The sequence below is a fragment of the Pantoea jilinensis genome (assembly GCF_019104105.1).
GTDB classification, from domain to species: domain Bacteria; phylum Pseudomonadota; class Gammaproteobacteria; order Enterobacterales; family Enterobacteriaceae; genus Pantoea; species Pantoea eucalypti.
In genome coordinates, this window is record NZ_CP077746.1 from 228,205 (window position 1) to 689,577 (window position 461,373).

A 461,373-nucleotide genomic window follows, 5' to 3' on the forward strand; every position below is an offset into this window, starting at 1 on the left:
TCTGTTTGCGGATAACACGGTTGAGGTGGGCATAGATAAAATTCAGACCTGGCGTGGTGCCCCAGTGACCCAGCAGACGCGGTTTAATATGTTCCGGCCTGAGTGGCTCGCGCAACAGCGGGTTATCCATCAGGTAAATCTGTCCAACGGAGAGATAGTTCGCTGCCCGCCAGTAGCGGTCGAGCAGGGTAAATTCGGGTGACGCAGGGGAGTAAGACATGCGGGTTCCTCCTGATCGTTCGGCTAAAAGATGCCTTAACCCTAATAGAGAATCCTCAGGACGACCAGGCAACCGCCCAATAAAAAAGGCCCCGCTATGCGGAGCCTTTTTATCAACGGCACTGTATTACTTGCCGACGACGAACGCGGTTTCCCGTCCTTCATCGTTGGCCGCCATCGGCGTAACCGGCGAATAGTCGAGCTGCAGAACACGACTGGTCTCGGCTAACACTTTTTCTGTCAGCGCCACGTCGCCATTAAGCTTACGTCCCCAGGAGGGGACCACCGCACGGATTTTGTTCTGCCATTCCGGTGAAGCCATTTGCTCAGGACAGACCTTGTGCAGCAGCTCCAGCATGATGGGTGCCGCCGTTGAGGCGCCTGGCGAGGCACCTAGCAGAGCGGAAATCGTACCATCCTGCGAGGCGACCACTTCGGTGCCCAGACGCAACACGGCGCCCTCTTTCTCATCTTTCTTGATGATCTGCACACGCTGACCCGCTGTGACAAGGCGCCAGTCTTCCTGCTTCGCCTGCGGCACATAAGCACGCAGCGCCTCCATCCGGTCGCTGTCGCTTTGCAATACCTGATCCATCAGGTATTTCACCAGATCGAAGCTTTTCAGCCCCACTTTGACCATTGGCAACATATTGCTGCTGTTCAGGGACGTGAACATATCCATCAACGAACCCTGTTTCAGGAACCGGGTCGAGAAAGTGGCGAACGGGCCAAATAGCAGCACCTGCTTGCCATCCAGCACGCGGGTGTCAACGTGCGGCACGGACATCGGCGGCGCACCGACGCTGGCTTTGCCGTAAACCTTAGCCATGTGTTGCGCGACGACCTGCGGGTTTTCCGTGACCAGGAATGAACCGCCCACCGGGAAACCGGCGTAACCATTCGCTTCCGGGATACCGGCTTTCTGCAGCAGCGGTAACGCCGCGCCACCCGCACCAATAAAGATTTTGCTCGCCGTCAGCGTGCGACGCGTGCCGCTGTTCAGACACTGCAGCGTCACCTGCCAGCGACCATCGGCAAGCTTTTTGAGATCCCGCACTTCCTGACGCAGACGCAGCTGGAAATTCGCTTTCTTCTCTAACGAGGCAATCAGCTGACGGGTGATCTCACCGAAGTTCACATCGGTGCCCATCTCTGTCCAGGTCGCGGCCACTTTCTGGCGACGGTCACGGCCATTCATTACCAGCGGGATCCAGCGGGCAATCTGCTGCGGATCTTCGGAGTAGGCCATGCCGCGGAACAGAGTGCTTTTCTGCAACGCTTTGAAGCGCTTGCGCAGGAAGTCGACATTGTCGTCGCCCCAGACAAAGCTCATGTGCGGCGTGCTATGAATAAAGCTTTTGGGATTGCGCAGGTTGCCTTTCTGAACCTGATAAGCCCAGAACTGGCGGGAAATCTGAAACGATTCGTTGATCGTTATCGCTTTAGAGATGTCGATGCTGCCATCCGCCTGCTGAGGCGTATAGTTCAGCTCCGCCAGCGCCGCATGACCGGTGCCCGCGTTATTCCAGCCGTTGGAGGATTCTTCGGCCACGCTATCGAGCCGCTCCACCATTTCGATGGACCAGTCCGGCTCTAAATCCTGCAGCCATGCACCGAGGGTAGCGCTCATCACACCAGCACCAATCAGCAGCACGTCAACGTCTTTGCGCTCCTGCGCAGTAGTGGTGTCCTTTGCCATGGCACTCATCGCGAGCGCAAGGTTTACAGCTGAATTGCTCATGAGGCGACATCTCCTCTTCTGTTGACCTGAAGCCCAACAGTTTCGCAGGCGAAATAGTCACGCTTCTTACGAGCGCGTTGCGCTATTTCTCAAAGGTTAAGTCTCAGGTATAGGGTTAAAGCGGTGATAACGCGTTAACTGAACGTTATGCTTAGTCATCCGAATATAACATTCTCGCATCTGAATTAAACATTAGTTTATTTTTTAAATGCAGAAATGATTCAGCATAAGAATTAATCATCACGATGCGCGGCGTATTAGTGATTTTTTAGAGTGAAGTCAGTGAGTTAACTAAAAAAGGATGTTGCGGAAAAGCCCCATGCTGGTGCAGTGCCGGAAAGGATGTGAACAGTGCGGAATTATTTAATTAGCTGAAATTTAGCGATTTATTGCGCAGTAAGGAATAACAGGAATCAGGATGGCAGGGCCTTAACAGCCGCTTGTGTAAAAATAATGTTACATTTTTGTGAGTGTGAAAATGCGTGCGCATCGGCCCACGCATCGGATTCACCTATGACTGATTCGCGCTGGCAGGCAGCTTTTTCAGACTTATCGCCATGCGGTTATAGGTGTTCATCAGGCCAATCGCGATGTTCAAATCGACAATCTCTTTCTCACTGAACTCGGCTGTCAGTGCCGCATAGCAGGCGTCTGGCGCACCCTGCTGAGCAATCAGCGTCAGGCATTCAGCCCAGTGGAGAGCGGCCTTCTCTTTCTCACTGAACAGCGTCCCCGATTCATGCCAGACCGGGGTCAGCACGATCTTATCCCAGCTCATACCCGATTTATTCAGCGCTTTAGTATGCATATCAATGCAGTAGGCGCAGCCGTTAATCTGGGAAATGCGCAGGAACAGCAGTTCCAGTAAAGTGAGTGGCAGATCGGTTTGTGCCAGATAACTGTATACGCCGCCCAGCGCTTTCATGCCTGCCGGTGCTGCAAGGTGAAAATCGATACGTTCGCTCATCTTATTGCCTCCTGGGATTGATGAGGTGATTTTCGGCCTTTCAATGGAGCAGATAAAGTGCCAAAAAATGAGAGTCTGACTGGCCCATCGCCGCTTTCTACGCTGACACTGCAACGCGGTGCATCACGGGGGCTCAGCGAGCAGCTGCGACTGCTGATTGAACAGGCGATTAGTGAAGGGCGTTTACAGCCTGGTACGCGTTTACCTTCCTGCCGCGATCTGGCGGCGCAGCTCGGCGTGGCACGTGGCACCGTGCGTGCCAGCTATGACATGCTGGTTGATGGACAGTTTCTGCAGGCCAGAGGCGCAGCAGGTACCTTCGTCAGTCCATTACCACCGTTAAAACCGGCCGGCAATGATGCCAACTGCAAGTCACTCCATCCTGATGGAATTGAAGAGTATGAAGCGCCACCGCTGACCTTTCAGATGGGCATTCCGGCCAGCGATGCGTTTCCGGCAAAAGTCTGGCTGCGCATCCTGCAGCGTCAGACGCGCATGCAGGTCAGCAGACCGGCGAGTTATCCCGATCCACGCGGCAGCTTAGCGCTGCGTCAGGCGCTGGTGGCCTACCTCGCGGTGGCACGCGGCCTGCGCTGTCAGGCGGATCAGATCATTATCACCAGCGGTTATGCGGGCGCGATGGGCCTGATTGGGCTGGCGATGAATTTTCAGGGCAAAAAGGCCTGGCTGGAGGACCCCGGATTCTGGGTGGCACGTCGCGCGGTTGAAGCGCTACACGTCACGCCGGTTGCCGTGCCGGTTGATGCCGAAGGGTTGCAGGTTCAGGCCGGGATTGCCCGCGCGCCGGATGCCGCTTTCGCGCTGGTCACACCGGGACAGCAGGCGCCGCTGGGCATGACCATGAGCCTGGTACGCCGTCATGAATTGCTGAACTGGGCCAGCCGGGAGCAGCGCTGGATTATCGAAGATGATTATCTCGGCGAGCTTCAGCCCGGTAATCGCGCGGCCCCTGCACTCGCCGCGCTCGACAGTGAAGGGCGGGTGCTGCACATCGGCACCTTCAGCAAGACGCTGACGCCGCAACTGCGGCTCGGTTTTATGGTGGTTCCGCCGGCGCTGACGGCGCGCTTCGGTGAGGTCTGCGCGTTGCTTTCGCCTGCATCCTCAGGATTGTTACACAACGCGGTGGCGGAGTTTCTGCGGGACGGACACTTTATGCGGCATCTGCGGCGCATGAAGCGCGTTTATCATGAGCGACTGGAGCAGATGGTTGCGGCGCTCCATCCTTACTTTCCCGACCTGCAACGCACCGGGCTGGCGGTGATTGTCCGCTTACCCGCCGGTACTCCGGATGAGGCCATTGCGCAGCAGGCGGTGGAGTGGGGCATGGCCCCCTCGCCGCTGTCGGTCTGGTATCAGCAGGCCGGGCAGCGCGGTGCGGGTCTGGTACTGGGTGCGGCACATCTGCCGCGTGAAGGTTACGCGCGCAGCGCTGAACGGCTAAAAGCGCTGGTCGATGCGCAGGCGGTCAGCCCCTGAACCAGCGACGCCAGACAAAGCGGATAACAAAAAACTCTATGGCGCCCAGTAGCAAAAACCAGACGCAAAACACCACTGTGTAGAGCTGATTCAGATCCTGTAAATGGAACATCTGCAACAGATGCTGCGCCACCGTCACGCTAAAAGCGGGCGCGGGCAGCAGCAGCGCCGAGAGAAAGCCCAGCAGCAAAATGCCACCAGGCACAACCAACGTTTCAAAAGGGTTATTCATAACCGGTATCCCATATTTATCAGCCCGGCATTTTCCGGTAATCGTCGACAGGGTTCAATGGTGGTGTGCGGCAATACGCCCACATGGCGTAGTGCAGGGCAGGGAAAACGGCCAGAAAATGCTTTGCCACCATCGACTTAGCGCCATTCATAGCGAATGATAAGAGTTATAGCCTTTGCTATACTTAAATCCCTGATTTTACTGTCTTTTTATCTTGAGGTTTGCGTGGTAGACTGCGCCCACTTTTTCATAACTGAACACTTTGTGTGGTGAATTCAGCGTGAATTGCCGCTTTTTCGCCCCAGGTGAATAAATCATGACCTTTATTGCCACTTTAATTCTTGCGCTGGGTATGTCGATGGACGCGTTTGCCGCTGCGCTGGGCAAAGGTGCCACATTGCATCGTCCTGGTTTTAAAGAAGCGCTGCGTACCGGTCTGATCTTCGGCTCTATTGAAGCGCTGACCCCACTGATTGGCTGGGCACTTGGTCTGGCGGCCAGTCGTTACATCATGGCGTGGGATCACTGGGTTGCCTTCACCCTGCTGGCCTTTCTGGGTGGCCGTATGATGATGGAAGGTTTTCGTCAGACAGCCGTCGCAGAACCTTGTGAAGCCCCGCAAAGTCATGGCTTTATGGTCCTGGCGACCACTGCCGTCGCGACCAGCCTGGATGCACTGGCGGTCGGCGTTGGTCTGGCCTTTTTACAGGTGAATATCATCACCACCGCGCTGACCATTGGTGCCGCCACCACAGTGATGGCGACGACCGGCGTATTAGTCGGACGCTTTATCGGTCCGGTACTGGGCAAATGGGCGGAAGTACTGGGTGGCGTGGTGTTAATCGCCGTCGGCTCCACCATTCTGTTGCAGCATCTTGGCTACACCGCCTAGGGCCTTTGCACATAAAAGCGGTATTTTTGTGATCTGCTTCAAATTTATTTGCTGTTAAAACGCACAGCGGCTATACTTTTTCAGTATATGTTCAACTAAATTTGAATCAGGCATTTTATGAAACGCATCATTAAACACGTGTTCCGCGCTTATGTTGAGACGTTCAAACACGTACCGCCGGGTGCCATGTACTAAGCACCCCGCAAGAAACCCTCGATAATCGCGGTCAGGGATCGACCTGTGATTATCACCTTTTGCTTTTGCTTTCTTCTGAGTAAACCCGCGTTTTGCACTTCCTGGTGCGTCTAATCTGCTTCTGCCACTCTTCTTGTTGTCTTTCCGCTAAAAACACTTTCTGGCGACAAAATGACGCCTTTGCAGCCGTGCGTTATGTGCTGGTTGTAATTCCTTGTTTATGTAACCTGGTTTTCGATTTCATGCTGATTGTCTCTGCGTCAACGTGAGAATCATGGCAAAAGTGTCATGATTTAGTGCCGCTCTAAATTGTAAATTTTTTCTGATAGGTCATCCTTTAATATGCTATCTCATGTAGCTTAATTCTGTCGTAATCGACGGCTTATAGCTGAATATATGAGGTCTTATCGGCGATATAATGTTCAGGGAGAATATAAATGGATGCAGCATTGCTCGATATGATGCGCTCAGGCCGAAATAAGCACTGGGCTGAAACAATGATTAATCTTGAGGCCAGAAAGCTGATCAATACGGCTAATCATGTGTCCTCGGCCCATCTTTCAAATGGCATGACTCAGGTAAAGTTCGTTCAGGAGATTAGAGATCTCATTGAGAAGGAATTTGCCGCTGCACGACGTGCAAAATCTGACGAAGAGTGCGTGGCATGTATTAGAAATTTGCGGATAGAAATGGAAAACCTTCAGGAGCAGGACAGAATGCTGCGCATGAAAGCTGCGAAACTCTACGCCAAAGTGGAGTTTGTTAAGGAAAACAATAAAATCGTTGGGTATGTGATTTCTGCTGTAAATGTTGTTATGGCCGGTGCCGAAATAGCTACTGGCCTAACCCTTATAGGTTCTATGACGCCTATGGGTATTCTGGCTGGTGCAGTGCTGGTTATTGACGGCGCTAACGGCATAAGCAAAGAATTTTCGAACTACGTTATGGGTATAAAAAACACCGAAGGTTTAGTGGCTGATGCTGCCATGTCTTCCGCTCAATTTATGGGGTTCAGTCCAAACAGCGGGCTGGCAGTCTATAAATCAGTCTCGCTGGTCGCAAATGCTTATACCGTATTTGGCCTCTTCAGGCGCCCCGGAACCTGGCGTTTATTCAGATACATGCCATCCGATTATTTCCGAAAAGTTAACACAATGAGCCGCGCCAAACTCACAATGCACATAGTCGGTTATGGTGTTACGGCCAAAGTCATATTTGACCTTATATCTGTTAAGGGCGCTGTTCAGAATTAGTTGTTAATTTACGATAGCGCCATGCCTTATAGGCAAGTGTTGCTGGCGTTAGATACCATATAAAAGGTAATACAATTGCAAGTGTACCTGTGAGCGTGATGCTGGTATCTGAGGATGCCAGCACTAACGTGAGAACGAGAATGGCTAAGGCAACGATAGTAATCCACTTTGCAGCAATAAAGCGGTTAGCAAGGTCATGGATAACCGAATCCAGAGAGCCGCCATAGTTAGCAATGTTGTTTTTAAGCTTCTTAAGATCTGCATAGTTAAAGCCGGAATCCAGCAGCGCCTTTTCGTTCAATTTCATAGACTTTTATCCTTAAAATTACCTGTGTAGCTTAAATAACTTTACCTGATAATGGCACTAAAAATCCCGCAAAGGGCACTCTTTCTGATAACTACTCTTTATGTCTGATATCCAGCTCTAAAGCGCGAAGCACTCGTAAACAGGATTATGCAGCAGTGCGCTACTTGCCATCTGCAATATAGTGTACGGTCGGGGTCATGTTGTCCGCAAAACAGCAAGCGACGCTACACAGCAAATTTTGCCATTCTCTAAGAAATTACCTCTTACGCCAAACCTTCAACCCACCATTAACCCGCCTTCAACCCAATCCCGTCCTACACTGAATTATCCTCCCCAAATCAGGAGCAGCGGATGATCCAGAAGCATCGACGAAAACAGGCAGCGATTGTGGCAGGCGTGGGATTAGGTGTAGCGGCTACGCTTTGGGGTATGAAACGCTGGCAGCAACTGAAGCAGACGCCGCCGGTGTTGCCGCGCAGTCACCACGCCGGGCTGGCGGGTTATTTCCAGCAGGTGGGCGACTGGCGCATGTTTACGCGTGTCACACCTAATGAGGATCAGGGACTGCCGGTGGTGCTGATTCACGGGCTGGTGATGTCGGGCCGGGCGATGGAGCCGCTCGCACTGGCACTGGGCCGCGACTATCACGTACTGGTGCCGGATCTGCCTGGTTTTGGGGCCAGCACGCTGCCACCTTCCGCACCCATCATGACGGTGGATCAGCAGGCTGATGCGCTCTGGCTCTGGCTGCAGCACAACGGGTTTCAGCGTGCCATCTGGGTGGGCAATGCGTTTGGCTGCCAGATTCTGGCTGCGCTGGCGGTGAAATATCCGCAGGCGGTAGCGGGGCTGGTCTTGCAAGGGCCGACGGTGGATCGCCATGCGCGCAGTCTGACACGCCAGTGCTGGCGCAACTGGCGCAATCGTGGTCTGGAGGCGCATCGCTCGCCGGGTTCGCTGGCGTGCATCGACTACGCCAAGGCCGGGCTATGGCGCGCGTTCGGCACATTACGCGTCATGATGCGCGACCATATTGAGCATCGCCTCACTTACATCAACGCACCAACGCTGCTGCTGCGTGGCTCGCGTGATCCAGTCTGCCCGGCACGCTGGCTGGATGAGCTCGCCGCGCTGATGCCGCGCAGCGAACGTCTGACGCTGCGCGATGGTACCCACACGCTGCACTACGTCTATCCGTGGAGTTTCTGCAACGCCATCCGCCCGTTCGTGGCGCGCATTCAGCAGGAGAATCAGCATGAGTAAACCGCCCAAGGGCATCGCCCGTTTTGACTCTGCTGCCGCCATGCTTCTGGCGCTTGCAAATGCGCTTCACGATCGTCCCTTCGCCAGTCCGAGCCAGTCACCGACGCTTGACCGGTTACTGCCCTCGCTGAATCGTCTGCCGACCGGGCTACGTGAGTGGGGTTATGCGCTGGGCGGCATGGCAGAAGGCATCAGCCTGCGCCAGGCGGGTGAGCTGGATATAGAAGGCATTGCTGAATGGATGGTGAGTGAGTACCCACAGCAGGATTATCCGGCGGCCTTTATCGGTTCGTCGAACGGCGCGCTGGTGCATCTGGCGTCGGCAATGAACGTGCCCTGGCTGCCGCAGACGTTTCTCTGTCCGGTGCGCGCCGCCAGTAACGATCCGGATGATGCAGAAGCGAATTTCGAGCAAGGTAAAGAGGTGGCCGCCGCGCTGCTGGCTGCCTGGCCACGGCTGGCGGTTCACCACATGCACGACCCGAATCAGGATCGCCTGATGCTCGACCAGATGCGCTATTTCCGGCTGAAACTGCGCGAACTGCCGCTGGCTTTTAACGAATTCCTGATGGGCAGTCTGCCCGCCGGTTCCACACTGTTTATCAATCACTGCACCCAGCAATGGCCGGTAACGCGCACCAGCGATCGCTCTTTCTTTCAGTTTGGTGCGCCGGGCGGAGCCAGCGAAAAAGAGTTTATGCAGGGCGGTCCGCGCGTAGCGGAATATCTGGCACGTTACGGCGTGGATCGTGAGCGCTGGACGCCGCCAGCCATTACCGACCGGGTGCCGGAAGCGGAGTGGGGGCTGGATGGTTATCTGATCGCACCGCTGAAAAAGCTTGCCGAAGCGCAGAGCTGGAAGCTGATGGAGATTCGCTACGAGAATCCGGAAGCAATGAGTTATGTGGTGGCGGAGATCTACCGCGACTGGTATCTGGCGGCGGGAATCTTACCGACCCGGCTGACGGTGGACAGTTTCCTGCTGATGGATCCGTGGTGTACGCAGCAGCAGCAGTCGATTCCGTTCTGGCTGAGCTTTAGCAGCGAATCCTCGGCATTAGCGCTGCAACGTTTCCTGGAAAAACAGCCGCCATTCCGTAACATCGATATGATGCTCTTTTCTCATGGTACCGACAGTATCGGGCTGGCGGAGATTGATCGCTGGCGGGCGCTGCTGTCCCATGCGCGTGACGAGGGAGTTTTAATTGGTGTGGATGAAGCCCGCTACCCGCGTGACTTCGCGACGTTTGCCCGCTTCGACTCGGCGCTGCGTGAACGGGCACCGCTGTTGCCACCGCCGCCTCCGCTTAATTCAGAGAAGGTGATGGCAGGTATTAAACGTTACGGTGCAAAACATGGCGTCACGCTGACGGCGCTGACGTAGCCGCCGCGCCGTCCTGCGATTATTCGCCGTCGGTGATGGGCTGGCGCACCAGCAGCAGGTAGGCGAGTGCGCCAACCAGCGTGACGCAGGCACAGATCATTAGCGCCAGGCTGAACGATTTGGTGGTGTCGAGCACCCAGCCGGTGATCACTGGCGCGAACGAGGCGAAGATAAAGCTGGCAAAGTTCTGGATGCTGCCGACCGAAGCGGTCATGCGGGCGGTGACGTTGGCGTGGATCAATCCCCAGCATGAGGTGCCGGCGAAATGGATACAGAACAGCGCCATGCCAATCAGCGTCACGGCGCTGGTGGTATCGGTCGCGCGGGTCACCACGGCGGTGAATCCGGCTGACAGCAGCATCCCACTGACGATGCAGACTTTGCGGGTTTTTACGGCGTTAAAGCCACGACGCACCAGCGAGTCAACCACATAGCCATTCAGCAGCATGCCCGCTGCACCAAACAGGAACGGAATCGCCGCCAGCAGGCCAGTACTTTTCAGATCGAGATGATAGGTGGACTGCAGGTAGCCCGGCAGCCAGGCGATATAGAGCCACGCGGTGTAGTTGATGCCGCTGAAGCCAATCATCATGCCCCACATGGTGCGCTGCTTAAACAGGCCACGCCACTCTTTGAAGCTGATCGGCTCTTTCCGCGACGCCACGCTGCCCGCCTGCAGATAGTGGATCTCTTCGGCGCTCAGGGTGTTGTTGTCGCGGTCGCGGTAAATCATATACCAGCCGATAGCGAGGAACATGCCGAGGATACCGATGGTAACAAACATGCCACGCCAGCCCATCACCAGCATCATCGCCGCCAGAATCGGCGGGGCCACCGACAGCCCAATCATCGAGGCGGCATTGAACATCCCCATCGGCATGCCGCGATCTTTAATGTTGAACCAGTCGTTGATCACTTTCACGCCGCACGGGTTCATCGGCGCTTCGCCAATGCCCAGGCCAATGCGCACCAGGATGAACTGGGTAAAGTTATGCACCAGACCCGAGGCGGCCTGGAACAGCGACCAGATAAACATGCCGATGCCGAGCATAATGCGCGGCCCTTTACGATCCAGCAGCGCGCCACACGGCAACTGCGCCAGGCCATACGCCAGCGAAAAAGCAGAAAGCAGGAAGCCGATTTCGGTGGCGCTTAGCCCCATCTCATCGCGGATGGTCATGTTCGCGACCGACAGCGAGCTGCGATCCAGATAGTTGATGATGGCGGCGAACAGCAACAGCAGCATCGCCGTAATCTGCACTTTGCGGATACGCGGTGAACGCACCACATCGCTGCGCATTGGCACGAAATCCTGGCCTGGTGGCGTGTCGCCGGTCACGCTGTCGCGACCGGTTACTGAGGTCTTTTCCATTGCACTCTCCCGAAACTGGGTACTTATCGTTATGGTGAGAAGGGGTCTGCGCGCAGCGGCAAAAGGCCGCCGTGACGTTGCAGTCGAGACTAAGAGCAAAGGGTTAAGGATGTTGCAAAGATGTTTCTGAATCGTGCGGGAGCTAATGCTTTGTGGTTTTTAATCGGTTTTTAATTGTACTGACCGATTGAGCGCACCATTGAGGTTTTAGCGGTCGCCAGATGGTTATGTAATGCACAGAGCGCATCAATATCCTGACGGCCAATCAGCGCGGTCAGTATCGCCATATGCTCCTCCAGCGCGACAATGTTACGCTGCTTAAGATCGCTTTCATCCCACTGATAATGCGAGTGAAAGATGACTGAGATGATCTCCAGCGACTGATTAAAAAATGGATTATTGGCGGCGGATAAAATCAGCGAATGCATCTGACGGTCCAGCGCAGCAAAGTGGCGATAGTTGCTGGCGATGGTGTCGCGCATGGATCGGTGACGATCCAGCAGATCCCGCGCCTGCACCCAGCGCTCATCGCTGGCGGGCAGATTCAGGAAGCGGCTCAGGGCGTGGGTTTCCAGCATCTCGCGCAGTTCAAACAGCTTCTCGGCATAATCCTGAGTGAATTTTTTCATGCGCCACTGACCGCGTTTCACCGGCTCCAGCAGGTCATAGCGCATAAAGCGCAGCAGAAATTCGCGCACCACAACCGGACTGACTTTCACCTGCTGCGCCAGTTGCAGCTCGCTGAAGGTGTCGCCGGGCACCAGCTGCCGCTGATTGATCATATTAAAAAACATCTGCTCAAAGTGACTGGCCTGCTGCTCAATCGGCGGCGTTAAGGCGCTAAAACTGTCCTCATCGCGGGGATCACGCACGATAACGTAGGTTTGATCCACTTTATCCAGCACGCCGCACTGATGCAGATAGTGCAGGGTATGTCGCACCGTGGTCCGGCTGATATTGAACATCTCCGCCAGCGCCGCCTGCGGTGGCAGGGGCGAACGAATATGTCGCTGAGCGATACTATCCAGCATCTGGTTGATGACGTTCTGGCGCAAATTCTGGCTGCGGCTCATCTGACTCTCCGGTTTTTAATGCATTAAAAACCATTCAAAGCCCAAAAAAATCGCCGTGCTTCACACTTCCCGTAAACGAACGCTGCGCATCAGGCAGGATTCGCCGTAACTGCCTGCAGGACAACCGGAGAATCACCATGACAACAATGAAAGCACTGGTCATCGCTGAACCACGTAAGATGGTCTGGGCCACCCGCGACACCCCCACGCCTGCCGCTGGCGAGGCGCTGATTAAAATTCTCACCGCCGGAATCTGCGGCACGGATATCCACGCCTGGTCCGGCAATCAGCCGTTCTTCAGCTATCCACGGGTGCTGGGCCATGAAATCTGTGCGGAAGTGGTGGCGCTGGGTAGTGGCGCCGAGGGCTTTCAGGCAGGCCAGCGGGTGGCGTTAATGCCCTACATCTCCTGTCTGCGCTGCGACGCCTGCCAGAGTGGCAAGACCAACTGCTGTGAACAGATCTCGGTGATAGGCGTGCATCAGGATGGCGGTTTCTGCGACTACTTAAGCGTGCCGGTCAGCACGTTGCTGGCGGTGGATGAGGTGGCCCCGGAAGCGGCCGCGCTGATTGAGCCCTTTGCCATCAGCGCCCATGCGGTGCGTCGTGCAGGCATTGTGGCGGATGAGCAGGTTCTGGTGGTGGGTGCCGGACCGATTGGGCTGGGTGTCGCCGCCATTGCCGCCGCCAGTGGCGCGCAGGTCGTGGTGGCGGACACCAGCGAATTCCGTCGCCAGCATGTCGCTGATCAGCTGGGTCTGGCGGCACTGAATCCGGCGGATGAGGCGTTTTACAGCGCGCTACGGGATCAGTTTGGTGGTCGTCTGGCGCTGAAAGTGATCGACGCCACCGGCAGCCCGGCGGCGATGAACAATGCGGTTAACCTGATGCGACATGGCGGCACAATCGTCTATGTCGGCCTGCACAAAGGCGATCTGGTTATCCCTGACAGTGAATTCCACAAAAAAGAGACCACGCTGATGGGCAGCCGCAATGCCACCCGCGAAGATTTTGATCGGGTAAGTGCACTGATGGCCAGCCGCCAGCTGCGTGCTGAAATGATGCTGAATCATCACCTGGCTTTCTCTACGCTGGATGAAACCTTTGAGTCGCAAGTCATCAATAATCGCGAACTGATCAAAGGTGTGATTCACTTCGACCGCTAACGCGGCGTTTCAGGGCGCGGTGAGGGTTTCAAAGAAGTGCGCCCGCACCGCGTCGGCATCCACGCCGAGCGCGATACGCTGGGCGGGCAGACCGGCAAAGGGATCATTGCGCGACGCCAGTGCGCCGAGCTTACGCACAGTCTGACCGCCGGCGATGCCCTCGGTGATGACCCGCAGCGGACTTTCAGTGAGGGTAAAGGCCTGCGGCAGCGTCAGCCACGCCACTGCCAGGGTATCGTGCAGCGCCATACCGGCAAAACCCTCCTTTGCCAGGCTGTAAGCCAGATAAGGACGACAGATAGCGCTCAGCACCGGCTGGTTCAGACGCTGAACCTCATCACTGCTGATTAACACCTTGTGCGTGACATCCAACGGGATGACCACCACGTTCAGCGCCGAGGCGAGCACCTGATCGGCGGCATGCGGGTCTTTCCAGATATTAAATTCGCTGAAGGGCGTCACGTTGCCGCTGTGGCCATCGGTGCCAAACGCGCCGCCCATGATCACCAGCTCTTTCACCAGCGGAATAATATCCGGCGCCTGATTAATGGCCGTGGCGATGTTGGTCAGCGGACCAATCGCCACCAGGGTGATCTGATGCGGCTGCGCCCGCACGCTGTCGATAATAAACTGCACCGCGCCTGGCGCCTCATCGCTGCAGGTGTTATCAAACGCATCGCCCAGTCCATCTTCACCGTGCAGCCGGGCGGGCGCTGAGGGCGCCAGTGCCAGCGGCCGTGAACAGCCGCGATAGACCTCCGCATTAATCGCCATTTTGTCGCAGAACAGCCGGGCATTTTTCACCGCCTGACCCACCGCTACGTTGCCAGACACCGTGGTAATTCCCTGCAGATGCTGCGTCCGCGCCGCATAAGCCAGCGCAAAGGCATCATCCACGCCGATATCAGTATCAAAAATCAGGGTACGCATAGGCTCTCCGCAACAGGCTGTAAACTCTCAGCATTACCCCGCCAGCGGGCAGGGCGTCAAGCGATTCATCTGCCATGCGCACAGGCTTGCCAGCCTGAAACGGGCGTCGTATTATCACCGGCTCAAGGTGATGGCGTGCCACCTTTCCCAACCGCCGGTGGGCTTAACACCGGCTGATGACGCCTGACACTCAATCCTTTCGCGGGAGCTGAGGTGTCAGGCGCAGTTTATCTCTGCCTTTCCCCCCTCAGCCCGGCATTACTCTGTTATCAGGAGCAACACATGTTTAAACCGTTACTGGCTGTGATGATCGGCGGCTCTGCCGGCTGTGTACTGCGCTGGCTGTTCTCGATGCGTTTTAATGCGCTCTTTCCTAATCTGCCGCCGGGCACGCTGCTGGTGAATCTGATCGGCGGGCTGGTGATCGGCGGCGCAATGGCCTGGTTTGTGCGCCATCCCGACGTGGACCCGATCTGGAAACTGCTGATCGTCACCGGACTCTGTGGCGGCCTGACAACATTCTCCTCGTTTACTGCGGAATTAATGGGGCTGCTTCAGACCGGAAAATATATGTGGGCGATGGCCAGCGCGCTAGTGCATGTGATTGGCTCACTGCTGATGGCGTTTGCGGGTTTTGCGCTGGTCACGCTGCTGGGCTGATCTGGCTAATCGGCGCTTGTCTTAACGCTTAAGAGGTAGATACTGTTTCAGGTTTTACGCCCGCATGGCTATTGCGGGCGTAACGCTGAACGTCACCGATTATTCCGGACGATTAAGGAGCCGAGCCATGCGAACCAATCCTACCTTCCTTAACCTGGTGTTGTTAAACGGTGAACCCGACCAGAAACTGCAGGCGGCGCGCGACGCCGGTTTTGATCAGGTCGAGATCTGGCGCGAGGATGTTGACGCATACGAGGGCGGTGCGGCAGCACTGGCTGAGATCAGCGCACTGAAGGGACCTGGCTTTACTAATCTGCAGGTGCTGCGCGATTTTACCGGCGCACCGGGTGCGCTACGGTGCCAGAAGCGCGAAGAGCTGCGCCAGTTTATACAGATTGCCCGGACGCTGGGCTGCGACACGATTCAGGCACCGGCCAGCACCCGTGAAGATTGCTGCGCCGACCAGATTGATGATGACCTGCGCTGGATGGCCTCTGAAGCTGCACGCTACAACATGCGCATTATGTATGAGCCGATGGCCTGGTGCAGCGTGGACAATACGCTGCCGCTGGCGTGGCAGCGATTGCAGCGGCTCGATCAGCCCAATATCGGGCTGGTGGTGGATCTTTTCCATATCTGCGCACTGGGCGGTGACGCCTCGCAGCTGGACGGCATTCCTGCCGACCGTATTTATGAAGTGCAGCTGTGTGATATGGCCGCGGTTCCCGCGCAGGATAAGCAGAGCCTGATGGCGATGGCAAAACACCATCGTCAGTTGCCCGGCGATGGCATTATTGATGTTGAACGCTTCGTCGATAAGCTGAAAAGTGCGGGCTATCAGGGGCCGGTGGGCATCGAAGTCTTTAATGATACGCTGAAACGCCTGCCGCCCGACGTCGCAGCACGTCATGCCTGGCAGGCGTTAAACCGCTACTGGGGTTAATCCTGTAAACACTGGCCGATAAATCCGGCGGCGTGCATAGCACCCTGAGCGGAAATAGTGTGGCCGGTGGCGGGTTCAAAGCGCGCGTCGACCGGCACCGCTGCGGCCTGGAGTCGTGCTGCGGCAGATTCGCTCTCCTGCCACGGGATCACCTCATCGGCCTGACCGTGAATCAGCAGCGCGGGCACATGAGCCTGCGGGGTTAATTCACCGTCAACCGCCAGACGCCCGGAAAAGGCGACCACGCCTGCCAGCGGATAACGGCCTGACGCCAGGGCATCCAGTGCCATGATCGATCCCTGCGAGAAGCCGACCAGCACCACATCCTGCCAGCGTTCCGCGAAGCCGTGCTGCGCAATAATCTCGCTAAGGGTTGCATCAAATGCCGCCCGCGCTGCCCGAACACGGGCAGGCCTGTTCTCAGGTGTGATGTCCGCCAGGCTGAACCACTGCCAGCCAAAACCACCGGGAAAACGTTCAGGCGCATTGGGAGAGGCAAAAATCACATCCGGCAACAGCGTCGCCCAGTGACGGCCAATTGGTGCCAGATCGTCGCCGTTACTGCCCACGCCATGCAGAAAAATTACCAGTGCTTTTGCCATCATTGCTCCTTTAGCTTATGCCCTTACAAATTGTATTCACTCATATCCGGGCCAGCCGGAACAATCCCGTTCGGATTCAGCGCCTTGATCGAGTAATAACCCTGTTTGATGTGATCGATACTGACCGTCTCACGTACGCCGGAGACCGATAACATGCTCTTAAGATAGCGATTCAGCAGCGTATAGTCGTGTATCCGGCGCAGGTTGCATTTGAACAGGCCATGGTAGGCGGCGTCAAAGCGAATCAGCGTCACGAACAGGCGAATATCGGATTCAGTCAGCCGTTCTCCCAGCAGGAAGGTGCGACCATCGCTGAGCAGGGCTTCCAGTTCATCGAGCTGGCTAAAGACGTCATTAAATGCCTGCTGATAGCTGAGGGCGGTAGTGGCGAAGCCAGCACGATAAACACCGTTATTCAGACGCTGATAGAGACTCTCATTCAGCGCGTCAATCTCCTGGCGCAGCGCTGCAGGATAGAGATCGATGCGGTTATCGGCCAGATCGCCAAAGCCGCTGTTAAACATGCGCACAATGTCAGCGGACTCATTATTGACGATGGTGCCGGTCTTCTTGTCCCACAGCACCGGCACGGTGGCGCGGCCGGTGTAATCGGGCGCGACACGGGTATAGATTTCATGCAGATATTGCGCGTTATTCAGCGGGTCCTGCTGTGCGCCGGGAAACGTGCCGAAGCGCCAGCCCTGAGCCCCGAGCTGCGGCTCAACCACCGTGACACTAATCATTGACTCCAGCCCTTTGAGTTTGCGGGCCATCAGCGCACGTGACGCCCACGGGCAGATCAGCGCCACATAGAGGTGGTAACGATCCGGTTCGGCGGCGAATTCAGTCGAGCCATCGCTACTGATAAAGTGCCGGAAACCGGATGTCTGGCGAACAAATCCGCCCTGTTTATCGGTAGCCTGCACCGGATGCCAGTCACTACTCCATTTGCCTTCTACTAACATCGCGCAACTCCTCTGTGGTGAGAGAAGTAGCTTAACTGATGACTAAACGACTGATAATCGGGTCTGTAAGACAATGATTTCTTCCAATATGGAAGAAATCACGCCGGTGGAGCGTGCGTGAAGTGCGTCACCAGGAAGTCGATGAGCAGGCGTGCCCGATGTGGCAGATGACGGGCCGGCGGATAAACCGCAAACAAGCCTAGCGGTGGCGTCTCAAAATTTTCCAGCAGCCGGACAATCTCCCCACGTTGCAGCGCCGGGGCCGCAATAAAACCGGGCAAACGCGCAATGCCCAGACCGGCGATGGCGGCCTGCAGAGAGGCTTCAGTATTGGCGAAGCGCAAACGTCCACGCACCGGCACAGTCACAATTTCACTGCTGCCGTCCCCGCTGGTAAACGGCCAGTGCCAGGGATCGCGAAAATTGGTGTCGATAATGCACTGATGCTGTGCCATGTCACGCCAGTGCTGCGGCGTGCCGAACTGCTCCAGATAGACCGGTGATGCGGCGATACGCACATGTACTTCGCTCAGCTTGCGCGCCACCAGGCTGCTGTCGCTGAGCGTGCCGATGCGGATCGCCATATCAAGACCTTCATCGACGATGTTCACGGCCCGGTCTGAAAAGCTGACATCCAGCTCAATCAACGGATAGCGGCGGGCAAACGCCACCAGCACCTGAGACAATACCGCCGTGCCAAAGGAGCCGGGTGCGCTGATTTTCAGCCTGCCGGTGGGCGTCGTCGCACTTTCACGCACGCTGGCATCCAGCGCCTCAAAGGCATCGAGCAGATTCTTCACCCGCTCATAATAGCTGCGTCCGACATCGGTGGGCGACAGCGCGCGCGTGCTGCGCTTAAACAGCTGCACGCCGAGCTGCTGCTCCAGCTTTGAAACCAGTTTTGATGCCTGACTGCTGCTGGTGCCGAGACGCAACGCCGCGGCAGAAAAGCTGCCGGTTTCCAGCACCGTGACAAACATCCGGTCACAATCGAGTCGATCCATGGCGAAGTCCTGAGGAGGTAAAGTCGCAGTATAGGGGCTGTGGCCAGGCGATGCAGCCTTCACTTTGCGTGCCTTAACCCTTTCGCTGGCGCGGAAAACCTGCTTGACTGATTCTCTGCCCGACGTTCACTGGAGTATTTCATGTCGCTGATTCACCTGACGTCACTGGCGGAGATTCCGGCCGCCGAGTGGGATGCGCTGTTGCCTGATGACCAGCCATTTTTGCGCCACGCCTTTCTGCTGACGCTGGAAGAGAGTGGCAGCGTACGGTTTGAGGCGGGCTGGCAGCCTGACCATCTGCTGTGGCGGGAAGAGGGCGTGACCCGCGCCGCGCTGCCGGGCTACCGTAAACGACATTCACAGGGCGAATATGTCTTTGATCATGCCTGGGCGGATGCCAGCCAGCGCGCCGGCATCCGCTACTACCCGAAATGGCTGGGCGCGATACCCTTCAGCCCGGTCACCGGTGCACGCCTGCTGGGAGAAGCCTCGGCCGCGTCTCAGCTGGTTTCAGCCCTGCCGGAAAGCCTGTTGCAGCAGGGCTTAAGCGGTGCGCACATCAATTTTACCGATGCGCAGGCTAACGCGCTGCTGGCCGATCAGCCCGACTGGCTCTTACGGCTCGGTTGTCAGTATCACTGGCATAATCGCGGCTACCGCGATTTTCAGGATTTCCTGGACACGCTGATGTCGCGCAAGCGCAAACAGCTGCGTAAAGAGCGTGAACAGGTGGCGCAGAGCGGTTTTGTGTTTGACCGCTATCGCGGTGATGAGCTGCGCGAAGATCAGTGGGATTTTGTCTATACCTGTTATGCCAACACTTATGCGGTGCGCGGTCAGCGGCCCTATCTGACGCGCGACTTCTTCAGTCTGCTGGCGGAACGAATGCCGCAGAATATTGTGGTGGTGATCGCCCGCTTACAGCAGCAACCGGCGGCAATGGCTTTTTATCTGCGGGACAGCCACTCGCTCTATGGCCGCTACTGGGGCTGCCTGGCGGAGTTTGATCGGCTGCACTTCGAAACCTGTTTCTATCAGGGAATGGATTTAGCCCTGGATGAAGGGCTGACGCGCTTTGATGCGGGTGCGCAGGGCGAGCACAAGCTGGTGCGCGGCTTTGAGCCGCAGATTACCCACTCCTGGCACTATCTGCTGCATCCCGGCCTGCGCGATGCCGTGGCCGATTTTCTGGTGCAGGAGCGGGAAGGCGTGCGCGGCTGGGCGGAAGAAGCACGCGACGCCTTACCCTATCGACGCGGCGATTAATCGATGCCGACAAAGCCACCGGTCTGATGCTGCCACAGACGGGCATACAGACCGTTCTGCGCCAGCAGCTCGTGATGGCTGCCCATCTCAGCAATACCGCCTTTATCCAGCACCACCAGTCGATCCATCTTCGCGATGGTCGACAGGCGGTGTGCAATCGCAATAACGGTTTTGCCCTGCATCAGTGACTCCAGGCTCTCCTGAATCGCCGCTTCCACTTCGGAGTCCAGCGCCGAGGTGGCCTCATCCATGATCAGCACCGGCGCATCTTTCAGTAGCACGCGGGCAATCGCCACACGCTGACGCTGACCCCCCGACAGTTTCACGCCGCGCTCCCCCACGTGTGCATCCAGCCCGGTGCGGCCCAGTGAATCGGAGAGCAGCGGAATAAACTCATCGGCGCGGGCGCGGTGAATCGCAAGCTGTAATTCCTCTTCGCTGGCGTCAGGACGGCCATAGAGCAGGTTTTCCCGAATCGAACGGTGCAGCAGCGAGGTATCCTGCGTAATCATGCCAATCTGGCTACGGAGGCTCTCCTGCGTCACTGCGGCGATATCCTGATCGTCGATCACAATCCGCCCACCGTTAAGGTCATAAAGACGCAGCAGCAGGTTCACTAACGTCGATTTACCGGCCCCCGAAGGACCAATCAGACCAATCTTCTCGCCCGGTTTAATGTCGAGATTAAAGCCGTTAATCACCTGACGGCCACCGCCATAGTCAAAGCGCACATCCTCGAATCGGATGTTGCCGCGCGTCACCTTAAGCTGTTTAGCCTGCGGCGCATCCTGCACGCTCAGCGGCTGCGCAATGGTTTTCAGGCCATCCTGAACCGTACCGATATTTTCGAAGATGCCATTGACGACCCACATGATCCAGCCAGACATATTGACCAGGCGGATGACCAGACCGGTCGACAGCGCAATGGCGCCGACACTGATCAGCGACTGGCTCCACAACCACAGCGCCAGCGCGGATGTAGAGACAATCAGCAGGCCGTTCAGTGCTGACAGCGTCAGATCCATGCTGGTGACCATGCGGCCAGCGTGCTGAGTTTTTTCCGTCTGCTCCTGCATCGCCTCACGCGCATACTTACGCTCCAGATCGCTGTGGGCAAACAGCTTGATGGTGGCAATATTGGTATAGCCATCAACAATGGTGCCCATCAGCTTTGAACGCGACTCTGAAGAGACCACCGAACGGGCTTTGACGCGCGGCACAAAGAAACGAAGCGAGGCGCTGTAAGCGACCATCCATATAATCAATGGGATCATCAGCCGCCAGTCGGCATCGGCAAACAACACCAGCGACGTCACGGCGTAGATCAGCACGTGCCAGATAGCGTCGACCAGCTGCACCGCGGAATCACGCAGTGAACTGCCGGTCAGCATGATGCGCTGGGCGATACGACCTGCAAAATCGTTCTGGAAAAAGTTAAGGCTCTGGCGCAGCACATAGTTGTGATTCTGCCAGCGGATCAGGTTGGTCATGCCCGGGCTGATGCTCTGGTGAACCAGCATGTCGTGCAGGGCGATAAAAATCGGCCGCAGAATCAGCGCCACTGCTCCCATCCACAGGAGTATCGGCCAGTTATCCTGAAACAGGCTGGCGGGTGTGGAGTGGTTCACCATATCGATAATGCGGCTCAGATAGCTGAACAGCGACACTTCGATCAGCGCTGACGCCAGCCCCACCACCAGCAGTGCTGCGAAACTGGGCCAGACCTGGCGCAGGTAGTAGAGGTAAAACGACCAGACCGTTGAGGGCGGCGAATCGGTGGGTGCATCATGAAATATATTGATAAAACGCTCAAAACGACGATACAACATAGCGATACTCTTTCCGTCCGGTAAAGAGCTACAGCTTAGTGCATGAACCCCGTTCGGCTAAAAGGAGAAAATATGGAAATCATTATTCGGGCACGGGAACCGCAGGATGCCGCCGCCTATCAGCGCCTCTACAGTCATCCCGATGTCTATCCCTGGACACTGCAACTGCCGTTTCCCAGCGTTGCGACCTGGGAGAAAAAAATTGCCCGAATGGACGCCGAGGGGTTTATCGCCTTTGTGGCAGAAATTGATGACGAGCTGGTCGGTGAGCTGACGCTGTTTGTCGATAACAAGCCGCGCACCCGCCACTGCATCAGTTTTGGACTGGGCGTGCATCCCGATTTCGGCGGTCGCGGGGTCGGTGAGCGGCTGATTCGCACCGCAATGGACTACTCCCGCAACTGGCTGGGCATTACCCGTATGGAGCTGGAGGTGTTTCACGACAACGAACGGGCGCTGCGGCTCTATGAGCGGCTGGGCTTTGAGCGGGAAGGGGTGATGCGGCAGGCGGCACTCCGCGACGGTCAGCTGCGCGACGTGGTGATGATGGCGAAGCTGCTGCACGAGAAGTGATAACCGGAGCGGCATCACGGCCGCTCCGTGTTGCATTACGGATTTTTATTGCTGTAGTGCTGCATATTCTGCTTCGTTACCAGCTCAAACGGGATCCACTGGTGAGAATCTACCTTCTGGCCTTTGATCATCTGCTGCGCCACTTCAACCGATTTTTTGCCCTGACCCACGGCATCCTGGAACACGGTTACGGCCAGTTTACCGCTGGCCAGCGCTTTCAGGCCATCCGGCGTGGCATCAATCCCGCCCACCAGAATGGTTTTCTTCGGCTTCGACTGAGCAATGGCCATCGTGGCGCCAATTGCCATTTCGTCGTTGTTCGCGGCGACAATATCGATATCCTCACCGTTCGACAGCCAGTTGAGCATTAAATCCATCCCCTCATTGCGTGCATAGTTAGCGGTCTGCTTCAGCACCACTTTCATATTGGGATACTTCGCCACCACCTGCTCCACATCTTTGGTGCGCTGAAGCGCGCCCGCATCGCTGAGGTTGCCGATCATGATGGCGACGTTGCCACGGTAACCGGCCTGCTTTGCCAGCGCTTCCATCTGCAACGTGCCTGACTCGCGCTCGTCAGAGCCAACAAACACCACGCCTGGCGGCAGGGTTTTATCGCCCGGTGAGCGGTTAACATAGACCAGTGGAATATGGGCCTGCTGCGCCAGTTTTGTCAGGGCTGGCGTACTGGCAGAGTCCACCGGGTCGACAATAATCGCATCCACCCCGGCGCTGATAAAGCTCTGCACCTGATCGGTCTGACGCCCTACGTCGCCACGTGCATCATCGAACTGCGCCTCCAGCTGGCGCACTTTAGCCTCTTTCTCAATCGACTGGCGGATGATGGTCAGGAAGTTCTGGTCGAAATAGGCCATCGAGACACCTATCTTCTCAGCCAGCGCCGGTGTTGAAAGAGAGAGCAGACAGAGTATTGCCCATGCATGTTTTTTCATTAGAGGCTCCCGAGGTTACCGGATGGAATGGAATTTTCATTTATTATAAAAATGGAAAGGCAGGATCATTTGCAGATTAGAAACTGCCATCAGGTTTGACAACCGGTCCTTTTCACTCTTGCTAGCGCCGCCACATTTTGCCGTAAAATCGCCTTGTCATAGCGGTCAGCGCGGGGGAAATCCCCGACCTGGTGCACACTCTGCAGTAGTGAGCCGCAGCTTTTCGCGCTTTTGTGCAGTGCCGCACGGGCAGTTGTGAGGATTGTCAGAAAACCGTTTAATCGGGCCAGACGATCCTGACATCTGCACAGTGACCCATCGTTAGCCTCCTATCTATATTTCCAGAAGCGGGAATTCTCAGCGTTATTCCTGAAAAAAACCTCGTGGCGCAACCTGCCGCTTTTTAAGGAATTCAGCTCATGCCTAAAGAACAAACGCCTCAACGGACGACCCATGTCCGCATCGGGATCCTCTGCCTGATCCTGTTTCTGTCGGTTGTGGCTTACGCCGACCGCTCGATCCTCTCGATCTCCGGGTCGGCAATCAAAGAGGAGTTCGGTCTGTCAGCGATCCAGCTGGGATTGATCCTCTCTGCTTTCAGCTGGGCCTATGTCATCGGTCAGATTCCTGGCGGACTGTTGCTTGACCGCTTCGGGGCCAAAAAAGTGTATGGCGTTACACTGGCGCTCTGGTCAGTTTCAACGCTGGCGATGGGATTTGTGGGCGAGTTCTCCAGCGGCATGACCGGCGCGCTGATGCTGATGTTTGGGCTGCGCTTTATGCTGGGACTCATAGAGGCACCCAGCTTTCCCGCTAATGCGCGCGTGGTCATTATGTGGTTTCCGGGCGCAGAACGGGGACGCGCATCATCGCTGTTCAGCTCGGCGCAATATTTTGCTGTCGCTATCTTCTCGCCGCTTTCAGGCTGGCTGGTCTCGCGCTTTGGCTGGGAATGGCCATTCTTTGTGCTGGGCGGCATCGGTCTGGTGGCGGTCCTGGTCTGGGCGGCCTGGATGCGCGAGCCACGTAACCACCCCGGCGTATCGGAAAGTGAATTGCGCCACATTGTCGACGGTGGCGCGCTGGTGGATATCGATGCGGCGCAGACGCTGAAAGCACGACCACCGGTCAGCAAAGCGATGTTCAGAAAGCTGCTCACCAATCGCATGCTCTGGTGCGCCTATCTCGGTCAGTACTGCATCATTGCGCTCAGCTACTTCTTTATTACCTGGTTTCCAATCTATCTGGTGCAGGCGCGCGGCATGAACATCATGGAAGCGGGATTCGCCACTATTGCGCCAGCGCTGTTCGGTTTTCTGGGCGGCATCAGTGGCGGTTACCTGTCAGACAAGTTAATCGCCCGAGGCTGGAGCGTCTCCTGGGCGCGTAAAACGCCCTATATCGTCGGCATGCTGATGGCGTCCAGCCTGGTGCTGGCAGCGATCATTCCTGGTAACGGCGGCATCATCGCCATTATGTCCTTCGCCTTTTTTGGCAAAGGCATCGCGGCTGGCGCAGGCACCTGGACGGTGATCAGTGATACCGCACCCAAAGAGGCGGTGGGTCTGGCGGGGTCCATTTTTAACGGCATCGGCAATATTGCCGGTTTCACCACGCCGCTGCTGTTCGGCATCATCGTTGGGCTGACCGGTAGCTACAGCATTGGACTGGCGTTTGTGGCGGCACACTGCGTGGTCGCGGCGCTGCTGTTCCTGCTGGTGATGGGGCCGATTGAACGCGTCGGCGAAGAGACCGGACGCCCGGCATCATTTAACAATCAGGAGAAAGAAGATGGCATTAAAGCAATGTAAAGTGCTGAACAAAGGGAAATTTCTGCCACCGCAGCTGATTGAGAATATCGAAAAAACGTTTACTGTGTTTCGGTTGGGCTGGCGGGATCTAAAGAAAGGCCCTTAGTTGGGCCATTAACTGTTAAGGTAAAAGCAGTCCAAAGATAGCAAATAAGATATAGCATGAGGTAGCGGCAAACCAAAAAAAAGAATAAATCTTCATCCAGGGAGATATCTTCTGTTTATTATTTTCAAAGAAATCATAGCCAGAATCATTGATGGCAAGGTAGCTTATTTTCTGTCTGCGACTTAATTTTATGAAAAACCGTAAAACCGTAAAACCGGAAAAACTCCGAAGAAGCCAGTCGTATAATAAAAGGAGCAGGGGCCGGGGAAATTATATTTCTCTCTGTAAGAAGAGACCAGGTTATAATAATCCTGTCGTTTGATTAAATATATTATAAGCGACAGAATCAGAAGGCCGCATCCCAGCCCACCAAAAAATAATGAAGTACCAGCCAGCAATTTATTAGTTATCATAATATTCTGCAACTTTATTAATTATAGTTTCGACGCCTGAACTACCTGCAATACCACCGGCGACCGACCCTACAACTGCACATGCAACACCACCAGCGCCCGCTGTTGCTATTCCAATAGCCGCACAGCCAGCTAACGCGGCAGAGCTGCCCCAAACACCACCCAACATCCCTCCACCTGTAGTGAGAGCAAACTTTGAGTAGTCTTTAACGGCAATCTTCCCACATTCATCCTCGCGCCCTTTGCTGCATGCATCAACCACATCATTAGTCGTGCCTGCAAAAGCGAATCCAATCCCGATGAGTCCGCCAGTCTTTAAAAAACGCGCAGCTCTGGCTGCATTACCGACATAGTATGAATACCCTGGAATGCCACCTATTCCAACAGTAGACCATTCATGCACTATCGAGCGGCTGGAGAGATTTAATGCGCGCTTCATATTGTCATACTGCTGGAATTTTACAGTATACCGTGCAAGGGATTTTAACAGCGGCTTATTGACCAGCTCTTTAAGCTGCTGTAATAGCTGATTGCGTTCAACAAAGAACTGCTGGCCTATCAGAGAACCCTGCGTGCGGAACTGATTCTGGAAGCTGACTTCGATTTTTTTCAGAGTTTGTTCAATAGCATTAAAATATTTTTCACCCGCATCTCCTGGAGTGCTAAAAATCTTGTCTCCAGCACCTGTCAGTGCGGCAATCGTTCCATAATGTTTTTGCATAAAACTGGCGTCATCGTCGTTCACACCAATCAATGCCGCATTAGTTTTATTCTTAGCCTGACGGAGCGTTGTTAGCAACTGCATTGTAAGCTGAGGGGATGTATCGGAGTCAGCCACAATCAGGATTTGCCCTGGCTTAAGATACGGCGTATCTGCATTAAGTTTCATAAACAGGCTGGTAGCGGGTGAACGTGTATCTCTGAACAGTTCCCGCGCCTGATATTCAAGTGTTCCGGGACATTCCACTACACAATATCCGGGGGGCTAAGTTCTTCGCCATGCATCCATTCTCCGTCATTTAAAACAGGGTTATGATCCTATTATTAGTACCATTGGTAAGTAAAAAATATGCGTCATAAATATAAATAATTCTATTGAGTTACGCAAAAACTATTGTTTAGGGTTACGAGTGGTTTCGTTACACTGACTGAGAGTGTTCGAATCTTTACTCTTGCACTCAAGACGATCCATCAAGTCATAAATAATCCGTTTAACGATCTGGCTGTTAAGGGAAAATCCATAATCTTCCATGGATGATTATGGATTTGTTGTCCCGCTCAGTCTGGACCTGAACAACGATTTATCGTTCTGTCTGAAGAGTTCGCCTCTCCTCTGACCGCTCTCCCGACCCCAGACTTCGCACAAAACAGCCTGAAGAAAATCAGCCCGGCTGCCGATATCACCTTATCCCAACCGTTAATGTTAAGGAGTGATAGCGTGATTAAGCTGATTACCATTGATGAGTTGCGCCCGGGGATGTTTATCCACAAGCTGGAAGTCTGGTGGATAAAAGAGCAGCGCATTCATAATCAGATGCTGATCACCGATCCACGACAAATTGCCACGCTACGCAGCGAAGGGATCCGCCAGCTCTGGATCGACCTCGATCGATCGGTTCAGACGCCGATCGCCACCACGGTCGCAAAAAGAACCATTGGCCGCACTCCGTTTTTTCAGGAAATGGATCAGGCGCAGCAGATCTTTCAGCAGGGCAAACCGAAAGTGCGGGCGATGTTCAACGAAGCGCGGCTGGGTAACGGCCTGAAGCTCGATTATATGATGGACCTGGTGGATGAAATCGCCGGATCGATCACGCGTGAACCCTCCGCCATGCTGAGCGTGGCGCGGCTGAAAAATCATGATGACTACACCTATCTGCACTCTATGGCGGTCTGCGGGCTGATGATTGCGCTGGGTAAAAAACTCGGGCTGGATGAGCAGCAGCTGCGCCGGGTGGGCATGGGCGGTTTACTGCATGATGTCGGCAAAGCGGCTGTGCCACTGGCGATCCTGAACAAAGCGGGCAAGCTGACTGAAGAGGAGTTCAGGGTGATGCGTGAGCATCCGGTGGTCGGCACGCAGATGCTGATAGAGGCCAACGCTGACGACGATCTGCTCGATATCGCTCTTCATCATCATGAAAAATATGATGGCAGCGGCTATCCGCACCGCCTGAAAGGCGAGGCGATTTCGTTCTACGCCCGAATGGCGGCGGTGTGTGATGTCTATGATGCCGTCACCTCGACCCGCTCCTATCGCAACGGCTGGACGCCAGCAGAGGCGATGCATCAGATGCTGAGCTGGCGCGGGCATTTCGACCCTGCACTACTGCACACCTTCGTCAGAACCATTGGTATCTATCCGGTGGGATCGCTGGTGCGTCTGGCCTCTGGCCGGGTGGCGTTAGTGGTGAAAGCGGGTGAGAAATCGCTGATGCGTCCCTGTGTGCACGTTTTCTGGTCGCTGCACGCTCAGCGTGAAGTGAAACCGGAAGAGCTCGACCTCGGCGACAGCTTCTGCACCGACAGCATTGTCGGTGCAGAAGACAGCAAGCTGTGGGGTAACGTCGATCTTAATCGTATCTGGGCGCTGGAAGTCGCCTGATTTTTCGCCATTTTTACACTATTTTTACGCCCGCCCGCTGCATTTTAACCCCGTCTTTATACGCCTCCGCGCAAGCTAAGCCATAAATCCAATCCTCTGGAGGTTCCTGTGAGCGTGGGCGTAATAACCGGCATTGTGCTGGTGGTGTTGTTACTGGGCTATCTGATCTATGCCCTGTTAAATGCGGAGGCCTTCTGATGGCGGCCAATGCTTTTTTACTCATCGCATTTTATCTGGTGCTGCTGATGGCACTGGCGCAGCCGCTCGGACGGGGTCTGGCCTCGTTAGTGGCGGACAAGCCGGTGTTTGCCCGCCTGGAAGCGCCACTGTGGCGACTGCTGGGCGCGCAGGCATCGGACATGCGCTGGCCTCACTACCTGCTGGCAATTCTGTTGTTCAACGCGCTGGGTTTCGTGGTGCTGCTGGCTATGCTGCTGCTGCAGGGCTCGCTGCCGCTGAATCCTCAGCAGCTGCCAGGCCTGAGCTGGCATCTGGCGCTGAACACCGCCGTGAGCTTCGTGACCAACACCAACTGGCAATCCTACAGTGGCGAAAGCACCCTGAGCTATTTCAGTCAGATGGTGGGCCTGACGGTGCAGAACTTCCTCTCTGCCGCGACCGGTATCGCCGTAGCCTTTGCGCTGATCCGTGGCTTCGCCAATCGCAGCTCTGCGACCCTGGGTAACGCCTGGCGCGACCTGACCCGCATCACGCTTTACGTCTTACTGCCGATCAGCCTGCTGATGGCGCTGTTTTTTGTCAGTCAGGGCAGCATCCAGAACTTCTCGCCTTATCACAGCCTCTCCACGCTGGAAGGCGTGCAGCAGACGCTGTCGATGGGACCGGTGGCGTCGCAGGAAGCGATCAAAATGCTGGGTACCAATGGTGGCGGCTTCTTTAACGCCAACTCCGCCCATCCGTTTGAGAACCCGACGGTACTGACGAATCTGGTGCAGATGCTGAGCATCTTCCTGATCCCGGCAGCGCTCTGCTTCGCGTTTGGCGAAAGCGTGCGTGACCGTCGTCAGGGCCATATGCTGCTGTGGGCGATGACGCTGATGTTTGTGGCGGCGGTCGCCGTCGTGATGTGGGCCGAACTGCAGGGCAACCCGCATTTCCTCCAGCTGGGGGCCGACAGCGCCATCAACATGGAAGGCAAAGAGACGCGCTTTGGCATCCTTAACAGCAGCCTGTTCGCGGTCATTACCACTTCTGCCTCCTGCGGTGCCGTTAATGCCATGCATGACTCCTTTACCGCGCTGGGCGGCATGGTGCCGATGTGGCTGATGCAACTGGGCGAGGTGGTATTTGGCGGTGTTGGCGCCGGCCTCTACGGCATGCTGCTGTTTGTACTGCTGGCGGTCTTTATTGCCGGACTGATGATTGGCCGTACCCCGGAGTTCCTGGGTAAAAAAGTCGATGTGTGGGAAATGAAAATGACCGCACTGGCGATTCTGGTTACCCCGGCGCTGGTGCTGATTGGCACTGCACTGGCGATGATGACCGACGCCGGGCGCAGCGCGATGGCAAACCCGGGCATCCACGGCTTCAGTGAAGTGCTCTATGCGGTCTCTTCGGCTTCCAATAACAACGGCAGTGCCTTTGCCGGACTGAGTGCCAACACGCCGTTCTGGAACCTGTTACTGGCTGTCTGCATGCTGCTGGGCCGTTTCGGCATCATCATCCCGGTGATGGCGATTGCCGGTGCGATGGCGGTTAAAAAAGTGCAGCCGGTAGGTAACGGCACACTGCCAACTCACGGTCCGCTGTTTATTGCACTGCTGATTGGCACCGTGCTGCTGGTGGGTGCACTGACCTTTATTCCTGCTCTGGCGCTGGGCCCGGTGGCTGAGCATCTGCAACTTGTTCAGGGACAATCCTCATGAGTCGTCAACAACAGGCGTTATTTGACGCAGCCCTGCTGCGTACCTCGGCCTGGGATGCGGTGAAAAAGCTCGATCCCCGGGTACAGTTCCGTAACCCGGTGATGTTTGTGGTCTACCTCGGCAGCATCCTCACCTCGCTGCTGGCGGTGGGCATGCTGACCGGGCGCATCAACGGCAGCGCCAGCTTTACCGGGGCGATTGCGGTCTGGCTCTGGTTCACCGTGCTGTTCGCCAACCTGGCAGAGGCGCTGGCAGAAGGGCGCAGCAAGGCCCAGGCAAGCAGCCTGAAAGGCGTCAAAAAGACCAGCTTTGCCAAAAAACTCTCAGCGGCGCGCTATGGTGCCGAGTGGCAGCAGGTCAGTGCCGATGCGCTGCGCAAAGGCGATGCGGTGCTGGTAGAAGCGGGCGATATCATTCCCTGTGACGGTGAAGTGATGGAGGGCGGTGCCTCAGTGGATGAGAGCGCCATTACCGGTGAATCTGCACCGGTTATTCGTGAGTCAGGGGGTGACTTTGCTTCCGTGACGGGCGGTACCCGTATTCTCTCTGACTGGCTGGTGATCACCTGTAGCGCCAACCCGGGCGAAACCTTCCTTGACCGGATGATCGCCATGGTGGAAGGCGCAAAACGCCGCAAAACGCCAAATGAGATCGCCCTGACCATCCTGCTGGTATCACTGACCATCGTGTTCCTGCTGGCGACCGTGACGCTCTGGCCGTTCTCGGCATGGGGCGGCACACCGGTCAGCGTCACGGTACTGGTGGCACTGCTGGTCTGTCTGATCCCGACCACTATCGGCGGCCTGCTGTCGGCGATTGGCGTGGCGGGGATGAGCCGGATGCTGGGTGCAAACGTCATCGCGACCAGCGGTCGTGCGGTGGAAGCCGCAGGGGATGTGGATGTGCTGATGCTGGACAAAACCGGCACCATCACGCTGGGTAACCGTCAGGCGACCCAGTTCCTGCCCGCGCCAGGCGTCAGCGAAGAGCAGCTGGCGGACGCCGCGCAGCTCGCCTCGCTGGCCGATGAGACGCCGGAAGGCCGCAGCATCGTGGTACTGGCGAAACAGCGATTTAACCTGCGTGAACGCGATCTCAGCAGCATGGACGCCAGCTTTATTCCGTTCTCAGCCCAGACCCGCATGAGTGGCGTGAATGTGCAGGATCGGCTGATCCGCAAAGGCGCGGTCGATGCCGTTCGCCGTCATATCGAAGCGAACCATGGTCGTTTCCCTGCGGAAGTGAATGCGCAGGTGGAAGAGGTGGCTCGCAGTGGCGGCACGCCGCTGGTGGTGTCAGAAGGCGCAAATGTGCTGGGTGTGGTGGCGCTGAAAGATATCGTGAAAGGCGGCATCAAAGAGCGCTTTGCCGAACTGCGCAAAATGGGTATTAAAACGGTGATGATCACCGGTGATAACCCACTGACCGCCGCGGCGATTGCCGCAGAAGCGGGCGTGGATGACTTCCTGTCAGAGGCCACACCAGAAGCCAAACTGGCGCTGATCCGTCAGTATCAGGCCGAAGGCCGTTTAGTGGCGATGACCGGTGACGGCACCAACGATGCGCCAGCACTGGCGCAGGCGGATGTGGCGGTGGCGATGAACTCCGGGACCCAGGCGGCGAAAGAGGCGGGCAACATGGTCGACCTCGACTCTAACCCGACCAAGCTACTGGAAGTGGTGCACATCGGTAAACAGATGCTGATGACGCGCGGTTCGCTGACCACCTTCAGTATTGCCAACGACGTGGCGAAATATTTCGCCATTATCCCGGCGGCGTTTGCGGCGACCTATCCGCAGCTCAACATGCTTAACGTGATGCAGCTGCACTCGCCCGCCAGCGCAATCCTGTCGGCGGTGATCTTTAACGCCCTGGTGATTGTCTTCCTGATCCCGCTGGCCCTGAAAGGCGTCAGCTACCGCCCACTGAGCGCCGCTGCGCTGCTGCGCCGCAACCTGCTGATTTATGGTCTGGGTGGCCTGCTGGTGCCGTTTGTCGGCATCAAAGCGATCGATCTGCTGTTAGTGTTTTCAGGCATGGCCTGAGGAGAGAAAAATGAGTCAGTTACGTCCGGCAATTTTACTGTTGTTGCTGCTTACGCTTGTCACCGGCGTGGTTTATCCTTTGCTTACTACTGGTCTGGCGCAATGGCTGTTTCCGTCCCAGTCCAGCGGCTCGCTGCTGGAGGAAGATGGCGTGGCGCGCGGGTCAGCACTGATTGGCCAGAACTTTACCCAGCCCAACTATTTCTGGGGCCGCCCTTCAGCCACAGGCGATAAACCCTATAACCCGCTCTCCTCAGGCGGCAGCAACCTGGCCGCCAGCAATCCGGCGCTGGATAAAGCGGTAGCCGACCGCGTCGCTGCGCTGCGGGCCGCGAACCCGCAGGTACCGGCTGCCGTGCCGGTCGAGCTGGTCACTGCCTCAGCCAGCGGGCTGGACCCGGATATTTCACCGGAGGCCGCGCGCTGGCAGGCGCCGCGTGTCGCCGCCAGCCGCAAGGTGCCGGTGGCGCAGGTCGAGGCGCTGATTGAAAAGATGACGCATCGTCCACTGATGCCATTCCTCGGCACACCGACGATCAACGTGTTGCAGCTGAATATGGCGCTCAACGAACTGTAATGGTGTTAAGGAAGCGATGAACCACGAACCCCAGCGTCCCGATCCCGACGCGCTGCTGCAGGCTAACCGCGAAACGCATCGCGGACAGCTGAAAATTTACTTTGGTGCCTGTGCTGGCGTGGGCAAAACCTACGCCATGCTGCAGGAGGCACAGCGGCTGCGTGCGCAGGGTCTGGATGTGCTGATCGGCGTGGTAGAGACCCACGAACGGCCGGAAACCGCACAGCTGCTGACAGGATTAACCCTGCTGCCGCGTCGCGCCACCGGCCGTTCACGTCATGCAGAGTTTGATCTCGATGCCGCGCTGGCCCGCCATCCTGCCGTCATCCTGATGGATGAGCTGGCGCACACCAACGTTAAGGGCTCGCGCCATCCCAAGCGCTGGCAGGATATTGAGGAGCTGCTGGAAGCGGGCATCGACGTCCTGACCACCGTCAACGTGCAGCATCTTGAGAGCCTCAACGATGTGGTCGGCGGCGTCACCGGCATTCAGGTGCGCGAAACCGTACCCGATCCCTTTTTTGACAGTGCCGACGAAGTGGTGCTGGTCGATCTGCCGCCCGACGATCTGCGCCAGCGATTGAAAGAGGGCAAAGTTTATATTGGCGATCGTGCTGAGCGCGCCATCGAAAACTTTTTCCGTAAAGGTAATCTCTTCGCCCTGCGTGAGCTGGCGCTGCGCCGCACCGCCGATCGGGTAGACGATCAGATGCGCGCCTGGCGCGATCAGCAGGGACGGGAGCGCGTCTGGCACACCCGCGACGCTATTCTGCTCTGTATTGGCGACGACAGCGGCAGTGAAAAGCTGGTGCGCACCGCAGCCCGCCTGGCGGCGCGACTGGGCAGCGAATGGCACGCGGTCTATGTTGAAACGCCCCGGCTCAACCGGCTGCCGGAAGCACGGCGACGGGCCATCCTGCGCACATTACAGCTGGCACAGGAGCTGGGCGCGGAAACCGCCACCCTTTCTGAACCGGATGAAGCGGAAGCGGTGCTGGGTTATGCCCGCGAACACAATCTGGGCAAAATCGTCACCGGCCGTCGCCCGCTTCGGCGCTGGCGGCGTGACAGTTTTGCTGAACGACTGGGCCAGCTTGGCCCGGATCTCGATCTGCTGGTCGTGGCGCTGGATGAGCCGCTGAAAGATGCGCCGCATCCGCTGCCGGATGGTCGTGTTAACAGCGAAAAATGGCGCATTCAGCTGCGCGGCGTGATGATGGCGCTGGTGCTCTGTATCCTGGTGACCGCAGCCGGGCAATCGGTGCTGATCAATTTCGATCCCGCCAACTGCGTGATGATCTACCTGCTGGCGGTGGTGATCGTGGCACTACGCTATGGCCGCTGGCCGTCGGTGATCGCCACGGTGATAAATATCGTCGCCTTCGACCTCTTCTTTGTGGCCCCCACCGGCACGGTGGCGGTCTCCGACCTGCAATATCTGGTGACCTTTGGCGTGATGCTGGCGGTCGGCGTGATTGTCGGGAATCTTACGGCAGGCGTGCGCTATCAGGCGCGGGTGGCGCGCTACCGCGAGCAGCGGGCGCGTCAGCTCTATGAGATGGCGAAATCGCTGGGCAGCGCGTTGACACCGCAGGATATCGCCGCCACCAGCCAGCGTGTGCTCGACGCCACGCTACAGGCGCGCTGCCTGCTGCTGCTGCCCGATGAGCAGGGCGAGCTGAAAGCGGTGGGCGATGCGTTACCGGCCAGCGAGCCGGATCGCGCGATTGCTAAATGGAGTTACAGCAAAGGCCAGCCTGCAGGCGCGGGCACCGATACCTTACCGGCAGTGCCTTATCAGATCCTGCCGCTGAAAAGCGGCGCGCAGTGCCGGGGATTGCTGGTGGTGGAGCCGCAGAACCTGCGTCAGCTGATGATTCCTGAGCAGCAGCGGCTGGTGGAAACCTTTACGGTGCTGATCGCCAATGCCCTGGAGCGGATGGCGCTGTCTCACAGCGAGGCAGCGTCCCGTCTCTCAGCTGAGCGTGAACAGCTGCGCAATGCGTTGCTGTCGGCGCTGTCACACGACCTGCGCACCCCGCTGACCGTATTGTTTGGTCAGGCAGAAATGCTGATGCTTGACCTGGCCAGTGACAACTCAAAATATGTGCCGCAGGCCAGCCAGATTCGCGAGCAGACGCTCAGCACCATCCGGCTGGTGAGCAACATGCTGGATATGGCGCGCATTCAGTCGGGCGGCCTCAATCTGCGGGAAGAGTGGCTGGCGCTGGAAGAGGTGATTGGTGGGGCGCTGAGCAGCATGGCACCCTCGCTCAAGGGGCATGAGGTCCAGCTCGACCTGCCGGATGACATCGTGCTGATCAAAGGGGACAGCACGCTGCTGGAGCGGGTTTTCACTAACCTGATAGAGAACAGCCTGAAGTATGCCGGTAATAGCGCGCCACGCGGCATCCGCGCCTGGCGTGCAGCATCACGACTGGAAATTGCGGTCTGGGACGGCGGACCCGGCATTGCCGAAGAGGATTTAACCCGGATATTCGATAAGTTCTGGCGCGGCAATAAAGAGTCGGCGGTGCCGGGCGTCGGGCTGGGTCTGGCGATCTGTAAAACCATTATCGAGAGCCATGGCGGCCAGATCTGGGCCGAAAACCGGCCCGAAGGTGGCGCGGCATTTCGTCTCTCGCTGCCGCTGCCGCCCGCCCCTGAAATTTCTGACGAAGGGCTGAAATAACTTCACAGTGGATCAGTTATACTGCCGGTCCTGTTTGATTATTCGTGGGATTGTATGGAACGTTTTACCGAAAACCTGATGTATGCATCGCGCTGGTTGCTGGCTCCGGTTTACATTGGACTTTCGCTGGGATTACTGGCGCTGACCATTAAATTTTTCCAGGAAATTTTCCACCTGCTGCCCAACATTTTCAGCATTGCGGAAAACGATCTGATTCTTCTGCTGCTCTCACTGGTGGATATGACGCTGGTTGGCGGCCTGCTGGTGATGGTAATGCTGTCGGGTTATGAGAACTTCATCTCTAAACTCGACATCGACGAAGACAAAGAGAAGCTGAGCTGGCTGGGCAAGATGGACTCCGGCTCGCTGAAAAACAAAGTCGCTGCCTCCATCGTTGCCATCTCGTCGATTCACCTGCTGCGGGTGTTCATGGAAGCGCGTAATGTCGAAAACGACAAACTCATGTGGTACGTGATTATCCACCTCACCTTTGTGCTCTCTGCCTTTGTGATGGGCTGGCTGGACAAAATGTCGCGCTACGATAAAAAGTAAAGTATCCCCCTGGTGGCCCGCTGACGCGGGCCCCTGCGTTATCCCTGCCGATCTGTTTTCCCTGAACGACCTGCTGGCTGCGACGCCGGACGCGTGCCCGCCAGCTGCGGCATCACCTCTTTAATCATCGCAAAAAAGTGTTGCAGCCTGGCCGGGTAGTAACTCGCCCAGGGATAAGTCAGCCACACCGGCAGCGGTGGTGCCTGCCACGCAGGCACCAGCTGAACCAGGTCGCCATCGGCTAAATCTTCCTGTACCGCCCAGGAGGAGACAATTGCCGCACCCATGCCCGCCAGCGCCGCTTTGCGCACCGCATATAAACTGTCACTGCTCAGCCGTGGCGTAATCGCCAGATTCACCGGCTGGCCATCGTCAATCTTTTGCAATGCCACTTCGTTACGGTAAAAACTGGTGAGGGCCAGCCATGGCAGATCTCGCAGCTGTTCAATCTGCGCTATGGGCGGATACTGTGCCAGCAGGTGCGGGGCCGCCACCACAATGCGCGGCACTTCGGCCAGCAGAACCGCCACCACCGAGGGATCGGTTGGCGCACCGACCTGAATGGCGCAGTCGACATTCTCGGCCATAAAGTCGGGCGTGCGATCGTTCAGCATCCACTCAATATTGAGCCGGGGATAGCGATGCAGATAGTCCACCAGTGGGGCGATCAGCTGATCCTGGCCAAAGGCGTGCGGGGCACGAACCCGCAGTGTACCGACCGGATCGGCACTGGCGCCGGTCAGCTCATCTTCCAGCGTATGCCAGGTCGCCAGCAGCTGCCGTGCCTGGGCGTAGCAGCGTTCACCATCATCGGTGAGTTTCAGCGCATGCGTGGTGCGCAGGATCAGCTTCAGCCCCAGCCGCTGCTCAAGGGTCTGCAGCCGACGACTGACGGTAGGTTGTGTCGTACCCAGCTGGGCCGCGGCGGCCGATAAGCTGCCACTCTCGACGATACGGATAAAGGTCTGCATCAGGTCGATGCGATCGCTGCTGTTAGGATTGTTCATACGTACCACGCATAACGGTTTTGCCTGATATCAGTCTACCGCGTATAACCGCGATGCGCTTTAATGGTTGTACGAAATGAAGAGGATTACAGCATGTCAGCCATATCAACCCAGACTCAAAATGAATCGCTCTCCACACCGCTGGTGTTTACCCTGGCCGCGGGTGCCGGACTCAGCGTTGCGTCGATTTACTACAGCCAGCCGATGCTGGATATCATCAGCAAACAGTTTAACGCAGGCATTGGCGCAGTCGGTATGGTGCCGATGCTGACCCAGGCGGGCTATGCACTGGGTATTCTGCTGCTGGCGCCACTGGGCGATCGTCATGACCGTCGCACCATTATCTTTATCAAGGGCTTACTGCTGGTGGCAGCGCTGCTGCTGTGTGGTTTTTCCGGTGGGCTCAGCGCGCTGCTGATTGCCAGTTTTATCACCGGCCTGACGGCTACGGTGGCGCAGGATATTGTGCCTGCATCGGCGGCGCTGGCCCCGGAACGCAGCCGGGGTAAAACGGTCGGCACGGTGATGACCGGGCTGCTGGTTGGCATCCTCTTGTCGCGGGTGGTCAGTGGGGTGGTGGCGGAGTATTTCGGCTGGCGCACCATGTATATGATTGCCGCGCTGGCGGTGCTGCTGATTACGCTGACGCTGTGGCGTGTGCTGCCGCGCTTCACACCGGGTACCTCGGTAAGCTACCCGCGCCTGCTGCTGTCGCTGGTGCATCTGTGGCGTCACCACCAGACGCTGCGCCGGGCCGCGCTGGCGCAGGGTCTGCTGTCAGTGGCCTTCAGCGCCTTCTGGTCGACACTGGCGTTAATGCTTAGCGACCGCTTTCATCTGGACAGTGCCGTTGCCGGAGCCTTTGGTTTAGCCGGTGCAGCGGGCGCCATGGCGGCACCGCTGGCGGGCAGTTTTGCTGACCGCATTGGTCCGGCAAGGGTCACGCAGGCGGGTGCCGCGCTGGTAACGATCTCTTTTGCGCTGATGTTCCTGCTGCCATTACTGCCCATGCCGGCGCAGCTGGCGCTGATAGTCGTCTGTACTATCGGCTTTGATTTAGGCGTACAGGCCACGCTGGTGGCGCATCAGACGCTGGTCTACGGCCTGGCCCCGGAAGCACGTAGTCGCCTTAATGCGCTGCTGTTTACCGTGGTGTTTATCGGTATGGCGACCGGTGCGGCGCTGGGCAGTCTGGCGCTGGCACACTGGGGCTGGAATGGCGTGGTTGCACTCGCCACCATAGCTGGTGCAGCCGCTGTCGCGGTCCGCTTCGCCAGTCGTCACCTGAAAAACTGACACCTCGCCCGTCAAAAAATGTGCCAGGCTTATTCATAAACCCGAAATATTCTGGAGTGTTATGAACTTTTTAGCCTGGACAGCAGCGACGGGCGGCCTCCTGCTGCTGATGTCGCTGGCTTCCGGTTGGATTCACCGGGGGCCAGTCACCTCATTTGGCCTGTTTCTGATCGCGGGTATGCTGTGCGGCCCGTGGGGATTTGATGTTATCCACCTTGATATCGTTACCCATTCCGAAGCCGTGGCCCACATCACTGAAATCACCATGGCAGCCTCGCTGTTTATCACCGGTCTCAAGCTGCGTCAGCCGCTGCAGAACAACTGCTGGCACACCGGGCTGAAGCTGGCCTTTCCCGCCATGCTGCTCACCGTCGCCGCGATGACCCTGCTGGCACACTTCCTTGTGGGATTAGACTGGCCGATTGCGCTGGCGTTTGGGGCGATTGTCGCACCCACCGATCCGGTGCTGGCGAGCTTAATCTCGGTCAATGATGCGCAGGATGATGACTCGCTGCGTGTGGCAATATCCAGCGAGGCGGGCATGAACGACGGCTCCGCATTACCACTGCTGATGCTGGCGCTGCTGCTGTTCAATGGCGAAAGCCTGAATGGCGCGATGCTGGCGCACTGGGGCGCGGTCGAAGTGCTCTGGGCGATTGGCGGCGGTCTTGTCATCGGTTTTGTGCTGGGGCAGTTGATCGGCATGCTGGCGACCCGACTGCGCAATGCCAATGGCGATGTCGCACCCAATGATTTTCTGGCGCTGGCGCTGATAGCACTGAGTTATTCACTGGTGGAGTGGCTGGGTGCTTCCGGCTTCCTGGCTGCCTTTGCCGCCGGGCTGGGATTACGCCGCGCAGAACTGGGCGTGTTCCGTCGTCATCAGCCGGATGATCTCTCTGACGACGAGCGGATATTGCCCTCTGAGGCGCTGGTGAATCCTAACATGCGTCTGGCGCATCAGGGCGGCACGAATATGGTCAAATCGATTGGGTTTGTAGTAGGCGACGCCCTCTCTTTTGGCGATACTATTGAACGTTTACTGGCGGCTGGCATGATGGTGGTGCTGGGCGTCACACTGGCGCAGCACTGGAACATCTACGGCGTGCTGATTGGCCTGGTGCTGTTTGCGGTGGTGCGACCGCTGGCCGTCTGGCTGGTAACAATGCGAGCCGGACTGCCGCTGGGGCAGCGCTTGCTGATTGGCTGGCTGGGCATCCGGGGGATTGGCAGTCTGAACTACATCGCCTATGCCTGGACGCACGGGATGCAAGGCCCGCAGATGGAAATTATGACCAATATGGCGTTAACGCTGGTGGTCTGCAGCGTGGTGGTTCACGGCACCACCGTGACGCCGCTGCTGAACTGGCGTCAGAAGCGCCTCGAAGCCCTTCAGCGCAAGGTTTAACCCGAACGAACAGGAGTTAAGAATGAAAGTAACTCAGATAGTGCTGCTGAGTATCCTCGCCACCGGCAGCGCGCTGGCGGCGGATGACACTGACACTGAGCAGAATGTTTACGCCAGTCAGTTATGCCACATCGTCAGCGGCGAGAAAAAGGTCGCCACTGCAGATCATTACGTTGAGCAGATGAAATCGACCGTGGCGGGCGGCCAGTCACCGTCGGCGATGAATCAGCCCGAATTCGACGAAGAGTCTGCGCGTGAAGTGGCCAGTGCCTGGCTGCAACTGGGGGACGATGAGCGTGCCAAACTGCGCGTCAACGAACAGCAGTGTGAACAGGCCGTGATGGCGCAGTTCCAGCAGGAAGATTAACCAGACGGAATGAAATAAAACGCGCCTGCCGGGCGCGTTTTTTTATGGCTTTTCAGGGGCTGTTGCGTACATAATCGCCAGCCAGTGCACCAGACTTGCATTTGTTCATACTTCTTTAGCCTACCGCAACGGTTTGCTGACATTTCGGGCTTCACACAACAGGCATTATGATTACGCGTCGACGCTTTATTCTCGGCACGGGAGCGCTCGGGCTCTCCATGACCACCGGCAAATTATTTGCCCGCGATGACATTATTCCCCTCTGGCCGGATGATCCGCCCGGCGGCGGCGGCCCATCCGGCCAGTTAAATATTAACAGCACCGGTTCCTGGTCAAATATCGTCAGTCCGGCCATTCAGCGCTTTAAACCGGAAAACCCCAATGGTGAAGCCGTATTAATCGCTGCAGGCGGCGGTTATCGCTGGATCGGTATGGGCCGCGAAGCCTGGCCGGTGGCGCGCTGGCTCAATGCCAGTGGCTATACCGCCTATGTGCTCAGCTACCGGTTGCCGCATGAGAAGTGGCAGGCGGGACGGCTGGCACCGCTGCAGGATGCGCAGCGTGCCATCCGGCTGGTGCGATCTTTTGAGCGCAAAGTGCATGCACTGGGCTTCTCGGCAGGTGGACATCTGCTGGGATTGGCGGCAGCGCGGCCAGATTTTGCATCGTATCCGGCCATCGATCCGCTGGATGAAGTGGTGCCGAAAGTCGACAGTGTTGGCCTGATCTATCCGGTTATTACCCTGGAAGCGCCTTATCAGCACACTAATACCCATCTGATGATGGTCGGCAAAAATGCCACGCCGCAGGATGAGGCGAACTGGTCAGTGCAGAACTATGTCACCCGGCAATATCCGCCCACGTTTCTGGCGCAGGCCGAGGACGATCACACCTCAAATCCGTTTAACACCGAGCTGATGCGCGACACCTGTCGCCGCAACCGCGTGCCGGTTGAGCTGATTCAAATCAGCAAAGGCGGACATGGATTTGGTCTTGGCAAGGCGGGCACGCCCGCGGCGTTATGGGATCAGGCGTATGTTAAGTGGCTGGAAAACCTCCGTCAGGTTGCATACCTGGGCATGCACGACTCATCCCTGTAACCCTTCCCCTTGCGACTGACGTAAAAAAAGCCGGCATTCGCCGGCCTCGCGACAGTAGCGATTTTCAGGATTGAAGCGACACAGGTTAAAGCTTGTGTGCAGGCAGAGGCCGCCTGATTAAAACTGATAGGTCAGGCCCATAGCGATACTGTCTTTCGTCGAAATGCCGGTGGCACGCGTAAAGTCGTTTTCCTTCAGCAGGTTAATGCGATAGTCCACGTAGGTCAGCATGTTCTTGTTGAAATAGTAATAGGTGCCCACCGCAATATATTTCTGCATCGTCTGACTGCCCCCGGCAAAATTTCCTGCGCCCTGCAGGTTTTCGCCACGCTGCGTGACAAAACCGACTGAAGGGCGCAAACCATTCAGGAACTGATACTGCGCAATTGCCTCAACGTTATGGGTTTTGTCAGCGACCTGTGCCAGCTGTCCATAAGGCGTAACGTCACTGGCTTCGCCATACATGGCGGCCAGATAGATCTGGCTGGCATCATATTTTGCAGAGGTTACCCAGGCGGTGGCATCGTCTCCCTGACCGTCAGCTTGCTGAGTCAGCGTCCGTTTTGCTTTCATCCCTGCCGCCGCAATGCTCAGTCCATCGGTAATGTTGTAAGTCAGGCCAGCACCGTAACCATCCCCGTTAGCCAGTCTGGCGGTTGCGCGGTCATTTTTCCCTTGATACTGCAGGGTTAGCTTTAATCCACCCCACTCCGGAGAGTGCCAGGTCGCGAGGCCGGTTGAGCGTTTTGACAGGAAGTTATCGTTAGTGGTCATGGTGCCGGAACCGAAGACCGGTGCCATATCCGTATAGGCGGAGGCGGTATACAGTACCCCAAAGCTACGGCCATAATCGAACGAGCCGAAGTCGACCATTTTCAGACCTGCAAAGCCTAAACGTGTGGCATTCCCCGTTTGCGCGTCGCTACCGCCTTCACTGTGATTCAGCTGGAAATTGTATTCCCATTGACCATAACCGGTAAGCTGATCATTAATTTGCGTCTCACCTTTAAAACCCAGGCGTGCATAAGAGTTGTCGCCATCTTCTGCAATATTATCTGAGAAAACATGGCGCGCATCGACTTTACCGTACAGGTCGAGCTTATTTCCATCTTTATTATAAATTCCGGCGGAGCATGCAGAGAATGAGACCATAAAAAACATTGCATACGGCGCGGCTGTTTTTATTTTATTGTGCATATCATCTGCCCTTTTCAGTTAGCTGAAGCATGAGGAGGTTACCGCTCAGGACGGTATTTATTTCAATCTCACATTCGTATTGTTTAATCGCTAAATCATGAAATGGTGATATCGGCCATAAAGGTTATGGCCATTTTTTATAATGACTTTCCCTGGTGTTATTACATTCTGGTAGCGTATTTCCTGGTGATTTTTTATTAAAAGGCTAAGTCAGGTATATCGCTTAATACGGTTTGCGCGCCCGCATCAATATATTTTCGGGCAAGAACCGGGTCATTGATCGTGGCAATCGCGAATTCAATACCTGAACGGGCCAGTCGCGCCAGGTCTTCGTCTGTCGCGAAGTCACCCAGGAAATGCAGGATCTGGCAACCTGTTCTGGCGAGAAGCGCCGCGGGATCTTTCGGCGGGACGCAAACCGCCAGCCCGCGGGGTACGTCAGGCATAAGCCGTGCGGCAACCTGCAGCGAAATCTCAGAAAAACTGCTGATGAATAATTTCTTCTCGCTTGCTGGCCACAGTGATTTCAACTGAGCGATCGCAATCTCCGCCGTCTCCACTTCCTGCCCGGAGGTGGGTTTGATTTCCAGTTGTAGCCCGACGCCTTTATCCAGTACAAAGCCGACTGTTTCAGCCAGTGTAGGCACTTTCACGCCCCTGAAAAGGTGGCCGTAACATACGCCAGCCTCCAGCGACCGGATCTCATCCAGGGTCAGATTCGCCACATAGCCTTTGCCATTCGTTGTCCTGTTTACGGAATCGTCATGAATAATGACCGGGTGCATATCTTTGGTGAGTTTGACATCCACCTCTATCCACGTTGCGCCGTGTTCCACCGCCGCCAGAAACGAAGGTAGCGTGTTTTCCGGTGCCAGTAGCGGTGCTCCCCGATGGGCAATCAGACGGGAGTTCACTACACGTGCAGGGTGTTTTTGGGTCGACATTATTGGCGTTACCTTCTGTTAGGGTTATATCGCAGGTCTATCTGAGCAAAACCTGGTTAGAAAATTCGGTTCTGACTTCATCACCCAGCGGTTTAGGCATGAACTGGGTGCCATGGATACGCTCTTTGCTGTTAATCAGTCCGGCATCACGATTTACGTCTTTGTTTTGAGGCGTAATGCCATAAACCTGCTGAAACAGCCGTTGGGTGGTGGGCAGCGTCAGCCAGTGGATAAACAGCAACGCTGCCGCTTTATGGGGGGCGTTTACAGGTATCGCCACCATATTTCCGCCGCCGGGCATGCCGAAATCGGGGATATAGAGCCGGATCGTTTTCGGGACTTCACCGTGGTTTTCTAATCCCACCAGATAATCTTCCCAGGCGGGGACCAGCAGGAATTCACCGCTGACCAGCCGGGTGACGCTGTCGGCGTTGGAGGCCGTAATGATGTAGTTGGGGCGCTGCTGTTTGAACCAGTTCCAGGCCGGCTGCAGAGCCGTCAGGCTTTTTAGATCCGCATCGCCTTTCGTGAAATCAAAACCCGGTACCCGTGTGCGCGTCACCGATTCAATAAAGGCCGGGCCGGATCCGCCGTTTTCAACGTTGAAGCCAAACTCCTGACGATGACGCTGCAGAAAGGCCGTAATCTGCGGCAATGTTCGCGGTAACTCACTTTCTTTCAGGCGGCGCGAATCGTAGGCCAGACCGGTCTGGTTGCCCCAAAATGCCACGCCATAGCCTTTACTGTCCGTTCCCTCAATGGTGTAGTTCAGGGTTTTGCCTGCCGGCAGCAGTGTATTAATCGGGCCAAAAAACGTTTTCTGAGGTGATACGGTCCCGAATGCCCCGCCGCCAATCGAAAACAGATCAATGTCACCCGTATCCCGTCCCCGGTCTGCCATGAGTTTATTAATATTACCCTGTAGTGTGCCTTCAGACAGGGTAACGTTAATACCGTACTGTTTTTCAAACAGGCTGACCTGCTCTTTTAAACGGTCCTGGTAATACCATTGATACCAGGTTAATTCCCCTTCTTTTTTCGCCTGTTCGACAATCTGTTCCCAGTTCATCGTAGTTAAATCCTGAGCCTGGCTACAGAAAGCCCCGGCCAGCAATAATATTGCAGCAACGAATCTGAACATATGTTTCCCCAATAACGCGAATTAAAGACTGTCAGCCTTTTCCTGCAAAGGCGGCGACAGGATTTCTTGTCAGTAATTTTTCTGCAATCAGCATTAAAATGACATTTGGCACAACCAGCATTAAAGAAATGACCGCCGCATTGGGTCGAATAAAGTTATAACCCAGATAAGAATAGAGAATGGCCGGGACGGTAATAAAATCGGGTGAGCCAACAATGAAACTTATGGCGAACTCTTCTATTGATAACGTAAAAACAATAATTAGTGCGGCAAATATTCCCGGCCTGATGGTGGGCAGGCAGGCGACTAAAAAACGGTTTATCACCGAAGCGCCCATATCCCGTGCCGCATCAAGCGTGTCCTGGCGTATCTGCGAACACGACAGGGTGAGAATGCGCACGGCATAAGGCATCAGGATAATAATATGCCCCAGCAAAATGCCGCCAAACCGGCTGTGAATGCCCGCCACGTTAAGCAACATGGAAAAAAACAGTGCCACGACAAAGCCCGGAACGATAAGCGGCAATAAGATCGCATTCTGTAAAAAATGTTTGCCCGTAAACGACATTCTGCCAAACGCCCACGCGGCAGGCAGAGACAGCATCAGCGTGCAGACCGAGACGGTTGCCGCCAGTAAATAGCTGTTCCTGAGCGCCTGCGGTAACGCGGTCGTGGTCCAGACTTCCACCCAACGGCCCAGTGAGACAACCGGCGGCAGCGCATCTGGCCATGCCCACGGATGGGTTTTATCGACCAGTGACCACAGGACGGTCAACATAAAGGGAATGACCAGCCACAGCATAAACAGGGCGGTGATAATGATCATCATGACGATTCGCAGCGGGGATAAGGTCTCTCTGGCTTTCATGATCGCTGTTCTCCGGCTTGTTGTAGCCACTTCGCCAGGGCGGCAAGCACGACTGCACCGACAAAAGCCGCCAGCATTAAAATCACGGCGACAACCGCGGCAAGATTCCAGCCCTGGGCGCTGATTTCGGGGAAGCGCAGCATGTATTGCGAAAGAGAGAACACGCTGGTCGGCCCCGCAACGACCTGGAATGAAAAGTCACCTAATGCACCGATGAAAATCAGCACCAGCGACACCTGAACGGACTTGATAGATAAAGGCAGAATGATCTGTAACAGCCGGGCAGCTCTGCCGGCACCCAAATCCCGCGCGGCATTAAAAATTTCGTCACCAATCGCGCGCAGGCTGCCGGTAATAATCAGCAGCGCATAGGGAAGCTGTTTCCAGACCTGCAAAATAATCACGCCCGTTCCCCAGCGGTCATTTTGCATCCTGATGGGGTGAGAGATGATCCCCAGTTTAAGTAACCCCAGGTTAATAAAACCCTGCCACGAAATCAGATTGATAAACAGCAGCGCGGCAACCAGTCCGTGCACCATCAGCGGGGCTTTAAGCAAACCGCCCATCAGCATTGAGCCGGGAAAGGGTTTTCTCAGCAACAGTGCCAGCGGGAGCGCCAGCGCGACGGACAGAACGGCACTGATGACGCCAATTTTGAGTGAATAGCCTGTCGCGCGCCAAAGCTGACTGTCGTTCAGGATGGTTTGCCAGTACTGAAGTGTGAAATGCGCCGGCGCGCCAAAATTAAACAGACCAACGGACTGCGCCAGCGCCATGATGACAATCAGCACCAGCGTCAGCACGACCGGCGCGACGGCAGGCAAAACCAGCAGCCAGCTAAGCCTGTTGCGGTTGCGCATTTTCATGAACAGCTTTCCTGTAAAAAACGGATTCTGTCTGGCGCAATGGAGAAGTTAACCCGATCACCTTCCTGTATGGTGTTTTTGCCGACTAACTGGATACACCACTGATAGTCTGTTTCTTCATGCCCAATCGGATGAACCTGGAGTTCAGAAATATTGCCAAGAAAACTCACGGCACCGATCTCAAAAGCCCGGGTGTTTTTCCCCGTATCCTGTTCGCTCAGCAGGGCATCCTCAGGACGCCAGAAGGTATAGACCTTGTCCGAGACGGGCGGCTGGTGACTGTGTATTTCCATTTCGCCCATGACACACGCAATACGATAAATACCGCTGCTGCTGTCTCCGTCCAGTACGCGGGCTTCCATCACGTTAGCCTGACCGACAAAACCGGCGACAAAGCGGTTTATCGGGGAATAATAGATCTCATCCGGCGTACCGATTTGTTCGATCTTTCCGGCATTCATGACCACCACAATGTCAGACATCGACAGGGCTTCTGCACGGTCATGGGTAACATAAATGGCGGTAAATCCATGGGAGCGCTGAAGCTGTCTGATCTCCAGTCGTACCCTGTCCCGTAATTTGGCATCCAGATTTGACAGCGGCTCATCAAACAACACGATTTCCGGACGCACGGCCAGCGCTCTGGCAAGCGCCACGCGCTGCTGCTGACCGCCGGATAACTGCGCCGGCAGTTTAGGCAAATGCGCATTGAGTGATACCTGAGCAGCGGTCTGCGCTACGCGATCGTGAATATCCGTTTTTGCCATCTTCATCTGCCTGAGGCCAAAACCGATATTTTCAGCAACGGAAAGGTGAGGAAAAAGCGCATAGGACTGAAAGCACATCGCCGTGTCGCGATGTTCAGGTTTGACATGATGCATGTCCTGCTGGTGGATCAGTACTTCGCCACTATCAAGACTGTAAAAGCCGGCAATGACTTTAAGCAGCGTGGTTTTGCCACAGCCAGAGGGGCCAAGCAGGGAAACAAATTGCCCTTTTTTGGCCTGCAGTGAAATGCCGTTCAGCGCGACAAAATCGTCAAATGTCAGCATGGCATTGTGGATTTCTAGCGTATTCACGTGGTCTGCTCCGTCATAAAATGCCAGGGATTTCTTAATTAATGCGATGCGCATAATAATCAGGCGTAGTGAATTTAAGCAATTTCAGAGAGGTTAAGAATTTATTAAGTTTTTAAAACATATATTTAACAGGCTAATGTAAGGTTTGTTTGAAATCGTATGTTTAACGCGCTAATTATTTTAATGCATTATGATTAATATTAAGTTCAGAGGGTTAAGATGCTCTGGCAGAGCGCGCACAGCGGGCAGGACAGCGGGGAGACGCTGTCCTGAAATGCAGTGATAAGGTAAGTCCGGGGAAATGCGTGGTCAGGCAGGCGTAAAACGAGGATAAGGGATAAACCGGGCAGAAAGGCGGTTCATTTCGGGCGTGCCGACACTCACATGTGTGCTGCTTTTTTCCTGTGTGCCGGCAAGATGCGCATCCAGTCCCGCCGCTTTACAGAGGGCATAGCCCGCAGAAACGTCCCACATGCTGCTAAAACATTCCTGATAACCGTCGACGTAACCCAGCACGCTAAAGGTTAAACCGACGGTGGCACAGCGATAGCGCACAACATTCCAGCCGTCGTCCCGATAGGCCTTTTCAATACAGAGCTGATGGGTGAAATCCCATGATGGACTGTCGCCAATCGCCACGGTTTTAAGCCCCCCGGCGATCACAGGCCGTTCAAAGGGTTCACCATTCAGATAAACACCTCTCTCTTTGCCGCCGCTCAGCATGAGGTTTAAAACGGGATGGACGATCACGCCCATAACCGGCTCGCCATCCTGCACATAGCCAACAGAAATCCCCCACAATGACGAGCCGCGCAGGAAGTTACTGGTCCCATCAATAGGATCAACAGACCAGTAGCTGGCGCTGAGCTCACCGCCATACTCTTCACCGATAACAGGATCCTGTGGGAAATGATCTCCCAGACGCTGCCGGATCAGATTTTCCACTTCCCGATCGGCTTCACTGAAGACATCCTGCGGCCTTTTTTCGCAGACCTCTAATTCACTCAGCTGTCTGAAATAGTCCAGAGCCAAAAGTGAAGCCTCTTGTGCGATACGTTCAGCAACCTTTAAGCGCGTTTCCATTGTTTACCTGATGCATAAAAAGAAGCGTGTGTATGGAGGCAAAACCCAGTGCACAGCGAAAATACCCATCCGGACATCAGGCTCGCTTTTAATATAATGCTCACTGCATGATATTAGAGTGTCTCTCTGCTATGTTTCACTATTATGATGCTTTTATGATCGCGATAAGCAGGGCAGGAGAGGCTGAAAATCAGCACATTTTACGAAAACATAAAGGCAGGGCCCTTTACTATTCGTCATGCATAAAAGCATGCTAGGGTATTAACAGAACCCATTATTAAATATGGTGAGGACAACGCTGTGGTTCATGGATATTCCGCTGGTCATGATGTCGAACTTAATCGCAGTGAAAAACTCATTCTGGAGCTTGTCCGCCGTAACGATGGCATTTCCCGCTCCTCACTGGTTTCGCAGACCATTCTGAATCAGTCATCTGTTCACCGTATTGTTGATACGCTGACCGAAAATGGCTTTCTCAGCCTGGGGGAATCGCCGTCCCAGGGAAGAGGCAAGCCCAGCCCGTCGTTATCACTGAATGCGAATGCACGTTATGGTTACGGTATCTCTATTAACTCGGACAGTGTTGCCGCCAGCCTGATTAATTTCCGGGGCGGTATTACAGAATACTGCGTACTGGATACGCATCCGCGCGACCCTGCCCGTACCTTACTCAATATCAAACATCACTATCTGGATACCTTAAAACAATACGATATTTCGCCAGAAAAAGTCTGTGGTGTGGGATACAGCATGGCGGGCTTTCTTTATGATTCCCGAAAGTATTTCAATCCGCCTGAACCTTTAAAAAACTGGATGGGTATCGATCTGCGTCGTGAAATTACCATGTTATTTGATCGACCGGTATGGATTGAAAATAACGCCACGACGGCGGCGCACGCTGAAGCCTTTTTAGGCGCCGGGCTGAAATACGATACGTTTGGTTATCTCTCTTTTAATTATGGATTCGGCGGTGGCATCGTGATTAACGGTAAACCGTTCCAGGGGGCATTTGGTAATGCGGGGGAGATCAGCCGTATTTTTACGCCGGAAGAGGGCAAGCTGCGGCCGGCTCTGGGGATCCTGATCGATCGGTTACGTCACGGCGGTATTGAAATTAAAGATATTCGCGATCTCAATCATAAATTCGATCCGGCCTGGCCGATTGCGCAACAGTGGGTAGAAGAGGTAACGCCAAACCTGCATCGGGCAATGGATGCCATGAATGCGGTGATCGATCCCGCGGCCATTATCTTAGGAGGCGAAATTCCCCGGAAGCTGGGCGAAATGTTCTTAGCCATGCCGCGGACGTGTTCGGGTAAACGCTGGGACATTTCTGCGGAATATCCGGATATTCTGCTAAGCGCCATTGAGGGAGACAGTTCGGCACTGGGCGCGGCACTGACGCCGTTGCGGGAAACCTATTTTAATTAAGGCCGTTACCCGCAGAACAACGTTTCAGCGGGTAACGGATGCGCATGAGGTGAGTTACTAGCGCATTGTCACAAACTCTTCCGCTGCGGTCGGGTGGATCGCCACGGTGTTATCGAAGTCTTTCTTGGTCGCACCCATTTTCAGTGCCACGGCGAAGCCCTGCAGCATCTCATCCATGCCGAATCCGATGCCGTGAATACCAACAATCTTCTCATCGGCACCCACACAGACCAGCTTCATGCGGCACGGCTGGCGATGCTGGGTGACCGCGGTGTACATGGCGGTGAACGACGATTTGTAGACCTTCACCTGGTCATCGCCATACTGTTCGCGCGCCTGTGGCTCAGTCAGTCCCACGGTACCAATCGGTGGATGGCTGAATACAACGGTCGGAATATTGCTGTAATCCAGATGCTCGTCCGGTTTGTTGTTAAACAGACGCTCAGAGAGACGACGGCCAGCGGCAACCGCCACCGGTGTCAGCTCAACCGCACCGGTGTTGTCACCCACAGCATAAATGCCTGAGACATTGGTGTTCTGAAACTTGTCGACATTGATATAGCCTTTGTCGTTCAGCGCCACGCCCGCAGCTTCGATGTTGAGGTTATCGTTGGCTGGCTCACGGCCAATCGCCCAGACCAGACAATCGACAATATATTCACTGCCGTTTTCCAGCTGCAGCGTCAGGCTGCCATCGCTGTTTTTAATCACGGCTTTTGGAATGGATTCGGTGTGCAGCGCCGGGCCTTCCGTGTTCATCACTTCGACCAGCGTCTCGGTGAGCAGCGGATCGAAGCTGCGCAGTGGTGCATGTTTACGCACGAACAGATGGGTTTCTGAGCCCAGCGCATTTACCACGCCGGCCAGCTCGACCGCGATGTAGCCCGCGCCGATCACGGCGGTGCGTTTTGGCAGGGCATCCAGCTCAAAGAAACCGTCGGAATCAATGCCGTACTCCGCACCCGGAATATTGGGGTGAACCGGACGACCGCCGGTGGCGATCAGAATATGGTTAGCCGTAATAATCTCGCCGTTAACTTCAACGCTGTGCGCATCGACAAAGCGGGCAAAGCCTTTGATCACTTCAACCTTGTTCTTACCCAGCACGTTGTCGTAAGAGTTATGGATGCGGTCGATGTAGGCGCTGCGGTTTTTCACCAGTGTGGCCCAGTCGAAGCGATTCACCGTGGTGTCAAAGCCATAATCCGGCCCGTAGAGATGGATAGCTTCGGCGATTTGTGCAGCGTGCCACATGATTTTTTTCGGCACGCAACCCACGTTTACGCAGGTGCCGCCCAGCTCTTTTGCTTCAATCAGGGCACATTTCTGGCCATACATAGCTGCACGGTTAATTGAGGCGATGCCGCCGCTGCCGCCGCCAATGGCGAGATAGTCGAAATGTCGGGTCATTGAAGTATCCATCCGGTTGCATAAAAAATTGGGGTTGAGTGTAACGCTGGAGGTCGAAATGACGCAAAGTTTGCGCCTATGATTGTAATAGGGTTCTGTTTTTTCACTCGCTTACAGGGAAGCATACCATGCACCTTACTTTTCTTGGCACCGGCGGCGGTGCTCCCAGCCTGCAACGTAACGTGACCTCCATTGCTTTTACCCGCGCACTGAGTGGTGAAACCTGGCTGTTTGACTGCGGGGAAGGCACGCAATTACAGTTTATGCGCTCGAGCCTGAAACCGGGCAAGCTGGACAAGATTTTTATCACCCATCTGCATGGCGATCATATTTTCGGGCTGCCGGGATTACTCACCAGCCGGTCGATGGCCGGACTGACCTCACCGATCACGGTCTATGGCCCTAAAGGATTAAAGACCTTTGTTGAGACGGCGCTGTCGATCAGCGGCTCCTACACCGACTACCCGCTGAGCCTTGTTGAGATTGAGGCGGGCTGGACGCTGGATGACGGTGAGTTTCGTATCAGTGCCTGGCCGCTGAGCCATCCGGTGGCGTGTTTTGGCTATCGCATTGAACAGCACGATAAACCCGGCTTGCTGGATGCCGCGCGGCTGAAAGCGGAAGGCGTGCCCCGTGGCCCGTGGTTCCAGCAGCTGAAGCAGGGGGAATGTGTGACGCTGGAAGATGGGCGGATAATCAACGGCGCTGACTATCTTGGCCCGGCGACACCCGGCAAAAAGCTGGCCATTTTTGGCGATACCGCACCGACCGACGTCGCGTTGCAACTGGCGGCGGATGTTGACCTGATGGTGCATGAAACCACGCTGGAGGCGGCGATGATGGAGAAAGCCAACGGACGCGGGCACTCCACCACCCTGCAGGCCGCCGACGTGGCAAAACGCGCCGGGGCAAAGCGACTGATCGCCACCCATTTCAGCTCCCGCTATCTGGCAAAGGACATGAGCCGCCTGCTGGCGGAGTGCCAGACGATTTTCCCCCGCACCGAGCTGGCCTCGGATCTGGCCGTATTCACTGTTTAGTGATGCAGTGCCGGATAGGTAAAGAAAAGCAGATGGGTGAGGTTAAGGGCAAAGTGCAGGGCGGTCGCCAGCCACAACCGGCCGCTCCAGTGCCACGCCAGACCGTAAATCAGCCCGGCCAGGGAGGCGAATACCACCAGCAGTACGCCGCCCTGGATATGTGCCAGCCCAAACAGCAGCGAGCAGATCAGCAGCGCGGGCATCGCTCCCAGCGACTCTCTCAGCCGCTGTTGCAGATAGCCCCGGAACAGCGCCTCTTCGGCCAGCGAGACAAAGAACAGATTCGCCAGCATAAACGCGGGCAGCCATGGTGGATTGTGAAGCTCAAATGCCAGGCCACCCAGCAGCACGGCACTACACAGCAGCAGCGGCACGGCGGCGATTAACGTCAGTGCGGCAATCCACGGATAACGCGGCGGGCAGGCACGAGCACGGAACAGCGTCGGCAGGCAGGCCAGCAGCACAAAGGGGATCAGCGCTTTATCGGCGTTGAAGGAGAAACTGAACGGCAGGCTCCGGGCACCCGTCTGCACCTCATCGACCTGGAGGGGATTGTTAAAGCCAGGGAAAAGATGGAGAAACAAGCCCAGCGAAATCAGCACCAGTAGCGCTTCGCTCAGGATTTGCTGGCGGGAACGGATCGGGTCAAAGCGGCGCAGCGCGACCAGTGCGGCGATCCCGCCCAGCAGCGGCAAGACCGGCCAGGTCAGAACCTGATGATAAAATCCCAGCAGCGCGACGAGCGCTAACAGCAGTAGCGCCAGCCGCCGGGCGGGTTGCAGGGCGCCCAGCGCACCTGCCAGCAGAATCCACATGAGGATTTATTCAGGAACGATCTGATTTACCGCATAGTGACCCGTTCCGGTCGGAACCAGTTTCTGGTGCAGCCACGGCAGCAGGGTATTCATCTGATCGGCCAGCTTCCACGGTGGGTTAATCACGATCATGCCGGAAGCGGTCATGCCGCGCTGATCGCTGTCCGGACGGGCCGCCAGTTCGATCTGCAGAATATTGCGGATGCCGGTTGCTTCCAGGTCGCGCAGCATGTGTTTGATCTGCTGGCGTAACACCACCGGATACCACAGTGCAAAGACGCCGGTGCCAAAGCGTTTATGGCCTTCCTGAATGCCTTTCACTACCGCCTGGTAGTCGCTTTTCATCTCATACGGCGGATCAATCAACACCAGACCGCGACGCGACGGCGGTGGCAGTTTCGATTTTAACTGCTGATAACCGTCGGCACGATCGACGCGCGCGCGGTTATCTTTGCTGAATTCGTTACGCAGCAGCGGATAGTCGCTGGAGTGCAGCTCAGTGAGTTGCAGCTTGTCATCTTCACGCAGCAGATGACGGGCGATCAGCGGCGAGCCAGGATAGTAGCGCAGCGTGCCACTGCGGTTCAGCGCACGAATCGCATCAAAATAGGGCTGCAACAATTCAGGCGCATCGGGCTGCTGCCAGATACGTGAGATGCCTTCCAGATATTCACCGGTACGCTCGGCGTGCTCGCCGCTCAGCTGGTAGCGACCTGCGCCTGCATGGGTATCCAGGTAGAAAAACGGTTTCTCTTTCTCTTTCAGCGCCGTGATGATCAGGCTCAGAACGGTGTGCTTCAGCACGTCGGCGTGGTTGCCAGCATGGAAGCTATGGCGATAACTCAGCATTGTTTATCCTGTTGAATGTATAAGGTTTTAATTGATGGAAAATCAATTTATACCAATTATTACCCCACGTATTACCCACAGAACGACGCACAGCAACCGACGCAGGAAAAGCATGAGAATCGGCGATTATATCAGGGATGACCCGCTGATGGGCCAGAAGCGTGATAACAAATCGGGATTGCAGAGTGCGGTTCAGGGTGACGAGCTGAGTTTGCGGTTTTCAGGCGGGTAAACCGGCCGCAAAATCTGCCCGGCGCGCCCGCCAGGATTTCAGGCATCAGACAAAAGCAGGCATCTTCCGTGCGATCATCCGCGCGTTTCTTCCCCACCTCATCCTGGCTGCCATTGATTTTCGCTACACTAAGCCGCATGTTACTTAGATTGCGTTGCGCGACCCGCTGCGCCCCATACATCTCTAAAGGACTGCGCTATGACCAATCCGCTACTGACATCTTTTACGCTTCCCCCTTTTTCTGCCATCCAGCCTGAACATGTTGTTCCTGCCGTGACGGAAGTGCTGAGCCAATGCCGCGCAGAAGTCGAAAAAGTTGTGGCGCAGGGTGCGCCCTATACCTGGGATAATCTGGTTCAGCCGCTGGCGGAAACCGACGATCGTCTGAGCCGCATTTTTTCACCGGTCAGCCATCTGAATGCGGTAAAAAACAGCCCGGAACTGCGTGAAGCCTATGAGCAGACATTGCCGCTGCTCTCTGAATACAGCACCTGGGTCGGTCAGCATGAAGGCCTCTATCAGGCGTACCGCAATCTCAAAGAGGGTGATCAGTACGCGGCTCTGGATCTGGCGCAGAAGAAAGCGGTCGATAACGCCCTGCGTGATTTTGAACTCTCCGGTATTGGCCTGCCAAAAGATAAACAGCAACGCTATGGCGAAATCGCCGCGCGTCTCTCGGAGCTGGGTTCGGCTTACAGCAACAATGTGCTTGATGCCACCATGGGCTGGAGCAAGCTGATCACCGATGAAAGTGAACTGGCCGGTATGCCGGAAAGCGCCATGGCGGCAGCGAAAGCCCAGGCTGAAGCCAAAGAGCAGGACGGCTGGCTGCTGACGCTGGATATCCCAAGCTATCTGCCGGTCATGACCTACTGCGACAACGCGGCGCTGCGTGAAGAGATGTATCGCGCCTATGCAACGCGCGCCTCCGATCAGGGTCCGAATGCCGGTAAGTGGGATAACGGACCTATCATGGCGGAAGAGCTGGCGCTGCGTCACGAGCTGGCACAGCTGCTGGGCTTCGACTCCTACGCCGATAAATCACTGGCGACCAAAATGGCGCAAAGCCCGTCTCAGGTGATCGACTTCCTGAATGACCTGGCTGAACGCGCCCGTCCGCAGGGTGAAAAAGAGCTGGAGCAACTGCGCGCCTTCGCCCAAAAAGAGCATGGCGTCACTGAACTGAATCCGTGGGATCTTACCTATTACGGCGAAAAGCAGAAGCAGCATCTCTATACCATCAGCGATGAGCAACTGCGTCCTTACTTCCCGGAAGAGCGTGCGGTTGCCGGTCTGTTTGAAGTGGTTAAACGCATTTATGGCATCAGCGCGAAGCAGCGTACCGACGTTGAGGTTTACCATCCGGACGTGAAGTTCTTCGATCTGTTCGATGAAACCGGCGAACTGCGCGGCAGCTTCTATCTCGATCTCTACGCCCGCGAGCACAAACGTGGCGGGGCGTGGATGGATGACTGCGTGGGCCAGATGCGTAAAGCCGATGGCAGCCTGCAGAAGCCGGTCGCTTACCTGACCTGTAACTTTAACCGCCCGGTGAAAGGCAAACCTGCGCTGTTCACCCATGACGAAGTGATTACTCTGTTCCATGAGTTTGGTCATGGCCTGCACCACATGCTGACCCGCATCGAAGCGCCTGGCGTTTCCGGTATCAGCGGTGTGCCATGGGATGCGGTCGAACTGCCAAGCCAGTTTATGGAAAACTGGTGCTGGGAACCGGATGCGCTGGCGTTTCTCTCGGGTCACTTTGAGACTGGCGAACCGCTGCCGAAAGAACTGCTGGATAAAATGCTGGCGGCGAAGAATTACCAGGCCGCGCTGTTTATCCTGCGTCAGCTGGAGTTCGGCCTGTTCGATTTCCGTCTGCACACCGAGTTTAATCCGGAGAAGGGCGCGCAGATTCTGGAAACCCTGCGCGAAGTGAAAAGCCGCGTTGCGGTCGTTCCGAGTCCGGAATGGGGCCGTTTCCCGCACGCCTTCAGCCACATCTTTGCCGGTGGCTATGCGGCGGGTTACTACAGCTATCTGTGGGCAGACGTGCTGGCAGCGGATGCCTATTCCCGCTTCGAAGAAGAGGGGATCTTCAACCGTGAAACCGGTCAGTCTTTCCTGGATAACATCCTGACGCGTGGCGGTTCTGAAGAGCCGATGGAGCTGTTCAAACGCTTCCGCGGTCGTGAACCGCAACTCGATGCGATGCTGGAACATTACGGCATTCAGGGATAAGTCAGTTTGTGAAAATCTGTTTGCTCGATGAATCAGGCGCCGGAGACGGCGCCTTATCACGTTTAGCGCAGCGCTGGCAGCTGGAGCACGATGAAGATGCGCTGCTGGCGCTGGTGCAGACCTCAACGCACCTGGAACTGCGTAAACGTGATGAGCCTAAGCTGGGCGGTATTTTTGTTGATTTCGTCACCGGCGCGATGGCGCATCGCCGTCGTTTCGGCGGTGGACGCGGCGAAGCTGTCGCCAAAGCGGTGGGCATTAAAGGCGGTTATCTGCCGGATGTGGTGGATGCGACGGCAGGACTGGGGCGTGATGCGTTTGTGCTGGCGGCGCTCGGCTGCCGGGTGCGGATGCTGGAGCGCCATCCGGTGGTGGCTGCGCTGCTGGAAGATGGTCTGCAGCGCGGTTATCAGGATGCGGAAATTGGCCCCTGGCTGCGCGATCGTCTGACGCTGATTCACGCGGCCAGCGCGCAGGCCCTGGGCGATATTACGCCGCAGCCAGATGTGGTCTATCTCGATCCGATGTATCCCCATCGCCAGAAAAGTGCACTGGTGAAAAAGGAGATGCGGGTGTTTCAGTCGCTGGTCGGGCCGGATGAAGATGCGGATGCGTTACTGGAACCGGCTCGTCGACTGGCGAAAAAGCGTATTGTGGTCAAACGACCAGACTATGCACCGCCGCTGGCGGGTGTCGTGACACAGGCGGCTGTGGTCACCAAAAGCCATCGCTTTGATATCTATCCCCCGCTCTGAACGTATAAAAAAAGCCGGCGTCGCGCCGGCTTTATTCATTTCGTTAAGCGTCTGAATTACGCCTCGTCTTCATCGCGCAACGGCACAATCAGCATGTCGATATGCACGGTATTGATCAACTGACGGGCTGAGGACATCAGCTTGCTCCAGAAATCCTGATGATGACCACACACCACCAGGTCAACGTCATATTTCTTGATGGCATCAACCAGAACCTGGCCGAGGTCACCACTGCCGCTCAGTGTCTCACTGATCGGATAGCCCGCCGCATCTGACAACCCTTTCAGTGCGGCATGCGTCTCTTCAGAAATACGCTTCTGCATATCCCCTAAGTTGACATCAATCAGGCCGGTATAGAGGTCAGAATAATTCACATCAACGTGAATCAGGGAAATTCTGGCATCGTAGGGACGCGCCAGCGAGACAGCCTTATCCACCAGCAACTGGCTTTCGGGAGAAAGGTCTACTGCAATCAGGATGTGTTTATAAGCCATGATAAAACTCCTTTCACGAGATTAAGGATGGCATCCGGTGTTCCTGCCGCGTCACAGCTTAGCGAAGTCCCTTGCGCGAGCGGGCGATGAGCGCCACCAAAGTGTCAACCTGCGTTGCAGGTGATGATGTTGTTATAGTCTGAGTATAGCCTTCTCTCATTGTAAATGCTGCTGTTGCCGTCTGGCTTATGAATAAGATCAAGGCTATGCCAGATTTACTCGCGCTGAACGAAAATCATCGTTGGAAAAAATGTAAAGAATTCTCCTACACTGAGAAAAGGCGGTCCGGTTCGCAGCCGCTCAGGGGGTCGAAAATTTTCGCAGTCCGGAGATTCAGTGGCTGGTTTTTTCTGCAGGCGGATTCAGTGCCAGACACTGAGTCTGTTGCTGCGATTCCAGCTGGGAGGGGGGAATATGATCAGCACTATTGCGCTTTTCTGGGCTCTTTGTGTGGTGTGTATCGTGAATATGGCACGCTATTTTTCATCGCTGCGCGCGCTACTGGCGGTATTACGGGGTTGTGATCCACTGCTGTATCAGTATGTCGATGGGGCGGGGTTTTTCACCTCTCACGGTCAGCCGAGTAAACAGGTGCGGCTGGTCACTTATATCTGGGCAAAACGCTATCTTGATCACCACGACGATGAGTTTATCCGGCGCTGTGAACGGGTGCGGGGACAGTTTGTTCTGACCAGTGCGCTGTGTGGGCTGGTGGTTATCAGTCTGGTGGCGCTGGCGATCTGGCATTAAAAAAGGGCGACTTGCGTCGCCCTTTTGTCAGCTGGCATCACACCAGTTTCAAGGCAATCCAGTAGAGCGAACCTGACAGCAGAATACAAACCGGCAGGGTGAAGATCCACGCCATGGCGATATTCTTGATAGTCCGGCTCTGCAATCCGCCACCGTCGACCAGCATGGTACCGGCTACCGATGAAGAGAGGATATGCGTGGTAGAGACGGGCATGCCGGTATAGCTGGCAATACCAATCGACAGCGCTGCTGTCACCTGGGCTGACATTCCCTGCGCATAGGTCATGCCTTTTTTACCAATCTTCTCACCGATGGTGGTGGCAACACGACGCCAGCCAATCATAGTACCGGTGCCCAGCGCCAGCGCCACGGCCACAATAATCCAGATAGGCGCGTACTCGATGGTGCCAAGCAGGTCACTTTTCAGCTTATTGAGGAAGCGTTTGTCATCTGGCGTGGTTTCCTGCAGACGGGCCGCTTTATCGGCGGTGTCTGAGATACACAGCAGCAGACGACGCATCTGACCACGCTGATCAACGGTCAGCTGATCGTAGCTCTGCAGATTGTTCAGCAACACCTGCGCACGCTGCACTGCCTGCAGTGCTCGCGCGCTGTCACAGTGAAACTCCTGCGGGCTGGTTGCCGGCACTTCTTCCGGTGTTGGCAACTTAGGCGGTGCCATCTGGATGATATGTGTCAGTGACGCGTTGTGCTGCTGGTAATACTGTTCCAGATGGTTGACGGCATCGCGGGTGCGCGTGATGTCATAACCGGAGGCATTCATATTCACGACGAAACCAGCCGGCGCCACGCCAATCAGGACCAGCATGATCAGGCCAATGCCCTTCTGACCGTCATTCGCACCGTGCGAATAGCTCACGCCAATTGCCGAAACAATCAGGGCGATACGGGTCCAGAACGGCGGCTTTTTCTTGCCGTCGATCTTTTCGCGGTCAGCAGGCGTCATATGAATACGCGCACGCTTTTTAGTATTACTCCAGTAGCGACGCAGAATAAAGATTAACCCGCCCGCCATCACCAGGCCGACAATCGGCGACAGGATCAGAGAAAGGAAGATGTTCAGGACTTTCGGAATGTTGAGTGCATCAACCACCGAGGTTCCGCTCATCAGGGCGTTGGTCAGACCGATACCGATAATCGCGCCGATCAGTGTATGGGAGCTGGAGGCCGGCAGACCGAGATACCAGGTGCCGAGGTTCCAGATAATCGCCGCCAGCAGCATAGAAAACACCATGGCGAGACCGTGAGCCGATCCAACATTCAGCAACAGATCGGTGGGAAGCATATGAACAATAGCGTAGGCAACACTCAATCCACCGAGTAGTACGCCAAGGAAGTTGAATACACCCGCCATAACCACAGCAAGCTGGGCACGCATGGCACGCGTATAGATGACCGTCGCAACTGCGTTGGCCGTGTCGTGGAAACCGTTGATTGCTTCGTAAAACAATACAAACAGCAGGGCAAGAACCAATAACAGGCTAGTACTGAGGTCTAGACCAGCAAACAGATGTAGCATAAACGTTACGCCATTTTTGGAGGACATGAACGCGGCGCATTATCCGCGACAACGTGCTGTATGGGAAAGGAAAATATAGCGCTAATTTAACCTTTCTTCGCAGAGCGAACGGGTTACTCAGTGAAAAAGGGTTAGATATTAGTCAGATACAATATGACACATTTACGGCAATTTTTTGACGCTGGCGTCCGGGTGAGCAGATCACTACAATCTGCGCCTTTCCAGTTAAGTGAGTGAACGCAGTGGAACAGTTTGACGTTATCATCATTGGTGCCGGAGCCGCAGGGCTGTTCTGTGCCGCCCAGGCCGGGCAGCGCGGACTGAGCGTGTTACTACTGGATAACGGCAAAAAGCCAGGCCGCAAGATTCTGATGTCGGGCGGTGGCCGCTGCAACTTCACCAATCTCTACACTGAACCGGCGGCGTATCTGTCGCACAATCCTCATTTCTGTAAATCCGCGCTGGCGCGTTATACCCAGTGGGATTTTATCGATCTGGTTAATCGCCACGGTATCGCCTGGCATGAAAAAACCCTGGGCCAGCTCTTCTGTGATGACTCTGCTCAGCAAATTGTCGATCTGCTGCTGGCCGAATGTGACAAGGGCAATGTCACCCTTCGACTGCGCAGTGAAGTGATCAGTGTTGAGCGCGATGAAAGCGGCTACACCCTGCAACTCAACGGCAGTACGGTTCAGGCGAAAAAACTGGTGATTGCCAGCGGTGGTCTGTCGATGCCAGGCCTGGGTGCCACGCCGTTTGGCTACAAAATTGCAGAGCAATTTGGTCTGAATGTGTATCCGACCCGGGCGGCTCTGGTGCCCTTTACGCTGCATAAGCCACTGCTGGAACAATTACAGACGCTCTCAGGCGTTGCGCTGGACACCACCATCGATGCGCAGGATGGTACCCGCTTTAAAGAGGCGATGCTGTTCACTCACCGTGGGCTCTCCGGCCCCGCGGTACTGCAAATCTCCAGCTACTGGCTGCCCGGCGAATTCGTCACCATCGACCTGTTACCCGCTACGCCGCTTGAGGCGTTTCTGACGGCGCAGCGTGAAGCGCATCCGAATCTCAGCCTGAAAAACAGTCTGGCGAAAATCCTGCCGAAGCGTCTGGTGGAAGTATTGCAGGCACTCAAAGTGGTGCCGGATATCACCCTGAAACAGCTCAACAGCAAACAGCAAACTGAACTGGCGCAAACGCTGCATGCCTGGCGCATTCAGCCAAACGGCACCGAGGGGTATCGCACAGCTGAAGTGACACTGGGCGGCGTAGACACCACGCAGCTCTCCTCGAAAACCATGGAGGCGCGCGCGGTGCCGGGGCTGTACTTTATTGGTGAAGTGGCCGATGTCACCGGCTGGCTGGGGGGATATAACTTCCAGTGGGCCTGGAGTTCCGCCTGGGCGTGCGCCCAGGCGTTGTAACGCGCATTTACCAGCGCTGATGCACGTGCGGCGCAATCTTCTCCTGATAGATCTGCTTCAGCGCCGCCATCGTATCCTCAGAGAGTGCACCGACGTCGCTGGCGCGGGCATTGGCTTCAGCCTGCTCACGATTTTTCGCGCCAGGAATGACCACGCTGACATCTTCGTTCATCAGGATCCAGCGCAGTGCAAACATCGCCATGGTGGTGTCGCCCGTAACAAAGCGGCGAATCTCCTCCACCGCCTCCAGTGCCACCTCATAAGGCACACCGGAGAAGGTCTCGCCTTTATCGAACGCTTCGCCATTACGGTTAAAGGTGCGATGGTCGTCAGCGGCAAACACGCTGTCGGCGCGCATTTTGCCGGTCAGCAGGCCTGAAGCCAGCGGCACACGGGCAATGATCGCCACATCACGGCGTTTCGCTTCACGCAACAGCAGTTCCGCGGGACGCTGACGGAAAATGTTGTAGATCAGCTGAATCGACGAGACGTTGGGAAATGCCAGCGCTTTCAGGCCTTCCTCGACTTTCTCAACGGAGACGCCATAGTGACGGATTTTTCCGGCGGCGACCATCTCATCCATCACCGCAAACACGTCCGGGTTGTAGTAAACCTCCGTCGGTGGGCAATGTAGCTGCACCAGATCCAGCGTGTCGGTCTGCAGATTTTCCCGTGAGCGATCGATAAAGGCGTTGAGGTTTTCGGCGTTGTAGCCCTCAGCCACGTGTGGTGACAGGCGACGCCCCAGCTTGGTGGCCACAAACGGGCGTTCACCGCCGCGCTGATTCAGCACCTCTGCAATAATTTTTTCGGAGCGGCCATCGCCATAGACATCGGCAGTATCAATAAAGGTGATGCCTGCATCCAGCGCAGCATTCAGCGCGGCTTTGGCATCCTCCATGCTCACTTCTCCCCAGGTTCCGCCAATGGCCCATGCGCCAAAGCCAATTTCAGAGACGCGCTGACCGGTACGGCCCAGTGTTCGTTGTTTCATGCAAACCTTCCTCGATGCGTTTCAGACAGGGTGACAGAAAAGGGCTAACCATTGAGCTTAGCGCTTCCTGACGGAGAGGTGATTTCACGTCGTCGCAGGCCCGCCCCGTAAAATGCGATGCGGTGACGCCAGGCTGCTGGTTATGTTGAAGATTTCAGTGAAAAACGGCTTTGACTGTTTGGCTGCCGCTTCGCTAATTAATTGATTTTAAGAAATTTCACCCGAAATTAAACAGGCAAGAGTGTGGATTCAGTCACATACTTCAATTTTCAGGCCAACAATGGGATCGCTATGTTTAAAATTATTAAGTCGGTCTTTGCCAGTCCCGAGAAGTTTTTGCAGATCATGACCCGTCAGGATATCAACGACTCAATTGCTGAAGGTGAGCGCATCATTATTGATGAAAACGGCAATATCTCGGTCAACACGCTGAGCGAGGAAGTCCATGAAGATTTTGCCCGCCACGTGAATACGTTAAAGGGAGTGTGAGGTGGGTACCGCAATATTTATGGTGTTGATGGTCAGTGGTTACTGGTACACCAGCCGTGATTTAAACAGCCGCTTTAAAATCCGTCGCTCGTCGGGCTGGGATGTCTACTTTCTGGTCGCGCTCTACGGCTGTATTTTTGTTCTTCAGGGTGTCTTCGCCACCGGCATCATCTGGTTACTGCTGCTCTGTATTTCCGGCATTGCTAATGCCGTTCAGATGATCCCCGGCGTGCATCTGAAGTGGCAGGTAGAGTTTATGAACTGGAGCTTCCTGGGCATCCAGGCACCAGTCGTAATCATGCTCGCCTTTTCCATCCTGCTCTGCCTTTATCGCTCAAACTGGGCAGGCAGTGCACGACTGAACGTTACAGGTCGTAAAGATCTCTATCAGCAACTGTCACGCTCCAATGGCGTGGAACAACTGCTGTTTCAGTGCATGGAAGAGGGCGAACTCGCGTGGATTACGATGAAGTCGCGCCGCATTTACATCGGCATGATTCATGCCTCGACGTTTGAATATGAGAGCACTAAAAACATCGTGCTGATCCCGATGCTCAGCGGATACCGCGACAGCAAGACGCTGAAGCTGGCGGTGGAACATAACTACAGCAAGTGGTACGCCGAGCATGACATCACGCTCGACTCGAAACCCAAAGATGCGATGTCATTCCGTAAAGTGATCATGGTTGATCAGATAGAGAGTCTGTCACTGTTCGATCCCGCCAGTGCCGCCGCACTTTCAATGGGACATCCGCAGGAAGTGGAGAAGAGTCAGGGTGGTGACGACACGGACAGCCCGGACGATAAAAGCCGCGATGCAGCGGGTTAAAAGCTCGATCGGTTTCCCCTGATGATGTGACATCATCAGGGGAAACCGATCCCCTCACGTCATATTTTCCGCCGTAAACAACCTGAACGCGACTTTACCCGCCTGATACACATCCGGTTGAGAGCCGGTTTCCAGATGACTTAGCATCAAATCAATCGCCAGCCGGGCATGTTGTTGAGCATGCTGATCCAGGGTAAATGCCACTTCATCATTCATCAGTAGCTTACGTGTCACATCATAAAGTTCATGAGTGATATAGGTGCATTTACCCAGCAACTGGTGGGCACGTAGTGTGTCGCTGACAACAGTATTGCCCATGCCAGTGTTGTAGACCCCTGCAATCATCTGCGACGGTTGCAGGTTGCGGGCCAGCACGCTGCGGATTGTCTCCCGCTGATCCTGACCCGACAGCACCTCACGCAGATGACGCTGGGGCGCGCGCTGCGCCATGGCCTCCCGGAATCCGTCAATGCGCTGACGGTGGGCGCGATAATCGAAGCGGCCACTGACCATTAGAATGTCGCCGGGCTGACTCACCGTTTTACTCATCAGTAATCCCGCCGTGCGTCCGGCCTGATACTGGTCAATGCCGACATGACATAAGCGGTCGGCATCAGGCAGATCGGTAACGATGGTAATCACCGGCACATTGCGGCTGCGGCACAGCGCTAGCGCCCGGTAGATGGGCGGTGAATCATGTGCAAAGACAATGATGCCGTCGCGCGTGCTGCTGCGGGCGATAATACTTTGCGCCAGCTGCTCAGGCTGTGCCTCGGCCACCAGAGTTTTATGCAGTTTCAGGCGACGATAGCCAAGCTGGCTGGCGACTTCGCTGAAATGGGTAGTAAGCTGCTGAAAAAAGGAGGAGCCGTTATTACTCAGGAACACCTCAATTTGCCAGGGATGCTGGTACTCCTCTGGCAGCAGACGCTTCAATCCCACTTCGCGCGCAGCTTTCAGGACTTTACGGCTGGTCTCCAGTGACACGCCGCCGCGTTCATTCAGCACACGATCGACCGTCGCAATCCCGACGCCCGCCATTTTTGCCACCACCTCTAAGGTGAGCTTTTTCATTCAGACTCCACGGGAAAAATGGCGATTAACTGCTGCATGCCTGACTATTTATCTCTTCTAATCGGTTAAAAGTAAAAGATAAAGCAATTTAATGATGGAAAACCATCATCAGCGTTGTGCCGCAAGGTTTTTACCGACCGTGCTGTCGCCACGCTAAAAAGCACAGCGGGCCGCTGTCCTGGCGGAATACCCGTTAAGCTTGTAGTGAGACAATCAACGAGGAGTGAATATGGCTCAGCAAAAAGAGGTTCTGATTATTGGTGCTTCGCGCGGTATCGGGCTGGCGGTGGCACAGGCGTTTGCGGGTGAGGGCTGGCAGGTCACGGCTACGCATCGCAGTGGCATTCCAGAGCAGGGTAATAAGCCAGACATTCACTGGCATGCGCTGGATATGACGCACTCATCGGCGGTTCAGCAGCTTGCCAGCCAGCTCAGTGGCAAAACGTTCGATGCGATTCTGATTAACGCCGGGATTTCCGGGCCTTCACACCAGAAGGTCTTGCAGAGTGACGATCAGGATCTGGCGCAGCTGTTCCTGACCAACGCGATAGCGCCGGTTCGCAGTGCAGAGATTTTGCTGCCGCTGTTGAAGCCGGAAGGTGTGCTGGCGCTGACCTCATCTCAGCTCGGCAGCCTGAATGAAAACCCGCAGGCGCAGATGCCGATTTATTCGGCCAGCAAAGCGGCCCTGAATATGCTGAGCCGCACACTGACTCCGGCAGTTGACGCGCAGAACGGGACGCTGCTGACGCTGCACCCCGGCTGGGTGAAAACAGATATGGGTGGCGAGAGTGCGCCACTGACAGCAGAAGAGAGTGCGGCCGGTATCGTCCGGCAACTGACCCACTGGCGCGGTCGTGGTGGTCATCACTATGTCGATTACGCCGGCCAGCAGCTGCAATGGTAAGTTGATACGGGGCGGTTACGCCCCGATGTCACGTAGTGCTTTGCCTTTCATCAGGTTGCGTTCAATGTGCTCCAGCGTCACATGTTTGGTCTCGGGAACCAGCATCATCGTCAGCACGATAAACACCAGATTAAGCGCGCCGTAGAGCCAGAAGGTATTGGCATTCCCCAGCTGATCCAGCATGGTCAGGAAGGTCGCACCCACAATCATATTACCGACCCAGTTCGTGGTGGTGGAGGCGGTAATGCCGAAATCACGTCCTTTCAGCGGCTGAATTTCTGAGCAGAGCAGCCAGATGACCGGTCCGGCCGCCATCGCGAAGCCGACGATAAACATTAGCAGCATCGCAATAGCAAAGTATTTGCGGAAATCTGTTTCAACGCCAATATGCAGCAGCGTGCCCAGGACGCCCATGCCGACTGCCATCACCAGAAAACTGGTGGTGAGCATCGGCTTGCGACCCCAGCGATCAACAAAGAAAATCGCAATCAGCGTAGCCAGCATGTTGACCAGCCCGACAATCACCGTACCCCACATCTGCTCACTGGTGCTGGAGAAGCCGGCAATATTGAAGATTTTAGGGGCGTAATACATCACAACATTCATGCCGGTAAACTGCTGCATCACCTGCAGCAGCATGCCCAGCCATACCGCGCGGCGGAAATTACCGTTAGAGCGGAAAAGCGACCAGCCACGCTGCTTCACCTGCAGGCTTTCACGGATCTCTTCCAGCTCCTCCCGGGCCTGTTCACTGCTGTTCCGTAGCCGATCCAGTACCCGCTGCGCTTCGTTAAAACGCCCATGTGCTGCCAGCCAGCGCGGACTGTTAGGCAGGAACAGCACGCCGATAAACAGGATCACCGCTGGGATGGCGATAACACCGAGCATCCCACGCCAGTTGCCGCTGTAGCTGAACGCGGTATCAGAGAGATAAGCCACCACGATGCCGGTGGTCAGCATCAGCTGGTACATGGAAATCATCGAACCACGAATACGTTCCGGCGCAATCTCTGCCAGGTACAATGGTGCGGTATAAGAGGCGATGCCCACCGCCAGACCCAGCATCACGCGGGCGCAGACCAGTGACTCGACATCCGGGGAGAACGCTGACCACAGCGAGCCAATCACAAACAGCGTTGCGCCTGCCAGCATACTTTTCTTGCGTCCCAGCTTTGATGACATCCAGCCCGCCGCCAGCGCACCCAGCGCCGCGCCGAACATCATTGAACTCACCACCCACTCCTGCTGATGGTTAGTTATCTGCAAATCCTTTGCCAGAAACGGTAAGGCACCGGCAATGACACCGATATCCAGACCAAACAGCAGGCCTGACAGCGCAGCCATAAAACAGACGAACCACGTAAAACGGTTCTGCTGACTTCCCGATTTTTTTGTCGCGACCATGCGAGTCTCCTTGAGGCGATTCAATGTCAATATTGTTAATGTTATGTAAACATAGTTGATGCCAGTGTGGTGACGATCACACTTCTGGCCATAACCCGTGCTGCACAGCATTACGCTAAAAAGAAAACATCGAAGATCAGCGGGTTGGCACTACAGGGAATAAGGGCGGATGAAGCACGATTACACCAAACGAGGCATATCAGACCCGTTTTGCAACTGACTGCTTGCAGCATTACACTGCTGCTTTTCAGCCATTGATTGAAGGTGCTTATGTCTGAACCTTTCCAGCGCCAGCCGCTGCCGCTGCCGGGCGGTCATAAAAAAGTCCTGCTGCACTCCTGTTGCGCGCCCTGTTCGGGTGAAGTGATGGAAGCGATGCTGGCATCCGGTATTGAATACACCATCTATTTTTACAACCCGAATATTCACCCGCTCAAAGAGTATGAGCTGCGAAAAGAGGAGAATATTCGCTTTGCCGAAAAATTTGGTGTGCCGTTTGTGGATGCGGACTATGACCGGGATAACTGGTTTGAGCGCGCGCGCGGGCTGGAGTGGTCACCGGAACGGGGTGAGCGCTGCACCATGTGCTTTGATATGCGTTTTGAGCGTACGGCACTCTATGCCCATGAGAACGGCTTCCCGGTGATGACCAGTTGCCTGGGGATCTCACGCTGGAAAGATATGAAGCAGATTAACAGCTGTGGTGTCCGCGCCGCGTCAGCATATCCGGATCTGATGTACTGGGATTTTAACTGGCGTAAAGGCGGTGGGTCTTCGCGCATGATTGAAATCAGTAAGCGCGAGAGTTTTTATCAGCAGGAATATTGTGGCTGCGTCTATTCACTGCGCGACACCAATCGTCATCGCGTCGCCCAGGGGCGTGAGCGCATTCAGATTGGCGTGCAATATTATCAGCCGGATGAAGCCTGATTAACCCCTGTCGCGGAATGGCTCTGCCTGCGTATATTCGTGCGTGAAGTGCGTAACAGGCCGGACTGTTACCCCAGCATCCGGCTTTATACTTTCCTCACGCACAAAGCTGCATAAGGTACAGGGATGCGCTACCTCAGCCAGCTGCTGTTTCGCCTTGTGGTTCATCTGACGTTTGCGACAGGTGCTCGGCGTGCAACCCATAATCTGTTTAAAAGAGCGGGTAAAAGATTGCTGGCTTTCAAAATGGTATTTCAGTGCCAGAGTGATAACAGGTGTCTGGCTGTTTTTTAAATCATGAATGCTGGCGTTAAGTTTTCTCTTACGAATATAACGCGCCAGTGTTTCATTATGGTAACGGGCAAAGAGTTTCTGTAAATACCATCTGGAATAACCTGCCTTTATGGCAATATCATCAACACTCAGGCGCTGGCCAGGATTATTATTAATCCATTCAGTGACAGAGATGATTACGCTTTCATTATATTTATTTTCGCTCATAGCGACTCCACGGTTAAATTCATCACGAATGTGAAAAATCCACCTTAATGTTCTTATTCTTTGCGTAAACATTTTTCAGGTTTTGAGTTTTTATCTCATGATATTATTCATCCGAACAGCCGTTTTTTATTAAATTAGATGAATTGTGATAAATCTGTTGGGAAATATAGATGATTGATATCTGGCAGATAAAAATTAAATCAGGCGCTATGCCGCTGACCACCTCCTGATGAATCCTGGCAGCCGCCGTGTTATTAACGTGATAGCACCGCCTGGCAATAGATTTTTCACAATGACATGCCAGGCTTACGACTCACCTTTAACATGGAGTACCCCCGGATGAGCCCGACATACGCGCTGAAAAAACCGCTTGCCGCCTTGCTCACCTCGCTGGCCTTATTGGCTCATGCACCTGCCCATGCTGCGTCTGTGTATGGCGAACAGCTGGAGGGGTTTCAATATCCCTATCCTCTGCAGCATTTTGACTTTCAGTCTCAGCAGCAACCGCTGAGCATGGGCTTTATGGATGTCAAACCGGTGCAACGTGCCAACGGCAAAACCGTGGTGCTGATGCACGGTAAAAACTTCTGTGGCGCGACCTGGGAAGAGACGATTCGCGCACTGAGTCAGCAGGGATATCGCGTTATCGCGCCCGACCAGATTGGCTTCTGCAGCTCGACCAAGCCCGCCAGCTATCAATACAGTTTTCAGCAACTGGCAGAGAACACCCATCAGCTGCTTGCACGGCTGGGAGTGGAGAAGGCGGTCATTGTCGGTCATTCAACCGGCGGGATGCTGGCAACGCGTTATGCGTTGATGTACCCGGCGCAGACGCAGAAGCTGGTACTGGTTAACCCGATAGGGCTGGAGGACTGGAAAGCCAAAGGTGCACCGTGGCGTTCGGTGGATCAGTGGTATCAGCGCGAACTCAAACTCAGCGCGGCGGGTATTAAGAAGTATGAACAGCAGACTTACTATGTCGGGCGCTGGAAACCCGAATATGATAAGTGGGTCGATATGCTGGCCGGACTAAACAGTGGGCCGGGCCATCAGAAGGTGGCGTGGAACTCCGCCTTAATCTACGACATGATCTTCACTCAACCGGTGTTTTATGAGTTCGGCGATCTCAGGGTGCCGACCACTCTGATAATCGGTACGTCAGATACCACGGCCATTGGCAGTGATATCGCACCGGCGGAGGTGAAAGCCCGGTTGGGTGATTATGCGGTGCTGGGAAAAGAGGCGGCTAAACGTATCCCGGGCGCGCGCTTAATTGAATTTCCTGGCATGGGGCACGCACCACAAATGGAAGATCCGGCTAAGTTTAATCAGACGCTGCTCGACGATCTGGCCCGTCCCTGACCCCTCAGGCGCTGCGGCGCCTGACCTTACACGGCAATGCGTTTCTGATTTTTAGTCAGATACATCTGTTTATCGCTGTCGTGCAGTAACTGTTCCAGCGATTGCGGATTGGCCGGGTCAAACTCTACCACGCCGGAAGAGAACTGCAGGCGGTAACGTCGGTTCAGGCTGACTGACTGCTGGTGCAGATAACGGTCGAACTGCATGAGCAGCGCTTCACTCTGCTGCTGCTGCAGGCCATCAAACAGCACCACAAACTCATCGCCGCCCAGGCGGGCAAACAGGTCGGAATGTTTGAACGCCACTTTCATCGCATTGGCAAAGTCCATAAGCGCGCGATCGCCTTCGCGATGGCCCAGTGTGTCATTAATCTGCTTAAACTTATCGAGATCGAGAAAAGTCAGACAGGCGGGACGGTTTTTCCTCTGGCACTCATTAAGCACCATCTGTCCCAGCGTCATAAAACCGCGGCGATTGGTAATCTGCGTCAGTTCATCACAGGTAGCCGTCTGAAAGGCGATCAATTCCGCTTCAGCCATGGCGGCGAGATCGCGCATGGTGGCCTGATCCTCTTCATTAAACTGACGCGGCTCACGACCAATAATACAGAACGTACCCATTTTGGCACCGCCCGGCGCACGCAGCGGACAGCCCGCATAAAAGCGAATGTGTGGTTCGCCAGTCACCAGCGGATTATCGTGAAAACGTTCATCCTGTAACGCATCTTCAACGATCATGATTTCATCCTGCAGGATAGCGTGGCCGCAAAACGAGATATTCCGTGGCGATCCGGTAGGCGCATAACCCTGTGCAGATTTAAACCACTGGTGATCTTCTTCCAGCAGGCTGACTAACGCGATAGGCACGTCATACAGGCGGCGCGCCAGGCGAGTTAAACGATCAAATCGTTCTTCCGCTGGCGTATTCATTATGTTCAGCGCACGCAACTGCGATAAACGTTGTGCCTCGTCGGCGGCGATTTCAGGTGCTTTCATCACAGAGCCCTTTGGTTTTTAGCTGAAGCCAGGTTCTGGTGTGTGCCTAACAGCGAAGAAGAGCGTGATACAGCGACCACGCTCTTTATGAGGAGGGGATCAGAGCACTTTTTGTTCGGCGAGATCAAGGGCGAAATAGCTGAAAATGAGGTCGGCTCCGGCGCGTTTAATCGCACCGAGGCTTTCCAGCACCACATTGCGCTCATCAATGGCACCGGCCTGTGCGGCAAATTTAATCATCGCGTATTCGCCACTCACCTGATAAGCCGCCAGCGGCAGTTCGGTGCGTTCGCGGATATCGCGCAGAATATCCAGATAAGCGCCTGCCGGTTTCACCATCAATGAATCCGCGCCCTGCGCCGCATCAAGCAACGATTCACGGATCGCTTCCCGACGGTTCATCGGGTTCATCTGGTAGGTTTTACGGTCGCCTTTCAGCGCCGTTCCGGCCGCTTCACGGAACGGGCCGTAAAACGATGAAGCGAATTTGGTGGAATAAGACATGATGGCGGTCTGGGTGAAGCCTGCCGCATCAAGTGCGCGGCGAATCGCCTCAACCTGACCATCCATCGCCGCTGACGGGGCGATGAAGTCTGCACCGGCTGCGGCGGCAACAACGGCCTGCTTGCCCAGGTTTGCCAGGGTTGCATCGTTATCGACGCCGTGATCACAGAGCACGCCACAGTGGCCGTGGCTGGTGTATTCACAGAAGCAGGTGTCAGACATCACAATCATTTCCGGTACGGTATCTTTGCAGATGCGCGACATGCGCGCCACCAGACCGTTTTCGTTCCAGGCATCGCTGCCGGTGGCGTCGGTGTGGTGAGAGATACCGAAGGTCATCACCGAGCGGATGCCCGCTTTGGCGATGCGCTCAATCTCATAGGCGAGACGCTTTTCCGGAATTCGCATCACGCCAGGCATCGCCTGAATCGCTTTGTAATCGTCGACTTCTTCTTCAACAAAGATAGGCAGAGCCAGATCGTTCAGGCTCAGGGATGACTCCTGGAACATTTCACGCATTGAGGCGCTGGCGCGCAATCTTCTTGGGCGCTGGATAAGGGAATAATCAGACATTTTCATTCTTACGCAGGTGAAAAAAGTAACAACAGTTTACTCCCTTTGACCGCGAGGGATGAAGGTTTGTGTGCGGTAACAGAGAGGGAAAAGCGCTCTCCCGCCGGGCGACGGGAGAGCAGAACGATTACTCGTTGATATCCGGATGCTGCTGCACCAGGTTTTTACGTTTCGCTTCCAGGCGGGCGATCTCTGCATCGATATCTTCGATTTTGTTCTCGATGTTATCGTGATGTTCCTGCAGGATTTCGCGCGCTTCTTCCATATCGGACGCAGCTGGCGTTGCACCTTTCAGTGGCTTGTTTGCCGTCTCTTTCATGGAAAGACCGGTAATCAGACCAATGATCGCCACCACCATCAGGTAGTAGGCTGGCATGTAAAGATTGTTGGTGGTTTCAACCAGCCAGGCGGCCAGCGTTGGCGTCAGACCCGCAACCAGTACAGAGATGTTAAACGCACTGGCCAGCGCACTGTAACGGATATGGGTCGGGAACATCGCAGGCAGCGACGAGGCCATGACACCGGTAAACGAGTTAAGAATAACGGCCATCAGCAGCAGGCCACCAAAAATCAGTCCCAGCACGCCACTGTTAATCATCATAAAGGCGGGAATGGCGAAGACCAGCAGAGCAATACTGCCGATGATAACAAAGGGACGACGGCCAAAGCGGTCACTCATCATGCCGATCACAGGCTGAACAAACAGCATACCGATCATGATAGCGATGATAATCATCACACCATGGTCTTCGCTGTAGTGCAGGTTATGCGACAGGTAACTCGGCATATACGTCAGTAACATGTAGTAGGTGACGTTGGTGGCGATAACCAGACCGATACAGGAGAGCAGGCTGCGCCAGTGTTTGGTTGCAATTTCCTTAAACGAGACTTTCGGACCATCCTGCAGGCCTTCGCGGTCACCCTGTTCCAGTTTGTCCACATGCTGCTGGAATGCCGGGGTCTCTTCCAGCGCATGACGCAGATAAAGGCCGATAATGCCCAGCGGCAGCGCCACGAAGAACGGCAGACGCCAGCCCCACTCAAGGAAACGTGCTTCTCCGATAACAGAAGAGATCAGCACGACCAGACCCGCACCGAGTACAAAGCCCGCAATTGAGCCAAAGTCGAGCCAGCTTCCCATAAAGCCGCGTTTGCGGTCAGGCGAATATTCCGCCACGAAGATTGAGGCGCCGGTATATTCACCTCCCACGGAGAAGCCCTGCGCCATCTTCGCAAGCAGCAGCAGAATCGGTGCCCAGATGCCGATAGACGCATAGGACGGTATCAGGCCGATACAGAAGGTACTGACCGACATGATGATAATGGTAATGGAGAGGATTTTCTGACGACCATATTTGTCGCCCAGCATACCGAAGAAGAGGCCACCCAGCGGACGGATCAGGAAGGGCACAGAGAAGGTTGCCAGTGCAGCAATCATCTGAATGCCGGGTGACACGTCCGGGAAGAAGACTTTACCCAGCGCATAGGCCACGAAGCCATACACACCGAAGTCAAACCATTCCATCGCGTTACCCAGAGAGGCCGCAGTGATGGCTTTACGTAAACGAGCATCATCAATGATGGTGACATCATTGATCCCAATTGGTTTTACACGCTTCCTACGCAATTTCATAGAATTACCCTGTAATGGAACACGAAAGTCCTCAACGGCGCGAGCCGTGGTAAATCGTTCAGACCGCTGCGTTGAGAAATTTAAGCATAGCCGTAATTAAGCGCTCATTACGCGCCAGCGAACACAATAATTACTGTTGTGATTATTGCAAACAGCGACAGAGTATACCGTTTTTGTGTGATATCTGTCATGTTTGAGCTAATGCTGACCTGTTCCGGCAATCTTTATGACTGTTTAGCACCGCAAAAAAATTATCACGCTGCGTGACGACAGCCGTTTTTTTCAGCAGATTGTCTGCGCAAGTGATGTTTATTTGCGCTTAACGGGAGGGATCCCTGTCCGACGGTTCAGTGCGAAGGGTCGGGGGCTGGACATTATTCGTCGGTGAACGGGCTGGCGCAAGAGCCGCGGGTGGCAATCCCGGTTTCGGTGTCGTCCGGTTTTCGATGTGCTGCGGAGGTTCAAACGTGACACGGGTCAGCCAGCACACGCTGATCCCCCTGACGCGCCAGCCACTCTGCCAGCGATGTGTTATCCATCGGGCGGGCGTAATAAAAACCCTGAATAAACACGACGCCGCGCTGTTGGAGATAGCAAAATTGCAGCTCCGTTTCCACACCTTCACCCAGCACCTCCAGCGCCAGACTGTGACTGAGATTGATGATCGCATCCAGCACTGGCGTTTCGCCTTCCAGCGATTCGATAGCGTTAATGAATCCACGATCGATTTTCAGATAATCCAGCGTGAAGGTCTGTAAGTAACTCAGTGAGCAGTGGCCGGTACCAAAATCATCAATCGCAACCTTCATACCCGCATGGCGTAACTGCTCCAGCTTACGCGCCACCGCTTCACCCTCTTTAATCAGACTGCGCTCAGTCAGCTCAAGCGTAATGACAAACTGCTTATCTTTTATTTTGTCGGCGAATTGCAGCATATCGCGAACAAAATCAGGATGCTGCAGATGCTCCGCCGCCACGTTAATCGCAAGGTGAAAATGGGGATCCACCTGCCAGCTCTGCACATCCTCTGCAATCAAATCGAGCAGGTGGCGGGTCAGCGGCACAATCATCCCTTCCGCTTCTGCTGCACCAATAAAAATATCAGGCCGAACGCCGTTACCGTCGGACGTTGTCCAGCGCAGCAGCACCTCTGCACCGCTACAGCGTTGCAGCCGGTTATCATAGACTGGCTGATAGTGCGCCCTGAACTGGCCGCAGATGATGGCCCGGCGAATCTCATCGCGCCATGAAATACGCCGTCGCAGCCAGTTCGCCGTCAGCATCATCAGCAGAACAGAAAAGATCGCCGCCATCGGCATGATAATAAAAATCACCTGGCGCCAGGCAGAGATCAGCTCAGTGGGCGAGGCAATCAGAGTGACAGAGAGCGGGTAGCGGTTTGAACGGGCCTCATAAATCAGAGGCTCAAACCAGCCGGATGCAGCAATTTGTGGGTCACCAAACGAGATGGGGGCGCCGTCGCTGAATGCCATGCTGAAATGATAGCGGTGAGTGCTGCTGATAGCGCGCATCAGATCAAGCAGATACTGGCCATCAACCACTGCCCAGAATCCCACGCCATCAGGCAGGTCACGCATAAAAATCACGGCCGGGCGATCCGGCACACCGGAGGTGCCGGCAATTGACAGGCTCCACCAGGCTTTTCCGGTGACCGGCGCATCGCGCATGATCATATCTTTCAGTAAACCCGGCATGGTTCCATATGCTGACGAACAGCCAATTCTGTTTTCTTCAATTTTACCGATTGCGCGGAAATAGGGATTCAGTGAGCCGATGCGCTGTAACTGATTCTGAATCTGACTGCAGGGCTGATACTGAAACTGGCGCAGCGTATTAATCATATCCCACGCGCTGTCACTCATTCTTTCAGCCTGAGAGAGCAGGGTATTGGCTGCATTCACCTGATGCTGCTGGACGGTGTGGCGCGCATCCAGAGCAGTAAAAAAAAGGCCAATAAGCAGAGGCAGCACACCGGAGAAAATAATCACCAGCCTGGCATAGTCGCGTTTTCGTTTCAGTAGCGGCACCGCTGAATCCTCTGAGTATTATTCGTTTTATGCAGGGGCTGAACAGTTGCGCAGCATAGCATTTCTCCGGGCCAGGCAGATTAGCGTTTTTGCGAGCAACAGAACTGACTCAGGTCAATTATCGACCCGACACAGCCTTAATTGAGGGGGTTGTTTTGCTTTCATTTGAATTCGGCAGAAATCAGGCAGGTATAAGTAACGCGGAGGAAAACATCTCATTGCGGCCAGCAGAGACCCTGGCCCGTCAGAATCGGGCACAGGGTAGCCGTTGACTTAATGAGCAAAATAGATCTGTTTCAAGGCGACTTCAACGCCGCGCAGTTCAGCAAGACCTTTAAGACGTCCAATGGCTGAGTAACCCGGATTCGTGCGTTTATGCAGGTCGTCCAGCATCTGATGACCGTGATCGGGACGCATAGGTATTGCCCGCAGGTTGCCTGCACGGCGACGGCGCTGCTCTTCCGCCAGAATGACTTTGATCACGCCGACCATATCGACATCGCCCGCCAGATGCGCCGCTTCATGGAAGCTGGCGGGATTAGCTTCGCGCTTCGTGGCGCGCAGATGGACAAAGTTGATGCGGTCGGCATAGGTTTCCGCCATCTCAACCAGCGCATTATCGGCACGCACACCATAAGAGCCGGTACAGAAGCAGAATCCGTTGTGCAGACTGTCCACGGTTTCTTTCAGCCACTGCATATCTTCCTGCGTGGAGATAATGCGTGGCAGACCCAGAATAGGACGCGGTGGATCGTCCGGATGCACCGCCAGTTTAACGCCCGTCTCTTCCGCAACCGGCACGATGGCGCGCAGAAACGTTGCCATATGCTCGCGCAGTTTCGCTTTATCAATACCGTCATACTGTGCCAGTTGCGCCTGAAACTGCGCCAGGGTGTAACCCTCTTCAGCACCTGGCAGACCGGCGATAATATTGCGCACCAGGGTGTTTTTCTCTTCTGCGCTCATGGCGGAAAAGCGCTGCGCTGCGGCCTGCTGCTCGGCAGCGCTGTAATCCTTCTCCGCGCCCGGGCGCTGTAGCAGATAAAGCTCAAAGGCGGCAAACGCATCAGCGTCAAAGCGCAGCGCTTTTGCGCCATCTGGCAGCGTCCAGGCGAGGTCGGTGCGCGTCCAGTCCAGCACCGGCATGAAGTTGTAGCAGACGGTATCAATGCCGCAGGCAGCCAGATTGCGTATCGACTGCTGGTAATTGGCAATGTAGCGAAGGTAGTCACCCCGCTGAGTTTTGATCGCCTCATGGACCGGGATACTTTCGACCACCGACCAGACCAGACCTTTTTCAGCCAGCAGGGCCTGGCGTGCTTTAATCTCTTCAACCGGCCACACCTCGCCGTTAGGGATATGGTGCAGCGCCGTTACAATGCCGGTCGCACCCGCCTGACGCGCATCATCCAGGGATACCGGGTCGCTTGGGCCGTACCATCGCCATGTATGTTCCATTATTACTCCTTAGTGTGATGTGGCCCAGTGGTCAGGCCGCTGGGCCAAGAGTATGATAGTGGACAAAACAGGGCCGTGATCCGGATCGCAGCATCACAAACTGCATCAGCGATGTGATCGGTTTTAAGCGGACGAAGAGGAGAGGGTGATGACGCTACCCGTTATTAAAACTGAGCGCCTGTATCGTCAGATCGCCAACGTCATTATGGCCGGCATTACGCGCGGTGACTTTGCGGCAGGAGGCTTACTGCCGCCAGAGCGCGAGCTGGCAAAACAGCTGGGTGTCAGCCGCTCGTCAGTGCGTGAAGCATTGATTGCGCTGGAAATGACCGGCTGGGTCGATATCCGCACGGGCAACGGCGTCTACGTCGCGCAGCCACTGCCGCAGGCCGCCGTTCCGCAGGAGAGTTGCAGTCTGCAGGACCTGCTGCAGGCGCGGGAAGCCTTTGAAGGGATGCTGGCGGGATTTGCCGCACGTAACGGCACCGCCGTTCAGCGCGCGGCACTGCTGGCGCTGACCGCTGAACTGCAGCAGTACAATGCAAACGATGCGGCTTTCCTGGAGCAGGACAAACGCTTTCACCTGCTCATCAGCGAGATGAGCGGCAATGATGTGTTACGCGACCTGCTGGAGCAGTTATGGAACCGGCGGCACAGTCCGCATGTGCAGCGACTGGAGCGCCATTATGCTGATAATAACTTCGCACGCGAGATGAATGCTGACCATCAGCAGATCGCCGAGGCCATCGTGGCGGGCGATGAAGCGGCCGCCCGTCAGGCGATGGAGAACCATCTGCAGCACGTGCAGCAGCAGCTACTTGGTTAATCCCCGCGCCCGCTTAGGTCGTCCGGTGCCCAGCATAATCGCCAGACGACTGCCGCCTGGCGTAGTTTCCATCAGGATTTTGGTAATGCTGGTCAGCGGCACCGAGAGCAGCATGCCGACCGGCCCGAGCAGCCAGCCCCAGAACACCAGCGACAGGAACACCACCAGCGTTGATAAGCCCAGACCGCGACCCATCAGTCGCGGTTCCAGCATATTGCCGAACACCATGTGAATCGCGGTAAACAGCGCCGCCACCATCGCGGCATCAAACAGACTGTTCAGTAACAGCGCCTGAAGTAAGGGCGGGATACCGGCGATAATCGGACCAATATTGGGAATGAAATTGAGGATAAATGCCACGACACCCCAGAGCAGCGCGAACTTCACATCCAGCAGATAAAGACTCAGCCAGACCGCGATGCCGGTAATCAGACTCACCAGCGTTTTCAGCGCCAGATAGTGCGTGACCCCTTTCAACGCTTTATGCAGCCCGGCGATGCGGATTTTAGGATTCACCAGCGCGTTACGCATTTTATAGGGCAGGTGATGAACCTCAAACAGCATAAAGACCACGGTCAGCACCAGCAGCACAGTATTGGTCATCGCACCGGAAAAGCCGCTCAGCGCCACGCTTGCCAGGTTCATCATAGTGTTAGGATCGAAACGCTGTACCAGCGCATCTGTTGAGATATTGATATGAAAGCCTGCCGCCAGATGTTGCAGCACCGTCATCTTCTGCTCCATCGTGGCACGTAGTTGCGGGTAGAGGTCGGAAAACTCGCTCATTGAGCTGGCGATGATGGCGCCCAGCAGCACAAGTGCGCAGAAGATCACCGTGATAACCAGGCCAATGGCCAGTCCACGGCGAAAGCCCCGGCGCATCAGCATCGTCACCAGTGGGTTGAGTACAATTGCAAAGAACGCCGCCAGCAAAAGCGGAACCAGAATATCGGACGCTGCCCGAACCCCGGCGAGGATGATGACCAGCATCGCCAGTTTTATCAGAATATTTTGTCCGATCTTTTCCCGTTGCAGCTCGCTCATTCTCTCTCTCATAACGTAAATTGGCTGTTGAAAGTGTAGCTGAAAGAAAATTAACAATCTGATTTATCAGAGAAACGGTAAAGCGCGGCGGCAAAGTGGCGAGAGTATTAGCGCCACAGCACTCAGCTATAGCAACAGAACAGCCACTCTCCCTTGTGGCTGTTTTCATCCGGTTATCTGCAGCACGTTTGGGCAGTCGTGTTTGCCAGATAACCGTGCCATTGTGAGGCGCAGGAGGCGAAAGCGGGTATAGTTAAGGGATAAACCTTATCATTCAGCCAAATACGATCGTGAGGACGCATGCCTGAACAGCCTGCAGCGGAACCGACTACCCCACATGGCAACCTGAATATCTCTCTGCTGATCCTCTCTATTGTGGCCTACAACTTTGCCAGCTATCTCACCATTGGTCTGCCGCTGGCGGTATTGCCAGGCTGGGTGCATGACCAGCTGGGCTTCAGCGCGTTCTGGGCCGGCCTGGTGATCAGCCTGCAATATGTTGCGACGCTGCTGAGCCGGCCACATGCTGGGCGCTATGCCGATCTCTGGGGACCCAAAAAAGTGGTGGTCACGGGCCTGGTAGGCTGTCTGATCAGCGGATTGTGTATTCTGCTGGCGGCCCTGATCGCATCACCGATGTGGAGCCTGATCCTGCTCTGCGTGGGCCGGTTGATTCTGGGCGTGGGCCAGAGTTTTACCGGCACCGGCACCTCGTTGTGGGGAGTGGCAAGGGTGGGTTCACTGCACATTGGTCGGGTAATATCCTGGAACGGGATCGTCACCTATGGCGCGATGGCCATTGGCGCACCGCTCGGCGTAGTGATTTTTCAGGCAGGCGGTTTGCTGTGGCTGTCACTGGTCATTGTTGCCATCTGTGTCGTGGGCATCGTCTGTGCCGTGCCGCGTCCGGCCGTAAAAGCCAGCCGCGCCAGACCGCTGCCGTTTCGGGCTGTGCTGGGAAAAATCGCCGGTTTTGGTGCGATTCTGGCGATGGGATCGGCGGGTTTTGGCGTTATCGCCACCTTTATCACGCTGTTCTATCAGGATAAAGGCTGGCAGGGAGCCGCTTTTGCGCTTTCCCTGTTCAGCATGGCTTTTGTTGGCGCACGCCTGCTGTTTCCCAATGCGATTAACCGCCACGGCGGTCTGCGGGTCGCCAGCGTTTGTCTGGCGGTTGAAGCGGCCGGACTGTTTCTGGTCGCCGCTGCGGGTAATCCCTGGATGGCAAACGCGGGTGCTTTTCTGACCGGGGCCGGGTTTTCTCTGGTGTTCCCGGCGCTGGGCGTGGTGGCGGTAAAAGTGGTGCCGCAGCAGAATCAGGGCAGCGCCCTGGCAACCTATACCGCCTTTATGGATCTGTCGCTGGGGATAACCGGGCCACTGGCCGGATTCATCATGAATTATGCGGATGTCTCACGCGTCTATCTGCTTACGGCGCTGCTGGTCTGTGTCGCGTTTTTCTGCACGCTGCGGCTGTTGAAGCGTCAGGCATCGCAGTCAGCAGCAGACGGTTCTTCAGAATAAAAAAAATGGCCCAGCAGCGGGCCATAACGTCTTTTCAGACACAGATAAACGGATAAATGCGGGATGCAGCAGGATTCAGGCCTGCAGCAGTTCAATACTGTGGCGGATCTGGCGTTCAATCTCCGCCGGGGTCCAGCTGTTGAGCTGACCGGAGAACGGCTCAAAGGCGTAGACGCCCTTATAGCCAAGCATCTCCAGCCGTTTAACCTGCACCACGCTCTTCAGCACATCATTGTCATTCAGCATGATGCGTTCTTCGTCGGTCAGTTCGGCGGTCGGACGTTGATCTTCCACGCCTGAAAGGTGCACCAGTCCAATCTGGTCAATATCGATACCCACCGGGAATTCCTGTTCAGCCTTCTCATAGAGATGATGATGAAACGTATCCAGCAACAGTTTAAAAGGCACGCCTGCCGCAGCAATTAACGCCTGCGCCTGCACGATCGAACGCAGTGAGCTGACCGGGAAACCCAGTGGCTCCACCAGCCCCAGAATGCCATAGTGGGCAAAGCGCGGCGCCAGTGCCTGCATCGCCGCCTGTGTCTGCTGAGGCGACACGGTAATCCCCTCATTCAGCGGACACATCACCAGCGCTTTTGCACCAATCTGTTGTGCTGTCTGTAACAGCGCCTCGGCCCGGCTCAGCAGCGCGTCATCAATATGGTTAAACGGATAGAGCGCATTAATGCTGATGATATCAATGTGGTATCTGTCGGCCAGGGCGCGCAGTTGATCGGTGCTGAGATCGTCAGTGACGCTGCCGCCGGGCATATCATTACGCAGTTCAACCTTGCTCAGGCCCAGACGCTGAACCAGCTGAAAGAAGGCTTCCAGCGAGAGCCGGGGCGCAATTTTGCGGTTGATACAGAAACGGGTTGGGTCGATGGCCATGCGCTAACTCCGGAACAGGAGAATGTTTCGACTAAAGAAAACATTTATTTCATAATTAGTGAATTATGAAATGTATTTTATTAGATCAGCCTCGCATTAATTTCATATTTCGTTTCACGCTGATGCGTCAACGCAGGATCGACTTCGCAGAAACAGACGTAATCCACGCCGCGGTAATTCCCCTGTTACGCTAAGGCTGACCGGTAATATTGCTCTGCTGCTCTCATCACGCGGTCAGACAGGGGTGGACAATAAAAATGCGATCTGTGCCGCTAAAATCAAATTTTCCAAAAATAACTATTTGAAAAATTTATTCCACTGTAATAGCTTCATAGCACGCTTTCAGGTTTGCCTGGTCAGGCAGTGTGGCAGGCCACAGGGCCCGTCTGCAGGGAACTTAACCATCTTAAGAGGCAACATCATGACAACCATAGGTAACTTTATTGGCGGTAAAATCACGTTCAGCGCCAGCAACGAAACCATTCCTGTTTACGATCCGGCAACCGGCAAAGTGGTTCGTGAACTGACGCAAAGTACCGCTGATGAAGTGGCTCAGGCGATTGGTGTCGCGCATGACGCATTTTCAGCCTGGTCTAAAACTTCGCCGCTGCGTCGCGCCCGCGTTCTGTTTAACTTTAAAGCCCTGATGGAGCAGCATCGTGATGAGCTGGCGGCGCTGATTGTCTCTGAGCATGGCAAAGTCTGGTCCGATGCACTGGGTGAACTGACGCGTGGCATTGAAGTGATTGAGTTTGCCTGCGGGATCCCTCATTTGCTCAAAGGCGAATATTCCCCGAACGTCGGCGGCGGCGTTGACAGCTTCTCGCTGATGCAGCCGGTTGGCGTCGTGGCGGGCATTACGCCGTTCAACTTCCCGGCGATGGTGCCATTGTGGATGTTCCCGATCGCACTGGCCTGCGGTAACACCTTTGTGCTGAAGCCACCGGCGCTGGATCCGTCTGCGGCCGTGCGTATGGCCGAGCTCCTGACCGAAGCGGGCCTGCCGGATGGCGTATTCAACGTGGTGCACAGCTCTAATGAAGATGCTGAGCAGCTCTATAAGGATCCGCGCATTGCCGCGGTGAGCTTTGTCGGCTCTTCAGGCGTAGCTGAGCATATCTATAAGACCGCCAGCGCCCACGGCAAGCGAGTACAGGCATTTGGCGCGGCGAAAAACCACGCTATCGTTATGCCGGATGCCGATCTGGATGCCACCGTCAACGCCATCATGGGCGGTGCGTTTGGTTCTGCCGGTGAACGCTGTATGGCTCTGCCTGTTGTTGTCGCCGTGGGTGATGACACCGCTGACAAGTTGATTGCCCGCCTGACACCGCTGGTGAAAGCACTGCGTATCGGCCCGGGAATGAGTCAGGGTGCCGAAGAAAATGAGATGGGTCCGGTGGTCTCCGCTGCGCACCAGAAGAAGGTGCTGGGTTACATCGATAAAGGCGAGCAGGAAGGTGCGAAGCTGGTGGTGGATGGCCGTAACGTGCAGGTTGCGGGTCACGCAGAAGGTTACTACGTTGGCGGCACGCTGTTTGATAACGTCACCTCTGAGATGGTGATCTGGCGTGAAGAGATTTTTGGGCCGGTGCTGAGCATCATGCGCGCACCGGATTACGACAGCGCACTGCAACTGGTTAACAGCCATGAGTTTGGCAACGGCAGTGCGATTTTCACCAGCAACGGTCACACCGCGCGTGAGTTTGTGCAGAACGTTGAAGCGGGCATGGTGGGTGTCAACGTGCCGGTTCCGGTGCCGATGGCATTTCACAGCTTTGGCGGCTGGAAGCGTTCCGTGTTTGGCGCGCTTAATGTCCACGGGCCGGACGGCGTGCGCTTCTATACGCGCATGAAAACCGCCACCGTGCGCTGGCCATCCGGTCAGCAGACCGTGTCTGAATTCAGTATGCCAACCTTAGGCTAATTTATTTCAACGTCGATCACGGATCACGGTGTGCGACCGGCAGGATAGTCTGCCGGTCGCTTTGTTCGCTGGCATTGCGTCCGCGTGACTCTCGCCGTGTTAATCGTGACAGAGAGGAGGATCGGGATGTCTTTACTGTCGAAAGCACAGGCCCCTGACGCACAGGGCCGTATTCAGCATGTCACACCTGAGCGTGCTGGCTGGCGTTATGTCGGGTTTGATGCTTATCTGTTGAAGAAAGGGGAAACCCTGCGCCTCAACAGTGGTGATAAAGAGCTGTGTCTGGTGCTGGTGGCCGGGCTGGCCTCGGTGAAAACCCGCCATGCTGAGTTTCCCGGTATCGGTAAGCGCATGTCGCCTTTCGAACGCGTGCCGCCTTATTCCGTTTATGTGCCGCATGATGATGAAGTGGAAGTGTATGCAGACAGCGATCTTGAACTGGCGGTCTGTAACGCGCCCGGTCAGGGAAATCTGCCTGCACGACTGATTGCACCAGCGGATGTGGGTGTTGAGCATCGCGGAAAAGGGCGCAATCAGCGCCTGGTGCATAATATCCTGCCTGACACTGAACCGGCTGACAGCCTGCTGGTGGTTGAGGTTTATACCAACGAGGGCGATACCAGCTCGTATCCCAGCCACAAGCACGACCAGGAGGAGAGTGAAAACGAAACCTACCTGGAAGAGACCTACTATCACCGTTTCGATCCGGAGCCTGGCTTTGCCATGCAACGCGTCTACACCGACGACCGCTCACTGGATGTCTGCATGGCACCCTATAATCGCGACGTGGTGATGGTGCCGCGCGGCTATCATCCGGTGGCGACGCTGGCAGGTTACAACAACTACTATCTGAACGTGATGGCGGGGCCGGTGCGGTTGTGGAAATTCAGCTGGGAGAAAGATCACGCCTGGGTGAACAGCGACAGCTATCCGCGCAACGCGTAAATCACGGCGGTTTTATCAGGCGTGCATAGTGCGTGGATAGCCTCAAAAAGGGCAGCCGATTGGGCTGCCCTTTTTACTGTGCGGAACGCAGGTTACTGAGCGGAACTCTCGGCGTTGTTCAAAGCCAGTGACACCGCCAGCGTCTGTGCCAGGCAGAGTGAGGCGACCTGCGAACGGAAGCCATCGACCTGCGCTTCACGCACTACAAAGCAGACATCACTAAAGGCGGCCAGCGGGCTAACCTGACTGTCGGTAATAGCAATCTGATGCGCGCCACGTTTAGCACCCATTTCGACCACTTCGACCGCTTCACGCGCATAAGGCGAGTAGCTGATCGCAATCACCACATCTTTCGGGTTTACCAGGCTGAGCTGCTCAGTAAACATCCCGCCCAGGCCATCAATCAGAAACGCGCGACGCTCCAGGTGACGCAGCGCGTAAACCAGATAGGAGGCGACGCTAAAGGAGCGACGCAGGCCGATGACATAGATGTTCTCAGCCTCATTCAGCAGTTTCACTGCCTTGTTCAGCTGCTCAGGATTAACCTGCATCGCCAGTTGCTGCAACGCCTGGCTGTTCACCATCGTAAAGACGTTGAGGATCTCCGCTGGGCTTTCAGGGGCACTGGCGCTGTCGTCCGTTGAGGTCTGACGAAACAGGCGAGCGCGCTCGGTATAGTTGACCGTCTCCTCCATCAGGTGCTGACGAAAAACCTGTTTCATTTCGTTGAAACCGCTGAAGCCAAACGCATTCGCAAAACGGATTAGCGTCGACGGCGGCACATCGGCCTGCTGGGCAATCGAGGCGACGGTATCGAAAGCAATACTGTTACTGTTATCAAGGATGTAGCGCGCAACCTGTTTAAGACGCTTGCTCAGCGTTTCGTAGCGGCGACGAATATCGTCCTGCAAGAGAGAAAGTTGGGTGGGATTATTGTTCATCACTTCTGCCCGTATAATTAGAATAATGGCTGCATAATGAGCGCTATATTACCAGATGGATGGAAAATTTCATTTCTTTGCGTTAACGGCGCAGTTTATTTCATGGCTTTATGAAATGGTTCACAGATTAGCTTTAGCGCCCGAGGCGTGACTCTTCGCGGGCAATGTCAGGGTGAAAACCGGGATGAAATGAAAGCAGGCTGGGAGGGTAACCAGTAAAAAACGCCATCCCGGTTGGGATAGCGTGATGAAAGAGTCTGTCTCTGCCTGCTATGAGTTCGCGCAGGCTCAGGTAACATGGTCAGATCGGAAAGTCGCTTAAGCCATCCATGGCCGCTCGGCCCGCCCCGTCCCTGGCGCGGGACGCTTTCCTCCTCTGACCATGTTACCTGCGCGTTGAGCTTATTTGTTGCTGCAACCTTCACCCTGCCTTGAGTAAGTCAGCCGTCTGAGGCCATCGCGGTTGAGACAGTCTATAGCAGAGCATGAAATCAGGCGCGGGCAGCACGCCAGTACTCAATCAGCCGCAGATAATTGCCTTTAACGGTCTCAATCAGCGCCTGATCGTCCAGTTCACCCTGCAGCCACTGGCGCGAAGGCTGACCAAAGATGGTGCGACCCACCGCAAAGCCTTTCACCCAGGGCGCGTTGGCCGCCGCGGCAAAGCCCGCTTTAAGCTTCTCTTCAGGCGCATCCAGACCGAGCAACAGAATGCCGCGACAGTGGGGATCCTGCTGCTCAATCAGCGTGCTGATCGCCTGCCAGCTTTCCGCGGACAGCGGTGGCAGTTTCCACCAGTCAGGCTGGATGCCCAGACTGTAGAAATGCGTCAGCATATCAAGGTAATAGGCTTCATTTTTATCCGGGTTGCTCTCCGGGAGAATCACTTCCAGCAGCAGCTCATGCCCGCTTTTATTACAGCCATTCCAGACATCGAGCACCACGTCATCCTGCTCTTTGCGCAGTTCAGCACTGTCGTGAGGATGATAAAACACCAGACATTTCACGACGTGCTCGGCGGGCCAGTCGATCAGCTGCGAGCCAATGTTGCCATGCTCCAGGCGCAGCGGACGTGAGCTCGGCAGCTCAATCGGACGGCCAATCCACCAGTTCTTCCCGGTGATGGCATTCAGCGCTTTCTGACCATAGGTGGTATCCGCCAGAATACCGCTCCTATTCTCTAATCCCGCCTCTCTGGCGGCCTTCTGAGCGGCTTCCAGCAGCAGCAGTTTCAGCTGTGGAATACGGCTTTCATCCACGCCCGCTTCCTCCGCCATGTCCGCCAGTTGTTTGCGATGATCAAAAGCGAAAACGTTCAGCTCCGGCCACGCCTGCTTGCGGGTGGTCACGCGGTGCAGGTGGTTGAGACGACTGTCGAGATCGGGACGTTTCACCTCTTTGTCGCGGCTCAGGAAATCATCCAGTTCCGCTTTGGTTGGCATGGCCGGGGCACAGCCGTGGCGTGAAACCACCAGCGCCCCACAGGCGTTGGCGTAACGGCACGCCTGCTCCCAGCCTTCATCATTCAGCCAGCCGCGCAGCAGGCCAGACATAAAGGCATCACCCGCGCCCAGCACGTTGAGCACGTCAACGCGCACGCCGGTGTGCAGCTGAGTCTCTTCCCAGCTATCCGGTATATCCCCTTCAAACACCACGCAACCCAGCGGACCGCGTTTGCAGACCAGCGTTGCCTGGCTCGCCTTGCGAACGTTCTTCAGAGCAGTCAGGGTGTCGGTGCTGCCACCGGCGATGTGAAACTCCTCTTCGGTGCCGACGATCAAATCGAAATAGTGCACCACTTCCTGCAACTGCTGCGTAACCTGGGAAGACTCAATGAAACGCGTTTCACCGTCACCCAGCGAGGTCAGCCCCCACAATACCGGGCGGTAATCAATATCCAGCGCCGTGCGCAGACCGTTGCGGCGGGCGATATCCAGCGCTTTCAGCACAGCTTCACGGGTTTGTGGATGCGATAAGTGAGTGCCGGTTACCGCTACCGCGCGGGAAGAGGTAATAAAGGTTTCATCAATATCTTCCGGCACCAGCCCCATGTCAGCGCAGTTATCACGGTAGAAAATCAGCGGAAAAGTCTCTTCGTCTTTGATGCCCAGGATCACCAGTGCCGTCAGACGCCGCGGATCGGTGATCAACGCATCGGTATTACAGCCGACGCGCTGCAACGCTTCACGCAGAAAGCGCCCATTATGCTCATCTCCCACCCGCGCCAGCATCGCTGATTTCAGCCCCTGAATCGCGGTGCCATAGGCGACGTTGCCTGAGGAACCGCCCAGATATTTCGCAAAGGAGGTGACATCTTCCAGCCGCGCTCCAATTTGCTGGCCATAAAAATCAACGGCAATTCGCCCGATACAAATCACATCAAGCGGCTTCTGTTGTGTACTCATACCTGTGGTTTCCTCTTGTGATTAGCAGGGCTGGCGGGCGAAAAGGTCGACGCTATATTCGCTCTGCATCCGGGTCTGTGGGTGTCTGACTGACAATGGGAGAATTATGAGGAATAAAAATTCCATATTCAACACGAAATGAAATATCCATCGCAATTTTGTGAACCAGGTAAAACTCCTGATTCTCTTCCGTCTGTGCAGTCTTCGTCTGCACGATGTCCGGTATGTCAGGGTTGTGAAGGTGATCGCAGGAATTCGCACGCCAGTCAGGCATGCTGCTGCATTGAAATAAATTTTTTCATCATGTGCCACTCTCTGTTAAACGTTCCAGATTTCCCCTCTGCAATCCCCCGTCACACCTGAAGCCGCCATTAAATTTGATCTCACTCGCAAAATGAAATGTTTCTTCTGTAATCGTGTTTTATGAAAAAAATATTTGTTTATAATCGCCTCACGTTTCAGTTATTCCGGTCGCCTTTTCCGCCCATGACAACGCCTGGCGTGCTGTCGCGGAAGTCGGAGTCCACCAGCATGTAAGGAAGAATATGAGCACTATCAGACTGACCACGGCACAGGCGCTGGTTAAATTTCTGGATAATCAATTCATTGATGTCGATGGCGTTGAAACGAAGTTCGTCAAAGGTATCTTCGCGATCTTCGGCCATGGCAACGTGCTGGGGCTGGGCCAGGCGCTGGAACAGGATAGCGGCGATCTGATGGTTTATCAGGGCCGTAATGAGCAGGGCATGGCCCATGCTGCCACCGGCTTTGCACGCCAGTCACTGCGCCGTCAGATTATCGCCTGCAGTTCATCCGTGGGGCCTGGTGCGGCGAATATGATCACCGCCGCCGCGACGGCGACGGCTAACCGCATTCCGCTGCTGCTGCTGCCCGGCGACGTCTTCGCTACCCGCCAGCCCGATCCCGTACTGCAACAGATTGAGCAGAGCTACGACCTCAGCATCAGCACCAACGACGCCTTCCGCGCCGTCAGCAAATACTGGGATCGCGTCAGCCGCCCGGAGCAGCTGATGTCCGCCTGTATTAATGCCATGCGCGTACTCACCGATCCGGCTGAAACCGGCGCGGTCACGCTCTCTCTTCCGCAGGATGTGCAGGGCGAAGCCTGGGATTATCCGGACTACTTCTTCCAGAAACGTGTGCACCGTCTGGATCGCCGTCTGCCGGTGGCGGCGCAGCTGGCAGATGCCCTGACGCTGATTAATCGTAAGCGCAAGCCGATGATTATCTGCGGCGGCGGTGTGAAATACTCCGAAGCGGGCGAGGCGCTGCGCCAGTTTGCTGAGCGTTATCAGATTCCCTTTGCCGAGACGCAGGCGGGCAAAGGCACGCTGGTTTCTGACCATCCGCTGAACGTCGGCGGCGTGGGTGAAACCGGCTGTCTGGCCGCTAACCTGCTGGCAAAAGAGGCCGATTTAGTGATCGGCATCGGCACCCGCTACACCGATTTCACGACTGCATCGAAATGGATTTTCCAGCATCCCGATGTCAGCTTCCTGAACATCAATGTCAGCAACTTCGACAGCTACAAGCTGGATGGCGTGCAGCTGCTGGCCGATGCCCGCGAAGGGCTGACCGCGCTCACTGCCGCGCTGGCCTCACAGCACTACAGCAACGACTGGGGCAACCAGATTGAGCAGGCGCAGAGTCAGCTGTTGAAAGAGACGCAGCGCGTCTACCAGGTGGAATATCACGATGGCGACTTTGTGCCGGAGATTGCTGACCATCTCGACCGCGAAGCGGTGTTCGCTGAATTTAACCGCCTGACCCAGTCGCTGCTGACGCAAAGCAGCGTACTCGGCACACTGAACGAGCAACTGCCAAAAGATGCGGTGGTCGTGGCAGCGGCAGGCAGTCTGCCGGGTGACCTGCAGCGCGTCTGGCGCACCAAAGATTACAACGCCTACCACGTTGAATATGGCTACTCCTGCATGGGCTATGAAGTGAATGCCGCGCTGGGTGTGAAGCTGGCGCAACCGCAGCGCGAGGTCTATGCGCTGGTCGGTGATGGCTCCTTTATGATGCTGCACTCAGAGCTGGTCACCTCGATTCAGGAAGGGGCGAAAATTAACGTGGTGCTGCTGGATAACATGACCAACGGCTGCATCAATAACCTGCAGATGGAACACGGCATGGACAGCTTCACCACCGAGTTCCGCTTCCGTAACCCGGAAGGCGGCAAGCTGGACGGCGGTTTTATCCCGGTCGATTTCGCCGCGATTGCTGCCGGTTATGGCTGCAAAACCTATCGTGTCACCACGCTGGAGCAGCTCAAAGCGGCGCTGGAAGATGCCCGCACCCAGACGGTTTCCACCCTTATCGACATCAAAGTGCTGCCTAAAACCATGATCCACAAATATTTCAGCTGGTGGCATGTCGGTGTGGCGCAGGCGTCGAAGACCGAACGCGCTCAGGCGGTGGCGGACAAGCTCAACAGCCATCTGGATCAGGCGCGCAAATATTAATTTCCGGGCCGTGCTGCGGCCCGTTTTCCTCTTCTCCGTACGAACCCTACACAGGTGTAATTATGACTTTGAAACTTGGTGTCATCGGTACAGGTGCAATTGGTCAGGAACATATTCGCCGCTGCAGCCATGTGCTGCAGGGTGCCCAGGTGGTTGCCGTCTCTGACATCAATGTCGAAGGCGCGCGTGCTGCACTGCAGCGCCTGAACATTGAGGCGGAGGTGTTCGAAAATGGCCACGATGTGATTCAGTCACCGAATGTTGATGCGGTGCTGGTCACCTCATGGGATCCAACCCATGAAGAGTTCACCTTAGCGGCGATTGCCGCCGGTAAACCGGTGTTCTGTGAGAAGCCGCTGGCGATGAGCGCCGAGGGCTGCCGCCGGGTGGTGGATGCAGAGATTCAGGCCGGTAAACGCCTGGTGCAGGTCGGCTTTATGCGTCCTTACGATGCGGGCTATCGCGCCCTGAAAAAAGTGATTACCGATGGCGATATCGGTGAGCCGCTGATGCTGCACTGCGCGCACCGCAACCCGACCGTGCCAGAGAACTACACCACGCCGATGGCGATCACCAACACCCTCATCCACGAGCTGGATGTGCTGCGCTGGCTGACAAACGACGACTATAAAACCGTGCAGGTCATCTTCCCGCGCGTGACGTCGAAGTCGCATGGTCAGCTGAAAGATCCGCAGATCGTCCTGTTCGAAACCCACAAAGGGGTGCGTATCGACGTTGAGATTTTTGTTAACTGCGCTTACGGCTATGACATTCAGTGTGAAGTGGTCGGTGAAGAGGGGATTGCTCGTCTGCCGGAGCCTTCATCAGTACAGCTGCGCAAAGATGCGCGCCTGTCGAACACCATTCTGGTGGACTGGAAAGATCGCTTTATCGAAGCGTATGACGTTGAGCTGCAGGCGTTTATCAACGACATCAAAGCGGGCCAGCTTACCGGACCTTCTGCATGGGATGGCTTTGCCGCCTCCGTGGCCGCCGATGCCTGTATCAAAGCGCAGAACAGTGGTGCGATTGAGCCGGTAGAGATGCCGCCACGTCCTGCTTTCTATAACTGATTCAGCTGTCTATGCGGCCTGGCCGCTCTCCGCCTGGGAATGAGAAAATGAACAAAGAGAACGTAAAACTGGCTATCGCGCCGATCGGCTGGACCAATGATGACATGCCGGATCTCGGCAGTGAAAATACTTTCCAGCAGACCGTGAGCGAGATGGCGCTGGCTGGCTTTACCGGCAGCGAAGTGGGCAGCAAATACCCGCGCGATCCGGCGATTCTGAAACCGATGCTCGACATTCGCGGCATCCAGATCTGCAACGCTTGGTTCAGCACCTTTTTCGCCAACGGTGACAAAGAGAAAACCATCGAACAGTTCATCGAGCACATGAACTTCCTGCATGCGATGGGCGCGCGGGTGATCGGCTGTTCTGAGCAGAGTAAAAGTATTCAGGGCACCGGGCTTGCGGTGTTTGAAGAGAAAGCGATTTTCAGCGATGAAGAGTGGCAGTTAACGGCAGAAGGCTACAACGAACTCGCCCGCATCGCAGCGGAGAAAGGGATGCGCGTGACGCTGCATCACCACATGGGCACTGGCATTCAGACCACGGAAGAGATTGACCGGTTTATGGCGATGACTGACGAGCAGGTGGGTTTGCTCTATGACACTGGCCACGTTTACTACTCCGAAGGCTCTCAGCAGAAGATGCTGGCGGTACTGGAAAAATATCTGCCGCGCATCTTCCACGTTCATCTCAAGGATGTGCGTGATGAGGTGGTCGCTGAGGTGCGGGAGAATCATCTCTCATTCCTGGAAGGCGTGAAAAAGGGCACCTTTACCGTGCCTGGCGATGGCGTGATCGACTTCAAACCGGTGTTTAAAATTCTGGATGATTACGGCTACAAAGGCTGGATGGTGGTGGAAGCGGAGCAGGATCCGGCGCTGGCCAATCCTTTTGAATATGCCGTGAAAGCGCGGAAATATATCCGGGAAAATACAGGTTTATAATCTGCTCTGAATAAAGGCTGGCTTCCTCGTGGGAAGCCAGCCTTTTGTTTTACTTCAGCGTAATGCTTTTCACAATGTTGTCTGCATCGCTCTGCGCCTGCTGCTGATTATCGCCTGGCAGCGTAATCTGCAGTGTCACCAGCTTGCCATCGACTTTAGCCAGCACCACAGAAGACCATGAGGTCTGATTGTTGGCAGAAATCACCGTATCCAGCTGCTGTGCGGGCTGATCTTTCAGCGTCACAGATTTGTTCGACACTACCTGCAGCTGCGGGTCGCGGTTACGCTGCTGCTGTTCCATGCGCTTCGACAGCACATCCAGCCCATCACTGGTCGGGTCGCCGGCAATCACAATGATGGCGCGGGCACCGGTTTCATCTGCGTAAACGTGCATGTTCGTGGTCTGCGAACCCAGTTTACCGCTTTTATCTGACATGCCTGGTGGCAGTGAGAAGCTCAGTTTGCCATCCATCAGCGTGACAGTCTGCGCCGACTGACTGGCGCTGACGCCGTTGTCATTCGCCGCTTCATCTTTCTTCTGGTCACAGGCGGCTAAGCCCAATACCAGTAAACCCATTCCTACATATTTCACCAGATTGCGCATCAGAATCCCTTTTTAAGTTTCCAGTCAGGCAGTAATACAACAGGAATCAGGCTGCAAACGCAACCTGATGATTGTCAGAAGATCTTAGCGGGTAATGGCGGAAATGGTATGGGCTCTTAGCGCCTGGCCAATCAGACTATTTTTTTGTCATTCTGAACCTGGGCAGTGCTCACACAGGCTGCTTTAGCAACCTGAACGCCCGTCAGGGCGGCTCTGAAGGGGCGAGCGCAGCGAGTAATCCTCACGAACTACGTGTACTACGGATTGTTCCGCGCTGTCCGTGTCCAGACAGCCTGCAACAATAACGTCTGATAAACCCGGCTCAGCCGAAATTGACCTGGCGGGCGGTCTGGCGTTCCGCCAGACGCTTCAGCGCGGCGTTGAGCAATACGCCGTAGGCGGGCAGGAAGAAGACCATGCAGATAAGCACTTTGAAGCTGTAATCCACCAGTGCAATCTCAACCCAGTGCTGCGCCATAAAGGCATCAGGACTTTTGTAGAAGGCGATGAAGAAGAAGGCCAGCGTATCGCTGATATTTCCCAGGAACATGGCACAGCCGGGTGCTATCCACCACTGTGGCAGACGACGCAGACGGTTGAATACATGAACGTCGAGGATCTGACCCAGCGCGTAAGCCATGAAGCTGGCGCAGGCGATACGGGCAACAAAGAGATTCATGACTTCCAGTGCCTGCCAGCCCTGCCATTCACCCTGATAAAACAGTGCCGAAACGCCGTAAGAGATAAACAGCGCCGGGATCATCACAGCCAGAATAATGCGTCGGGCCAGCGGTGCGCCAAAAATACGCACGGTGAGATCGGTCGCCAGGAAGATAAAGGGAAAGCTGAATGCACCCCAGGTGGTGTGGAAGCCAAAGACAGAAATTGGCAACTGAACCAGATAGTTACTTGATGTGATCACCAGCAGGTGAAACAGCGACAACCAGAAAAGCGCATGCATGCGCTGACGTGAAGAAAATGCGAGCATATTCAACCTTTTTAATGTTGGGGTGAGGGAACCCATTGCGGGACGCCGTTCGGGCAGCGCCTGGCAGTTTTATGAGCAAAAAGCGGCGGCATCTTACCGCGTTGTGCTTTTTATGCAATGGTTAATTTTAACGCAATCGTTATCGCCTTGCTTCACCGCCAGCACGCGCTAGAATAGGCGCCCTTTTGCTGAACCGAGTTGATTATGAGCGATGCTTTTTCCTCTGCCGATCATCAGCTGGATGCCCGTGGCCTGCGTTGCCCGGAGCCGGTCATGATGGTGCGCAAAACCGTACGCGGCCTGCAGGATGGCGAGACGTTGCTGATTATCGCCGACGATCCGGCGACGACGCGCGACATTCCCGGCTTCTGCCGCTTTATGGAACATGGCCTGCTGGCGCAGCAGACCGACACGCTGCCTTATCAGTTTCTGATTCGTAAAGGCATGGCGGGTTAACGACAGCCGTTCGGGCCGTCGTTAACTTTACTCATCGATCAGAAGCCTCACACTCAGGCGCGACGACGCAGTAACCGCAAGGCGTTGGCAGTGACCAGCGCGGTCGCACCGGAATCTGCCAGCACCGCCAGCCACAGTCCGGTCAGGCCCATCAGGGTAGTGACCAGGAAAATCGCCTTCAGACCCAGCGCAATACCGATATTCTGGCGGATGATGCGCCGTGTCCGGCGTGCCAGCGCAATCATCGGGGCCAGATTGCTGAGCTGATTTCGCGTCAGGGCCGCATCGGCCGCTTCCAGCGCGACATCAGTGCCGCTACCCATGGCAATGCCCAGCGTCGCCGCTTTCATCGCCGGGGCGTCGTTAATACCATCTCCGACCATCGCCAGCGGCTGCTGCTGACTCAGTTCACGGATGGCCGCCACCTTATCGGCGGGCAGCAGGCTGGCGCGATAATCGATATCGAGCTGACGGGCAATGGTTGCTGCGGCGCGAGGATTGTCACCCGTCAGCATCAGGCTCTCAATGCCCAGCTTTTTCAGCGCCTTTAACGCCTCCACGGCGTCGTCGCGCAGCTGATCGCGCAGGGCCAGCGCACCCAGCGCGTCGCCATCGCGCATCAGCACTACCAGCGTTTCACCTTCGGCTTCCTGTTGCGCTATCTGCGCATTTTGCTGCGGCGTCAGACCGGGAGCATGGCCTGGCGTCAGCAGCTGAATCTGCTGGCCTGAGACCTGCGCACGGATACCGCGTCCGGCCTGCACCTGCTGATCCAGCGCGTCAGGAATCACCAGCTCACGCGCCTGCGCGGCCGCCACGATAGCGCTGGCCAGTGGATGGGTCGCACCCTGTTCCGCAGCGGCACTCAGCGCCAGCATCTCTGATTCGCTGGCCTCGCCAAATCGCAGGATCTGCGTCAGTTGTGGCTTGCCCAGCGTCAGCGTGCCGGTTTTATCAAACGCCATTCTGCGCAGCGAACTCAGCCGCTCCAGCGCCGCACCGCCTTTAATCAGCGCGCCCTGTCGCGCCGCCGCCGCCAGCCCGGAGGTAATCGCGGCGGGCGTGGAGATCACCAGCGCACAGGGGCAGCCAATCAGCAGCAGCGTCAGACCTTTGTAGATCCACGGCTGCCAGTCGCCTGCGAAAAGCAGGGGCGGCACCACCATCACCAGCAGCGACAGCAGCATCACCAGTGGCGTATAGATGCGACTGAACTGATCGATAAAGCGTTCTACCGGCGCACGGTGCGTTTCCGCCTCCTCAATCAGCTGCAGGATACGGTCAATCGCGCTTTCACCCGGCTTCGACACCACTTCCAGCATTACCTGCCGATCCACGCTGGTGGCGCCGGCGAGAATCTTTTCGCCGCTGGCCCGCGTGACCGGTAATGATTCTCCGGTCAGCGCGCTCTCATCGAAACTGGCAAGCGGGCTGATTAAACGGCCGTCGACCGGCAGGCGGCTGCCCGCCGCCACTTCAATCACATTGCCGGGTTGCAGCGCTGCCAGCGGTACTTCACGACGTTTGCCCTGTTCAAGGCGAATAGCCGACTCAGGCCGCAACGCCATCAGGCTGGTGACGCCGCTGCGCGCCCTGGAAGCGGCATAGCTTTCCAGCTGTTCGCCCAGTTGAAACAGCACCAGCACCATCGCGGCTTCAGCGTGCGCGCCGATAATCAGCGCACCGGCTGACGCCAGTGTCATTAATGTCTCAATGGTAAAAGGCGATCCGCTGCGAATGCGCTGCCATGCACAGCGCGCGACCGGGATCAGGCCGACCAGCGTGGTCAGCACAAACAGCCGATCGCCCCAGGCGGGCGCGAACTGGCTGACGACGCTGCTGACGAGTACCAGCAATGCCAGCAAAATCAGCATCCGGTTCTGTTGCCAGCCCGGAGTGGCTGCCGTGGCGGGTGACGAGGCTGATGGAATGGCGAGCTGAAAACCGGCTTTTTTCACCGCCTGTTCAACGGCGTTTTGCACATCCTGATCGGCGTTGACGACCAGCTTTTCGCTGCTGAACAGCACGCGGGCGTCGGTCACGCCTTTTACCTGACGGACGGCGGTTTCAATGGTGCGGGCGCAGCTCGGGCAATCCATCCCGCTGACCTGCCAGCTAAAGGGCCAGGAGCCTCGCCGGTCACTTTCCTCAGCGGCGTCGGCGTCATTGCCAGGGCTGCTGTTACTGTCACAGCAACAGCCCGCTGTATCCGCCGTTACGGGTGTAGCAGCATGAATAGAAAGGGAGAGGGGACGGGCCTGACGAACCTGGCACAGCGGTTTCGCTGCGGCGTGGCTGGCACGCGGTTTGCCGCAGCCACAGGCGTGATGTTGATGCATATGACCTCCAGAGTGTAAAAAAAAGCGGGATGAGCAACCCGGCTCATCCCGCTATCCTACACTCTGGAGTGAACTCCAGAGTCAAGGCTATTTTCTCAGACGACCCACAATGAGCGCACGATCATAAAATGACCGGCAAAGTAGCAGGCGGCGACGATCGCGCTGTCAGCGGTGAAGCGACGGCGATAGTGCGAGATAAACCAGACGGCGTTTGCCAGCAGCAGCAGGCCGGCACCGACCATGATAGAGAAGCTGTAATCAGTTGGACGGAAGAAGTACTGCTCGGTCGCTATCCAGGTCATCACCAGCGTCATGCCGATAAACGTACAGACAGGCCAGCGAAGATCTTCCAGTCGGCTCCAGATGATGCCAGTCAGGGCGGCACCGATAATGAGCAACGTTAGCGGAATCGGCCAGAAGAAGGTCATGGTCATGCTGGCGGCGAAGCAGAGCGTATAAAGCAGGTGCGACAGGAAGAAAGCCCCGACGGCATAGAGCATCTGCTGACGCGGCAGCAGCGTTAACGCATCACCGACCAGTGTCGCGACCAGACCGGCCAGAATCAGGTAGTCCGTGGTCTGCAGCACGGGCGCCTGCCAGGCCAGCCCGACAAGCAGCAGCAGTGTGACCGGTTTAAACAGCCAGCGTTGCCACTGAGGGCCGCGATAGGTGGCGTCGACATAGAGCCAGCCGGAGAAAAGTACAGCGAGGAAAGACCAGAGCATTGTTTCTCCCTTTTTTACTCAAAGTGGTGAAAGATCCCAAAATATCCCTTCCAGTTTAGGTTAAGCCCCTGAGATGTGACAATCGGTCAACTCTGGTTGTATGCTTTACCGCCTGATTAATTTTCCCCGCAGGCACAAGAGCACTATGAGCAAACCGCCGCTAATCTTTATCATTGTCCTGGCGATAATCGCCGTGCTGGCGACCCGTCAGTTCATTAAGCAACGCCGTGAAGTGGCGGTCAATGATGCCTCACCGGTGCGTTCTCTGCAGGTCGAGGTCAAAACTAAACGTGAATTTCCTTCTCCCAATCGCCGTTCACGGCAGCGTGAGGTGGTCGCCGGAGAAGAGATGCGGTATGAGGTGCTGTTTCATCCACTGAACGGGGCCAGCGACATCAAAGTGCAGTTGAAAGAGGCGGAATATCATCAGCTGGATAAAGGCGCGAGAGGCGAGTTGAAGATGCAGGGCACGCGCTTTATCAGCTTCACGGCCCTGCAGTAACCGGCGGGCATGGCGCCCGCACGGCACTATTTCTTGCGTGGAAAGTTTTTCTTCTGCCAGGCGACCAGTTCGAACACCCCGAACAGAAACACTTTGGCCTGGGTGACGCGGTCAATTGGCGGCGCATCTTTGGTTTGCGTGGTGCGCAGTAAAACCAGCTGCAGGCCATGCATCAGGATCATGAAAATCAGCGCAACGTTGATAAAATACGTCAGCGGTTTCGGGTAGGGATGAACCAGATTAGCCAGTAAAAATCCCCACACGCATAGCATCAACAGACGCCCCAAATTAAGTAACATCCTGCGTCTCCTGTTGACGTTGATACAAACGATAAGCCACTTGTCCGGCTATTTTCTCGCGATAAAGATCCCACTCGGGCGGCACCGGCGGTGCGCCATTTTCCACTTCACTTTCGACGTAAATCAGTGCCTGGTCGGCCAGCCAGTGATTCTGTTCCAGCAACTGCAACGTCTGCTCCAGCAATCCCTGACGAAACGGCGGATCAATAAACACCACATCGAACGGGGTACCCGGCTGTGCCAGCCAGTTTAACGCATTGGTCTGAATCACAGTGCCATTGCTCGCGCGCAGCGTCTGCAGATTTTTTGTCAGCTGTTGTGCCACAGGCCGTTCCAGCTCCAGTAGCGTAGCCGATCCCGCGTAACGCGATAGCGCCTCCAGTCCTAATGCACCGCTACCGGCAAAGCAGTCGAGGCATCGCGCCTCTGGCAGCACCGGGGCCAGCCAGTTAAACAGTGTCTCACGCACCCGATCGGTGGTCGGGCGGAGTCCGGCACTGTCCGGCACCGGCAATTTACGTCCGCGCCACTGGCCGCCAATGATGCGAATCTGCCCGGCACCGCCTGTACTGCGGGGGTTTTTATTCATCTTGCTCACAACTCGTCATAATTTGTTGCGTAGTTTAACGGGCGAATCGGTGAGAAGAAACGTTAAAAAAGGGTGCTGTGGTGAGCTGGCTGGAAAGTGTTAGACTACTGAGTTGCTGAAGTCATGCATTATTCTGCGGTTTACGCCGGTCTGGCGCTGACCGACTTTCATTGATTTACCCCTGGAAACCACGCGCGACCGGGACAAAGCCATCGAGGAGTGTCGTCACACAATGGCAAAAGAGAAAAAACGTGGCTTTTTTTCCTGGCTGGGATTTGGCAAAGAGGAAGAGAAACAACCTGTAGCGGAGGAGCAGACACACGAGGTCGCAGAACCCGTACAGCAGACTGAACAGGAAGCGCCGGCATTAAGCCAGGCTGAAGCGCAAGCGGAAGAGACTGTCGCTATCACCGAAACGGTGGCCGAACAGCAGCGTGAGGCAGACGTCACCGCGGCAGCGCCGCACGAATCAGCACCGGCGGTGCTCGATGAGGCTGAGCCAATTGAGGCCGATCCTGAAGCATTACTGGACGTCTCCGCACCTGAACATGACGCGACGCCGGTTATTGATGCCGACGACGTGGTCACGCCGATCGCGGACGAGGCATCAGCAGACGCGCCATTAAGCGACGAAGAGCTGACTGCGCTGGCACTGGGCGACGCCCCGATCGTTGAAACGCCACACAGTGAAGCAGACGCGCCATTAAACGACGAAGGGCTGGCCGCGCTGGCACGGGATGACGCACCCACCGCTGAAATCTCTCACAGTGAAGCGGAATCACCGCTGACCGAAGAAGAGCTGACCGCGCTGGCACTGGGCGAAGCCGACGTCACTGACGCGGAACCGGCAGACACATTATCCGACACCGTCAGCGATCTTCCGCTGGCCGCCGCGCCACTCATCGTGCAGGAGCAGGAACGTCCCAGCAAAGAGGGCTTCTTTGCCCGCCTGAAGCGCAGCCTGGTCAAAACCCGTCAGAACCTCGGTTCCGGTTTTATCAGTCTGTTCCGTGGCAAAAAGATTGATGATGACCTGTTTGATGAGCTGGAAGAGCAGCTGCTGATTGCGGATGTCGGTGTGGATACCACGCGCCGCATCATTACCCATCTTACTCAGCAGGCAAACCGCAAGCAGCTGCGTGATGCCGAAGCGCTCTACGGCCTGCTGAAAGCGGAAATGGCCTCGATTCTGGCAAAAGTGGATGCGCCACTGGAAGTCTCAGGCAAAACGCCGTTTGTCATCCTGATGGTTGGCGTCAATGGCGTGGGTAAAACCACGACCATCGGTAAGCTGGCGCGCCAGTATCAGGCCGAAGGCAAAACGGTGATGTTAGCGGCTGGTGATACCTTCCGTGCAGCGGCGGTTGAGCAGCTGCAGGTGTGGGGCCAGCGTAATAACATTCCTGTGATTGCTCAGCACACGGGTGCAGATTCGGCGTCGGTGATCTTCGATGCCATTCAGGCAGCTAAATCGCGCGGCGTTGACGTGCTGATTGCTGATACGGCCGGTCGTCTGCAGAACAAATCGCACCTGATGGAAGAGCTGAAAAAAATCACCCGCGTGATGAAAAAACTGGATGATTCAGCGCCACACGAAGTGATGCTGACGCTGGATGCCAGCACCGGACAGAATGCGGTCAGCCAGGCCCGACTGTTTAACGAAGCGGTTGGCGTGACCGGTATCGCGCTCACCAAGCTGGATGGCACCGCTAAAGGCGGCGTCATCTTCTCGGTGGCCGATCAGTTCGGTATTCCGATTCGCTACATCGGCGTCGGTGAAGGCATTGAAGATTTACGGCCGTTTAAGGCGGAAGATTTTATTGAGGCATTGTTTGCCCGAGAGGACTAATTAGGATGATTCGCTTTGAAGAGGTCAGTAAGGCATATCTCGGCGGACGTCAGGCGCTACAGGGAGTAGATTTCCGTCTGCGTCCTGGCGAAATGGCGTTTCTGACCGGCCACTCCGGTGCCGGTAAAAGTACCTTGCTGAAGCTGATTTGTGGCATTGAGCGCCCGAGTGCCGGAAAAATCTGGTTCAGCGGCCATGACATTTCCCGCCTGCGCAACAGTGAGGTGCCTTTCCTGCGTCGTCAGATTGGCATGATCTTCCAGGATCACCACCTGCTGATGGATCGCTCTGTTTACGACAATGTGGCTATCCCACTGATTATTTCCGGTGCCAGCGGCGAAGATATCCGTCGTCGCGTCTCGGCGGCGCTGGATAAAGTCGGCCTGCTCGACAAAGCGAAAAGTTATCCGATTCAGCTTTCGGGTGGTGAACAGCAGCGTGTGGGCATCGCCCGGGCGGTGGTGAACAAGCCAGCCGTGCTGCTGGCAGATGAACCGACCGGTAACCTTGATGACGCGCTGTCAGAAGACATTCTGCGCCTGTTCGAAGAGTTTAACCGCGTTGGCGTCACCGTTCTGATGGCAACGCATGACAGCGGCCTGATCGCCCGGCGTAATTACCGGATGATGACGCTGAATCAGGGACGTCTGCACGGAGGCCACGATGGTCAATAAACGCATTAAACGTCCGGCTGCACCGAAAGCGAAGCAGCCATCGAAGAGTAAAGCGCTGAAGGGCGGCTGGCAGGAGCAGTGGCGCTATGCACTGCGTGGCACGCTCTCAGACATGTGGCGTCAGCCGCTGGCCACGCTGCTGACGGTGATGGTTATTGCCATCTCCCTGACGCTGCCCAGCGTCTGCTACATGGTGTGGAAAAACGTTAGCCAGGCGGCCACGCAATGGTATCCGGCGCCGCAGTTAACCGTTTATCTCTCCAAAACGCTTGATGACACGGCAGCAGAAAACGTCGTGGCGCAGCTCAAGCAGGTCGAAGGCGTGGATAACGTTAACTACCTGACACGGGAAGAGGCGCTGAATGAGTTCCGCAACTGGTCAGGCTTTGGCGGCGCAATGGATATGCTGGAGCAGAATCCGCTGCCTGCGGTAGCCATCATTACGCCGAAACTCAATTTCCAGAACTCTGACACCATGCAGAGCCTGCGCGATCGGGTCACCAAAGTGCAGGGCGTGGATGAAGTGCGGATGGATGACAGCTGGTTTGCGCGGCTGGCTGCACTGACCGGACTGGTGGGGCAAATCGCGTCGATGATTGGTGTGCTGATGATCGTGGCGGTGTTCCTGGTGATCGGTAACAGTGTTCGTCTCAGCATCTTTGCCCGACGCGACACGATTAACGTGCAGAAGCTGATTGGTGCGACTGACGGCTTTATCCTGCGTCCTTTCCTCTACGGCGGGGCGCTGCTGGGGTTCAGCGGCGCGGTGCTGTCGCTGCTGCTGTCGGAAGTGCTGGTGCTGCGTCTCCAGTCTGTCGTCGCCAGTGTGGCGACCGTATTTGGTACCACCTTCTCGCTGGAAGGCTTCTCCTGGGATGAGGCGCTGCTGCTTTTACTGATTGCAGCAATCATCGGCTGGGTGGCTGCGTGGCTGGCAACGGTACAACATTTACGTCGATTTACGCCGCAGTAAACGCCTGCAACATTTTTTTGTTATAATGGTCCTCTGCTACCGATGGTGGGTGCAGAGGATTTCTCCCTCTTCCCTTCCTGTCATCTGTGTGTAAAATATTCACCGCTATAATTGAACTTGTGGATAACTTTAGCACTCTAAGTAGCACAGATTGCTTTCGGATTTCGCGCGACGTTGACGTAATGTATCGTCTGCGCAGGGAAATGTGCGGCAATTCCACTAAATTTGTGAGGGTTTGAATGACCAAAGAAATGCAAACTTTAGCTATTGCTCCTCTTGGCAACCTGGAGTCTTACGTCCGGGCTGCGAATACCTGGCCGATGCTCTCGGCTGAAGAGGAAAAAGCGTTGGCTGAACGGCTGCATTACCAGGGCGATCTGGAAGCAGCAAAGACGCTGATCCTGTCTCACCTACGCTTTGTAGTTCATATCGCTCGTAATTACTCCGGCTACGGTCTGCCACAGGCTGACCTGGTCCAGGAAGGCAACATCGGTCTGATGAAAGCGGTGCGTCGCTTCAATCCTGAAGTGGGCGTGCGTCTGGTTTCATTTGCCGTGCACTGGATTAAAGCGGAGATTCACGAATACGTGCTGCGTAACTGGCGTATCGTGAAAGTCGCGACCACCAAAGCACAGCGTAAGCTGTTCTTTAACCTGCGTAAAACCAAGCAGCGTCTGGGCTGGTTCAATCAGGACGAAGTCGAGATGGTTGCGCGTGAGCTGGGCGTAAGCAGCAAAGATGTGCGTGAAATGGAATCGCGTATGGCCGCGCAGGACATGACCTTTGATATGTCTGCCGACGATGAGAGCAGCGAAGGCCGTTCGATGGCGCCGGTGCTTTATCTCCAGGATAAAACCTCTGACTTTGCTGACGGCATTGAAGAGGATAACTGGGACGCGCATGCCGCTGACAAGCTGAGCTATGCGATGGAAGGTCTGGATGAGCGCAGTCAGCACATCATTCGCGCCCGCTGGCTGGATGAAGACAACAAAACCACGCTACAGGAGCTGGCCGATCAATACGGCGTATCAGCGGAACGTGTCCGGCAGCTGGAAAAGAACGCCATGAAGAAACTGCGTATGGCGATCGAAGCGTAACGCACTTCGACATCTCAAGGGGCGACAGATGATGTCGCCCTTTTTGTTTTCTGCGTCAGGCTACTCTACCGCCAGTATCCACCCATCACTCTGCGCCCTGAAACCACACGCCTGCATAAATGCCGCCCGCACCTGCTGATCGTCACTGCCATCATCGGCAATCCACCAGTCTGATATCGACCCGTTCTGCCTGATCGTCTCCTCAAGCAAATATTGTCCCACACCGCGTCGCCGGGTGACATCGCGCACCGTCAGCCGGTGGACCTTGCCATGCATCCCTGAGATTTCCAGCTGCAGACCCGCCAGCAGCCGATCGTTAAAGCGTGCGGCATAAAGACGATGACGCTCATCCAGGTGCTGCTCCAGTTTTTCAATCTCCAGATCCGGCCAGACTTTGCCCAGATCGATGCGGTCCTGCGCGGTCAGCGTGGTTAAACGCTGAATAGTGAGCTTCATAACAAAAACCTCTGTAATAGGGGAAAGTGCAGCGAAAGTATACAACCAGAGTGCCACCACATTTTCATCAATAAAACAGGTCAAAAGATGGCCTGGATGCCAGGATGATAGTTGTAAACAGGGAAATCAGACGATCAATCCAGCACAACGCGCTGGCAAAATGGTGAAAAACCGGCCATTGCCTCCAGTGTATTATGCTGTTTCACTCAGTCAATTCTGAATATGTCAGTTGATTTAAAGAAGAAAATTCCTGTTTAATAACCTGAAAAATAAAGCCTTATTATCAAAAAATACCGGAAAAGTGCGCTAAACCATTCATAAACATCATTTTTCGGCTTTATCCGGTAGCAACAGCAAACCACAACTCACAGTCACAACAAGATGGGGAAGTCCGCATGAAAATGAGTAAAGGCCGCGCATTACTGGCGGGTTGCGTTGCGCTGGCAATGAGCCACGCCGCCCTGGCTGCCGACATTAAAATCGCTATCGTTGGTGCCGTAACTGGCCCGGTCGCGCAGTACGGTGATATGCAGTTCACTGGTGCCGCGCAGGCGATTAAGGACATTAACGCCAAAGGCGGCATAAACGGCAACAAGCTGGTCGGCGTAGAGTATGACGATGCCTGCGATCCGAAACAGGCCGTGGCGGTGGCAAACAAGGTTGTTAACGACGGCATTAAATACGTTATCGGCCATCTTTGCTCCTCTTCTACCCAGCCTGCGTCCGACATCTATAACGATGAAGGTGTGCTGATGATTACCCCGGCAGCCACGGCACCGGAGCTGACGGCACGCGGTTACGAAACCATTATGCGTACAACCGGCCTGGACTCCGATCAGGGCCCGACTGCCGCGAACTATATTCTTGATCAGATCAAGCCTAAGCGTATCGCCGTGGTGCATGACAAGCAGCAGTATGGTCAGGGTCTGGCGGAATCAGTACAGAAAACGCTGAAAGCGAAAGGCGGCAACGTGGTGCTGTTTGAAGGCATCACTGCAGGCGATAAAGATTTCTCTACGCTGATTACGCGCCTGAAGAAAGAGAACGTCGACTTCGTTTATTACGGTGGCTACTACCCGGAAATGGGTCAGATTCTGCGTCAGGCGAAAGCGGCTGGCCTGAAAGCGGGCTTTATGGGACCGGAAGGCGTGGGTAACGCTTCACTCTCCAATATCGCGGGTGATGCATCAGAAGGTATCTATGTGACGCTGCCGAAGCGCTACGACCAGTTGCCGGAGAACAAGGCGATTGTTGAGGCCATCAAAACCAACAGCGCACAGAATCGCAAGGATCCGACCGGTCCGTTCGTCTGGACCACTTATGCGGCAATCCAGTCGCTGGTAGCGGGTATCGAACGCAGTAAGAGCGACGAGCCAGACGCGATCGCGAAAAACCTGAAAACCGGTGAGCCGGTACCAACAGTGATGGGCAACCTGAGCTGGGATCAGAAAGGCGATCTGAAAGGCTTCGAGTTCGGCGTATTCAAATGGCACAAAGACGGTTCGTCTACCGCAGTTAAGTAATCGTTCCATCGACAGACCAATCCTCTGCCGCGTCGGCAGAGGATTTTCCCGTTCTCATGCAGGTCTTCACTATGTCCGAGCAGTTTCTTTATTTCATTCAGCAGATGCTTAACGGGGTCACTCTCGGCAGCACCTACGCGCTGATCGCCATTGGTTACACCATGGTTTACGGCATTATCGGCATGATCAACTTCGCCCACGGCGAAGTCTATATGATCGGCAGCTATGTCTCTTTTATCGTGATTGCCGCCCTGATGATGATGGGTATCGACACGGGCTGGCTGATGATTGCCGCTGGCTTCGTGATGGCGATACTGATCTCCAGCGCCTACGGCTGGAGCATAGAGCGCGTCGCCTATAAGCCGGTGCGATCGTCGAAGCGTCTGATCGCACTGATCTCCGCCATCGGCATGTCGATCTTTCTGCAAAACTACGTCAGCCTGACGCAGGGTTCACGCGACCTGGCGCTGCCGAGCCTGATCACCGGACAGTGGACGGTAGGCGAGAGCAACGGTTTTGCCGCCACAATTTCTACCATGCAGGTTGTGATCTGGGTGGTGACGTTCCTGGCGATGCTGGCGCTGACCACCTTTATCCGTTATTCCCGCATGGGCCGCGCCTGTCGCGCCTGCGCTGAAGACCTGAAAATGGCCAGCCTGCTGGGAATTAACACCGACCGCGTCATCTCGCTGACCTTTGTGATTGGTGCTGCCATGGCGGCGGTAGCGGGCGTGCTGCTGGGCCAGTTCTACGGCTCCATCAACCCCTTCATCGGCTTTATGGCGGGCATGAAAGCCTTTACCGCTGCCGTGCTGGGCGGCATTGGCAGTATTCCGGGCGCGATGATTGGCGGCCTGGTTCTGGGCATTGCTGAAGCACTGACCTCCGCATATCTCAGCACGGAATACAAAGATGTGGTGTCGTTTGCTCTGCTGATCGTGGTGTTGCTGGTAATGCCGACCGGGATTCTGGGTCGCCCGGAGGTTGAGAAAGTATGAAATCTTCCTTTATCAACGCGCTGCTCTCTTCTGTCATGCTGCTGGTGCTGGCCAGCTTCTTTATGGGCATGCGTCTCGGCCTCGACGGCACCCGACTGGTGGTGCAGAGCGCGGGTGACGTGCGCTGGAACTGGATTTTCGTCGGCTGTGCCGTGGTCTTTCTGTTTCAGCTGCTGCGTCCGTTCTGGCAGCGCGGTCTGAAAAAGATTTCCGGTCCGGCGCTGGTGCTGCCTGGCATCGACGGCTCAACGCCGAAGCAGAAGCTGTTTATGCTGGCGCTGATCCTGGTCGCGGTGGCCTGGCCCTTTTTCGTGTCGCGCGGCACGGTAGACATCGCCACGCTGACGCTGATCTACGTGATGCTCGGTCTGGGCCTGAATGTGGTGGTCGGCCTGTCGGGGCTGCTGGTGCTCGGCTATGGTGGCTTCTATGCCATTGGCGCTTACACCTTTGCTCTTCTGAACCACTATTTTGGTCTCGGCTTCTGGGAGTGTCTGCCGCTGGCGGGCATTGTCTCGGCGCTGTTCGGGCTGCTGCTCGGCTTTCCGGTGCTGCGCCTGCGCGGAGACTATCTGGCGATCGTCACGCTGGGCTTCGGCGAGATTGTGCGTATTTTGCTGCTGAATAACACGGCGATTACCGGCGGTCCCAACGGCATTGCGCAGATCCCCAAACCGTCACTGTTCGGCCTTGAGTTTGGCCGCAAAGTCTCTGAAGGGGGCTGGAACACCTTCCACGATTTCTTTGGCCTGAAATACGATCCCAGCGACCGCGTGATTTATCTCTACCTGGTGGCGCTGCTGCTGGTGGTGCTGACGCTGTTCGTGATCAACCGGCTGCTGCGGATGCCGCTGGGCCGTGCCTGGGAAGCATTGCGTGAGGATGAGATTGCCTGCCGTTCACTGGGCCTGAGCCCGACCCGCATCAAGCTGACCGCCTTTACCATCAGTGCCGCGTTTGCTGGTTTCGCGGGCACGCTGTTTGCTGCGCGCCAGGGCTTTGTCAGCCCGGAGTCCTTTACCTTTGTCGAATCGGCTTTTGTGCTGGCGATTGTGGTTCTGGGCGGAATGGGTTCGCAGTTTGCAGTGATTCTGGCGGCCATTCTGCTGGTGGTGTCGCGCGAGCTGATGCGTGATCTGAATGAATACAGCATGCTGGTGCTGGGTGGCCTGATGGTGCTGATGATGATCTGGCGTCCGCAGGGATTATTGCCGATGAAGCGTCCGCATCTGAAGCTCAGAACCGGTAAAAAAGGAGAGCAGGCATGATCCAGCCTTTATTAGCCGTTGAAGGCCTGATGATGCGCTTCGGCGGTTTGTTAGCCGTGAACAATGTGGCGCTGGAGCTGCGTCCGCAGGAGATCGTTTCGCTGATTGGCCCTAACGGTGCCGGTAAAACCACCGTGTTTAACTGCCTGACCGGTTTTTATAAGCCCACTGGCGGCACGATTAAACTGCGTGAACAGCATCTGGAAGGATTGACGGGTCAGAAGATTGCGCAGATGGGCATTGTGCGTACTTTCCAGCATGTGCGTCTGTTCCGTGAGATGACGGTAATTGAAAACCTGCTGGTCGCTCAGCATCAGCACCTGAAAAGCGGCGTGTTTTCCGGCCTGCTGAAAACACCTGCGTTTCGCCGTAGTGAGAGCGAGGCGCTGGATCGCGCGGCGACCTGGCTGGAGCGGGTCGGTCTGCTGGAGCTGGCTAACCGTCAGGCGGGCAATCTGGCCTATGGTCAGCAGCGTCGGCTGGAGATTGCACGCTGCATGGTGACGCGCCCGGAGATCCTGATGCTGGATGAACCGGCAGCAGGCCTTAACCCTAAAGAGACCCACGAGCTGGATGCGCTGATTGCGGAGCTGCGTGGCGAACATAAGGTATCAGTGCTGCTGATTGAACATGATATGAAGCTGGTGATGGGCATTTCTGACCGTATTTATGTGGTTAATCAGGGAACGCCGCTGGCTAACGGAACGCCGGAAGAGATTCGTAATAATCCGGATGTCATCCGTGCCTATTTAGGAGAGGCCTGAGATGGCAAATGCGATGTTAACCATTGAGAACGTCAGCGCCCACTACGGCAAAATTCAGGCGCTGCACAATGTCAGCCTCTATATCAATCAGGGCGAAATCGTTACCCTGATTGGCGCTAACGGCGCCGGAAAAACCACGCTGCTGGGCACGCTGTGCGGTGAGCCACGCGCCACGCAGGGCACCATTACCTTTGATGGCAAAGCCATCACTGACTGGCAAACGGCGCGCATTATGCGTGAAGCGATTGCCATCGTGCCGGAAGGCCGGCGGGTGTTTTCACGCATGACGGTGGAAGAGAACCTGGCGATGGGCGGTTTTTTTGCCAGCCGTCCGGATTATCTGACGCGGATCAAACGCGTTTATGAACTCTTCCCGCGTCTGGAAGAGCGTAAAATCCAGCGCGCTGGCACCATGTCAGGCGGCGAACAGCAGATGCTGGCAATTGGCCGTGCACTGATGAGCCAGCCGCGACTGCTGCTGCTGGATGAGCCGTCACTGGGGCTGGCACCGATCATTATTCAGCAGATCTTCGACACTATTGAGCAACTGCGTAGCGAGGGGATGACGATCTTCCTGGTGGAGCAGAATGCGAACCAGGCGCTGAAGCTGGCGGACAGGGGCTATGTGCTGGAGAACGGGCATGTGGTGCTCGAAGACACAGGTGCAGCGCTACTCTCCAACGAAGCCGTCCGCAGCGCTTACCTCGGCGCTTAAGGTTTAGAGGCCTGGCTTACTTGCCATTTCGACACCGGGCAGTGCTCGCATTCCTCACGTACTTCAGTACGCTCCGGATGCTGTGCGCTGGCCGGTGCCGAACTGCCTGCGACGCCGACGGCCTTGAGTGTCGGTGTGGGTGGTGGTGCCGACGGCCTTCAAATTTGCCTGAAAGTAGGGGCAAGTTCTGCCATTGCCAGAGGCCGTTGCAGCTTCTGGTAATAAATCCGACGTAATAATGATGTATAGCAGCTCAGGCTGCTGACAAACTCAAATCAGGTGAATCTGGCCGCAACACATAAACTTAACGCGCAGGGAACACGGGCAGAAGAGGAAAGCGTCCCGCGCCATGGACGGTGCGGGCCGAGCGTGTCATGGATGGCGGATTTTGCGTCTTTCCGATCTGACCGTGTTCTCTGCGCAGGGCACAGTCTTAAAGCAACCAAGCCAGACTTTGTCAACAATCTCAACAATAGTTAGCTGCTCCGCTTTTCCTCTTTTTCGCCTGTCATCCTGCTGTCATCTCCCTGTTATTAATCCGTCATTTCCCCGTGTCATGTTACTTCGCGAAACAGAAATCCGTGATTTCACGCGTATTTACCTGCACAGGAAAATTCTATGTCCGTCGTTACCTTTCGTCGTAGCCTGATGAGCGCGCTGCTCGGTCTGACGCTCAGCAGCCATGCCATGGCCGCCACTGAGATCCCTTTCTGGCACTCCATGGAAGGCGAGCTTGGCAAAGAAGTGGATTCGCTGGCACAGCGTTTTAACGAGACGCATCCCGATTACAAAATTGTTCCGACCTACAAAGGTAACTACGAGCAGAGCCTGGCAGCAGGGATTGCGGCCGTGCGCAGCGGCAAAGCGCCAGCGGTGCTGCAGGTCTATGAAGTCGGTACGGCGACCATGATGGCCTCAAAGGCGATTGTGCCGGTGCATCAGGTATTCAAAGACGCCGGCATTCCCTTCGATGAAAAACAGTTCGTGCCAACGGTGGCGGGCTACTACAGCGACAGCAAAGGTCAGCTGATCTCTCAGCCGTTCAACAGCTCGACGCCGGTGCTCTACTACAACAAAGACGCTTTTAAAAAAGCGGGCCTGAACCCGGACCAGCCGCCTAAAACCTGGCAGGAGCTGGCGACAGATGCCGCCGCACTGCGTAAATCGGGCATGAGCTGTGGCTACGCCAGCGGCTGGCAGGGCTGGATCCAGATTGAAAACTTCAGTGCCTGGCATGCTCTGCCGGTCGCGACGGAAAACAACGGATTTGACGGACTCGATGCGGTGCTGGAGTTCAACAAGCCGGTGCAGGTTCGTCATATCGAACTGCTGGAAGCGATGAACAAGAAAGGGGACTTCACCTACTTTGGCCGCAAAGATGAATCCACCGCCAAGTTCTATAACGGCGATTGCGGTATCACCACCGCCTCATCCGGTTCGCTGGCCGATATCCGTCACTACGCCAAATTCAACTTCGGCGTTGGCATGATGCCGTATGACGACACCGTACCGAATGCGCCGCAGAACGCCCTGATTGGCGGAGCCAGCCTGTGGGTAATGAAAGGCAAAGATGCAGCAACGTACAAAGGCGTAGCTGAGTTCATGCAGTTCCTGGCTAAACCGGAAATCGCTGCGGAATGGCACCAGAAAACCGGCTATCTGCCGATTACGACCGCCGCCTACGAGCTGACGAAACAGCAGGGCTTCTACGACAAAAATCCGGGTGCGGATATCGCCACTCGCCAGATGATGAACAAGCCGCCATTGCCCTTCACTAAAGGCATGCGTCTGGGCAATATGCCGCAGATTCGTACCGTGATCGACGAAGAGCTGGAAAGTGTCTGGACCGGCAAACAGTCGCCACAAAGCGCACTGGATAACGCCGTGAAACGCGGCAACGAGCTGTTGCGCCGCTTTCAGCAGCAGGTGAAGTAATCTCTTCCTGCGGGCCCGCTCAGGCTGGCCCGCTCTTTCTGACGCCAGGTATGCCATGTCTTCATCCCGTCCGGTCTTTCGCACCAGTCTGTTGCCCTATCTTCTGGTACTGCCGCAACTGCTGATTACCGCCATCTTCTTTCTCTGGCCTGCGGGTGAAGCGCTGTGGTACTCGCTGCAAAGCCTCGATCCCTTTGGCATCTCCAGCAGCTTTGTCGGGCTGGAAAACTTCAGACGGCTATTTGCCGATCCTTACTATCTGGATTCCTTCTGGACCACCATCAAATTCAGTGGCATGGTCACGGTGTTTGGCATGGTCTTCTCGCTGCTGCTGGCGGCGCTGGTGGATTATGTGGTGCGACTGCGCCGCCTCTATCAGACCCTGCTGCTGCTGCCTTACGCCGTTGCGCCGGTGGTGGCTGCTGTGCTGTGGATGTTTCTGTTTAACCCTGGCCTGGGTCTGTTCAGCTACCTGCTGAACCACGTCGGCTACAACTGGAACTTCGCGCAGAACAGCGGTCAGGCGATGTTCCTGGTGGTGCTGGCCTCGATCTGGCAGCAGATGAGCTACAACTTCCTGTTTTTCTTTGCCGCACTGCAGTCTATCCCTAAATCGCTGGTGGAAGCCGCTGCCATCGACGGAGCCGGACCGGTGCGTCGCTTCTTCAACCTCTCACTGCCGCTGATCACGCCGGTCAGCTTCTTCCTGCTGGTGGTGAACCTGATCTACGCCTTCTTCGATACCTTCCCGGTGATCGATGCCGCAACCGGCGGCGGGCCGGTGCAGGCGACCACCACGCTGATCTACAAAATCTATCGCGAAGGCTTTACCGGTCTGGATCTCTCCTCTTCCGCGGCGCAGTCGGTGGTGCTGATGTTGCTGGTGATCGGGCTGACGGTGCTTCAGTTCCGCTTTGTTGAACGTAAGGTGCAATACCAATGATTGAGAATCGACGCGGGCTGGATATCTTCAGCCACATCGTGCTGGTGCTGGGCGTGCTCACTATCCTCTTTCCGCTCTATGTCGCCTTTGTGGCGGCAACGCTGGATAACGAGGCGGTCTATCAGGTGCCGATGACCCTGGTGCCCGGCACGCACCTGTGGGAGAACATCTCGCGCATCTGGACGCAGGGCGTCAACGGCAGCGGACCAGCGTTTGGCCTGATGCTGCTCAACAGCATGATCATGGCGCTGGGCATCACCTTCGGCAAAATTACGGTGTCGATGCTGTCGGCGTTTGCGCTGGTCTGGTTTCGCTTTCCGCTGCGGTCGCTCTTTTTCTGGCTGATCTTCATCACCCTGATGCTGCCGGTTGAGGTGCGTATCTTCCCCACGGTGCAGGTGATAGCCGACCTTAATATGCTCGACAGCTACAGCGGATTAACCCTGCCGCTGATGGCGTCGGCCACCGCGACTTTCCTGTTCCGTCAGTTTTTTATGTCGCTGCCGGATGAGCTGGTAGAAGCGGCGCGTATCGACGGTGCCAGCGCAATGCGCTTCTTTATCGACATTGTTCTGCCGCTGTCGAAAACCAATCTGGCGGCGCTGTTTGTCATCACCTTTATCTACGGCTGGAACCAGTATCTCTGGCCGCTGCTGATCATCAATGACGCCAGCCTCGGCACAGCGGTGGCGGGGATCAAAAGTATGATCTCCACCAGTGGATCGCCGACCCAGTGGAATGAAGTGATGGCGGCAATGTTATTAACCCTGATCCCGCCGTTGGTGGTGGTGTTAGTCATGCAGCGTGCCTTTGTGCGCGGTCTGGTTGAGAGTGAGAAATAAGATGGCAGGCGTAACCCTTCAGGCAGTAACCAAGTCCTACGATGGCAAAAATCAGATCATTCAGCCGCTGAACGTCACCATCAATGACGGCGAGTTTATGGTGATGGTGGGGCCATCCGGCTGCGGTAAATCGACGCTGCTGCGCATGGTAGCCGGACTGGAGCGCGTCAGCTCCGGTGATATCTACATCGACAACCGGCGCGTCACTCAGGAAGAGCCAAAAGATCGCGGCATTGCGATGGTGTTCCAGAATTACGCGCTTTATCCCCACATGTCGGTGGAGGAGAACATGGCCTATGGCCTGAAAATCCGCGGCATGGGCAAAGAGCAGATTCGCCAGCGGGTGCTGGACGCAGCGCGCAGCCTGGAACTGGATCACCTGCTGATGCGTCGGCCTCGCGAACTCTCGGGCGGTCAGCGCCAGCGCGTGGCGATGGGTCGCGCCATCGTACGTGAACCGGCGGTGTTTCTGTTCGATGAGCCGCTGTCGAATCTTGATGCCCGCCTGCGGGTGCAGATGCGGCTGGAGCTGCAGCAGCTGCACCGCCGCTTACAGACCACCAGTCTCTATGTGACGCACGATCAGGTCGAGGCGATGACGCTGGCACAGCGGGTGATGGTGATGAACAAAGGCGTGGTCGAGCAGCTTGGCACGCCGGTCGACGTATATGAACGTCCTGCCAGCCAGTTTGTGGCCTCGTTTATCGGTGCGCCCGCCATGAACCTGCTGAAAGGACAGTTCAGCAGTGACGGCTCGCGCTTCCAGCTTGATGCCTCACACGCGCTGCCACTCAGCGACACAAAAGCGAAATGGGCTAACCGCCCGGTGGTGCTGGGCATCCGGCCAGAGCATATTCAACTCAGTAGCCGCGAGCAGGGCGGCGTGCCTTTGCGGGTCGATACACTGGAGATGCTGGGTGCCGATAATCTGGCACATGGTCGCATCGGGGAGACGCCACTGGTGGTACGCTTAGCCCACAGCGAACGGCCGCAGCCAGGCAGTACGCTGTGGCTGCATCTGCCGTCAGATGCGTTACACTTCTTCGATTCAACCCATGGAAAGCGTCTGGAATGAGCACACAACACTGGCCTTATCCCCGCATCGTCGCTCATCGCGGCGGCGGTAAACTGGCACCGGAAAATACCCTGGCAGCCATCGACACGGGTGCGAAATATGGCCATCAAATGATTGAGTTTGATGCCAAATTATCAATGGATGCCCAAATCTTCCTGCTGCATGACGACACACTGGATCGCACCAGCAACGGCTGGGGCGTGGCAGGTCAGTTGCCCTGGGAGAAGCTGTCGCAGCTCGATGCAGGCAGCTGGTTTGATAAGGCGTTTACCGGCGAGAAGCTGGCGCGGCTGGATGAGGTGGCAGCACGCTGCCGTCAGCATCAGATGATGGCAAACATCGAAATAAAACCGACCACCGGCAGTGATGCCGAAACCGGACGTGCGGTGGCGCAGGCAGCCGCAATCCTGTGGCAGGGACAGACCGCGCCGTTGCTCTCTTCATTCTCGTTTGAGGCGCTGGAGGCAGCAATGCAGGCCGAACCACAACTGCCGCGTGGTCTGTTGTCGCACAGCTGGGATCCCGAGTGGCAGGCAAAAACAACAGCGCTGGCCTGCGTCTCGATCCATCTGAATCACAAGGTGCTGACCGCTGAGCGGGTCGCCGAACTGAAAGCGGCCGGACTGAAAATTCTGGTTTATACCGTGAACAACCCGGATCGGGCGCGGGAATTGCTGAAATGGGGCGTCGATGCCATCTGTACTGACAGCATCGACATCATTGGCCCCGATTTTCATTAGTTCTGGTTTTGATTCTGCTGGCCCGGCTGCGAGGTAATAACCCGCTGCTGGGCGCTATTTCGCTGTTCCTGCATTTTGCGCTGCATATCCTGCGTCTGACGCTGCTGATCCTGGCGCAGCTTCAGCTGCTGCTGCTGCTGATCGGTCTGCATCTGCGACTGCATCCGCTGCTGGCTCGGGTTATAGCCCGGTTTATTGGGATCATTGGTGCTGTTGAGCGTGTTCGCCTGGCTGGCGAATGGCAGCAGGGCCGCTAAAACAATTATCCACTTTTTCATCACTCCTCCTTCCGTAAACGCGACAGGGTTTTGGGTGCACAATCGCGCACCCCGATATCAGGGTCGCATCCATAAGTTTACCCGATATCACAGACCTTACTTTCAGATGTATTCCTGATTTGACTTAACCCCGGTTATTTTGCTGTATTTGTAGAGACTTGCAGAAATGATAAAAAAATGTAAATAACTATACGGGATGGTGGCAGGATGAAAATGCAGCAAACAGTGCGTCAGCTTAGCTGGTCGCTGGTGATGAGTTTCACCGTGGTGGCAGGGGCGAACGCCGCACCCACTCAGGCACCGCCGGTCTCTTACGGCGTGGACAGTGACACCTTTCATCCGGTAAAAGCGCAGCACGGCATGGTGGCGTCGGTGGATGCGATGGCAACCCAGGTCGGCGTGGAGATCCTGCGTCAGGGCGGGAATGCAGTGGATGCCGCGGTCGCTGTGGGCTTTGCGCTGGCTGTGACCCATCCGCAGGCAGGCAATCTGGGCGGCGGCGGGTTTATGCTGCTGCGCACCGCATCGGGACGCGCGACGGCTATTGATTTCCGTGAAATGGCACCGGGCCACGCGTCGCGCGATATGTTCCTGGATAAGCAGGGTAATGCCGACAGTAAGCTGTCGCTGACATCACATCTTGCCTCAGGTACGCCGGGCACTGTGGCCGGACTGGCGCTGGCTGCGCAGAAATATGGCACCCTGCCGCTGAGCACTCTGCTGGCACCGGCGATCAAACTGGCGCGTGACGGTATTCCGGTCAATGACGCACTGGCGGATGACCTGAAAACCTACGGCAAAGAGGTCCTGATTACCCATCCCAACAGCAAAGCGATCTTCTATAAACCGGACGGCACGCCGTGGCAGAAGGGTGACCGGCTGGTGCAGAAGAACCTGGCGCACAGCCTGCAATTGATTGCCCGTCAGGGACCGGATGCCTTTTACAAAGGTGAAATTGCAGATGAGATTGCCGGAGAGATGGCGCAACACGGCGGCCTGATCAACAAAGCTGACCTGGCAGCCTATCGCGCGGTCGAGCGTAAGCCCGTCAGCGGGACATACCGTGGCTATGAAGTCTTCTCAATGCCGCCTCCCTCATCCGGTGGTATCCATATCGTGCAGATTCTGAATATCCTGGAGAACTTCGATCTGGCGAAGATGGGCTTTGGCAGTGCTGACGCCATGCAGGTGATGGCTGAAGCGGAAAAATATGCCTACGCGGACCGCTCGGAATATCTCGGCGATCCCGATTTCGTGAAGGTGCCGTGGCAGGCGCTGACCAGTAAAGCCTATGCTAAAAGCCTGGCGCAGCAGATCGATGTGGCGAAGGCGCGGCCTTCCAGTGAGATCAAACCCGGCAAGCTCGAACCTTATGAAAGCAATCAGACGACCCATTTCTCGGTGGTCGACAAGCAGGGAAATGCGGTTGCGGTGACTTACACGCTGAACACCTATTTCGGCAGCGGAATTGTGGCGGGCAAAAGCGGCATCCTGATGAATAACGAGATGGATGACTTCTCTGCCAAGCCAGGCACGCCAAATGTCTACGGACTGGTGGGCGGTGAGGCGAATGCGGTGCAACCGGCGAAGCGTCCGTTGTCATCGATGTCACCAACCATCGTCGCCAAAGGCGGCAAAACCTGGCTGGTCACCGGCAGTCCTGGCGGCAGCCGCATTATCACTACGGTGTTGCAGATGGTGGTAAATAGTATCGATTTCGGGATGAATGTGGCGGAAGCCACTAACGCGCCGCGCTTCCATCATCAGTGGCTGCCGGACCAGCTGCGAGTGGAGAAGGGCTTCAGTCCTGATACGTTGCGTCTGCTGGAAGCCAAAGGTCAGCATGTGAAGGTGCTGCCATCGATGGGCAGTACGCAGAGCATCATGATTGGGCCGGATGGCATGCTGTATGGCGCGTCTGATCCGCGTAGCATTGATGATTTGAGTGCGGGTTATTAATTTCCAGGACTGCTGACAAACCTAAACCCAGGTGAATCTGACAGCAATAAATAAGCTCAATGTGCAGGGAACTGGGTCAGAAGAGGAAAGCGTCCCGCGGCAGGACGGCGCGGGCCGAGCGTGTCATGGATGACAGCTTTTGCATCTTTCCGATCTGACCCTGTTTCCTGCGCAGGCGCTAACTGACAGCGAATCCTGGCAGGTTTATCAGCATAAAGGGCACCTTCGGTGCCCTTTATGCTTCCAATCGTCAGGCTTTAACCCGCGCCATATAATGCGCGTCGATCAGTTCACCGTGTCGCATAGCGAAGCCTTTAGCCGTTCCCTCAATCTCAAAACCGAAACGCTGATAAAGGGCGATGGCCGGGCCATTATCGACAAACACCGTCAGCTCCATCCGGCTCACCTGCAGCCAGTTGTCGCACAACGAGACCATTTCACGCATCAGCGCCGTGCCGACGCCGCGCTGCCGGTAGCGATCATCCACGCCCATCCCTAAAGAGGCAGCGTGACGGCGTCTGGCGCGATCTTCTACGTGCAGCGCACACTGACCAACAACCTCTTCGTCGATACAGGCGACCAGCAGATGCGCATTGGGCTGTGGCGTAGCGAGACGGGCATGCCACATCTGCAGGGATGCGTGAGGCAGATGCAATGTGCTGGCCTGAGTATCTGGCTGACCATAAATTCTGTGCAGTGCAGCGGCATCTTCTGGCGTAACGTGGCGGATAACGATGTCACTCATGTGCTCTCCTTTTGCCGATAAAAACCCTTTAAACATCAAGGTATTCACCACAATAATCAAGCGAAAAAAACGTGAAAACAGCTTTACAGATACGAATGATAATGATTATTATTGTCATGCGTTCCCGGGCAGTCATCGACAGTCTGAGAAAGCACGACATTGCTCACATTGCTTCCAGTATTATTTAGCCAGCTTATCCGCTGGCTTTTTTTTGCCTGCCACTCACTGACTGGAAAAGAGAGGCGGTAAGCTCACTCATCATTTGGTTTTAAGCCGGTAATATGAGCCTGACCGACAACGGAACAGGTTTCCCTTTTCGCCCCTTTTCAGACATAGCCATAATTCAATAAAAATAAAGCCTGAAGGTTATATTTCATCGCTTACGTTGTTAATAAATAACTTACTTTGATGCAGGTGCTGTTATTTTAAAATTATCTTCTTTATTTGCCGGCGGGTTTACTCAATAATTTATTCTGTATATCCCGCAATGAGATATTGCTATGCGTTTTAATACTCTTTCCGATGGCGCAATAATTGCTGAATTGTGCTGCAGAATTAAAGAAACCCGTATGCAGCTTGGGATCTCTCAGATTGAACTGGCTGAACGTGCACGCGTTGGTACGGCCACCATTAAACGGGCAGAGTTAGGTGAGTCCGTTACGCTGAGCACCTTAATAGGAATATTGCGGGGTCTTGGACGGTTGCATCAGCTGGAGTCCATTTTGTCCGATTCTCATATGCGAACCTTTAATGCGCAGTTTACCGACTCGCCACCTGCACGTATTCGCATCCGAAAAAAACAGCGCAGCCAGTCACCGGCGGCGAATAACACTGAAGCTGTTGCTGAGCAGTCTGTCAGCGCAACGATAAATGAGTGGTACACCTCCTCTGAAATGCGGAGTATGGTCTGGTCCAGTCTGCCCCGCGAAAACGAATCAAAATAATCCTGCTCAAAGCCCATCTTCAGCAAAACCGGAGCAATGAAGAAACCGCCAGCCTCACAGCCAGCGGTTTTCAGATCGTTACGATTCACATATCGCCACTTTGATCGCCAGACCGCCGCGGGCGGTTTCACGGTATTTGGCGTTCATGTCTTTGCCGGTTTCAAACATGGTTTCGATAATCTTATCCAGTGACACTTTGGGATCGCTGGTGCGGTACATCGCCATACTGGTTGAGTTAATGGCTTTGACGGCAGCAATCGCATTCCGCTCAATACAGGGCACCTGGACCTGACCCGCTACGGGATCGCAGGTCAGACCAAGATTATGCTCCATGCCAATTTCAGCGGCGATGCAGACTTTCTCCGCATCGGCCCCCAGCAGTTCAGCCAGTCCCGCCGCCGCCATGGAACAGGCCACGCCGACCTCTCCCTGACAGCCGACTTCAGCGCCAGAAATCGACGCATTCATCTTATAAAGAATGCCGATTGCGCCTGCTGTGAGGAAATAGCGCATATAGAGTTCAGGCGTTACCGGCTTGATGAAGCGATCATAATAAGCCAGTACCGCCGGAATAATCCCGCATGCGCCATTGGTGGGTGCGGTGACCACACGTCCTCCAGCGGCATTCTCTTCACTCACTGCCATCGCGAACATATTCACCCAATCCATGGCACTCAGGGGATTAATGGACTGGCTCAGTGGCGCCAGGATGCGATGCAGGGAAGAAGCCCGCCGTGGCACCTTCAGCGGACCGGGTAAGACGCCCTCAGTGCTGATGCCACGTGTTATCGCATTGCGCATGGTTTGCCACAGTTGTGCCATGTTCTCTTCGACCTCACGGCGACCATGACGCGCTATCTCGTTCTTCATCATGACGGCCGAAACCGAAAGGTTATTGCTATGGCAATGTGCCAGCAGGTTACGGGCGGAATAGAAGGGGAAGGGAATATCGATTTCGCTATCCAGGCTTTTACCAAAATCGTCTTCGGTGACAATAAAGCCGCCTCCGACAGAATAATAGGTCTGGGTGTAAACGCTTTTTCCATCACAAAAGGCGGTTATGCTCATGCCATTTTCATGTAACGGCAGAAACTCGCTGTGAAAGCGTATGCACTCTGCCACCGGGAAGGCAATCTCCCGGTGCCCTTCTTCGATACGTAACTGTTGCTGCGTATTCACGTCGCGAATGATGGCGGGGATCTGATCGATATTTACCGTGTCAGGCAGATAACCACTCAGGCCGAGAATAATCGCAATATCTGTATGGTGGCCTTTTCCCGTCAGGGAAAGAGAGCCATAAATATCCACGACCAGCCGGCTCACACTATCCAGCAGGCCTTTTTCCTTTAGCGTATCAACAAAATGTTTACCCGCTTTCATGGGGCCCACCGTATGCGAACTGGATGGCCCGATGCTGATTTTAAAAATATCGAAAACGCTAATCATGATTCACCCATGCGGATTGCAATATGAAAGAGGCGCTGACCAGTATGGCAAGCGACGGCATCAGTTAAGTAAAGAAAAGGCGATGGCGGAGATAGCAATCAGGCCAATGATGACGACGAAAAGATTGCTCAAATGACCGCTATATTTACGCATCGCCGGGACTTTATTAATGGCGTACATCGGCATCAGGAACAGGATCATGGCGATAACCGGTCCGCCCAGGGTTTCAATCATGCCCAGAATGCTGGGGTTTAGGGTGGCGACAATCCAGGTGGTGATCAGCATAAAAAGGGCGGTGATGCGGTTCAGTTTATTGATTTCTATCGACTTGCCTTTGCTGCGAAGCGATTTGATCACCATGCCATTGAAACCTTCACGCGCCCCCAGATAGTGGCCGAGAAAAGATTTGGTGATCGCGATAATTGCGATGATGGGGGCCATCCAGGCAATTAACGGCGCGTTAAAATGGTTAGCGAGGTAGGAAAGGATAGAAATATTCTGCGCCTTTGCCTCCGCCAGGTGTTCCGGAGAGAGACTCAGCACACAACTGAAAACGAAAAACATGACGGTGAGCACCATCATGATATGAGCACAGGCCAGAATGCGTGAACATTTTGACGCCGCCTGATCGCCGTACTCCTGACGCTTGGCTACTGCAAATGATGAAATAATGGGAGAATGATTAAAGGAGAAGACCATGACGGGAATAGCCAGCCATAGTGTGAGCCATAATCCGCTACCGGTCGTTTCAGAACCCCTCATCGAGAGCGTATCCAGAATAGCGCCGTTCCATTGTGGAATCAGATACAGCGCGAGCAGCATCAGTGCGGCCACGAACGGAAACACCAGAATACTCATCGCCTTCACGATAGCTTTTTCGCCGAAGCGTACGATAGCCATCATGCCGACAATAAGAATGAAAGCCAGTACCGCACGCGGCGGCGATATCAGATGAAGCTGGTGGGTGAGAAAACTGTCGACGGTGTTGGTAATCGCGACGCTATACACCAGCAGGATAGGGTATATAGCAAAAAAGTAGAGCAGAGTGATGAGTTTTCCCGCGCCGATACCAAAATGTTCTTCCACCACTTCAGTAATATTTCCCTCCGGATTTTTGCCGGAAAGAACAAAACGGGTGAGCCCGCGATGGGCAAAGAATGTCATCGGAAAAGCCAGCACAGCCATAATGATTAACGGCAGCAAACCGCCAGTGCCTGCATTTATCGGCAAAAACAAAACGCCAGCACCAATTGCAGTTCCATATAATCCCAGCATCCAGACGGTATCACTTCTTCTCCAGCGTGGCGTTTCATCTGATATCAGCGTATTTTGAACGGCATCCATAATCGGGCTCCTGATAATAATTTAAAATAAAATGAATCGGAGGGTGTTTAAAACGAAAGGTTTTTATTTATCGGCTATTTTAGTAGGATTTATGAAGGCGGGTTATTTACGGCGGTCACATTCTTTAATTTACAGGTGAAGTTTTAAGGCATCAAAAGTAATACCTTATTGACTCTATTTTTTAAGGTATCATTTTTAATGCGTTAATCACGTTGTGTGTGTCAAATCCAGAGGCTAAATTAGCCTGGGCTGATGACACGGAAAATAAAGTAACCGCGGATTATCCGGCTTTCATTATTTTACGGGTTTATCAGATTAACCTTTATTTCAGGCTTTCCCTTAATATCTTTCATTCCTGCATCACCTCCTTTTCCTTCGATCTGTTTCAGTGAGAAGCCCGATTTTGTTCAACGAATTTGAACAGAGAAGTGAAGTTTTTCAGCTATCAATCATACCGCCTCAGGAACACACTATAAAAAACATTGAGGAGAATTGAACATGATCTATGTACGCAAAGCTGAAGAACGCGGTCATGCAAACCATGGCTGGCTGGATAGCTGGCATACCTTCTCTTTCGCCAGCTATCACGATGCGAACTTCATGGGTTTCTCCGCGCTGCGGGTCATCAATGAAGATGTGATCGATGGTGGTCAGGGGTTTGGCACCCATCCTCATAAAGATATGGAAATCCTGACCTACGTGCTTTCCGGTACCGTTGAGCATCAGGACAGCATGGGTAACAAAGAGCAGATCCCGGCAGGGGAGTTCCAGATCATGAGCGCCGGCACGGGTGTACGTCACTCTGAGTACAACGCCAGTGAAAGCGAGCCATTGCACCTTTATCAGATTTGGATCATTCCTGAGCGTACCGGCATTGAGCCACGCTACGATCAGCGCCGCTTCCCGGATGTTACAGGGCGTCAGCTGGTGTTAAGCCCGGATGCCCGTGAAGGGTCGCTGAAAGTTTATCAGGACATGACCTTATCGCGCTGGGTACTGGCTGCTGGTGAGCAGGACAATGTCGCCGTTGAGGCAGGACGTCGTATCTGGATTCAGGTGGTCAAAGGCAATGTGACTGTTAACGGTAACGCGGTGACAACCAGTGACGCCCTGGCGATCTGGGACGAAAGCGCGCTGACGATTGAAGCCAGCACGGCTGCAGAAGTCCTGCTGTTTGATCTGCCACCGGTCTAAGCAGATTACGGGCGCGCATCATCGCGCCCGGTTGGCAATTTTGTGACAGAAAAGTGATAGACTCATCGTACTTTAGCTTTCAGGGCGATCCCAGGCGCTACGATGAAGAAGAAAAGACCGGTATTACAGGACGTTGCCGATCGCGTCGGCATTACTAAAATGACCGTCAGCCGTTACCTGCGTAATCCTGAGCAGGTCTCTGTTGCCCTGCGGGACAAGATTGCAGTGGCACTGGATGAGCTGGGTTATATCCCCAATCGCGCCCCCGATATGCTTTCTAACGCCACCAGTCGCGCCATTGGCGTGCTGCTGCCGTCACTCACCAACCAGGTTTTCGCCGACGTATTGCGCGGCATTGAAGCCGTCACCGACGAAGCGAACTATCAGACGCTGGTCGCCCACTTTGGTTACAACCCGCAAAAAGAGGAGCGGCAACTGCGCTCGCTGCTGGGCTGGAACATCGATGGCGTGATTCTCACCGAACGTACCCATACGCCAGGCACGCTGCGCATGCTGGAAGTGGCCGGTATTCCGGTGATAGAGATGATGGACAGCGTCACACCCTGCCTGGATATGGCCGTCGGCTTTGATAACGTTGAAGCAGCCCGGCAGATGACGCGGACTATCCTGAGTAAAGGCCATCGTCACACTGTCTACCTCGGCGCACGCCTTGATGAACGTACGTTGCAGAAGCAACAGGGTTATGAAATCGCCATGCGCGAAGCGGGGCTGACGCCGCGCAGCGTGATGATGGAAGAGGCTTCTTCATTCAGCGCCGGTGGCGATCTGCTGCGTGAGGCGCAGCGTCTTTATCCTGAAACGGATAGCCTGTTCTGTACCAATGACGATCTGGCGGTCGGGGCGATGTTTGAGTGCCAGCGGCAGGGATTACAGGTGCCCTCGCAGATGGCCATTGCCGGTTTCCACGGCCATGACATCAGCCAGGTGGTGACGCCACAACTGGCGACCGTGCTCACGCCACGTGACCGCATGGGGCGTGAAGCGGCGACGCGGCTACTGGCGCGCATTGCGGGTGAAAGCAGCGATAATCGGCTGCTGGATGTCGGTTTTGAAATCAGTGAAGGTGGCAGCATCTGATTGTGGCGTTTTTATGAGTCAGCTCACACTTTCATGCTTTTCCTGGTAAAAAGGTTGCCAGGCTGTTAACCGGCCAGGAGAATGAGAAACGACATTGTTATCGGTAACATTGGCAAATTCTCACCTGCCGGAGCAGAAAAATGACAACGCAATCCCCGTCACATCACGTCTTCATCCTGATGGGCGTTTCAGGCAGCGGAAAGTCTGCCGTCGCCAACCAGGTTTCTCACCAGCTCAACACGGCCTTTCTTGACGGTGATTTTCTCCATCCGCGCGCCAACATCCTGAAAATGGCCGATGGTCATCCACTGGATGACGGCGATCGTCAGCCGTGGTTACAGGCGCTGAACGATGCCGCGTTTGCCATGCAGCGCACCCAGGCGATCTCTATCATTGTCTGTTCAGCCCTGAAGAAAAGTTATCGCGACATTCTGCGTCAGGGAAATGACAACCTGCGTTTTGTTTACCTGAAAGGCGATTTCGACACTATCGAAGCCCGTCTGAAAGCGCGTAAAGGCCACTTCTTCAAGCCGCAGATGCTGGTAACTCAGTTTGCCACGCTGGAAGAGCCAGGCAGCGATGAGTCGGATGTACTGGTGGTGGATATCGCGCATTCACTGGACGATGTGGTGGCAGCTACGGTTGCCACTATCCAGGACGCTATCAGCCAGGGTTAGAGATGAATACCGCAACACTCGTTTTGACCGCAGCAGGCTCTGTCCTGCTGCTGCTTTTTCTGGTGATGAAGGCGCGCATGCACGCTTTTGTCGCGCTGATGTTAGTCTCCATTGGTGCCGGACTTTTCTCCGGTATGCCACTCAACAAAATCGCGGAAACCATGCAAAAGGGGATGGGCGGCACGCTCGGTTTCCTTGCCATTGTGGTTGCGCTGGGCGCGATGTTCGGCAAAATCCTGCATGAAACCGGCGCCGTCGATCAGATTGCTATCAGGATGCTGAAAACCTTTGGTCAGAGTCGTGCCCATTATGCGATGGGCATTGCCGGTCTGATCTGCGCGCTGCCGCTCTTCTTTGAAGTTGCCGTGGTGCTGCTGATCAGCATTGCGTTTGCGGTGGCGCGGCGTACCGGCGGCAATCTGGTGAAACTGGTGATCCCGCTGTTTGCGGGCGTTGCGGCATCGGCGGCCTTCCTGCTGCCCGGACCGGCCCCGATGCTGCTGGCCTCGCAGATGCACGCGGACTTTGGCTGGATGATCCTGCTGGGTCTGTGTGCGGCGATTCCCGGCATGCTGATTGCCGGGCCACTGTTTGGCAACTTTATCGGCAACCACGTCACGTTCAGCGCGCCGCCGGAAGATCATCAGCCGGATGTTGATGAGAGCAAGCTGCCGTCATTTGGTTTCAGCCTCTCACTGATCCTCTTCCCGCTGGTGCTGGTTGGCCTGAAAACCATCGGCGCACGCTTCACAACCGAAGGCACCACGCTGTATGAATGGCTGGAATTTATCGGCCATCCTTTCACTGCGATCCTGCTGGCGCTGCTGGTGGCGATTTATGGCCTGGCTTACCGTCAGGGTATGGATAAAGAGCGGGTGATGCAGGTGTGTGGCAGCGCGCTGCAACCGGCCGGGATTATCCTGCTGGTGATTGGCGCGGGCGGTGTGTTTAAGCAGGTACTGGTGGATTCTGGCGTCGGTCCGGTGCTGGGCAATGCGCTGACCGGCGCAGGACTGCCGATTGCGCTGGCCTGCTTTATCCTGTCGGGCGCGGTGCGGGTTATTCAGGGGTCGGCGACGGTCGCCTGTCTGACCACCGTCGGGCTAATCATGCCGGTGATTGAACCGCTGCACTACAGCGGTGCTCAGCTGGCAGCGCTGTCGATCTGCATCGGCGGTGGCTCAATCATTATCAGCCATGTGAACGATGCCGGCTTCTGGCTGTTTGGCCGCTTCACCGGGGCCAGCGAAGCGGAAACGCTGAAGACCTGGACGCTGATGGAGACCATTCTTGGCACTGTTGGCGCGGTTGTCGGGATGATTGCTTTCGAACTGCTTTCCTGACCAACCTGACGGGCTAACTGCCCGTCAGTTTTTTTCCCGCGAGCGCGGGAAGAGTAAAAAAGGGAACAGCAGATAAGGCGCCACTACCAAAAGGACAATGACGCCGGATGAATAGCCAGCGTCATTTATTCTTCTCACCCCGCAGGAAAAAACAGGCAAAATAAACAGCAGCAGCGCGATTAAGCCAATTTCATGCAATGGCCCGGTAAACCATTGCAGATAACTGCAGAACCAGGCCAGCTGGAACAGCAGGAAAATAAAATAGCTCGTCCTGCCTTCACGCCCTTGATAATTAAAGGTGCGCAAAAAACAGCTTTTGATGATCTGCAGCAGACTGTTCATGCCCATTTTCTTCTTATTCAGAGCAAAAAGAACCAGCGTGATGGCGGCGGCAGATAAGTAAACCCAGGCAAAATCAGTAACGTCAACCTGCATCAGCTGCGCGTCATTCAGCGCCGCTTTCTGGCCCGGGAAGGATAGTACGGTCAGGCCCAACCTCATTGCATTTCCCCCGCGTTTTCAGACGCTGCATCTAATTTTCGATACTGCCTGCCATGGATATCTCTTTTTGCGGCATTATATAAATATTATTATTCATTTCAATGCCGTAACGTTGTGATAAGCCGGCTGAATGAAGGCGGCAGCCTGCTCGCCTGCCAGGATAAAAGGACACAGGTGCGCTTACAACTTCAGATAAGCCCGAATGCCATCCAGGAACATCTGGGTGGCCAGCATAATCAGTATCAATCCCATCAGCCGCTCCAGCGCATTCACGCCTTTATCACCCAGCAGACGCAGGAACAGACCTGACATCAGCAGAATGCCGACCGTCACGCCCCAGGCGATCAACAGCGCGCCCACCAGATGCGTCATCTGATGCGGATACTGATGCGACAACAGCATCAGCGTTGCCAGCAGCGATGGCCCGGCGACCAGCGGAATCGCCAGCGGAACCAGGAATGGCTCTTCACCCGCCGGTAAGCCCGAACTGCTGCTTTCCGCCGACGGAAAAATCATCTTGATAGCGATCAGAAACAGAATGATCCCGCCAGAAATCGATACCGTTTCGGTGCGCAGATTTAAAAATGCCAGAATGCGTTCGCCGGTAAACAGGAACAGCAGCATGATGATCAGGGCAATCAGCATTTCACGGATTAGCACAACCCGCCGCCTTTTCGGCTCCAGATGCTTTAAAACCGACATAAAAATCGGCAGATTGCCCAGCGGATCCATAATTAACAACAATAATATTGTCGCCGAAATCATTTCAGTCATCGGTTTTACGCCATGTTGTTCGCGAAAAAGCAGAGTTATTAGTTACGCTGCTGAAAAAGTTAGCGTAATCGAATTAATTCACTTGCTACCCGGCCTGCATTTTGTAGAGTGAGGGGACACAGGTAAATCTTATTATTACGCAGAGCGGCGTGAAAATAGCACGCCGCTCTCTCCTCTGAAATGAAAAGCAGGTGTAACTGCCTTAGACGGACACGACATGAAGAATGTAGGTTTTGTTGGTTGGCGCGGCATGGTCGGCTCAGTGCTGATGTCCCGCATGAGTGAAGAGCGTGATTTTGATGCAATCAATCCGGTCTTCTTCTCGACGTCGCAGCATGGTCAGGCGGCACCCGCGTTTGCGGGCAAACAGCAGGGCACACTGCAGGATGCGTTTGATATTGAGGCGCTGCGCGCGCTGGATATCATTATTACCTGCCAGGGTGGCGACTACACCAGTGACGTCTATCCTAAGCTGCGCGCCAGCGGCTGGCAGGGATACTGGATTGATGCGGCCTCCACGCTGCGCATGAAAGAGGATGCCATCATCATCCTCGATCCGGTTAACCACGCGGTTATTCGTGACGGCATCGACCGTGGCATCAAAACCTTTGTTGGCGGTAACTGTACCGTCAGCCTGATGCTGATGTCACTGGGCGGTTTGTTTGCTCAGGATCTGGTTGAGTGGGCCTCAGTTGCCACCTATCAGGCAGCCTCGGGTGGCGGTGCGCGCCACATGCGCGAATTGCTGACCCAGATGGGCATGCTGCACGATCACGTTGCGCCTGCATTGCAGAACCCGACTTCCGCCATTCTCGACATTGAGCGTAGCGTGACCGACTTCACCCGTTCCGGCACGTTACCGACCGACAACTTCGGCGTACCGCTGGCGGGCAGCCTGATTCCGTGGATTGATAAGCAGCTGGACAACGGCCAGAGCCGCGAAGAGTGGAAAGGCCAGGCAGAGACCAACAAAATCCTTGCCACCTCTAAAGTCATCCCGGTTGATGGCTTGTGCGTGCGTGTCGGTGCGCTGCGCTGTCACAGCCAGGCCTTTACGCTGAAACTGAAACGCGACCTGCCGCTGGCGGAAATCGAACAGCTGCTGGCCTCTCACAATGAGTGGGTCAAGGTGGTGCCAAATGACCGTGAGCTGACGATGCGTGAACTGACGCCTGCCGCTGTCACCGGCACGCTCACCACACCCGTTGGCCGGTTACGGAAACTCAATATGGGGCCGGAATATCTCTCGGCCTTCACGGTGGGCGACCAGTTGTTATGGGGCGCAGCCGAACCGCTACGTCGCATGCTGCGGTTGTTAATCAGCTAAACAGAAATAGCACCAAAGGCCGGATTTACCCGGCCTTTTTTGTTTTTGTCGTATGCAAAACAACCTGCCGTTTCGTTTACTCAGTGATCAGCTTCCCTTTTTTGCCAGCCGTTAAAGAATATTTTGCTTAAGTCCATGGCAACTGCCGTGACCAAGCTATGATTTAACCATGATGTGCCACAGGTAACCCTTGTGCTTTCCGGATTAAATGGTTGTGGTACGCGACAAAACACTTTTCCCATGGAATGGCCTGACTGCTTTGTCGTTGTACGTATGGCTCAATGAAGAGCAGCGCAGGTGAAGCGCGACAGGCTATGTTGCGTTCATTTCGGCTGCCAATTATCACAGGAAGAAAGTCATGTCAGAGCTTCCCGATCGCGATGCGATCAATGCCCTGTTTGCGGGTAATTATGCCGACCCTTTTTCGTTACTAGGGATGCACCGAACTCAGCAAGGCCTTGAGGTCAGGGCATTGCTCCCCGAAGCGCTTGAAGTGTGGGTCATTGAAACCTCCACCGGGCGTAAACTGGCTCAGCTGGTGTGTGAAGATGCACGCGGCTTCTTCAGTGGCGTCATTCCACGCCGTAAAAATCCATTCCGTTATCAACTGGCGGTCAACTGGCATGGTCAGCAAAACCTCGTCGATGATGCCTATCGTTTCGGGCCACTGCTGCAGGAGATGGATCTGTGGCTGCTGGCGGAAGGGACGCATCTGCGCCCTTATGAGACGCTGGGCGCGCACGGCGACGTGATTGATGGCGTCTTCGGCACCCGCTTCTGCGTCTGGGCACCCAATGCCCGTCGCGTTTCCGTGGTTGGCGATTTCAACTTCTGGGATGGCCGCCGTCATCCGATGCGTCTGCGTCAGGAGTTAGGTATCTGGGAACTGTTTGTGCCAGGTGCGGTTAACGGCCAGCTCTACAAATATGAAATTATCGATGCCAATGGTGAGCTGCGCATCAAAGCGGACCCGTACGCCTTTGAGGCACAGATGCGTCCGCAGACGGCGTCGATGATTTGTGGTCTGCCGGAGCCGGTTGAGATGAAAGAGGAGCGCAAGGCCGCCAACGCTTTCGACGCGCCCATCTCAATCTATGAAGTCCACCTGGGTTCCTGGCGTCGTCACACCGACAACAACTTCTGGCTGAGCTACAAAGAGCTGGCTGAACAGCTGGTGACTTACGTTAAAGAGATGGGCTTTACCCATATCGAACTGCTGCCCGTTAACGAACATCCGTTTGACGGCAGCTGGGGCTATCAGCCGCTGGGCATGTATGCGCCGACCCGCCGTTTTGGTACGCGTGACGAGTTTCGCGCCTTCATTGACGCTGCCCATGAGGCGGGCCTCAACGTGCTGCTCGACTGGGTGCCAGGCCATTTCCCCAGCGATGATTTCGGTCTGGCGAAGTACGACGGAACAGAGCTCTATGAGCACAGCGATCCGCGTGAAGGCTTCCACCAGGACTGGAACACCCTGATCTACAACTTTGGCCGCCGCGAAGTGAGCAACTACCTGTCGGGTAATGCGCTCTACTGGACGGAGCGCTTTGGCATCGATGGCCTGCGTGTGGATGCGGTCGCGTCGATGATTTACCGCGACTACAGCCGCAGTGAAGGGGAGTGGGTGCCAAATCAGTACGGTGGCCGTGAGAACCTGGAAGCGATTGAGTTCCTGCGCTACACCAACCGCACGCTCGGCACGGTAGCATCCGGGTCGGTGACAATGGCTGAAGAGTCTACAGACTATCCTGGCGTGACGCGTCCAACTGAAGGTGGCGGGCTGGGCTTCTGGTTCAAATGGAATCTGGGCTGGATGCACGACACCCTCGACTACATGAAAGTCGATCCCATTTACCGCAAGCATCATCACAATTTGATGAGCTTCGGCATGATGTACAACTACACTGAAAACTTTGTGCTGCCGCTATCGCATGATGAAGTGGTGCACGGTAAACGCTCGATTCTGGATCGTATGCCGGGCGATGCCTGGCAGAAGTTCGCCAACCTGCGTGCCTACTACGGCTGGATGTGGGCCTTCCCGGGCAAAAAATTGCTGTTTATGGGCAATGAATTTGCCCAGGGCCGTGAGTGGAACCATGACGTCAGTCTCGACTGGCATTTGCTGGAAGGGGAGGATAACTGGCACAACGGCGTTCAGCGTCTGGTGCGTGATCTCAACCATACCTATCAATACTACACGCCGCTGCATCAGCTCGACTTCGATCCGGCAGGCTTTGAGTGGTTAGTGGTAGACGACGCAGAGCATTCCGTCTTCGCCTTTGTGCGCCGCGATCGTGAAGGCAACGAAGTGATCGTGGTCAGTAACTTTACGCCGGTGCCGCGCCCGGGTTATCGCTTTGGCGTCAACCAGCCGGGCTACTGGCGCGAGGTGCTGAATACCGACCAGCATGATTATCACGGCAGTGACGTGCGAAATCAGCGGGTACATACCGATGAGCAGGAGAGCCACGGACGACCGCAGTCGCTGAGTCTTAATCTGCCACCGCTGGCAACAGTATGGCTGGTGCGGGAGGCTGAATGACCATCACTGCCGGCGATCCCGAACCGCTGGGTGCCAGTTACGATGGCAAAGGCGTTAACTTCACCCTGTTCTCACAGCATGCAGAGCGCGTAGAGCTCTGCCTGTTTGATGAACAGGGCGCGGAACAGCGTCTTGACCTGCCTGGCCGCAGTGGGGATATCTGGCACGGTTATGTTCCGGCGTTAAAACCGGGACAGCGCTACGGTTACCGGGTGCATGGCCCCTGGGCGCCGCAGCAGGGGCATCGTTTTAATCCGGCGAAGGTGCTGGTTGACCCCTGCGCCCGCGCCGTAGAAGGCGATGTGCGTGATGATCTGCTGTTTCATGGCGGTGAAGCGCAGCCCGATCCGCATGACAACGCAGCGATTGCGCCGAAGTCCCGGGTCGTCGCGGAGGATTTTGACTGGCAGGGTGATGTCGCACCACGTATCCCGTGGGGTAACACAGTGATTTATGAAGCCCACGTGCGCGGCCTGACGCAGCAGCATCCGGAAATTCCGGAAACGTTACGCGGGACTTACGCGGCGCTGGGTCATCCTGTTATGGTGAATTACCTGCGCGATCTGGGGATTACCACCCTTGAGCTGCTGCCGGTTGCCCACTTTGCCAGTGAACCGCGACTGCTGCAGCTTGGCCTGAGTAACTACTGGGGCTACAACCCCTTTGCACTTTGGGCGGTGGATCCCCGCTACGCCTCCGGTCAGCCGGGCGTAACACCGCTTCAGGAGTTCCAGCAGGCGGTTAAAAACCTGCATGCTGCGGGTATCGAAGTGGTGCTGGATGTGGTGTTTAACCACACAGCCGAACTGGATGTGATTGGCCCGACGATTTCAATGCGCGGCATCGATAACGCCAGCTACTACTGGCTGGATGAGCAGGGTGAGTACCAGAACTGGACCGGCTGCGGCAACACACTGAATATCCACCATCCGCAGGTGATGACGTGGGCCCTGGAGGCGCTGCGCTACTGGGTGCGGGTCTGCCACGTCGACGGCTTCCGCTTTGACCTTGCGCCGGTGCTGGGCCGCACGCCCGATTATCAGCGTGATGCGCCCTTTTTTGACGCGATACGCGCCTGTCCGCTGCTCTCTCAGGTCAAGCTGATTGCGGAACCCTGGGATATCGGCCCTGACGGCTATCAGGTTGGCCGCTTTCCGCCACCGTTTGCCGAATGGAACGATAAGTTTCGCGACACCGCGCGTCAATACTGGCTCCATGGCGGCTTAAGCAATGGCGAGTTCGTTCGCCGCTTTGCCGCCTCCAGCGATCTCTACCAGCACGACGACCGGCCGCCACACGCCACGGTTAATCTCATCACCGCCCACGACGGCTTTACGCTGTGGGATGTGGTGAGCTTTGAACGTAAACACAATGAGGCGAACGGGGAAGATAACCGCGATGGCCATGGTGATAACTACAGTCACAACCACGGCAAAGAGGGGCTGAACGTCAGCTTTGACGTCATTGAACGCCGTCGCCGCAGCGTACGGGCATTGCTGACGACGCTGCTGCTGTCACAGGGCACGCCGATGCTGCTGGCAGGTGACGAGCGTGGCCACACCCAGCGCGGTAATAACAACGCTTACTGTCAGGACAACGCGCTGAGCTGGCTTGACTGGCAGGCGGATGAGAAAGGATTAGTCGGATTCACCGCAGCACTGATTGCTCTGCGCCAGCGCATTCCGGCGCTGACCGCAGATCGCTGGTGGCAGGACGGTGACGGCAATGTGCAGTGGCTCAATGCCGGTGGCCAGCCACTGCAACACGATGAATGGGCACAGGGAATGCACAGATTGCAGATCCTGCTGTCCGGCCGCTGGTTAATAACAATAAACGCCACGGATACGGTGAATGACATCGTGTTACCAGACGGAGAATGGCGTGCCCTTCCTCCTTTCGCCGGGGACGACAACCCCATCCTGTTAACTGTCTGGCATGGTCCCGCACACGGTGTGTGCGTGTTCCAAAAGCAATCATAAGGAGTCAGACATGGTTAAGTTAGATAGAACAGATCACCTGATGCTGGCCCGCCAGCTCCCTACACAGACGGTTGCTCTGATCCTCGCCGGCGGACGCGGCACGCGACTGGTCGATTTAACGGCTAAGCGTGCCAAACCTGCGGTGCATTTCGGCGGCAAGTTCCGCATTATCGACTTTGCCCTCTCCAACTGCGTTAACTCCGGTATCCGACGGATTGGCGTGATTACGCAGTATCAGTCCCATACCCTGACTCAGCATATCCAGCGTGGCTGGTCCATCTTCAATGAAGAGATGAATGAGTTTGTCGATTTGCTGCCAGCGCAGCAGCGCTTTTCGACCGAACAGTGGTATCGCGGTACGGCCGATGCCGTGACGCAAAACCTTGATGTGATTCGCCGCTATCAGGCGCAGTACATCGTGATCCTTGCCGGGGACCACATTTATAAGATGGATTATTCACGCATGCTGCTGGATCACGTGGTCAACGAGGCGAAATGTACCATTGCCTGTTTGCCCGTGCCGGTACATGAAGCCACGGCGTTTGGTGTGATGGCGGTGAACGAAGAGAACATGGTGATCGACTTTGTGGAGAAACCTGCGAAGCCGCCTACCATGCCAGGTGATGACACGCAGGCGCTGGCCAGCATGGGGATCTACGTTTTTAACGCGGACTATCTCTATGCGCTGCTGGAGGAAGATCTGCAGACGCCAGGCTCTAACCATGACTTTGGCAAAGATATTCTGCCGAAAATTGTGGCAAGTGGCGAAGGCTATGCACACTCCTTCGCGCTCTCCTGCGTTCAGAACGACGACAACGCGCCACCTTACTGGCGTGATGTCGGGACGCTGGAAGCCTACTGGCGCGCCAATCTCGACCTGGCATCGGTGATGCCGGAACTCGATATGTATGACGTCACCTGGCCGATTCGTACCCATATGGAGCCGCTGCCGCCAGCCAAATTTGTTCAGGATCGTTCCGGCAGTCACGGGATGACCATGAATTCATTGGTTTCAGGCGGCTGCATCATCTCCGGTTCGGTGGTGGTCAACTCGGTGCTGTTCCCACGGGTACGCGTTAACTCGTTTTGCAATATCGATTCAACTGTACTGCTGCCTGATGTGGTCGTTGGCCGATCGTGTCGTCTGCGTCGCTGCGTGATTGATCGCGCCTGCGAACTGCCGGAAGGCATGGTGATTGGCGAAAACCCCGATGAAGACAGTCGCCGGTTTCATCGTTCGGATGAAGGGATCGTACTGGTAACCCGCGCCATGCTGGCCAGACTGGCCAAAGCGGGGCTGTAAGCGATAAGCGGAACTTACGCAATCGGCACGCGGAGCGTGCCGGATAACTTAATGAGGTCGAGGATGCAGGTTTTACATGTCTGTTCAGAACTTTTCCCGCTGCTGAAAACGGGCGGACTGGCTGATGTAGTCGGGGCATTACCTCAGGCGCAAATTGCGGGCGGTACGGATACGCGGGTGCTGTTGCCTGCTTTTCCCGCATTGCGCAAAGGCATACCTGATCTCCATGTAGTGACGGAGCGAGAGACATTTGCTGGTCATATACGTCTGTTATTTGGTGAATTTAACGGTGTGGGCATCTACTTAATTGATGCGCCCGGCCTCTACGATCGTCCTGGTAGTCCTTATCATGATGAGTCGCAGTTTGCGTATGTCGACAACTATCTGCGCTTTGCGCTGCTGGGCTGGGTTGGCTGCGAACTGGCGTGTGGCATGGATTCCATGTGGCGTCCCGATATCGTGCACGCGCACGACTGGCATGCAGGCCTGACCTGCGCCTATCTGGAAGCACGAGGACGTCCGGCTAAGTCGGTGTTCACGGTGCACAACCTGGCGTATCAGGGCCTGTTCATGGCGCATCATATGGATGAGATTGGCCTGCCATGGTCATTCTTTAACATGCATGGGCTGGAGTTCTTCGGTCAGATCTCTTTCCTGAAAGCGGGCCTTTTTTACGCCGACCATATCACGGCGGTCAGTCCGACTTACGCCCATGAAATTACCTCTGCTGAATATGCTTACGGCATGGAAACCCTGCTGGCGCAGCGGATGCGGGAAGGTCGTCTTAGCGGGATTCTTAATGGCGTTGATCCCTCTATCTGGGATCCGGCGCACGACCTGCTGCTGAGCGCACGCTATAACCGCGACACGCTGGAAGCAAAAGCAGAAAATAAACGTCAGCTGCAGGTTGCGATGGGCCTGAAAGTGGATGATAAAGCGCCGGTGTTCTGCGTGATCAGCCGCCTGACTAAACAGAAAGGTCTGGACCTGGTTTTAGAGGCGCTGCCTGGCTTGCTGGCGCAGGGCGGACAGCTGGTGCTGCTGGGTCAGGGCGATGCCGAACTGCAACAGGGATTCCTGGCGGCGGCGGCAGAACATCCCGGAAGTGTAGGCGTGCAGATTGGCTATCACGAAGCATTTTCACACCGCATTGTGGGTGGCGCGGACGTCATTGTGGTGCCGAGTCGCTTTGAGCCCTGCGGTCTGACACAACTTTATGGCCTGAAGTATGGTACGTTGCCGTTAGTGCGACGTACGGGTGGACTGGCCGATACCGTTAATGATAGCTCGTTAGAGAATCTGGCCGACGGTATCGCCAGTGGATTCAGTTTCGAAGATGCCAATGCCTGGTCGCTGTTACGGGCCATCCGACGTGCGTTCGTATTGTGGTCCCGTCCTTCGTTATGGCGCTATGTTCAGCGCCAGGCGATGGCAATGGACTTTAGCTGGCAGGTGGCAGCAACAGCCTACCGTGATCTCTACCAACGTTTGATGTAACGGATTGGGAAAACTGGATATGAATGCACCTTTCACTTACGCCTCACCAACGTTGACGGTTGATGCCTTAAAGCATTCGATTGCCTACAAACTGATGTTTACCATCGGCAAAGATCCCTCTATTGCCAACAAGCACGAGTGGCTCAACGCCTCGCTGCTGGCGGTGCGCGACCGGATGGTGGAGCGCTGGCTGCGTTCCAGCCGTGCCCAGCTCTCTCAGGATGTCCGCCAGGTTTATTACCTGTCGATGGAGTTCCTGATGGGCCGCACGCTGGGGAATGCGCTGCTGGCGATGGGGATTTATGACGATCTCAACCAGGCGCTGGATGAGATGGGGCTGGATCTGGCCGAGCTGATGGAAGAGGAGAACGATCCGGGACTGGGCAACGGCGGTCTCGGTCGCCTGGCGGCCTGTTTCCTCGATTCGCTGGCGACGCTGGGCATGCCGGGCCGTGGCTACGGCATCCGCTATGACTACGGCATGTTCAAACAGAACATCGTGGAAGGTGAGCAGAAAGAGTCTCCGGATTACTGGCTTGAGTATGGTAATCCGTGGGAATTCCAGCGTTTCAATACCCGTTACAAAGTGCGTTTCGGCGGTCGCGTGCAGCATGAAGGCACGAAAGTGCGCTGGCTGGAGACCGAAGAGATTCTGGCGATGGCTTATGACCAGATCATCCCGGGCTTCGACACCGACGCCACCAACACCTTACGACTGTGGGGTGCGCAGGCCAGCAACGAAATCAACCTCGGTAAGTTTAACCAGGGTGATTATTTCGCGGCAGTGGAAGATAAAAACCACTCTGAGAACGTGTCGCGCGTGCTCTATCCGGATGACTCTACCTATTCCGGCCGTGAACTGCGTCTGCGTCAGGAATATTTCCTGGTCTCCGCGACGGTGCAGGACATCCTGAATCGTCACTGGCGGATGCATCAGACCTGGGACAACCTGGCGGACAAAATCGCCATTCACCTCAACGATACCCATCCGGTATTGGCGATCCCTGAACTGATGCGCCTGCTGATTGACGACCATAAGTTCAGCTGGGACAGCGCCTTTGATGTCTGCTGTCAGGTCTTCTCCTATACCAACCATACGCTGATGACCGAAGCGCTGGAGACCTGGCCGGTTGATATGATCGGTAAGATCCTGCCGCGTCACCTCAGCATTATTTTCGAGATTAACGACTTCTTCCTCAAGACCATTCAGGATCACTACCCGGATGATTTGGATCTGCTGTCGCGCATTTCGATCATTGATGAGAACGACGGCCGCCGGATTCGCATGGGCTGGCTGGCGGTTGTGGTCAGTCACAAAGTGAACGGCGTGTCTGAGCTGCACTCCAATCTGATGGTGCAGTCTCTGTTTGCCGATTTCTCGCGCCTGTTCCCAGGGCGTTTCTGTAACAAAACCAACGGCGTGACGCCACGTCGCTGGCTGGCGCTGGCCAACCCGGCGCTGTCAGAGGTGCTGGATGAGGAGATTGGTCGTAACTGGCGCACCGATCTCAGTCAGCTGAGCGAACTGAAAGCGCAGATCGACTATCCGGCGTTTATTGAAAAAGTGGCAGTCGCGAAGCATCAGAATAAACGACGCCTGGCTGACTGGGTCGCGAAGAATCTGGACGTGGTGCTCGACCCGAATGCGCTATTCGATGTGCAGATCAAGCGTATTCACGAGTACAAACGCCAACTGCTCAATGTGCTGCATGTGATCACCCGCTATAACCGAATCAAGGCCGATCCGCAGGCGAACTGGGTGCCGCGCGTGAATATCTTTGCCGGTAAAGCGGCATCAGCGTATTACGTTGCCAAGCACATTATTCACCTGATCAACGATGTCGCGAATGTGATCAACAATGATCCGCAGGTGAAGAACAAGCTTAAGGTTGTTTTCATCCCGAACTACAGCGTGAGTCTGGCGCAGATCATCATTCCGGCGGCCGATCTTTCTGAACAGATCTCCACCGCAGGCACTGAAGCCTCCGGCACCAGTAACATGAAGTTTGCGCTGAATGGCGCGCTGACTATCGGTACGCTGGATGGGGCTAACGTTGAGATGCTGGATCACGTTGGTGAAGAGAACATCTTTATCTTCGGGAATACCACGCCACAGGTCGAAGCGCTGCGTAAGAACGGCTATAACCCGCGTGACTATTACGAAGGCGATGAGGAACTGCACCAGGTGCTGACCCAGATTGCTTCAGGTCTGTTTAGTCCGCAGGATCCGGGCCGCTACCGCAATCTGTTCGATTCACTGGTTAACTTCGGCGATCACTATCAGTTACTGGCGGATTATCGCAGCTACGTAGATACCCAGGATAAGGTGGATGCGCTCTACCGTAAGCCGGATGAGTGGCAGCGCCGCGCGGCGAAAAACATCGCCGGAATGGGCTACTTCTCGTCGGACCGTACTATTCAGGAGTACGCTGATGAGATCTGGAATATCTCGCCGGTAAGGTTGTAAGGCTCCTGCAGTAAATTTTGTTTTCTCTGCGGCCGAGGGATCGGCCGCACTCTTCCTCTTTCTGCTTCTCTCCCACGCCACACACCTCTAAAAAATTCAGCCGCTTATCGACTCCGGGCCTGTAAATGCCCGTTGTGCGAGCGTGATCATTACACCCTGGTGAAGAATCGTTACTATGCGGACATGCAAAACGACCCTACAGGCAACCGCAGCCAATGAGTGACAACATTAACCAGGAAATTACCTTCCGTAAGCTCAGCGTCTTCATGATGTTTATGAGCAAAGGCAATATCGCCCGCACGGCGGAAGCGCTGGAGCTGAGCAGCGTCAGCGTGCATCGCGCCCTGCACACGCTGGAAGAGGGCATCGACTGCCCGCTGTTTATTCATAAAGGCCGCAACCTGGTGCCGCTGCCGGCTGCCTGGACGCTGCTGGACTATTGTCGCGACGTGACCACACTGATGGGCAAAGGCATTGAAGAGGCGCGCAAAGTGGCGGGTATCGGCGGGGGTCGCCTGCGGCTTGGCACACTCTACTCGCTGACGCTTGAAACCATTCCCCGCCTGATCATGGGCATGAAGCTGCGTCGTCCAGCACTGGAGCTTGACCTGACTATGGGGTCGAATCAGATGCTGCTCAATATGCTGGAAGATGACGCGCTGGATGCGATTCTGATCGCCACCGATGAGGGCGAACTCAGTGATGCGCAATTTGAAGTGATTCCGCTGTTCACAGACAGCATCTTTCTGTCCATGCCGGCTGAAGAATCGCAGAGCGAAACCGGACCGGTGGATCTGCGTGATTATGCTGACCGTGATTTTGTCTCACTGGCAGAGGGATTCGCCACTTATGCCGGTTCACAGGAGGCATTTCAGATTGCCGGATTTGAACCGCGCATGGTTACTCAGGTAAATGACATCTTCTCGATGATAAGCCTGGTGCAGGCGGGCGTGGGTCTGGCGCTGATTCCGGGACGGATGAAGAAGGTGTATGAAAATAACATCCAGCTGCTGAGGCTGGCTGAGCCTTACCAGATGCGTCAGCAGATCTCGATTGTCTACTCACATCACCGCGAACGTGACAATGACCTGCTGGCCCTGGCGGCAGAAGGGCGAATGTACGCCCGCAGCCTTACTGATGTAACCGTTTAACGAGATGCAGTGCTACCTCCACGCTATTGCGCTCCAGACAAATCGCTTCGCCCTGCCAGTTCGCCTGACGCGTCAGACCGGTCAGCACACTGCCAGGCGGCATCTCAATGGCCAGTCGGGCATCACGCTGATTCGCTGCAACCATCGCATCATTCCACTGCACCGTGCGCGCCATATTAAAGGCAAGATCGTCGGCAATTTTCTCCGGCTCCCAAATCACCCGCGCGGTTGAGCCGCTGAGGTAGGCACAATCGGGGCGGGAGAGGGTGACGGACGCAAAGGCGCGAGCCAGTTCGGCGGCGGGTTTATCCAGCAGCGCGCAGTGCGACGGCACGCTCACCGCGAGCTTAATCGCTTTACTGGCTCCCGCATCCAGCGCCCTCTGCGCGACCACTGCCATATCCTCGTCGCGGCCAGCAATCACAATCTGCGTTTCCGCATTGAGGTTCGCGATGTAGGTGTTGCTGCCGGGTAGCAGTTTCTCCAGCTGGCTCAGCGTTAAGCCAGTGATCGCGGTCAGGCCATATCCCTGCGGATACGCCTGCTCCATCAGATCGCCGCGCAGCGCAACCAGCCGCAGAGCGTCGCTGAAATCCAGCGCGCCGGAAATCACCGCCGCAGGAAACGCGCCAATCGATAAACCGCTGACGATATCGGGTTTCACCCCACGGCGGATCAGTTCGCGCGCCCAGGCAACACCTGAAATCAGCAGACAGAGCTGCACGGCGCGGGTGTGGCGCAGTGCATCGGCACTGTCGAGCCGGTCAGCTTCTTCGCCCAGCACCGCACGCACGCGGCTTTTCAGCGCATCGCCCTCAGGCAGATGTTGCAGCATCCCGGCACGCTGGGTGCCCTGGCCGGGGAAGGTAAAGAGTATTTTCATGGATTCTCCCTGCTCCAGGGTGAAGCGGTCAGTATCGGTCCGGTGTCGGTTTTTAACAGCACGCGCTCCTCGCGTAGCCACTCGTTCAGGGCAAAGGCGCCAGACGGCGTTTCCACCTGCGTATCCACCCGGCAGCTCAGCGCGTCGGTTGCTGTCTGCCAGCGTTGCAGCGCATCGCGTGGCAGTGGCTGCGGGGCGCGGATGATGACATCCAGATCGCTGGTGGCGTGCAACACAGGGCATTGCGTTGCCAGCGCATAACCGGTGCTGCCGGTAATGCCCCAGCGCCACGGCCAGGCGGTCTCGCTGAGCGAAATCGCCGCGCTGACAGGCGCATAAGCCGTAAAGGGCGAATCCAGCAGCCGTGTGCGTTCAGCCAGCCATTCTGGCGTCACCACGCGGATAATAGTGTCTGACGTGATCCAGCCAGCGGCGCGTTGCTCACGTCGCTCACCGCGCACGCCAATCGGGATCAAACCGGATTCATGGCGATCGCGCCGCACCACCACCGGCATGTCGGGATGCCAGAACGGGCTGACCCAGCTCTCCTGAATCGTGGCTAAAGCACTGCTGTGTCGCAGCCAGAGCAAATCGTGGGGACGCGGCGCACGCATATTACATTCCTGATGTCAGCGTAATGAACAACGGTAAAGATAAAATACACAGAATTGAGCTTAGCAGCAGCACGGCCTCAGCATCGGGTGACTGCACGCCAAAGCGGTTGCCGAACACCACGCCAAAGAAACCGGCTGACAGCGCTATCATCAGAATAGCGGTGATTGCCACTGACCCGTGAAGTCCCAGCGCAAGCACCAGACCCCAGGCGATAAAGGGCTGAATCAGCAGTTTGGCAACCGTCCCGACGCCGACGATGGCGTTGAGTTTCAGCTGACGTGCGGAGAGGATCACGCCGGTCAGGAACAGCGCGGCGGCGGTGGCTGCCAGCCCCAGCGGCTTAATCGCTGAGATGACCAGCTCCGGCATTCTGAAGCCCAGCGCCGACAACACCACACCCAGCAGCGGGCCAAGAACGATCGGCTTTTTGAGCGAGCGCCACATCAGCACCGGCAGCATGGTCACTGTCGAACCCACATTCTCACCGGCAATGCGCGCTTTTTCCCGTTCCAGAATCAGCAGGCAGAAGGGTGTCATCAGCACCGAGCCGCAGGCAATTGAAACCGCAACAGAAAGTGAAGTTGCTGAACCTTCTCCCAGTACGCTGCCCAGAATCGGCAGCCCCAGCGCGGCGTAATTGGGCAGGGCGACAGTCAGCGTTAATACCGCAGCATCCTGAGGCGACTTTTTAAACAGGCGGGTCGCCAGGAAATAGAGCGCCACATAGGTTATCCACATCGCCCCGGTTAAGACGACAATCAATGGCGACTGCGCCACGATACCCGACCAGGGTGTCTGAACGGTGGCACTGAACAGCGCAGCGGGCAGCGCAAAATCCATCACGAAAATATTGAGCAGGGAGACATCTCTGTTATTGACCATTCCGGCCTTACCGGCCCAGAAACCTAACAGCATAATGATAAAAATTGGAGCAAGGGCATGAACAATTATGTAAATCATAAATCACCTGTAATTAAGAGAAAAATTCTTTAAAAACAGCGATGTTTATAATTCTGAACACGGCCACTGCTCCGGGGCGCACGTCGCGATGCGCCCCGTCAGACCGGTTTCGGCAGGTTGGTTTTTTTTATATAATTACCAGGTCGCGCGCATACGCTCGCGAACCAGGGAGGAGCTTTGACGATTAGAGGCGCCAAGGCGGTTTTTCAGGGTAGGATCCTGACGCGCGTCATTGATCGCCTTCTGTAATGCAATCTCAACCATCGCCACATCGGCGTCAGACGGCGTATCAGGATTGGCAACGTTCAGCAGATCAGAGAGCAGACCCAGCGTGGCGAAGTTATTCACGTCATATGCCATTGGGGGAATGGTGGCGGCCAGTTTCTCCAGCGCCTCTACCGAACGCAGTGTGATGCGCGCCGCTGACGCTTTGCCCATGGCATGGACCAGCACGCCCTGATCGTTGAGCGCAATCAGGCGGTTGGCCTGATATCCGTGTGCCAGGAACGCACCGGACATTGCTTTACCCACAATCAGACCAATCACCGGATGACCATCAAGGCGCGCATTCGCATAGGCGCCTGCTGCACCTGCCAGCGCCTGGTGAATGCCAAACGCCTCTTCGCGGCGACCGTAGGCCTGACTGGGGACGTCGATCACCGCCACAATCGGACGTTTCACAGCGCTGTTTTTGTCAGCTTCCCGCGTTTCATTCACCACTTTCGCCAGCGTCCAGCCTTCCAGCAGACCCACTTCACCCTGCGCGGCGCGCGGATAGTGGTTTTGGGCATCGGGCACGACGGCGATAAAGCGGACATCTTCGCCATTAAGCTGGCCGTCAGCCACCTGAACAGAGGCGCACAGACCGCTCAGGCGCTGTGCATCAGGTGCAAGTTTTTCCAGCCAGGTTGCACCACGGCTGCTTGTCTGCGTCATTATTTCTCCTCCCGGGCGAAAAGCTGTTTAATCTGCGCGGTGTCCGCCTGCTGGCGGGTATCGAACTGCGTCAGACGTGACAGGAAGTCGTCATACTTATCACTGCGGTTCTGCGCCGGAACGCCCCTGGCAATAAAATCATGCATCGCGGTTTTCACGGCATTGATACCGTCATTCACCAGCGCATCGACCAGGCCACTGGCGTAGCGGATTTCGCCGCCGGTCATGCTCCAGATAAACGGACGATCGCGAGAGTCGTACTCTTCAATTCCCGCTTCCTGCTCAATCACCTGTGGGCCGTTCAGGCCCAGACGGGCTTCACGGGTCACAATCAGGTAGCTGCAGAGCGCGGCGGCGATAGACATCCCACCGAAGCAGCCAACGGTGCCGCTGACGATGCCGATCACCGGGGTGTAGCGGCGCAGGTCGACAATCGCCGCATGAATATCGGCAATCGCTGCCAGCCCCAGGTTCGCTTCCTGTAACCTCACGCCACCGGTCTCAAGGCAGAGCACCGCCTGTGTCGGGATGCCATTGCGATTGTCTTCTGCCGCCAGCTCCAGCGCCGCCGCCATTTTCGCCCCGGAGACTTCGCCCATGCTGCCGCCCTGGAAGGTGCCTTCGATGGCGATCACCACCGCAGACTGACCGTTCAGCGTGCCGCGTGCCACGACCATGCCATCATCGGACTGGGGCACCACGCCCTGCGGAGCCAGCCAGGGCGACATGATGCCCTCAAAAGGATCCAGCAGTTCGCGGTAGCTGCCCGCATCCAGCAGCGCATGCGCACGTTCGCGGGCCCGTAATTCAATAAAACTGGCATCGTTACGCATGACTCACCTCCTCAAAAACCTGTTCAATACGAATACGCGCCACGCCGGGTGTCGCACCGAAATCGTGGATAATCATCTCTCCGGCGGGCAGGCCGTTGATTAAGTTCAGGCGGTCAAACAGCGCTTTCCAGCGGGCGTCGCTGTTATCCAGTGAGGTGGTGATATTGACGTTCAGTGTCTGGCCTTCAGTTGCGGTGTACAGCACTTCCATATCACCGGAACCAACGACCCCGGCCATCGCTCTGCCACTGAGCAGGCGGTTAGCAGGTAGAGATAATGTGATGTGTTCCATAATGGCCTCTAAAAATAAGAATGTTCAGGCGAACAGACCCGATCGATAAACAGCGTTGCGGCCAGCAAATCGGCGGCTCCGCCCGGCGAGGCGTTGAGCGCCAGCATCCGGCGGTCAAGCTGCTGAAGCGCCCTCTGACCCGCCGCTGTACGGCAGCCGCCTGCCAGCAGCACGGCGCGTGCGCCCTGTTGCATGGCGTCGAGTCCGGTCATGCCTGCACGTGACAGCACGCAGGTATCGCTGAGTGAAGTCATGATTGCCATCAGCGCATCCAGCCGGGCTTCGCTCTCACTGGCACCAACCGCACGGCTGATCAGCAACTGCGGCAGCGCCAGCTTCATCACGTGAGGAAATGCCTGTTGCGCCTCTTCGCGTGCGCCGGGTACCTGATAGCGGTGCGTCGCTTTTAACCCTTTGCTGAACACTCTGGGGGCGTGGCTGTCGGGCAGGCTCGCCAGCGCGGCAGCGGTGCGGGCCAGCGTGTCAGCCGTGGCTGTGCCACCCTGCATGGCAGCGGCACTGACCAGCAATCCCAGCGCCCAGATCGCGCCCCGATGGGTGTTCACGCCGCCGGTTGCTGCCATCATCTGCTGTTCGCCATCGCGGCCGAGCCGACCGACTGTTTCGCGCAGGGCGATGTCGGCGGGACGAAGCCAGCTGTGACGGGCCAGCGCCAGAAAGGTGGGCATCAGGCTGTGGGCAGAACGCTCCATCAGCGCCAGCGTCAGATCCCGATGTGCGCCGTTTCCCCGACTGTCTACCAGACCCGGCTTGGGGCTCAGGCGTGCTTCATCAATCAGGCAATCGCGCGCAATCGTCGCCAGATGACTGGCCTGCGCCTCGGCATGAGTCTGTGACAGGAGTTTCATTACCAGCTCCGGAATTTAGCAGGCGGGTTGTACAGGCCATCTGACCATTCAACCAGGTCAGCGACGCTGCCAGCGGCAAGCAGTGAACGGGTGGCATCGGAGCGACGAATACCCATATCCTCCGGGTAAACTACTTTGCCGCTTTTACGCAGGGCAGCGACGCGTGCTGCATCCACACCCAGACCGATATCGGTAATTCCGGCGACTGCGGCGACCATGGCGCGACGTTCCTCAAGGCTTTCTGCCCGATAGAGATAGGCGATACCTTCCTCGGTCAGCACGTGCGTCACGTCATCGCCGTAGATCATCACCGGCGCCAGTGGCATACCGGAGGATTTCGCCACCTCAACCGCATCAAGGGTTTCAACGAAGGTTGGTTTTGCACCGGCCTGGAAGGTCTCGACCATCTGCACCACCAGTTTTTTACCGCGCTGCATCGGGTCTGGCTCGGTGATCATATTCAGCCAGGCGGGTGTTGCGTGGCGGCGGCCATGGGGATCGTGACCCATGTTTGGCGCGCCACCGAAGCCGGAAAGACGACCACGGGTGACGGTAGAGGAGTTGGCCAGGCCATCAACCTGCAGGGTGGCACCGATAAACATATCGACCGCGTACTGACCTGCCAGCTGACAGAACGCACGGTTAGAGCGCATTGAACCGTCGCTGCCGGTAAAGAAGATGTCGGGACGGGCGCGGATATACTCTTCCATCCCCAGCTCGCCGCCGAAACAGTGCACGCTCTCCACCCAGCCGCTCTCGATGGCCGGGATCAGCGTCGGATGCGGGTTCAGCGCCCAGTGCTTACAGATTTTGCCTTTCAGACCAAGCTGTTCGCCGTAGGTGGGCAGCAGCAGTTCGATCGCGGCGGTGTTAAAACCGATACCGTGGTTAAGCGACTGCACCTGATGCTCGGCGTAGATGCCTTTAATCGCCATCATCGCCATCAGGATATGCTCCTGCTTAATCAGGCGCGGATCGCGGGTAAACAGCGGTTCGATAAAGAACGGTTTATCTGCCACCACGATGTAGTCAATCCAGGAGCCAGGAATATCGACGCGCGGCAGGTCGGTTTCGTCATCGACCAGTTCGTTGACCTGGGCTATCACGATACCGTCACGAAATGCGGCGGCTTCCACCAGCGCCGGGGTATCTTCGGTACTCGGGCCGGTATAAAGGTTGCCTTTGCGGTCGGCTTTATAGCCGGCAATCAGCGCCACATTCGGACTGAGGTCAACGTAGAGACGGGAATAGAGTTCGATATAGGTGTGAATCGCGCCGATTTCCAGCTGACCATCCTGCAACAGCTGAGACATGCGCAGGCTCTGCGGACCGGAGAAGGAGAAGTCGAGTTTGCGGGCAATGCCTTTTTCAAAAATATCGAGATGTTCGCTGCGGCCGACGCTGGGCATAATCATATGCAGGTCGTGAATTTTCGCCGGATTCACCGCCGCCAGGGTGCGGGATAAAAAGTCAGCCTGCTTCTGGTTATTCCCTTCCAGTACCACGCGGTCGCCTGGTGCGATTAACTGTTCAAATGCTTCAACGGCTCTTTCAGCAGGAATAACTTTGCCATCAAGGGGAAAGGAGGCCAGACGACGCGCTTTTTCACTGCGGCGTGTGTTCCACTCCCGGGCAGGCGTTTGGCCTGTGTTCATTTCAACCTCCGGATTTGAATCGCTTTGTTGACGTTTATGCTGAGGGAAGTCTGAGCTTTCTTAAAACGGTGTTCAATTAAGCAAAAAAACGGAACGTTAGATTTAAAGTAACAATGGCGAAAAGGAGGATACGCAGTCAGGATGCGTTGAGTTTACGCGGGGAAGCATGAAGAAAAGGTTGCAGTGGGTAATTGCCAGGGTCTGCATTTATTGTGAACAAAAACAGTCAGACCGGTTTGCTCGCTGACAGGCGTTTCTCCTGATGAGGTGTGAGGATGCGGCTGGCCTGAATATTAACCGAATAAGCAGCCAATAAAAAAAGCAGGCCGAAGCCTGCTTTCTGTTGTTGTATAGCTCGCTTATGACGCCAGCGACAGTGCCGGTTTGGCTTTCGCCGCCAGCCACTCTGCCACACGGGCCTGCTGCTCTTTGGTCAGCCACATACCCTGTTTGGTACGACGCCAGATAGCATCGTCAAGCTCACGTACCCATTCATGCTGCACCAGGTAGCGTAACTCCGCCTCATAGAAGTCGTGACCGAAGTTCTCACCCAGATCGTCCAGACTTTTCGCACCCGCCAGCAGGGTTTCAGTGCTGCTGCCGTAAGTGCGTGAGAAGTGGCGCGCCATGTTTTCAGTGATGAACGGATAACGACGACGCAGGCTGACCGCGTAATCATCGCTGGTGCCGTTGATATTACCGCCCGGCAACACGCAGTTTTTGGTCCAGGCTGGGCCGGCTTTCGGATAGTACTTCGCCAGTTTCTCCAGCGCATGTTCTGCCAGCTTGCGATAAGTGGTCAGCTTGCCACCAAACACGGAAAGCAGCGGTGCCTGACCGTTATCATCGCGCACATCCAGCGTGTAATCGCGAGTGATCGCCTGCGGCGAATCAGATTCGTCATCACACAGCGGACGGACACCTGAGTAAGACCAGACGATATCGTCGGCGGTCAGCTGCTTTTTAAAGTGTCCGTTGAACACTTTCAGCAGGTACTCGGTCTCGCTGTCATCGATATGGACGCTTTTCGGATCGCCTTTGTATTCCACATCGGTGGTGCCGATGATTGAGAACTCATCCATCCAGGGAATGACAAACACGATGCGGTTATCTTCGTTCTGCAGGATATAAGCCTGTTTCTCGGTATGGACGCGCGGCACCACAATATGGCTGCCTTTAATCAGGCGGATACCGTAAGGCGATTTCAGCTTCAGGCTGTCGTCGAACAGCTGTTTGACCCACGGGCCTGCCGCGTTGACCAGACCTTTCGCCTGCCAGGTAAAGGTTTTGCCGGTATCAACATCTTCGGCTTCGACCATCCACAGGCCACCTTCACGCCAGGCGCGGGTGACACGAGTACGGGTACGCACTTCGCCACCATGCTTAACCACTTCCTGCGCATTCAGAACGACCATGCGGGCATCATCTACCCAGCAGTCGGAGTATTCGAATCCGCGCGTGATTTCTGGCTTCAGGGCCGAATCCGCGCCAAATCGCAAACTTTTGCTGCCTGGCAGGCTGGTACGCTTGCCAAGATGGTCATACATGAACAGGCCGGTACGAATCATCCACGCCGGACGCAGATGCGGACGGTGCGGCAAGCGGAAGCGCATCGGAAACGCCAGGTGCGGCGCCATTTTCAGCAGGACTTCGCGCTCGGCCAGTGCTTCACTGACCAGGCGGAATTCGTAGTGTTCAAGGTAGCGCAAGCCGCCATGAATCAGTTTTGAGCTGGCTGAAGAGGTCGCGCAAGCCAAATCCCGCGCCTCCAGCATTAACACCGACAGTCCGCGTCCTGCAGCGTCTGCTGCAATGCCGGCACCGTTGATGCCGCCGCCGATCACGATCAGGTCTTTGGTTTCCACGTCATCTCCTCCGATGTTCGGAATAGTTCTCTTATGTTCGTTTTCGAGCATAATCATAATCGCAAACCAACATTTACGCCAGTCTTTAACCCGGTAAAAACATTTTTGCGTGATATAGCTAACATTCTGCCCACCAAAAAAACAGATAGCCGTAACGATTGTCAGGTTATCGGCGCGGATTATCGGGTTACACTACGCGCTATTGTGATGCTGTTATGAGAGATCCCATGGAAACGTTTGAATGTATTGATGTGCAGCAGGCGCAGGCGCGTCTGGCGCAGGGTGCGCTGCTGGTGGATATCCGTGATCCGCAAAGTTATGTCCTTGGCCATGCGGCGGGCGCGCTGCATCTGACCAACGCCAACCTCAGCGAGTTTGTCAGTGGCGCGGATCAAAGCCTGCCCGTGCTGGTGATGTGCTATCACGGTAATAGCAGCAAAAGTGCGGCGCAGTATCTTCTGGGACAGGGCTTCAGCGCGGCGTACAGCATTGATGGCGGCTTTGATGCCTGGCGTGCCGCCTTCCCTCAGCAGGTTGCCTCTGGCAGTGAATAGCTTGCTGCTCGTCACATGGAGAGTTAATGATGCGCATTACCCAATTTAATCAGCCGCGCATGGCGCAGGCGTTTGTTGACTACATGGCGACGCAGGGCATCACGTTGCGTATTGAGCATGAAAATCACTACGTCATCATGCTGGATGATGAGAGCAAGATTGCAGTGGTCGAAAACGAACTTCAGCAGTTTCTGCATGACCCTAACCATCCGCGCTATCAGGCCGCCAGCTGGCACAGCGGCAAGACTGACAGCGGTTTGCGCTATGAGCGCAGCAATATCTGGGCGAACATCCGCGAGCGTGCCGGTCCGCTGACCATGACCCTGATGGTGCTCTGCATCGCGGTCTTTATTCTGATGCAGGTCATGGGCGATCAGGCCGTGATGGCGTGGCTCTCCTGGCCGGATGCCGACCAGCATCTTCAGGTCTGGCGCTGGTTCAGTCATGCGCTGCTGCACTTTTCACTGCTGCACATCCTGTTTAATCTGATGTGGTGGTGGTATCTCGGCGGCGCGGTTGAAAAGCGTCTGGGCAGCGGCAAACTGTTTGTAATTATGCTGATTTCGGCGCTGCTCAGCGGCTGGCTGCAGGCGAAGTTCAGTGGCATCTGGTTTGGTGGTCTGTCGGGCGTGGTCTATGCCCTGATGGGTTACTGCTGGCTACGCGGTGAGCGCGATCCCGACAGCGGCGTCTATCTTGAACGGGGATTGATCGGTTTTGCGGTGGTCTGGCTGGTGATTGGCTGGTTCGGCGTCTTTGGTCTGGCGATTGCCAACGCGGCGCACGTTGCTGGTCTGGTGGTCGGGCTGGCGATGGCGCTGGTCGATACGCGTAACGTCACGCGTCGATAGACAGGTTTAGCGGGTTAACAGGAGAGGAACGTGAAGCAGACGCAACGTCATGACGCGATTATCGATTTAGTCCGTCGTCAGGGATATGTCAGTACTGAGGAGCTGGTAGATCATTTTGAGGTCAGCCCGCAGACCATTCGTCGCGACCTCAACGATTTGGCCGATCAAAACAAAATTCAGCGCCACCACGGCGGCGCGGCGCTTCCTTCCAGCTCTGAGAATACCGCCTGGCACGATCGCAAAATGATGTGGTCAGCGGAAAAAGCGCGGATTGCGCAGCGTGTTGCCAGCCAGATCCCGGATGGCGCTACGCTGTTTATTGATATTGGCACCACGCCGGAAGCGGTGGCGCATGCGCTGCTCAACCACAGCAATTTACGTGTGGTGACCAATAACCTTAACGTCGCGATGCTGTTAATGGGCAAACCCGATTTCCGGGTGATTATCGCGGGCGGTGAAGTGCGCACCCGCGATGGCGCCGTGATGGGGGAAGCGACGCTCGACTTTATTTCTCAGTTCCGGCTCGATTACGGCATCCTGGGGATCAGCGGCATCGACATGGATGGGTCGCTGCTGGAGTTCGACTATCACGAAGTCCGCACCAAACGCGCGATTATAGAAAATTCACGCTGCGCGATGCTGGTGGTGGATCACTCGAAATTTGGCCGGAATGCCATGGTTAACCTTGGCAACATGAGTCTGCTGGATTATCTCTACACCGATAAAATGCCGCCAGCCAGCGTCATGAAAGTGATTGAGCAGCATGAGGTTCACCTCGAACTCTGCTGATTCCTGCGACGCCAGCCACCCGGCTGGCGTTTTTCTTTGATTGTTGTCGCTTTTTCCCCCACTCACGTCTTAACTTAACGGTTGCTGGCACCCGGTTGCCAGCCCGTGCGCTTTCTATTTTTGTTTTGCTTCACCTCATTGCGTAACAGAAGGGAGTGATATGCCGCAGCAAAAATTTAATAAAGCCCGTTTTACCGCTGCCCTGACCCGACAGTGGCAACAGTTGAGTCTCCATTCCGCCCAACAGATGACCTCGCACCAGGCGTGGCAGGCGGTCAGTGCGGCACTGGCAGAACTGCTCGATACCCAGCCGGCACCGCGTCCGGCTAAGCAGCAGCGTCACGTAAATTACCTGTCGATGGAGTTTCTCATTGGTCGTCTGACCGGCAACAATCTGCTGAATCTCGGCTGGTATGACGAGGTCAAAGCGGCGCTGGCTGAGCAGCAACTTGATTTAATCGAATTGCTGGAGCAGGAGATCGACCCGGCACTCGGCAACGGCGGGCTGGGGCGACTCGCCGCCTGCTATATGGATTCGATGGCAACGGTGGGGCAGTCCGCCACCGGCCATGGGCTGAATTATCAGTATGGCCTGTTCCGCCAGTCTTTTGAGGAGGGTAAGCAGATTGAAGCGCCCGATGACTGGCAGCGTGAACGCTATCCGTGGTTTCGTCACAATGCGGCGCTGGATGTGGACGTTGCGATGGGCGGCCGGGTGGAAAAACGTGAGGATGGCGGTGTACGCTGGCTTCCCGATTTTACGCTGCGTGGTGAGGCCTGGGATTTGCCGGTGACCGGCTACCGCAACGGCGTGACACTGCCGCTGCGCCTGTGGCAGGCCGTGAGTGCGCACCCGTTTGACCTGACGGCCTTTAACGACGGCAATTTCCTTCAGGCGGAGCAGCCTGGTATTGAGGCGGCAAAACTCACCAAAGTGCTCTATCCCAATGACAACCATCAGGCCGGCAAGCGGCTGCGTTTGATGCAGCAATATTTTCAGTGTGCCTGCGCCGTAGCCGACATCCTGCGCCGTCACCATCTGGCGGGCCGCAGCATTCACAGTCTGCCGGACTTCGAGGTGATCCAGCTCAACGATACCCATCCAACCATCGCCATCCCCGAGATGCTGCGTGTGCTGCTGGATGAACATCAGCTAAGCTGGGATGAGGCGTGGCATATCACCAGCCGTTTGTTCGCTTACACCAACCACACGCTGATGCCCGAGGCGCTGGAGCGCTGGGATGAGAAGCTGATGCGCAGCCTGCTGCCGCGCCATATGCTGATTATCAAAGAGATTAATCAGCGGCTGAAAAAGCAGGTGAAACAGCACTGGCCGGATGACAAAGCGATGTGGCACAAGCTGGCGGTGGTGGCGGACGGACAGGTGCGCATGGCCAATCTCTGCGTGGTAAGTGGCTTTGCGGTCAACGGCGTGGCGGCACTGCACTCCCGTCTGGTGGTCAGCGATCTCTTCCCGGAATATCACCAGCTCTGGCCGCAAAAATTCCACAACGTCACCAACGGCATTACGCCGCGTCGCTGGCTGAAGCAGTGTAATCCGGCGCTGGCGGCACTGATTGATGAGACGCTGAAAACGGAGTGGGCCAATAACCTTGATGCGTTAACCGGTCTGGAGCCGTATGCCGACGATCAGGCGTTTCGTCAGCGCTATCGCAGCATCAAACAGCAGAACAAAGCGCAGCTCACAGAGTATATCGCCCGCCATACCGGCATCATCGTGAACCCGGCGGCGCTGTTCGATGTGCAGATCAAACGTCTGCATGAGTACAAGCGCCAGCACCTCAGCCTGCTGCATATCCTCTACTGCTATCAGAAGCTCCTGAACAACCCGGAAGATGTCACCTTCACGCCGCGGGTGTTCCTGTTCGGGGCCAAAGCCGCGCCGGGTTACTACCTGGCAAAAAATATTATCTACGCCATTAACAAGGTTGCGGAGGTGGTGAACAACGATCCGCGGGTGGGTGACAGGCTCAAAGTGGTGTTTATCCCGGACTACCGCATCACCGTGGCTGAACTGATGATCCCGGCGGCCGATCTCTCCGAGCAGATCTCTACAGCCGGTTATGAAGCCTCGGGCACTGGCAACATGAAGCTGGCGCTGAATGGCGCGCTGACTATTGGCACGCTGGATGGTGCCAATGTCGAGATTGCCGAACAGGTGGGTGAGGAGAATATCTTTATCTTCGGTCACACCGTGGATGAGGTAAAGGCGCTCAAAGCGAAAGGTTACAACCCGAAAAAGGTGCGTAAGCAGAACAAGCCGCTGGACGATTTACTGAAATCGCTGGAGAAAGGCAAATTCAGCGACGGGGATAAACATGCGTTTGACCTGATGCTGGAGAGCCTGACCAAAAATGGCGATCCCTGGCTGGTGCTGGCTGATTTTCAGGCCTATGTCGAGGCACAGCAACGGGTGGAAGCCCTGTGGCGTGACCCGGAAGGCTGGACCCGCGCCGCTATCCTCAATACGGCCCGAACCGGCATGTTCAGTTCGGACCGTTCCATTCGTGACTATCAGCAACGTATCTGGCAGGCACCGCGCTAAGGAGCAGCAATGAAGCAAAATGCACTCGATCAGGCCGCCCGTGCCGCGGGAATTTCACTGGATTACATCAACGTTAACGGCGAGAAAGCGGCGATCAGCGATGAGACCAAACGCGCGCTGCTGGCGGTAATGGACGATCCGCAGGATGCCAAAAAATCACCGCTGCCGCCGGTCGCGGTGTTCAGCGGCAGTGGCAAACGGCAATTGACGCCACAGGGCAGCGGCGTCTACAGCTGGCAGTTGCAGACCGAAAAGGGCAAGCAGTTTAGCGGCGAGTTAACCGCCGGAGAGCCTTTTTCGCTGCCGGGGCCGCTGACACAGGGTTATCACCAGCTCACGCTCACTAAAGGAAAGAAGCGCTGGCAGACGCGGATTATTGTCGCGCCGCGCCGCTGCTATCTGCCGCCAGCGCTGGAGGCGGGAGAGAAACGCTGGGGCGCGCTGGTGCAGCTCTACACGGTGCGATCTGAACAGAACTGGGGCATTGGCGACTTCGGCGACCTTGACCAGCTGCTGGTGCAACTGGCTGAGCGCGGCGGCGATTTTGTCGGGCTGAATCCGCTGCATGCGCTCTATCCCGCCAGCGCCGGTTTCGCCAGCCCGTACAGTCCGTCATCCCGCCGCTGGCTGAATGTGATTTATATCGACGTCAGTCAGGTCGCCGATTTTCAGCAAAGCGCGGCAGCACAGAAGTGGTGGAAAAGTGCCAAAACCCAAAAGGCGCTGACCAAAGCGCGAGAGGCAGAGTGGGTTGACTACGAGGCCGTGATAGCGCTTAAGCTCACTGCGCTGCGGCACGCCTGGGCCCACTTCCAGGCGCGTGATAACCAGAGCGAAGAGCATCAATCCTGGGCAGCTTTTGTACGTCAAGGCGGCGACAGCCTGCGTTATCAGGCGGCCTACGACGGTATCCAGCTGGAGCGGCAGGCGGACAAGACGCAGCAGGGCGGCTGGCCTGCGTGGCCGGAAGCGTGGCGTAACAGCCAGTTGCCCGAGGTGCAGCAGTGGTGTGAGCAGCATGAAGAGGAGATCGCGTTCTGGCAGTGGCTACAATGGCTGGCACAGCAGCAGTTCTCGGCCTGCTGGACGCACAGTCAGGCGCTGGGCATGAGTGTGGGGCTTTATCGTGATCTGGCGGTGGGCGTAGCAGAGGGCAGTGCGGAAACCTGGCACGACCCGGAGCTTTATCGCCTTAAAGCCTCAGTGGGCGCGCCACCCGATCGTCTGGGTCCGCTGGGACAAAACTGGGGCTTACCGCCGATGGACCCGCATGTGATGCAGGCGCGGGGCTATCAGCCGTTCATCGACATGCTGCGCGCCAACATGCGCGACTGCGGCGCATTGCGTATCGACCATGTGATGTCTCTACTGCGTCTGTGGTGGGTACCGGCCGGGGAGACAGCGGATAAAGGCGCCTATGTCGCCTATCCGGTCAATGACCTGCTGGGCATCCTGGCGCTGGAGAGCCATCGGCTGCGCTGCATGGTGATTGGTGAAGACCTGGGCACCGTGCCTCAGGAAATTATCAGCCTGCTGCGTAAAAGCGGTGTCTTTTCATGGAAGGTGCTCTGGTTTGAGCAGGAGAAAGATCAGCGTTATCGCGCGCCGCAGGACTATCCACGCCAGTCTATCGCCAGCGCCAGTACCCATGATCTGCCGACGCTGACCGGTTTCTGGGAGCAGGGCGACCTGGATCTGGGTGAGAAGCTGGGCCTTTATCCGGGCGATGCAGTGAAAGCGCTGCATCAGCAGCGTGCCGCGCAGAAACAGGCGCTGCTGGATGCGCTGCATCAGGCGGGTGCCTTACCGGCCCGCAGTCAGAAGAAGGCGGAGAAGCTGAACATGACACCTGCGCTGAACCGGGCCATCCATCGCTTCCTGGCGGATACCGACAGTGCGCTGCTTGGACTGCAGCCTGAGGACTGGCTCGGTATGACCACGCCGGTCAACGTGCCGGGCACGGTAGATCAGTACCCTAACTGGCGACGCAAGCTGAGCAAAACGCTGGAGGCAATCTTTGCGGACAAGGAGGTGAATACGCTGCTGAAGGTGGTCAGTGAGCAGCGTCAGTCAGGACAGAAAGGGCAATAAAAATAGCGCGGCAGTCAGGCTGCCGCGCTTTATCATCAGTAGAACGAGTGTTCACCACGCTGATGCTCGGTAATATCCCGCACGCCTTTCAGTTCCGGGAAGGCAGCCAGCAGCTCTTTCTCGATACCATCTTTCAGGGTCACATCGATCATCGAACAGCCGTTACAGCCGCCGCCGAACTGCAGAATGGCGTAACCATCTTCGGTGATCTCCATCAGCGATACGCGACCGCCGTGGCCAGCGAGCTGTGGGTTGATCTGCGCCTGCAGCAGGTACTCAACGCGCTCAACCATTGGCGCATCATCAGAGACTTTGCGCATCTTGGCATTCGGCGCTTTCAGCGTCAGCTGAGAACCCAGATTATCAGTCACGAAGTCGATTTCCGCATCTTCCAGATAAGGTTTGCTCAGTTCATCAACATACGCTGAGAGCTTCTCGAACTTCAGTTCAGTATCGGTGGCTTCAACAGCATCGGGCGGACAGTAAGAGACGCCACACTCGGCTGTTGGCGTACCCGGGTTAATCACGAATACGCGAATCTGGGTGCCATCTTCTTGTTTGGATAGCAGTTTAGAAAAATGTTCCTGGGCAGAGTCAGTAATTCGGATCATGTCGATTGCTCAATAGTTGACTAATTTAGTTGGTTATAATACGCCCATCAATGACGCGCTACAAGGTACGGCACAGACACCAGACCTGCACGCTGGCAGCACCCTGCGCCAGTAAAAGACGACTGATTTCATCTACGGTACTGCCGGTGGTAATGACGTCATCCAGCAAAGCGATATGGCGTCCCTGCACCGCCATTTCAAGGCGGAAAGCACCGCGTAAGTTAGTGCGGCGCTGGCGGGCGCTGAGCTGATGCTGTAATGCGCCTCTGCGCGTGCGGGAAAGCCCTTCACGCCATTCACATCCCAGCCAGTGCGCCAGCGGTGCGGCCAGCAGGACAGTCTGGTTGAAGCCGCGCTGCCAGCGTCGTCGCTGGTGCAGCGGAACCGGCAGCAGCAGATCAGGACGCGGCACATCACCGCGTCGGTAAACATTAAGCCAGCTTAGCAAAATCAGCCGCGCCAGCATCACCCTGAGTGCGGTTATGTGAGAAAATTTAAGCTGATTAACCCACTGGCTGAACGGCAGACAATAGTCATTAACGCAGACCAGCGCCTGCCAGGCGGGCGGTTTAAGCTGGCAGCGGCCACAGGCGACCTTTTCTGATCCTGCCGGTAACCCACAGCGTGGGCAGAGACGCGGTAATGGCGGTAATTTGCGTAAACATAAGCTGCAGATACCGTGCCGGGCTATCCGCAACGGCATCCGGCATAGCCAACACAGGGCGGGCATTGCTAGCATAGCGACCTCCTTATCATTTTCGGGATAGTAACTGATGACGTCGCTCTACTGGCACACCTGCGGAGAAGGAAAACGCGATCTTGTGCTGCTGCACGGATGGGGACTGAATGCCGAAGTCTGGCAAAGCATTATTCCGCGACTCAGCGCGCATTACCGTCTGCATCTGGTCGACCTGCCCGGTTATGGTCGCAGCCAGAACGTTGACGCGCTGACACTGGAGCAGATGGCTGAGCAGATAATGCCTTTCCTGCCACCGCAGGCCATTGTGGTGGGCTGGTCGCTGGGCGGACTGGTCGCGACGCAGCTTGCGCTGACCGCGCCAGAAAAGCTGGACGCCCTGATTACCGTTGCATCATCACCCTGTTTCACCGCCACAGAGCACTGGCCCGGCATTAAACCGGAAACGCTGCAGAACTTTCAGCAGATGCTCAGTAATGATTTTCAGCGCACGGTGGAGCGCTTTCTGGCGCTGCAGACGCTGGGCACCGAAACGGCGCGTGCCGATGCGCGACAGCTGAAAGAGGTGGTACTGTCACAACCCGTGCCGGAGGTGGCGGTGCTGGATGGCGGGCTCGACATTCTGCGTCAGGTCGACCTGCGCGACGCGTTACCGCAGATCACATTGCCGTTTTTGCGACTCTACGGGGCATTAGATGGTCTGGTGCCGCGTCGGATTGCTGCTGAGATCGATGAAATGTTGCCAGCCTCGCCCTCTGTGATTATCGAAAAAGCAGCACATGCACCTTTTATTTCTCATCCAGAGATGTTTTGTCAGCACATTATTAATTTTATCAGCAGTTTAGAGGGATAGTCGTGCTACGGGTTGGCAAAAATCGTTAACAGCATCAATACTTCTCTTTGTGAGCAAGGCCGCTGCAATTTTATGTGATTAGTCACGGAAATGACTATGCCGTTCCATACTGCCTTACGCGTTTAGCGGCTGCTTACATCTCACAATGGATCATGAATGAGGGTAAACATAATGAAGGTTTTTAAATGGGTTGTGGCTTCAATGATGATGGGCGCGATTTCATTTTCTGCGATGGCAGCGAAGGAAGTCACCAAAGAAGAAGTTAAGACAATGAACCTGCAGAAAATTGGCACCGTTAACACCACAGCGGAAACCACCTCGCCAATGGATGCTAAAAAAGTACTGTCTAAGCTCGCTGACGAAAAAGGCGGCAAATACTACCTGGTGATCGCCGGTCGCGAACACGGTAAATTCAGTGCAACGGCTGAAGTCTACAAGTAATTAACGCAGCCACATGAACTGCCAGGCATCCAGCTTAACCGGCTGGGTGCCATCAATCTTCTCTCCGCTCACCACATCCTGCAACGTATGCGCCACCGGCAATCGCGTTTCCACTGACCGGCCACTCAGATTAAACACGCATAGCAATCCGCCGCCGCTTTCTGGCTGATGACGGCTGAGCACCAGCAGGGCGTTTTCGCTGTCGTAGATCGTCATCGGATTATCGGGATGGAATGCGGGCTGACGACGACGCAGCTGGATCAACTGGCTGAGTCGGGTATAAATCTGCTGACGCAGCCAGTCACCACCCACCAGGGCCGCTTCAATCTGCTGTAAATCATACTTCTGACGGTTAATCGCCCGGTTATGTCCGGCGGCCCGCACGCCATCATAATGGTTACGACCGCCCAGAATGCTCTGGACATAGATGGCCGGCACGCCAGGAAAGACCAGCAGAATCGCATGGGCCAGCAGGAAGCGTTTCAGCCGCGTGGCATCATCATCCGCTTCACGGTTCAGCGCATCCAGAAACGTGACATTAATTTCATAGGTGCTGGTGCTACCGTCAGGGTTATTTTTATAGGAGACCAGCGCGCCCTCCAGCGCCAGGTCGCGCACCAGCGACACAATCTCCACTTCAGACAGGATGCCGCGCGCCGGATTCAGCCCGATACCATCGTGTGACGCCAGGAAGTTGAAGAAAGTGGTGTCATTACTACTGAGATCCAGTGAGCTGGCCCACTGCCGCAACGCGCGCGCCGAGCCGGTGTGAATGGCATGCAGCACCAGTGGCGGCAGCGAAAACTGATAAACCATCTGCGCTTCATCGTGCCCGTTGCCCAGGTAGCTGATGTTGTCCTGATGCGGCACGTTAGTCTCGGTAATAATCACCGTACCTGGCGCGACATGGTTGGCAATCGCGCGGAACAGCTTTACCAGTTGATGGGTCTTTTCCAGATGAATACAGCGCGTGCCTGGCGTTTTCCACATATAGCCGACCGCATCAAGGCGCACATAGTCGGCGCCACGGACCAGGTAGTCGAGCAACACGTTGACCATGCGCAACAATACCTCAGGATTGGCAAAGTTAAGATCAATCTGGTCGGCACTGAAGGTGGTCCAGATGAAGCGGGTATCACCATCCGCCATCTTAAACGGTGTCAGCAGCGGCGAGGTACGTGGGCGCGTCACGGCGCTGAGATCCGTGGCAGGTGGCATGCTGATAAAGAAATCGTCCCAGCCGGGATCCTGCGCCAGAAAGTGGCTGAACCAGGCGCTTTTTGCCGACATATGGTTGCAGACGAAGTCGAACATCAGGCGGGTTTCCTGATGCAAACGCGAAATATCCTGCCAGTCGCCGCACACCGGATCGACCTCGTGGTAATTAATCACCGAAAATCCGTCGTCGGACGACCAGGGGAAAAAAGGTAGCAGGTGAACCAACGGAAAGGTGGATTGCAGGTGCTGCTGATAGAAACGGGAAAAGGTGTTGAGCGTGGGTTTATCGGTTTCACGAAACTGGTCGGCGTAGGTGATGAGCACCACATCCTGCTCATCCCAGTGGGCCTTGCGCGGCAGCTTAATCGCCTCGCGGGCTGTGGCAATGTCAGCCTTAAGGCGCGCTAAGGTCGCCTCCGGAAATGTGCCAGCATAAATCTTATCAATCAGATCGGTGATCGTTTCCATCGTGAATTGGGTGCCACAGCAGGTGTTGTTTTTATGACAGGCTTCTTTTTAGCGTAGCGCGATGATGGGGATTTTCAACCGGGGGAAAGCGTGTGAAGAGGGGGCCTGATGTGGCCCCCTGAAAAGCTTAGCGTTTTTTACCGAATGCCGCAGCCAGTGCATCACCCATTGCACTGTTGCCTGCGGATGCGCTGGCTGGACGCGGACGGCCTTTACCTGCAGCCGGACGTTTCTCTTCGCGCGGCGCGGTATTCTTCGCGCCACCCCGTGCATTGCCTTCGCCTGGCTGCTCATCAAGACGCATGGTGAGGGCGATACGTTTACGCTGGAGATCGACTTCCATCACTTTCACTTTGACGATATCGCCGGCTTTCACCACCTGATGGGGATCTTCCACGAAGCGATCAGAAAGCGACGAGATATGCACCAGGCCATCCTGATGCACGCCGATATCCACAAACGCACCGAAGTTAGTGACGTTGGTGACGGCACCTTCAAGGATCAAGCCCGGCGTCAGATCGTTCAGTGTTTCAACGCCTTCCGCAAACTGCGCAGTCTTAAACTCAGGACGCGGATCGCGACCCGGTTTCTCCAGCTCTTTCATGATGTCGGTAACGGTCGGCAGACCAAAACGCTCATCAATAAAATCGCGCGGGCTGAGGTTACGCAGGCTGCCAGCATTACCCATTAGATCGCTGAGGGCCTGCTCGGTGGCGGCCAGAATACGTTCGACGACCGGATACGCTTCCGGGTGAACCGTTGAGGCATCCAGCGGGTTATCACCGTGGTTGATGCGCAGGAAGCCCGCACACTGTTCAAAGGCTTTTGGCCCAAGACGACTCACTTTCAGCAACTGCTGGCGGTTCTGGAAGCGGCCATTCTCGTCACGCCAGCCGACAATGTTCTGCGCCATCATGCGCGTCAGGCCCGCGACGCGGGTCAGCAGCGGCACCGAGGCGGTGTTGAGGTCAACGCCGACGGCGTTCACGCAATCCTCTACCACGGCGTCGAGTTTCTTCGCCAGCTGGCTCTGACTGACGTCATGCTGGTACTGACCGACACCGATGGATTTCGGGTCGATTTTCACCAGCTCAGCCAGCGGATCCTGCAGACGTCGTGCGATAGACACCGCGCCACGTAGTGAAACATCGAGATCCGGGAACTCCAGCGCCGCCAGTTCAGAGGCCGAGTAAACGGAGGCGCCGGCTTCACTGACAATCACTTTCTGCGCCGTCACCTGCGGGAACTGCTGCTGCAGATCCAGGAAGAAGCGCTCGGTTTCACGTGAGGCGGTTCCGTTGCCAATCGCCACCAGCTCAACCTGATGCTTAATGCAGAGCGCGGCGACGGCAGCGGCGGCTTTGGCGGTCTGGCCGGTGTGCGGATAGACGGTATCGGTCGCCACGACTTTACCGGTGGCATCGACCACCGCGACTTTAACGCCGGTGCGCAGGCCGGGATCCAGTCCCATAGTGGCGCGCATGCCCGCCGGCGCCGCCATCAGCAAATCGTGCAGGTTGCGGGCAAAGACGTTAATGGCTTCATCTTCTGCGCGTTCGCGCACTGTACCCATCAACTCCGTTTCCAGATGCAGCATCACCTTGATGCGCCACGTCCAGCTCACCACCGCTTTACGCCAGCTGTCGGCTGGCGCGTTGTTCAGGCGCAGATTCAGGTGTTCAGCGATCAGCGTTTCGCCGTGGCTTTCACGTGGTGCTTCATCAAACTGCGGATCGGCATTCAGCGACAGTTGCAGTACACCTTCGTTACGGCCACGCAGCATCGCCAGCGCACGGTGTGACGGCACGTTGCTCAGCGCTTCGTGGTGGTCAAAGTAGTCACGGAACTTCGCGCCCGCTTCCTCTTTGCCTTCCACCACGCGTGACACCAGATGGGCATTTTTCCACAGATAGTTACGCACTTTGGCCAGCAGCGCCGCATCCTCGGCGAAACGCTCCATCAGAATATAGCGGGCACCATCCAGCGCGGCACGGACGTCAGCAACGCCTTTGTCCGCATCGACATACTGCTCAGCAAGCTGCTCAGGGATGTGAGAGGGCTCCTGCCAGAGCGTGTCCGCCAGCGGTTCCAGACCGGCTTCAATAGCGATCTGTCCACGCGTCCGGCGTTTCTGTTTGTAGGGCAGGTAGAGGTCTTCAAGCTCGGTTTTGCTGAGGGTGGTGTTGATGGCGCGGGCGAGGTCGTCAGTGAGTTTTCCCTGATCGTCAATCGACTTCAGAATCGACTGGCGTCGATCTTCAAGTTCGCGCAGATAGCTGAGACGGGTTTCCAGCTGACGCAGTTGGGTGTCATCCAGCCCGCCGGTTACCTCTTTACGATAGCGTGCGATAAACGGCACGGTATTCCCTTCATCTAACAGGCGAACGGCGGCGTCAACCTGCTCTGGTCGCGCCTGTAGCTCACTGGCAATTATCTGGCTCAGAACTTTCATCATCAGGACTGTCTTGCTTTCCGGGTTGAGAAATAGCGGACAGTTATACGGATTGATGGTTAAAATTGCCAGAGAAGCGGGCGGCTTTCAGCGATAATCTGAATTGTTATTGCGGGTAGTCAATGGCGTTGACATACCACAGCGCCGGACCCACTGGGGTCTCAACAGTGGCGGCATCACCGACCTCTTTTTTCAGCAGTGCCCGCGCCATAGGTGAGTCGATGGAAATGTAATCTTTGCGGCCAAAAATCTCGTCGTAGCCCACAATGCGGAAGCGTTTGAGGTCGCCCTCATCGTTTTCAATTTCCACCCAGGCACCAAAGAATACTTTGCCATCCTGCTGGGGTGAGTAATCAACGATTCGCAGCTGCTCAAGGCTTTTGGTCAGATAGCGTACGCGGCGATCAATTTCACGCAGCCGTTTTTTGTTGTACTGGTAGTCGGCATTTTCACTGCGATCGCCAAGGCTGGCAGCCCAGGTGACTTTCTTTGTCACTTCCGGTCGCTCTTCACGCCATAAATAGTCGAGTTCCGCTTTCAGTTTGTCGAAGCCTTCGCGGGTAATGAGTCGGGTTTTCATGCTATACCGGCCAGAGAGATCTAAAGAGCGACAGTGTAAGGCAAAGAGGGCGCGGCAAAAAAGAGTCGGGGAAAGGGTTTTTAAAGGTTAAAAACCCACGTTGATTTCCCCGGCGGCGAAAGGGTTGGTGCTGTGATTGAAATAGAGCCAGTCATCTGAAGCCGGCGAAAAAGCGTGCGTAAACTTATTTTCCGGCGTGGGTCGCCGTGGTGGTCGATGTGCCGGTGCTGTGACCGTCACCGCCGCCGCCGCCCATGGTGGCCAGTGCTACGCCCAGCAGGGCTGCGACTGCGCCAACACCGATGGCGTTAGAGTTACCTTGTGCTGTTGTTGTCGCTGCTGCGCCGGCCGCTTCACCGGTTGCAGTGGCTGCATAACCTGGGCTGACGCTGCCTAATGCCAGCGCGCTCAGCAGTAAAATTGTTTTTTTCATTGTATGTAATCCCCGTTGAGACATCGAATGTTGCCTGAGCAGTCTGGTTTAAAACGGGGAAGGCGAAAAGTTGGCTTTACTGATTGATTTAAAGGACTTTAATTACGACTGGCCTTGCTGATGGCACGACTGAAACTAATCCGAGAGGAGCGTCGGGCATTATGCGGGGTTGCTGGAATATTATGCTGTCTGGCTGTGGTTGAGGTAGATTATCTGGAGCATATTCACAGTGATGGCTGATCATTAAGTCAAATTGCCTGCTAACTCACTGAATTAATACATTGATTAAAAGCTGGCACGCTTCCAACGCCAGCGATTCAGAGAAATAGGGCCGTTTTTTCAGATTTGCCGTATCGGCTGTCGGGCGGGGTTAAAAGCGCTAAAACTGACCCTGAAACGCCTTAAATCAAATATAAGCCCCTGTTTAATATGCTTTGTAACAATTTTGGCTAGAATATAAACCAATAATGACTGTCACTATAAGGCATCTTTTTTTAACAATGTTGGTTCAGGCAATAGCGCCTTTGGGAGTTGAAAATGCAAGAGAACTACAAAATTCTGGTCGTCGATGACGATATGCGTCTGCGTGCACTGCTTGAACGCTATCTCACCGAGCAGGGCTTTCAGGTGCGCAGTGTCGCTAATGCCGAGCAGATGGATCGCCTGTTAACCCGTGAATCCTTCCATCTGATGGTGCTCGACCTGATGTTGCCAGGTGAAGATGGCCTCTCTATCTGCCGTCGTCTGCGCAGCCAGAGCAACCCGATGCCGATCATTATGGTGACGGCTAAGGGTGAAGAAGTGGATCGTATCGTGGGGCTGGAGATCGGCGCTGACGACTATATTCCCAAACCGTTTAACCCGCGTGAGCTGCTGGCGCGTATCCGGGCGGTACTGCGTCGTCAGGCCAATGAACTGCCAGGCGCACCTTCGCAGGAAGAGGCGATTATTGCCTTTGGCAAATTCAAACTGAACCTCGGCACTCGCGAGATGTTCCGTGAAGATGAGCCGATGCCGCTGACCAGCGGTGAGTTTGCCGTGCTGAAAGCACTGGTAAGCCACCCGCGTGAGCCGCTGTCTCGCGACAAGCTGATGAACCTGGCGCGTGGCCGTGAATACAGCGCCATGGAACGTTCGATTGACGTTCAGATCTCCCGCCTGCGTCGCATGGTGGAAGAGGATCCTGCGCATCCGCGTTATATTCAGACCGTCTGGGGTCTGGGCTACGTCTTTGTGCCGGACGGCAGTAAAGCATGAAGCGACTGCGCTTCTCGCCACGGAGTTCGTTTGCCCGCACCCTGCTGCTGATCGTTACCCTGCTGTTCGTCAGCCTGGTAACGACCTATCTGGTGGTGCTGAACTTCGCCATTCTTCCCAGTCTGCAACAGTTCAATAAGGTGCTCGCTTACGAAGTTCGTATGCTGATGACCGACCGGTTGCAGCTGGAGGATGGCACGCAGCTGGAAGTGCCACCGGCGTTTCGCCGGGAAATCTATCGCGAACTGGGGATCTCGCTCTACACCAATGCAGCAGCAGAGGAGAGCGGATTGCGCTGGGCGCAGCATTATGAATTCCTGAGCGAGCAGATGGGACAGCAGCTTGGCGGTCCGACCGATGTCCGGGTTGAGGTTAACAAAAACTCGCCGGTGGTCTGGCTGAAAACCTGGCTGTCGCCCGACATCTGGGTGCGGGTGCCGCTGACTGAGATTCATCAGGGCGACTTCTCCCCGCTGTTCCGCTATACCCTGGCGATTATGCTACTGGCGATAGGCGGTGCCTGGCTGTTTATCCGTATCCAGAACCGACCCCTGGTGGATCTGGAGCACGCCGCCCTGCAGGTCGGGCGCGGGATTATTCCGCCGCCGCTGCGCGAGTATGGCGCGTCAGAAGTGCGATCGGTGACCCGTGCCTTTAACCAGATGGCAGCGGGGGTGAAGCAGCTGGCGGATGACCGCACGCTGTTAATGGCGGGCGTCAGCCACGATTTGCGAACGCCGCTGACCCGCATTCGTCTCGCCACCGAGATGATGAGCGAGCAGGATGGCTATCTTGCCGAATCGATTAATAAAGATATCGAAGAGTGCAACGCCATCATTGAGCAGTTCATCGACTATCTGCGCACTGGTCAGGAGATGCAGACCGAGCGCGCGGACCTGAACAGCGTGCTGGGCGAAGTGGTGGCGGCTGAAAGTGGCTATGAACGTGAAATCGAAAATGCAGTGATGCCAGAAGAGCTTATGCTGGATATCAACCCGCTGTCGATTAAACGGGCGCTGGCTAACCTGGTGGTTAATGCCGCGCGATATGGCAATGGCTGGATCAAGGTCAGCAGCGGACGGGAACTGCATCGCGCGTGGTTTCAGGTAGAAGATGATGGCCCTGGCATCAAGCCGGATCAGCTGGCGCATCTGTTCCAGCCGTTTGTGCGGGGCGACAGTGCCCGCAGCACCAGCGGTACCGGTCTCGGTCTGGCGATTGTACAGCGTATTATCGATGCTCATCAGGGCTCGCTGGAGATTGGCGAGAGCGAGCGCGGAGGTTTGCGTATTCGTGCCTGGTTGCCGTTAGTGGAAAGCATGGCGCTGAGCCACAACAACGGCAGCAACAGCGTGTCGGGATAAAAAAACGGCGCGGCACTGTTATTGCCGCGCCGGTTCTTTTAGCGTTGCGGGCCCGCTTTCACCAGCGCAGCACCTGCGGCGTTATCGGTGTACTTGTCGAAGTTATCAATAAAGCGCTGTGCCAGACCCTCGGCAGCAGCAGTCCACTTCTCTTCACTCTCCCAGCTACGACGCGGATCCAGCGTGTCACTATCCAGCTCGCCCAGCGCAACCGGCATCTGCAGATTAAAGATCGGCAGCGTTTCCGTTGGCGCATCATCCAGCTCACCCGCCAGGATCGCATTGATGATGGCGCGGGTATTCTTCAGTGAGATGCGTTTGCCGCTGCCGTTCCAGCCAGTGTTGACCAGGTAAGCCTGCGCACCGGACGCTTCCATTCGCTTCACCAGCACTTCAGCGTACTGCGTCGGATGCAGCGTCAGAAATGCCGCGCCGAAACAGGCGGAGAAGGTTGGGGTGGGTGCCGTCACGCCACGCTCGGTACCGGCCAGTTTGGCCGTAAATCCTGACAGGAAATGATACTGTGTCTGCTCCGGCGTCAGACGTGAAACCGGTGGCAACACGCCAAACGCATCGGCGGTCAGGAAAATCACTTTCTTCGCGTGGCCCGCTTTTGAGACCGGCTGCACGATATTGTCGATGTGATTGATCGGATAGGAGACGCGGGTGTTTTCCGTTTTGCTGCCATCTGCGTAATCAACGCTGCCATCTTCGCGTACCACCACATTTTCCAGCAGCGCGTTGCGGCGAATGGCGCGGTAGATCTCCGGCTCAGCCTGCTCAGAGAGGTTGATGGTTTTGGCGTAGCAACCGCCTTCAAAGTTAAACACGCCATCATCGTCCCAGCCGTGTTCATCATCGCCAATCAACTGGCGATCAGGATCGGTGGAGAGGGTGGTTTTGCCGGTACCCGAAAGGCCAAAGAAGACCGCCACATCACCTGCTTTACCCACGTTAGCAGAGCAGTGCATGGAGGCGATGCCTTTCAGCGGCAGCAGGTAGTTCATGATGGCGAACAAACCTTTCTTCATCTCGCCGCCGTACCAGGTTCCGCCAATCAGCTGCATACGCTCAGTCAGATTGAAAGCGACAAAGTTCTCTGAGTTAAGACCCTGCGCCTGCCAGTCAGGATTGGTGCATTTAGCTCCGTTCATCACCACAAAGTCAGGTTTGAAGTCGGCCAGCTCAGCATCGTCAGGCTGGATGAACATATTCTTCACGAAGTGCGCCTGCCAGGCGACCTCGGTGACGAAACGTACGCTCAGACGTGAATCGGCATTGGCCCCGCAGAACGCATCCACAACAAACAGACGCTTGCCGGAAAGCTGGCGGGTGACGCAGCTTTTCAGTGCGTTCCAGGTCTCCTGCGACAGAGGCTGATTGTCGTTTTTGCCGGTGCCCTGGTCGTTCCACCACAGGGTATCGCGCGTGGTGTCATCACGCACAATGTACTTATCCTTAGGCGATCGCCCGGTGAAAATCCCGGTGTCTACTGCAATCGCGCCGCTCTGCGTCAGGGTGCCACGAGCAAAACCTTCGAGGTCCGGGCGCGTCTCTTCCTGAAATAGTGTGTCGTAATCAGGGTTGTAAACCACTTCCGTGGTATCCACGATGCCCAAAGCGGCAAGGTCTTGCGAGGTCAGGCCGTTAACGCGCATTTTACTGCTCCTTAAATCGGTGTCTGTTCTGCAAAGCAGAGATAGGTTGGGATCGTGCCAACCGGCTGTTGCATCAGGTGCGGCGAATCACTGACAGTCCACTGCGCTTCGTCACGACAGCCTGCAAAGAGAACCGGACTTTTCAGGGCATCTGCCTCTGGCTTCCGGGCGTTTGCACGATCGCGCGCAGTTTACTCTTCTGCGTTACGGGAAAAAGGGCAGTGATCTAAAAATGCGACTCAGGGCGCGTTAAGGCTATGTTTCGAACGTTTAAAAGATGTTATGAAAGTAAAAAAAGATAATTTGTCTGGAAAATTATGGGGATAGGAAAGGGGGAGAGGAGAAGGGGCGGCAGACGCCGCCCGAACAATCAAATCAATGCAGACGGTCATCATTCTCAAGGGAGTGGCTGCGAATACCGGCGATATCGACAGCATCAAACACGTAGTTTGAACCGCAATAGTCACAGTGCATGTCGATTTTGCCATCTTCCGCGATGATCTCGTCCACTTCTTCCTGTGGCAGCGTAGTCAGCACTTCGCCACAACGTTCACGCGAGCAGGTGCATTTGTAGATCACCGGCTGCGGATCGTAGAGGGTGACCTCTTCCTGATGATAGAGACGCCAGAGCGCTTCATTCGCCGGCAGATGGATCAGCTCTTCTGTTTTAATGGTTTCGGTCAGCGTCGCAAGGTGCTCGAAGACCTCTTTCTCTGTGTCCTGCGCGGGCAGCACCTGCAGCAGAATACCGGCGGCGCCTTTGTCGCTGGTGCGGATAAACAGACGCGTTGGCAGCTGCTCTGAGCGCATGAAGTAATCTTCCAGGCACGCAGCCAGGGTTTCACCTTCCAGCCCGACCACACCCTGGTAACGTTCACCCTTTTCAGGCGAAATCGTGATTACCAGATAACCGTTGCCGACCATGCTTTTCAGGGTGCTGTCGTCCGGGATGTCGCCTTTGATACGCGCTACGCCCCGCAGCTCCTGATTGTTGTTGCCGTTAATCACGGCCAGCGACAGCGGACCGTCACCCTGCAGCTGTACGGTGATTTCGCCATCAAACTTCAGCGTGGCGGTCAGCAAGCTGGTCGCTACCAGCATCTCACCCAGCAGCGTTTTAACCGGTGCCGGATAGTCGTGATTTTTCACGGTTTCACGCCAGGTGTCAGAGACGTTCACCAGCTCGCCGCGCACGGCGGCATTTTCAAACAGATAACGGTGCAGTTGATCCTGGACTGACATATTTTTTCTCTCACTGGAACGGGGCGACGGTGCGTCAGCGAAGACGGCGTTATTCATCGCCCGATAATTTAAACTTCATCAAATCGCGACGCTCTTTTTTGTCAGGTCGCCGATCGGGATGGGGCATAGTCAGCGCATTGAGTTTGCGCGCCTGCGCCATTTTTTCGCGTTTTTCAATACTGGCATCGGTTTCGCGATAGAGCTGCTGGGCCTCACTGGCGGGACGGCGCTGGGCGCTGATGTCCGCCACGATCACGGTGCGTTCATCGTTGCCCTGACGCAGTGTCAGTTCCGCATTCAGTTCCACCACTTTGCCGGGTTTGCTGCGCTGGCCGTTGTAATGGACTTTGCCGCCTTCAATCATCTCCCGCGCAATCGCCCGGGTTTTGTAGAAGCGCGCGGCCCACAGCCACTTGTCGAGGCGGACCTCTTCGCTGCTTTTCTCTTTCATTGCTGCTCCTGACTCAGATCAGCGTCCGGTAATCGCCAGTGGCCCGGTGACGCTGAAAGATTTGCTCAGGACGACCCGAATCAGGGTTCTTCACGCCTAAGCACCAGCCGATGCCCCATAACGTTGCAGCATCCAGAATCACTTCGTTGTCATCGATAAACAGCGTGCGCGCCGCAGAAAAGCCGGTGTGCTGTTGTACCGCCTGCCATAAACGTTGGTCTTCTTTCGGATACCCAAAGGTATGGGTGGAAAGTAATAAATCAAGGTGCGGCGCTAAACCTGTCTGCGCCAGTTTGACGTCCAGATTGTAAGGATGCGCGTTGGTCAGCAGGATGGTGGACTTGCCCGCGCGACGCAGCGCCTGCAAAAAAGGCAGCGTATCGTCACGCAGGGCAATTAGGCTGCGCATCGCCAGCGTCATGGCACGGATATCCAGCTTCAGCGCGTCTGCCCAGTAATCCAGACAATACCAGTTTAGCGTATGGGCGACGGCCTGATATTTTTCCGCAATGATCGCGTCGGCTTCCGCCCGGCTGATGCCGCGTTGCTGGCTGAGCTGTTCAGGCACATGCTCCAGCCAGAAGTGACGATCAAACGCCAAATCCAGCAGCGTGCCATCCATGTCGAGCAGCACGGTATCAATCTCAGACCAGTTGAGCATCCAGGTTCACCCTGTGAAAAAACCGGGCGACAGGGTAGCACAGAAGGGCAGGACTCAGAATATCGAGCGCACACCCTGCAAAGTGCCAAGGTTATGGTTGAAACACTTTTCATAATACTGCTGGATATCGATCATGCGCTGGCGATTACGGTGCATGCGGCGAAGCGCCAGTAAGCCGTTAATTATCCCACAGGTCAGCAGCATCAGAAGCAGCAATACGGTGCCGAGATAGCGCCACTGCGCCATGGCATCCGGTTCATTGTGCAGGACAATGTGACGCGTGCCGTTGGCATCCGTTGAAATGCTGGTGATGATGCCGCTGGCGCTGAAAGGTGTATGCAGCAGTACGGTGGAGAGTCGTTGCAGCTCACGCCACTGAGAAGGCGGGTCGAGATCAAACAGCGATACGGTGGGCTGCGGCTGATTCACTAACTGGCGACCTTCGTCGCTGACGATCAGGAATCCCCCTGGCGGCGGGCTGTTAAGATTTTCTGCCGCCCGACGGGTTTCGCGGAAAAAGAAGGTGGATGTAGCGGTATTAACCAGGTTTTCCAGCGCTTCCGCACTCACCGGGCGCAGCAGCACATTCATGCCGTTTAACTGACCGGAATCTGCCCGACGCATCAAAGCTTCCCAGTCTTTGGCATTGCCAAGGTTTACCAGGGCGTTTTTCAGCCGCATACAATCCTGCGGCTGATTGCAGAGATCCTGCGTTTTCATCACCAGATCTGAGAAGTCATCCAGCAGAATCATTCCGGACTTTTGAATCGCGGAAGCCAGCTGTGGGTTCAGTTTAGGGTCAGTATTGGTTTCGGGATGCAGCTGCTTTGTGGTGGTCTCCAGCAGCGCCGCCGCTTTATCAATAATGTCCGATTGCGGCTGCGGCAGTGGCGTCGCGTTATTCCAGTAGATCGCCGAACAGTCGAACGGCATGTAGGCGTAGCTGCGGTTGCTCTGATAGTTGTCCGGCACTGAACACATACCGGTGCCACTCACTTTGAGGTTATCGCCAATGTTCAGTGCCACGTTGCTGAGCTTATCAACGCTGCTGACCTCCAGGCTGTCGGTGCCTCTTGCCCAGGCCAAACTGAGTTTAATCGGCATCGTGAGCGGGATCCAGGTGACCAGCATAGTCAGCACCAACAGTGAACCACACGCCAGCACCACGTTTTTCCGCCAGCGCTGGATAGGGAAGTTTTTGACCTCATCCTGTAGCGACAGGAAGCGACCCTGACGCACCACCTGACGATTAAGGTAGATCTCGACATCCGTTACCTGACCGAGATCGTGTGCGACGTAAGGCTGCCAATGTGGCGGATAGGCAAGGTCAATAATGCCCAGCGTGATATTGCTCTGCTCCTGGTTCGATTCACTGAACAGACCCCAGCGTTTTGGTGCGCCGCGCAGGCAGTGTATATCACGCAGCCCGCGCTCGCCGGGAATGCGATAAAGCAGCCAGAGGCTGGCGCCAATCATTAATGTCCCCGTCAACACCAGCCAGATCATCAGCGTGGCAGGCACTAACAGGCTGAAGAAGAACAGTAAGAAGGCCAGAGAGATCGTCACCGCTTCACGCGTGCCGTCTGGCCGCGACAGACGATACTCTTCTGGCGTCTCTTTACGCACCTGCAGCAGCTCAACATTTTCTGTTTCTGCTTTGCGGATTGAGGCGTTGGTGGACACAGGACGCATGAGCACAGGCAGCGATTGCTGATCCACAGCGTAATCAACCAGCGAGTGGCCGTTCAGCGAGATCACCAGCGGAATAGATTGGGTGCGGATTAACTCCACATAGTTTTCGTCGGTAATGTACTGTTCCCACAGCGGCGGCAGATGAACTTCAACCTCATCCAGGTAATAGCGCCATTTATGGGGATCGTCTGTAGAGAGGCCGTAACGGGTAATTGCGCGGGTAACCGGATAGACATTGTTGCTCTGCGCTGTCAGCGTCAGCCGTTCAGACGCGCTTCGCTTATGGGTAGTGACAGGCGTACTGAGTTGTTTTTCCAGCGCGGCGACATACTTATCGACAGCCTCACGTTCCTGCGGAGAGAGCTTACGGCAGGGCGGACTGATGAATGGCAGTGGTTTCGCCAACGGCGGACGATGCCGCATAGCGTACCAAAACCCCATGCCTGCCAGGATTGAACAGGTCAGCACTATGGCCAGGATCATCAAGATTGTGCTCATGCTCTGCTCAATTCAGCCAAAATGCTGCCTTCACTTTAAACTTTCGCTCCCGGTTATGCTCACTATAAAAGAGACATTCCGAAAGATTATATAACCCTGAGGAGTCAGACACCCGATGAAATAGTGCCAGCGTATATCTGATTGGCATTTGTTAAACCCTGCCTTGTCCGAATGGTAACCGGCACAGACTGGATTAAATATCGGTATTATCTGAAACTTATCGCAGCATATTGACTAATGCAAATTTAGTCTTAACTGATAACTAAAGCCTGTTATTCAACCGACTGAATCTGTGCAACGATAACGTCACTGTCTGACTGTCGCACAATTGCCTGCGGTTAGGTATGCTAATTCGCTACTGATAGCCGGCGCAGAATAATTTGAGGCTGATATGAAAATTCCAAAAAAACCTGACATCCTCAATATCACCGCCGTGGCACGTTCACGGTTATTCACTATCGAGTCGGTTGATCTGGCTTTCAGCAATGGTGCACATCGCGTCTATGAGCGGATGAAGCCTTCAGAGCGCGAAGCGGTGATGATTGTGCCGATTATTGATGATCATCTGATCCTGATTCAGGAGTACGCCGTCGGACTGGAAACCTACGAACTCGGCTTCCCGAAAGGGCTGATCGATGCAGGCGAAACCGTGAATGAAGCGGCGGTGCGCGAACTGAAAGAAGAAGTCGGCTTTGGTGCAGATCAGCTGACCACGCTGGGCAAGCTCACCATGGCACCTTCTTACTTTTCCAGCAAAATGAATATTGTGATCGCGGAAGGTCTCTATGCTGAAAAGCTGGAGGGTGATGAGCCGGAGCCGCTGATTATCCACCGCTGGCCGCTCAGCGATATGCTGTCGCTGCTGGACGAACCCGATTTCCGCGAGGCGCGTAATGTCAGTGCACTGTTTATGGCGCGCGAATGGCTGGTGAAACAGGGACGGCTGCGTTACTGAACAGGATGCTTTAATGAATAAAAAAGCCGACAGATGTCGGCTTTTTTTATCGTGCAATAACAGGGATCACATCAGAACAGTTCGTGACTCTCGCCGTTATCCATAATAGTGGTACCCACATCGTGAACCGAATATTCGGTCGGCTGGGTACCATTGATGAAGTACTCCTGACGCGTGTTACCGCCGCCATTTGCCAGCTTGCCGGTACTGCGATCGATTGTCACCGTGACGACGCCATCCGGCGGTGTCAATGGCTGCACCGGTACACCGTCCAGCGCGCTCTTCATGAACTCATCCCATGCCGGTTGCGCACTCTTCGCGCCACCTTCATAGCCCGATATCTGATCGGGAATCGCGCCGGAAAGCGTACTGCGGCCCAGATTACGGCGCGCATCATCAAAACCGATCCAGACGGAGGTCACTACGCCAGGGCCGTAACCCGAGAACCAGGCATCTTTCGAGCTGTTGGTGGTACCGGTTTTCCCGCCGATATCATTACGTTTAAGGTCACGTCCGGCACGCCAGCCCGTTCCCATCCAGCCCGGTTCGCCAAAGATATTACTGTTCAGCGCGCTCCTGATGAGGAAGCTGAGCGGCGTATTGATCACGTGAGGTGCATATTGCTGATCGCCCTGCTGAGCCTGAGCAGGAACCTGCTCCAGTTCAGGCTGAGGAACTGCCTGATTCTGGTTGTTATTTGAGGCAGCAACGTTCTCAACACTCTCTTCATTCAGCGCCAGCGCTTTTTTGGTCTCACCATAGATCACCGGCAGATTGCACTGCGGACAGGCGATCTTCGGTTTCTCTTCAAAGACGGTGCCGCCCTGTTCGTTCTCAATCTTCGTAATGAAGTAAGGATCAACCAGGAAGCCGCCATTCGCCATCACGGAGTAGCCACGCACCACCTGTAATGGGGTGAATGAGGCCGCACCCAGTGCCAGCGACTCGGTGTGAACAATGTTCTGCGCCGGGAAACCAAAGCGCTGCAGATACTCTGCGGCATAATCCACGCCCATCGCACGCATCGCACGCACCATCACGACGTTTTTCGACTGACCTAATCCCTGACGCAGACGAATCGGACCATCGTAAGTTGGCGGTGAGTTTTTCGGACGCCAGTCTGCACCGGCACCTGCATCCCAGCGTGAAATCGGCACATCGTTCAGGATGGAGGCGAGCGTCAACCCGCGATCCATGGCGGCGGTATAAAGGAAAGGCTTGATGTTAGAGCCGACCTGGCGCAGTGCCTGGGTCGCACGGTTAAACATGCTCTGGTTAAAGGCAAAACCACCTACCAGCGCGCGCACCGCACCATCATTCGGATCCAGTGAGACCAGTGCCGAGTTCACATCCGGCACCTGACCCAGCCACCAGTCGTCACCCACTTTACGCACCCAAATCTGCTGGCCAGCCTGCAGGACCTGCGTCACGCTTTTCGGCGTCGGGCCCTGCACGGTGTCAGACTTATAAGCACGCGCCCAGCGCACACCGGCTAATGACAGCGACACATTGCTGCCATCCTGCATCATAACGGTCGCTTCATCGCTGCGTGCTTCCGTTACGACGGCCGGGTGGAGCGGGCCATAAACCGGCAGCACCTTCAGCGCTTTCTCGATCTTCGTCTGATCCCAGGCCGGTTCACCCACTTTCCACAGCACGCTGGTCGGGCCGCGATAACCATGACGCATATCGTAGGCCATGACGTTATTGCGCACCGAGGTCTGCGCGGCTTCCTGCAGACGACGAGTCACGGTGGTGTACACCTTGTAACCGTCGGTGTAGGCATTATTGCCGTAGCGTTTCACCATCTCCTGACGCACCATCTCGCTGAGATAAGGGGCAGAGAAAGCGATTTCCGGGCCATGATACTTCGCCACCAGCGGTGTATTACGGGCCTCGTCATATTGCTGCTGCGTGATGTAATGCTGATCCAGCATACGCGCCAGTACCACGTTGCGGCGCGACAGGGCGCGGCTCGGCGAGTAAAGCGGGTTAAAGGTAGACGGCGCTTTCGGCAGACCGGCAATCATCGCCATCTCACTCAGCGACAGCTGGTCAACGGGCTTACCGAAATAGACCTGTGAGGCTGCACCGACGCCATAAGCGCGATAGCCCAGGTAGATCTTATTCAGGTAGAGCTCAAGGATTTCATCTTTATTCAGCAACTGCTCAATGCGGATCGCCAGGAACGCTTCCTTTATTTTACGCATCAGGGTGCGTTCCGGACTCAGGAAGAAGTTACGGGCCAGCTGTTGAGTGATGGTACTTGCACCCTGTGAAGCATGACCGGAGACCAGTGCAATGCTGGCCGCACGGAAAATACCCACCGGATCAACACCATGGTGCTCATAAAAACGGCTGTCCTCGGTCGCAATAAACGCTTTCACCATGACCGGTGGCACTTGCTGCAGAGTCAAAGGGATACGGCGCATTTCGCCATACTGGGCGATCAGGTCGCCATCGGCGCTGTAAACCTGCATAGGGGTTTGCAGACGCACATCTTTCAGCGTGTTCACGTCGGGCAGCTGTGGCTCTATATATTTGTATAAACCATAAATCGAGCCAGCTCCCAACAGGATGCAACACACTGTAAGGATTAATAAATACTTTACGAACTTCACCTGGAATTTCCCATCTGTTGTCGTTTGAGCAGTTTATAAACAACCGCGCGGTAGTATAAAGGCAAGCCAGACGCTTTGATATGTCCATTTTCCCGGACGATAAGGAGATCGCGCGCATGGCTTTTCATACCTGGCAAATTGGGCTGGATATTCAGAATAGGCAGATTTGTGCCCTTGCCCTCCAGCCTCGTCGTGATGGCTGGCAGCTACGCCACTGGTGTCAGCAGCGGCTGCCGCAAGATACGTTAAGAAACGGCGTGCTGCAATCTTCGCCTGAATTACTGGCGGCCTTAACGGCATGGCGTCAGCGGTTGCCGCGTCGTTATTCGCTGCGTGTCGCACTGCCCGCCCGGCTGGTGTTACAGCGCCAGCTTCCCCTGCCTGCGCAGGCGCTGAACGAACCCGCGCTGGGGCATTACGTGCAGGCGGCCGCGCGCCGTCTCTTTCCTCTGGAGCCCACTGCGCTGGCGCTGGATTACCGGCCGGATGCAAAGCGTGATCAACTCTGCGTCACGGCAGCGCGGCTGGAGATTATCGATCAGTGGGCAGCGCCACTGTTACAGTCAGGATTAAAGCCGCAGGTGTTTGAACTGACCACTAATGCGTTGAAGCGATTAGCCCGGCAGGCAGCACTGAAATCCGGCGCGGTACTGGTTCTGCAGCAGGATAACCGCTGGCTCTGGAGCGATGCGCACTCAGCGGCTGACATCGGCGAAGTCGCCACACTGGCGGCCCTGCGGCAGCAGGCTTTCCCCGACGCCAGTTTTGTTGCCTGGTGCGCCGCAGAGCCGGGTGTACTGCCCGCCGAAGCCACCCGCTTTTCCCCTTTTGATCTCTTTCGCTATAAGCAACCTCCTTTGCCGGAAAACCCGGGAGCCTTTGCGCTGGCGGCCGGGCTGGCGCTACGTGATGGAGATGAATAATGGTGGCGGTTAATCTGCTGCCCTGGCGGCAGCACCGTCGGCAACAGCAGCAGCGGCAGAGTCTGGTGATGCTGTTACTGATGCTGGGTACGTTGTTTCTGGTTGTTGTGCAACAAACCTGGCAGATCCATCAGGCGCGTCAGCAGGTGGCGCAGACGCGCAGTTTACAGCAGCAGGCGCTGGACGCTCTGGGACAACAACTCGCGCAGCAAAAGCAGTTACTCGCCCGGCTCGCCGTCGTACAAAAACAGCAGGCAAAGCAGCGTCAGCAGGCCGTGCAACTGGCTGCCTGGCAGCAGTTCTGGCTCAATTTACCCGTGTTGATGCCCGATTCCGCCTGGCTGACCCGTCTGGAGAAGCGTGACAATCATCTGACTCTGGAGGGCCAGGCGCAGGATATGGCCTCGGTCCGGCAATTCCGCCAGCAGTTAACTACGGTCGCCCTGCTGGATCAGGTTAAGCAGGGCGGTGTAAAGCGGCAGGCCGATGGCAGTTATCGTTTTTCACTGCGGGCAACGGTCCAGGCGGTGGCTGATGAATGAGTGGTGGGAGCGGTGGTGGCAGATGGCCGCGCTTCCGCGTTACGGCTTGCTCGCCGCCCTCGCATTCTGCCTGCTCCTGCTCTCGTGGATTCTCTGGCTGCGGCCACAGCAGCAGGCGCTGACAACTGAAAAGGTGGCGCTGTTGCAGTTGACCCGTACCCTGCAGCAGCGCCAGCAGCAGTGGCGTCAGCATCCTGATAATGAGGTGTTGCAGGTGCAACTGGCGGAAATTCAGCGTGCCCGGTCTGTATCTGGCACATCAGGCCTGGCACTGGAAGCGATTCTGGCGGCACGTCGTAACCAACTGGAAGAGTGGCAGCCGGATGCACCCTCCCGCGTGCTGACGCTGCATCTGCAGTGGCCGGCATTCCAGTCGCTTTTTGCCGAGCTTGCCGATGCCTCCGCACCGTTTCCGGTGCATTTCCTGCTGCTGGCGCAGCCGCAGTTCCTGATCGCTCAACTCTGGCTGGAATCTGACGATGCGCCATAGCCTGCTGATTTTACTGCTGTGCTGTAGCAGTGTGGTGGCGCGTGATCCGTTCAGGCCGGTTGCCGGTTCAGTGTGTGAAGCGTCAGTGGAACCGCTCACTGGCTGGCGTCTGCAGGGGATCATTGGCCGGGAGGCGCATTTCCATGCCTGGCTGATTGGTCCGCATAAAGAGATTGTCATCGCCCGCATCGGCAAACCTTTTCCTGTAGCGCCCTGGCAACTCACTGACATGACCCGCCGCAGCATCACCTTAGCGGTGCAAAACAGCTGCACCGCACAACAGACTACATTCTATTTAAAAGGACGTTCGTATGGTTTGGATAGCCACTCTGCTGCTGGTCATCAGCTGCCTGCTGCCGGTTTACGCCGCTGATGAGGAACCGCTCAGCCTGACATTTGATAATGCACCGGTAGAGCGTATTTTGCAGGCGCTGGCTGATTATCAGCAGATCAATCTGATGATTGCGCCAGAGGTGGAAGGTTCGTTATCGCTGCGGCTGGATAACCTGCCGTGGCATCAGGCGCTGGAGCTGGTGGCGCGCATGGCAAAGCTGACGCTGATTGAACAGGATAATGTCCTGCTGGTCTATCCGGAAAGCTGGCAACAGGCGCAACAGCAGGCTCGTGCGGCTGAGCAGCAGGCGCAGTTGCAGCAAGTACCTTTGCAGCAGCGCGCGGTCACATTGCGTTATGCCAGCGCCAGCGAGGTGCATGCCAGTCTGCTGAGTGAGCGGCAGTCGCTGATGACGGCGCGCGGCAGCGTGACAGTCGATAAACGGACCAATGCGCTGTTACTGCGCGATACCGCAGCGGCTTTAAAAGAGACAGAACGCTGGATACGGGCGCTGGATCTGCCACTGGAGCAGATTGAGCTCTCAGCGCATATCGTTACCATCAGCGAAGAGCATTTGCAGGAGTTGGGGGTGAAGTGGGGATTGCAGGCGGGTGACGCCGCAGTGACTGACATTCTGCACCATCCCCGTCTGGATATCCCGCTGGCGTTGAGTTCACCCGGCATCAGCGTGGGGATGGCGCTGGCGCGTATAGGCGGCCAGCTTCTGGATCTGGAGTTAAGCGCGCTGGAACAGGAAAACCAGATTGAAATCATCGCCAGTCCGCGCCTCTTTACCTCACATCAGCAGACCGCATCGATTAAGCAGGGCACGGAGATTCCTTACGAAGTGTCCGCAGGAAACAGCGGGGCAACCAGTATTGAGTTTAAAGAAGCGGTGCTGGGCATGGAGGTGACACCGACCCTTTCTGGCAATGGTCGCATCCAGCTGAAAATTCATATCAGCCAGAATATGCCGGGTCGCAGCATCAGAACCGGTGACAGCAACATATTATCCATTGATAAACAGGAAATTGAGACTCAGGTCACGGTCAGTGACGGGCAAACACTGGCGTTAGGGGGTATCTTTCAGCAGCAGCGTAGTCGTGGCGAGAATAAGGTGCCGCTACTGGGAAATGTGCCGCTGATTGGCGGGTTATTTCGCCAGCAATCTGAGCAGCGCAAAAAAAGAGAGCTGGTGATCTTCATTACGCCACGATTGGTCAGGGAAGCAGCGCTTACGGCTGGATAAAACGGAAAATGCGTCCCTTAAGGCCATCTGCGTTGACGCAGGAGAGGAATTAGCTTACAAGGTTTAGCGATTTTCAATACGGTGTAACCGTCTAGGCTGGGTAAATCCCGGCAAACAGATCAGAAAACTTCTCTGTAAGCAGCGTTGTAAAAGACGCAGCGCTGGCGCGTTACAGTTTCGCGAACACAGGCCAATTCAGAAATGGATGTGCTGAAGGCAATATAATCGGTTGCCAAACAGCCTTGAGTGTTGAGATAATTTTTCATCTGACTCTTGCTAACGCTCATGAGGTCTCAGTTCCTGTCCCGCCAGCGAATGCTGAACGCGGGGTATCATTAACGAATTCTTAGTAATACCGACAAAATGGCAGAGAAACGCAATATCTTTCTGGTTGGGCCGATGGGTGCCGGCAAAAGCACTATTGGCCGTCAGTTGGCTCAGCAACTCAACATGGAGTTCTTCGATTCCGATCAGGAAATTGAGCGACGCACCGGAGCGGATGTGGGCTGGGTTTTTGATGTCGAAGGCGAAGCTGGCTTTCGCGATCGCGAAGAAAAAATCATCAACGAACTGACCGAGAAGCAAGGCATCGTCCTGGCGACAGGCGGGGGTTCCGTCAAATCCCGGGAAACGCGTAATCGGCTCTCCGCTCGCGGTGTTGTGGTTTATCTTGAAACCACCATCGAGAAGCAACTGGCGCGCACCCAACGTGACAAAAAACGTCCGTTGCTGCAGGTGGATTCACCGCCGCGTGAAGTGCTCGAAGCGCTGGCTGGCGAACGTAACCCGCTCTACGAAGAGATCGCCGATGTAACCATTCGCACAGATGATCAGAGTGCGAAAGTGGTGGCGAATCAGATTATCCACATGTTGGAAAAAAGTTGATCCAACGTTCGAAGGCTCTTTAACAGGTATCGAGCATCATGGAGAAGATCACCGTCTCACTAGGGGAACGCAGTTACCCCATCACTATCGCCGCCGGACTGTTTAACGATCCGGCTTCTTTTTGGCCGCTACGCGCGGGCGAAAACGCCATGGTGGTGACAAACCAGACGCTGGCTCCGCTTTATCTTGACCCGCTTACAGCGCTGCTGAAGGCGGCTGGTGTAAAAGTGGATCAGGTGATCTTACCCGACGGCGAGCAATACAAGACGCTGGCCGTAATGGATCAGGTTTTTACCGCACTTCTGCAAAAGCCGCACGGTCGTGATACGACGCTTATCGCCTTAGGCGGTGGCGTCATTGGCGATCTTACCGGTTTTGCTGCGGCCAGTTATCAGCGTGGCGTACGCTTTATTCAGGTACCGACCACCTTACTGTCGCAGGTTGATTCTTCGGTTGGCGGTAAAACGGCCGTTAACCATCCGCTGGGCAAAAACATGATCGGCGCGTTTTATCAACCCGCGTCGGTGGTGATTGATACGGCCTGTCTGAAGACACTGCCCGCGCGCGAACTGGCGTCGGGTCTGGCGGAAGTCATTAAGTACGGCATCATTCTCGACGGGATATTTTTTGAGTGGCTGGAGCAGAATCTTGATGCTCTGCTGGCGCTGGATGAACAGGCGCTGGCGTACTGCATTCGTCGCTGCTGTGAGCTGAAAGCCGAGGTTGTTTCGGCCGATGAGCGTGAAAACGGTCAGCGGGCGTTGCTTAATCTGGGCCATACTTTTGGTCATGCGATTGAAGCACATATGGGCTATGGCAACTGGCTGCATGGTGAAGCCATTGCGGCAGGCATGGTGATGGCAGCACGAACGGCTGAACGTATGGGGCAGTTCCAGGCGCAGGAGACCGACCGCATTATTGCGCTGTTCCGCCGTGCCGGTTTACCGGTGCATGGGCCGCAGGCGATGAGTGCGGAGATGTATCTGCCGCACATGATGCGCGATAAAAAAGTTCTGGCGGGCGAACTGCGGCTGATACTCCCGCTGTCGATTGGTCGCTCTGAAGTGCGTGGTGGCGTGGCACATGATATGGTGCTGGCTGCGATTAATGATTGTCAGCAACCCTGAGATTAAGCAGTTGAGTGGTGACGCGGCGCGCAGGGTGCGCAGTGCGGAATGCCGCTTTACGGAGGAGGCAAAATGGATGAGTTTAAACCGGAAGACGAGTTAAAACCTGACGCCAGCGACCGCCGTCCCTCGCGCCCGCGTAAGCCGTCTGCCGCAGCCAAAGTACCGGCGTCGCGCCAGCGCATCATGATGGGTGTCGGGATTCTGGTTCTGCTGTTACTGGTACTGGGTATTGGTTCAGCGCTGAATGGCCCGGATGAGAAAAAGCCAGCGACTGCGGGCACGACTCCTGCCGCCAGTGGCGGTTCCGGTAGCGAGAAGAATATCGATCTGGGCGGCTCCTCTTCCATGTCAGCCGGGCAGACTCCTCCGTCAGGTCAAACCACGCCAGCGGCTGACGCAAATAACGCATCGACCAGCGGTGAGGGTGCCTCTGCTCCTCAGCGTGACGTTTCCATGCCGCCTGTGGCGTCAACGCCTACCCAGGCCGCGCCGGTTGACGCGCCAGCAAATCAGCAGCGCGTCACGCTGCCAGGCGATCTGAACAGCGCGCTGACGAATCAGCAGCAGCAGGTCGATAACGCTGCGATGGGAACGCAGGGTGGCAGTTCACTGCCGACGGCGCCCGCGACGGTCAGCGGTAATGCAGGAACGGCAGCCAATCCTGTCGCCGCACCTTCACGTCAGACGCCCAACAAATCCAGTGCTTCTGCACGTCCGGCGCATGATTCATCGCATAAAACGGCGTCGAAACCTGCAACCCGTGACAGCAAAACGCATACCACGTCAGCGCATTCCCCAGCCAGTTCTGCTCCGGCCACTGCGTCCACCGGCAGCAGTTCAGCCAGCAAATCCGTGCCAGGCGGCAGCTATACGCTGCAGCTGAGCGGTGCATCGAAGGCGGAAAGCCTGAATGCCTGGGCTAAACAACAGAATCTGAGCGGGTATCACGTCTACAAAACCACCCGTAACGGTCAGCCGTGGTATGTGCTGGTGAATGGATCTTATGCCACACCGGCGGATGCCAAACGCGCTGTCGCGTCGCTGCCTGCGGAAGTACGTGCAAAAAACCCATGGGTAAAACCCGTTAGCCAGGTGAAGAAAGAAGCCAGCCAATAGCGGATGTGGGGCCATGTTCTGGCCCCGTTTTAAGCGCAGATCTGCTGTCGGTAAAGCCACAGCCTCACAATAAGATGTAATAACCACGACAGCATGAAAAAAAATCGCGCTTTCCTGAAATGGGCAGGGGGAAAATTTCCCTTAGTAGAAGAGATCCATCGTTACCTGCCGCAAGGCGACTGTCTGGTCGAGCCCTTTGTGGGTGCAGGTTCAGTGTTTCTGAACACGGAGTTTGATCGCTACCATCTTGCAGATATCAACAGTGACCTGATTAATCTCTACAACATTGTTAAAACGCGCACGGCGGATTTCATTCGTGACGCGCAGCTGCTGTTTACGCCGGAAGGTAACAACGAGATCTGTTATTACCAGCGGCGCACCGAATTCAACACCAGCACCGACGCCTACCAGCGCGCGCTGCTGTTCCTCTATCTGAACCGTCACTGTTACAACGGCCTCTGTCGCTATAACCTGCGTGGTGAGTTCAACGTGCCGTTTGGCCGCTATCGCAAACCCTACTTTCCGGAAGCAGAACTGTTATGGTTTGCCGAGCGCGCGCAAAAAGCGACGTTTGTCTGTGAATCGTACGATGTTACGCTGACCAATGCTGGCAAGGGCTCTGTGGTCTATTGCGATCCGCCTTATGCCCCGCTGTCGGCAACGGCTAATTTCACGGCTTATCACACCAACAGCTTCAGTCTTCGCGAGCAGGAGAATCTGGCGGCGTTAGCGGCACAGCTCGCTTCGTCGGAGAACCGTATTCCGGTTCTGATTTCTAACCACGACACTGCACTGACGCGTTTGTGGTATCAGGATGCAGTGTTACATGTGGTCAAAGCCCGGCGTTCTATCAGCCGAAGCATAACGGGTCGCACCAAGGTCGACGAACTGCTGGCACTTTATCGCTAGTCTGTTTCGTCCGCGACCAACGCATCACGCCAGCCTCCGGGCTGGCGCACAACAGTGGGAGAATCGGATGAAACAATATTTGCTGGCCCCTTCAATCCTTTCGGCGGACTTTGCCCGTCTGGGCGAAGACACAGCCAAAGCGCTGGCGGCCGGAGGTGACGTGGTGCACTTCGACGTGATGGATAACCACTACGTCCCTAATCTGACCATGGGTCCGATGGTGCTAAAAGCACTGCGGGACTATGGCATCACCGCTCCCATCGATGTGCATCTGATGGTGAAGCCGGTAGATGCGCTGATCCCTGAGTTCGCCAAAGCCGGCGCCACTTACATCACCTTTCATCCCGAAGCCAGCGAACATGTTGACCGCACCCTGCAATTGATTAAAGAGCATGGCTGTAAAGCAGGTCTGGTGTTTAACCCGGCGACCCCGCTTAGCTATCTGGATTACGTCATGGATAAGCTGGATATCATTCTGCTGATGTCAGTGAACCCTGGTTTTGGCGGTCAGTCATTTATTCCCGGCACCCTGGATAAACTGCGTGAAGCGCGCAGACGTATCGATCAGAGCGGTTACAACATTCGCCTTGAAGTGGATGGCGGCGTGAAGATCGACAATATCCGCGAGATAGCGGCTGCCGGTGCTGACATGTTTGTCGCCGGTTCTGCCATCTTCGGTCATCCTGACTATAAAAAAGTGATCGACGACATGCGCAATGAACTGGAGAAAGCCAATGGCTCATTTCACTGAGATTCGTGCGCTGGCGTTTGATCTCGATGGCACGCTGGTGGATAGCGCGCCAGGTCTTGCTGATGCGATCGACCGCACGCTGAGCGATCTCCGCCTGCCGCAGGCGGGCCTTGAGCGGGTCTCCACCTGGATCGGCAACGGTGCCGATATCATGATGGCCCGCGCGCTGACCTTCGCGCTGGGTCGCGAACCGCAGCCTGAAGAGCAGCGTGATGCGCGGGCGTTGTTTGACCGGCACTACGCCGATACGGTAGAGGCGGGTAGCACGCTGTTTCCACAGGTAAAACAGACGCTGGAGGCATTAAGGGCTTCCGGATTGCCGATGGCGATTGTGACGAACAAGCCGACGCCGTTTGTGGCACCGTTGCTGGAATCGCTGGGCATTGCCGATGCGTTTTCGCTGATTATTGGTGGCGACGATGTGCCGGTTAAAAAACCGCACCCTGCAGCGATCTTTATGGTGCTGGGCACCTTCGGCGTATTGCAGAATGAGTTGCTGTTTGTTGGCGACTCTCGCAATGATATTCAGGCGGCGCAGGCGGCAGGCGTACCGAATGTGGGTATGACCTTTGGTTATAATTATGGCGAGCCGATTGCGACCAGCCAGCCCGATTTAACCCTCGACTCTTTCGACGAACTTTTGCCCGCACTGGGGCTGTAAATATCAGGACTTAAGTATGAAACCCATCGTTTTCAGCGGCGCACAGCCGTCCGGCGAACTGACCATTGGCAACTATATGGGAGCGCTGCGTCAGTGGGTGCAGATGCAGGATGATTTTCACTGCATTTACTGCATCGTTGATCTGCACGCAATCACCGTGCGTCAGGATCCTGCAGCACTGCGCAAAGCGACGCTGGACACGCTGGCGCTTTATCTGGCCTGTGGTATCGACCCGGAAAAAAGCACCATCTTTGTTCAGTCGCATGTGCCAGAACACACGCAGCTGAGCTGGATCCTGAACTGCTACGCCTACTTCGGTGAACTGAGCCGCATGACGCAGTTCAAAGATAAATCAGCGCGTTACGAAGAGAACATCAACGCTGGTCTGTTCGATTATCCGGTGCTGATGGCGGCGGACATTCTGCTTTATCAGACCAATCAGGTGCCGGTGGGTGAAGATCAGAAGCAGCATCTGGAGCTGAGCCGCGATATCGCACATCGCTTCAATGCGATCTATGGCGACATATTCAGAGTGCCAGAGCCGTTCATTCCGAAATCGGGTGCACGCGTCATGTCGCTGCTGGAACCGACCAAAAAAATGTCCAAGTCCGACGATAACCGTAATAACGTTATCGGCCTGCTGGAAGATCCGAAAGCGGTCGTGAAGAAGATCAAACGCGCTGTGACTGATTCTGAAGAGCCGCCAGTGGTGCGCTACGACATCAAAGAGAAAGCGGGCGTGTCTAACCTGCTGGATATTCTGTCAGGCGTGACCGGTAAAACCATTGCTGAGCTGGAGCAGGAGTTCGAAGGCAAAATGTATGGTCATCTGAAAGGTGCGGTAGCCGATGCTGTGTCGGGCATGCTCTCTGAGCTTCAGGAGCGTTATCATCGCTTCCGCAACGATGAAGCCCTGCTGGAGCAGGTAATGCGTGATGGCGCGGCCAAAGCACGCGCACAGGCGCAGGAAACGCTGAAGAAGGTTTATCAGGCGGTAGGCTTTGTCGCGATGCCATAATGGCTGAGCAGACAAACAACGCGGCGGGCTTTGTGCCCGCCGTTTTTATTTGCAGGATTTAAAACCAGCGCAGGCTGTCACGCAGACTCACCACGCTGCCGATGATCATCAGGCTGGGACTGATCACCTGTCCGGCTGGCCGACCATGCCGTTACCAATAACGACGACATTGTGCTTGCTCATTTTTGCCTCAAATTTGCGATATCTGCGGCTACAATAGCGCGCCCTTTCTGACGCTTATTGATATACATCAACCACGGCCCTATATACCCATTAATATGTATGACTTTGATTTTAATTAAGTTTATCTGGCGTGGCTAACCTGCTGAATATCCTGCATTGCCGTGCGTGGTATGAATCGTGCTAGTTTTAACCACTCAGGTTAACCGGATAAGGAATCAGCCATGTTGTCACCTAAGTGGATCAATAACGTGCGTTTACCCTGGCGGGAAGGATTGTGGCAAATCGAAATCGCCGACGGAAAAATTGCCCGCATTTCAGCTCAGCCGCAGCAGCCTTCACCCGCGGATCAATCACTGGACGGTGAGGGCGGCTTAGCCTGCGCGCCCTTTATTGAGCCTCATATTCATCTGGATACCACCCAGACGGCGGGTGAACCGGCATGGAATCAGTCCGGGACGCTGTTTGAAGGCATTGAGCGCTGGGCCGAACGCAAGGCGCTGCTCAGCCACGAAGATGTTAAACAGCGGGCGTTGCAGACGCTGAAGTGGCAGATCGCCAACGGTATCCAGTTTGTCCGCACTCACGTTGACGTGTCCGATCCGTCACTGACGGCGCTGAAAGCGATGCTGGAGCTGAAAGCGGAGATGGCCCCATGGATCACCCTTCAGATTGTCGCGTTTCCTCAGGAGGGCATTCTCTCTTATCCCAACGGCGAAGCATTGCTGGAAGAGGCGTTACGGCTGGGCGCGGATGTGGTCGGCGCCATTCCGCACTACGAATTCACCCGCGAATATGGCGTCGAGTCGCTGCATAAAACCTTTGCGCTGGCTAACCGCTACGACCGGCTGATCGATGTTCACTGCGATGAGATTGATGATGAACAGTCGCGTTTTGTGGAAACCGTGGCGGCGCTGGCACATCGCGATGGCAACGGCGCACGTGTGACGGCCAGTCATACCACCGCAATGCACTCTTACAATGGCGCGTACGCCTCACGGCTGTTCCGGCTGCTTAAACTGTCGGGCATTAACTTTGTTGCCAATCCGCTGGTCAATATTCATCTGCAGGGTCGCTTTGACACCTATCCTAAGCGGCGCGGGATAACGCGCGTAAAAGAGATGCTGGAGGCAGAGATTAACGTCTGCTTCGGCCACGACGATGTGTTTGATCCCTGGTATCCGCTGGGCACCGCCAATATGCTCCAGGTGTTGCATATGGGCTTACATGTCTGTCAGCTGATGGGCTATGAGCAGATTGATGCGGGTCTGGATTTGATTACGCATAACAGCGCGAAGACGATGCAGCTGTCAGGTTATGGCATTCAGAGCGGCAACGAGGCCAGCCTGATCATTCTGCCAGCGGAAAGCGGTTTTGATGCGGTCAGAAGGCAGGTGCCGGTGCGCTATTCATTGCGTCGTGGTGTCGTGGTGGCAGAGACAAAGCCCGCAGAAAGCGAGATTTACTGGCGGGAACGGGAGCGCATCGACTTCCGGCGGTAGAAAGCAGAGCGGCGATGACTCGCCGCTCTGAAGGATTAATGCGTGACGTGACCGTGAGTACGATGACGGCTGACAAAGCCGAGCAGGGCACACATTACAAACACCACGGCGTAGAGCGCGTTAGCCGTCGCCAGTGCGGTATGCACACCACTTTTCTCAACGATAGGTGCCGTGACCACAAAGGTCAGCATGGTGCCGACGGTGCCGCAGGTCAGGATGAAGTTCACCAGCTTCGGTGAAGCCACTTTGGTCTGTAGTGAACCCAGAGTGATAATGGTGGTGTAGATAGCACTTGAGCTGAAACCAAGAATCATGATGATCCACTTCAGCATGCCAGCATCGCTGCTGCTGACGAACCAGTACATCAGCACGGTCGCCAGGCCTGCCAGCACCATCAGAATGCGTTGCAGATCGAAGAAACGCAGCAGGAAGCTGAAGGCCCACATACCCACCATATACGCCGTCCAGAAGCTGCCCACCAGTTGTCCTGCGTCATTGATGTTCATGCCCATGACTTTGGTGGCATATTCCGGCACCCAGGAGATAAAGCCGAGCTGGCCCAGAATGTAGCAGAGTGCCGCCACTGCCAGCAGCAGCACGCCCACACCCCATTTTTCTTTCTCAACCGTCGGGCTGTTTTCAGGCTTACGCAGCACCGGGAACTCAACAAACAGCGTCATGATGAAGATGGCGACGTAGATAAAGCCGATGCAGACGTAGACCCAGTACCACGGCAACTGACGCGCCAGCAGAATCCCTGCCAGCACCGGAAACAGTGTGCCCGCCATGCTGAAGAAGGAGTCGGTGAACAGCAGGCGTGAACCACGCTGACGACCTTCATACATGTGCGTAATCAGGAAGGTGCCGATCGACATGGTAATGCCGCTCACCACACCCAGTACAAACATGCAGAGCGAAAAGACAGTGAGATCGCGACTGGTCATCAACCCGATTATCGCAAGCACCATCAGGACGAAGCCGAAAATAAGCTGGCGCTTCAGCGGCACAATGACCATCAGCCAGGCGTTCAGGAAGACCGCAGCTAAAATGCCGCTGTTGAGGAAGGTGAAGGTATTACTCATGCTGGAGATGGGGATCTGGAAATCTTTTGCGATATCGCCCATTACCATGCCGGTAACGATCACCAGCGCGCCAGTCAGCGCATAGGAGAAGAAGCTTATCCAGGTGAGGCCAATACGATTACGGTTTGTCATGTTCTGAACCTGTTGAGAACCGGGTGGCAAAAAGTGTCAGAAAGTGTAAACGGAACTGTGATCTTAATAAACAAGCAGTGAAACTACAGATCCATATTTCATGTGTTGTGTGATTTTAATCACGCAATTGCGGGTGTTTAACGTTTGCTCAGACCTTTTGCTGCAACAGCGTAAATATAGGTAAAACGCTGGCTCATGGAATAGAGTCTCTTTACAATCAATCACGTTTTTGTGCCCGCTCTCCCAGGTAAGGAATCTTTCATGTTTAAACGTACTTTAACAGCGGCCATCACCCTGTTAGCGCTCTCTTCCGTTTCCGCCCAGGCGCTGGCCGCAAAAGGTGACACCCACGTTCTGCTCACCACCTCCGCCGGCAATATTGAACTCGAACTGAATAACCAAAAAGCGCCGGTTTCTGTGAAAAACTTCGTTGATTACGTCAACAACGGTTTTTACAACAACACCATTTTTCACCGCGTGATCCCGGGCTTTATGGTGCAGGGTGGGGGCTTCACCACAGACATGCAGCAGAAGCAGACCAACGCGCCAATTAAAAACGAAGCGGACAATGGCCTGCGTAACCTGCGCGGCACCATCTCTATGGCGCGTACCGCCGATAAAGACAGTGCGACCAGCCAGTTCTTCCTCAACGTCGCGGATAATGCCTTCCTCGACCACGGACAGCGCGATTTTGGCTATGCCGTATTTGGCAAGATTGTGAAAGGTCAGGATGTGGTTGAAAAAATTTCTCAGGTTCCGACCAAAGATGTGGGTCCTTACCAGAATGTTCCGTCCAAACCGGTAGTTATCCTCTCCGCTAAAGTCCTGCTTTAACGCTTTTCGTCGCCATCTGCGGATGGCGACCGTCTGTCGCCTCCGGCAAAGCCAGAAATTGCTCTTATACTTAGGGCAAAAACCTGAGCAGGAGGCGGCATGGCGAACAAACTCACCGAAAAACAGAAGGTCACCCTGTGGCAACAGCGACGTAGCGCCAGCTATCAGGCCAGCTGTCGGCTGGAAGGTTTCATGCCAAATGAAACCAGTGTTAACAGCGATGATGCAGCCGCACGTCTGGCGTCACTGAGGAGGCAATATGGACTCTAATACCGCCGTCAGCCAGGATCCCTACCTGTGGCAGCACGACAACGTGCTGAAAAACCTGCCCGATATTCATGACGCTGCGCAGCTGCGCAAGGCAGAGCTGAGCTTTAGTGCGGCACGCGCCGCTACGCTGGAGCTGGGCCCGCGTAATCCCGGGCTGCCTTACCTGCGCCAGATCCATCGCACGCTGTTTCAGGATGTCTACAGCTGGGCGGGGGAACTGCGCACCATTGATATCTGGCGTGATGAGACGCCGTTCTGTCATTTCGAATATATCGAAAAGGAAGGCAATGCCCTGATGGCCGCGCTGGAAGAAGAGAAGGGGTTAGCTGATTTGCCGCGTGACGAATTTATTCAGCGCCTCGCTCACTACTATTGCGAAATCAATATGCTGCATCCTTTCCGCCACGGAAATGGTCGGGCGCAGCGGATTTTCTTTGAACAGCTTGCACTGCATGCCGGATATCTGCTGAACTGGGAAGAGACGGATGCTGAAAGCTGGAAAGCGGCGAATCAGGCCGGTGTAGCCGGAGATTTGGTCCCGCTGGAGCAGGTCTTTGCGAAAGTGGTGAGTGAGGCGGCCTGACCGCGTAGAATAGCGGCGCGGTTTATCATTCTGGACACGTCATGCTGCTGCTTATCGACAATTACGACTCCTTTACCTGGAATCTCTATCAATATTTCTGCGAGCTGGGCGCGCAGGTTCAGGTGGTGCGCAATGATGCCATCACGCTGGAGCAGATGGCGGCGCTGCCACTGACCCATCTGGCCATCTCGCCTGGCCCCTGCACGCCGTCGGAATCAGGCATCTCGCTGGCGGCAATCCGGCACTTCGCCGGACAGCTGCCGGTGCTGGGCGTCTGCCTGGGCCATCAGGCGATTGCGCAGGCGTATGGCGCGCAGGTGGTACGTGCGCGTCAGGTGATGCACGGCAAAACCTCTGCCATTCAGCACACCGGCCAGGGCGTGTTTCGCAATCTCAATAATCCCCTTACCGTGACCCGCTATCACTCGCTGATTGTGCAGCGCGATACTCTGCCCGAGGCGTTCGAGGTGACGGCCTGGACGATGCGTGACGGCGAGCCTGACGAAATTATGGGATTCCGCCACAAAACTCTGGCGCTGGAAGGCGTACAGTTCCATCCCGAGAGCATTCTCAGCGAGCAGGGACATCTGCTGCTGCGCAATTTCCTTGAGCAATAAGTTGCCTTTGAGTGATTTTTTATGCATATTTTGTGATTATTATTTCATGTTTGCACAATAATCATTTAAATGGGGTCATCAATGGCAGCGGAAAAAATTGCGGTCACGCGGGAGACGTTCGATAACGTTATTTTGCCTGTTTATGCACCTGCGCAGTTCGTGCCGGTAAAAGGCAAGGGCAGCCGTGTATGGGATCAGCAGGGCAAAGAGTATATCGATTTCTCGGGTGGTATCGCCGTCACCGCACTTGGACACTGCCATCCTGCGCTGGTGGAGACGCTGAAAAGCCAGGGCGAGACGCTGTGGCACACCAGCAACGTCTTCACCAACGAACCGGCGCTGCGCCTTGCCAGTAAGTTAATCCAGGCGACCTTTGCCGATCGCGTCTTCTTTGCCAACTCCGGTGCCGAAGCCAACGAAGCCGCGTTTAAGCTGGCGCGCTACTACGCCTGCAAACGTCACAGCCCGTTTAAAAGTAAAATCATCGCCTTCCATAACGCCTTTCATGGCCGGACGCTGTTTACCGTTACGGTCGGCGGACAGCCAAAATATTCCGACGGGTTCGGGCCGAAACCGGCGGATATCGTCCACGTGCCGTTTAATGACCTTGATGCAGTGAAAGCGGTAATCGACGACCACACCTGCGCCATCGTGGTTGAACCGATTCAGGGCGAAGGCGGCGTAGTGCCCGCGACGCAGGAATTTATGCAGGGACTGCGCGAGCTTTGCGATCAGCATCAGGCGCTGCTGGTGCTGGATGAAGTGCAGAGTGGCATGGGACGCAGCGGCAAACTGTTCGCCTATGAGCATTATGGCGTCCAGCCCGATATTCTGACCTCAGCCAAAGCGCTGGGCGGCGGTTTCCCGGTCAGCGCCATGCTGACCACTAACGAGATCGCCTCGACCATGGCACCAGGCGTGCATGGGACCACGTATGGCGGCAATCCGCTGGCCTGCGCCATCGCTGAAACGGCGCTGGATATTATCAATACGCCGGACGTGCTGGCGGGTGTCGATATGCGGCGTGAGCACTTTGTCACAGCGCTGCAGGCCATTGATGCGAAGTATGACTTGTTCAGTGACATTCGCGGCAAGGGGTTGCTGATTGGCGCCGCGCTTAAACCTCAGCATGCCGGGAAGTCACGCGACATACTGAATGCCGCCGCCGCTGAGGGCGTGATGGTGCTGGTTGCCGGCACCGACGTGATGCGTTTTGCGCCGTCACTGATTATCGAACCGGCCGATATCGAAGAGGGCATGCGCCGCTTCGCCACCGCCGTCGGCAAGGTGCTTAACGGCTAGGCTAGTTTTTACGTAAGCGTCTGATCAGCCAGCGGCCATGTTGTGGTCGCTGGTTCCATGCCAGTGAGGAGATGGTGTACATCACGCTCAGATGGTCAAGAATACGTCGCACATGCTGTTCCACCACCGTGACAGGTCCCTCACTGATGTTCTCAAGATCATCCAGCAGATTAACCTGTGAGCTTTCACCATCATATTCCAGCCGCTGCTGACACCGCTGTAGCGCGATTTCACAGGATTGCAGATAGCGTTCTGCCAGCGAGTCGGTCAGCATAGTGTGCTCCCGCGCCAGAATCGTTATGGCATTAATGTGCTCAACAATAAACTGACTGTGCGTGACCCAGAGCCGCATATCACTCAGATAGCGGGAGTTAAACGCGGGTTCCTGCATCGCCTGATTCAGCGAGTTAAACAGCGCATTGTGCGCCTGATTCACCTTCACGCGCTGATACGCCAGTTTCTCAGGTGACTGTTCGTTACCCAGCAACAATCTCAGTGCGTCCTGATCGGCTTCCAGCGCATCATGGGCGTTCTGTCGCAGTAAGCCACTCTGCCACTGCGGCCACAGCCACAGCATTCCGCCAAAGGCGATCAGACAGCCCATCAGCGTATCCATCAGTCGCGGCAGCAGAAACTGCGCGCCATTCAGCGACAGCAATTGCAGCGAGTAAACCGCCGTGACCGTAAAGCCAATCATTGACCAGCCATAGAACTGGCGCGTAAAGCGATAGCTGATAAAGGTTATTGCCAGCATGATCAGCAGCACCAGCGACTCCGGTACCGCCAGCCGCAACGTGGCGGCCGCAATCACCAGACCGGCAAAGGTGCCCAGCGCACGGTGCTGGATGCGAACACGCGTAGCGCTGTAACCGTTCTGGCTGACGAACATGATGGTCATCAGGATCCAGTAAGGTTTGGGGATGTTGAAGAACAGCGCCAGTGCACTGCCCAGCATCAGCATTACCGCAAAGCGTCCGGCGGTGCGCAGCGCTGACGAGCGAAAAGAGAGATAACTGCGCAGCGCCGGTAACAGCGGCAGACGGCGCTGACGATCCGCCATCAGATCACGCTGATACAGCGGTTTCTGCGTGCGCAGCACCCGCGCAATGCGGTTGAAGTGGTAAAGACAGAAGTTACCCACCGGATTGTCGGGATGCTGATGGGCGATCTTCTCCAGCGCGCCAAGCTGTTTGTCCATCGCAAAGCGATCGGGTAGCTGATGATAAAGGATGTTATCCGCCAGCACCCGTAGCCGGGCCGAAATGGTTTTGGCATTCCAGCGGATCACCGCTTCGGCATGGCTCTGTTCGACCAGCTTCTGCACCTCTTCCGGCCGATGCAGACTAACCGAGATGTGTTCCTGCAGATCCAGCGCCACCTGAAAGGCGCGCGTCAGCCGCTTATGGCTGTGATCGCGGCTTGCCGACAGCATGTGCATCTGCTGATAGCAGGTGTTAATCAGATCGACCACTTTCTGCTGACGCGCCAGCAGCGGCGGCAGTGCCTTTTCCGGGTCGGTCAGCTGCGTCAGCAGGGTGTATTTGGCGTCGCAGTAGTTAGCCAGCTCGCGGTAGATCAGGCTGAGGCTTTCGCGCATCGGCTGCTCTTTCCACAGCCAGAACCAGAACCAGTTAAACAGCCCATACCAGAGCGTGCCGCCGATGTAGAGCAGCGGGGTAACATAGATGGGCATGCGGCCAATGAGGCTCAGGGTAAAAATGGCGGCGATAAGCGTGCCGGGCAGCAGACGACCATGCAGCGGGCTGATCTCACCCGTCACGCCGAGCAGCAGGGGCATGGCGAACAGGATGAGCGGCAGCGGAATGGCATGCAGGGTGAGCCACTGAATCAGGAAGCTGCCGAGGGCAAACAGGCTGCCACCCACAATCAGGCGTTTGAAAAAGCGTTTATGCGGGGTATCCAGACCGGCAATATTGCAGCAGGCAGGCACTAACGAGAACAGCAGACCTTTTTGCAGGTCGCCAGCCAGCCAGCCCAGCGCGACGGGCAGACAAAGCACCAGCGTTTGCCGCAAGGCGTAGTTGACTTCAGGATGGTAAATAATTCGACGCCACATCGGCCCAACACAAACAATAACGGCGTGATGTTGCCATCACGCCGTGGGTGACAGGAATTAGCGGGTGCCGTAAACGACGATGGTTTTGCCGTGTGCGGAGATCAGGTTCTGATCTTCCAGCATCTTCAAAATACGGCCCACGGTTTCGCGTGAACAACCCACAATCTGGCCAATTTCCTGACGAGTGATTTTAATTTGCATGCCGTCGGGATGCGTCATGGCATCTGGCTGCTTCGCCAGGTTGAGCAGGGTCTGTGCAATGCGTCCGGTGACGTCGAGGAAAGCGAGGTTACCCACTTTTTCAGACGTGACCTGCAGGCGACGCGCCATCTGCGAGGAGAGTCGCATCAGGATGTCGGGATTAACCTGAATCAGCTGACGGAATTTCTTGTAAGAAATCTCCGCCACTTCGCACGCGCTTTTCGCACGTACCCAGGCGCTGCGCTCCTGGCCTTCTTCGAACAGGCCAAGCTCACCAATGAAATCGCCCTGATTCAGGTAGGAAAGAATCATCTCTTTGCCTTCTTCATCTTTAATCAGAACCGCGACGGAACCTTTCACGATGTAGTAAAGCGTTTCTGCTTTTTCACCTTGGTGAATCAGCGTACTTTTGGATGGATACTTGTGAATATGGCAATGGGACAGGAACCATTCGAGTGTAGGGTCTGTTTGCGGTTTGCCGAGAACCATTCGCTATTATCCTCTGTTGTAATCGTGCCCAAAATACAGGGGGCAGTTTTCCCTGTCAGGCGGTGAAAGCTTCAAGCGTTTCCCTTTCAGGAAATTATTCGGGCCGCATCAGGCGCAGTGCGCATCATTCTTCCCGGCTTCGCCATCGGGTGACGAAAAATATTTTCAGCACTGTTTGTAGCACAGCTTTTGCCGACTGTCTTGTGTTGTCTCGCTTCAGCTACAGGCGGATTTCTCTGGATTGCTGTTTACCAGGCGAAAGCGTACTCTGGCGACAAAACAGCGTATTCCGGAGCAAAAATCATGCAGGCAAGAGTGAAGTGGGTAGAAGGACTGACATTCCTCGGAGAATCCTCATCCGGCCATCAGATACTGATGGATGGAAATTCGGGCGATAAAGCGCCCAGCCCAATGGAGATGGTGCTGATGGCGGCCGGCGGATGCAGCGCGATTGACGTGGTATCAATTCTGCAAAAAGGCCGTAACGATGTGGCTGATTGTGAAGTAAAACTGACCTCAGAACGTCGTGAAGAGGCGCCGCGAATCTTTACGCACATCAACCTGCATTTTATCGTGAGTGGTAAAGCGCTCCAGGATAAAGCGGTCTCACGCGCGGTGGATCTTTCTGCTGAAAAATATTGTTCGGTGGCCATCATGCTGGGTAAAGGCGTGACGATTACGCATAGCTATGAAGTGATTGAGCTGTAACAGGCTGAAGGGCATTTTAAAGTCGCGGGCCAATTCGGAGTCGGTCTGGTGTCGTGCCGTTCCTGCATAGAGAGTCCGCTTTAAGACTATGCCCGCGCTATTACGCACCTCATCCCTGAGGTGCGCCCATACCGGGCCAACGCTTTGCGTTGTTTAAAAACGCTCCCGGCGTTTTTGTCCCAGTCGCGGGACGCTTTCCTCTTCTGACCCTGTTCCCGGCGTGTTGAGCTTAGGTGTTGCTGTAAGATTCTTTGTCACCAGGTTTTTTCAGTGGCGACCTTTCTGAAAACGGATGTGGTTGCCGGACGTGAAGCGAAGGGAGCATATGCCTGTAGCAAAGCATAGCGGGCCAGGGATGGCCCGCGCTGAGCCTGCCAGGGATGGCGGTTTTGCGTCTTTGCGAAAGGTGTATGCTCCCTGAAGCCAGCTCAGCAGTAAGCCTTTCCCCGCAGAAATGCCAGTTTTACATCTTTGCGAAAGGCCTCTGCTCTCTGCGTTTTTTTTGCTGACCTCTTACTCTATCCGCTTACCTTCCATCAGCCGCTTCACCAGCGGACCCATGATCAGCTCCATCGCCAGACCCATTTTGCCGCCGGGCACGACCAGCGTATTGATGTGCGAGATAAACGAACCCTGCAGCATCGCCAGCAGGTAGGGGAAGTCGATATCTTCCAGCGCCTGGAAATGAATCACCACAAGGCTCTCATCCAGTGACGGAATGGCGCGGGCAGCGAACGGGTTTGAGGTGTCGACGGTCGGGACGCGCTGAAAGTTGATGTGGGTGCGCGAGAACTGTGGCGTGATGAAATTGATGTAATCTTCCATCGAACGCACCACGGAATCCATCACTGCTTCGCGTGAATGACCGCGCTCGCCGGTGTCGCGCACCAGCTTCTGAATCCACTCCAGGTTAACAATGGGCACAACGCCCACCAGCAAATCAACCTGTTCCGCCACGTTATGCTGCGCCGTCACCACGCCGCCGTGCAGTCCTTCATAGAACAGAATGTCAGTGTTCTGCGGCAGCGGCTGCCAGGGCGTAAAGGTGCCGGGCACCTGATTCCACGGTACGGCTTCATCGTAGGTGTGCAGATATTTACGCGACTGGCCCTGTCCGCTTTGACCATACTCTTTAAAGCTCTGCTCCAGCAGACCAAAGTCATTGGCTTCCGGGCCAAAGTAGCTGACGTGACGTCCTAAATCGCGCGCCTTACGAATCGCCATATCCATTTCAGGGCGGGTAAAGCGGTGAAAGCTGTCGCCTTCAAGCTCAGCAGCATGAAGATCGAGCTGCTGAAAGATTTTACGAAACGCGAGGCTGGTGGTGGTGGTTCCTGCACCGCTGGAACCGGTCACCGCGATAATGGGATGACGTGCAGACATAGAAAAGCTCCCTGTGAGGTCGGGCGATGAGCATTGTTATCATGAAATGATGCCGGGTGCATCAGCCACGAAATTCTTTGCGCGGCATGATATTGACCGATTCATGCAGTTCCGACCACACCAGCACCACTTCACCGGTTTCCAGCTGGCGTCGCACATCAGCTACCTTGTCCAGGAGGCTGCGTTCCTGCTCGCCATAGTCTGTGCCTTCACGCAGCACAAAGGTTTCAATCAGATTTTCAAGGGTCTCAGGTGAGACCTGTTGCCAGGGAATAATCACAAGATCAGTTATCCAGAAAAGGGGCGATCCACTGCGGGATGCGCTGTTCCAGCCACATTTCAGGCTGGCGTAGCGTTCCGCCGACAAAACCGACGTGGCCGCCGTAGGGTGTCAGTTGATAAGTAATAGTGGCAGATAATTGGCTGCTGTGCGGGATCACCTCATCACTCATAAAGGGATCGTCTTTGGCGTGGATAATCAGCAGCGGTTTCTCTGTGTGTTTCAGCCAGGGCATGGCGCTGGCACGATGATAGTAATCTGCTGCATCGACAAAACCGTGGGCGCGGGCTGTAATCGCATCATCAAAATCGCGCAGTCGCCGCATCGCTTTGAGCTGTGCCAGATTAACCGGCAGGGTGTCCGGCCAGGCATGCAGTTTGCGGCGGGCATTTTTCTTGAGCTGCGCCAGCAGGTAGTACTGATAGAAGCGCGAGAAGCCGCGTTCCAGTTTCACGCTGCACGGTTCCAGCAGCAGCGGGGCGGAGACAATCACGGCGGCATCTACCTCCGCTGCGGCACCCTGCTGGCCGAGCAGGCAGCCCAGCATGTTGCCGCCCAGCGAGAAACCCACGGCGGCGGTAGGCACATGACCCCAGCGGGTGCGCAGCCAGCGCAGGAAGAAGCGGGCATCTTCAGTTTCGCCGGAGTGATAGATGCGGTTCAGCCGGTTAGGTTCGCCGCTGCAGCCGCGAAAATGCATCACTACTGCCAGCCAGCCGCGTGCGCGGCAGATCGCCATCAGGCCATGAATATAGGGACTCTGAAAGCTGCCCTCCAGTCCATGAAACAGCACCACGCGCGGTTTATGCTGCGCCAGCTGCGGATCTTCGCTCCAGGCGAGATCGACGAAATCGCCATCGGGCAGATCGAGACGCTGCCAGTGAGGAGCGAAGGTGATACGGCGACGTAACAGGCGCGGCAGCATCGTCTGCAGATGCGCGTTACGCAGCGTGTCAGGTGGTCTGAACTGCTCGTTTTCCGGGCCGGTAAATTTCATGTGGTAAAAGCTTGTCTGTTCCATATCACACTGTTAGCTTCGATAAGTTTTTTATTGCAGGGTAAGGAGTACCCGATTGCCATGGAACTGAGTCTTTTCTTATCAATGTTGGGATTTCTGTGGGTCGCGGCCATTACGCCAGGCCCCAATAATATGTTACTCACCGCCTCGGGCGCTAATTTTGGCTTTCTGCGCACGATTCCGCTGATGATCGGCATCATGATCGGCATGCAGGTGATGCTGCTGATGGTGGCCTTTGGCGTAGGCGGTTTGATCCTGCTCTATCCCTCGCTGCATCTGATGCTGAAAATCGCCGGTAGCCTCTATCTGCTCTGGCTGGCGTGGAAGATAGCCACCGCCAGCTATGCAAAGCTGGAAACTGACCAGGCACCGGATGCGCCAATGCCGTTCTGGCAGGGCGGGCTGCTACAGCTGATCAACCCCAAAGCCTGGCTGATGGCGCTGGGCGCGGTCGCCAGCTTCAGTCTGGCCGGTGATGCGTATCGTCATTCCGTGATGGCCATAAGCGTCGGTATGTTTCTGGTTAATCTGGTGTCGGGCGTCATCTGGATGGGATTTGGCGCGATGATTGGTCGCATTCTGCGCAGTCGCCGCGCCTGGAGAATATTTAACCTCGCCATGGGGCTGCTGACCGCTGCCTGCGTGCTATTAATCTGGCACTGAGTCAGCTGGATGCGCGTTCAACGCGCGTCCAGGGCAGCACCTCACGCATCACCGGCGCGTTCGGGTTGCGGATCTTCTGCAGCAGCAGCTGCACACTGCGCGCGCCCAGTTGGTTCATCGGTTGCTCGATGGTGGTCAGTGGCGGATTGAGGCTGCGGGTAAACGACACACCATCAAACCCGACCACCGCCAGATCTTCCGGCACGCGCAGACCGGCTTCCAGCGCCGCATGCACCACGCCCACCGCCAGCACGTCTGACACCGCAAACACTGCGTCCGGCGGTTCCGGTAGCGCCATGAGTTCTCTCAGTGCCTGGCTGCCCGCCTCACAGGAGATCTCGTAGGTATAGGAGATGCCGGACCATGCATATCCCAGCTCCTCAATTGCCTGCCGGTAACCCTTTTCCCGATGATGTGAGTACAGGTAACGCATATCGCCATTGACCAGCCCGATGCGTTTACGCCCTTTCCCGGCGAGATAATGGACGGTGTCGCGGGCTGCCTCCTGGTGATCAATGCTGACTGAGGAGGCGGGGATATCCGGATCAAATTCACAGCACTGCACCCAGGGCGCACCGGCGATCAGCGCCTGTAAATCCGGTAAGCCTGAAGCAGCATCCATGGTAATAACGCCATCCACCACTTTTCCGGTCAGCAGCGAAAGATAGGCGGCTTCACGCTGAAGCTGCGAGGCGGAGTTGCAAAGCAGAATGTGATAGCCGTGCAGTTCTGCTTCGGCTTCAATGCCCTGAACCACGCGCGAACAGAAGGGGTTGGTAATATCCGAGATCAGCACCAGCAGCATGTGGCTTTGCGCCGTCCGCAGCTGACGCGCCAGTAAGTTGGGCTGATAGTCGCAGGCAGAGATTGCCGCCAGAACTTTCTCACGCGTATCGGGCTTTACGCCGGGATGCGCGTTGAGAACCCGCGATACCGTGGCTTTGGAAACGCCAGCCAGCTGAGCGACTTTCTCGATCGACATCGGATTCAAAGACCTTAACAGGCAATAATTGGGAACGCATATCAATAACACAGGCACAATGTGAGCGCCTGACATTTTTGCTTACTTTAGCTATTTTCAGCATTTGCGATTTTCAGCTTAGTTTTGCAGATAGTGATCTAAGAACTTATTTCTATTAGGGATAATTTTTAATTCCTTTATGAAACTATTGCGTGCAGAGACACTGCCTCCACGATAAAACCGGTGGGGTAGTGATCATGGCAGCAACACGTTTAACTTTCTTAGCCGCAGCGATGGCACTGCTGGCGTTTCGGGCTGATGCAGTCAATGTCACCGTCGCGTACCAGACCTCTGCCGAACCGGCGAAAGTGGCACAGGCTGATGACAGTTTTGCCAAAGAAAGCGGGGCCAGCGTCGACTGGCGTAAGTTTGACAGCGGTGCAGGCGTATTGCGCGCGCTGGCGTCCGGCGACGTCCAGATTGGCAATATCGGCTCCAGTCCGTTAGCGGTCGCAGCGGCGCAAAAGCTGCCAATCGAAGCCTTTCTGCTTGCCTCACAGCTGGGCAACTCTGAAGCGCTGGTGGTAAAGAAGAACATCATCACTCCCAGCGATCTCATCGGCAAGCGCATCGCGGTGCCGTTCATCTCTACCACCCACTACAGCCTGCTTGCTGCACTGAAACACTGGGGCATCAAGCCGTCGCAGGTACAGCTGGTTAATCTGCAGCCGCCTGCGATTATCGCGGCGTGGCAGCGTGGCGACATTGATGGCGCTTACGTCTGGGCGCCTGCGGTGAATGAACTGGAAAAACAGGGCAAAGTGCTGACCGACTCGGCGGCAGTGGGGAGCTGGGGATCGCCGACGCTGGATGTCTGGGTGGTCCGCAAAGATTTCGCTGAGCAGCATCCGGAGATCGTGACCGCATTTGCCCGCAGCGCGCTTGATGCGCAGCAGGCCTATCTTAACAGCCCCGATAGCTGGCTGAAGCAGCCCGATAATCTCAGCAAACTCTCCCGCCTTAGCGGTGTGCCGGAAGCGCAGGTGCCGGATCTGGTGAAGGGCAATACCTACCTCACGGCGCAGCAGCAGGTTGAGCAGCTGGGCAAACCGGTCAATAAAGCGATCGTCGATACTGCGCAGTTTCTGAAAGCACAGGGCCGGGTGCCGCAGGCGGATAACGACTACAGCAGCTATGTGACCTCCCGTTTCGTCGCACCATTAGTTAAACCCTAAGGAGGCACGATGCTGCGTATCGCTCATCTTCATGCCCGTTATGCCGGACAACCGGTGTTGCAGGATATCAATTTGCAGCTGGATAGCCATGAACTGCTGGTGGTGCTCGGCCCCTCCGGCTGCGGCAAAACCACGCTGCTTAATCTGGTTGCCGGATTTCTGCCGGTGGAGTCGGGCAGCATCACGCTGGATAACCAGCCAGTGACGGGGCCTGGTGCGGAGCGCGGCGTGGTGTTTCAGCATGAAGGCTTACTGCCATGGCGTAACGTGCTGGATAACGTTGCCTTTGGTCTGCAGCTGGCGGGGATGTCGCGCCCGGCGCGCGAGGCCATCGCACGGAAGCTCATCAGGCAGGTGGGGCTGGAAGGGGCGGAGAAGCGCGCCATCTGGCAGTTGTCAGGCGGTCAGCGGCAGCGGGTCGGCATTGCGCGCGCGCTGGCGACCGATCCGCAACTGCTGCTGCTTGACGAGCCATTTGGCGCACTGGATGCCTTTACCCGCGAGCAGATGCAGACCCTGCTGCTGACGCTGTGGCGCGACAGCGGTAAACAGATCCTGCTGATTACGCACGATATAGAAGAGGCTATTTTCCTGGCCAGCGAACTGATTCTGCTGTCGCCAGGACCCGGCCGCATCGTGGAACGCTTGCGGTCCGGCTTTGGTCAGCGCTTTGCCGCAGGTGAGTCGTGCCGCAGCATAAAATCCGATCCGCAGTTTATCGCCCAGCGCGAATATGTGCTGAGCCGCGTATTTGACCAGCGGGAGGCGTTTGCATGAGCGCGTTAATCCACGACAAGTCTCTGCCGGTGCGCCGTCGTTTGCGCTGGCCATTTTCAACCACGTTCACGCTGAGCATGCTGAGTCTCTCTCTGCTGTTGCTGCTCTGGTGGGGCGTGACCGCGCTGGGCCTGATTGCTCCGCTGTTCCTGCCGTCGCCACAGCAGGTTTTCAGCAAGCTGCTGCTGATTGCCAGCGCCCAGGGCTTTATGGATGCCACGCTGTGGCAGCATCTGGCCGCCAGCCTGACGCGGATGCTGATTGCGCTGACCGCGGCTGCCGTCATCGGCATTCCGGTGGGGATTCTGATGGGCCTCAGCCCGGTAGCTCGCGGTCTGCTTGATCCGCTTATTGAGCTTTATCGCCCGATTCCGCCACTTGCCTATCTGCCGCTGATGGTGATCTGGTTTGGCATTGGTGAGACGTCGAAAATCCTGCTGATCAGCCTGGCCATCTTCGCGCCGGTGACGCTCTCCACGCTGGCCGGGGTGCGTAACACCCAGCAGGTACGGATTCGTGCGGCGCGCTCGCTGGGAGCTAACCGCTGGCAGCTGCTGCGCTGGGTGATTCTGCCGGGCGCGCTGCCGGAGATTCTGACCGGCCTGCGCATTGGGCTCGGGGTGGGCTGGTCAACGCTGGTGGCGGCGGAGCTGATTGCCGCCACGCGTGGCCTCGGTTTTATGGTGCAGTCAGCGGGAGAATTCCTCGCCACCGATGTGGTGCTGGCGGGTATCGCCGTGATTGCTTTTATCGCTTTTAGCTTAGAACTCGGGCTTCGTGCGTTGCAGCGCCGTCTGACGCCCTGGAGTGGAGAACAATCATGAATGAACGTCTGAGTTTTACCCCGCTTGGCCCTTACATAGGCGCGCAGGTCTCAAACCTGGATGTCTCACGGCCATTGAGTGATGCGCAGTTTGAGCAGCTGTATCATGGCTTGCTGCGTCATCAGGTGCTGTTTCTGCGGGACCAGAAAATAACGCCGGAACAGCATCGCGCACTGGCAATCCGTTTTGGCGACCTGCATATCCATCCGGTCTATCCCCATGCGGAGGGCGTCGAAGAGATTATCGTGCTCGATACCCATCAGGATAATCCGCCGGATAATGACAACTGGCACACCGATGTCACCTTTATCGAAACACCACCGGCTGTCGCGCTGCTGGCATCCAAAGTCTTACCGGAAGCGGGCGGTGACACGCTCTGGACCAGTGGCATCGCCGCTTACGAGGCGCTGTCAGTGCCTTTTAAGCAGTTGCTGGAGGGTCTCCGCGCCGAGCATGATGTTAAAAAATCATTCCAGGAGTATAAGTACCGCAAAACGGAGGAAGAACATCTGCGCTGGCAGCAGGCGGTGGCAAAACATCCACCCGTGCAGCATCCGGTAATCCGCACGCATCCGGTCAGCGGCAAAAAAGCGCTGTTTGTGAATGAAGGCTTTACCACGCGGATCCTGGATTTAAGCGAGAAGGAGAGTGATGCGGTGCTGGGCTTCCTGTTTGCGCACGCCACCAAACCGGAGTTTCAGGTGCGCTGGCGCTGGCAGCCAGACGATCTGGCTATCTGGGATAATCGGGTCACGCAGCATTATGCCAATGCCGACTATTATCCGGCCCGTCGGATCATGCAGCGGGCAACGGTACTGGGCGACAAACCCCGTTAAAAAGCATCTCCCCGCAAGCGGGGAGATTTTTTATGAGGCCATAATCTGTTCGAGCTGTTCCTGGGCTTCCAGCCACGCCATCTCAACCTCTTCCAGCGCAGATTTACTTTCCGCCTGCCGCTTGAGTGCAGTGGTCAGGTCCGCTTTTCGGCTCTGATCATAAATCGCACTGTCTGCGAGCTGCGCTTCGGCATCGGCCAGCTGGCTCTGCCATTTGCTCATCTGCTTTTCCAGCTTCTCTATCTCTTTGCGCAGCGGCTGGGTCTGAGTGCGCAGTTCGGCATCACGGCGCTTTTGATCTTTACGCGCCTGGGCGCTGTTACCGTTATCCAGTTTCGGCGCGGCATCCTGTTGCGCCTGCTGTTTCTGCAGATCGCTCAGCCACTGCTGATAATCTTCGAGGTCGCCCTCAAACACATCCACTTTGCCATCATGCACCAGATAGAGATCGTCCGTGGTCGCGCGCAGCAGGTGACGGTCATGCGAGACCACCACCAGTGCACCTTCGAAGTCGATCAGCGCTTCGGTCAGCGCCTGGCGCATATCAAGATCCAGGTGGTTAGTTGGTTCATCGAGCAACAGCAGGTTAGGGCGTTGCCAGACAATCAGCGCCAGCACCAGTCGCGCTTTCTCACCGCCGGAGAAGCGCTCAGTGTTCTCCGTGACTTTGTCGCCGCGGAAATCGAAGCCGCCCAGATAGTCGCGCAGCTGCTGTTCCAGCACGTCAGGCGCAATGCGCGACAGATGCTGCAGCGGTGACTCATCGGCCCGCAGGTACTCCAGCTGATGCTGGGCGAAGTAACCAAGCTTGATCCCTTTCGCCAGCCCCATCTTGCCATGCATCGCCTCCAGCTCACCTGCCAGCAGCTTAATCAGGGTGGATTTACCGGCTCCGTTACGTCCCAGCAGGCCGATGCGTGAGCCTGGCACCAGGTTGAGCTTGATCGCGTCGAGAATGATGCGATCGCCATAACCTGCGGTGACCTTCTCCATCTTCATCAGTGGATTAGGCAGGTTTTCCGGCTTGCGGAAGGTGAAGCTGAATGGATTATCAACATGGGCGGGCGCAATCATCTCCATGCGCTCCAGCATCTTGATGCGGCTCTGTGCCTGCTTCGCCTTGGTCGCCTGGGCGCGGAAGCGATCAATGTAGCTGTGCAAATGCGCGACTTTCTCCTGCTGACTCTCATACAGCGCCTGCTGCTGAGCCAGCTTGGCGACGCGCTGCCGTTCAAAGGAGCTGTAGTTGCCGGTATATTCGAACATCGACTCCTGTTCGATATGAATAATTTTGTCGATGACCGGATCGAGGAAGTCACGATCGTGCGAGATCAGGATCAGTGTGCCTTCATAACTTTTCAGCCAGCGCTCCAGCCAGATCACCGCATCGAGATCGAGGTGGTTGGTCGGTTCATCCAGCAACAGCAGATCGGAACGGCAAATCAGCGCCTGTGCCAGATTGAGGCGCATGCGCCAGCCACCAGAAAAGTCGCTGACCGGCCGTTGCAACTGCTCCTGACTGAAGCCCAGGCCGTGCAACAGGCTTGAGGCGCGCGCATGAATGCTCCACGCCTGCACCGCGTCCAGCTGGCCATGCAGCAGCGCAATGGCATTGCCATCGTCACGCAGATTGGCGTCCGCCAGCTCGGCTTCAAGCTGACGAAACTGGCGATCGCCATCAATCACGTACTCCAGCGCGGCTTTATCCAGCGCTGGCGTTTCCTGATTCACCCAGGCCAGCGCCCAGTGAGCGGGGAACGTGACGGTGCCGGCATCGCTGGTGATTTCACCTTTTAACAGCGACAGCAGCGTGGATTTCCCACAGCCGTTTTTACCCACCAGCCCGACCTTCTGACCGGGATTAATGGTGGCGGTGGCATTGTCGAGCAGGACGCGGATGCCGCGGCGAATTTGTAAGGCTGAGAAGACAATCATGTAAGCGCCGTATCGTCAGAATATGTTAATTTACTGGCAACATAATGAGATTTTGCTGCGTCGTGCATGGTAGCTGAAAACCGCACCAATGACGACGCTTTGGAGGGAAAGGATGTCGCAGCCACCCAGGGTTTTGCTGCTTTATGCTCATCCGGAATCACAGGATTCGATCGCGAATCGGATTTTGTTACAGCCGGCTCAGGCACTGGAACACGTCACCGTGCACGATCTGTACGCGGCCTATCCGGATTTTTTTATCGATATTCATCATGAACAACAGTTACTGCGCGAACATGACGTGATCATTTTTCAGCATCCGCTCTATACCTACAGCTGTCCGGCATTGCTGAAAGAGTGGCTGGATCGGGTTCTGTCCCGCGGCTTCGCCAATGGCGTGGATGGCAATGCACTTGAAGGTAAATACTGGCGCAGCGTGGTGACGACCGGCGAACCGGAAAGTGCCTTTAAGCAGCAGGGTCTGAACCGCTATTCGCTCAATGACATTATGCGGCCTTTTGAGCTGACCGCCCGGATGTGCCGTATGCACTGGATGCCGCCGATGATTGTTTACATGGCACGTCGTCAGAGTCCTGAATTATTGAAAAATTACGCCCGCGCTTATGGTGACTGGCTCGCGGCACCGCTGCTGAATGGAGGGGTATAGATGGAAGGGCAAACGCTGCTGACCGCGGGGGTGATTTATCTGGTCGCGGCGGTCTTGATTGTACCGGTGGCGGCTCGCCTCGGTATTGGTGCAGTTCTGGGTTATCTGGTGGCGGGTATCGCCATCGGCCCGTGGGGATTAGGTTTTATCAGCGACGTCGACGAGATTCTTCACTTCTCTGAGCTCGGCGTGGTTTTCCTGATGTTTATTATCGGGCTGGAGCTGAACCCGGCAAAGCTGTGGGCGCTGCGCCGCTCCATTTTTGGGGTCGGCGCGGCGCAGGTCATCTTCTCCGCAGCCATTCTCGGCGGCTTATTGTGGCTGACCCATTTTAGCTGGCAGGCGGCGATCATCGGCGGGATTGGCCTGGCGATGTCCTCGACCGCCATGGCGCTGCAGCTGATGATGGATAAAGGCATGAACCGCAGCGAAGCGGGTCAGCTGGGTTTTTCGGTGCTGCTGTTCCAGGATATCGCGGTTATTCCTGCCCTGGCGCTGATCCCGCTGCTGGCCGGGACCGACAGCGGCCATATCGACTGGATGAAGGTTGGCATGAAAGTGCTGGCGTTTGCCGGCATGCTGGTAGGCGGACGCTATCTGCTGCGGCCAATCTTCCGTTACATCGCCGCATCGGGCGTGCGCGAGGTCTTTACCGCGGCGTCGCTGCTGCTGGTGCTGGGTTCCGCGCTGTTTATGGATGCGCTGGGCCTGTCGATGGCGCTGGGTACGTTTATTGCCGGGATCCTGCTGGCGGAGAGTGAATACCGCCATGAGCTGGAAGTGGCTATCGACCCGTTCAAAGGTTTACTGCTGGGCCTGTTCTTTATTTCGGTAGGCATGGCGCTCAATCTCGGTGTGCTCTATACCCATATTGTGACCATCCTGCTGGGTGTGGTGACGCTGGTGGCGGTGAAAACAGGGGTGCTCTATGTGCTGGCGCGCATTTATGGCCTGCGCAGTTCAGAGCGACAGCAGTTCGCGGGTGTGCTGAGTCAGGGTGGTGAGTTCGCCTTTGTGCTATTTTCAGCGGCATCCTCGGCAAAGCTCTTCTCAGGCGAGCAACTGCCGATGCTGCTGGTGACGGTGACGCTGTCGATGATGACCACGCCGCTGCTGATGAAGGGAGTCGATCGTCTGCTGGCACGCCGCTTCAACGAGACGGATGAAGATGCAGAAAAACACTTTGTTGAAGATGATCAGCCACAGGTGATTGTGGTGGGCTTTGGTCGCTTCGGTCAGGTGGTGGGACGCTTGTTGATGGCGAACAATAAACGCATCACCGTGCTGGAGCGCGACATCAGTGTGGTAAGTCTGATGCGGAAATATGGCTATAAGGTCTATTACGGCGATGCTACCGAACTGGAGTTACTTCGGGCAGCCGGTGCAGCCAACGCGCAGTCAATTGTCATCACCTGCAATGAACCGGAAGATGTGATGACGATCGTGCATCTGTGCCAGCAGCATTTTCCGCAGCTGCAGATTCAGGCGCGCGCCCGTGGCCGCGTCGAAGCCCATGAGCTGTTACAGGCAGGCGTCACGCAGTTCTCGCGCGAGACCTTCTCCAGTGCGCTGGAGCTGGGACGTAAAACATTGATGACGCTGGGGATGCATCCGCATCAGGCGCACCGCGCCCAGCAACATTTCCGCCGGCTTGATATGCGGATGTTGCGTGAGCTGATGCCTAATCTCTCTGAAAGTGCGGCGCAGGCTTCACGAGTCCGTGAAGCACGGCGTGAACTGGAAGATATCTTCCAGCGCGAAATGCAGCACGAGAAGCGGCAGTTCGACGGCTGGGACGATGACCAATAATCTCTTAAAACAGGCAGAAGCTAATGCGTAAACGTTTTATTGCCGGTGCGACATGCCCGCACTGTCAGGAAAAGGACACGCTGGCGATGTGGCGTGAAAATAATGTTGATGTGGTGGAGTGCGTGAAGTGTGGTCATCAGATGCGCGAGGCGGATAAGCAGGCGCGCGATCAGGTTCGCTCAAATGAACAGGTTATTGGCATTTTCCATCCTGAGTAGCGGAATCGGGCAGCTTTTTTTACGCTTGAACTTACAGCGGGATTGAATTCCGTTACAATTACCGCCATTAAGGCTTAAGTCGCAAGAGAATGTGAAATCCCTCTTGTACTCAGCCCCGAACCTTTCTGGTTGGTGTTATTGCACGCAAGAATAGACCAATGAGACGGGATCTCAGCTCTCAACGGTTAGGAGATATCATGAAAGTAGCAAAAGACCTGGTGGTAAGCCTGGCCTATCAGGTACGTACAGAAGACGGCGTGTTAGTTGACGAGTCACCGGTGAGTGCACCGTTAGACTACCTGCACGGTCATGGTTCCCTGATTTCTGGTCTGGAAAATGCGCTGGAAAACCACATTGCCGGCGACAAGTTTGACGTGCATATCCCGGCAAACGATGCTTACGGTCAGTATGACGACAACCTGGTGCAGCGCGTTCCTAAAGACGTGTTCATGGGTGTTGATGAACTGCAGGTTGGCATGCGTTTCCTGGCAGAGACCGATCAGGGTCCGGTGCCAGTAGAAATCACTGAAGTTGAAGATGAACACGTCGTGGTTGATGGTAACCACATGCTGGCGGGTCAGAACCTGAACTTCAACGTTGAAGTGGTTGCTATCCGTGAAGCCACACCAGAAGAACTGGCTCATGGCCATGTTCACGGTGCAGATGGCCATCATCATGACCACGATCACGGCCATGATCACGACCACGACCACGACCATGATCACGGTAAAGGCGGTTGCGGAACTGGCGGTTGCGGTTGCAGCCACTAAGTCTCAACAGTCCTTTAAAGGCCACCTCCGGGTGGCCTTTCTTTTGGTCGTTACTCTGGTTCAGCCCGGCTGAACCGGGGCCAGATGGCCCGCGATCAGTAGTGCGGGGGCGGCGTCTCTTCAGACTGTGAGGCGACCATCGAGGGCGCATTCGCTTTGAGCTTGTCAGTTAAAATGCGCATCTGTTCACGCATTTTATTCATCTCAAGCTCATGCTGAACCACTGCGCTGTTTAGCTGATCGATCGTCATCTCCTGAAAGGCCAGTTTACTCTCTAACGTCTCCAGACGCTGTTCCCACTCAGATTGTTGCATGACCTGTTCCTCTGTTAAGGTGCGACTCGGGGCATGATTCTACGACCTGAATGCCAGGAATCACCTGTTTTTTTCACTACCTCCAGCGTTGCGCTTGAAAAAAGGCTGCGCGGCATCATCTCTGATGAAACTTCCCGATGTTATAAAGGTCGGAGGTAGACCGGGTAATTACATTGTGGGAGTGTTCGCCACTGCCACGTAAAGTTATAGTGTGGACCCTGAAGTCCGCAATGTTTCCCGAGGTTAGACGCTTCGGTTTTGGAGAATGGATGAAATCACTGTTTAAAGTCACATTGTTAGCTACCACCATGGCTGTTGCACTGAATGCTCCGCTGGCAATGGCGGCAGACACCGCTGCGGCCCCACAGGCTGCACCCGCTGCTGCGCCACAGTCCGCGCCACAGGCACCTAAGAATGCTGCTTTCAAAGATGAAGACCAGCAGTCTGCCTATGCACTGGGTGCTTCACTGGGTCGCTACATGGACAACTCCCTGAAGGAGCAGGAAAAACTGGGCATCAAACTGGATAAGCAGCAGCTGATTGCTGGTGTTCAGGATGCATTTGGTGGTAAGAGCAAACTGTCTGATGAAGAGATTGAGCAGACGCTGCAATCCTTTGAAGGCCGCGTGAAAGGCGCAGCCTCAGCGAAAATGGAAAAAGATGCGAAAGAGAACTCTGAAAAGGGTGAAGCGTTCGCGACCAAATTTGCTAAAGAGAGTGGCGTGAAGAAAACCGAAAGCGGCCTGCTGTATAAAGTTGAGAAAGAAGGGACCGGCGACGCACCTAAAGACAGCGATACCGTAGTGGTGAACTACAAAGGTACGCTGATTGATGGTACTGAATTCGACAACTCTTATACCCGTGGTGAGCCACTCTCGTTCCGTCTGGATGGTGTTATCCCAGGCTGGACCGAAGGTCTGAAGCATGTGAAGAAAGGCGGCAAGATCAAGCTGGTGATCCCACCAAATCTGGCTTACGGCAAAAATGGCGTTCCGGGCATCCCGGCTAACTCCACCCTGGTATTTGATGTTGAACTGCTTGATATCAAACCAGCGCCTAAAGCAGATGAAAAAGCACAGGCGCCTGCGCCTGCTGCGGCAGAAAAAGCGCAGTAATCTGCTGACCGCCGCCTCCGGGCGGCGGTTTCATTTTAGCTTCACGACAAACCTCTGGCATAAGCCGACGACATTTGCCAGACTAATGCCTGCCTAATTATCCCAATATTGAGTCTGCCCATAAGCCGCTGTGACAGGCTCCAGCCATTCAGGGTGATACTCTTCAATGTCTAATCCATTCAATCCGGGTGAACTGAGCGACTTCGATCTTCTGGAGCAGCGCCCGTTCGAACAATCCGATTACGATATTCTGAAATCGTACGAGGCTGTCGTGGATGGCCTGGCGATGCTGATCGGCTCGCATTGTGAAATTGTCCTGCATTCGCTTGAAGATCTTAAGTGTTCGGCCGTACGTATCGCCAATGGAGAACACACCGGTCGTAAAGTCGGTTCGCCTATCACTGATTTAGCCCTGCGTATGCTGCACGACATGCATGGCGCGGACAGCAATGTCTCCCGTGCCTATTTCACGCGCGCCAAAAGCGGCGTGCTGATGAAGTCTGTCACCATTGCGATTCGCAACCGTCAGCAACGGGTCATTGGCCTGCTCTGCATCAACATGAACCTTGATGTGCCGTTTTCACAAATCATGTCGACCTTTATGCCACCCGAGATGCAGCAGGTTGACTCCAATGTCAACTTCGCCAGTTCGGTCGATGATCTGGTGATGCAGACGCTGGAGTTCACCATTGAAGAGGTGAGTGCTGACCGCAATGTATCGAACAACGCCAAGAATCGTCAGATTGTGCTGAACCTGTATGAGAAGGGGATCTTCGACATCAAAGATGCCATCAACCAGGTTGCGGATCGGCTGAACATTTCGAAACACACTGTCTATCTCTACATCCGTCAGTTTAAAAATGGCGACTTTGTGGGACAGGATCGGTAATGCGCTACACCCTGATGGTGACCGGCCCGGCTTATGGGACGCAACAGGCGACCAGTGCATACCTGTTCGCCCGTGCACTGCTGACGGCGGGCCATCAACTCGACAGCGTGTTCTTCTATCGCGAAGGGGTGCTGAATGCTAACCAGCTCACCGCGCCTGCCAGTGATGAATTTGACCTTGTACGTGCGTGGCAGGCCTTGCATCAGGAGCACGGTGTGGCATTGAACATCTGTGTCGCGGCCGCGCTGCGTCGCGGCGTCAGCGATTCGCAGGAAGCGGACCGGCTCCAGCTGGCGGGCAGTAACCTGCAGCCGGGTTTTACCCTGAGTGGGTTGGGTGCGCTGGCGGAAGCCGCGCTGAGCTGTGAACGCATGGTGCAGTTCTGATGAATCGTGTCGCATTTGTTTTTACCCGTGCGCCGCACGGCAGCAGTGCAGGGCGCGAAGGGCTGGATGCCGCGCTGGCCACGGGCGCGCTCAGTGACGATATCGGCCTGTTTTTTATTGGTGATGGCGTATTGCAGCTTAATCTTCATCAGCAACCAGAGACGATTAAGAGCCGTCACTATGCCGCGACCTTTGGCGTGCTGCCGCTGTATGACATTGAACAGTGCTATCTCTGCCAGGACTCCCTGATTGCGCGAGGGTTAAAGGTTGACGCTGACCGGTTGCTGGATGTTACCCTGCTGGACGCGCCGGCACTGCGGCAGATGCTGGCCAGCTACGATCGCATTCTTACTTTCTAAGAGACGTTAATGCTGCACACTTTAATGCACTCACCGGCCTACAGTGATCTTGATACTCTGCTTTTAATGGCGGGCGCCGGAGATGACCTGCTGCTGTTGCAGGATGGAGTGCTGGCCGCCTTAACCGGAAGCCGTGCATTAATGCGGCTCTCAGAGAGCGGCCTGACGCTGTGGGTGCTGGACGAAGATGTTCAGGCTCGCGGTCTCGCTGGACAAATTTCGAGCAGCGTACAGTCAATAGACTATAATGGCTTTGTCACGCTAACGATCAGGCATCAGCAACAAATCGTGTGGTAATCGGCTAAAACCTGGTTATTTCTTGACACCCCTTTGACTCAGCCCTAAAATTCTGCCTCCTCGTAATTCTACGAGGCGATTTATTACGTGTTTACGAAGCAAAAGCAAATCCAGGAGCTATTTAATGGCAACAGTTAACCAGCTGGTTCGCAAACCACGCGTCCGCAAAGTTGCAAAGAGCAACGTGCCGGCGCTGGAAGCTTGCCCGCAAAAACGTGGCGTTTGTACTCGTGTGTACACCACCACTCCTAAGAAACCAAACTCCGCACTGCGTAAAGTCTGCCGTGTGCGTTTGACCAACGGTTTTGAAGTTACCTCCTACATTGGTGGTGAAGGTCATAACCTGCAGGAACACTCCGTGATCCTGATCCGTGGCGGTCGTGTAAAAGACCTGCCAGGTGTGCGTTACCACACCGTTCGTGGCGCGCTTGACTGCTCAGGTGTTAAAGACCGTAAGCAGGCTCGCTCCAAGTACGGCGTGAAGAAGCCAAAGGCTTAATGGTTCTCCGTTAAGTAAGGCCAAACGTTTTAAATTAAATGTCATAATAAACTCATAGAGTTTTGGACAATCCTGAATTAACAACGGAGTATTTCCATGCCACGTCGTCGCGTCATTGGTCAGCGTAAAATTCTGCCAGATCCTAAGTTCGGATCAGAGCTGCTGGCCAAATTTGTAAATATCCTGATGGTAGATGGTAAAAAATCTACTGCAGAATCAATCGTTTATACCGCGCTCGAGACCCTGGCTCAGCGTTCAGGTAAAAACGCACTGGAATCTTTTGAAGTAGCCCTGGAAAACGTGCGTCCGACTGTCGAAGTTAAGTCACGTCGCGTTGGTGGTTCTACTTATCAGGTACCAGTTGAAGTCCGCCCGGTTCGTCGTAATGCTCTGGCAATGCGCTGGATCGTAGATGCTGCTCGTAAACGCGGTGATAAATCAATGGCTCTTCGCCTGGCGAACGAACTTTCTGATGCTGCAGAGAACAAAGGTACTGCAGTGAAGAAACGTGAAGACGTTCACCGCATGGCAGAAGCCAACAAGGCGTTCGCACACTACCGTTGGTAATTACCACGTAGTTAAACCAGCGGGCGCTCAATCAGCCAACCCGCTGGGGTCGACTTACCTTGAACGCCCGAGAATCAGAGGAATCAAATGGCTCGTAAAACACCCATTGCCCGCTACCGTAACATCGGTATCAGTGCGCACATCGACGCCGGTAAGACTACCACTACCGAACGCGTTCTGTTCTACACCGGTGTAAACCACAAAATCGGTGAAGTACATGACGGCGCAGCAACCATGGACTGGATGGAGCAGGAACAGGAACGTGGTATTACCATCACTTCCGCTGCGACCACCTGTTACTGGTCTGGTATGGCAAAGCAGTTCGAACCACACCACATCAACATCATCGACACCCCAGGACACGTTGACTTCACCATCGAAGTTGAACGTTCTATGCGTGTGCTTGATGGCGCGGTAATGGTTTACTGTGCAGTTGGTGGCGTTCAGCCACAGTCTGAGACCGTATGGCGTCAGGCTAACAAATATAAAGTTCCACGCATTGCGTTCGTTAACAAAATGGACCGCATGGGTGCTAACTTCCTGAAAGTTGTTAAACAGATGGAAGTTCGTCTGGGCGCAACTCCAGTTCCTCTGCAGCTGGCTATCGGCGCAGAAGAGAAATTCACCGGTGTTGTTGACCTGGTGAAAATGAAAGCAATCAACTGGAACGACGCAGATCAGGGTGTAACCTTCGACTACGAAGATATCCCAGCTGATATGCAGGAACTGGCTGAAGAATGGCATGCGAAGCTGGTTGAAGCCGCTGCTGAAGGCTCTGATGAGCTGATGGAGAAATTCTTCGGTGGTGAAGAACTGACTGAAGAAGAGATCAAAACATCTCTGCGTAAGCGTGTTCTGAACAACGAAATCATCCTGGTAACCTGTGGTTCTGCATTTAAGAACAAAGGTGTTCAGGCGATGCTGGATGCAGTTGTTGAATATCTGCCAGCACCGACTGACGTTACCGCGATTAACGGTATGCTGGACGACGGTAAAGACACGCCGGCTGTTCGTCACTCTGATGACAACGAGCCGTTTGCTGCACTGGCGTTCAAAATCGCTACCGACCCATTCGTGGGTAACCTGACGTTCTTCCGCGTTTACTCTGGTGTTGTTAACACGGGTGATACCGTATTCAACCCGGTTAAATCAAACCGTGAGCGTCTGGGCCGTATCGTTCAGATGCACGCTAACAAGCGTGAAGAGATTAAAGAAGTTCGTGCGGGTGATATCGCAGCTGCGATCGGCCTGAAAGATGTGACCACTGGTGACACCCTGTGTGACCCAGATAACGTCATCATCCTTGAGCGCATGGAGTTCCCGGAGCCGGTAATCTCTATCGCCGTTGAACCGAAAACCAAAGCTGACCAGGAAAAAATGGGTCTGGCTCTGGGCCGTCTGGCGAAAGAAGACCCATCATTCCGCGTATGGACTGATGAAGAATCTAACCAGACCATCATCGCTGGTATGGGTGAATTGCACCTCGACATCATCGTTGACCGTATGAAGCGTGAGTTCAACGTTGAAGCGAACGTGGGTAAACCACAGGTTGCTTATCGTGAAGCGATTCGTAACAAAGTTACCGATGTTGAAGGTAAACACGCCAAGCAGTCTGGTGGTCGTGGTCAGTACGGTCATGTTGTTATCGACATGTACCCACTGGAGCCAGGTTCTAACCCGAAAGGTTACGAATTCGTCAACGATATCAAAGGTGGTGTGATTCCTGGTGAATACATCCCTGCGGTTGACAAAGGTATTCAGGAACAGCTGAAATCAGGCCCTCTGGCCGGCTATCCGGTTGTGGATCTGGGCGTGCGTCTGCACTTCGGTTCTTACCACGATGTTGACTCCTCAGAACTGGCGTTCAAACTGGCCGCGTCTATTGCCTTCAAACAAGGCTTTAAACAAGCGACACCAGTCCTGCTTGAGCCTATCATGAAGGTTGAAGTTGAAACGCCAGAAGAGAACACGGGTGATGTCATCGGTGACCTTAGCCGTCGTCGTGGTATGCTTAAAGGGCAGGAATCTAACGCTACTGGCGTTCAGATTCACGCTGAAGTTCCGTTGTCTGAGATGTTCGGATACGCAACTCAGCTGCGTTCTCTGACCAAAGGTCGTGCTTCTTACTCCATGGAGTTCCTGAAGTATGACGATGCGCCGAACAACGTAGCGCAGGCCGTTATTGAAGCTCGTAGCAAATAAGCTACGGTTTAAATTTGAACTGATGCCTTCACCTAAAGGGTGAAGGCACAACGTAAGGAATTATCGCCATGGCGAAAGAGCAATTTCAGCGTAACAAACTGCACGTAAACGTGGGCACCATCGGTCACGTCGACCACGGTAAAACCACCCTGACTGCAGCTATCACCACCGTACTGTCTAAAACTTACGGCGGCCAGGCTCGTGCATTCGATCAGATCGATAACGCACCAGAAGAGAAAGCACGTGGTATCACCATCAACACTTCACACGTTGAGTATGAAACCCCAACCCGCCACTATGCGCACGTTGACTGCCCAGGCCACGCCGACTATGTGAAAAACATGATCACCGGTGCTGCGCAGATGGACGGCGCGATCCTGGTTGTTGCTGCGACTGATGGCCCAATGCCACAGACCCGTGAGCACATCCTGCTGGGTCGTCAGGTTGGCGTTCCTTACATCATCGTGTTCCTGAACAAGTGTGACATGGTTGATGATGAAGAGCTGCTGGAACTGGTAGAAATGGAAGTTCGTGACCTGCTGTCAGCATATGACTTCCCAGGCGACGACACTCCAATCGTTCGTGGTTCTGCTCTGAAAGCGCTGGAAGGCGAAGCTGAGTGGGAAGCGAAAATCATCGAACTGGCTGAGCATCTGGATAACTACATCCCAGAACCACAGCGTGCGATCGACATGCCGTTCCTGCTGCCAATCGAAGACGTATTCTCAATCTCTGGCCGTGGTACTGTTGTTACCGGTCGTGTTGAGCGCGGCATCGTTAAAGTCGGCGACGAAGTTGAAATCGTTGGTATCAAAGATACTGCGAAATCAACCTGTACCGGTGTTGAGATGTTCCGTAAGCTGCTGGACCAGGGTCAGGCAGGCGAAAACTGTGGTGTTCTGCTGCGCGGTATCAAGCGTGAAGACATCCAGCGTGGCCAGGTTCTGGCTAAGCCAGGCTCAATCAAGCCACACACCCAGTTCGAGTCAGAAGTTTACGTTCTGTCTAAAGACGAAGGTGGTCGCCATACTCCGTTCTTCAAAGGCTATCGTCCACAGTTCTACTTCCGTACAACTGACGTAACCGGCTCAGTAGAGCTGCCAGAAGGCGTTGAAATGGTCATGCCAGGCGACAACATCAAAATGGTTGTTACCCTGATCCACCCAATCGCAATGGACGAAGGTCTGCGCTTCGCAATCCGCGAAGGCGGCCGTACCGTTGGCGCGGGTGTTGTTGCTAAAGTTATCGCTTAATTGTGATATCTGCTGTAGTCGTGCAAACGGCCACTGCAACACAGATAAAAGAGCACTTCGGTGCTCTTTTTTTTTGCTCTGAATAAGCCATAACCCTGCAAAGGGTGGGTTTGAAATAAAAACTATTCGCATTTACACTGTGTATAGAAAATGTACCAGAGTGATGAATCAATGTACGTCTGCCTTTGTAATGCCATCAGTGATAAAACCCTTCGTGAAGTCGTGCGTCGCTATCAGCCTGAGTCTATCCAGCAACTGCGTCAGTTTGTGCCAGTAGGCAAACAATGCGGCAAATGCGTTCGTGCTGCGCGTGAAATCCTGGATGAAGAGATGCAAAATCCGCCACTCTATAAAGAGATAGCCTGACGAACATCGGTGTGTGAATACCCACAATATCTGTCACGCTTTTTTGACTTCTTTTTAACCGCATCTACGCTCTAATAAATCAGACGCGGAGGGTTAACAATGAAGGGTGATATCAAAGTTATTAGTCATCTCAATAAACTGCTTGGAAATGAACTGGTTGCTATCAACCAGTACTTTCTGCATGCACGCATGTTTAAAAACTGGGGACTGATGCGCCTCAATGATGTGGAGTATCACGAATCAATCGATGAGATGAAGCATGCTGACAAATATATTGAGCGCATTCTTTTTCTTGAAGGCATTCCAAATCTTCAGGATCTGGGACGTCTGCGTATTGGAGAAGACGTTGAGGAGATGCTGAGTTCAGACCTGAATCTGGAGCTGGAAGGCGCTAAAGATCTTCGTGAAGCGATCTCCTATGCTGATAAAGTTCATGATTACGTCAGCCGTGACATGATGATTGAAATCCTGGCGGATGAAGAACACCACATCGACTGGATTGAGACGGAGCTTGAGCTCATCCAGAGGATGGGCATCCAGAACTATTTGCAGGCTCAAATCAAAGAAGAGTGAACCGCGCCTGAAGTACAAGCATCACCCAGCCCGCAATGGCCAGGAACGGCCCAAAGGGTAGCGGGCTGTCCATCTGGACTACGCCCCGTCGTTGCAACATCACGATGGTCGCTAACGCCAGAACTGTAGCACCCAGCGCAATCCAGGGTAATGCCTGCCAGCCACAGCAGGCACCTAGCGCTGCAAAAAGCTTGATATCGCCATAGCCTAATCCTTCAAACCCCCTTACCAGCCGATAGCCCCAGGCAAGCAGCCACAACGCACAGTATCCAGTCAGGGCGCCCCATATCGCCGCTGTTTCATTTCCGGTTAGTGAGGCGTGCAGTAATCCCAGCCAGAGCAGCAGATAGCTCAGCGGGTCGGGTATACAGTAGTGGCGACAATCAATAGCCGCCACCAGTAGCAACAGGCCAGAGGCCGCAATAATAAAAATCGCGTCTGCAGAATGGGTAAAGCTTTGTAGCACCAGCAGACAGAGCATTGCAGTCAGACATTCCATGACAAAGCTCGATTCGCTGAATAGCTGATTGCAGAAACGACACCGTCCTTTTAAGACTGGCCAGCTGACCAGAGGCAGTTTATCGCGCCATAGCAGGCGCTGCTGACAATGGGTGCACCGTGACCCGGGGAAGCAGAGTGAGGCAAACCACTGGTCAGGAGGGAGGGCAGGAGAGAAGCGCGCACAGGCCAGAGACAGAAAGCTTCCTAATGCACCTCCGCCAGCCAGAACAGCGATTTGAGTAATAAAGGGCAGGGACATGGTTATGCTCCAGGTAAAAGGTGACGAACACTCTCACCGGCTTGCTGTTCTGTGTCATCTGCGAATGAGGAACCCCGGAAATGTGCTCACAATTGAATCCATGATTTATCAGCCTTAAAGCAGTTCACTGCGACGCGCGCCTCACACGTCGGCCACTATTTAGCAGGGAAAAGCGCAACACGGGTTGCTTCCTGAACAGATTTACGTATAATGCGCGGGCCTGCAGATATTGCAGGCGCGATTCGAGCAGAATCGCAGACGGCTGAATTTTAGGCCGCCTGACAATACTCCCAATTGTGGAGTTATATGCTGAACGATTACACTCTCCCATCAATCGTAATGGGCTCGAGTAGTAATTTTTTTCGTCTATAAAAAGTTTGGAGCTCTGGTCTCATGCAGAACCAAAGAATCCGTATCCGTCTTAAAGCGTTTGATCATCGTCTGATCGATCAATCAACCGCGGAAATCGTTGAGACCGCCAAGCGCACTGGTGCGCAGGTTCGTGGTCCAATCCCGCTGCCAACCCGCAAAGAGCGTTTTACTGTTCTGATCTCTCCGCACGTTAACAAAGATGCGCGTGATCAGTACGAAATCCGCACTCACAAGCGTCTGGTAGACATCGTTGAGCCAACTGAAAAAACCGTTGATGCTCTGATGCGTCTGGATCTGGCTGCCGGTGTTGACGTGCAGATCAGCCTGGGTTAATCAGGTCATCGAGCGATTGAGAGGTTGAAACAATGATTGGTTTAGTCGGTAAAAAAGTGGGCATGACCCGCATCTTCACTGAAGATGGCGTTTCTATCCCCGTCACCGTAATCGAAGTTGAAGCGAACCGCGTTACTCAGGTCAAAGGCCTGGAAAACGATGGTTACCAGGCAATTCAGGTTACCACCGGTGCTAAAAAAGCAAACCGTGTGACCAAACCTGAAGCTGGTCATTTTGCTAAAGCTGGCGTTGAAGCTGGCCGTGGCCTGTGGGAATTCCGCACCGCTGAAGGTGAAGAATACTCTGTAGGTCAGAGCATCAGCGTTGAAATTTTCGCTGAAGTTAAAAAAGTTGACGTAACCGGTACCTCAAAAGGTAAAGGTTTCGCCGGTACCGTTAAGCGCTGGAACTTCCGTACCCAGGACGCTACTCACGGTAACTCCTTGTCTCACCGCGTTCCGGGTTCAATCGGTCAGAACCAGACTCCGGGCAAAGTGTTCAAAGGCAAGAAAATGGCAGGTCAGCTGGGTAATGAGCGCGTAACCGTTCAGAGTCTGGACGTGGTACGTGTTGACGCTGAGCGCAACCTGCTGCTGGTTAAAGGTGCAGTTCCCGGTGCTACCGGTAGCGACCTGATCGTTAAACCAGCTGTGAAGGCGTAAGGGGATAGCAATGGAATTAGTATTGAAAGACGCGCAGAGCGCGCTGACTGTTTCCGAAACTACCTTCGGTCGTGATTTCAACGAAGCGCTGGTTCACCAGGTTGTTGTTGCTTACGCATCTGGCGCCCGCCAGGGTACTCGTGCGCAGAAAACTCGCGCCGAAGTAACTGGTTCAGGCAAAAAGCCATGGCGTCAAAAAGGCACCGGCCGTGCGCGTGCAGGTTCTGTAAAGAGCCCAATCTGGCGTTCAGGTGGTGTGACCTTTGCTGCGAAGCCACAGGACCACAGTCAAAAAGTTAACAAAAAGATGTACCGCGGCGCGCTGAAAAGCATCCTGTCCGAACTGGTACGTCAAGATCGTCTGATCGTTGTCGAATCATTTGCTGTAGAAGCACCGAAAACCAAGCTGCTGGTACAGAAACTGAAAGACATGGCTCTGGAAGACGTGCTGATCATCACCGGTGAACTGGATGAGAATCTGTTCCTGGCTGCGCGTAACCTGTACAAGGTTGACGTGCGTGATGCATCCGGTATCGACCCAGTTAGCCTGATCGCCTTCGACAAAGTCGTTATGACTGCTGATGCAGTTAAGCAAGTTGAGGAGATGCTGGCATGATCCGTGAAGAACGTCTGCTGAAAGTACTGCGCGCGCCGCACGTATCTGAAAAAGCATCTAGCGCGATGGAAAAAACCAATACCATCGTTCTCAAAGTTGCTAATGACGCGACCAAAGCAGAGATCGTTGCTGCTGTTGAGAAACTGTTCGAAGTAGAAGTTAAAGACGTAAACACCCTGGTAGTTAAGGGCAAAGTTAAGCGTCAAGGACAGCGTATCGGTCGTCGTAGCGACTGGAAAAAAGCTTACGTCACCCTGAAAGAAGGCCAGAATCTGGACTTCGCTGGCGGCGCTGAGTAAGTCGGAGGAGAAAGACAATGGCAGTTGTTAAATGTAAACCGACATCTCCGGGTCGTCGCCATGTAGTTAAAGTGGTAAACGCGGAGCTGCACAAGGGCAAACCATTCGCCCCGCTGGTAGAAAAAAACAGCAAATCCGGTGGCCGTAACAACAATGGTCGTATCACTACCCGTCATATCGGTGGTGGTCACAAGCAGGCTTACCGTATTGTTGACTTCAAACGCAACAAAGATGGTATCCCGGCAGTTGTTGAACGTCTTGAGTACGATCCGAACCGCTCTGCGAACATCGCACTGGTTCTGTACAAAGACGGCGAGCGCCGTTACATCCTGGCCCCTAAAGGCCTGAAAGCCGGCGACCAGATTCAATCTGGCGTTGATGCTGCGATCAAAGCAGGTAACACTCTGCCGATGCGTAACATCCCGGTGGGTTCAACCGTGCATAACGTAGAAATGAAACCAGGCAAAGGCGGTCAGATTGCTCGCTCAGCTGGTGCTTACGTGCAGATCGTTGCGCGTGAAGGTTCTTACGTTACCCTGCGTCTGCGTTCAGGTGAAATGCGTAAAGTCGAGTCTGACTGCCGCGCAACACTGGGCGAAGTCGGCAACGCTGAGCACATGCTTCGCGTTCTGGGTAAAGCCGGTGCAGCCCGTTGGCGTGGTGTTCGTCCGACCGTTCGTGGTACCGCGATGAACCCAGTTGATCACCCGCACGGTGGTGGTGAAGGTCGTAACTTTGGTAAGCACCCGGTAACTCCGTGGGGCGTTCAGACCAAAGGTAAGAAGACCCGTAGCAACAAGCGTACCGATAAGTTTATCGTACGTCGCCGTAGCAAATAATATTAGAGGATAAGCCATGCCACGTTCTCTCAAGAAAGGTCCTTTTATTGACCTGCACTTGCTGAAGAAGGTAGAGAAAGCGGTGGAAAGCGGTGACAAGAAGCCTTTGCGCACTTGGTCCCGTCGTTCAACGATCTTTCCTAACATGATCGGTTTGACCATCGCTGTCCATAATGGTCGTCAGCACGTTCCTGTCTTTGTTTCCGACGAAATGGTTGGTCACAAACTGGGTGAATTCGCGCCGACACGTACTTATCGCGGTCACGCGGCTGATAAAAAAGCCAAGAAGAAATAAGTAGGAGGAAGAGATGGAAACTTTAGCTCAACATCGCCACGCTCGTTCTTCTGCTCAGAAGGTTCGCCTTGTTGCTGACCTGATTCGCGGTAAGAAAGTGTCGCAGGCACTGGACATTTTGACCTACACCAATAAGAAAGCGGCTGTACTGGTCAAAAAAGTTCTGGAATCTGCCATTGCTAACGCCGAACACAACGATGGCGCTGATATCGACGATCTGAAAATCACGAAAATTTTCGTTGATGAAGGTCCGACCATGAAACGCATTATGCCGCGTGCCAAAGGTCGTGCAGATCGCATCCTGAAGCGCACCAGCCACATTACTGTGGTTGTGTCCGATCGCTGAGACTCTGGAGACTAGCAATGGGTCAGAAAGTACATCCTAATGGTATTCGCCTGGGTATTGTAAAACCATGGAACTCTACCTGGTTTGCGAACACCAATGAATTCGCTGACAACCTGGACAGCGATTTTAAAGTACGTCAGTTCCTGACTAAGGAACTGGCTAAAGCATCTGTCTCTCGTATCGTTATCGAGCGTCCTGCGAAGAGCATCCGTGTGACTATTCACACCGCTCGTCCGGGCATCGTCATCGGTAAGAAAGGCGAAGATGTAGAAAAACTGCGCACGGTCGTCGCGAAAATCGCTGGCGTTCCTGCACAGATTAATATCGCCGAAGTCCGCAAGCCGGAACTGGACGCGAAACTGGTAGCTGACAGCATCACTTCACAGCTGGAGCGTCGTGTGATGTTCCGTCGTGCTATGAAGCGTGCGGTTCAGAACGCCATGCGTCTTGGCGCGAAGGGTATTAAAGTCGAAGTTAGCGGCCGTCTGGGTGGCGCCGAGATCGCACGTACCGAATGGTATCGTGAAGGTCGCGTGCCATTGCACACACTGCGTGCTGACATTGACTACAACACCTCTGAAGCGCACACCACTTATGGTGTAATCGGCGTTAAGGTATGGATCTTCAAAGGTGAGATCCTGGGTGGTATGGCTGCTGTTGAACAACCGGAACCGGCTGCTCAACCTAAAAAGCAGCAGCGTAAAGGCCGTAAGTAAGGAGAGTCGCTGATGTTACAACCAAAGCGTACGAAATTCCGTAAGGTGCACAAAGGCCGTAACCGCGGTCTGGCTGCGGGTACGGATGTCAGCTTCGGTACTTTCGGTCTGAAAGCTGTTGGCCGTGGTCGTCTGACTGCTCGTCAGATCGAAGCAGCACGTCGTGCTATGACCCGTGCAGTTAAGCGTCAAGGTAAGATCTGGATCCGAGTATTCCCGGACAAACCGATCACCGAGAAGCCGCTGGAAGTGCGTATGGGTAAAGGTAAGGGTAACGTAGAGTATTGGGTTGCCCTGATCCAGCCTGGTAAAGTCCTGTATGAAATGGACGGCGTACCAGAAGAGCTGGCCCGTGAAGCATTCAAGCTGGCAGCAGCAAAACTGCCTATCAAAACCACCTTTGTAACTAAGACGGTGATGTAATGAAAGCAACAGAGCTGCGTGAAAAAAGCGTTGAAGAGCTGAACACTGAGCTGCTTAATCTGCTGCGTGAGCAATTTAACCTGCGCATGCAGGCAGCATCTGGCCAACTGCAGCAGACCCATCTGCTGAAACAGGTGCGCCGTGATGTTGCACGCGTTAAGACTTTACTGACTGAGAAGGCGGGTTCGTAATGACCGATAAAATCCGTACTCTGCAGGGTCGTGTAGTAAGTGACAAAATGCAGAAATCTGCAGTTGTTGCTATCGAACGTTTTGTGAAACACCCGATCTACGGCAAATTCATCAAACGTACGACTAAGCTGCACATCCATGACGAGAACAATGAATGTGGAATTGGTGACGTGGTAGAAATCCGCGAATGCCGTCCACTGTCCAAGACTAAATCCTGGACCCTGGTTCGCGTAATCGAGAAAGCGGTTCTGTAATAAGAATTGTTTTTTCTGAGAAACCCTCTGCTTCGGCAGGGGGTTTTTTTTTGCCTGGTATCTGGCCTGTTCCATTCATGCCAGTGGTTGTACAAGTCTGAGAGCGTTCACAAATTTAACGGGGAGCCCGTGGGTCCTGCGGTTCATCAGTCAATGCGACCTGAAAATGCCACACGGGAGCGAGCGGTTTATCATCGCCAGGGAAGTGATGAGTCTTGAAAATGGAGAGTCATGATTGATTGTGTCGGCTACCGTTGAACGTTTTCACCGTTCACCGCACTACCTGTCACCCCAGCAACTGTCACTGCACTGCCTGCTATTGTCTCAGCCAAAAACTTGCCGCTAATATCGGATAGCACATAACCACTGACAACCCACAGGCAAGTTTATGACACGAACGCTGTTACTGAAGAATGCCGACTATGTGGTCTGCATGGATGCTGACCGTCAGGAAATACGACACGCCAGTATTTTGATAAAAGGAAATCAAATTGCTGCGGTTGGAGAAGCAGACTCATTACCTGATAACGCCGACGAGGTGATTGATCTCCAGGGACACATTGTTATTCCAGGCCTGATCAATACGCATCACCATATGTACCAGAGCCTGACCCGCGCTATTCCTGCGGTGCAAAATGGTGAACTGTTCAACTGGCTGACTCACCTCTATCCACTGTGGCAGAATTTAACGCCCGGGATGATTCAGGTGTCAACGAAGGTCTCAATGGCCGAGCTGATCCTCTCCGGCTGCACCACCACCAGTGACCACCTCTATGTTTACCCTAATGGTTGTAAGCTTGACGACAGCATTGAAGCCGCATCCTTAATGGGTATGCGTTTCCATGCGAGCCGGGGCAGCATGAGTGTCGGTCAATCCCAGGGTGGCCTGCCGCCCGATTCGCTGGTTGAGAGTGAAGCAGCCATTCTGAAGGATACGCAGCGGGTGATTGAGCGCTATCACGATGACAGCTATGGCTCGATGCTACGCATTGTGGTTGCGCCATGTTCACCGTTCTCGGTCAGCCGTGAGCTGATGAAGCAATCCGCAGCACTGGCACGCAGCTTCAACGTCTCTCTGCATACGCATCTGGCGGAGAATGACAGTGATATCCAATATAGCCGCGAAAAGTTCAACATGACACCCGCGCAGTATGTTGAAGACCTCGGCTGGGTAGGCCCGGATGTCTGGCATGCACACTGCGTCAAACTGGATCAGCCCGGTATTGAGTTATTTGCGCGTACAGGGACAGGTATCGCGCACTGTCCGTGCTCAAACATGCGTCTCGGCTCGGGCATTGCGCCGATAAGGCACATGTGCGATGCCGGAGTACATGTCGGTTTGGGGGTGGATGGTTCTGCCTCCAATGACAGCGCAGATATGATGGCAGAAGTACGTCAGGCCATGCTGCTGCAACGCGTGGGGTTCGGCCCGGATGCGATGACGGCGCGTCAGGCACTCGAACTGGCGACGCTGGGGGGAGCAAAAGTGCTGAATCGCAATGACGTGGGCGCTATTGCGCCGGGCATGATGGCTGATTTGGCTATTTTTGACCTCAATCGCATTGGTCTTGCCGGGGCAGGGCACGATCCCGTTGCTGCGCTGGTATTCTGTAATCCCGGCCAGGTCGCTTACAGCATCATTAACGGTAAAGTCAGGGTGCGTAACGGAGAACTGGCCGGAATTGACCTGCCAGCCGTACTGCGTCAGCATAACCAACTAGCCAGAAAGCTGGTTGATTGAGTCAGAAGGGCACTTAATTTGGAAGGCGACGAAAAATAAGGCAGATTACATTTGCTACTGTTCGCACTATTCCCTAGAATACGCCCTCCCTGTCATCAGGGAAAATCAGCGGCTCGATTGAGAGCCGTTTATTTTTTCTACCCATCTGTGAGAACCGGTGTTACAATGCCGCGCCCTCAATTATGGGGCTTTCTAACGACCTGAGGTTTAGGTCCCGAAGTAGTAGTTGACATTAGCGGAGCACTAAAATGATCCAAGAACAGACTATGCTGAACGTCGCCGACAACTCCGGTGCACGTCGCGTAATGTGTATCAAGGTTCTGGGTGGCTCGCACCGTCGCTACGCAGGCGTCGGTGACATCATCAAAGTTACCATCAAGGAAGCAATTCCTCGTGGTAAAGTCAAAAAAGGTGATGTCCTGAAGGCGGTAGTGGTGCGCACCAGGAAGGGTGTTCGTCGCCCGGACGGTTCTGTCATTCGCTTCGATGGTAATGCATGCGTTATTCTGAACAATAACAGTGAGCAGCCTATCGGTACGCGTATTTTTGGGCCGGTAACTCGTGAACTTCGTACTGAAAAGTTCATGAAAATTATCTCTCTGGCACCAGAAGTACTCTAAGGAGCGAACAATGGCAGCTAAAATCCGTCGTAACGACGAAGTTATCGTGTTAACCGGTAAAGATAAAGGTAAGCGCGGTAAAGTTAAGAATGTCCTGTCTTCTGGTAAGGTCATCGTTGAAGGTATCAACCTGGTTAAGAAACATCAGAAGCCGGTCCCGGCCCTGAACCAACCAGGTGGCATCGTTGAAAAAGAAGCTGCTATTCAGGTTTCTAACGTTGCACTGTTCAACGCGGCAACTGGTAAGGCTGACCGTGTAGGCTTTAGATTCGAAGACGGCAAAAAAGTCCGTTTCTTCAAGTCTAACAGCGAAACTATCAAGTAATTTGGAGTAGTACGATGGCGAAACTGCATGATTACTACAAAGACGAAGTAGTCCAGAAACTCATGACAGAGTTTGGCTACAATTCTGTCATGCAAGTCCCTCGGGTCGAGAAGATCACCCTGAACATGGGTGTTGGTGAAGCGATCGCTGACAAGAAACTGCTGGATAACGCAGCAGCTGACCTGGCAGCAATCTCCGGTCAAAAACCGCTGGTCACCAAAGCACGCAAATCAGTTGCAGGCTTCAAAATCCGTCAGGGCTATCCGATCGGCTGTAAAGTAACTCTGCGTGGCGAGCGCATGTGGGAGTTCTTTGAGCGTCTGGTCACCATTGCTGTTCCACGTATCCGTGACTTCCGTGGCTTGTCCGCTAAGTCATTCGATGGTCGTGGCAACTACAGCATGGGTGTACGTGAGCAGATCATCTTCCCAGAAATCGACTACGACAAAGTCGATCGCGTTCGTGGTTTGGATATCACCATTACCACTACTGCGAAATCTGATGATGAAGGCCGTGCTCTGCTGGCTGCCTTTGACTTCCCGTTCCGTAAGTAAGGTAGGGTTACTTAATGGCTAAGCAATCTATGAAAGCACGCGAAGTTAAGCGTGCAAAATTAGCAGACAAATTCTTCGCTAAACGCGCTGAACTGAAAGCGATCATCTCTGATGTGAACGCTTCCGACGAAGATCGTTGGGATGCTGTTCTGAAGCTGCAGAGTCTGCCGCGTGATTCCAGCCCTTCGCGTCAGCGTAACCGCTGCCGTCAAACAGGTCGTCCGCACGGTTTCCTGCGGAAGTTTGGGTTGAGCCGTATCAAGGTCCGCGAAGCCGCCATGCGCGGTGAAATCCCGGGCCTGAAAAAGGCTAGCTGGTAATTGTCACCAATTGAATCACGGGAGTAACACAGATGAGCATGCAAGATCCGATCGCGGATATGCTGACCCGTATCCGTAACGGTCAGGCCGCAAACAAAGTTGCGGTCACCATGCCTTCCTCCAAGCTGAAATTGGCAATTGCCAACGTTCTGAAGGAAGAAGGATATATTGAAGATTTCAAAATCGAAGGCGACATCAAGCTGGAACTGGAACTTACTCTCAAGTATTTCCAAGGCAAAGCTGTTGTAGAAAGCATTCAGCGAGTAAGCCGTCCTGGTCTGCGCATCTATAAGAAAAAAGATGAGCTGCCAAAGGTAATGGCCGGTATGGGCATCGCTGTAGTTTCTACATCTAAAGGTGTCATGACTGATCGTGCAGCGCGCCAGGCAGGTCTTGGTGGCGAAATTATCTGCTACGTAGCGTAATCGGAGGATACATATGTCTCGTGTTGCTAAAGCACCTGTCGTTGTTCCTGCCGGCGTAGAGGTAAAACTCAACGGTCAGGTAATTTCGATTAAAGGTAAAAACGGCGAGCTGACTCGTACTATCAATGATGCTGTTGAAGTTAAGCATGCTGACAACGCTCTGACTTTCGCTCCGCGCGAAGGTTTCGTTGACGGCTGGGCGCAGGCGGGTACTTCTCGCGCGCTGCTGAACGCAATGGTTATCGGTGTTACCGAAGGCTTCACTAAGAAGCTGCAGCTGGTTGGTGTAGGTTATCGTGCAGCCGTTAAAGGCGACGTGGTCAACCTGTCTCTGGGCTTTTCTCATCCAGTCGATCACCAGCTGCCCGCGGGTATCACTGCAGAATGTCCAACTCAGACTGAGATCGTGCTGAAAGGCGCTGATAAACAGCTGATTGGTCAGGTTGCAGCGGACCTGCGCGCCTACCGTCGTCCTGAGCCTTATAAAGGCAAGGGTGTCCGTTACGCCGACGAAGTCGTGCGTACCAAAGAGGCTAAGAAGAAGTAAGGTAACACTATGGATAAGAAATCTGCTCGTATCCGTCGTGCGACCCGTGCACGTCGCAAGCTCAAAGAGCTGGGTGCTACTCGCCTGGTGGTACATCGTACCCCGCGTCATATTTACGCACAGGTAATCGCCCCGAACGGTTCCGAAGTTCTGGTCGCTGCTTCTACTGTAGAAAAAGCTATCACTGAACAACTGAAGTATACCGGTAATAAAGAAGCCGCAGCTGCAGTAGGTAAAGCTATCGCAGAACGCGCAATCGAAAAAGGCATCACTGGTGTTTCTTTCGACCGTTCCGGTTTCCAATATCATGGTCGCGTCCAGGCACTGGCAGATGCTGCCCGTGAAGCTGGCCTTCAGTTCTAAGGTAGAGGTCTAAGATGGCACACATCGAGAAACAAGCTGGCGAACTGCAGGAAAAACTGATCGCGGTAAACCGTGTTTCTAAAACTGTTAAAGGTGGTCGTATCTTCTCCTTCACAGCACTGACTGTGGTAGGCGATGGTAATGGTCGCGTAGGTTTTGGTTACGGTAAAGCGCGTGAAGTTCCAGCAGCGATCCAGAAAGCGATGGAGAAAGCCCGTCGCAACATGGTTAACGTCGCGCTGACCAACGGCACCCTGCAGCACCCAGTTAAAGGTGCACACACGGGTTCCCGCGTGTTCATGCAGCCGGCTTCAGAAGGTACCGGTATTATTGCCGGTGGTGCAATGCGCGCCGTTCTGGAAGTCGCTGGAGTTCATAACGTACTGGCAAAAGCGTATGGTTCTACAAACCCGATTAACGTGGTTCGTGCAACTATCGATGGCCTGGGCAATATGAAATCTCCGGAAATGGTCGCTGCTAAGCGTGGTAAATCCGTTGAAGAAATTCTGGGGTAATCACGATGGCTAAGACTATTAAAATCACTCAAACCCGTAGTTCAATCGGCCGCTTGCCTAAGCATAAAGCCACTCTGGTTGGCCTGGGTCTGCGTCGTATTGGCCACACCGTTGAGCGTGAAGACACGCCAGCAGTACGCGGTATGGTCAACGCGGTTTCCTATATGGTTAAAGTGGAGGAGTAAGAGATGCGTTTAAATACTCTGTCTCCGGCCGAAGGGTCTAAGCACGCTACCAAGCGTCTGGGTCGTGGTATCGGTTCTGGCCTCGGAAAAACCGGTGGTCGTGGTCACAAAGGTCAGAACTCACGTTCTGGCGGTGGCGTACGTCGCGGTTTCGAAGGTGGTCAGATGCCTCTGTACCGTCGTCTGCCGAAGTTCGGTTTCACCTCTCGCAAAGCAATGATCACCACAGAGATTCGTCTGTCTGATCTGGCGAAAGTTGAAGGCGGTATCGTCGACCTGAACGCGCTGAAAGCAGCCAACATTGTCGGTGTTCAGATTGAATTCGTTAAAGTAATTCTGTCTGGTGAAGTTTCTACACCGGTAACGGTTCGCGGTCTGCGTGTCACCAAAGGTGCACGTGCTGCAATCGAAGCTGCTGGCGGTAAAATCGAGGAATAAGTAGCAGATGGCTAAACAACCAGGATTAGATTTTCAAAGTGCCAAAGGTGGCTTTGGTGAGCTGAAACGCAGACTGCTGTTTGTAATCGGCGCACTCATTGTCTTCCGTATTGGCTCTTTTATTCCAATCCCTGGTATTGATGCCACTGTACTTGCCAAACTGCTTGAGCAACAGCGTGGCACCATCATTGAAATGTTTAACATGTTCTCTGGTGGTGCTCTCAGCCGTGCTTCTATTTTCGCACTGGGCATCATGCCGTATATTTCGGCATCGATTATTATCCAGTTATTAACGGTGGTTCACCCAGCGTTAGCGGAAATTAAGAAAGAAGGGGAGGCTGGCCGTCGTAAGATTAGCCAGTACACCCGATACGGTACGTTGGTATTGGCCATATTCCAGTCGATCGGTATTGCTACCGGTCTGCCGAATATGCCAGGGATGCAAGGCCTGGTAATGAATCCAGGCTTTGCTTTCTACTTTACCGCTGTTGTGAGTCTGGTCTCGGGAACGATGTTCCTGATGTGGCTGGGCGAACAGATTACTGAACGTGGTATCGGTAACGGTATTTCGATCATTATCTTCGCAGGTATTGTTGCGGGTCTCCCGCCGGCCATTGGCCATACCATCGAGCAAGCGCGGCAAGGCGACCTGCACTTCCTTCTGTTGCTGTTGGTTGCAGTACTCGTATTCGCAGTGACCTTCTTTGTTATCTTCGTTGAACGTGGTCAACGCCGCATTGTGGTGAACTACGCAAAACGTCAGCAGGGTCGTCGCGTTTACGCTGCACAGAGCACACATTTACCGTTGAAAGTGAACATGGCGGGTGTTATTCCAGCTATCTTCGCTTCCAGCATTATTCTGTTCCCGGCAACGATTGCATCGTGGTTTGGGGGCGGTACCGGTTGGAACTGGCTGACAACAATTTCGCTGTATTTGCAGCCAGGACAGCCGCTTTATGTGCTACTCTATGCGACTGCAATCATCTTCTTCTGTTTCTTCTATACGGCGTTGGTTTTCAACCCACGTGAAACAGCAGATAACCTGAAGAAGTCTGGTGCATTCGTACCGGGAATTCGTCCGGGAGAGCAAACGGCGAAGTATATTGATAAAGTAATGACGCGACTGACCTTAATCGGCGCCCTGTATATTACGTTTATCTGCCTTATCCCGGAGTTCATGCGTGATGCGATGAAGGTTCCCTTCTACTTTGGCGGTACGTCACTGCTTATCGTAGTTGTCGTCATCATGGACTTTATGGCTCAAGTGCAAACTCTGATGATGTCAAGTCAGTACGAGTCGGCACTGAAGAAAGCTAACCTGAAAGGCTACGGCCGTTAATTCAGTTGGTTGAGAAGTTACGGAGAGTAAAAATGAAAGTTCGTGCTTCCGTCAAGAAATTATGTCGTAACTGCAAAATCATTCGTCGCGACGGTGTCGTCCGTGTGATTTGTAGCGCCGAGCCTAAGCATAAACAGCGCCAAGGCTGATTTTGTCACATATTTTTCTTGCAAAGTCGGGTTGAGCTGGCTAGATTAGCCAGCCAATCTTTTGTATGTCAGTGCGTTTCCATTTGAGTATCCTGAAAACGGGCTTTTCAGCATGGGACGTGCTTGTTTAATTATAGGAGTGCATAGTGGCCCGTATAGCAGGCATTAACATTCCTGATCAAAAACATACCGTTATCGCATTAACTTCGATCTTCGGTATCGGTAAAACCCGTTCAAAAGCCATCTGCGCTTCAACGGGTATTGCTGAAAATGTTAAGATCAGTGAGCTGTCTGAAGAACAAATTGATCAGCTGCGTGATGCAGTTGCGAAATTCGTTGTAGAAGGTGATCTGCGCCGTGAAATCACCCTGAGCATCAAGCGTCTTATGGACCTTGGTTGCTACCGTGGTTTGCGCCATCGTCGTGGTCTTCCGGTTCGCGGTCAGCGTACTAAGACCAACGCACGTACCCGTAAGGGTCCGCGTAAACCGATCAAGAAATAATCGGGGTGAGTAAATAATGGCAAAGGCACCAGTTCGTGCACGCAAGCGTGTAAGAAAACAAGTCTCAGATGGCGTGGCTCATGTCCATGCTTCTTTTAACAACACCATCGTTACCATTACTGATCGTCAGGGTAACGCACTGGGTTGGGCAACCGCCGGTGGTTCCGGTTTCCGCGGTTCACGTAAATCCACTCCGTTTGCTGCTCAGGTCGCTGCAGAGCGCTGTGCAGAAGCGGTAAAAGATTACGGAATTAAGAACCTGGAAGTTATGGTAAAGGGTCCGGGTCCAGGACGCGAATCTACGATTCGTGCTTTGAACGCCGCTGGTTTCCGCATCACTAATATTACTGATGTGACTCCGATCCCTCATAACGGTTGTCGTCCGCCGAAAAAACGTCGCGTATAACGCCCGTTTTTTTAGGATAGTTGGAGAAAGAAAATGGCAAGATATTTGGGTCCTAAGCTCAAGCTGAGCCGTCGTGAGGGCACTGACTTATTCCTTAAGTCTGGCGTTCGCGCGATTGATTCCAAGTGTAAGATTGAACAAGCCCCTGGTCAGCATGGTGCGCGTAAACCGCGTCTGTCTGATTACGGCGGTCAGTTACGTGAAAAGCAGAAAGTTCGTCGTATCTACGGCGTGCTGGAGCGTCAGTTCCGTAACTATTATAAAGAAGCAGCTCGTCTGAAAGGCAACACCGGTGAAAACCTGTTGGCTCTGCTGGAAGGTCGTCTGGACAACGTAGTTTATCGTATGGGCTTTGGTGCCACTCGTGCAGAAGCACGTCAGCTGGTGAGCCATAAGTCTGTTCTGGTAAATGGCCGCGTTGTTAACATCGCTTCTTATCAGGTATCTCCGAATGATGTCGTTAGCATCCGTGAGAAAGCCAAAAAGCAATCTCGCGTGAAGGCCGCTCTGGAGCTGGCTGAGCAGCGTGAAAAGCCAACCTGGCTGGAAGTTGATGCGACTAAGATGGAAGGTGTGTTCAAGCGTATTCCTGAACGTACTGATCTGTCTGCGGACATTAACGAACACCTGATCGTCGAGCTTTACTCCAAGTAAGGCTTAGTACCAAAGAGAGGACACAATGCAGGGTTCTGTGACAGAGTTTCTAAAACCGCGCCTGGTAGATATCGAGCAAGTGAGTTCGACGCACGCCAAGGTGACCCTTGAGCCTTTAGAGCGTGGCTTTGGCCATACTCTTGGTAACGCACTGCGCCGTATTCTGCTTTCATCCATGCCGGGTTGCGCGGTGACCGAGGTTGAAATTGATGGTGTACTTCATGAGTACAGCACCAAAGAGGGCGTACAGGAAGATATCCTGGAAATCCTGCTCAACCTGAAAGGGCTGGCGGTAAGAGTTCAGGGTAAAGATGAAGTTATTCTGACCCTGAATAAATCTGGCATTGGCCCTGTGACTGCAGCCGACATTACCCATGATGGTGATGTCGAAATCGTCAAGCCTCAGCATGTCATTTGCCATCTGACCGATGAGAACGCTGCTATCAGCATGCGTATCAAAGTTCAGCGTGGACGTGGCTATGTGCCGGCTTCTGCCCGAATTCATTCGGAAGAAGATGAGCGCCCAATCGGCCGCCTGTTAGTTGACGCTTGCTACAGCCCTGTAGACCGTATTGCCTACAATGTTGAAGCAGCGCGTGTAGAGCAGCGCACCGACCTGGACAAGCTGGTCATCGAAATGGAAACCAACGGCACAATCGATCCTGAAGAGGCGATTCGTCGTGCGGCAACCATTCTGGCTGAACAACTTGAAGCTTTCGTTGACTTACGTGATGTACGTCAGCCGGAAGTTAAAGAAGAGAAACCAGAATTCGATCCGATCCTGCTGCGCCCTGTTGACGATCTGGAATTGACTGTCCGCTCTGCTAACTGCCTTAAGGCAGAAGCTATCCACTACATCGGTGATCTGGTACAGCGTACCGAGGTTGAGCTGCTTAAAACGCCTAACCTTGGTAAAAAATCTCTTACCGAGATTAAAGATGTGCTGGCTTCGCGTGGTCTTTCTCTGGGCATGCGCCTTGAGAACTGGCCGCCAGCAAGCATTGCTGATGAATAATCAGATCACAGGTTAAGGTTTCACTGAGAAGGATAAGGTCATGCGCCATCGTAAGAGTGGTCGTCAACTGAACCGCAACAGCAGCCATCGTCAGGCTATGTTCCGCAACATGGCCGGTTCTCTGGTTCGTCATGAGATCATCAAAACGACTCTGCCGAAAGCCAAAGAACTGCGTCGCGTAGTTGAGCCGCTGATTACTCTTGCCAAGACCGACAGCGTAGCTAATCGTCGTCTGGCATTCGCCCGTACTCGTGATAACGAGATCGTGGCAAAACTGTTTAATGAGTTAGGCCCGCGTTTCGCGAGCCGTGCCGGTGGTTACACTCGTATTCTGAAGTGTGGCTTCCGTGCTGGTGACAACGCTCCGATGGCTTACATCGAGCTCGTTGATCGTCCAGAAGCTCAAGCAGAAGCAGCTGCAGAGTAATCTGTAGCAACGTAAAAAACCCGCTTCGGCGGGTTTTTTATTGCCTGCAATTTATTACCTTAGAACGTAGTCTTTTATGTTCAAAGGAGCTAACTATGTGGCTGGTTGATGAACTTGCTGAACAGCATATCAAAGCAGCGTTAGAAAAAGGCGAGCTGAGTAATCTTCCTGGCTCAGGTAAGCCACTGCAGCTGGATGATGACAGCCATGTTCCGCCCGAATTAAGAGCAGGTTACCGGTTGCTCAAAAATTCAGGATTTCTGCCGCCTGAACTTGAGTTAAGACGCGAAGCCATGGAAGTTAACGATCTTATTTGTCAGCTCGATCCAGAGGATCATCGCTATCAGGATCATTGTCATCGGCTGCAGGTTCTGGAGCTAAGATTACGTCAGGCAGGTATGAGTACCGATTTTCTTCATGGCCGTTATTCCACAGCCATCCAGCATCATTTCCGTGAGGAGAAGTAAATGTTTCGCATTGGCCAGCTAGCTAAGCTTGCAGATGTCACGCCAGACACGATTCGCTTCTATGAAAAACAACAGATGATGGATCATGATGGTCGGACAGAAGGCGGTTTTCGACTTTATAGCGAGAGTGATCTTCAGCGTCTGAAATTTATTCGCTACGGGCGCAAACTCGGCTTTAGCCTTGAAGCCATCAGAGAGCTGCTCTCGATCCGGGTCGATCCTGTGCATCACACCTGTCAGGAATCAAAAGCGATCGTTGAAAAACGGCTGTATGAAGTTGCTCAAATGATCGCAGAATTAGAAACGATGCAGCGTTCTCTGCGACATCTCTCGGATGCCTGTTGTGGAGACAGCCACACTAGCGTTTCGTGCTCAATTCTTGAGGCACTGGAGCGGGGAGAGGCTTTGAGCAAATAAGGATATTGTTATTTTGCTGCAAAAGAATAAAGTATCAGACCTTATAAACAGGAGGCGTCATGAGTAAATATCAGCACACCAAAGGGCAAATTCGCGACAACGCGATTCAGGCCCTCTTACACGACCCGCTATTTCGGCAACGTATTGAGCAGAAGCAAAAAGGTAAAGGCAGTTTTAAGCGAAAAGAGAAACATGGCAAGGGGACTGGATGGGAGGGCAGTGATAAGAAAGCGTCTTATCACTGCCCTTCTGCTTTTACGGTTAAAAAAACCGCCTGTGCGGCGGCTTATCAACTATACCCGCGTGTTTTGCTGTTTAAGCAGATCGCGGATTTCAGTCAGCAGTAATTCTTCGTTCGTTGGTTTCGCAACGGGCTTTTCAACTTCCTTTTTCTTATACAGACGGTTCATTAACTTGATCGCCATGAAGATTGCGAAAGCGATGATGACGAAATCGAAGATGGTCTGAAGGAAGATACCGTATTGCATTACAACGGCTGGCGCATCACCAACTGCGGGCTTAAGTACCCACTGGAATGATTTAAAGTCGACACCACCGATCAGCAAGCCCAATGGTGGCATAATGATGTTGGCGACCAGCGATGAAACGATTTTCCCGAAGGCCGCACCGATGATAACACCGACGGCGAGATCCATCACATTACCGCGCATCGCGAAATCGCGAAACTCTTTGATTAAACTCATACTTATCTCCTTGCCTAAGCCAATGTCATAAAGTTTAACAAACCTTACTGTTTTTGCCATCAACTCAGCGATTTAAGCGGCACTTTCACGCGTCTCGTACTTTTTATGCCTGTAAATGCGGCATTTACAGGAAAAATGGACTTGGCTGAAAGAGACGTTCAACGTCTGAGACAAATTTCTTGTCGGTGAGGAACATGATGACATGATCTCCTTGTTCAATACGCAGATTGTCATTGGCAATCATCACATCGTCACCGCGAACCACTGCGCCGATAATGGTCCCTGGCGGTAATTTGATATCATCAATTGAACGGCCGACCACGCGTGAAGTGGATTCGTCACCATGCGCTATTGCTTCGATTGCCTCTGCAATACCGCGTCGCAGTGACGATACACCCACGATATCTGCTTTGCGCACATGGCCCAGCAGAGCAGAGATAGTGGCCTGCTGAGGTGAAATAGCAATATCGATGACGCTGCCCTGCACCAGATCGACATACGCACGACGCTGAATAAGCACCATAACTTTCTTCGCCCCCATCTTTTTTGCCAGCATGGCTGACATGATGTTGGCTTCATCATCATTGGTGACGGCAATAAACAGATCAACCTGCTCAACGTGCTCTTCCGCCAGCAACTCCTGATCGGACGCATCGCCATAAAAAACTACCGTGTCATGCAGATGTTCTGCAAGTTCGGCTGCGCGCTGAGCATTACGTTCAATCAGCTTAACGCTGTAATGTTTCTCAAGACGCTGTGCCAGACCGAAACCAATGTTACCGCCACCCACCAGCATAATCCGCTTGTAGGGTTTCTCCAGCCGTTGCATCTCGCTCATTACGGCACGAATATTCTGGCTGGCCGCGATGAAAAAGACTTCATCACCCGCTTCAACAATGGTTGATCCCTGCGGACGAATGGGCCGGTCCTGACGAAAGATAGCGGCTACTCGGGTATCAATGTGTGGCATATGCTCACGCATAATGGAGAGCGGATTGCCCACCAGTGGTCCACCATAATAGGCTTTCACCACCGCAAGGCTGACTTTGCCCTCAGCAAAGTTAACCACCTGCAACGCGCCTGGATACTGGATTAAACGGTAGATATTTTCGATCACCAACTGTTCCGGTGAGATCAGGTGATCAATGGGCACCGCTTCAGGAATAAATAACTTGTCCGCATCACGCAGATAGTCGGCCGCGCGAATCCGGGCGATACGGTTCGGCGTGTTGAAAAGCGAATAAGCAATCTGGCAGGCAATCATGTTGGTTTCGTCGGAGTTGGTAACGGCAACCAGCATGTCGGCATCTTCCGCGCCTGCCTCCCGCAAAATGCGCGGATGAGAACCATGACCCTGTACGACGCGCAGATCGAATTTATCCTGCAGATGACGCAGGCGAGAAGAGTCGGTATCCACCACCGTGATATCGTTGTTTTCACCGACCAGATTTTCTGCCAGGGTACCGCCAACCTGACCTGCGCCCAGAATGATTATTTTCATCGCTTATCAATACTCATCTCAGTTTGTACCCGATTTCTTTATCAGCTTAGCGTAGAAGAAACCATCTCCGCCTTCGGCTTGCGGGAATACCTGTAGGCCATTCGCGGGTGCATCCCTGAGGGAAACGGCTTGTGCATCGTGCTGGCGCTGCAGGAAAGCATCTATCTGCTGATGATTCTCTTCAGGCAGGATGGAACAGGTAGCATAAATCAGCGTGCCGCCTGGTTTCAGGTGCGGCCAGACAGCATCAAGAATTTCAGACTGAAGCTTTGCCAGCTCGGCGATATCACGATCGCGACGCAGCCACTTGATGTCTGGATGACGTCGGATCACTCCGGTAGCAGAGCAGGGTGCATCCAGCAGAATTCGGTCAAACTGCCGATCACCGCACCACTGCTGCGGCGTCCGTCCATCACCCTGTTTAACATCTGCTTTCATGCCCAGTCGCTGCAGATTTTCCTCAACGCGTTTAAGGCGCTGCGCATCTACGTCGACGGCCATGACTTCTGCTTCCGGCGCGATTTCGAGAATATGAGTCGTTTTACCGCCGGGTGCAGCGCATAGATCCAGAATCTGTTCGCCGTTTTGAGGTTCAAGCAGCAAAGCACAGCGCTGAGCGGACAAATCCTGCACGGTCACCCAACCCTGCCCGAAGCCCGGTAACTGACTGACCGGAGCAGGGGCATCGAGCCGCAGTGCATCCGGCACATCGTCAGCAGGCTGTGCATTTCTGCCAGTTTCAGCCAGCAGGGCCAGCCATGCATCACGTTCGTGGTGCTGTTGGTTAACCCGCAACCACATCGGCGGACGCTGGTTATTGGCTTCGACGATCTGCTGCCACTGTTCTGGCCAGGCATGCTGCAATCGCTTTAGCAGCCATCCCGGATGCAGATACCGCTCCGGGCCATCCTGAATGCTTGCGAGCAGCTCTTCGCGCTGGCGCTGAAACTGGCGTAATACACCATTTAATAAGCCTTTCAGGCTGGTGCGCTTCAGGACTTCGGCCCCTGCGACAGTTTCTGCCAGTGCGGCGTGAGCAGGCACGCGTGTATATTCCAGCTGGTAAAGCCCGACCATGATCAGATAGTGCAGAACCCGCTGTTTACCGGTAAGGGGACGCGCCATCAGTTTACCGATTAGCGCTTCAAGCTGCGGTAATGTACGCAACACGCCAAAACAGATCTCCTGCACTAACGCGCTATCTTTGTCAGAGAGTTTTTTCTGAGCGGCAGGCAGTGCCGTGTTCAGGGATTCGCCCTTGTCGACAACGCGCTCAATAAGTTGGGCGGAGAGGCTACGCAGGTTGATTGATTTAGTCATAGGGTTTTGTCATCAAACAAAAGGCCCGGTGAGTGACCGGGCCTGAGAGTCAGTCCAGAAGGGTTCCAGGTTCAAACCATTCCCGGCGCGAGTTGAGAAGATCCTGAGCCGACATCGGTTTTTTACCGGCGGGCTGCAACTGCAGTAGATTCAGTACACCCTGAGCGGTCGCCACCTGGATGCCACGTTTATCCGCATGAATAATTTCACCCGGCGAACGATCGCTGTGAGGCAGAACGCTTGCCTGCCAGACTTTCACCGGTTGATCATCAATGGTGAAAAAGCTCATCGGCCACGGGTTAAACGCGCGAATACAACGTTCAAGCTGTTCTGCTGAGAGTGTCCAGTCAAGACGAGCTTCCTCTTTACTGAGCTTCTCAGCATAGTTGGCCAGCGCTTCATCCTGTTTTTCAGGTGTAGCCTGCTGAGTGCTCAGTAAGGTCAGCGTATCCAGCAGTCCCTGTGGTCCAAGTTCAGCCAGCTTATCGTATAGCGTTGCACTGGTATCCTGAGCAGTAATCGGACAGGCAAGCTTGTGCAGCATATCGCCGGTGTCCAGCCCCACATCCATCTGCATGATGGTCACGCCGGTTTCGCTGTCGCCAGCCCAGAGAGCACGTTGAATCGGTGCGGCTCCACGCCAGCGTGGCAGCAGTGAACCATGAACGTTGATGCAGCCCAGACGTGGCATATCAAGCACGGCCTTTGGCAGAATTAATCCGTAGGCTACAACAACCATCACATCAGCCTTAAGGTCAGCAACCAGCTGCTGATTCTCTTCCGGTCGCAGTGACTTAGGCTGATACACAGGAATGTCATGTGCCATCGCCAGCGTTTTGACCGGGCCTGGGGTTAATTTGTTACCGCGACCCGCCGGGCGGTCGGGTTGGGTGAATACACCGATAACCTGATGTTCAGAAGCAAGCAGCGCGTCAAGATGACGCGCTGCAAAGTCAGGTGTGCCGGCAAAGATGATTTTTAGCGGGGCAGACACGTGTATCCCTTTTTAAGTTCTCAGGAAGCCTGGGCGTTCTGACGCGCCAGTTTCTCTAACTTAGTTTTGATTCGTTGCCGCTTCAGAGGCGACAGATAATCGATAAACAGTTTGCCTTCCAGATGATCGATCTCATGCTGGATACAGATGGCCAGTAACTCGCTGGCTTCCAGCTCGAAACTGTTACCGTCACGATCAAGTGCACGGACTTTAACCCGCTCGGCACGTGGAACAAATGCGCGCTGTTCCGGAATTGAGAGGCAACCCTCTTCAATACCGGTTTCGCCGCTTTTTTCCAGCAGCTCAGGGTTGATCAGAACTAAACGCTCTTCACGACTTTCAGAGACATCAATCACGATAATGCGCTGATGAATATCGACCTGCGTAGCGGCAAGACCGATACCTTCTTCGGCATACATCGTCTCGAACATATCATCAACGATACGCTGAATGTCTGCGTTAACTTCTTTAACGGGCGCAGCGACTTTGCGAAGACGCTCGTCAGGGAAATGTAATACCTGCAAAACTGACATAAATATCCAGATCTGTATTCGGTTAAGAAAAGATTACTACCTCATATTGTAGACTTTTCGAGGCCTGATTGACAGCATTGTGCAGCAGGAAGCAAGGGCGATCAGGGAGTCTGAGATGGACAAAATAGCGCAGTATGTGCGGCTGGCAGCCGTCACTGGAATGACAGGGAAACGCTGGATTGACGTCGCACAGCAGACAGGTGGCCAGGTAGCAGATAAGGAGCAGCTTATCCGATTAGGGTTAGATGCCAGTCAGCGCCAGCAATATTATGATTTCAGTGCAAAAAAACTTCCAGAATTGTATGACTGGCTGGCACAGAGTCCGGCTCATCATCTGATTACTGCGCTGGACGCGGCCTATCCAGCCCGTCTCAAAGAAACGAGCCGCTTTCCGCCACTGCTCTATATTCATGGCGATCCTGCTGTGATAAGTACTCCTCAGTTAGCGGTGGTGGGGAGTCGAAACTGTTCACATAATGGCCGTTACTGGTGCGACTGGTTTACTCAGCACTTAAGCCTCAGCGGTCTGACCATTACCAGCGGACTGGCCCGGGGTATTGATGGTGTTGCACATAAGGCAGCACTCAACGTGAAGGGCAAAACGGTGGCTGTGCTGGGCAGTGGGTTACAAAATCTCTATCCTAAAAATCATGCCGACCTTGCCGCAGAGATTGTTGAGCAGGGTGGTGCTGTGATTTCTGAATTTCCGCTGGCGACCCTGCCGCATCCGGCGAATTTTCCACGCCGTAATCGTATCATCAGCGGTCTGAGTCATGGGGTGCTGGTGGTAGAAGCCTCGCTGAAGAGTGGCTCACTGGTGACGGCACGTTATGCGCTGGAGCAGAATCGCAATGTCTATGCCTTACCTGGCGCGATCGGCAATCCATTAAGTGAAGGCGTTAACTGGCTGATTCAGCAGGGTGCGCTGCTGGTGGCCCACCCCAATAACATTGTGGAAGATCTGGCTGGTGCGCTGAACTGGCTGCCAGCGACACAGGCCGACGAAATTTATTCTGAGGTGAGTGACGATGCTCCATTGCCATTTGCTGATGTGTTGGCTAACGTAGGTGATGATGTTACACCTGTTGACGTTGTCGCTGAACGTGCCGGCCAATCTGTGCCAGTTATCTCAGCTCAGTTGCTGGAACTGGAGTTAGCAGGATGGATCGCAGCTGTACCCGGCGGCTATGTCCGATTGAGGAGGGCATGCCATGTTCGACGTACTGATGTATTTGTTTGAGACATATATCCACAACGAAGCAGAAATGGGTGTTGATCAGGACAGATTGACAGACGACCTGACGGATGCCGGGTTCCATCGTGAAGATGTTTACAGTGCGCTGAACTGGCTGGAAAGACTGGCTGATTATCAGGAAGGGCTGGTTGAGCCAGTTTTACTGACAAGTGATCCGCTCTCCATGCGTATCTATACCGACGAAGAGAGCAAGCGTTTAGATGCTGATAGCCGTGGTTTTCTGCTGTTCCTGGAGCAGATTCAGGTGCTGAACCTGGAAACCCGTGAAATGGTCATCGAACGTATCATGGCGCTGGATACCTCTGAGTTTGACCTGGAGGATCTCAAATGGGTGGTGCTGATGGTGTTGTTCAACATCCCGGGATGTGAAAATGCCTATCAGCAGATGGAAGAACTGCTATTCGACGTCAATGAAGGTATGCTGCATTAAATTTCCTTTCATGCATTGATCGCTATGAGTAAAGCTGCACTCTTCACCGTGCGTAAACAGGATCCCTGCCCCGCTTGCGGGGCAGAACTGGTTATTCGCTCCGGTAAACATGGTCCTTTTCTGGGCTGCGCGAACTACCCGGCTTGCGACTACATTCGACCTTTAAAAGGTCAGGCCGATGGCCACGTGGTCAAAGTGCTGGAAGGCCACGCCTGTCCAGAATGTGGTGCGGATAAAGTGCTGCGGCAGGGACGTTTTGGCATGTTTATCGGCTGCAGCTGCTATCCGGAATGCGGATACACCGAAACCATCGATAAACCGGATGAAACCTCGCTGGCCTGTCCTCAGTGCCATGAAGGCCGGTTAGTTCAGCGGCGTTCCCGTTACGGCAAAACGTTTCACTCCTGCGATCGCTATCCCGCCTGCCAGTTTGTTGTGAATCTGACACCCGTTGCCGGAATCTGTCCTTATTGTGAGTATCCACTGTTAGTTGAAAAAAAGACGGCGCAGGGCATTAAACGATTCTGTGCCAGTAAGAGTTGTGGCAAAGCCATCGCTGAAGAGAATTCATAGATCATGGAAAATCAACACCTCGCCGATTCATTTGAAAATTGCTTAGCGCATCTGAATCGTCAGGCGGTCATCGCCTATCCAACTGAAGCTGTATTTGGTCTGGGCTGTGACCCTGACAGTGAATCTGCCGTCATGGCCTTGCTGGCGCTGAAACAGCGTCCGGTAGAAAAGGGACTTATCCTGATTGCCGCTGATTACACCCAGCTTGAACCTTATATCTCCGCACGCGAACTTTCGGTGATGCAGCGTGAGCGGATGTTTGCATGCTGGCCCGGTCCTGTGACCTTTGTCGTCCCCGTTCCACCACAAACCCCTCGCTGGCTGACCGGACAGTTTGATTCGCTGGCCATTCGCGTCAGTGACCATCCCGATGTGCAGGCGCTTTGCCGCGCATTTGGTAAACCGCTGGTTTCAACCAGCGCAAATCTGTCGGGTCTGCCTCCCTGCCGCACGGCGGAAGAAGTGAAGCAACAGTTTGGTGAGCACTTCCCGGTTCTGTCGGGAAAAACCGGTGGCCGCCTTAATCCCTCTGAAATCCGCGATGTGATTAGCGGCGAACTTATACGTCAGGGTTAATTCATGGATCAATTCGCCGTTTTCGGTAATCCCATCAGCCACAGTAAATCTCCGCTGATCCATCAGGCTTTCGCTGAGCAGACGGGTATTGAACATCGCTATGGTCGCATCTGCGCCCCGATTGATGGTTTTCCCCAGGCGCTCTCTGCCTTTTTTGAACAGGGAGGTCGTGGTGCCAATGTGACGTTGCCTTTTAAACAGCAGGCATGGGAGTTTGCCGATCAGCTGAGTGAACGTGCAGCCCTGTCCGGCGCGGTAAACACGGTGAAAAAACTCAGTGATGGTCAGATCCTGGGGGACAACACGGATGGCATTGGCCTGTTAAGTGACCTTGAGCGGCTTAAGATGATCAACGCTGGCGACAATGTATTGCTGGTGGGCGCGGGCGGGGCTGCTCGCGGCGTCATTCTGCCATTGCTTTCAGCGGGCGTGACACTGACCGTCGTCAATCGTACAGCTGCACGCGCTGAAGAGCTGGCGACGCTGTTTGGAGAGAATGGGCCTATCCGGGCATGTCGTTTTGAACAGCTGACGGGTCAGCACTTCGATCTGATCGTTAATGCCACTTCAAGCGGTGTGAAGGGAGAAACGCCTCCTTTACCTTCTGACGTGATCCATTCCGGCGTGCAGTGCTATGACATGTTTTACCAAAGCGGGCTGACGCCTTTCCTGCGCTGGTGTCAGGGGCATGGCACGAATCATCTGGCAGATGGTTTGGGTATGCTGGTGGGGCAGGCTGCTCATGCCTTCTATATATGGCACGGAGTAATGCCAGACATTGCTCCGGTCATTGCTCAGCTTAAGCAGGCCATGCAGTCGTGAATCAGGCGATACAGTTCCCTGATGATGAAGCCTATGATGCTGAACTCAAGGCGGTTTGTTTCCCGGTACTGGTCAACGGCATGCGGCTGAACTGTGCAATCAGCTGTGAGTCGTTGATATCACGTTTTGGTGAAGGAGAGGCGATGGCGCTGTTTCAGCACCATCGCTGGGATCTGGAGGATGAGGCGGAAGAGGCTATCCGTCAGGATAACGTTGATGCTCAGGGCTGGGTCTGGTTAGCGTCAGCCAGGTAATCATCTTTCCAGCCCACATAGTTGTTAGCGGAATAGCGTAACCCTTCTTTTTCGCTGTCATTAAGCGGCCTGATTTGCTTCACCGGACTCCCCAGATAGAGATAGCCACTCTCCAGTCTTTTACCTGGCGGCACCAGACTGCCGGCACCAATCATCACCTCATCTTCTACTATTACGCCATCAAGCAAAATCGATCCCATTCCGACCAGCACGCGATCGCCAATGGTACAGCCGTGCAGCATCGCTTTATGGCCGACCGTGACCTCCTCGCCAATAATAAGAGGGAAGCCTTGCGGATTGGCGGCAGATTTATGCGTAACGTGCAGAACACTGCCGTCCTGCACATTGGTTCGGGCACCGATCCGGACCTGATTCACGTCACCCCTGATCGCAACAAGCGGCCAGATGCTGACGTCATCCTCCATAATCACATCACCAACGACAACACTGCTTGAATCGACCATAACGCGCTGGCCAGTTTGCGGGAAAAGATCTTTATAGGGGCGTAGGGCGGAAGTCATCATGTTCTCCTTTGTTCTGTTTTCACTGTAGCCTGATGCGATTTTACACAGCTGACAAGCCAATTCTGACCCGGATCGCTGGTGATCTCATCAATCTGGATCATTTATAACCGTTCAGATAAAAGATCCAAAAAAAGGGTTGTGCTCTGAAACGGGATCCCTATAATGCGCCTCCATCGACACGGAACACCGGCAACGGGAAGCGGGTTGAGAGGCACAGGAGACTGCGCCGCCGGAGAAAAACTTCTGAAATAGAGGTTGACTCTGCAGGAGGAAAGCGTAATATACGCCACCTCGCGACAGGACGCTAACGCACTGTTCGCACTGCTCTTTAACAATTTATCAGACAATCTGTGTGGGCACTCGCAGGATTGATATCAGCGTCTTAGGACGCAAAAAAATATCAAAGCCTCACGAGTGAACACATAATGAAATTCATTATGACGTTTTACAGATGAGCACCGCTTAACTTGTTTAAGCAAATCAAACTTAAATTGAAGAGTTTGATCATGGCTCAGATTGAACGCTGGCGGCAGGCCTAACACATGCAAGTCGGACGGTAGCACAGAGAGCTTGCTCTTGGGTGACGAGTGGCGGACGGGTGAGTAATGTCTGGGGATCTGCCCGATAGAGGGGGATAACCACTGGAAACGGTGGCTAATACCGCATAACGTCGCAAGACCAAAGAGGGGGACCTTCGGGCCTCTCACTATCGGATGAACCCAGATGGGATTAGCTAGTAGGCGGGGTAATGGCCCACCTAGGCGACGATCCCTAGCTGGTCTGAGAGGATGACCAGCCACACTGGAACTGAGACACGGTCCAGACTCCTACGGGAGGCAGCAGTGGGGAATATTGCACAATGGGCGCAAGCCTGATGCAGCCATGCCGCGTGTATGAAGAAGGCCTTCGGGTTGTAAAGTACTTTCAGCGGGGAGGAAGGCGATGTGGTTAATAACCGCATCGATTGACGTTACCCGCAGAAGAAGCACCGGCTAACTCCGTGCCAGCAGCCGCGGTAATACGGAGGGTGCAAGCGTTAATCGGAATTACTGGGCGTAAAGCGCACGCAGGCGGTCTGTTAAGTCAGATGTGAAATCCCCGGGCTTAACCTGGGAACTGCATTTGAAACTGGCAGGCTTGAGTCTTGTAGAGGGGGGTAGAATTCCAGGTGTAGCGGTGAAATGCGTAGAGATCTGGAGGAATACCGGTGGCGAAGGCGGCCCCCTGGACAAAGACTGACGCTCAGGTGCGAAAGCGTGGGGAGCAAACAGGATTAGATACCCTGGTAGTCCACGCCGTAAACGATGTCGACTTGGAGGTTGTTCCCTTGAGGAGTGGCTTCCGGAGCTAACGCGTTAAGTCGACCGCCTGGGGAGTACGGCCGCAAGGTTAAAACTCAAATGAATTGACGGGGGCCCGCACAAGCGGTGGAGCATGTGGTTTAATTCGATGCAACGCGAAGAACCTTACCTACTCTTGACATCCAGAGAACTTTCCAGAGATGGATTGGTGCCTTCGGGAACTCTGAGACAGGTGCTGCATGGCTGTCGTCAGCTCGTGTTGTGAAATGTTGGGTTAAGTCCCGCAACGAGCGCAACCCTTATCCTTTGTTGCCAGCGCGTGATGGCGGGAACTCAAAGGAGACTGCCGGTGATAAACCGGAGGAAGGTGGGGATGACGTCAAGTCATCATGGCCCTTACGAGTAGGGCTACACACGTGCTACAATGGCGCATACAAAGAGAAGCGACCTCGCGAGAGCAAGCGGACCTCACAAAGTGCGTCGTAGTCCGGATCGGAGTCTGCAACTCGACTCCGTGAAGTCGGAATCGCTAGTAATCGTGGATCAGAATGCCACGGTGAATACGTTCCCGGGCCTTGTACACACCGCCCGTCACACCATGGGAGTGGGTTGCAAAAGAAGTAGGTAGCTTAACCTTCGGGAGGGCGCTTACCACTTTGTGATTCATGACTGGGGTGAAGTCGTAACAAGGTAACCGTAGGGGAACCTGCGGTTGGATCACCTCCTTACCTGAAGATACCTTCCCGCGCAGTGTCCACACAGATTGTCTGATAAAAAGTAATGAGCAGGACGGCTGCGAAGTCGTGACACTATCGTGTCCCCTTCGTCTAGCGGTTAGGACTCCGCCCTTTCACGGCGGCAACAGGGGTTCGAATCCCCTAGGGGACGCCACCTGCTTGGTGACAGGTGAAAGATGTCTCCATACAGTATCTCAAAACCGTTCTGGTTGCGTAAGCAGCCGTGGCGCGTTTGAGATATTTGCTCTTTAACAATCCGGAACAAGCTGAAAATTGAAACGACGTGTCGTTTTCATTCTCCGTAATAAGAATGAAAAGCGCGACACGTTCGAGTCTCTCAAATGCTTGCAGCTCGCAGCGTTGTAAAACGCCTGTGGGTTGTGAGGTTAAGCGACTAAGCGTACACGGTGGATGCCCAGGCAGTCAGAGGCGATGAAGGACGTGCTAATCTGCGTAAAGCGACGGTAAGGTGATATGAACCGCTACAGCCGTCGATGTCCGAATGGGGAAACCCGGTGCACTCTGTGCATCATTGCAGCATGAATACATAGTGCTGCAAGGCGAACCGGGGGAACTGAAACATCTAAGTACCCCGAGGAAAAGAAATCAACCGAGATTCCCCCAGTAGCGGCGAGCGAACGGGGAGCAGCCCAGAGCCTGAATCAGCATGTGTGTTAGTGGAAGCGTCTGGAAAGTCGCAGGGTACAGGGTGATACTCCCGTACACAAAAGCGCATATGCTGTGAGCTCGATGAGTAAGGCGGGACACGTGGTATCCTGTCTGAATATGGGGGGACCATCCTCCAAGGCTAAATACTCCTGACTGACCGATAGTGAACCAGTACCGTGAGGGAAAGGCGAAAAGAACCCCGGCGAGGGGAGTGAAACAGAACCTGAAACCGTGTACGTACAAGCAGTGGGAGCCTTCTTTATGGGGGTGACTGCGTACCTTTTGTATAATGGGTCAGCGACTTATATTCTGTAGCAAGGTTAACCGTATAGGGGAGCCGCAGGGAAACCGAGTCTTAACTGGGCGTTAAGTTGCAGGGTATAGACCCGAAACCCGGTGATCTAGCCATGGGCAGGTTGAAGGTTGGGTAACACTAACTGGAGGACCGAACCGACTAATGTTGAAAAATTAGCGGATGACCTGTGGCTGGGGGTGAAAGGCCAATCAAACCGGGAGATAGCTGGTTCTCCCCGAAAGCTATTTAGGTAGCGCCTCGTGAACTCATCTCCGGGGGTAGAGCACTGTTTCGGCTAGGGGGCCATCCCGGCTTACCAACCCGATGCAAACTGCGAATACCGGAGAATGTTATCACGGGAGACACACGGCGGGTGCTAACGTCCGTCGTGAAGAGGGAAACAACCCAGACCGCCAGCTAAGGTCCCAAAGTCATGGTTAAGTGGGAAACGATGTGGGAAGGCACAGACAGCCAGGATGTTGGCTTAGAAGCAGCCATCATTTAAAGAAAGCGTAATAGCTCACTGGTCGAGTCGGCCTGCGCGGAAGATGTAACGGGGCTAAACCATGCACCGAAGCTGCGGCAGCGACACTATGTGTTGTTGGGTAGGGGAGCGTTCTGTAAGCCGTCGAAGGTGTGCTGTGAGGCATGCTGGAGGTATCAGAAGTGCGAATGCTGACATAAGTAACGATAAAGCGGGTGAAAAGCCCGCTCGCCGGAAGACCAAGGGTTCCTGTTCAACGTTAATCGGAGCAGGGTGAGTCGACCCCTAAGGCGAGGCCGAAAGGCGTAGTCGATGGGAAACAGGTTAATATTCCTGTACTCGGTGTTACTGCGAAGGGGGGACGGAGAAGGCTATATCAGCCGGGCGACGGTTGTCCCGGTTTAAGCGTGTAGGCGGAGGGTCCAGGTAAATCCGGTCCCTTATCAACGCTGAGGCGTGACGACGAGGCACTACGGTGCTGAAGTGATAAATGCCCAGCTTCCAGGAAAAGCCTCTAAGCATCAGGTAACACAGAATCGTACCCCAAACCGACACAGGTGGTCAGGTAGAGAATACCAAGGCGCTTGAGAGAACTCGGGTGAAGGAACTAGGCAAAATGGTGCCGTAACTTCGGGAGAAGGCACGCTGGCGCGTAGGTGGAGGGACTTGCTCCCCGAGCCGAAGCCAGTCGAAGATACCAGCTGGCTGCAACTGTTTATTAAAAACACAGCACTGTGCAAACACGAAAGTGGACGTATACGGTGTGACGCCTGCCCGGTGCCGGAAGGTTAATTGATGGGGTTATCCGTAAGGAGAAGCTCTTGATCGAAGCCCCGGTAAACGGCGGCCGTAACTATAACGGTCCTAAGGTAGCGAAATTCCTTGTCGGGTAAGTTCCGACCTGCACGAATGGCGTAATGATGGCCAGGCTGTCTCCACCCGAGACTCAGTGAAATTGAACTCGCTGTGAAGATGCAGTGTACCCGCGGCAAGACGGAAAGACCCCGTGAACCTTTACTACAGCTTGACACTGAACATTGAGCCTTGATGTGTAGGATAGGTGGGAGGCTTTGAAGCGCGGACGCCAGTTCGCGTGGAGCCAACCTTGAAATACCACCCTTTAATGTTTGATGTTCTAACGTAGGCCCGTGATCCGGGCTGCGGACAGTGTCTGGTGGGTAGTTTGACTGGGGCGGTCTCCTCCTAAAGAGTAACGGAGGAGCACGAAGGTCAGCTAATCACGGTCGGACATCGTGAGGTTAGTGCAATGGCATAAGCTGGCTTGACTGCGAGAGTGACGGCTCGAGCAGGTGCGAAAGCAGGTCATAGTGATCCGGTGGTTCTGAATGGAAGGGCCATCGCTCAACGGATAAAAGGTACTCCGGGGATAACAGGCTGATACCGCCCAAGAGTTCATATCGACGGCGGTGTTTGGCACCTCGATGTCGGCTCATCACATCCTGGGGCTGAAGTAGGTCCCAAGGGTACGGCTGTTCGCCGTTTAAAGTGGTACGCGAGCTGGGTTTAGAACGTCGTGAGACAGTTCGGTCCCTATCTGCCGTGGGCGCTGGAGAATTGAGGGGGGTTGCTCCTAGTACGAGAGGACCGGAGTGAACGCACCACTGGTGTTCGGGTTGTCATGCCAATGGCATTGCCCGGTAGCTAAGTGCGGAAAAGATAAGTGCTGAAAGCATCTAAGCACGAAACTTGCCCCGAGATGAGTTCTCCCTGACTCCTTGAGAGTCCTGAAGGGACGTTGAAGACTACGACGTTGATAGGCCGGGTGTGTAAGCGCAGCGATGCGTTGAGCTAACCGGTACTAATGACCCGTGAGGCTTAACCTTACAACGCCAGAGGCGTTTTTGAGAGAGACGATTTTCAGCCTGTACCGGATAATAATTTGCGGAAACGAAAGATTTTGCGGCGTGACGAGGCGCAGAGCGAAGACATCAGCGGGAGCATACTGAAGTATGTGACCGGTGTGGCTGAGCGATGGCAACGCGGTCATGACGTAAAAGATTCGTTTCGTGCACAAAGAATTTGCCTGGCGGCTTTAGCGCGGTGGTCCCACCTGACCCCATGCCGAACTCAGAAGTGAAACGCCGTAGCGCCGATGGTAGTGTGGGGTCTCCCCATGCGAGAGTAGGGAACTGCCAGGCATCAAATTTAGTGTGCTGATATGGCTCAGTTGGTAGAGCGCACCCTTGGTAAGGGTGAGGTCCCCAGTTCGACTCTGGGTATCAGCACCAGTTAAGACACGAGTTCGGTAAATAAAAGAATTTGCCTGGCGGCTGTAGCGCGGTGGTCCCACCTGACCCCATGCCGAACTCAGAAGTGAAACGCCGTAGCGCCGATGGTAGTGTGGGGTCTCCCCATGCGAGAGTAGGGAACTGCCAGGCATCAAATAAGAGAGAGCCCTTCGCGTATGCGAAGGGCTTTTTTCGTTGCGGCAATCCACTTTCATTGTGGAAGTCCGCAATAAAACACCCTCATAGCAGTCCATCACTCTTCGCGTTCATCATCAGTGCATCAGTGCATCAGTGCATCAGTGCATCCACGCAATGAGCGCATTCAGACAGTTTTCAGGCCATAAAAAACCCGGCACCAGGCCGGGTTGTAAGATCACTGAGCCAGTAATCAGTGAATAACCTGCGATAAAAACGCCCGTGTGCGCTCCGATTTAGGGTTCGCAAAGAACTCCTGCGGTGGCGCAACTTCGACGATCTCACCCCGATCCATAAAGATCACCCGGTCAGCCACGGTGCGGGCAAAGCCCATCTCATGGGTGACGCACAGCATGGTCATCCCGTCTTCAGCCAGACCAATCATCGTATCCAGCACCTCTTTAACCATCTCAGGATCCAGTGCTGACGTTGGCTCATCAAACAGCATAATTTTAGGCTTCATACAGAGTGAGCGGGCGATGGCGACACGTTGCTGCTGTCCACCAGAGAGCTGGCCTGGAAATTTATGGGCATGCTCGGCAATGCGCACGCGTTCCAGATAATGCATGGCCAGTTCATCTGCTTCCTTCTTAGGGATCTTTCTCACCCACGAAGGTGCCAGCGTACAGTTCTGCAATACGGTCAGGTGCGGGAAGAGGTTAAAGTGCTGAAATACCATGCCCACTTCGGTGCGCACGCGCTCAATGTTACGCACATCATCGTTCAGGTGGATACCGTCAACAACAATGCGACCCTGCTGATGCTCTTCCAGATGATTAATACAGCGGATCGTCGTCGATTTGCCGGAGCCGGAAGGCCCGCACAGCACGATGCGTTCACGGGGTTTGACCTGCAGGTTGATGTCTTTCAGTACGTGAAACTGCCCGTACCATTTATTCACGTTCTCAAGCGAAATCATCAACGCGTCGGAAGTGTGTGTCATAGAGTCAGTCATGTAAAACCTCAGTGCGATGTACGCCCGGTGTGAAAGCGCTTTTCCAGATACTGGCTGTAGCGCGACATGCTAAAACAGAAAATCCAATAGACCAGTGCAGCAAAGACATAACCTTCAGTCGACATCCCCAGCCAGGTCGGATCGACCGTTGCCTGCTGGACGCTGCTGAACAGATCGAAAAGACCAATGATGATGACCAGGCTGGTATCTTTAAACAGTGCAATAATGGTGTTAACCAGACCGGGAATGGTGAGCTTTAATGCCTGTGGCAGAATCACCAGCATCTGCGTCTTCCAGTACCCCAGCGCCAAAGACTCGGCTGCTTCATACTGGCCTTTAGGCAGTGCCTGAAGACCACCGCGAACCACCTCTGCCACATAGGCGGACTGGAACAGAATGACGCCCACCAGTGCGCGCACCAGCTTGTCGATATTAGTACCTTCAGACATAAACAGCGGAAGCATCACTGATGACATAAACAGCACCGTAATCAGCGGCACGCCACGCCAGAACTCAATAAAGATAATCGACAGCGTGCGGACCACCGGCATACGTGAACGACGGCCAAGCGCCAGCAAAATACCCAGCGGCAGCGCACCGGCAATACCGACCGACGCGATAATCAACGTCAGCGTTAATCCGCCCCACTGACGTGTTTCGACACGCTCCAGCCCCAGATACCCGCCATACAGCAGGAACCAGACAATCACCGGATAGATCACGGCCCATGCCGCAATGTAGCGTCCACGATACGGCAGGCTCTTCAGGAACATCGGCACAATCGACACCAGGCCGATCACCAGCGCCAGATTAATACGCCACCGCAGCTCATGCGGATAAAGCCCATACATGAACTGGCCGAAACGCGCATGGATAAACACCCAGCAGGCTCCCTCTTTAGTGCAATCGGCGCGCGTGGTGCCAATCCAGTTTGCCTGAAAGACCAGCCAGTTCAGCGCGGGCGGAATAACGTGCCAGATTACCCAGATGCAGAACAGCGTCAGTAAGGTGTTAAACCAGCTGGAAAATAGATTTTTACGAGCCCAAAGCCAGGCGCGACTGACAGGCGTCGTCGGGACGGGGGGCGTTTCATGCGTAGTCACAGACATAGTTATCCCGTTCTCTTAACGCTCAACCAGCGCAATTTTGCGGTTATAGAAGTTCATAAGCATCGATATCAGCAGACTGATAATCAGGTAAACGCCCATCGTGATAGCGATCGTCTCAATGGCCTGACCAGTCTGATTGAGCACCGATCCGGCAAACAGCGACACCATATCGGGATAACCGATAGCGGCGGCGAGTGAGGAGTTCTTTACGATGTTCAGATACTGGCTGGTCAGCGGCGGAATAATGACGCGCATGGCCTGAGGGATGATGACCTGGCGCAGCGTTACCGGATTCGGCAGACCCAGCGACCGGGCGGCTTCATGCTGACCATGCGGCACAGACTGAATTCCTGAGCGGATCACTTCAGCGATAAACGACGAGGTATAGATCGACAGTGCCAGCGTCAGTGCCGCCAGCTCCGGTATCATCACCGAGCCGCCGCGGAAATTGAATCCACGCAGTTGCGGCACATCCCAGTGCATCGCTGCGCCAAACCCAAGATGCGCAAGCAAAGGAAAGAGAATCAGCATTCCAACGGCTGCGGGCCAGGTGCGACGTAACTCACCGGTTTTTAACTGGTGCTGGCGGTTAAAGCGGTACAGAGCATAGCTCACCGCTACCGCCAGAAGCAGTGCGATAACAAACGGCCAGCTGCCAGGTGCATAGGTCGGCCACGGCACATAAAGTCCGCGATTACTGACATACGCCAGATCAAACGCATTCAGCGCCTGGCGTGGGCCTGGCAGATTGCGCAAAACCGCGAAGTACCAGAAGAAAATCTGAAGCAAAGGCGGGATATTACGGAAAGTTTCAATATAGATATTTGAGAGCTTCCGCAGCAGCCAGTTGTCAGACAGGCGGGCAAGACCGACCGCGAATCCGAGAATCGACGCAAAAACAATACAGAGCGCAGAGACCAGCAGCGTGTTGGTTAATCCAACCAGAAACACGCGCGCGTAGGTATCTCCCTCCGTGTACTCAATAAGATGCTGAACGATGCCGAAACCGGCAGTGCGTTCAAGAAATCCAAACCCCGATGTAATGCCGCGATTGTCCAGGTTAATAATGGTGTTATGCACCAGATAACCCACCACACCAAGCACCGCGACGACGGCGATGAGCTGATAAATCCAGGCGCGAACCGTGGGATTACCAAATGAAAAATCCCTTTTCACGGTTGGGCGTTGTGACATGTTGAAACCTCAATACGAGAGCTGGGGCAGGGCACCGCAGAATACGGTGCCCGATTGGTGAGGTCTGTTAACGTACCGGTGGTGCGTACTGGATACCGCCCTGATTCCACAACGCATTCTGGCCACGTGCGATCTTCAGTGCGCTATCTTTACCGACGTTACGATCGAAGCTTTCCTGGTAGTTACCTACCTGCTTAACGATGTTGTAGGCCCACTTATTATCCAGCTTCAGATCTTTACCAAAATCACCTTCGGCGCCCAGGAAGTGTGCCATGTCTGGTGTCGTTGGTTTGGCTGTCATCTGGTCGACGTTTTTCGAGTTAATACCCATCTCTTCCGCATTCAGCATGGCATAGAGCGACCATTTGACGATGGTGAACCAGTCATCATCACCACGACGTACCAATGGCCCCAGCGGCTCTTTGGAGATCACTTCTGGCAGAACAATAAAGTCGTCAGGCTTGCCGAGCTTAATGCGTAAGGCGTAAAGCTGAGACTGGTCAGATGCCAGCGTATCGCAGCGTCCACTATCCAGTGCTTTCGCAGATTCATCAGAGCGGTCAAAGGTCACTGGCGTATATTGCATTTTGTTGGCTTTAAAATAGTCCGCCACGTTCAGCTCGGTATCGGTACCTGACTGAATACAGACCGTCGCGCCATCCAGCTCTTTCGCACTTTTCAGGCCGGCTTTCTTGTGAGTCAGGAAGCCGATACCGTCATAATAGTTCACGCCCGCAAACAGAAAGCCCATGCCGCCATCGCGCGATGAAGTCCAGGTGGTATTGCGTGAGAGCACATCCACTTCGCCTGACTGCAGCGCGGTGAAGCGCTCTTTCGCAGTCAGCGGGGTATATTTCACTTTGGTCGCATCGCCAAACACAGCGGCAGCCGTCGCACGACACACATCTACATCGATACCGGTAAACTTGCCACCCGCATCTGCGTAGGAGAAGCCCGGCAGGCCGTCACTGATACCACATTGAACAAAACCTTTTTTCTTTATCGCATCCAGAGTGGTGCCTGCGTGTGCTTGCTGAGCAAGGCCAACCAGTGAGGCGGCGGCGATCAGCGTAGAGAGCATCATCTTTTTCATAAAGCATCCTGTGTGGCGGGATCATGTTGTTATGTTTGCGCACTTTAATGTGCGTTTTTTCCTGTCTATGGCGGTCAGCCATCCACGACTTTGCAAAGCTGATGCCAGTTTTGCAGAATCCTGAATTCATATGAAAGAACGGTTAATATTCGGAAGTACTTAGAAAGTTTCGCTAATATGGCGCACCAAAAGGAAGCAATGCGAGTCGACTCGATCACAATTAGTGCAAATAGTTTCACTATATGGGAGCAGTGTGAGCAATCGCTCATGCATATATGTACGAAGGGGTGGTATTGCTTTTTTAATGCGTAGAAAGTCACATCCCCAGCACTGGCAGGGGTTTGGGCTGGGTGATTTTCAGAAGAGAGATTAAGTCAAATCAGCACAAGCAAAAGCGAGAAGGTGAAATATCACGCCAGCAATTGCAACTATAGTTACCATATTACCCGCAAATGTTTCACTGGTCTGGCGATGAATTTGTGTGAACAGGCACAAATAAAAACGCCAGCCCGAAGGCTGGCGTGATTAACAGACAGAACTAAAAATCAGTTCATGCCGTATTTTTTCAATTTCTTACGCAGCGTACCGCGGTTGATACCCATCATCAGGGCAGCACGGGTCTGGTTGCCACGGGTATACTGCATCACCATGTCCAACAGAGGCTGCTCGACTTCAGCCAAAACCAGCTCATACAGGTCGCTCACATCCTGACCATTCAGTTGAGCAAAATAGTTCTTCAGTGCCTGTTTAACCGAATCACGCAAAGGTTTTTGAGTTACCTGATCCTGTGAGTTAACGGTAGAAACGGTCAGTACGTCAGAATTTACGCGTTGTTCGAACATAGTTCTTTCAGCTCTTTATTTCGTTACGCAAGATTTTCGAAGTATGCCTCCAACGCCTCCAGCTGTTCGCTGGCATCCTCAATGGCGTTGAATGTGCGCCGAAACTGGTCATTCGGGGCGTGCTCCTGCAGGTACCAGGAGACGTGCTTTCGCGCTATACGGTATCCCTTGCCTGAACCGTAAAAGTCGTGCAGCTCACGTATATGCGAAACAAGCAAGCGCTTGACCTCTGCCATTGGCAGCGGGGCAAGCAACTCCCCAGTGTCCAGATAATGCTGGATTTCCCGGAAGATCCACGGTCTTCCCTGAGCAGCGCGTCCTATCATCAGAGCATCGGCCCCTGTATAGTCGAGCACCGCTCTGGCTTTATGCGGGTCAGTTATGTCTCCATTCGCGATAATCGGAATGGAGACACTCTGCTTAACTGTCCGAATGCTGTCATATTCAGCTTCTCCGTTGAACAGGCAGGCACGAGTGCGACCATGTATCGTCAGAGCCTGTATACCGCAGCGTTCAGCCAATTGGGCAATCGCGACACAGTTCCTGTTTTCAGGATCCCAGCCAGTACGAATTTTCAGCGTAACCGGCACATTCACTGCATTAACCACTGCGGAGAGGATAGACTCCACCACGGTGGGATATTGCAGCAAGGCTGAACCCGCCATTTTGCGGTTAACCTTCTTGGCAGGGCATCCCATATTAATGTCGATGACCTGTGCACCAGCCTCAACATTAATGCGTGCAGCTTGCGCCATTTCACTGGGATCGCAACCGGCAATTTGCACGGCGCGAATGCCTGGCTCATCACTGTGAACCATGCGTAATCGGGATTTGTCGCTAGCCCACACTTCCGGGTTAGAAGACAACATCTCAGAAACTGCCATACCTGCACCCATTTCGTGACACAGCGCCCTGAACGGCCTGTCGGTAATACCGGCCATCGGTGCTGCAATCAGTCGATTTCTCAGCTGGAGGTTTCCAATACGCATGAAGTCAGAATGGCCATACTGTGTCTGCAAGGCGGCGTATATTACGCATTTTTGCAGGAAGATGAAAGGCCAAACTTTGAACAATCAGCAAGAAAGATCAATGAAATCCGGATGATGATCGGGGATTATGATTATTCACCTTAAATATCAGTCAGTTAATTTTTTATGCTGAAATTGTGAACAAAAGTTTTTCCAGAAAAGTACGTCAATTCACCAGATAAAAAACGTCACATAACGTGATTAACGATACAAGCATCCATTTCAAATCGCAAAATCCCGCAGCTTACGCTGCGGGCTGGTTGAATGTTCTGTTAAGGCACTGCGGGCCGGCCAGTGCGATATCAGAAGGGGTAGACAGGCGCCAGATTCAGGATTTAATCCCGGTAATTCGGCACCACTCCTCTTTAACGGCAACCGGGTCGAGTGTGAACTCGCCGGCGTATGCTTCACATACGCTCTCAGCCTGGCTCTCCAGAACGCCCGAAAGGCCCAGGTGTCCACCAGACTTGGGCAGTACACTGATCAGCGGTGCCAGCTCACGTAGCGGACCGGCCAGAATATTCGCGACCACCACGTCAGCCTGCAGGTTGTCGGGTTGCTGGTGGGGCAGATAAAGTGACAGGCGGTCAGAGACGCCGTTGCGCTCTGCATTATCCCGGCTGGCCTGAATGGCCTGCGGATCAATATCAATGCCAATTGCCTGAGCTGCACCCAGCTTCAATGCGGCGATCGCCAGGATCCCCGATCCACAGCCAAAATCGATCACTGTTTTGCCGTCCAGATCCAGACCGTCAAGCCAGGTGAGGCAAAGTGAGGTAGTGGGGTGGGTACCCGTTCCAAACGCCAGACCCGGGTCAAGCATCACGTTGACGGCATCGGGATCCGGCACGTCACGCCAGCTTGGGCAGATCCAGAGACGTTCGCCGAAGCGCATTGGGTGGAAGTTTTCCATCCATTCGCGCTCCCAGTCTTTGTCTTCGATCTGCTCGATCCGGTGGCGAAAACCGGCGCCCAGCAGCGGATGCTGCTCCAGTTCGGCAGTAATGACAGCCATGTCAGTTTCAGCATCGAACAGGCCGATCACATCAGTATCACCCCACAGACGCGTTTCGCCTGGCAGTGGCTCATACACCGGCGTGTCATGGGTATCCTGAAAAGTCACTGAAACCGCACCGATGTCCATCAGCGCATCGCTCAGCGTTTCCGCATGTTCACCTGAGCTGTTAATTTTGATTTGAATCCACGGCATAACGTCTCTCTTTCCGTCAGTGTTGCGGCGCGTCGACCGCTTGCGGCGCGCGTCCAAACAGGTTGCCCACTAAAAATGCCAGCAGGCTCAAAAGCAGTGAGGGCACGATGGGGTGAAAACCCAGTATCTGCAGGTTAAGGCTCGCCAGAAAAGCGTAGCAGCCTCCCCCCACCACCATGCCGGTGATGGCCCCAGCGGCATTAGCGCGCTCCCAGTAGAGGCCCAGAACCAGCGGCCACAGGAAAACCGCCTCAAGGCCGCCAAATGCCAGCAGGTTGAGCCAGATAATCATATCGGGTGGATTCCATGCCGCCATCAGCAGCAGGAGACCCAGTGCGAAGGTAATGGTGCCAGATAACAGTCGCAGCCGTGTCTCATTTTCCAGCTGTTGCGGTGCGACACGCAGATAGAGATCTTTAATCAGCGTGGCCGAGGCCTGTAACAGCTGGGCATTAATGGTCGACATGATCGCGGCCATCGGTGCTGCCAGAAACAATCCGGCGGCTAACGGAGGCAGTACGGTAATCATCAGGACAGGAATAACACTATCCGGCACAGTCAGGTTAGGCAGAATTGCCCGGCCCAGCGCACCGGCCAGATGCATTCCCAGCATCAGAATCACCACCACAATAGTGCCGAGAATAATGGCCCGATGTACGGCTTTGCTGTCTTTATATGAGATGCAGCGCACCGCAGTATGCGGCAGGCCAATCACGCCAAAGCAGACCAGCACGACAAACGAGCTGAGGAAGGTGGGTGTAATGATTTCGCCTGGCCCCTGCGGCGACAGCAGAGCAGGATCGATGTCATGCAGTTTCTGCACGGCCGTGCTCAGGCCGCCAGCCTGATGAATCACCGCGAACAGCAGCAGAAAGGTGCCAATCAGCATCACAATGCCTTGCATCGCGTCATTCAGCACGCTGGCACGGAATCCGCCGAACGCAGTGTAAAGCGCGATAGTGCCGCCAAAAATCAGCAGACCGGTGTCATAGGGGATACCTGCGGCGGTTTCAAGCAGCCGCGCCCCGCCAATAAACTGCACTGTCATGGCACCGATAAAGGCGATCAGCAGGCTCAGGCTCGCCAGCCAGATCAGCAGCGGGCTCTGATAGCGGGCGTAGAGCATGTCATTCAGCGTCACCGCATTATGCTTACGCGCCAGAATGGCAAACTTCTTCCCCAGCACACCTAACGACAGCCAGACGGCGGGCACCTGTACCATCGCCAGCAATACCCATCCCAGCCCATATTTATAGGCAGCACCGGGGCCACCAATAAACGAGCTGGCGCTGATATAGGTGGTAGTAAGCGTCATTGCCAGCACAAACCCGCCCATGGAGCGGCTGCCAAGGAAGTATTCCGTCAGGAAACTGCCTTCACGTCTTTTACGAACGGCAAATACCGACAGCGCGGCAATGACGACAAGATAAATCAGCAATGGCAGGATGATTTCACTGTTCACTTTTATCCTCCAGCGGCATGTCGCGGAAAATGACCCGCACCATCATCCAGCACAGGAAAATGAACAACAGGGGAGCAAACAGGCAGGAGAGTTCGAACCAGCGCGGCAGACCGGTGACACCGATTTCACTGCCACCCAGCCAGGCAGAGAGCCCCCAGGCCGCGAGCCAGAGCAGCGTGAGCCAGAGCGACCAGCGCGCCTCTTTATGAGCCTGTATAAAACGAGCGTCCATGATTCAACCTTAACGCCAGCGGAAAAAGAAAAAGGCCGGATTAACCGGCCTCTGACTACTCAGCGTTGCGATTACTTCTCGTGCAGGCCGAGTTTTTTCTCCAGATAGTGGATATTGGTTCCACCGTGCTGGAAGTTTTCGTCGGACATGATTTTCATCTGCAGTTCAACGTTGGTTTTGATACCGTCGATGATCAGTTCCGCCAGTGCATTTTTCATGCGGGCGATGGCCACGTCGCGTGATTCGCCGTAAGTGATCAGCTTACCGATCATGGAGTCGTAATAAGGCGGCACGGTATAGCCTGAATAAATATGCGACTCCCAGCGCACGCCAAAACCGCCTGGCGCGTGGAAGCGAGTAATTTTACCCGGGCTTGGCAGGAAGGTCACGGGATCTTCGGCGTTGATACGGCACTCGACCGCATGTCCGCGAATGATCACATCTTCCTGTTTGATCGACAACGGCTGGCCTGCGGCGATACGCAGCTGCTCTTTGATCAGATCAACACCGGTGATCATCTCGGTCACCGGATGTTCCACCTGAATACGGGTGTTCATCTCAATGAAGTAGAACTCACCGTTTTCATACAGGAACTCAAACGTACCTGCGCCACGATAGCCAATCTCAATACAGGCTTTAGCACAGCGATTGCCGATAAAGCGACGCTGTTCCTCAGTAATACCTGGGCCTGGCGCTTCTTCAACCACTTTCTGGTGACGACGCTGCATTGAGCAGTCACGTTCGCCCAGATAGATCGCGTTGCCCTGACCATCAGCCAGTACCTGAATCTCGATGTGGCGTGGATTCTCCAGATACTTCTCCATGTAAACCATGTCGTTGCTGAATGCCGCTTTGGCTTCCGCTTTCGTCATGTTGATGGATTGTTCCAGATCTTTGTCGCTGCGCACGACGCGCATACCACGACCGCCACCGCCGCCAGAGGCTTTGATGATGACCGGATAACCGATGCGCTTAGCAAAGGCACGGTTCTTGTCCATATCATCGGTCAGTGAACCGTCAGAACCCGGTACGGTTGGGACGCCTGCTTTCTTCATCGCATTGATCGCAGAGACTTTGTCGCCCATCAGGCGAATAGTATCTGCTTTCGGGCCGATAAAGATAAAGCCGGAGCGCTCAACCTGCTCGGCAAAATCGGCATTCTCAGAGAGGAAGCCGTAGCCTGGGTGAATCGCCACCGCGCCGGTAATCTCTGCAGCAGAGATCAGCGCCGGGATATTGAGGTAACTTTTAACTGACTGCGCCGGGCCGATGCAGACAGTTTCGTCTGCCAGCAGCACGTGCTTCAGGTCACGATCCGCGCTTGAGTGAACCGCGACAGTCTTAATGCCCAGCTCTTTACAGGCACGCAGAATGCGCAGTGCGATCTCACCACGGTTAGCAATAACAATTTTATCCAGCATGATCTGCCCCGTTACTCGATGATAACCAGTGGCTCGTCAAATTCGACCGGCTGACCGCTTTCAACCAGGATAGCTTTCACTACGCCTGACTTATCAGCTTCGATCTGGTTCATCATTTTCATGGCTTCGACGATGCACAAAGTATCGCCAGCATTCACTTTCTGGCCAACTTCCACAAAGGCTTTCGCATCCGGGCTCGGCGTACGGTAGAAGGTCCCTACCATCGGTGAACGCACGATGTGACCACTGATTTCAGCCGGTGCCGCTTCGGCAGCCGCTGCAACAGGGGCGACAGCTGTTGCCAGAGCAGGCTGTTGAACCGGCGCAGCGTAAGCCTGCTGCATCATCGGGTAACCCGTATTGACAGGGGCACGACTGATGCGAACGGACTCTTCACCTTCAGAGATTTCCAGCTCAGAAATGCCAGACTCTTCAACCAGTTCGATCAGTTTTTTAATTTTACGAATATCCATGAGTGGGGTTCCGTACTCAGTTTGATTAATGAGATTGAGACAGGCGTTTTACTGCCGTTTGTAAAGCCCATGTGTAGCCGTCAGCGCCAAGCCCACAGATCACGCCAGCAGAAACATCAGAAAGATAGGAGTGATGGCGGAAGGGCTCGCGGGCATGCACATTAGAGAGATGAACCTCGATAAACGGTATTTCTACCGCCAGCAGGGCATCACGTAATGCGACACTGGTATGGGTAAACGCGGCAGGATTAATGATGATGTAATCCACATTGCCTTTGGCCTCATGAATGCGATCAATCAGCTGAAATTCAGCATTGGTCTGCAGGTGGCTCAACTCCACATTCAGCTGGTCTGCCTGACGCGTCAAATCGTCCACGATCTGACTAAGCGTGGTATGACCATACTTCTCAGGCTCACGTGTTCCCAACAGATTAAGGTTGGGCCCGTTCAAAAGCAGAATATGTAATTTATGCGCCATCGTGCTGCCATCTCCCGCAATCATTGAGGCATCGCGTAAAATACCTTGCGAATCTTCATTTGTCACCTTTCGGGGCTAAAAAGAAGACCCGACGAGCAATAAAGCCGGGCATTATATCCGTTTCGTGTCATTTCGCAGCAAAATACTGGTCTTATCTGCGAAGATGATCGGATGTAGCCTGCGGGCCACATCTTTTATCAGAAAACGGCAGAGGAAAACAACGGGTGAAGCGCTAGCGGGACCACCATTTGAGAAATTTTTTGTAACGCCACGCTAACAGTATCGCAGCAAGAAGGGCATAGATAAGTGGCTGGGGTGACAGGATTTTCACCGACCAGATATAGTGAATCGGCACAAGGATCGCGACAAGATAGACCGCGTTGTGCAGGGTTTGCCAGCGCTTACCGAGTCTGCGCTGAGCGTGCTGGAAAGAGGTTACCGCCAGGGCCAGTAATATCAGCCAGCTGATAATACCCAGCGTCAGGTAGGGACGGGAGATCAGTTCGCTGCCCAGCAGACGCAGATTGTCCACGCCCAGCTCCAGCAGGTAATAGCTCAGCAGATGAAGGGACGCCCAGACAAAGGTCCATACGCCGAGCAGACGACGCGTGCGGATAAGAAGCGGCTGCCTGCCGTAACGTGCCAGCGGTGAAACCAGTAGCGTCCCCAGCAGCAGTTTCAGCGCCATGCGGCCGGTAAAATGCTGAATATCTTTTGCCGGATCCGCACTCAGTCCACCCTGCATTGCGGCCAGAATCAGATAAACCAGCGGCAACAGGGCCGCCAGATGCAGGATCACCTTGAGCCATGTGATCTGTTTTAGCGACAGGCGGACCACCTAGTAATTCTCCCGTAAATCCATGCCTCGGTAGAGTGACGCTACCTGTTCGGCATAACCGTTAAACAACAGCGTTGGCTGGCGTTCGACCTTCAGACTGCCGCCAAGGCCAATGAATCGCTCTGTCGCCTGCGACCAGCGAGGGTGATTAACATGGGGATTCACATTGGCATAAAAGCCATACTCGTCGGCAGCAATCTGATTCCAGGTCGTTGGCGGCTGTTTGTCGGTCAGCGTGATTTTCACAATCGACTTGATGCCTTTAAAACCATATTTCCACGGTACCGTCAGACGAATCGGTGCGCCATTTTGCGGCGGCAACGCTTTGCCATAGACACCGGTGGTCAGTATCGTCAGCGGGTGCATCGCTTCATCAATGCGTAAACCTTCTACATAGGGATAGTTGAGTCCGCCGCCAATAAAGCGATCTTTCTGGCCGGGCATCTGCTCCGGGTCGTACAACGTCTGGAAGGCGACAAAGCGCGCTTTGCTGGTGGGTTCCGCCAGCGAAAGAAGCTTATTCAGCTCGAAGCCTATCCAGGGCACGACCATCGACCAGGCCTCTACGCAGCGCATGCGATAGATTCGCTGTTCCATAGCAAACCGCTTAAAGATGTCATCCATGTCCAGCGTCACAGGCTTAGCCACTTCGCCATCAATGGTCAGCTTCCAGGGGGCAGTTTTTAGCGTACCTGCATTGGCAGCCGGATCGGCCTTATCCAGCCCGAACTCATAGAAGTTGTTGTAGCCAGAGACTTTATCCTCAGGTGTTAAGGTCAGATCGGCCTGATATTTCGCCGGTTTAGTAAAGTCCAGCGCCCGGCCAGCGGGCGCGGGTGGACGGTCATTACCTTTAAACCAACTGAGAATATCGGCATTCGCCACGCCCGGCATACCCATTGCCGCCGCGCTCAGTCCCAGCGTTTTCAGCACCTGGCGGCGCTTCAGGTTAAAAATGCTTTCCGGCGTTACGTCGGCTTCGGTCAGGTGGGATATGCGTTTCATTTGGCTTCTCCAGACAGGATGTCATCATCCAGCATGATGACTATCGCTGATATCAGCCAGTTTCGCTGTGAAAATGTGAAATTTCCTGGCTGAGCACGGCGATGAGAATGCACTGAAAGTTGCCGGGATTAACACCTGCGATGATATCCCGGGGATATACTTCGGCTTCATGCGTCCAGGCGCTGTCGGCAGGGGCAAATTATGCTATTTTGCTCGCGTTTTCGTCAGGCTAAGGGTACAAGGTCGGATGATCCGGTTATCACCGCAGTAATACAGGCACAGGGATGCGATTAACCACAAAATTATCTGCGTTTATTACCTTTTTAAGCTTGCTGGCAATGTCGTTGATGCTGGCTGGCTGCGCATTAAGTGTTTTCTGGTTCAGTCATCAGCGGGTTGAGCATCGGGCGCAGGTGCTGGCGACGGAGGTCGATCAGGCGATGTTCACTGAGTCGCCTGCAGCGTTGCACGGCTGGCTTACGCGTATGATGCCGATAATGAATGCTGAGCAGATTTCTCTTCACGACGGCAAACAGACTTTTCTCACTCTCTCCCGACACGAAAATCAGATGCTGGAAGACGAGCCCAATCGTTTTTTTCAGGTCGATGTGCCTTTAATGCATCAAACCGGATTACAGCTGCGGGTCGTTACCCTTGATCCTGCTAAAACCTGGCTACGTTCTATCACCGGAACTTACACGCTGGGCATTCTGTTTACCGTTGTGCTGGTGATGAGTCTGTTGTTGCTGATGATGCATCGCTGGCTCAGTCGGCAGTGGCGCGGCATGGAAAATTTTGAAGCACGGGCAGAGGCGATTATTAACGGTGAGCGTGGAATCATGCCAGACCGTGGTGCGGATGAGTGGCCTCCCAGGGCGAGCCGTGCCATGGATCTCTTGCTGGCGGATCTGCAGGAAGCGGGCGAACAGCGCCTGCGTATCGACACGCTAATCCGTACCTTTGCCGCACAGGACGGGCGTACCGGTCTTAATAACCGACTTTTCTTTGACAACCAGCTCGCGACTTTGCTGGAGGATCAGGAAAATGTCGGCACTCACGGTGTTGTGATGATGGTGCGTCTGCCCGATCTGGACACACTGAAAGACAGGCTGGAGCAGGGACTGGTTGAGGAGTACCTGTTTAATTTCGTCAACATGCTCTCTACTTTTGTGCTGCGCTACCCTGGCGCTTTACTGGCACGCTATTTCCGCAGTGATTTTGCCGTATTACTGCCGCATCGCAGCCTCAAAGAGGCTAACAGTATTGCTGATCAACTTATTAATGCTGTCGATTCTCTGCCGCCGATGCGCATGGTGAATCGTGATGATCTGATTCACATCGGTATCAGTGCCTGGCACAGCGGACAGACCGTGCCGCAGGTAATTGAAAATGCTGAAATGGCCACCCGACGAGCGGCACTGCTGGGCGGTAACAACTGGACTAACGGTGCTGGAAATCCTCAGGATGCCGGACGCGGAAGTGTGCGCTGGCGAACCTTGCTGGAGAACACACTCAGCCGGGGTGGCCCAAGGCTTTACCACAAACCCACCGTTAATATTGAAGGTAAAGTTCAGCATCGGGTGATGCTGACCCGCATCTTCGATGGAGATAAAGAGGTGCTGGCCGCAGAATATATGCCGCTGGTTCAGCAACTGGGGATGGCTGATGCCTGGGATCGCCAACTGATGACCCGCATTGCCGCACTCTCAGAACTCTGGCCGGAAGAGACGCTGGTCATCCCGGTGACAATAACCTCGCTCCTGCAGCGTCCATTTGTCGTCTGGCTACAGAATATGCTGTTGCAGTGTCCGAAAGCACAAAGAAAACGATTTTTATTTGAACTTGCCGAGGCAGATGTATGTCAACACATCAACCGTTTAGCGCCAGTATTCCGCGCACTTAAAGCCTTTGGCTGCCGGGTTGCCGTCAATCAGGCGGGTCTGACTGTGGTCAGCAGCGCCTATATACGACAGCTGCCGCTGGAACTGATCAAGCTTGATGCGGGTCTGGTCCGTAATATTGAGCGGCGAACAGAAAACCAGCTGTTTGTGCAGAGCCTGCTTGAAGTCTGTAAATGTACTGGCATTCAGGTGTTTGCAACGGGTGTTCGTACAAAGGCGGAGTGGCAGACATTAGTGGCGCTGGGTGTCGCCGGCGGACAGGGAGACTTTTTTGCCTCTTCGCTTCCGGTAAACAGTAACGTGAAGAAATATTCTCAACGTTACCGTATTTAATGAATTGCCGTCGTAACAACGACAATTTGCGGTTTTTTTAATGTTTAGCCGCATCTGAATCCCTGACCTTGCTGCCGGAAATGTTAGATTTTATGTCGGGCATGGCGCAGGGAAAAGCGGGAAAAGCAGTGCTGATGGCGTCTGGTCGGCATTCTGCTGTTGCAGATCGTCGGTTCAGATGACTTAAACGCAATCAGGCGTCTTTTTTCACCGAAGCAGAACGTTTTTGCGCCTTGTGGCAGCTTCGTGTGGTTGGTAAAGTAAGCGGATTTTATTTTCCGCCCCCAGCTTGCAGGATTATCCCTTAGTATGTTTAAAAAATTTCGTGGCATGTTTTCCAACGACTTGTCCATTGACCTGGGTACCGCGAATACCCTGATTTACGTAAAAGGACAGGGCATCGTGCTGAACGAGCCTTCCGTGGTCGCTATTCGACAGGACCGTGCCGGTTCGCCGAAAAGTGTCGCGGCCGTGGGTCATGACGCCAAACAGATGCTCGGCCGTACGCCAGGCAATATCGCAGCTATCCGTCCGATGAAAGATGGCGTTATCGCTGACTTCTTCGTGACCGAAAAAATGCTGCAACACTTCATCAAGCAGGTTCACAGCAACAGCTTTATGCGTCCCAGCCCACGTGTGCTGGTCTGCGTGCCCGTTGGCGCAACCCAGGTAGAACGCCGTGCGATTCGTGAATCGGCTCAGGGCGCAGGCGCGCGTGAAGTCTTTCTGATTGAAGAACCGATGGCTGCGGCGATTGGTGCAGGTCTGCCCGTTTCTGAAGCAACCGGTTCAATGGTCGTCGACATTGGTGGTGGTACAACAGAAGTGGCCGTGATCTCCCTGAACGGTGTGGTCTACTCCTCATCAGTCCGTATTGGTGGTGATCGCTTCGATGAAGCTATTATTAATTATGTGCGTCGTAACTACGGTTCACTGATTGGCGAAGCGACCGCAGAACGCATCAAGCATGAGATCGGTTCAGCGTACCCGGGCGATGAAGTCCGCGAAATTGAAGTCCGTGGTCGTAACCTGGCAGAGGGTGTACCGCGCGGCTTTACGCTAAACTCCAACGAAATTCTGGAAGCGCTGCAGGAGCCATTAACCGGCATCGTTAGCGCGGTGATGGTTGCCCTTGAGCAGTGTCCGCCTGAGCTGGCTTCAGATATCTCGGAACGTGGCATGGTGCTGACCGGTGGTGGTGCATTACTGCGTAACCTGGATCGCCTGCTGATGGAAGAGACGGGCATTCCGGTGGTGGTTGCTGAAGATCCGCTGACCTGTGTGGCTCGCGGTGGCGGCAAGGCGCTGGAAATGATCGACATGCATGGCGGCGATTTGTTCAGCGAAGAATAATTGCCTCAACCGGCTGAGAACGCAATGATCATGCGAGGGAGTGGCATGTGAACCGGCGATATCTGTGCCGGTACAGTGCGTTCAGCCCAGGGAAGCACGGTTTTTTGCCGTCGCTTCCTCTCCTGTTGTCGAGGATCACGCAGATTATATGAAGCCGATTTTTAGCAGGGGGCCTTCCCTGCAGTTGCGTCTTTTTCTGGCGGTAATTGTGGCGATTGCCATTATTATTGCCGACAGCCGTGTGGGTTCTTTTACCCAAATACGCAACTATCTGGATACGTCGGTCAGTCCGTTTTACTTCCTGGCCAATGGACCACGTCAGCTGTTGGATGGCGTGTCCGAGTCGCTGGCATCGCGTCAGCAACTGGAGCAGGAAAACAAAGCGTTACGTCGTGAACTCTTCCTGAAAAACAGTAACCTGCTAATGCTGGGGCAATATAAGCAGGAAAACGCACGTCTGCGTGAACTGCTGGGTTCACCGCTGCGTCAGGATGAGCAAAAGATGGTGACGCAGGTGATCTCCACCGGCACCGATCCTTACACCGACCAGGTTGTGATCGACAAAGGCAGCGTTAACGGTGTCTATGAAGGTCAGCCGGTCATCAGCGACAAAGGTGTGGTGGGTCAGGTCATCGCGGTCGGACAACTCACCAGCCGTGTTCTGCTGATCTGTGATGCATCTCATGCCCTGCCGATTCAGGTGCTGCGTAATGACATTCGTGTGATTGCCGCCGGCAACGGCTGTAATGAAGATCTTCAGCTTGAGCATCTGCCGGGTAATACTGACATTCGTGTCGGCGATGTGCTGGTGACGTCTGGCATTGGTGGTCGTTTCCCTGAAGGTTATCCGGTGGGTGTGGTTTCCTCTGTGAAAGTGGACACCCAGCGCGCTTACACGGTGATTCAGGCCCATCCGACCGCCGGTCTGCAGCGTCTGCGTTACCTGCTGTTGCTGTGGGGCGCTGACCGCAATGGCGATATGCCACTGCCGCAGGATGAAGTGCACCGCGTTGCGAACGAGCGTCTGATGCAGATGATGCCGCAGGTTTTACCGCCTGCCGGTGAAATGGGCCCGCCAGCGCCAGCCGCTCAGATGGGACCGCCTGCTCCGTCTGCCAGCAGCAGCGGACAGAGCAACTCCTCGCGTTCACGCGGGGGCCAGCCTTGAGTCGATATCGTAGCCAGGGACGCTGGGTCATCTGGCTCTCTTTCCTGGTTGCGTTAGTCCTGCAAATCATGCCGTGGCCGGAAGAGATTTATATGTTCCGGCCCTCATGGCTGCTACTGATCCTCATCTATTGGGTTCTCGCTCTGCCACATCGGGTCAATGTCGGTACTGGATTTGTGCTGGGTGCCATCATGGATCTGGTTGCCGGATCGACGCTTGGCGTGCGTGCGCTGGCGCTCAGTATCATCGCCTACCTGATTGCCTTTAAGTTCCAGTTATTCCGCAACTTAGCGTTGTGGCAGCAAGCGTTAATGGTTATGGTGCTGTCACTGGCGATGGATGTGATTGTCTTCTGGGCAGAGTTCCTGGTAATCAACGTTTCATTCCGACCTGAAATTTTCTGGAGCAGTGTCGTCGACGGTATTCTCTGGCCCTGGCTATTCTTATTAATGAGAAAAATTCGTCGTCAGTTCGCTGTTCAATAAGGAAATTTATGGTAACCCTTTATCTTGCTTCCGGTTCACCGCGTCGTCGTGAGCTGTTAACTCAACTTGGCCTGACATTTGAGCGCATCGTGACTGACGTTGAAGAGCAACGTCAGCCAAATGAAGCGGCGGAAATTTATGTCCGCCGTCTGGCAAACGACAAAGCGCAGGCAGGTGTCAGACTGGCCGCGCAGGATCTGCCGGTGCTGGGCGCGGATACCATCGTGGTGCTGAATGGCGACGTGCTGGAAAAACCACGCGATGCCGCCCATGCCCACGCGATGCTGCGCAAACTCTCGGGCCATACACATCAGGTGATGACGGCGGTAGCGCTGGCCGACAGCCAGCAGGCGCTGGATTGCGTTGTGACCACTGATGTGACATTCCGCACCTTAACGGAGACCGACATCGACGACTATATCGCTACCGGCGAACCGATGGATAAAGCGGGTGCATACGGTATTCAGGGCAGGGGAGGAAACTTTGTCCGAAAAATTAATGGAAGCTACCATGCAGTGGTCGGATTACCTCTGGTTGAGACAGCGGAGCTGATCAGCCATTTCCAGTCACTGCGTGCTGTAAGAGGTCAACATGACGGCTGAATTACTGGTTAACGTCACGCCTTCTGAAACGCGTGTTGCCTATATTGACGGCGGCATCCTTCAGGAAATACATATTGAGCGTGAAGCGCGGCGCGGCATTGTTGGCAATATTTACAAAGGACGTGTCAGTCGTGTTCTGCCCGGCATGCAGGCCGCCTTTGTCGATATCGGTCTGGAAAAAGCGGCCTTTCTGCACGCCTCTGACATCATGCCGCATACTGAATGTGTGGCGGGCGACGAAAAGAAAAACTTCATCGTGCGTGATATCGCTGAGCTGGTGCGTCAGGGACAGGATCTGGTGGTTCAGGTCGTCAAGGATCCACTGGGTACTAAAGGTGCCCGGCTGACGACGGACATTACCCTGCCTTCGCGTTACCTGGTCTTTATGCCGGGCGCATCGCATGTTGGTGTCTCTCAGCGCATTGAGAGTGAGAAAGAGCGCGATCGGCTTAAAGCGGTGGTGGCTGACTACTGCGACGACCTCGGTGGCTTTATCATCCGCACCGCCGCAGAGGGAATTGGAGAAGAGGAGCTGGCGCAGGACGCGGCTTTTCTCAAACGTCTCTGGACCAAAGTCAGCGAACGTAAAAAGCGCAACCAGACCCGCTGCCTGCTTTACGGCGAGCTGGCGCTGGCCCAGCGTATTCTGCGTGATTTTGCCGGCGCTGCGCTGGATCGCATCCGGGTCGACTCCCGTCTGACCTGCGACATGCTGGTGGAATTTACCGGTGAATATATCCCGGAAATGGCCGGCAAGCTGGAGCTTTACAACGGTAAACAGCCTATTTTCGACCTGTTTGATGTCGAAAATGAGATTCAGCGTTCGCTGGATCGCAAAGTTGAACTAAAGTCAGGCGGATATCTGATCATCGATCAGACCGAAGCGATGACGACTATCGATATCAACACCGGTGCGTTTGTCGGCCATCGCAATCTGGATGAGACGATCTTTAATACCAATGTTGAGGCCACTCAGGCGATCGCGCGTCAGCTGCGACTGCGTAATCTGGGAGGCATTATCATTATCGACTTCATTGACATGAGCAATGAAGACCACCGGCGCCGGGTACTGCATTCGCTGGAAAGCGCACTCAGTAAAGATCGGGTTAAAACCGGTATCAATGGGTTCTCGGCGTTGGGTCTGGTGGAAATGACGCGTAAGCGTACCCGTGAAAGCATTGAGCACGTTCTATGTCAGGATTGCCCGGTCTGCAAAGGGCGCGGCACGCTGAAAACCGTTGAAACAGTTTGCTATGAGATCATGCGTGAAATTGTCCGGGTTCACCACGCCTATGATTCTGACCGTTTCCTGGTCTATGTTTCACCGACGGTCGGTGAAGCGTTAAAAACCGACGAGTCTCATGCACTGGCTGAAGTTGAAATCTTTGTCGGCAAGCAGGTCAAAGTCCATGTCGAAGCGCTTTACACTCAGGAGCAGTTCGACGTGGTGATGATGTAACACCAGTCCAAATACCGGTTTCTTCGGAAATCGGGCTGAAAAATCGCCCTTGTTTGAGATAAAATGCGCGCTTTTAACGCTTTCATCTGAAGACGGTCGGGTATTAAGAACCAACTATCCGTCGTTTACGGAACACAAGGAGAGGCGTGCGTGAGGCAGTTGCCGAGGATTTTGTTACTGCTGGTCGCGGCAATCATCGTGATTGTCGCGCTGCTGGTCAGCGGATTGCGTCTGGTGATGCCGCATCTCGACAGCTATCGCAGCAACCTTCTGCAATTCATCTCTGACCGCACAGGTGTGCCGGTTAACGCCAGCCAGTTAGAGGGCAAGTGGGAGAACTTTGGCCCGACTCTGCAGGTACGCGATCTCAACGTTGATCTTAATGAGAACGGTAAACTCTCGATCAATCGCATCAACCTGGCGCTCGACGTCTGGCAATCCCTGCTGCACTGGCGCTGGCAGTTTCGCGATCTGACCTTCTGGCAGCTGCACCTCGAGACTAATCGTCCTTTACTCGACAACGACAAAGAGAAAAACAGCTTCCGTCCGGCGCAGATTAATGAACTCTTTCTGCGTCAGTTTGACCACTTCGACCTGCGGGATAGCACCATCCGTTTCCGCACCCCTTCCGGCCAGCATGCTGAACTGGCGATTCCGCGACTCTCCTGGGTCAACGAAGACAACCGCCACCGGGCCGAGGGTGAAGTCAGTCTGTCGAGCTTTACCGGCCAGCACGGCGTAGTTCAGGTGCGGCTCGATCTCAATGACAGCAACGGCGTACTCAATGATGGTCGCATCTGGATGCAGGCCGACGACGTCGACATGCGTCCATGGCTGGGCCGCTGGGTGCGCGATAACACCCGCCTGGACAGCGCCCGCTTCAGCCTGGCAGCCTGGGTCAACCTGCGTGATGGCGACATTTATGCCGGTGATCTGCTGCTGCGCAAGGGGGGCGCCAGCTGGCAGGGCGAGACCGGCCGACACCGCATAGACGTCGATGGGCTGACCGCGCATTTGTCACGCTTCCAGAATGGCTGGGTCGTCAATGTGCCGCACACGCGGCTCAGCACTGACGGCCAGTCATGGCCCGCCGGCCACTTCTCTCTGTTATGGCGTCCTGAGGATAAACAGCTGCTGGGGCCGGACGGTCAGCCGGAAGTACGTGTTCGCGCGACACAACTGGTATTGAGCCATATTGCACCTATCGTTCCGCTGTTTGCGCCGCTCTCTCCGGCGCTGTTTGAAAACTGGCAGACGCTGCAGCCACAAGGCACCGTCGATGGCCTGGCGCTGGATATTCCCTTACAGCAGCCTGAAAAAACCCGCGTCCAGGTAAAGTGGCGTGATTTCAGCTGGCAGCACTGGAAATTGTTGCCGGGCATCAGCCATTTAAGCGGTGAAGCACGCGGCAGCCTGAGCAATGGTCAGGTCAGTGTAGATATGGGGGCGGCAACCGTTCCCTATGGCGATATGTTCCAGGCCCCTTTAGAGATTAAGCGCGTGACCGGTGCGGTGCGGTGGCTGCGTGATGAACATGGCCTCACGCTGGCGGGTGAAAACCTTGACCTGCAGGCTCGCTCGCTCTGGGCACGTGGGGATTTCAGCTATCAGCAGAATAGCGGTGGTGAACCCCGTCTGGATATTCTGGCCGGTATCCGGCTTACCGATGCGGGCGATGCCTGGCGCTACTTCCCGGTACCGCTGATGGGTAATAGCCTGACGCACTATCTGAGTGGGGCAGTGAAGGGTGGCAGGGTGGACAATGCCACGCTGCTGTTTGCAGGTAACCCGGCGCTGTTCCCGTTCAAGCACAATGATGGCATGTTCCAGGTCTGGGTGCCGCTTCGCCAGGCGACCTATGCGTTTCAGCCCAAATGGCCGGCGTTGAGCAATCTCGATATTGACCTTAACTTCCTGAACGACGGTCTGTGGATGAAAGCACCCATTGCCCGACTGGGCGAGGTGGACGCGCATAATGTCACGGCGGTGATCCCGGACTATCTTAAAGAAAAACTGATCATCGACGGGGATATCAGCGGCGAAGGTCCGCAGATCGCTGACTATTTCGATCAGACGCCGCTGAAACCTTCATTGGGTGCCGCGCTGTCGGAGCTGGAAATCAAAGGCCGCGTCGGTGGCCATCTGAATCTGGATATTCCATTGGATGGCCAGCAGGTGCACGCCCGCGGCAATGTCGATCTGAACAATAATTCACTGTTTATCAAGCCGTTAAAAACCACGATAAACAACCTTTCAGGCCGCTTCCGTTACGACAATGGCAATCTGGAGAGTGAGGATCTGCGGGCAAACTGGTTTGGTCAGCCGATGGGCGTCCGTTTCAGCACCAAAGAGAACCCGGACGACTTTGGCGTGAACGTCAAACTTCAGGGCGACTGGCAACCCACTAAAATCAGCGAGGTCCCGGCAGCTGTCAGTAAGCAATTGGGCGGGCATCTCCCCTGGCAGGGCGACGTGAATATCACGCTGCCCCATCATGGCGGGGCGCGTTATGACGTGGTACTGAACGGTAATGCCAAAGAAGTAAGTAGTCACTTACCTGCACCGCTCGATAAAAATGCCGGTGAGGCAATGCCGATTGCCATTCAGGCCAGCGGTGACCTGAACCATTTCGATCTCAGTGGCAGCATAGATGAAGACCACCGTTTTAACAGCCGCTGGTTGCTGGAGCCGACGTTGCGTGTTGACCGCGGCATCTGGCTGAATGATGCCCGGAAAACGCCGGCTCTGCCCGATCATGCTGGCATGGTGCTGAACCTGCCTGCGCTGGATGGCGAGGCCTGGGTGGCGATGATGGCTGCCGGAGGTTCTTCCGGGACACGTGCATCAGGCGGCGGTAGCGATTTCCAGACGGGTGGCGTCACGCTGCCGGGTAACATCACGCTGCGCAGTCCGGCAGTCACGCTGGCCGGGCAGCAATGGCATGATGTTGAGGCGACGCTGGCGCAGGGTTCAGGCGGCAATAGCCAGGTCAGCGTCAATGCGAAAGAGTTGCGTGGTGCGCTGCTAATGGCACCTAAAGCGCCGTGGCAAGTGAACCTGGATTACCTCTACTACAATCCGCAGTGGGGTAATGATGCAGGTGATGCCGATAAAGGCGGCAAAGCGTCTCCTCAGCAAGCCAAAAACATTAATTTCAGCCAGTGGCCCGCTCTGCAATTACGCTGTAAAGAATGCTGGGTGCTCGGCCAGAAATATGGTCAGGTATCCGCGGCGCTGCAACCTGAAGGAGATAAGTTAGCGCTTACTAATGGTAAAGTGGATACCGGCAGTTCGCAGCTTAAAATTAACGGTGAGTGGATTAACCGTCCCGATGACCAGCGTACCTCTCTGAAGGGGACGCTTAAAGGCCCGAATATCAATAACGCGACCAACTGGTTTGGTGTCAACACGCCGCTGCGCGATGCGCCATTTGATATTTCTTACGACCTGCACTGGCGCTCTGCCCCCTGGCAGCCCTCCGCAGAGACGCTGAGCGGTACCCTGAAGACCCACTTTGGCAAAGGCCAGATTGCGGATGTCAACACAGGCACAGCGGGAAAAATCCTGCGACTGGTGAGCTTTGATGCGCTGCTGCGCAAGCTGCGCTTCGACTTCAGCGACACCTTTACCAACTCGTTCTATTTCGATTCGATTAACGGCACCGCCTGGATCGAAAACGGCAGGATGCGCACCGATAACCTGCTGGTGGATGGGCTGGAAGCCGATATCGCCATGCAGGGCAATCTCGACCTGGTAAAACGTCAGATTGACATGGAAGCGGTGGTGGCGCCGGAAATATCCGCTTCAGTCGGCGTGGCAACCGCCTTTGCCATCAATCCGGTGATTGGTGCCGCGGTGTTTGCCGCCAGTAAAGTTCTGGGACCCCTTTGGAACAAGATATCGCTGCTGCGTTATCACATCAGTGGCCCACTGGATAAGCCGGAAATCAATGAAGTACTGCGTAAACCGCGTGAAACTGACAACAAGTGAATTTGACGCCGTACCGGAATTACCGCAGGCTATGATTATCTGAGCACATAATGAGTGAGAAACGATGACTCTGAACCTGGTAAGTGAGCAGTTACTGACTGCTAACGGCATTAATCAGCAGGACCTATTTTCCCTGTTAGGGCAGCTTTCAGAACGTCGTCTGGATTATGCCGATCTCTATTTTCAATCCAGCTTTCACGAATCCTGGGTGCTGGAAGATAAAATTATTAAAGATGGCTCATACCATATCGATCAGGGTGTGGGCGTTCGCGCGGTCAGCGGGGAGAAAACCGGCTTCGCCTATGCAGACCAGATCACCCTGAATGCACTGCGTCTCTCCTCTGAAGCGGCACGTAGCATCGTACGTGAACAGGGAAATGGCAAGGCACACACGCTCTCTGCCGTAATGAACCGTTCGCTCTATTCTGCGGTCGATCCGCTGAGCAGCCTGACACGTGAAGATAAAATTGCCCTGCTGCATCGCGTTGATAAAGTGGCCCGTGCGGCTGATCCGCGCGTGCAGGAAGTCAATGCCAGCCTGACCGGTGTTTACGAACAGGTGCTGGTGGCCGCGACTGACGGCACACTGGCGGCTGACGTTCGTCCGCTGGTTCGCCTCTCTATCAGCGTTCAGGTTGAAGATCAGGGCAAGCGTGAACGCGGCGCAAGCGGCGGCGGTGCGCGTACCGGTTATACGTTCTTCCTTGCAGATGAAAATGGCGAAGTGCGCGCTGATGCCTGGGCGCGTGAAGCGGTGCGCATGGCGTTGGTTAATCTCTCTGCTGTAGCGGCACCTGCCGGCGCATTGCCGGTGGTGCTGGGTGCGGGCTGGCCTGGCGTCCTGTTGCATGAAGCAGTTGGTCACGGTCTGGAAGGCGACTTTAACCGCCGTGGCACCTCAGTGTTCAGCGGTAAAATCGGTCAGCAGGTTGCGTCTGAACTCTGTACCGTGGTGGATGACGGCACCCTTGAAGGGCTGCGCGGTTCACTGGCGGTGGATGATGAAGGCGTTCCCGGCCAGTACAACATGCTGATTGAGAATGGTGTGCTGAAAGGCTACATGCAGGACAAGCTCAATGCGCGACTGATGGGCGTCAGCCCGACCGGTAACGGACGCCGTGAATCCTACGCCCATCTGCCGATGCCGCGCATGACCAACACCTACATGCTGGCAGGCAAATCATCACCGCAGGATATTATTGAAAGCGTTGAGTACGGCATCTATGCGCCAAACTTTGGGGGCGGTCAGGTGGATATCACCTCCGGCAAATTTGTCTTCTCAACCTCAGAGGCTTATCTGATTGAGAACGGCAAAATCACCAAACCGGTCAAAGGTGCCACGCTGATTGGCTCCGGCATTGAAGCGATGCAGCAGATCTCGATGGTGGGTAACGACCTGGCGCTGGATAAAGGCGTGGGCGTCTGCGGTAAAGAGGGCCAGAGCCTGCCGGTCGGTGTCGGTCAGCCTACGCTGAAGCTGGATAAACTGACCATCGGCGGCACCGCCTGATGTGACCTCAACAACCCGCCACCTGGCGGGTTGTTAGCTTTTACGGTGCTGCTGATACTGTTCAGCCACCTGTTCAAAATAGCCGGTCAGGTAATCAATACAAACCTGCACCTTAAGCGGCAACTTATCTTTCTCGGTATAGAGCGCGTAGACCGGTCGCGGATCGGACTGATACTGCGGAAAAAGAATATCGATCTCGCCCGCGTTGATCTCATTAATCACCCACATCATTGGCACATAGGCGATGCCATTGCCCGACTTCAGCCAGCGGATTAGCGTCAGTGAATCATTCGTCACGAACCGTCCCTGCGGTGACAGGCGGGTCACCAGGCCTTCCGGCGCAATCAGCTCGAAATTGTTGTCGGGCCGTACGCTATATTCCAGCCAGGAAAAATTATCGATGTCAGCTGGTTTCTCGGGCGTGCCATGCTGCGTCAGATAGCTTTTTGCAGCGCACACCACCATTGGCATGGCACCAAGACGACGTGAAAAGAGGCTGGAGTCTTTTAGTGCGCCCACCCGAATCACCAGATCCAGACCATCCGCAATCAAATCCGGCGCCGGTACACCGGTAACCAGATTCACACTCAGTCCCGGGTACTCCCGCAGCATGTCGCTGGTCATGCCGGCTAACACATTCTGCGCCATGGTTGAGGAGCTGCCGATTCGCAGCTCGCCAATGGGCGTGTTGTTAAACGCGTAGAGCTGCTCGTGCACCTGCGTCGCTTCGGCCAGCATACGGCGACAACCCTGATAATAGATTTTACCCGCTTCGGTCAGCCCGATACTGCGGGTGCTGCGATTCAGCAGCTTAACCTGCAATGCATCTTCCAGTTTCGCGACAATCTGGCTAATTGATGAGACGCTAAGATGAAGCTGGCGTGCCGCGGCGGTAAACGAACCCAGTTCGACCACTCTGGCGAAGACAGACATGCCTTTCAGTCGTTCCATTATTTACTCTGGCTTAAAAGTGATTTAGATCACATTCTGTAGAAAACGTATAGTCAGGCGCGTTACTATATGCGCGCCGGGGTATTTCCCGGTGATTCTTCATTGCCTGATACCCTTCGATGATACGCTATTATTAAGCCAGCTGCGGTTCGGATAGCGCTGCCAGATGGTTTTCCCGCGAAATCTGAAAAGGCAAAGGAGTATCCCGGCAAGGTCGAACTAAGGATTTTTGATGAGTGTGCTTCCGGTATTTGTCATGTTTGGGCTCTCTTTTCCGCCCGTTTTCATCGAACTTATTATTTCACTGATGCTGTTCTGGTTAGTGAAACGTGTGCTCACGCCGAGCGGTATCTACGATCTTGTCTGGCATCCGGCACTTTTTAATACAGCGCTTTACTGCTGTGTGTTTTACCTTGTCTCCCGTTTATTAGTCTGAGGTTGAAGTGAAAGCACTCATAAGAAAAATCGCGCGCTACGCGATCACTATTCTGCTGGTCATCATCGCTGTGGTAATCATTTTCCGCGCCTGGGTGTTCTACACCGAATCGCCCTGGACCCGGGATGCACGTTTCGCGGCAGACGTGGTGGCGATTTCGCCTGACGTCACCGGCCTCATTACCGATGTTCCTGTACACGACAATCAGCTGGTTAAAAAGGGCGATACGCTGTTTGTGGTTGATCGGCCGCGCTATCAGAAAGCGCTTGATCAGGCACAGGCGGATGTTGAGTACTATCAGGCGCTGGTGAGTGAGAAACGTCGCGAAGCCGGGCGCCGAAATCAGCTTGGTACCTCCGCGATGTCGCGCGAGGCTATCGAGCAATCCAATAACGATCTGCAAACCAGCGAGCATCAGCTGGCGAAATCGGTGGCAACACGCGATCTGGCGGCGATTGACCTTGAACGCACCACTGTAAAAGCGCCATCGGACGGCTGGGTCACTAACCTTAATGTCTACCAGGGTGAGTTTATTACCCGCGGTTCTGTGGCAGTAGCGCTGGTTCAGCAGCACTCCTTCTATGTACTGGCTTACCTGGAAGAGACCAAACTGCACGGTGTTGAGAAGGGTTACCGCGCGGAAGTTACGCCGCTTGGCAGCAACATTGTATTGCGTGGCACGGTCGATAGTGTGGCGGCTGGCGTGACCAATAGCAGCAGCTCGGTCGACAGTAAAGGCATGGCAACAGTGGACTCCAACCTGGAGTGGGTCCGTTTGGCGCAGCGTGTGCCTGTGCGAATTCGGCTGGATGACCAGCCAAGTAATCGCTTCCCGGCAGGAACCACGGCAACGGTGGTGATAACGGGCCAGGTCGATCGTCAGCCTGAACAGGTGTCACCGATGATCCGACTGTTTAATCGCCTGCGTGAGTTTGGTTAAGAGGGCGATATGATCCAGTTTCTGCGTTTCCCGGTAAAACTCACCTTTGCGCTGGTATTAGCGCTGATGGTGGGGTTCCACCTGAACCTTGAAACGCCACGCTGGGCAGTAATGACCGCCGGGATCGTGGCGGGCGGCACCGCGTTTGCGGCCGGTGGCGATCCCTATTCCGGGGCGCTGCGTTATCGCGGTGTTTTGCGTATTATCGGGACATTCATTGGGTGTATTGCCGCGCTGACCATCATGATTGCCACCGTTCGTGCGCCGGTCGTGATGCTGCTGCTGTGCTGCATCTGGGCAGGGCTCTGCGTCTGGCTCTCGTCGCTGATCAAAGTTGAAAACTCTTACGCACTGGGACTGGCGGGCTACACGGCGCTCATTATTGTGGTCACGGCCAACGCCAGCGGCGGTCTGACACTGGTACCGCAATACGCCGTTGAGCGTTGCAGTGAAATCGTTCTCGGTATTTTGTGTGCCATTCTGGCCGACATGATCTTCTCGCCACGTTCAATCAAAAAAGTGATCGACGCCGAAGTGGATTCGCTGCTGGTGGCGCATTATCACCTGCTGCAACTCTGCGTCGCACATGGTGATAAAGAAGAGGTCGACAAAGCATGGGGAGCCCTGGTGCGTCGCACTTCAGCCCTGAACAGCATGCGCAGCCAGCTGATGATGGAGTCTTCACGCTGGAAGAACAGTCACCGCCGTTTGCAGATGCTGAACACGTTGTCGCTGACGCTGATTACGCAGGCTGCTGAAACCTTCCTCATTCAGAATTCTCGCCCTGACTACATTCCGCCTCAATATCGTTTGATGGTTGAAAAGCCCGCGTCGACGGTTGAAGAGGTGCACAAGCGGATGAAAGTGATGCGGCGGGTGATCGGTGCCAGTGGCAAATCGACGCCGGTCACGCTGGCCAGTTGGGTTAGCACTGCCACCGAATATCTCCTGCTGCTCAATGGTATTAAAAGCAACAGCCGAATCACCTCGCTGGAAGAGGAGATTTTACAGCGGGAAGTGGTGATTCAGGCGCGTTCCGCTGAAACACATCATGCCATGATCAATGGTATTCGTACCTTTGTTGCCACCGCGCTGGGTTCACTGTTCTGGCTTTATACCGGCTGGACCTCAGGCAGTGGCTGTATGGTAATGCTGGCAGTAATCACCGCACTGGCAATGCGTATGCCTAATCCACTGATGATGGCCAAAGATTTTCTCTATGGCATGACAGTCGCGGTTCCGCTGGGCGGGCTCTACTTTATGTATGTTCTCCCTGCTACTCAGCAGAGCGCATTGCTGCTCTGTATCGCAATTGGCGTGCTGGGCTTTATCGCTGGCATCTTTATCCAGCGGCGTCAGATCGGCACGCTGGGCGCGTTAATTGGTACCCTCAACGTCGTGGTTCTTGATAATCCGATGCAATTTCACACCAATGTCTTTCTGGACAACGTGCTCGGACAGGTTATCGGCTGCTTTGTGGCGATGATGGTGATCCTGTTAATTCGTGATAAATCAAAGGCGCGTACCGGACGCAAGCTGCTGAATCGCTTTATGTATGCGGCCGTCTCCGCCATGACCACCAATCAGGCGCGGCGACGTGAAAACCATTTGCCAGCGCTCTATCAGCAACTGTTTTTGCTGCTGAATCTGTTTCCAGGCGATATCAATAAATATCGCATCGCGCTGACACTGATCATTGGCCATCAGCGCTTACGTGATGCAGACGTGCCGGTTAACGCAGACCTCTCTGCGTATCACCGACAACTGCGTTACACCGCAGATCGGGTGATCTCCGCCAGCAGCGACGACAAGCGCCGTTACTACTTTGAGCGTCTGCTGAAGGAGCTGGATGTCTATCAGGAGAAACTGGTCCATTACGATGCACCCGTCAGCGTAACAGAACCCGTAAAACGACTGGCGATGATGCTGGATAAGTATCAGAACACGCTCATCCAAATCTGAAACTGGCCGCTGTCACCTGCAGCGGCCGGCGCAATCCCCGCCCGACACAAAATCTGTCGCTTTTGCCAACTATACTCTTCAGACGGAAGCGTAAAACTGACAGGAGCGAATCAATGAAATCACTGCAAGAGAGCGAACTGTTCCGGACCGGCTATTTAGCGGACGGTCAGTGGCATCAGGCTGCCTCCACTTTTGACGTCACTAACCCGGCAACCGGTGAGGTGATTGCGCAGGTTGCAAAAGCAGGGAAAGCTGAAACGGAACAGGCAATCGCCGCCGCAGAACGTGCCTTTCCTGCCTGGCGGGCGAAGACCGCGAAAGAGCGCGCTGACATTCTCACTCGCTGGTATCAGTTGATCATTGAGAATAAGCGCTGGCTTGGTCAGCTAATGACGACCGAACAAGGCAAGCCCCTGAAAGAGGCGGAAGGGGAAGTCGAGTATGCCGCCAGTTTTATCCAGTGGTTTGCCGAGCAGGCGAAACGAGCTAACGGAGAGATCATTCCACCCGCAAAACCAGGCTCCCGTATTCTGGCCACCCGCGAGCCGATTGGCGTAGTGGCTGCCATCACGCCGTGGAATTTCCCGATGGCAATGCTGACGCGCAAACTGGGCCCGGCTCTGGCAGCAGGCTGTACCGGCATTATCAAACCCGCCAACAACACGCCACTTTCCGCCTTTGCCTTGCTGGCACTGGCGAAGCAGGCAGGCGTGCCAGATGGCGTACTGAACGCGGTCGCGGGTGATACTCATGCTATCAGCGATGCAATCATGGCCAGCAAAGGGGTGCGCAAAATCTCGTTTACCGGCTCTACCCAGGTGGGCAAGCTGCTGATGCGCAATGCTGCCGAAACCATGAAAAAAGTATCGATGGAGCTTGGCGGGAATGCCCCTTATATCGTGTTCGACGATGCCGACATTGAGGCTGCCGTTCAGGGTGCGATTGCCAACAAATTTCGCAATGCGGGCCAGGTGTGCGTCAGCGTTAATCGCTTTTACATTCACAACGCCGTCTATGACCGCTTCACACAACAACTGGCCGCCGAAGTGAACGCGCTGAAGGTGGGCAACGGGATGGAAGAGGGCGTCATTGTCGGCCCCTTAATTGAAGCATCAGCAGTGGAGAAGGTTGAGCAACACGTTAAAGACGCGGTAGTGAAAGGTGGCAAATTACTGGCGGGCGGCGAACGTCATGCACTGGGCGGCAACTTCTGGCAGCCGACCGTAATTACCGAGGCACACGAAGGTATGCAACTCGCCCAGGAAGAGACGTTTGGTCCGGTGGCCGCCTGTTTCCGCTTTGATGACGAAGAGGATGTCATCCGCCGGGCCAACGATACGCCGTTTGGTCTTGCCGCTTACTTTTACACTCAAAATCTGCAACGGGTGTTCCGTGTTTCAGCGGCGCTGGAAAGTGGCATGATCGGTATTAATGAATGTGCTGTTTCAACCGAGCTGGCACCCTTTGGTGGTGTTAAAGAGTCGGGTCTGGGTCGGGAAGGCTCGGTACTTGGCATGGAGGAGTATCTGGAGGTCAAAGCGCTGCATCTGGGCGGTTTGGACTAGCGGACATGAACGGGGGGCGGCAAAGGCCGCCCGCAGACGGAGCATGGGAGCCGTCAGCATGAAAATCGAGCGTTTTGATTTTAATGAAATTGTCGATCAGGCCCATTTTTTCCGCCAGTTCAGCGAGCGTTTTACGCTGGAGGAACGCCGCATCTGCGACCTGGATGGATTATGGGATGTCGTGACGAGCGATCTGTTACCCATGCCACTGGAGATTGAATTTATAAATCTCGGCAGGGGACAGCGGCGTCGCTATGGTGCGCTGATTCTGTTATTTGATGAAGCGGAAGAGGAGCTGGAAGGCAGGCTGCACTTTAACGTCAGATAACACGTCAGATAAAAAAAGGCCCCGGCGAGCGGGGCCAAAGGGTTCGTCATAAATCTGACGAGGAATTACTTATAAAGCTGTGCGGTGATGTGGTAGTTATCACCCGTGCGCGCTTCAATGACTTTATAGGCGCTGGCACCTTGTTCATCCGCTTTCTGTGAAAGCGCTGCACGGTAATCCATTGGTGCACCCGCGGTTCCACTGATGCTTACGGTGCCCGCAGGCTGCAGGTTCTGCGTCTGATCGCCGGTTACCAGCTGCGCAGCAGATGCGCCGAACGCCATAACGGAAAGCAGACTGACTGTAGCGATGGTTGTTTTGATATTCATGATTATCTCCTCAATACAATCAACAACCTGCGGTTACTCATAAAGGCGGGTCGTCGATATTTTCATGCGCCTTCAGGCGCCATCACGGTTAATTATTTATAAAGCTCAGCGGTGACATGCCAGGTGTTATCCTGGTTGTTTTCGATGATGCGATAGTGGCTTGCACCCTGTGCGTCCGCTTTCTCAGACAGGACCTGACGGACATGCGTCTGGTCACCGTTGCGTCCACCAATACTGATGGTCTGATTCATTGATTGCAGGCCCTGTGCCTGCTCATTGGACACCAGGCTTGCAGCACTGGCACCTACTGAGAACAGTGAAGCCAGACTCAGTGCGGCAATCGCTAATTTCGTTTTCATGGTCAAATCTCCTGAATTATTTGCTTCAGCTCTCCGGAGCGCAAAGGGCGCGTCAGACGGAGAGCCACTGGCATTATCGGGCTAGGCCTTAGTTATAGAGTGCGGCGGTAGCGTGATAATTGCCGTTGTTGTAAGCCTCAATCACGCGATAGGCTTTTGCGCCCTGCTGATCGGCTTTGTCACTGAGTTGCTGCTTGATATCCATCGGTGAACCGGCAACGCCGCTGACACTGATAGTGCCGACAGCCTGCAGATCCTGTGCCTGAGAGGCATCGATAGATTCTGCGGCAACTGTACCAAATGAAAGGGCAGAGAGAATGCTCAGGGCAGCGATGGTAGTTTTTACGTTCATAGATATTTCCTCGTCGTCTATTTTTATCTTTTTAGTTAGTGTGATTTGCATCACGAAAAGAAGTATAGAACTAATAACGACAGAAATTAATACCCCGCTAATAATGTTTTTTTGTGATTCTTTATCCTTATGGCTACTTTTAATAACTTAACGTTATAAAAACGGGTTAAAAAGTAGCCTTTGAGGGTTTTATAATCACAAAAACAGTGAGATAGATCACTTTAACGTTTAGTGCGAAAGTTGGCGGGGATTGGACTGGAGTTTGATCTGGATCCGGGCAATGTTACCGGATCGGTGATGTAAAGCAGTGTAAAATAGCGCAAATAGTGAAGCAGAGTAAGCGATATGTCTGACGGTCAGGCGCATGAAAGCGGGCTTATGACATATTAAGCAGCGGAACAGTGTGATGTAACACGGTGAGAAGAGAAAACAAACTGACGACCTGGCACGGGAGTGCAGGCCGTCAGTCAGCAATCAGAGTTCCTGTTCAAACAGGTTCAGGATTGCGCTGTGCAGTTGCTTAACCGTGAAGTCGCGCGCACGGGTGATAAAGATCGTGTCATCGCCAGCAATGGTGCCAAGAATCCCTTCCGACTTACCCAGTGAATCCAGCAGGCGTGCAATCAGCTGTGCTGCGCCCGGGCTGGTATGAATTACCACCAGCGCATCGTTGTAGTCGATATCCAGTACCAGGTTTTTTAACGGACTTGTCGTGGTCGGCACACCCAGCTCAGCAGGCAGGCAATAGACCATCTCCATCTTGGCATTGCGGGTGCGCACAGCGCCAAACTTGGTTAGCATGCGCGAGACTTTGGACTGATTGATATTTTCAAAGCCCTGATCCTGAAGCGCCTGAACAATTTCGCCCTGGGAACTGAATTTTTCTTCTTTTAATAAGGCTTTAAAAGCCTTGATCAGATCGTCTTGTTTCGATGGGTTTCGCATAGGTTACCAATAAATAGAGAGAATAACCGCGCAGCCGCCTGCGGCAGAGTGGTGATTATGCATTTTAATGCATTTTTATGCAATCGGTCGATTGATGAGCAGGGTTCGGGCGGCTAGCGGGCGGCGATAATAGCAAATAAATACGCTCAGACCAAAACCCCCGTCACAGCCCCGGAAGGCGAAGGTTGCAAAGTTGTTATATTATTGGTGGTGTAGTAACAGAAATAGCAACAGAAAACGCTCACAGCCGTTCTCTGTCTGACGACGGCAAAGTTGTCGGTCATTCAGGCGCAATGATAAGTAACTTTTGAATCCGGCGATTAACTGTGAAAACACGTAGAATTAACAGCGGATATTTATCATCGCCTGAGCAGTTGATTAAGGTCTGACACAGATAGAATTTCGGCCCATCTCTGCCCCACCTTAATAAGGAGTTAAGAATGAAAGTTGCCGTTCTCGGTGCCGCTGGCGGCATAGGCCAGGCGCTCGCACTTCTGCTCAAAACCCAGCTTCCCGCAGGTTCAGAACTCTCACTGTATGACATCGCGCCGGTTACACCGGGCGTTGCCGTCGATCTCAGCCATATTCCTACTGCAGTGTCTATCCAGGGGTTCAGTGGAGAAGATGCCACCCCCGCCTTACAAGGTGCAGATGTGGTACTGATTTCCGCGGGTGTCGCACGTAAACCTGGTATGGATCGCGCAGACCTGTTTAACGTTAACGCTGGTATTGTTCGGAACCTGATCGAACAGGTCGCCACCACGGCGCCTGAAGCATTGATTGGTGTTATTACCAATCCGGTTAACACCACCGTTGCGATTGCGGCAGAAGTGCTGAAAAAGCATGGCGTTTACGACAAAAATCGCCTGTTCGGTGTCACCACACTGGACATCATCCGTGCCAATACCTTCGTGGCAGCGCTGAAAGGCAAACAGCCAGATCAGATTGAAGTACCGGTCATTGGCGGTCACTCTGGTGTAACCATTCTGCCGCTCCTGTCGCAGGTCAAAGGTGTCAGCTTCAGCGATCAGGAAGTGGCTGATCTGACCAAACGCATTCAGAACGCCGGTACCGAAGTGGTGGAAGCCAAAGCGGGTGGCGGTTCGGCCACGCTGTCGATGGGCCAGGCAGCTGCACGTTTCGGTTTATCACTGGTTCGTGCACTGAAGGGTGAGGCGAATGTGGTGGAGTGTGCTTACGTGGAAGGTGAGGGTGAACATGCCCGCTTCTTCTCTCAGCCATTGCTGTTAGGTAAAAACGGCATTGCTGAACGCATGCCAATTGGTACTCTCAGCGCGTTCGAACAGCAGGCGCTGTCAGGCATGCTGGACACGCTGAAGAAAGATATCGCTCAGGGCGAAGAGTTCGTTAAGCAGTAACTGACGGCTCAGAGTTGTAATAACGCCCGGCTTTGCCGGGCGTTTTGCATTACAGGCCGCCAGATTTATAGGCGCGGGCTGCAGGCGCCCCGTTGCTGGCAGGCAGCTTCTTGCCCAGGGTCTCCATACGCATCTGGAATGGCGGGAACGGCATCTCAATACCGTGCTGGTCAAATCCGCTCAGAATCAACTGATGCAGCTCGTGGCGCAGCGGCATTCGGTGTCCCATCTCCGCAGCATGCACACGGAGTTCAAACAACTGAATTCCCTGCTGCAGATCGACCAGGAAGGCTTCTGGCTGCGGCGTGTCCAGCACATAGCTGCAGCGCTCAGCCGCCTGAATCAGAATGGTTGTGACCTGTTCACTACTCACTTTCGCCGGTGCCGGAATAGTCAGTACCACGCGCGTGACGGAATCTGACAGCGACCAGTTAATAAACTGCTCGGTGATAAAGGCCTTGTTGGGCACGATGATCTCTTTGCGGTCCCAGTCGGTAATGGTGGTCGCACGGGTATTAATCCGCGTGATACTGCCGGTCAGGTCACGGATCGTCACGGTATCGCCGATACGAATGGGCTTTTCGAACAGGATAATCAGGCCAGAGATAAAGTTGGCAAAAATCTCCTGCAGACCAAACCCCAGTCCTACACCCAGTGCGGCAACCAGCCACTGCAGTTTCGACCACTCAATGCCGATCATTGAGAAACCAATCAGTCCGCCAATCAGCAGCAGCAGATATTTGGTCAGTGTGGTGATGGCATAACCTGTGCCAGGCGTCAGATTGAGATGCTGCAACAACGCCAGTTCAAGCAGTGCGGGCATGTTACGCACAAGCTGCGTGGTGATAATAAACACCAGAATAGCGATCAGGACTGACCCCAGCGTGATGGGTTGAATCGACTCGACGCCCTGTACGGACGTACTGACATCCCACAGCTGAATATTCTCCAGGAAGCCGAAGGCCGAGTGGATCTCTGACCACAGCACAATCACAGAGACCAGAGCGATCAGCGTCAGGATCGAGCGCACCAGCCGCAGCGACTGCGCACTGATCGCATCCAGATCGATCACAGGCTCTTCGATCTCAATCGCGTCGGTATTGAGAGAGCCTTGCTCCTTCTCTTCTTCGCTGCGCGCACGGTTAGCCAGCATATCGGCACGGCGCTGACGGGCGCGATCAAAGCCAAGACGGCGGCGCTGAATCAGCATCCAGCGGCGGATGATGTGATAGATAACCAGAAGCAGGAACCAGATGGCGACCGAGGTCTCCAGTCGCGCCAGCAGCGCCTGCGCAGTAGCCAGATAACCCACAGCAGAGGCGAGGGCAGCCATCAGTGGCATGGCGATCATCAGGTTCCACAGCATCCGGTTCACCATGTTCTCGCCATTTCCTTCTTTATCGAGATAAAGCGGAATGCCGGAACGTTTCAGGCTGACGGTAACAATGCTGATTGCCCCGCAAATCAGGATGAAACAGAGACGGCCCAGTGACGAGGAGAACTGTCGATCCTCCAGATTGCCAAAGGCGATCAGCAGCATAATAAGCGGCACAATCAGGCCGATACTCAGCGAGTAGTAGCGCATGGCGCGCGCCACCCGATTTTGCGGCCAGCGGAAATGCACAATGAAGAGTCCGTTGGGACGGGCAAAGGCGGCGCTGATCATAAACGCCCACAGCAGCGGCAGCGTGGCGGTAATACCATCACCAATTGCCACGGCGATAGGGTAGGGCCAGGCGTTCTGCAGACCATAACCCAATGCCCCCCACAATACCGGTAGCGGTAGCGCCACCAGGATCGACCAGAACACGGTGCGGATGGTCAGGCGGAAACGATCCTGGGTGACCTTGCCGACTTTGCTGGCGGAGCGATCAAGGAAAGCATTGAAGTGACGACGAGAACTGATGCTGAAGCCGACCAGCAGCAAGGCACCCATAATGGGGATCACCGAATTGCGGCTGGTAAACATCATCGCCATCGCTTTGCCAAGCTGACCCAGCGTATCCAGCGACAGCAGACGGGAAAGATCTTTGGCCAGATCCAGCGGATAACTTAAACCGATCGGACTGACATCGGCGGTCCAGAAAAGATAGCGGTGCGTCGCGTCTTTGACTTCCGTCAGCGCATCCTGCAACTGGGTGTTGCCGACTTTGAGCTTGGTAATCTCCAGAATCAGCGTGTCACAGCCAGATATCAGCGAATTAAGCAGCTCCCGCTGGGTGCGTAGCTGTGCATCAAGAATACGCTTCTGTTCAGCAGTAAAGGGTTGACCATCGGCCTGTCGTCCCTTGCGCAGCGTCTCCTGGCGCTCCAGCAGATCTTCATAATAGAGACGCTGTACGCGAAGCTGTGCCATCTCATTGTCAATCTGCTGCGACTTAGGCATCTCCGGCAGGCGCGCAACCTGTGCCCGAAGCGCTTCGCCCAGCAGATTAGAAGCCCCCAGCCACTGGGACTGCTCGCGCAGTGTAGAGAGCGCCTGACGGACCTGAATAATCTGATTAGTCGCCAGCCGCTGCTGCGATGCCACCAGATCCATGCGCTGCGCCTGTTGATTCAGGGCAACCGAGAGTTCACGGTTAACCCGAAACTGATCGCTAATCTCTGGGGGCAGATCGCCACTGTTTTCCGCCAGTTGCTCGGTACGGGCCAGTGCAACTTCCGCTTCGCGTTGCCGCTGATCGTTGAGCTGGTTACGCAGTGCCTGCAGATAGTTGTCGAGCTGAGTGGCTTTGCGCTGGTGGGCTTCAGCCCGCATCCGCGCCAGTTCCTGGCGATTATTGGCAGAGAGCTGTGCCAGCTCAAGTTCATCGACGAGTGCTTTATTCGCGGCACTTTCTGCCTGACGTGCTGCCAGCTGCAACTGGCCCTGCGGTGAACTGCTGCTGACGCCCTGCAGCCGGCGTTCACTCTCCGTCATCGCCCGACGCGCTTCCGTCTGCTGCTGTGGAAGCTGCGACAATGAATCACTGATCTCCCGCGCACGATCCTGCTCCTGGCGCGCCTGACGGCCCTCTTCCAGCAACTGGCTGCTAACCTGCAGGATCTCCTGATCCAGCTCGGCGCTGCTCATGTTGCTTCGCACCGTTTTTCCGTTGTCACTCAGCGCAGCAATCTGCTGACGCAATTCGCGCGCCAGACGCGGGAAGTCATCAATCACCTGCTGATATTGCGCCGCGCGCTCCAGTGATTCATCACGTTCTGAGAGGAAGTTTAAGGCGGCTTCAATTGTCTGGATCTGTTCGGCCTGAGCCGGAGAACTTTTGGCCGATTTTATCTCTTCCAGCTGCTGTTTGAGCTGGCTGGCGTCAGGAAGGCTGGCCGCAAAGGCCGGGCTGCTGAGCCACAGGCTCAGCAGCAGGAGGAGAATCGAACGCACAGAGGACACTCAATTTAATCGACAATGACGTCGGAAATGTCTGTGGCGACCGGCAGCGCAATCGCCAGCGGTTGACCCAGACGGGTTTTGCTTTCTGCTTCCAGGCTTTCCGCCAGCTTGACGCGACCGGGCGCGAACAGGTTGATGACGGTAGAGCCGAGTTTAAAGCGGCCCATTTCCTGACCTTTCAGCAACACCACGGCGCCTTCGTCGTCCGCAGCCGGATAATGCCAGCGCTTAATTACGCCTTCACGAGGCGGCGTTATCGTGCCAGCCCAGACGGTCTCAATACTGCCGACAATGGTGGCACCCACCAGGATCTGCACCATCGGGCCGATATCGGTTTCGAAGTAGCAGATAACGCGCTCGTTACGGGCAAACAGGTTAGGAATGTTACGCGCGGTCAGCGGATTTACAGAGTAGAGGTCTCCGGGCACGTAAATCATCTCACGCAGGATACCGTTACACGGCATGTGGACGCGGTGATAATCGCGTGGAGCCAGATAGGTAGTGACGAACTCACCCTCCACAAATTGAGCGGCCATCCGCTCATCGCCGGCCAGCAGGGCATCAATGGTGTAGTGATGACCTTTAGCCTGGAAAATCTGATCGCCATGAATATGGCCGAGCTGACTGATCGCACCATCCGCAGGCAGGGCAATGAGGCTGGCGTCAGCATCCAGCGGACGCGCATCGTCTTTGAGCGGACGAACGAAAAAGTCATTAAACGTGCGATAGCTTGCGGTATCAGGCTTACGCGCTTCCGCCATATCGACTTTGTAAAACCAGACAAAGATGTCAATGACCAGTTTGGTCAACCAACCACCGCGGCGACTGGCGCCCCAACCGGCAAGTTCAGTCAGCCATTTCTTCGGGAGAATATGATTCAAGCCGAGTTTTAAACGATCAAACACCTTAGCCTCCTGGCTATTTCAGGACGTTGTAAAAAAGGGGACGGATTGTAGCAGCGCCCCGTTCAGATGGCGACTATACGCGATTTCCGGCACGCTGCACGGCCTGAACGCACCACTGGAACGCACTTCGCAAAAAGCGCCGGCTTATCCGTTCAGACGCGGTTATACCGATTAATTTTCGCTATCAGGGAAATTTTTACGCGTTTTTACCTGCGCCATGCTCTCCAGGATGCGGTGGTAGTTAGCGAAACGGGACCGGTTGATTTTTCCCTGTTCGACCGCTTCACGAATGGCACATCCCGGATCGCTGTCATGTTTACAATCGCGGAATTTGCAATAGCCCAGGAAGGGTCGGAATTCGACAAAGCCGCGTGTTACCTGTTCCGGCTCCAGATGCCACAAACCAAACTCACGGACGCCAGGAGAATCGATCACGTCGCCGCCGTGCGGGAAGTGATACAGCCGCGATGCGGTCGTGGTGTGCTGGCCTAAGCCAGAGCCATCCGACACTTCGTTGGTCAGAATCGCGACCTGCTCTTCTTTGTCGAAGCCGAGCAGGGCATTCAACAGACTCGATTTACCCACACCGGACTGACCAGCAAAGATACTCACGCGGTCGGTCAGGGCCGCTTTCAGATCGTCCAGGCCGTTTTTTGCCCGGCTGGAGACCATCACTACGCGGTAGCCAATGTTGCGATAGATATCCATCTGTTGATCGACAAAGGCGCGCGCCTTGTCATCCAGCAGATCGGTTTTGTTCAGGACCAGTAACGGTTCGATGTCCAGCGTTTCGCTGGCGACCAGATAGCGATCGATGATGTTAAGCGACAGTTCCGGCAGGATCGCAGAGACGATAATGATCTGATCGATATTCGCCGCCATGGGCTTCACGCCGTCGTAGAAATCGGGGCGGGTTAATACGCTGGTGCGCTCATGCACCGCTTCAACAATGCCTTTGCCGCCGCTGGTGGCCGGACGCCACATCACCCGGTCGCCCGTTACCAGAGAACGGATCGTGCGGCGGATATTGCAGCGGTGGGTGACGCCTGCGCTATCCTCAACATCAGCATGCATGCCAAAACGACTGACAACGACCCCATCTGCAGCTTCACCAAACATGTTGTCATCCGCTTCCGGACGCTCTCTGCGTTGGTTGAGACGGCGATCGTGGTTAGCGCTTACGCGACGTTGTTGGCCCTTCGACAGTTTATTTTTACTCACTCACCCTCACAGCGTTAGCCAGATTTCGCCCGGCTGGGCAAAACGTCTATGATACACCTTATTCATCGTGAATGACGACTACAGCAACCGCAGGAAAAAGCATGGCTACTGGAAATGAACAGAATCTGATCTGGATTGATCTTGAGATGACCGGACTGGATCCGACGCACGATCGCATTATTGAGATTGCAACCCTGGTGACTGACGCCAACCTGAACATTCTGGCAGAAGGTCCGGTCATGGCGGTCCATCAGTCCGATGCGCAGCTGGCGCTGATGGATGAGTGGAATGTCCGCACCCATACCAACAGCGGTCTGGTTGCGCGGGTGAAGGAGAGTCAGATTGACGATCGCGCAGCAGAGCTGGCGACCATTGAGTTCCTGAAACAGTGGGTTCCGGCGAACACGTCGCCTATCTGTGGTAACAGTATCGGGCAGGATCGTCGCTTCCTGTTTAAGTACATGCCAGAACTGGAAGCGTATTTCCATTATCGCTATCTGGATGTCAGTACGTTGAAAGAGCTGGCACGTCGCTGGAAACCGGAGATCCTGCCTGGCTTCAAAAAAGGTGGTACGCACCAGGCGCTGGATGATATCCGTGAGTCTGTCGCGGAGCTGGCTTACTACCGCGAACACTTTTTGCAGCTTTAATCCACTGAGGGTGCGCATGAAATCACCAGTTTGCTGTTTTAATCATCAAACGCGCTGAAAGCGAAAATATTTGCTTTCAGACGCTTGCAGCAGCAACGATTTCTCGTATAATGCGCACCCCGTACCGGTGAAGAATTTATTAACGGTACAAGGCGCGGGAATAGCTCAGTTGGTAGAGCACGACCTTGCCAAGGTCGGGGTCGCGAGTTCGAGTCTCGTTTCCCGCTCCAGTTTTAAAATGTAAGCAGTAACCTCTTTGCGGGAATAGCTCAGTTGGTAGAGCACGACCTTGCCAAGGTCGGGGTCGCGAGTTCGAGTCTCGTTTCCCGCTCCAGTTTTGATTAAGCAGTGCCCTTCTATGCGGGAATAGCTCAGTTGGTAGAGCACGACCTTGCCAAGGTCGGGGTCGCGAGTTCGAGTCTCGTTTCCCGCTCCAGATTTACATCACCCTGTTTCAGTCCGTTTTCCGGCTGTTTTACGCCGCGGGGTTTTGATTGTTTCCTGAAGGTTATCCACAACACTGCATCCCATCATCTGCGCCCTTCACGGCGATCTGTAAATTGTTTTTGAACAGAGTTATCCACAGCTTTGTGCTTTAACCGAAGCGATAGCCTCATTATCAAATAAACACAACTTTTACATAAGTTATTGATATTTAGATAAATGAAGATATTTCAATGTGTTATTTCGCAGCGAAATCAGTGTTATTGCATTTGAATGACAACAGCTTTTTATTTTTATTCACAGCATGTGGAAAACGATAATTCACGATCGGGCTGTACAATCACGCATCACGCGGTAATCCCTTCTCTACTGCACGAACCAGCCGCTTCTGCTGGGCAGGCTGCACTTCAACCACGATTTGCTCGCGTTTCTGCTGCTGCTGTGCGATTGCCCACAGAATGTGTTCATCCAGTAGTTCACTCTCACCCAATCGTCGCTCCAGAATCTGAATAATTTCGGGTGACCAGGGCGCATTGCCCAGCGCGACAGCGATGTTACGCAGCCAGCGTAAATGACCAATGCGACGAATCGCTGAGCCTTCTGTTATGCGTAAAAACTTCGCCTCATCCCACTGAAACAGATCGATCAGTTCCGGTGCATGTAACGCCGCTCGCGGTGAAAAATCGCTTTCGTCACTAAGTTGTCCATAGCGATTCCACGGACAGATCAGCTGGCAGTCGTCGCAGCCATAAATCCGGTTGCCCATCAGCGGACGAAACTCTTCCGGGATAGCCCCTTCCAGCTCAATGGTGAGATAGGAGATACAGCGACGGGCATCGACGACGTAAGGCTCAACGATAGCGCTGGTGGGGCAGATGGTCATGCAGGCGACACAGCGACCACACTGCTCCTCCTGCGGGGCATCTGACGGTAGCGGAATATCGATGAGCAGTTCGCCGAGGAAAAACCACGAGCCCGCTTCCCGATTCAGAATCAGAGAATGTTTGCCCGTCCACCCCAGTCCTGCTTTAGCCGCCAGTGGGCGCTCAAGCAGCGGCGCCGAATCCACGAACGGTCGAAAATTCAGCTCGCCACAATGCTGCTGGATCATTTCTCCGAGCTTTTTCAGTCGATTGCGCAATACTTTGTGGTAATCGCGACCGAGTGCATAACGGCTGACATAGCCCAATTGAGGATTTTTCAGCGTGCTGGCAAAGGCGGCTTTGGCCGGAAGGTAGTTCATGCGAACGCTGATGACACGCAGCGTGCCGGGTAGCAGTTCATGAGGACGCGCCCGCATCATGCCGTGTCGCGCCATCCACGCCATCTCGCCTTGATATTGTTTGTCCAGCCACGCCTGCAGGCGCGGCTCTTCTGCGCTGAGATCGGTGTCGGTGATGCCGACCTGCTGAAAGCCGAGATCCAATCCCCATTGTTTAATCTGTTGTGCGAGTTGATGAAGATCGAGAGGGTATGACATGAGTGACCAGGATTCGAAGAAAAACAGCCGTAGTTTACCATATTCTGTCTGGCCTGCGCAGGCTGTGCCAACGCTTGAGCAACAGGGCGCCGATGTACTCGGAATTACCCTGTATGAGCTCATGCTGCGAGCCGGGCAGGCTGCTTATAACCATCTGAATGCGTACTGGCCTGATGCCAGCCACTGGCTGATTCTGTGCGGTCACGGCAACAACGGTGGTGACGGTTATGTCGTGGCGCGGCTGGGGCAGGCGGCTGGGAAAACCGTTACGCTGCTGGCGTGCGAAAGTGAAAAAGCGTTGCCGGAAGAGGCGCAGCGCGCGCGGGAGGCATGGCTGGATGCGGGCGGTGAAATTCATGCGGCCGATGCCGCCTGGCCAGAGCGGGTGGATGTGATTGTTGATGCGCTGCTGGGAACCGGCTGTAATCGTGCGCCCGGGAAACCCTATGTCTCACTTATCCAGCGGGCCAACGCCCACGCTGCACCCATACTCGCCATTGATATGCCTTCCGGCTTATCCGCCCGCAACGGCACCGCACCTGGTGAGGTGATTAATGCCAGCCATACGCTGAGTATGGTCGCACTGAAACCGGGTCAGATCACCGGCAAGGCGCGAGACTACATCGGACAGCTCTGCTATGCCGATCTCGGCCTGGCCACCTTTCTGGCGGGCGAAGCGGCGCCCATCGCGCGTTATGACGCCAGTGCATTAACCCGCTGGCTAAAACCGCGTAAGCCGACCTCCCACAAGGGCAGTCATGGGCGGCTGCTGGTCGTCGGGGGCGATGCCGGTACCGCGGGCGCGGTACGAATGACCGCAGAAGCCGCGCTACGCAGCGGCAGCGGATTAGTGCGAGTACTTACTCACAAAGATAATATCATTCCGATTCTTACCGCCCGGCCCGAAGTTATGGTCGATGAGCTGACCGATGAACGGCTGACTGAGGCGCTGGAGTGGGCCGATGTTATTGCGATTGGGCCTGGTCTGGGTCAGCGTGAATGGGGCAAGCGGGCGCTGGAGCAGGTCGCGCTTAGTGAAAAGCCGATGCTTTGGGACGCGGATGCGCTTAACCTGCTGGCAATCAGTGCGGAGAAACGTCAGAATCGCATTATTACGCCGCATCCTGGAGAAGCGGCGCGTTTACTGAATATAGAGACCAGTGAAATTGAGAGTGACCGCTTACATGCAGCGCAGACATTGGCGCAGCATTATGGTGGCGTAGTGGTTCTGAAAGGTGCCGGCACGATCATTGCCAGTGAGCGGGGCGAACTGGCCTTTGCGGATGTGGGCAACGCCGGCATGGCTTCTGGTGGTATGGGCGATCTCCTGAGTGGAATTATCGCCTCGCTGGTGGGTCAGAAACTCACGCTGTTTGATGCAGCCTGCGCTGGCTGCGTGACACATGGTGCAGCGGCCGATGCGGTGGCTGCAGAACGCGGAACACGCGGTATGCTGGCAACTGATTTACTGGATCTGCTGTGGCAATTTGTTAATCCTGAGATGAATAAAGAAGCATGAAGACCTGTGTTATTTCTTTGCCCGATGAGGCGGCTACGCTCGATTTGGGCGCTCAACTGGCGCGCGCCTGTGGCAGCGCGGCAGTCATTTATCTCTATGGCGATCTGGGGGCGGGTAAAACCACCTTCAGCCGCGGCTTTCTGCAGGCGCTGGGTCATCAGGGCAACGTCAAAAGCCCCACTTATACGTTGGTTGAGCCTTACTCGCTTAACAACCATACGCTCTATCATTTCGACCTTTATCGACTTGCCGATCCTGAAGAGCTTGAGTTCATGGGCATCCGTGACTACTTCAGTGGCGATGCCATCTGTCTGGTGGAATGGCCGCAGCAGGGTGCCGGTTTTCTGCCCTCGCCCGACCTTACGTTAACGCTGCGCTACGTGGGCGAAGCGCGTGAGGCAGAGCTGACGGCACAGTCGGCATCGGGCCAGAAATGGCTGGAACTGTTTGATCAGAGCAGGGATAAGACATGATGTCACGGATGAAAATAGCGCTGGTAACACTGCTGCTGCTGGTCTGTACGCCTCTTTTTGCCGCTACTCTGTCAGATATCAAAGTGGCCAATGGCGACAGTCAGGCCACCATCACCCTGAACTTTGCAGGACAGCCTGCCTATGCCTTTTTCTCACTGCACAACCCGAATCGTGTGGTGCTTGATGTTAACCAAAGCGGCGTGGTTCAGGGACTGCCACTCAATTTCAGCGGCGAAAATATCGTAAAGCGGATTCGTACCAGCACCCCTAAAGATAAACAGAGTGTGCGGCTGGTGTTTGAACTGACGCAGGCGGGTAAAACCCGAGCGGTCACCCAGCGCAATGGCAATAGCTATAGCGTGGTCTTCACAATTACCGGTAAGGCGCCTGCTATTACGCGCAGTGCGCCTGCGCCGGTCACGGCCCCGAGACCTGTGCCGACACAGAGTGCCGACGCGGTTAACCCATTTAATTCCAATCCAGTGACCTCAGTGACCTCAGTGACCAGCACGGCCAGCACCGTACGTCCAGGTCGTGCGGTCAGCCAGAATGACACCGTGATTGTGGCGATTGATGCCGGACATGGCGGTCAGGATCCGGGCGCTATCGGGCAGCGCGGGTTGAAAGAGAAGAACGTCACAATCGCCATTGCCCGCAAACTGCGAGTGTTGCTAAACAATGATCCGATGTTCAAAGGCGTGCTGACGCGTGATGGCGACTATTTTATCTCGGTCATGGGCCGCTCTGATGTCGCGCGTAAAGCCAATGCCAACGTGCTGGTGTCAATTCACGCTGACGCCGCGCCGAGCCATGCGGCGACTGGCGCATCGGTCTGGGTATTATCCAACCGTCGCGCAAATAACGAGATGGCTAACTGGCTGGAGCAGAAAGAGAAACAGTCTGAGCTGCTGGGCGGCGCAGGTGACCTGCTGGCCAACAGTCAGGCCGATCCTTACCTCAGCCAGGCGGTACTGGACCTGCAGTTTGGTCACTCGCAGCGCGTGGGTTATGACATCGCCCAGAAAGTGTTACAGCAGCTACGCAGCGTAACGTCGCTGCATAAACGTCTGCCTGAGCATGCCAGCCTGGGCGTGCTGCGTTCGCCAGATATCCCTTCTTTACTGGTGGAAACCGGCTTTATCAGTAATTCCTCGGAGGAGCGACTGCTTGGCAGTAGCGCACACCAGGATAAGATTGCGCAGTCGATCTACAGAGGTCTGCGCACTTATTTCCTGGCGCACCCGCTACAATCCATCCCAAAGGAGGAAAACCGGCCGCTGGGCTCGTCGCCAGCGGTCAGCGTAGCCAGTAATCCGGCGACCGGTGTACCGCAATACACCGGTGTGACACAGCGTCATACGGTGACGCGCGGGGAGACACTTTCCGGCATTGCCGCAAAGTATGGTGTCAGCATGGACACGCTGCGTGGGATGAACGCGCTGAAGCGTGATGTGGTGTGGGTCGGACAGCGATTAAAAGTCCCGGCCAGTGCAGTGGCGAGTCGAACTGCGCGCGCGGCACCACGCGGTGTAGTACGCCATAAAGTGGTGGTCGGTGATTCGCTGACTGGCATTGCCGCACATTACGGCGTCAGCCCGAAAGCGATAATGCAGACTAATAATCTCAAGTCGACCAACGTCATGTTGGGGCAGAACCTGAAAATTCCTGCATCCTGATTGCCTGCCCGGCCGCTGCGCCGGGCTACCAGTTAAAAGGAAAACCATGCCGATTCAAATTTTACCGCCACAACTGGCTAACCAGATTGCGGCGGGTGAAGTCGTTGAGCGTCCTGCATCGGTGGTCAAAGAGCTGGTGGAGAACAGTCTGGATGCTGGCGCTACGCGCATTGAAGTTGATATTGAAAAGGGTGGCGCAAAGCTTATCCGGATCCGTGACAACGGCTGCGGCATCGTTAAAGCTGAGCTGTCGATGGCGCTGGCCCGGCACGCTACCAGCAAAATAGCCTCACTGGATGACCTGGAAGCGATTATGAGTCTGGGCTTTCGCGGTGAAGCGCTGGCCAGCATTAGTTCGGTCTCCCGCCTGACCTTAACCTCACGTACCGCCGATCAAACTGAAGCCTGGCAGGCCTATGCGGAAGGGCGTGACATGACGGTGACAGTTAAACCGGCAGCGCATCCCTGCGGCACCACGCTGGAAGTGCTGGATCTTTTTTATAACACCCCGGCACGCCGCAAGTTTATGCGCACGGAGAAAACCGAATTCGGCCATATCGACGAAGTGATTCGTCGTATTGCGCTGGCACGTTTTGACGTGGCGATATCATTAAGTCACAACGGTAAAATGATGCGTCAGTACCGTGCTGTCAGTGAGGAGAGTCAGCGTGAACGGCGACTGGCGGCAATCTGCGGCACCACCTTTATGCAGCATGCGCTGCGAATTGACTGGCAACATGATGACCTCTCGCTGCGTGGCTGGGTCGCCGATCCCGCAGGGTCGCGACAGGTCACCGATCTGCAGTATTGCTACGTCAATGGCCGGATGATGCGCGACAAGCTGATCAATCATGCTATCCGTCAGGCATTCCAGACACAGCTTCAGGATGACCAGCAGCCCGCTTACGTGCTTTATCTGGAGATCGATCCGCATCAGGTGGATGTCAACGTTCACCCGGCCAAGCATGAAGTACGATTTCACCAGTCACGTCTGGTACATGACTTTATTTATCAGGGCGTGGTCAGCGCGCTTCAGGCGATGGCGGCACCCACCTTACCCGCGCTGCAGGCCGAAGAACCCGCGCCACGCTGGCAGCCTGAAAATCGTCAGGCGGCCGGGGGAAATCATTTTGCGCAGCCTGCAGCGTCTGCCAGTGAGACAAAACCCTCGTCCGCGCGTGAAACTCCGCCTGTCTGGCAAAACAAAGAGAATGTTTATCGTCAACGCGAAGGCGCGGTTTATCAGCAACTGCTGAAAACCCCTTCCGGCCCCCCCTCGTCCGGCACCACACCGCCGCTGAGCGCCCGCGAGCCAGCACCGCGTCCGGCCCCGAAACCCTCGCCGCTGGCCCCCCATGCCCAGAGTTTTGGCCGGGTGCTGACGATTCTGCACAATCACTTTGCGCTGCTGGAGCAGGACCAGACATTAATGCTGATGTCGCTGCCGGTTGCGGCACGCTGGCTGAAACTGGCTCAGCTGGAACCGGGTGAAGAGGGGCTTAAGCCGCAGCCGCTACTGATTCCAGTCAGGCTGAAAATTGCGCTGAATGAACGACAGGCAGCAAAAGAAAACAGTAGTCTGCTCAATCAGATGGGTATCGATCTTCAGATCGATGGTGAACACGTGACGCTGCGCGCGGTGCCTTTACCGTTACGAACACAAAATTTACAAATCTTGATTCCTGAGCTGTTAGGCTATCTCGCCCGGCAGCAGGAGAACACTGCGACGCAACTGGCCCAGTGGCTGGCGCAGCGTCAGGAAACAGCGTCCTCCGACTGGAATCACTCACAGGCGATCAACCTGCTGGCAGAGCTTGAACGGCTTTGCCCACAGCTGCTTAAATCGCCGCCTTCAGGCTTATTACAGCCCATAGAGATTGAGAGCGCGGTCAACGCGTTGAAGCATGAGTGAATTAAACCAGGCTGGCCGGCCAAAGGCTATTTTTTTGATGGGACCTACGGCTTCGGGTAAGACCGCTTTAGCGATTGAGTTGCGTAAGCACTTACCCGTGGAACTTATCAGCGTTGATTCTGCCCTTATTTATCGTCAGATGGATATTGGTACGGCGAAACCGTCGGCTGAAGAGTTAGCAGTGGCGCCCCATCGTCTGCTCGACATCCGCGATCCCGCAGAAGCCTATTCGGCAGCGGAGTTCCGGCGGGATGCTTTAGCAGAAATGGCGGAAATCGTTGCAGCCGGACGAATACCGTTGCTTGTTGGTGGAACCATGCTCTACTTCAAGGCGTTACTTGAAGGATTGTCGCCGTTGCCCTCGGCCGATCCTGATGTTCGTCAGCGGATAGAGCAAACGGCGCGTGAAAAAGGCTGGGATGCTTTACACCGCCAGCTGTGTGAAATCGACCCGGTTGCCGGCAGTCGTATTCATCCGAATGATCCGCAGAGACTTTCGCGAGCACTGGAAGTTTTTTTTATTTCGGGTAAAACTTTAACGGAACTGACAAAAACATCCGGTGAAGCGTTACCCTACGACGTGCAACAGTTTGCCATCGCCCCCGCGAGCCGCGAATTGCTGCACCAGCGTATCGCGTTGCGTTTTGAGCAGATGTTAGCGTCAGGATTTGAAGCGGAGGCTCGGGCCCTGTTTGCACGAGGTGATTTGCATACGGACATGCCTTCCATTCGTTGTGTTGGCTATCGTCAGATGTGGTCTTATTTATCGGGCGAAATCGATCACAGCGAAATGGTTTATCGGGGAATTTGCGCGACCCGGCAACTTGCTAAGCGACAGATAACCTGGTTACGCGGTTGGGAAAATGTTCACTGGCTTGACAGTGACGAGCCCCGGCTGGCGCTTGATACAGTGTTACAGGTTCTTAGTGCGAAGCATGGGTGATTGTGTACAATTGATGGGTTATCGTGCGCAAATTTTTACGCAGTATTTTTCGAACCATAGGTTCTACTAGCAACAAACAACAAGCATATAAGGAAAAGATAGAATGGCTAAGGGGCAATCATTACAAGACCCGTTTTTGAACGCACTGCGTCGTGAACGTGTTCCGGTTTCGATTTATCTGGTTAACGGTATTAAGCTGCAGGGTCAGATAGAGTCATTTGATCAGTTCGTCATTTTGTTGAAAAACACGGTAAGTCAGATGGTTTATAAGCATGCCATTTCTACCGTTGTTCCTTCGCGCCCGGTTTCTCACCATAGCAATAATACCGGCGGCGGCGGCAGCAACAATTATCATCAGGGCGGCAGCAACACAACTGCGCAGCCACAGCCACAACAAGACGGTGATAGCGCAGAATAACGCGTCATCGTACAGCCAGGCACGGAAGACAAACGTTTTCCGTCCTGGTCTTTATTTAGCGAGGTTATAGCTTGTTTGACCGTTATGAAGCCGGTGAGCAGGCCGTACTGGTACACATCTGGTTCTCCCAAGACAAAGAAGTAGAAGATTTACAGGAGTTTGAAACCCTGGTTTCTTCTGCTGGCGTTGAGGCGCTGCAAGTGGTTACTGGCAGCCGTAAAGCGCCGCACCCCAAGTATTTTGTCGGTGAAGGAAAGGCCGTTGAAATTGCCGATGCGGTAAAAACAACTGGAGCATCGGTCGTGTTATTCGATCATGCCCTCACGCCCGCTCAGGAAAGAAACCTCGAGCGCCTGTGCGAATGCCGCGTCATAGATCGCACTGGTTTAATTCTGGATATCTTCGCCCAGCGTGCACGTACCCACGAAGGTAAATTGCAGGTTGAGCTGGCACAGTTACGCCATCTTGCGACACGTCTGGTACGTGGCTGGACTCACCTTGAACGCCAGAAAGGCGGGATCGGTTTGCGTGGTCCGGGTGAAACACAGTTAGAAACAGACCGACGACTGCTGCGCGGACGAATCAGTCAGATTTTGTCTCGTCTTGAGCGGGTTGAAAAACAGCGTGAGCAGGGACGTCAGTCTCGTGCCAAAGCGGATGTGCCAACGGTTTCGCTGGTGGGTTATACCAACGCCGGCAAGTCGACCCTCTTTAACGCCATGACTTCTGCCAACGTCTTTGCCGCAGACCAGCTGTTTGCGACCCTTGATCCCACACTGCGCCGCCTGAATGTTGCCGATGTCGGAGATGTGGTGCTGGCAGACACGGTCGGCTTTATTCGCCATCTTCCTCACGATCTGGTTGCCGCTTTTAAAGCCACACTGCAGGAGACGCGTCAGGCGACGCTGTTAATGCACGTGATTGATGGCGCGGACCTGCGCGTGACAGAAAATATCGCCGCTGTTGATGCCGTACTGGAAGAGATTGAAGCGGATGAAATCCCGACGTTACTGGTAATGAATAAAATCGATATGCTTGACGGTTTTGAACCGCGTATCGATCGTAACGAAGAGAATCTGCCCATTCGCGTCTGGCTCTCCGCTCAGACCGGTGTGGGTATTCCGCTGCTATGGCAGGCGCTCTCTGAACGTCTGGCGGGTGAAATTGCCCAGCATGCGTTACGTCTGCCACCGGAAGCGGGGCGACTTCGTAGCCGTTTCTATCAGTTGCAGGCGATTGAGAAAGAGTGGAATGAAGAAGACGGCAGTGTAGGATTGCAGATACGTATGCCCATCATTGAATGGATGCGTTTATGTAAGCAGGAACCGTCGCTGACCAGTTACATCGTTTGATATTGCCCGACGCACTTACCTCAAAATTGAAGATTGTCGCATTTTCGTTGCAGGCCAGATACGCAGGATTTACCCGGGTATTTCGGATTTCAGCAAGGCGGCAACTGAGTGAATCCCTGGGTGCTTACTGCTGTAAGTGACCGGGGTGAGCGAAGGCAGCCAACATCGCTGCAATCCGAAAGATGAAGGGTAAAAACCGTAATTACAATAAATGGAGTAGAGACATGGCGTGGAATCAGCCCGGAAATAACGGACAGGACCGCGACCCGTGGGGAAGCAGCAATAATCAAGGCGGCAACTCTGGGGGAAATAAGGGAGGACGGGAATCCGGGCCTCCTGATCTGGATGATATCTTCCGTAAGCTGAGCAAGAAGCTTGGTGGACTGGGCGGTGGCAAACAGAGCGACAGCGGTCAACGCGGCTCCGGCAGCGGTGGCAAAATTGTTGGCATCGTGGCTGTTGCTGCTGTAGTCATCTGGGCTGCAAGCGGTTTCTACACCATCAAAGAAGCGGAGCGTGGCGTAGTGACGCGTTTCGGTAAGTTCAGTCACCTGGTCGAACCCGGCCTGAACTGGAAACCTACATTCATTGATCAGGTTCGTGCGGTTAACGTTGAATCAGTACGTGAACTGGCGGCTTCAGGTGTCATGCTGACTTCGGACGAGAACGTTGTGCGTGTCGAAATGAACGTGCAGTACCGCGTGACCGATCCGGAACGTTATCTTTATGCAGTCACCAGCGCGGACGACAGCCTGCGTCAGGCAACTGACAGCGCGCTGCGCGGCGTGATTGGTCGTTCCACCATGGACCGCATTCTGACTGAAGGCCGTACCGTGGTGCGTAGCGAAACCCAGCGTGAAATCGATGAGACGATTCGCCCTTACAACATGGGTGTCGCGGTTGTGGACGTTAACTTCCAGGCTGCCCGTCCGCCGGAAGAAGTGAAGTCTGCCTTTGATGACGCGATTGCGGCACGCGAAAACCGTGAGCAGTACGTCCGTGAAGCAGAAGCTTACGCCAACGAAGTTCAGCCTCGAGCTAACGGCCGTGCGCAACGTATTCTGGAAGAGGCGCGTGCATACAAAGAGCGTACCGTTCTGGAAGCCCAGGGTGAAGTGGCGCGATTCGCCAAAATTCTGCCGGAATATAAAGCCGCTCCTGAAATCACCAAAGAGCGTCTTTATATCGAGACGATGGAACGTGTGCTGAGCCATACCCGCAAAGTCCTGGTTAACGATCGGGGTAATAACCTGATGGTGCTGCCGCTGGATCAACTGATGCGTGGCACCCAGGCTGCACCGGGCCAGAGCGGTCAGAAGGGCAGTAACAGTTCTTCGCTGCCGGCTATCTCCGATCGCGGCGCCAGCCGCAATGACACGTCGTCATACAGTCCGGACAACATCATGGATCAGCGTCGGGCCAATGCTCAGCGCAGCGACAGCCAGCGCGAAGGGAGAGAGTAATCGATGCGTAAGCCAATAGTATTTTTGATCATTGTCGTGCTGGTGGCGCTCTATGCGTCGCTGTTTGTGGTGCAGGAAGGGGAGCGAGGCATTGTTCTGCGCTTCGGCAAAGTCCTGCGCGATGGTGAAAACAAACCGCAGGTGTTTGCGCCGGGCCTGCATTTCAAGATCCCATTCCTGGAAACGGTTAAAACGCTGGATGCGCGCATTCAGACCATGGATAACCAGGCCGATCGCTTCGTCACTAAAGAGAAGAAAGATCTGATCGTCGACTCTTACATCAAGTGGCGTATTAGCGACTTCAGTCGCTACTACCTGGCTACCGGCGGCGGTGATGTCTCTCAGGCGGAAGTGCTGCTGAAACGTAAGTTCAGTGACCGCTTGCGTTCTGAAATGGGCCGTCTGGATGTGAAAGATATCGTAACGGACTCTCGTGGTCGCCTGACGACGGATGTCCGTGATGCGCTGAACACCGGTTCTGCTGGCAGCGATGATGAAATCGCAACGCCTGCTGCCGATGACGCTATTGCCAGTGCAGCGGCTCGTGTAGAGCGTGAAACCAACAGCAGCGAGCCGGCGCCCAATCCGAACAGTATGGCGGCATTAGGTATTCAGGTGATGGATGTGCGCATCAAGCAGATCAACCTGCCGACTGAGGTTTCCGATGCGATCTTCAACCGTATGCGTGCCGAGCGTGAAGCGGTAGCGCGTAGCCAGCGTTCGCAGGGTCAGGAAGAGGCTGAAAAACTGCGTGCTCAGGCCGATTATCAGGTGACACGTACTCTGGCTGAAGCCCAGCGTGAAGCGCTGATTACACGTGGTGATGGTGATGCGGAAACGGCGCGGTTGTTTGCGGATGCGTTCAGCAAAGATCCTGACTTCTACGCTTTCATTCGTAGCCTGCGCGCCTATGAAAACAGCTTCAGTGAAAATCAGGATGTGATGGTGTTAAGTCCGGATAGCGACTTCTTCCGATATATGAAGGCGCCCTCTAACGCGACACGTTAAGAACTGATATAACCTGTAGGCCGACAATGTTGTCGGCCTTTTTTTTGGGTATCAGAATGAAAACGAGCATCTGGATGGCACTGGCGCTGGTATTAGTGCTGGAAGGGTTGGGACCGATGTTTATGCCACGCGCCTGGCGACGCATGATCCTGACGATGAGCCGTTTACCCGATCGCCTGCTGCACCGATTTGGTGGTGGACTGGTGGTGGCTGGCATGGTGATCTATTGCATGCTGAGTCTGCACGGCAACCTGTAAACCGGGAGAAGATCGGCTAAATTGTGCCTCTTTGCGCCGTTATCCCCAATATGTTGTAGTGATCAAAACGCAGGCAAAAAAGCGCGCAATCGTATGCTAAAAGTGCTGAAAAGCATAGGATCAGATGGTAGAATCCTTTTTTAAGCAATCGGTGATTTTGAGAAATGGGTAAGAACGTCGTCGTACTGGGCACCCAATGGGGTGACGAAGGTAAAGGTAAGATTGTAGACCTTCTGACTGAGCGCGCGAATTACGTTGTGCGTTATCAAGGCGGCCACAATGCGGGCCACACGCTTGTCATCAACGGTGAAAAAACCGTCCTCCACCTGATCCCTTCTGGCATTCTGCGCGATAACGTGACCAGCATCATTGGTAACGGCGTAGTGCTCTCTCCTGAAGCCTTAATGAAAGAGATGAAAGGCCTGGAAGCGCGCGGAATTCCGGTACGCGAGCGTCTGCTGATTTCTGAAGCCTGTCCGCTGATCCTGCAATATCATGTTGCGATGGATATGGCGCGTGAACGTGCCCGTGGTGCCAAAGCGATTGGTACGACTGGCCGTGGCATCGGTCCTGCTTATGAAGATAAAGTTGCCCGTCGTGCACTGCGCGTCAGCGACCTGTTTAATAAAGAAACATTTGCCGCCAAACTGAAAGAAGTCGTCGATTTCTACAACTTCCAGCTGGTGGAGTATTACAAAGAGCCGGCAGTCGACTTCGATAAAGTGCTGAGCGATGTGATGGAAGTCGCTGACATCCTGACTGGCATGGTGGTTGACGTCTCTGAACTGCTGGATGTCGCGCGTAAGCGTGGCGATCTGATTATGTTTGAAGGTGCGCAGGGTACGCTGCTGGATATCGATCACGGGACTTATCCGTACGTGACCTCATCCAACACGACCGCAGGTGGTGTTGCAACCGGTTCAGGCATTGGTCCGCGTTATGTCGACTACGTTCTGGGTATTGTGAAAGCTTACTCAACCCGCGTTGGTGCAGGCCCGTTCCCGACCGAACTGTTCGACGAAACCGGCGAATTCCTCTGTGCGCAGGGTAATGAGTTTGGTGCGACCACCGGTCGCCGCCGCCGTACCGGCTGGCTGGATGCAGTAGCGGTTCGCCGCGCGGTTCAGATCAACTCCCTGTCAGGTTTCTGCATGACCAAGCTGGACGTGCTGGATGGCCTGAAAGAGGTGAAAATCTGTGTGGCTTACCGTATGCCTGATGGTCGCGAAGTGACCACTACGCCACTGGCGGCAGAGAACTGGGAAGGCATTGAGCCGGTTTACGAGACCCTGCCAGGCTGGAGCGAGACAACGTTTGGCGTGAAGACGCTGGAAGGTTTGCCTCAGGCCGCGCGTGATTACATCAAGCGTGTTGAAGAGGTAACAGGTGTGCCGATTGATATCATCTCAACCGGTCCCGATCGTAGTGAAACGATGATTCTGCGCGACCCGTTTGACGCATAATCATTCAGGCCGGACACTGTCCGGCCCTTGTTTTTCCACTCTCAGATGCCACTTAATCTCCCTTCGCTTGTCAAACCTTGTGCTGGCTTAAAAAAACGCACGGCTGATCAGACTCTGGTTTATCATCGTAGTTAATCGAATGGCGATCCGATTCAATCCTGACATCAATCGTAAGGCGAATAACCTAATGCCACGCCTGAAGGTTCACCGAGGTTACTGTGCAGCTCACGAGTTTTACTGATTATGGCTTACGCGCCCTGATTTATCTGGCATCGTTGCCAGAAGGTCAGCAGACCAATATTACGGAAGTGACAAACACCTATGGTTTGTCCCGCAATCATATGGTCAAAATCATCAATCAGCTGAGCCGGGCGGGCTATGTCGCCGCCACGCGTGGTAAAAACGGCGGCATTCGTTTGGGTATGCCAGCGCGCCAGATTGTCATTGGCGACGTGGTACGTAAGATGGAGCCACTACAACTGGTTGACTGCGCCTCCTGTTCCATCACGCCAGCCTGTCGTCTGAAGCAGGCATTACATGATGCAGTGCAGCGATTTTTGCAGGAGCTGGATAACTATACCCTGGCAGACCTGGTCGAAGGCAATACACCACTTTATGAGATCATCTTGTCCAGATCGCCAGTGGCAATAAATATTAAATGACATCGGAGGAACCGCTATGTCAAAAGATCCATTTCAGGATAGAGAAGCTGAAAAATACGAAAACCCTATTCCGAGCCGTGAATTTATTCTGGCTCTGCTAGAAAAACGTGAAAAACCGGCCAGCCGTGAAGAGCTGGCTGAAGAGATGAATCTGCAGGAAGAAGAGCACCTTGAGGCACTGCGTCGCCGCCTTCGCGCTATGGAGCGTGATGGTCAGCTGGTGTTCACCCGCCGTCAGTGTTATGCCCTGCCAGAACGCCTTGATCTCCTGCGCGGTAAAGTCATTGGCCATCGTGATGGCTACGGCTTCCTGCGGGCAGAAGGCCAGAAAGATGACCTTTACCTCTCCGCAGAACAGATGAAATTCTGTATGCACGGTGACGTGATCCTGGCGCAGCCGCTGGGTGCCGATCGCAAAGGCCGCCGCGAAGCGCGTGTGGTTCGCGTGCAGGAACCCCGCAACAATCAGATCGTTGGCCGTTACTTTACCGACGCTGGCGCAGGTTTTGTGGTACCGGACGACAGTCGCCTGAGTTTTGATATTCTCATCCCGCCTGAAGAGACGATGAATGCCCGTATGGGTTCCGTGGTGGTGGTTGAGCTGGTCCAGCGTCCGAACCGTCGCAGCAAGGCGATCGGTAAAATTGCAGAGATTCTGGGCGATGATATGGGCACCAGCCTGGCCGTAGATATGGCGCTGCGTACCCATGAAATTCCGCACACCTGGCCGCCAGAAGTGGAAGCGCAGATCAGTAAGCTGAAAGAAGAAGTGCCGGAAGAGGCCAAAAAAGGCCGCGTCGATCTGCGTAAACTGCCGCTGGTCACCATCGATGGTGAAGATGCCCGTGACTTTGATGATGCTGTCTACTGTGAGAAGAAGCGCGGTGGCGGATGGCGTCTGTGGGTGGCGATTGCCGACGTGAGTTACTACGTCCGTCCTGGCACGCCACTGGATGACGAAGCGCATCAGCGCGGCACCTCAGTTTACTTCCCGTCGCAGGTTGTTCCGATGCTGCCCGAAGTACTGTCGAATGGCTTATGTTCGCTTAACCCGCAGGTCGATCGTCTCTGTATGGTGTGCGAGATGACCATTTCGACCAAGGGCAAGCTGACAGGCTTTAAGCACTACGAAGCGGTAATGAATTCCCATGCGCGTCTGACCTATAACAAAGTCTGGAACATCCTGCAGGGCGACAAAGAGCTGCGTCAGCAGTATGCACCGCTGGTCAAAGACCTCGAAGAGCTGAATAACCTCTATCATGCGCTGGAAGCTGCCCGTGAAGAGCGTGGCGGAATCTCGTTTGAAACGGAAGAGGCGAAGTTCATCTTCAACGCCGAGCGCCGTATTGAACGTGTTGAGCGTGCATCACGTAATGACGCCCACAAACTGATTGAAGAGTGCATGATCCTGGCGAACATCGCCTCGGCACGCTTCGTTGAGAAAAATCAGGAACCGGCACTGTTCCGCGATCACGATCGCCCGACCGACGAGAGCATCAAGAGCTTCCGTACCGTGCTTAATGAGCTGGGACTGACGCTGCCTGGCGGCAATAAACCGCAGCCGGTTGATTATGCAGCGCTGCTGAAGCAGGTTGCCGATCGTCCTGATGCGGAAATGCTGCAAACCATGCTGCTGCGTTCGATGAAGCAGGCCGTTTACGATCCGGAAAACCGCGGTCACTTTGGTCTGGCACTCTCGTCCTATGCGCACTTTACTTCGCCGATTCGCCGCTACCCGGATCTGACGCTGCACCGCGCTATCAAGTATCTGCTGGCGAAAGAGCAGGGTGAAGGCAAGGGACTGGTTCAACGTGCCATCAAGTACCTGATGCCTAAAGATAAAAATGCCAAAGATCTCACTACGGCAACCGGCGGCTATCACTACGAGATGCCGGAGATGCTGCAGCTGGGTCTGCACTGCTCCCTGACCGAGCGCCGTGCGGATGAAGCGACCCGCGACGTCGCGGACTGGCTCAAGTGTGACTTTATGCAGGATCAGGTTGGCAATGTCTTCAACGGCGTCATCTCCAGCGTCACCGGATTTGGCTTCTTTGTCCGCTTAAGCGATTTGTTCATCGACGGTCTGGTGCACGTTTCAACGCTCGACAACGATTACTACCGTTTTGATCCGGTTGGTCAGCGTCTGATTGGTGAATCGGGCGGTCGCACCTATCGTCTGGGTGACACGGTTGAAGTGCGTGTTGAAGCGGTCCACATGGACGAGCGTAAAATCGACTTTGCTCTGATCTCCAGCCAGCGTCAGGTCCGTGGTGAAGGTAAAACCGCGCGTGACCGGGCAAAACGTGACGATAACGCCCCAACGAAACGCCGTCGCAATGCGAGCAGGAAGTCTAACTTCGAGTCGGATTCTGCGTTCCGGGGTGATAAAGGCAAGCCCGCCGCTGCGGATTCCGCGAATAAAAGTAAAAATGTCTCGGAAAAAACCCGTAAAATCGCCGCCGCCACCCGGGCGAAGCGCGCCAGAAAAAAGGCGCAGCCTGACTGATGCGCGCACCCGCCCTTTCTCCTGAGAAAGGGCGGTCATTTATTCATTTCCAAACACTGAGCAGATCGATGAGCGAAATTATTTTTGGTATCCATGCCGTGCAGGCGTTGCTGGAACGTGACCCACAACGTTTCCAGGAAGTCTTTATCCTCAAAGGCCGCGACGATCGTCGCCTGCAACCCGTGGTCGCCGCGCTGGAAGCTCAGGGGATTGTTATTCAGCTGGCCGAGCGCAAGTGGCTCGACAGCCAGGTTGAAGGCGGTGTGCATCAGGGTATCGTAGCCCGGGTGAAACCGGGCCGTCAGTATCAGGAAGGCGATCTGCCGGATCTGCTGCAGAGCCTGGACAAACCGTTCCTGCTGGTGCTGGACGGTGTCACCGATCCCCATAACCTGGGTGCCTGCCTGCGCAGCGCTGATGCTGCCGGTGTTCACGCCATCATCGTGCCAAAAGATCGTTCCGCTCCCCTGAACGCCACCGCCAAAAAAGTGGCCAGTGGCGCGGCAGAGAATGTGCCGTTGATCCGCGTGACCAACCTGGCGCGTACTCTGCGTCTGCTGCAGGAATATAACATCTGGGTCGTTGGCACCGCAGGTGAAGCGGACCATACCGTCTTCCAGAGCAAAATGACCGGCCCGATGGCGCTGGTGATGGGCGCAGAAGGGGAAGGCATGCGTCGTCTGACCCGTGAGCATTGCGATGAGCTGATCAGCATTCCGATGGCGGGCAGCGTTTCTTCGTTGAATGTCTCGGTCGCCACCGGCGTCTGCCTGTTTGAAGCGGTGCGTCAGCGCAACGCCTGATCCCCGATGTGATCCTCGCCACAAATTAGTTTCTGTACCAGGCATAACTGCACGTCATTCGTATATACCCAAAGAATTTCGGGTTGCATTGAGGCGGCAAGAGAACGAATCCCGATGAGCTTACATGAGTAAGTGATTCGGGTGAGCGAACGCAGCCAACAAACATGCAGCCTGAAAGACGACGGGTATACTTACTGAGTGACATCCGCGAGGAGCCGTTATGACCTGGACAACACACACTGTTTTTAATCAGCCTCATCCTCTGAGCAACAGCAATCTGTTTCTGTCTGATACGCCGCTTGGCGAGGCACTCTCACGCGAAGGTGCCGGATGGGATCGGGAATGGCTGGCATCGGTAGGTCGTCAGCTGGGCAGCGCCGAGTCTCTGGAGCTGGGCCGACTCGCCAATGCTGAGCCGCCTGAACTGCTGCGCTACGACGCCCGTGGCGAACGCATGGATGAAGTTCGTTTCCATCCCGCCTGGCATCTGCTGATGCAGGGTGTCTGCGCCAGTCGCCTGCACAACCTGAGCTGGCAGCCCACGGTTCGTGAACAGGCCAGCGTGGCGCGCGCTGCGCGCTTTATTCTGCATGCGCAGGTTGAGGCGGGCACGCTCTGCCCGGTGACCATGACACACGCGGCCATTCCCCTGCTACAGACTTATCTGCCGGCCGCCTTTGAAGGCTGGCTCGATCCGCTGCTCAGCGATCGCTACGACACCCATGCACAGCCCGGCGACCAGAAGCGGGGTCTGCTAATCGGAATGGGTATGACGGAAAAGCAGGGCGGCAGCGATCTGCTCACCAGCACCACCCACGCTGAACCGCTGGGCGCGCGTGGCGCAGGTGAAGCCTACCGCCTGACGGGCCATAAATGGTTTTTCTCCGTGCCACAGAGTGATGCGCATCTGGTGCTGGCTCAGACGCCTGCCGGATTAAGCTGTTTCTTCCTGCCGCGGCTGTTACCCGATGGGTCACGCAATGCCATCCAGCTGGAGCGGCTAAAAGATAAGCTGGGTAATCGTTCCAATGCCAGCTGTGAAGTGGAGTTTCGCGACGCGACTGGCTGGCTGCTGGGTGAGGAGGGCGAAGGCGTGCGGCTGATCCTGAAGATGGGCGGCATGACGCGTTTCGACTGCGCCCTTGGCAGTCACGGTCAGATGCGCCGCGCTTTCTCGGTAGCCGTCTCGCATGCCCATCAGCGTCAGGTAATGGGGAAAAATCTGGTGGAGCAGCCGCTGATGCGTCAGGTTCTGGCTCAGCAGGCATTGCAGCTGGAGGGGCAAACTGCACTGCTGATGCGGCTGGCGCGCGCCTGGTCACAGCCGGCAAAACCGCATGAAGTCACCTTTGCCCGCCTGTTTACGCCCGCGGCAAAATATGAGATCTGCAAAGCGGGTGCGCCGTTCGTTGCGGAGTCGATGGAGGTGCTGGGAGGGATCGGCTATTGCGAGGCCAGTGAGCTCCCGCGCCTCTATCGTGACATGCCGGTCAATAGCATCTGGGAAGGATCGGGCAACGTGATGTGCCTTGATGTGCTGCGCGTGCTTGCCCGTCAAGCAGAGGTTACGGCGATGCTAAGTCAGGAATTTGAAGCAGTGAAAGGGAGTAACCGCCATTTTGATACGCGCTGGCGTCAGCTGCGTCTGAGGCTTAACCACGTTCCTGAAGAGCAGGCGCGTGAGGTTACCCGCACGCTGCTGCTGCTGGCAATGGGTGCACAGCTACTGAAATATGCCGAACCTCCGCTGGCGGATGCATGGTGCCAGCAGTGGCTCGACCAGCGTGGCTCGCGCCCGCTTGAGGCTGCTATTACCGATCGTTTACTGGACCGTGCCTGTGGCAGGTGATGCGCCGTACAGAATCGCACTGGCGTACCAGAAGCCCGGCATGACCGTTTCGCTCACCATCACGATCTGATAGTACGCGGCTCCGGCCTGATTGGCCTGGGCGGCAACGGCACGCTGGGCATCATCCGGTGAGCCGTGTACGTTAACGGTAATATTGCCCAGCTTCGGCAAACCGCCACTCTGCGCCCGTGAAATCTCCTGTGCCTGTTGAGTCGGCGCAGGCGGGGCTTTTGGCGTGGTGTCAAACGCCGAACAGCCTGCCAGCAGCAGGCTGAACACCAGTAAATAAGCAGAACGCATAGCAAAACCCTTTTTTAGGACGAGACAATGAGTGTACGTCATCGCCCTGAAAGACGTCAGGATTTCAGGCTGAATACGCTGACCAACTGGGTCAGGTGGTGCCCTTTATCACTCAGGTTCTGCGCGCTGTTTTCCGCCTGTGCCACCAGTTCGCTGTTCTGGTGCGTCGCCTGACTGATCTGGTTCATCGCAATATTAACCTGACCGATACCTGCCGCCTGCTCCTGCGCCGCCACGTTGATCTCGCCCATCAGTGCCTGCACCTGCTCGATGTGCGTCACAATGTTGGTCATTGCATCGCGCGTCTGCTCAGAGAGCTGATGGCCCTCTGCCACGTTGCTGATAGAGGTCGCAATCAGTCCGTCGATCTCTTTAGCGGCTTGCGCGGAACGCTGAGCCAGCGCGCGCACCTCGGCGGCTACCACGGCAAAACCCCGGCCCTGTTCGCCAGCACGCGCCGCTTCAACCGCAGCATTCAGCGCCAGGATATTGGTCTGGAAGGCGATCGACTCAATCACATGCGTGATATCCGCAATGCTTTGCGATGAAACCTTAATGGCTGACATGGTATTGACAGAGCGCACCACGGTTTTGCTGCCGTGACTGACGATATTGCTGGCTTCGGCCACCAGTGACATCGCCTGACGCAGGCTTTCGGCGGTGTGTTCAACCGTGGCACCAAACTGCTCCATGCTGGCAGAGGTCTGCTCGACGCTGCTGGCCTGACGCCCAATCTGCTCGCTGATGTTATGGCTGCTGGCCGCGATGGTGTCCGTGCCGTCGCTGATCTCCTGCGCCGCACCGCGCACCTGGCCGACAATTTTCTCCAGGCCATCGCCAATGCCGTTAATTGCAATGATCAGCTGGCCAACTTCGTCGCGACGATGCGTATTCATATGGACCTGCAGGTTGCCGGCGGCATACTGTTCCGCCAGATGAATCACCTGCTGCAGCGGACGGGTAATCGCCCGACGGCTGTACCAGACAAAGCCCAGCGCAAAGACGATTACCAGAACCAGTCCGGTAATCAGGAACAGGTTACGGCTATGCGTAATGGGCGCAAGCAGGCTGTCGCGGTTAACTTCGCCGGTAATCACCCAGTTCCAGTCCGGCAATTGCTCCCAGGCCAGAATCTGCATCTCACCATTGATCTCCACCTGCTGCATACCTTTCGGCTCCGTCAGCAGCGGTTTCAGCGTTGCATCATCCCAGTCGGGGCGTTTTCCTTCGTCGTGCTGATCGAACAGATACGCTCCCTGCGTTTTACCGGGCGTGCCGTTGAGCACGAAGAAATGACCGCTATCACCCAGCTTACGCGCCAGGATTTTTTCTCGCATCAGCGCATACTGTTTATCAATACCCACACCGACGAACAGAATGGCAACGACTTTACCGCTCTCATCTTTTATCGGCTGATACTGTGTGATATAGCGATGGCCGAACAGCGTCGCCAGCCCGCGGTAGACTTCGCCCTGGTGAACACGTTTCCAGGCCGCCCCGGTGCGGTCAAGCTGCGTACCGATTGCGCGACTGCCATCCTCTTTTTTCAGCGAGGTTGAAACACGGACAAAGTCATCGCCATCGCGCACGAAAATGGTCGCCACGGCGGCGGTGCGCTCGGTGAAATCGTCTACGGCAGTTTGATCGAGATTCAGTGTTTTCAACCCGGCACGCAGCACTGGCGTCGAAAAGGCACCGACCTGCACCCGCGAGCTTTCATCCAGGCTAAAGCGCTTAGGCAGGAAGCTGGTAAACAGATCGGTATAGTGAGCCACCTCTTCGGTGAGGGTGGCATTAAACATAGTGGCCATTTCACTGATGCCCTGCACCTGGTTGTGCATGTCATCGATGGCGAGATTTTCCAGCTGGCGCGAGGCGTTGTGGCTTTGAGTCAGTGTCAGTAACAGCAACAGCAGTGCAACGCTGAGAGACGTCAGTACAGACAGCTTAACTCCGAGACTCAGTCCGCTGAGAGAGAGACGCTTCATAAATTACCTTTGATCAAGTTAAGGGAGTACACGATCAACGGCAGAGTGCGGGAAAAGTTTAGGGAGAAGTTAGACAGCTAAGCGGAGCGGGTGATTTCGCAAATCAACCCGCAGAACACAGACTTGATCGGCATGCCTTGCTGCCTCTCAGGAGAGACCATGATTGAACTCACTACAGAAACACTGGCCGGTATCGAATGCCTGCACGCCACGCCTGCCGGACAACGGCATCAGCCACTGCCAACCGTGCTGTTTTATCACGGCTTTACCTCATCAAAAGAGGTCTACGCCTATTTCGCCGTGGCGCTGGCACAGGCGGGGTTTCGGGCGGTGATGCCGGATGCGGAGCTGCACGGCGCGCGTTATCACGGTGATGCCAATGCACGCCTGGGCCGCTTCTGGGAGATTCTGAAACAGAACATTGATGAGCTGCCATTGCTGGAGGCTGCGCTGCGTAGAGACAATCTGATCGCTGACAGGCGTTTCGCAGTGGCGGGTGCGTCGATGGGTGGCATGACGGCACTGGGCGCGATGGCGCGTTATCCGCAGATCCAGAGCGTCGCCTGTATGATGGGATCGGGCTATTTTATGCAACTGAGCGAATCGCTGTTTCCACCGCTGGTGGCTGATACGCCGGAGCAGAAAGCGCAGTTTGCGGCCCGTATGGCTCCCCTGACGGACTATGATCCCTGCAACCATCTGGAGGCACTGGCTAACCGTCCGCTACTGTTGTGGCATGGCGAAGCGGATGAGGTTGTGCCCTGGGCGGAGAGTGTCCGGCTGGAGAGGGCGCTGCGTGACAATGGACTGGCGCAGCATCTGACCTCACTGTCGGAAAAACAGATCGGGCATAAGATCACGCCCTCTGCATTAACGGCGCTGGTCAGCTTTTTTAGACAGCAGTTATAAATAATGAACGGGCGGAGAAGGACTCTGCCGCCCGTAAAGTTACCAGCACTTACCAGAACGCAGACGCTTTTTCTGCTGCGCTGGCAGGCGCATTAACCGGGTTTCTTTCCGGCGTATCCAGCCGGTTAACGTAAACATAACCCGATGCCGCTTCGCTGCTGTGACTTCTCATCTGCTGCGCACAGTCAGCATGGCTGGCAAGAGCGGGTGGAGACAGGAAGAGACCCAGTAAAGTGGCGATGACGAACGTTTTCATGCCCGACTCCTCACTTCAGGGAACACACTCTGCGTGACGCCACTAAGCGAACCGTGACGTCTCTAATCAGTTTAGCGACTGAGTAAATTATCGCCAGATCATCCACCTGAACCTCTTTGTCAGCATTTTTGAACCTTCGCCGCCCAACCTGCTGTATTTACGTCATTAGCACAAAAAGCCCCGATATCTGGCACGACGCCTGCGATTTGTTTAAATGTGCGCTTGAGTTCAGGCACCTTCGCCGGTATGATTACGCGTCAATTTTTCAGCCGCATTCTCAGGCTGTGTCCCACAAACGCTCGTCACTGCGAACCTTTGTGGGACACAGCCTATAACGTTCCTTGCTTCCATGGGCCGCGGTTGACCCCGACAGGAGGCTGAATAATCCGTAAGGAGCAATTTCGATGCGTCATTACGAAATCGTATTTATGGTTCATCCTGACCAGAGCGAACAGGTTCCTGGCATGATCGAGCGTTACACTGGTGCTATCACTGGTGCTGAAGGCACGATTCACCGTCTGGAAGACTGGGGCCGCCGTCAGCTGGCTTACCCGATCAATAAACTGCACAAAGCGCATTACGTTCTGATGAACGTTGAAGCGCCGCAGGAAGCGATCGATGAGCTGGAAACGAACTTCCGCTTCAACGACGCCGTTATCCGTAGCATGGTTATGCGCGTTAAAAACGCGGTAACTGAAGCATCACCGATGGTTAAAGCGAAAGATGAGCGTCGTGATCGTCGCGAAGATTTTGCTAACGAATCCGCTGATGAGTCAGATGCTGGGGATTCTGAAGAGTAATCCATCGTGACGGTCAATCGACTTCGCCTGTCTGGCACTGTGTGCAAGACACCGGTTCGAAGAGTTAGCCCGTCAGGAATTCCTCACTGTCAGTTTGTGCTTGAGCACCGCTCAGTGCAGGAGGAGGCCGGGTTTCACCGGCAAGCCTGGTGTCGTATGCCTGTTATTATTAGCGGCAGCGCCCATCAGGTGATTACTCAACATATAACGGTCGGCACGCAACTCACACTCGACGGTTTCATTAGTTGCCATCAGGCACGAAATGGCCAGAGCAAAGTGGTGTTCCATGCCGAGCAGATTGAATTGATAGATTCTGGAGACTAGCCTAATGGCACGTTATTTCCGTCGTCGCAAGTTCTGCCGTTTCACCGCGGAAGGCGTTGTTGAGATCGATTACAAAGACATCGCAACGTTGAAAAACTACATTACCGAAAGCGGTAAAATTGTCCCGAGCCGTATCACCGGTACTCGTGCAAAATACCAGCGTCAGTTGGCTCGCTGCATCAAGCGTGCGCGTTACCTGTCTCTGCTGCCGTACACTGATCGTCATCAGTAATCGGCAACTGTCCATTAACGACTTTAAGAGGATAAGGTAATGCAAGTTATTCTGCTTGATAAAGTAGCAAACCTTGGCACCCTGGGTGATCAGGTTAACGTTAAAGCGGGCTATGCTCGTAACTTCCTGGTACCACAGGGCAAAGCTGTTCCTGCTACCAAGAAAAACGTTGAGTTCTTCGAAGCACGCCGTGCTGAACTGGAAGCCAAACTGGCTGACGTTCAGTCTGCAGCAACTGCACGCGCTGAGAAAATCAATGCACTGGGCACTGTAACCATCACGTCTAAAGCGGGCGATGAAGGTAAACTGTTCGGTTCAATCGGTACCCGCGACATCGCTGATGCAGTTACTGCAGCTGGCGTTGAAGTCGCTAAGAGCGAAGTTCGTCTGCCGAACGGCGTTCTGCGCACTACCGGTGAGCATGAAGTAAGCTTCCAGGTTCACAGCGAAGTCTTCGCTAAACTGAACGTGAAAGTTGTTGCTGGTTAATTTTATTAACTGAGCACGACATCAACGCCGGCCTTGTGCCGGCGTTTTTGTTTTTATGCCTTTCAATAAACTGCTGTTGGCCTTACTGCGCGCGAATAAAGCTGCCATCTGGCTGACGCGTAAACAGCACCGGGCCATTTGCGCCATCAACGGTCAGACCGGTTACCACACCCTGCGCATCCTGACGGATTTTCACCTGCTGACCACTTTTCAGTGAGCTGAGCGGCTGGTCACTGCCTTCCACCCGCGCCATCGCAAACACATCATTGACCGGCAGACTGTTGTCACGAAACAGCTGCGCCAGCGTCTGACCCGACGCAATGGTCATATTGCGCCATTCGCCCTGAGAATCAGCTTTTGGCGTCTGCTGAGACGCTGAGGATGAAGGCTGACGGGCACGGTTGTTATCATAAATATCCGCCTGCATCGGCACCTCTTTCTCCGCAGAAGGCGAAGACTGCTCGACCGGATAACGCAGGGTACTGGTGGGCCAGAGAAACGCCACCAGCATCACCAGCAGTGCCGCCACAATGCCACGACGGTGCGGCGCAGGCAGCGGATCCATCCAGCGAATATGGTCGGTAAAATGCCAGATACGCTGAAGCCATGTCGGCAGGCGGGATGACGTGTCTGAAGCCATTCGGGTTTCCTCCTCTCCGGCAGTTTGCTGTAGCCTGCGTGCGGCCAGCCAGGTCTGCAGCCGGGATACCATTTGTTTTGCACGCATCCTGCGGCGGCGTGGGGCAATCTGGCCCATGTTTGCTCTCTTATTCAGGTGCTACAGATGAGGTGATCCCCATCGATAGTTATAGTATGGGCAATACCGGCGCGAAGTGCCTGCCAGCATTGATAAATTTGACGTGGCTATTGTTTCTCTTTCATCAGCAAAAGTCATCTGCGACGCAGGGCATTTTACGCCAGCGGCCTGCGCTGCTATGCTGCCGGTTCGAATTTATCCGAGAGTGAAAGGAACGAAGATGACTACCCCTTCTTTCGACAGCGTCGAAGCACAAGCAAGTTACGGTATTGGTTTACAGGTTGGCCAGCAGTTGCTGGAATCTGGTCTGCAGGGTCTGCAACCAGAAGCACTGCTCGCGGGTCTGCGCGACGCGCTGGAAGGGAACTCGCCGGCCGTACCGGTTGATGTGGTTCATCGCGCACTGCGTGAAGTGCACGAACGCGCGGAAGGCGTGCGTCGTGAGCGTACCGAAGCTATGGCCGCAGAAGGTCAGGCATTCCTGCAGGAACATGCGCAGCGTGAAGGCGTGAGCAGCACCGAATCAGGCCTGCAGTTCAGCGTGATTACTCAGGGTGAAGGTCCAATCCCATCACGTCAGGATCGCGTACGCGTTCACTACACCGGCAAACTGATCGACGGCACCGTGTTCGACAGCTCAGTTGCCCGTGGCGAACCGGCAGAATTCCCGGTAAGCGGCGTTATCCCTGGCTGGATTGAAGCGCTGACGCTGATGCCGGTTGGCTCAAAATGGGAACTGGTGATCCCACAGAACCTGGCGTATGGCGAGCGCGGTGCGGGTGCCTCTATCCCACCATTCAGCACGCTGCTCTTCGAAGTTGAGCTGCTGGAAATCCTGTAAGATAAGACGCTGCAACCACCCCGGTTGCAGCGTTTTCTCCAGCCTTATTTCTGCTGTAAATTTACCTGCCACAGTGCAAAGCCAATCGCATCTGTTCCTTTGGGCTGAAGCGGATATTGCGCATGCTGCTTAATAAATCCGGTCGCCTTATCGCCCGGTGCCGTTTCAAACTGAATATCGAGCGGAGTGGATGAGGTAATCGGTGCCAGACGCCAGTTATTGTCCGCCTTCGGCTGAACTGCGCCATGCGCTTTGGTTTCCGCGCTGATGTAGGCTGCTACCACCGAACGGTTCTCATCTGGCGAGGCAAAGGCGATGTACTTATCTCCGGTGCCGGCAAACTTGCCGCCATATGCGCGATAGTTATTGGTCGCCACCAGGAAGAGAGCCTGCGGATCGATGGGTTTACCCTGCCAGGTAAGCTGACGGATGCGTGAGGCGTCAGGATGGATCAACTGACACTCTGCGTCATAACGCGCGGGCTGGGTCACATCAATCTGATAATTGACTCCATCAATCACATCGAAGTTATAGGTGCGGAAATCCCAGTTAATCAGCGACTGCGTTTTGCTGCTGTGCGGATCGATCTGGTTAAACTGGCCTGCTGAGCATTCCAGCCACTCTTTCACCTGCGCACCCGTGACTTTCATCACGACCAGTGTATTGGGATAGAGATAGAGATCGGCCGCATTACGGAAGGTCAGGGCACCTTTCTCCACTTCGACATAGCTGGCAGGATCGTTTTTACGTCCGCCCGCTTTAAACGGCGCGGCAGCAGAGAGCACCGGCAAACGGCCCAGATCCGGATCGCCCTGAATGAAATGCTCCACATAAGCGCGCTGCGCATTATTGACGATCTGCACCGTTGGATCGTCCTGAACCAGCGACAGATAGCTGTACATTACGTCAGCCGACTTGCCGATGGGCTTCGCCACAAACTCCCGCGTGGCGCGGTGATCGTCAGCCAGCACCTTCACCAGCGCCGGATCTTCCGCCGCCAGCGATTTCTTCGCGGCAGTATCGTAGATCGGTCGCGCCTCTGCTTTGCCGCTGCTCACCTGCCAGCGTCCGCCCTCATTGTTCAGCACCAGATCGACCACGCCAAGATGATCGCCCCACATGCCTGGCATCACCGCCGGAACCCCGTTCAGCGTGCCGTTAGCAATGTCTGCGCCTTTGATGCCAGCAAACTCCTTGCTGGGGAAGACGGCATGCGCATGACCAAACAGGATGGCGTTAATACCTTCCACCTGGCTGAGGTAGTAAACCGAGTTTTCTGCCATTGCGTGATACGGCTCGCTGCTCAGGCCGGAGTGAGGGATAGCAATAATCAGATCGGCACCCTGCGCGCGCATCTCAGGCACATAGCGGCGAGCTGTTTCGGTGATGTCATCCACCCGTACCTTGCCCTGCAGATTGGCTTTATCCCACACCATGATCTGCGGCGGCACAAAGCCGATATAGCCAATCTTCAGGGTCTGCGATTTGCCCTCGCGATCAACCACCGTAGTGGATTTGATGAGGTAAGGGGTAAACAGCGGTTTGCCGCTCTTCACATCAATCACGTTGGCGTTCACATAAGGGAAGCGCGCACCCGCCAGCGCTTTTTTCAGGTAGGGCAGACCATAATTGAATTCATGGTTACCGAGGTTGCCGACAGCGTAATCCAGCGTATTAAGCGCCTTGTAGACCGGATGGATTTCGCCCTCACGCAGCCCTTTAGCCGCCATGTAGTCGCCCAGTGGGCTGCCCTGAATGATGTCGCCGTTATCAACCAGCAGGCTGTTCTTCACCTCCTGCCGGGCGGCGTGAATCAGCGTGGCGGTGCGCACCAGACCAAATTTCTCGGTTGGCGTATCTTTGTAGTAGTCGAAATCCATCATATTGCTGTGCAGATCGGTGGTTTCCAGTACGCGTAAATCGACCGTCGCGGCCTGGGCGGCGACGGAAACGCTCAGGGCCAGTAACATCATTCCGGGCTTAAACATGCTTGCTCCTGCTGCAAATTAAATTCAGGCTCTCAAAATAATGTAAAAGCATGACAGATAGTCATTTTAAATCGTGATGGGTATAACGTTTTGACGCATCGACCTGCGACTCATTCTTATACGATAAAGGGTCACTGGCGTCAGCATGGCGATAAGCACGTAACTATGATATTGATATATCTATAAATTGAATCGCCGCCGGACCAGTAAACAGGCTGGTCAGGCGGAACTGCTAAAATGTCACTATCTGAAGATGGGCTGATCCTGCAGCAGACAGACAAAAACGAGGTGAAAAATGTTAGAGCAAATCTGCCAACTGGCACGCGAAGCTGGCGACGCGATTATGCAGGTCTATAACGGTGCCGCGCCGCTTGACGTTTCTCACAAATCGGACGATTCGCCGGTGACCGCTGCGGATATCGCGGCGCATGAAGTCATCATGGAGGGGCTGAAACAGCTATCGCCTGACATACCGGTACTTTCAGAAGAAGATCCGCCAGCCTGGGATGTCCGTCAGCACTGGCAACGCTACTGGCTGGTTGATCCGCTGGATGGCACCAAAGAGTTCATCAAGCGTAACGGTGAATTTACCGTCAATATTGCGCTGATTGAAGCGGGCAAGCCGGTGATGGGCGTCGTCTATGCGCCAGTGCTGGGCGTAATGTATTCCGCGGCAGAGGGTAAAGCGTGGAAAGAAGAGGGCGGTCATCGCGAACAGATTCATGTCCGTGACGCACGTCCTCCGCTGGTCGTGGTCAGCCGCTCACATGGTGACGACGACGAGATGAAAGAGTACCTGAAGCAGTTGGGTGAGCATCAGACCGTTGCGACCGGCTCCTCACTGAAATTCTGTCTGGTGGCAGAAGGTAAAGCTCAGCTCTATCCCCGTTTCGGGCCAACCAATATCTGGGATACCGGCGCGGGTCATGCCGTGGCGATGGCTGCGGGTGCGCATGTACATGACTGGCAGGGCAAAACCCTTGACTATGCGCCGCGCGAATCCTTCCTGAATCCCGGCTTCCGCGTTTCGCTCTTTTAAGACGATATTGGCATAAATGCCCGGCGAGCGATTCTCTCGCTCCCGGGTGTTCAGCATTACTCTTTCAGCAGTGAGTTGACCAGCGCGATAACTTTTGTCACTTCATCCTGCGTCAGCGAACCATCCTTCACAAACTTCACTTTGCCCTGCTTATCCAGCACCACTATGGCGGAACCACCAGGCTGTAACTGCCAGCTGTGCTGCACGTTGCCTTTGCTGTCTATGACAAACTGAGACCAGGGATATTGCTGCTTGTTGGTCTCGACGCTGCTGCGCACAAACATGCCCGTGCCCGGAATCGCGTCATCGGTATTGACGATGGTGGTGGTCTGATAGCGATCATGCGGCAGCTTCGCGGCTTTGATCGCTTCTACCAGTGCCGCGTTCATCTCTTTCGCAGATGAGCGACCCGCAATATGCTGGATGACGCGAACTTTTCCGCTGAGCTGCGCGCTATTCCAGTTTTTGTAGCTAAACTTCTCCTGTTGCAATAACAGCTCGCCTTTGTCATTCACGCCTACAGCCGGTACCCGCATATCCAGTCTGAGGTTATGAGCCATCGCGCCTGCCGGTATCAACAGAGACAACGCCACAGCTGCCAGGGTTATACGCATTGTTATTTCCTAAGGTGATCAGACCAGTCAGTCATTTTACTGCAATAGTAAGCGGGGATGATGCGCCTGTCCTGGAAAGGTGTCAGGTTTGTTATGGCCGCCACAATTCCTTAATCAATGAAGGTTTATACTGTGTTGTGTGAGCCTGATAACAGAGTGTTCTGTAATGATGTGTCAATTCAGTAAAAAAATTCACTTTTAGGAACATCAGTCAGTTTTAGTGTTCTATAGTTATCGCGAATTCGCGCTTCATGGGCTGGAACCAAATTTGGAAACGGCGAAGCGTGCTTAAAAATGTACAGGAGTTAAACAGCATGAAGATCTTCCAGCGCTATAATCCGCTACAAATAGCGAAATATGTAAAAACGCTGTTCAAAGGAAGGTTGTATATCAAGGACGTGGGCGCGTTCGAGTTCGATAAAGGGAAAGTATTAATCCCTCGCGTCAAAGACAAACAGCACCTGAGCGTGATGTCAGAAATTAACCGCCAGGTCGTTCGTCTCAAACTTGAGTTCAACTAATAACAAGGGCGCCGATGGCGCCCTTAGTGTATGACCTATCAGGCTATTCCCTTTGCCTGTCCGAACACGGACGGTGCCCACAATCTCCAACTGCTACGTAAACGTTCCGTTTGTTCCGCGCGCTCTGTATCCAGGACTGCCTGGGACAATAATAGCCGCCGGGACACGCTCTGAGTCATTTACTCTTCTTCGGTTTTGGTCAGGTTCAGCACGGGTGGTCGTTCATCAATGCGGGTGACCAGCAGCTGATCGATACGGTAGCTATCGATATCTACCACTTCGAACTTATAGCCAGCAAACTTCACAAAATCGGTACGCTTTGGAATCTTACGCAGCATATACATCATAAAGCCGCCGATGGTTTCGTAGTTGCCTGACTGCGGGAAATCATCGATGTCCAGCACGCGCATCACGTCATCAATCGGTGTGCCGCCTTCAACCAGCCATGAATTCTCATCGCGCGCCACGATCTGCTCTTCCATGCCCTGACCGACCAGATCGCCCATCAGTGTGGTCATGACGTCATTCAGCGTAATGATGCCCACGACCAGCGCATATTCGTTCATGATCACCGCGAAATCTTCACCAGCGGTTTTAAAACTTTCCAGCGCTTCTGAGAGCGTCAGCGTGTCCGGCACGATTAGCGCAGAGCGAATCTGCAGGCCGCTGTTCAGCGCCATGCTCTGATTGCCGAGTACGCGCAGCAGCAGCTCTTTTGAGTCGACATAGCCAACGATATGATCGATGTCGCCGCTGCAGACCAGAAACTTCGAATGAGGATGCTGGGCGATTTTGGTCTTGAGGCTGGTCTCATCTTCGTGCAGATCAAACCAGACAATATTCTCGCGTGAGGTCATTGAAGAGGGAACGGTACGTGACTCCAGCTCAAACACGTTTTCAATCAGCTCATGCTCCTGCTTGCGCAGAACGCCCGCCAGCGCACCGGCTTCCACCACCGCGTAGATATCGTCGGAGGTGATGTCATCTTTACGCACCATCGGCAGCTTGAAAATACGGAAGAAGACGTTGGCCAGGCCATTAAACAGAAATACCAGCGGACGCATCACTAACAGGCAGAAACGCATCGGATTGATGATGCGCAGCGCGATGGTTTCCGGTGCGACCATGCCAACCCGCTTTGGTGTTAAGTCGGCAAACAGGATAAACAGGCTGGTCACGATGGTGAATGAACAGATAAAGCTGAGCTGTTCCGCCAGTTCCGGCGAAACAAAGCGGTTAAACAGGCCGCTGAAAACCGGTGAAAATGCCGCGTCGCCGACAATACCGCCCAGGATGGCGACAGCGTTAAGGCCAATCTGCACCACGGTGAAGAACATGCCCGGCGTTTCCTGCATTTTCAGCACACGCTGGGCATTGACGTTGCCTTCGTCGGCCAGAAGTTTCAGTTTGATCTTACGGGCGGCCGCCAGCGAGATCTCCGACAGGGAGAAAAAGGCACTGATTACAATCAGCAATAAAATGACAAGCAAGCTATCTAACATATGAGATCCAAAGGGTTATCCACTTGTCATTTTTGGCCTGGGCAGCGTGGGTAAGCGCAAACAGAGTTGGTTTATCCGTGAAACAGAGCTATCCGTGCCAAAAATGTCTGCGCCAGTTCGACAACGTACATGTCGGGGCAGAAATGAAAACAGGCGGAATGCCTGTGGTGGCAGATTATAGCAGGAGCGCTCATCGGGCCGCCAGAGGGCAATCTGCCGCTTCCCTCAGGATTAGCAGGCAGAACGGTACGTTATCGACTCAGATTTATCTGAGTGAATCATTTTGGACCGCTCATTCCCGCCTGCAGGAGTTGTATCAATCCCCCCATTTACCGACAATAGCCGCGTTATTTGAGTTAGAAGTCGATTTTGCGCCGCCGTTTGCCATAAAGTGCGGCTATGATGAGGATGTTGCCGTTGCGGTAGTGCGGGCAAAGATGATTAATAAGTGCCCCGCGGAAAAGGGGCCGGCATGATTAACAGGAGTACAGGTGCCACGATTTTATGTTTATTGCATAGCTGGCCTGCTGCTTGCCGCGCCCGCCCTTGAGGCGGCGACCGTGCGATTACAGGTAGATGGCTTAACCGGGGATCTGCAAAAGAATGTCAGAGCGCGCCTTTCCACCATCGGCAGCGACGAGGTCTCGAATGATGGCCGTTTTCGTGCACGTGTCTCTGTTGCAATAAAAGAGGGGCTGCGCGCCCTTGGTTATTACGAGCCGACCATCGATTTCGAATCCCGCCCCGCGCCTGCGAAGGGAGGACGGCCGGTATTAGTCGCACATGTGACGCCGGGCGAGGCTGTCAAAATTGGCGGCAGCACCATTGTGGTGGAAGGTGATGCGCGCAATGATCCTGATTACAAAGCCTGGGTGAAGCAGGGACGGCCCAAAGTGGGCACGCAGCTTAACCACGGGCAGTATGACAAATTTAAAAGCGGCTTCTCTAATCTTGCGCTGCGTAACGGCTACTTCGACGGCACCTTTAAAAAAAGCCAGCTCGGCGTCTCGGTTGAGCGCCATGAAGCGTTCTGGGATATCGACTACGACAGCGGCGAGCGCTATCGCTTTGGTGACGTCACTTTTCAGGGATCGCAGATTCGTGAAGAGTATCTGCAAAATCTGGTGCCCTTTAAAGAAGGGGATTACTACAGCTCACGCGATCTGGCCGAACTGAATCGCCGCCTCTCCGCCACCGGCTGGTTTAATTCGGTGGTGGTCGCGCCGGAATTCAGCAAGGGACGACAGACTAAAGTGCTGCCGCTGAGTGCCGTGATGTCACCCCGCACCGAAAACACCATTGAAACCGGCGTCGGCTACTCAACTGACGTCGGTCCGCGGCTGAAAGGAACGTGGAAAAAACCGTGGATCAACGACAGCGGCCACAGCCTGACAGCCAGCGCCTACGTGTCTGCGCCGGAACAGCAGGTCGACCTCAGCTATAAAGTCCCGTTACTGAAGAGCCCACTGGAGCAGTACTACACCTTCTCCGGAGGCCTCAAGCGTACCGACCTTAACGACACCAAAGCCGACACCACCACGCTTGCGATGTCGCGCAACTGGGACAGCAGCAGCGGCTGGCAGAAGGCGGTCAACCTGCGCTGGAGCCTGGATCACTTTACGCAGGGCAGTGTGACCAATACCACCATGCTGCTCTATCCCGGCGTCAGCGTAAACCGCACCCGCTCGCGCGGCGGTCTGATGCCGACCTGGGGCGACTCACAGCGCTACTCCGTCGACGTTTCCGATACGACATGGGGCTCCGACGTCGACTTCCTGATTCTGCAGGCGCAAAACGTCTGGATTCGCACTCTCGGTGACAGTCATCGCTTTGTGGCGCGCGGCAATCTTGGCTGGATTGAAACCAACGACTTCGACAAGGTGCCACCGGATCTGCGCTTCTTCGCCGGTGGTGACCGCAGTATTCGCGGTTACAAATACAAAAATATTTCACCGCGTGACGACGACGGCAAACTCACCGGGGCATCAAAACTCGCCACCGGATCGCTGGAATATCAGTATAACGTCACCGGTAAATGGTGGGGCGCGGTGTTTGTCGACTCAGGCGAAGCGGTTAACGACATTAAACAGAGCAATATCAAAACCGGTGCAGGTGTCGGTGTGCGCTGGTCTTCACCGGTTGGCCCCATCAAATTTGATATTGCCAGACCTATCGGGGATGACGAGGAGCATGGATTGCAATTTTACGTAGGACTGGGGCCTGAACTATGAAGCTGTGGAAAAAGGTCCTGATCGGTATTCTGATCTTTCTGGTTGTGCTGTTGGGTGGCGTGGCATTTTTAATCGGGACCACGCCGGGACTGCATTTAGTGCTCAAGGGTGCATCGCGCTGGGTGCCTGGCCTGTCGATCAAACAGGTCGATGGCGGCTGGCGTAACCTGACCCTTAACGGTCTGCGCTTTGAGATGCCCGGCGTCAGTGTTGATGCCGGGCAGATTCACCTGGCGGTGGATCTCAACTGCCTGCTGCACTCCTCCGTGTGCGTCAACGATGTCTCCCTGCGCGATATCAGCGTGGTCGTCGACAGCAAGAAAATGACACCTGCTGCTGCCGCACCGGAAGAGGAGAGTAGCAACGCTAACCTCAGCACACCATACCCCATCACGCTGCGTCATCTTGGCCTGCACAACATCAATGTGAAGGTTGATGACACCGCGATCTCGCTGCTTGATTTCACCACGGGCCTGCAGTGGCAGGATCGTGCGCTGACGCTGAATCCGACCCATATCCAAAGCCTGCTGATTGCGCTGCCAAAAGCGGCAAAAGTGGTGAAGGAAGAGGTGGTCGATCCGAAAGTTCAGCAGCCGCATCCCGCTGAGAAACCGCTGGGCGAAACGCTGCAGGCGATGTTTGCGCAACCGCTGCTACCGGCATTGCCTGATTTCCGTCTGCCGCTGGATATTGACGTACAGCAGATTCTGGGCGAGCAGCTGCGCGTTACCGGCGACACCGATATCGCTGTCAGCCGGTTGTTGCTGAAAGCCAAAACCGCCGATCGGCAGATGCAGTTAACGACGCTGGAAGTGGACTCGAATCTGGGCAATCTGACGGGGAGTGGGCAGGCGACGCTGGCGGATAACTGGCCGGTCGATTTCTCCCTGAATGGCACGGTCAATACCGATCCGATTAAAGGCGAAAAGCTGGCGCTGAAACTTAACGGTGCGATGCGCGACGCGCTGAAGCTGGGCCTGAATCTCTCAGGTCCGGTCAATGCGCAGCTGGATGCGACGACCCAACTGGCTGTTGCGGGACTGCCGCTGTCACTGCAGCTGACCAGTCCGCAACTGCGCTGGCCGCTGACCGGACCGATACAGTATCAGGCCGATAACCTGGACTATCAGTTCAAAGGCAAAGCCACCGACTATGTGATGTCACTGCAGACCGCCGTGAAGGGCGAATCTGTGCCACCGGCCAATGTCTCGCTGACGGGTAAAGGTAACGTTGAGCAGTTCAGCCTCGATCGCCTGCGCGTAGCCGCGCTGCAGGGCAATATCGATCTCACCGCGCTGGTGGACTGGAGTAAGGCAATCAGCTGGCGCAGTGAGCTGACGCTGGCAGGGATCAATACTGCGAAACAGTATCCTGACTGGCCCGCGCGGCTGGATGGCAAAATCACCACGCGCGGCAGTCTGTATGGCGGCACCTGGCAGCTGAGCGTGCCGCAGCTTCAGCTAAAAGGTAACGTGAAAAAGAATGCCGTAACCGCTGACGGCTCACTGACCGGTAACAGCTACAACCAGTGGACGGTGCCGGGTATTAAGCTGGCGCTGGGACGCAACCATCTGGATGTCAAAGGGGCGCTGGGCGACAGTCTGGATCTTGATGCCAGTATTGATGCGCCACAGCTCGACAATGCGCTGCCGGGTCTGGGCGGCGTGGTCAACGGCACGATTAAAGCGCGTGGCACTCTGAAGGCACCGCAGCTGCTGGCCGATCTCAATGCCCGTGGTCTGCGCTGGCAGCAGATGCAGATTAATCGCGTCACCCTGAATGGCGATGTCCGCTCCGGCGAACAGGTCGCCGGTAAACTGCAACTTCGCGTTGAGCAACTGAAGCAGGATGCGCTGAACATCGGCCTGCTGACGCTGAATGCAGAGGGGAATGAGCGTCAGCATCAGATGAAGCTGACTGTGCAGGGCAAACCGGTCTCGGGTCAGCTGGCGCTCAACGGCAGCTTTGATCGCCAGACCGAGCGCTGGAAAGGCTCGCTAAACGATACCCGCTTTGACACGCCCGTGGGCGAGTGGCGTCTGACCCGCGCCATGGCCATCGACTATCTGAACAGCCGTCAGACGGCGACCATCGGGCCGCATTGCTGGCAGAACCCCAATGCACAAATTTGTGTACCGGAGCCGATTGAAGCGGGCCCGGCAGGTAAGGCGCATGTGGTGCTGAACCGTTTTGACCTTGCGATGGTCAAGCCATTTATGCCGGAGGCAACCCAGCTCAGCGGCCTGTTCAGTGGCGATGTACGCGTTAACTGGACGGCGGATGGCAGCCTGCCAACCGGTACTGTGGCGCTGAAGGGTAACGGCGTAAAAGTGGTGCAGGATGTTCAGGGCAACAGCCTGCCGATCGCCTTTGACACGCTTAACCTGAATGCCGCACTGCGAAACGGTCGCGCACAGCTCGACTGGCTGATCCGCATTGCCAAAAACGGGCAGCTGGATGGCAACGTGCAGATCGACGATCCGCAAAATCGCCGCACGCTGGGCGGTAACGTGAACATCCGCAATATCTCGCTGGCGATGATCAATCCTGCGCTGATGCAGGGCGAGAAGATCAAAGGCAGCCTGAACAGCAGCCTTCGCCTGGGGGGAAGTGTGCAGCAGCCGCAGGTGTTTGGGCAGTTGGGTCTGACGGGTGTGGATGTGGATGGCAACTTTATGCCGGTCGATCTGACCGCCGCCAACCTGAATCTGGTGTTCAACGGTATGAGCTCGACCCTGAACGGACTGGTCCAGACTGCACAGGGCAACATCAATCTCAGCGGTAACGCCGACTGGAGCCAGCTCGATAACTGGCGTGCGCGCATTGCGGCGCAGGGCAGTCGGGTTCGCGTCACCGTGCCGCCGATGGTGCGCATGGATGTCTCGCCGGATCTGGTATTTGAAGCGACGCCAGCCGCCTTTAACCTTGATGGCAGCGTCGATATTCCGTGGGCGCGCATTACGGTGCAGGAAGTGCCGGAAAGCGCGACGGGCGTCTCGTCAGATGAGGTGATGCTGGATAAACAGCTGAAGCCGATTACACCGCAAACCGCTGCGATTCCGATTAACAGTAACCTGGTGATCCACGTCGGCAACGATGTGCGTCTGTCCGCATTTGGTCTGAAAGCGAAGCTGAATGGCGATCTGAAAATGGTGCAGGATAAGTCAGGACTGGGCTTAAACGGCCAGATCAACATTCCATCCGGTCGCTTCCACGCCTATGGTCAGGATCTGATTGTGCGTAAAGGTGAGCTGCAGTTTGCCGGGCCGCCTGATCAGCCTTACGTTAACCTGGAAGCCATTCGTAACCCGGATGCCACGGAAGATGGCGTCACTGCCGGTCTGCGCGTGACCGGCCTTGCCGATGAACCTAAAGCGGAAGTCTTCTCCGATCCGGCGATGTCGCAACAGGAAGCGCTTTCCTACCTGCTGCGTGGTCAGGGATTAGGCAGCGACGGCGACAGTAACGCTCTAACGTCGGCACTTGTTGGCTTAGGGGTTGCACAAAGTGGTCAGGTTGTGGGTAAAATCGGAGAGACCTTCGGTGTCAGCAATCTCGCCGTTGATACTGCCGGTGTTGGCGATAGCCAGCAGGTGCAGGTCAGCGGCTACGTGCTACCGGGTCTGCAGGTAAAATACGGTGTTGGCATATTTGATTCACTGGCGACGTTAACCTTGCGTTACCGCCTGATGCCTAAGCTCTATCTGGAAGCCGTGTCCGGTGTGGATCAGGCTCTCGATTTGCTCTATCAGTTTGAGTTTTAGCAATGCGAATAATTGTCTACGGCAGTTTACGGCGCAAACAGGGAAACAGTCACTGGATGACCAATGCGCAGTGGCTGGGTGATCACCAGATTGAAGGCTTTGAGCTTTATAGTCTGGGCCATTATCCCGGCGTAATAGAGGGCAATGGGGCGGTACATTGTGAGGTGTACCGCATTGATGCCTCAACCCTGGCGGAGCTGGATGCGCTTCGCACCAAAGGGGGAGAGTACAAACGATTTCTGACTCAGACGCCGTTTGGCAGTGCATGGCTTTATGTTTATCAACGCTCAGTGGCAGGACGCCAGCGCATTATGAGTGGTGACTGGCTAAAGCGTGATGAGGAGCCAGAGGCCTGAACAAAAACACCGTCCATTTGGACGGTGTTTTTTTTTTCGACTTACAAACCGGCAGCAGAATTACTTTTTCTGTGCGCGCTCATAAGAGGAGATGATTTCAGCTTTAGCGGCTTCGGCGTTATCCCAGCCATCCACTTTCACCCATTTGCCTTTTTCCAGATCTTTGTAGTGTTCAAAGAAGTGGGTGATCTGTGCACGCAGCAGTTCTGGCAGGTCGTTCACATCTTTGATGTGATCGTACTCTTTAGAAAGCTTGGTGTGCGGAACGGCAACCAGTTTGGCATCTTCACCAGACTCGTCGGTCATTTTCAGCACGCCAACCGGACGGCAGCGGATCACGGAGCCTGGGACCAGTGGATACGGGGTTGGAACCAGTACGTCAACCGGATCACCATCCAGAGAAAGGGTATGGTTGATGTAACCGTAGTTGCACGGATAGAACATGGCGGTAGACATGAAACGGTCTACAAACAGGGCACCAGACTCTTTATCAACTTCATATTTGATCGGATCAGCGTTCGCTGGGATCTCAATGACAACGTAGATATCTTCTGGCAGGTCTTTACCTGCTGGCACCTGGTTCAAACTCATCTGGTATTCCTTCAGTAGTCGTATGTTGAGTGTCGGCTATTATAGCCAACTGACTCTGAATGTATGCCCCCTTTTTGGCGTTTCGGAATGCGCCCAAACGCTACTTAGCTGCCACAAACAGTGAAACAATGCCTGCGGCAATCAGTGGCCCTACTGGCACGCCACGAAAGAACGCGACGCCTATCACCGTACCAATCAGCAGACCTCCGATTACAGAGGGTTGTACGCTCATAAAATTCACGCCACGACCGCCCAGCCAGGCGACAAAAATCCCCACCAGAATCGCCACAATCGACTTCCAGTTGGCAAAGGATTTGATTAAGGCGGAGGCGGGCAATGAGCCGCTGGCCAGCGGCGCCATGACCGCCACAGTAAGAATAATGATGCCTAAGGTAATGCCCTGTTTTTCGACGTAGGGGAAGAACTGCGCCAGCGGGGTAATTTTAATCGCCAGCAGCACCAGAATCGAAATCGTGACCGCATTGTTGTGTACGAAATAACTCAGCACGGCGAGGCAAATCAGAATGATGGTCGAGGCGTAAGCAGCCATGGTTTCTCCCTGAAGGTTATGGAACGCACTGACTTCCGCCAGTGCAAAAGCCAGTTATCGATCAGCAGTCATCGGGATTCGCACAACTGCCTTTAGAAAGTGATTGCAACATCAGCGCCTGATTCCGCACCAGGCTCAGACTCTGCGCGCTCAGGGCCACGCTACCCAGTGTTCCCTGAGAACTGAGCTGACTGCGACTCGCCTCCAGCCAGCTGTCGCGGTAGCTCAGCCAGGCACGCTGAGCGGCACGCAGTTTGTTCTTCGGTTCGCCGGAGAGCGTTTTCATCAGCTTGTTGTACTGCTTATTCATCGCCTGATCCCAGACCTTGCTTGCTGCCGCGTAGCACTGATTCATTGCAAGAGTCGTTGAGGCATTATTGAGGCAGCGATCAGGCGAAGCGTCTGACGGCATATCCTCTGCCAGCGCCGATGTGCTGAGGCAGATCAGCATCAGAAACAAACCTGGTTTCATTCTTTTCTCCGGATAACGGATGGGCGGCAATCAGCTTGATGGATGTTTCTGTGATGATCAAGTTGTTAACACTAATCAGCGTTAAAGTTTCGGACCGTTACTGCCGATAATTCCTCCGCTTTGAGGCCGCTTGAAATTCGCCTTTTCACATACACGGAAACTATCAGGATGAAACAGTTATCACTTCGCACGGGGTTGCTGGCTTTGCTGGCATTTATGACACTGCTGCTGTTGGCGGTGAGTTCTATGGGTATCGTGGCAATTAACAAAGGAAACCGCTCGCTGGATGTGGTTAACCGCATTCAGGGGATCGAGCTGAACAGTCTTTATAAGAGCAATTCAGATCTGATGCGTGCCCGCGCTAACGCAGCGCTGGCAGTGCGTAAAATTGAAATTGGTATGCTGGAAGAGGGCGCGGCAGTCACAAAACTCTCACAGGCGGATGTGGTGTCATCACAACTCAACCTGAAGCGCTTTGTGGACGCAGGAACGGTGACGGCGCACGGTAAGATGCTGGCGGATGCAGTTTCAGCCAGTTACAAAGCCTATCTCGACCAGGGCATCAAACCGATGATGGACGCGCTGGATAAGCAATATACCGACGAATATTACCAGCTGCTGGAAGGCAACCTGGCAACACTGGCGGCCAGTTACGATAAGGCGGTCACTGACTTCAGCCAGTTTGCTGACCAGGTGACGCAGGCTCAGCTGGTGCAGGCGGCCCAAAACGAAACCAAAATGAAAGTCCTGATCGGTGTGGCAGGGATATTAACGCTGTTGCTGCTGGTACTTGCCTGGCAACTGCTGCGCCGGATGCTGCTGCAGCCGCTGAACCAGGCGATTGTCCATCTTGAGCAGATTGCGGCGGGCGACCTGTCGCAGGCGCTGCCACCGTCCAGCAACAATGAGCTGGGCCGGCTTAACCATGCACTGAGCGGGATGCAGGACTCATTGCGGACCTCAGTGAGTCAGGTGCGTGAAGCGAGTATGCAGATCGACATCGGCAGCCGTGAACTGGCGGCCGGTAACGTCAATCTGTCTCAGCGCACCGAAGAGTCCGCCGCCTCGCTGGAGCAGACGGCGGCCAGTATGGAGCAGCTTACGGCCACCGTGCGACTTAACGCCACAAATGCTCAGCAGGCGAACCAGCTGGCAAGCGCGGTCTCCGATACTGCCGATCGCGGCGCTGAGGTCGTCAGCTACGTGATGGAAAAAATGAATGAGATCACCGAAAGCGCCAATCGTATCGGCGACATTCTCAGCGTGATCGACGGTATCGCTTTCCAGACTAACATCCTGGCGCTCAATGCCGCCGTGGAAGCGGCGCGTGCAGGCGAGCAGGGCCGTGGCTTTGCGGTGGTGGCAAATGAAGTGCGCACGCTGGCACAGCGCAGTGCTAACGCAGCCAAAGAGATCCGCACGCTGATCAGTGACTCACAGTCTCGGGTGAAAGAGGGCAGTGAGATGGCGACGCGCGCCGGGGAAACCATGGATGAGATTTCTGGTGAGGTGATGCGCGTCACGGCACTGATGAAAGAGATCTCGATGGCCTCCGACGAACAGAGCCGTGGTATTGAGCAGGTCAATCTGGCCGTCACGCAGATGGATGCGGCAGCTCAGCAGAACGCCGCGCTGGTGGAGCAGGCAACGGCTGCGACTCAGTCGCTGGAAGCACAATCCGACCAGCTTCAGTCAACGATGGCGCAGTTCAGATTGCAGACGGCGTAAAAAAACAGAAAGGGCGCGAAATCGCGCCCTTTCTACATGACTTTTTATACTACTTCCGGATTAACCCTGACGGCAATCCGGGAACTCAGCCAGGAAACGCTCAACGTCGTTAACCATCGCCTCGTTACCGCAGTAGAACGGGCAACGCTGATGCAGCGTGACCGGTGGAATATCCAGAATACGTCTCTGACCGTCGGTCGCTTTACCGCCCGCCTGCTCGGCCAGGAACGCCATCGGGTTGCACTCATACAGCAAACGTAGCTTGCCCTGAGGATGGCTGGCGGTACTTGGATAGAGGTAGATACCGCCTTTCAGCAGATTACGGTGGAAATCCGCAACCAGCGAGCCGATGTAACGTGAGGTATAAGGACGATGCGTTGGCAGATCCTCTTCCTGACAGAACTTCAGATATTTCTTCACACCCTGCGGGAAACGAATGTAGTTACCTTCGTTGATCGAATAGGTGTATCCGGTTGGCGGATAGGTCATACGTTCGTGACTGAGGCAGAATACACCCAGTGACGGATCATAAGTAAACGCATGCACACCTGCGCCGGTGGTATAAACCATCATGGTGGATGAGCCGTAGACCACGTAACCGGCAGCAACCTGCTTGTTGCCTGGCTGCATGAAGTCCGCTTCAACCACTGGCGTGCCGGGCTCGCTAACGCGATGATAAATAGAGAAAATGGTGCCGACGGAAACGTTAACGTCGATGTTAGAAGAACCATCCAGTGGATCCATTAACACCACGTACTTACCGTTTTCCTCACCTTCAAAGATAACGAACTCGTCTTCTTCCTCAGAAGCGATACCGGCGACGATGCCACGTGCTTTCAGTGCTGCCTTCAGTTTTTCGTTGGCAAACAGATCAAGCTTCATCTGCTGTTCACCCTGAATATTCTCCACGCCGCTGGCACCGAGAATATCCACTAAACCGGCTTTGTTGATGTCGCGGTGGATAATTTTGGCACCCAGCTTGATAGCTGAAATCAGCGCCGTCAGTTCACCTGTGGCGTGCGGAAAGTCGTGCTGCTTCTCGACGATAAATTCGCCCAACGTTTTCATAACACATTCCCTGAATCTTCGATGGAGTGGCAGCACGCGTAACAGTCTGCCAACGGATGCGTACGCAGTTTAGCCGAATGAACTTCAAAAACCATAGTCCTAATCCGTTTCTTCCGTCTGCGAGCGGCGTTACACTGTGCGCCGAACTTTTGAGTAATGGATCATGTTATGCGCATTCACATCCTCGGGATTTGTGGCACTTTTATGGGCGGTCTGGCGATGCTGGCACGTTCACTTGGTCATCAGGTGACCGGTTCAGACGCCAACGTTTATCCGCCAATGAGTACCCTGCTCGAACAGCAAGGCATTGAATTAACGGAAGGTTATGACGCAAGTCAGCTGGATCCGATGCCTGACTTAGTCATCATCGGCAATGCGATGACGCGGGGTAATCCTTGCGTGGAAGCCGTACTGGAACGCAACATTCCCTACCTCTCTGGCCCACAGTGGCTGCACGATTTTGTGCTGCGCGATCGCTGGGTACTGGCAGTGGCCGGAACCCACGGTAAAACCACCACAGCAGGCATGGCAGCGTGGATTCTCGAGGCATGCGGCCTTGAACCCGGCTTCATTATTGGTGGTGTACCAGGAAACTTCGATGTCTCAGCAAAATTAGGAAAAAGTCCATTCTTCGTCATTGAAGCGGATGAGTATGACTGCGCGTTTTTCGACAAGCGTTCCAAGTTCGTCCATTACTGTCCGCGTACCCTGATCCTCAACAACCTTGAGTTTGATCATGCCGACATCTTTGATGATCTGCGGGCGATCCAGAAGCAGTTCCACCATCTGGTGCGGATCGTGCCGGGTCAGGGCAAGATCCTGCTGCCGGAACATGATCCTAACCTCAAACAGGTGATGGCGATGGGCTGCTGGAGTGAGCAGGAGAGCGTTGGCGAGCACGGGCGCTGGCAGGCGAAGAAGCTGACCAACGATGCCTCTCACTGGGAAATCTGGCTCGACGGCGAAAAAGTCGGGGAAGTGAACTGGGGCCTGGTTGGCGAACACAACATGCACAATGGCCTGATGGCGATTGCGGCCGCGCGGCATGTCGGTGTGAAGCCGGAAGATGCAGGCCAGGCGCTGAACACCTTTATCAATGCACGTCGCCGGCTGGAGCTGCGCGGTGAAGTGAACAGCATCAAAGTCTATGATGACTTCGCGCATCATCCGACCGCGATTCTGGCAACACTGGCTGCGCTGCGCAGTAAAGTGGGCGGCAGAGCACGTATCCTGGCGGTACTGGAGCCACGCTCCAACACGATGAAGATGGGCGTCAGCAAAAACGATCTGGCCCCGTCTCTGGCGCGGGCTGATGAGGTCTTCCTGTTCCAGCCTCACCATATTCCGTGGCAGGTTTCAGACGTGGCAGAAGCGTGTATACCGCCTGCGCACTGGAGTGCGGATATCGATACCCTGGTCGAAATGGTGGTCAAAGCCGCTCAGCCAGGCGACACGATTCTGGTCATGAGCAACGGCGGGTTCGGCGGTATTCATCAGAAGCTGCTGGACAGGCTGGCCTGATATGACAGGCGCCCGACAGGGCGCTTATTTTGCAGGAAAATCCTGGTAAATCCTTTCATCTCTTGCCGTTACAAATCCGCTCAGACTTCCTGCCCTGGCCGTGCGCCGTCTGAGCACGTCTGCCATGGCATTACTTCGCTTCGGCCAGCTCGCGCAGATACTGGAAAATCTGACGTGCAGACTTCGGCGGCTTATTGCCCGCTTTCTCTTTCTGCGCGTTACGAATCATGCTGCGTAACTGCTGACGATCGGCTTCGGGATAGAGCGCGATCACATCGCCCATCGCCTCATCGCCCTGCTCAATCAGACGATCGCGCAACATTTCCAGTTTATGGAACAGTGCAACCTGCTGATTGTGGCGATTATTGAGCTTGTCCAGCGCAACACGAATCGGCTCCACATCTATACTGCGCAGCAGTTTACCGATCAGCTGCAGCTGACGGCGGCGACCCTCTTTCTTAATGCGCTGCGCCAGTTCAACTTCGTTACGCAGGCGCTCATCCAGCGGGATTTTATCCAGCGAGTTTTTACCCAGATCAACCAGTTCGGCACCCAGGCGCTTTAACTCTTCTGCATCGCGTTTAATTTCACTCTTACTGACCCAGATAATCTCTTCATCTTCTTCTTCGTCATTATCTGGCACATCGTCGAGCCACTCATCGGGCTGTTTGGTCATTTCCGGGCTCCCAAAAAAAAGAGGCTAATCGTACCAGTTTATCGGGTGACTGCGAAATTGTTCTCTGACTCTGATAGACTCAAATCATTCACACATAAGATTATGGGCAGGTCGATGAACGTATCTACTCAGGTTGCAGAACAGCGAAAAGTCCTGGAGCAGGCCATTGCGCAGGCACTTGAACTGGCTAAAGCAAGCACTGACAGCGCGGAAGTGGCAGTAAGTAAAACTACCGGCATCGGGGTCAGCACCCGCTATGGCGAAGTGGAAAACGTCGAATTCAACAGCGATGGTGCGCTGGGCATCATCGTCTATCATCAGAATCGTAAAGGCAGCGCCTCATCGACCGACCTCAGTCCGGACGCCATCAAACGCACCGTGCAGGCGGCGATTGATATTGCGCGCTACACGTCGCCCGATCCGTTTGCTGGCCCGGCTGACGCGGAGTTACTCGCGTATGATGCGCCGGACCTGGATCTCTACCATCCGTGGGAGATTGACGCCGACCGCGCCATTGAACTGGCGGCACAGGCGGAGCAGGCGTCGCTGCGTGCAGACAAGCGTATTACGAACACCGAAGGGGGCAGTTTCAATAGCCACGTCGGCATCAAAGTCTTTGGCAACAGCCACGGTATGTTGCAGAGCTATTGCTCAAGCCGCCACTCGCTCTCCAGCAGCGTCATTGCCGAGCAGGATGGCAATATGGAGCGTGATTACGCCTATACCATTGGCCGTGCGTTTGAGGATCTGAAAAGCCCGGAGTGGGTGGGTGCAGAGTGCGCACGCCGTACGCTCTCCCGTCTGGCTCCGCGTAAACTGCCGACCATGAAAGCCCCGGTGATTTTTGCTTCTGAAGTGGCGACCGGCTTGTTTGGTCATCTGGTGGGCGCGATCAGCGGTGGCAGCGTGTACCGTAAATCGACCTTCCTGCTGGATTCCATGGGGCAGCAGATCCTGCCGGAGTGGCTCACTATTAATGAGCAGCCGCATCTGCTGAAAGGGCTCGCCTCCACGCCATTCGACAGCGAAGGGGTGCGGACTCAGGCGCGCGACATCATCAAAAATGGTGTGCTGCAGACCTGGCTGTTGACCAGCTATTCAGCCCGTAAACTGGGCCTGACCAGCACCGGTCATGCTGGTGGCATCCATAACTGGCGCATTGCGGGCCAGGGCCACAGCTTTGACGAACTGCTGAAGCAGATGGGCACCGGATTAGTGGTGACTGAACTGATGGGCCAGGGCGTCAGCGCCATTACTGGGGACTACTCACGCGGTGCAGCCGGTTTCTGGGTCGAGAATGGCGTTATTCAGTACCCGGTCAGCGAAGTCACTATCGCCGGAAATCTCAAAGAGATGTGGCGCAACATGGTGACCATTGGTGACGATATTGAAACCCGCAGTAATATCCAGTGCGGTTCCGTGTTACTGCCTGAGATGAAAATAGCGGGACAATAAGATGGATTTCTGAAGCAGCCTGCAGGCTGCTTTTTTTTCATCACAATAAAAAGGAAATAATGATGCGTAAGCATGTGATTGCAATGTTGTCGGCTTCTCTGTTGTTCTCCAGCGTCAGCCTCTATGCGGCGGATCTGGAAAAGGATATGGACACGCTGAATGCGAACCTGAAAATCGTCAAGAAAAGTGACAATGCTCAGGAGATGCAGCAGGCGTTAACCAAAATGCGTGCCGCGGCGCAGGATGCCAAAAAATCAACGCCGGATAAGCTGGAAGGTCAGCCTGCTGACAGCGCGCAGGTCAAAGATTATCAGGCGGGCCTCGATTCGCTGATTGCGCAGATCGACGTGGTCAGTGCACTGGCGAAAGCCAACAACGTGGATGGCGCTAAGCGCGAAGCTGCTAAATTTGATGACATCCGCAATACCAACCATAAGAAATTCCGTTAATCAGATCGCCGGTCACCCTGACCGGCGATTTTTACCATCACTTCTGCTTATTACCGCGCCGTAAAGCCTCTTGCAACGCGCCTGTCGCCGCACAACATCGTCGTCTTTACCTGTTAAAACCCGCATTTTGCGCATTATGCGACGCCTGTCGCACAAAGCGTGCAGGCTGCGATCTGACGCACAACCTTCACGTCAATTTCCACTTACTGCTGGAAATGTTGCCTCTCCACAGTCGGGGTGATGACCGTTAATTTATTTTTAACGCGAATTATCCGATTTAACAGGAGTAGCAAGGTGAGCAATAAGGGCGTCCCGGTGTATGAAGCGTCACCGGAGAAAGTGCAGCAACTGGCTGACAGCGTAATGACGCAGATTGCGGCGCTCTATCAGCAGCATGGCATTCAGCCCAACGCGGTCCAGCAGCAGATGCTGCAATCCCATGTCGGCGCCATGGCGTCACGCTCGCTGAGCGGAGAGCCGCTGCCGGACGTGGAAGCGGAGCTGTTTGAAGATATTCCACCGGAAACCGTGGCACTGGCGCAGCAGGTGGTCGATCTGTTTGGCAATCTGCCCCGGGAAGAGGCCTGGCTGCTGTCAGTGCATATTGAAGTCGCGCGATCCAACAACTAGAGAGGAAGACAACATGGTAACAGTAGTGATTGGCGATCGTTTAGGTAAAGGCCAGAAAGTGGCTATTGGCATCGAAAAAGCAGGTGGCCGTGCTGTTGTGGTACCCGGTGTGGCGGCTGATATGAAACTGGGTGACGTGATGAAGGCAGAAAATGCCGATTTCGGTATCTCCTTCTGCGGCAGCGGCGGCGCTGGCGCCATTACCGCCCAGAACAAATATGGCTACAAAGCAAAGCATGGTATGCGCTCTATCGATGAGGGCGTCACCGCCATTAATGAAGGTGCCACGGTACTGGGTTTTGGTTTCATGGATAAAGAAGAGTTAGGCGAGCGGCTGGTGCAGGCCTGGAACAAGAAGCACGGCAGCTGATTATGAAAGAACAATACGTTACTCAGGTGACGGTCGAAGGCAAAGGCGATACCAAAGCGAAAGCCTTTGCAGACGCGCTGAGTCGGGTGCAAAACCAGGTTCTGCGCGCGACGCAAAAAATTCTGCTGCGCATCGAACCGCAGGATGTCCGGGTGCTGTGCGCGCAGGAGAGCGTCAAAACCGAGAAGTTTCTCTTCTTCTTTCTGGCACGTCAGCGGCGAAGCTTCAGCGTCACCCTGGAGATCACTGTCAGCGTCACCGTTTTCGACACCGAACGGGTGACGTTTACGGCGGCATCGTAAAACAGAACCTGTTTACATCAGCCCGCTACTGAACCGAATCTCAGCTGTCGCGATAGCGCGACGCTAAGACCGGAGCGACGCGGGCGCTGAGGCAGGATGGGTAAAAACGACAACAAGGTACAACAACATGTTTTTAATCATTTTGTTTAAGTCGTTGATCATTGGCGGACTGGTCGGTGTGGGTGTGGGGGCGGGTGCTGCACGCATGTTCCACGCGCCCACCACCCAGGGCATGGGCGCCTTTCGTACGCTGGGCGAGCTGAACTCGTGCGAAGGCGATCCGGCCTCTCATTTCTCCTTTGGTCTTGGCTTCTTTTTCAATGCCTGGGCATCGTCGGTTGCAGCCGGTTCATTCACGCAGGATGTCGATCACCGCATCATCCCAAACTGGGGCGCGGCCGCGCTGATGGTGAAGAATCGTAATGTGGCAGAGACGCTGCACGACCCGAAAAAAATGGCCATCGCCTGCGGCATTATCGGCATGATCGTCGTTGCCTTTCTCAACTCTACCGCGTCAGCTGTTCCCGCTGCGCTGCAGGTTACCGCAGTCAAAGTGCTGGTGCCCGCCGCTAACCTGCTGGTGAACACGGTGATGCCGGTAATCTTCTGGCTGGCAGCAATCGACGCAGGTAAAAAGTCAGGCTTCTGGGCCACCATTTTTGGCGGTCTGGCACAGCTAATCATGGGCAACGCCGTGCCTGGGCTGGTGCTGGGTATTCTGATCGGCAAAGGGGTGGAAGAGAGCGGCTGGAATCGGGTTACCAAAGTGATGATGACCGCTATCGTGCTGCTGTTTGTGCTGAGCGGCTTCTTCCGTGGTTTCGATATGAAGCTGCTGCAGTCCTTCCAGCTCGGCATTCCCGGCTGGCTCGACATGATCCACAACTCAGTCAGCGGCAAATAAGAGGCGATGCGATGAACGAAAATAAAGGCTTCTGGTATGCCGACTGGTCTTTCCCGATCTTTGTTGGCCTGCTCTCCTCGGGTGTCTTTGCCGGGACGCACATGTATTACCTCTACGGCATCGGCGCGTTCAACGAAGTGGCATTTGTGTCGATGCTGCGCGCAGGCATGGAGACCGGCGTCTACGGCGCAGTCGCCGCTTTTGGTGCCAGTTTCCTGTTTGCCCGCATTATTGAAGGTTCACTGGTGGGCATTCTGGATATCGGCGGGGCGATTCAGACCGGCGTCGGCCTGGGCGTGCCGGCACTGCTGCTGGGCGCGGGCATCGTCTTTCCGGTAGCGAATTTTGCGGCCTCGCTGGTGACGGGCCTGGTGATTGGTGTGGCGATTGGCTACCTGATTATTCTGGCGCGTAAATTCACCATCAATCAGAGCGACTCCACCTACGGCGCAGACGTGATGATGGGAGCCGGTAATGCCTCAGGGCGCTTTCTGGGTCCGCTGATTATCCTGTCCGCCATGGCGGCCTCGATTCCGATTGGTCTGGGTTCGCTGCTGGGTGCGCTGCTGTTCTATCTCTGGAACAAGCCGATCACCGGCGGTGCGATTCTCGGCGCGATGATCCTGGGTGCACTGTTCCCGATTGCTCTCTGATCTCACCGGCAGCCCGGCAGCGGGCTGCCGTTAAGGAGAAACCATGTACGACTTGATTATCCGCAATGCGCGCCTTAGCGATGAGCAGGTGGTCGACATTGCGCTGCAGGATGGCCGCATCGCCGCCGTGGGCAACGTGCAGGGCAGGGCACGGCGCGAGCGCGATCTGGCGGCTCGCTTCTACCTCAGTGCGGGCTGGATCGACTCCCACGTTCACTGCTATCCCAAATCTCCCCTTTATCATGATGAAGCGGACGCGATTGGCGTAGCGCACGGTGTCACCACGGTGGTCGATGCAGGCAGCACCGGCGCAGAGCACATCGATGATTTCTACCAGCTGACGCGCGCAGCACAGACCCAGGTGTATGCGCTGATTAATATCGCCCGCACCGGCATCGTCACTCAGAATGAGCTGGCCGACATGACGCAGATCGACGGGGAGGCGGTGAAGCAGGCTGTAGCGCGACTGCCGGATTTTATCGTCGGCCTTAAGACGCGCATCAGCAGCAGCGTGGTCGGTCAGAACGGCGTCCAGCCACTGATAAAAGCGAAGGCTATTCAACAGGCGAGCGGCGGTCTGCCACTGATGGTTCATATTGGCAATAATCCGCCCAATCTTGACCAGATTGCCGATCTGCTCACCACGGGCGACATCATCACGCACTGCTTTAATGGCAAACCCAACCGCATTCTGACGCCGCAGGGTGAACTCAAAGCAGCGGTTAAACATGCCATTGCGCGCGGCGTAAAACTTGATGTCGGCCACGGCAGCGCCAGCTTCAGCTTTGAGGTCGCCCGGGTGGCGATTGCGCAGGGCATTCTGCCCGACACCATCAGCTCTGACATTTACTGCCGCAATCGTCTGGCCGGGCCGGTTCACAGCCTGGCGCATGTGATGTCGAAATTTTTCAGCGTCGGCATGACGTTGCCGCAGGTCATCGACTGCGTGACGATAAACGCGGCCGCCGGATTGCGCCTGCTGCGTAAAGGCCAGCTGAAAGTCGGCTACGACGCCGATCTGACTGTTTTTAGCATCAAAGAGGAAACCCGGCCCTTTATCGATTCCGAAGGTGAAGAGGTCGCCGGTGAGAAGCAACTGGTTCCGCTGGCGGCGGTGGTCGCTGGTACGTGGATCGCCACTGAAGAAGGAATAGCGCATGACCTCGGTTTATGAAAAGTATGGCCTGAAGCCGGTGATTAACGCCTCTGGCCGTATGACGATCCTCGGCGTATCGACCCCATCGAGTGACGTGGTCGATACGGTGAAGTATGGCCTCGATCACTACTTCGAAATGAAAGATCTGGTGGATAAGACCGGTGCGTATATCGCCGGTCTGCTGAAAGTGGAGAACGCGCTGGTGGTCTCCTGCGCCTCGGCCGGAATCGCCCAGTGCGTGGCGGCGGTGATTGTAAAAGACAACGACTGGCTGGTGGATAACCTGCACGCCGCGCCGCTGACCGTTCCGCACCAGATTGTGGTGCCGAAAGGGCACAACGTGAACTATGGCGCGCCGGTCGGCAGCATGGTGGCGCTGGGTGGCGGGCAACTGGTGGAAGCGGGTTACAGCAACGAATGCTCACCTGCCCAGCTGGCGGCGGCGATCACGCCACAGACGGCGGCGATCCTCTATGTGAAATCGCACCACTGCGTACAGAAGAGCCATCTTGATGTGGCGCAGGCCGCGACGGTTGCGCGTGAGCATGGCCTCCCGCTTATCGTCGATGCGGCAGCAGAAGAGGATTTGCAATGCTACTACCAGGCGGGCGCCGATCTGGTGATCTACAGCGGCGCAAAAGCGATTGAAGGGCCGACCAGCGGGCTGGTGATTGGCAGACACCACTACGTTGAGTGGGTCAAACGCCAGACCAACGGCATTGGCCGCGCAATGAAAGTGGGCAAAGAGGGGATTCTGGGGCTGACCCAGGCGATTGAAAATTATCTGTCACAGCCAAAAATCAGCGGCGCGCAGATGGTGGAAAAAATGACGCCGTTTATTGAACAGCTTAACAGCCTGAACGGCGTGACAGCCCGCGTCGTGTGGGACAGTGCCGGACGCGATATCGCCCGCGCTGAAATTAAGTTCGATGAAGCCGCGATCCAGCAACGCACCGGCGATCTGGTGCAGGCGCTGAAAAAGGGCGATATAGCGATCTATTTCCGCGGCTATAAAGCCAACGAAGGAATCATTGAAGCGGATGTGCGCAGCGTCAGCGCCGATCAACTGCACACTATTTTTACCCGCATTCAGGCACTGTTAAACGGGGAGAAACACGCATGACGCTGACACCTAATTTTTATCAGGATCGTCTCTGCCTTAACGTCCTTGCGGGATCAAAAGAGAATGCGCGCGCTATCTGGCAGGCAGCAGAAGGGCACGTGCTGGTCGGCGTGCTGTCAAAAAACTACACCAGCAATGACGCCGCTATCGCTGATATGCGTGAATATGCTGCGCTGATCGATAATGCACTCTCGGTGGGCTTGGGCGCGGGCGATCCAAATCAGTCACAGATGGTCAGTGAGATTTCGGCGGTGCTGCAACCGCAGCATGTGAATCAGGTCTTTACCGGTGTCGCCACCAGTCGTGCGCTGTTGGGTCAGTCACAGACTATTGTGAACGGTCTGGTCTCGCCAACCGGCACGCCAGGTCAGGTAAAAATTTCTACCGGACCGCGCAGCGCAAAACGGCAGGATGGGATTGTGTCCATCGAAACGGCGATTGCGATGCTGCAGGATATGGGCGGCAGCTCGGTGAAATATTTCCCGATGGGCGGTCTGCAGGCGGTGGATGAGTACCGCGCTGTGGCGGAAGCCTGTGCAAAACAGGATTTCTGGCTGGAGCCCACCGGCGGCATCGATCTGGAAAACGTCGGCGAGATCATGCGCATTGCGCTGGACGCGGGCGTCAGCAAAGTGATCCCGCACGTCTACAGTTCGATCATTGACAAAGCCAGCGGAGAGACCCGCATTGACGATGTGAAGCAGCTGCTGGCCATCTGTAAAACAGTACTGGCCCGGTGATCGACACGATCTGCCTTTGACAGGCAGATCGTGCAGCATGGACGTTGCGTGACGAACGCCGTAGGCTGAAGTTTTCACTCTCTGTCAGCAAACAGGTAACGCTTGTGAGATTTCCCAATCAGCGCCTTGCGCAACTGTTCGATGCCCTGCAAAACGAAACGCTGCCTCAGGATGAGCTGGCGCGGCGTTTTGCCGTCTCGACACGCACCGTGCGTACCGATATTACGGCGCTGAATGCGCTGCTGGCAGATCATGGTGCGCAGTTTATCCTGAGCCGTGGCGCAGGTTATCAGCTGAAGATCGAGGATGCTCAGCGCTTTCAGCATCTGCAGCAGCATACCGCGTCGCCGCTGCGGGTGCCGCGTACCTCGCAGGACCGGGTTCGCTACCTCCTGACCCGTTTTCTTACCGCTGCCTATTCACTGAAACTTGAAGAGCTGGCGGAAGAGTGGTTTGTCAGCCGCGCGACCCTGCAGAACGATATGGCCGAGGTGCGCGAGTGGCTGGGTCGCTATCACCTCACCATTGAGAGTAAACCGCACTACGGCATGAAGCTATTTGGCAGCGAAGTGGCGATTCGGACCTGTCTCACCGACCTGTTATGGCAAATCGATCAGGCGATGCCAGAGAGTCCGCTGCTGACTATTGAAGCGCTGAACAGCGGCATGCTGGAGACGCTGCGTCCGCTGCTGCAAAGCTGTTTTGCGCAGCACAACATTCGCCTCAGTGATGAGGGCGAGCGCTATCTGCGGCTCTATTGCGCCGTTGCTGTGCGTCGCATCAGCGAAGGTTATCCGCTTAACGATCCCGGTGCTGAGGAGATTGGCGATGAGGTGCGTGAAGCGGCACATCAGCTGATTAATCTGATGCGTCCCCTGGTCAGCAAACCAATTTCACCCGCTGAAGAAAACTGGCTGCGGGTTAACATTGCCGCGCGGCGCATTCAGGCGATCGCTCCCAGCGCCATCAATGCCGATGACGCCGACGCGCTGGTGGATTACCTGCTCAGCTTTATCAACACGCACTACAACTTCAATCTGCAAAACGATCAACAGCTGCGAGCCGATCTGCTTACCCACATCAAAACCATGATTACCCGGGTGCGCTATCAGATTCACATCCCTAACCCGCTGCTCAGCAACATCAAGCAGCACTATCCGATGGCCTATGATGTCACCCTGGCGGCGGTGACCAGCTGGGGAAAATATACGCCTTACGTCATTACCGAGAATGAGATTGGCTTTCTGGTGCTGCATATTGGTGTCGGACTGGAGCGCCACTATGACGTGGGCTATCAGCGTCATCCACAGGTGCTGCTGGTGTGCGACAGCGGTAACTCCACGCTGCGCATGATTGAAGCGATGTTGCTGCGGAAATATCCGCAGTTGCAGGTCACGGCCCGCCTGTCACAGCGCGAGTATGAGGCGCGCAGTCGCATTGACGAAGATTTTGTCATCTCAACCATCCGGCTCAGCGAAAAAGAGAAACCCGTGGTGGTGATGTCACCGTTTCCCACCGGTTTTCAGCTGGAGCAGATTGGCAAGCTGGTGCTGGTCGATCGTACCCGGCCCTATATGTTGGCGAAATTTTTTGATGCCCAGCACTTTCATATCGTCGACAAGCCAATAACCCGGTCTGAGCTGTTTCGCCAGCTGAGCGATCAGCTGCAGGAGGAGGGGTTTGTGGATGAGGCGTTCTATCCGTCGGTCGAAGAGCGTGAAGCGATTGTCAGCACGATGCTGGGCGAAGGCATTGCGCTGCCGCACTCGCTGGGACTCCTGGCAAAGAAAACCGTGGTCTATACCGTGCTGGCCCCACACGGTATTCCCTGGGGAGACGATACCGCCTATGTCATCTTCCTGCTGGCGATCAGCAAAAGTGAATATGAAGAGGCGATGGCGATATACGATCTGTTTGTGACGTTCCTGCGTGAAAGGGCGATGACCCGACTGCGGGACTGCACCGATTTCACCTGCTTCAGGGCGGTGGCGATGGATTGCCTGAGTCGGCCATAGGCTTTTAGTTTTTCTTCGCCAGCAGGCGGGGGATCTCGCGCAGGCACCAGGATTTGGCTTCGCCCATGCTGTCGCGCCGCCACGCCATAATAATATCAACCTCGCGAGTGTATTCCGGACTCACCACGCGCAGACGGCCTTCCGCGATATCCTGCTCCACCAGTGAATAGGGCATGGTTGCGACACCCAGCCCCGCCAGCAGGGCACGGCGCTTATCATCCATGCTGCTTACGGTCAGGCGCTGCTGTTTATCCAGTAACTGCACGGTCAGCACCGGGCGCTCACGCGCGGTATCTGCCACTGCAATGCCCCGGTATTTCACCCGCGTCACTTCAGACTGAGGTTCAGGCTCGTTATGAATCGGGTGGTCAGCACTGGCGACGTAAACACTCATCATGGTGTAGAGCTTACGGGTATTGATCTCGGTGGAGGCACGGAAGTGCATATCGGGGGCGATCACGATATCGGCACGGCCCTGTTCCAGCCGCTCCCACGCGCCTGCCAATACTTCGGTAACCAGCGAAAATTGTGTATTGGCTTTGTCAGCCAGCTTTGTCACCAGCGGAAACAGTGCATCAATGGGCACCAGCGCTTCAGTAACGATGGTCAGATGGGTTTCCCAGCCACGCGCCAGCGCTTCCGCATCGGTGGTGAGCTTATCGGCCGCTTCCAGCAGTACCCGGCCACGCTCCAGCAGCATGCGTCCCACGTTGGTAAATTTAGTGCGGTGACCGGAGCGGTCAAACAGCACCACATCCAGCTCCTCTTCCAGCTTTTGCATGGTGTAGCTGAGGGCTGAAGGGACACGCCCCAGTTCATCTGCTGCTGCTGCAAAACTGCCACGTCGATCAATCGCATCCATAACGCGTAAAGATTCAAGGGTTAACGCACGCTCTTTGGCCATCCCGTTTCTCTGTCAGGAAATTTGAACATGCCGGGCAGATTAACTGGCTAACAATCCGGCGTCCAGACTTTTACCATGGGTGCATAAAGTCCGTGGCCGATCCTCGTCACCGGATGCCGGAGGTAAATAATGATAACGACACGCAGTGCGTCCGCATGTGGTCAGGCCGATTTCGGCTGGTTGCAGGGGCGTTACAGTTTCTCTTTTGGCCACTATTTTGATCCCAAACTGATGGGCTACGCATCGCTGCGTGTTCTGAACCAGGAAGTACTGGCACCGGGTGCGGCTTTTCAGCCGCGTACCTATCCTCAGGTCGATGTGCTGAACATCGTGCTGCAGGGTGAAGCTGAATACCGCGACAGCGAAGGCAACACCATCAGCGTGCGGGAAGGAGAGGCGCTGCTGCTCTCTGCCCAGCAGGGGGTAAGTTACACCGAAATTAACCTGAGCAAAGATCGTCCACTGACACGTATGCAGCTATGGCTGTCAGCCTGTCCTGAGCGCGAAAATCCGCGGATGCAAAAGATTGCCCTGACGGAAGGCCGGTTGTCTCAGCTGATCGCCTCGCCGGATGGGATAGATGACAGTCTGCAGTTGCGTCAGCAGGTGTGGATTCATCAGGTTGAGCTGGCGCCGGGCGAACAGCACTCGCTGCGGATACAGGGGCCACGCGCCTATCTGCAGTCAATTCATGGTTCGCTGGAGGCGATGTCCGGCACGGATCATCAGGAAAAGCTGGGCTGTGGCGATGGTGCGTTTTTGCAGGAAGAGAAGCTGTTGCAGCTGAAAGCGAAAACCGCGACCCGCGCGCTGGTCATCGATATTCCGGTCTGAAAATCGGGCAATAAAAAAGGCGGCCATAGCCGCCTTTTTGCGTTTTAGCGTGTTACTTCAGCATGGTAAAGGCGGTGGTAACGTGCTTCACGCCACTGACGCGGCTGGCGACATCAGCCGCGGCCTGCGCTTCCTGTTGTGTCACCAGACCCAGCAGGAACACTTCGCCATTCTCCGTCGTCACCTTCACGTTGGAGGATTTCACCTGATCGCTGCCCAACAGCTGCGAGCGGATTTTGGTGGTAATCCAGGTGTCTGACGACGTGGTGCCCAGCGTCACTTTCTGGCCGATGCGGATCTCGTTATAGACCTCGGTTGCGCCATCAACGCCCATGGTGATCTGTTTGGCACGATTGGCGATCTCCTGCGAAGGCGCCTGACCGGTCAGCAGCACTTTGCCCTGATAGGCGGTGGCGACAACGCGGGCATCGGTTTTAATCTGCTGATCTTTTGCCAGCGCGTTCGTGACGCGTAGCTCCAGCGTGCCGTCATCAACCTGTGTACCCACCGAGCGGGGATCCGTGGCCGTTTTGGTGGCAACAGCTGCGCCGCCAGCGACGACCGCCACGCAGCCCTGCAGTAGCATGGCGGTTAACAGAATAGCTATAGCATTCAATGCTTTCATTCGTGCTCCTTCAGTCATTCCTGATGGGGAAAGAGAGTGTTATCGATCAGATCGCATAAGCAATTCACGGTGAGCATATGCATCTCCTGAATACGGGCGCTGCGGTGCGACGGAATGCGGATTTCCACATCCTGCGGACCCAGCAGTCCGGCGAGCTCTCCGCCATCATACCCGGTAAGCGCAACGATAGTCATATCGCGTGTCACCGCTGCTTCTACGGCCTTAACGATGTCACGGGTGTTGCCACGGGTCGAGATGGCCAGTAACACATCACCTGCGTGTCCCAGCGCGCGTACCTGCTTGGCATAGATCTCATCGTGCAGACGATCATTCCCAATCGCGGTCAGCATCACGTTGTCGGCACTTAACGCCAGCGCCGGTAAGCTGGGGCGTTCGGTCTCGAAACGATTGATCATGCTGGCGGCGAAGTGCTGGGCATTGGCGGATGAGGCACCGTTGCCACAGCTCAGGATTTTATTGCCATTCAATAACGACTGCACCAGCGTCATGGCCGCGCGGGAGATGGCATCGGGCAACGCCTCGGCTGCGGCAATCTGAGTCTGAATACTTTCGGTAAAACACGCTTTAATTCTTTCCTGCACACGACCACCTGGTTCTAAACGTCTGCATTAAAGGCATTCGGCAGCCACTCGAGCGCCGTGCCGGTAATGGCGATGATGTCGAAACGGCAATTCACTGTTTCAAAACTGCCGCCGCGTTGCGCCAGCCAGAGAGCGGCAGCGCGCAGCAGCTTTTGTTGTTTATTCCGGGTTACGCTGGCGAGCGCGCCACCATAACGCGCATCGCGTCGGTAGCGGACTTCAACAAACACCCAACAGTGCCCGTCACGCATAATCAGGTCAAGTTCACCATTGCGAAAGTGAACATTACTGGCGACCCATATCAGGCCAGCCTGCTCCAGATAGCGCCGGGCATCTTCTTCATGTCCGGCGCCAATCTGACGGCGATTTAGTTGGCCGGTGCGATTTCGCCCCGGCGATACTGGTTCCATGTCAACTTCCTGTTGATCACACAATCCGTGTCGGCGCTGAGCTTGCCGGTATTGCCATCCAGCGTGAAGCCAGGTGACTGGCGCATCTGGTTAAAGTGGTTCGCCAGCGTCCAGGCATCCATACCCATGGCATAGAGGCGTACCAGCGAGTAGTCATTATTGAATGACTTCGATGTCTGCTGCATCAGGCCAGGATTGCTGCCGGAGAGCAGCGGAATATCGCTGAACTGCAGGCCATCCATTTCTAACCGGAAGTCCGGGCCAGCGCCGGCCTGCGCGCTGCGCGAACTGGCGTAGAGCGAGATATTGCTGCGACTGCCGGTGCGCATGGTGATCATCGGTTTGATCAGCTGCAGTTCATCCTGGGTTGAGACGATGTAGACCGCATCGATGCCACCGCCGCTGCTGGTGCTGACCACATCAGGCGTGCTCTGTTGCGGTGCCGGAATGGTCAGGCCCGCAATGGAAACGCCCTGCGGCTCAGCAGGTGCCGCATTGACCGGCGTACCTGACAGGCTGATGCCCGCGCCGCTGTTAATGCCCTGTTTCAGCTCAGCGGTCGAGCCAAAGCGCTGCTGCATGACGGTGCTGCCACCCAGCGTCTGCCACTCCTGTGCAAAAGCGTTTGTCACGCGATCGCCAAGGCCGCTGCGCGGAACCAGCAGCAGCGGCTGACGTTTGCCCTGGTCCCAGATATGGTGCGCGGCATCGCGTGCTTCGTCTTCAGGAGAAAGCGCAAAGTAGCAGATATTCGGATGGTTCTGGATCTTTTCCGGCTCATTGAGCGCCAGCACGTTTAAGGGGGTCTGGCTGTTGGCGACCTTCTCAACGTTGCTCTTCAGCAGTGGGCCAACCACGATAGTGGCGCCATCCTGCTGTGCCTGCTGCATCACCTGCTCAATCGGCTGGCTGCTGGTGTCATAGACCTTGATCTGAGCGTTGCTGGCCGGTGCGGCGGCGGCAGGCTGAGATTGAGGCTGTGACTGAGGCTGTTGCTGTTGCTGTGGTGTGGTGGTAGCAGACTGCTGCGGTGCGCTGATCGGATCGGCAGACGATCCCGCAGCGGCGGCAGGTTGCGCGCTGGCTGTTGCATCCGCAGCGGCGGGCTGGGCAGTTGCTGCCGCAGGCTGTGCGACCGGCGCGGATACGCCGTTCTTCGCGTCGTTAAAGCCTTTCTGGATGGCATTCGCGAACACCTGTGCCTGGCCATTCAGCGGCAGCAGCAGCGCGATGATGCTGGTAGAGGCTTTGGTGTAGTTCTGCATCTGGCTCAGCTGCGTCGGCAACGTTTTGGCCGCCGGGTTCTGCGGATAGCGAGTCTGCCAGTCTTTGATGCCGGACTTCAGCATTTCTGCATCCTGGGCATTAGCACGCCAGACCGCGAGCAGATCCAGCCAGCCCTGCAGCACATTTTCGTCGGCATTGATCACCAGGTTGCTGGCTTCCTGTGGCGACATCTGCGTCAGGGTCTGCCAGGTAGCGTCAATATTGGTCTGATGATCGGCGTCTTTCAGCAGCGGTTCCTGAGCAATATAGTTGCGCAGCAGTGAGAGTGAAGGGCGGCCCTGCGCGCTGGCAATTTGCAGGCTGTAGTAACGCGCCAGCTGATCCTGCGACAGTGCGCTGGTCTTTACCGCTGCTAACAGCGGTTCAGCGTCTTTGGATTTCTGCTGGGCAATCAACAACTGCGCTTTCAGCAGCAGAGATTCCTGTTGCTGCGTCTCAGAGAGCTGCTGCGGCAACTGGCTCAGTTGCTGAGTGGCCTCGGGATACTTTCCTTCCTTCAGCAGGGCGCGGATTGCGAGTAATTGCCAGTCGGTCTTGCTATCATCGCTGCTTTGCTGCGCTTGCTGCAGATAGTAAGCGGAGCTGGCGGTGGCTGGCCCCTGAATATTGACGGTTGAGGTTTGCGGCGCCTGACCGCTACATGCGGCTAAAATCAGCCCGGCAAGAATGACAGGCAGAAAGCGTCCTGCTTTATGACGAACGACTTTTGAAGGAAGCATACTGTATCCAGTGATGTTTTTTTCAAGATGCTCAATATTAAATCGGCAATTCGGATGAAACAATGAAACAACTCGATCGGGCAGAGATTTCTGCCAGCACGCTCTACATCGTTCCAACCCCGATTGGTAATTTGGGTGATATCACCCAGCGGGCGCTGACGGTGCTTTCGAGCGTCGATCTGGTCGCTGCGGAAGATACACGTCATACCGGGCTGTTGCTACAACATTTCGCCATCAATGCGCGACTCTTCTCACTTCATGACCACAACGAGCAGCATAAGGCTGAGCTGCTGCTGACGAAGCTGCAAGAGGGTCAAAGCATAGCCTTAGTTTCCGATGCTGGCACGCCGCTGATTAACGATCCGGGCTACCATCTGGTGCGCCGCTGCCGTGAAGCGGGCATTCGTGTAGTGCCGCTACCGGGCGCCTGTGCCGCCATTGCCGCATTGAGCGCCGCAGGACTGCCATCCGATCGTTTCTGTTACGAAGGGTTTCTGCCCGCAAAAACCAAAGGCCGTTGCGATGCCCTGCGAGCACTGGTGCAGGAGCCACGCACGCTGATTTTCTATGAATCAACCCATCGTTTAATCGACAGCCTGCAGGATATGGTGAGTGAGCTGGGGCCTGAGCGCTACGTCGTGCTGGCTCGTGAGCTGACCAAAACCTGGGAGTCGATTTATGGTGCGCCGGTCGGCGAGCTGCTGGCCTGGGTCAAAGAAGATGAGAATCGTCGTAAAGGCGAGATGGTGCTGATTGTCGAAGGGCACAAAGTCGATGATGACGATGCGTTACCCGCTGATGCACTGCGTACGCTGGCGCTGCTGCAAAAAGAGCTGCCGTTGAAGCGCGCGGCTGCGCTGACCGCTGAGATCCATAGCGTGAAGAAGAATGCCCTCTATAAGTATGCGCTGGAGCAGCAAGAGGCGTGACAAATGCCTTCGGATGTCCTATTATCCCGCGCCGAAGCTGACCAGACAGTCGCCGCTTTGTCGTCGTCCTCACTTGTGGGGAGACGGGCAGAGGGGAGGAAAGTCCGGGCTCCATAGGGCAGGGTGCCAGGTAACGCCTGGGAGGCGCAAGCCTACGACCAGTGCAACAGAGAGCAAACCGCCGATGGCCCAGAAATGGGATCAGGTAAGGGTGAAAGGGTGCGGTAAGAGCGCACCGCGCGACTGGCAACAGTTCGTGGCACGGTAAACTCCACCCGGAGCAAGGCCAAATAGGGGTTCACAAGGTACGGCCCGTACTGAACCCGGGTAGGCTGCTTGAGCCAGTGAGCGATTGCTGGCCTAGATGAATGACTGTCCACGACAGAACCCGGCTTAACGGTCAGCTTCGACTTTTTACCAGAAACCCCGCTCCGGCGGGGTTTTTGCTTTTGCGGGCTATGTGCAGGCAGCGATGAATGACTGTCCACGACGCTCTCTATGAAAAGAACGCGGCTTAACGGTCAGCTTCGACTTTTTACCAGAAACCCCGCTCCGGCGGGGTTTTTGCTTTTGCGGGCTATGTGCAGGCAGCGATGAATGACTGTCCACGACGCTCTCTATGAAAAGAACGCGGCTTAACGGTCAGCTTCGACTTTTTACCAGAAACCCCGCTCCGGCGGGGTTTTTGCTTTTGCGGGCTATGTGCAGGCAGCGATGAATGACTGTCCACGATGCGCTCCATGAAAAGAACGCGGCTTACCGGTCAGCGTCGATTTTTTACCAGAAACCCCGCTTCGGCGGGGTTTTTGCTTTGTGGCGCTATACGAATGCAGCTTAACCGCGGCCGTGCGGTTCATCCCAGTCAAACGCTGGCCCAAGCGAAATCACGCCGTTCGGGTTGATGGTCTTGTGACTGCAGTAATAGTGATGACGGATATGCGGCAGATTGACTGTCTCTGCAATGCCCGGCATCTGATAGATATCACGCAGGAAACCGCTCAGGTTTCTGTAATCACTGATCCGGTGGCGATCGCACTTAAAGTGAGTCACATAGACGGGATCAAAGCGCACCAGCGTGGTCCACAAACGCAGATCCGCTTCGGTCAGCTGATCGCCGGTAAGATAGCGATGCTGACCCAGAATCTGCTCCAGTCGCGACAGCGAATGGAACAGCGCAGTCACTGCCTCATCGTACGCGGACTGCGACGTCGCAAAGCCCGATTTATACACGCCGTTATTAACCGTATCGTAGATCCAGCCATTCAGCTCATCAATCTTCTCGCGCAGCGCTACCGGATAGTAGTCACCGGCACGGGCACCGACCGCATCAAACGCACTGTTGAACATGCGGATGATATCAGCCGATTCATTGCTGACGATGGTGTTCTGCTGCTTGTCCCATAATACCGGCACGGTTACACGGCCACTGTACTGCGGGTCAGCATGCAAATAGAGCTGATAAAGGAACTCGTTCTGATAGAGCTTATCGCCCGTCGCATCCTGAAAGGTGTCATCGAAGGTCCAGCCGTTCTCCAGCATCAACGGATGCACCACGGAGACGTCGATCATGCTATCCAGACCCTTCAGCTGACGCATCAGTAGCGTACGGTGCGCCCAGGGGCAGGCCAGCGAGACATAAAGATGATAGCGATCGCGCTCAGCAGCAAATCCCGCTTTGCCCACCGGACCGGCGCTACCGTCCGCCGTGACCCAGTTGCGAAAAGCCGACTCTGAACGTTTGAAACGTCCGCCAGTGGATTTGGTGTCGTACCAGGTGTCATGCCAGACACCGTCAATTAACTGTCCCATAGTGGCTCCAATGCAAACAGGGCGGGGAAATGTCCCCGCCCTGCTAAGTATATGTGGCATTACGCTTTATGTGAGATTAGCGCGCAATCGCCTATGATTTTCTTTTGCTGATCAGGCGATCAATGCTGTATGCGCCTGGACCCACCAGACCTAACACCAGGAAACCACCCGCGATAGAGAGGTTTTTCATGAACATCAACTGATTCACACCTTCGGCAAAGTTACTGTGAAACAGAAACGCGGTCAGGATGGTGAAGCCTGCAGTGAACAGGGCAGTGAAACGGGTCAGGAAACCAAACAGAATGGCCAGACCGCCGCCAAACTCCAGCAGAATAACCAGCGGCAGCATAAAGCCAGGGACGCCCATCGCTTCCATATATTGCTGAGTACCTGCATAACCGGTGATCTTGCCCCAGCCGGCCGTAATGAACAGGATTGGCATCAGGATGCGAGCCACTAATAAACCGACATCTTCGAATTTTTTCATCATCTACTCCAGCGCTATCAGGAATGCAGGGCAAGCTGCCCGCAGGGTTTATGCCCGCTGAAAGCACTACTGCGTTCATTGGGTTGATGGCTGGAGATGATAATCGCGGAGTGGAAAGGTTGTAAGCGAGATATACTGTCTGTGTTTTTCAGAAAATCTGATGAAGAAAAGCCGGCCTTTTCAGGACCGGCTATTAACAAAATTAACGCGGTGGCAGAGCCGATTTAATCATGCGCCAGGTACTCCAGGCACCGAATCCCCGTTTGGCCCAGCGTAAGAGCTTACTGGGACTACGAATTGAGTAGACGGCCAGCGCGCTGCTGCCAATAGCCAGATAGCGACGTAAGCTGAGGAAAGTAAACCAGCCACGATCGTAATGGGCGGTCCCTTCCAGCCAGTCACGCCGCGCAGCGCTTAAATCCAGCCGCTGCTGCTGCACATGCTTAAGCAGTTCATGGATGCGTTCTTCACGCTCGCGGCGGCTCATCAGCGTTGTTCCTCAAGCAAATTACGATCAGTTTCCAGCTCTTTACGCGTATGGCGTAACAGCGTTGACTGACGCGACTTGTGAAGTGTCCAGAGTCCCAGAATGACCGCCAGCAGGAACAGTGTGCCGGTTGTGATGCCAATGGCCATCAGACGGTACTGTGCATCTACTGCCCAGATGATCAGAACCATCAGGCTCATCAGACCAAATGCAGTGAACAGCATGGTCAGGCCAACCATCAACAGCAGCTGAATCAGGTTAGCTTTCTCATGCTCCAGTTCCACCACTGCCAGACGAACACGCGTCTCGACCATGCCAACCAGCGTGGTCACAATACGCTGGCCGATGTTAATGACCCCTTTAGCCGGGCCGTGGTTATGCTGTGAGTCAGCCATAGTTAACGACGCGAAATGAGCATGCCCAGTGCGACGCCAATCGCTGCACCGATGCCCACACCATGCCATGGATTTTCACGCACATAGCCTTCAGCTCTCTGTGCCGCTTCACGCGTAGTCGCAGCGATGCGCTCGCTTGATTCGCCCAGACGTTCACGTGAGCTGTCCAGCGCATCACGCGCTTTGCTGCGAAGTTTATCCAGCTCACCTTTGGATTTTTCAGTACTGCTGCTCAGTACTTCTTCCAGGGTATCGGCGAGGTTTTTCAGTTCAGCACGCAAATGTTCCGATGATGTGTCTTTAGACATAAAATACTCCTTTAACATCAGTTGGTTAATTCCAATTAATAGGGCTCCGCCTGTAACTTTTTCAGTTCCCGGCGCGCTTCATCCAGTTTTTGTTGTCGCTTAGCAATCTTTTCCCTGTCATGGCCCTCTTCACGCTCTTCCCTGAGTGCGTGCTCACGCTCTGCAACTTTCTGCTTTTGCGCGTTAATTCTTTCCAGATGGGCGGCTTCAAGCTTTTTATCGCTGCAATCTGCCCGGACTTCGGTCAGCGCGCGCTCCAGACCATTAACCCGGCGCTGGTTGTTATGCTTTTGCGCCATCCCAATTTCACGCTGAATATCCTGCTCTTTCTGCTCACACAGCGATTCTGCTGCCAGCAGCGAACCCGATAGCGAAAACAGAGCAATGCCCATCAATACTTGATATTTCATCGGTCCTGAACCTTCCATTGCGACCTGACTCCTCATCACCTGCGCGATCTTGTGCCTGCGGGTGCTAAGAATCGACTCTCGCTTAAGCATAGACACCGATAGTAAAAAGTTCAAAGAAGACCGGGAGATAGAGCGGCTTTCAGACCGTCGCGGCATGCGGCAACGGTCTGAAAAAGAGGGAGAGGGGGATTACGCCAGCGAAAGGTGCTGAGAGTGATCGTGCTGCGCCACAATAAAGCCTTGTGGCAACAGGCGGCGCAACACCTTCTGTGCTGCCAGACTCTGTTCTTCGCTGTCAAAATGAATGATCAGCGCATCACCCGCGGGCGTTATGCTTTTGATACGAATACCTTGTGCGCTTAATTGCTGATAGAGATAAAAACCATCTGGCAGCGTTGCACCTGCATGAGAAACCCGAATCTGCACCACTGTCTCGTGCTTCATCAAAGGTGGGATCGCACAGAGCGCGACCAGCGCAAACGCGCCAGCAATCAACCACGGTAACCACCGTTTAGGAATAGCCTGCAGCAGTTTCATTACTCGGCTTTCCCGTTTTGATTCGCCTGTCGTTTACGCCATAACACCACCAGCGATCCCACCAGGCCAAATACCAGCAGCGCCAGTGGCAGCATCATCAGGAAAAACATCATCTCATCTTCGTAACGACGGAAAATCGGGGTTTTTCCCAGCGCGAAGCCGATTACGGTCAAAATTACCACCCACAGGAATGCACTTACCCAGTTAAAGAACTGAAAACGGGCATTGCTGAGGCCTGACAGCCCGGCAATGGTGGGCAGCAGCGTTCGGACAAAGGCGATAAAGCGACCAATCAGAAGGGCAGATAAGCCGTGACGGTGAAACATGCTGTGCGCGCGCAGGTGGTATTGGGCTGGCAGATGAGAGAGCCATTTCTGAACCGTGGGCGTATTACCCAGCCAGCGGCCTTGTATGTAGCTCACCCAGCAGCCCAGACTGGCGCCGGTCGTCAGAACCAGAATCGTTAAAGGGAAACTCATGGTGCCTTTGGCAATCAGTACGCCGACCAGAATCAGCAGACTGTCACCTGGCAGGAATGCGGCAGGAAGAAGGCCATTTTCTAAGAATAAAATCATGAACAACACGCCGTAAATGGCCCATACCAGCGTGGGATCGGAGAGAGTCTCATAGTCCTGTTGCCACAGGGCATGCAGCAACGCTTGCAAAATATCCATCAATCATTCCTGAACATCATTGTTAAACATGTCCCACAGGGACTTAAACGCAGACCGGCATTTCGTTATAAATTTTAGGCGCGCAGCCTGGGCGGGATTTTCCGGATCCTTCCAGAATCGATTGTTAAATCAGCAACTTTATAAACCCTTGTCGCAAAGGGTAATAAAAGGGCGATAACTGTAACAAAAATCGCCTGTCTGAGACAGTAAAACTCTCTTGCGAACAGGAGTTTTACCTTGTGAAACGCCCTGTAAAAAGGAGCTTTACATGACCTGACACTATTGCAGATTAACTGACCATCTCAGGCTGTTTTCAGGCGCTTTTAGCGGGCGTTATTGGACCCATCAGGCAGGATGACCGGATTCTCACCGAACATGTAACGATCCACGTTAAATTCAAAATCATCCGCCGTCGCGTTAAACAGCATCTGTTTAGTATTTTCCAGATGTTGCCACATCGCCAGTTTGCTGGCGGCGGGATCTTTACGCATCAGCGCTTTGAGGATCTGATCGTGGTCGTCGCACCAGCTGAGAATGCTGCGCTGGTCGATATGTTCATGAAGTTTGAGCCAGTAGGGATTGTGCAGGCGGTGCAGCCACATTTTTTCAACGATGGCGGCTAAAGCACTGTTCTGGGTGGATTGCGCGATGCGCACATGAAACTGCATGTCCCACTCGGAATCACGGAAGTGATCCTCCTGGCGGGCTTTTTCCTGAATCGCCATCAGGTCGATAATGTCCTGACGCGTGACCTGGGTGGCTGCGAACTCGGCCACGTTACTTTCAATGAGCTGGCGCGCCTGCAGTAGCTCAAACGGGCCAAAGGTGGCAAATTCCAGCTGGCTGCTGGTGGGGGCGATGCGATTCTGCTGCTGGCTGGCAATGACGTGAATACCCGATCCTTTACGGACCTCAACATAGCCTTCCACTTCCAGCATGATGATCGCTTCACGGACAACGGTGCGGCTCACTTCCATCTCTTCGGCAATCAGGCGTTCAGCAGGCAGTTTGTCGCCCACCGGATAGATTCCGGTTTCAATGCGGCTTTTGAGCTCGCTGGCAAGCTGTTGGTAGAGTCGACGGGATTCAGTGAGGTCCATAGCACAATCCTGGTAGCAGACAGATAAGTTGTTATACCACTTCAGGCGGTGCGAGGAAATGGGCTGGCTCGCGCCAGCCCGGCAAATCAATTGTGAACGGCGCTGGCTGGTGGAATCACCGTTTCCGCTTCCAGCTCTGAAATCGGTTTATTTTTCAGGACTGTCCAGATCACTGCGGCACCCAGCAGATCGAACACCGCCAGGGCAGCAAACAGCGGGCTGAAGCCCAGCGTATCGGCCAGGGCACCCACGACCAGCGCAAACATCGTGCTGGCGGTCCAGGCTGCCATGCCGGTCAGGCCGTTAGCCGTCGCGACTTCATTACGGCCGAAAACGTCTGACGACAGGGTAATGAGCGCACCTGAAAGGGCCTGATGCGCAAAGCCGCCGACGCACAGCAGACCAATGGCGACGTAAGGGCTGGTGAACAGGCCAATGGTGCCTGGCGCAATCATTAACAGCGCACCCATCGTCACCACCATTTTACGGGAAACGATCAGGTTAACGCCGAACCAGCGCTGAAACAGCGGCGGCAGATAGCCGCCCAGGATGCAGCCGAAGTCCGCGAACAGCATCGGCATCCAGGCGAACATCGCAATCTCTTTCAGATTGAAGCCGTACACCTTAAACATAAACAGCGGAATCCAGGCGTTGAAGGTTCCCCACGCCGGTTCTGCCAGAAAACGCGGCAGAGCAATGCCCCAGAACTGGCGGTTACGGATAATCTGCAGCGCCGACATTTTGCGGGTGTTGCCGGTCTGATGCTGCGCTTCCTGACCGGAGATAATGTAGTCGCGCTCTTCATCACTCAGCTTCTTCTGCTGTTTCGGATGTTTGTAAAACACCAGCCAGCAGAGTGCCCAGACCATGCTCAGCACACCGGTCATGATAAAGGCCATCTGCCAGCTGTGTGCCACGATTGCCCAGACCACCAGCGGCGGAGCCAGCATCGCACCGATAGATGAACCGACGTTGAAGTAGCCTACCGCGACCGAACGCTCTTTGGCCGGGAACCACTCACTACTCGCTTTGAGACCCGCCGGGATCATCGCCGCTTCAGCCGCACCGACGGCACCACGCGCCAGAGCAAGGCCGCCCCAGCTGCCTGCCATCGCCGTGGCGGCACAGAAGATTGCCCACAGCACAGCAAACACGGCGTAGCCGACTTTGGTGCCCAGCAGATCCAGCACATAACCCGCCACCGGTTGCATCAGCGTATAGCAGGCTGAATAGGCCGCAATGATGTATGAATACTGCTGCGTAGTGATATGCAGCTCTGTCATCAATGTCGGGGCCGCCACGGCGATGGTATTACGGGTCAGATACCCTAATACCGTACCGATCGTCACCAGTCCAATCATGTACCAGCGTAACCCTTTGATCTTACGCATCCTCTACCTCTTCCAGTTCTGTATGCGGTCTTGCCGCTGTTGTTATCTGGAGCGGGACAGCCCGTGATGCAGCTCTGCTCACGCCCGCAGGTTCTGTCTGAGCAACCCTGTTCTTACCTTGCCATTTGTGGGCCGCTAACGACCTCACGATAGGACGAGAGCCTAACTTGTTATACAACTTTAAAAGTTGAGAGCCATCACAAAAACCCTTTCTGCACTGTGGGATACTGGAAACCTGCGTAATGACAGCCATTTAGCGCGCTGCGGGCGACAAAAATGTCCATAACGGTAGCCAGACATCGCCGTTTATGTGAGCAGGATCGCAAATAAATCCGTAACGGACTAAAATTGGTATGATAACTTTGGGCCATCAGTGGTTCAGTAGATGAGGAAGCATGTATGTCACGTTTCATGACCGAGGATTTTTTGCTGGATAGTGAATTCGCCCGCCGTCTCTATCACGACTACGCGAAGGATCAGCCGATTTTCGACTATCACTGCCACTTACCGCCGCAGCAGATTGCCGAAAATTATCGCTTTGCCAATCTTTATGACATCTGGCTGAAGGGCGATCACTACAAGTGGCGGGCAATGCGCGCCAACGGTGTGGCTGAGGCGTTCTGTACCGGCAACGCCAGCGATCGTGAAAAGTTTGACGCCTGGGCGCGTACCGTGCCGCACACCATCGGCAACCCGCTCTATCACTGGACCCATCTGGAATTACGCCGGCCTTTCGGCATTACCGACACGCTGCTTTCTGAGAAAACGGCTGACAGCATCTGGCATCGCTGCAATGAACTGCTGGCGCAGGATAGCTTCACCACGCGTGGCATCATGCAGCAGATGAAGGTGAAGATGGTCGGCACCACAGACGATCCGCTGGATGACCTGCGCCATCACCGCGCGCTGGCAGACGACACCAGTTTCAGCGTTAAAGTGCTGCCAAGCTGGCGTCCGGACAAAGCCTTTAATATCGAAGCCGACACCTTCCTGCCGTGGATTGAGACGCTGGAACAACTGACCGACATCAGCGTGCAGCGTTTTGACGATCTGCGCAGCGCACTGTATCAGCGGCTGGATCACTTTGCGGCGCATGGCTGTAAAGTCTCGGATCACGCGCTGGATGTGGTCTGTTATGCCGAGGCGGACGACGCCACGCTGGATGTGATTCTGGCGCGCCGTCGCAGCGGTACAGCACCGAATCCGCACGAAATGGCGCAGTTCAAAACGGCGGTACTGGTCTGGCTGGGCAGCGAATATGCCCGCCGTGGCTGGGTACAGCAGTATCACATTGGCGCACTGCGCAATACCAACCCACGCCAGTACCAGTTGCTGGGGCCGGATGTGGGCTTTGACTCCATTAACGACCAGCCGCTGGCTGAACCGCTGGCCCGCCTGCTGGGCGCACAGAACCTTAATAATGCGCTGCCGAAAACCATCCTCTATTGCCTGAATCCGCGCGATAACGAAGTACTGGCGACGATGGCAGGCAACTTCCAGGGTGAAGGTCAGGCGGGGAAAATGCAGTTTGGTTCCGCCTGGTGGTTCAATGACCAGCTGGACGGTATGCAGCGTCAGATGACCCAGCTGGCGCAGATTGGCCTGCTGAGCCGCTTCGTCGGGATGCTGACCGACAGCCGCAGCTTCCTCTCTTACACCCGCCACGAATATTTCCGCCGGTTGCTGTGCCAGATGATTGGCCGCTGGGTAGAGCAGGGTGAAGCGCCAGCCGATGAAGCGCTGTTAGGCCAGATGGTTCAGAACATCTGCTTCAACAATGCCCGCGATTACTTCGGCATCGAGCTGGGAGCCTGATGATGAAAAGGCTAAACCGCCACGACTTCCCGGGCGCACGCTATCGCGACCGGGTGATTCAGTTCGGCGAAGGTAACTTCCTGCGCGCCTTTATTGACTGGCAGATTGACTGGCTGAATGAACATCAGGGCACCGATGCCGGAATTGTGGTGGTGCGGCCGCGCAACCGTGAAGTCAGCGACAGCCTGAATCAGCAGGATGGCCTCTACACCACGCTGATCCGCGGACTCAACGATCAGGGCGAGCAGGTCAGTGAAACCCGGCTGATCCGCAGCCTCAACCGTGAGATCCAGCCCTGGCAGCAGTTCGGTGAATTTTTGGCGCTGGCCCGGAATCCCGACCTGCGCATGGTTTTCTCCAACACCACTGAGGCGGGCATCGCCTTTGTTGGCACGGATCAGCTCACCGATCAGCCCGCCAGCAGCTTCCCCGGCAAACTGACGCAGCTGCTGTGGGCGCGCTATTCCCATTTCAATGGCGCCAGCGATCGTGGCTGGCTGGTGGTGCCGTGTGAGCTGATTGACCATAACGGCGACGCGTTGCGCGATCTGGTGCTGCGTTACGCCGATCACTGGCATCTGCCATCCGAATTTAAAACCTGGGTTCATGAGCACTGTGCTTTCTATAACACCCTGGTTGACCGCATCGTTACCGGCTTTCCGGCGGAAAGCGAGCAGTTGCAACGTGAACTGGGTTATGAAGATCGCTATCTGGTGGCGGGCGAAGTCTACTACCAGTTTGTGATTCAGGGGCCGTCGGCGCTGTTCAGTGAACTGAAACTGGCGGCGCTGTCGCCACAGGTGCGTCATGTGGATGACATTGCGCCCTATAAAGCGCAGAAAGTGGCGATCCTCAATGGCGCACACACCGCGATGGTGCCGGTGGCGTTTCTGGCCGGTCTTGAAAGTGTCGGGGAGGCGATGGCCGATCCGGCGATTGCCGGATTTGTGGATAACCTGCTGCGTCATGAAGTGATCCCGACGCTGGATCTGCCAGCCGATGAACTGCACGCCTTTGCTGATGCGGTACAACGCCGCTTCCGCAATCCGTTCATTCGCCATGCGCTGCTGTCGATTGCGCTTAATGGCATGACCAAGTTTCGCACCCGTCTGTTGACGCCACTGCTTGCCGCGCATCAGCAAACGGGCAACTGGCCGACACACATCACTTTTGCGCTGGCGGCGCTGATCGCCTTTTATCGCGGCGAGTCAGCCGGTAAAAGCTGGCCATTACAGGATGAGCCGCAGTGGTTACAGCACTACGCCGACGCCTGGAAAGCACTTGATGCGGATCAGCTGTCACCGCAACAGCTGGTGCACGGCGTGCTTAGCGACGCGCAACACTGGGGCGAAGATTTAACCCGTCAGCCCGGACTGGCTACGGTTGTCACCCAACACCTGCAAAATATCATCGCCCACGGAATGCGTGAGGCGCTGAGCCAACTGAGATAACGCTATGCAAGACGCAATTAAAATTGATCCCCGCGACAATGTCGCCGTGGCGTTACGTGACTTAGAGGCGGGCGCCACCATAGAGCTGCCACCACTGAGTGTGTCGGTGCAACAGGCGGTCGGGTGCGGGCATAAATTTGCCCTGCATCCTATCGCCCAGGATGAGCTGGTGATCAAGTATGGGTTGCCGATTGCCCATGCCACCCAGCCTGTGGCCGCCGGTGAGTTAATCCATTCGCAGAACGCCCGCACCAATCTCAGCGATCTGGATGAATATGCGTATCAGCCTGAGTTCGTGACCTTACCGCCGCAGCCGGGTGATCGTGAGGTACAGATCTATCGTCGTGCTAACGGCGAAGTCGGCATCCGCAATGAGCTGTGGATCCTGCCGACCGTCGGCTGTGTAAACGGCATTGCGCGTCAGATCCTGCAGCGTTTCCTGAAAGAGACACAGGAGGCCGAAGGAATCGATGGCGCATTCCTGTTCAGCCACACCTTCGGCTGTTCGCAACTGGGGCAGGACCACGAAAATACCCGCACCATGCTGCAGAATATGGTGCGCCACCCTAATGCGGGTGCGGTGCTGGTGATTGGTCTCGGTTGTGAAAACAATCAGGTCGATGTTTTCCGTGAGACCCTCGGCGCGTTTGAAAGCGACCGGGTCGAATTTATGGTGTGCCAGCAGCATGATGATGAGGTTGAAGCCGGGCTGGAGCGCCTGCATGCCTTGTATGAAAAAATGCGGCATGACCGGCGTGAACCAGGCAAACTCAGCGAGCTGAAGTTTGGTCTGGAGTGCGGCGGTTCGGACGGTTTGTCTGGCATCACGGCCAACCCGTTACTGGGGCGTTTCTCGGACCAGATGATCGCTAATGGCGGCACGACCGTGCTGACTGAAGTGCCAGAAATGTTTGGCGCAGAGCGGATTCTGATGAGTCGCTGTCGCGACGAAGAGACCTTCGGCAAAACAGTAGCCATGATCAATGACTTCAAGCAGTACTTTATCGATCACCAGCAGCCCATCTACGAGAATCCGTCGCCGGGCAATAAAGCAGGCGGCATCACCACGCTGGAAGAGAAGTCACTGGGCTGTACTCAGAAAGCGGGGCAGAGCCAGGTCGTCGATGTGCTGAAGTATGGCGAGCGGTTAAAAACGCCTGGTCTCAATCTGCTGAGTGCGCCAGGCAATGATGCCGTCGCTACCAGTGCGCTGGCGGGCGCCGGTTGCCACATGGTGCTGTTCAGTACCGGACGCGGCACGCCATATGGCGGTTTTGTGCCAACAGTGAAGCTGGCGACCAACACGCCGCTGGCGGAGAAGAAACCGCACTGGATCGACTTTAATGCCGGACGGTTGATCGAGGGCATGAGCATGGATGCGCTGCTGGAAGATTTTGTCGACAGCATTGTGGCGATTGCCAGCGGTCAGCCGACCAACAACGAGAAGAACGACTTCCGCGAGCTGGCGATTTTCAAAAGTGGTGTGACGCTCTAAAACCAAACGCGATCTTGTTCTTTCAGATAGCTCAAAAGCTCAGAGAGCGGGTAGCAGAGTCCGAAGAGCAAAGCGTCCCGCGCCAGGGAAGGCGCGGGCCGAGCGTGCAGGGATGCGTAAAGCGACTTTGCGATCGGACTCTGCCATCCGCGAAGAGCACAGGATTAACAGACGGTAATAACTATCTTAAGCCCGGCTGGCTTCGCGCTCTGCTTCTGCCTGACAGACGGCGGCAGTAAACAGAATATCAGTAGAGGAATTCAGCGCGGTTTCCGCCGAATCCTGCAGTACGCCGATAATAAAGCCGACCGCCACCACCTGCATCGCCAGGTCATTCGGAATGCCGAACATATTGCAGGCTACCGGAATCAGCAGCAGCGAACCGCCCGCCACGCCCGATGCACCACAAGCGCAGAGTGACGCCACCAGACTCAGCAGAATCGCCGTCGGCACATCAATGCTGATCCCCAGCGTATGCACCGCCGCCAGCGTCAGCACGGTAATCGTGATCGACGCACCCGCCATACTGATGGTTGCGCCCAGAGGAATCGACACCGAATAGGTATCCTCATCCAGATCCAGACGTTTCGCCAGCGCCATATTCACCGGAATGTTGGCAGCAGAACTGCGGGTAAAGAAGGCAGTGACGCCACTTTCACGCAGGCAGGTGAAGACCAGTGGATAAGGGTTACGGCGGATTTTAGAGAACACCAGCATCGGGTTCACCACCAGTGCCATCAGCAGCATACAGCCGATCAACAGCGCCAGCAGATGCGCATATTGCCACAGTGCCCCAAAGCCGGTTGAAGCCAGAATCGATGCCACCAGACCGAAAATACCGACTGGCGCGCAGCGGATGACGCAGCGTACCAGCCAGGTTACGGCATGAGACGCATCATTCAGCAAGGCGCGGGTGCTGTCACTGCTGTGACGGAACGCCAGCCCCAGGCCAATGGCCCACACCAGAATGCCAATATAGTTAGCCTGCATCAGCGCGGTGATTGGGTTGGCGACCATGCTCATCAGCAGCCCATGGAGCACTTCGGTGATGCCGGAAGGAGGAACGATTTCCGTTGTGCCTGCCGCCAGTGTAAGTGTCTGCGGAACCAGATGGCTGAAGACCACCGCGACCACCGCCGCGAAAAAGGTGCTCAGCAGATAGAGCATGATAATTGGCCGGATATTACTTTTCTGGCCCTGCTGGTGGTTGGCAATCGAGGCGATCACCAGCATCAGTACCAGCAATGGCGCGACCGCTTTCAGCGCACTGACAAACAGTTCACCCAGCAGACCGACTGCCAGCGCGGCATCGTGTGAAATCCAGGCGAGCGCCACACCAGCGATCAGCCCAATCAAGATTTGCTTCACCAGGCTTCCGGCGAGCAGCGTGCCCAGACGTGCGGAGAAAGTTTTCTGCATAATATTTTCTGTATTTTGTCGCGGATGTAGTTTCAGACGCGATGTTTTACATCGGCTAAAACGGTTTGCCCGGCGGAGTATAAGGAAAACATCAGATGAGAAAAGAGAAAGTTCTGTCAGTGTGGCGCAGGTCAGATTTTAATTATGCTGAATAGTGGAAGTGTGACAGAGGGATGAAATGGCACGACAGTCTGTCGCAAAATAAAACAGGGGCATACGCTGCCCCTGCAGGTAATTATGGTGCGATCTTTTTCTGATCTCTTTTGCGGTTAACCCAGGCATTAATCAGCAGGGTTGAGGCCAGAATGGCGCCGACCACACCCAGTGAGATACCAACCGGGATATGGTACAGGTCCACAATCAGCATCTTAAAGCCGATAAACACCAGCACAATCGCCAGACCATACTTCAGCATCGAGAAGCGTTCTGCCACGTTTGCCAGCAGGAAGTACATGGCACGCAAGCCCAGGATAGCGAACAGGTTTGAGGTCAGCACGATGAACGGGTCGGTGGTTACGGCGAAAATGGCCGGGATACTGTCGACGGCAAAGATCACATCGCTGAGTTCCACCATGATTAGCACCAGCAGCAGCGGGGTCGCAAACAGCACGCCGTTTTTGCGGGTAAAGAACTTCTCGCCGTCGAGATCATCGGTCATGCGTAAATGCTTACGCAACCAGCGCACCACCGGTTTGTCACCCACTGCACCGTCATCCTCTTTCGCCAGCGCCATCTTCACACCGGTAAACAGCAGGAAGGCACCGAACACATAGAGGATCCAGCTGAACTGGGTGACCAGCCAGCTACCGGCAAAGATCATGATAGTACGCAGCACGATAGCGCCTAACACACCGTAGATCAGTACACGGCGCTGCAGGTTAGCCGGAATAGAGAAGTAGCTGAACAGCATCAGCCAGACGAAGACGTTATCTACCGCCAGCGCTTTTTCCAGAACGTAGCCGGTCAGGAAGGCGAGCGTCTGGGTGTTAGCGACTTCACGTCCCACGCTGCCCTCCAGATACCACCAGAAAGCGGCGCTAAACAGCAGTGAGACGGAAACCCAGATCAGCGACCAGACAGCCGCCTGTTTGAAAGACATGGTCTGCGCGCCGCGGCGTCCCTGCAACAGCAGGTCGATAGCCAGCATGATAAGCACCACAACCGCAAAGCTGCCCCAGAGTAAAGGCGTACCCACAGTTTGCATATTCGTATCCTGTCTTAAAAAGAAAAAAACGGCTGAAGTCAGAAGACGTCAGCCGCTTATTTTTGTGTAAGCAAACCTCGCCTTCCGGCAAGGTCTCACTTACAACACAGAAATCGATTCCGGGTTGCCTGATGACCGGATGCTTTCGCAACGTAGTGACGATCAATCAGCTTACAAGTTACTCCCCTTTGCAGGAGAGTAAGTTACGTTTTAGCCGCACAGGAAGCAACCTATCCCAGACATATTTAGAAATATTTACACAGCAGCCTGATCGGCCGGGAAGATAACACCGGTCTGGCGGCGGATTTCGGTCAGAAGCGCGGCGGTAATCCGCGAAACCTCCAGTCCGGGATGGTCCACCTGACGCTGCTCAACCAGCCGGGCAAACGCGGCCGCTTCATATAGCATGGTGTTGATATGCTGTGGCTCACTCAGCGCCTGCTTTTCAGCACCACGAGGAATAAAGTTCAGCTTCTGGCACTCCGAAAGCTTCTCAATGACCAGCGTACCCGCTTCACCCTGAATTTCGCTGGGCAGTGAAGAGTCACTCACCTTGGAATGCAGAATCGTCACGTCGAAATCGCCGTAGCTCAGCACCACCACACCATGGGCATCCACGCCGCTCGCCAGCAACGTCGCGGTGGCCTGCACACGGTCTGGCTCGCCCCATAGTGCTACTGCCGATGCCAGGCAGTAATAACCGATATCCATGACTGAGCCATTCGACCAGCGGGGATCAAAGGTATTAGGGTTCTCGCCGTTGAGATAACGCGGATAACGTGAGGAGTACTGGCAGTAATTCAGCAGGGCTTTTCGCAGTGTACCCACGTCTGGCAGCGCCTGCTTCAGCCGCTGGAAGTTTGGCAGGCTGGCGGTTTTAAACGCCTCGAACAGCACCACCTGATGCTCACGGGCGCAGGCGATCATCTGCTCCACTTCCGCCAGGTTAGAGGCCAGCGGTTTTTCGCAAATCACATGCTTGCCGTGCGACATAAACAGCAGCGCCTGCTGGCAGTGCAGGGCATTGGGGCTGGCAAGATAGACCGCGTCGATCTCCGGGCAGGCGGCCAAGGCATCCAGTGAGGTAAAGGTCTGTTTGCAGGGATAATCAGCAATAAAGGCGTCGGCCTGCTGCTGACTGCGTGAGTAGACCGCACAGAGCTTCATCGCTCCGGTTTCATGGGCGGCATCAATAAACTGGCGTGTAATCCAGTTTGTTCCCACAATGGCAAAACGAATCACGTCATCTCTCCGGCAGCGTTAAAGCGGCAGAGTAACATCTCCCCGAGGCGGTGCAAGGGGGCCGGGTACGCAAGGATTGATCCTGCGATCCGCATTCCAATAATATGCTGAAGCCATGATATTCAGGCATCAACCAGGGAGCGAAGGTGAAAGCAAGTAAGCACGCATTAAACTGGACCACACTACTGATCGCCATTCCGGTCGGGTGTGCGGCGTCGCTGGTGACGCTGGCTTTTCGCGGCGTGATAGAACTGATCAACCATCTGCTCTTTGCCCGCAGTGGCGAAATTACCGAATCCCTGCATCTCTGGCCGTGGATCTTCTGGCCGCTGCTGGTGGGGGCGGGCGGGGTGCTGGCGGGCTATTTTTTGCGTTATGCGGTCGCCATTGAGCAACAGCAGACGGTGAAAACGGATTATCTTGAAGTGATCAACGCCCGACTCGATGCGGTACCGACGCGAACCTCGCTGTTCCGTGCCTTATCGTCGATTGCCAGTATCGGCAGCGGTGCTTCGATCGGTAAAGAGGGGCCGATGGTGCAGCTTTCGGCGCTGTGCGGCAGTGCGATTGGCCGCCTGTTACCGGCCTCACTGAACCTGAAAAACAGTGACGTGGTGGCGATGGCGGCTGCGGCGGGCCTGGCGTCGGTCTATCATGCGCCGCTGGCCTCGGCGATTTTTGTGGCGGAGATTGCGTTTGGTATTTCTGCGTTGCAGCGGCTGATCCCTCTGATTATCGCGTCGGCGACAGCGGTGATGACCATGTGGACGCTGGGCTTCCGCAGCGCGCTCTATCCACTGGCAGACGCAAACTTCGCCATGGATCTCAGCAGCCTGTTGATGACGGTGGTCATTGGTTTGAGCGCCGGTCTGGCGGGCTGGCTTCTGATTAAATGCATCGCCCGCAGCAAAGTGTTGTTCAGCGGCATCGCTTCTCTGCCCTTGCGCCTGGGCGCGGGTGGATTCGCCGTCGGCTTACTGGCGCTGATCTCTACTGATATTCTCGGCAACGGCTACGAAGTCATCGTCAAAGTCATGGCAGGCGACTATCTGCTGCCGGGATTACTGCTGTTGCTGGTGCTGAAAACCCTCGCCACCAGCCTGTCTGTGGGGTCGAACGCTGTCGGCGGACTCTTTACGCCTTCGCTGCTGATAGGCGCGCTGCTTGGGGTGATTATCGCGATGATCGGGGCGGCGCTGCATTTGCCGCTGGGCAATGTGCTGCTTTATGCCGCGATTGGCATGGCAGCGGTGCTGGCGGCGGTCAGTCAGGCGCCATTGATGGCGATGCTGATGGTGCTGGAGATGACGCTGAATAGCAGCCTGCTGTTTCCGCTGATGATAGCAACAGTGCTGGCGTCGATGGTGGTTTATCGCCTGCAATCCGCCAGTACGTATCCAGTGGTGAGTCATCACTTCAGCCGTTCAGAAGCGAAATACGATTTCGATAACATGCGCATTGCTGAGCTGATCATTCCTGGTGCGGCGTTGCAGCCTGAGGAGTCAGTGGGGCAGGCGCTGGCAGTCAGCTCGCTAAAACGTGAACGCTACGTCTATGTGATCAACGCTGCAGGGGCATTCCTTGGCGTAGTGTCGATTCATGAGATCTCACGGCGGGTGCTGGCGCAGGAGATAACCCTCGACTCCCCGGTGCAGTGCGTCATGGATCAGGATTTCCCGGTGGTCTTTCAGAATCAGAGCATGCGTGAGGGATGGGAGGCGTTTGCCGCGGTCACGCTGGAGCGTCTGCCGGTGCTGAATAATCCTCAGGAGCGACGCTTTCTGGGGGCGCTGACTAAAACCAGCCTGATTCAGAAAGCGCAGGAGTTTCTTTAAGCCGCATTGCCGCGCATCGCCTGGTCAGTCATCCACAGGCGTGCGTCAAATTCGAGCTGGTGGTAATCCGGCTCCATATGGCAGCAGAGATGGTAAAACGCTTTATCGTGGTCTTTCTCTTTCAGGTGGGCCAGCTCATGCACCACGATCATCCGCAGAAATGGCTCAGGGGCGAGGCGGAAAAAGGTTGAGATACGGATTTCCGCTTTCGCCTTGAGTTTGCCGCCCTGAATCCGCGAGATAGCCGTGTGCAGTCCAAGTGCATGCTTCATCACCTTGATCTTGTTATCCCACATCACTTTGCTGATTGGCGGCGCGTTGCGCATATAGCGGTTTTTCAGCGCCTGCGTGTAGTCATACAGCGCCTTATCACTCATCACGTCGTGGGTGTCAGGATAGCGTTCCTGCAGAAATGCACCTAAGCGCTGGTGGGCGATTAGCGTCTGGACCTGCTCAAGAAGAGGGGCAGGATAACCCTGAAGGTAGATCAGTGAGGACATTAGGGATTCCTGGCGAAAGACAGTATACTGCGCCCCCGATTTTGGGGCGAAAATCAATCAAAGTGTACCACGCCGGAGAATTCATGAGCCAACTTGAACTGAACGATCGCACACTGATCCTGCATCGCTTCCCGCAGATGCGTGACGAAAGTCCATTACAAGCCTGGGATGCGGCTGATGAATACCTGTTACAGCAGGCGCTGCCAGAAGGACCCGTGCTGATCTTCAACGACAGCTTCGGGGCGTTAACCTGCGCCCTGAATCCGCGCACTGTCTGGCACGTCAGCGACTCCTGGCTGAGCCAGCAGGCCGCCCGCCAAAATCTGAGCTTCAATGAGATGGATGACAGCAACGTGCACTTTGTTGATAGCCTGGCTGAGCTGCCCGCGGCTCCGGCGGCGGTGCTGATTAAAGTGCCTAAAACGCTGGCGCTGCTGGAGCATCAGCTGCGTGCCATTCGTGAAGTCGTCACGCCAGATACGGTGATTGTGGCGGCGGCGCGCGCCAAAGAGATTCACAACTCGACTCTGCAGCTGTTCGAACAGATCATCGGTGAAACCAAAACCTCACTGGCCTGGAAAAAAGCGCGCCTGATCTACAGCCAGTTCAGTCAGCCTGAACTGCGTGAGGCCACGCCGACGCTGGTCTGGCCGCTGGATGGCACCCCTTATCAGATCCACAACTACGCTAACGTCTTCTCGCGTTCTTCGCTGGATATCGGCGCACGGCTGTTTGTGCAGCATCTGCCTGAAAATATTGAAGGTGAGATTGTCGATCTGGGCTGTGGCAACGGTGTGGTAGGGCTGGTGGCGCTGGAGCAGAATCCGCAGGCCGAGGTGCATTTCCTTGATGAGTCTTATATGGCGGTCGCCTCCAGCAAGCGGAACGTGGAAGTAAACCGTCCTGATGACCTGTCGCGCTGTCAGTTCCTGGTCAATAACGTGCTGAGCGGCTATCCATCAGATCGGCTGCACGCGGTGCTGTGCAACCCGCCATTCCATCAGCAGCACGCTGTTACCGATCATCTGGCATGGCAGATGTTCCGCGATGCGAAACGCTGCCTTCAGTATGGCGGCGAGTTGCGCATTGTCGGCAACCGCCACCTCGATTATCACCACAAGCTGAAGAAGTTGTTCGGCAACTGTACGCTGATCGCCTCAAACCAGAAGTTTGTGGTGCTGCGCGCGGTGAAAATGCGCTAGTCAGATCGTCAAAGCGAGTTGCGTTGCCTGCGCAATCGCGCGGCGCGCATCCAGTTCCTCCGCGACATCTGCGCCGCCTATTACGGTTACCACCTGTCCTTTTGCACGCAGCGCGGCTTCCAGTTCGCGCTGCGGCTCCTGTCCGGCACAGATAATCACGTTATCGACCTCCAGCAGCAGCGTTTCACCGTTACGCCTCAGGTGCAGGCCGCTGTCATCAATGGCCAGATATTCAATGCCGCCCCACATCTCCACGCCGCGCGCCTGAAGGCTGGTGCGATGAATCCAGCCGGTCGTTTTTGCCAGCCTGGCACCCGGTTTCCCTGATCGGCGCTGCAATAGCCAGATTTGCCGTGATGCGGCAGGCGGCTGTGGGGCAACCAGGCCGCCGCGCTGTGTCAGGCTGTGGTCGATGCCCCATTCTGTGTAAAACGCCGCCAGATCCTCGTCATGCGACGGCTGAGACAGATACTCCGCCACATCAAAGCCAATCCCACCCGCGCCAATAATCGCCACCCGTTTACCCACCGGGCGCTTATCGCGCAGCACCTCCAGATAACTCAGCACACTGGGGTGATCGATGCCGGGAATAGCCGGTGTACGCGGCTTAATGCCGGTCGCCAGCACCACCTCATCGGCGTCACTCAGCTGATCGGGCGTGACCCGACAGCCCGTCTGAACCGTCACGCCTGCGGCCGCCAGCTGATAGCGGAAATAACGCAGCGTTTCACTGAACTCAGATTTGCCGGGGATCTGCCGGGCAATATTGAACTGACCGCCAATCCCGGGCGCGGCCTCATAGAGCGTCACCTGATGTCCGCGCTGCGCCGCCTGCAGGGCAAACGCCATTCCGGCCGGGCCGGCACCCACCACTGCCAGTCTGCGTGGTGCGGTGCTGGCGATGACCGGCATCAGCGACTCATGGCAGGCGCGGGGATTGACCAGGCAGGAGGTGATTTTACCAGCGAACACCTGGTCGAGGCAGGCCTGATTACAGGCGATGCAGGTGTTGATGCTGTCCGGTTCGCCGCGCTGCGCTTTGCTGACAAAGGCGGGGTCGGCGAGGAAAGGGCGTGCCATCGACACCATATCGGCACAGCCCGACTGCAGCAGCGCCTCAGCGACAGCGGGATGGTTAATACGGTTGGTGGCGATCACCGGCACCGAAACGTGGGCACGCAGGCGCTGCGTCACCCAGGCAAAGGCCGCGCGCGGCACGCAGGTGGCGATGGTCGGGATGCGCGCTTCGTGCCAGCCGATGCCGGTATTGAACAGCGTGACGCCGCACTGCTCCAGCTCGCCCGCCAGCAACAGGGTCTCCTCCAGCGAACTGCCTTCTTCGATCAGGTCGAGCATTGATAGCCGGAAGATAATGATAAAGGCGTCACCGGTTGCGGCGCGAACACCACGGGTAATTGCCAGCGCGAACTGCATCCGTTGCCGGAAGTCGCCGCCCCAGCGGTCGGTGCGCTGATTGGTGTGTTTCACCAGAAACTGATTAATCAGGTAGCCTTCGGACCCCATGATCTCCACACCATCGTAACCTGCCTGCTGGGCCAGCCGGGCGCAGCGGGCGAAGTCATCAATGGTCTGTTCAATCGCCGCCTCGCTCATCGCCTGTGGCGTAAACGGGTTAATCGGTGCCTGACGGGCGGAGGGCGCGACCAGATCGGGCTGATAGCTGTAACGACCGGTATGCAGGATCTGCAGGGCGATTTTGCCCTGATGCTGATGCACCGCTTCTGTGATTTGTCGATGCCAGCTGCATTGTGCTTCGTCGGTGAGCATCGCGCCATGCGCGGTGGTAACACCCTGCGCATTGGGGGCGATGCCGCCGGTGACAATCAGCGCTACGCCTTCCCGTGCCCGCTCGCCGTAGAACGCCGCCAGCCGGGCTGCGCCATCCGGATGCTCTTCCAGGCCGGTATGCATCGACCCCATCAGAAAGCGGTTTTTCAGGCGGGTAAAGCCAAGATCCAGCGGCGTAAACAGCGCAGGATAATCAGGATTGACGGACATGGTAGTCACTCACAGCAAAGTGGTCGGATGAGTTTACTCTAGCCACTTCTGCATTAAAAAAAAGTGAAAGAATGTCAGGGTGTGAGTGAAATCATAAACATCGGCAGGTGAGCAGGGCGAGCGTGCGCAGGGAACCCGGGCCTTAAGCCACACGGCCATCCGTGGCGTGCGTGGCTTTTAATGTTTTGGCTCTGAAACCGTTAACGCCGCCGGATCCACGAATAGCGCGAGCGATAGCCGCTGCTATGGTGGGTATTGAAGCGGTAGCTGGAACCGCTCTCGGCCATGCAATAGGTGCAGACATTAACGTTGTCGATCTGCGCGGCCGGCACACCCGCGTTGACCAGCAGCTGCGTCGCCAGTGCGGGCAGATCGAACCAGACACCCTGCTGATGGGCTGCGGCCTGTGGACGTTGTGCTTGTGGGTTCACCGGTTGATTCCGGTGCCAGCGTAACCCGCTGGCAAACGCTGGGTTCTGCGCAATCTCCGCCAGCTGCGGTTCGGCCAGCTCATAGCAGCAGGGGCCCATCGCCGGGCCAATCGCCACCACCAGATCCTGTGGGTTGCAGCCCTGATCGCCCAGTTTTTCTACCGCGCGGGTCAGCACACCCGCCAGCGTACCCTTAAGTCCGGCATGCACCGCCGCCACGATCCGCTGTTGGCGGTCGGCGAACAGCACCGGCAGACAATCGGCGGTGTAGACCGCCACCGGTCGCGTTCCGCTGCCGATCACGCCATCGGACTCACAGCTTTTGGGCGGAATGTTCTCACTATCGGTGACCACGGTTGCGCTGTGGCGCTGATGTCCATAGGCGGCATCGGCGGGAGGTGGCTCACCGGCTGGCTGAAACGCATAATCGAGCCACTCCAGCGAATCGAGCAACGGCGAGCGCGGGATCACGGCCATAAGAATCTCCTGTTATAACAGCGTGCATTGGGCTGCCAACAGCTTACGTTAACTGCTACATTTTTGAAGCTTCTCCTCAGACCTTTCTCACCTTAAGGATGAAATGATGAAAACCTCCGCAAAACTCGCAGCATCCGGACTGGTCGCGCTGCTCCTGACCGGCTGCGCCTCGTCGGCACATCAGACCGCGCAACAGCAACTCGGTCAGCAATCGGTGCTGGCTGTAAACTGGTTCCAGCAGTCTGGCGAATATCAGGCGCTGACCTGGCAGGCGTTTAACACCGCGCGCATGGCATTTGATCAGGCACCGTCGCTGACCGGCAAACCCAAAGCGGTGATTGTCGATCTGGATGAAACCATGCTGGATAACAGCGCCTACAGCGCGTGGCAGGCGAAAAACGGCCAGCCGTTCAGCAGCAAAACCTGGTCAGCCTGGACGCAGGCGCGTCAGGCGAAAGCGGTGCCGGGCGCGGTTGAGTTCGCGCGTCATGTGACAGAGAATGGCGGCACGCTGTTTTATGTGTCGAACCGCGATCAGAAAGATTACGCTGCCACGGTCGCCAATATGCAGCAGCTCGGCTTCCCTGACGTCAGCGATAAAACGGTACGTCTGAATACCGACAGCTCCAATAAGCAGGCACGTTTCGATGCCATCAAAAATGCGGGCTATAACGTGGTGCTTTACGTCGGCGATAACCTCAACGATTTTGGTGGGGCGACCTGGCATAAAGGGAATCAGACGCGTCGCGATTTCGTGAATCTTAATCATCAGCAGTTCGGGACGCAGTTTATCGTGTTACCTAATCCACTCTACGGCGACTGGGAGAGCGGAATGGCGGAAAACTACAATAAGCTGACCCCGGAACAGCAGTTGTCGGTGCGTGAATCACGTCTGCAGAGCTGGAACGGTAAATAATTCGTCAAGAAAAAGAGCCTGCTCGTTCAGGCTCTGTTTATTATTGGTCCTTATTTACTTACTGTCGTCACTATTTTCCTGCAAATTAAATTAATCATCTCTTGCTCCCTTCTTAACTCAATACAGGTATATCTGACTGGCTTATACCCATTAAGCCGGTTGATTGTGCTAATGGTTAATTTTTTAATTAAGAGGATTCCTGGTGAAATGAGCGCTGGCTGGTATGGTGCTGAAAAACCCCTTTGTTAATGCTTGTATTTATTTGTCAGCATTAACTTTAGTTAATTTTCTAACTACATGTTTTTGATTCATTAAAAATGAATTCTGGCTTTTCCCTTTCGTCTTTGCTGCTTAATTAAATTTACGTAACCCTGACTCTTACTGACGGCAAATTGACAAAACCCGTGAGAACAAAGCGTTGTGAAATATTGCCCGTGCATTGGGAATGGTTAGCGTCTATAACCTTTTTCTGTGATTCAGTTCTTATTTCCCTGGCGGCTCATGCTTTATTTGTGTGCCGACACATGTTGTGGTTAGCCAGGATGCGACATCCCGGTAGTAGAGAGAAGATGATTGTGACGACACTTAAACCCTTATTAGCGAAAAATCGCAGTTGGGCCTTGCAGCGCCGCCAGCGTAATCCGGATTATTTTAAAAAATTCCTTCATCAGCAAAAGCCGCACTCACTCTGGATAGGTTGCTCTGATAGTCGCGTTCCGGCTGAGGTATTAACCGGCTCCCATCCTGGCGAACTCTTTGTACATCGTAATATCGCCAACATGGTGATTGAGGACGACGACAATTTGCTGAGCGTACTGCAATACGCGCTCTTCTTTCTCGGTGTGAAACGCATTGTCCTTAGCGGCCACTATGGCTGTGGCGGCGTAGAAGCCGCGCAAAACCTGCCGGGCAGCGTGCTGGACGGACAGGAAAGCGCGCTGGCGAGACGTATTCAGACGCTGCGAAATGATATTCAGCAGGGGCTGGCAGAAAGCCCGGCCTCAGACGTGGCGCCGGGTGAACAGCTTGATCGGCTGGTTGAGGCCAACGTGAAGGCGCAATTCGCCAGACTGGTGAAATCTGAACCGGTCCGGCAAATCTGGCAATCGGGCCAGGAACTGGAGGTGTTTGGTTGTGTTTATGACCTGCGCTCCGGTCATCTCAAAGAACTGATTCATCAATCTGCAGAGGAACCTTCATTATGAACCTCGATACCCTGCGTCGCGATATTCCGGCGGGTCTGGTGGTGTTTCTGGTCGCCTTACCGCTCTGTCTTGGCATCGCACAGGCCAGCGGATTACCGCCGTTTGCCGGTCTGCTGACGGGTGTGATTGGCGGTCTGGTCGTGACGTCGCTGAGTCCATCCCGATTTGCCGTCAGCGGCCCGGCAGCGGGCCTGGTCACTATCGTGGTCGCCTCAATGGCGTCGCTAGGCAGTTTCTCCGCGTTTCTCACTGCACTGATTATTGCCGGGGCGCTGCAATGCCTGTTTGGTCTGCTGCGTGCCGGACGGTTTATTTCGCTGGTGCCGGGCAGCGTCATCAAAGGGATGCTGGCGGCGATTGGTTTGCTGCTCATCATGCAGCAGATCCCGGTGGCACTGGGTGCCGCTGGCGATGCGGAGCTGGTGTCGCTGGTGACCGGCGAGATGACCTTCTCGCTGCCCGCCATCCTGGTAGCGGGTGTCGGTCTGGCCATTTTATGTCTCTGGACCACCGCACCGGTTAAACGGATCAAAGCGCTGGCCTGGATCCCCGGCCCGCTGATAGCCGTGCTCATCGGCTGCCTGGCTACCGTGATGGGTGGGAGGCTGTTTCCTGAGATGACGCAGGGTCTGGCTCGCATTTCGCTGCCCGCTTTTGACAGCGTCTCTGCGCTGGTGGCGGAGCTGGAAACGCCTGACTGGATGGCCTGGCAGAATCCGCAGGTCTGGGTGGTTGCGGTGACCTTAGCCCTGGTCGCCAGTCTGGAAACTCTGCTGAGCCAGGAGGCGCTGAAAAAACTGCGTCCTCAGACGCCCGCGCCGTCGCCCAACAAAGAGATGTTCGCGCAGGGTATTGGTAACCTGGCGGCCGGTTTCCTTGGGGCGATGCCGATCACGGCGGTGATTGTGCGCAGTTCAGTGAACGTCAGTGCGGGTGCGCAGACCAAATTGTCGATTTTCATTCACGGTGTACTGCTGCTGATTTGCGGCATGTGGTTCAGCGAGATGCTGAATGCCATTCCGCTGGCCAGCCTCGCTGCCGTACTGCTCTATACCGGTTATAAACTGGCGACACCGCGACTGTTCGTTGAGCAGTTCCGGATGGGCGCGCAGCAGTACGTGCCGTTTCTGGCCACCATCATCGGGATTATCACGCTGGGTATGCTGGTCGGTATTGGTATCGGTATCGCCACGCAGATCCTCTATAGCATCTATAAGAGTCATCGCAACGCGCTGCAGCTCACCCGCTATGATGACCACTATGTGCTGCGCTTTCAGCAGAACCTGACCTTTATGCATAATCCCAGGCTCCAGGGATTGCTGGATGAGATCCCGGAGAACAGCGTGGTCATCGTTGATAACGACAATGCGGAATATATCGATCCCGACGTCAAAGCGGTGCTGAAAGATTTTGGCGATAACGCTGATAAACGCGGCATTCGCCTGAGTCAGTGGCCGGTTGCGGTAAAATAGCGATAAACGCAACGGTAAAGTCGTTTGAGAGGCAAAAATCGGATATCTCGGATATCCGATTTTTTTATTTGCGAGGCATAATAAGTCCCCAATTTTTACTGTCATCTGATGGGGTTAGACTCTTCAGGGTCACTTTGCGGAGTCAGCCCAGGAAGGGCGGTTGACCGCCGGATGACAGTGAGAGTATCCAGGATTTAATCATTCTGACACCACGCGCCTGTGCAGGCTGACGTGGACAGCCAGCCTCTCTGCGACAAGGTCCGGATGTATGCGCATGCAGCTGTTTGAAGAGCACAACGCTAAGAAGAACGCATTTTCGCTGTTTTTAGTGACGTTGTTATTTTGCTTTATCGGCGGACACCTGCGCATCCCACAGGAGCTGTCACTGTTCTGGCCAGTCAACGCGATCGTCACTGGCGTTATCGTCCGAAATCCTTATCTGCATCAGACCCGCTATTACCTGGCTACGTTTGCTGGCATGGTGTTTAACGACACTGTTTTTTCAGGCTGGGCGCTTTCTGCCTTCACGCTGAACCTGGCGAATCTTCTGTTTGTGCTGATAGCGGTTACGCTGCTGATAAAGCATCGTCAGAATGATTCCGGAAGGGAACGTATTATCAATGTGTTACGTATTTTCCCCGCCTGCCTGCTGGCCGCGTTAGCCTGTGCCAGCTGGGGGGCACTGGCACAGCAGGCTGATTTCACTGTCGGTCTGGCGATGGCCTGGGGTGAGTGGTTTAGTGAGCAGTTCTCTACCGGGCTCATGGTGCTGCCGTTTTTGCTGACGCGTGACTGGTCGTCGCTGTCGCCCCGCCAGTTTTTGCAGCTGCGCAAGCTGGCACCCGTTATCGCTCTGATCTTTTCGATGATCATTGGGGCAATAATGGGTGGCGCTGGTAGCCTGACGTTACCGGTTCCGGCGCTGGTGTGGTGTGCCATCGTGTTGCCGATGCCGCTGACCAGCCTGGTGATTCTGCTGAGCGGTATTGTCGAAATCATTCTGGTTTCGCACGGCGTAATGAACATTCAGGGCGATGATACCCTCCTGCCCGTCAGCCACCTGACCTCGGCGCGGCTGGGTGTGGCGACTATCGCAATTAGCCCGCTGATCGTGGCCGCGAGCATGGATGCCATTCGCCAGCTGAATCAACGGCTCGCGCTGCGCGCGAATTACGATTTCCTGACGCGGCTGCTGTCGCGTTCCGGCTTATATGAAAGCCTGCGTGCGGAGCCTATTTTCCCGGATCGTAAGGTGGGCGTGATCCTGCTGGATGTCGACTACTTCAAAGCGATTAATGATAATTTTGGTCATGACGCGGGTGACAGCGTGCTGGAAGAGATCGCTCGCCGGATGCAGCAGGTTATCGGTAAAGAGGGACGTGTCTGCCGGTTTGGCGGAGAGGAATTTGTGGTGGTGCTGTTCGACCAGAATCCCGCAAAGCTCTATTTTCTCGCCGAGAGCATCCGGCAGAAGATGGCGAAAGAGAAATTCTGGCTACAGGGCAGTACGGCTACCGTGACCGTCAGCCTGGGGCTGGCGCATAGCAGTGCCGGAGAAGCGACGGAGTGGCACCGCGTGATTAACCGGCTCATTTCGGCAGCGGATAAAAACCTCTATCTCTCGAAGCGCAATGGCCGTAATCAGACCTCACCCGTCAACTATTGCGGCATTTCCAGCGACGTGGCATAACGCCACGCCGCCGGAGCGGGTCAGCTGACGCTGCTTTTCAGCGTGCTGGCCTGCTGGTGGCGTTCAATCGCCAGGTCGATCAGACGGCTGATCAGATCCTGATAGCTGAGCCCGGCTGCCTGCCAGAGTTTCGGGTACATGCTGATGTTGGTAAAGCCGGGCAGGGTATTCACTTCATTGACGATAATTTCGCCGTCGTCAGTCAGGAACACATCGACGCGCGCCATGCCAAAGCACTCCAGCGCGGTAAAGGCCTTGATGGCGACGTCACGAATCGCATCGCTGGTTTCCGCTGCGATGGCCGCCGGGACCACCGTCTGTGCTCCGTTCTCAGAAATATATTTGGTGTCATACGAGTAGAAGGCGTCATGCACCACCACTTCGCCGCAGGGGCTGGCTTCAGGTGCATCGTTGCCCAGCACCGCGCACTCAATCTCCCGACCTTTTATCCCCTGTTCAATCAGTACTTTGCGGTCAAAGGAGAAAGCCAGTGCCAGCGCGGCATCAAACTCTTCAATGCTATCTACTTTGCTCACGCCCACTGAAGAACCCTGGTTGGCGGGTTTGATAAATAGCGGCAGTCCAAAGCGGGCAATCACGGCCTCTGGATCCAGATGGGCGCGTTGTGCCTGAGTGACGCTCAGCCACGGCGCGACGTTGAGGCCGGCATCGCGTAGCAGGCGTTTGGTGAAATCTTTGTCCATGCTCACCGCAGAACCCAGCACATCGGACCCGACGAACGGTAAAGAGGCCATACGTAGCAGACCCTGCAGAGAACCATCTTCACCCAGCGTACCGTGAACAATCGGGAAGATAACGTCGATTTGCGACAGTGGATGGGCGTTGTGACGGGTGATGATCTGCTGCTGCGTCTTGCCCGGCACCAGCGCCACATCTTCAGCGGCGTGATTCAGTGCGATCAGCGCCGGATTTTCAGCGTTAAGTAAGAAGTTGGACGCATCATTCAGACGCCAGTGTCCCTGTTTGTCGATGCCCAGCAACACCACGTCAAACCTGGTTTTGCCGATCGCCTCAAGGATATTTTTGGCCGACTGCAACGACACCTCATGCTCGGCCGACTTCCCGCCAAACACGATCCCTACCCGCAACTTTGTCATCTGTTTTGCCCACTGAAAAAATCAAAACCACAAGATAGCATGGGGTTTGCGCGCGGGAATAGGGCGGGGGGAGGGAATTGTGGGTGGGATGCAGGGGTCAGTTCGCCTGGTTATTGGTGTGGCGTTTAACCGGAGCCAGACATAGACGCGCATAGGACATATTAAATAGATTGAGTAGTTCGGGTGAGGAAAAACGTGATAATCATGTTTCTGCTAACACAGCTTAGAAATTTGGTGGCCCCTGCTGGGCTTGAACCAGCGACCAAGCGATTATGAGTCATATGAATAGCTTGTTTCATCATTTTCCATCTTTAATCATTCCCACCTTTTAAATAATAAAAATCAGTAAGTTATGTTTGTGTCTTCGTTTCATGTTGTTCCGGGTATTTGCTTTCAGTATCATCCTTACGTCACCTGCTACATCACCCAGAAAACGGCAGTAAAACATTTCTCGTAAGGACTCTCTTTTGGCAGATAATTTAACGGACTCAATGGTGCGCGGCCTGAAAGCGCGCGACTCGGCTTATCAGGTATGGGACAAAAGTGGTGAGCGCGGAGCAGGGCGTCTGGGCGTTAAAGTTGAGCCATCCGGGCAGCGGGTTTTCTACTATCGCTACTACTGGGATGCTAAGCGCCATTTCATTCAGTTGGGTCGTTACCCTGAAATGTCGTTAGCTCAGGCTCGCCAGCTTGCGAAAGGTTATGCCGGTACGCTGAAGGAAGGAAAGAACCCTAAGGTCGAAAAGGCTGAACAGGAAATCGCGCTGGAAAAGCAAAAGCGTGCCGAACAGCTAAAGGGCAGCATCGAGCAGCTTATTCAGGGCTATACCAACAAAATGCGGGAAGATGGAAAGCGGACATGGCAGCAGGTGCTGTACCGTCTGGAAAAGGAAACCTATTCCTTCATCGCCAAAGATACGAAAGCTAACGAAGTCACACCGCTACATATCAAACAGATTTTGTCTGCCATCATTCAGCGCGGGGCGAGCGTTGAAGCGAATCGTGTGCGCTCTTATCTGATGGCGGCTTTCAACTACGGGCTCAAAGCGGACAACGATCCGGCCAACCACCAGCAGAACGTGATGTTTGGACTTGAGATGAACCCGGTGGGCGTCATCCCTAAGCAGTCGGCTGCAGAGAAAGCGGGAACCAACTGGCTGAAGTTGAATGAGCTGCAACAGCTAATGGGTGATTTTCCCAAAACGCCAAGCGTCGGCAGCACGGTGAGCTTGCTGCTTAATTTATGTGTTTACGCTGGTGGTCAGCGCCCACATGAACTGGCTTCCAGTCGGTGGGATGCCGTGAACTGGGAAGAGAAAACGCTGTTGATAGTTGCTGACGTCTCAAAGAACAAGCGCGACCATCTGGTGCCGTTAACGGATTCAGCTATAGAAATTCTGGAAAGGCTGAAGAGCGAGAACGTTAATGATAGCCCGTATATCTTCTCGCAGCGGTTGGATGCAGGTAAGCATCTACGAACTGACAGCTTTGCGCAGGCAATCATCTATTATCGCGAGCATTTTTCTGACAATCCGGTGTTTGTTGCGAGGGATTTGCGGCGGACCTGCAAAACGCTGATGGGCGAAATAGGTCTCTCGAAAGAGTTACGTGACCGTATTCAAAACCATGCATTACAGGATGTCAGCTCGAAGCATTATGACCGTTATGATTATCTTGTAGAGAAAAGAAGGGCATTAGAACAGTGGGAAAACAGGGTCAATCATATTGAACAGGCCACCAGCAATGTCGTAAATTTATTCCAGAGAGGATGAGAATTGGCTAGATATGGTCTGGATTATTTGGAGAGCATACGCTAGTCAGGTTCATCGGATAGCATATTGTTGAATAGACTGGGTATTATCGATGAAGCCGAGTTTGATGTGTTATCAGTTCACGCAGATACTGGCTTACAGTCTTTTTGACGGGCATAAAGCGTTTTGAAGGCTATTCAGGCCGAAATCATCGACAGCTATATGCCGATGATACAGCTTGTTGACGATATTTTGCCGAATTAGCGAGCTAAGCCTATAGCTTTTGCTCAATTTTCTGCACAGCTACACCCGTTTCAATAGCCGTTGAGCTAGCAGCGGAGCGGCAAATTTGTTGTTTGGTGATTTTGGCGCTGGTGGCTCGACTTTGCATTGTGAGGTCCTCATTGTGCTTATCGGGTTTGTAGTGGGTGGGAGATGAGCTTACAAGATGGTTTATCAGAGGGTGTTTGCCGGGAGGTAGCCCACCATTGAGGTGGGCTAATCTGCTTAATCCTGGTACTTGGCTCTTGCTCTCACTTCCTGCTTTGCATTTGGCCTGCAGAATCAGCAGGTTCTGACCGCCATTGAGCAATCCATCCTATCCCGTCAGTGGGTTGCTGTAGCAGGCAACCGCCAGGACCGTACTTAAAAGGAATCACTATGTTTCCCTCTTCCCTGCCCGCTCCGCGACTGCCCTCTGAAAAGTCGACATCGCGCATGGCCGTCCGGGTGACATGCTCTACGAACGCCAGCTGAATTCGCCCCCCGAACGCTACCCGGCATGGGAGAGCACCCCTGCGTCTTTCAGGCTGAAGGGAGGAATGCAGGCGCTGACGGCGGCACTCAAAAGTCAGATCCCTGCTCAGAAGATTAAAACCGGCCATCAGGTGGTGGCGGTTTCCCGGGCTGGCAAAGAAGTGCAGGTCCATACTAGGGCCGAAGGCAGTAAAAAAACCGTGTTTAACGGTGAGCATGTCTTCCTCGCTCTGCCTCCTGCCCTGGCAGCTAAAATAGAATTCAGACCGGCGATGCCGGAACAGGTGCTGTCAGGCTGGCGGAAAACCCCGATATGGATGGCCCCTCATGCGAAATATGTCGCTGTATATAAAACGGACTTATTGCATGCACGACAGCTTTCAGGGCATGCAGGGAGCCGCGTGGGGCCAATGGCTGAGATCCACGACGTGTCCGAGCCAGACTCGGGTAAAACGGTGATATTTGGTTTTATTGGCGTACCGGCAAAATCGAGATGGACTGTCAGCGAAGCTGCTCTCAAAAACCTTTGCCGGGAGCAGCTCGTACGCTTATTTGGCCAGGATGCGGCAGAGCCCGAAGCTGAGTATATAAAAGACTGAGCGGCGGATCCGTTTACTGCAACGGACTTTGATCTTCTGCAGGACGCCGGACACGTGATGCCTGAGCAACTTCCCGCCGGTGAAGAATGGTCTGGTGAGATAACGGGTATTGCCAGTGAATGGTCGCCGCAGTTTTCAGGCTATCTGGCAGGCGCCATTGAGTCTGCATCAATGGGGATTCAGCGCTGGCTACAACAGAATTAATCCTGTGAGAATGGTTCGCGGCCTTTCGAGCCAGAAATAGTGTGTTAAAAACATAATGATCCCGCTGGCGTTAAAAGGAGCTGGCTTCTGGAACGTCCGCTTCTGGCGCAAAGCTGACTGATGCCTAGGCCAATGTCCGCTATTAGCGAAAAGCGGTCATTCCAAAACTTAACTGAAAGAAACTCTTCTCATCAAGATTTGGCGCTTTTACCGCGCTGGGTACAACCTCTCAAACACGATATTCCAATGGAATATTTCAGTATTAATGCTTATTATCTTACTAGCAACTTCCAAAATAGAATTTTAAAACTGCTTTAAAACCAATAGGTTAAACAAAAAAACTTATACTTGAGATTTTTTTCAGAGCTGGAACTGCTTCTCGGTAGTTAAGTATGGCCACCCCTTGCCAAAGGTTAATTTAATGGATAAAAAACAAATAACACCAGAAGTTGAAAAGTTAGGGCTCTTCCTAAAGGAATTTAATCAAGAATCTGATCGTGGGGCTGCTCTTCTTGCTGCCTCAATGTTGGATGAAAGTCTACAGGAAATAATTGAAAGCTGTCTAATTTCTAACAGCTCAGCTAAGCAGCTAATTTCTGGTTTCAACGCTCCATTAGGAACATTTTCGGCACGAATTAAAGCGGCACATGCATTAGGGTTAATAATGGATCATGAATTCAATGAAATTAATTTGATTAGGAAGATTAGAAATGAGTTTGGACATGGATGGATGGATGTTTCTTTTGAAAGCCAAAACATAAAAAATTCATTGGATAAGTTACCTTGGCTTGGCCCAAATGATGTTATGCAAAGCCCAAAATCTAAGTTTTCATTTGCAGTATGCATAATTTTAATGGATTTGCTATATAGGGCTAGATTAGTAAAAAAGGATAGGGTAGTAATGAAAGTGTGGCAGCACAGATCTAGAGGCTAATGTGAAGCATGATGATTTATAAATATAGAGCGATAAATCAAAGAACACTAGAGTTACTAATCAACAGGAAAATCTACTTTTCACCTCCTGCTGATTTAAACGATCCTCTAGACTGTTCTATTGATATAGAATCAGAATACCAAAAGGTTGTTGAAAAATACAATAGGCATCTGAGCGAAGAGTTCAATAGAAAAGCCTTTTTATTACATATACTTAATGATCACTATAAGGACAATGAAGGCAACAATCTAAAATTAAACGTATTACTGGGTGAATTTATCCAAAGTCTTGGAGTTTTCTCTGCGTCAAAAAATGAACGAGACGCACTTCTCTGGTCACATTATGGTGATTCTCACAAAGGAATTTGCTTAGGGTTTGAAGAATCATTGATGCTAGACGAAAATGTGTTTAGATCAGGTGATATAAAATATAGAGATACTCCAGTTTATCAAGAGATATTCGAGGATCTTATTGATGAGTTAGGGACTTTTGTTCAACCTTGGAATCTGAACTCGAGTTTTCCTGCCGAAACGGGGGATAAGTTCTACACAAAGCAAATTCGTGTTTTAATGGAAGGTAACTTACTAATTAAGTCATCCAAATGGGAATATGAAGAAGAGCATCGTCTTGTTAGAAATAAACATGGGCTTTTTTCTTTTTGTCCGCAAGCCTTGCAGGAAGTGATTTTTGGAGTCAGAACACCCCAAAGTGACAAAGAAACAATAAAAAATATTTTATCTTTTCCAGAATATCAACATGTAAAAATGAAAAATGCGGTGAATCGACCTGGTAGTTTCGATTTTGCAATAGAGCCGTAATTACTTTGTGCTCGCTTACATTATATTTAATATCCCGCTGGGAAGATCTTTTCGCGGTGGAACAACTGATACATGGGCACTTATAAAGGGAGAGGCTTTCTTGATTTTTCAACTCATCATTGCTTTTAGGACGTCCGCTTCTGGCACAAAGCGGACAGTTGTTGTTCAGTATCCGCTATGAGCGAGAAGCGGACATCACGATTCATTCACCTTTTGCAAAAAGGAAAATTTTCTGTTTATGACATCAGGTCTTTCAGCGATGACTTTAAAGCATCAAGGAAGACAGTAACGCGGCTCGGTAGATAGCGCTTTGTGGGAAATAATGCCCATATCGCCAGCATGTGAGGCTCTACATCAATAAGAGGTATTTCAACGAGTTCTCCGGCTGCAAGTTCAGAGTGAACATCTGCTTTTGTTAATTGAGCCAAACCCGCACCGGCCTTACACATGCTTCGGACACCTTCAACATTGTTGCAAATTAACCGTGGCTCAAATAGATGGCTGAGTTGATTTCCATTCTTTGCAAACGTCCACTGAGACACCATTGTTGTTCTCAAACATTGGTGATTACTCAGTTCTGCAAGACTGCCGGGTCTGCCGTATCGTGACAGATAAGCCGGTGAAGCACAGAGAACCCGGGGATTGCTACTGAGTCTGTGTGCAATCAGATTTGAATCACTGAGGGGGGCGACCCTGATGGCCACATCGTATCCCTGACCCACGATATCCATCACATCATCGCTGAGGTTGAGATCGATTTTTATTTTAGGATTTTGTTCCATGAGATCAGGCAGCAGGGGAAGTATGTAACGTCGGCCGATACCGGAAGGAGCCGTAATTTTCAGCAGTCCTGAGGCCCCGCCAGCGTCCTCGCTGAATATAATCCGCGCGCCCTGCTCTGCTTCCATCATGGTTCTGGCATAAGGAAGAAATTCTTCGCCCTCACTGGTCAGCGAGACGGCGCGGGTCGTACGCTGAAATAAACGCACACCTAAATCCTTTTCCAGTTGAGCGAGATGTCGCGACACGCTCATTGCACTCATATCAAGCCTGCGGGCGGCCTTAGAAAGATTGCAGGTTTCCGCAAGAATGGTGAACAGTTCGACATCGCGCAAATTCATTTTATCGACTTCCGTTATACAGTGATGCATTTTCTACCAGTATTACATTCATAATAACGGGATTATAATTATTTTTATTATAATTGTTATCGGAGAGTCATCGTGTATCACGCATCTTTATATCAAGCCAAATCCATTAACAGTATCCTATTCCGTAATCGAATTATGGTTGCCCCTATGACGCGTATCTCCGCGTCTGAAACTGGCGTGCCGGGTGAAAAAATGCAGGACTATTACTCCCGCTTTGCCCGTGGGGGTTTCGGTGCCATCATCAGTGAAGGTATCTATATTGACCAAGCGTGGTCACAGACCTATGCGTTTCAGCCGGGCATTGTGAATGAAGAACAGATCTCAGGCTGGAAAGTTATCGTCGAAAATGCTCATCAGAACGGTGCATGCGTTATAGCTCAGCTTATTCATGCCGGGGCACTGTCTCAGAAAAATATCTATCGGCCGGACTCTGCCGGTCCTTCTGCTGTAAAGCCTAAAGGTAAGCAGCTTGAGTTCTATCATGGTTGCGGAGAGTACTGCACACCCCAGGCGCTTAGTGAAGAGCAGATCAGCGACGTCATCTCCAGTTTTGCTGAAAGCGCAGAGCGGGCCGTCGGTGACGCAAAATTTGACGGGGTGGAGATCCATGCGGCTAACGGGTACCTGCTTGACCAGTTCCTGACAGACTATACAAACCAGCGTACAGATAAATGGGGCGGTTCACTGGAAAACAGGCTGGCCATTACGCTGGAAGTTATCCGCGCAGTGCGTCGCAGAATTGGCGCAGACAAGGTTCTGGGCGTCAGAATTTCACAGGGAAAAGTGAACGATTTCCATCATAAATGGAAAGAAGGTGAAGAAGGCGCCAGGACAATTTTTGGTCTGCTCGCAGATGCCGGCGTGGACTATATCCATGTTACCGAATACAAATCCTGGCTCCCTGCATTCGAGAACGGCGATAAGAGCCTGGTTGAGCTTGCCCGTGAGGCCGCTCCGGAGACAATTATCATTGCTAACGGTGGGCTGGATGACGGTGAAACGGCAGAAAAACTGCTGGGTATGGGGGCTGACTTTGTTTCCATTGGTAAAGCTGCGCTAGCCAATTCTGACTGGCCACGTAGGGTCGGTGGCGGTCTGCCACTCCACGAGCTGCCTCAAGACATTCTCTCTCCGGTTGCGGACATCAAGGAAAAAGAGCGCTTTTAATTGTTATCACCAGTAGTTCTGAAACCGAGGAGTTAAAATGACTGATAACACGAAAAAAACGATCAGGATCTTATTTCCGCAGTGGCAGGGTGGCAATCAGGAGCTTTACGGGTTTGGTGCCCGACTTCTGCACTGGCTTTCCCCGGAAACATGCTCCCCTTTGTACACTATCAACGTACCGGAATTCAACCCGGACTCACCTGAGCCTGAAGATGGGCTTCTTTATCGCCGGCAGTTACTCAGCCAGCATGATGAGGCCTGGGCGGTACTGGAAAAAGAAGATCCAGATCATATCGTGGTATTTGGCGGTGACTGCCTTGTGGACCAGGCCCCTTTTGCCTGGATGAACCACAAACACAATGGCGAGATGGGTGTACTGTGGATTGATTCACACCCTGATGTGAAGACTCCGCGCGATTTTACAAACGGCCATACTATGGTACTGGGCAATCTTTTGGGCGGCGGTGATCCGGAGTTTGCTTCTAAAGTACAGACCCCGGTAGAACCCTCACGCGTCATGTATGCCGGCCTGATTAAAGAGGGGCTGACAGAACAGGAAATGGCCGTTATCAGCGAGCTGGGTCTGCAGGTAGCCCGACCGGAAGAGCTTTATGAAAGCAGTGGCAGGATCACCCGCTGGATAAAAGAACAGAACATCCGCAAACTTGCCGTGCATCTGGACCTGGACGTCCTCAATCCGGACGTTTTCCGTTCGCTGCTGTTTGCGGAGCCTGAACCTGAGTTTGACTGGCAGGCGGTGTACCCGGTAGGAAAACTAAATCTTGCTCAGACGCTTAAGATCATCCGTGATGTCTCTGCTGAAACAGAAATTGTGATTATAGGTATTACCGAACATCTGCCGTGGGATGCCTGGAATCTAAAAGAGTTTCTTAAAAAACTCCCTATTATGAATGAGTAAGTCCCAGGACTGATGTTTTCATCATGTTCAACTTCAGGATGGGCGAGCTGCTGACACTAAACATCAGGATCAAAAGAACCTTAACTCTCATCACCAGTGATGTCCGCTTCTGGCACAAAGCGGACATGAATCATGTATAAAACTCGTTAAGAGAGAAATTGATATTAACAATCTTTCCTACCTCTTATGAGGTAATTAATAACATCAGCATGGGCTAATTACTGGGTGACAGGTTAGACCTTGTTGCAATTCAACCTAAACATTCACTTTCTTACGCCTGCTATAAAGTTAATGAACAGTTAACCGATAATGATGATTAAGATGCTTTCAATCTGCATTATTTTTGTTCTTATAATAATTAATTCAGCAGGATGTAAAAATGAATAATATTCTTAACAATATTAATCTTACCGCTAAGTTTGCAATTCTGGGCTTGTTTTGCCTTGTTCTTTTTTCAGTTCCTACCGTGCTTTTTGTGTCAGAAGGTAATAAATATATTCAGGACAAGCAGAAAGAAGTAACAGGAGTGCCTGCTGAAAACAAAATCCTTGCCCTGTTGAATCTGATACAGCGCCATCGCGCTGAAACAGCCCTCGCTATTGCGCAAAAAAATCCTGCCACCTCATCGCGTCTAAGTGTTAGAGATGACATTGTTACTATCACCGATGTCATCAAGAAAGAGATGGCGCAGACAGAAGGCAGTGCGGGTTTAATCGATAAAATTAATGGGGTGCGTGCACAGTGGGACGCGCTGCAGCAGGACATTGATGCTTCGAAACTGGATCAAACGGCCAGCCTTGACGCACATGCGCAACTCATCCGCAAACTTCTTAACACAAACCGCGACGTGCTGGATTTTTACGGTCTGTCGCTTGATTCAGATATCAGTACGTACCGCCTGATTACCAGCAATTTCTCATCATTGCCTGAGCTTACCGAAAGTCTGGGTAAAATTCGTGCGTTCGGGACTTCACTGCTTGCAAGGAAAGAAGCCGTTAGTGAGGCTGACTCTGTCCGTATGGAATCATTAATCAGCACGGGTGCCTATAATCTGGATATGTTTGCTCAGGACTCAGAGAAGCTTTTTTCGTCTGATACAGGGCTGAAGCAGAAATTCAGTGCCGATGCCGACGGGGCCGTACAGGAAGCCCAAAATGCCCTGAAAACTGCAGGTGAGTTATTTATTAGCCGCAGTATGACGAATCAGAGTCCTCAGGACTATGCCGCACTTTTTACCAGCGCGATTAACAGATTCAGCACCTACGCGATTGCGGGCGGTAATGAACTGAATGACATGCTGAACCAGCAGATTACGGACCACCGGCATGCACAGTATGGTTTGCTGAGCGTTCTTCTCTTTATGGTCCTGCTTTCTGTCGTTTTCGCATTGATTATTATCCGTTCTGTAACACGACCTATCGGTGCCGCGTCCAAGCTTGCGCTTGAAGTGGCAGAAGGCGATCTGACCGCATCTTTTTCCGTGACAGGACGCAATGAAACAGCCGGTCTGCTTAAGGCATTACTGCAGATGAGTCAGCGCCTGACGGTGACGGTAGAAAACATTAAAAGTAATGCTGTCACCATTGCCACCTCATCTGAGGAGATTGCCCGCGGTAACGGCGATCTTTCTGCGAGGACGGAAGAACAGGCTGCATCGCTGGCTGAAACAGCCGCCAGTATGGAACAACTCTCTTCGATCATCGGCAACAATGCTGAAAACACCCGCCATGCTGCAGAAATGGCCAGCTCGGCTACCAGCGCGGCATTGCGTGGCGGTCAGGCAATGGAATCAGTGCTGGGTTCCATGGAGAAAATCAGCAGCAGTGCAGGGCAGATTAAGGAAATCATTTCTGTCATTGATGGGATTGCGTTTCAGACGAATATTCTCGCGTTAAACGCGGCTGTTGAAGCTGCCCGGGCCGGTGAGCACGGTAAGGGCTTTGCGGTTGTTGCGGCGGAAGTCAGATCGCTGGCACAGCGCTCGGCTGGCGCGGCGAAAGAAATTAAAGGACTGATCGAACAGTCTGTGGAGAATGCTGAGCAGGGCATTTCGATGGCCCGGGATGCAGGTGAAAAAGTGAAGGAGAGTATGGATGCGATTGAACAGACAGCACAGCTGGTGAGAGAGATTTCATCTTCTTCAGAAGAGCAGAGTGCAGGCGTATCGCAGATAAATATTGCCGTTACTCAGATGGATCAGGTCACACAGCAGAATGCCGTGCTCGTTGAAGAGTCAGCATCGTCTGCTGATGAACTTGCAAGTCGAGCCGCTAATCTGAGGGACGCGGTTAGCGTGTTCCGCACAAACGCTGGTTAAAATTTCTGTTAAGTGCTTTTTATATGTCTGTAAACGGCGTGCTGCCAGGCGCATTTCTTAGGCCTGTCATCTCAGTAACAGTATTCCATAAGCCATCCTACGGGATGGCTTAATTCCTTCCTTACGTAACGTTGGCACAAAGCGGACATACGTGCTGCAAGGTCCGCTATGAGCGAGAAGCGGACGTTGTTAATAGCATTCTGTGTGAATCAACAGGGAGCAGGTCTGGGGTGCCAAGTTTTTTGTTAAAGCTTAACAAGCGACTATTTTAAAATCACTAATGACGAAGCCTGCTGAGATGGGCCCAGTACATATCGGCCACTTGGTCGATTCTTTCTCGCGTCGTTGTTTTAATTTACCGCTTACGCTTGCGACTGATTCTTAATTAAGATAGTTAATGTTGTGTCATAGGTGAGCGGTTCTACCGCTCAGTGACAGGAGAATGTCTGACGGGATTGCCAGGCGTCTTCCTCGCAACGTCGAAAACTATATATCAGCACAATACGCTACCACCGCGTTTCGCACCTGTCCTCCTCCTCGGGGGATAGGTGTTTTTTATACTTACTACTTGAAAGTTAGCAACGTCAGCTTTTGGCACAAAGCGGACTTCCAACCGGCTACACCTTCTGAGAGCGCATACTGGAAATTTGCAAGGAATCACTGACATCATAATGTTTTAATCAAAGGGAACCGGTCAGTGATCTTCGCCTGGGCTTTTTCCAAATCAGCAGCTTACTGCCTTATGCAGACACATAGTCGCGTGGAAAGCCGGGCATTTCATCATCAAGCACCTGCAGTGCTAACTGCCGCTCATTTCCAGAGCGGCTCACTAAGTTAAAACACAAGGTGTATCTCTTTCTCACTCAAGTCAAGACATGCTTGTTTTATATACAAAAGCTGATTGTAGGTTTTCAAATTCTGATCATTGCGTTGTTTACCGTTTGGCGCTTTTGATCATTATCCAGTGATCAGAATTCATGATCATATTCTTCAGCGACTGCCTTGAACAATCACATCCAGGGTTTAATCAACATTGGGTCAAAAAGCTCAATGGGAAAGTTAAACAGATACTGGCGGGCAGTGGTGACGTTCAAACCGTAGAAATCCGCATATTCTCTGACGTTACAGTGCCTCAGCCACGCATCACTGTAGTAATTATCAAAATGCTTCGACCAGAAATCACTCATTGGCTGTCGCGACAACTGACGATGCGCTGTACGTTGGGGAAGCTGATGCTCAGAAACGTATTCCTGTACCGTGAGTCGCTGTTGCTGGTGGAACTGCCGGCGATGATAAACCCAAAACAGCACGCGGATTGCTGCACCTCCACATTTATGCAGATTGTTGTACATCAATCGCTTAGGAAGCTTATGCGCTTGTGCATATTGTTTCTGCGTTACGCCATTCAATATCGCTTCACGACGATAATTTTGTTTGTGATATGCCCACTGGGTACGCCACGTATCGCTCCAGAAGTTGTAATCCTTGTAATGCACGTCGCACTCTATGGCAGGCAACAGGAAAAGCTCAAACAACTCATCAAGTGTTTCAGGAAAAGCATGTATATGTTGCTTTCTTTGCAGACGTTGTTCATCAGTCAGCGGCACAATTTCATAACCGGTTAGCCAATCAATGCAGCCTACATAAGTCTTCGTCTTACGATTAAGTGAGTGGGGCACTGAAATTTTAGCTTTTCTGCTTGTTTTGTTTTCCATCGTTATCAACTTTCAAAGTATTTACAGCCAGCACGCTAACAACCATGGATTAACCAGATTAGCCGGATAGTTACATAAATAGCGGCTTGCTGTAGACGGGTTAAGGTAGTACCAGCGGCAATACTGTGAAACGCTAATATTGCATGGCCAGTAATAGCGGTAGTAGCGCTCAAAATGACGGTGCCAGTGAGGTTTCAGTTTAGTGCCAGCCACGACGCTATTACCGTCAGGCAGGCGACCTTTAAGCTTGCTAAAACGCTGTAGCGCTCGTCTGAGCGCCTTCATTGGCAGTAAGGCACCCTCATCCAATCGTTGGCTATCTTTCAGAGGCAGTGTCGCAGGCTTACCAGCAGAAGGCTCTGCGGGAGTGAAAAGAGAATCCAGCTTTCCGGGAAGAGGGCAATGCGCTTGTGCCCGATCAAAATGGGCAATTTGAGTACGTAATTGCGCAGTTTTAGTGTGTTTGGCTTTTTTTAAAAACGGGTAATGCCGGGTGCCGGAACGCGCAATGTCTTTAGCAATTTCTTCTTTAGAGTGTCGCTTAGCAAAGTAACTCACCCGCAGTAGCAACGCGGCCATAGCCTCAGTGTCGTCCTTTCGAATTAAGTAGTAACCATGCTTTGGAAACCAGACCGTTCCGCCCGTTGCTATTTTCCAGCAGCTCTCCACCAGCTTGTTAATTTTAAGAGGATGACGCACGCAGTTGCCATCAACCATCAGCAGGTAATGATAATGCTGTGCTGGTGCCTGATTCTGTTCTCTGACCCAAAACACCCGAGCAAAGCTTTTGGGATACTCTTTCCTTAGAGCAGGAATCAATAGCTGATGAAAGCGGGTAATAACGCGGTTGTCAGCCGTGTATTGAGGCAGATGAAAATCATAACGGATTGCCAGAAAGCGAGAGCAACTGGCATAAGCTCTATCAACTGCCTTGAACAAAGAATTCATGATCTTCACATCCTGCTGACTCTCTTCAGGCATGACTGGCCAGAGAACATCGTCATACAGAAACTCGCCTTTAGCCCGGATATCCGGATAAACCGTACCGCGCGTAATATTATTAATTACCGGTTCCTGATTGGCTGAATCCAGACTGCCAGTTTTACTGTTTATCATAGGGTTACGGCTGTATCAGAATCACAGATTGATAACGATTTGATGCGCTCATTGTTTCAAATGGTTGCATCAGCACATAAAAAGAAAGGCTGGAAATTCCAGCCCTGCTTAGAGGTTTAGCAGCAGTTATCGAGCCACTGTTCATATTGCGTGACTGTCCAGCCCATGGTTCTTCCGGCGCGTTTTTTTGGCGCAGGGAATTCACCACTGTTTGCCCAGCGGTAAAGAGTAGTACGACTGCAATTCAAAAGAGCCATCATTTCATGAATGCGGATCAGGCGTTGGGGGCCGGGGAGGTGGCTGACAGTTGTTGATAAAGAATTGATGTGTTTCATGTTTAATCTCTCGGTAGCGAATCAATATGAAACGTATCTTAAAAACCGAGAGTGCTTGTGTCGTGGTTACCCTGGAAAGATACCCTGGATACCCTTGCTAACTTTTTGAAATTTGCTTATTTTTTGTTTCGGGCTGCTCTTTGATTTTTTTTGACGTCATGAATGTCGGTTTCTGTGCGAGTTAGCCAGCCCATTGCTTCACGCAACATCTTTAGGCACTTATCATCACTTATGGGCAATTTTTGCTCATAGGACCAAAATAGCTTCGCTCTCTGCACAACGAGCTCCAATAATTCGGTAGCAATAGGCAGCGCGCCTTTCGAAGAAATTATTCGGCCTTTGTCATATAAGCTTGCTATCACGGCTATAAAAAATTCTTCACGCTTCTGCGCATATAATTCACCACCCTCTACTGGAACCGCTAATCTTTGATTGAGATAGGCTATTTGTTTTTTCAGCTCGTCATTTTCTGCCTGTAACTCTTTGACAGTATCGGGTTCTATCAATTCATTTGGCGAGATAGTGTTAAGGTCAATTTCCAGAACTGAAGTAATTTCACTGCGTAGAAAACCACAATCAGCCAACTTATCACTATTCATGACGTCATCACTGACTGCCCGCAGTGCCGCCTCGGCATTAGGATAATAGTCAGGAGCACCGATGTTTGGCGCGCCATGTTTATCCAAAAGCTGGTATGGGGCAACGGGTGAAGTGTCATACCAGCTTTCATATCTAAACCAGTACAGCGAAGGCTGATGCTCTGAACGTCGATACTTTTTCAACGCTAAAAGACACAGGGCGTTGTAGCTCTGATCTGGATAACGCTTTTTGATCTGTTCAAAAAGCGTTTTAACACTGATAAAGCGCTCTGCATCCGACTGGCGCGAGAGCTGTTCATTGCGCAATTGCTGAATGGAATCGTCGAAACTCATGGCTTGTTTTTGTCCTGCAATCCTGGGATAGTTCAGGTAAGGCTGTTTTAATGATTGAGCGCGAACGGCTGTCAGGCTTTTGAAGATAGGAAATCAGGTTTCTGGCGACCGGCCAACCAGACATTTAAACCCACACTACTTACGTCACCCAGCCATTCACTTACGTCACCCACTACATCACCTGATTCGCGCCCAAAGAAAAAGGAGTCAGACGATTTCTCATCTAACTCCTTGTTTTATTTGGTGGCCCCTGCTGGGTTTGAACCAGCGACCAAGCGATTATGAGTCGCCTGCTCTAACCACTGAGCTAAGGGGCCAGCGGAGCGGGGATTATAAAGTATCTCTTCAGGACGATCCAGCACTCAGCTACCGGTTGCTGAAATAAGCAGCAGCGATTTACCTGCTGATTTATATAACAAAACTGGCAACGCCTGGCGCAGTAGTCGCAAATCGGCACGGATAATGCTTCCCCGTGCCTTAAGTAAAACCCGATGTCAGGTGCTATGGCAGATGACTGACTCAGCTTTGACGGTAGCGGGATGCTGATCGATTCCTTGAAAGATGGGGAACCATCGCGCCACGCGCCTGATCGTAGTCGTGCCACATCTGCAGATCTTCCAGCGCCGGAATAGTTACCGTCTCCTTGCTGTCGAGTCCGGCCAGCGCGGCGTCCACCATCTCATCAACGTCCATCAGCATTTCAGCCGGGATTTCATTAATAGACTGGCCTGCGCGATCAAAAATCTCTGTACGGGTTGCGCCGGGTAACACCGCCTGTACCTGCACACCGCTCTCCGCAAGTTCACGCTGCATGGCGCGCGTCAGGGTCAGCACATAAGACTTAGTGGCGTTATAGGCGCCATTGAACATCTCATGCACCAGCGACAGCACCGAGGCGATATTGATAATAGTGCCGTGACCGCGTGCTTTAAATGCCCGGCCAGCCGCCTGTGCCAGACGCGTCGGTGCCAGAATATTTAACGCCAGCATGCTGTTGATGCGTGTGATGTCCGCCTCCAGAAACTCGCTTTCGACACCCATGCCTGCGTTGTTCAGCAGCAGCGTAATCTGAGCGTTATTTGACAGCTCCGACTCCACGCGCTGCAGGTCCTGCTCATGCGTTAAGTCAGCCTTCATCACGGTTACCCGGATATCGTGCTGCTGCGTCAGCGTATCAGCCAGTGCGGTGAGTCGTGCCTGATCCCGTGCGACCAGGATGAGGTCATAACCGCGTGCTGCCAGTCGTTTTGCATAGGTCGCGCCGATACCACTTGATGCGCCGGTAATTAATGCTGTGCCTGATTGTGACATGTTTGCTTCCTCGTATGATGGTCGTCATAATGGTTATCAATATGACGACCATCATATTATTCGTCAAGCTGGAATATGATGAGTGTAATAATTACTATAATAGCCAGAAGCCATGCAGTTAAAACCGCAGGAGATGAGATGGAGAAGCAGAGCAGCAAGATGCAGACCCGCCAGCGTATCCTTGATGAGGCGGCGCGTGTGATGCGTGAAACCGGCACTGAAGGGATTGGAGTGGCGGCGCTGATGAAGCGGGTTGGCCTGACACATGGCGGCTTCTATGCACATTTTGCGTCACGCGAGGAGCTGGTTGAGGAGGTGCTGAAACATATGTTTGCTGAATCTGATACCTTCAGGCCTGCTAAATCCGTGACCCAGCCAGCAACGCAGCTGGCTGATTTTATTGATAGCTACCTTTCCGAGGCGCATCGCAATGCACCGGCTCAGGGCTGTCCGCTGGCGGCACTGGTGAGCGAAGTGGCCCATCTTCCACAGCCGACACGGCAGATCTTCGCCCAGGGCTTCAATACGATGCATGCCGGTCTGGTGCAGATACTGCGTGAGCTGAGATTGCCGGATGTGGAAGCGCTGGCCTCCAGCATGCTGGCAGAGATGGTGGGCGTACTGGCGCTGGCACGGGCCTGTCCGGATGCTGAGCGGGCCAGTCAGATGCTGCAACGCAGTCGCGACGCGCTTAAGCAGCGTACGCTGGAGGTGGCGGCATGAGTGAGCATGCTATCCGCGACATTATCAGCTCCGATCTTGATGTGCTGTTCTGCGGCATCAACCCAGGTCAGTCAACGGCCCATCAGGGATTTCACTTTGCGCATCCCGGAAACCGGTTCTGGAAGGTTATTCATCTGGCGGGATTCACCCGGCAGCAGCTGAAGCCGGAAGAGGAGCAGCGCCTGACGGAAACTGGCTGCGGTATCACCATGCTGGTTGAGCGGCCAACTGTGCAGGCAAATGAGCTGGCGCCTGATGAGCTGCGGGATGGCGGTAAACGCCTGATGGAGAAGGTACTGGATTATCAACCCGCCGCGCTGGCCATTCTGGGTAAGGATGCATTCCGTCGTGCTTTTAAACAGAGCAAAGTCGAATGGGGCAAACAGCCGATATGTATGGGGAAAACCCAGGTGTGGGTATTGCCGAATCCCAGCGGACTGAATCGTGCATCACTGGACGAGATGGTCGGGGCGTATCGTCAGCTCTGGCTGGAAATGCATCCGGAGAGTCACTGACGTCGGGCAGGGCAGGGGAGTGGCGCGAACAGGCAGGCATAAAAAACCCCGGCGAACCGGGGTTTTGTCGGACTTAATCGTCGAGGAAGCTACGCAGCACTTCCGAACGGCTCGGATGGCGCAGTTTACGCAGGGCTTTCGCTTCAATCTGACGAATACGCTCACGCGTCACGTCGAACTGTTTGCCCACTTCTTCCAGCGTATGGTCCGTGTTCATATCAATACCGAAACGCATGCGCAGTACTTTCGCTTCGCGCGCGGTCAGGCCAGCCAGCACGTCATGGGTGGCAGAACGCAGACTCTCTGACGTAGCAGAATCCAGCGGCAGCTCCAGCGTGGTGTCTTCGATAAAATCGCCCAGATGTGAATCTTCATCATCACCAATCGGCGTCTCCATAGAGATCGGCTCTTTAGCGATTTTCAGCACTTTGCGGATTTTATCTTCTGGCATCAGCATACGCTCAGCCAGCTCTTCCGGCGTTGGTTCGCGGCCCATCTCCTGCAGCATCTGGCGCGAAATACGGTTGAGCTTGTTGATTGTCTCAATCATATGCACCGGAATACGGATGGTACGCGCCTGGTCGGCGATAGAGCGGGTGATAGCCTGACGGATCCACCAGGTCGCATAAGTCGAGAACTTGTAACCACGGCGATATTCAAACTTATCTACCGCTTTCATCAGGCCGATATTACCTTCCTGAATCAGGTCGAGGAACTGCAGACCACGGTTGGTATATTTCTTCGCAATCGAAATAACCAGACGCAGGTTAGCTTCCACCATCTCTTTCTTAGCGCGACGCGCTTTGGCTTCACCGATCGACATGCGACGGTTAATGTCTTTAACCTGTTCAATGGTCAGGCCGGTCTCTTCTTCAACCTGTGCCAGTTTCTGCAGGGAACGCATCACGTCATCCTGCACTTCCAACAGCTTTTCAGACCACGGCTTGTTCATCGCCAGAGCGGCTTTGAACCAGCTTTCGTTGGTTTCGTTGCCGGTAAACAGCGTGATGAAGTTCTTCTTCGGCATTTTGCACAGCTCAATACAGAGCTTCATGATCAGGCGTTCCTGAGTACGGACACGTTCCATCATGGTGCGCATGCTGCCTACCAGGTAGTCGAACTGCTTCGGTACCAGGCGGAACTGTTTGAAGACGTCAGAGAGGTTCTGGATTTCGGCAACGGCAGCAGCATGACTGCGACCTTTGCTCTTAATCACGCTGCGGGTCGCTTCATACTGCTTACGCAGATCAGAAAACTTCTCGCGCGCCAGTTCCGGGTCGATTGAGTTATCGTCGTCGGAGCTGTCGTCATCCTCTTCATCTTCTTCTTCATCGTCGTTACGATCGGCTTCAGAGAGTTCAGAGCCCACGTGCGTTGCCGTTGGGGCAATATCTTCTTCTGCGTTAGGATCGACGAAACCGGTGATCAGGTCGGAGAGGCGTGATTCGCCTGCTTCAACTTTGTCATACTGATCCAGAAGATAAGTAATGGCTTCAGGGTATTCGGCGACTGAACACTGAACCTGGTTGATACCGTCTTCAATACGCTTAGCGATGTCGATTTCGCCTTCGCGCGTCAGCAGTTCAACGGTACCCATTTCACGCATATACATGCGAACCGGGTCGGTAGTGCGCCCGATTTCAGATTCAACGCTGGATAACACCTGAGCGGCAGCTTCTGCGGCATCTTCATCAGTATCGGAGCTGTTTTCGTTCAGCATCAGATCGTCAGCATCCGGGGCTTCTTCAACCACCTGAATACCCATGTCGTTAATCATCTGGATGATGTCTTCGATCTGATCTGAGTCGACGATATCTTCCGGCAGATGGTCATTGACCTCAGCATAGGTCAGATAGCCTTGCTCCTTACCACGGGTGACAAGAAGCTTGAGCTGTGACTGCGGGTTTTGCTCCATAAGACGGTATCCACACTTCTGTTAAATTAGATTGGTGTCGGTCGGCAGCGCGCCAACAATAAGCAGTGAAGGCGTTTAGTTCTTGCCGCTGCCTTCGTCGCGGCGTGGGCTTTGCCCATCAGTAATCGGCACTTAAGCCGCTTGTTAACTCTGTGCTAAGGGCCTGGCTTACTTGCCATTCTGCTTCCCGGCAGTGCTCGCTCTCCTCACGTACTTCAGTACGCTCCGGGAGCTGTGCGCTGGCGGTAACCAGACTGGCAGCGACGCCTGCGGCCTTTAAAATTTGTGCTAAGGGCCTGGCTTACTCGCCGACCCCTAAAATTCGTGTGGCTGCCCTTTGATCGTTCAAGCGGGCAGCATGCTGAAAACGGTTATTTTCTGGCAAACGCCTGACTGAGTGTCCAGAATTCACGGCGCTCATCGGCGCTGAGTCCCTGAGTGCGCTCACGCGCAATCAAAAACTCCAGGCGCTCTTCAAGCGCTGCATCATAGATGCTGGCCAGCGAGTCCTGAAACACCGCTTCGGCTTCTTCATCTACTATCATGTGGTTCCAGATCGCCAGTGTTTCAAGCGTCTGACTAAAATTTGTTCCGCGATATAACTCTAGTAGCTGACCGGTGGTCAATCCAGGATTCTCATTACAACGGCCCACTAATTCAATAAATAGCGGTAAACCCGGCATTTTTGACTCAGACAGCCCATCCAGAGAAGGCACCATCGTGGCCAGTTGCGGGTTCTGAATCAGTAACGCAATCAGTACACGCATGGTGGTACGCTTCAACGGAGGCGCAACCGGTGCGGTTCCGCTTGCGGCCTGCTTCGGCATCAGCTTTTCAAGCTGATTATCGTCAAGAATACCCAGTTTATTCCCCAGCTCCTGACGCATATAAATACGTAAGGTCTCACCGGGGATCTGCGTTATCAGCGGTAAAGCCAATGTGCTCAGGCGCGCTTTTCCATCGCGTGAGCTCAGATCCACCTGCGGCAGCAGGCTATCAAATAAAAACGAAGAGAGCGGCATCGCCTGCTCCATCCTCGCTTCGAAGGCGACTTTACCCTCTTTACGAACCAGCGTATCCGGATCTTCACCATCGGGTAAAAACATAAAGCGTAGCTGACGACCATCATTCATGTAAGGCAATGCGGTCTCGAGCGCACGCCAGGCCGCTTCACGACCCGCTCTGTCGCCGTCGTAACAGCAGATCACGGTGTCGGTACTGCGAAACAGCAACTGAATATGTTCAGCAGTGGTTGAGGTGCCTAATGACGCAACGGCATAATCGATGCCGTACTGCGCCAGCGCAACCACGTCCATGTATCCCTCGACCACTAACAGGCGGGCGGGTTCAGGATGGTTCTTAACGGCTTCATACAGGCCATAGAGCTGACGGCCTTTATGAAAAATGGGTGTTTCCGGTGAGTTGAGATACTTCGGCGTATCGTTACCCAGCACGCGTCCGCCAAAACCAATGACGCGTCCACGCTTATCGCGGATCGGAAACATGACGCGGTCGCGAAACCGGTCATAGGTACGGCCTTTGTCATTGCTGACCAGCATGCCCGCTTCCATCAATGACTCGCGGTCTTCCGATTGCTTGCCAAAACGTTTGAGAACGTTGCCCCAGCCGGCTGGCGCATAACCTATAGCGAAATGATTGATGATGTCGGCGCTCAGACCACGACGATCAAGATAGTCGCGTGCTGGCTGCGCACTGGATTGCTGCAGGCCCTGCTGATAAAAACCGTTCAGGTTCTCCATCAGCTGATACAGGCTCTGGCGCTGATGGCGTTCCATCTGGCTGGGCCCGCTGCCTGCTTCGTAAGGCACGTCTAAACCGTGGGAAGTGGCCAGCTCTTCAATACTTTCAACGAACTCCAGACGATCAAAGTTCATTAAAAAGTCGATAGCATTGCCGTGTGCACCACAGCCGAAACAGTGATAGAACTGTTTTTCGCCGTTTACGGTGAAAGAGGGCGTTTTTTCATTATGGAAAGGACAGCACGCATGGAAATTCTTACCCTGCTTTTTCAGCTTAACGCGGGCATCGATAAGATCCACGATATCCGTGCGGGCAAGTAAATCGTTGATAAATACGCGTGGAATTCGTCCAGCCATACGCCCCAGATTTTCAGCTCATAAACGGCAACAAGCCGCGCTTCCTTTCGGAAAGCACGGCCTTTTACTTGACTCTGTCTGCGTGAATCACGCGGTGGAGGCGAACCTCCGGAACGACTTAGTACAGACGAGTGCGGCGTGCGTTTTCGCGAGCCAGTTTCTTGGCGTGACGCTTAACTGCTGACGCTTTAGCGCGCTTACGTTCGGTAGTCGGTTTTTCATAGAACTCACGACGACGAACTTCAGCCAGAACGCCTGCTTTCTCGCATGAACGCTTGAAGCGACGCAGTGCTACGTCAAATGGCTCGTTTTCACGTACTTTAATTACCGGCATGTAACTCTCACCTCGATAAAATTCGGTTTTTGCTGCTGACTGCGGCGCCAGCACATTTCAAAATGGTGCAGCATTTTACTCCAACTCGCGTTGGTTTGTAAAGCACCAAGGATAATTTGAAACCAACAGGAGCGTTTGCCTGTGCGGCTGCCGGTTTTTCCAGGGGCGGGAGTATAGCGCACTCTTTAGCCGACAGAAAATGACTTTTTACGCCGGATGTCCGCGCTGCACATCCTATTGCTGTGATAAACTGCGCGCCGCAAGAATGAGGTGATGCAATGCGAATTCTGGGTATTGAAACGTCGTGCGATGAAACTGGCATCGCTATTTATGATGACGAGGCTGGATTACTGGCTAACCAGCTCTACAGCCAGGTAAAACTGCACGCCGATTATGGCGGTGTGGTGCCGGAACTGGCCTCACGTGATCACGTGCGTAAAACCGTGCCGCTGATTCAGGCCGCACTGAAAGAGGCCGGTCTGGCGCCGCAGCAGATTGATGCCGTAGCCTACACAGCGGGTCCCGGACTGGTTGGTGCGCTGCTGGTCGGTGCCACCATTGGTCGCGCCCTGGCATTTGCGTGGAAAGTGCCTGCGGTGCCGGTCCATCATATGGAAGGCCATCTGCTGGCGCCGATGCTGGAAGAGAATCCACCGGAATTTCCGTTTGTCGCCCTTCTGGTCTCGGGCGGACATACTCAGCTGATTAGCGTTACCGGCGTCGGTGAATATGTGCTGCTCGGTGAATCGATCGATGATGCCGCGGGTGAAGCCTTTGATAAGACGGCGAAGCTGCTCGGTCTGGATTATCCGGGTGGGCCAATGCTGTCGAAAATGGCGCAGCAGGGCACAGCGGGACGCTTTACCTTCCCGCGTCCGATGACTGACCGTCCGGGCCTGGATTTCAGCTTCTCCGGCCTCAAAACCTTTGCTGCGAATACCATTCGCGCCAATCCTGACGATGATCAAACCCGTGCTGATATCGCCCGTGCGTTTGAAGATGCAGTCGTCGATACGCTGTCGATCAAATGCAAGCGTGCACTGGATGAGACAGGCTTTAAGCGTCTGGTGATTGCAGGCGGTGTCAGCGCTAACCGCACACTGCGCGAGCAGATGGCGATCATGATGCAAAAGCGCGGCGGAGAGGTGTTCTACGCCCGTCCTGAGTTCTGTACCGATAACGGTGCGATGATCGCGTATGCGGGCATGGTGCGGTTAAAAGGCGGCACCCGAGGCGAGTTGAGCGTCAGCGTGCGACCGCGCTGGCCGCTGGCGGAACTGCCCGCCATCTGATGTGAAAAAAGCCGGCTTGCCGGCTTTTTTTATGGTTGAGATTTCTTTTTGCGCTTCCAGATCTTGCCTTCCTGACCCCGCCACAGCCGCTGAATATTGTCGTGATGACGCAGCAGGATAAGGCAGGAGAGCATGGAGACCGGGAACGTGAACTGCGGTTTGAACCACCAGACATAAAAGGGTGCGATCAGGGCGCTGACGATGGCACCCAGCGAGGAATAGCCGCTGAGTAAGACAGTTAACAGCCAGGTCCCGGTAACCAACCCGGTTAAGTCCCAGCCAATTGGCGCTATCGCGCCGAATGCGGTTGCCACGCCTTTGCCGCCGCGAAAGTGAAAGAACACCGGGTAGATATGACCCAGACAGGCCGCAATGGCGGTCAGGCCGAGATAAAGCGGCGTGACGTGCATCAGATAGGCCAGCCAGACCGGCACCATCCCTTTCAGCACATCAAACACTAATACGGTTGCTGCGGCGGCTTTGCCGCCCAGACGCAGTACGTTGGTCGCACCGGGATTCCCGGAACCGTGTGTGCGCGGATCGGGCAGGCCAGCGAGTTTGCAAACCAGAATCGCACTGGAAATCGAGCCGCAAAGATACGCGAAAATAATCATACCAAGCGCGAAAGCACTCATAACACCGTACCGTTCCCTTTAGGGTCGTTTTGATCTCATCAACCGTGGATAATACGCATAATCCGCCGGAAGTGGTATCCGGCTTAGCCAAAAACAGAGACCCTCATCATGGATATCGTATTTATTGAACAACTCACGGTGTTCACCACCATTGGCGTTTACGACTGGGAACAGGGCATACAGCAGAAGCTGGTGCTCGATGTCGAAATGGCCTGGGATAACCGTCTGGCGGCCAGCAGCGACGATGTGAAAGATTGCCTGAGCTATGCGGATGTCTCATCGGCGATCCTGACGCATCTGAACGGGGGGCGTTTTGCCCTGGTTGAGCGGGTTGCTGAAGAAATTGCGGATCTGTTGATGAACCGTTTCAGTTCGCCTGGCGTGCGTATAAAGGTAAGCAAACCGGGGGCTGTAGCCCAGGCGGCGCAGGTTGGCGTGCGAATTGAGCGCGGGACTATTCCTAAATAAATACGATGTGATTGCCATCACAATGAAACCAAACCAAATTACTGTCTGTCATAGCGTGTGCCGTTTCGTTACAGCAGGCGAAACGGTGTAGACCTTAAGGTTTAATTCAGGCTTATAGCGGCATAATTTCAGGCGATAGCAGTGCGCTACCGCCTTTTTAATGGTTTGAAACGGATAGAGGGAACATTTGATGGCAGATATTCATCAGCTTTGGGTAGCTGCAATCCTGGGCGTTGTGGAAGGGCTGACCGAATTTTTACCGGTCTCTTCCACAGGGCACATGATTATAGTGGGTCACCTGCTGGGCTTTGAAGGTGAAAAAGCCGAGACCTTTGAAGTTGTGATTCAGTTAGGATCAATTCTGGCTGTGGTAGTGATGTTCTGGCGCCGTCTGTTTGGCCTGATCGGCATCCACTTTGGCGAAGTTAAACATGAAGGTGTTGGCACCGGCCGTCTGTCGTTGATCCACATCCTGCTGGGTATGGTGCCGGCGGTGGTTGTGGGTCTGGTCCTGCACGATCAGATTAAAACGCTGTTTAACCCGATCAACGTGATGTACGCGCTGGTGGTGGGGGGCGTTCTGCTGCTGGCTGCTGAGTACCTCAAGCCAAAACAGCCGAAAGCCGTCGGCGTTGATGATATTACCTATCGTCAGGCGTTCATGATTGGCTGTTTCCAGTGCTTAGCACTGTGGCCGGGCTTCTCACGTTCTGGTGCAACCATCTCGGGTGGCATGCTGATGGGCGTGAGCCGTTATGCCGCGTCAGAGTTCTCCTTCATCCTGGCAGTGCCAATGATGATGGGTGCGACCGTGCTGGACATGTACAAGAGCATCGGTTTCCTGACAATGGCGGATTTCCCGATGTTCGCCGTCGGCTTTGTCACGGCGTTTATCGTGGCGCTGATTGCGATCAAAGCCTTCCTTGAGCTGATTAAGCGTATCTCTTTCGTCTCGTTCGCGATTTATCGCTTTATCGTGGCGGCAGCGGTTTACATGGTCTTCATGTAAACCCTGGGCAGCCTGCTAGTCAGGCTGCCTGATCGCCAGACCCTGCGCGACGGCGTCAATTCGTCTCCGCGTCATCTCTTCCCGCACCTCTGCACCTTTAAACCCTGCTTCGACGACCGCTTTGGTCGGCACCGCCTGCGCCAGCGCAAAAGCACGACGCAGATAGTCGCCCTGCGGATAAGGCATGCTCTCCAGTCCAGCCCGCCCACGTGCATCCGCTTCGCTGGTCAGCGCCATCTGTTCAATGCGCTGCGGCTTACGCCAGGCATCGATCCGATCAAACAGTGCCACCAGTGATGCCGGGGATTGCCGTTCGATGGTGTGCACAATGTCGTGGAATTCGGTCACGATTAACGCCAGATCGCGAATCGCGTTGGGTACCCGCAGTCGCTGACACAGCGCCTCAACCAGTGGAACGCCTGCCAGTCCATGACCGTGATGGCTCGGCCACAGTTCAGGCGGCGTCAGCGCCTTGCCGACGTCATGGAACAATGTGGCGAAGCGCACATCGATCTCGCTGGAGAGGGCCGCTGCCATCGCCAGTGTCATCAGCGTATGAACACCGGTGTCGATTTCCGGATGCCATTTAATCGGCGCGGGAATACCAAAAAGATTATCCAGCTCAGGAAACAGCACCTGCAACGCACCGCAGTCACGCAGAACCTGAAAATAGACCTGAGGATTACGGGCACTCAGCGCCTTTTCCGTCTCTTTCCACACGCGTTCGGCAGTGAGATTCGACAGCTCGCCGCTTTCGGCCATCTGCTGCATGAGTTGCTGGGTTTCGGGTGCAATACGAAAGTTGAGATGAGCAAAACGCGCAGCAAAACGCGCGACGCGCAATACCCGCAGCGGATCTTCACTGAAGGCTTCAGAGACATGACGCAGCAGGCGCAGGGCAATGTCACGCTGGCCATTATAGGGATCGACCAGTTCGCCGTTTTCATCCTGCGCGATAGCATTGATGGTGAGATCGCGGCGCTGTAAATCCTGCTCCAGCGTCACGTCGGGCGCGGACCAGGTGACAAATCCAGTGTAGCCTTTCCCGTTTTTCCGCTCGGTCCGTGCCAGTGCATACTCTTCGCGACTGACGGGATGCAGGAAAACGGGAAAATCACGACCGACCTGTTGATAACCCTGCTCAAGCATGGCTTCGGGTGTGGAACCAGTGACAACCCAATCTTTGTCTGTAACCGGCAGATTCAGCAGCGCATCACGCACCGCACCGCCAACAAGAAACGTCTTCACGCAAAACTCCAGAGAAAAAGAAATGATCTGCATGCCGGGCACGTCCCGCGCCTGAAATCAGCAGTGCATCTCATTTTATTGTTGCACAGATTCCCCGGATTGCAGACATGCCAAAAGGGGGATCCTGCGATCCCCCGCGAAAACCCGACAGAATGGGGTCAGTTCATCCAGCGATCGCTTTTCTTACGGCGCGGCAACATATGCGGCAGTAGCAGTCCCAGCAGCAGGCCGACACCCAGCACGCCACCACCATACATAAACCACTGCATAATGATGGTGCGCTGTTTGTCATCCAGCTGAACGTTGGCGGCGCTGACTTTCTTCTGCGCGACAATCAGCTCATTTTTGAGCTTCTGATTTTCGCCTTTCAGCCCATTAATCACGCCGTCGCTGCTGGCGACTTTGTTCTGCATCTCAGCGGTGCGCTGGTTCCAGCTGTTGTCGATATTATCCAGCTTGGCCGTCAGATCCTTCACCTGCTGCTCAAGCTGCGGCACCCGGGTGCGCAGGCTCGGATTTGCGCTGAGCTGCGACAGAGGAATCCAGGTGGTGCGGCCTTCGGAATCGCGGATCTGGCCATAATGAGTATCGTTGTTGGTCTGTAATAGCTGAACTTCTTCCCCGGCATTCAGCTTACCGAGCAGGCGGAACTGATCGCCCGGCCCGCTACGAACCCAGGTCGAAAGCTCATCAGACACATAACGTTTTTCGTCGGCATGGGCAGGTGCAAGGCTGCTAAGGGCCAGCAAAGTGAGTCCAGCGAGTGTAATTTTTTTCATTCGATTTCGTTTGGCTTAGTCTGACTTAAAATTTACCGGCACAGTCTGGAGAGGCCTCGCATAAATCTGAATGAGAACTATCCTGGTCTCATGAGAGTGCGAAAAGGTCTGCGAAAGAGCAAAGAAAGCAGAGACAGCGCGGCTTCTGTGCATTAATCTTCGCCTGATAACCCCTTGCCCTCCAGGCGACAGCATGAGTAACCTGCTGATAATCGCCTGAAATATGCAGGAAAAACCCTCTTAAGTGCCAGCGGCGTAGTGAATAAAAAATTATGACCATCGAAATCGAACTAAAGTTCATTGCAACTCCACAGGCAGCCGGGAAACTGGCTGAACTGCTCTCCACTCTGCCGCATCAGCATCAGGCTGCTCGCGAGCTGACCAACATCTACTTCGAAACCGACGACAACCAGCTGCGACGCTGGGACATGGGATTGCGTATCCGTGGCGTTGACCAGCGCTATGAAATGACGCTGAAAGCCGCGGGGCAGACGCTTGGCGGACTGCATCAGCGTCCGGAATACAATGTAGAACTCAGTGAGCCAGTACTCGACATTGCGCGCCTGCCCGCAGAGATCTGGCCGCAGGGCACCGATGTCACTGCGCTGCAGCCGCGCTTACAGCCGCTGTTCACTACCCATTTCCAGCGTGAAGTCTGGCTGATCACCGCAGGCAACAGTGAAATTGAAGTGGCATTTGATCAGGGCGAAATCACGGCGGGTGAGCTCAGCGAACCGTTGTGCGAGATCGAATTAGAGCTGAAACGGGGTGAACGCCAGGATCTGCTGGCCTTTGCGCAGCAGCTGGTGGCGCTGGGCGGTCTGCGTATGGGCAGCCTGAGCAAAGCCGCCCGAGGCTATCAGCTGGCCCAGGGTAATCCACCGCGTCAGGTTGAGGCGTTCCCGCTGCTGAAAGCCGGTGCGAAAGCGACTGTGGAGCAGGGTATGGTCGCCTCAATGTCGGCGGGGCTTCGTCACTGGCAATATCATGAAGAAGTCTGGCTGCGTGGTAACGCGGCGGCGCAGGACGCAGTGCGCGAAGCGCTGGATCTGCTGCGTCAGGCGTTCAGTCTGTTTGGTGCGCTGGTGCCGCGTAAAGCCAGTAGCGCTCTGCGTCAGCAACTGACCACGCTGGAAGAGACGCTGGTGAATGAAGAGCAGGAAGCCACCACGTTCTGCTTATCTTCCCTCTCTGTTGAAACGCAACTGGCGCTGACCCACTGGCTGGCGGAATCTCAGTGGCGTCAGTGGATCGATGCCAAAGGCGAAACCAAGCTGCAGGGGTCGTTTAAGCGCTTCAGCGATATCATGCTGAGCCGCGTGAATGCCGATCTGAGAGAAACCTTCATCACGGTAAAACAGCCGAATGAGTATCAGGATAAAGCCACCCGCCTGGCGCGTCAGCTTCTGACCGTTCACCTGCTGGCGGGTTCCTATCCCGTCGAAACGGTGATGGCCTGGCTCGATCCCTGGCAGCAACTGCAGTCAGCGATTCACGAAAAACAGACGTCCGGATTGGCCTGGCTGGCGATGCAGGCGCTGAAACAGCAGCCGTTCTGGCTCACCAGCGGCGCTGCCCGCTAACGGATATTCCGTCACGCCATCAAGGAGGGAGTTATGTTGTCAGCACTGCCCGCGTTGCTACGCGACCAGGCCGAAGCGGCCGCCCGACAGCTGGAGATTCCGCTGGATTCGCTCAGCCCGGAGCAGGCTGCCGGACTGGCTTTCAGCGATTTTGTGCTGGAAAACCTGCAACAACATCCCGACTGGTGGCAGACGATGCTCGACCAGCCGCCGCAGCCTGATGAGTGGCAACACTATTCTGCATGGCTGAATCAGGCGCTGAATGCAGTCGACAGCGAAGCGAGCCTGATGCGCGAACTGCGGCTGTTTCGACGCCGTATGCTGGTACGTGTCGCCTGGATGCAGGCTCTGCAACACGCGACGACCGAACAAAGCCTGCAGCAGCTCAGCGTCTTAGCTGAAGTGCTGATCAGCCGGGCACGTGACTGGGTCTATCAGGATTGCTGTCGTGATTTTGGTACACCCTGTAATGCGGAGGGTGATGCTCAACCGTTGCTGATTCTGGGCATGGGCAAGCTGGGCGGCGGCGAACTCAACTTCTCCTCTGATATCGACCTGATTTTTGCCTGGCCGGAAAACGGCACCACACGCGGCGGACGGCGTGAGCTCGACAACGCCCAGTTCTTTACCCGCATGGGACAGCGGCTGATCAAAGTGCTGGATCAACCCACCATGGATGGCTTTGTCTATCGGGTGGATATGCGGCTCCGTCCGTTTGGCGACAGCGGCCCGCTGGTGATGAGTTTTGCCGCGCTGGAAGATTATTACCAGGAGCAGGGGCGCGACTGGGAGCGTTATGCCATGGTCAAAGCGCGGCTGATGGGGGATGACCACGATCGCTGGAGTCTGGAGCTCCAGCAGATGCTGCGGCCCTTTGTTTACCGGCGCTACATCGACTTCAGCGTGATCCAGTCCCTGCGTAACATGAAAGGGATGATCAGCCGCGAAGTTCGTCGACGTGGGCTCAAAAACAATATCAAACTGGGTGCGGGCGGCATCCGTGAAACCGAGTTTATCGTGCAGGTGTTCCAGCTGATTCGTGGCGGACGAGAGCGCTCGCTTCAGCTGCGATCGCTGTTGCCGACGCTGGAGGCGATCAAAAATCTGGCCCTGCTTCCTGCTGAGCAGGTCGATGCACTTCGCGACGCTTATCTCTTCCTTCGGCGGCTGGAGAATCTGCTGCAAAGCCTGGGCGACGAGCAGACCCAAACGTTGCCAGAGGATGAACTGCATCGTGCCCGTCTGGCATGGGCGATGGATTGTGTCGACTGGGATGCTCTGATGACGCGGCTCGACGGTCAGATGGCGGCGGTACGCGCCATCTTTGACGAGCTGATTGGTGAAGATACTCCAGACATTGGCGATCAGCGTGAGCTGGCGGAGTTTCAGGTGCTGTGGCAGGACCAGCTGGAGGATAGCGAGCTGGCGCCGCTGGTCCCGCAGCTCAGCGACGATCAGCGATTAACGCTGCATCAGACGCTGGAGGCGTTTCGTCAGGATATCAACCGACGCACTATCGGTCCGCGTGGTCGTCAGGCGCTGGATCAATTGATGCCGCGACTGCTGAGCGAAGTCTGCCCGCGTGACGATGCGGCTGTCACGCTGAGTCGCCTGACACCGCTGCTGATCGGCGTGCTGACCCGCAGTACCTATCTGGAGCTGCTGACCGAATATCACGGTGCGCTGCGTCACCTGATTCGCCTGTGCGCCGCCTCACCGATGGTGGCCAGCCAGCTGGCGCGTCACCCCTTGTTGCTGGATGAATTACTCGATCCCGCCACGCTCTATCAGCCGACGGCCACCGACGCCTATCGCGATGAGCTGCGTCAGTACCTGCTGCGCATCCCCACTGAGGATGAGGAGCAGCAGCTGGAAGCTGTGCGGCAGTTTAAGCAGGCGCAGCATCTGCGCATTGCTGCGGCTGATATCGCGGGCACGCTGCCCGTGATGAAAGTCAGTGACCATCTCACCTGGCTGGCAGAGGCGATTATCGAATCGGTCGTCCGTCAGGCGTGGAATATGATGGTACAGCGCTACGGGCGTCCTTCGCATCTGAGTAATGAACATGAGCGCGGCTTTGCGGTGCTGGGCTACGGCAAGCTGGGTGGCTGGGAACTGGGTTACAGTTCCGACCTGGATCTCGTCTTCCTGCATGACTGTCCGGCTGACGCGGTAACAGAAGGGGAGCGCAGCATTGATGGCCGTCAGTTCTATCTGCGCCTGGCCCAGCGCATCATGCATCTCTTCAGTACCCGCACTTCGTCCGGCATTCTTTATGAAGTCGATGCGCGGCTGCGTCCTTCGGGTGCGGCGGGCATGCTGGTCAGTACCTTTGAGGCCTTTGAGGAGTATCAGCGCAGTGAGGCCTGGACCTGGGAGCATCAGGCGCTGGTCCGGGCGCGCGTAGTATTTGGCGAGGCGACACTGGGTGAACGTTTTAACGTAATCCGTCAGGCGATTCTCTCACTGCCACGCGCCGCGGATGCGCTGCAAACCGAAGTACGCGAGATGCGTGAAAAGATGCGTACTCATCTCAGTAACAAACATAAAGGGCGCTGGGATATCAAAGCCGACGCGGGTGGCATCACCGATATTGAATTCATCGCCCAATATCTTGTCTTACGCTACGCCGCTGAGCAGCCTGAACTGACGCGCTGGTCTGACAATGTGCGCATTTTTGAGCTGATGGCGAAGTACCATAAAATGCCCGCAGATGAAGCGCAGGCGCTGACGCAGTCCTATGTGACGCTACGCGACGCACTGCACCATCGCGCCCTGCAGGAGTTGCCTGGTCATGTTGAACCCGAGGCGTATGCAGCGGAGCGGCAGACGGTGATGAACAGCTGGCAGCGCTGGCTGGTAACGCCTGCGTCTATCTTGGCGTGATGCTGATAGCACAAATCGCAACTGTGCTATCATCCGCGCACTATTTTTAATGCAGTCTGGAGTGTCTGGAATGAAAGTGACTCTGCCCGCGTTCGGCCAAGCCTCAGTGCTGGTTGTTGGCGATGTAATGTTGGATCGTTACTGGTATGGCCCAACCAGCCGTATCTCCCCTGAAGCGCCGGTGCCGGTGGTGAAAGTGGACACGGTTGAAGAGCGCCCTGGCGGCGCGGCAAACGTAGCGATGAACATTGCAGCACTCGGTGCCGCGTCGCGCCTGATTGGCCTGACCGGTGAAGATGATGCGGCGCGCGTGTTGAGTAACACGCTGAAAGACGTCAACGTTCATTGTGACTTTGTGGCGATCAAAAGCCATCCGACGATTACCAAACTGCGCGTGCTTTCCCGCAATCAGCAGCTGATCCGTCTCGATTTTGAAGAGGGATTTGATCAGGTTGATCCGGCGCCGATTCATCAGAAAATGCGTGAGTCACTGGCAGCAGCCGGTGCACTGGTGCTGTCCGACTACGCCAAAGGCGCGCTCTCCAGCGTGCAGACCATGATTACGCTGGCGCGCGAAGCGGGCGTGCCGGTATTAATCGATCCGAAAGGCACTGATTTTGCGCGTTACCGGGGCGCGACGCTGCTGACGCCGAACCTCTCTGAATTTGAAGCCGTGGTCGGCAAATGCAAAAACGAAGAAGAGATCGTCGCGCGTGGCGCGCAGTTAATTGCAGATTTTGATCTCGCTGCGCTGCTGGTGACCCGTTCAGAAAATGGCATGACGCTGCTGCAGCCGGGCAAAGCACCGCTGCATCTGCCGACTCAGGCACAGGAAGTTTATGACGTGACCGGTGCCGGCGACACGGTGATCGGCGTGCTGGCTGCGGCGCTGGCTGCGGGTGACTCGCTGGAAGAAGCCTGTTTCCTGGCCAATGCCGCGGCGGGTGTGGTGGTGGGTAAACTGGGTACGTCGACTGTCAGCACCGTCGAGCTGGAAAATGCGATTCACGCCCGCCCTGAACAGGGTTTTGGCATCATGACGGAAGCGCAGTTAAAAGCCGCCGTTGAGATGGCCCGCCGTCGCGGTGAAAAAGTGGTGATGACTAATGGTGTATTCGACATTTTGCATGCCGGCCATGTCTCCTATCTGGCAAATGCCCGCAAGCTCGGCGATCGCTTGATCGTCGCGGTGAACAGTGATGCGTCAACTAAACGTCTGAAAGGCGAAAGCCGCCCGGTGAATCCACAGGAAAACCGGATGATCGTGCTGGGCGCACTGGAAGCGGTCGACTGGGTGGTGGTATTTGAAGAGGATACGCCGCAGCGTCTGATTGCCGGCATTCTGCCTGACCTGCTGGTCAAAGGTGGCGATTACAAGCCGGAAGATATCGCGGGCAGTAAAGAGGTCTGGGCAAATGGCGGCGACGTGCAGGTGCTGAACTTCGAAGACGGTATCTCTACCACCAACATTATTAAAACCATTCGCGGTAGCTGAAGCAGAGCAGTAAGCGGGAGCCGGGCTCCCGCTAAACCGCTTATTCTGGCTTATTATCCGCAGCAGGCTTCGCCACGTCGGCAGCCGGTGCCGGTGACGCCGCTGGCGAACTCGCTACGGAGGCAGAAGGGGTAACTGCTGCAGAAGTGGTGACAGGTGCCGTTGCGGTCGGTGGCGTACCGGCTGACGAACCCTGACTTTCCAGCTGGGCCAGACGTTGTTCCAGCGCCGCCAGTTTCTCACGCGTACGCAGCAATACCTGCGTCTGCACATCAAACTCTTCACGGTTGACCAGATCCATACGGGTCAGCTGCGCCTGAAGAACCTGACGAATTTTCTTCTCGACATCATCACCAAACTCACGAACACCTTTAGGCATCGCTTCGTGAACCTGACGGGCAAGTTGTTCAATTTTTTTCGTGTCGATCATGATGATTTCCTGGTTACGGGAGCTGTGTCAGCGTGTTTACCAACGTAATAAGTGTTAAGTGTAATGCCAGAAATGAAAAGGATAAACCTCAAATCGGTAACGCAGGAAATGCAAAAGCAATTGCGCTATTGATGATTGCCGCTTCAAACGATCGGCGTTATAGTTTAAAGGCTTATTCTCAGGGCGGGGCGCAATTCCCCACCGGCGGTAAATCAGCTTCGGCTGAAAGCCCGCGAGCGCTTTATCTTGATGAAAAGAGAGATAAAGGTCAGCAGATCCGGTGTAATTCCGGGGCCGACGGTTACAGTCCGGATGGGAGAGGGTAACGACTTCTGTCGGACAATTGTGTCTGCTTCACGTTATTGCCACGTCTTTTTGACGTCACTCCTAAGCACGCCCTGATTCTGGTAACCCATACATTTTAAGGTTTTTATTACCATGAATCAGACGCTACTTTCTGAATTTGGCACGCCTGAACAGCGTGTAGAACGTGCTATCGCCGCCCTGCGTGAGGGACGCGGTGTGATGGTACTCGACGATGAAAATCGTGAAAACGAAGGCGACATGATCTTCGCCGCAGAAACCATGACGGTTGAACAGATGGCGCTGACCATTCGTCACGGCAGTGGCATCGTCTGCCTATGCCTGACCGAAGCGCGTCGCCAGCAGCTCGATCTGCCTATGATGGTGGAGAACAACACCAGCTCCTTTGGCACCGGTTTCACTGTGACCATTGAAGCCGCAGAAGGCGTCACTACGGGTGTCTCCGCTCAGGATCGTATCACCACTATCCGTACAGCTATCGCCGACAATGCTAAACCTTCTGACCTGCATCGCCCGGGCCATGTCTTCCCGTTGCGCGCCAGCGAAGGCGGTGTATTAACACGTGGCGGACATACGGAAGCGACCATCGATTTAGTGACGCTGGCCGGCTTCAAGCCTGCCGGTGTCCTTTGCGAACTGACCAACGATGACGGCAGCATGGCTCATGCACCCGAAGCGATTACTTTCGCTCGCCAGCACAACATGCCAGTAGTGACTATCGAAGACCTGATTGCATGGCGTCGCACGCACGAAACACGCCACGCCAGCTAATCGTTCTGCTGCGTTTAACGGGCCCCTTTCGGGCCTGTTTCCTTTCTGCCGCCCTCAGGATGGTCCGGTTTTAATCCTCGCTTTCCTTCTCTTTTGTCCGATAAATATCTGAAATTCCTGCTACGTTAAATTTCATTCAAATTTCCTGATGATCTCCATCATGCTTATCAGCGTGATAAAGCGGCGAATGCGCGTATCGTAGTGGCTATCAAACAGACGATCCCGGGGATCACGAATGAGCCAGTTACGTATGCCAGCGCTGTTTTTGGGTCATGGCAGCCCAATGAATGCCCTTGAAGAGAACCGCTATACCGCCGCATGGCGTCATGCGGGTGACACTCTGCCACGTCCACGTGCGATTATTGCGGTTTCAGCGCACTGGTATACGCGCGGCACCGCCGTGACAGCAATGGCTCATCCTAAGACGATTCATGATTTTGGTGGCTTCCCGCAGGCGCTGTTTGACACACGCTATCCGGCGCCGGGATCGCCTGAACTGGCCCAGCAACTGGCAGAGCTTTTAGCGCCTGTCGACGTAAAGCTTGATCAGGAATGGGGACTGGATCATGGATCATGGGGCGTCCTCATCAGGATGTATCCCGATGCCGACATTCCGGTCGTGCAGCTAAGCATTGATGGCACTAAACCAGCGGCGTGGCACTTTGAGATGGGCCAGAAACTGGCTGCGCTGCGCGATCAGGGTGTGATGATTGTCGCCAGCGGCAACGTGGTGCATAACCTGCGTAAAGTGCGCTGGGACGGCAACAGCGAAGTCTATCCGTGGGCCAGCAGTTTTGAGCAGTTTGTCCGCGATAACCTGGCGGTGCAGAGCGATGCGGCTTCTCATCCGCTCGTTAACTTTATGGACCATCCGGGTGCGGCGCTATCTAACCCGACACCTGAACACTATCTGCCGCTGCTGTATGTGCTGGGCGCACGTCAGCAGGATGAAACCATCAGCATTCCGATTGATGGCATGGAGATGGGTGCAATTAGCATGTTGTCGGTTCAGGTAGGTTAGGGCAAAGCTAAGAGAATACAGGCCAGAAGCTGACCTGTATTCTCGCTGCGCGTTAGCCGATAAATGCGTGCGGGTAGAAACGGGAGAGATCCTGAGTGATCAAATCGCGATCTTCACGCAGGCCAATACCCGCCGGTTGATCGTCAATCAGCCAGCTGCCGATCAGCGTATAGCTGTCGCCAAATTTAGGCAGAGGATGGAACTGCTGAACGATCATTCCCTCTTCACCGTATGGCCCATCAACGCGGGCAATCTCCTGACCATTTTCTACGATCCGGATATTGGCACCTTCACGTGAAAATAGCGGCTTCACCACATATTTGTCCATGTGCGGAACGTCATCTTCGGCGAACCAGGCGGGCAGCAGGTTAGGGTGATTCGGGAACATTTCCCACAGCAACGGCAGCAGGGCTTTGTTCGAGACGATGCTTTTCCATGCCGGTTCAAGCCAGCGTACGCCAGCATCACCCAGCTTGGTTGAGAACATCTCACGCAGCATAAACTCCCACGGATAGAGCTTGAACAGGTTACTGATCACCTGATCCTGAGCATCGGTAAATTCCCCTTTTTCGCCCAGGCCAATTTCATCTATATAGAGAAATTCACTCGGCAGCCCCGCTTCAGTAGCGCAGTCCTGAAGATATTGCACGGTGCCACGATCTTCGTCGGTGTCGCGGCAGCAGGCGAAGTGCAGCCAGTTAAAGCCGTGCTGCTGATGTAATGCGGCAAAACGTTCAATCAGCTTTTCCTGCAGGCTATTAAACTGGTCACTGCCTGCCGGGAGCTGACCTGCGTTGAGCTGATCTTCCAGCCACAGCCACTGGAAAAACGCCGCTTCATACAGGGAGGTCGGCGTATCGGCATTGTTCTCCAGCAGCTTCACATCGCCTTTGCCATCCCAGGCAAGATCAAGGCGTGAGTAAAGCGAGGGCTGACGCTGATGCCATGAATCGCGCACGAAGTCCCAGGTGTGTTTTGGGATGCGGAATTTGGTCAGCAGCGCTTCGCTGTTTACGACCTTATCCACGACCTGCAGGCACATCTGATGCAGTTCTGCAGTGACATCTTCAAGATGCTCGATTTGCGCCAGCGTGAACTGGTAATAAGCATCTTCACACCAGTAGGGTTCGCCATGCATGGTATGAAAACGAAAGCCAAACTCGGTGGCTTTTTCACGCCAGCCTGGGCGTTCTGAAATGGCAATGCGTTCCATCGGGGCGTTAGCCTCCCATTGATCGGCTGGATGTGCCGCTGGCGCTGCTACGCTGCATGCTGTTCTGTTTCGCGACGGTTTCACCAAAGCCACCACGGGTAATGGTGGAGGTCGTTGCCGGTTTCGGTGCCAGCGCCGTTTTAGGCACGGTCATGGTTTTGCCGGAAGTGGCAGCACCATAATTACGGCCGGAGGCATCAACAAACTGGCCGTTTGCCGGGCTGCGGGCATTTTTCGGTGAGAATAGCGGTTGCTGCGCAAAGCCCGAACCACCGCCCATCATGCGGCCCATCATGTAACCGGCCATTAGTGGCATCCAGAAGCTGCCGCCACTCTGCTGCGATTCAGCATTGGTGGTGCCAACGCCCGCCTGAGCCGGTGTCTGCTGACACTGATTTTCACCAAATTCAGCGACACAATCTTCACGCGTGGCATATTTTGGCGCAGTACGTTCAGCCTCTTTTTTAGCCTCATTGAATGCGGTAGTACACTGCGCACTCTGGCCCGGATTGGCTTTCGAACAGTCATCCGCATTCTGGTACATCGAAACCGTTTCATCGTTCTGTTCGCAGCCAGCGAGCATAAATACGGCTGAAACGGCGATAGCAACGGGCGTCAAGTGGCGTGCCTGCCAGCTTTTACGAAAAGCGGCATAGCGAATAGATTTTGTGCGTTTCATTATGATTATCCTGTGCCCAAAGGTAGCGCATAGAATAGGGGAAGGGGGGGTAAAATTGAAGCTGGAGGCCTGATACAACAGGGATCTTTACTTAGTTATACGTTCAACAGAGAGACGGGCCGCAAAGCAGCCCGTCCACTGATTATTGACCGAAAGGATTACCGCTGCTGTGGCGAGCCGCAGGACGCGCTGCCTCAGACGAGCCAGTTGCCACCGGACCGCTATCCACACGAGCGGTCTGCTGGGCATTTTCCGGCGCCACCGTTTCCGGGGAAGTCGGAATCTCTTTACCCAGCTGGCTGTTCAGTTTCTGCAGGCTCTGCTCGTTGAGCGTACCCAGTGCATAGCTGATATTCAGCTGGTTAATCAGGTAGCTATAACGCGCATCAGAGAGCTGCTGTTTCGCGTTGTAGAGCACGGTCGTTGCATCCAGCACATCGACGATGGTACGTGTACCCACCTGATAGCCCGCTTCGGAGGCATCCAGTGAGCTTTGCGCAGAGACGACTGCCTGTTTGTAGGCGTTGATGCTGCTGATAGACGCATTCACGTTGTTAAACGAGGAGCGTACCGTCTGTACTGCTGTGCGGTGAGCGCTTTCCAGCTGTTCGCTGGCGCTGACAAAATTGTATTGCGCCTGTTTCACCTGAGAGGTAACGCTGCCGCCGCTATACAGTGGCAGTGAGAAACTCAGGCCAACCTGGTTTGAACCGGTAATTGAATCGGTAGAACCCTGGCTCTGGTTTGCACGGCTGCCGCCATATTTGCTGTTTGACATGCCGGTGGAGGCGGTCAGATCCAGCGTCGGCATATGGCCGGTTTCCGCTGAGCGAATCTGCTCACGCGCCAGATCCTGATTCAGGCGCGCAGAGAGCAGTGACAGGTTACGGCTTTCTGCCTGCTTAAGCAGCGCACTCACCGCTTCGGGCTTATCGGTTCTGAAACGATCAATGCTCAGCGAAGCCAGCGACATATAGTCCATGCCGGTAATCTGACGCAGCGTTTCTACGTTGTTATCAAGATTGTTACGCGCGGTCACTTCATTGGCCAGCACGCTGTCATACTGCGCACGGGCGTTCTGAACATCAGTGATGGCAACCAGGCCAACGTTAAAACGCTGGGTGGTCTGATCCAGCTCGCGGTAGATAGACTGTTTCTGCGCTTCAGTGTAAGAAAGGGTATCAATCGCTTTCAGCACGTTGAAGTAGGCCGTTGCGGTGTTCAGAATCAGATCCTGCTGCGCCACCTGATAGGTCACATCCTGAATACCGGCGGTCTTTTCCTGCAGAGTCAGCGCGCGCCATTTCGACATGTCGAAAATAGTCTGGGTTAAATTCAGAGAGCCGCTGGTCGTGTTGGAATGAAGACCACTACTGTCGCGATAACCGTTATTATAGGCGTAGTCTGCACCCAGTCCGAGCTGAGGTAATAATGGGCTACGCGCTTCGTTGATTTTCTCAAAAGCAGAATCACGATCGGCAGCGGCGCTGCGCAGATCCGGGTTGCTCAGACGTGCTTGCTGGTAAACCTGAAGCAGGTCTTCGGCCTGGCTGGCGAAGCTGAAACCGCCCAGGCTAAGCCCAATAAAAAATGGGAGCAGTTTTTTCATTTGCATTCCTTTTGTTGCAGCAAATTGCAGTGGGTGCGCTGCCGGGTAAGCCAAAAAATTATCGCCGATTCTAGCAGAGGGCAACTGTGAGATAAGTTGGCTGAAAGTGCCTTCTATCTCTAATCTACGTAAATATTTCAGAAAGAACTACTTACATGGAGCACGGTTACAGGCTTTTTTCGCTCCACCCCAATCTGCACAAGGAACCTGATGATGCCGGAAGAAAAAAAATCCCCTGTGACTTTCACAAAAAACGATGTAGAAATTATTGCACGAGAAACACTCTACAAAGGTTTTTTTTCCGTTGAGCGATACCGCTTCCGCCACCGCCAGTTTAATGGCGAAATGAGTGGAGAAGTGCAACGCGAAGTTTTTGAGCGCGGACATGCTGCCGTGCTGCTACCTTATGATCCCTTACGCGATGAAGTGGTGCTGATTGAACAGATCCGCATCCCGGCTTATGACAGCAGTGCTTCACCCTGGCTGCTGGAGATGGTCGCCGGTATTATCGAACCCGGTGAATCAGTCGAGCAGGTTGTGCGCCGTGAAGCTGTTGAAGAAGCAGGATTGGACGTCGGTCGTGTTAAGCCCATGCTTAGCTATCTGGCCAGCCCTGGCGGCACCAGCGAACGTTTGTCGGTGCTGATTGGGGAAGTGGATGCCAGCCATGCAGAGGGATGCCATGGTCTGGAGGAAGAGAATGAGGATATTCTTGTCCATGTGGTGAGCCGCGAACAGGCGTACCGCTGGGTGGAAGAGGGGATAATTGATAATGCGGCGTCTGTCATCGCCTTGCAATGGCTGGCGTTGCACCATGAAAAACTACGCGAAGAGTGGATACAAAAATGAAACAGCGCTATACCCCTGACTTTCCCGAAATGATGCGGCTCTGCGAAACCAATTTCGCCCAGTTACGCCGCCTGCTGCCGCGTAACGATGAGGCGGGAGAATCGGTGATCTATCAGGTGAGTGGCGCCCGTTATCAACTGACGATTCAGGAGTCGACACGCTACACCACGCTGGTGGAGATCCGCCAGGTCGCACCTGCCGTGAGTTACTGGAGTCTGCCCTCGATGTCGGTCAGGCTCTATCACGATGCGATGGTCGCCGAAGTGTGTTCAACTCAACAGATCTATCGGTTCAAAGCGCGCTATGATTATCCTAATAAAAAATTGCATCAGCGCGATGAAAAACATCAGATAAACCAGTTTCTCGCAGACTGGCTGCGTTACTGCCTGGCACATGGCGCGATGGCGGTTCCGGTCTGCTGATGCGTATAATGCAGTAAATGGCGTGGAGACGAAGGAAACGCTTTGGATAGCCTGCTAACTCTTCCTGCAGCGAACGGTTCCGAAATCAGGATTTTGCAAATCACGGATACCCACCTGTTCGCGGGAAAACATGAATCGTTGCTTGGGGTGAACACCTGGTCGAGCTACGACGCCGTGCTGGATGCGATTATTGCGCAACATCGCGACTATGATCTGATCATCGCCACGGGCGATCTCGCCCAGGATCACTCTATCGAAGCCTATCAGCATTTTGCTGAGGGCATCTCTCGCTTGCCGCGGCCCTGCGTCTGGCTACCCGGTAATCACGATTTTCAGCCCGCAATGGTGGATACACTGGCGGCAGCGCACATCAATGCCCATAAGCAGGTGCTGGTGGGTGAGCAGTGGCAGATTGTGTTGCTCGACAGCCAGGTCTACGGTGTTCCGCATGGAATGCTGAGCGACTATCAGCTGGAGTGGCTCGACAACGCGCTGGCCCGCTTTCCGCAACGGCATACGCTGGTTATGCTGCATCACCATCCGCTGGCCTCTGGCTGCACCTGGCTCGATCAGCACAGCCTGCGCAATTCGCATCAGCTTGATGCCGTGTTACAGCGCTATCCGTTAGCCCGGACGCTGGTCTGTGGCCATATTCACCAGGAGCTGGATATGGAATGGCATGGCCGTCGGGTGCTGGCGACGCCCTCTACCTGTGTCCAGTTCAAACCGCACTGTACCAGTTTTGCGATTGACACCGTGGCTCCCGGCTGGCGCTGGTTTACACTGCATCCGGATGGCGGCCTTGAGACCGAAGTGAACCGGCTTGACACCGACGCTTTTCGTCCCGATTTAGACTCCGAAGGATACTGACGCGTGGCAGCACTGCTCTATCTGCACGGTTTTAACAGTTCGCCGCAGTCCGCGAAGGCGACTCAGTTCCGGCAATGGTTAGCGATGCAGCACCCGGAGATCGACATGATCGTGCCACAGCTGCCGACCTTTCCCGCTGATGCGGCGGCAGTGCTGGAAGACCTGGTGCTGAGCCGCAGTGGCGAAACCCTGGGCGTGGTAGGATCGTCGCTGGGCGGTTATTACGCTACCTGGCTGTCCCAATGTTTTATGCTGCCGGCTGTTGTCGTCAATCCCGCAGTACGCCCTTTTGAACTGCTGGTGGATTTCCTTGGCGAAAATCAGAATCCCTACACGGGCCAGCAATATGTGTTAGAGTCACGCCACATTTACGATCTCAAAGTAATGCAGATTGAACCGCTGGAAGCGCCCGATTTACTCTGGCTGCTGCAACAGACCGGCGATGAAGTTCTCGATTACCGACAGGCACTCGACTATTACAGCGCGTGCCGTCACACGGTAGAAGAGGGCGGAAATCATGCATTTACTGGATTCGAGCGCCATTTCCCGCAGATTCTGGACTTTCTTGGTCTGAATCATCCCTGAGTAATGCGGAAATCGCACCAATTTCACCCTTCTAATCAGACATTTACGATGAGTCAATCAAACTATAACGCGGATGCCATTGAGGTCCTGACTGGCCTTGAGCCTGTTCGCCGTCGTCCGGGCATGTATACCGATACGACGCGGCCCAACCATTTGGGTCAGGAAGTGATTGATAACAGCGTCGATGAGGCGCTGGGCGGCCACGCGAAGCGGGTTGAAGTGATTCTGCACGCTGACCAGTCGCTGGAAGTTATTGATGATGGGCGCGGCATGCCGGTGGATATTCACCCGGAAGAGGGCGTACCTGCTGTCGAGCTGATCCTGTGTCGTCTGCATGCGGGCGGCAAGTTCTCCAATAAAAACTATCAGTTCTCGGGCGGTCTGCACGGCGTCGGCATTTCTGTGGTTAACGCCCTGTCAAAACGCGTCGAAGTCACGGTGCGCCGTAATGGCGAAATCTATGACATGGCGTTTGAAAATGGTGACAAAGTTCAGGATCTCACGGTTACCGGCACGGTGGCGAAACGCAACACTGGTACGCGCGTCCATTTCTGGCCTGATGAAAGCTTCTTCGACAGCCCACGCTTCTCGGTATCACGCTTATCCCATCTGCTGAAAGCCAAAGCGGTGCTCTGTCCTGGCGTTGAGATTGTCTTTAAAGACAAACTGAACAATACCGAACAGACCTGGTGCTACGAAGATGGCCTGACGGACTACCTGTGCGAAGCGGTGAATGGCTTACCGACGCTGCCGGAAAAACCCTTTGTCGGCAGTTTTGCCGGCGATGTGGAGGCGGTGGACTGGGCGCTGTTATGGCTGCCGGAAGGCGGTGAACTGTTAACCGAAAGCTACGTTAACCTCATCCCGACGATGCAGGGCGGGACACACGTTAACGGTCTGCGTCAGGGACTGCTGGATGCGATGCGCGAGTTCTGCGAATACCGCAATATCCTGCCGCGTGGCGTCAAACTCTCAGCGGAAGATATCTGGGATCGCTGTGCCTATGTGCTGTCGGTCAAAATGCAGGATCCTCAGTTTGCCGGGCAGACCAAAGAGCGTCTCTCTTCACGTCAGTGCGCAGCCTTTGTCTCTGGCGTCGTCAAAGATGCCTTCAGCCTGTGGCTGAACCAGAACATTCAGACGGCAGAACAGCTGGCTGAGCTGGCGATCTCCAGCGCCCAGCGGCGTATGCGGGCAGCCAAAAAAGTGGTGCGTAAAAAGCTCACCAGCGGTCCGGCGCTGCCGGGCAAACTGGCGGACTGCACCGCGCAGGATCTGAATAAAACGGAATTGTTCCTTGTCGAAGGGGATTCGGCAGGCGGATCGGCCAAGCAGGCGCGCGATCGTGAATATCAGGCGATCATGCCGCTCAAGGGCAAGATCCTGAATACCTGGGAAGTCTCGTCCGATGAGGTGCTGGCATCGCAGGAAGTCCATGATATTTCTGTGGCGATCGGCATTGATCCTGACAGCGAAGATCTTTCGCAGCTGCGTTACGGCAAAATCTGCATTCTGGCGGATGCGGACTCAGATGGTCTGCATATTGCCACGCTACTCTGTGCGCTGTTCGTCAAACATTTCCGCTCACTGGTCAGCAATGGTCACGTCTATGTGGCCATGCCGCCGCTTTACCGTATTGATCTCGGTAAAGAGGTCTACTATGCGCTGGATGAAGATGAGAAAGAGGGCGTGCTGGAGCAGCTGAAACGCAAAAAGGGTAAACCTAACGTTCAGCGCTTTAAAGGGTTGGGTGAGATGAACCCACTGCAGTTGCGTGAAACCACGCTGGATCCGAATACCCGCCGCCTGGTACAGCTGACTATCAGCGAAGAGGATGTCGATCAGACGATACGCATGATGGATATGCTGCTGGCGAAAAAACGTTCCGAAGACCGGCGCAACTGGTTGCAGGAAAAAGGCGACACGGCCGATATCGACGTGTAAAAGACAGGACGCGAAAGCGTCCTGTTTTGTTTATGCTTGCACCTGTACACCTTCATCGAACCTGGCTGATTTAGAGAGCAGAGACAGCAATCTTGTGAAAATTACCCTGGAAGAGCTACGTGCCTGGGTAGCGGTGGTAGACAGTGGTTCCATTACTGCGGCGGCATCCCAGCTGGCGCAGACCAGTTCAGGCATCAGCCGGGCACTCTCCCGGCTGGAGAGCAAGCTGCAGACCACGCTGTTGCATCGCACTACCCGACGGCTGGCGCTGACCGAAGAGGGTCAGGTTTTTCTGGAGCATGCGCGCCAGATCCTGGCCTCCGTTGAGCAGGCCGAAGAGCAGATTGCCCTGCGGCGCGAGATGCCGTCAGGACGGCTTCGGGTGAACGCTGCAACACCCTTCATGCTGCATGTGATTGTGCCGCTGGTAGACGATTTCCGCGCCCGTTATCCGCTGATCCAGCTTGAGCTGAATACCGACGATATTATGATCGATTTGCTTGAGCAGCAGACGGACATTGCTATTCGTATCGGTGAACTGCGTGACTCTACATTACATGCACGGCTGCTCGGCAGCAGTGCGATTCAGCTGATGGCCAGTCCGGCCTATCTGGCAAAAGCGGGCACGCCACAAAGCGTGGCCGATCTCGCACAGCATCAAAAAATCGGCTTTAGTCATCCTGAATCCCTCAACGTCTGGCCGGTCCTGCAGCCTGATGGTGATTTCATGCGTATTAAGCCGACTATCTCAGCTTCCAGTGGCGAAACCATCCGGCAGCTGGCGCTGGCGGGACAGGGCATTGCGCGTATCTCCGACTTTTTCAGCCGGGAAGATTGCGCCACTGGCCGGTTGGTGCCTGTACTCTCCGCGGAAACCCGCGATCTGCGCCTGCCGGTGCATGCGGTTTATTACCGAAACACCACGCTCTCTTCGCGCATCGGCTGCTTTCTGGATTTTCTTCGCAGTGAGATTGATCGGCGGCAACTGCTGTAAGCCGGTCTGCCAGAAACAAAAAAACCTCTGTCGCAGGACAGAGGTTCAGATAGATGACAATTACGCATTCGGGCACATCTGACCGCAATGCATTCGCTCAGCGCGCAGGGGCCAGGGTCAGAGGAGGAAAACGTCCCGCGGCCTGGGACAAAAACGCCGGGAGCGTTTTTGAACAACGCAACGCGTTGGCCCGGTAACGGGCGCACCTCAGGGATGAGGTGCGTAATCGCGCGGGCCGGGCATGTCATGGATGACGGCTTTTGCGTTTTTCCGATCTGACCCTGATCCCTGTGCCAGCTCGATCTCACAGCGACGGTGGCCGGAATTTATCCCCAGCCTTAACCCCAGCTACACAACCGCAGTAAAGCCTTCAGCACTAATCAGGCGCTGGGTTCCAGCACCAGAATCTTCACATCCACCACATCATCTTTAATGATGCTGCGATGCGCATCCATGTGCGGCATCTGCTGATGCTGCTCAAGATGGCGCAGGCTTTCCCACTGCTCTAACATGAAAATGGAGTCCGGCGAGTTCTGCTTCCACGGCACCTGCGCCTGATGGTCCAGCAACGCGTCATACTGATGGCAGCCATCTTCTTCTAACACCAGCGGGATCAGCTTTTTCACCGCATCCAGCACGGCCTGACGGCGACCGGGTTTAACACAAATTTCAGCAACGACGGTTAACATTCGTGAATTCCTCTTTCGTGGGAAAATAGGGGTAGCCCCTCATCATCTTACGCAAAAACGCGGCTAAGATGGGTCCGATAAGCGGCAATATCACGCGGCACGTCCGGTGCTTTGATCACATCGTTGCAGATAAAGGTCGGCAGCGCTTCCATTCCCAGGAACTGGTTGGCTTTGTGGAAGTGCAGATAGAGACCATCGACGCCAACACCTTCAAAGAACTGCTCCGGGTCAGTAAAAGCCTGTAGCGGCGCATTCCACGTCAGTGACAGCATATATTTTTTGCCCTGCAGCAGACCGCCGGAACCGTACTTCTTCGCCGCATCAGAACGGGTTCGGCCATCGCTGGCGTAGAGCGAGCCGTGACCTTCGGTAAAGACCTCATCAATGTAACGCTTCACGGTCCAGGGTTCGCCCATCCACCAGCCCGGCATCTGATAAATCACGACATCGCTGTCGACATATTTCTGCACTTCATCGGCAATCACGTAGTTGCTGTCGGCCACGGTCACTGACACTTCATGGCCCATATCACGCAGCTGACTGGCTGCAACATCGGTCAGGGTGTGGTTCAGTTCACCTTTAGAGTGGGCAAACGTTTTGCCGCCATCAATAATTAAAATCTTGCTCATGCACAGGTTGCCTCGTTTTCTGAATATGTCGCCTAGCTTACACGTGCGCCATTCCCGGAAAAATGGGAGGTAGATCACAACACTTTTGCTGTGGCAGCAACAATACGCCGGTTTATGGCACCATCGTTGGGCAAACTCACTATGAAAACAGTCAAGAAAACATCAAAATGAAAAAAATCGTTTTCTCTTTACTGCTGGCCAGCAGTGCGGTCCAGGCACAATCTCATCTCGACACCATTCTCAGTTCTAAAACGCTCAGGGTCTGCACCACCGGGGATTACAAGCCTTACAGCTTTCTTCGCCCGGATGGTCAGTATGAAGGGCTGGATATCAGCATGGCGAACGCACTGGCGATGTCGCTCGGCGCGAAAGTGGAGTGGGTACCGACCACCTGGAAAACCCTGATGCCTGACTTTCTGGCAAAACAGTGTGATATCGCCGTCGGCGGCGTCTCCGTCACGCTGAAACGTCAGCAGACCGCCTGGTTCGCCCGGCCGCTGGATGTGGATGGCAAAATCCCGCTGGTGCGCTGCACAGATAAAGATCGCTTCCAGACCCTTGAACAGCTCAACCGGCCTGAGGTGCGGCTGATTGAACCGGCGGGCGGCACCAACGAAGCCTTTGTACACAGCCACCTGCCGAAAGCCTCACTGACGCTGTTCCACGATAACGTCACCATCTTCCAGCAACTGGTGGATAAAAAGGCGGATGTGATGATTACCGATGCCTCTGAAGCGCGTTTTCAGCAGCAGCATTACCCGACGCTCTGTGCGATCAATCCCGACAAACCGCTACAGTATGGCGAGAAGGCTTATATGATTCCGCGTGACGATATCAGCTGGAAGCTCTATGTCGACCAGTGGGTGCATCTCAGCACCGCCACCGGCGAATATCGTGATATTGCCCGCCAGTGGATGGGCGCAAAGCCCTGACGCACTCGCGCTGAGAGTCCATGCACCTGGCGCGAGAATCAGGTACTTCCGGCGACTGAAATCGCGCTGAGTGACGCCTGCTGTCCCGCGCTTCCCCTGTGACTAACACTGGCGAATAAGGTACTATCCTCGCCAAACCACCGCCGGGTGTCCCGCCGTTGTGGGCCACGATGTGAGGATGAGAAATTCATGAGTGAACTGACGCAGGATGGTGCAGAGCGTCTTGCCCTGCATACCTTTACCGAGGATGCGTATTTAAAATATTCGATGTACGTCATCATGGACCGCGCGTTGCCTTATATCGGTGACGGGCTGAAGCCTGTACAGCGACGCATTATCTACGCCATGTCGGAACTGGGTCTCAATGCCAGCGCCAAATTTAAAAAATCCGCGCGCACCGTGGGTGATGTGCTGGGTAAATACCATCCGCATGGCGACAGCGCCTGTTATGAAGCGATGGTATTAATGGCGCAGCCGTTCTCTTACCGTTATACGCTGGTCGATGGACAGGGTAACTGGGGTGCACCGGATGATCCCAAGTCGTTTGCAGCCATGCGTTACACCGAATCACGCCTGTCAAAATATGCCGAGCTGCTGTTAGGTGAGCTAGGCCAGGGAACGGTGGAATTTCAGCCGAACTTTGACGGCACGCTGCAGGAGCCAAAAATTCTGCCGGCGCGTCTGCCTAATATCCTGCTCAATGGCACTACCGGCATTGCCGTCGGTATGGCGACCGATATTCCGCCGCATAATCTGCGCGAAGTCGCTCAGGCCGCCATTGCGCTGATTGACGCACCAAAAACGACGCTGGAAGCGCTGCTGGATATCGTTCAGGGACCGGATTACCCGACCGAGGCGGAGATCATTACGCCGCGTGACGAGATCCGTAAAATGTATCAGACCGGTCGCGGCTCTATTCGCCAGCGTGCGGTATGGAAAAAGGAAGAGGGTGAGGCGGTCATTACCGCGCTGCCGCATCAGGTCTCCGGCGCACGCGTGCTGGAACAGATTGCTAACCAGATGCGCAATAAAAAGCTGCCAATGGTTGAGGATCTGCGTGATGAGTCTGACCATGAGAACCCGACCCGTCTGGTGATCGTGCCACGCTCCAATCGTGTCGATCTCGATCAGATAATGAACCATCTGTTCGCCACCACCGATCTTGAGAAAAGCTACCGCGTTAACCTCAACATGATCGGGCTGGATAACCGCCCGGCGGTGAAAAACCTGCATGAGATCCTGACCGAGTGGCTGGTGTTCCGCCGCGACACGGTCAAGCGTCGTCTTAATTACCGACTGGATCGCGTGCTGCGCCGCCTGCATATCCTGGAAGGATTGCTGGTTGCGTTCCTGAACATTGATGAAGTCATCGACATCATCCGTACTGAGGATGAGCCGAAGCCGGTTCTGATGTCACGTTTTGGCATCAGCGAAACCCAGGCCGAATCGATCCTCGAACTGAAGTTGCGTCACCTGGCGAAGCTCGAAGAGGTGAAGATCCGTGCCGAGCAGGCGGATCTGGAAAAAGAGCGCGATCAGCTGCAGGCCACGCTGGCCTCTGAACGCAAGATGAACACCCTGCTGAAAAAAGAGTTACAGGCTGATAGCGCCAGTTACGGCGACGATCGCCGTTCACCACTGCGTGAGCGTGAAGAAGCCAAAGCGCTGAGCGAAACCGAGCTGGTGCCGTCTGAACCGGTCACCATTGTGCTGTCGCAGATGGGCTGGGTGCGCAGCGCCAAAGGTCACGATATCGATCCGGCCGGACTGAGCTACAAAGCGGGCGACAGCTATCTGGCTGCGGCACGCGGCAAGAGCAATCAGCCGGTGGCCTTTATCGACTCCACCGGCCGCAGCTACACGCTGGATCCGACATCACTGCCTTCCGCGCGCGGTCAGGGCGAGCCGCTGACCGGCAAGCTGACGCCACCGCCGGGTGCCGTCGTTGAACAGGTGCTGATGGAGCCGGATGACCAGCGTCTGCTGATGGCTTCTGATGCAGGCTACGGCTTTATCTGTACTTTCAGCGATCTGATATCACGTAACCGCGCCGGTAAAGCGCTGCTGACGCTGCCGGAAAATGCCCGCGTGATGACGCCGATGGCCGTCCATCATGAAGATGACATGCTACTGGCGATTACACAGGCGGGACGGATGCTGATGTTCCCGGTTGGCGAACTGCCGCAAATGTCGAAAGGCAAGGGCAATAAAATCATCTCGATTCCGTCAGCGGAAGCGGCTGCCGGTCAGGATAAACTGGCCTGGCTGATGATTCTGCCGCCGGGCAGCGCTATCACGCTGCATGTGGGCAAGCGTAAAATGCTGCTGCGCAGTGAAGAACTCCAGAAATTCCGCGCCGATCGCGGACGTCGCGGCACGCTGTTACCGCGCGGCCTGCAAAAAATTGATCGTGTTGAACTGGATGCGCCTGCGCGTCCGGCGAGCCCGGATAGCGAAGCGTAAACTACCCGGCTGACCCTGCGTCAGCCGTGGCTCAATGAGGGAACTATGTTACTGATTCTGCGTGCCATTATCGTCATCATTTATTCGATTTTAATCTGTATCTTTGGCTGTATCTGGTGTCTTTTTTCACCCCGCGATCCGCGCCACGTCGCGACGTTTGGTCGTCTGTTCGGCAAATTGTCGACGGTGTTTGGCCTGAAAGTAGAGTTGCGCAGACCGGAAGGCGCAGAGAATTATGGTAATGCGATCTACATCGCCAACCACCAGAACAACTACGACATGGTCACTGCGGCTAAAATGGTGCAGCCCTATACGGTCACCGTGGGCAAGAAGAGCCTGCTGTGGGTGCCGTTTTTTGGCCTGCTCTACTGGCTGACCGGTAATCTGCTGATTGATCGCGATGACCGGGCTAAAGCGCGCGGCACCATCGGTGAGCTGGTGGATCAGTTCAACAGCAAGCGCATCTCGATCTGGATGTTCCCGGAAGGGACGCGCAGTCGTGGTCGTGGCTTGCTGCCGTTTAAAACGGGTGCCTTCCACGCTGCCGTGGCGGCCGGTGTGCCGATCATCCCGATTGTGGTCTCGAACACACACGGCAAGATCAATCTTAACCGCTGGAACAATGGACTGGTCATCGTTGAAATGCTGCCACCGGTTGATGTTAAAGCTTTCGAGTCGTCGTCGGTACGTAAGCTGGCAACCCACTGTCGCGAACAGATGGCGGCAAAGCTGGAAGAGTTGAACGCCGAAGTCGCCGAACGCGAAAAAAACGGAAAAATCTGACCGGCGAATCACTCGCCGAACTCATCTGCAGGGATGCAACCCGGCGAGCCTTTATCGGCTCGTCGTGAACGCAGCACAGCAAAACAGATCAATAAAAACAGGGTCGGCGCTCAGCGCCACGCGTAAAGGGTCAGAAGTTTTATGTCTTTCAGCAGACGTCAGTTCATCCAGCTTTCTGCCGGAGCGGCGCTTAGCGCCAGTGTACTACCTCATGCGGCGCGCGCCGCTTCTCCAGCTAATGGCGATACGCCACTGCCCATTCCGCCGTTACTGGAATCCCGTCGTGGCCAGCCGCTGTTTCTGACGATGCAGCGTAGCCACTGGTCCTTTAATGGTGACAATAACAAAGTGCCGGTATGGGGCATTAATGGCCTCTATCTGGGGCCGACCGTTCGGGTTTACAGTGGCGATGACGTTAAGCTGATCTACAGCAATCGGCTGAATGAGTCAGTCTCCATGACGGTCAGCGGTTTGCAGCTGCCAGGGGCGTTAATGGGCGGTGCGCCACGTATGATGTCGGCCGGTGTGGACTGGTCGCCAGTGCTGCCGATTCGTCAGGCGGCTGCAACCTGCTGGTATCACGCTAATACCCCAAACCGCATGGCTCCGCACATTTATAATGGTCTGGCGGGCATGTGGCTGGTAGAAGATGATATCGGCAAACAGCTGCCGCTGCCGAAGCATTACGGTGTCGATGACTTCCCGATTATCATTCAGGACAAACGGCTCGATAACTTCGCCACGCCAGTCTATGACCCGCCACAGGATGGCGGCTTCCTGGGTGACACTCTGCTGGTGAATGGCGTACGCAATCCCTTTGTCGAGGTGTCACGCGGCTGGGTGCGTCTGCGCTTGCTGAACGCCTCAAATGCGCGACGTTATGAGATGGTGCTAAGCGACAACCGTCCGTTTATGGTCATCGCCAGCGATCAGGGCTATCTGCCTGCACCGGTGGCGGTGCAGCGTCTGTCACTGGCACCGGGCGAACGCCGCGAAGTGCTGATAGATATGTCGCAGGGTGATGAAGTGTCGATAACGGCGGGTACGGCGGCGGGCATCATGGACAGGTTGCGCGGTTTCTTTGAGCCATCCTCTATTCTTACCTCTACCCTGATCCTGACGCTGCGACCCACCGGCTTACTGCCGCTGGTGACAGATAATCTGCCGATGCGGCTTTTAGCCGATCAGATTCTGGATGGTGTGGCGGTTCGCACACGCGAATTCCGCATTGGCGACAGCATGCCGGGCATTAATGGCGCGCTCTGGGATATGAACCGCATTGACACGACCGCGCAGCAGGGCACTTTTGAGCGCTGGATCCTGCACGCTGACCGGCCACAGTCACTGCATATTCAGGGCGTGATGTTCCTGATTAAAAGTGTGAATGGGGCGCAGCCGATGGGCGAAGATCGTGGCTGGAAAGATACGGTCTGGGTGGATGGCAGCGTGGAGCTGATGGTCACCTTCCCGCAAAGCTCATCCGATCATTTCCCGTTCGTCTATTACAGCCAGACGCTGGAACTGGCCGATCGGGGTACGGCGGGGCAGCTTGAGGTGCAGCCCACTTCATAACAGCGCGGTCAGGCTGGAAAGACCGGCCTGACCGCGTTAATTACACGCTACTCTGCATTTCCAGGGCAGCGTGTACGCATCACCGGGCGACGCATCCCCTTAGTTAAACGTCTCCGGATCCGGACCCAGACGATTGCCGCTGTCCAGTTTCGCAATATCACTCACTTCATGCTTATCCAGACGGAAGTCGAACACCTTAAAGTTCTCTTCGATACGCGCTGGCGTCACCGACTTCGGAATCACCACCAGGCCGCTATCCAGATGCCAGCGGATCACGATCTGCGCAGGTGTCTTGCTGTATTTCTTCGCCAGCGACTTAATGATCTCCTGATCGAAAACCCCTTTGCCGCCCTGAGCCAGCGGACTCCAGGATTCGGTCTGGATCTGATGCAGCGCGTTCCACGCATGCAGCGTACGCTGCTGAAGCATCGGGTGCAGCTCAATCTGGTTTACGACTGGCGTCACACCGGTTTCATCCAGCAGGCGCTTCAGGTGCGCTTCATGGAAGTTACAGACGCCGATGCTTTTGGTCAGTCCCTGCTGCTGCAGTTCGATCATCTTCTTCCAGGCATCAACGTAGTTGTCTTTTTCCGGGCACGGCCAGTGCATCAGATAGAGATCGACCTGATCCAGTTTCAGTTTCTCCAGGCTGGTTTCCATCGCCTGCTGAACGTTCTGCTGATCGTCGTTCCACAGTTTGGTGGTCACGAAAATCTCTTCGCGCGGCACGTCGGTTTCCTGGAGCGCCTGGCCAATCGCCTCTTCATTTTTATAGGCGGCGGCAGTATCGATGGAACGATAGCCGACCTCAAGCGCTTTCAGCACCGCATGACGTGCATCTTCAATGCTGGCCTGCCATACGCCGAGTCCCAGTTGCGGCATCATATTGCCATCGCGCAGTTTGATAATGGGTTGGTCTGCCATAGTTGCTCCTTTCCGTTGCGGTTAATCCGTGAGATTTCACTGTGCTTAAGTCTAGCCAACAATTCTCAGCCTGCTTAGCTCAGTCGATAACAGCACGCCTGGTCTTATGCCCGATTCGGTAAATTTATTGCCTGATTCTCCTGGCTGCTGGCGATTCAGGCATTCGCACGGCAAACTGGCTTTTTGTCCGAAAAAGGAGTCGCTATGGCGCACGATGCACTGTGTCACCGGCTGGCACAGCAGGTCGTCACGTTAATGACCCACGGTCACGACCGTCTCTGTCCGGTCGAAAATGTGTCGCTAATTTATGCGAATCAGTATCGTCCGCGTACGCCGATGATGTATCAGCCCGGCATTGTGATCCTGTTTCAGGGCAGCAAAACCGGTTATCTCGGCAGCACCGTGTTTCAGTATGACGCCAGCAAGTATCTGATGCTCACCGTGCCGCTGCCGGTGGAGTGCGAAACCTGGGCTTCGCCGGAGATACCCATTGCCGGGCTGTGCCTCAACGTCGATACCGCCAGTCTGCAGGATCTGCTGATTGAAATTGGTGATGACGATCAGTTTCAGCCGCAGCCACAGACCTCGGGCATTCACTCGGCCTGGCTGACGGAGCCGATGCTGTGTGCCGCTGAGCGACTGCTGGATGTGATGACCCAGCCGCGCGATGCGCGGGTGCTGGGGCCGCACATCGTGCGGGAAATTATCTACTATGTGCTGACCGGCCCGATTGGCGGCGCACTGCTCTCACTGGTGAGCCGACAGACGCAGTTCAGCCTGATCGCGCGCGCCCTCCGGCGGATTGAAAATCACTATGCGGAAAACCTCAGCGTCGATGCGCTGGCGGCAGAAGTGAACATGAGCGTTTCAGCCTTTCACCATAACTTCAAAGCGGTAACGCAAACCTCGCCACTACAGTATCTCAAGCGCTATCGCCTGCATCAGGCGCGATTGCTGATGCTGCACGATGGACTGAAAGCGAGTGCGGCGGCGGTGCGGGTTGGCTATGAAAGTCCTTCGCAGTTCTCGCGGGAATTTAAACGTTATTTTGGCGTGACGCCGGGGGAAGAGGTTAATCGTGTCAGGCAGACGGTGACGGATTCATCTTTGTAGGTCGCCGATCCGGCCGCCCGGAGGCGGCGGATCCCGAGGCTGTGGGCACGTCAGGCGCGTTTCTGGCGACGCTGTTTCCAGATCACCAGAATGCTGCCGAACAGACCGAGCACCAGCAACACCATCGGCAGTATCATCAGAATCGCCATCACCTGATCTTCATGACGCTTGATGAACGGCACCTGGCTGATGCCATAGCCAAAGGTCACCACAATGCCGACCCACAGCAGACCGCTGAGCCAGTTAAACAGCTGAAAACGACTGTTCTGTAAGCCCGCAATGCCCGCCATGGTAGGCAGGATGGTGCGGATAAACGCGAGGAAGCGGCCGACCAGCAGCGCCATCAGACCGTGACGGTTAAACATATTCCAGGCGCGCTGGTGATACTGCGCGGGCAGATGCATCAGCCAGCTCTTAACCAGTCGGGTATTGCCCAGCCAGCGACCCTGCAAATAGCTCAGCCAGCAGCCGAGGCTGGCAGCTGTCGTCAGGATCACCATGGTCGGTACAAAATCCATCACCCCTTTAGCCACCATCGCGCCTGCCAGCAACAGCAGACTGTCTCCCGGCAGGAAAGAGGCGGGTAACAGACCATTTTCCAGAAACAGCGTCAGAAACATCACGCCATACACTACCCATACCACATCCGGATTTGCCAGTGCGGCAAAATCCTGATGCCAGAGCGCCTGGACAATCTCGTGTAAAACACCCATTAGCGATTCCATCACGTCACAAGGAACAATCCGTCTGCGTTCAGACAGTACAGTGAACTCACCAACAATCTGAACGATGCGGGATAAATTTTAACAACAAATGAGCCGCTGCCCGGCAAACACTGCGGGCCACCGCGGCCCGGTTTATCTTCTGTTTACTTTCTGTTGAGCGACTCAGCGCGTCAGGCGCGAAAAACCGGCTTCCAGGTCAGCCAGCAGGTCATCAACATGCTCCAGGCCAATATGCAACCGCACCAGCGTGCCGGTGAAATCCACACCGCCCGCCGGACGAATCTCTGCCAGCTCTTCCGGCTGATTCGCCAGGATCAGCGATTCATAGCCGCCCCAGGAGTAAGCCATGCTGAAATGATGGAAGTGATCGAGATATTCCGCCAGCTGGGGTGTGTCTAATTTTTCCTGCAGGATAAATGAGAACAGGCCGCTGCTACCGTTAAAATCGCGCTTCCAGAATTCATGACCTTTGCTTTGCGCCAGCGCCGGGTGATTCACCCGCGCCACTTCGGGACGCGCCGCCAGCCACTCTGCCACCTGAATTGCGCTCTCTTCATGCTGGCGCAGACGGGTACCCAGCGTGCGCAGACCCCGGCTTGCCATGTAAGCGGTATCGGCATCGGCCATCTGGCCCATAAGATAGGAGTTCTCGCGCAGCTGGTCGATGCAGCGCGCATTAGCGACTGCGGTACCAATCATCGCATCGCTGTGACCAATCAGATATTTGGTGCCGGCCTGAATGGAAATATCGATACCGTGCGCCAGCGCATTAAACAGAATACCGGCCGCCCAGGTGTTGTCGATCATGATGATCGCCTCGGGCGCTTTGGCGCGTACAGCCGCCACAATCGCTGGAATATCCTGAACTTCCATGGTGATAGACGCGGGGGATTCCAGGAAAACAACCCGGGTATTCGACTGAACCAGTTCACCGATTTCGCTGCCGATGCAGTGATCGAACCAGCCCGTAGAAACCTGCAGCTTAGCCAGAATTTTCGTACAGAAGTCCTGCGTCGGTTCATAGACCGCGCCACTCATCAGCACGTGGTCACCCGCTTCAACAAAGGCCAGAATCGCATTGGCCACGGCAGCCGCGCCGCAAGGGTAGAGCACGCAGCCTGCGCCGCCTTCCAGCTCGGTCATCGCATCCTGCAGCGCAAAGTGCGTCAGGGTGCCACGACGGCCATAAAAGAGTTCACCTTTTGCCCGACCGGCGGTGGCGCGTTTTTTCTCCGCGACGGTATCAAAAACCAGTGAGGAGGCCCGTTGAATCACGCTGTTCACCGAGCCCTGGGTATAACGCTTGCTGCGTCCTGCATTGACGAGCGTGGTATCAATTTTTCTGGTGGTCATGAGTCGCCTTTACCGCTTCGGACTAAGCTCTCACGTTACCACGAAACAGCCAGCAGGGTTGAGACTCAATGGTGATTATCAGAGTGCATCGCAGGAAAAAAAACGGCCCGCTCACGGGCCGTTTTTCTTTGCGTTACATCACGCCCATCAGGCGCGGTAACCAGAGCGAAATGGCGGGAATATAGGTAATCAGCATCAGAACGATAAACAGCATGCCGTAGAACGGTAGCATCGCCCCGACCACCTGCTCAATCTTCTGTTTACTTACCGCGCTGGCGACAAACAGTACTGTGCCGACCGGCGGCGTAATCAGTCCGATGCCGAGATTGGTCAGCATGATCATGCCGAAGTGCACCGGATCAATGCCCAGTGAGGTCGCCACCGGCAGCAATACGGGCGTGAGAATCAGAATCAGCGGCGCCATATCCATCAGCGTGCCCACCACCAGCAGCAGGATGTTGATGCACATCAGAATCACATATTTATTATCAGAGAGGCTGGTAAAGGCTTCGGTGATCATCGTCGGCAGTTGCATGAACGTCATCACCGCACCAAACCCGGCGGCGAAAGCGATCAGCACCATCACGATGGTGACGGTTTTAATGGTACGAAACAGCAGGATATGCAGCTGATTCCATTTAAAGTCGCGATAGATAAACATGGTGACGAAAAAGGCCCAGATACAGGCGATCGCCGCGGACTCTGAGGCGGTGAAAATACCGGAGAGAATCCCACCCATGATGATGACCACGGTAAACAGGCCCCAGAACGCGTCAAAGAAAATCTTCAGCGCCTGACGAAACGGAATGCGCTCGCCTTTGGGATAGCCGCGTTTGCGTGCGAACCCCAGGCACATCACCATCAGGCAGCCTCCCAGCATCAGTCCCGGCAGGATACCTGCGACAAACAGCGAAGAGATGGTGACCATGCCGCCGGTTGCCAGCGAGTAAATCACCGAGTTGTGACTGGGTGGCGTCAGCACGGCCTGAACGGAGCCGCTGGCCGTTACCGCAGCGGCAAAATCACGCGGATAGCCTTTCTCCTCCATCTGCGGGATCATCACCGAACCAATCGAAGCGGTGTCCGCGACTGACGATCCGGAGATGGCACCAAAGAAGGTCGACGCGACGATGTTAACCAGTGAGAGGCCACCGCGAATAAAGCCGACAAAGATATAGGCGAAATTGACCAGCCGCCGGGCAATCCCACCCTCCGCCATGATCGCACCCGCAAGAATAAAGAACGGGATGGTCAGCAGCGAAAATTTGTTAATGCCATTAGTTATCTGAATCACCACCGCTTCCAGGGGCAGATCGATCCACCAGGCGCCGATAAAAGCGCTCAGGCCGACCGCAAACGCGACCGGAAACCCCACCAACAGCAACACCAGCAAACTGCCTATCAAGATTAATGCATCCATCTTCTGCTCCGGATTAGTGGGTGCCGCCCAGTGTGACAATGGGTCGCTGACTTTGATCGCCGGTCAGCAATCGCTCAACAACAAACAGCAGGGTGAAGATCGCGCCAATCGGGATCGGCAGATACATTTCGCCGTAGGTCACCGCCGGCAGTGAGGCGAGCGTCTGCACCCACATCGCTTCACACAGGCTGTAACTGGCCTGGAAGATCACCAGGCAGGTGATGATCATCAGCAGATCGCAGACCCGCAGCATCAGGCGCTGGCGGGCAGGTGACAGACGATCGGTGACCATTGACACGCAGATATGTGTTCCGGCACGAAAGCCGACCGGCGCGCCGATAAAAGTGAATATGATCATGCAGATAATGGCGACCGGTTCTGGCCAGGAGAGTGCGCCGTTCATCACGTAACGGGCGAAGATGCCAACAGGAATGACCGTCACCATGATTAACAGCGCCACGGCGGCCACCAGCATGCACAGCAGATAAAGCCCATCCATCAGACGCGTATAAGCAGACATAATTAATACCTGATTAAGCACGCCACACGGCAGTGTGGCGCGGGAAGGGTTATTTCACGTCGGCGATTCGGGTCATCAGATCCTGATATTTGCCGCCGAATTGATCGCGCACCGGCTGGGTAACCTTAACGAAGTAGTCGCGGTCGGTCTGCTGGAAGGTCACGCCACCGGCCTTCATTTTGGCGATCGACTGTTCGGTGTAGGTCGCCCAGAGCTGACGCTCTTCATCCTGTGCCTCTTTACCGAGCTTTTTCAGCAGTGTCTGATCGTCGGGTTTCAGGCGATCCCAGGCACGTTTCGAAAACAGAATCATCTCTGGCTGAATAAAGTGGCCGGTGAGGGTGTAGTACTTCGCGACCGGCATGTAGTTGTGGGCGACAAAGGTAGGTGGGTTGTTCTCGGTGCCATCGACCACGCCAGTCTGCATCGCACTAAAGACTTCGCTGACGCCCATTGCCACCGGATTTGCGCCCATCGCTTTCAGCGTCGCCAGTGAAATGGCGCTGTTCTGCACCCGGATCTTCATACCTTTAAGATCGTCGGGTTTTGCCAGCGGCTTCTTGGTGATCATGTTGCGCTCACCGGCATCCGTCCAGCCCAGGAAGACCATGCGGGCGTTGGGATCCTTATCAAACTTGCTGGCAATCTCGCTGCCTATCTCACCATCCAGCACTTTATGCATGTGGTCGATGTCGCGAAAAACGTAGGGCAGGGTCAGCACGCTGGTTTCCGGGGCGATAGACGTGACCGGAGCCAGTGAGACGCGGATCATATCGATGGCGCCCAGCTGCACCTGTTGCAGCGTCTGGTCTTCATCACCCAGCACGCCACCGGCGTAGATCTTCATCTCCAGCCGTCCATCAGTGGCCTGTTTGAGTTTGTCGCCCATGTGTTGCAGGGCAACCACAGTGGGATAGCCGGCTGGCTGCACTTCAGCGACTTTAATCACCTGTGCCGTGGCGGTGGAACTTATCATGATTGCCGCCAGGGCACTGGCCAGGCATGTTTTTGTCAGTCTCATTATTTTGTCTCCCGCAGAGGTAGGACGGCCTGGAGTCTGGGCTAACCGCAGAGTGCCGTGTGGAGCCAGCATAGTGAAAATGCGTCTGAGTAAAATGCAGTAATGTTGATTGAATGAATGGCGTCACATTTTGAAACGTTGTTTTAATAAATTTTCATGCAGCTTCACATTTTCGAAACGTCCCTGACGGAAAGTGTGCAAAGCTGGTCAAAGCGAGGTCTGTGACCAGGGTTGGGTTTGTAAATACTAATGAGAACTACTATCAATTCGCCGCCATTTTGCTATTATTCGCGCTTGTTTCGCATCCCTGAATCAGAAGTTGGAGAAGCAGCGTGGTAGCCAGTGATTTGATGCAAACGGACCTCTCCGTTTGGGGCATGTATCAACATGCCGATATCGTGGTAAAGGTCGTCATGATTGGCCTGTTGTTGGCATCGGTCGTGACATGGGCAATCTTTTTCGGCAAATATGCTGAACTCAGCGCCGCTAAGCGCCGCCTGAAGCGTGAGCAACTGGCGCTGGGCGAAGCCCGTAGTCTTAATGACGCCGCCCGCATTGCTCAGTCGTTTACCGGTCACAGCCACAGCGTCGTGCTGCTGAACGATGCGCAGAATGAACTCGAATTGTCGGCAGGTGTGGAAGATACCAACGGCATTAAAGATCGCACCAGTTTCCGCCTTGAGCGCCGCGTGGCTGCTTTCAGCCGCCATGCAGGCCGGGGCAATGGCTTCCTGGCAACCATCGGCTCTGTCGCCCCGTTTATTGGTCTGTTCGGCACTGTCTGGGGCATCATGAACAGCTTTATCGGTATTGCGAAAACCCAGACGACGAACCTTGCGGTGGTGGCTCCCGGTATCGCCGAAGCGCTGCTGGCAACGGCGGTGGGTCTGGTCGCTGCGATTCCGGCGGTGGTGATCTACAACGTCTTTGCCCGCATGATCGCTAACTACAAAGCCTCGCTGGGTGATGTTGCCGCTCAGGTGATGCTGTTGCAGAGTCGTGACATCGACCTGGGCACTGTGGCCAAAGAGGTTCCACGTCCCGCGACCGCCCAGAAACTGCGCTTAGGGTAAGCTGTTATGGCCATGCGATTAAACGACGATCTGCAAACCGACGGTGAAATGCATGAGATTAACGTGACGCCGTTTATCGACGTCATGCTGGTTCTGCTGATCATCTTTATGGTCGCCGCGCCACTGGCGACGGTCGACGTGCGCGTCAATCTGCCCGCCTCAACCAGCGCGCCGCAGCCGCGCCCGGAGAAGCCAGTTTATTTGTCGATTAAAGCGGATAAGCAGCTCTACGTCGGTAACGATCAGGTTACGCCTGACTCGCTGGTGAACGTGCTGACCAGCCAGACGCAGGGCAACAAAGAGACGACGATTTTCTTCCAGGCGGACAAGTCGGTGGATTATGAAACCCTGATGAGCGTCATGGATAAACTGCGCACGGCGGGCTATCTGAAAATCGGGCTGATGGGCATGGAAACCGTGAAGAAATAGCGAATTATCGGGCATCCTTAGAAGGCGACTATTGAGGTCGCCTTTTTTTATGCTGGCTCTCTGACCACATAAAATCGGGTCAAGCAGTGCTCAAGCCGATCACTTATGCTGCCTGATTCGGATTGTTAATTGGTTGTTACTTATGTACATAGATTTGTAAATTGCAATGGTGACTCACGTCACATTAATCCCGCTTCAGTCAGGCTAAAAGGGCTAAAAAACAACAGGAAGCCGTTATGAGTCACACCCCATCTTTACAAAAGCCGCCGAAAAGTGCTGCCCGAACTATCTTCAACGTCACCAGTGGTAACTTCCTGGAGATGTACGACTTCATGGTGTTTGGCTACTACGCGACCGCCATTTCAAAAACCTTCTTCCCGGGTGATGACCCGTTTGCTTCCCTGATGCTGACCCTGATGACCTTTGGTGCCGGCTTCCTGATGCGCCCGCTGGGGGCGATCATTTTAGGTGCCTACATCGACCATCATGGGCGCCGTAAAGGCCTGTTGCTGACGCTGGGCTTAATGGCGATTGGTACCCTGACCATTGCGGTGGTACCGGGTTACGCTACCTTAGGCGTGGCAGCACCGATTCTGATTCTGTTGGGGCGTCTGTTGCAGGGCTTCTCGGCGGGGGTTGAGCTGGGTGGCGTATCGGTCTATCTGGCCGAAGTTGCACCCAAAGGACGTAAAGGCTTCTTCGTGAGCTGGCAGTCGGGCAGTCAGCAGATTGCGGTGATCTTTGCTGCCCTGCTGGGCCTGATGCTGAATCATCTGCTGGCGAAAGAAGCGGTAACGGAGTGGGGCTGGCGTATCCCGTTTGTGGTTGGCTGTCTGATTGTGCCGTTCCTGTTCTATATCCGCCGGATGCTGGAAGAGACTGAAGCGTTCAGTAAACGTAAACATCACCCGAGCATGACGGAAATCATGCGGTCGGTCGCCAGCAACTGGGCGCTGGTGCTGGCGGGCATGCTGATGGTGGTCACCACCACGGTGATGTTCTACATGATCACCGCTTTTACACCGACCTTTGGCAAAACTGTATTGATGATGAGCGACAAGCAGGCGTTTCTGGTGACGCTCTGTGTGGGTGTTTCCAACCTCTTCTGGCTGCCGCTGATGGGTACGCTGTCGGACCGCGTGGGACGACGTCCGCTGCTGATTATTTTTACCCTGCTGATGATTGCCACCACCTGGCCGGTGCTTCACTGGATGGTGGGATCGGCCAGCTTCGCTCACCTGCTGGAAGCTGAGCTGTGGCTGTCGTTTCTCTATGCCAGCTATAACGGTGCGATGGTGGTTTATCTGGCAGAAATTATGCCTGCTGAAGTGCGCGCTGCCGGTTTCTCCATGGCTTACAGTCTGGCAACGGCGCTATTTGGCGGCTTTACACCTGCCATCTCCAGCTATCTGATTCACGCCACCGGTGACAAAGCGATGCCTGGCGTCTGGCTCACCTTTGCGGCGGTCTGCGGGCTGATCGGTACGCTGTTGATTGGCCGGATGGTGAAGCAGTATCAGCGGCGTCACAGCGCCACAACGACGGTCAGCGCGTCACTTTAAAACGATAAATCGACGACCACGCTGTCGCTGTAATTTCCCGCAGGCGGCGTGTTCTGAGTGGTCAGGATGCGCGCGGTGTAGTTAAAGCCGCGCGTCAGTCCATCCGCTGATACCGCTGTCGAGGTGGTACTGCTCCAGCGTTCAGTGCCTGCCGCTCCCCAGCGATTGCTGGTGGCACTTTTATAAATCTCATAACTCAGACGGTTCGCTCCGCTCGCCATGTTCCTGACGCTGCCCGCCGGATAACTGCCATTGTTCAGCCCGACGGTATAGGTACTGCCTTTACTGCACAGCACGTTAATGGTCTGCGATACAGCGGAGAAGCTACTCACCAGCGGCGCACTGCCAAAGCTGATGTTGGGTGCGGTGATCGTCGTGCAATCGTTGGTGAGGACAGCGGTAACGTTAATCGGAATCACGCCGCTGCCTTGCTGCTCGCTTAAACAGAGATTACCCACGCCAATGCTGGTGCAGATGCGGTAAGTCACAGCCATATTTAGCGTAACGGAATAGGTTCCCGCTGCAACCACCTGACCGGGAACAGTGCGCAGATAGACGGGAAGGGCAAAGTTAAGACTGCCCAGCAAACCTGCCAGATTTATCAGGGTTTGTGAGCTGTAAACAAACGGCGTGCTGCCAATCGTCAGTTCGCTGGCGCAGGCGCTGTCGGTGCAGAGCCGTACTGGCACATTATCGCTGCCGGTGTCACCACTGCGTTTCAGGACGCCCCGTGTGCCGCTGATATTGGTCGCGCCGGTCAGCTGAAACGTTATCTGGTTATTGCCAAGCAGTGACAACGCCGAGCCTGCGCCACAGTTGACGTTGGCGTTAGTGGTCACCGAGCTGACGGTGGTATTCGCCACAAACGTCGTGACCGAGCCGAAGCTGGCGGTCGACGCGGGCAGACCGCAGGCGGCGTAGCTCAGCGACGGCAGTGTCAGCAGCAGGGCAGCCAGTAACAGAGATTTGATCATGGTTGGGTTCCGGACGTGAAAGATTCAGCGGGAGAGGCGGCGCTGCCTGCGGCGGGCGCGGGCAGCGCGCAGGTCAGAGGGCCATAGGTTTTCAGCGCCTGCGGCTGACCGCTGGCGATGCGCAGTTCGGTTTCACAGCGGCGGCCATCGGGCGTCACCACCTCCATCGGGTTTCTGGCAGTGAGATTTTCCATCCAGACGATGCCATCCCAGCCGACATACTCAGTGGCATGATCCGCACGCTGTACCAGGCTTGAGACCGGCAGCGGCTGGCCCTTTGCATCAACCAGAATCACGCTGGCGGAGCGCAGTTTTTCCACCGGGAAGTTAAGCAGGTAGCCGCTCTGACGTTTTACCGCAAAACGCTGCTCAACATGGGGCGTGGTCATATCGGCGGGCAGGTCGAGGGTGTCGATATCATATTTGGCCGGGTAGTAGCTGCTGATGGCGGGGACCAGCAGATAGCCCTGTTGGTTAGTGCGTCCCATCGACTGATTTTCATAGCGGACATTAACGTCGGGATAGCCCGTTTTCACCAGCACAAAAGCGTCGTTGATGGCGTTGGCGGCAAAGACGCTGTTGTCCATTAATACCAGTGCACCGGCGACATCGGCCCACTGAGTCAGATTGTCATCATCACCGTAGAAGCCCCCCGAGGTGTCGATATGGTTATTGCGGTAGCGCAGACTGCCCTGCCGGTAGTCGCCACTATCGCCACTCTGATTCGCCCATGAGGCATCCCAGGCGAATCCACCGTCGCTGGGCATGGCACTGGAGGCATAGAGACGCTGGCTATCGCGACCGCGTTGATCGCGCTCGGTGCTGATCGCCGCGCTGCCCTGCTCGCCAAACGGGATCACCAGCGAGAGCGCACCGGTCCAGCTCTTCTCCTCCTGATCGCGGCTGGCGGAGACATAGAGGCTGCTGTTTCCCCACAGATTCTTACTCCATGAGAGGTTCCACAGGCGGGTGCGATCGCCCTGGCCGTCGGTGATATCGATGAAGGCGGCGCCGACGCTGCCAAAGCGGTTCAGTGAGATGCTGGCGCTGTATTGGGCAGTGCGGCGCGATAGCGTGTAACGGCTATCCGCCTGACTACCGGCACGGCTGCCAACCAGGGCCAGATTGCCAAAGTCGCTGCTGCGCTGGGTCTGCTGCGTGCCGATGTTGAACCAGCGATTGTTGTACTGATAGCCCCAGCTATATTGCCTGCCGCTGTCGCCATCAAGATGACTTTGTGCCACCGCGCCGTTAACCACGCCCCAGCTGCCAACCCGAAGCTGACCTCCCAGCCCGCCCATCGCCAGATTTTCGCTGCCCTCGGCGTGACTCTCCAGCGTCAGCCAGTCGGTCATGCCGTAGCGATATGAGCCATTGGCGGCAGCCGCACCGTAATCGAAGTTTTTAATGCCGTAATTTTCGCGAATCGCCCCGGCGGAGATAGCGTAGTCAGCCAGCCCCGATTTCAGCAGATTGCTGGAGACATAAAACGGCATGGTGGTGGTGACGCGTCGGCCGACCGCATCTGTGGTGGTGATCACCGCGTCACCCGCACCATTGACGAATGGCACATTGGTTAATGACCAGGGGCCAGGCTGCACATTTGCCTGACCGGAGCGATAGCCATTGATAAAGAGATCGACGGTGGAGGGGACTGCAGCCTGGCCAGAGAAGGCGGGTAGCGGATAGGTCACCAGGTCAGGACGGACGCTGAAGTCGCGACCCACACTGATGCCGCCGAGTCGGATGCTGCTGCTCCAGGCAAGCGAGTCAGTCACCAGATCCCCGACCCGCCAGCTCATCACCGCGTTCTCATCTTCATTGCTCCACCAGCTGTCGTAACGGATATAACCGTTGTCCTGATAACCGGGGCTGCCTTCCAGCTGCTGCTGCCAGACGCCGTTGGTAGAGACGTGTCCGGCATCACCGAACAGGCGCAGTTCGTTCCAGGCAGAAAGCCGGGTGCCGGTGGTATCGGTACGGCTGGCGTAGAGATCGTAGTTAATCAGCGCGCCGGCGCTGGTGCGCCCCGGATAGCGCGGTCCGTTCTTCGCCTCGCCAATCACCTGACCGGGAAGCCATTCCGGTGGTACGGTGAGCAGCAGCCGCTGACGGGCGGCGTCATATTCCACACTGACGGATTGCAGGCTGCTGACATCGATCTGCGCCTGCTCACCCAGCTTATCCAGTGGCAGACCGGCACGCTGCAGATCGCCGCTACGCAGCCAGAAATGGTCGTTGCGCTGCTCGACTGGCACAATGTTGCCGTTTTCCTGCTGGTTAATCACCAGCTCCAGCATATATTGCTGACCGCTGCTGCTGGTCTGCAGGCTGTGCGGTGGAGGCAGGGATGAATAGGTCTCCGCCAGCACAGGATCCGGCGTTAAGGCGTAAATGACGCTGGCTACCGTCAGCGCGCAGGGATGCAGGGAAAAAGGTCTCATTCAGCGCTTATTTCTGGGCAGCGCTGCGCCACGGGCTCTTGTTGACCTCTGCAGTGAGTTCGCCGCTGACCGGCGTGGTGAGTGGCCAGCGATATGTGCTGTCCGCGAGCACATAGCCATATAAACCGTCGCCCAGTTTGCGACCGCCGATAGTCACATTGCTCAGTCGGGCATGGCCATTGCCGCTGTTGGTCAGCTGCAGCCAGCGCTTGCCTCCCTCGCTAATCTGTTGCCAGCGCAGAGCCGGACGGGCACTGTCGGTGGAGAGCCCGGTGCCATACACGAACAACGGCACTGAGTAGCGCATCTGAAAGGTCAGTCCGGCCTGATTCTCGCCAGGATTGCGCGGCGTGGGAATCTCATCCAGCACCACCCGATAAGCCTGCTCTTTACCGGCCGCAGGCGGCGTCTGTTTAATCAGTCTGACCAGCTGTTTTTGTCCTGGCTCCATTCGCACCATTGGCGGGCTGGCGACCACCCGCTGCTGGGTCTGGTACTGTTCCTGTCCATTGATTTGCTGCCAGCTGAAAACACGGATCTGCATCATCGTGGTCGTGTTACCGCGATTCTCCAGCCAGAGTTCGCTGGCTTTCTCTTCAGGATTAATGGCGGGATCGATAGGCCATATCATCACAGAGTTAGCAGCAAAGGCTGCATGGAATAGGGGAGAACTTAACAGCAACAGCAGGGCGCGCAGTGGCTTCATGATCGTATCCTTGTTTTCTATCACCTCACCAGCTCAGGGTGACGGTCAGCGTATCGGTATAAACGCCGGCGCGCGCAGTGCCGGGCAGTTGCAGCTGGCCATAGATCGGCAGCGTAATGTTATTGGCATTGCTATAGCTCAGCGGCACCGCCTGATTGACCGGGATCACCGTGGTGCGGCTGGCATTACTAAAGAGCGTATAGGGAACGGTATTGCTGAAGTTGGGCAGTTTCAGGTTGCGGGTGGTCGTGAAGTTGGCGCCCTGATTAATGCTCATGCTCAGCGTGGTGCCCGGCGTGCAGGCAAGATTGATCGAGGTACTCTGTACAAAGCTGGCGCTGGCGGGAGTGGCCGCCACGCCAGACTGTGTGCCAAAGTTAAGTGTGCCGAAAACACCGGTATTGGTTCCGGATATTACGCAGCCTGCCACGACAGAAGCCGTGACCTGAAAGGTGCTGGTGGGCAGGCCCCAGGCGCTGAAACACCTTATCAGCAGAGGCAGACCGCATGCGATCATCAGGCTGGATCGCCAGAGAACCACCCTTATCTACCTGCGACAGTCGTTAATAGTTCACGGCAACGTTAATCGTATCGGTATAAGTTCCGGCAGGAATCAGGGGATTAAAACCGCCGCCAACAACCCGGCCATAAATGGCGTAGTTGGTGCCCAGTGTTGGGTCCGTGGTTCCACTGGCGGCGATTGGCGTATTGTTGGCGATAGCCGTGGTAAAAGAGGCGTCACTGTAGAGGGTATAGGCGATGCCCTGTGCATTATCCGATCCCAGAACCAGATAACGTGGTGATGCAGAGGCGGTGCCATAAATGGTCGCTGGCGCAGTATTGCTGCTGGTCACCACCACGTTATAGTCCTGACCCGTGGTACAGCGGACAAAAATACCGTTACCCGCCGCACCGACCAGCGTGGCGTTCAGGGTGTCGAAGGTCGCTGCACTGCTACCAAAATTCAGGGTACCGAAGTTAACGCCCGCCGTAGCTGACTGACCGTTTACCAGGCAACCCGTGGTCAGCGTTAACGTGGCATTGATGGTTCCCGAGGTCGTTGCCGCCTGGGTTAAGGGTGTCATTGCGACAGTTAATCCTGCAGCGGCACACAGAAAAAGCTTGAGTTTCATAATATTTCCTTACGGATTATCGAGAGTCAGTGCTTTTTCACCCGGTGTTTATTAACGATTCAACTCAAAATGATGAAATAAAAATTACAAGGCGGTTAGTGCCACTGTCCTGAGGGAAATCTTAGACTTAAGAATGATGATTTATATTAGTTTTACTTACTATAGATCAGTTAAAGCGTTACGCGAAGCCCTGCCAGTTATTTTTCATTAATCAAATGGCCTAAGTGGCCGATAACCCAGTAACAGCAAGGCATAAAAGCAAGAAAGAAAAAGAAAACTCTTTGTTTTTTCGGTCTCTGGCATGCTTTCCGCTTCGGTGATATGTTCCTTTACCAATCAGACATAATAACGATTTACCGGCTGTCTCAGCAGGCGGGAAATAAGATGCAGGTTTAAAATGCCCTGCGTCTGGGGGCGCGCTTTACCGGGCCTCCGGGATAACAAAAAACCGAAATTTAATGACTTTCACCCAACGGGTGTTTTTTGAATCACTTTCTGACTTTACACAGCACCCGTTTCTCAGCGGGTGGTGAGGAGCTGCACATGTTGCTTGTCACCTGGGATAGCGTTTTGATCTGCGTTTCGCTGATCGTCGCGTTTATTGCCTCATTTACAGCGCTGGATACTGCCGGAAGGGTGGCGGTATCCCGTGGCTGGAGCGCCCGATTCTGGTTGCTGGCAGGCGGAACTGCGATGGGGATTGGCGTCTGGGCAATGCATTTCATTGGTATGCTGGCGATGATGATGCCGATGACGATGCGCTATGACACGCGGCTGACGATACTCTCGCTGCTTGTGGCGATCATGGCGTCAATGTTTGCTTTTGGCCAGACAGTAGGCGGCCTGCATCTCACCCGTTATCGGTTACTGCGCGGCACACTGATCCTGAGTTCAGGGATTGTCGTGATGCACTACCTCGGCATGTATGCGCTGCTGATTGAGCCGCGACCTGAGTGGAATGTGCTGCGGGTGGCGCTCTCCGTGATCATTGCGTTTGTTGCTTCGGGCGTGGCGCTGTGGCTGGCGTTTCATCTGCGCCAGGGCGACCATCATCTGCTGCTGATGCGGGGACTGGCCTCACTGGTGATGGGGATGGCCATTGCTGGTATGCATTATGTCGGCATGTCGGCAGCCCGATTCAGCGAGAGCAGTATGATGCAGCCGGGTGGTGTGAGCAATCCAGGACTGGCGGTTTGGGTAACGCTCATTACGCTGATTATTCTGGGCATTACGCTGCTGAGTTCCATGCTGGATGCCCAACTGCGTGCCGCGCGACTGGCGACCCGACTCAGACACGCTAACCAGGAACTGCGTCAGCTGGCGATGCATGACAATCTGACCGCGCTACCCAATCGGGCCATGCTGGAGCAGCAGCTCGATCTGGCGATTAAACAGGCTATGCTCAACGAAAATCGCTTTGCCGTGATCTACATGGATCTTGATGGGTTTAAAGCGGTCAATGACACCTGGGGACACCACGTCGGTGATCGGTTGCTGGTGGCTGTGTCGGAACGGCTGCGAAGCCAGCTCAGCAACACGATGCTGCTGGTGCGTCTGGGAGGTGATGAATTTGTGCTGATGGCGGAGACATGCGATGTCAATCCAGCCCGTCAGCTGGCGCAAAAACTGGTCAAAGTGATCAGTACGCCGTTTGAACTGGATCGCTATGTGTTACACGTTTCCCTCAGTGCGGGCATTGCGATATTCCCGCTGCACGGTCGTAACCGGCAGGAGCTGTTATTCAATGCCGACTCGGCGATGTACCACACTAAACACAGCGGACGTAACGGCTGGTGCCTGTTTGAGCCGGCGATGAGTGATGCAACGCAGCATCAGCTGGCGCTGGCAAACGATCTGTGGGAGGCGATCGATCGGCAACAGATGCGACTCTTTTATCAGCCCAAATTCCGTTCCGGCGGCACACGGCTAATGGGATTTGAAGCACTGCTGCGCTGGCAGCATCCGCAACGCGGTTTGCTGACGCCTGAGCTGTTTCTGCCGCGCGCCGAAAAAACCGGCCAGATCGTTGCACTGGGCAACTGGGTGATTGATGAGGCCTGCCGTCAGCTGAAAATCTGGCATAACCAGGGCAACAGCGACTGGACGGTCTCGGTCAATCTCTCCGCGTTGCAGTTTCACCAGCGTGATTTACTCCACACGCTGATGCAGACGCTGGCGCGTTACCAGTTGTCAGGCAGCGCACTGATGCTGGAAATCACGGAAGCGATTGCCATGCGTGATCCCCTCTTCAGCCAGCAACGTATTCGTGAACTGCAGCAGGCGGGCGTCAGTGTGGCCATTGATAATTTTGGCATCGGCTATGCCAACCTGCTGCATCTGAAAGATCTGGATGCCAGCGAACTCAAAATCGATCGCAGCTTTATTAACTGCCTGCGACCCGGCAGTGAAGATGCGACCGTGGTCAGCGCCATGCTGACCCTGGCGCAGAGTCTTAACCTGCGCATGGTGGCGGAAGGGGTTGAGACAGAAGAGCAGCAGCACCTGCTCACCAGCCTGGGCTTTGATGCGCTGCAGGGATATCTGCTGGGCAAGCCGACGCCAGCGGATCGCATAGAGGCGTTTCGTTTTCCCGGACTGCGACCGCCTCTGGCATCAGCATCCGTCTGACGCTGACGCTGAAGCTGACGCTGACACTGACGATAGATTTCAGCACTCAGAGTGAGTGGAAAGATGCAGGGTTCGCGGCTCATTAACCGCCGGGCAGTGCCGATAATTAAGAAAAGAAGTTTTAAAAATCCCTTACCTAAACACAAGCACGGCTTTCCGCGGGAACGCACTATGTTAGCAACCTCATACGACTCTTTTATCGTCATCGTCTCCGTTCTTGTCGCGATGCTGGCTTCGTTTACCGCCTTAGATATGGCGGGACGGGTGGTGCACTCCACGGGCAAAGTCGCGCTGGTCTGGCTGTTTGGCGGCGGTTTCTCCATGGGCATCGGCATCTGGGCGATGCACTTCATTGGCATGTTGTCGATGAACATGGAGATGGTGATGAGCTACAACGCCGGGCTGACCGCCTTCTCCGCTGCCATCGCGGTCTGCGCATCGATATTTGCCCTGTGGCTGGTCTGCAGTGGCGATTTGCCCCTGCCGCGCCTGGCGGGCGGCGCACTGATTCTCGGCAGCGGCGTCGTGGCGATGCACTATACCGGGATGGCAGCCCTGATGTTCTCGCCGGGTATTGTCTGGCGGTGGGGCTGGATAGGCCTTTCGGTGGTGATCGCGCTCGCCGCTTCTGGCGCAGCGCTGTGGCTGGCATTTAACCTGCGTGAAGGTCAGACTGGCCGGGTGACCCTGCTGCGTATTGGCGCATCCGTAGTGATGGGCTGTGCGATTGCGGGCATGCACTACACCGGCATGATGGCGGCAGAGTTTCCCGCTCACAGCCATTCGATGGGGCAGGGCGTTAACAGTAACTGGCTGGCGATTCTGGTCACGGTAGTCACTATCTCAATCCTGGGGATTACTCTGCTGGTCTCGATGCTGGATGCGCGGATGCAGGCGCGCACCTCCATTCTCGCCAGCTCACTGGCTGAAGCGAACCGCGAGCTGGCACAGCTGGCGCTGCACGACAATCTGACTCGCCTGCCAAACCGCATTCTGCTGGAAGATCGACTGGAACAGGCGATCAACAAAGCCAATCGTGAGCAGACGCTGTTTGCCCTGATGTTTATGGATCTGGACGGATTTAAGGCGGTTAACGACGCGTTCGGGCATCACATTGGCGACCGTCTGCTGGTGGGTGTGACCGAGCGGATGAGCCAGCAGATGGCTGGCTATTACACGCTGGCGCGACTCGGCGGTGATGAGTTTGTACTGCTGGTGGAGATCGACGATCCCAACGATGCGGCGGCCATTGCCGATAAACTGGTGAAAGCGGTGGACCGTCCGTTTGATATCTCACGCTATGAGCTGGTGGTCTCGCTGAGCCTCGGCATCGCTGTCTATCCTGGCGATGGCGAGGATGAGCGTGAACTGATGTTCAACGCCGATGCGGCGATGTATCACACCAAAAATAATGGCCGCAATGGTTACACCTTTTTTCAGCCCTCAATGAACATTCAGGCGCAGAGCCAGCTTCAGCTGAACAATGATCTCTGGCAGGCGCTGGATAACAATGAGCTGCGCCTGTTCTATCAGCCAAAATATTGCGCGCCACGCGGCCCGCTTCTTGGTTTCGAAGCGCTGCTGCGCTGGGAACATCCAAAACGGGGTCTGTTATCGCCTGACAAATTTCTGCCAATGGCGGAAAAAACCGGGATGATTGTCAACATCGGCAATTGGGTGATTAATGAAGCGTGTCGCCAGTTGCGCCAGTGGCATTTGCAGGGCCATACGGACTGGTCAGTGGCGGTGAACCTGTCGGCGCTGCAGTTTGAGCAATCGAATCTGGTAGAGACAGTGGTAGATGCGCTGGCAAAACATCAGATTCCGGCCGAACTGTTGACGCTGGAGGTGACGGAAACCACCGCGATGCGCGATCCCGATGAGAGTGTGCGTATTCTCACCGAGCTGACTCAGCTTGGGGTGAAAGCCTCGATTGATGACTTTGGCACCGGCTACTCCAGCCTGCTCTACCTGAAAAGGCTACCGGCCAGCGAACTTAAGATCGATCGGGCCTTTGTGAATGAACTCCAGCATCAGCCGGAAGATGCCACCATCGTGTCGGCGATTGTGGCACTGGCGCAGTCACTGCAACTGAAAGTGGTGGCCGAGGGCGTTGAAACCGCTGAACAGCAGGCCTTTCTGACCGGCCTGGGTTGCAATACGCTGCAGGGCTTCCTGCTGGGCAGGCCGGTTCCCGCGGAACAGGTGCCGGAGCTGGCTAACTTTGTGGTAGCAGAAGACGAAGAGGTCGTTACGGATATCCGCCAGATGAGTGAAGCTGAACCGCTGCTGACACCGCAGGTTGCTGCGATCTGACACACCTGACACAGCGTAGCATCTGCGTGAATTGAGACGATAAGCGATTCGCACCGCCTGTCATTGATCGCCTGCCGTGGTAAAGTCTCGCGGCCAGATTATTCACGGTAAAACAGGGAGAGGCGACCCGTGGCGAAATACCAGCGATTAATGGATGAGATTCAGCAGCAAATAGAGGCCGGCATCTGGCTGCCAGGCACCCGTTTACCTTCGTTGCGTCAGCAGGTTGCGCAGCAGGGTGTCAGCCTGATGACCGTGTTGCATGCCTATGAGTTGCTGGAAAGCCAGGGCTGGATCGTTTCTCGTCCTCAGTCAGGTTACTACGTGGCACCGCGTGCCCTGGCGCCCGCACCGCTGAGCGTGGCGATCAGCGAACAGGTTGATATCAACGACTTTGTGTTTGATGTATTGCAGGCCACGCGCGATCCCGCCATCGTGCCGTTTGGTTCTGCTTTCCCTGATCCCGCTCTGTTTCCGCAGCGCCAGCTCATGCGCTCGCTGGCAAACGTCTCTCATCATCTCACCCCAACGGATGCGCTGCACAATCTGCCGCCTGGCAACGCCACGCTGCGACAGCTGCTGGCCCAGCGCTATGCGCGCCAGGGCATTACGCTGTCGCCGGATGAAATTGTCATCACCAGCGGGGCACTGGAGGCACTCAATCTCAGCCTGCAGTCCCTGACCGAGCCGGGCGATTACGTGATAATTGAGCATCCGGGTTTTTATGGTGCGCTGCAGGCGATTGAACGGCTCAAACTCAAGGCGCTGGCGATTCCGGTCGATGCAAAGCAGGGCATCGACCTTGCCCAACTGGAGGAGGCCCTGCAGCGCTGGCCGGTGAAAGCCTGCTGGCTGATGACGACGCTACAAAATCCGCTCAGCGTGACCTTAACCCCGGAGCGTAAACAAGAGCTGGTCGAGCTGCTGGCGCGTTATCAGGTGCCGATGATTGAAGATGATGTCTATGCCGAACTCTGGGCGGGTGATGTTGCGCCGCTGCCGGCTAAAGCCTGGGATCGTCAGGGGAACGTGCTGCATTGCGGCTCGTTTTCAAAGTCGCTGGTGGCAGGATTTCGCGTTGGCTGGGTTGCGGCAGGGCAACATGCGCAGCGCATTCAGCGGCTTCAGCTGATGAGCACGCTTTCTACCAGCGCGCCAATGCAGCTGGCGCTGGCCGATTTCCTCGCTACGCGGCGTTACGACACCCATCTTAAGCGGCTGCGACAGATTCTGGCGAAACGACAGCAAATGGTGCGCCAGGCATTACTGAAAGTACTGCCACCGCAGTCAACGGTCAGTGAAGGGCGCGGGGGCTATTTTCTTTGGGTGACACTGCCGGACCATATTAATACGACCCGGCTCTATCAGCAGGCGCTGGCGAAGGGGATCAGCATTGCACCGGGGCAGTTATTTTCGGCAGGAGAGCAGTTCAGCCACTGTTTTCGGCTGAATACCGCCTGGCCGTGGGATAGCCGGGCCGAGGCGGCAATAGAAACGCTGGGTCAATTGATGGCGAAGCCGCTGGCAGATTAAACCTGCGCCGCTTCCTGGTGACCCCAGGTCAGGTAGTAGACATCATAGAAGTCCACTTCCCCTTTTTGCGTCAGCAGACGCTGGATGCCTGTCTTCACCCGTTCCGGTGCTTCAGGCAGCGACAGAATGCGAGAGATAGCCTGCTCGCGCACGGGCTGAATGTAATACCACTCGCCGTTGTAGCAGACGCGCAGATCGAGTGCATCAATATCTTCAAAGCGATATTTCGGATTGATATCCAGCAGCATCAGAACACTCATGACCAGCACAAATGCGGTGGCAAACCAGAATGCGGGCCAGCCGAGCATCTCGGTAGAGAAAATCAGCGCCACGCACAGGCCGTAGCAGAGATACATGACTGCCCAGAGGCCGGGGTGTTTTTTCAGAAACGAGAGGCTAAAGCGCGGCAAATTGTCGCGACGTTCTTCGCGATTAAGCGTAGCGATCTCGTCAATCAGGATTTGTTTAATAGCGTCCATTTGTTACCTCACTGTCATCTGTTAGCTATTACAACAGATAACAGTCAAGCATATCAGAAACAGATTCGTGCATTTTTTATATAACAGTTGATAAAACAGTTGTTGGCCATCCTCCCACCTGACATTTTGCAACACTTTGCCGCAGTAAAAACCGCTACCCTCTGCCACCCATGCACACTCTTGCCCTATTGTTAACGACACATTTGGCTTTAGGCAGCAATATCAGTCAATTATCCAAAATGTGTTGTCTGGCGCACATTGCATTGTGCCGCGGGTTTGCCACACTTAATAAAAAACCGGAGAACCTGTATGTGTGCCTCATCCTCCAGCCTGATGTTAATGATGTCCTTTGCCGCAGGCACTTTCTCGGCAGGGGCTTCTGATAATCCTCAGCATCTTATGCTTGGCATCCCGTCGGGTGGCGTCCCGAATAACCCGTTACCTCTGATTATCTGGCCGCGCGTGGTGCCGGAAGATGAGGAAATCGCGACGTGGTTTGAGAAAACGTTTGAAGAGAACGGCTGGCCACCCGCCTGGCGCTATCCGATTTTTCCCTACACCCACTTTCATCCCAACACCCATGAATTGCTGGGCGTGGCGGAGGGCTGGGCAGAAGTACTGTTTGGCGGCGACAGTGGCCGGATGGTGACGCTGCGCGCCGGTGATGCGGTGCTGATTCCGGCAGGCGTCGGCCATCGTCAGGTCAGCGCCAGCGACGACTTCATGGTGATTGGTGCCTATCCGCACGGCATGTCGCCGGAGACGCTGCGTGATGAACCGGCTAAGCTGAAAATGGCCCAGGAACAGGTAAAAAAAGTGCCACTGCCGACGCAGGACCCTTTCACCGGTAAAGAGGGCGCATTGACGGAGATCTGGCAGCCGATTGCCGCCATGCATTTACAGCAACAGATGGACCTGTAGAGACCTGCGTCCGTCGTGAAATGGTTAAGCGCGAGCACGGCTCGCGCTTTGCTTTTCTGGCCTGAAATCTCTTTTAAACGTTAATGCCATGGGCCTAATCCTGTTGTCATTCCATTGAATATTTGTCCGCCGCTGCCGATATATCACCTGCTAATATTAGTTATTCTTCTTAATGCGCTTGTGTTTGCAGACCTTTTCCGCTTTAGTCTCGGCCAGTTTATTAAGAACATTCCTAAGCCACTACCCGGCTATCGAGCAGCAGGCAAATAACAATGGATAATAACTCTGATGTCATCTATCGCATGCTGGTACAAAGCGTGATCGATTATGCGATCACCATGCTTAAACCGGACGGAACCGTCGCCAGCTGGAACGGCGGAGGCCTGCACGTCCTGGGTTACAGGCCAGACGAAATTATTGGTCAGCACGCCACCCTGTTTTACAACGAAGAGGATCGTCGTCGCGGTCAGCTGCAGCGTGAACTCGATATTGCGGCGAACGCCGGACGGTTTGAAACCGAAGGCTGGCGCTGTCGTAAAGATGGCAGCACCTTCTGGGCGCATGTGGTGATCTATCCGATCCGCAATGAAGTGGCCCGGCTGGTCGGATTCGCCGCTATCTGCCGTGACTGTACCCGGCAGCAGGAGCAGCAACACAAAGAGCGGGAGCAGGAGTCGCGCTTCCGTCTGCTGGTGGAAGGCGTCACCGATTACGCCATCTACATGCTCGATCATGACGGCAACGTGGTGAACTGGAACGCGGGTGCACAGCGGGCCAAAGGCTATGTGGCAGAAGAGATCGTCGGTCAGCATTTCTCCCGCTTTTACAGCGCGCAGGATCGGCTGAACCATGTCCCGGAGCAGAACCTGCAAACCGCGTATCGCACCGGCCGTTTTGAAGATGAGGGCTGGCGTTATCGCAAAGATGGCAGCGCCTTCTGGGCGCATGTCGTGATCGACACGATCCGCGGCGATCAGGGCCAATTGTTGGGCTACGCCAAAATCACCCGTGACTGCACCGAACAGCAGCGCATTCGCAGTGAGCAGCGGGAGCAGGAGCAGCGTTTCCGTCTGCTGGTAGAGGGCGTCACTGATTACGCCATCTATATGCTCGACGTCGACGGCGTGGTGGTGAACTGGAATGCCGGTGCCGAGCGCGCCAAAGGATATAAGGCAGAAGAAGTGGTCGGTCAGCACTTCTCACTGTTCTACAGTTCCCATGAGCGGCTGAACCGGACGCCGGAAGCTAACCTCGGTATCGCGCTCAAAACTGGCCGCTTTGAAGATGAGGGCTGGCGTTACCGCAAAGATGGCAGCGCTTTCTGGGCGCATGTGGTGATCGACGCCATCCACGATGATGACGGTAAGCTGGTCGGTTTCGCCAAAATCACGCGTGATCGCACCGAACGCCGTGAGCAGGAGCAGCAGATTCTGCGCGCCCGCGATCTGGCTGAAGCTCAGAGCACTCAGAAAACCGCGCTGTCCAAATTTCTCGATAACATCATCGCGAACATTCCCTCCTGCGTGATTGTGGAAGATGCGATCACACGTGAAATTCTGCTGGTTAACGACCGCACTCAGCAGCTGTTCGGCCTGTCGAAATCACTGATCGTCAACAAGCGCCCGCACGAATGCATGTCCCCTGAACTCAGTGACTACTTCAATAATCTGGCCGATGTTGCGCTGCGCAGTGAGGGCATGCATGAGCGTGAGCAACTGCTGATGACCGCCAGCGGCGAGCGTATCCTGCATACCCGCGCGACCGCGATTAATGGTCAGGATGCACGTCGTAACTACTTAATGCTGCTAGTGGAAGATGTCACCGACCAGCGCGCAGCCGATGCCCGAATTCACCATATGGCGCATCATGACAACCTGACCAGCCTGCCTAACCGCATTTTGTTCCGCCAGCGTCTGAGCGAAGCCTTACGCACCGCTGGACAGATGCAACGCCAGACTGCTGCGCTCTGCCTTGACCTTGATAACTTTAAAAATGTGAACGATGCGCTGGGTCACCAGATTGGCGATGAGCTGTTGCGCAGCGTGGCTAAGCGTCTGCGCAACGCGCTGCGTGATCAGGATACGCTGGCGCGTATTGGTGGCGATGAGTTCGCCATCGTGCTGCCTCACGTCGCCGGTAATGATGAGGCGAGCGCAGTAGCTCAGCGCCTGATCGAGGCGATTCGTCCACCGGTTAACATTGAAGGCCATAATCTGTCGGTGGGGCTGAGCGTGGGCATTGCGCTTAGCACCACCATCACTAATACGCCGGAGCAGCTGCTGCGCTGTGCTGACATGGCGCTGTATGAAGCCAAGCGCAATGGCCGCAATCGTTATGAACACTTTACGCTGGAGATGGATGATGTGGCGCGCAGTCGGCGCCTGATTGAAAACGATCTGCGTGATGCGATCAGCGGCGGACACCTTCGGCTCTACTATCAGCCCATCACCAACGGCGATCATCACACCATTATTGGCTACGAGGCGCTGATGCGCTGGCATCATCCGATTCGTGGCTTGATCATGCCTAATGACTTCATCCCGATTGCGGAAGAGACCGGCCTGATTCATATGCTGGGGGCGTTTGCACTCTATGAAGCCTGTCGTGAAGCGGCGAGCTGGGAAGGGGAGCAGTCGGTTTCGGTCAACCTCTCTCCGCTGCAGTTTAAAAACAGCTCGCTGGTGCCGGTGGTGGAAGGTGCGCTGAAGGAGTCGGGTCTTGATCCGGCGCGGCTGGAAGTCGAGATTACCGAATCGGTGCTGCTGGATGACTCACTGGGAAACATCCGGACGCTGCAAAATCTCAAAGCGCTGGGCGTACAGATTGCACTGGATGATTTCGGCACCGGCTATTCGTCGCTGAGCTATCTGCGCTCTTTCCCGTTCGACAAAATTAAAATCGACAAATCGTTTATCAACGATATGGGCGACAGCCGCGAGGCGCTGGCGATTATCCGCGCCATCACCGGCATGAGCCGCAGTCTGGATATCCAGATCACCGCCGAAGGGGTAGAGAGCGATGAGCAGTTTGCTAAGCTGCGCGACGAAGGCTGTACGCTGTTCCAGGGCTTCCTGTTTGGACGGCCTCAGCCATCGGAACTGCGGCTGAAAACGCTGGGTTAACCCGCGCGGAATGAGTCGACGCTGGGATAATCAATGCTGGATCAATCATAAAGGCCATGCTGCTGGACCGGCGCATGGCTGAGATTATCGCGGATGCGTCGCACCGACTCACGCACCACCAGCCTGCCATTCAGTAGCAGACTGCCGGTCGGCGTTCCGGGATTCAGCCGCATCTCCTGCAGCATTCTCACTGCCGCCGCACCCAGCTCATCACGCGGCACCTGCACCGAGGTCAGCGGAATATCGTGGATAGCGGCCAGGTTAAACCCATCCATGCTCATCACCGAAATATCCTGCGGTACCCGTAAACCAGCCTGCTCCAGGGCCGTGACGGCACCTGCTGCAATGTAATCGCCGCTGGCGAGAATCGCCGTAGGGCGCAGCGCATCAGGGCAATGGCGCAGATATTCACCCA

Annotated in this window: 437 protein-coding genes, 6 tRNA genes, 4 rRNA genes, 1 other RNA gene and 2 riboswitches (2 of these 450 cut by a window edge); of the genes, 269 read left to right on the forward strand and 179 right to left on the reverse strand. The window is 54.9% G+C overall.

Annotated elements, in window-relative coordinates:
* From KTJ90_RS01055 to KTJ90_RS01065, 3 genes are all read right to left on the reverse strand, one after another.
* On the reverse strand, positions 1-220 hold the start of the coding sequence (locus KTJ90_RS01055; RefSeq protein ID WP_003852026.1) for a phosphoketolase family protein. Its footprint begins 2,165 nt before the window's first position; only the first 220 of its 2,385 coding nucleotides appear in the window; it begins with the start codon at positions 218-220; its stop codon lies beyond the left edge, outside the window.
* Between the two features lie 126 nt (positions 221-346).
* On the reverse strand, positions 347-1,960 hold the full coding sequence (mqo, locus tag KTJ90_RS01060) for a malate dehydrogenase (quinone) (RefSeq protein ID WP_003852028.1): 1,614 nt from the start codon (positions 1,958-1,960) through the stop codon (positions 347-349).
* Positions 1,961-2,471: 511 nt separating this feature from the next.
* Entirely contained in the window at positions 2,472-2,927 is a 456-nt protein-coding gene (locus KTJ90_RS01065; protein ID WP_008926347.1) for a carboxymuconolactone decarboxylase family protein, read from the reverse strand.
* A gap of 57 nt (positions 2,928-2,984) precedes the next feature.
* Here KTJ90_RS01065 and pdxR point away from each other — a divergent pair, with 57 nt between their 5' ends.
* Positions 2,985-4,427, forward strand: coding sequence for a MocR-like pyridoxine biosynthesis transcription factor PdxR (gene pdxR, locus KTJ90_RS01070; RefSeq protein ID WP_485523570.1), 1,443 nt, complete (start codon positions 2,985-2,987; stop codon positions 4,425-4,427).
* Here pdxR and KTJ90_RS01075 read toward each other — a convergent pair.
* Complete coding sequence (locus tag KTJ90_RS01075) at positions 4,417-4,659, reverse strand: DUF1158 domain-containing protein (protein ID WP_078805093.1); 243 nt, start codon at positions 4,657-4,659, stop codon at positions 4,417-4,419. The two genes, pdxR and KTJ90_RS01075, sit on opposite strands and share 11 nt — an antisense overlap.
* A gap of 316 nt (positions 4,660-4,975) precedes the next feature.
* Here KTJ90_RS01075 and mntP point away from each other — a divergent pair, with 316 nt between their 5' ends.
* The 3 genes from mntP to KTJ90_RS01090 all read left to right on the forward strand — a co-directional run bounded on the left by mntP (position 4,976) and on the right by KTJ90_RS01090 (position 6,999).
* Positions 4,976-5,551: a manganese efflux pump MntP gene (gene mntP, locus KTJ90_RS01080; protein WP_003852038.1), complete on the forward strand. Its 576-nt coding sequence runs from the start codon at positions 4,976-4,978 to the stop codon at positions 5,549-5,551.
* Between the two features lie 117 nt (positions 5,552-5,668).
* Positions 5,669-5,746 (forward strand): stress response protein AzuC, encoded by a 78-nt coding sequence (gene azuC / locus KTJ90_RS01085; protein WP_123809971.1) that lies wholly within the window; start codon positions 5,669-5,671, stop codon positions 5,744-5,746.
* A gap of 437 nt (positions 5,747-6,183) precedes the next feature.
* Complete coding sequence (locus KTJ90_RS01090; protein ID WP_008926344.1) at positions 6,184-6,999, forward strand: DUF4225 domain-containing protein; 816 nt, start codon at positions 6,184-6,186, stop codon at positions 6,997-6,999.
* Here KTJ90_RS01090 and KTJ90_RS01095 read toward each other — a convergent pair.
* A complete protein-coding gene (locus KTJ90_RS01095; protein ID WP_485523569.1) occupies positions 6,977-7,306 on the reverse strand; it encodes a hypothetical protein in 330 nt (109 codons plus the stop codon). The two genes, KTJ90_RS01090 and KTJ90_RS01095, sit on opposite strands and share 23 nt — an antisense overlap.
* Before the next feature lie 351 nt (positions 7,307-7,657).
* Here KTJ90_RS01095 and KTJ90_RS01100 point away from each other — a divergent pair, with 351 nt between their 5' ends.
* Both KTJ90_RS01100 and KTJ90_RS01105 read left to right on the forward strand, forming a co-directional pair.
* Entirely contained in the window at positions 7,658-8,569 is a 912-nt protein-coding gene (locus KTJ90_RS01100; RefSeq protein ID WP_485523568.1) for an alpha/beta fold hydrolase, read from the forward strand.
* A complete protein-coding gene (locus KTJ90_RS01105; protein ID WP_003852046.1) occupies positions 8,562-9,953 on the forward strand; it encodes a hypothetical protein in 1,392 nt (463 codons plus the stop codon). Before KTJ90_RS01100 ends, KTJ90_RS01105 begins: the two co-directional genes overlap by 8 nt.
* A gap of 19 nt (positions 9,954-9,972) precedes the next feature.
* On the opposite strand, the gene KTJ90_RS01110 is transcribed toward KTJ90_RS01105, so the two are convergent.
* Positions 9,973-11,325, reverse strand: a complete 1,353-nt coding sequence (locus tag KTJ90_RS01110; protein WP_003852047.1) for an MFS transporter — start codon at positions 11,323-11,325, stop codon at positions 9,973-9,975.
* A 170-nt stretch (positions 11,326-11,495) separates the two neighbouring features.
* Entirely contained in the window at positions 11,496-12,398 is a 903-nt protein-coding gene (locus KTJ90_RS01115) for a GntR family transcriptional regulator (RefSeq protein ID WP_499025838.1), read from the reverse strand.
* A gap of 137 nt (positions 12,399-12,535) precedes the next feature.
* Here KTJ90_RS01115 and KTJ90_RS01120 point away from each other — a divergent pair, with 137 nt between their 5' ends.
* A complete protein-coding gene (locus KTJ90_RS01120; protein WP_182630271.1) occupies positions 12,536-13,564 on the forward strand; it encodes a zinc-binding alcohol dehydrogenase family protein in 1,029 nt (342 codons plus the stop codon).
* Positions 13,565-13,573: 9 nt separating this feature from the next.
* On the opposite strand, the gene KTJ90_RS01125 is transcribed toward KTJ90_RS01120, so the two are convergent.
* Positions 13,574-14,494 carry a nucleoside hydrolase gene (locus tag KTJ90_RS01125; RefSeq protein ID WP_499025840.1) on the reverse strand — a complete coding sequence of 307 codons (921 nt, stop codon included), beginning with the start codon at positions 14,492-14,494 and terminating at the stop codon, positions 13,574-13,576.
* A 117-nt stretch (positions 14,495-14,611) separates the two neighbouring features.
* Positions 14,612-14,687: riboswitch (Fluoride riboswitch) on the forward strand.
* Between the two features lie 89 nt (positions 14,688-14,776).
* Here KTJ90_RS01125 and crcB point away from each other — a divergent pair.
* Together crcB and KTJ90_RS01135 are read left to right on the forward strand one after the other, a co-directional pair.
* Positions 14,777-15,154 (forward strand): fluoride efflux transporter CrcB, encoded by a 378-nt coding sequence (gene crcB / locus KTJ90_RS01130; RefSeq protein WP_003852055.1) that lies wholly within the window; start codon positions 14,777-14,779, stop codon positions 15,152-15,154.
* Between the two features lie 127 nt (positions 15,155-15,281).
* A complete protein-coding gene (locus tag KTJ90_RS01135) occupies positions 15,282-16,097 on the forward strand; it encodes a sugar phosphate isomerase/epimerase family protein (protein ID WP_039661130.1) in 816 nt (271 codons plus the stop codon).
* Here KTJ90_RS01135 and KTJ90_RS01140 read toward each other — a convergent pair.
* The 3 genes from KTJ90_RS01140 to KTJ90_RS01150 all read right to left on the reverse strand — a co-directional run bounded on the left by KTJ90_RS01140 (position 16,094) and on the right by KTJ90_RS01150 (position 18,668).
* On the reverse strand, positions 16,094-16,699 hold the full coding sequence (locus tag KTJ90_RS01140) for an alpha/beta hydrolase (RefSeq protein ID WP_039661131.1): 606 nt from the start codon (positions 16,697-16,699) through the stop codon (positions 16,094-16,096). The two genes, KTJ90_RS01135 and KTJ90_RS01140, sit on opposite strands and share 4 nt — an antisense overlap.
* Positions 16,700-16,722: 23 nt before the next feature.
* Positions 16,723-17,664, reverse strand: coding sequence for a glutathione S-transferase family protein (locus KTJ90_RS01145; protein ID WP_182630269.1), 942 nt, complete (start codon positions 17,662-17,664; stop codon positions 16,723-16,725).
* 98 nt (positions 17,665-17,762) lie between these two features.
* Positions 17,763-18,668, reverse strand: coding sequence for a LysR family transcriptional regulator (locus KTJ90_RS01150; protein WP_499025843.1), 906 nt, complete (start codon positions 18,666-18,668; stop codon positions 17,763-17,765).
* A 141-nt stretch (positions 18,669-18,809) separates the two neighbouring features.
* On the opposite strand from KTJ90_RS01150, the gene KTJ90_RS01155 reads away from it, so the two are divergent.
* Positions 18,810-19,934, forward strand: coding sequence for a GNAT family N-acetyltransferase (locus KTJ90_RS01155; RefSeq protein ID WP_078805100.1), 1,125 nt, complete (start codon positions 18,810-18,812; stop codon positions 19,932-19,934).
* On the opposite strand, the gene KTJ90_RS01160 is transcribed toward KTJ90_RS01155, so the two are convergent.
* A complete protein-coding gene (locus KTJ90_RS01160) occupies positions 19,931-21,763 on the reverse strand; it encodes an ABC transporter ATP-binding protein (RefSeq protein ID WP_008926335.1) in 1,833 nt (610 codons plus the stop codon). The genes KTJ90_RS01155 and KTJ90_RS01160 overlap by 4 nt on opposite strands.
* A 72-nt stretch (positions 21,764-21,835) precedes the next feature.
* Here KTJ90_RS01160 and KTJ90_RS01165 point away from each other — a divergent pair, with 72 nt between their 5' ends.
* Positions 21,836-22,336: a GNAT family N-acetyltransferase gene (locus KTJ90_RS01165; RefSeq protein ID WP_003852070.1), complete on the forward strand. Its 501-nt coding sequence runs from the start codon at positions 21,836-21,838 to the stop codon at positions 22,334-22,336.
* 35 nt (positions 22,337-22,371) lie between these two features.
* Here KTJ90_RS01165 and KTJ90_RS01170 read toward each other — a convergent pair whose 3' ends face one another.
* Positions 22,372-23,289 carry a sugar ABC transporter substrate-binding protein gene (locus tag KTJ90_RS01170; RefSeq protein ID WP_497817196.1) on the reverse strand — a complete coding sequence of 306 codons (918 nt, stop codon included), beginning with the start codon at positions 23,287-23,289 and terminating at the stop codon, positions 22,372-22,374.
* Between the two features lie 419 nt (positions 23,290-23,708).
* On the opposite strand from KTJ90_RS01170, the gene KTJ90_RS01175 reads away from it, so the two are divergent.
* Positions 23,709-25,100 (forward strand): MFS transporter, encoded by a 1,392-nt coding sequence (locus KTJ90_RS01175; protein ID WP_003852073.1) that lies wholly within the window; start codon positions 23,709-23,711, stop codon positions 25,098-25,100.
* A gap of 508 nt (positions 25,101-25,608) precedes the next feature.
* Here KTJ90_RS01175 and KTJ90_RS01180 read toward each other — a convergent pair.
* Complete coding sequence (locus KTJ90_RS01180; protein WP_078805105.1) at positions 25,609-26,586, reverse strand: hypothetical protein; 978 nt, start codon at positions 26,584-26,586, stop codon at positions 25,609-25,611.
* A gap of 471 nt (positions 26,587-27,057) precedes the next feature.
* Here KTJ90_RS01180 and KTJ90_RS01185 point away from each other — a divergent pair, with 471 nt between their 5' ends.
* The 7 genes from KTJ90_RS01185 (at position 27,058) to KTJ90_RS01215 (ending at position 35,976) form a co-directional block, all read left to right on the forward strand.
* The gene (locus tag KTJ90_RS01185) at positions 27,058-28,224 is read left to right on the forward strand and encodes an HD-GYP domain-containing protein (protein ID WP_008926329.1); all 1,167 of its coding nucleotides are present in this window, start codon (positions 27,058-27,060) and stop codon (positions 28,222-28,224) included.
* Positions 28,225-28,332: 108 nt separating this feature from the next.
* Positions 28,333-28,422: a K(+)-transporting ATPase subunit F gene (kdpF, locus tag KTJ90_RS01190; protein WP_010253443.1), complete on the forward strand. Its 90-nt coding sequence runs from the start codon at positions 28,333-28,335 to the stop codon at positions 28,420-28,422.
* Entirely contained in the window at positions 28,422-30,110 is a 1,689-nt protein-coding gene (gene kdpA / locus KTJ90_RS01195) for a potassium-transporting ATPase subunit KdpA (RefSeq protein ID WP_499025847.1), read from the forward strand. Before kdpF ends, kdpA begins: the two co-directional genes overlap by 1 nt.
* Positions 30,107-32,155 (forward strand): potassium-transporting ATPase subunit KdpB, encoded by a 2,049-nt coding sequence (kdpB, locus tag KTJ90_RS01200; protein ID WP_105099943.1) that lies wholly within the window; start codon positions 30,107-30,109, stop codon positions 32,153-32,155. The genes kdpA and kdpB overlap by 4 nt, the downstream gene beginning before the upstream one ends.
* A gap of 10 nt (positions 32,156-32,165) precedes the next feature.
* On the forward strand, positions 32,166-32,732 hold the full coding sequence (gene kdpC, locus KTJ90_RS01205) for a potassium-transporting ATPase subunit KdpC (protein WP_485526175.1): 567 nt from the start codon (positions 32,166-32,168) through the stop codon (positions 32,730-32,732).
* A 16-nt stretch (positions 32,733-32,748) separates the two neighbouring features.
* On the forward strand, positions 32,749-35,424 hold the full coding sequence (kdpD, locus tag KTJ90_RS01210) for a two-component system sensor histidine kinase KdpD (RefSeq protein ID WP_039661150.1): 2,676 nt from the start codon (positions 32,749-32,751) through the stop codon (positions 35,422-35,424).
* Between the two features lie 54 nt (positions 35,425-35,478).
* Positions 35,479-35,976, forward strand: a complete 498-nt coding sequence (locus KTJ90_RS01215; RefSeq protein ID WP_003852093.1) for a TIGR00645 family protein — start codon at positions 35,479-35,481, stop codon at positions 35,974-35,976.
* A gap of 38 nt (positions 35,977-36,014) precedes the next feature.
* Here the strand turns inward: KTJ90_RS01215 and KTJ90_RS01220 are convergent, their stop codons facing one another.
* The gene (locus KTJ90_RS01220) at positions 36,015-36,983 is read right to left on the reverse strand and encodes a LysR family transcriptional regulator (RefSeq protein ID WP_003852095.1); all 969 of its coding nucleotides are present in this window, start codon (positions 36,981-36,983) and stop codon (positions 36,015-36,017) included.
* 93 nt (positions 36,984-37,076) lie between these two features.
* Here KTJ90_RS01220 and KTJ90_RS01225 point away from each other — a divergent pair, with 93 nt between their 5' ends.
* The 4 genes from KTJ90_RS01225 to KTJ90_RS01240 all read left to right on the forward strand — a co-directional run bounded on the left by KTJ90_RS01225 (position 37,077) and on the right by KTJ90_RS01240 (position 41,154).
* Complete coding sequence (locus tag KTJ90_RS01225; RefSeq protein ID WP_008926326.1) at positions 37,077-38,279, forward strand: MFS transporter; 1,203 nt, start codon at positions 37,077-37,079, stop codon at positions 38,277-38,279.
* Between the two features lie 61 nt (positions 38,280-38,340).
* Entirely contained in the window at positions 38,341-39,687 is a 1,347-nt protein-coding gene (locus KTJ90_RS01230) for a cation:proton antiporter (RefSeq protein WP_003852099.1), read from the forward strand.
* 22 nt (positions 39,688-39,709) lie between these two features.
* On the forward strand, positions 39,710-40,054 hold the full coding sequence (locus tag KTJ90_RS01235) for a hypothetical protein (RefSeq protein WP_008926325.1): 345 nt from the start codon (positions 39,710-39,712) through the stop codon (positions 40,052-40,054).
* 167 nt (positions 40,055-40,221) lie between these two features.
* The gene (locus KTJ90_RS01240) at positions 40,222-41,154 is read left to right on the forward strand and encodes an alpha/beta hydrolase (RefSeq protein ID WP_003852102.1); all 933 of its coding nucleotides are present in this window, start codon (positions 40,222-40,224) and stop codon (positions 41,152-41,154) included.
* A gap of 117 nt (positions 41,155-41,271) precedes the next feature.
* On the opposite strand, the gene KTJ90_RS01245 is transcribed toward KTJ90_RS01240, so the two are convergent.
* From KTJ90_RS01245 to KTJ90_RS01275, 7 genes are all read right to left on the reverse strand, one after another.
* On the reverse strand, positions 41,272-42,351 hold the full coding sequence (locus KTJ90_RS01245) for a porin OmpC (protein WP_003852104.1): 1,080 nt from the start codon (positions 42,349-42,351) through the stop codon (positions 41,272-41,274).
* A 197-nt stretch (positions 42,352-42,548) separates the two neighbouring features.
* Positions 42,549-43,295: a glycerophosphodiester phosphodiesterase family protein gene (locus KTJ90_RS01250; protein WP_003852105.1), complete on the reverse strand. Its 747-nt coding sequence runs from the start codon at positions 43,293-43,295 to the stop codon at positions 42,549-42,551.
* A gap of 37 nt (positions 43,296-43,332) precedes the next feature.
* Positions 43,333-44,436: an extracellular solute-binding protein gene (locus KTJ90_RS01255; protein ID WP_033743318.1), complete on the reverse strand. Its 1,104-nt coding sequence runs from the start codon at positions 44,434-44,436 to the stop codon at positions 43,333-43,335.
* A gap of 31 nt (positions 44,437-44,467) precedes the next feature.
* Positions 44,468-45,304, reverse strand: coding sequence for an ABC transporter permease (locus tag KTJ90_RS01260; RefSeq protein ID WP_105099948.1), 837 nt, complete (start codon positions 45,302-45,304; stop codon positions 44,468-44,470).
* Positions 45,301-46,170 (reverse strand): ABC transporter permease, encoded by an 870-nt coding sequence (locus KTJ90_RS01265; protein ID WP_499025854.1) that lies wholly within the window; start codon positions 46,168-46,170, stop codon positions 45,301-45,303. The genes KTJ90_RS01260 and KTJ90_RS01265 overlap by 4 nt, the downstream gene beginning before the upstream one ends.
* On the reverse strand, positions 46,167-47,303 hold the full coding sequence (locus tag KTJ90_RS01270) for an ABC transporter ATP-binding protein (RefSeq protein WP_499025856.1): 1,137 nt from the start codon (positions 47,301-47,303) through the stop codon (positions 46,167-46,169). The genes KTJ90_RS01265 and KTJ90_RS01270 overlap by 4 nt, the downstream gene beginning before the upstream one ends.
* A gap of 255 nt (positions 47,304-47,558) precedes the next feature.
* Entirely contained in the window at positions 47,559-48,332 is a 774-nt protein-coding gene (locus tag KTJ90_RS01275) for an inositol monophosphatase family protein (protein WP_008926320.1), read from the reverse strand.
* A 300-nt stretch (positions 48,333-48,632) separates the two neighbouring features.
* Here KTJ90_RS01275 and KTJ90_RS01280 point away from each other — a divergent pair, with 300 nt between their 5' ends.
* Positions 48,633-49,763, forward strand: a complete 1,131-nt coding sequence (locus tag KTJ90_RS01280) for an ROK family transcriptional regulator (protein WP_008926319.1) — start codon at positions 48,633-48,635, stop codon at positions 49,761-49,763.
* 57 nt (positions 49,764-49,820) lie between these two features.
* Here KTJ90_RS01280 and gorA read toward each other — a convergent pair whose 3' ends face one another.
* A complete protein-coding gene (gorA, locus tag KTJ90_RS01285) occupies positions 49,821-51,173 on the reverse strand; it encodes a glutathione-disulfide reductase (protein ID WP_008926318.1) in 1,353 nt (450 codons plus the stop codon).
* A gap of 128 nt (positions 51,174-51,301) precedes the next feature.
* Between gorA and rnz the strand changes: the two genes are divergently transcribed.
* Positions 51,302-52,213 (forward strand): ribonuclease Z, encoded by a 912-nt coding sequence (gene rnz, locus KTJ90_RS01290; protein WP_337028753.1) that lies wholly within the window; start codon positions 51,302-51,304, stop codon positions 52,211-52,213.
* Here rnz and KTJ90_RS01295 read toward each other — a convergent pair.
* Entirely contained in the window at positions 52,210-53,028 is an 819-nt protein-coding gene (locus KTJ90_RS01295; protein ID WP_499025859.1) for a CPBP family intramembrane glutamic endopeptidase, read from the reverse strand. The genes rnz and KTJ90_RS01295 overlap by 4 nt on opposite strands.
* Before the next feature lie 6 nt (positions 53,029-53,034).
* Positions 53,035-53,877 (reverse strand): 23S rRNA (adenine(2030)-N(6))-methyltransferase RlmJ, encoded by an 843-nt coding sequence (locus KTJ90_RS01300; RefSeq protein WP_078805112.1) that lies wholly within the window; start codon positions 53,875-53,877, stop codon positions 53,035-53,037.
* 430 nt (positions 53,878-54,307) lie between these two features.
* Between KTJ90_RS01300 and prlC the strand changes: the two genes are divergently transcribed.
* Both prlC and rsmJ read left to right on the forward strand, forming a co-directional pair.
* The gene (gene prlC, locus KTJ90_RS01305) at positions 54,308-56,350 is read left to right on the forward strand and encodes a M3 family metallopeptidase (protein WP_499025861.1); all 2,043 of its coding nucleotides are present in this window, start codon (positions 54,308-54,310) and stop codon (positions 56,348-56,350) included.
* An 8-nt stretch (positions 56,351-56,358) separates the two neighbouring features.
* A complete protein-coding gene (rsmJ, locus tag KTJ90_RS01310) occupies positions 56,359-57,105 on the forward strand; it encodes a 16S rRNA (guanine(1516)-N(2))-methyltransferase RsmJ (RefSeq protein WP_003852121.1) in 747 nt (248 codons plus the stop codon).
* Between the two features lie 56 nt (positions 57,106-57,161).
* On the opposite strand, the gene uspA is transcribed toward rsmJ, so the two are convergent.
* The gene (gene uspA / locus KTJ90_RS01315) at positions 57,162-57,599 is read right to left on the reverse strand and encodes a universal stress protein UspA (RefSeq protein WP_003852123.1); all 438 of its coding nucleotides are present in this window, start codon (positions 57,597-57,599) and stop codon (positions 57,162-57,164) included.
* Positions 57,600-58,013: 414 nt separating this feature from the next.
* Here uspA and uspB point away from each other — a divergent pair, with 414 nt between their 5' ends.
* Entirely contained in the window at positions 58,014-58,349 is a 336-nt protein-coding gene (uspB, locus tag KTJ90_RS01320; RefSeq protein ID WP_003852126.1) for a universal stress protein UspB, read from the forward strand.
* Between the two features lie 37 nt (positions 58,350-58,386).
* On the opposite strand, the gene pitA is transcribed toward uspB, so the two are convergent.
* Positions 58,387-59,889, reverse strand: coding sequence for an inorganic phosphate transporter PitA (pitA, locus tag KTJ90_RS01325; protein WP_139364727.1), 1,503 nt, complete (start codon positions 59,887-59,889; stop codon positions 58,387-58,389).
* 242 nt (positions 59,890-60,131) lie between these two features.
* On the opposite strand from pitA, the gene KTJ90_RS01330 reads away from it, so the two are divergent.
* Positions 60,132-61,316, forward strand: a complete 1,185-nt coding sequence (locus KTJ90_RS01330; protein ID WP_485523567.1) for a BaiN/RdsA family NAD(P)/FAD-dependent oxidoreductase — start codon at positions 60,132-60,134, stop codon at positions 61,314-61,316.
* 7 nt (positions 61,317-61,323) lie between these two features.
* Here the strand turns inward: KTJ90_RS01330 and KTJ90_RS01335 are convergent, their stop codons facing one another.
* Complete coding sequence (locus tag KTJ90_RS01335; RefSeq protein WP_008926310.1) at positions 61,324-62,310, reverse strand: aldo/keto reductase; 987 nt, start codon at positions 62,308-62,310, stop codon at positions 61,324-61,326.
* Positions 62,311-62,601: 291 nt separating this feature from the next.
* On the opposite strand from KTJ90_RS01335, the gene KTJ90_RS01340 reads away from it, so the two are divergent.
* The gene (locus KTJ90_RS01340; RefSeq protein WP_438476527.1) at positions 62,602-62,799 is read left to right on the forward strand and encodes a hypothetical protein; all 198 of its coding nucleotides are present in this window, start codon (positions 62,602-62,604) and stop codon (positions 62,797-62,799) included.
* Between the two features lies 1 nt (position 62,800).
* On the forward strand, positions 62,801-63,628 hold the full coding sequence (locus KTJ90_RS01345) for a hypothetical protein (protein ID WP_438476529.1): 828 nt from the start codon (positions 62,801-62,803) through the stop codon (positions 63,626-63,628).
* A gap of 54 nt (positions 63,629-63,682) precedes the next feature.
* On the opposite strand, the gene KTJ90_RS01350 is transcribed toward KTJ90_RS01345, so the two are convergent.
* Positions 63,683-64,702, reverse strand: a complete 1,020-nt coding sequence (locus tag KTJ90_RS01350; RefSeq protein WP_039660859.1) for a LacI family DNA-binding transcriptional regulator — start codon at positions 64,700-64,702, stop codon at positions 63,683-63,685.
* 229 nt (positions 64,703-64,931) lie between these two features.
* On the opposite strand from KTJ90_RS01350, the gene KTJ90_RS01355 reads away from it, so the two are divergent.
* Positions 64,932-65,609 carry a Rossmann-fold NAD(P)-binding domain-containing protein gene (locus KTJ90_RS01355; protein ID WP_499025866.1) on the forward strand — a complete coding sequence of 226 codons (678 nt, stop codon included), beginning with the start codon at positions 64,932-64,934 and terminating at the stop codon, positions 65,607-65,609.
* A gap of 15 nt (positions 65,610-65,624) precedes the next feature.
* On the opposite strand, the gene KTJ90_RS01360 is transcribed toward KTJ90_RS01355, so the two are convergent.
* Positions 65,625-67,013, reverse strand: a complete 1,389-nt coding sequence (locus tag KTJ90_RS01360) for a sugar porter family MFS transporter (RefSeq protein ID WP_003852145.1) — start codon at positions 67,011-67,013, stop codon at positions 65,625-65,627.
* A 270-nt stretch (positions 67,014-67,283) separates the two neighbouring features.
* Between KTJ90_RS01360 and KTJ90_RS01365 the strand changes: the two genes are divergently transcribed.
* The gene (locus KTJ90_RS01365; RefSeq protein ID WP_003852147.1) at positions 67,284-67,943 is read left to right on the forward strand and encodes an epoxyqueuosine reductase QueH; all 660 of its coding nucleotides are present in this window, start codon (positions 67,284-67,286) and stop codon (positions 67,941-67,943) included.
* Here the strand turns inward: KTJ90_RS01365 and KTJ90_RS01370 are convergent, their stop codons facing one another.
* Positions 67,944-68,444, reverse strand: coding sequence for a helix-turn-helix domain-containing protein (locus KTJ90_RS01370; protein WP_003852149.1), 501 nt, complete (start codon positions 68,442-68,444; stop codon positions 67,944-67,946).
* 339 nt (positions 68,445-68,783) lie between these two features.
* Between KTJ90_RS01370 and KTJ90_RS01375 the strand changes: the two genes are divergently transcribed.
* Positions 68,784-69,806, forward strand: coding sequence for an alpha/beta fold hydrolase (locus tag KTJ90_RS01375; protein ID WP_003852152.1), 1,023 nt, complete (start codon positions 68,784-68,786; stop codon positions 69,804-69,806).
* A 26-nt stretch (positions 69,807-69,832) separates the two neighbouring features.
* On the opposite strand, the gene KTJ90_RS01380 is transcribed toward KTJ90_RS01375, so the two are convergent.
* From KTJ90_RS01380 to uxuA, 5 genes are all read right to left on the reverse strand, one after another.
* Positions 69,833-70,801 (reverse strand): GGDEF domain-containing protein, encoded by a 969-nt coding sequence (locus tag KTJ90_RS01380; protein ID WP_003852154.1) that lies wholly within the window; start codon positions 70,799-70,801, stop codon positions 69,833-69,835.
* 99 nt (positions 70,802-70,900) lie between these two features.
* Positions 70,901-71,878, reverse strand: a complete 978-nt coding sequence (gene hemB, locus KTJ90_RS01385; RefSeq protein ID WP_033734324.1) for a porphobilinogen synthase — start codon at positions 71,876-71,878, stop codon at positions 70,901-70,903.
* A gap of 127 nt (positions 71,879-72,005) precedes the next feature.
* The gene (gene proP, locus KTJ90_RS01390; protein ID WP_003852158.1) at positions 72,006-73,511 is read right to left on the reverse strand and encodes a glycine betaine/L-proline transporter ProP; all 1,506 of its coding nucleotides are present in this window, start codon (positions 73,509-73,511) and stop codon (positions 72,006-72,008) included.
* Positions 73,512-73,972: 461 nt separating this feature from the next.
* Positions 73,973-75,559, reverse strand: coding sequence for an EAL domain-containing protein (locus tag KTJ90_RS01395; protein ID WP_008926305.1), 1,587 nt, complete (start codon positions 75,557-75,559; stop codon positions 73,973-73,975).
* Positions 75,560-75,832: 273 nt separating this feature from the next.
* Positions 75,833-77,017, reverse strand: a complete 1,185-nt coding sequence (gene uxuA / locus KTJ90_RS01400) for a mannonate dehydratase (RefSeq protein WP_003852162.1) — start codon at positions 77,015-77,017, stop codon at positions 75,833-75,835.
* Positions 77,018-77,165: 148 nt separating this feature from the next.
* Between uxuA and KTJ90_RS01405 the strand changes: the two genes are divergently transcribed.
* Positions 77,166-77,843 (forward strand): FadR/GntR family transcriptional regulator, encoded by a 678-nt coding sequence (locus KTJ90_RS01405; RefSeq protein WP_078805116.1) that lies wholly within the window; start codon positions 77,166-77,168, stop codon positions 77,841-77,843.
* On the opposite strand, the gene KTJ90_RS01410 is transcribed toward KTJ90_RS01405, so the two are convergent.
* Complete coding sequence (locus KTJ90_RS01410; protein ID WP_003852166.1) at positions 77,832-78,887, reverse strand: AI-2E family transporter; 1,056 nt, start codon at positions 78,885-78,887, stop codon at positions 77,832-77,834. The two genes, KTJ90_RS01405 and KTJ90_RS01410, sit on opposite strands and share 12 nt — an antisense overlap.
* A gap of 300 nt (positions 78,888-79,187) precedes the next feature.
* Between KTJ90_RS01410 and KTJ90_RS01415 the strand changes: the two genes are divergently transcribed.
* Entirely contained in the window at positions 79,188-80,411 is a 1,224-nt protein-coding gene (locus KTJ90_RS01415; RefSeq protein ID WP_110410945.1) for an MFS transporter, read from the forward strand.
* Between the two features lie 75 nt (positions 80,412-80,486).
* Here the strand turns inward: KTJ90_RS01415 and KTJ90_RS01420 are convergent, their stop codons facing one another.
* Positions 80,487-81,302, reverse strand: a complete 816-nt coding sequence (locus tag KTJ90_RS01420) for a TIM barrel protein (RefSeq protein WP_003852169.1) — start codon at positions 81,300-81,302, stop codon at positions 80,487-80,489.
* Positions 81,303-81,723: 421 nt separating this feature from the next.
* On the opposite strand from KTJ90_RS01420, the gene KTJ90_RS01425 reads away from it, so the two are divergent.
* Positions 81,724-83,229, forward strand: coding sequence for a CoA-acylating methylmalonate-semialdehyde dehydrogenase (locus tag KTJ90_RS01425; RefSeq protein WP_003852171.1), 1,506 nt, complete (start codon positions 81,724-81,726; stop codon positions 83,227-83,229).
* A 126-nt stretch (positions 83,230-83,355) separates the two neighbouring features.
* Positions 83,356-84,174 (forward strand): 5-deoxy-glucuronate isomerase, encoded by an 819-nt coding sequence (gene iolB / locus KTJ90_RS01430; RefSeq protein ID WP_039660847.1) that lies wholly within the window; start codon positions 83,356-83,358, stop codon positions 84,172-84,174.
* Between the two features lie 92 nt (positions 84,175-84,266).
* On the opposite strand, the gene KTJ90_RS01435 is transcribed toward iolB, so the two are convergent.
* Both KTJ90_RS01435 and KTJ90_RS01440 read right to left on the reverse strand, forming a co-directional pair.
* On the reverse strand, positions 84,267-85,115 hold the full coding sequence (locus KTJ90_RS01435; RefSeq protein ID WP_003852174.1) for a MurR/RpiR family transcriptional regulator: 849 nt from the start codon (positions 85,113-85,115) through the stop codon (positions 84,267-84,269).
* Positions 85,116-85,606: 491 nt separating this feature from the next.
* A complete protein-coding gene (locus KTJ90_RS01440) occupies positions 85,607-87,520 on the reverse strand; it encodes a 5-dehydro-2-deoxygluconokinase (protein WP_499025873.1) in 1,914 nt (637 codons plus the stop codon).
* A 545-nt stretch (positions 87,521-88,065) separates the two neighbouring features.
* On the opposite strand from KTJ90_RS01440, the gene iolD reads away from it, so the two are divergent.
* From iolD to iolE, 3 genes are all read left to right on the forward strand, one after another.
* Complete coding sequence (gene iolD, locus KTJ90_RS01445; RefSeq protein WP_008926298.1) at positions 88,066-90,006, forward strand: 3D-(3,5/4)-trihydroxycyclohexane-1,2-dione acylhydrolase (decyclizing); 1,941 nt, start codon at positions 88,066-88,068, stop codon at positions 90,004-90,006.
* A gap of 62 nt (positions 90,007-90,068) precedes the next feature.
* Positions 90,069-91,079, forward strand: coding sequence for a bifunctional inositol 2-dehydrogenase/D-chiro-inositol 1-dehydrogenase (gene iolG, locus KTJ90_RS01450; protein WP_003852177.1), 1,011 nt, complete (start codon positions 90,069-90,071; stop codon positions 91,077-91,079).
* 47 nt (positions 91,080-91,126) lie between these two features.
* Complete coding sequence (gene iolE, locus KTJ90_RS01455) at positions 91,127-92,023, forward strand: myo-inosose-2 dehydratase (RefSeq protein WP_140916348.1); 897 nt, start codon at positions 91,127-91,129, stop codon at positions 92,021-92,023.
* Between the two features lie 49 nt (positions 92,024-92,072).
* On the opposite strand, the gene KTJ90_RS01460 is transcribed toward iolE, so the two are convergent.
* Both KTJ90_RS01460 and KTJ90_RS01465 read right to left on the reverse strand, forming a co-directional pair.
* Entirely contained in the window at positions 92,073-92,627 is a 555-nt protein-coding gene (locus KTJ90_RS01460; RefSeq protein WP_003852180.1) for a DcrB family lipoprotein, read from the reverse strand.
* A gap of 322 nt (positions 92,628-92,949) precedes the next feature.
* Positions 92,950-93,615, reverse strand: coding sequence for a 7-cyano-7-deazaguanine/7-aminomethyl-7-deazaguanine transporter (locus tag KTJ90_RS01465; RefSeq protein WP_003852182.1), 666 nt, complete (start codon positions 93,613-93,615; stop codon positions 92,950-92,952).
* A gap of 204 nt (positions 93,616-93,819) precedes the next feature.
* Between KTJ90_RS01465 and tusA the strand changes: the two genes are divergently transcribed.
* Positions 93,820-94,071: a sulfurtransferase TusA gene (gene tusA, locus KTJ90_RS01470; protein WP_003852184.1), complete on the forward strand. Its 252-nt coding sequence runs from the start codon at positions 93,820-93,822 to the stop codon at positions 94,069-94,071.
* 53 nt (positions 94,072-94,124) lie between these two features.
* Here the strand turns inward: tusA and KTJ90_RS01475 are convergent, their stop codons facing one another.
* Together KTJ90_RS01475 and KTJ90_RS01480 are read right to left on the reverse strand one after the other, a co-directional pair.
* Entirely contained in the window at positions 94,125-96,410 is a 2,286-nt protein-coding gene (locus tag KTJ90_RS01475; protein ID WP_337028760.1) for a zinc/cadmium/mercury/lead-transporting ATPase, read from the reverse strand.
* A gap of 95 nt (positions 96,411-96,505) precedes the next feature.
* Positions 96,506-97,135, reverse strand: coding sequence for a lysoplasmalogenase (locus KTJ90_RS01480; protein ID WP_003852187.1), 630 nt, complete (start codon positions 97,133-97,135; stop codon positions 96,506-96,508).
* Positions 97,136-97,280: 145 nt separating this feature from the next.
* On the opposite strand from KTJ90_RS01480, the gene KTJ90_RS01485 reads away from it, so the two are divergent.
* Positions 97,281-97,637, forward strand: coding sequence for a DUF2500 domain-containing protein (locus KTJ90_RS01485; protein WP_182630250.1), 357 nt, complete (start codon positions 97,281-97,283; stop codon positions 97,635-97,637).
* 26 nt (positions 97,638-97,663) lie between these two features.
* Here KTJ90_RS01485 and KTJ90_RS01490 read toward each other — a convergent pair whose 3' ends face one another.
* Together KTJ90_RS01490 and rsmD are read right to left on the reverse strand one after the other, a co-directional pair.
* Positions 97,664-97,936 (reverse strand): DUF1145 family protein, encoded by a 273-nt coding sequence (locus KTJ90_RS01490; RefSeq protein ID WP_003852192.1) that lies wholly within the window; start codon positions 97,934-97,936, stop codon positions 97,664-97,666.
* Entirely contained in the window at positions 97,926-98,525 is a 600-nt protein-coding gene (rsmD, locus tag KTJ90_RS01495) for a 16S rRNA (guanine(966)-N(2))-methyltransferase (protein WP_003852194.1), read from the reverse strand. The genes KTJ90_RS01490 and rsmD overlap by 11 nt, the downstream gene beginning before the upstream one ends.
* Before the next feature lie 232 nt (positions 98,526-98,757).
* Between rsmD and ftsY the strand changes: the two genes are divergently transcribed.
* From ftsY to rpoH, 4 genes are all read left to right on the forward strand, one after another.
* Positions 98,758-100,374 (forward strand): signal recognition particle-docking protein FtsY, encoded by a 1,617-nt coding sequence (ftsY, locus tag KTJ90_RS01500; protein WP_485526159.1) that lies wholly within the window; start codon positions 98,758-98,760, stop codon positions 100,372-100,374.
* Positions 100,375-100,379: 5 nt separating this feature from the next.
* Positions 100,380-101,048, forward strand: a complete 669-nt coding sequence (ftsE, locus tag KTJ90_RS01505; protein WP_003852197.1) for a cell division ATP-binding protein FtsE — start codon at positions 100,380-100,382, stop codon at positions 101,046-101,048.
* Positions 101,038-102,021, forward strand: coding sequence for a permease-like cell division protein FtsX (gene ftsX, locus KTJ90_RS01510; RefSeq protein WP_003852199.1), 984 nt, complete (start codon positions 101,038-101,040; stop codon positions 102,019-102,021). Before ftsE ends, ftsX begins: the two co-directional genes overlap by 11 nt.
* A 239-nt stretch (positions 102,022-102,260) precedes the next feature.
* Positions 102,261-103,118 carry an RNA polymerase sigma factor RpoH gene (gene rpoH, locus KTJ90_RS01515; protein WP_003852201.1) on the forward strand — a complete coding sequence of 286 codons (858 nt, stop codon included), beginning with the start codon at positions 102,261-102,263 and terminating at the stop codon, positions 103,116-103,118.
* A 60-nt stretch (positions 103,119-103,178) separates the two neighbouring features.
* Here the strand turns inward: rpoH and panM are convergent, their stop codons facing one another.
* A complete protein-coding gene (panM, locus tag KTJ90_RS01520) occupies positions 103,179-103,574 on the reverse strand; it encodes an aspartate 1-decarboxylase autocleavage activator PanM (protein WP_008926293.1) in 396 nt (131 codons plus the stop codon).
* Positions 103,575-103,969: 395 nt separating this feature from the next.
* On the opposite strand from panM, the gene KTJ90_RS01525 reads away from it, so the two are divergent.
* From KTJ90_RS01525 to ugpQ, 10 genes are all read left to right on the forward strand, one after another.
* Positions 103,970-105,097, forward strand: a complete 1,128-nt coding sequence (locus KTJ90_RS01525; protein WP_003852205.1) for a branched-chain amino acid ABC transporter substrate-binding protein — start codon at positions 103,970-103,972, stop codon at positions 105,095-105,097.
* Between the two features lie 71 nt (positions 105,098-105,168).
* On the forward strand, positions 105,169-106,095 hold the full coding sequence (gene livH / locus KTJ90_RS01530) for a high-affinity branched-chain amino acid ABC transporter permease LivH (RefSeq protein ID WP_008926292.1): 927 nt from the start codon (positions 105,169-105,171) through the stop codon (positions 106,093-106,095).
* Positions 106,092-107,363: a high-affinity branched-chain amino acid ABC transporter permease LivM gene (locus KTJ90_RS01535; RefSeq protein WP_003852208.1), complete on the forward strand. Its 1,272-nt coding sequence runs from the start codon at positions 106,092-106,094 to the stop codon at positions 107,361-107,363. The genes livH and KTJ90_RS01535 overlap by 4 nt, the downstream gene beginning before the upstream one ends.
* On the forward strand, positions 107,360-108,127 hold the full coding sequence (gene livG / locus KTJ90_RS01540; RefSeq protein ID WP_003852209.1) for a high-affinity branched-chain amino acid ABC transporter ATP-binding protein LivG: 768 nt from the start codon (positions 107,360-107,362) through the stop codon (positions 108,125-108,127). The genes KTJ90_RS01535 and livG overlap by 4 nt, the downstream gene beginning before the upstream one ends.
* A gap of 1 nt (position 108,128) precedes the next feature.
* Positions 108,129-108,842: a high-affinity branched-chain amino acid ABC transporter ATP-binding protein LivF gene (gene livF, locus KTJ90_RS01545; RefSeq protein ID WP_008926291.1), complete on the forward strand. Its 714-nt coding sequence runs from the start codon at positions 108,129-108,131 to the stop codon at positions 108,840-108,842.
* Positions 108,843-109,460: 618 nt separating this feature from the next.
* Positions 109,461-110,777, forward strand: coding sequence for a sn-glycerol-3-phosphate ABC transporter substrate-binding protein UgpB (gene ugpB / locus KTJ90_RS01550; RefSeq protein ID WP_003852214.1), 1,317 nt, complete (start codon positions 109,461-109,463; stop codon positions 110,775-110,777).
* Positions 110,778-110,832: 55 nt separating this feature from the next.
* Entirely contained in the window at positions 110,833-111,720 is an 888-nt protein-coding gene (gene ugpA / locus KTJ90_RS01555) for a sn-glycerol-3-phosphate ABC transporter permease UgpA (RefSeq protein ID WP_003852215.1), read from the forward strand.
* Entirely contained in the window at positions 111,717-112,562 is an 846-nt protein-coding gene (gene ugpE, locus KTJ90_RS01560; protein WP_078805121.1) for a sn-glycerol-3-phosphate ABC transporter permease UgpE, read from the forward strand. The genes ugpA and ugpE overlap by 4 nt, the downstream gene beginning before the upstream one ends.
* A gap of 1 nt (position 112,563) precedes the next feature.
* Positions 112,564-113,637 carry a sn-glycerol-3-phosphate import ATP-binding protein UgpC gene (locus KTJ90_RS01565; protein WP_003852219.1) on the forward strand — a complete coding sequence of 358 codons (1,074 nt, stop codon included), beginning with the start codon at positions 112,564-112,566 and terminating at the stop codon, positions 113,635-113,637.
* Positions 113,634-114,377 carry a glycerophosphodiester phosphodiesterase gene (gene ugpQ, locus KTJ90_RS01570; RefSeq protein WP_003852221.1) on the forward strand — a complete coding sequence of 248 codons (744 nt, stop codon included), beginning with the start codon at positions 113,634-113,636 and terminating at the stop codon, positions 114,375-114,377. Before KTJ90_RS01565 ends, ugpQ begins: the two co-directional genes overlap by 4 nt.
* Here the strand turns inward: ugpQ and KTJ90_RS01575 are convergent.
* A complete protein-coding gene (locus tag KTJ90_RS01575) occupies positions 114,374-114,655 on the reverse strand; it encodes a DUF2756 domain-containing protein (RefSeq protein WP_003852222.1) in 282 nt (93 codons plus the stop codon). The genes ugpQ and KTJ90_RS01575 overlap by 4 nt on opposite strands.
* Positions 114,656-114,862: 207 nt before the next feature.
* Between KTJ90_RS01575 and ggt the strand changes: the two genes are divergently transcribed.
* A complete protein-coding gene (gene ggt / locus KTJ90_RS01580) occupies positions 114,863-116,614 on the forward strand; it encodes a gamma-glutamyltransferase (protein ID WP_033743311.1) in 1,752 nt (583 codons plus the stop codon).
* Positions 116,615-116,864: 250 nt separating this feature from the next.
* On the opposite strand, the gene KTJ90_RS01585 is transcribed toward ggt, so the two are convergent.
* Positions 116,865-117,359, reverse strand: a complete 495-nt coding sequence (locus KTJ90_RS01585) for a GNAT family N-acetyltransferase (protein ID WP_039660840.1) — start codon at positions 117,357-117,359, stop codon at positions 116,865-116,867.
* 500 nt (positions 117,360-117,859) lie between these two features.
* Between KTJ90_RS01585 and KTJ90_RS01590 the strand changes: the two genes are divergently transcribed.
* On the forward strand, positions 117,860-118,303 hold the full coding sequence (locus KTJ90_RS01590; protein WP_003853070.1) for a helix-turn-helix domain-containing protein: 444 nt from the start codon (positions 117,860-117,862) through the stop codon (positions 118,301-118,303).
* A 78-nt stretch (positions 118,304-118,381) separates the two neighbouring features.
* On the opposite strand, the gene KTJ90_RS01595 is transcribed toward KTJ90_RS01590, so the two are convergent.
* Together KTJ90_RS01595 and KTJ90_RS01600 are read right to left on the reverse strand one after the other, a co-directional pair.
* Positions 118,382-119,749 carry an L-serine ammonia-lyase gene (locus KTJ90_RS01595; RefSeq protein ID WP_003853069.1) on the reverse strand — a complete coding sequence of 456 codons (1,368 nt, stop codon included), beginning with the start codon at positions 119,747-119,749 and terminating at the stop codon, positions 118,382-118,384.
* 60 nt (positions 119,750-119,809) lie between these two features.
* Positions 119,810-121,093 carry an HAAAP family serine/threonine permease gene (locus KTJ90_RS01600; RefSeq protein WP_192378199.1) on the reverse strand — a complete coding sequence of 428 codons (1,284 nt, stop codon included), beginning with the start codon at positions 121,091-121,093 and terminating at the stop codon, positions 119,810-119,812.
* A 498-nt stretch (positions 121,094-121,591) separates the two neighbouring features.
* Between KTJ90_RS01600 and KTJ90_RS01605 the strand changes: the two genes are divergently transcribed.
* From KTJ90_RS01605 to gntU, 4 genes are all read left to right on the forward strand, one after another.
* Positions 121,592-122,287: a pirin family protein gene (locus tag KTJ90_RS01605; RefSeq protein WP_003853063.1), complete on the forward strand. Its 696-nt coding sequence runs from the start codon at positions 121,592-121,594 to the stop codon at positions 122,285-122,287.
* Between the two features lie 102 nt (positions 122,288-122,389).
* A complete protein-coding gene (gene gntR, locus KTJ90_RS01610) occupies positions 122,390-123,385 on the forward strand; it encodes a gluconate operon transcriptional repressor GntR (protein ID WP_003853061.1) in 996 nt (331 codons plus the stop codon).
* 140 nt (positions 123,386-123,525) lie between these two features.
* On the forward strand, positions 123,526-124,062 hold the full coding sequence (gntK, locus tag KTJ90_RS01615) for a gluconokinase (protein WP_008926288.1): 537 nt from the start codon (positions 123,526-123,528) through the stop codon (positions 124,060-124,062).
* 2 nt (positions 124,063-124,064) lie between these two features.
* Positions 124,065-125,405, forward strand: a complete 1,341-nt coding sequence (gene gntU, locus KTJ90_RS01620; RefSeq protein WP_008926287.1) for a gluconate transporter — start codon at positions 124,065-124,067, stop codon at positions 125,403-125,405.
* A 24-nt stretch (positions 125,406-125,429) separates the two neighbouring features.
* Here gntU and KTJ90_RS01625 read toward each other — a convergent pair whose 3' ends face one another.
* Complete coding sequence (locus KTJ90_RS01625; protein ID WP_008926286.1) at positions 125,430-125,906, reverse strand: DUF805 domain-containing protein; 477 nt, start codon at positions 125,904-125,906, stop codon at positions 125,430-125,432.
* Positions 125,907-126,086: 180 nt separating this feature from the next.
* Positions 126,087-126,680, reverse strand: a complete 594-nt coding sequence (locus KTJ90_RS01630) for a YhgN family NAAT transporter (protein WP_008926285.1) — start codon at positions 126,678-126,680, stop codon at positions 126,087-126,089.
* Positions 126,681-126,897: 217 nt separating this feature from the next.
* Between KTJ90_RS01630 and asd (KTJ90_RS01635) the strand changes: the two genes are divergently transcribed.
* From asd (KTJ90_RS01635) to KTJ90_RS01665, 7 genes are all read left to right on the forward strand, one after another.
* Positions 126,898-128,007 (forward strand): aspartate-semialdehyde dehydrogenase, encoded by a 1,110-nt coding sequence (asd, locus tag KTJ90_RS01635; protein WP_499025887.1) that lies wholly within the window; start codon positions 126,898-126,900, stop codon positions 128,005-128,007.
* Between the two features lie 358 nt (positions 128,008-128,365).
* Positions 128,366-130,549, forward strand: a complete 2,184-nt coding sequence (gene glgB / locus KTJ90_RS01640) for a 1,4-alpha-glucan-branching protein (protein WP_499025888.1) — start codon at positions 128,366-128,368, stop codon at positions 130,547-130,549.
* Positions 130,546-132,528, forward strand: coding sequence for a glycogen-debranching protein (glgX, locus tag KTJ90_RS01645; RefSeq protein ID WP_499025889.1), 1,983 nt, complete (start codon positions 130,546-130,548; stop codon positions 132,526-132,528). The genes glgB and glgX overlap by 4 nt, the downstream gene beginning before the upstream one ends.
* 10 nt (positions 132,529-132,538) lie before the next feature.
* The gene (gene glgC, locus KTJ90_RS01650; RefSeq protein ID WP_003853050.1) at positions 132,539-133,831 is read left to right on the forward strand and encodes a glucose-1-phosphate adenylyltransferase; all 1,293 of its coding nucleotides are present in this window, start codon (positions 132,539-132,541) and stop codon (positions 133,829-133,831) included.
* A gap of 63 nt (positions 133,832-133,894) precedes the next feature.
* The gene (gene glgA, locus KTJ90_RS01655) at positions 133,895-135,328 is read left to right on the forward strand and encodes a glycogen synthase (protein WP_499025890.1); all 1,434 of its coding nucleotides are present in this window, start codon (positions 133,895-133,897) and stop codon (positions 135,326-135,328) included.
* Between the two features lie 19 nt (positions 135,329-135,347).
* The gene (gene glgP, locus KTJ90_RS01660; protein WP_008926283.1) at positions 135,348-137,795 is read left to right on the forward strand and encodes a glycogen phosphorylase; all 2,448 of its coding nucleotides are present in this window, start codon (positions 135,348-135,350) and stop codon (positions 137,793-137,795) included.
* A 215-nt stretch (positions 137,796-138,010) separates the two neighbouring features.
* Complete coding sequence (locus KTJ90_RS01665) at positions 138,011-138,946, forward strand: LysR family transcriptional regulator (RefSeq protein ID WP_499025891.1); 936 nt, start codon at positions 138,011-138,013, stop codon at positions 138,944-138,946.
* On the opposite strand, the gene mdcH is transcribed toward KTJ90_RS01665, so the two are convergent.
* The 9 genes from mdcH to glpD all read right to left on the reverse strand — a co-directional run bounded on the left by mdcH (position 138,927) and on the right by glpD (position 147,854).
* Complete coding sequence (gene mdcH / locus KTJ90_RS01670) at positions 138,927-139,829, reverse strand: malonate decarboxylase subunit epsilon (RefSeq protein ID WP_078805130.1); 903 nt, start codon at positions 139,827-139,829, stop codon at positions 138,927-138,929. The two genes, KTJ90_RS01665 and mdcH, sit on opposite strands and share 20 nt — an antisense overlap.
* Positions 139,826-140,443 (reverse strand): malonate decarboxylase holo-ACP synthase, encoded by a 618-nt coding sequence (locus tag KTJ90_RS01675; protein ID WP_140916359.1) that lies wholly within the window; start codon positions 140,441-140,443, stop codon positions 139,826-139,828. Before KTJ90_RS01675 ends, mdcH begins: the two co-directional genes overlap by 4 nt.
* Before the next feature lies 1 nt (position 140,444).
* The gene (locus KTJ90_RS01680; protein ID WP_008926279.1) at positions 140,445-141,404 is read right to left on the reverse strand and encodes an AEC family transporter; all 960 of its coding nucleotides are present in this window, start codon (positions 141,402-141,404) and stop codon (positions 140,445-140,447) included.
* 135 nt (positions 141,405-141,539) lie between these two features.
* A complete protein-coding gene (mdcE, locus tag KTJ90_RS01685; RefSeq protein WP_499025892.1) occupies positions 141,540-142,340 on the reverse strand; it encodes a Clp protease/crotonase-like domain-containing protein in 801 nt (266 codons plus the stop codon).
* Entirely contained in the window at positions 142,340-143,173 is an 834-nt protein-coding gene (locus KTJ90_RS01690; RefSeq protein WP_078805134.1) for a biotin-independent malonate decarboxylase subunit beta, read from the reverse strand. The genes mdcE and KTJ90_RS01690 overlap by 1 nt, the downstream gene beginning before the upstream one ends.
* Positions 143,166-143,465, reverse strand: coding sequence for a malonate decarboxylase acyl carrier protein (mdcC, locus tag KTJ90_RS01695; RefSeq protein ID WP_499025893.1), 300 nt, complete (start codon positions 143,463-143,465; stop codon positions 143,166-143,168). The genes KTJ90_RS01690 and mdcC overlap by 8 nt, the downstream gene beginning before the upstream one ends.
* A gap of 8 nt (positions 143,466-143,473) precedes the next feature.
* Positions 143,474-144,334 carry a triphosphoribosyl-dephospho-CoA synthase gene (locus KTJ90_RS01700; protein ID WP_039660832.1) on the reverse strand — a complete coding sequence of 287 codons (861 nt, stop codon included), beginning with the start codon at positions 144,332-144,334 and terminating at the stop codon, positions 143,474-143,476.
* Positions 144,334-145,989, reverse strand: coding sequence for a malonate decarboxylase subunit alpha (gene mdcA, locus KTJ90_RS01705; RefSeq protein ID WP_003853034.1), 1,656 nt, complete (start codon positions 145,987-145,989; stop codon positions 144,334-144,336). Before mdcA ends, KTJ90_RS01700 begins: the two co-directional genes overlap by 1 nt.
* Positions 145,990-146,348: 359 nt before the next feature.
* The gene (gene glpD, locus KTJ90_RS01710) at positions 146,349-147,854 is read right to left on the reverse strand and encodes a glycerol-3-phosphate dehydrogenase (RefSeq protein WP_003853033.1); all 1,506 of its coding nucleotides are present in this window, start codon (positions 147,852-147,854) and stop codon (positions 146,349-146,351) included.
* A gap of 227 nt (positions 147,855-148,081) precedes the next feature.
* Between glpD and glpE the strand changes: the two genes are divergently transcribed.
* From glpE to malQ, 5 genes are all read left to right on the forward strand, one after another.
* A complete protein-coding gene (glpE, locus tag KTJ90_RS01715) occupies positions 148,082-148,408 on the forward strand; it encodes a thiosulfate sulfurtransferase GlpE (RefSeq protein ID WP_039660831.1) in 327 nt (108 codons plus the stop codon).
* Between the two features lie 29 nt (positions 148,409-148,437).
* Positions 148,438-149,259, forward strand: coding sequence for a rhomboid family intramembrane serine protease GlpG (glpG, locus tag KTJ90_RS01720; RefSeq protein ID WP_033743324.1), 822 nt, complete (start codon positions 148,438-148,440; stop codon positions 149,257-149,259).
* A gap of 30 nt (positions 149,260-149,289) precedes the next feature.
* On the forward strand, positions 149,290-150,048 hold the full coding sequence (locus KTJ90_RS01725) for a DeoR/GlpR family transcriptional regulator (protein ID WP_003853028.1): 759 nt from the start codon (positions 149,290-149,292) through the stop codon (positions 150,046-150,048).
* Positions 150,049-150,208: 160 nt separating this feature from the next.
* On the forward strand, positions 150,209-152,614 hold the full coding sequence (gene malP, locus KTJ90_RS01730; protein ID WP_499025894.1) for a maltodextrin phosphorylase: 2,406 nt from the start codon (positions 150,209-150,211) through the stop codon (positions 152,612-152,614).
* Between the two features lie 9 nt (positions 152,615-152,623).
* Positions 152,624-154,705: a 4-alpha-glucanotransferase gene (gene malQ, locus KTJ90_RS01735; protein ID WP_499025895.1), complete on the forward strand. Its 2,082-nt coding sequence runs from the start codon at positions 152,624-152,626 to the stop codon at positions 154,703-154,705.
* A 35-nt stretch (positions 154,706-154,740) separates the two neighbouring features.
* Here malQ and nfuA read toward each other — a convergent pair whose 3' ends face one another.
* Together nfuA and gntX are read right to left on the reverse strand one after the other, a co-directional pair.
* Positions 154,741-155,316: a Fe-S biogenesis protein NfuA gene (gene nfuA, locus KTJ90_RS01740; protein ID WP_003853024.1), complete on the reverse strand. Its 576-nt coding sequence runs from the start codon at positions 155,314-155,316 to the stop codon at positions 154,741-154,743.
* 58 nt (positions 155,317-155,374) lie between these two features.
* The gene (gene gntX / locus KTJ90_RS01745) at positions 155,375-156,055 is read right to left on the reverse strand and encodes a DNA utilization protein GntX (RefSeq protein WP_003853023.1); all 681 of its coding nucleotides are present in this window, start codon (positions 156,053-156,055) and stop codon (positions 155,375-155,377) included.
* Between the two features lie 34 nt (positions 156,056-156,089).
* Between gntX and bioH the strand changes: the two genes are divergently transcribed.
* Together bioH and KTJ90_RS01755 are read left to right on the forward strand one after the other, a co-directional pair.
* Positions 156,090-156,866 carry a pimeloyl-ACP methyl ester esterase BioH gene (bioH, locus tag KTJ90_RS01750; RefSeq protein ID WP_003853021.1) on the forward strand — a complete coding sequence of 259 codons (777 nt, stop codon included), beginning with the start codon at positions 156,090-156,092 and terminating at the stop codon, positions 156,864-156,866.
* Between the two features lie 171 nt (positions 156,867-157,037).
* Positions 157,038-157,307, forward strand: coding sequence for a YdgH/BhsA/McbA-like domain containing protein (locus KTJ90_RS01755; RefSeq protein ID WP_003853019.1), 270 nt, complete (start codon positions 157,038-157,040; stop codon positions 157,305-157,307).
* Here the strand turns inward: KTJ90_RS01755 and KTJ90_RS01760 are convergent, their stop codons facing one another.
* The 4 genes from KTJ90_RS01760 to yjbE all read right to left on the reverse strand — a co-directional run bounded on the left by KTJ90_RS01760 (position 157,308) and on the right by yjbE (position 162,458).
* Positions 157,308-158,993, reverse strand: coding sequence for an alpha-amylase family glycosyl hydrolase (locus KTJ90_RS01760; protein ID WP_499025896.1), 1,686 nt, complete (start codon positions 158,991-158,993; stop codon positions 157,308-157,310). It abuts the gene before it with no gap.
* Positions 158,994-159,120: 127 nt separating this feature from the next.
* On the reverse strand, positions 159,121-161,448 hold the full coding sequence (locus KTJ90_RS01765; protein ID WP_003853017.1) for a Tex family protein: 2,328 nt from the start codon (positions 161,446-161,448) through the stop codon (positions 159,121-159,123).
* Between the two features lie 103 nt (positions 161,449-161,551).
* Entirely contained in the window at positions 161,552-162,025 is a 474-nt protein-coding gene (gene greB, locus KTJ90_RS01770) for a transcription elongation factor GreB (RefSeq protein ID WP_003853016.1), read from the reverse strand.
* Positions 162,026-162,209: 184 nt separating this feature from the next.
* The gene (gene yjbE, locus KTJ90_RS01775; RefSeq protein ID WP_003853015.1) at positions 162,210-162,458 is read right to left on the reverse strand and encodes an exopolysaccharide production protein YjbE; all 249 of its coding nucleotides are present in this window, start codon (positions 162,456-162,458) and stop codon (positions 162,210-162,212) included.
* Positions 162,459-162,995: 537 nt separating this feature from the next.
* Here yjbE and ompR point away from each other — a divergent pair.
* Both ompR and envZ read left to right on the forward strand, forming a co-directional pair.
* Positions 162,996-163,715, forward strand: coding sequence for an osmolarity response regulator transcription factor OmpR (gene ompR / locus KTJ90_RS01780; RefSeq protein ID WP_003853014.1), 720 nt, complete (start codon positions 162,996-162,998; stop codon positions 163,713-163,715).
* The gene (gene envZ / locus KTJ90_RS01785) at positions 163,712-165,079 is read left to right on the forward strand and encodes a two-component system sensor histidine kinase EnvZ (protein ID WP_003853013.1); all 1,368 of its coding nucleotides are present in this window, start codon (positions 163,712-163,714) and stop codon (positions 165,077-165,079) included. The genes ompR and envZ overlap by 4 nt, the downstream gene beginning before the upstream one ends.
* A 38-nt stretch (positions 165,080-165,117) precedes the next feature.
* On the opposite strand, the gene pckA is transcribed toward envZ, so the two are convergent.
* From pckA to KTJ90_RS01810, 5 genes are all read right to left on the reverse strand, one after another.
* On the reverse strand, positions 165,118-166,737 hold the full coding sequence (gene pckA, locus KTJ90_RS01790) for a phosphoenolpyruvate carboxykinase (ATP) (RefSeq protein ID WP_003853012.1): 1,620 nt from the start codon (positions 166,735-166,737) through the stop codon (positions 165,118-165,120).
* 375 nt (positions 166,738-167,112) lie between these two features.
* On the reverse strand, positions 167,113-167,979 hold the full coding sequence (gene hslO, locus KTJ90_RS01795; protein WP_499025897.1) for an Hsp33 family molecular chaperone HslO: 867 nt from the start codon (positions 167,977-167,979) through the stop codon (positions 167,113-167,115).
* Between the two features lie 49 nt (positions 167,980-168,028).
* Positions 168,029-168,430 carry a ribosome-associated heat shock protein Hsp15 gene (gene hslR, locus KTJ90_RS01800; RefSeq protein WP_003853009.1) on the reverse strand — a complete coding sequence of 134 codons (402 nt, stop codon included), beginning with the start codon at positions 168,428-168,430 and terminating at the stop codon, positions 168,029-168,031.
* A gap of 13 nt (positions 168,431-168,443) precedes the next feature.
* Positions 168,444-169,091 (reverse strand): GMP/IMP nucleotidase, encoded by a 648-nt coding sequence (gene yrfG / locus KTJ90_RS01805; protein ID WP_003853007.1) that lies wholly within the window; start codon positions 169,089-169,091, stop codon positions 168,444-168,446.
* A gap of 54 nt (positions 169,092-169,145) precedes the next feature.
* A complete protein-coding gene (locus KTJ90_RS01810) occupies positions 169,146-171,281 on the reverse strand; it encodes an intracellular growth attenuator family protein (protein ID WP_033743308.1) in 2,136 nt (711 codons plus the stop codon).
* A 391-nt stretch (positions 171,282-171,672) separates the two neighbouring features.
* Here KTJ90_RS01810 and nudE point away from each other — a divergent pair, with 391 nt between their 5' ends.
* Positions 171,673-172,236 carry an ADP compounds hydrolase NudE gene (nudE, locus tag KTJ90_RS01815; protein ID WP_003853003.1) on the forward strand — a complete coding sequence of 188 codons (564 nt, stop codon included), beginning with the start codon at positions 171,673-171,675 and terminating at the stop codon, positions 172,234-172,236.
* A 71-nt stretch (positions 172,237-172,307) separates the two neighbouring features.
* Here the strand turns inward: nudE and mrcA are convergent, their stop codons facing one another.
* Complete coding sequence (gene mrcA / locus KTJ90_RS01820) at positions 172,308-174,857, reverse strand: peptidoglycan glycosyltransferase/peptidoglycan DD-transpeptidase MrcA (protein ID WP_008926270.1); 2,550 nt, start codon at positions 174,855-174,857, stop codon at positions 172,308-172,310.
* A gap of 116 nt (positions 174,858-174,973) precedes the next feature.
* On the opposite strand from mrcA, the gene pilM reads away from it, so the two are divergent.
* From pilM to KTJ90_RS01885, 13 genes are all read left to right on the forward strand, one after another.
* Entirely contained in the window at positions 174,974-175,780 is an 807-nt protein-coding gene (pilM, locus tag KTJ90_RS01825; RefSeq protein ID WP_003852998.1) for a pilus assembly protein PilM, read from the forward strand.
* Positions 175,780-176,322 carry a PilN domain-containing protein gene (locus tag KTJ90_RS01830; RefSeq protein ID WP_003852996.1) on the forward strand — a complete coding sequence of 181 codons (543 nt, stop codon included), beginning with the start codon at positions 175,780-175,782 and terminating at the stop codon, positions 176,320-176,322. The genes pilM and KTJ90_RS01830 overlap by 1 nt, the downstream gene beginning before the upstream one ends.
* The gene (locus KTJ90_RS01835; RefSeq protein ID WP_008926267.1) at positions 176,315-176,812 is read left to right on the forward strand and encodes a HofO family protein; all 498 of its coding nucleotides are present in this window, start codon (positions 176,315-176,317) and stop codon (positions 176,810-176,812) included. The genes KTJ90_RS01830 and KTJ90_RS01835 overlap by 8 nt, the downstream gene beginning before the upstream one ends.
* Positions 176,802-177,185, forward strand: coding sequence for a HofP DNA utilization family protein (locus KTJ90_RS01840; protein ID WP_003852993.1), 384 nt, complete (start codon positions 176,802-176,804; stop codon positions 177,183-177,185). Before KTJ90_RS01835 ends, KTJ90_RS01840 begins: the two co-directional genes overlap by 11 nt.
* The gene (gene hofQ / locus KTJ90_RS01845; RefSeq protein ID WP_071591710.1) at positions 177,124-178,395 is read left to right on the forward strand and encodes a DNA uptake porin HofQ; all 1,272 of its coding nucleotides are present in this window, start codon (positions 177,124-177,126) and stop codon (positions 178,393-178,395) included. Before KTJ90_RS01840 ends, hofQ begins: the two co-directional genes overlap by 62 nt.
* Before the next feature lie 363 nt (positions 178,396-178,758).
* Positions 178,759-179,280 (forward strand): shikimate kinase AroK, encoded by a 522-nt coding sequence (gene aroK, locus KTJ90_RS01850; protein WP_003852989.1) that lies wholly within the window; start codon positions 178,759-178,761, stop codon positions 179,278-179,280.
* A gap of 38 nt (positions 179,281-179,318) precedes the next feature.
* Positions 179,319-180,407, forward strand: a complete 1,089-nt coding sequence (aroB, locus tag KTJ90_RS01855; protein WP_003852987.1) for a 3-dehydroquinate synthase — start codon at positions 179,319-179,321, stop codon at positions 180,405-180,407.
* A gap of 72 nt (positions 180,408-180,479) precedes the next feature.
* Entirely contained in the window at positions 180,480-181,526 is a 1,047-nt protein-coding gene (locus KTJ90_RS01860) for an SPOR domain-containing protein (RefSeq protein WP_499025898.1), read from the forward strand.
* 93 nt (positions 181,527-181,619) lie between these two features.
* A complete protein-coding gene (gene dam, locus KTJ90_RS01865; protein WP_003852984.1) occupies positions 181,620-182,435 on the forward strand; it encodes an adenine-specific DNA-methyltransferase in 816 nt (271 codons plus the stop codon).
* Between the two features lie 67 nt (positions 182,436-182,502).
* Positions 182,503-183,186 (forward strand): ribulose-phosphate 3-epimerase, encoded by a 684-nt coding sequence (gene rpe / locus KTJ90_RS01870; RefSeq protein ID WP_003852981.1) that lies wholly within the window; start codon positions 182,503-182,505, stop codon positions 183,184-183,186.
* On the forward strand, positions 183,170-183,847 hold the full coding sequence (locus tag KTJ90_RS01875) for an HAD family hydrolase (protein ID WP_499025899.1): 678 nt from the start codon (positions 183,170-183,172) through the stop codon (positions 183,845-183,847). Before rpe ends, KTJ90_RS01875 begins: the two co-directional genes overlap by 17 nt.
* Positions 183,848-183,863: 16 nt before the next feature.
* Positions 183,864-184,865 (forward strand): tryptophan--tRNA ligase, encoded by a 1,002-nt coding sequence (gene trpS / locus KTJ90_RS01880; RefSeq protein ID WP_003852975.1) that lies wholly within the window; start codon positions 183,864-183,866, stop codon positions 184,863-184,865.
* A 404-nt stretch (positions 184,866-185,269) separates the two neighbouring features.
* Positions 185,270-186,547, forward strand: a complete 1,278-nt coding sequence (locus KTJ90_RS01885) for a cytosine deaminase (protein WP_003852974.1) — start codon at positions 185,270-185,272, stop codon at positions 186,545-186,547.
* Positions 186,548-186,582: 35 nt separating this feature from the next.
* Here the strand turns inward: KTJ90_RS01885 and tsgA are convergent, their stop codons facing one another.
* Complete coding sequence (tsgA, locus tag KTJ90_RS01890) at positions 186,583-187,761, reverse strand: MFS transporter TsgA (RefSeq protein ID WP_003852972.1); 1,179 nt, start codon at positions 187,759-187,761, stop codon at positions 186,583-186,585.
* Positions 187,762-188,022: 261 nt separating this feature from the next.
* On the opposite strand from tsgA, the gene ppiA reads away from it, so the two are divergent.
* From ppiA to argD, 5 genes are all read left to right on the forward strand, one after another.
* On the forward strand, positions 188,023-188,595 hold the full coding sequence (gene ppiA, locus KTJ90_RS01895) for a peptidylprolyl isomerase A (protein WP_499025900.1): 573 nt from the start codon (positions 188,023-188,025) through the stop codon (positions 188,593-188,595).
* Between the two features lie 99 nt (positions 188,596-188,694).
* On the forward strand, positions 188,695-188,865 hold the full coding sequence (locus KTJ90_RS01900; protein WP_003852968.1) for a YhfG family protein: 171 nt from the start codon (positions 188,695-188,697) through the stop codon (positions 188,863-188,865).
* Positions 188,855-189,448 (forward strand): putative adenosine monophosphate-protein transferase Fic, encoded by a 594-nt coding sequence (locus tag KTJ90_RS01905; RefSeq protein WP_003852963.1) that lies wholly within the window; start codon positions 188,855-188,857, stop codon positions 189,446-189,448. Before KTJ90_RS01900 ends, KTJ90_RS01905 begins: the two co-directional genes overlap by 11 nt.
* A 41-nt stretch (positions 189,449-189,489) precedes the next feature.
* Positions 189,490-190,065, forward strand: coding sequence for an aminodeoxychorismate/anthranilate synthase component II (locus KTJ90_RS01910; RefSeq protein WP_003852961.1), 576 nt, complete (start codon positions 189,490-189,492; stop codon positions 190,063-190,065).
* A gap of 81 nt (positions 190,066-190,146) precedes the next feature.
* Positions 190,147-191,367: a bifunctional acetylornithine/succinyldiaminopimelate transaminase gene (gene argD, locus KTJ90_RS01915; protein WP_003852959.1), complete on the forward strand. Its 1,221-nt coding sequence runs from the start codon at positions 190,147-190,149 to the stop codon at positions 191,365-191,367.
* Position 191,368: 1 nt separating this feature from the next.
* Here the strand turns inward: argD and KTJ90_RS01920 are convergent, their stop codons facing one another.
* Both KTJ90_RS01920 and crp read right to left on the reverse strand, forming a co-directional pair.
* Positions 191,369-193,444: a YccS/YhfK family putative transporter gene (locus KTJ90_RS01920; RefSeq protein WP_003852957.1), complete on the reverse strand. Its 2,076-nt coding sequence runs from the start codon at positions 193,442-193,444 to the stop codon at positions 191,369-191,371.
* Between the two features lie 57 nt (positions 193,445-193,501).
* Entirely contained in the window at positions 193,502-194,134 is a 633-nt protein-coding gene (crp, locus tag KTJ90_RS01925; protein WP_003852956.1) for a cAMP-activated global transcriptional regulator CRP, read from the reverse strand.
* Between the two features lie 303 nt (positions 194,135-194,437).
* Here crp and KTJ90_RS01930 point away from each other — a divergent pair, with 303 nt between their 5' ends.
* A complete protein-coding gene (locus KTJ90_RS01930; RefSeq protein WP_003852949.1) occupies positions 194,438-194,842 on the forward strand; it encodes an OsmC family protein in 405 nt (134 codons plus the stop codon).
* Positions 194,843-195,355: 513 nt separating this feature from the next.
* Here the strand turns inward: KTJ90_RS01930 and KTJ90_RS01935 are convergent.
* The 3 genes from KTJ90_RS01935 to KTJ90_RS01945 form a co-directional block, all read right to left on the reverse strand.
* Positions 195,356-196,225 (reverse strand): phosphoribulokinase, encoded by an 870-nt coding sequence (locus tag KTJ90_RS01935; protein ID WP_499025901.1) that lies wholly within the window; start codon positions 196,223-196,225, stop codon positions 195,356-195,358.
* A 61-nt stretch (positions 196,226-196,286) separates the two neighbouring features.
* A complete protein-coding gene (locus tag KTJ90_RS01940; RefSeq protein ID WP_003852945.1) occupies positions 196,287-196,505 on the reverse strand; it encodes a YheU family protein in 219 nt (72 codons plus the stop codon).
* 4 nt (positions 196,506-196,509) lie between these two features.
* On the reverse strand, positions 196,510-197,526 hold the full coding sequence (locus KTJ90_RS01945; RefSeq protein WP_033762842.1) for a hydrolase: 1,017 nt from the start codon (positions 197,524-197,526) through the stop codon (positions 196,510-196,512).
* A 57-nt stretch (positions 197,527-197,583) separates the two neighbouring features.
* Between KTJ90_RS01945 and KTJ90_RS01950 the strand changes: the two genes are divergently transcribed.
* Positions 197,584-198,186: a LysE family translocator gene (locus tag KTJ90_RS01950; RefSeq protein ID WP_003852942.1), complete on the forward strand. Its 603-nt coding sequence runs from the start codon at positions 197,584-197,586 to the stop codon at positions 198,184-198,186.
* Between the two features lies 1 nt (position 198,187).
* On the opposite strand, the gene KTJ90_RS01955 is transcribed toward KTJ90_RS01950, so the two are convergent.
* Positions 198,188-199,168, reverse strand: a complete 981-nt coding sequence (locus KTJ90_RS01955) for a LacI family DNA-binding transcriptional regulator (RefSeq protein WP_003852940.1) — start codon at positions 199,166-199,168, stop codon at positions 198,188-198,190.
* A gap of 236 nt (positions 199,169-199,404) precedes the next feature.
* Between KTJ90_RS01955 and tauA the strand changes: the two genes are divergently transcribed.
* From tauA to tauD, 4 genes are read left to right on the forward strand one after another with little or no spacing between them, the layout of a single operon-like run.
* Positions 199,405-200,382 (forward strand): taurine ABC transporter substrate-binding protein, encoded by a 978-nt coding sequence (tauA, locus tag KTJ90_RS01960; protein WP_003852939.1) that lies wholly within the window; start codon positions 199,405-199,407, stop codon positions 200,380-200,382.
* Positions 200,383-200,391: 9 nt separating this feature from the next.
* Positions 200,392-201,159: a taurine ABC transporter ATP-binding subunit gene (gene tauB / locus KTJ90_RS01965; protein ID WP_499025902.1), complete on the forward strand. Its 768-nt coding sequence runs from the start codon at positions 200,392-200,394 to the stop codon at positions 201,157-201,159.
* Positions 201,156-201,983 (forward strand): taurine ABC transporter permease TauC, encoded by an 828-nt coding sequence (gene tauC / locus KTJ90_RS01970; protein ID WP_003852935.1) that lies wholly within the window; start codon positions 201,156-201,158, stop codon positions 201,981-201,983. Before tauB ends, tauC begins: the two co-directional genes overlap by 4 nt.
* The gene (gene tauD, locus KTJ90_RS01975; RefSeq protein WP_499025903.1) at positions 201,980-202,819 is read left to right on the forward strand and encodes a taurine dioxygenase; all 840 of its coding nucleotides are present in this window, start codon (positions 201,980-201,982) and stop codon (positions 202,817-202,819) included. Before tauC ends, tauD begins: the two co-directional genes overlap by 4 nt.
* A gap of 30 nt (positions 202,820-202,849) precedes the next feature.
* Here tauD and KTJ90_RS01980 read toward each other — a convergent pair whose 3' ends face one another.
* The gene (locus KTJ90_RS01980; RefSeq protein ID WP_003852931.1) at positions 202,850-204,754 is read right to left on the reverse strand and encodes an ABC transporter ATP-binding protein; all 1,905 of its coding nucleotides are present in this window, start codon (positions 204,752-204,754) and stop codon (positions 202,850-202,852) included.
* 112 nt (positions 204,755-204,866) lie between these two features.
* On the opposite strand from KTJ90_RS01980, the gene kefG reads away from it, so the two are divergent.
* From kefG to slyD, 4 genes are all read left to right on the forward strand, one after another.
* Positions 204,867-205,418 (forward strand): glutathione-regulated potassium-efflux system ancillary protein KefG, encoded by a 552-nt coding sequence (gene kefG / locus KTJ90_RS01985; protein ID WP_003852930.1) that lies wholly within the window; start codon positions 204,867-204,869, stop codon positions 205,416-205,418.
* Positions 205,419-207,227 (forward strand): glutathione-regulated potassium-efflux system protein KefB, encoded by a 1,809-nt coding sequence (gene kefB, locus KTJ90_RS01990; RefSeq protein WP_003852928.1) that lies wholly within the window; start codon positions 205,419-205,421, stop codon positions 207,225-207,227. It abuts the gene before it with no gap.
* Between the two features lie 23 nt (positions 207,228-207,250).
* Positions 207,251-207,445, forward strand: a complete 195-nt coding sequence (locus KTJ90_RS01995; RefSeq protein ID WP_003852926.1) for a YheV family putative zinc ribbon protein — start codon at positions 207,251-207,253, stop codon at positions 207,443-207,445.
* Between the two features lie 197 nt (positions 207,446-207,642).
* The gene (gene slyD, locus KTJ90_RS02000) at positions 207,643-208,215 is read left to right on the forward strand and encodes an FKBP-type peptidyl-prolyl cis-trans isomerase (protein WP_499025904.1); all 573 of its coding nucleotides are present in this window, start codon (positions 207,643-207,645) and stop codon (positions 208,213-208,215) included.
* 95 nt (positions 208,216-208,310) lie between these two features.
* On the opposite strand, the gene KTJ90_RS02005 is transcribed toward slyD, so the two are convergent.
* Positions 208,311-208,529 (reverse strand): SlyX family protein, encoded by a 219-nt coding sequence (locus KTJ90_RS02005; protein ID WP_003852923.1) that lies wholly within the window; start codon positions 208,527-208,529, stop codon positions 208,311-208,313.
* A gap of 269 nt (positions 208,530-208,798) precedes the next feature.
* On the opposite strand from KTJ90_RS02005, the gene fkpA reads away from it, so the two are divergent.
* The 11 genes from fkpA (at position 208,799) to bfr (ending at position 217,035) form a co-directional block, all read left to right on the forward strand.
* Entirely contained in the window at positions 208,799-209,644 is an 846-nt protein-coding gene (gene fkpA / locus KTJ90_RS02010; RefSeq protein WP_003852921.1) for an FKBP-type peptidyl-prolyl cis-trans isomerase, read from the forward strand.
* A 166-nt stretch (positions 209,645-209,810) separates the two neighbouring features.
* Positions 209,811-210,533 (forward strand): helix-turn-helix transcriptional regulator, encoded by a 723-nt coding sequence (locus KTJ90_RS02015; RefSeq protein ID WP_003852919.1) that lies wholly within the window; start codon positions 209,811-209,813, stop codon positions 210,531-210,533.
* Entirely contained in the window at positions 210,533-210,919 is a 387-nt protein-coding gene (gene tusD / locus KTJ90_RS02020; protein WP_008926259.1) for a sulfurtransferase complex subunit TusD, read from the forward strand. The genes KTJ90_RS02015 and tusD overlap by 1 nt, the downstream gene beginning before the upstream one ends.
* On the forward strand, positions 210,919-211,278 hold the full coding sequence (gene tusC, locus KTJ90_RS02025; protein ID WP_008926258.1) for a sulfurtransferase complex subunit TusC: 360 nt from the start codon (positions 210,919-210,921) through the stop codon (positions 211,276-211,278). Before tusD ends, tusC begins: the two co-directional genes overlap by 1 nt.
* A gap of 9 nt (positions 211,279-211,287) precedes the next feature.
* A complete protein-coding gene (tusB, locus tag KTJ90_RS02030; protein WP_003852914.1) occupies positions 211,288-211,575 on the forward strand; it encodes a sulfurtransferase complex subunit TusB in 288 nt (95 codons plus the stop codon).
* A gap of 124 nt (positions 211,576-211,699) precedes the next feature.
* The gene (rpsL, locus tag KTJ90_RS02035; protein ID WP_003852912.1) at positions 211,700-212,074 is read left to right on the forward strand and encodes a 30S ribosomal protein S12; all 375 of its coding nucleotides are present in this window, start codon (positions 211,700-211,702) and stop codon (positions 212,072-212,074) included.
* A gap of 96 nt (positions 212,075-212,170) precedes the next feature.
* Positions 212,171-212,641, forward strand: a complete 471-nt coding sequence (rpsG, locus tag KTJ90_RS02040) for a 30S ribosomal protein S7 (RefSeq protein ID WP_003852909.1) — start codon at positions 212,171-212,173, stop codon at positions 212,639-212,641.
* Between the two features lie 87 nt (positions 212,642-212,728).
* Entirely contained in the window at positions 212,729-214,843 is a 2,115-nt protein-coding gene (fusA, locus tag KTJ90_RS02045) for an elongation factor G (RefSeq protein WP_003852908.1), read from the forward strand.
* 68 nt (positions 214,844-214,911) lie between these two features.
* On the forward strand, positions 214,912-216,096 hold the full coding sequence (tuf, locus tag KTJ90_RS02050) for an elongation factor Tu (RefSeq protein WP_105099977.1): 1,185 nt from the start codon (positions 214,912-214,914) through the stop codon (positions 216,094-216,096).
* A 171-nt stretch (positions 216,097-216,267) separates the two neighbouring features.
* On the forward strand, positions 216,268-216,462 hold the full coding sequence (gene bfd, locus KTJ90_RS02055) for a bacterioferritin-associated ferredoxin (protein ID WP_008927140.1): 195 nt from the start codon (positions 216,268-216,270) through the stop codon (positions 216,460-216,462).
* Positions 216,463-216,561: 99 nt separating this feature from the next.
* Positions 216,562-217,035, forward strand: coding sequence for a bacterioferritin (bfr, locus tag KTJ90_RS02060; protein ID WP_008927139.1), 474 nt, complete (start codon positions 216,562-216,564; stop codon positions 217,033-217,035).
* Here the strand turns inward: bfr and KTJ90_RS02065 are convergent.
* Positions 217,022-217,795, reverse strand: coding sequence for a prepilin peptidase (locus tag KTJ90_RS02065; protein WP_003850715.1), 774 nt, complete (start codon positions 217,793-217,795; stop codon positions 217,022-217,024). The genes bfr and KTJ90_RS02065 overlap by 14 nt on opposite strands.
* 393 nt (positions 217,796-218,188) lie before the next feature.
* Here KTJ90_RS02065 and rpsJ point away from each other — a divergent pair, with 393 nt between their 5' ends.
* The 32 genes from rpsJ (at position 218,189) to KTJ90_RS02225 (ending at position 234,898) form a co-directional block, all read left to right on the forward strand.
* A complete protein-coding gene (gene rpsJ / locus KTJ90_RS02070) occupies positions 218,189-218,500 on the forward strand; it encodes a 30S ribosomal protein S10 (RefSeq protein WP_001181005.1) in 312 nt (103 codons plus the stop codon).
* A 32-nt stretch (positions 218,501-218,532) separates the two neighbouring features.
* Positions 218,533-219,162, forward strand: coding sequence for a 50S ribosomal protein L3 (gene rplC, locus KTJ90_RS02075; RefSeq protein ID WP_003850712.1), 630 nt, complete (start codon positions 218,533-218,535; stop codon positions 219,160-219,162).
* 10 nt (positions 219,163-219,172) lie between these two features.
* Positions 219,173-219,778 carry a 50S ribosomal protein L4 gene (rplD, locus tag KTJ90_RS02080; protein WP_003850711.1) on the forward strand — a complete coding sequence of 202 codons (606 nt, stop codon included), beginning with the start codon at positions 219,173-219,175 and terminating at the stop codon, positions 219,776-219,778.
* Complete coding sequence (rplW, locus tag KTJ90_RS02085) at positions 219,775-220,077, forward strand: 50S ribosomal protein L23 (RefSeq protein WP_003850708.1); 303 nt, start codon at positions 219,775-219,777, stop codon at positions 220,075-220,077. Before rplD ends, rplW begins: the two co-directional genes overlap by 4 nt.
* A 17-nt stretch (positions 220,078-220,094) precedes the next feature.
* Complete coding sequence (gene rplB / locus KTJ90_RS02090; protein ID WP_008927137.1) at positions 220,095-220,916, forward strand: 50S ribosomal protein L2; 822 nt, start codon at positions 220,095-220,097, stop codon at positions 220,914-220,916.
* Between the two features lie 16 nt (positions 220,917-220,932).
* Complete coding sequence (rpsS, locus tag KTJ90_RS02095) at positions 220,933-221,211, forward strand: 30S ribosomal protein S19 (protein ID WP_001138115.1); 279 nt, start codon at positions 220,933-220,935, stop codon at positions 221,209-221,211.
* A 13-nt stretch (positions 221,212-221,224) separates the two neighbouring features.
* Complete coding sequence (rplV, locus tag KTJ90_RS02100; RefSeq protein WP_008927136.1) at positions 221,225-221,557, forward strand: 50S ribosomal protein L22; 333 nt, start codon at positions 221,225-221,227, stop codon at positions 221,555-221,557.
* Positions 221,558-221,574: 17 nt separating this feature from the next.
* Positions 221,575-222,273 carry a 30S ribosomal protein S3 gene (gene rpsC / locus KTJ90_RS02105; protein WP_008927135.1) on the forward strand — a complete coding sequence of 233 codons (699 nt, stop codon included), beginning with the start codon at positions 221,575-221,577 and terminating at the stop codon, positions 222,271-222,273.
* Positions 222,274-222,285: 12 nt separating this feature from the next.
* Positions 222,286-222,696: a 50S ribosomal protein L16 gene (rplP, locus tag KTJ90_RS02110; protein ID WP_008927134.1), complete on the forward strand. Its 411-nt coding sequence runs from the start codon at positions 222,286-222,288 to the stop codon at positions 222,694-222,696.
* Positions 222,696-222,887, forward strand: a complete 192-nt coding sequence (rpmC, locus tag KTJ90_RS02115; RefSeq protein ID WP_003850146.1) for a 50S ribosomal protein L29 — start codon at positions 222,696-222,698, stop codon at positions 222,885-222,887. The genes rplP and rpmC overlap by 1 nt, the downstream gene beginning before the upstream one ends.
* On the forward strand, positions 222,887-223,141 hold the full coding sequence (gene rpsQ, locus KTJ90_RS02120) for a 30S ribosomal protein S17 (protein ID WP_003850147.1): 255 nt from the start codon (positions 222,887-222,889) through the stop codon (positions 223,139-223,141). Before rpmC ends, rpsQ begins: the two co-directional genes overlap by 1 nt.
* A gap of 388 nt (positions 223,142-223,529) precedes the next feature.
* Complete coding sequence (locus KTJ90_RS02125; protein WP_499025905.1) at positions 223,530-224,882, forward strand: amidohydrolase family protein; 1,353 nt, start codon at positions 223,530-223,532, stop codon at positions 224,880-224,882.
* Positions 224,883-225,130: 248 nt separating this feature from the next.
* On the forward strand, positions 225,131-225,502 hold the full coding sequence (gene rplN / locus KTJ90_RS02130) for a 50S ribosomal protein L14 (RefSeq protein WP_006120590.1): 372 nt from the start codon (positions 225,131-225,133) through the stop codon (positions 225,500-225,502).
* Between the two features lie 10 nt (positions 225,503-225,512).
* On the forward strand, positions 225,513-225,827 hold the full coding sequence (gene rplX / locus KTJ90_RS02135; RefSeq protein ID WP_003850150.1) for a 50S ribosomal protein L24: 315 nt from the start codon (positions 225,513-225,515) through the stop codon (positions 225,825-225,827).
* A gap of 14 nt (positions 225,828-225,841) precedes the next feature.
* Complete coding sequence (rplE, locus tag KTJ90_RS02140) at positions 225,842-226,381, forward strand: 50S ribosomal protein L5 (protein ID WP_003850155.1); 540 nt, start codon at positions 225,842-225,844, stop codon at positions 226,379-226,381.
* A 14-nt stretch (positions 226,382-226,395) separates the two neighbouring features.
* Positions 226,396-226,701, forward strand: a complete 306-nt coding sequence (rpsN, locus tag KTJ90_RS02145; protein ID WP_008927132.1) for a 30S ribosomal protein S14 — start codon at positions 226,396-226,398, stop codon at positions 226,699-226,701.
* Positions 226,702-226,733: 32 nt separating this feature from the next.
* Positions 226,734-227,126, forward strand: a complete 393-nt coding sequence (rpsH, locus tag KTJ90_RS02150; protein WP_003850158.1) for a 30S ribosomal protein S8 — start codon at positions 226,734-226,736, stop codon at positions 227,124-227,126.
* Positions 227,127-227,139: 13 nt separating this feature from the next.
* Positions 227,140-227,673, forward strand: a complete 534-nt coding sequence (gene rplF / locus KTJ90_RS02155; RefSeq protein ID WP_003850161.1) for a 50S ribosomal protein L6 — start codon at positions 227,140-227,142, stop codon at positions 227,671-227,673.
* Between the two features lie 9 nt (positions 227,674-227,682).
* Entirely contained in the window at positions 227,683-228,036 is a 354-nt protein-coding gene (rplR, locus tag KTJ90_RS02160) for a 50S ribosomal protein L18 (RefSeq protein WP_003850163.1), read from the forward strand.
* A 14-nt stretch (positions 228,037-228,050) separates the two neighbouring features.
* The gene (gene rpsE, locus KTJ90_RS02165) at positions 228,051-228,551 is read left to right on the forward strand and encodes a 30S ribosomal protein S5 (protein WP_003850164.1); all 501 of its coding nucleotides are present in this window, start codon (positions 228,051-228,053) and stop codon (positions 228,549-228,551) included.
* A gap of 5 nt (positions 228,552-228,556) precedes the next feature.
* Positions 228,557-228,736 carry a 50S ribosomal protein L30 gene (rpmD, locus tag KTJ90_RS02170; RefSeq protein ID WP_003850166.1) on the forward strand — a complete coding sequence of 60 codons (180 nt, stop codon included), beginning with the start codon at positions 228,557-228,559 and terminating at the stop codon, positions 228,734-228,736.
* Positions 228,737-228,739: 3 nt separating this feature from the next.
* The gene (gene rplO / locus KTJ90_RS02175; protein WP_003850168.1) at positions 228,740-229,174 is read left to right on the forward strand and encodes a 50S ribosomal protein L15; all 435 of its coding nucleotides are present in this window, start codon (positions 228,740-228,742) and stop codon (positions 229,172-229,174) included.
* A 7-nt stretch (positions 229,175-229,181) separates the two neighbouring features.
* The gene (gene secY, locus KTJ90_RS02180) at positions 229,182-230,513 is read left to right on the forward strand and encodes a preprotein translocase subunit SecY (RefSeq protein ID WP_003850175.1); all 1,332 of its coding nucleotides are present in this window, start codon (positions 229,182-229,184) and stop codon (positions 230,511-230,513) included.
* A gap of 32 nt (positions 230,514-230,545) precedes the next feature.
* Positions 230,546-230,662, forward strand: coding sequence for a 50S ribosomal protein L36 (gene rpmJ / locus KTJ90_RS02185; RefSeq protein WP_004160566.1), 117 nt, complete (start codon positions 230,546-230,548; stop codon positions 230,660-230,662).
* A gap of 146 nt (positions 230,663-230,808) precedes the next feature.
* Positions 230,809-231,165 carry a 30S ribosomal protein S13 gene (gene rpsM / locus KTJ90_RS02190; RefSeq protein ID WP_003850176.1) on the forward strand — a complete coding sequence of 119 codons (357 nt, stop codon included), beginning with the start codon at positions 230,809-230,811 and terminating at the stop codon, positions 231,163-231,165.
* Positions 231,166-231,181: 16 nt separating this feature from the next.
* Entirely contained in the window at positions 231,182-231,571 is a 390-nt protein-coding gene (rpsK, locus tag KTJ90_RS02195; protein WP_004160563.1) for a 30S ribosomal protein S11, read from the forward strand.
* A 33-nt stretch (positions 231,572-231,604) separates the two neighbouring features.
* Positions 231,605-232,225, forward strand: a complete 621-nt coding sequence (gene rpsD, locus KTJ90_RS02200; protein WP_008927131.1) for a 30S ribosomal protein S4 — start codon at positions 231,605-231,607, stop codon at positions 232,223-232,225.
* A gap of 25 nt (positions 232,226-232,250) precedes the next feature.
* The gene (locus KTJ90_RS02205; RefSeq protein ID WP_003850179.1) at positions 232,251-233,240 is read left to right on the forward strand and encodes a DNA-directed RNA polymerase subunit alpha; all 990 of its coding nucleotides are present in this window, start codon (positions 232,251-232,253) and stop codon (positions 233,238-233,240) included.
* A 40-nt stretch (positions 233,241-233,280) separates the two neighbouring features.
* Positions 233,281-233,667 (forward strand): 50S ribosomal protein L17, encoded by a 387-nt coding sequence (gene rplQ / locus KTJ90_RS02210; RefSeq protein WP_003850180.1) that lies wholly within the window; start codon positions 233,281-233,283, stop codon positions 233,665-233,667.
* A gap of 95 nt (positions 233,668-233,762) precedes the next feature.
* Positions 233,763-234,134 (forward strand): DnaJ family domain-containing protein, encoded by a 372-nt coding sequence (locus tag KTJ90_RS02215; RefSeq protein WP_008927130.1) that lies wholly within the window; start codon positions 233,763-233,765, stop codon positions 234,132-234,134.
* Entirely contained in the window at positions 234,135-234,551 is a 417-nt protein-coding gene (zntR, locus tag KTJ90_RS02220; RefSeq protein ID WP_003852359.1) for a Zn(2+)-responsive transcriptional regulator, read from the forward strand. It abuts the gene before it with no gap.
* A gap of 59 nt (positions 234,552-234,610) precedes the next feature.
* Positions 234,611-234,898, forward strand: a complete 288-nt coding sequence (locus tag KTJ90_RS02225; RefSeq protein ID WP_008927129.1) for an alternative ribosome-rescue factor A — start codon at positions 234,611-234,613, stop codon at positions 234,896-234,898.
* Here KTJ90_RS02225 and mscL read toward each other — a convergent pair.
* The 5 genes from mscL to def form a co-directional block, all read right to left on the reverse strand.
* Positions 234,845-235,255: a large-conductance mechanosensitive channel protein MscL gene (mscL, locus tag KTJ90_RS02230; protein ID WP_003852356.1), complete on the reverse strand. Its 411-nt coding sequence runs from the start codon at positions 235,253-235,255 to the stop codon at positions 234,845-234,847. The genes KTJ90_RS02225 and mscL overlap by 54 nt on opposite strands.
* 124 nt (positions 235,256-235,379) lie before the next feature.
* Entirely contained in the window at positions 235,380-236,756 is a 1,377-nt protein-coding gene (gene trkA / locus KTJ90_RS02235) for a Trk system potassium transporter TrkA (protein ID WP_008927128.1), read from the reverse strand.
* Between the two features lie 18 nt (positions 236,757-236,774).
* On the reverse strand, positions 236,775-238,076 hold the full coding sequence (gene rsmB / locus KTJ90_RS02240) for a 16S rRNA (cytosine(967)-C(5))-methyltransferase (RefSeq protein WP_499025906.1): 1,302 nt from the start codon (positions 238,074-238,076) through the stop codon (positions 236,775-236,777).
* 49 nt (positions 238,077-238,125) lie between these two features.
* Positions 238,126-239,070, reverse strand: coding sequence for a methionyl-tRNA formyltransferase (fmt, locus tag KTJ90_RS02245; RefSeq protein WP_110410954.1), 945 nt, complete (start codon positions 239,068-239,070; stop codon positions 238,126-238,128).
* A 20-nt stretch (positions 239,071-239,090) separates the two neighbouring features.
* Positions 239,091-239,603: a peptide deformylase gene (gene def, locus KTJ90_RS02250; protein WP_003852348.1), complete on the reverse strand. Its 513-nt coding sequence runs from the start codon at positions 239,601-239,603 to the stop codon at positions 239,091-239,093.
* Between the two features lie 115 nt (positions 239,604-239,718).
* Between def and dprA the strand changes: the two genes are divergently transcribed.
* From dprA to KTJ90_RS02280, 6 genes are read left to right on the forward strand one after another with little or no spacing between them, the layout of a single operon-like run.
* On the forward strand, positions 239,719-240,843 hold the full coding sequence (gene dprA / locus KTJ90_RS02255) for a DNA-protecting protein DprA (protein WP_008927125.1): 1,125 nt from the start codon (positions 239,719-239,721) through the stop codon (positions 240,841-240,843).
* Positions 240,815-241,288, forward strand: coding sequence for a DUF494 family protein Smg (gene smg / locus KTJ90_RS02260; protein ID WP_003852344.1), 474 nt, complete (start codon positions 240,815-240,817; stop codon positions 241,286-241,288). The genes dprA and smg overlap by 29 nt, the downstream gene beginning before the upstream one ends.
* Positions 241,289-241,312: 24 nt before the next feature.
* Positions 241,313-241,861, forward strand: coding sequence for a DNA topoisomerase family protein (locus KTJ90_RS02265; RefSeq protein WP_003852341.1), 549 nt, complete (start codon positions 241,313-241,315; stop codon positions 241,859-241,861).
* 3 nt (positions 241,862-241,864) lie between these two features.
* Positions 241,865-242,437 carry an L-threonylcarbamoyladenylate synthase type 1 TsaC gene (tsaC, locus tag KTJ90_RS02270; RefSeq protein ID WP_003852339.1) on the forward strand — a complete coding sequence of 191 codons (573 nt, stop codon included), beginning with the start codon at positions 241,865-241,867 and terminating at the stop codon, positions 242,435-242,437.
* 3 nt (positions 242,438-242,440) lie between these two features.
* Positions 242,441-243,259: a shikimate dehydrogenase gene (gene aroE, locus KTJ90_RS02275; RefSeq protein ID WP_078805339.1), complete on the forward strand. Its 819-nt coding sequence runs from the start codon at positions 242,441-242,443 to the stop codon at positions 243,257-243,259.
* Complete coding sequence (locus KTJ90_RS02280) at positions 243,256-243,513, forward strand: DUF1488 family protein (RefSeq protein ID WP_003852334.1); 258 nt, start codon at positions 243,256-243,258, stop codon at positions 243,511-243,513. The genes aroE and KTJ90_RS02280 overlap by 4 nt, the downstream gene beginning before the upstream one ends.
* Here KTJ90_RS02280 and KTJ90_RS02285 read toward each other — a convergent pair.
* Positions 243,480-244,034, reverse strand: coding sequence for a gamma carbonic anhydrase family protein (locus KTJ90_RS02285; protein ID WP_003852332.1), 555 nt, complete (start codon positions 244,032-244,034; stop codon positions 243,480-243,482). The two genes, KTJ90_RS02280 and KTJ90_RS02285, sit on opposite strands and share 34 nt — an antisense overlap.
* Positions 244,035-244,525: 491 nt before the next feature.
* On the opposite strand from KTJ90_RS02285, the gene KTJ90_RS02290 reads away from it, so the two are divergent.
* The 6 genes from KTJ90_RS02290 (at position 244,526) to rrf (KTJ90_RS02315) (ending at position 249,922) form a co-directional block, all read left to right on the forward strand.
* Positions 244,526-246,066, forward strand: a 16S ribosomal RNA gene (locus KTJ90_RS02290).
* Between the two features lie 88 nt (positions 246,067-246,154).
* A tRNA-Glu gene (locus KTJ90_RS02295) sits at positions 246,155-246,229 on the forward strand.
* Positions 246,230-246,459: 230 nt separating this feature from the next.
* Positions 246,460-249,367: ribosomal RNA gene (locus tag KTJ90_RS02300) — 23S ribosomal RNA — on the forward strand.
* A gap of 199 nt (positions 249,368-249,566) precedes the next feature.
* Positions 249,567-249,682: ribosomal RNA gene (gene rrf, locus KTJ90_RS02305) — 5S ribosomal RNA — on the forward strand.
* Positions 249,683-249,696: 14 nt separating this feature from the next.
* A tRNA-Thr gene (locus KTJ90_RS02310) sits at positions 249,697-249,772 on the forward strand.
* Positions 249,773-249,806: 34 nt separating this feature from the next.
* Positions 249,807-249,922: ribosomal RNA gene (gene rrf, locus KTJ90_RS02315) — 5S ribosomal RNA — on the forward strand.
* Together the 16S, 23S and 5S rRNA genes with 2 tRNA genes alongside form the textbook arrangement of a ribosomal RNA operon.
* 238 nt (positions 249,923-250,160) lie before the next feature.
* On the opposite strand, the gene KTJ90_RS02320 is transcribed toward rrf (KTJ90_RS02315), so the two are convergent.
* The 14 genes from KTJ90_RS02320 to msrP all read right to left on the reverse strand — a co-directional run bounded on the left by KTJ90_RS02320 (position 250,161) and on the right by msrP (position 263,307).
* Positions 250,161-250,922: an amino acid ABC transporter ATP-binding protein gene (locus KTJ90_RS02320; RefSeq protein ID WP_003855214.1), complete on the reverse strand. Its 762-nt coding sequence runs from the start codon at positions 250,920-250,922 to the stop codon at positions 250,161-250,163.
* Positions 250,923-250,930: 8 nt separating this feature from the next.
* Complete coding sequence (locus tag KTJ90_RS02325; protein WP_003855220.1) at positions 250,931-252,031, reverse strand: amino acid ABC transporter permease; 1,101 nt, start codon at positions 252,029-252,031, stop codon at positions 250,931-250,933.
* Between the two features lie 15 nt (positions 252,032-252,046).
* Complete coding sequence (locus tag KTJ90_RS02330; protein WP_008925815.1) at positions 252,047-253,225, reverse strand: amino acid ABC transporter permease; 1,179 nt, start codon at positions 253,223-253,225, stop codon at positions 252,047-252,049.
* A 67-nt stretch (positions 253,226-253,292) separates the two neighbouring features.
* A complete protein-coding gene (locus KTJ90_RS02335; protein WP_003855224.1) occupies positions 253,293-254,318 on the reverse strand; it encodes an amino acid ABC transporter substrate-binding protein in 1,026 nt (341 codons plus the stop codon).
* Between the two features lie 545 nt (positions 254,319-254,863).
* On the reverse strand, positions 254,864-255,160 hold the full coding sequence (gene fis / locus KTJ90_RS02340) for a DNA-binding transcriptional regulator Fis (protein ID WP_003855228.1): 297 nt from the start codon (positions 255,158-255,160) through the stop codon (positions 254,864-254,866).
* A 23-nt stretch (positions 255,161-255,183) separates the two neighbouring features.
* Positions 255,184-256,149: a tRNA dihydrouridine synthase DusB gene (dusB, locus tag KTJ90_RS02345; protein WP_008925814.1), complete on the reverse strand. Its 966-nt coding sequence runs from the start codon at positions 256,147-256,149 to the stop codon at positions 255,184-255,186.
* Positions 256,150-256,516: 367 nt separating this feature from the next.
* Entirely contained in the window at positions 256,517-257,398 is an 882-nt protein-coding gene (gene prmA / locus KTJ90_RS02350; RefSeq protein WP_003855234.1) for a 50S ribosomal protein L11 methyltransferase, read from the reverse strand.
* Between the two features lie 16 nt (positions 257,399-257,414).
* A complete protein-coding gene (gene panF / locus KTJ90_RS02355) occupies positions 257,415-258,860 on the reverse strand; it encodes a sodium/pantothenate symporter (protein WP_003855236.1) in 1,446 nt (481 codons plus the stop codon).
* Entirely contained in the window at positions 258,850-259,092 is a 243-nt protein-coding gene (locus KTJ90_RS02360) for a YhdT family protein (RefSeq protein ID WP_003855238.1), read from the reverse strand. Before KTJ90_RS02360 ends, panF begins: the two co-directional genes overlap by 11 nt.
* Positions 259,093-259,163: 71 nt before the next feature.
* On the reverse strand, positions 259,164-260,513 hold the full coding sequence (accC, locus tag KTJ90_RS02365; RefSeq protein WP_003855240.1) for an acetyl-CoA carboxylase biotin carboxylase subunit: 1,350 nt from the start codon (positions 260,511-260,513) through the stop codon (positions 259,164-259,166).
* Between the two features lie 11 nt (positions 260,514-260,524).
* Positions 260,525-260,986: an acetyl-CoA carboxylase biotin carboxyl carrier protein gene (gene accB, locus KTJ90_RS02370; protein WP_003855242.1), complete on the reverse strand. Its 462-nt coding sequence runs from the start codon at positions 260,984-260,986 to the stop codon at positions 260,525-260,527.
* A gap of 25 nt (positions 260,987-261,011) precedes the next feature.
* A complete protein-coding gene (aroQ, locus tag KTJ90_RS02375; RefSeq protein WP_008925813.1) occupies positions 261,012-261,464 on the reverse strand; it encodes a type II 3-dehydroquinate dehydratase in 453 nt (150 codons plus the stop codon).
* Positions 261,465-261,696: 232 nt separating this feature from the next.
* Positions 261,697-262,302 (reverse strand): protein-methionine-sulfoxide reductase heme-binding subunit MsrQ, encoded by a 606-nt coding sequence (gene msrQ, locus KTJ90_RS02380; RefSeq protein WP_476159129.1) that lies wholly within the window; start codon positions 262,300-262,302, stop codon positions 261,697-261,699.
* Entirely contained in the window at positions 262,303-263,307 is a 1,005-nt protein-coding gene (gene msrP, locus KTJ90_RS02385) for a protein-methionine-sulfoxide reductase catalytic subunit MsrP (RefSeq protein ID WP_499025907.1), read from the reverse strand.
* Between the two features lie 284 nt (positions 263,308-263,591).
* On the opposite strand from msrP, the gene csrD reads away from it, so the two are divergent.
* The 8 genes from csrD to tldD all read left to right on the forward strand — a co-directional run bounded on the left by csrD (position 263,592) and on the right by tldD (position 276,108).
* Positions 263,592-265,541, forward strand: a complete 1,950-nt coding sequence (csrD, locus tag KTJ90_RS02390; RefSeq protein WP_003855254.1) for an RNase E specificity factor CsrD — start codon at positions 263,592-263,594, stop codon at positions 265,539-265,541.
* A gap of 309 nt (positions 265,542-265,850) precedes the next feature.
* A complete protein-coding gene (gene mreB, locus KTJ90_RS02395) occupies positions 265,851-266,894 on the forward strand; it encodes a rod shape-determining protein MreB (protein WP_003855260.1) in 1,044 nt (347 codons plus the stop codon).
* Positions 266,895-267,042: 148 nt separating this feature from the next.
* On the forward strand, positions 267,043-268,062 hold the full coding sequence (gene mreC / locus KTJ90_RS02400) for a rod shape-determining protein MreC (RefSeq protein ID WP_003855263.1): 1,020 nt from the start codon (positions 267,043-267,045) through the stop codon (positions 268,060-268,062).
* Positions 268,059-268,547, forward strand: coding sequence for a rod shape-determining protein MreD (gene mreD / locus KTJ90_RS02405; protein ID WP_003855265.1), 489 nt, complete (start codon positions 268,059-268,061; stop codon positions 268,545-268,547). Before mreC ends, mreD begins: the two co-directional genes overlap by 4 nt.
* A gap of 8 nt (positions 268,548-268,555) precedes the next feature.
* Positions 268,556-269,149 (forward strand): Maf family protein, encoded by a 594-nt coding sequence (locus KTJ90_RS02410; protein ID WP_003855266.1) that lies wholly within the window; start codon positions 268,556-268,558, stop codon positions 269,147-269,149.
* Complete coding sequence (gene rng, locus KTJ90_RS02415) at positions 269,139-270,608, forward strand: ribonuclease G (RefSeq protein WP_003855268.1); 1,470 nt, start codon at positions 269,139-269,141, stop codon at positions 270,606-270,608. Before KTJ90_RS02410 ends, rng begins: the two co-directional genes overlap by 11 nt.
* Before the next feature lie 150 nt (positions 270,609-270,758).
* Positions 270,759-274,598: a YhdP family protein gene (yhdP, locus tag KTJ90_RS02420; protein ID WP_499025908.1), complete on the forward strand. Its 3,840-nt coding sequence runs from the start codon at positions 270,759-270,761 to the stop codon at positions 274,596-274,598.
* 64 nt (positions 274,599-274,662) lie between these two features.
* Entirely contained in the window at positions 274,663-276,108 is a 1,446-nt protein-coding gene (gene tldD, locus KTJ90_RS02425; protein ID WP_003855272.1) for a metalloprotease TldD, read from the forward strand.
* A 33-nt stretch (positions 276,109-276,141) separates the two neighbouring features.
* Here the strand turns inward: tldD and aaeR are convergent, their stop codons facing one another.
* Entirely contained in the window at positions 276,142-277,059 is a 918-nt protein-coding gene (gene aaeR / locus KTJ90_RS02430; protein WP_003855274.1) for an HTH-type transcriptional activator AaeR, read from the reverse strand.
* Positions 277,060-277,291: 232 nt separating this feature from the next.
* Here aaeR and aaeX point away from each other — a divergent pair, with 232 nt between their 5' ends.
* From aaeX to KTJ90_RS02455, 5 genes are all read left to right on the forward strand, one after another.
* On the forward strand, positions 277,292-277,495 hold the full coding sequence (gene aaeX, locus KTJ90_RS02435; RefSeq protein ID WP_003855277.1) for a p-hydroxybenzoic acid efflux pump operon protein AaeX: 204 nt from the start codon (positions 277,292-277,294) through the stop codon (positions 277,493-277,495).
* Positions 277,496-277,502: 7 nt separating this feature from the next.
* The gene (gene aaeA, locus KTJ90_RS02440) at positions 277,503-278,435 is read left to right on the forward strand and encodes a p-hydroxybenzoic acid efflux pump subunit AaeA (RefSeq protein WP_499025909.1); all 933 of its coding nucleotides are present in this window, start codon (positions 277,503-277,505) and stop codon (positions 278,433-278,435) included.
* A 9-nt stretch (positions 278,436-278,444) separates the two neighbouring features.
* A complete protein-coding gene (aaeB, locus tag KTJ90_RS02445) occupies positions 278,445-280,397 on the forward strand; it encodes a p-hydroxybenzoic acid efflux pump subunit AaeB (RefSeq protein WP_003855280.1) in 1,953 nt (650 codons plus the stop codon).
* 113 nt (positions 280,398-280,510) lie between these two features.
* Positions 280,511-281,962 carry an NAD-dependent succinate-semialdehyde dehydrogenase gene (locus tag KTJ90_RS02450; RefSeq protein ID WP_283543988.1) on the forward strand — a complete coding sequence of 484 codons (1,452 nt, stop codon included), beginning with the start codon at positions 280,511-280,513 and terminating at the stop codon, positions 281,960-281,962.
* A gap of 58 nt (positions 281,963-282,020) precedes the next feature.
* Complete coding sequence (locus tag KTJ90_RS02455; protein WP_003855285.1) at positions 282,021-282,290, forward strand: barstar family protein; 270 nt, start codon at positions 282,021-282,023, stop codon at positions 282,288-282,290.
* A 65-nt stretch (positions 282,291-282,355) separates the two neighbouring features.
* Here KTJ90_RS02455 and yhcN (KTJ90_RS02460) read toward each other — a convergent pair whose 3' ends face one another.
* The 4 genes from yhcN (KTJ90_RS02460) to argR all read right to left on the reverse strand — a co-directional run bounded on the left by yhcN (KTJ90_RS02460) (position 282,356) and on the right by argR (position 284,275).
* Positions 282,356-282,619, reverse strand: a complete 264-nt coding sequence (yhcN, locus tag KTJ90_RS02460; protein ID WP_003855286.1) for a peroxide/acid stress response protein YhcN — start codon at positions 282,617-282,619, stop codon at positions 282,356-282,358.
* Positions 282,620-282,711: 92 nt separating this feature from the next.
* Entirely contained in the window at positions 282,712-282,978 is a 267-nt protein-coding gene (locus tag KTJ90_RS02465) for a YdgH/BhsA/McbA-like domain containing protein (RefSeq protein ID WP_003855289.1), read from the reverse strand.
* 88 nt (positions 282,979-283,066) lie between these two features.
* A complete protein-coding gene (gene yhcN / locus KTJ90_RS02470) occupies positions 283,067-283,330 on the reverse strand; it encodes a peroxide/acid stress response protein YhcN (protein ID WP_337028877.1) in 264 nt (87 codons plus the stop codon).
* A gap of 474 nt (positions 283,331-283,804) precedes the next feature.
* Complete coding sequence (gene argR, locus KTJ90_RS02475; protein WP_003855293.1) at positions 283,805-284,275, reverse strand: transcriptional regulator ArgR; 471 nt, start codon at positions 284,273-284,275, stop codon at positions 283,805-283,807.
* Positions 284,276-284,715: 440 nt separating this feature from the next.
* On the opposite strand from argR, the gene mdh reads away from it, so the two are divergent.
* Complete coding sequence (gene mdh / locus KTJ90_RS02480; protein WP_003855294.1) at positions 284,716-285,654, forward strand: malate dehydrogenase; 939 nt, start codon at positions 284,716-284,718, stop codon at positions 285,652-285,654.
* A 49-nt stretch (positions 285,655-285,703) separates the two neighbouring features.
* On the opposite strand, the gene mscM is transcribed toward mdh, so the two are convergent.
* The 3 genes from mscM to rsgA form a co-directional block, all read right to left on the reverse strand.
* A complete protein-coding gene (gene mscM / locus KTJ90_RS02485) occupies positions 285,704-289,033 on the reverse strand; it encodes a miniconductance mechanosensitive channel MscM (protein ID WP_485522438.1) in 3,330 nt (1,109 codons plus the stop codon).
* A 14-nt stretch (positions 289,034-289,047) separates the two neighbouring features.
* A complete protein-coding gene (gene asd, locus KTJ90_RS02490) occupies positions 289,048-289,947 on the reverse strand; it encodes an archaetidylserine decarboxylase (protein ID WP_003855296.1) in 900 nt (299 codons plus the stop codon).
* 171 nt (positions 289,948-290,118) lie between these two features.
* Entirely contained in the window at positions 290,119-291,168 is a 1,050-nt protein-coding gene (rsgA, locus tag KTJ90_RS02495) for a small ribosomal subunit biogenesis GTPase RsgA (protein WP_008925804.1), read from the reverse strand.
* A gap of 101 nt (positions 291,169-291,269) precedes the next feature.
* On the opposite strand from rsgA, the gene orn reads away from it, so the two are divergent.
* From orn to KTJ90_RS02515, 4 genes are all read left to right on the forward strand, one after another.
* On the forward strand, positions 291,270-291,818 hold the full coding sequence (gene orn / locus KTJ90_RS02500) for an oligoribonuclease (protein ID WP_003855299.1): 549 nt from the start codon (positions 291,270-291,272) through the stop codon (positions 291,816-291,818).
* 154 nt (positions 291,819-291,972) lie between these two features.
* A tRNA-Gly gene (locus KTJ90_RS02505) sits at positions 291,973-292,048 on the forward strand.
* Positions 292,049-292,076: 28 nt separating this feature from the next.
* A tRNA-Gly gene (locus KTJ90_RS02510) sits at positions 292,077-292,152 on the forward strand.
* Between the two features lie 26 nt (positions 292,153-292,178).
* A tRNA-Gly gene (locus KTJ90_RS02515) sits at positions 292,179-292,254 on the forward strand.
* A gap of 348 nt (positions 292,255-292,602) precedes the next feature.
* Here KTJ90_RS02515 and queG read toward each other — a convergent pair.
* Positions 292,603-293,742: an epoxyqueuosine reductase gene (queG, locus tag KTJ90_RS02520; RefSeq protein ID WP_499025910.1), complete on the reverse strand. Its 1,140-nt coding sequence runs from the start codon at positions 293,740-293,742 to the stop codon at positions 292,603-292,605.
* Between queG and nnr the strand changes: the two genes are divergently transcribed.
* The 15 genes from nnr (at position 293,741) to KTJ90_RS02595 (ending at position 312,046) form a co-directional block, all read left to right on the forward strand.
* The gene (gene nnr / locus KTJ90_RS02525) at positions 293,741-295,261 is read left to right on the forward strand and encodes a bifunctional ADP-dependent NAD(P)H-hydrate dehydratase/NAD(P)H-hydrate epimerase (RefSeq protein ID WP_182630139.1); all 1,521 of its coding nucleotides are present in this window, start codon (positions 293,741-293,743) and stop codon (positions 295,259-295,261) included. The genes queG and nnr overlap by 2 nt on opposite strands.
* Positions 295,258-295,734, forward strand: a complete 477-nt coding sequence (gene tsaE, locus KTJ90_RS02530; protein ID WP_003855306.1) for a tRNA (adenosine(37)-N6)-threonylcarbamoyltransferase complex ATPase subunit type 1 TsaE — start codon at positions 295,258-295,260, stop codon at positions 295,732-295,734. The genes nnr and tsaE overlap by 4 nt, the downstream gene beginning before the upstream one ends.
* On the forward strand, positions 295,731-297,410 hold the full coding sequence (amiB, locus tag KTJ90_RS02535) for an N-acetylmuramoyl-L-alanine amidase AmiB (RefSeq protein WP_105100026.1): 1,680 nt from the start codon (positions 295,731-295,733) through the stop codon (positions 297,408-297,410). Before tsaE ends, amiB begins: the two co-directional genes overlap by 4 nt.
* Before the next feature lie 46 nt (positions 297,411-297,456).
* Positions 297,457-299,322, forward strand: a complete 1,866-nt coding sequence (mutL, locus tag KTJ90_RS02540) for a DNA mismatch repair endonuclease MutL (protein ID WP_105100027.1) — start codon at positions 297,457-297,459, stop codon at positions 299,320-299,322.
* Entirely contained in the window at positions 299,315-300,265 is a 951-nt protein-coding gene (gene miaA, locus KTJ90_RS02545) for a tRNA (adenosine(37)-N6)-dimethylallyltransferase MiaA (RefSeq protein WP_033743148.1), read from the forward strand. The genes mutL and miaA overlap by 8 nt, the downstream gene beginning before the upstream one ends.
* 103 nt (positions 300,266-300,368) lie before the next feature.
* Positions 300,369-300,683 carry an RNA chaperone Hfq gene (hfq, locus tag KTJ90_RS02550; protein WP_003855314.1) on the forward strand — a complete coding sequence of 105 codons (315 nt, stop codon included), beginning with the start codon at positions 300,369-300,371 and terminating at the stop codon, positions 300,681-300,683.
* 71 nt (positions 300,684-300,754) lie between these two features.
* Positions 300,755-302,035: a ribosome rescue GTPase HflX gene (gene hflX / locus KTJ90_RS02555; RefSeq protein ID WP_003855317.1), complete on the forward strand. Its 1,281-nt coding sequence runs from the start codon at positions 300,755-300,757 to the stop codon at positions 302,033-302,035.
* Positions 302,036-302,259: 224 nt separating this feature from the next.
* Positions 302,260-303,498 (forward strand): FtsH protease activity modulator HflK, encoded by a 1,239-nt coding sequence (gene hflK, locus KTJ90_RS02560; protein WP_003855318.1) that lies wholly within the window; start codon positions 302,260-302,262, stop codon positions 303,496-303,498.
* A gap of 3 nt (positions 303,499-303,501) precedes the next feature.
* Complete coding sequence (gene hflC / locus KTJ90_RS02565) at positions 303,502-304,506, forward strand: protease modulator HflC (RefSeq protein WP_003855319.1); 1,005 nt, start codon at positions 303,502-303,504, stop codon at positions 304,504-304,506.
* Between the two features lie 56 nt (positions 304,507-304,562).
* Positions 304,563-304,763: a DUF2065 domain-containing protein gene (locus tag KTJ90_RS02570; protein ID WP_033743145.1), complete on the forward strand. Its 201-nt coding sequence runs from the start codon at positions 304,563-304,565 to the stop codon at positions 304,761-304,763.
* Between the two features lie 164 nt (positions 304,764-304,927).
* A complete protein-coding gene (locus tag KTJ90_RS02575; protein ID WP_008925795.1) occupies positions 304,928-306,226 on the forward strand; it encodes an adenylosuccinate synthase in 1,299 nt (432 codons plus the stop codon).
* 218 nt (positions 306,227-306,444) lie between these two features.
* Positions 306,445-306,888 carry a nitric oxide-sensing transcriptional repressor NsrR gene (gene nsrR / locus KTJ90_RS02580; protein ID WP_003855325.1) on the forward strand — a complete coding sequence of 148 codons (444 nt, stop codon included), beginning with the start codon at positions 306,445-306,447 and terminating at the stop codon, positions 306,886-306,888.
* A gap of 16 nt (positions 306,889-306,904) precedes the next feature.
* Positions 306,905-309,394, forward strand: coding sequence for a ribonuclease R (rnr, locus tag KTJ90_RS02585; protein ID WP_499025911.1), 2,490 nt, complete (start codon positions 306,905-306,907; stop codon positions 309,392-309,394).
* A gap of 68 nt (positions 309,395-309,462) precedes the next feature.
* The gene (gene rlmB, locus KTJ90_RS02590) at positions 309,463-310,197 is read left to right on the forward strand and encodes a 23S rRNA (guanosine(2251)-2'-O)-methyltransferase RlmB (protein WP_003855328.1); all 735 of its coding nucleotides are present in this window, start codon (positions 309,463-309,465) and stop codon (positions 310,195-310,197) included.
* Positions 310,198-310,417: 220 nt separating this feature from the next.
* Positions 310,418-312,046, forward strand: a complete 1,629-nt coding sequence (locus KTJ90_RS02595) for an isovaleryl-CoA dehydrogenase (RefSeq protein WP_039659428.1) — start codon at positions 310,418-310,420, stop codon at positions 312,044-312,046.
* Here the strand turns inward: KTJ90_RS02595 and bsmA are convergent.
* Together bsmA and KTJ90_RS02605 are read right to left on the reverse strand one after the other, a co-directional pair.
* Positions 312,020-312,346, reverse strand: coding sequence for a biofilm peroxide resistance protein BsmA (gene bsmA / locus KTJ90_RS02600; RefSeq protein ID WP_312041410.1), 327 nt, complete (start codon positions 312,344-312,346; stop codon positions 312,020-312,022). The genes KTJ90_RS02595 and bsmA overlap by 27 nt on opposite strands.
* Positions 312,347-312,402: 56 nt before the next feature.
* Positions 312,403-314,334 (reverse strand): methyl-accepting chemotaxis protein, encoded by a 1,932-nt coding sequence (locus tag KTJ90_RS02605; protein WP_499025912.1) that lies wholly within the window; start codon positions 314,332-314,334, stop codon positions 312,403-312,405.
* A 159-nt stretch (positions 314,335-314,493) separates the two neighbouring features.
* On the opposite strand from KTJ90_RS02605, the gene yjfP reads away from it, so the two are divergent.
* Complete coding sequence (gene yjfP / locus KTJ90_RS02610; RefSeq protein WP_154926741.1) at positions 314,494-315,243, forward strand: esterase; 750 nt, start codon at positions 314,494-314,496, stop codon at positions 315,241-315,243.
* 49 nt (positions 315,244-315,292) lie between these two features.
* Here yjfP and KTJ90_RS02615 read toward each other — a convergent pair whose 3' ends face one another.
* The gene (locus tag KTJ90_RS02615) at positions 315,293-315,499 is read right to left on the reverse strand and encodes a hypothetical protein (RefSeq protein ID WP_003855333.1); all 207 of its coding nucleotides are present in this window, start codon (positions 315,497-315,499) and stop codon (positions 315,293-315,295) included.
* A 404-nt stretch (positions 315,500-315,903) separates the two neighbouring features.
* On the opposite strand from KTJ90_RS02615, the gene rpsF reads away from it, so the two are divergent.
* Genes rpsF through rplI form a run of 4 tightly spaced genes read left to right on the forward strand, consistent with a single transcriptional unit; the run spans position 315,904 to position 317,344 of the window.
* Positions 315,904-316,299 carry a 30S ribosomal protein S6 gene (gene rpsF / locus KTJ90_RS02620; RefSeq protein ID WP_003855334.1) on the forward strand — a complete coding sequence of 132 codons (396 nt, stop codon included), beginning with the start codon at positions 315,904-315,906 and terminating at the stop codon, positions 316,297-316,299.
* Between the two features lie 6 nt (positions 316,300-316,305).
* Positions 316,306-316,623: a primosomal replication protein N gene (gene priB, locus KTJ90_RS02625; RefSeq protein WP_010256154.1), complete on the forward strand. Its 318-nt coding sequence runs from the start codon at positions 316,306-316,308 to the stop codon at positions 316,621-316,623.
* Between the two features lie 4 nt (positions 316,624-316,627).
* The gene (gene rpsR, locus KTJ90_RS02630) at positions 316,628-316,855 is read left to right on the forward strand and encodes a 30S ribosomal protein S18 (RefSeq protein ID WP_002210155.1); all 228 of its coding nucleotides are present in this window, start codon (positions 316,628-316,630) and stop codon (positions 316,853-316,855) included.
* A gap of 39 nt (positions 316,856-316,894) precedes the next feature.
* Entirely contained in the window at positions 316,895-317,344 is a 450-nt protein-coding gene (gene rplI, locus KTJ90_RS02635) for a 50S ribosomal protein L9 (RefSeq protein ID WP_003855506.1), read from the forward strand.
* A gap of 82 nt (positions 317,345-317,426) precedes the next feature.
* Here the strand turns inward: rplI and KTJ90_RS02640 are convergent, their stop codons facing one another.
* Positions 317,427-318,101, reverse strand: a complete 675-nt coding sequence (locus KTJ90_RS02640; RefSeq protein ID WP_152333568.1) for an OapA family protein — start codon at positions 318,099-318,101, stop codon at positions 317,427-317,429.
* 220 nt (positions 318,102-318,321) lie between these two features.
* Between KTJ90_RS02640 and bamJ the strand changes: the two genes are divergently transcribed.
* Complete coding sequence (gene bamJ, locus KTJ90_RS02645; RefSeq protein WP_003855508.1) at positions 318,322-318,942, forward strand: BamJ family beta-barrel-assembly machinery protein; 621 nt, start codon at positions 318,322-318,324, stop codon at positions 318,940-318,942.
* A 44-nt stretch (positions 318,943-318,986) separates the two neighbouring features.
* Here the strand turns inward: bamJ and KTJ90_RS02650 are convergent, their stop codons facing one another.
* Complete coding sequence (locus KTJ90_RS02650; RefSeq protein ID WP_003855510.1) at positions 318,987-320,930, reverse strand: bifunctional 2',3'-cyclic-nucleotide 2'-phosphodiesterase/3'-nucleotidase; 1,944 nt, start codon at positions 320,928-320,930, stop codon at positions 318,987-318,989.
* Between the two features lie 295 nt (positions 320,931-321,225).
* On the opposite strand from KTJ90_RS02650, the gene cysQ reads away from it, so the two are divergent.
* Positions 321,226-321,969 (forward strand): 3'(2'),5'-bisphosphate nucleotidase CysQ, encoded by a 744-nt coding sequence (gene cysQ, locus KTJ90_RS02655; RefSeq protein WP_003855511.1) that lies wholly within the window; start codon positions 321,226-321,228, stop codon positions 321,967-321,969.
* Between the two features lie 56 nt (positions 321,970-322,025).
* On the opposite strand, the gene KTJ90_RS02660 is transcribed toward cysQ, so the two are convergent.
* Positions 322,026-322,583, reverse strand: coding sequence for a YtfJ family protein (locus KTJ90_RS02660; protein WP_003855512.1), 558 nt, complete (start codon positions 322,581-322,583; stop codon positions 322,026-322,028).
* Between the two features lie 314 nt (positions 322,584-322,897).
* Between KTJ90_RS02660 and KTJ90_RS02665 the strand changes: the two genes are divergently transcribed.
* Complete coding sequence (locus KTJ90_RS02665; protein ID WP_003855513.1) at positions 322,898-323,104, forward strand: DUF1107 domain-containing protein; 207 nt, start codon at positions 322,898-322,900, stop codon at positions 323,102-323,104.
* Between the two features lie 179 nt (positions 323,105-323,283).
* On the opposite strand, the gene paeA is transcribed toward KTJ90_RS02665, so the two are convergent.
* Positions 323,284-324,606 carry a polyamine export protein PaeA gene (gene paeA / locus KTJ90_RS02670; protein ID WP_008925787.1) on the reverse strand — a complete coding sequence of 441 codons (1,323 nt, stop codon included), beginning with the start codon at positions 324,604-324,606 and terminating at the stop codon, positions 323,284-323,286.
* Positions 324,607-325,097: 491 nt separating this feature from the next.
* On the opposite strand from paeA, the gene tamA reads away from it, so the two are divergent.
* From tamA to KTJ90_RS02685, 3 genes are read left to right on the forward strand one after another with little or no spacing between them, the layout of a single operon-like run.
* Entirely contained in the window at positions 325,098-326,837 is a 1,740-nt protein-coding gene (tamA, locus tag KTJ90_RS02675; RefSeq protein ID WP_008925786.1) for an autotransporter assembly complex protein TamA, read from the forward strand.
* Positions 326,834-330,601 (forward strand): translocation/assembly module TamB domain-containing protein, encoded by a 3,768-nt coding sequence (gene tamB / locus KTJ90_RS02680; RefSeq protein ID WP_499025913.1) that lies wholly within the window; start codon positions 326,834-326,836, stop codon positions 330,599-330,601. Before tamA ends, tamB begins: the two co-directional genes overlap by 4 nt.
* A gap of 2 nt (positions 330,602-330,603) precedes the next feature.
* Positions 330,604-330,957 carry a gamma-glutamylcyclotransferase family protein gene (locus KTJ90_RS02685; protein ID WP_008925784.1) on the forward strand — a complete coding sequence of 118 codons (354 nt, stop codon included), beginning with the start codon at positions 330,604-330,606 and terminating at the stop codon, positions 330,955-330,957.
* A gap of 60 nt (positions 330,958-331,017) precedes the next feature.
* Here KTJ90_RS02685 and ppa read toward each other — a convergent pair whose 3' ends face one another.
* From ppa to KTJ90_RS02700, 3 genes are all read right to left on the reverse strand, one after another.
* The gene (gene ppa / locus KTJ90_RS02690; RefSeq protein WP_003855519.1) at positions 331,018-331,548 is read right to left on the reverse strand and encodes an inorganic diphosphatase; all 531 of its coding nucleotides are present in this window, start codon (positions 331,546-331,548) and stop codon (positions 331,018-331,020) included.
* A 100-nt stretch (positions 331,549-331,648) separates the two neighbouring features.
* Positions 331,649-332,098, reverse strand: a complete 450-nt coding sequence (locus tag KTJ90_RS02695; protein ID WP_003855520.1) for a DUF441 domain-containing protein — start codon at positions 332,096-332,098, stop codon at positions 331,649-331,651.
* Positions 332,099-332,159: 61 nt separating this feature from the next.
* Positions 332,160-332,570 (reverse strand): lysozyme inhibitor LprI family protein, encoded by a 411-nt coding sequence (locus KTJ90_RS02700; protein WP_312041405.1) that lies wholly within the window; start codon positions 332,568-332,570, stop codon positions 332,160-332,162.
* Positions 332,571-332,738: 168 nt separating this feature from the next.
* On the opposite strand from KTJ90_RS02700, the gene KTJ90_RS02705 reads away from it, so the two are divergent.
* Complete coding sequence (locus KTJ90_RS02705; RefSeq protein ID WP_312041404.1) at positions 332,739-334,298, forward strand: methyl-accepting chemotaxis protein; 1,560 nt, start codon at positions 332,739-332,741, stop codon at positions 334,296-334,298.
* A gap of 60 nt (positions 334,299-334,358) precedes the next feature.
* Here the strand turns inward: KTJ90_RS02705 and fbp are convergent, their stop codons facing one another.
* Entirely contained in the window at positions 334,359-335,366 is a 1,008-nt protein-coding gene (fbp, locus tag KTJ90_RS02710) for a class 1 fructose-bisphosphatase (protein WP_003855523.1), read from the reverse strand.
* Positions 335,367-335,534: 168 nt separating this feature from the next.
* Between fbp and mpl the strand changes: the two genes are divergently transcribed.
* On the forward strand, positions 335,535-336,887 hold the full coding sequence (mpl, locus tag KTJ90_RS02715; RefSeq protein ID WP_003855524.1) for a UDP-N-acetylmuramate:L-alanyl-gamma-D-glutamyl-meso-diaminopimelate ligase: 1,353 nt from the start codon (positions 335,535-335,537) through the stop codon (positions 336,885-336,887).
* Between the two features lie 130 nt (positions 336,888-337,017).
* Here the strand turns inward: mpl and yjgA are convergent, their stop codons facing one another.
* Positions 337,018-337,563 (reverse strand): ribosome biogenesis factor YjgA, encoded by a 546-nt coding sequence (yjgA, locus tag KTJ90_RS02720; protein WP_003855525.1) that lies wholly within the window; start codon positions 337,561-337,563, stop codon positions 337,018-337,020.
* Positions 337,564-337,677: 114 nt separating this feature from the next.
* Here yjgA and pmbA point away from each other — a divergent pair, with 114 nt between their 5' ends.
* From pmbA to KTJ90_RS02775, 11 genes are all read left to right on the forward strand, one after another.
* Positions 337,678-339,018, forward strand: a complete 1,341-nt coding sequence (gene pmbA, locus KTJ90_RS02725) for a metalloprotease PmbA (RefSeq protein WP_499025914.1) — start codon at positions 337,678-337,680, stop codon at positions 339,016-339,018.
* 62 nt (positions 339,019-339,080) lie between these two features.
* Entirely contained in the window at positions 339,081-339,467 is a 387-nt protein-coding gene (cybC, locus tag KTJ90_RS02730) for a cytochrome b562 (protein ID WP_003855527.1), read from the forward strand.
* A gap of 294 nt (positions 339,468-339,761) precedes the next feature.
* Positions 339,762-340,097 carry a glycine dehydrogenase gene (locus KTJ90_RS02735; protein ID WP_003855528.1) on the forward strand — a complete coding sequence of 112 codons (336 nt, stop codon included), beginning with the start codon at positions 339,762-339,764 and terminating at the stop codon, positions 340,095-340,097.
* 13 nt (positions 340,098-340,110) lie between these two features.
* Complete coding sequence (locus KTJ90_RS02740) at positions 340,111-340,467, forward strand: SFCGS family glycine-rich protein (RefSeq protein ID WP_003855529.1); 357 nt, start codon at positions 340,111-340,113, stop codon at positions 340,465-340,467.
* A 2-nt stretch (positions 340,468-340,469) separates the two neighbouring features.
* The gene (locus KTJ90_RS02745) at positions 340,470-340,769 is read left to right on the forward strand and encodes a DUF4312 family protein (RefSeq protein WP_003855530.1); all 300 of its coding nucleotides are present in this window, start codon (positions 340,470-340,472) and stop codon (positions 340,767-340,769) included.
* Between the two features lie 127 nt (positions 340,770-340,896).
* A complete protein-coding gene (locus KTJ90_RS02750) occupies positions 340,897-341,673 on the forward strand; it encodes a DUF4311 domain-containing protein (RefSeq protein ID WP_008925780.1) in 777 nt (258 codons plus the stop codon).
* Positions 341,674-341,684: 11 nt separating this feature from the next.
* Positions 341,685-342,326 carry a DUF4310 family protein gene (locus KTJ90_RS02755; protein WP_008925779.1) on the forward strand — a complete coding sequence of 214 codons (642 nt, stop codon included), beginning with the start codon at positions 341,685-341,687 and terminating at the stop codon, positions 342,324-342,326.
* Positions 342,327-342,369: 43 nt separating this feature from the next.
* Positions 342,370-343,500, forward strand: coding sequence for an amidohydrolase/deacetylase family metallohydrolase (locus KTJ90_RS02760; protein WP_499025915.1), 1,131 nt, complete (start codon positions 342,370-342,372; stop codon positions 343,498-343,500).
* Entirely contained in the window at positions 343,484-344,605 is a 1,122-nt protein-coding gene (locus KTJ90_RS02765) for a DgaE family pyridoxal phosphate-dependent ammonia lyase (RefSeq protein WP_039659410.1), read from the forward strand. The genes KTJ90_RS02760 and KTJ90_RS02765 overlap by 17 nt, the downstream gene beginning before the upstream one ends.
* Positions 344,602-345,345, forward strand: a complete 744-nt coding sequence (dagF, locus tag KTJ90_RS02770; protein WP_039659409.1) for a 2-dehydro-3-deoxy-phosphogluconate aldolase — start codon at positions 344,602-344,604, stop codon at positions 345,343-345,345. The genes KTJ90_RS02765 and dagF overlap by 4 nt, the downstream gene beginning before the upstream one ends.
* Positions 345,346-345,449: 104 nt before the next feature.
* The gene (locus KTJ90_RS02775) at positions 345,450-347,360 is read left to right on the forward strand and encodes a BglG family transcription antiterminator (protein WP_008925775.1); all 1,911 of its coding nucleotides are present in this window, start codon (positions 345,450-345,452) and stop codon (positions 347,358-347,360) included.
* A gap of 4 nt (positions 347,361-347,364) precedes the next feature.
* Here the strand turns inward: KTJ90_RS02775 and KTJ90_RS02780 are convergent, their stop codons facing one another.
* Positions 347,365-348,264, reverse strand: coding sequence for a LysR family transcriptional regulator (locus KTJ90_RS02780; protein WP_003855535.1), 900 nt, complete (start codon positions 348,262-348,264; stop codon positions 347,365-347,367).
* Between the two features lie 129 nt (positions 348,265-348,393).
* Between KTJ90_RS02780 and KTJ90_RS02785 the strand changes: the two genes are divergently transcribed.
* Complete coding sequence (locus KTJ90_RS02785; protein ID WP_003855536.1) at positions 348,394-349,098, forward strand: pirin family protein; 705 nt, start codon at positions 348,394-348,396, stop codon at positions 349,096-349,098.
* 52 nt (positions 349,099-349,150) lie between these two features.
* Here the strand turns inward: KTJ90_RS02785 and dolP are convergent, their stop codons facing one another.
* The 4 genes from dolP to KTJ90_RS02805 are packed head-to-tail and all read right to left on the reverse strand — an operon-like array spanning position 349,151 to position 352,741.
* On the reverse strand, positions 349,151-349,723 hold the full coding sequence (gene dolP / locus KTJ90_RS02790) for a division/outer membrane stress-associated lipid-binding lipoprotein (RefSeq protein WP_008925774.1): 573 nt from the start codon (positions 349,721-349,723) through the stop codon (positions 349,151-349,153).
* Positions 349,724-349,737: 14 nt separating this feature from the next.
* Entirely contained in the window at positions 349,738-350,325 is a 588-nt protein-coding gene (gene diaA / locus KTJ90_RS02795; protein ID WP_003855538.1) for a DnaA initiator-associating protein DiaA, read from the reverse strand.
* A 14-nt stretch (positions 350,326-350,339) separates the two neighbouring features.
* Positions 350,340-350,735: a YraN family protein gene (locus KTJ90_RS02800; protein WP_003855539.1), complete on the reverse strand. Its 396-nt coding sequence runs from the start codon at positions 350,733-350,735 to the stop codon at positions 350,340-350,342.
* The gene (locus KTJ90_RS02805; RefSeq protein WP_039659407.1) at positions 350,693-352,741 is read right to left on the reverse strand and encodes a penicillin-binding protein activator; all 2,049 of its coding nucleotides are present in this window, start codon (positions 352,739-352,741) and stop codon (positions 350,693-350,695) included. The genes KTJ90_RS02800 and KTJ90_RS02805 overlap by 43 nt, the downstream gene beginning before the upstream one ends.
* Positions 352,742-352,803: 62 nt before the next feature.
* Between KTJ90_RS02805 and rsmI the strand changes: the two genes are divergently transcribed.
* Both rsmI and rnpB read left to right on the forward strand, forming a co-directional pair.
* Positions 352,804-353,670 carry a 16S rRNA (cytidine(1402)-2'-O)-methyltransferase gene (rsmI, locus tag KTJ90_RS02810; protein WP_039659404.1) on the forward strand — a complete coding sequence of 289 codons (867 nt, stop codon included), beginning with the start codon at positions 352,804-352,806 and terminating at the stop codon, positions 353,668-353,670.
* A gap of 33 nt (positions 353,671-353,703) precedes the next feature.
* Positions 353,704-354,082: RNase P RNA component class A (rnpB, locus tag KTJ90_RS02815), an RNA gene on the forward strand.
* Positions 354,083-354,504: 422 nt separating this feature from the next.
* Here rnpB and KTJ90_RS02820 read toward each other — a convergent pair.
* The 10 genes from KTJ90_RS02820 to KTJ90_RS02865 form a co-directional block, all read right to left on the reverse strand.
* Complete coding sequence (locus KTJ90_RS02820) at positions 354,505-355,479, reverse strand: glutathione S-transferase family protein (RefSeq protein WP_090966141.1); 975 nt, start codon at positions 355,477-355,479, stop codon at positions 354,505-354,507.
* 91 nt (positions 355,480-355,570) lie between these two features.
* Positions 355,571-355,966: a DoxX family protein gene (locus KTJ90_RS02825; protein WP_008925770.1), complete on the reverse strand. Its 396-nt coding sequence runs from the start codon at positions 355,964-355,966 to the stop codon at positions 355,571-355,573.
* Between the two features lie 202 nt (positions 355,967-356,168).
* Positions 356,169-356,453, reverse strand: a complete 285-nt coding sequence (locus tag KTJ90_RS02830) for a YqjK-like family protein (protein ID WP_033733988.1) — start codon at positions 356,451-356,453, stop codon at positions 356,169-356,171.
* The gene (locus tag KTJ90_RS02835) at positions 356,453-356,848 is read right to left on the reverse strand and encodes a phage holin family protein (RefSeq protein WP_003850226.1); all 396 of its coding nucleotides are present in this window, start codon (positions 356,846-356,848) and stop codon (positions 356,453-356,455) included. The genes KTJ90_RS02830 and KTJ90_RS02835 overlap by 1 nt, the downstream gene beginning before the upstream one ends.
* A 2-nt stretch (positions 356,849-356,850) precedes the next feature.
* Complete coding sequence (locus tag KTJ90_RS02840; RefSeq protein WP_003850224.1) at positions 356,851-357,156, reverse strand: ElaB/YgaM/YqjD family protein; 306 nt, start codon at positions 357,154-357,156, stop codon at positions 356,851-356,853.
* Positions 357,157-357,191: 35 nt separating this feature from the next.
* Positions 357,192-357,566, reverse strand: a complete 375-nt coding sequence (locus tag KTJ90_RS02845; protein ID WP_033743157.1) for a DUF1090 domain-containing protein — start codon at positions 357,564-357,566, stop codon at positions 357,192-357,194.
* Between the two features lie 189 nt (positions 357,567-357,755).
* Positions 357,756-358,103: an EnvZ/OmpR regulon moderator MzrA gene (gene mzrA, locus KTJ90_RS02850; protein WP_003850221.1), complete on the reverse strand. Its 348-nt coding sequence runs from the start codon at positions 358,101-358,103 to the stop codon at positions 357,756-357,758.
* The gene (locus tag KTJ90_RS02855) at positions 358,103-358,777 is read right to left on the reverse strand and encodes a DedA family protein (protein ID WP_003850219.1); all 675 of its coding nucleotides are present in this window, start codon (positions 358,775-358,777) and stop codon (positions 358,103-358,105) included. Before KTJ90_RS02855 ends, mzrA begins: the two co-directional genes overlap by 1 nt.
* 323 nt (positions 358,778-359,100) lie before the next feature.
* Entirely contained in the window at positions 359,101-359,877 is a 777-nt protein-coding gene (gene exuR / locus KTJ90_RS02860; RefSeq protein WP_003850218.1) for a transcriptional regulator ExuR, read from the reverse strand.
* Positions 359,878-359,963: 86 nt separating this feature from the next.
* Complete coding sequence (locus tag KTJ90_RS02865) at positions 359,964-361,268, reverse strand: MFS transporter (protein WP_003850215.1); 1,305 nt, start codon at positions 361,266-361,268, stop codon at positions 359,964-359,966.
* 399 nt (positions 361,269-361,667) lie between these two features.
* Between KTJ90_RS02865 and uxaC the strand changes: the two genes are divergently transcribed.
* Genes uxaC through KTJ90_RS02880 form a run of 3 tightly spaced genes read left to right on the forward strand, consistent with a single transcriptional unit; the run spans position 361,668 to position 366,029 of the window.
* Positions 361,668-363,083, forward strand: a complete 1,416-nt coding sequence (gene uxaC / locus KTJ90_RS02870; RefSeq protein ID WP_499025916.1) for a glucuronate isomerase — start codon at positions 361,668-361,670, stop codon at positions 363,081-363,083.
* Between the two features lie 2 nt (positions 363,084-363,085).
* Entirely contained in the window at positions 363,086-364,534 is a 1,449-nt protein-coding gene (locus KTJ90_RS02875; protein ID WP_499026437.1) for a tagaturonate reductase, read from the forward strand.
* 4 nt (positions 364,535-364,538) lie between these two features.
* Positions 364,539-366,029: a UxaA family hydrolase gene (locus tag KTJ90_RS02880; protein ID WP_499025917.1), complete on the forward strand. Its 1,491-nt coding sequence runs from the start codon at positions 364,539-364,541 to the stop codon at positions 366,027-366,029.
* A 186-nt stretch (positions 366,030-366,215) separates the two neighbouring features.
* On the opposite strand, the gene sstT is transcribed toward KTJ90_RS02880, so the two are convergent.
* The 3 genes from sstT to KTJ90_RS02895 form a co-directional block, all read right to left on the reverse strand.
* Positions 366,216-367,448 carry a serine/threonine transporter SstT gene (gene sstT / locus KTJ90_RS02885; RefSeq protein ID WP_008925765.1) on the reverse strand — a complete coding sequence of 411 codons (1,233 nt, stop codon included), beginning with the start codon at positions 367,446-367,448 and terminating at the stop codon, positions 366,216-366,218.
* 235 nt (positions 367,449-367,683) lie between these two features.
* Positions 367,684-368,652 carry a TerC family protein gene (locus KTJ90_RS02890; RefSeq protein WP_003850208.1) on the reverse strand — a complete coding sequence of 323 codons (969 nt, stop codon included), beginning with the start codon at positions 368,650-368,652 and terminating at the stop codon, positions 367,684-367,686.
* 255 nt (positions 368,653-368,907) lie between these two features.
* Positions 368,908-369,894 (reverse strand): Gfo/Idh/MocA family protein, encoded by a 987-nt coding sequence (locus KTJ90_RS02895; protein WP_140915760.1) that lies wholly within the window; start codon positions 369,892-369,894, stop codon positions 368,908-368,910.
* Positions 369,895-370,040: 146 nt separating this feature from the next.
* Between KTJ90_RS02895 and KTJ90_RS02900 the strand changes: the two genes are divergently transcribed.
* The gene (locus KTJ90_RS02900) at positions 370,041-371,729 is read left to right on the forward strand and encodes a chloride channel protein (RefSeq protein ID WP_008925762.1); all 1,689 of its coding nucleotides are present in this window, start codon (positions 370,041-370,043) and stop codon (positions 371,727-371,729) included.
* Here the strand turns inward: KTJ90_RS02900 and KTJ90_RS02905 are convergent.
* On the reverse strand, positions 371,726-372,229 hold the full coding sequence (locus KTJ90_RS02905; RefSeq protein ID WP_140034118.1) for a M48 metallopeptidase family protein: 504 nt from the start codon (positions 372,227-372,229) through the stop codon (positions 371,726-371,728). The genes KTJ90_RS02900 and KTJ90_RS02905 overlap by 4 nt on opposite strands.
* 83 nt (positions 372,230-372,312) lie before the next feature.
* Between KTJ90_RS02905 and rlmG the strand changes: the two genes are divergently transcribed.
* Positions 372,313-373,431, forward strand: a complete 1,119-nt coding sequence (rlmG, locus tag KTJ90_RS02910) for a 23S rRNA (guanine(1835)-N(2))-methyltransferase RlmG (protein ID WP_497817157.1) — start codon at positions 372,313-372,315, stop codon at positions 373,429-373,431.
* Here the strand turns inward: rlmG and KTJ90_RS02915 are convergent, their stop codons facing one another.
* Both KTJ90_RS02915 and KTJ90_RS02920 read right to left on the reverse strand, forming a co-directional pair.
* Positions 373,432-375,450 carry an NADPH-dependent 2,4-dienoyl-CoA reductase gene (locus KTJ90_RS02915; protein ID WP_140034116.1) on the reverse strand — a complete coding sequence of 673 codons (2,019 nt, stop codon included), beginning with the start codon at positions 375,448-375,450 and terminating at the stop codon, positions 373,432-373,434.
* 200 nt (positions 375,451-375,650) lie between these two features.
* Positions 375,651-376,358: a purine nucleoside phosphorylase YfiH/LACC1 family protein gene (locus KTJ90_RS02920; RefSeq protein ID WP_140034115.1), complete on the reverse strand. Its 708-nt coding sequence runs from the start codon at positions 376,356-376,358 to the stop codon at positions 375,651-375,653.
* A gap of 106 nt (positions 376,359-376,464) precedes the next feature.
* On the opposite strand from KTJ90_RS02920, the gene KTJ90_RS02925 reads away from it, so the two are divergent.
* From KTJ90_RS02925 to KTJ90_RS02940, 4 genes are all read left to right on the forward strand, one after another.
* A complete protein-coding gene (locus KTJ90_RS02925; protein ID WP_140034136.1) occupies positions 376,465-377,274 on the forward strand; it encodes a 5'-nucleotidase, lipoprotein e(P4) family in 810 nt (269 codons plus the stop codon).
* Positions 377,275-377,843: 569 nt separating this feature from the next.
* The gene (locus KTJ90_RS02930; protein ID WP_008925756.1) at positions 377,844-378,479 is read left to right on the forward strand and encodes a carbonic anhydrase; all 636 of its coding nucleotides are present in this window, start codon (positions 377,844-377,846) and stop codon (positions 378,477-378,479) included.
* The gene (locus KTJ90_RS02935) at positions 378,476-379,951 is read left to right on the forward strand and encodes a SulP family inorganic anion transporter (protein ID WP_003850186.1); all 1,476 of its coding nucleotides are present in this window, start codon (positions 378,476-378,478) and stop codon (positions 379,949-379,951) included. Before KTJ90_RS02930 ends, KTJ90_RS02935 begins: the two co-directional genes overlap by 4 nt.
* Positions 379,952-380,219: 268 nt before the next feature.
* Positions 380,220-381,641, forward strand: coding sequence for a GGDEF domain-containing protein (locus tag KTJ90_RS02940; RefSeq protein ID WP_140034114.1), 1,422 nt, complete (start codon positions 380,220-380,222; stop codon positions 381,639-381,641).
* A 20-nt stretch (positions 381,642-381,661) separates the two neighbouring features.
* Here the strand turns inward: KTJ90_RS02940 and ddlA are convergent, their stop codons facing one another.
* Positions 381,662-382,759: a D-alanine--D-alanine ligase family protein gene (gene ddlA, locus KTJ90_RS02945; RefSeq protein WP_499025918.1), complete on the reverse strand. Its 1,098-nt coding sequence runs from the start codon at positions 382,757-382,759 to the stop codon at positions 381,662-381,664.
* Between the two features lie 467 nt (positions 382,760-383,226).
* Between ddlA and KTJ90_RS02950 the strand changes: the two genes are divergently transcribed.
* The 5 genes from KTJ90_RS02950 to KTJ90_RS02970 all read left to right on the forward strand — a co-directional run bounded on the left by KTJ90_RS02950 (position 383,227) and on the right by KTJ90_RS02970 (position 387,821).
* Positions 383,227-384,531 carry a tyrosine-type recombinase/integrase gene (locus KTJ90_RS02950; RefSeq protein ID WP_105100044.1) on the forward strand — a complete coding sequence of 435 codons (1,305 nt, stop codon included), beginning with the start codon at positions 383,227-383,229 and terminating at the stop codon, positions 384,529-384,531.
* A gap of 713 nt (positions 384,532-385,244) precedes the next feature.
* Positions 385,245-385,865, forward strand: a complete 621-nt coding sequence (locus KTJ90_RS02955; RefSeq protein ID WP_231001656.1) for an FAD-dependent oxidoreductase — start codon at positions 385,245-385,247, stop codon at positions 385,863-385,865.
* 57 nt (positions 385,866-385,922) lie between these two features.
* Positions 385,923-386,069, forward strand: a complete 147-nt coding sequence (locus KTJ90_RS02960) for a hypothetical protein (protein WP_231001657.1) — start codon at positions 385,923-385,925, stop codon at positions 386,067-386,069.
* Between the two features lie 421 nt (positions 386,070-386,490).
* Positions 386,491-387,003: an MltR family transcriptional regulator gene (locus KTJ90_RS02965; RefSeq protein ID WP_499025919.1), complete on the forward strand. Its 513-nt coding sequence runs from the start codon at positions 386,491-386,493 to the stop codon at positions 387,001-387,003.
* Positions 387,004-387,011: 8 nt separating this feature from the next.
* Complete coding sequence (locus tag KTJ90_RS02970; RefSeq protein ID WP_499025920.1) at positions 387,012-387,821, forward strand: DUF2971 domain-containing protein; 810 nt, start codon at positions 387,012-387,014, stop codon at positions 387,819-387,821.
* A gap of 236 nt (positions 387,822-388,057) precedes the next feature.
* Here KTJ90_RS02970 and KTJ90_RS02975 read toward each other — a convergent pair whose 3' ends face one another.
* On the reverse strand, positions 388,058-388,942 hold the full coding sequence (locus tag KTJ90_RS02975; RefSeq protein WP_039661691.1) for a LysR family transcriptional regulator: 885 nt from the start codon (positions 388,940-388,942) through the stop codon (positions 388,058-388,060).
* Positions 388,943-389,044: 102 nt separating this feature from the next.
* Here KTJ90_RS02975 and KTJ90_RS02980 point away from each other — a divergent pair, with 102 nt between their 5' ends.
* From KTJ90_RS02980 to KTJ90_RS02990, 3 genes are all read left to right on the forward strand, one after another.
* Entirely contained in the window at positions 389,045-390,139 is a 1,095-nt protein-coding gene (locus tag KTJ90_RS02980) for an NADH:flavin oxidoreductase (protein WP_499025921.1), read from the forward strand.
* Positions 390,140-390,176: 37 nt separating this feature from the next.
* Positions 390,177-391,058, forward strand: a complete 882-nt coding sequence (locus KTJ90_RS02985; RefSeq protein ID WP_499025922.1) for an arginase family protein — start codon at positions 390,177-390,179, stop codon at positions 391,056-391,058.
* Between the two features lie 379 nt (positions 391,059-391,437).
* Positions 391,438-393,375 (forward strand): methyl-accepting chemotaxis protein, encoded by a 1,938-nt coding sequence (locus KTJ90_RS02990; protein ID WP_105100191.1) that lies wholly within the window; start codon positions 391,438-391,440, stop codon positions 393,373-393,375.
* A gap of 1,010 nt (positions 393,376-394,385) precedes the next feature.
* Here the strand turns inward: KTJ90_RS02990 and KTJ90_RS02995 are convergent.
* The 6 genes from KTJ90_RS02995 to KTJ90_RS03020 form a co-directional block, all read right to left on the reverse strand.
* Positions 394,386-395,090, reverse strand: coding sequence for a hypothetical protein (locus KTJ90_RS02995; protein WP_146257628.1), 705 nt, complete (start codon positions 395,088-395,090; stop codon positions 394,386-394,388).
* A 21-nt stretch (positions 395,091-395,111) separates the two neighbouring features.
* Positions 395,112-396,206: a YagK/YfjJ domain-containing protein gene (locus tag KTJ90_RS03000; protein WP_105099918.1), complete on the reverse strand. Its 1,095-nt coding sequence runs from the start codon at positions 396,204-396,206 to the stop codon at positions 395,112-395,114.
* Between the two features lie 116 nt (positions 396,207-396,322).
* Positions 396,323-396,541: a helix-turn-helix transcriptional regulator gene (locus KTJ90_RS03005; RefSeq protein WP_071591677.1), complete on the reverse strand. Its 219-nt coding sequence runs from the start codon at positions 396,539-396,541 to the stop codon at positions 396,323-396,325.
* A gap of 116 nt (positions 396,542-396,657) precedes the next feature.
* Positions 396,658-397,473, reverse strand: coding sequence for a hypothetical protein (locus KTJ90_RS03010; protein WP_105099917.1), 816 nt, complete (start codon positions 397,471-397,473; stop codon positions 396,658-396,660).
* Positions 397,474-397,714: 241 nt separating this feature from the next.
* Positions 397,715-397,790: transfer RNA gene (locus KTJ90_RS03015), tRNA-Ile, on the reverse strand.
* Between the two features lie 202 nt (positions 397,791-397,992).
* On the reverse strand, positions 397,993-398,784 hold the full coding sequence (locus tag KTJ90_RS03020) for an SDR family NAD(P)-dependent oxidoreductase (RefSeq protein ID WP_499025923.1): 792 nt from the start codon (positions 398,782-398,784) through the stop codon (positions 397,993-397,995).
* 138 nt (positions 398,785-398,922) lie between these two features.
* On the opposite strand from KTJ90_RS03020, the gene KTJ90_RS03025 reads away from it, so the two are divergent.
* Together KTJ90_RS03025 and mug are read left to right on the forward strand one after the other, a co-directional pair.
* Positions 398,923-399,507: a TetR/AcrR family transcriptional regulator gene (locus tag KTJ90_RS03025; protein WP_499025924.1), complete on the forward strand. Its 585-nt coding sequence runs from the start codon at positions 398,923-398,925 to the stop codon at positions 399,505-399,507.
* Positions 399,504-400,022 carry a uracil-DNA glycosylase family protein gene (mug, locus tag KTJ90_RS03030; protein WP_499025925.1) on the forward strand — a complete coding sequence of 173 codons (519 nt, stop codon included), beginning with the start codon at positions 399,504-399,506 and terminating at the stop codon, positions 400,020-400,022. Before KTJ90_RS03025 ends, mug begins: the two co-directional genes overlap by 4 nt.
* Positions 400,023-400,095: 73 nt before the next feature.
* On the opposite strand, the gene rpoD is transcribed toward mug, so the two are convergent.
* From rpoD to rpsU, 3 genes are all read right to left on the reverse strand, one after another.
* Complete coding sequence (rpoD, locus tag KTJ90_RS03035) at positions 400,096-401,937, reverse strand: RNA polymerase sigma factor RpoD (RefSeq protein WP_003848431.1); 1,842 nt, start codon at positions 401,935-401,937, stop codon at positions 400,096-400,098.
* A gap of 371 nt (positions 401,938-402,308) precedes the next feature.
* A complete protein-coding gene (gene dnaG, locus KTJ90_RS03040; RefSeq protein WP_499025926.1) occupies positions 402,309-404,054 on the reverse strand; it encodes a DNA primase in 1,746 nt (581 codons plus the stop codon).
* Between the two features lie 118 nt (positions 404,055-404,172).
* Positions 404,173-404,388 (reverse strand): 30S ribosomal protein S21, encoded by a 216-nt coding sequence (gene rpsU / locus KTJ90_RS03045; protein ID WP_001144069.1) that lies wholly within the window; start codon positions 404,386-404,388, stop codon positions 404,173-404,175.
* A 278-nt stretch (positions 404,389-404,666) separates the two neighbouring features.
* Here rpsU and tsaD point away from each other — a divergent pair, with 278 nt between their 5' ends.
* Positions 404,667-405,680, forward strand: a complete 1,014-nt coding sequence (gene tsaD / locus KTJ90_RS03050; protein ID WP_003848434.1) for a tRNA (adenosine(37)-N6)-threonylcarbamoyltransferase complex transferase subunit TsaD — start codon at positions 404,667-404,669, stop codon at positions 405,678-405,680.
* 29 nt (positions 405,681-405,709) lie between these two features.
* Here the strand turns inward: tsaD and plsY are convergent, their stop codons facing one another.
* Complete coding sequence (plsY, locus tag KTJ90_RS03055; protein WP_003848436.1) at positions 405,710-406,315, reverse strand: glycerol-3-phosphate 1-O-acyltransferase PlsY; 606 nt, start codon at positions 406,313-406,315, stop codon at positions 405,710-405,712.
* Between the two features lie 108 nt (positions 406,316-406,423).
* Here plsY and folB point away from each other — a divergent pair, with 108 nt between their 5' ends.
* Positions 406,424-406,783 (forward strand): bifunctional dihydroneopterin aldolase/7,8-dihydroneopterin epimerase, encoded by a 360-nt coding sequence (folB, locus tag KTJ90_RS03060; RefSeq protein ID WP_003848437.1) that lies wholly within the window; start codon positions 406,424-406,426, stop codon positions 406,781-406,783.
* 190 nt (positions 406,784-406,973) lie between these two features.
* Positions 406,974-407,792, forward strand: coding sequence for an undecaprenyl-diphosphate phosphatase (gene bacA / locus KTJ90_RS03065; protein ID WP_003848438.1), 819 nt, complete (start codon positions 406,974-406,976; stop codon positions 407,790-407,792).
* Positions 407,793-407,807: 15 nt separating this feature from the next.
* Here bacA and KTJ90_RS03070 read toward each other — a convergent pair whose 3' ends face one another.
* Positions 407,808-409,040, reverse strand: a complete 1,233-nt coding sequence (locus KTJ90_RS03070; protein WP_033743156.1) for a multifunctional CCA addition/repair protein — start codon at positions 409,038-409,040, stop codon at positions 407,808-407,810.
* Between the two features lie 158 nt (positions 409,041-409,198).
* On the reverse strand, positions 409,199-409,819 hold the full coding sequence (locus KTJ90_RS03075; RefSeq protein WP_003848440.1) for a TIGR04211 family SH3 domain-containing protein: 621 nt from the start codon (positions 409,817-409,819) through the stop codon (positions 409,199-409,201).
* Between the two features lie 272 nt (positions 409,820-410,091).
* Between KTJ90_RS03075 and KTJ90_RS03080 the strand changes: the two genes are divergently transcribed.
* From KTJ90_RS03080 to hldE, 3 genes are all read left to right on the forward strand, one after another.
* On the forward strand, positions 410,092-411,402 hold the full coding sequence (locus KTJ90_RS03080) for a CYTH domain-containing protein (protein ID WP_499025927.1): 1,311 nt from the start codon (positions 410,092-410,094) through the stop codon (positions 411,400-411,402).
* A gap of 33 nt (positions 411,403-411,435) precedes the next feature.
* Complete coding sequence (gene glnE / locus KTJ90_RS03085; protein WP_499025928.1) at positions 411,436-414,288, forward strand: bifunctional [glutamate--ammonia ligase]-adenylyl-L-tyrosine phosphorylase/[glutamate--ammonia-ligase] adenylyltransferase; 2,853 nt, start codon at positions 411,436-411,438, stop codon at positions 414,286-414,288.
* A 70-nt stretch (positions 414,289-414,358) separates the two neighbouring features.
* Entirely contained in the window at positions 414,359-415,783 is a 1,425-nt protein-coding gene (gene hldE / locus KTJ90_RS03090; protein WP_003848444.1) for a bifunctional D-glycero-beta-D-manno-heptose-7-phosphate kinase/D-glycero-beta-D-manno-heptose 1-phosphate adenylyltransferase HldE, read from the forward strand.
* Between the two features lie 40 nt (positions 415,784-415,823).
* Here the strand turns inward: hldE and ubiK are convergent, their stop codons facing one another.
* The gene (gene ubiK, locus KTJ90_RS03095; RefSeq protein ID WP_003848446.1) at positions 415,824-416,213 is read right to left on the reverse strand and encodes a ubiquinone biosynthesis accessory factor UbiK; all 390 of its coding nucleotides are present in this window, start codon (positions 416,211-416,213) and stop codon (positions 415,824-415,826) included.
* A gap of 170 nt (positions 416,214-416,383) precedes the next feature.
* A riboswitch (FMN riboswitch) is annotated at positions 416,384-416,541 on the forward strand.
* 110 nt (positions 416,542-416,651) lie between these two features.
* On the opposite strand from ubiK, the gene ribB reads away from it, so the two are divergent.
* Both ribB and ygiD read left to right on the forward strand, forming a co-directional pair.
* Complete coding sequence (gene ribB, locus KTJ90_RS03100) at positions 416,652-417,308, forward strand: 3,4-dihydroxy-2-butanone-4-phosphate synthase (protein WP_003848447.1); 657 nt, start codon at positions 416,652-416,654, stop codon at positions 417,306-417,308.
* A gap of 235 nt (positions 417,309-417,543) precedes the next feature.
* A complete protein-coding gene (gene ygiD / locus KTJ90_RS03105) occupies positions 417,544-418,329 on the forward strand; it encodes a 4,5-DOPA-extradiol-dioxygenase (protein WP_283543825.1) in 786 nt (261 codons plus the stop codon).
* A gap of 52 nt (positions 418,330-418,381) precedes the next feature.
* Here ygiD and KTJ90_RS03110 read toward each other — a convergent pair whose 3' ends face one another.
* The 3 genes from KTJ90_RS03110 to tolC form a co-directional block, all read right to left on the reverse strand.
* Positions 418,382-419,542 (reverse strand): glutathionylspermidine synthase family protein, encoded by a 1,161-nt coding sequence (locus KTJ90_RS03110; RefSeq protein ID WP_003848450.1) that lies wholly within the window; start codon positions 419,540-419,542, stop codon positions 418,382-418,384.
* Positions 419,543-419,549: 7 nt separating this feature from the next.
* The gene (locus KTJ90_RS03115; protein WP_003848451.1) at positions 419,550-420,221 is read right to left on the reverse strand and encodes a DUF1190 family protein; all 672 of its coding nucleotides are present in this window, start codon (positions 420,219-420,221) and stop codon (positions 419,550-419,552) included.
* 142 nt (positions 420,222-420,363) lie between these two features.
* Entirely contained in the window at positions 420,364-421,830 is a 1,467-nt protein-coding gene (gene tolC, locus KTJ90_RS03120; RefSeq protein ID WP_003848452.1) for an outer membrane channel protein TolC, read from the reverse strand.
* 213 nt (positions 421,831-422,043) lie between these two features.
* Here tolC and nudF point away from each other — a divergent pair, with 213 nt between their 5' ends.
* The 6 genes from nudF to KTJ90_RS03150 all read left to right on the forward strand — a co-directional run bounded on the left by nudF (position 422,044) and on the right by KTJ90_RS03150 (position 427,494).
* Complete coding sequence (nudF, locus tag KTJ90_RS03125) at positions 422,044-422,679, forward strand: ADP-ribose diphosphatase (protein WP_033743135.1); 636 nt, start codon at positions 422,044-422,046, stop codon at positions 422,677-422,679.
* Positions 422,676-423,101: a DUF1249 family protein gene (locus KTJ90_RS03130; RefSeq protein WP_008925735.1), complete on the forward strand. Its 426-nt coding sequence runs from the start codon at positions 422,676-422,678 to the stop codon at positions 423,099-423,101. Before nudF ends, KTJ90_RS03130 begins: the two co-directional genes overlap by 4 nt.
* 42 nt (positions 423,102-423,143) lie before the next feature.
* Complete coding sequence (gene cpdA / locus KTJ90_RS03135; RefSeq protein ID WP_003848455.1) at positions 423,144-423,971, forward strand: 3',5'-cyclic-AMP phosphodiesterase; 828 nt, start codon at positions 423,144-423,146, stop codon at positions 423,969-423,971.
* 3 nt (positions 423,972-423,974) lie between these two features.
* A complete protein-coding gene (gene yqiA / locus KTJ90_RS03140; RefSeq protein ID WP_003848456.1) occupies positions 423,975-424,556 on the forward strand; it encodes an esterase YqiA in 582 nt (193 codons plus the stop codon).
* A 48-nt stretch (positions 424,557-424,604) separates the two neighbouring features.
* Positions 424,605-426,500: a DNA topoisomerase IV subunit B gene (parE, locus tag KTJ90_RS03145; RefSeq protein WP_003848457.1), complete on the forward strand. Its 1,896-nt coding sequence runs from the start codon at positions 424,605-424,607 to the stop codon at positions 426,498-426,500.
* A 94-nt stretch (positions 426,501-426,594) separates the two neighbouring features.
* Entirely contained in the window at positions 426,595-427,494 is a 900-nt protein-coding gene (locus KTJ90_RS03150; protein ID WP_003848458.1) for a LysR substrate-binding domain-containing protein, read from the forward strand.
* 380 nt (positions 427,495-427,874) lie between these two features.
* Here the strand turns inward: KTJ90_RS03150 and KTJ90_RS03155 are convergent, their stop codons facing one another.
* Both KTJ90_RS03155 and KTJ90_RS03160 read right to left on the reverse strand, forming a co-directional pair.
* A complete protein-coding gene (locus tag KTJ90_RS03155) occupies positions 427,875-428,183 on the reverse strand; it encodes a putative quinol monooxygenase (protein ID WP_003848459.1) in 309 nt (102 codons plus the stop codon).
* Positions 428,184-428,230: 47 nt separating this feature from the next.
* Positions 428,231-428,812: an NAD(P)H-dependent oxidoreductase gene (locus tag KTJ90_RS03160; RefSeq protein WP_003848461.1), complete on the reverse strand. Its 582-nt coding sequence runs from the start codon at positions 428,810-428,812 to the stop codon at positions 428,231-428,233.
* Positions 428,813-428,979: 167 nt separating this feature from the next.
* Here KTJ90_RS03160 and KTJ90_RS03165 point away from each other — a divergent pair, with 167 nt between their 5' ends.
* The 4 genes from KTJ90_RS03165 to ftsP all read left to right on the forward strand — a co-directional run bounded on the left by KTJ90_RS03165 (position 428,980) and on the right by ftsP (position 434,562).
* The gene (locus KTJ90_RS03165; RefSeq protein WP_052250633.1) at positions 428,980-429,744 is read left to right on the forward strand and encodes a transporter substrate-binding domain-containing protein; all 765 of its coding nucleotides are present in this window, start codon (positions 428,980-428,982) and stop codon (positions 429,742-429,744) included.
* 189 nt (positions 429,745-429,933) lie between these two features.
* Positions 429,934-432,207, forward strand: a complete 2,274-nt coding sequence (gene parC, locus KTJ90_RS03170; RefSeq protein ID WP_140916616.1) for a DNA topoisomerase IV subunit A — start codon at positions 429,934-429,936, stop codon at positions 432,205-432,207.
* Between the two features lie 45 nt (positions 432,208-432,252).
* A complete protein-coding gene (locus tag KTJ90_RS03175) occupies positions 432,253-432,990 on the forward strand; it encodes a 1-acylglycerol-3-phosphate O-acyltransferase (RefSeq protein ID WP_003848465.1) in 738 nt (245 codons plus the stop codon).
* Between the two features lie 141 nt (positions 432,991-433,131).
* Positions 433,132-434,562: a cell division protein FtsP gene (gene ftsP, locus KTJ90_RS03180; protein ID WP_003848467.1), complete on the forward strand. Its 1,431-nt coding sequence runs from the start codon at positions 433,132-433,134 to the stop codon at positions 434,560-434,562.
* Positions 434,563-434,661: 99 nt separating this feature from the next.
* On the opposite strand, the gene dkgA is transcribed toward ftsP, so the two are convergent.
* Positions 434,662-435,486, reverse strand: a complete 825-nt coding sequence (dkgA, locus tag KTJ90_RS03185) for a 2,5-didehydrogluconate reductase DkgA (protein ID WP_003848468.1) — start codon at positions 435,484-435,486, stop codon at positions 434,662-434,664.
* Positions 435,487-435,690: 204 nt separating this feature from the next.
* On the opposite strand from dkgA, the gene KTJ90_RS03190 reads away from it, so the two are divergent.
* Positions 435,691-436,599, forward strand: a complete 909-nt coding sequence (locus tag KTJ90_RS03190) for an AraC family transcriptional regulator (protein WP_008925731.1) — start codon at positions 435,691-435,693, stop codon at positions 436,597-436,599.
* A gap of 50 nt (positions 436,600-436,649) precedes the next feature.
* On the opposite strand, the gene KTJ90_RS03195 is transcribed toward KTJ90_RS03190, so the two are convergent.
* The 5 genes from KTJ90_RS03195 to KTJ90_RS03215 all read right to left on the reverse strand — a co-directional run bounded on the left by KTJ90_RS03195 (position 436,650) and on the right by KTJ90_RS03215 (position 441,638).
* Complete coding sequence (locus KTJ90_RS03195) at positions 436,650-437,312, reverse strand: DedA family protein (RefSeq protein ID WP_003848472.1); 663 nt, start codon at positions 437,310-437,312, stop codon at positions 436,650-436,652.
* 174 nt (positions 437,313-437,486) lie between these two features.
* Entirely contained in the window at positions 437,487-438,677 is a 1,191-nt protein-coding gene (gene metC / locus KTJ90_RS03200) for a cystathionine beta-lyase (RefSeq protein ID WP_078804979.1), read from the reverse strand.
* Between the two features lie 133 nt (positions 438,678-438,810).
* Positions 438,811-440,097, reverse strand: a complete 1,287-nt coding sequence (locus tag KTJ90_RS03205) for a TRAP transporter large permease (protein WP_003848476.1) — start codon at positions 440,095-440,097, stop codon at positions 438,811-438,813.
* 13 nt (positions 440,098-440,110) lie between these two features.
* On the reverse strand, positions 440,111-440,617 hold the full coding sequence (locus tag KTJ90_RS03210; protein WP_110411002.1) for a TRAP transporter small permease: 507 nt from the start codon (positions 440,615-440,617) through the stop codon (positions 440,111-440,113).
* 49 nt (positions 440,618-440,666) lie between these two features.
* Positions 440,667-441,638 carry a TRAP transporter substrate-binding protein gene (locus KTJ90_RS03215; RefSeq protein ID WP_499025929.1) on the reverse strand — a complete coding sequence of 324 codons (972 nt, stop codon included), beginning with the start codon at positions 441,636-441,638 and terminating at the stop codon, positions 440,667-440,669.
* Between the two features lie 350 nt (positions 441,639-441,988).
* On the opposite strand from KTJ90_RS03215, the gene exbB reads away from it, so the two are divergent.
* The 3 genes from exbB (at position 441,989) to KTJ90_RS03230 (ending at position 444,702) form a co-directional block, all read left to right on the forward strand.
* Entirely contained in the window at positions 441,989-442,711 is a 723-nt protein-coding gene (gene exbB / locus KTJ90_RS03220) for a tol-pal system-associated acyl-CoA thioesterase (RefSeq protein ID WP_181162245.1), read from the forward strand.
* Positions 442,712-442,717: 6 nt separating this feature from the next.
* Positions 442,718-443,140 (forward strand): TonB system transport protein ExbD, encoded by a 423-nt coding sequence (exbD, locus tag KTJ90_RS03225; RefSeq protein ID WP_008925727.1) that lies wholly within the window; start codon positions 442,718-442,720, stop codon positions 443,138-443,140.
* Positions 443,141-443,376: 236 nt separating this feature from the next.
* Positions 443,377-444,702 carry an MFS transporter gene (locus KTJ90_RS03230; RefSeq protein WP_003848486.1) on the forward strand — a complete coding sequence of 442 codons (1,326 nt, stop codon included), beginning with the start codon at positions 443,377-443,379 and terminating at the stop codon, positions 444,700-444,702.
* Here the strand turns inward: KTJ90_RS03230 and KTJ90_RS03235 are convergent.
* The 5 genes from KTJ90_RS03235 to KTJ90_RS03255 are packed head-to-tail and all read right to left on the reverse strand — an operon-like array spanning position 444,699 to position 449,959.
* On the reverse strand, positions 444,699-445,676 hold the full coding sequence (locus KTJ90_RS03235) for a Csu type fimbrial protein (protein WP_003848487.1): 978 nt from the start codon (positions 445,674-445,676) through the stop codon (positions 444,699-444,701). The genes KTJ90_RS03230 and KTJ90_RS03235 overlap by 4 nt on opposite strands.
* Positions 445,673-448,120, reverse strand: a complete 2,448-nt coding sequence (locus KTJ90_RS03240; protein WP_499025930.1) for a fimbria/pilus outer membrane usher protein — start codon at positions 448,118-448,120, stop codon at positions 445,673-445,675. The genes KTJ90_RS03235 and KTJ90_RS03240 overlap by 4 nt, the downstream gene beginning before the upstream one ends.
* 7 nt (positions 448,121-448,127) lie before the next feature.
* Complete coding sequence (locus tag KTJ90_RS03245; protein ID WP_008925724.1) at positions 448,128-448,826, reverse strand: fimbrial biogenesis chaperone; 699 nt, start codon at positions 448,824-448,826, stop codon at positions 448,128-448,130.
* A 25-nt stretch (positions 448,827-448,851) separates the two neighbouring features.
* Positions 448,852-449,343 carry a Csu type fimbrial protein gene (locus KTJ90_RS03250; RefSeq protein WP_008925723.1) on the reverse strand — a complete coding sequence of 164 codons (492 nt, stop codon included), beginning with the start codon at positions 449,341-449,343 and terminating at the stop codon, positions 448,852-448,854.
* A 46-nt stretch (positions 449,344-449,389) separates the two neighbouring features.
* Positions 449,390-449,959 carry a spore coat protein U domain-containing protein gene (locus KTJ90_RS03255; RefSeq protein ID WP_008925722.1) on the reverse strand — a complete coding sequence of 190 codons (570 nt, stop codon included), beginning with the start codon at positions 449,957-449,959 and terminating at the stop codon, positions 449,390-449,392.
* A 543-nt stretch (positions 449,960-450,502) separates the two neighbouring features.
* On the opposite strand from KTJ90_RS03255, the gene KTJ90_RS03260 reads away from it, so the two are divergent.
* The 3 genes from KTJ90_RS03260 to KTJ90_RS03270 all read left to right on the forward strand — a co-directional run bounded on the left by KTJ90_RS03260 (position 450,503) and on the right by KTJ90_RS03270 (position 456,436).
* The gene (locus KTJ90_RS03260; protein WP_442844040.1) at positions 450,503-452,587 is read left to right on the forward strand and encodes a putative bifunctional diguanylate cyclase/phosphodiesterase; all 2,085 of its coding nucleotides are present in this window, start codon (positions 450,503-450,505) and stop codon (positions 452,585-452,587) included.
* A 171-nt stretch (positions 452,588-452,758) separates the two neighbouring features.
* Positions 452,759-454,903, forward strand: a complete 2,145-nt coding sequence (locus KTJ90_RS03265) for a putative bifunctional diguanylate cyclase/phosphodiesterase (RefSeq protein ID WP_039659357.1) — start codon at positions 452,759-452,761, stop codon at positions 454,901-454,903.
* A gap of 129 nt (positions 454,904-455,032) precedes the next feature.
* Positions 455,033-456,436 (forward strand): aminotransferase-like domain-containing protein, encoded by a 1,404-nt coding sequence (locus tag KTJ90_RS03270; RefSeq protein ID WP_105099908.1) that lies wholly within the window; start codon positions 455,033-455,035, stop codon positions 456,434-456,436.
* Here the strand turns inward: KTJ90_RS03270 and KTJ90_RS03275 are convergent.
* The gene (locus KTJ90_RS03275) at positions 456,433-456,915 is read right to left on the reverse strand and encodes a YlaC family protein (protein WP_003848494.1); all 483 of its coding nucleotides are present in this window, start codon (positions 456,913-456,915) and stop codon (positions 456,433-456,435) included. The genes KTJ90_RS03270 and KTJ90_RS03275 overlap by 4 nt on opposite strands.
* 309 nt (positions 456,916-457,224) lie before the next feature.
* On the opposite strand from KTJ90_RS03275, the gene KTJ90_RS03280 reads away from it, so the two are divergent.
* On the forward strand, positions 457,225-457,836 hold the full coding sequence (locus tag KTJ90_RS03280; protein ID WP_003848496.1) for a cupin domain-containing protein: 612 nt from the start codon (positions 457,225-457,227) through the stop codon (positions 457,834-457,836).
* Between the two features lie 272 nt (positions 457,837-458,108).
* A complete protein-coding gene (locus tag KTJ90_RS03285; protein WP_078804974.1) occupies positions 458,109-460,958 on the forward strand; it encodes a bifunctional diguanylate cyclase/phosphodiesterase in 2,850 nt (949 codons plus the stop codon).
* A 41-nt stretch (positions 460,959-460,999) separates the two neighbouring features.
* Here KTJ90_RS03285 and KTJ90_RS03290 read toward each other — a convergent pair whose 3' ends face one another.
* Positions 461,000-461,373: the end of a LacI family DNA-binding transcriptional regulator gene (locus KTJ90_RS03290; RefSeq protein WP_003848500.1), read on the reverse strand. 691 nt of this gene lie beyond the right edge of the window; the window shows 374 of its 1,065 coding nt (coding positions 692-1,065); its start codon lies beyond the right edge, outside the window; the stop codon is at positions 461,000-461,002.

Coding starts and splice junctions, on each gene's coding strand:
- parC (WP_140916616.1), top strand. CDS start 429,934: ATGAGTGAACTGACGCAGGATGGTGCAGAGCGTCTTGCCCTGCATACC.
- KTJ90_RS01665 (WP_499025891.1), top strand. CDS start 138,011: ATGAGTGACAACATTAACCAGGAAATTACCTTCCGTAAGCTCAGCGTC.
- KTJ90_RS02455 (WP_003855285.1), top strand. CDS start 282,021: ATGAAAATCGAGCGTTTTGATTTTAATGAAATTGTCGATCAGGCCCAT.
- yjbE (WP_003853015.1), bottom strand. CDS start 162,458: ATGAAAAAAACAATTTTACTGCTGAGCGCGCTGGCATTAGGCAGCGTC.
- KTJ90_RS02990 (WP_105100191.1), top strand. CDS start 391,438: ATGAATAATATTCTTAACAATATTAATCTTACCGCTAAGTTTGCAATT.
- hflC (WP_003855319.1), top strand. CDS start 303,502: ATGCGTAAGCCAATAGTATTTTTGATCATTGTCGTGCTGGTGGCGCTC.
- KTJ90_RS01225 (WP_008926326.1), top strand. CDS start 37,077: ATGTCAGCCATATCAACCCAGACTCAAAATGAATCGCTCTCCACACCG.
- rplV (WP_008927136.1), top strand. CDS start 221,225: ATGGAAACTTTAGCTCAACATCGCCACGCTCGTTCTTCTGCTCAGAAG.
- argD (WP_003852959.1), top strand. CDS start 190,147: ATGGCAGCGGAAAAAATTGCGGTCACGCGGGAGACGTTCGATAACGTT.
- rplP (WP_008927134.1), top strand. CDS start 222,286: ATGTTACAACCAAAGCGTACGAAATTCCGTAAGGTGCACAAAGGCCGT.
- zntR (WP_003852359.1), top strand. CDS start 234,135: ATGTTTCGCATTGGCCAGCTAGCTAAGCTTGCAGATGTCACGCCAGAC.
- glgP (WP_008926283.1), top strand. CDS start 135,348: ATGAATGCACCTTTCACTTACGCCTCACCAACGTTGACGGTTGATGCC.
- queG (WP_499025910.1), bottom strand. CDS start 293,742: ATGTCATACCCTCTCGATCTTCATCAACTCGCACAACAGATTAAACAA.
- KTJ90_RS01405 (WP_078805116.1), top strand. CDS start 77,166: ATGACGCTACCCGTTATTAAAACTGAGCGCCTGTATCGTCAGATCGCC.
- KTJ90_RS02320 (WP_003855214.1), bottom strand. CDS start 250,922: ATGACTGACTCTATGACACACACTTCCGACGCGTTGATGATTTCGCTT.
- rpsG (WP_003852909.1), top strand. CDS start 212,171: ATGCCACGTCGTCGCGTCATTGGTCAGCGTAAAATTCTGCCAGATCCT.
- KTJ90_RS01875 (WP_499025899.1), top strand. CDS start 183,170: ATGGCTCATTTCACTGAGATTCGTGCGCTGGCGTTTGATCTCGATGGC.
- mreB (WP_003855260.1), top strand. CDS start 265,851: ATGTTTAAAAAATTTCGTGGCATGTTTTCCAACGACTTGTCCATTGAC.
- KTJ90_RS03130 (WP_008925735.1), top strand. CDS start 422,676: ATGAAACAGCGCTATACCCCTGACTTTCCCGAAATGATGCGGCTCTGC.
- KTJ90_RS03265 (WP_039659357.1), top strand. CDS start 452,759: ATGTTAGCAACCTCATACGACTCTTTTATCGTCATCGTCTCCGTTCTT.
- KTJ90_RS02465 (WP_003855289.1), bottom strand. CDS start 282,978: ATGAAAACGAAATTAGCGATTGCCGCACTGAGTCTGGCTTCACTGTTC.
- azuC (WP_123809971.1), top strand. CDS start 5,669: ATGAAACGCATCATTAAACACGTGTTCCGCGCTTATGTTGAGACGTTC.
- KTJ90_RS02225 (WP_008927129.1), top strand. CDS start 234,611: ATGAGTAAATATCAGCACACCAAAGGGCAAATTCGCGACAACGCGATT.
- KTJ90_RS01150 (WP_499025843.1), bottom strand. CDS start 18,668: ATGGATCGACTCGATTGTGACCGGATGTTTGTCACGGTGCTGGAAACC.
- KTJ90_RS02410 (WP_003855266.1), top strand. CDS start 268,556: ATGGTAACCCTTTATCTTGCTTCCGGTTCACCGCGTCGTCGTGAGCTG.
- dolP (WP_008925774.1), bottom strand. CDS start 349,723: ATGAAAGCATTGAATGCTATAGCTATTCTGTTAACCGCCATGCTACTG.
- KTJ90_RS01240 (WP_003852102.1), top strand. CDS start 40,222: ATGATTACGCGTCGACGCTTTATTCTCGGCACGGGAGCGCTCGGGCTC.
- KTJ90_RS03005 (WP_071591677.1), bottom strand. CDS start 396,541: ATGAAACACATCAATTCTTTATCAACAACTGTCAGCCACCTCCCCGGC.
- pckA (WP_003853012.1), bottom strand. CDS start 166,737: ATGCGCGTTAACGGCCTGACCTCGCAAGACCTTGCCGCTTTGGGCATC.
- mscL (WP_003852356.1), bottom strand. CDS start 235,255: ATGAGTTTAATCAAAGAGTTTCGCGATTTCGCGATGCGCGGTAATGTG.
- ppa (WP_003855519.1), bottom strand. CDS start 331,548: ATGAGTTTGAACCAGGTGCCAGCAGGTAAAGACCTGCCAGAAGATATC.
- hslO (WP_499025897.1), bottom strand. CDS start 167,979: ATGTCAGTCCAGGATCAACTGCACCGTTATCTGTTTGAAAATGCCGCC.
- pitA (WP_139364727.1), bottom strand. CDS start 59,889: ATGCTACATCTGTTTGCTGGTCTAGACCTCAGTACTAGCCTGTTATTG.
- KTJ90_RS01065 (WP_008926347.1), bottom strand. CDS start 2,927: ATGAGCGAACGTATCGATTTTCACCTTGCAGCACCGGCAGGCATGAAA.
- tauC (WP_003852935.1), top strand. CDS start 201,156: ATGAGCGCGTTAATCCACGACAAGTCTCTGCCGGTGCGCCGTCGTTTG.
- livF (WP_008926291.1), top strand. CDS start 108,129: ATGGCAAATGCGATGTTAACCATTGAGAACGTCAGCGCCCACTACGGC.
- tsaD (WP_003848434.1), top strand. CDS start 404,667: ATGCGAATTCTGGGTATTGAAACGTCGTGCGATGAAACTGGCATCGCT.
- KTJ90_RS01265 (WP_499025854.1), bottom strand. CDS start 46,170: ATGAAAATGCGCAACCGCAACAGGCTTAGCTGGCTGCTGGTTTTGCCT.
- KTJ90_RS01700 (WP_039660832.1), bottom strand. CDS start 144,334: ATGAAACTCCTGTCACAGACTCATGCCGAGGCGCAGGCCAGTCATCTG.
- KTJ90_RS01835 (WP_008926267.1), top strand. CDS start 176,315: ATGAATGAGTGGTGGGAGCGGTGGTGGCAGATGGCCGCGCTTCCGCGT.
- crp (WP_003852956.1), bottom strand. CDS start 194,134: ATGGTTCTCGGCAAACCGCAAACAGACCCTACACTCGAATGGTTCCTG.
- KTJ90_RS02925 (WP_140034136.1), top strand. CDS start 376,465: ATGAAAACCTCCGCAAAACTCGCAGCATCCGGACTGGTCGCGCTGCTC.
- orn (WP_003855299.1), top strand. CDS start 291,270: ATGGCTACTGGAAATGAACAGAATCTGATCTGGATTGATCTTGAGATG.
- KTJ90_RS02745 (WP_003855530.1), top strand. CDS start 340,470: ATGAAAGAACAATACGTTACTCAGGTGACGGTCGAAGGCAAAGGCGAT.
- aaeX (WP_003855277.1), top strand. CDS start 277,292: ATGAGTGTGCTTCCGGTATTTGTCATGTTTGGGCTCTCTTTTCCGCCC.
- bfr (WP_008927139.1), top strand. CDS start 216,562: ATGAAGGGTGATATCAAAGTTATTAGTCATCTCAATAAACTGCTTGGA.
- aaeR (WP_003855274.1), bottom strand. CDS start 277,059: ATGGAACGACTGAAAGGCATGTCTGTCTTCGCCAGAGTGGTCGAACTG.
- KTJ90_RS03080 (WP_499025927.1), top strand. CDS start 410,092: ATGACCATCGAAATCGAACTAAAGTTCATTGCAACTCCACAGGCAGCC.
- KTJ90_RS01675 (WP_140916359.1), bottom strand. CDS start 140,443: ATGCGTGCGCCGCGTCCCCACGATTTGCTCTGGCTGCGACACAGCAGT.
- KTJ90_RS02970 (WP_499025920.1), top strand. CDS start 387,012: ATGATGATTTATAAATATAGAGCGATAAATCAAAGAACACTAGAGTTA.
- bfd (WP_008927140.1), top strand. CDS start 216,268: ATGTACGTCTGCCTTTGTAATGCCATCAGTGATAAAACCCTTCGTGAA.
- rpsL (WP_003852912.1), top strand. CDS start 211,700: ATGGCAACAGTTAACCAGCTGGTTCGCAAACCACGCGTCCGCAAAGTT.
- KTJ90_RS01525 (WP_003852205.1), top strand. CDS start 103,970: ATGAAAATGAGTAAAGGCCGCGCATTACTGGCGGGTTGCGTTGCGCTG.
- rpmD (WP_003850166.1), top strand. CDS start 228,557: ATGGCTAAGACTATTAAAATCACTCAAACCCGTAGTTCAATCGGCCGC.
- rplR (WP_003850163.1), top strand. CDS start 227,683: ATGGATAAGAAATCTGCTCGTATCCGTCGTGCGACCCGTGCACGTCGC.
- KTJ90_RS02575 (WP_008925795.1), top strand. CDS start 304,928: ATGGGTAAGAACGTCGTCGTACTGGGCACCCAATGGGGTGACGAAGGT.
- KTJ90_RS01350 (WP_039660859.1), bottom strand. CDS start 64,702: ATGAAAAAGCTCACCTTAGAGGTGGTGGCAAAAATGGCGGGCGTCGGG.
- KTJ90_RS01165 (WP_003852070.1), top strand. CDS start 21,836: ATGGAAATCATTATTCGGGCACGGGAACCGCAGGATGCCGCCGCCTAT.
- KTJ90_RS02920 (WP_140034115.1), bottom strand. CDS start 376,358: ATGGCCGTGATCCCGCGCTCGCCGTTGCTCGATTCGCTGGAGTGGCTC.
- mug (WP_499025925.1), top strand. CDS start 399,504: ATGAGTGAGCATGCTATCCGCGACATTATCAGCTCCGATCTTGATGTG.
- KTJ90_RS02650 (WP_003855510.1), bottom strand. CDS start 320,930: ATGTTTAAGCCCGGAATGATGTTACTGGCCCTGAGCGTTTCCGTCGCC.
- ftsY (WP_485526159.1), top strand. CDS start 98,758: ATGGCAAAAGAGAAAAAACGTGGCTTTTTTTCCTGGCTGGGATTTGGC.
- KTJ90_RS01135 (WP_039661130.1), top strand. CDS start 15,282: ATGCGAACCAATCCTACCTTCCTTAACCTGGTGTTGTTAAACGGTGAA.
- rpsD (WP_008927131.1), top strand. CDS start 231,605: ATGGCAAGATATTTGGGTCCTAAGCTCAAGCTGAGCCGTCGTGAGGGC.
- rplF (WP_003850161.1), top strand. CDS start 227,140: ATGTCTCGTGTTGCTAAAGCACCTGTCGTTGTTCCTGCCGGCGTAGAG.
- rlmB (WP_003855328.1), top strand. CDS start 309,463: ATGAGCGAAATTATTTTTGGTATCCATGCCGTGCAGGCGTTGCTGGAA.
- tusC (WP_008926258.1), top strand. CDS start 210,919: ATGAATCGTGTCGCATTTGTTTTTACCCGTGCGCCGCACGGCAGCAGT.
- rplC (WP_003850712.1), top strand. CDS start 218,533: ATGATTGGTTTAGTCGGTAAAAAAGTGGGCATGACCCGCATCTTCACT.
- gntX (WP_003853023.1), bottom strand. CDS start 156,055: ATGCTAGCAATGCCCGCCCTGTGTTGGCTATGCCGGATGCCGTTGCGG.
- msrP (WP_499025907.1), bottom strand. CDS start 263,307: ATGAAACGCATATCCCACCTGACCGAAGCCGACGTAACGCCGGAAAGC.
- KTJ90_RS02865 (WP_003850215.1), bottom strand. CDS start 361,268: ATGCGTAAGATCAAAGGGTTACGCTGGTACATGATTGGACTGGTGACG.
- KTJ90_RS02940 (WP_140034114.1), top strand. CDS start 380,220: ATGCGCATGCAGCTGTTTGAAGAGCACAACGCTAAGAAGAACGCATTT.
- tauB (WP_499025902.1), top strand. CDS start 200,392: ATGCTGCGTATCGCTCATCTTCATGCCCGTTATGCCGGACAACCGGTG.
- miaA (WP_033743148.1), top strand. CDS start 299,315: ATGAGTGAATTAAACCAGGCTGGCCGGCCAAAGGCTATTTTTTTGATG.
- KTJ90_RS01095 (WP_485523569.1), bottom strand. CDS start 7,306: ATGAAATTGAACGAAAAGGCGCTGCTGGATTCCGGCTTTAACTATGCA.
- KTJ90_RS01105 (WP_003852046.1), top strand. CDS start 8,562: ATGAGTAAACCGCCCAAGGGCATCGCCCGTTTTGACTCTGCTGCCGCC.
- KTJ90_RS03000 (WP_105099918.1), bottom strand. CDS start 396,206: ATGATAAACAGTAAAACTGGCAGTCTGGATTCAGCCAATCAGGAACCG.
- dusB (WP_008925814.1), bottom strand. CDS start 256,149: ATGCGTATTGGAAACCTCCAGCTGAGAAATCGACTGATTGCAGCACCG.
- slyD (WP_499025904.1), top strand. CDS start 207,643: ATGAAAGTAGCAAAAGACCTGGTGGTAAGCCTGGCCTATCAGGTACGT.
- KTJ90_RS01075 (WP_078805093.1), bottom strand. CDS start 4,659: ATGAATAACCCTTTTGAAACGTTGGTTGTGCCTGGTGGCATTTTGCTG.
- KTJ90_RS03255 (WP_008925722.1), bottom strand. CDS start 449,959: ATGAAACTCAAGCTTTTTCTGTGTGCCGCTGCAGGATTAACTGTCGCA.
- bsmA (WP_312041410.1), bottom strand. CDS start 312,346: ATGCGTTCTGCTTATTTACTGGTGTTCAGCCTGCTGCTGGCAGGCTGT.
- KTJ90_RS02820 (WP_090966141.1), bottom strand. CDS start 355,479: ATGGGACAGTTAATTGACGGTGTCTGGCATGACACCTGGTACGACACC.
- pmbA (WP_499025914.1), top strand. CDS start 337,678: ATGAACGTATCTACTCAGGTTGCAGAACAGCGAAAAGTCCTGGAGCAG.
- kdpC (WP_485526175.1), top strand. CDS start 32,166: ATGAGTCAGTTACGTCCGGCAATTTTACTGTTGTTGCTGCTTACGCTT.
- ygiD (WP_283543825.1), top strand. CDS start 417,544: ATGAGCCAGTTACGTATGCCAGCGCTGTTTTTGGGTCATGGCAGCCCA.
- KTJ90_RS01625 (WP_008926286.1), bottom strand. CDS start 125,906: ATGAGGTTGGGCCTGACCGTACTATCCTTCCCGGGCCAGAAAGCGGCG.
- rplX (WP_003850150.1), top strand. CDS start 225,513: ATGGCAGCTAAAATCCGTCGTAACGACGAAGTTATCGTGTTAACCGGT.
- exuR (WP_003850218.1), bottom strand. CDS start 359,877: ATGGACCTCACTGAATCCCGTCGACTCTACCAACAGCTTGCCAGCGAG.
- fusA (WP_003852908.1), top strand. CDS start 212,729: ATGGCTCGTAAAACACCCATTGCCCGCTACCGTAACATCGGTATCAGT.
- KTJ90_RS01680 (WP_008926279.1), bottom strand. CDS start 141,404: ATGATTTACATAATTGTTCATGCCCTTGCTCCAATTTTTATCATTATG.
- KTJ90_RS01420 (WP_003852169.1), bottom strand. CDS start 81,302: ATGGCCATCGACCCAACCCGTTTCTGTATCAACCGCAAAATTGCGCCC.
- KTJ90_RS01215 (WP_003852093.1), top strand. CDS start 35,479: ATGGAACGTTTTACCGAAAACCTGATGTATGCATCGCGCTGGTTGCTG.
- KTJ90_RS01365 (WP_003852147.1), top strand. CDS start 67,284: ATGTCTGAACCTTTCCAGCGCCAGCCGCTGCCGCTGCCGGGCGGTCAT.
- mdcE (WP_499025892.1), bottom strand. CDS start 142,340: ATGACGCAGACAAGCAGCCGTGGTGCAACCTGGCTGGAAAAACTTGCA.
- KTJ90_RS03285 (WP_078804974.1), top strand. CDS start 458,109: ATGGATAATAACTCTGATGTCATCTATCGCATGCTGGTACAAAGCGTG.
- tsaC (WP_003852339.1), top strand. CDS start 241,865: ATGGAAAATCAACACCTCGCCGATTCATTTGAAAATTGCTTAGCGCAT.
- cybC (WP_003855527.1), top strand. CDS start 339,081: ATGCGTAAGCATGTGATTGCAATGTTGTCGGCTTCTCTGTTGTTCTCC.
- rpmJ (WP_004160566.1), top strand. CDS start 230,546: ATGAAAGTTCGTGCTTCCGTCAAGAAATTATGTCGTAACTGCAAAATC.
- KTJ90_RS02570 (WP_033743145.1), top strand. CDS start 304,563: ATGAAAACGAGCATCTGGATGGCACTGGCGCTGGTATTAGTGCTGGAA.
- rsmD (WP_003852194.1), bottom strand. CDS start 98,525: ATGAATAAAAACCCCCGCAGTACAGGCGGTGCCGGGCAGATTCGCATC.
- amiB (WP_105100026.1), top strand. CDS start 295,731: ATGATGTCACGGATGAAAATAGCGCTGGTAACACTGCTGCTGCTGGTC.
- rplB (WP_008927137.1), top strand. CDS start 220,095: ATGGCAGTTGTTAAATGTAAACCGACATCTCCGGGTCGTCGCCATGTA.
- mzrA (WP_003850221.1), bottom strand. CDS start 358,103: ATGAAACTGCTGCAGGCTATTCCTAAACGGTGGTTACCGTGGTTGATT.
- KTJ90_RS02765 (WP_039659410.1), top strand. CDS start 343,484: ATGACCTCGGTTTATGAAAAGTATGGCCTGAAGCCGGTGATTAACGCC.
- rnz (WP_337028753.1), top strand. CDS start 51,302: ATGCACCTTACTTTTCTTGGCACCGGCGGCGGTGCTCCCAGCCTGCAA.
- rsmI (WP_039659404.1), top strand. CDS start 352,804: ATGAAACAACTCGATCGGGCAGAGATTTCTGCCAGCACGCTCTACATC.
- KTJ90_RS02840 (WP_003850224.1), bottom strand. CDS start 357,156: ATGTCTAAAGACACATCATCGGAACATTTGCGTGCTGAACTGAAAAAC.
- KTJ90_RS01370 (WP_003852149.1), bottom strand. CDS start 68,444: ATGAGCGAAAATAAATATAATGAAAGCGTAATCATCTCTGTCACTGAA.
- ugpQ (WP_003852221.1), top strand. CDS start 113,634: ATGAGCACACAACACTGGCCTTATCCCCGCATCGTCGCTCATCGCGGC.
- smg (WP_003852344.1), top strand. CDS start 240,815: ATGTTCGACGTACTGATGTATTTGTTTGAGACATATATCCACAACGAA.
- yhcN (WP_003855286.1), bottom strand. CDS start 282,619: ATGAATATCAAAACAACCATCGCTACAGTCAGTCTGCTTTCCGTTATG.
- KTJ90_RS01810 (WP_033743308.1), bottom strand. CDS start 171,281: ATGAGCACAATCTTGATGATCCTGGCCATAGTGCTGACCTGTTCAATC.
- KTJ90_RS01485 (WP_182630250.1), top strand. CDS start 97,281: ATGAGCAAACCGCCGCTAATCTTTATCATTGTCCTGGCGATAATCGCC.
- iolD (WP_008926298.1), top strand. CDS start 88,066: ATGAGCACTATCAGACTGACCACGGCACAGGCGCTGGTTAAATTTCTG.
- uxaC (WP_499025916.1), top strand. CDS start 361,668: ATGTCACGTTTCATGACCGAGGATTTTTTGCTGGATAGTGAATTCGCC.
- paeA (WP_008925787.1), bottom strand. CDS start 324,606: ATGTTAGATAGCTTGCTTGTCATTTTATTGCTGATTGTAATCAGTGCC.
- KTJ90_RS01270 (WP_499025856.1), bottom strand. CDS start 47,303: ATGCGCATCGCATTAATTAAGAAATCCCTGGCATTTTATGACGGAGCA.
- KTJ90_RS02755 (WP_008925779.1), top strand. CDS start 341,685: ATGAACGAAAATAAAGGCTTCTGGTATGCCGACTGGTCTTTCCCGATC.
- KTJ90_RS01435 (WP_003852174.1), bottom strand. CDS start 85,115: ATGAACAATAATCCCACCCAACTTTCTCTCTTGCAGGACGATATTCGT.
- metC (WP_078804979.1), bottom strand. CDS start 438,677: ATGACCACCAGAAAAATTGATACCACGCTCGTCAATGCAGGACGCAGC.
- mdcC (WP_499025893.1), bottom strand. CDS start 143,465: ATGGAACACATCACATTATCTCTACCTGCTAACCGCCTGCTCAGTGGC.
- KTJ90_RS01595 (WP_003853069.1), bottom strand. CDS start 119,749: ATGATTAGCGTTTTCGATATTTTTAAAATCAGCATCGGGCCATCCAGT.
- KTJ90_RS01900 (WP_003852968.1), top strand. CDS start 188,695: ATGGCGAACAAACTCACCGAAAAACAGAAGGTCACCCTGTGGCAACAG.
- rlmG (WP_497817157.1), top strand. CDS start 372,313: ATGAGCCAACTTGAACTGAACGATCGCACACTGATCCTGCATCGCTTC.
- KTJ90_RS01575 (WP_003852222.1), bottom strand. CDS start 114,655: ATGAAAAAGTGGATAATTGTTTTAGCGGCCCTGCTGCCATTCGCCAGC.
- gntK (WP_008926288.1), top strand. CDS start 123,526: ATGACAACGCAATCCCCGTCACATCACGTCTTCATCCTGATGGGCGTT.
- dagF (WP_039659409.1), top strand. CDS start 344,602: ATGACGCTGACACCTAATTTTTATCAGGATCGTCTCTGCCTTAACGTC.
- hofQ (WP_071591710.1), top strand. CDS start 177,124: ATGGTTTGGATAGCCACTCTGCTGCTGGTCATCAGCTGCCTGCTGCCG.
- KTJ90_RS03250 (WP_008925723.1), bottom strand. CDS start 449,343: ATGATCGCATGCGGTCTGCCTCTGCTGATAAGGTGTTTCAGCGCCTGG.
- kefG (WP_003852930.1), top strand. CDS start 204,867: ATGTCGCAGCCACCCAGGGTTTTGCTGCTTTATGCTCATCCGGAATCA.
- rpsU (WP_001144069.1), bottom strand. CDS start 404,388: ATGCCGGTAATTAAAGTACGTGAAAACGAGCCATTTGACGTAGCACTG.
- bacA (WP_003848438.1), top strand. CDS start 406,974: ATGGCAGATATTCATCAGCTTTGGGTAGCTGCAATCCTGGGCGTTGTG.
- plsY (WP_003848436.1), bottom strand. CDS start 406,315: ATGAGTGCTTTCGCGCTTGGTATGATTATTTTCGCGTATCTTTGCGGC.
- kefB (WP_003852928.1), top strand. CDS start 205,419: ATGGAAGGGCAAACGCTGCTGACCGCGGGGGTGATTTATCTGGTCGCG.
- KTJ90_RS01100 (WP_485523568.1), top strand. CDS start 7,658: ATGATCCAGAAGCATCGACGAAAACAGGCAGCGATTGTGGCAGGCGTG.
- hfq (WP_003855314.1), top strand. CDS start 300,369: ATGGCTAAGGGGCAATCATTACAAGACCCGTTTTTGAACGCACTGCGT.
- hemB (WP_033734324.1), bottom strand. CDS start 71,878: ATGTCTGATTATTCCCTTATCCAGCGCCCAAGAAGATTGCGCGCCAGC.
- fkpA (WP_003852921.1), top strand. CDS start 208,799: ATGAAATCACTGTTTAAAGTCACATTGTTAGCTACCACCATGGCTGTT.
- KTJ90_RS01380 (WP_003852154.1), bottom strand. CDS start 70,801: ATGAAAGCACCTGAAATCGCCGCCGACGAGGCACAACGTTTATCGCAG.
- malP (WP_499025894.1), top strand. CDS start 150,209: ATGCCGCAGCAAAAATTTAATAAAGCCCGTTTTACCGCTGCCCTGACC.
- KTJ90_RS01160 (WP_008926335.1), bottom strand. CDS start 21,763: ATGTTGTATCGTCGTTTTGAGCGTTTTATCAATATATTTCATGATGCA.
- KTJ90_RS01440 (WP_499025873.1), bottom strand. CDS start 87,520: ATGAGTACACAACAGAAGCCGCTTGATGTGATTTGTATCGGGCGAATT.
- KTJ90_RS01585 (WP_039660840.1), bottom strand. CDS start 117,359: ATGAGTGACATCGTTATCCGCCACGTTACGCCAGAAGATGCCGCTGCA.
- rsmB (WP_499025906.1), bottom strand. CDS start 238,076: ATGACTAAATCAATCAACCTGCGTAGCCTCTCCGCCCAACTTATTGAG.
- def (WP_003852348.1), bottom strand. CDS start 239,603: ATGTCAGTTTTGCAGGTATTACATTTCCCTGACGAGCGTCTTCGCAAA.
- KTJ90_RS03175 (WP_003848465.1), top strand. CDS start 432,253: ATGTTACTGATTCTGCGTGCCATTATCGTCATCATTTATTCGATTTTA.
- rpoD (WP_003848431.1), bottom strand. CDS start 401,937: ATGGAGCAAAACCCGCAGTCACAGCTCAAGCTTCTTGTCACCCGTGGT.
- KTJ90_RS03275 (WP_003848494.1), bottom strand. CDS start 456,915: ATGGACGCTATTAAACAAATCCTGATTGACGAGATCGCTACGCTTAAT.
- KTJ90_RS01690 (WP_078805134.1), bottom strand. CDS start 143,173: ATGCGTAACGATGCCAGTTTTATTGAATTACGGGCCCGCGAACGTGCG.
- ftsP (WP_003848467.1), top strand. CDS start 433,132: ATGTCTTTCAGCAGACGTCAGTTCATCCAGCTTTCTGCCGGAGCGGCG.
- tusB (WP_003852914.1), top strand. CDS start 211,288: ATGCTGCACACTTTAATGCACTCACCGGCCTACAGTGATCTTGATACT.
- greB (WP_003853016.1), bottom strand. CDS start 162,025: ATGAAAACCCGACTCATTACCCGCGAAGGCTTCGACAAACTGAAAGCG.
- KTJ90_RS01830 (WP_003852996.1), top strand. CDS start 175,780: ATGGTGGCGGTTAATCTGCTGCCCTGGCGGCAGCACCGTCGGCAACAG.
- KTJ90_RS02740 (WP_003855529.1), top strand. CDS start 340,111: ATGGTAACAGTAGTGATTGGCGATCGTTTAGGTAAAGGCCAGAAAGTG.
- KTJ90_RS02760 (WP_499025915.1), top strand. CDS start 342,370: ATGTACGACTTGATTATCCGCAATGCGCGCCTTAGCGATGAGCAGGTG.
- ribB (WP_003848447.1), top strand. CDS start 416,652: ATGAATCAGACGCTACTTTCTGAATTTGGCACGCCTGAACAGCGTGTA.
- accB (WP_003855242.1), bottom strand. CDS start 260,986: ATGGATATTCGTAAAATTAAAAAACTGATCGAACTGGTTGAAGAGTCT.
- KTJ90_RS01125 (WP_499025840.1), bottom strand. CDS start 14,494: ATGCGTACCCTGATTTTTGATACTGATATCGGCGTGGATGATGCCTTT.
- KTJ90_RS02705 (WP_312041404.1), top strand. CDS start 332,739: ATGAAACAGTTATCACTTCGCACGGGGTTGCTGGCTTTGCTGGCATTT.
- KTJ90_RS01475 (WP_337028760.1), bottom strand. CDS start 96,410: ATGCATCAACATCACGCCTGTGGCTGCGGCAAACCGCGTGCCAGCCAC.
- hldE (WP_003848444.1), top strand. CDS start 414,359: ATGAAAGTGACTCTGCCCGCGTTCGGCCAAGCCTCAGTGCTGGTTGTT.
- mntP (WP_003852038.1), top strand. CDS start 4,976: ATGACCTTTATTGCCACTTTAATTCTTGCGCTGGGTATGTCGATGGAC.
- crcB (WP_003852055.1), top strand. CDS start 14,777: ATGTTTAAACCGTTACTGGCTGTGATGATCGGCGGCTCTGCCGGCTGT.
- KTJ90_RS02335 (WP_003855224.1), bottom strand. CDS start 254,318: ATGAAAAAGATGATGCTCTCTACGCTGATCGCCGCCGCCTCACTGGTT.
- KTJ90_RS03025 (WP_499025924.1), top strand. CDS start 398,923: ATGGAGAAGCAGAGCAGCAAGATGCAGACCCGCCAGCGTATCCTTGAT.
- KTJ90_RS03280 (WP_003848496.1), top strand. CDS start 457,225: ATGTGTGCCTCATCCTCCAGCCTGATGTTAATGATGTCCTTTGCCGCA.
- KTJ90_RS02930 (WP_008925756.1), top strand. CDS start 377,844: ATGATTGTGACGACACTTAAACCCTTATTAGCGAAAAATCGCAGTTGG.
- mdcA (WP_003853034.1), bottom strand. CDS start 145,989: ATGAACACAGGCCAAACGCCTGCCCGGGAGTGGAACACACGCCGCAGT.
- KTJ90_RS01260 (WP_105099948.1), bottom strand. CDS start 45,304: ATGAAAGCCAGAGAGACCTTATCCCCGCTGCGAATCGTCATGATGATC.
- glgA (WP_499025890.1), top strand. CDS start 133,895: ATGCAGGTTTTACATGTCTGTTCAGAACTTTTCCCGCTGCTGAAAACG.
- KTJ90_RS02845 (WP_033743157.1), bottom strand. CDS start 357,566: ATGAAATATCAAGTATTGATGGGCATTGCTCTGTTTTCGCTATCGGGT.
- iolE (WP_140916348.1), top strand. CDS start 91,127: ATGAACAAAGAGAACGTAAAACTGGCTATCGCGCCGATCGGCTGGACC.
- KTJ90_RS03240 (WP_499025930.1), bottom strand. CDS start 448,120: ATGAGACCTTTTTCCCTGCATCCCTGCGCGCTGACGGTAGCCAGCGTC.
- KTJ90_RS01340 (WP_438476527.1), top strand. CDS start 62,602: ATGTTTAAAATTATTAAGTCGGTCTTTGCCAGTCCCGAGAAGTTTTTG.
- mdh (WP_003855294.1), top strand. CDS start 284,716: ATGAAAGTTGCCGTTCTCGGTGCCGCTGGCGGCATAGGCCAGGCGCTC.
- KTJ90_RS01950 (WP_003852942.1), top strand. CDS start 197,584: ATGGAACTGAGTCTTTTCTTATCAATGTTGGGATTTCTGTGGGTCGCG.
- KTJ90_RS01110 (WP_003852047.1), bottom strand. CDS start 11,325: ATGGAAAAGACCTCAGTAACCGGTCGCGACAGCGTGACCGGCGACACG.
- proP (WP_003852158.1), bottom strand. CDS start 73,511: ATGAAATTGCGTAGGAAGCGTGTAAAACCAATTGGGATCAATGATGTC.
- KTJ90_RS01170 (WP_497817196.1), bottom strand. CDS start 23,289: ATGAAAAAACATGCATGGGCAATACTCTGTCTGCTCTCTCTTTCAACA.
- KTJ90_RS01995 (WP_003852926.1), top strand. CDS start 207,251: ATGCGTAAACGTTTTATTGCCGGTGCGACATGCCCGCACTGTCAGGAA.
- yjfP (WP_154926741.1), top strand. CDS start 314,494: ATGATTGAACTCACTACAGAAACACTGGCCGGTATCGAATGCCTGCAC.
- rpsS (WP_001138115.1), top strand. CDS start 220,933: ATGCCACGTTCTCTCAAGAAAGGTCCTTTTATTGACCTGCACTTGCTG.
- fbp (WP_003855523.1), bottom strand. CDS start 335,366: ATGAAAACGTTGGGCGAATTTATCGTCGAGAAGCAGCACGACTTTCCG.
- uxuA (WP_003852162.1), bottom strand. CDS start 77,017: ATGGAACATACATGGCGATGGTACGGCCCAAGCGACCCGGTATCCCTG.
- folB (WP_003848437.1), top strand. CDS start 406,424: ATGGATATCGTATTTATTGAACAACTCACGGTGTTCACCACCATTGGC.
- KTJ90_RS02660 (WP_003855512.1), bottom strand. CDS start 322,583: ATGCGTATAACCCTGGCAGCTGTGGCGTTGTCTCTGTTGATACCGGCA.
- KTJ90_RS02955 (WP_231001656.1), top strand. CDS start 385,245: ATGCTCTACGAACGCCAGCTGAATTCGCCCCCCGAACGCTACCCGGCA.
- KTJ90_RS01255 (WP_033743318.1), bottom strand. CDS start 44,436: ATGTTCAGATTCGTTGCTGCAATATTATTGCTGGCCGGGGCTTTCTGT.
- KTJ90_RS02700 (WP_312041405.1), bottom strand. CDS start 332,570: ATGAAACCAGGTTTGTTTCTGATGCTGATCTGCCTCAGCACATCGGCG.
- rpsK (WP_004160563.1), top strand. CDS start 231,182: ATGGCAAAGGCACCAGTTCGTGCACGCAAGCGTGTAAGAAAACAAGTC.
- gorA (WP_008926318.1), bottom strand. CDS start 51,173: ATGACCCGACATTTCGACTATCTCGCCATTGGCGGCGGCAGCGGCGGC.
- prlC (WP_499025861.1), top strand. CDS start 54,308: ATGACCAATCCGCTACTGACATCTTTTACGCTTCCCCCTTTTTCTGCC.
- KTJ90_RS01120 (WP_182630271.1), top strand. CDS start 12,536: ATGACAACAATGAAAGCACTGGTCATCGCTGAACCACGTAAGATGGTC.
- KTJ90_RS01090 (WP_008926344.1), top strand. CDS start 6,184: ATGGATGCAGCATTGCTCGATATGATGCGCTCAGGCCGAAATAAGCAC.
- KTJ90_RS02935 (WP_003850186.1), top strand. CDS start 378,476: ATGAACCTCGATACCCTGCGTCGCGATATTCCGGCGGGTCTGGTGGTG.
- rplO (WP_003850168.1), top strand. CDS start 228,740: ATGCGTTTAAATACTCTGTCTCCGGCCGAAGGGTCTAAGCACGCTACC.
- KTJ90_RS01935 (WP_499025901.1), bottom strand. CDS start 196,225: ATGTCTGCACGTCATCCCATTATCGCGGTGACCGGTTCCAGCGGTGCA.
- kdpA (WP_499025847.1), top strand. CDS start 28,422: ATGGCGGCCAATGCTTTTTTACTCATCGCATTTTATCTGGTGCTGCTG.
- KTJ90_RS03205 (WP_003848476.1), bottom strand. CDS start 440,097: ATGGATGCATTAATCTTGATAGGCAGTTTGCTGGTGTTGCTGTTGGTG.
- KTJ90_RS02665 (WP_003855513.1), top strand. CDS start 322,898: ATGAAGATCTTCCAGCGCTATAATCCGCTACAAATAGCGAAATATGTA.
- KTJ90_RS03075 (WP_003848440.1), bottom strand. CDS start 409,819: ATGAAAAAAATTACACTCGCTGGACTCACTTTGCTGGCCCTTAGCAGC.
- malQ (WP_499025895.1), top strand. CDS start 152,624: ATGAAGCAAAATGCACTCGATCAGGCCGCCCGTGCCGCGGGAATTTCA.
- tolC (WP_003848452.1), bottom strand. CDS start 421,830: ATGAAAAAACTGCTCCCATTTTTTATTGGGCTTAGCCTGGGCGGTTTC.
- KTJ90_RS01335 (WP_008926310.1), bottom strand. CDS start 62,310: ATGAAACAACGAACACTGGGCCGTACCGGTCAGCGCGTCTCTGAAATT.
- rpsJ (WP_001181005.1), top strand. CDS start 218,189: ATGCAGAACCAAAGAATCCGTATCCGTCTTAAAGCGTTTGATCATCGT.
- KTJ90_RS01140 (WP_039661131.1), bottom strand. CDS start 16,699: ATGGCAAAAGCACTGGTAATTTTTCTGCATGGCGTGGGCAGTAACGGC.
- rnr (WP_499025911.1), top strand. CDS start 306,905: ATGTCAAAAGATCCATTTCAGGATAGAGAAGCTGAAAAATACGAAAAC.
- glnE (WP_499025928.1), top strand. CDS start 411,436: ATGTTGTCAGCACTGCCCGCGTTGCTACGCGACCAGGCCGAAGCGGCC.
- KTJ90_RS01465 (WP_003852182.1), bottom strand. CDS start 93,615: ATGCTCGCATTTTCTTCACGTCAGCGCATGCATGCGCTTTTCTGGTTG.
- sstT (WP_008925765.1), bottom strand. CDS start 367,448: ATGCAGAAAACTTTCTCCGCACGTCTGGGCACGCTGCTCGCCGGAAGC.
- KTJ90_RS01230 (WP_003852099.1), top strand. CDS start 38,341: ATGAACTTTTTAGCCTGGACAGCAGCGACGGGCGGCCTCCTGCTGCTG.
- KTJ90_RS01155 (WP_078805100.1), top strand. CDS start 18,810: ATGTCGCTGATTCACCTGACGTCACTGGCGGAGATTCCGGCCGCCGAG.
- KTJ90_RS03245 (WP_008925724.1), bottom strand. CDS start 448,826: ATGAAGCCACTGCGCGCCCTGCTGTTGCTGTTAAGTTCTCCCCTATTC.
- KTJ90_RS03160 (WP_003848461.1), bottom strand. CDS start 428,812: ATGAGCAAGATTTTAATTATTGATGGCGGCAAAACGTTTGCCCACTCT.
- KTJ90_RS01565 (WP_003852219.1), top strand. CDS start 112,564: ATGGCAGGCGTAACCCTTCAGGCAGTAACCAAGTCCTACGATGGCAAA.
- aroK (WP_003852989.1), top strand. CDS start 178,759: ATGGCAGAGAAACGCAATATCTTTCTGGTTGGGCCGATGGGTGCCGGC.
- KTJ90_RS03165 (WP_052250633.1), top strand. CDS start 428,980: ATGAAAAAAATCGTTTTCTCTTTACTGCTGGCCAGCAGTGCGGTCCAG.
- yhcN (WP_337028877.1), bottom strand. CDS start 283,330: ATGAACGTAAAAACTACCATCGCTGCCCTGAGCATTCTCTCTGCCCTT.
- KTJ90_RS01415 (WP_110410945.1), top strand. CDS start 79,188: ATGCCTGAACAGCCTGCAGCGGAACCGACTACCCCACATGGCAACCTG.
- fis (WP_003855228.1), bottom strand. CDS start 255,160: ATGTTCGAACAACGCGTAAATTCTGACGTACTGACCGTTTCTACCGTT.
- bioH (WP_003853021.1), top strand. CDS start 156,090: ATGACGTCGCTCTACTGGCACACCTGCGGAGAAGGAAAACGCGATCTT.
- rplQ (WP_003850180.1), top strand. CDS start 233,281: ATGCGCCATCGTAAGAGTGGTCGTCAACTGAACCGCAACAGCAGCCAT.
- nfuA (WP_003853024.1), bottom strand. CDS start 155,316: ATGATCCGAATTACTGACTCTGCCCAGGAACATTTTTCTAAACTGCTA.
- KTJ90_RS01590 (WP_003853070.1), top strand. CDS start 117,860: ATGCGTTTTAATACTCTTTCCGATGGCGCAATAATTGCTGAATTGTGC.
- tamB (WP_499025913.1), top strand. CDS start 326,834: ATGAAGCTGTGGAAAAAGGTCCTGATCGGTATTCTGATCTTTCTGGTT.
- aaeB (WP_003855280.1), top strand. CDS start 278,445: ATGATCCAGTTTCTGCGTTTCCCGGTAAAACTCACCTTTGCGCTGGTA.
- KTJ90_RS01535 (WP_003852208.1), top strand. CDS start 106,092: ATGAAATCTTCCTTTATCAACGCGCTGCTCTCTTCTGTCATGCTGCTG.
- mreC (WP_003855263.1), top strand. CDS start 267,043: ATGAAGCCGATTTTTAGCAGGGGGCCTTCCCTGCAGTTGCGTCTTTTT.
- KTJ90_RS02995 (WP_146257628.1), bottom strand. CDS start 395,090: ATGGAAAACAAAACAAGCAGAAAAGCTAAAATTTCAGTGCCCCACTCA.
- KTJ90_RS02825 (WP_008925770.1), bottom strand. CDS start 355,966: ATGAAAAAATTCGAAGATGTCGGTTTATTAGTGGCTCGCATCCTGATG.
- nudE (WP_003853003.1), top strand. CDS start 171,673: ATGAAAATTCCAAAAAAACCTGACATCCTCAATATCACCGCCGTGGCA.
- rpsN (WP_008927132.1), top strand. CDS start 226,396: ATGGCTAAGCAATCTATGAAAGCACGCGAAGTTAAGCGTGCAAAATTA.
- KTJ90_RS02985 (WP_499025922.1), top strand. CDS start 390,177: ATGACTGATAACACGAAAAAAACGATCAGGATCTTATTTCCGCAGTGG.
- KTJ90_RS01460 (WP_003852180.1), bottom strand. CDS start 92,627: ATGCGCAATCTGGTGAAATATGTAGGAATGGGTTTACTGGTATTGGGC.
- prmA (WP_003855234.1), bottom strand. CDS start 257,398: ATGCCGTGGATTCAAATCAAAATTAACAGCTCAGGTGAACATGCGGAA.
- KTJ90_RS02605 (WP_499025912.1), bottom strand. CDS start 314,334: ATGAAGCGTCTCTCTCTCAGCGGACTGAGTCTCGGAGTTAAGCTGTCT.
- rplI (WP_003855506.1), top strand. CDS start 316,895: ATGCAAGTTATTCTGCTTGATAAAGTAGCAAACCTTGGCACCCTGGGT.
- KTJ90_RS01930 (WP_003852949.1), top strand. CDS start 194,438: ATGCAGGCAAGAGTGAAGTGGGTAGAAGGACTGACATTCCTCGGAGAA.
- bamJ (WP_003855508.1), top strand. CDS start 318,322: ATGACTACCCCTTCTTTCGACAGCGTCGAAGCACAAGCAAGTTACGGT.
- KTJ90_RS03230 (WP_003848486.1), top strand. CDS start 443,377: ATGAGTCACACCCCATCTTTACAAAAGCCGCCGAAAAGTGCTGCCCGA.
- rpmC (WP_003850146.1), top strand. CDS start 222,696: ATGAAAGCAACAGAGCTGCGTGAAAAAAGCGTTGAAGAGCTGAACACT.
- asd (WP_499025887.1), top strand. CDS start 126,898: ATGAAGAATGTAGGTTTTGTTGGTTGGCGCGGCATGGTCGGCTCAGTG.
- KTJ90_RS01905 (WP_003852963.1), top strand. CDS start 188,855: ATGGACTCTAATACCGCCGTCAGCCAGGATCCCTACCTGTGGCAGCAC.
- mdcH (WP_078805130.1), bottom strand. CDS start 139,829: ATGAAAATACTCTTTACCTTCCCCGGCCAGGGCACCCAGCGTGCCGGG.
- KTJ90_RS01605 (WP_003853063.1), top strand. CDS start 121,592: ATGATCTATGTACGCAAAGCTGAAGAACGCGGTCATGCAAACCATGGC.
- KTJ90_RS02205 (WP_003850179.1), top strand. CDS start 232,251: ATGCAGGGTTCTGTGACAGAGTTTCTAAAACCGCGCCTGGTAGATATC.
- rpsE (WP_003850164.1), top strand. CDS start 228,051: ATGGCACACATCGAGAAACAAGCTGGCGAACTGCAGGAAAAACTGATC.
- KTJ90_RS01300 (WP_078805112.1), bottom strand. CDS start 53,877: ATGCTGAGTTATCGCCATAGCTTCCATGCTGGCAACCACGCCGACGTG.
- dam (WP_003852984.1), top strand. CDS start 181,620: ATGAAAAAAAATCGCGCTTTCCTGAAATGGGCAGGGGGAAAATTTCCC.
- KTJ90_RS02855 (WP_003850219.1), bottom strand. CDS start 358,777: ATGGATATTTTGCAAGCGTTGCTGCATGCCCTGTGGCAACAGGACTAT.
- KTJ90_RS02915 (WP_140034116.1), bottom strand. CDS start 375,450: ATGTCCGTCAATCCTGATTATCCTGCGCTGTTTACGCCGCTGGATCTT.
- tsaE (WP_003855306.1), top strand. CDS start 295,258: ATGAAGACCTGTGTTATTTCTTTGCCCGATGAGGCGGCTACGCTCGAT.
- aroQ (WP_008925813.1), bottom strand. CDS start 261,464: ATGGCGCATAAATTACATATTCTGCTTTTGAACGGGCCCAACCTTAAT.
- kdpB (WP_105099943.1), top strand. CDS start 30,107: ATGAGTCGTCAACAACAGGCGTTATTTGACGCAGCCCTGCTGCGTACC.
- KTJ90_RS01755 (WP_003853019.1), top strand. CDS start 157,038: ATGAAGGTTTTTAAATGGGTTGTGGCTTCAATGATGATGGGCGCGATT.
- dkgA (WP_003848468.1), bottom strand. CDS start 435,486: ATGGCAGACCAACCCATTATCAAACTGCGCGATGGCAATATGATGCCG.
- ugpE (WP_078805121.1), top strand. CDS start 111,717: ATGATTGAGAATCGACGCGGGCTGGATATCTTCAGCCACATCGTGCTG.
- kdpD (WP_039661150.1), top strand. CDS start 32,749: ATGAACCACGAACCCCAGCGTCCCGATCCCGACGCGCTGCTGCAGGCT.
- ugpA (WP_003852215.1), top strand. CDS start 110,833: ATGTCTTCATCCCGTCCGGTCTTTCGCACCAGTCTGTTGCCCTATCTT.
- gntR (WP_003853061.1), top strand. CDS start 122,390: ATGAAGAAGAAAAGACCGGTATTACAGGACGTTGCCGATCGCGTCGGC.
- mqo (WP_003852028.1), bottom strand. CDS start 1,960: ATGAGCAATTCAGCTGTAAACCTTGCGCTCGCGATGAGTGCCATGGCA.
- KTJ90_RS02265 (WP_003852341.1), top strand. CDS start 241,313: ATGAGTAAAGCTGCACTCTTCACCGTGCGTAAACAGGATCCCTGCCCC.
- KTJ90_RS02830 (WP_033733988.1), bottom strand. CDS start 356,453: ATGAGCCGCCGCGAGCGTGAAGAACGCATCCATGAACTGCTTAAGCAT.
- rpe (WP_003852981.1), top strand. CDS start 182,503: ATGAAACAATATTTGCTGGCCCCTTCAATCCTTTCGGCGGACTTTGCC.
- ompR (WP_003853014.1), top strand. CDS start 162,996: ATGCAAGAGAACTACAAAATTCTGGTCGTCGATGACGATATGCGTCTG.
- KTJ90_RS02835 (WP_003850226.1), bottom strand. CDS start 356,848: ATGGCTGACTCACAGCATAACCACGGCCCGGCTAAAGGGGTCATTAAC.
- ftsX (WP_003852199.1), top strand. CDS start 101,038: ATGGTCAATAAACGCATTAAACGTCCGGCTGCACCGAAAGCGAAGCAG.
- csrD (WP_003855254.1), top strand. CDS start 263,592: ATGCGATTAACCACAAAATTATCTGCGTTTATTACCTTTTTAAGCTTG.
- KTJ90_RS01920 (WP_003852957.1), bottom strand. CDS start 193,444: ATGTGGCGTCGAATTATTTACCATCCTGAAGTCAACTACGCCTTGCGG.
- KTJ90_RS01860 (WP_499025898.1), top strand. CDS start 180,480: ATGGATGAGTTTAAACCGGAAGACGAGTTAAAACCTGACGCCAGCGAC.
- KTJ90_RS01630 (WP_008926285.1), bottom strand. CDS start 126,680: ATGACTGAAATGATTTCGGCGACAATATTATTGTTGTTAATTATGGAT.
- KTJ90_RS01220 (WP_003852095.1), bottom strand. CDS start 36,983: ATGAACAATCCTAACAGCAGCGATCGCATCGACCTGATGCAGACCTTT.
- iolG (WP_003852177.1), top strand. CDS start 90,069: ATGACTTTGAAACTTGGTGTCATCGGTACAGGTGCAATTGGTCAGGAA.
- envZ (WP_003853013.1), top strand. CDS start 163,712: ATGAAGCGACTGCGCTTCTCGCCACGGAGTTCGTTTGCCCGCACCCTG.
- KTJ90_RS01760 (WP_499025896.1), bottom strand. CDS start 158,993: ATGGAAACGATCACCGATCTGATTGATAAGATTTATGCTGGCACATTT.
- KTJ90_RS01410 (WP_003852166.1), bottom strand. CDS start 78,887: ATGAGCGAGCTGCAACGGGAAAAGATCGGACAAAATATTCTGATAAAA.
- KTJ90_RS02805 (WP_039659407.1), bottom strand. CDS start 352,741: ATGCTTCCTTCAAAAGTCGTTCGTCATAAAGCAGGACGCTTTCTGCCT.
- KTJ90_RS02785 (WP_003855536.1), top strand. CDS start 348,394: ATGATAACGACACGCAGTGCGTCCGCATGTGGTCAGGCCGATTTCGGC.
- argR (WP_003855293.1), bottom strand. CDS start 284,275: ATGCGAAACCCATCGAAACAAGACGATCTGATCAAGGCTTTTAAAGCC.
- KTJ90_RS02450 (WP_283543988.1), top strand. CDS start 280,511: ATGAAATCACTGCAAGAGAGCGAACTGTTCCGGACCGGCTATTTAGCG.
- KTJ90_RS01355 (WP_499025866.1), top strand. CDS start 64,932: ATGGCTCAGCAAAAAGAGGTTCTGATTATTGGTGCTTCGCGCGGTATC.
- gntU (WP_008926287.1), top strand. CDS start 124,065: ATGAATACCGCAACACTCGTTTTGACCGCAGCAGGCTCTGTCCTGCTG.
- glgC (WP_003853050.1), top strand. CDS start 132,539: ATGGTTAAGTTAGATAGAACAGATCACCTGATGCTGGCCCGCCAGCTC.
- KTJ90_RS02905 (WP_140034118.1), bottom strand. CDS start 372,229: ATGTCCTCACTGATCTACCTTCAGGGTTATCCTGCCCCTCTTCTTGAG.
- ubiK (WP_003848446.1), bottom strand. CDS start 416,213: ATGATCGACACGAAAAAAATTGAACAACTTGCCCGTCAGGTTCACGAA.
- nudF (WP_033743135.1), top strand. CDS start 422,044: ATGCCGGAAGAAAAAAAATCCCCTGTGACTTTCACAAAAAACGATGTA.
- livH (WP_008926292.1), top strand. CDS start 105,169: ATGTCCGAGCAGTTTCTTTATTTCATTCAGCAGATGCTTAACGGGGTC.
- tsgA (WP_003852972.1), bottom strand. CDS start 187,761: ATGACAAACCGTAATCGTATTGGCCTCACCTGGATAAGCTTCTTCTCC.
- ddlA (WP_499025918.1), bottom strand. CDS start 382,759: ATGACAAAGTTGCGGGTAGGGATCGTGTTTGGCGGGAAGTCGGCCGAG.
- KTJ90_RS01480 (WP_003852187.1), bottom strand. CDS start 97,135: ATGCTCTGGTCTTTCCTCGCTGTACTTTTCTCCGGCTGGCTCTATGTC.
- rpsC (WP_008927135.1), top strand. CDS start 221,575: ATGGGTCAGAAAGTACATCCTAATGGTATTCGCCTGGGTATTGTAAAA.
- KTJ90_RS03020 (WP_499025923.1), bottom strand. CDS start 398,784: ATGTCACAATCAGGCACAGCATTAATTACCGGCGCATCAAGTGGTATC.
- KTJ90_RS02875 (WP_499026437.1), top strand. CDS start 363,086: ATGAAAAGGCTAAACCGCCACGACTTCCCGGGCGCACGCTATCGCGAC.
- KTJ90_RS02325 (WP_003855220.1), bottom strand. CDS start 252,031: ATGTCTGTGACTACGCATGAAACGCCCCCCGTCCCGACGACGCCTGTC.
- ugpB (WP_003852214.1), top strand. CDS start 109,461: ATGTCCGTCGTTACCTTTCGTCGTAGCCTGATGAGCGCGCTGCTCGGT.
- KTJ90_RS02640 (WP_152333568.1), bottom strand. CDS start 318,101: ATGGGCCAGATTGCCCCACGCCGCCGCAGGATGCGTGCAAAACAAATG.
- KTJ90_RS02285 (WP_003852332.1), bottom strand. CDS start 244,034: ATGACTTCCGCCCTACGCCCCTATAAAGATCTTTTCCCGCAAACTGGC.
- ftsE (WP_003852197.1), top strand. CDS start 100,380: ATGATTCGCTTTGAAGAGGTCAGTAAGGCATATCTCGGCGGACGTCAG.
- KTJ90_RS02125 (WP_499025905.1), top strand. CDS start 223,530: ATGACACGAACGCTGTTACTGAAGAATGCCGACTATGTGGTCTGCATG.
- KTJ90_RS01490 (WP_003852192.1), bottom strand. CDS start 97,936: ATGTTACTTAATTTGGGGCGTCTGTTGATGCTATGCGTGTGGGGATTT.
- glgB (WP_499025888.1), top strand. CDS start 128,366: ATGTCAGAGCTTCCCGATCGCGATGCGATCAATGCCCTGTTTGCGGGT.
- KTJ90_RS02880 (WP_499025917.1), top strand. CDS start 364,539: ATGCAAGACGCAATTAAAATTGATCCCCGCGACAATGTCGCCGTGGCG.
- livG (WP_003852209.1), top strand. CDS start 107,360: ATGATCCAGCCTTTATTAGCCGTTGAAGGCCTGATGATGCGCTTCGGC.
- accC (WP_003855240.1), bottom strand. CDS start 260,513: ATGCTGGATAAAATTGTTATTGCTAACCGTGGTGAGATCGCACTGCGC.
- KTJ90_RS02330 (WP_008925815.1), bottom strand. CDS start 253,225: ATGTCACAACGCCCAACCGTGAAAAGGGATTTTTCATTTGGTAATCCC.
- KTJ90_RS03210 (WP_110411002.1), bottom strand. CDS start 440,617: ATGTCTGCTTATACGCGTCTGATGGATGGGCTTTATCTGCTGTGCATG.
- KTJ90_RS01955 (WP_003852940.1), bottom strand. CDS start 199,168: ATGTCGATCGAGAAAGTCGCTCAGCTGGCTGGCGTTTCCAAAGCCACG.
- mpl (WP_003855524.1), top strand. CDS start 335,535: ATGCGCATTCACATCCTCGGGATTTGTGGCACTTTTATGGGCGGTCTG.
- yrfG (WP_003853007.1), bottom strand. CDS start 169,091: ATGCTCAACTGGTCTGAGATTGATACCGTGCTGCTCGACATGGATGGC.
- uspA (WP_003852123.1), bottom strand. CDS start 57,599: ATGGCTTATAAACACATCCTGATTGCAGTAGACCTTTCTCCCGAAAGC.
- uspB (WP_003852126.1), top strand. CDS start 58,014: ATGATCAGCACTATTGCGCTTTTCTGGGCTCTTTGTGTGGTGTGTATC.
- KTJ90_RS02780 (WP_003855535.1), bottom strand. CDS start 348,264: ATGGCCAAAGAGCGTGCGTTAACCCTTGAATCTTTACGCGTTATGGAT.
- KTJ90_RS02015 (WP_003852919.1), top strand. CDS start 209,811: ATGTCTAATCCATTCAATCCGGGTGAACTGAGCGACTTCGATCTTCTG.
- nnr (WP_182630139.1), top strand. CDS start 293,741: ATGAGTGACCAGGATTCGAAGAAAAACAGCCGTAGTTTACCATATTCT.
- rplE (WP_003850155.1), top strand. CDS start 225,842: ATGGCGAAACTGCATGATTACTACAAAGACGAAGTAGTCCAGAAACTC.
- KTJ90_RS01885 (WP_003852974.1), top strand. CDS start 185,270: ATGTTGTCACCTAAGTGGATCAATAACGTGCGTTTACCCTGGCGGGAA.
- tuf (WP_105099977.1), top strand. CDS start 214,912: ATGGCGAAAGAGCAATTTCAGCGTAACAAACTGCACGTAAACGTGGGC.
- exbB (WP_181162245.1), top strand. CDS start 441,989: ATGCAAACGGACCTCTCCGTTTGGGGCATGTATCAACATGCCGATATC.
- glgX (WP_499025889.1), top strand. CDS start 130,546: ATGACCATCACTGCCGGCGATCCCGAACCGCTGGGTGCCAGTTACGAT.
- tldD (WP_003855272.1), top strand. CDS start 274,663: ATGACTCTGAACCTGGTAAGTGAGCAGTTACTGACTGCTAACGGCATT.
- glpE (WP_039660831.1), top strand. CDS start 148,082: ATGGAAACGTTTGAATGTATTGATGTGCAGCAGGCGCAGGCGCGTCTG.
- rpsH (WP_003850158.1), top strand. CDS start 226,734: ATGAGCATGCAAGATCCGATCGCGGATATGCTGACCCGTATCCGTAAC.
- KTJ90_RS03155 (WP_003848459.1), bottom strand. CDS start 428,183: ATGTTAACCGTCGTTGCTGAAATTTGTGTTAAACCCGGTCGCCGTCAG.
- aroB (WP_003852987.1), top strand. CDS start 179,319: ATGGAGAAGATCACCGTCTCACTAGGGGAACGCAGTTACCCCATCACT.
- KTJ90_RS03235 (WP_003848487.1), bottom strand. CDS start 445,676: ATGATCAAATCTCTGTTACTGGCTGCCCTGCTGCTGACACTGCCGTCG.
- ggt (WP_033743311.1), top strand. CDS start 114,863: ATGAAAATGCAGCAAACAGTGCGTCAGCTTAGCTGGTCGCTGGTGATG.
- KTJ90_RS01175 (WP_003852073.1), top strand. CDS start 23,709: ATGCCTAAAGAACAAACGCCTCAACGGACGACCCATGTCCGCATCGGG.
- tauD (WP_499025903.1), top strand. CDS start 201,980: ATGAATGAACGTCTGAGTTTTACCCCGCTTGGCCCTTACATAGGCGCG.
- KTJ90_RS01295 (WP_499025859.1), bottom strand. CDS start 53,028: ATGTGGATTCTGCTGGCAGGTGCGCTGGGCGCCCTGCAACCCGCCCGG.
- KTJ90_RS03110 (WP_003848450.1), bottom strand. CDS start 419,542: ATGGAACGCATTGCCATTTCAGAACGCCCAGGCTGGCGTGAAAAAGCC.
- mutL (WP_105100027.1), top strand. CDS start 297,457: ATGCCGATTCAAATTTTACCGCCACAACTGGCTAACCAGATTGCGGCG.
- glpG (WP_033743324.1), top strand. CDS start 148,438: ATGCGCATTACCCAATTTAATCAGCCGCGCATGGCGCAGGCGTTTGTT.
- KTJ90_RS02065 (WP_003850715.1), bottom strand. CDS start 217,795: ATGTCCCTGCCCTTTATTACTCAAATCGCTGTTCTGGCTGGCGGAGGT.
- KTJ90_RS03190 (WP_008925731.1), top strand. CDS start 435,691: ATGGCGCACGATGCACTGTGTCACCGGCTGGCACAGCAGGTCGTCACG.
- KTJ90_RS01250 (WP_003852105.1), bottom strand. CDS start 43,295: ATGTCGACCCAAAAACACCCTGCACGTGTAGTGAACTCCCGTCTGATT.
- tusD (WP_008926259.1), top strand. CDS start 210,533: ATGCGCTACACCCTGATGGTGACCGGCCCGGCTTATGGGACGCAACAG.
- KTJ90_RS02960 (WP_231001657.1), top strand. CDS start 385,923: ATGCCTGAGCAACTTCCCGCCGGTGAAGAATGGTCTGGTGAGATAACG.
- KTJ90_RS02695 (WP_003855520.1), bottom strand. CDS start 332,098: ATGGCTGCTTACGCCTCGACCATCATTCTGATTTGCCTCGCCGTGCTG.
- rpsQ (WP_003850147.1), top strand. CDS start 222,887: ATGACCGATAAAATCCGTACTCTGCAGGGTCGTGTAGTAAGTGACAAA.
- KTJ90_RS02360 (WP_003855238.1), bottom strand. CDS start 259,092: ATGGACGCTCGTTTTATACAGGCTCATAAAGAGGCGCGCTGGTCGCTC.
- KTJ90_RS01275 (WP_008926320.1), bottom strand. CDS start 48,332: ATGGAAACGCGCTTAAAGGTTGCTGAACGTATCGCACAAGAGGCTTCA.
- rplD (WP_003850711.1), top strand. CDS start 219,173: ATGGAATTAGTATTGAAAGACGCGCAGAGCGCGCTGACTGTTTCCGAA.
- tusA (WP_003852184.1), top strand. CDS start 93,820: ATGAGCGATGCTTTTTCCTCTGCCGATCATCAGCTGGATGCCCGTGGC.
- rplW (WP_003850708.1), top strand. CDS start 219,775: ATGATCCGTGAAGAACGTCTGCTGAAAGTACTGCGCGCGCCGCACGTA.
- KTJ90_RS01245 (WP_003852104.1), bottom strand. CDS start 42,351: ATGCACAATAAAATAAAAACAGCCGCGCCGTATGCAATGTTTTTTATG.
- KTJ90_RS03115 (WP_003848451.1), bottom strand. CDS start 420,221: ATGAAACGCACAAAATCTATTCGCTATGCCGCTTTTCGTAAAAGCTGG.
- KTJ90_RS03215 (WP_499025929.1), bottom strand. CDS start 441,638: ATGAGACTGACAAAAACATGCCTGGCCAGTGCCCTGGCGGCAATCATG.
- trpS (WP_003852975.1), top strand. CDS start 183,864: ATGAAACCCATCGTTTTCAGCGGCGCACAGCCGTCCGGCGAACTGACC.
- dnaG (WP_499025926.1), bottom strand. CDS start 404,054: ATGGCTGGACGAATTCCACGCGTATTTATCAACGATTTACTTGCCCGC.
- KTJ90_RS02215 (WP_008927130.1), top strand. CDS start 233,763: ATGTGGCTGGTTGATGAACTTGCTGAACAGCATATCAAAGCAGCGTTA.
- ppiA (WP_499025900.1), top strand. CDS start 188,023: ATGTTTAAACGTACTTTAACAGCGGCCATCACCCTGTTAGCGCTCTCT.
- panM (WP_008926293.1), bottom strand. CDS start 103,574: ATGAAGCTCACTATTCAGCGTTTAACCACGCTGACCGCGCAGGACCGC.
- aroE (WP_078805339.1), top strand. CDS start 242,441: ATGGATCAATTCGCCGTTTTCGGTAATCCCATCAGCCACAGTAAATCT.
- KTJ90_RS01840 (WP_003852993.1), top strand. CDS start 176,802: ATGCGCCATAGCCTGCTGATTTTACTGCTGTGCTGTAGCAGTGTGGTG.
- KTJ90_RS01945 (WP_033762842.1), bottom strand. CDS start 197,526: ATGGAACAGACAAGCTTTTACCACATGAAATTTACCGGCCCGGAAAAC.
- KTJ90_RS01980 (WP_003852931.1), bottom strand. CDS start 204,754: ATGATTGTCTTCTCAGCCTTACAAATTCGCCGCGGCATCCGCGTCCTG.
- KTJ90_RS03010 (WP_105099917.1), bottom strand. CDS start 397,473: ATGAGTTTCGACGATTCCATTCAGCAATTGCGCAATGAACAGCTCTCG.
- dprA (WP_008927125.1), top strand. CDS start 239,719: ATGGACAAAATAGCGCAGTATGTGCGGCTGGCAGCCGTCACTGGAATG.
- yjgA (WP_003855525.1), bottom strand. CDS start 337,563: ATGACCAAACAGCCCGATGAGTGGCTCGACGATGTGCCAGATAATGAC.
- KTJ90_RS01145 (WP_182630269.1), bottom strand. CDS start 17,664: ATGTTAGTAGAAGGCAAATGGAGTAGTGACTGGCATCCGGTGCAGGCT.
- KTJ90_RS01910 (WP_003852961.1), top strand. CDS start 189,490: ATGCTGCTGCTTATCGACAATTACGACTCCTTTACCTGGAATCTCTAT.
- KTJ90_RS01360 (WP_003852145.1), bottom strand. CDS start 67,013: ATGGTCGCGACAAAAAAATCGGGAAGTCAGCAGAACCGTTTTACGTGG.
- cysQ (WP_003855511.1), top strand. CDS start 321,226: ATGTTAGAGCAAATCTGCCAACTGGCACGCGAAGCTGGCGACGCGATT.
- rpsF (WP_003855334.1), top strand. CDS start 315,904: ATGCGTCATTACGAAATCGTATTTATGGTTCATCCTGACCAGAGCGAA.
- KTJ90_RS01600 (WP_192378199.1), bottom strand. CDS start 121,093: ATGGATGCCGTTCAAAATACGCTGATATCAGATGAAACGCCACGCTGG.
- pilM (WP_003852998.1), top strand. CDS start 174,974: ATGGCTTTTCATACCTGGCAAATTGGGCTGGATATTCAGAATAGGCAG.
- exbD (WP_008925727.1), top strand. CDS start 442,718: ATGGCCATGCGATTAAACGACGATCTGCAAACCGACGGTGAAATGCAT.
- KTJ90_RS02595 (WP_039659428.1), top strand. CDS start 310,418: ATGACCTGGACAACACACACTGTTTTTAATCAGCCTCATCCTCTGAGC.
- KTJ90_RS01235 (WP_008926325.1), top strand. CDS start 39,710: ATGAAAGTAACTCAGATAGTGCTGCTGAGTATCCTCGCCACCGGCAGC.
- rng (WP_003855268.1), top strand. CDS start 269,139: ATGACGGCTGAATTACTGGTTAACGTCACGCCTTCTGAAACGCGTGTT.
- KTJ90_RS01765 (WP_003853017.1), bottom strand. CDS start 161,448: ATGATGAAAGTTCTGAGCCAGATAATTGCCAGTGAGCTACAGGCGCGA.
- KTJ90_RS02005 (WP_003852923.1), bottom strand. CDS start 208,529: ATGCAACAATCTGAGTGGGAACAGCGTCTGGAGACGTTAGAGAGTAAA.
- hslR (WP_003853009.1), bottom strand. CDS start 168,430: ATGAAAGAGAAAAGCAGCGAAGAGGTCCGCCTCGACAAGTGGCTGTGG.
- rpsR (WP_002210155.1), top strand. CDS start 316,628: ATGGCACGTTATTTCCGTCGTCGCAAGTTCTGCCGTTTCACCGCGGAA.
- KTJ90_RS01375 (WP_003852152.1), top strand. CDS start 68,784: ATGAGCCCGACATACGCGCTGAAAAAACCGCTTGCCGCCTTGCTCACC.
- parE (WP_003848457.1), top strand. CDS start 424,605: ATGAGTCAATCAAACTATAACGCGGATGCCATTGAGGTCCTGACTGGC.
- KTJ90_RS02750 (WP_008925780.1), top strand. CDS start 340,897: ATGTTTTTAATCATTTTGTTTAAGTCGTTGATCATTGGCGGACTGGTC.
- KTJ90_RS03260 (WP_442844040.1), top strand. CDS start 450,503: ATGTTGCTTGTCACCTGGGATAGCGTTTTGATCTGCGTTTCGCTGATC.
- rpoH (WP_003852201.1), top strand. CDS start 102,261: ATGACCAAAGAAATGCAAACTTTAGCTATTGCTCCTCTTGGCAACCTG.
- KTJ90_RS02615 (WP_003855333.1), bottom strand. CDS start 315,499: ATGAAAACGTTCGTCATCGCCACTTTACTGGGTCTCTTCCTGTCTCCA.
- KTJ90_RS02685 (WP_008925784.1), top strand. CDS start 330,604: ATGCGAATAATTGTCTACGGCAGTTTACGGCGCAAACAGGGAAACAGT.
- hflK (WP_003855318.1), top strand. CDS start 302,260: ATGGCGTGGAATCAGCCCGGAAATAACGGACAGGACCGCGACCCGTGG.
- KTJ90_RS02975 (WP_039661691.1), bottom strand. CDS start 388,942: ATGAATTTGCGCGATGTCGAACTGTTCACCATTCTTGCGGAAACCTGC.
- KTJ90_RS02890 (WP_003850208.1), bottom strand. CDS start 368,652: ATGCAAACTGTGGGTACGCCTTTACTCTGGGGCAGCTTTGCGGTTGTG.
- KTJ90_RS01425 (WP_003852171.1), top strand. CDS start 81,724: ATGACAACCATAGGTAACTTTATTGGCGGTAAAATCACGTTCAGCGCC.
- trkA (WP_008927128.1), bottom strand. CDS start 236,756: ATGAAAATAATCATTCTGGGCGCAGGTCAGGTTGGCGGTACCCTGGCA.
- KTJ90_RS01115 (WP_499025838.1), bottom strand. CDS start 12,398: ATGAGCCGCAGCCAGAATTTGCGCCAGAACGTCATCAACCAGATGCTG.
- KTJ90_RS02965 (WP_499025919.1), top strand. CDS start 386,491: ATGGATAAAAAACAAATAACACCAGAAGTTGAAAAGTTAGGGCTCTTC.
- iolB (WP_039660847.1), top strand. CDS start 83,356: ATGTCTTTACTGTCGAAAGCACAGGCCCCTGACGCACAGGGCCGTATT.
- tauA (WP_003852939.1), top strand. CDS start 199,405: ATGGCAGCAACACGTTTAACTTTCTTAGCCGCAGCGATGGCACTGCTG.
- KTJ90_RS03195 (WP_003848472.1), bottom strand. CDS start 437,312: ATGGGTGTTTTACACGAGATTGTCCAGGCGCTCTGGCATCAGGATTTT.
- KTJ90_RS02800 (WP_003855539.1), bottom strand. CDS start 350,735: ATGGAACCAGTATCGCCGGGGCGAAATCGCACCGGCCAACTAAATCGC.
- rplN (WP_006120590.1), top strand. CDS start 225,131: ATGATCCAAGAACAGACTATGCTGAACGTCGCCGACAACTCCGGTGCA.
- secY (WP_003850175.1), top strand. CDS start 229,182: ATGGCTAAACAACCAGGATTAGATTTTCAAAGTGCCAAAGGTGGCTTT.